Consider the following 352,343-nt stretch of genomic DNA (forward strand, 5'->3'; position numbering starts at 1 on the left):
AGCAGTAGGGTAACGGCTTCACTTTCGATAGATCGAAATGTGTACTTGCTCATGGGCTTCATTCACGAGGCGGGCGATCAACGTGTCGAACGATTCTAGTCGACCCTTGCTTCACCTGCAGGGAGCCGGAACAGTGCTCACGGGTAGCGGCCTCTTCGGACCGGGGAATTCGGTCGGTGTGTGTCACCGATCATACGCCCGTATTGGAATGAACCGAATCTCGCCTGTGTTGGTAGTACGTTGATGGACAAAGAGTTTCGCCGGACGATTGCATCCGTGCCGGATCTCTCGAACTTTCGATGCTCGACCTCGAATCGAGAATCTGGCGTATGTTGAGAGGTGGCCGAACTCCGCAGGAGGGCTAGCGCGTGCGCCACACCCTCTCCAGCGGTGAATCTGTGACCTCGTTTCGGTGAACGATGACAAATGAACTGCAGAGGAGACCATCAGATGACCGACATCACCAACGTGACGGTATTGGGAACAGGCGTTCTAGGTTCGCAGATCGCGTATCAGACTGCGTACCATGGATTTTCGGTAGTCGCATATGACATCGACGATGCGGCGCTGGACAAGGCGAAGGTGCAGTTCGACAAGCTGGTCAAGGTGTACACGCAGCAGGTCGAAGGTGCGGCCGACGGCAAGGCAGCGGCCGCGCTGGAGCGGATCACTCTGTCGTCGAACCTGAAGGAAGCTGTACAGGCCGCAGACCTGGTCATCGAGGCCGTTCCCGAGAATCTGGACATCAAGCGCGATACCTACACCAAGATCGGCGGTTTCGCCCCCGAGCACACGATCTTTGCGACGAACTCTTCGACGCTGCTTCCCAGCGACTTCATGGACTCCACCGGTCGACCGGAGAAGTTCCTCGCGCTGCACTTCGCCAACCAGATCTGGGTCCGCAACACCGCCGAGGTGATGGGCACGTCGAAGACCGACCCGGCTGTGTACCGGACGGTCGTCGACTTCGCATCCGCGATCGGCATGGTCCCGATCGAGCTGAAGAAGGAACAGCCCGGCTACTTGCTCAATTCCCTCCTCGTACCGTTCCTCGACGCGGCGGGACTCCTCCTCGTCGACGGAGTCGCCGATCCGGAAATGATCGACAAGACGTGGCGCATCGCCACCGGCGCGCCGCTCGGCCCATGCCAGATCTACGACATCATCGGACTCACTACGCCGTACAACATCGCCTCTCAGGGCAACGAAGACCAGCGACGGTTGGCTGCTTTCCTGAAGGAGAACTACATCGACAAGGGAAAGCTGGGCATCTCCACCGGGGAAGGCCTGTACAAGTACCCGAAGAACTGACCTGCTTCGCGCGGCCGGGCCCCTGGTCGCTTGAATGGCGCCCTGAAGCTATCTGATCGTATGAATGGACCATTGAAGCGGTGGGGGCGGGGTTAGCACACAAATACCGAACAATTTCCGCGAACAGTGACAGCCGGAATCGATAATCTTCGGCGTTCTATGCCGATTCGAGGCGCCTGGCTGACCGGTAGGCAGGCCAGGCGCGTCGGAATCTAGCTGGCGTTTACTGTTTCGTATGCTTCGACGATGTCGGCGGGAATGCGTCCGCGGTCGTTGATCTCATAGCCGCTGTCCGATGCCCACTGGCGAATAGCGCGGGTTTGAGCAGGGTCACGTTTGGTCGTAGGCGCCGATGAAGATGCGGCCTTCGGGGCGACGCCGGCTGATGCTACTTTGCGCTTGCGGCCGCCGACGCGGGTTGCGTGTCCGACGTACAGTTCGAGACGCTTGCGGAATTCGTTGGCGTTCTTAATTTTCAGGTCGATGACGTAGTCGACGCCGTCGAGGGAGAACTCGATCGATTCGCCTTCGCCTTCGTTGATTGCTGTGCCGTCGATGTCGTCGACCAATTCATAGATTACTTGCTTCGCCACGGTGCGAGATCCCTTCGAGGTGTGTATTCCTCCCGAGAGTAGCGAATAAATGCGCGTGGTGCGAAAACTGAGAATGGACCGATATGCCCGTTTCCGCCGGCGTAAAAGAGTGGATGGTGTTCAATCGTTAAGTATCGAGCTATTCCCCAGTGTATTCACTAGTTAGAATTACCAGAGTTGCTGATTAATTGTTGTTGTGGCCCACAGAAATACGCACACGTGGGCTCAGAATTGCTGCACGAACCGGTACCAATCGCCATCGTATCTTTCGTATCCGATGTCTCCGTCGCGACGCGGTTCGCCGAGGTAGGGCGCGCCGTCCGGTAGGTAGGCCAGGCCGATCGAGTCGATGAGGCCGCCCACGATGAAGAACAGGCATCCGCTGTCGGTGGGACGGACCGAACGGACCGCGTATGCCCCGATTCGGCGGGTGTCCGTAGATTTCGTGCAGTCCTGGGCGACGGTTTCCAGTGCGCCCTTCGATACCGCGAATGCGCCTTTCGACGGTACGGATAACAAGACGAGTGCGGCTGTGACGATGACGATGGCCGGTGCAACGGCGGTCCATCGCAGCGAATGGTATTTGAACCACCCGATCAGTGCGAGTACGAGCCAGAGTGCGCCCAGGAACAGCAAGACGGCAGAGGCCAGTGCGTAGACGGGGAAGAGGACGACTGGCGGAGTGAAGGTGGAGATGATTACCGCGCACACCACTGCTACCAGCACAGTGAGGGCCCCCGTCAGCCACCTCCAGACGGTCAAGCCAGCGCGAGGAAGAGCTTCTCGAGTTCGGCCTCGGTCATCGGTTCGGTGTCGCCGGCGGTCTCGCCGGTGATGCACTCGCGCAGACCGGTGGCGACGATTTTGAATCCGGCTTTGTCGAGTGCGCGCGAGACGGCGGCGAGTTGGGTGACGACGTCTTTGCAGTCGCGTCCGTTTTCGATCATGCCGATCACGCCGGCGAGTTGGCCATGGGCGCGTCGCAGTCGGTTGAGTACCAATGCGATGCTGTCTTGGTCGCCGTTCATGTCGGACTCCTTCGGATTGTGCTGGGTGTTCCTCCATAGTACCCCTGGGGGCATAGAAGGCGGCGCTGACTTCCTCTGAGCAGCAGCGATCAGGCGTCATTGCTCCGATCGGGCACGAAGGTGTGCGCGCTCACCTTGCTGGCCGAAGAGAATGATCAGCTCGGCGGATGCGTCGTCCGCGGTGGAGAACCAGTGCGGGACATGGGTATCGAATTCGGCTGCTTCACCGGGGCTGAGTATCAGATCTTGGTCGCCGAGAACGAGTCGGACCCGTCCGTTGAGTATGTACAGCCATTCGTACCCTTCGTGGGAGGAAGGTATCGGCGTATCGCCGAACCGTGCCGCCGGGATGATGAGCTTGTGTGCCTGTACTCCGCCGGCGCGACGAGTGAGCGGTAGCCATGTCATCCCGTAACGGGTCACTGGCTGCAGGTGAACCCGCGGGTCGCCCGTCAACGGGCCGCCGATCAGTTCGTCGACCTGCATCCGGTACGTCCTCGCCAGCGCGAGTAGTTGCTCGAGGGTGGGTTGGCGCTGCCCTGACTCCAGCCGAGAGAGCGTGCTCTCGGAGATCCCGGTGGCCGCGGAGAGGTCGGCGAGTGTGGTCTCTCGTTGTTTGCGCAGGACCCGTAGCCGGGGCCCGACTGCGCTGATGGTCTGCTCCAAGTAGGTACTCATGTCGGAGTTCATGCCTCCATCTTGACAGATCAGCAAGAGAACTTGTCACCGAGGATGTGGGCAGTTCATATTTGCACAATGAACGGACAAGGCATGAACAATCGATCCCGTACCTGGGATGTTGCAGTGATCGGTGGTGGTGCTGCCGGATTGAGCGCAGCGGTGACACTGGCGCGTTCCCGACGCTCGGTGATCGTCATCGATGCCGGACGCCCTCGCAATGCGCCCGCCGCGGGAGTGCACAATTACCTGACTCGGGACGGCATTTCCGCGACTGAGTTGACAGCTGTCGGTCGAGACGAGCTTTCGTCCTACGGCGGCACGGTGATTTCCGGAAGTGCTGTTGCTGCCCAGCGCACCGAGACTGGCTTCACAGTCGATCTGGCCGACGGGCAGAAGGTGCGCGCCCGGAAGCTTTTGGTCGCCACCGGACTCACCGACACACTCCCCGACATCACTGGTCTGCGTGAGCGGTGGGGCCGTGATGTGCTGCACTGCCCGTACTGCCATGGATGGGAAGTGCGGGACCAGGCCATCGGGGTCCTCGGCATCGGGCCGGGCGTCGTGCATCAGGCTTTGATGTTCCGTCAGCTCAGTGACGATGTCACCTTGTTTTTGCACACAGCTCCGGAACCGACCGAGGAGCAGTGGGAAGTGCTCGCCGCCCGCGGAATCTCGGTGATCGACGGCCAGGTCACCGATGTGCTCGTCGACGATGATCGCATGACGGGTGTGAGGTTGGGGTCGGGCGACACGCTCGCCTGTCAAGCATTAGTTGTTGCGCCGCTGTTCTCCGCGCACTCCGAGGTGCTCGAGTCACTAGGGCTGCATCCGACCGAACAGCGGGTGGGCGAGGCGCTGCTCGGCTCCGTGTTCGCCGCGGATTCGAGCGGAGCTACGCAGGTGCCCGGCGTATGGGTCGCCGGGAATGTCACCGATATGTATGCCGGAGTGATCAATTCGGCAGCGGCAGGATTCACCGCAGCGGCGGCGATCAATGCGAGCCTCCTCGACGAGGACGTGCGACGCGTCGTCGCCGAGAGGCGAACTGCCCCGACGGCACCTGATGTGTTCTCCGCCGCGGCAGAAGCGGAAGTGTGCGAACGAGTTCTGGGCGCCCGACGTCATGGATTTTCCACCGAATCGAAGGTATGACAGTGACGACACATGAAGATGGCTCTACCGTCCCGCGCCCCGCGTCCGAGTCTTTTTGGGAACCGCACTACCAGAAGCATATTCGACCATGGAGCGGTCTACCCAATGCAGTGCTCGCCGATATCACTGCCGACCTGACTCCGGGGTCGGTATTGGATATCGGTTGCGGCGAAGGCGGGGACGCACTCTGGCTCGCAAGCAGGGGATGGAAGGTCACAGCGGTCGATGTTTCTGCCACTGTCCTCGAACGCGCCCGCGCCCAAGCCGCTGAACGGGGCCTCGCTGCCAACGTGAATTTCGAGAAATGCGACGTATCGCAGTCCCTGCCAAACGGATCGTTCGATCTGGTGTCCGCACAGTACTTCCACACCCCGATCGACATCCCCCGGGAACAGGTCCTCCGCAGAGCAGCAGTGAGCGTCGCAATGCAGGGTGTGCTTCTGATCGTCGATCATGCCTCGACGGCCCCCTGGTCCTGGAACCAAGACCCCGACGTTCGGTTCCCGACACCACAGGACACCCTGGAAAAGCTCGGCCTCGACGAGAACCACTGGCAACCGATACGCGTCGAAGCAGCGCAGCGAACCGCGTCGGGACCTGACGGGCAGAGAGCCACGGTGACCGACAACGTCATCGCGCTCCGCCGCGCAGATCACTAGCTGTAGTGCCTGCGTCCTAGGACGCAGACGGGGGCGGCCAGGATGAACCTGGCCGCCCCCGTCGGTTGGATCAGGAGTTCTTGCCGCCGAGAGCGGAGATCGCTGCCTGCAGCTTGGTCGTCGCTTCCTGTGCGACGGAGGACAGTTCGGCTTCGCCGGTGACCTCGACCATGATGGCAGGGTTCATTGCCTCGACGAGGAACGATCCTGCGGTGTTGGTGTCGGCGCGGACGAGGACGTTGCAGGGGAGCAGCAGTCCGATCTGGGGCATGACGCCGACCGCGCGGTGGGCGAGGTTCGGGTTACAGGCGCCGAGGATCAGGTACTGCTCCATGTCCTCGCCGAGCTTGGCTTTCAGGGTGGCCTGCATATCGATTTCGGTGAGGACGCCGAAGCCTTGCGCGGAAAGTGCCTCTTTGGTTTTTGCGACGGCGGTGTCGAAGTCGGTATCGGTCAATGTGGTCGATAGTGCAATGTTCATAAGTGGTTCCTTTCGGTTGTGAGCTGCCCTTGTAAAAGGACTACCCGTTTCGAGCGTTACGAAGACTGGGCACGCCGGCTTTGGAGAGAAGCAGGCTTGCCGGGCACCATCCGACTGCAGCGTAGAGGCCCAGGTTTGCTGCGGCGAAGGCGCTCAGGAACCGCCAGCGTGGGGAGCTGGTTTCGCCGAGGACCAGACCGGTGGTGACAACGGCGGCCGCGAGGGCGGGAACGGTGCGTTCGATGGGCCAGCCCGAGAACTTGTCGATCATTTTTCTCTCCGATCTTCTGTACAAAAATGTCAGTGGGAAAAGCTGATGGACGGCAGAACCTTGCGGAGCCATGCCGGTGACCACCAGGCCGCGTGGCCGGTCAGGCGCAGCATCACCGGGAGCAGGATGAGCCTGATCAGCACTGCGTCGAGTAGGACTGCGACGCCGAGAATGATGCCCATTTCTTTCGGTGGCAGCGGGTCGGAGAGCGCGAAGGTGAAGAACACCGCGACCATGACCGCTGCTGCCGCGAGGATGACGCGACCGGAGTGGGCGAGGCCGTCGACCTGGGCGATCTTTGCGTCACCGGACTTCTCGTAGTGCTCCTTCGCGGTGGCGAGGAGGAAGACGGTGTAATCCATGGCGATGGCGAAGATCATCGCGAAGAAGAACACCGGTCCCCAGCCGTCGAGGAAGCCCTGTGGGGTGAAGCCGAGCAGGGATGCGCCGTGGCCGTCCTGGAAGATCAGCTTCGCGACACCGAATGCGGCGGCGGTGGACAGCAAGCTGACGACGGTACCGAGCACCGCGATCAACGGAGCTTGCAGTGCGACGAGCAGCAGAATGAAGCCGAGGACGAGGATGATGCCGATCACCAGCGGCAGGTAGTCGTTCAGGGCCTGCTGCAGGTCCAGGTTCTCTGCCGGTGCGCCGCCGACCAGTGCGGACTCCGGAAGCTCGGCGCGGAGGTCGGTGAGGATGGTGCCCATCGCTTCATCCGAAGGATCGACCGTCGGAAGTGCTTGTAGCAGTGAGTATCCTGATCCGTCCATGGCGGTTTGGGGTGGGGTGACCATGGCGATTCCGTCGACGCCTGCTGCCGCTGTTGCGGTCTGCTGGGCATCGGCGTCGGCGACGACTATCTGTAGTGCGCCGGGTGCTCCGTCGCCGAACTGTGCCTGGACCAGTTCGTAGCCTTGGCGGACGGGTGCGTCCTCGGGGACGACGGCGATGGACGGCATCGCAACCTTGAGCCCCAGGACTGGCAATGCGAGTGCGATCAAGATGCCGACGGAGACGACTGCGAACGGCCAGGGGTGCTTGTGGAGCAGTTCGCCCCAGGCCGCGAACTTCGGCGAGCGGTGCGTTTGGCGTTTGGCGTAGGGCAGTGAAGCGGCATTGACCTTGTTGCCGAGTGCGCCGAGCGTCGCCGGCAGCAATGTCAGGGTGGCGACGAGGACGAAGAACACTGCGAGCATGATTCCGACGGCCATCGTCCGCACCGCGGGGGCAGGGACGAGTAGGACTGCGCTCAGGCTGACCAGCACGGTCAGGCCGGAGAGCACCACGGCTTTACCGGCGGTGTCCATGGTTTCGGCGACCGCTGCCCGCGGATCGGACTTGCGTAGGGCGTCACGGAACCGGGCGACGATGAAGAGGGCGTAGTCGATTCCGAGGGCGAGGGCGAACATCATTGCGAAGTTCATCGCCCACACCGAGATCGGTGTGACCTGGTTCAGCAGGACGAGGCCACCTGCGGAGGCGACGAGTCCGGCGACGGTCAGCAGCAACGGTAGGCCAGCGGCGACGAGGGAGCCGAACGCGAGCACCATGATCGCCAAAGTGACTGGCCAGGAGATCAATTCGGCCTGGATCATCGCGTCGTGGTTGGCTTTGTTGAAGTCCGACCACAGTGCGGATGATCCGGTGGGGTAGACCTCGATGCCGTCACCGGATAGTGCGGTCAGGTCGCCTTTGATGTCGTCGACGGCTTTGACCATGTCGTCGGTGCTGGCATTGGCGCCTGCGATGACGATGCCGGTGTGCTGGTCGGGGCTGATCGTCATGCCTGGTTGTGGGGCGATGATCTCGCCGAACCGTGCGTCGCCGTCGAAGACTCCGGTTACCGCGGCGAGTGTCTGCTGCACTGCGGGGTCGTCGATCGTTGCGGTGTCGGAATGCACCACGACCTGCACTGCAGCCGAGGAGTTCCCGCCGAAGTGTTCTTGCGCTAGCTCGCGGACCTGGACGGACTCGGAGCCGTTGGCCTGCCATCCCGCTCCGGCGAGCGAGGTGAAGACAGACGGCGCGGCGGACCCGAGGGCGACGAGAGCGATGAGCCAGACTCCGAACACCCACTTGCGACGGGTGACCATGGTGCTGCCCAGTCGGCCGAGTATGCCGGGCTTTCGGTGCTGTTGTTTTTCCGATTCACGACGTGAATCTGGAACGGTGTCCGACTCGGACATCAGCTACTCCTATACGGGTGGGGGGTATGCGACCAGCAGTTGTCAGCGGTGGCTCTGTTGCTCCACTGTCGCACATACCGAGGGGGGTATGCAAGTACCCCCGGGGGTACCCCGCCTGTGAGCTAGCCTACGGCACCCCGCACAGCGGACCGTCCGGAGACGAAGGCAGCGTCGATCTCTTCGAGCGGATGAGGCATTCCGACGGCCGTAGCCAGTGGTTGCGCCGCCGGTGTGCGCTGCAAGAACTCCACCGCCTCGACGAGGTCGGCCGGTGCGTAGTTGTGGCTTCCGGCGATGGTGACGAGGTTCCGCACAAGATGTTCAGGATCGAATTCGACCGCTGAACTGGGGAACACCGATCCCACCAGTGCGATCCGACCACCCAGATCCACTACGTCGAGTGCAGCGGCGACGGAGGACGAGTTCCCGGACAGTTCGAAGATCGCATCGGCTCCGCGGGCCACGTCGGCCAGCTCTTCCGGCGCGCACACCGCTCTCGCCCCGATGGCCGACGCCGATGCTCGACGGGCCGGGTCCGGATCGCAGGCCACCACCGATGCGGCCCCGCGGTCGAGGGCGTAGGCCACTGCTGTGAGCCCGAGCATGCCGCATCCGAGGACCACGACGGCGTCACCTGCGGTGAGCCCGATTCGACGTGCCGCGCAGACGACGGTGGCGGTGGCGCACCCCGCGGGGGCGAGGAGCGTCGCGGGCAGATCTTCCGGTACGACGACGGCGCGCGTCCCGGCCAGGAGGTGTATGTGAGTTGCGAAGCCGCCGTTGAGAGTCCACCGGTCGCTGATCGCTGTGTGTCCGTACTTGCGGAGGTCGACGCATTTCTGCGGTACCCCGCGCACGCATCTCCTGCAGGTGCCGCAGGCTGTACCGACAGTCCACACCACTCGATCTCCGACGGCGACGGTCGCGTCCGCGCCGATGCTGACCACGCGCCCGACGCTTTCGTGCCCGAGGACGGTGGGGACCGGTGTACTGCGATGCCCGGCGACCGTGTGCAGGTCGCTTCCGCACACCGTGGACAGTTCGATCTCGACGAGAACTTCTCCATCGGCCAACTCCGGGAACGGCACCTGCTGAAGGGAGAACGACGTCCCCGACCACACGGCCGCGAGGGCGGTCATGCCCCGAGGCGCTTGCGCACTGCACCGCTGAGCAGGTCGACGGCGACGACGAGCACCAGAACCATCAGGATGTAGGTCATCATCTCGTCGAAACGGAACAGTGAGATCGACTGGTTGATGAGGAATCCGATACCGCCGGCGCCGACCAGTCCGAGAACGAGCGAGGACCGGACGTTGACGTCGAGCCGGTAGAGCAACAGCCCGACGAACTGCGGAACGACCGTCGGTAGGACTACATGTGCCGCTACCTGCGTGCTCGACGCTCCGGCGACGCGTAGTGCGTCGATGGGCCCCTGGTCGATCTCTTCCATCGCTTCGGACCAGAGCTTGGCCATCACTCCGGTGTTGTGCAGGATGATCGCCAGCACGCCGGCGAATGGTCCGAGCCCGACGGCGGTGACGAAGATGAGCGCGAACACGATGTCGGGAACCGCGCGCAGGAACGACATGACGGCCCGAGCAGCCTGATATACGAACGGGTTTCGGTTCGTCGACCGTGATCCGAGTACGGCGAACAGGATCGAGAACGGGATGGAGAACGTCGTGCCGACGAGTCCGATCGCCAGCGTGACCAGGCATGCCTCGATACCCGGTTGCACAACGGTCGTCCACGAAAAGTCCGGTGGGAATGCAGAGCCGAGGAACGAGGCGATGCCCTGCCACCCGCTGATGAGAGCGGTGGCGGACACATCGGTTTCCTCCACCGCCCAGATGTGTACCGCGATCAAGCCGAGGACGAGGGCTGCGCCCCCGATCAGGCCCATTCGGCGACGCGGGTGAGGCGGGACCTCGAGGCGTCGGACTTCGAGAGTGGTCATCGGTCGGCTCTCTCGGAGGGGCTGTAAAGCGCGGAAACGGTGTCGTCGTCCAGGTCGTAGGCCCTGCAGGAGAAGGAGATTCGGCCCTGATCGAGCCCGACGATGCGATGGCAGTGCCGTCGCGCAAGATCTGGTTGATGCAGTACCGCGGCGACGGCGATGCCGTCGGAGGCCAAGGACTGCAGCAACGTCATGACCTGTTCGGCCGAGGCGGGGTCGAGGGCCGAGACGGGCTCGTCGGCGAGGAGGACAGGTGCTCGTTGGCAGAGTGCGCGGGCAATGGCGACGCGTTGTTGTTGGCCGCCGGAGAGTCGGTCGGCGCGGTCGTGTGCTCGGTCGGCGAGCCCGACGCGGTCGAGGCATCCCATCGCCTCCTCCCGCAGAGCACGCGGGAATGCGAGGGTGGACCACGATCGGCGGAGCGACAATCGCCCCAGCGCGCCCGCGCAGACGTTGTCGAGGACCGACCTTCGCCCGACGAGATGAATCTGCTGAAACACCATGGCCGCCTTGCGGGCACGGCCATGAGTCAGTGCGGATTCGCCGCCGATCTCGATGCTGCCGCCGTCCACCGAGGTCAGGCCCACGACGCATCGCAGCATCGTCGACTTGCCCGATCCGTTGGCGCCGAGGATGCCTACCAATTCCCCGGCGTGAACGTCGAGGTCGACGCCGTGCAGGACGGTCCGGTCACCGAAGGAAGTTCGCAGCGCGCGGATCGACAACGCGGGGGCGTCGCGCTCGAGAGTAATTGCGCCCCTTGTTGTTTTGGACAACACGTCGGCGGTCATTCCGCGTCCTTGGAGGTGAGGCCTAGGGCTTCGGCGAGGTCGAACAGTGGCTGGTACGTGTTCTTGTCTACGGGAAGGAGCTGTCCGGCCGGGTCGACGTCGAGCAGAGCTCCAGCCTCGGCGACGACGTCGGGCGGCAGGTCCACCAGGGCGTCGGCGACGGCTTTCTGGAATTCCGGGCTGGTTCCGCCTGCGACGGTGATGGGGTCGTTGGGGATCGGGTCCGAGGTCCACACCTGCCGGAACTTCGAGGTGTCGAATTGGCCTTCCCCGGTGGAGGTCGCCAGCTGTTGGGAGTTGATTTCGGCGGCGTCGACCTTGCCGTTGGCCAATGCCAGCAGTGCCTCGGGGTGCCCGCCCGCATAGGTGATCTTGACGTCGTTGTCCTGCATTCCGCTCTTGCGCAATGCCATCCGGGGAAGTGCATCACCCGAGGTCGATCCGGGCTCGGAGAGGGCAAGAGTGCGTCCGCGAAGGTCATCGATCGACCTGATGTCGGAGTCCTTGGGCACCCAGATCCCGGCCGTGTAGGTGGAGAGCTGACCGTCGGCCGTGCCGAAGGAGGCGAGTGCGCGGGCGTCGGCCTCCTGGCTCGCGAATACGTAACCGAGCGGGCCGAAGACACCGAGCTCGAGTTGCCCGTTGCGCATGGCGAGGACCTCGGCGGAGTAGCTGTCCACCACGGTCACCTCGACCGGGCAATTCAGCTTCTCCGAAAGAGCTTCGCCGACGACCTGGAACGCTGGGGTCAGTTTTGCGGGATCCTCGAAAGGCTCCACACCGAAGCGGATCTTCCCGCCTGGGCAGGTGGGAGTGCTTGCGGCGGAGTCGGAGCTTTCGCCACAGGCGGTGAGGGTGAGTGTGAGTGTGGCGATCACGAGGGCGGCGTGGCGGGGCTTGAACATGGGTTCTCCTGGAGGGTGAAGGTCAGAACGAGTCGAGGACGGTGGGAGCGAGGCCGAGTGCGGTGGTCATACCGATTCCGGAGGTCACCGATACCACCCGGACGTTCGAGGAGGGGGACGCGGTGAGGAAGTCGGTGCGGTCACTGGAGGCGTAGACCCCACGCCACCGGCGCAGGACGGTCAGCGGCGCCCCGAACAGTGATGCGCCCTCGCGTAGAAGTAGCTCGGCGTTGCGTTCGTCGTCGAACGGGGTGTGGGTGCGTGCGTAATGGTGGGTGTCACCGAGGACGATGGCACCGTCGGGGCGCTGAGTGAGCATGAGATTCATGACGGTGTCGAGCAATTCGGGTGAATCTTCCTTCACTCGTGCGCGTACCGCCGCGGCGGAAGGCATGGACGCAAGCCCGTCGTAGCGGAGCATCGACAGTCCGGTGAGTACGGCCGCGTCGATGACGACGTCGCCGGGTGGGGCAACTTCGAGCATCTGGAGGCGGCAGCGCTCGACGTTCCATTCGGCGGCGATGTCGGGGAAGAGTCGGTCGACGTCGTGACCGACGGCGTGAACGATGTTCTGCCCGTGGATCTCACCGCGCGAGGTGTGCACCGCGTTCGCGTCGATGCCGGTTACGTATGTGTTCCAGAAGAATTCGACGCCTTCTGCGGCGAGCCACGCTGCGATCGCCGGTACTGCCTCGCGAGGATCGACGCGGAGGTCGAGGGGCAGGTGCGCGGCGCCGATGCCGCTGAAGGGGCCGGTTGGGGCGCCGAGCGTCACCTGTTCGGAACCGCGTTCGGCGGCGAACTCTTCGAGCAATGCCAGCTCGTCCGGTGCACGGGCGAGAACGAGGGTGCCGCATTCACGTACCTCGAAGCCGGCTTTGCGTCCGAGTATCAGCCAACGTTCGCGTGCGGACAGCGCGAGTGTCAGGGCGTGCCCGGATTGTGCTGTGGCGCAGATGTGTCCGAAGTTGCGGAGGGAAGCGCCGACGGCGTGGTCGTCTCGTTCGACGACAGCTACGGACATACCGCGCAGGACTGCCTCGACGGCATGGGCCAGGCCGACGATGCCGGCCCCGACGACGACGAGGTCGTATCGGTGGTGGGGGGTTCGGTCGATCATCACCTGGGCAACAGTTCCCGCTCGAAGAGTGGCCGTCAACGGTTCAGAGCGAGTTGTTCAAACAAGTTCACTACGCGTTCATGTCCGTTGTGCAGCATTGTTTCTGTCAGGTTCGAGTGGTTAACTGCGCAGAGTCAAAGTTGTTCAATCATGTTGGAGGCCAGTCTCAGTGTCACTTCCGCTGCATTCCCGCGTCGCCGATGCTCTCCGTGCACAGATCGTCGACGGCACCCTGCCCGTCGGTGCTCCCATGCCTTCGGAGGCAACGTTGTGCACGAGATTCGAGGCCTCACGCGGGACGGTGCGGGCCGCGTTGGCCGCGCTCCGTAACGAGGGGTTGATCGCCGGTGGCCGTGGACGTCCACCGGTGGTGTGCGACACCGCCGTCGGGCAATCGTTCGAGACGTTCATGTCGTTCACTGCGTGGGCGGAGGCGATCGGCCGCAAACCGGGCCAACGCACCCTGGAGATAGCTCGCCGCGCAGCGACTCCGCTGGCCGCAGCAGCACTCGGCCTGGAGGCAGGCACCGCCGTCGTCGACGTGCTCAGGCTCCGGATGCTCGACGGCATGCCCGCGATGCTCGAGCGATCCAGCTTCGTCGAATCGGTCGGACGCACCCTGTTCGACTTCGACCCCGACTCCGGTTCCATTTACGCATACCTGATCGGGCAAGGCGTTGACCTGCACGAAGGCCGGCACACCATCGATGCCGTCGCCGCCACCGACGTCGACGCCGCGCACCTCGACATCGACCCAGGGGCGCCCTTGCTACGCGAAAGGCGAAGGGCAGTAGACCTTTCCGGTACACCGCTCGAATACGCCGACGACCGGTACCGACCCGACCGGGTCGCCTTCACCATCGACAACACCCGATCCGCGCACGACCTGCGCATCGTCAAGGAGATTTCGTGACCACCACTCGTTCGTTCGACCTCGCCAGCCTCGATATGGCCGGTACCACCGTGGACGAGGGAGGGCTCGTGTACGAGGTGCTCTCGCGGACCGTCGCCGACGCAGCCGGCTGCCCACTCCCGGCCGATCTGCTGGCCAAGTGGAAGGGGACCAGCAAACTCGAAGCGATCGTCGGGCTACTCGACGGGCTGGGCGCGTCCACCGATCCGAAGTTCGTCGACGAAGTGTTCGAGGACTTTCGTGCGCGCCTCATCGCCGCCTACCGGAAGACCCCACCGAAACCGGTGGCAGGGGTGCCCGAGGCCCTGCGGGCATTGCGTGCGCAGGGCGTGAAAGTTGCACTGCAGACCGGGTATTCCGCGGACATCGCCGACGCCATCCTCGCCGGGATGGGCTGGACCGTCGGGCCGGGGGATCAAAACACGGTCGACGCGCTCGTCACCTCGGACCTCGTTGCCGCGAGCCGGCCCGCGCCTTACTTGATCTTCCGCAGCATGGAGGCAACCGGTGTCACCGATGTTCGACGCGTCCTGGTGGCTGGGGACACGCCCAATGATGTTCTCGCCGGGCACAATGCGGGCGCCGGCATTGTCGTCGGGGTGCTCAGTGGTTCGTTCGGCGAGGACGTGCTCAGGAAATCGCCGCTCACGCACGTGTTGCCGAGCCTCGCGACAGTCGGCGAATTGCTCTGGTAGACAGAAAAAACGGAGCGCCGCGTGGCGCTCCGTTCTTTTCTGTACTGGTTACTTCTGGAGTTGCGCGACGATCTTCTCGGCAACTTCGGTGCTCGACTGCGGGTTCTGGCCGGTGACGACGGTGCCGTCGACGACGGAGAACGGTCCCCAGGCCGGCCCGACCTTCAGATCCGCGCCAGCGGCGCGGAGTCGGTCCTCGAGCAGCCACGGTGCCTTGTCGGCCAACCCTGCCTGGCGCTCTTCGTCGTTGGTGAACCCGGACATCACTCGCCCGGCGAATGCCCATTCGCCGTCGGGCTTCGTCGCCGAGAGCAGGGCAGCGGGGCCGTGGCAGACCGAGCCGATGATCTTACCGGCGTCGAGCATGGTGATAAGCAGCTTGCCGAGAACCGGGGAGACCGCGAGGTCTTCCATCGGGCCATGCCCGCCTGGGATGTACACGGCTGCATAGTCTTCGGCCGAGACGTCTTCGAGCTTCAGCGGTGCTGCGAGCTGGTCGTCGAGCGCGTCCAGTGCGGCGCGCTGGCGGGCGGATTCGTCTGCGCCGCCGGTCGACTCGGGGGCGAGGCTGGTTTCGTCGACCGTCGGGCGGACGCCGCCGGGAGTGGCAATGGTGAAGGAGATGCCGGCGTCTTTGAAAACGGACAGCGGGCTCAGCAGTTCCTCAGCCCAGAATCCGGTCGGATGGAGGGTTCCGTCGTTGAGGGTCCAATGGTCCGAGCCGGTGACGACGATCAGTACTGAGGTCATGGTTGTACCTTCCGTTCTTGGTTGGCTTGATGTTGTCTTCAACGTCCGTTGACCGTCGACCATTCCGCGGCGAGGGAAGTCGCCCGTTCCTGCTCGATTTCCAAGGCGGTCCGGGTGTCGATGCGTGAACCCGGGCGGGGCAGGCCGACGGCGACGATGACGGCGCTCAGGGTGAGGCCGACGGCGCCGATGACGAAGGCGATGACGTACGAGGACTCCTTCGGCAGCCCGATGGGGAGCAGCTGACTGCTGAGGAGGGTGATGACCACCGCGCTGGCCAGCGAACTGCCGACCGAGCGGGCGATGGAGTTGACGCTGTTCGCGACGCCGGTCTGATCGGGGCGGACCTCGTCGACGATGAGCGCGGGCATCGCTGCGTAGCCGAGGCTGACTGCGCTGTTGATGAACAGCACTCCGAGGATGAGCTGCCAGCTGGCGGTGTGGAGAACGGCGATGAACGCGAAGCCGACAGCGCCGACCAGGGAGGCGAGGATCAAGGTGAAACGGCCACCGAAGCGATGCACGAGGCGTCCACCGATCGGTGCGACGACTACTCCGGCCAACGCCCCGGGCAGAAGGTAGACGCTGCTGGCGGCGAGGACGCTGGCGGAGAACCCGTAGCCGACCTCAGAGGGGGCCTGCACGAACCCGGAGACACCCAGGAACGAGACGAACATGGCGACACCGATGAGGAGCCCCGCGGCGTTCGTGATCATGAACGGGCGGTTGTTCAGCAGCGACGGCAGCACGAGAGGCTCGTCGACCCGGCGTTCGATGACAATCCAGAGCGCGAAGACGATCACCGATGCGACGAGGCAGCCGATGGTGGCGGGCGAGGCCCAGCCCCACTCGTGACCCTGTGAGAGTGGGAGCAGCAGCAGTACCAATCCGGCACCGAGTACGCCGCCGCCGAGCCAGTCGATGCCGCCGCCGCCCGCGGGGCCGTGCCGGGGGACAGTGACCGCCGCCAGCACCAAGGACACCAATGTGACGGCGAGGGAGAGCCAGAAGATGCGGTGGTAGTCGCCGCCGTCGCGGGTCAGTAGCCCGGTGAGAACCAATCCGATTCCGCCGCCGATGCCGAGAGTGCCGCTGACCACGGCCATCGCGCCGGTGAGCCGCTGCGCGGGTAGTTCGTCACGCAGCACCCCGATAGCGAGAGGGAAAAGGCCGAACGACGCGCCCTGCAGAATCCGCGCGAGGATCAGCAGCGGGAGCGAGGTGGTGAGCGCCGCCAGCAGTGAACCTGCGGCGACGACGATCAGGATGCCCAGGAGTACCGGGCGTCGGCCGCGTACATCACCGAGCCGTCCGAGTATCGGGGTCAGGACGGCCGCGGCCAGGAGGTTCGCGGTCACCGTCCAGCCGACCGCTGAGGAAGATGCGTTCAAAGCTTTGCCGATGTCTGCCAGTACTGGGATGACCACGGTTTGGAGCAGCGCGACGACCATCACCGTAACGGCGAGCGCAGGGACCAGTACTCGACTGGCCTGCTTTTCGGTGGTGCTCATTGGTCTCCTCGTCCTCGTGCAGGCGGCGCGGTGTCGCTGCACCCGGAAAACAGTAGTTCACAACTATATTGTGGACAACTTACAGGAGTGTGAGCTGCGCCATGCATCCGGGCGGTAGCGTCCGGTGACCGACTTCGACAGATGGGGACGATAGATGCGTTTTGTGACGGCCGGCGACTTCACGGCGGAGCAGGCTTGGGGCGCGCAATTGCTCGCATCCGTAGACAACGCCACTGTCCGCCTGCATTGGACCGATAGTGCTTACGTCTGGCACGTCAACGATGGCACCGAAGTGTTCGTCGTCGTAGACGGCATCGTGGACATGCATTACCGGAACTCCGAGGGTGAGCACGTCGAAAGGCTCGTCCCCGGAACGATGTGCGTCGCCGAGGTCGGTGACGAGCACAAAGCAATGCCGGTCGGGGAGGCTCGGATCTTGGTCATCGAGCAGGCTGGGTCGATCTGACGGCCGTTGGAGATTCGTTATTCGAAGGCGAGCCGTACGCCGAATCCCATCAGCGCTACACCTAACCCGCGTTCCAGCCAAGCTCCCCAGCGGCCCTTCTCCAGCCATCTTCGCGCGGACGAGGCTGCACACGCATATGAGGACAAGCAGACTATCGCCACTACGAATTCGATGGACATGAGCAGAATCGACCAGAGGAAAACGTTCCCGTCCCGTGGAATGAACTGCGGTAGAACAGCGAGGTAGAAGGCCCCCATCTTCGGATTCAACAGGTCCGCAATGAATCCGGTCGCGAAAGCGCGTGACCCCTTCGTTGGTCCTGCGCTGAACGTCGCATGATCGATGTCGGTGAAACTTCCGTCCGGTTGCCAGACGCTTTTGATACCAAGGTAAATCAAGTAAGCAGCCCCTGTCAGTCGCACGGCGTCGAATACCCACGGTGCGCTGGTAAGTAAAGATGCCAGCCCTGCGGCCGCTGCGATACCCCACGCCAGGGAGCCTGTCGCCGCTCCCAACCCCACTGCAACTCCCTGTCGGACTCCGCCGGTGAGTGAATGTTTCACCGCCAACATGACGTCTGGTCCCGGGATGATTCCGAAGACGATCGCAACAGGAAGGTAAGCCAGAACCGGATTGTTCACGGCCAGGACGGTACGGGCAAATTAAGCGCCAGTGCATCTTTGCTTAGTATCGGCGGTCGTGGATTAGCATTTACGGATGTACAACCACGATCAGCTCCTGACTCTCGCCGCGATTTGCGATTCGGGATCCTTCGATGGGGCCGCGTCGGCCATGCATATTTCCTCGTCGGCGGTAAGCCAGCGCATAACTGCGCTCGAGCGAGCGGTAGGCGCTGCGCTGTTGCAGCGGACGCGGCCGGTGGTGCCAACCAAAAGCGGCCAGACCTTGCTCCGTCTTGCGCGTCAGATCGAATTACTCACTGTCGATGCTGATGTAGAGCTCCGAGGCGGGTCTGCGAAGGCGAACGGCGATGCACCAGTCCGATTTTCGCTCGCTATCAATGCTGATTCCGTATCGACCTGGTTCCGGTCAGTGATGAAGAGGATCGCTGTCGATCGGCGAATTCTTCTGGATCTACACATCGAGGACCAGGATCACACTGACGCGCTTCTGAGGGAGGGTGCGGTCATGGCCGCTGTGACTACCTCGAAGACGGCCCCACCGGGCTGCACAATTGAACCCCTCGGGGAGATGGTGTACTGGCCCGTGTGCGCTCCCTCGTTGGTTCGGGACTGCGTCGCAGGAAGTTGGGATCCCGGTGCGTTACCGATGCTGAGGTTCGACCAAAAGGACGACCTTCAGCACGCCTACCTGCGCAAGATTCGAGCATTTGGTGAGCCGCCGATTCACTACCTTCCTTCGAATCGAGAGTTTCTCACCGCAGCTCGTCTAGGACTGGGCTGGGGTGTCTTGCCGGAGGGGCAGATTACGCGGGATCTGTCCGATGGAACGCTCGTGCGTCTGGACCCGGACCACAACGTCACTGTTCCCCTGTACTGGCAGCGATGGCAGTTGCAGTCTAAGACCCTGGACAGAATCACCGACTGGGTTCGCGACGCAGTTCGGCCCGGAATGTAAGTGAATGTTGTTCTAGATGGCCGGTTTTCGCCTTCGGTGGTAGCTGGGTCTTGGTTTTCGGTGTGGGTCGACGGTGGCTGGCGGGATGACGACTGGGTGGCCGTCGTCGCCGAATGCGATTTCCCATCCGTCGTTGTGGATGGCGCGGTGGCATTCGCTGCAGACGAGGGCGAGGTTGTTCACGTCGGTGGGGCCGCCGTTCCGCCAGAAGACGACGTGGTGGAGCAGGCACCAGTCGGCGGGGCGCCCGCACATGACGCAGCATCGGTCTCGGAGGATGACGGCGGTGCGTTGGGATGTTGTGCCGAGCCGGACTGTCCTGCCCATTGCTAGGGGAATTCCGTTGTGGTCGATGATGATCGGCGTCAGGTCGGCGTCGCAGCTCAGGAGCTCAGCGAGGTTTTTGCTGATGGGCCCGGTCCACCCGAGGCGGAAAGGCCAGTCGGGACTGTCTGTCCCTGTTTCATCGGAAACGGCTGCAGCATTCCCACCCATCTTCGCCTGTGCTTCGGGGCTGAGGAGGTCCCGCAGGTTGACGGTGACGTTCACCTGCGGCCTCGACGCACCGTGCCCGGGGGCGTCTCCGGTGAGGTGTGTGTCGAGTAGCTCGGAGAGCGCGTCGGCCTGGCGTTTCGATGGACTCCTGGTATCGAGCGTGGCGTCGGGTTCGGGTTGCGGCTTCGACAGCGGTGAGAGGACCGCCCGCAGCTTCTCGGCGAGGATTTTGTCGACGTCCCCTCTCAAGGAGGTGCGCCCGTCGGATTGGAGGTAGAGGTCGAACCTGTTGAGCGCTGGGTTCTCCGATGCCGGTAGCGGAGGTGGACCCTCGGGCACACCGTCGGCGCCCACCTTCTCTTCGACCTTCTCTTCGTATTCGAGTTCGACTATGTCACCGAGCTTTTCCTGCTCCCTGCGTTGGTCTTCGCGTCGTTGGCGTTCGCGCTGGGCTTCGTCGTAGCGGGCGCGGGCATCGTGAGCAACGGCGTGGGCGAGTTCGTGTGCCCGCTTCTGTACCTTCGCTGCAGTCGCGTCGAATGCGACACCGAGTAGGTCGTCGATGACGTCGGCGATACGGGTGCTGCCGAGCGTCGGATCGGCGGTGCGGATGTGGGTGTAGCCGTCGTAGATTTCTCTGACGTGCGCGACGTGGATGTCACCGTCTGCGAGGGCCTTCGATACTGCGGGCCAGTGGGTGAGCCAGTTGGCGGTGTCGAATTGTCGGGCGGCGTTTCCGTCGGCGACGCGGGTTCCGGAGGCGAGCCACCGCGTCGCCGTCGAATATTTGAGGGTGACGTTGAGGCCGCGTCGGGAAAATTCGGCGAGGAGTGCGTATTTCTTTGCCGCGAAGTTGTTTTCGGCGTGGGCGATGTCACTGATGCCAGACACGATCTCCTGATCGGAGAGTGCGTCTGCGCTGCGAAAGTCCCCCAACTCGTGCATACGAAAAAAGATACAACGCACCACCGACAAACTCTGTGGCTGCGCATCTATACGGTGATGGCGATCTTCCCGCATGCACCTCCTGATTGCAGTTCGTCCAGGGCTTCGGGAACGGAATCGAGCGGGTAGGTGCGGTGTACGTGGGGGATGATGTTGTGGCGTTCGATGATGTCGGCGAGACGCTCGAGCTCCTCGCGCCGGGTGCGCGCTGTCACCACTGCGTAGCGCTGCCGTTTCGGGATCATGCGTACGGCGTTGAACAGGGACTTCTCGAAGCCCCCGGTCCAGGGTCCGCCGGTTTCGTTTCCGACGAAGGCTGCTGTTCCGTCGTCGGCGAGGATTTGGCGGAGCTGGGGTAGTGGTGTGCCGCCGGCGATGTCGAGAATGGCGTCGTACTTGTGTTGGGTGGTGGTGTAGTCCTCGAGTTGGTAGTCGATGACGTGCTGTGCGCCCCAACTGGTTACGGCTTCGACTTTTGTTCCGCTGCAGACGGCGGCCACTTCGGCGCCCCTGGCGGCGGCGAGCGCGACGGCGTAGCTGCCGACCCCGCCGGACGCTCCGATGATCAGCAGGCGCGTGCCTTGTTCGACGCGGGCGGCGTCGAGGGCTTGGAGTGCGGTGAGTCCGGATTCGGCGAGGACGGCAACGTGGGCGTCGTCGAGTCCGGTGGGTGCGGGTGCGAGGGATTTTGCGTCGGCGACGGCGTATTCGGCGAGTGAGCCTTTGGCGATGCCGAATACCCGTTGTCCCACATGGAAATCGGTGACGCCTTTGCCCATGGCGACGATGTCTCCGGTGACGTCGAGGCCGGGGATGCGTCGGCGTGGTCTGCGAAGTCCGGTGAAGGGGCGCATCACTCGGGGGAGGCCGGTGAGGAGGTGGATGGTGCCGCGGGAGATGCCTGCGGCGCGTACTTGCACGAGTATTTGGCCGGGCCCGGGGGTGGGGATCGCGGTTTCGCCGACGACGAGTGTTGCGCTGGTTCCGTAGCGCGGCTGCAGTATCGCGCGCATCGTGTGTGCTTGATCCATCAGCCGACCTCCGAGAAGTAGATAACGTACAAAGTACGTTACTCTGAAATGATGGTAAAGGCACGTGCTCCACGAAACTCGCTGACGCGAGAACGCGTCGTGGCCTGCGCTGTAACCCTGGCGGATCGTGACGGCGTCCCGGCGCTGACGATGAGGGCGCTCGCCGACGAACTCGGGGTTCGCCCCATGGCGATCTACAACCACGTCGCCAACAAGGAAGACATTCTCGACGCGCTCGTCGATCACGTTTTCGGCGAGGTCTACCTGCCTGTGGCGGACGGGGCGTGGAGGGAAGAGTTGGCGAGTAGGTCGCGGTCTCTTCGGCTGGCGCTCGGTCGGCATCAGTGGGCGACTGCGTTGATGGAGACGCGGGTGCGCCCGGGGGAGGCGACGTTGACCAATCATGAAGCTGTGCTCGATGTGCTTCTGTCGAATGGCTTTTCGCTGTCCGCCGCTGCGCACGCGTACGCGGTGGTCGACGCATTCGTCTATGGGTTCGCGCTGCAGGAGGCCATGCTCGCGAGCATCGACCTGCCGAGTTCGGCGCAGACGATCCGAGACGCGATGGATCTGACGAAGTTCCCGCGGATGGCGCAGTTCGCCGGCGAGCACGTTATGCAGCCGGGGTATTCGTTCGCGGATTCGTTCGAAGTTGGCCTCGCGATGGTCATCGATGGCGCGGGTGCGCTTCGGTGACGACTGTGCTCGCCAGGTGCGCCTCCGTGTCCAGGCCTTCGCGTCGCTTCAGTCCCTGTGCCAACGTGTCGACTCTCGCCGCTCAGAAGGCCGAGCCGGACAGTGGCGCCGCCCGATCGCAGGGGACCGGCTGCGGATTCTCGGGATCGAGGGCATTGAGCACGAAGTAGGCGGCTCGCCGGGATCCGGCAATGCCGGCGTGCTCGGTGTAGTCGACGTCGCATCCGTCTTGGACGAGGATGTTGTGAACGTTGTCGCCGCCGGGCTGCAGGGCCGCGGAGTAGGGGACGACGAGTTCGTCGTACTTCGTTGCGATGTTCGTGTACTCGATCTCGGGGTAGTAGTAGCCGCCCTCCCGGATCGCATGCATGAACGAGGAGTCGGGATCGAGTTGCCCGCACGCATGGCAGATCGGTAAGTCCTCGGTTTTGATTCCGAGTTGCCGGGCCTGTTCGAATATGACGTCCATTCCCCCCGCGGTGGTGCCGTTCCATGCGGGTGCGATGGAGACGTATTTGCCGATCTTGTCGCGGCCGCCGAGATACTTGGCGTAGTAGGCAGGCAGGATCGTGCCCTGTGAGTGGCCGACGACATCCACCTTGGACGCGCCGGTAGCGGCAAGAACGCCGTCGACGAAGGTGGCGAACTCGCTCGCGCTGTCCTCCATGCGCTCCATGCCCCCGACTGCTGTTGCTGGCCAGGGCAATCCGTTCGGCGCACCGTAGGTGAGCGCAAAGACGCAGTACCCCTCGTTCTTCAGCAGCGGGACGTACGTCCCCCAGTTGGTCTGTTGCGCCCCGCCGGTTCCGTGTACGAGCACTACTGGGTCGGGGTGTTCTTCGGACGGCACGCACCCATAGTCGTTGGATCCGGGTAAAGAGCCTCCGGGATTGGTCAGCTCCGGCACGATGCCGCCGAAGAAGTTGTACGACACCGGGAGTTGTTCCGCCGAGGCCTGGCCGGTTCCGGTGAACAGCAACGCAACTACCGAGCCGAGCGCCGCAATCAGTTTCCTCTGCATCCAGGCAACCTAGCCAATGCTCGGGTGCCCGGGGGCCTGATTGTCAAAGATGGCAGTGCCTAGCGCTCGCTCCGGTGACGACTGTGCCCACAAGCCGGTGTGGTGGGATGCTGTCCTGATGACGACAGAAATTTCCCAGGACGATTTTGCATGGGTCGAGGAGGACGACCGCTTCGATATGGGTTTGTGTTTCACGCTGGTGCATTCCGCTGACCCGGAGGCTGTGCTCGAGGTGTTCAATGCCGTGAACCCGAGGAAGGTGCGCCGGGCGGCGGGGATGAGTGACGACGAGTGGATGGATTCGCTCGGCGATGATGATCTGGCGCAGCGGTTTGCGGGTGTGGCAGGTGGCTGGGTGTGGGTGCTCGAGGAGTTCGCGATTAATGCGGTGTTGTCGCCGCTGCCGGAGCGGTTGTCGGACGCGTTCGGCACCAGTATCACTGTGCAGTGGGATGTGAATTTGTTGTCGACGTTCGTGTACGCCGTCGATGGCGCCATCGAGCGGCATTTCGAGTTGGGGCGGGTGGCGGACCCGTCGGATCGTTCGGTTCCCGAGGGTTACCTGGATGAAGAGGACGAGATCGACTGGGAAGAGTGGATGTCGGGCGGTTTGTGTATGCAGGCGCGGCTCGCGGGAGTGATTGCTCTGACGGCTGATCCGATCGAACCTTTGATCGTCGAGACCTGCGGTGGGGCCTAGGTCGCGTAGCACCTCTTGTGCCACAAGGGAATAGTCGTCTCCGACTATGCGACGCTCGGGGGTGGTGCACCGGTAATAGCGTGATCGCCGGCAGCGAGGTACCGATCGGCACCTCGCTGCCTCGATTAGAACCTGCCGATGGGGGCCGGCCGGCGGTGCCGTGGCAGACCGGGCCGTTCGACCCATCATTGGGCAAGTTCAGGAGGTCACCGTAACGGTGTGGTGCAGCCCCACTTCCGATGCGGCCGTCACTCTGCGGACGAATCCCTCCGCGTCTTCGATGCAAGCCTCGGGCGCGACGATTCCGCGTCGGGTCAGTCGTCCCTCGATCAGTTCGACGAGGGCAGCCGCAGCGGGAACTGCGGTGATGGTGCCCGCGCTGTTTCGGCTACTCGGGTAGAGAATGTGGCCTTCGATCGCGATCCGAGTGGGCACTCCGTCTTTCTCTCCGTCGACGGCCACCTGCCAGGCGCTGCCGGGGAGTTGGCCGGTCACCTCTATACCTAGGTGCTGTTGGCCTTCCGGCGTTGTCATGTAGCGGGCGAGGAATTCCCGCGGTGAGATCGGCAGCCCGTCCGGGACTTTGCCGCTGAGCATGCCCAGCCTGTCGAGGTCTTTCCAGATTTGCACGCCCTCTGGCTCGAACCAGGCGAAGCGCACCACCGCGTTGCGCAGTCCTGCGATGAAGCGCCCCAGTGTGACGCCTTCGGGGTGGCCCATGTAGCCGAAGTCGTGAGTACCGAATGGCTCGGTCATCGTGAACGTCTGCGGAGAGGCCCACGCCGGCACATCACGCTCTGCGCCGTCCAGGTACTGAGATACGTTGCCGGACATGGAGTGCAGCATGTGGTCGTTCAGTGTGTAACCGAGGTCCACCCGATATGGCACGCCGATCACGACGTTGACGGTGTGTGCCGACGTCAACTCGTCCACGGCCCAGCGCGCGGCCAGGTTCGTTACTCCCGGTGAGGACCCCATGCCGGTCAGCACCGTCAAATCTGCCGCTCGGGCCTCTTCGTCCAGTTCCGAGTTGTTGATCAGCTTCTGCGTGACGTCGAACTCATCGCAGACGTCTACATAGTGGGCACGCGCGGCCACCGCCGCATGCACGATGTTCATGCCGAAGCGATAGAACGGGCCGACGGCGTTGAAGACGATGTCCGCGCCGGCAATCACCGCGTCGATGCTCGCGGTGTCGGCGGCATCGAAGCCCGCCGCGACCGCGGTCATCGACTCGGACTGCACATCGGCTACGACTTCTACTGCTAGCGACTCGTCACGGTCGGCGACGACCATCTCGTCGACGACGCCAGACTTGGCAAGCTCACGGGCGACTTCCCCGCCCACGGTCCCTGCGCTGAGGATCACGACCTTCATGCTTCGTTCTCCCAGGCTCGGTGCAGCAGAATAATGTTGTCGACCGAGCGCTCCGCGCCCTGCACTCGCTCATCCCAAACCACACGGATTTGTGCAGGTGCCCACACCAGGTACGGCACCGTCTCGTTGACCTGCGTCTGTATCTTGTCGATGATGTCCTGGCTGGCTTCCTCTGACTGCGAGTTCAGCAGTTCCTCCAGGAGCGCATCCATTTTGGGGTCCGCGTAGCCGCTCGCATTGTCGCCGGAGTCGCTGCCCAATCCGTCGTACAGGCGAAGGTAGGGCGCTTCGTCGACGAGGTTCATGCCGCCTCGGGCGATATCGAAATCATTGACTATGTAGAGCTTTCGGATCAGATCGCTCACGCTGCTGGCCCGGTCGATCGTGACATCGAAGCCGACCGCGCCCAGCATCGCCTGTGCGGCCAGCGCACCCGCCTCGGCCGTCGGTTCTGCAGTGGTCACATAGGTCAGTTTTCCGTCGTAGCCATCGGCTTTCGCCTCGTTAAGCAGTGCACGGGCCGCGTCGGGGTCGACCACGAGTGGATCGACGTCGCTGTGCCACGGAGAGCCCTCAGGGAACATCGCCGCGCCCACTGGACTGTCGTTGTTGCCGCCGAAGGTGCGCTGGTCGATGATCGCCGGGTCGATGGCCAGAGCAATAGCCTGGCGTACTCGGATGTCCTGGCCCGGTCGGCCCTCCCGTTGATTGATGAACGCGACCGCCCCCTGCCCTTGAAGGTCACGGTAGCCAGCCCAGCCGTCCTGTTCTACCTGCGCGATCGCGTCGGGGTTGCGAAACATGAAGGCCATGTCCAGCTCGCCGCTGCGTAGCGAGTCGAGTTGCATGTTGGCGCTGGTGGTCGGAACGAACCGGACCTTGTCCAGATTGGGGCGGCCGGCGTGGTAATCCTCGCGCGCGGTGAGGACCAGTGCCTCGTCTGGAGCGTAATTCTGCACCGTGAAGGGCCCGGCCCCGATCGGTGTAAATCTGTCGCCGTTCACAGAGGACTCGGCGACGATCATGCCTGCCCCGGTGGCGAGCAGCACTGGAAAGTCCTGCCACGGTTGGTTGAGCTGAAATTCCACGGTGCGGTCATCGGCGGTATCGACAGACTTGACCACGTGGTTCCAGGTCTGCGAGCCACTGGCGTAGCTGGCGCCGAACCGATCCATGCTCCATTCCACGGCTGCCGCGTCGAGCGGGCTGCCGTCGCTGAACGTCGCGTCTTCCGGCAGCGTCATCCGCCATTTCATGCCGTTGTCGTCGACATCGAGCGTTTCGGCGAGTTGAGGGACGAATTTCCCGTCGCGGCTGTCGCGCTTGACCAGCACGTCATATATCGCGGCCATTTCTGTGCCGCCGGTGGACCCTGCAGCCTGTGTCTCGGCGGGGTCCAGCGTGCGGGGAAACGAGTAGGAGCCGAAGGTCAGCTCGCCACCGGCCACCGCGTTCGACGAGTCTGCGACCTCGGCGACATATCCGATGGAACCGCCGTCGTCGTTGCCGGTGCCCGAACTGGCGCATGAGGTCAGCACCAAAGCGCCACCCAGCGCCGCTGCGAGCACCGGCGTCAACCGAGCCGCTGGCCCCCGTTTCATCTGTTTCGTCATCTCACGCCTCTCCGACCTGGCCCGTGTGGTCCAAGTCACTAAGGCGACAGTAGGCGACTTAACACCCTTAAAGCAACAGTTGTTGCTTTAAGGGTGTTGGCAGTGTTCCGGATCGGCTACGGGGTTGGCGCGAACGCTCTCGCGGTCGCCTCCGCAATGGCCTCTACTGTGGCGCTGGTGGCAGGCTTTTTGCCGAAAGTTGTGCTCAGTAGGAGTGGCCCGACGATCATTTGCAGCACGAAGCGGGCGTTGACGTCCTCACCTACTTCGCCGCGCGCCTTCGCGCGGGCAACCACCTCTGACAGGTCGCGCAGGATCGGGTTCCAGTGGGTGCGCTGGATCTCCGCTACCTCGGAGTCGACGTCGGACGCGAGCACCGCGTTCAGTGCGATCTCCACCGGGTTGGCAAAAAAATTCGCGAACTCTCGGGTGAGGGCCTGTACATCGGTGACCCAGGATCCGGTGTCCGGGGCGACGAGTAGTGCCGTGTGCAGCGTGAGGGCCTCTTCGACCAATGCCACGCGGGTCGGCCACCATCGGTAGACGGTCGACCTGTGGATGTTCGCTCGCTGCGCGACGTCCGCGCCTGAGAATGTGGTGTTGCCCTCGCGGAGCATCTCCAGCACCGTCGCGGCGACCGTGGTCCGCACGACCTCGCTTCGTCCACCCGAGCGCACGCGTTGGGTTCGGGGTTCATCGCTCGTCATGTTGGGATCGTATCTGCCGAACGAATGCCTTAAAGCGACAACTGTTGCTTTAGTGGGGAATGTCTGGTTGTGTGCATCTAGCCGCAAATTAGACACTCAGGAGTGCTCATGACCGATCTTCCCCGTATTCACGCCTCCGGGCCCATGCAGGACATCACCGACGCGCTGCAAGAGCATGGTGCCGTGATCGTCGAAGACCTGCTGGATCAGGATCTGCTGCGGCGCTTCAACGAGGAGCTGGATGTACACCTGAACGAAAGCGCTCAGGGCGACGAGCGAGGCTTCGTCAATGCGGGGGTGGCGGCCTTCTTCGGCGACCGCACCGAGCATCTGGCCGGGCTGGCTGCCAAGTCCGAAGTGTTCGCCACCGAGGTGCTTACCCACCCGATCTATCGCGCGGTCTGCGACGAGGTGCTTTTGCCCAACTGCGCGACTTATCAGCTCAACCTTGCCCACGTACTCAACCGCGGACCCGGCGGCACCCCGCAGCCGCTTCATCGAGACGAGGACGTGTGGGTTCACTTGGCCAAACCGCGGCCGACCATCATGTTGGCCTCGGTGCTGGCCCTGCGTGACTTCACCGCGGACAACGGTGCCACCCGCGTGATCCCGGGCAGTCACCTGTGGGACGTGCAACGCCGGCCGACCGACGCCGAGGCCATCCCCGCGGTGATGAAGGCGGGCTCGGGCATCATCTATCTCGGTTCCACAATCCACGCCGCCGGCGCCAACACTACGGCCGACCAGTGGCGCCGGGGGATGCACATCAGTTACAGCGTCGGTTGGCTGCGAACCGAGGAGAACCAGTACCTGTCGATCCCGCTGGAACAGGTTCGCACCCTGCCGCGCGAGTCGCAGAATATTCTGGGATTCGGCGTGCACGATGCGATCGCGCAGCGCGGGGGCTATCTCGGCACCGTCGACCTTGCCGACCCTGTCGAGCTGATCGCCGCCGGCAAACTGTAGGCGCTATGCCAGCCCCTGTGTCCTGGGATGCAAGGTTCAGCTGACCAATTGGTCGCAGACTTTGGTCAGTTCTGAGCACTGACAGGGGAATGGCCACGCACCATATCGTGCCGGTTATCGACTCGCGCCGCGGTGCCGGCGCGTTATGCTCGCGCCGACAAACCGAAAACTCGGAGCAGAGGCAGGAGTTCACATCATGCGACATCATCAGAAATCCAGAAGGCGACAGGTAGTCGTGCTGGGAGTGATGAGCGCCGCTGTCGGGTTGGTGGCTGCCTTGGCCCCCACTGCGCAAGCTGACGCCGTCGGCCGAGACGTGCCGATGGCCTATCCCCTCGGCGGGGAGCACACCATTCGGTTCGGTGCGATGACCGTCTGCCATTGGGATCAGGGCAAGGGCATCAGCCCCCTCGAACAGGCCTTGAGTGCCAATGCCTTCGACGTCGATGCGCCACCGTCGACGAATCCGTTCGACCTTGGGCACTTCTTCCCTTTCAATTCGGCAACCGTGGAATGGACGAACAAGAACACGGGACAGTCCGGACGTCAATCGATCTTCACTGTTGGCAACGAGGTCGGCGTCCGTGACATCGACACCGGCATCGGCGACCTCACCGTCAAGGTCACCGCGACTCGCTCAGCATTTCCCACGTTCGATACCGGTTCGGCAGCGCCGTTCGCCTCAGCGACCCACTCGGAGGTGTTCGAGATCGCCGGGATCGACGTCGACCGCTGTAACGGCCCCATCGGCGGCTAGTCGGCGATCAGCACCTGGTCCGTGCCCGCGGACCGTGAGCGGATCGTCGAAACCTGCGGTGGGGCATAGCTGTCGGATAGGTTCGACAAATGTCCTTTGACGCACGTGCGGTTGCGCTTGGCCTCGTCGCGGTGCTCGGGCTTGTACTTCTGATTGCGGTGGTCGTTCTCGAGTTGTGGTTTTTCGTGCTGTGGGCGGCGGTGTTGTTGGCTGTGCAGCTCGCAGCGTTTGCCGTGTACGCCTTGATCTACGGCCGCACCGAGCCACCGGAGGGGAGTGCATCCGTCGTCGCGTTGGGCTGTGAGTTGGGTCCGGGCGGCAGCGTCACTCCATTGTTGGCGAGCCGGTTGGATCGTGCGCTCGAGGTGTACAACGGCCAGGTCGACGCCGGAGGCTGGCCTGCTCTAATCGTGTCGGGTGGCCAGGGGACCGACGAGTCGGTGCCCGAAGCCACTGCGATGAAGCAGTACCTCGCTGCGCGGGGCGTCGCGGAGGCGAAGGTCTTTGCGGAGACGGAGTCGCGAAATACCCGTGAGAATCTCGTGTACAGCAAGGAGTTACTGGACTCGGCGGGCCTGACGTCCGAGCCGATGATTGTCGTCACCAGTGACTTTCATGTGCTGCGGACAGCAGGGCTCACCCGCGATCTGGCTATCAACGCTCATGTGACGGGGGCCAGAACTGCCCGGCCCTACTTACAAAAGGCTTTCCTACGCGAATTCGCGGCTGTGCTGCAGCGCTATTGGCAGGCCAACACCGTTTTGCTCGTTGGCATACTTGTCTTCGTGGTCTTTTTGCAGAACGTCAACTGATGAACATGAAACTCGCACTCGCGCACGTGACACTGTTGGCGGGGGCGTTCGTGGCGGCGTTGACGCTGACGACGACGGTCTCGCACAACTTCGCGTTCGTCTCCGGTGGCGACCGCCTCGACGTCTTCTTCGACAGCGCGGCATCCGCGGCGACGCTCGGTGCGATTGTTGCGGTGGTGATTGCAACCGTCGTCTCACGCACCCGGAGTGTCGGTGCGGCAGCGGGATTCGGCATCGTGCTACTTGCGGTCGTGTCGCTGGTGCAACCGGCAGGGGAACTGCAATTGCGGGCGCTTGCGGCGGGGCTGATTCTCGGCGGCGTCGCGGCACTGACCGGCATGCGGGAGCGTCGTACATTGCAGTGTGCTCTGGTGGTCGGCGTGGTCTCCGGGGCGGTCATGGCGGGCCCGCTGGAGAGCGAAGGCATCCCGGCTCGCTACGCCGACTACCTCGAACCTGATGCACCGCAAAGGTATCTACTGGTCGCGCTGGGTGTGTTCGCTGTCCTGTTGGCTGTATCGGCGTGGATGAAAGCGTTCGAAAAAGAACCCGTACCCGTGGACAACAAAGGCCGAATGCTGTTGGTAGGGATTGTGATTCCTGTAGCAGGGTTGGTGCTGTACTGGCTGTTTCAGCGATCGGTGTTCAGCCTCGGGACCGGCGAGGCCATGCAGAATCGGTGGTTACTCGGGCTGGTGGTGATCCCGCTACTGGTCGGCGCGGCGTTCGCCCTTCCTGCTGCGACAGGAGCCGTCGTTTTGGCCGCGCTGGCATATCTGGGTGCCGGCCCCACCGGGTCGTTCGAGATGTCGACGGCGCTGGTGTTCGTTGCGCTGTTGTTGGCGGGCTCGGTGGTCGGGTGGCGATGGCGTTCAGCGATGGTGGGTTTCGCGCTCCTGGCGGTGGTCGCTGCTACGGGATTGTTCACCGATCCACCGGTCGACTGGATCAATATGGGAGCCAATGCTTTCGTGCTTCCCTTCGCCGTCGGCTTGCTCTACGCGTCGCTGCTTCCTACGGCTACACCCGCCGCGACGATGTCGGTGACGACGCCGATCGCGGTGTCGATTCCGATCGTCGCCGAGTTCGGTTGGACGGCCTACACCCCGCTCACCACGATCGAGCCGAAGTTCTCCCCGACCGCCTGGATGTGGACGTCCACCGCTGTTTCCGTCGGCTCGGTCCTGGCGGCGGGTGCGGCATTCGTGGTTCTGCGAAAGCGTCGGGGAGTGGTCTGATTCGTTGACTCCGATCTGCTCACGGACAGAGGGCTGGAGAACTAGCATCCACCCATGAGCCGAGGTGCGTCGTTCGCGCGAGTCGCGGTTGTCTATGTGATTGCCATTGCCGCCGGATTTGTGTGGCTGGTGTGGGGGCCGGATACCGGCTACTTGTGGCTCGACGGGCTGATCGCCGATCTGATTGCAACGCTGGTGATTTTCGCGGCGAGCCGGATTCACCGCAATTCGAGCTTCTACGACGCGTATTGGTCGGTGTTGCCTCCGCTGCTGGCGTTCTACTGGTGGGTCGACGCCGGGGCAGGGGTCGACGAGCTCCGGTGGTGGCTGATGATGGCGGTGATGCTGGCGTGGTCGGTGCGGCTCACTGTCAATTGGATTTACAGTTTCCCTGGTCTTCATCATGAGGATTGGCGGTATCCGCTGCTGCGTGAGCGCGCGGGTCGGTTCGGGTTCGGCGCGGATCTCTGTGCGATTCATGTCTTTCCGACACTTCAGGTGTTTGCCGGGCTGATCCCGGTCTATGTCGTCGCGACGAGGGCCGGTGAGCCGTTCGGTGCGCTCGACGTCGTCGCGTTCGTCGTGGGTGTCGGTGCGGTGAGCATCGAGACGATCGCCGATCTGCAGATGCACCGCTTCGTCGCCACCAAGTCGCCGGGTCAGATCATGGACTCCGGATTGTGGTCGTGGTCGAGGCATCCGAATTACTTCGGCGAGTTCGGCGTGTGGCTTTCGTTCGGGCTGTTCGGGTTTGCTGCCTATCCGGGCGCGTGGTGGGTGTTCGCCGGTGCCGCCGTCATGTTGGCGTTGCTGCTCGGCGCGAGCATTCCGATGATGGAACAGCGCAGTCTGCAGCGACGGCCCGAGTATGGCGACGTCGTGGCCCGGGTGCCTCGTTTCGTTCCGCGCCCGCCGAAGAAGATTCACGCGTGAGCCGTCCCCGGTTCGTGGTCGCCGGGCTCGGTGACACCGGTGTGCTGACGGCCATTGCGCTTCGACGGCTCGGTGACGTCGTCGGTATCTCCACGAAGCCGGGGTTCGTCAGTGGTCAAGAGCTCGGCCTGAGGTTGGCCCGCCCGGAGGCGTGGGTGCGTGACTACCGCATCGCGTACGACAGGTTCCGGGGTCTCGACCATGTGCGCGTCGTGCATGGCAGTGTTTGTGCACTGGACACCGACGCTCGGACTGTCCGCATCACCTGCGCCGACGGCTCTACCGCCGAGGAACCGTACGACGTCCTGGTGATCGCCACGGGAGTGGCCAACGGTTTCTGGCGTCGACCCACTGTGCAGGACGCTGCGGGTGTCGACGCCGACATCGACTCGGCGCACCAGCGCATTGCAGCGGCGAATTCGGTGGTGATCGTCGGCGGCGGTGCGGCAGCGTCGAGTTCCGCAGCTCAGGTCGCCGAACGATGGCCGACGAAGAAGGTGGACCTCTATTTCCCCGGCGAACGTGCACTGCCGCATCATCATCGACGCGTCTGGCAGCGGGTCGAAGCTCGGCTGGCGCGCCTCGGCGTCGGCGTGCATCCAGGTTTCCGTGCGGAACTGCCGTCGGGCAATGACGCCCATCGATTGACCGACGCACCGGTGACGTGGTCGACGGGGCAGCCGCCCGTGGTGGCCGACGTCGTGATCTGGGCGATCGGCCGCGTCGAACCGAACACCGCGTGGCTGCCGGGGGAGATGCTCGACGACCGAGGTTTCGTGGCGGTGCAGCCGTCGTTGCGCGTGGTCGGGCATGAGAATGTGTTCGCGGTAGGTGATGTCGCTGCCACCGATCCGCTGCGGACTTCCGCTCGCAATCGGGGCCACGCGCTCGTTGCTCGCAACGTTCGTTCGCATCTCGAGGGCTCTTCGCTGCGTGACTACCGACCACCGAAGCGTCGCTGGGGTTCGGTGCTCGGCCCGCAGCGCGATGGGCTCGTTGTATTCGCCCCGACCGGGCAAGGTGTCCGAGTGTCCGCATGGGCTTCCGACGTCGTACTTCAGCGGCTCATCACCCGGCAGGGGATTTACGGGGGAGTGCGGAGAACCGGCGGGAAAGTTCCTGCCTCTTTCAATTTATAGCTGGGTGAGGGGCTTGCGGCAAGGCCCCCATAGCGCTGCACAATCGTCAGTCCACGTACTGCGACAGACGGAGATCGACGTGACGAACCCGCTGAAACCTTTCGAAGTGCACGCCTCGGGTGCGCTGCTTCACGGAACCAAGGCCAACGTGTCGATAGGCGATCTGCTTGTGCCCGGCCGTCCTTCGAATTTCGAGACCGGCCGAATTTCGAATCACATCTATATGACTTCGACCCTCGATGCTGCTGTGTGGGGGGCCGAGTTGGCGACGGGTGACGGTCCGGCTCGGATTTTCATTGTGGAGCCCGAAGGTGCAATCGAGGACGACCCCAATGTGACGGACAAGAAGTATCCTGGCAATCCGACCCGTTCCTATCGCACGCGCGAACCCGTCAGCATTGTTGGCGAAATAGCGGACTGGGTCGGACATTCACCCGAACAGCAGCGCACCATGCGAGATCGGTTGGATGATCTCAGGAGGCGGGGGCTGGCCGTCATCGATGACTGAATGCCCCGTGCAGGTGGACGGGGAGCGCGGAATCGAAGGTTGTCTTGGAGTGCACTCCAAGACGTACTGTCGCATTCATGAGTGCACCAGCACGGCAAACATCGACTGGCCGACCCGAGGGCATCGGAATTGCCGAGATGGCGGAATGCTCGGGGCTGACCCAGGACACGCTTCGGTGGTACGAGCGAGAGGGGTTGACTCCTGACATTCCCCGATCAGCAAATGGTCGACGCGTTTTCACGCCGAGGTTGGTCTCCTTGCTGAATCTGCTTGTTCGCCTTCGGTCGACGGGTATGCCGACTGCTGATATGCGCGATTTCGTGAAGCTCATCGACGGCGGTCCGGCCACGCACCGTCAGCGGGTCGCTATTCTCTCCGCGCACCGTGCGCGTATCGCGGAGCGTCAACGGCACCTCACCGATGCCAGCAACGCTTTGGAGTCGAAGATTTCACACTACGAACTCCTCATCTCGGAGGGGCTGGACTGCGAGGGTGCCGCAGTCCCCAATCCAACGGACAACGACCAGTAAGTGGGTACACACATGTCAATATCAACTCGTAGAATCCCCGCCCTCGACCGCGACGTCAGTGCCATCGGGCTCGGCTGCATGGGCATCAACTGGGCCTATGCGCGCGACGACGCGGATTCGGCTCGCACAGGTTCGGAGATTCTTGCCCACGCACTCGCGTCGGGAATCGATTTCTTCGATACCAGTGACGCTTACGCCGCCGGAGAGAACGAAAGGATTGTCGGCGACGCTGTGGCTGACGCCGACGTCGTCATCGCGACGAAGGCGGGCCTGATCGGTTCCATGGACAGCGGGAAGCCGACGCTGACACGTAATGGCCGCCCGGATCACCTTCGGAAGGCGTGCGATGACAGTCTGCGGCGCCTCGGAATCGACACCATCGATCTCTACTACCTGCACCGCGTCGATGATCAGGTGCCGATCGAGGAATCGTGGGGAGCGCTGTCCGATCTTGTTGCTGCAGGCAAGGTTCGAGCGTTGGGTTTGAGTGAAGTCACCGTCGAGCAAGCCGAGGCGGCGCATGGTATCCACCCGGTGGCGGCTGTTCAATCCGAACTATCGGTATGGACCCGGGACGCATTGGGGCAGGGCGATACTCCTGATGGTGCCGCTGTCGGGAACATCGTCGACTGGACCCGTGAGCACGACGCGGTGTTCGTTGCTTTCTCACCGCTGGGGCGCGGGTTCCTGACCGGGAGCCTCGACACTGCGGCCCTGCCGTCGAGCGACTTCAGGACTACCCTTCCCCGGTTCACCGGTTCGGCGGCGCAACAAAACCAAGCGATCGTCGACGCCCTCGCGTCAGTCGCCGATCGCCACGCCACGACGCCGGCAGCCATCGCGTTGGCGTGGGTGTTGGCGCAGGGGCAGCACGTCATCCCGATCCCGGGAACGACGAAGGTGACTCACCTCGACGCCAATCTCCTGGCTGCGCAGCTCACTCTTTCTGCAGAGGATCTCGGGATCCTCGACGGTGCGCCTGCCGCGGTCGGCCCGCGCTACTGAGATTGAGTTGGGAGGTGAGGGGACTCGAACCCCTTACCCCTTGCCTTGTTGTTGGGCGTCAGGTTCCAGGGAGTGGGAGGAGCCGGTTGATTACAACGTCCAATGCGGCCAACGCTTCCACTTCTCTGCCCTCGTCGTAGAGCATCGTCAGCGCAAGACCGTCACTGGTTGCGATCAATGCATCGGCCACAGTTGAAGTTTCGATGTCTGCAGAAACGGCGCCTTGTCGTCGCCCCTCCTCGAGATACTCGGTGAGTGCTGCACGAATGTCGTTGTCGACTGCAATGGCGGCTTCGGAATAGGGGCGATGTCCGATCGCCCGGACTGAAAACTCCGCCCAAATTCGGGCTTCGGCTCTTCTGTCGGCGTCGAGTGGGAGCGTGGCGAGTAACCAACTCCGCACGACGTCGACGAGTGTGCCGGTGCGATCGACCGACTGGAGCCTTGCTTCCACTCGTTCGCCCACGAGTTGTAGTGCGAATTCGAGCATCTCGTCCTTGGTGCGGAAGTACTTCTGGATTGCCCCGACGGAGCAGCCTGCGCGTTCAGCGACTGCTCGGATGTTTGTTCCGGCGAGGCCTTCGTCGGCGATCAATTCCAGCAGCATGTTTCCGACATGTCGCCGTCGCTCGCTGGGGTTGTAGGTCGGGGGCACAACAGGCAGCATAGAATACAAACGTATTCTATGCTGCCTGTTGTCAGTGTCGATCGAATGGAGTCCGAAACATGTCCGACTACCTGCCAACTCGTCGAGCCACTGACGCAGAGCGCCTCGATGCAACTCTCCACCTGACGGACGCTCTAGCCAGAGGGGCTTTGAGCGGTGAGGAGTACAACGATCGGATCGAGGACGTGAACAGCGCTCAATCGATCGACCAGATCACAGCCACTCTGATTGACCTGCCTCCTTTGCTGCCGGCCACCACCGCGAGCGAAAAACGTAAACGGGATGAACTACGCGAGTGGCTCAGAGAGTGGCAGTACTGGCTCGGCGGTTCGGTGCTGATGGTGGGCATTTGGGGAGTGCAAAGTCTGATGGACGGATCTGCGATCAAGTTCTGGCCGGGACTTCCGATTGGAATTTGGGCGCTGGTGCTCATCGCGTGTGTGTTCTGGCCGAGCGAGGACCACGAAAGTAGCTGAACAGGGCGCATGTTACGAATGGACCGCGTTGATCGCGTTCGCTGCGATGGGGGTTACGTCGCAGGTCTTACATTTGCGTAACCACGCCTCCAGGCGTGGTCCTCCGTTTCGATGGCGTTGTTCGCGAACCACTATGCGGCAGCGATGCCTTCGCTGCCGCATAGTGGAGAGCTCGTCGGTGACGAACTTGACTCTTCTGCTGGGTTCAAGTGAGAGCTGCGTACACGACGATGTTGTCGTCGTAACTCGCGGCATCGCTGTCGAACGCACCGCCGCAAGTGATCAATCTGAGACCGGCATAGTCGATATCGCCGTACACCGATGCCGTCGGAAACTCGGCTTTGGGATACTGCTCGATGTCCGAGACGGTGAAGGTCAGCACGCTGTCATCCTGACGGCTGACGACGACACTGTCCCCGCTGTTCAGTTCGCGTAGACGATAGAAAATCCCAGGGTCGCCGCCCCAATCCACGTGCCCGGCGACGATGGAGGGGCCCATCTCACCCGGGGTAGGTGAACCGTCGTACCAGCCGCCAGGGAATCCACCCGACGGCACCTCCATGGTGCCGTCGGCCTGCAGCCCCAATCCGATGAGGTCGGAATCGACACCGATTGCCGGAATCTCGATCCGCACCGGCGTCGACGCCGAGAGCGGCGCGACAGCAACCGCCGTCTCGATGGCCTGCGGATCTTCCGAAGGTGCAAGCGACGGCGCGGCCGGTTGTGGTGTGGCCGACGAAGCTGAACTGGGGGAGTCGGCCAACGATAGCGGCTGGTTGACCGTCGACGTATCGGTATCTGTCGACGCGCCGCATCCGGTGATAAGCGCTATCGCGAGTGCAACCGCAGTGACGAGCCCTCCCACCGCGCCCCGATGTCGAGGCGCGGTGGGACGATCGTTGTATCCCGAGTGGCGGTGGGAGAACATCAGCTGCCGTTGATGTTTCGGTTCTGGCGCCGAGCGACTATCAGTCCGGCTCCACCGACGAGTACCACCGCGGCCGTCCACATCGGTGCCGATTGACGCGTATTGCTCTGCTGAGCGGTACTGCCGTCACCGGTATCGACTCCACCGTTGGGAATCTGCGTGATCTGGCCACCGGGTGCATTGGTGCTCGGACCACCGTTGGGGGCTGGAGCTTGCGGTGCATTAGGTGTACCTGGCGCGTTGGATGTCCCCGGTGCGTTCGGAACGCCGGGAGCATTGGGTGTGCCGGGAGCATTGGGTGTGCCTGGAGCATTGGGTACGCCCGGGGCATTGGGGGCTCCTGGCACGTTGGGTACGCCTGGCACATTCGGTACGCCCGGCACATTCGGTGCTCCAGGGATCGGCGGAATCGTGATCACCGGGGGGACACCGGGAATCGAAGGTAGTCCGGGAATCGGGGGGATGGTGATGACCACCGGGGGGACGGTTGTTGTGGTGGTGGTGATCGGAGGCGTGGTTGTTGTGGTGGTGGTGGTGATCGGCGGTGTGGTTGTTGTGGTGGTGGTGATCGGCGGTGCGGTGGTTGTGGTGGTAATCGGAGGTGTCGTTGTTGTGGTGGTGGGCGGCACGGTGGTCGTAGTTGTGGGTGGCACGGTGGTGGTTGTGGTCGGTGGCGCGGTGGTTGTAGTCGGCGGCGTGGAACACGTCGGACGTGTGATGACGTTGGTGTCCAGTGCGACTTGACCATTGCGTGCCAGGACTCGGCCGGCAACCGTGGCTCCGGTTTGCAGGGTGATCGAGGTGAGCGCCATGATGGTACCGACGAACGTTGTGGTGGTGCCCAGTATGGCGGAGCTGCTGACCTGCCAGAACACGTTGCAGGGGTTAGCGCCGCCGATAAGGTTGACCGTGCTGTTCGGCGCGGTAATCAACGTCGAACCTGCTTGAAAGATGAAGACGGCGGCCGGATCTGATTGGGCGTCAAGGGTTACTGTCCCGGTCAGTCCGAGCGCAGAGTCCGCTTTGTACACTCCGGGAGCAAGGGTTTGTCCACCGAGGTCGGTCGAAACCAACGTTGGTGGCGTCCGCCCTGCAGCGTCGTTGTAGGCGGTGGTCAGGTCCGCCTGTGCCTGCAGTGCGGCGGCGTCCGCAGAGTGAATGACCCCGTTGTTTACCAGGCCAGGGGGGAATCCGGTGACGGCGGTGCCGGGGCTGACGCCGAGATCGCCCGAGACGACCGATGGGCCTGTGTTGGTGACCGTAGTGCCCGCTAGCACCGCATAGCTTTCCGCAGTTCCCAAGCCGACCGGCGCCGTGGCTGCACCTGCCGTTGCATTGGGGAGTATCAGTAGTGCAGCGGTGCCCAATGCGAGAATGCCGACCGACGGCATGGCGAGAAATCGGATTCGTCTTGGGGAATGCGAGCTCGGTGCAGATTGTGGTTGTGGCATATGTGTGGTCCTTTTGGGCGGCGGCGTTTGTAGACGCACCCCGGTGTCCCCCGACGCTGCCGGATATGTGCGTTAAATGAGCCTCCGCGGCCGGCGATGGTTCGCCACCCCGTGTGTATGGGGTGATGATCGTCGCGGTTCCGCGTGTGCTGACCTGCAGTGGCACGAGTCAGACCCTGATCGAGTCCGAAACGCGCCTGATGGAAAAGATTGCACAGAATTAAGCGCTTTGTCAGTTGAAGGACTTCTGCTTGACTTTCAAAGTGACGCGTATGTCACATTAGCTGCAATGCCCAGAATTCAACTCAGAATGCACTTTAATTAAAAGGATTGTTTCAATTGAAGTATTCAGCAAAATGGATGTTTGCGTTGCGCGTTCAAAATTCTGCATACCGAAACGCCTGGACCCGAAGTTCGAGCCAACAACATGTTCGAACGCAAGTTTCAACTGCGCGACATCGCGAAGTCGCGCTTCCACATCGACACAAGGTCAGGTTGGACACCCTGCCGATGCGAGCATCAGCCTCGTGATCGGAAGTGATCCGATGTCGGTGTACCGATAAGTATCGAGCAAGGTTGTCGGTCCGACCGACGCCGTCGAACTAGCGGTGGCCTTGGCCGCCGATGAAGTCGCACCGTGGTACCAACCCATCGTCGACCTCGACACTGGGTCCGTTGTCGCGTCGAAGCGTTGGCCCGCTGGAGTCATCCCAGCCGCGGTGTCCTGGGCCCCGCCAGTTTCATCGCAGTTGCCGGTAGCAAAGGAGGCAGGTCGATCGACTGGGCGCTGGTCACGTCTTGTATCCGTCGCTGTACTACGCCGAGGCAGGTGTCGACGACGCGCAGTGCTGACTGATGCTGTCGTTGCTGCAGGGCGCGAGCATTCCGATGCTGGAACACTGCGGTCTGCAGCGACGACCGGAATATCGCCGCGTCGTGGACCGGGTTTCTCGCGTCTTTTCGCGCCGGCTCGGAAACTTCCCGGCTTGAATGGTTCATTCATACGAATGAATGATTTCAGTGTGCCATTCAAGCGATAAGTCGAAAAAAACGCGCCGCGTGAAGCCCGCTCGCAATAAATGATCTTTCGTATTGATATTGCGCTTTATTCGGTCTGAATGCCCGTTTTATCCACGTTGGTGAGCTACCTCACTAACGTGGATACCGTGCTGTATTTTTTCGATTTACTTGCTTTACTGCCTATGCAGTAATTCTCCGGTGCGCCACCCTGGCGGCGATCGGGCGTGATGGCAGATGCCAAGGGGAGGCGCGATGTCGGTCGCGGCTAGTCGGATCCGTCGATGATGTTGGAGCAAACAGCTCACGTGCAGGCGCCCGACAAAGAGGATCTGCGTGCGCGGATCTCCCGAAGTATCCGTGCTCCTAGGCAATTCACTCTTGTCGGTCGCTTTCTGCTCACTGCGGGGACGACGGCTATCGCATTCGCGCCGGTGATTTCCGCCAACTTTTTCGCAGTAGTCGACGGTGCGCCCACGCTCTATCTGGTTCTGTTGCCGATGTGGGTGGTCATGATCGGGTACGGAGTCGGTCAGGTCACCCAGGGGCGTGTCATCGATGACAAAGAATTGGACTGGATCGCAGCGCTGGTGATATGCGTGGTGGCTATCGGCTGCACGTATATGGCGATTCCGCGATTATTGGCGAGTGCGACGCTGTGGCATATCGAGCTGGTGCCAATTTTCGCGGTGGTCTTCTGCGGATGCATTCTCAATTTCGGCATCAGGCGGGCGTTTCGCGGATGGCGCGTACTTCTGTTCACGGCGTTCTGCTTCCCGGGAACGGTAGTGCTCACCTCCGCGTACTTCGGCGGCACCCCCATGGTGTTCAGCCTCGTCGTCGCTGGTCTCAATACTCTTGCCGTGTGGTTTGCGATGGTGCGCCGGCCGGTGCGCTGGAGGTTGTCGTTCGCTGTGGCGGTGTGCACCGTTCTCGGCGCGGTGGCCTTGACACCGCTGTCGAGTACCGCGGGTCTGGTGGTTCCGTCCATCGTGACGTCTTGCTGCGCGGCCGCGTACGCGTTTTTTCGTCCTGGAGTTCGTACGTCCACGGCGTATCTGGATATGCCACAACGGTCGTATATTTCGGTGTTCGTGCTGGCTCTGGTGGCCTTGCTCGCGCTTGCGGTTCTTCCGGCTCCTGCTTCGCGCACACGCGAATCGAGCATGGCGACCGCCCCGACCGATTGGCTCGACAGCCTTGCGGATTCGAATAGTTTCACCGTGAGTGAGCAGGAACGGTTCGATTGGGGACCGGCGATTCTGGGCCCCGGTGCCTCGGTGGTCCGGTACGAGTTGGACGTCGCTGGAGATCCTGATCGGGTGATGTTTCTCGACGTGTTCACCGCCGGATCAGCGGGTGTTCTCTCCAGCTTCCGGGGTTCGATCTGGTACGCATCGAACCCGCCGGCCCGTGTGAAAGATAAGTTCGCCGAATTGGATCATGGTGTCGTAGTAGTGGGTTCGCAGAACGGCTCCGACGAGGTCAGCACTCCGAATGAACCACTGTGGGCAGCGTTGGCGTGGACGTGGAAGACACAGTCCGCCGACGACAGCAAGGTGTTCCAGCGCATGTATCTCATGATGTCGAAGCGTGAGGATGAACCTCGCAACGTTCCCCGGCCGAAGATGCCTACGTTCGAGGGAACCGTACTGGGACCGATCGACTGGTTGGCTCGCCAACAGGGCAGCGCCGAGTGGGATTCGGGCCAGGAGAAGTACATGGACACCCTGGTGGGCACGCTCGGCTCGATCCTGTCGGACGGCTCCTTCGATGACTGATTACACCCAAGCGTTGCCTGCGCGTTGGTCCGCGGCAGTGACATTCACACGTGGCCAGGTGATCGGGCTGCTCGCGTCTGCGTTGGTGCTCTCGACGGCACTGGTGTTGGCGACCGACAAGACACTCACCGCCATCGTCGTGGTCGTCAACCTGTATTACCTGGCGTCCACAATCGACAAGACGTACCTGCTGCATCTCGGAATGACCAAGAGTGTTGCCGTTCGCGTATCCGACGAGAGGGCGCTGGCCGTTCCCGATGACGAGTTACCCCATTACACAGTCCTGCTTCCAGTCTTCGACGAACCTGAGATCGTTCGGACGCTGATGGACGGCGTCGGCCGGTTGAACTACCCACCCGACAAGTTGGACATTCTGTTGCTGCTCGAAGCCGACGACTCCGCCACCATCGAGGCGTTCGAGGAAGAGCGGGTAGGCGGCGTCACTCCGGTATTGGTGCCCCCGAGCGAGCCCCGAACGAAACCGAAGGCCTGCAACTACGGGATGTCGCTCGAGTTGGAACGCAGTGAGTACGCCACCATCTACGACGCCGAGGACATCCCTGATCCACTTCAATTGCGCAGAGCTGCAGTTATGTTCGCCGAGTCGCCGCCTGAAGTAGCCTGCATTCAGGCTCGTCTCGGTTACTTCAACGAGAAGCAGAATATTTTGACCAAGTGGTTCGCCATGGAGTACGACCAGTGGTTCACCTACATGCTTCCCGCGCTTGCTCGACGCAACTGCGTCATCCCACTCGGTGGAACCTCGAATCACTTCAGGAGCAGTGTGTGGCGGGAGCTGGGTGGGTGGGACTCCTTCAATGTGACCGAGGATGCCGATTTGGGAGTCCGCTTGGCGCGTCACGGTTACCGGACGGCACTGATGGACTCGGTGACTCTCGAGGAAGCGAACAGCGATCCGGTCAATTGGATCCGCCAGCGTTCCCGGTGGTACAAGGGCTACTTGCAGACCTTTCTGGTGCACTTCCGTTCGCCGCGAAAACTGGTGCGTGAGATTGGTGTAGTTCCGACTTTGCGGTTTGCGAACACCACGTTGGGGATGCCGTTGAGCAACGTGATCAACTTGATCTTCTGGTGCAGCGTCTTGTTCTGGTACGTCGGGCATCCGGCGATCATGGAGACGCTCCTACCCGGCGCGATCTACTACATCTCGTTGCTGCTCTTCACCCTGGGAAACGTCGTGACACTGATGTTGGGGCTGATCTCTACGCGGGCAACCGACAAACCGTATCTTCTCCTCGCCGCGCTGACCGTGCCCGCGTACTGGGTTATGCAGGGTCTCGCGGCGGTCAAGGGGCTATTTCAACTCTTCTTCCGTGCTTCGTATTGGGAAAAAACTGTTCATGGCCTGTCGAACAATGGTGAGGGAAACAAGTGAGTGCGATCTGTGGTCGAGTGAGAGTGACATGCTCGGGTCTCGTAGTAGGACTGGTGCTTTCGCTGTCGATGCTGGGATTTGCGTCGACCGCCGAGTCCCAGCCCTCCGAGTCGATCGAGGGTCAGGACGGCGAGTCGTTGGTTCTGAATTGGCCGTCATTGGGTCTCGGATCGGAGATCGCCTTCGACGCGGCTGACGTGGAACAGGCTGTGCAGGTGCCCGTTCCGGCTGGGAGCTCGATGCTCGCCTTGACCGGTCAGTTGCGCTCTCCTGTCGAACTCGGACGGGGCTATCTCGAGGTCACGTCGGCTGACGGTCGTTTTCTCGGCTCGGCGGACATCCCGGACATCGAGTCGGGTCAGCGCGTGGCCCCGTTCTCGATAGATCTCGCGGGTGCGGCCGTCGATGCAGCTGCCGGTGTGGCGACACTGCGGATGACCGTCAGGCCGCTCGACCGTTCGAGTGCGGTGTGCGGTGCGCCGCAACGGCTGACGGCGGCCGACCTTGCGGTCAGTTTCACTGCTGCAGATCAAGTCCCGGAAACGGTCCAGCAGTTCTTTCCCTCGGTGCTCGATACCGTGGAGGTGTTCGTGGATCCGGAACCGACGACCGCCGAGAAGGAGAGTGTGCTGACTCTGGCTGCGGCCCTGGTACATCGGTACGGCCCCATTCCAGTGCAGATATCGGTGCGGCCTTTGGGTCGCACGGCGCCGGTCCCTGCCGGTGGTGGTGGGTTGACCCGCTCGGTCGTGGTGCGTGACGACACCGAGCCGGCGGCCGGTATCGCCGATACCGGTGCGGGGTCCGTTCTCGTCCTCAACGGAACAGGCTCTTCGCTGGCCGATCAGGTCGGGGTGTTCACTGCCGGTCTCGACCGAATTGTTCAGGTCCGGTCCGCAACGGTGACCAATCTGGAAGCCGATGAGATTCTGGGCACCGATACGTTGACCTTCGAGCAACTCGGCGCCGTCGCATCCACGTCGGTTCTCGGCTCCGCGCAACTGTTTTCGGGCTTCGACTCCAGTTCCTTCGGGCTGACTCAACCCGGCAATATGGAGGTGCATCTGATGGCCGATTACACCCCGGTGTCCGACGCCACCGCCACTGCCACCATTTCTGCGGGCGGGCAGGTGATGCATGCGCAAGAGTTGGATTCGTCCGGCCGAGTGGACGCGACGTTCTCCGTCGCCGGCGGGGCCATAGCCCGCGCCGTGGGTTTGAATGTCGCCCTGACCTACAGCCCGACTGCCGGGTGCTCTCAGTTCACTGCTCCGATCCAGTTTTCGATCGACCCGGAGTCGACGGTCACGGTGTCCGGTAGTAGCGGCGGCACCGGCGGTTTCAAATCCCTACCCACCAGCCTCATGCCCACCTTCCAGGTCGCGTTCGACGAGCAGGACTCCGAAGCCGATGGCGTGCTGGGATTGTCTTACGCGACGCGCGTGGTGGCGTCGATGCAGACCACCGCGAATACGGCGATGAGGCCGATAGTTGCACCGATGGACGAGGTCGTCGGTAGCGGCATGGGAGCTCTGGTGGTGGCCGATGCGGACTCACTCGGAGCGGCGGGGATATCGGCGCCGTTGGCTGTCGCCGAGGGGGCGGTGAAGATCTCGAACGATCAAGGCGTGACTATGGACGTCGACGGCGGAATCGGGTCTTTGCAGGTCTTTGCGGAAGGCGATCGGACCGTCGTAGCAATCACGACGACGGGGGAGTGGTCCCTGGTCGGGCCGGTTCTCGACCGAGCGACTGCCGGTGGAAGTTGGGCGGATCTGTCCGGCGACGTCGTCGCTGCCGGGGTCGGCGGTGAGGCTGCGCCGATGACAGTGGTGAGCGACGGACCGGCAGGGGCAGTTTCAGGACCGGAGCGCGGGTGGGTGACGTGGCTCTGGATCGGAGCGTCGGCCGTTCTCGTCGCTGCGGCCGTGATGGTGGCCGGGTTGTGGATGGATCGACGTCGTAAACGAGCGGCGTCCCGGTAGTGACGGTGACGGACGTTCGGCGATCCGAGACCCCGATCATCGCTGAACCTGCACGGCACGAGCGTGTCTGGACCTATGCGCTGTTCCTCCCGTGTGCGGTGCTCTACAGCGTCGTCGGCTACCTGCTGGCTTCGACGTACAACCTGATCGACGGCGACGGTCCTTCTCGAGTGGCCAATGCGGGCTACACAATTTTCAGCCGTGACCCGCATCTCGGTGCTATCGGGTTCGTGTGGAATCCACTACCGAGCGTCGTCGAGATCCCGTTGCTGTTGCTGACTCCGGTGTGGCCGGAGATGAAGACGCTGGGTTTGGCCGGTGTGGTGCAGAGTGCGGTATTCATGGCGCTCGCGGTGGTGGCCGTTCGTCGTATTGCGTTGGACCGGAACGTGCCTCAGGTATGGCGGTGGCTCGCCGTAGCCACCTTCGCTCTCAATCCCATGATCATCGAGTACGGCGCGACGGGGTTGAGCGAGGCTGCGTTCATCTTCTTCGTCGTCGTTGCTGTTCGACGGCTGCTGTTGTGGATGACTACTCACGACGTGCTCGATTTGGCATGGGCGGGTTTCGCGATCGGACTGAGCTATCTGGTGCGTTACGACGCGCTCAGCGTGGCGGCAGCAGCAGTCGTAGGAGTATTTCTGGTGACCTGGTTGCGTTATCGGGGTACCGCCGGAAACAAGGGGGCTCTGGGGACAGCTCTGCACGACGGGGTGATCGTGGGATTGCCCTCGGCGGCAGCATTCGTGGTCTGGGCAGTCGCCGGGTGGGTCTTGACCGGGGAGGCGATTTCGCAGATCACCTCCCCCTACGGAAACTCCTCGCAGGTATCGGTGGCTGCGGTGAACCAAGGCGGGAGCGGTGTAGACCTGGCGGCGGCCGGTGGCGAGATTCTCGCTCGAATCTTCGGCATGCAGCCGTTGCTGCTCGTGGTGTTGGCTATTGCAGCTGTTGTCGCACAAAGACAACGACGCCTCGACTCGTTTGTACCTACCGCCCTGTTCGGCGCGGTGATCATTTTTCAGGCCGCTGCTCAGATCACGGGTACCACCTTCGGGTGGTTCAGGTTCTACATTTTCGTCATTCCGCTTGTGGTCATCACGATTTTGACATGGTGGTCACCGGTAACAGTGAGTGCGCGGGGTGCGTCGGGATGGGCTCGGCATCTGCCCGGTGTGGCCATGCTCGTCGTCGCGGTGACGTCCATTCCGGTCACCTGGATATCGATGCTGAACCCTGTAGTGGGGAATCAGAGCGTGCAGTTCGGTTTGCGGTCGATCGTGTCGCCCTCGACGAATCCGATGGACCAGGAGTACTACTTTCAACTGTTTCAGGACGACAGGGCGATCGCCGAGTGGCTGGATCGGCAGAATCTGCCAGAGGGATCGGTTCTTTCGGATAGCTTCCAGAGTTGGGGAATCTGGTTGGCGTCGAACCGACCGGACCAATTTGTAATCACCAGCGACTTCGATTTCTTCGAGGTTCTCAACGACCCCGCAGCGAGTGGCATCCGGTACATCTTGGTCTCCGATCCCGTGGCCGACGGAGGGATGGATGCCATCAACACTCGGTATCCCAGTTTGTGGGACGACGGAGCGGGACTCGGTACTCGGGAGATGAGCGTCGTGGGTCCGGGGGACGTGGTCCGCTGGAGAATCTATTCGGTGGACACAGCCGGCGGCTGACGGTTGGCGAAGTGGTCTACGCATGCGGCTTGGATCTGGCGAACAAGAACCACGGTCAACGGTGCCACTGCGATCAACGCCACCCATGCGACGGGCGACAAGGCCGATACCGAGCCCGTCGCCAGAACCAGTACGGCCAACACGAGGGCACCAGCGAGCAGGGGTACGACACGTCGAGAGTAGAGCAGGAAGCCGGCTACTGGGCGACGAGCACTGGATTGACGCTGTTCCGCAGTCGCATCGCTGTTCAGACCTATCAAGACATCCTCCTGCACCACGAAGTGTTCGGTAAATGTACCTTTGGTTTGTTTAAACTTCAAATACAGACCAGATGTAGGCGTCTGCACGGGCTTGATGTCGTAGAGTCCGCCCATGGCTGGGGGTCTGTAACCACGAGGGCTCGTCAGAAACATTCGGGCGAATGACTTGGTTTGATACTCAATCACCGGCATGATGCCTTCTTATGTACAAAGTCCGCAGACGTAGCGTCTTCCTCAAGCCCCGCATGATCGATCTGTACATCGGTCTCGCCGGTGGCGGCATCGTAGCGGCCGGCATGCTTGTGATGGGCCTGCGCTGAACTGAGCCCTCGAATGGCTGTGTAGGTCGGGGGGATCCGCCCGAACCGCACAGCAATGCGGCGTGAGCAGTCGGCCGTCAGTTTGATCGTCGCAAGATTGTTGTGTCCGTGCGTGGCAGTCCCGGTTCACGTATCTCGGCAGTTCACAGGCACCCCACCCCTGTGGTGTCGTGACCGCGCCGAACACTGCCTTGGCATCGATTGGTGCGGGGTTCAGGTGGACGGATTGCGCGCCTTTCGCGAAGATCGGCTGAATCCTTCGCCGATCACGTGCGGTGGCAGTGTTGAAGAAAGGCTGGCCTCTCGCCTTGCGTCTCATCGTCGCAACTTCTCCGCCACCGTGAATAAACGGGGGATTCGATTGATAAATGGATTGTTTCAGTCGAACTGAACGAATGTATGGCGGATTGTCTTTCGTTCATCGATTTCTAGGGCGACTCCGGGGTTCCTCGAGTGGTAGTCAGACCCCCGATCGCGCTGTAATGAGCGGTCGCCAGGCGAACTATGAGTATTGAGAAAACGACGTCCGTATGTGTGACTTCTGTTACATGGAAATGCTGAAGCCGAAATTGGAACCGAATTCATTCAATTGAACGACGGATGAAACCTGTGAGACGCCCGATTGTGTTGACGATTCTGACCCGTTGCCCCGCTGGCGATCTCGTGGTCACTCACAGTGTCGGTTGCGTCGTGGCTGTCCAACTGGCGGCGGAAGTCCCAACGCGCAATTTGTCACACCGGGCCCTTAGTATGTGCGAGAGCAATGACCAGTCATTGACGTCATGTGCTCGGCTTCGCTTTCGACTGATCGCGATTCACATTCGGCCTCTGAAATAGGAAGACTCCACCATGCGAATTACCGTGTTCGGAACCGGTTATCTCGGTGCGACCCATGCGGCGTGTATGGCGGAGTTGGGACATGAGGTCCTCGGTGTCGACGTCGATCCAGCCAAGCTAGCCAAGCTCGAGGCTGGCGAGGTGCCGTTCTACGAGCCTGGGCTCGAAGAGGTTCTCCAGCGCAACATCGCGGCAGGGCGTCTGAAGTTCACGTCCTCTTATGAGGAGGCTGCTGAGTTCGCCGAGGTCCACTTCCTCGGTGTCGGCACACCGCAAAAGAAGGGTGAGTTCGCTGCCGACATGATTTATGTCGATGCGGTCATCGAGCAGCTCGCACCACTGCTCACCAAGCCGGCCGTCATCTTCGGAAAGTCGACGGTCCCAGTTGGGACCGCTGCCCGGCTTGCGACACGAGCCCGTGAGCTCGCGCCGGCGGGCGAAGAGGTCGAGGTGGCGTGGAACCCGGAGTTCCTCCGTGAGGGCTACGCAGTCAAGGACACCTTGCATCCGGATCGTCTCGTATTGGGTGTAGACAAAGTGCGACCCGGCCGTGCAGAGGAACTGGCACGCGAGGTGTACGCGCAGCTGCTCGAAGAGCAAATTCCTTTCCTTGTCACCGATCTGGCGACTGCCGAGTTGGTCAAGGCCTCGGCCAATGCCTTCCTCGCTACCAAGATTTCGTTCATCAACGCGATCGCCGAGGTCTGTGAAGCGGCAGGGGCCGATGTGACAGTGCTGGCAGATGCCATCGGTCACGACGATCGCATCGGCCGTAAGTTCCTCAACGCTGGCATCGGTTTCGGTGGCGGATGTCTGCCCAAGGATATCCGCGCTTTCATGGCCAGAGCCGGTGAATTGGGTGCCGACCAGGCGTTGACGTTCTTGCGCGAGGTCGACAACATCAACATGCGCCGCCGTACCCGCATGGTGGAGTTGGCCAGAGAAGCCTGCGGGTCCCTGCTGGGTGCGCGGGTCGCGGTGCTCGGGGCGGCTTTCAAGCCTGATTCGGACGACGTGCGTGATTCTCCGGCCCTCAATGTGGCTGGCCAGATCCAGCTGCAGGGTGCTGCGGTCAACGTGTACGACCCGAAGGCGATGGACAACTCGCGTGCGCTGTTTCCGACACTTGGCTACAGCACCTCAGCGCTCGAAGCGTGCGAAGGTGCGGACGTAGTGCTTGTACTGACGGAATGGAAAGAGTTCAAGGCGTTGACACCCAAGGACCTCGACAGCGTGGTTCGGGCGAAAACCTTGATCGATGGCCGGAACTGCCTCGATCCGCTGGAGTGGCGCAACGCTGGCTGGACCTACCGCGGGCTTGGTCGCCCGTAAAGCAAATCTGACATTGTTTATAGCGATTTAACAGTCGCAAAAATGTCTGTCGAAGGCCAAAAGAACTCCCGTCATTCAATCGTATGAATCCGTGGCGGACCCACCGTCACGTCGCCTAAAAACAGTCTAAGTGACTGCTTATTGAGCATTCGATAACATTGTTAATGTTTCGTATTACGAGAATTTATGCATGGGGATCGCGGTCGAAACCTCGTTTTGGTGGTTTTCTGAGGGAGGCCGGCGGGTATGTGTGACCCGAAGTGATAGCAGGAGAATACTTGCCACGCTTGATGTTTGCTGCTCAAGATGGATTTTTCGCGTGGGTGTAACAACGCGCTGCGCTCGTTCGATGTGTGGTGTGTGCGGGATTCTCGACTCGTTACGCTCGCGCTCTAAGCGTTGGGTATGGTAAACCAATTAGACCGCGTAATTAAAATGTGATTTGACTCACTTGGAGAGTTGAATTTCAGGCAACGTGCGAAAATTTGAATGCGCGAGTAGATCGGGTTGGAGAAAGTGCCTTCATGCCATTGTGGATATGAATCATCGGGGTTCGCAGGCAATCGTTGACAGTCGCCCCCAAGGCTGTCGAAGCACCGTTAGGAGGGGAGTCGGTGGCAACGCTGGGATCAGTGCGGCAGACTTCGCACACAGTATCGCCGGGCAAACAGGCGTGGCGGGTACGCCGATTGACTTCTCGCCGGGTGTGGGAACACCAGTACATAGACAGGCTCCGAGTTACCGACGTCCTTGTTGTCGTCGCTGCCGTTGCGCTGGCGCAGTTGATCCGGTTCGGCGAACTGCAGACCACAGCGATGCTGAGTTACACAGGAGTCTCTGTTGGCCTAGCAGGGCTCTGGATTTCGTTCCTTGCTATCTTCCGCACCCGTTCGACCCGGGTGATCGGGAACGGTGCAGAGGAGTACCGACGGATCGTCTCGGCTACCTTCCGGCTCTTTGGTGTCATTGCGATTCTTTCGCTCCTATTCAAGATTGACATCGCTCGCCTCTACCTAGCTATCGCGTTCCCGGTCGGACTCTTGGGCCTTCTGGTTAGTCGCTGGGTGTGGCGGAAGGGTGTCGCAGCCAAGCGCAGCAAGGGAAAGTACCAGACCGCCGTGCTGATCGTCGGTAGCCGAACAGCAGCGGTATCGATGGCGAAGCAGTTCGAACGATCACCTGCGGCCGGGTACAGCGTGGTCGGCATCTGTCTGCCGGGCTTTGAAGCCAAGCGTGATGCCGCGATCATCGAAGGCTACGAGATTCCGGTGCTGGGCGACGAACACAGCGTAATCGAAGCCATTGAGGCCTCGGGAGCCGACACGGTTGCTGTCACTGCTACCGAACACCTCGGCACCAAGGGAATCCGCAAAATGGTGTGGGATCTGGAGAAGAAGAACGTAGACCTCGTGGTCGCTCCCGGTGTCGTCGACGTGGCGGGCCCGCGCCTGGTCATGCGCCCGGTCGCGGGATTCCCGCTCATTCATGTAGAGAAGCCTCAGTACAACGGCGCGACGCGCTTCAGCAAGACGGCTTTCGACTTCGTCTTCTCCATTGTGGTGCTCACGTTGATTTCGCCGATTCTGCTAGCGACAGCCGTTGCTGTAAAGGCGACAAGTCGAGGACCGGTGTTCTACAAGTCCGAGCGCATGGGCATCGACGGTAAGCCGTTCCCAATGATCAAGTTCCGCAGCATGATCCAGAACGCCGACAAGCAGGTGGATACTCTGCTCGCCCAGAACGAGAGTTCTGGCGGCGTGCTGTTCAAGATGCGCGAAGATCCGCGGGTTACCAAGGTTGGCAGGTTCATGAGGAAGTTCAGCATCGACGAACTGCCACAGTTCTTGAACGTCCTTCGTCGCGAAATGAGCGTTGTCGGACCTCGGCCGCCCCTCCGTCGCGAAGTGGAAACGTATGACGGTGAAGTTCGACGCCGACTACTGGTCAAGCCTGGTATTACCGGGCTTTGGCAAGTGAGTGGCCGATCAGACTTGTCATGGGAAGAGACTGTGCGACTTGACTTATCGTACGTCGAGAATTGGTCCATGGTGGGCGACTTGTTGATTATCGCCAAAACCGTTAAAGCTGTGGTTGGAAGTGATGGTGCCTATTGAACTGGCAAACAACTATGGCATTCTAATGAATATTCGCAACGATATGCGTCCGAATTTAATTGCAAGATCCGCGGCTGAATTTGGGCGAAAAGGTGTAACTGGTGATTAGGTCAAATGAAACACTCGGTACGATCATGGGAACTGGGAAAAAGGGCCTTTGGGTTGCATCGACGGGCGGCCACTTAGAGCAGCTAGTAAGAATATCGAATTTATCTTCCTACCGAGGTGATTCGGTCTGGGTTACTTTCGATAACCAGCAATCACGAAGCCTCCTCGGAAACAAGCGGAGAGTATATGTCGACTACGTACGACCACGTGATCTCTATAAAGCAATGAAGGCAGCCTGGCAGGTACTTCCTACTCTTAGGTCGGAATCATTCGACTTTTGCATCAGCACGGGAGCAGCAGTAGCCACATTCATTCTTCCCTTATCGCGTATCTGCGGCGCACGGGCCATCTACATTGAGAGCGTAAGTCGTACAGCAGGGCCATCGTTGACAGGTCGAATTATGGCGACGGTGCCGGGAGTTGAGACCTATACCCAGCATTCAAGCTGGAACCTAAAGAAATGGACTTACATCGGTTCCTTACTCGACAAGTGGACCGTATCTAATTCAACGCCGATTGAACGGCCTCTAAAGGTATTTGTTACGCTCGGTACCATCAAGCCTTATGTCTTTGAACGCGCTGTGGACGCTGTGCTTGAAATCTTGAGGCCAAGCGATAGCGTGGTTTGGCAACTTGGTACATCGTGGCGGGACGGTCTCCCTGGGGAGAGTTTTAGAGAGTTAACTTCGGAAGAGGTCGATTTCAATATTAGACATGCTGATGTCGTCATCACCCACGCGGGTGTTGGATCGATAATAAATATACTGGACGCAGGTTCATCTCCGGTTCTAGCCATACGAAAAAAGAGATACAACGAACATATCGACGATCACCAACAGCAAATTGCAGACACGATGGTAAAACGAGGTCTAGCACAAGCCCTCGATCTTGAGAGACCTGACCGAAGTACACTTCTAACGGCTGCCTACAGAACTGTGGAGACTAGGTCAAACGATGAATAATACGACTTCGAACGGCGTATTCATAAGCTGGATTGGATTCCATGGGCGCAGCCAGAGCCTCGCCGATGTGCTTGGATATAAAGCGGTCTATATTGAATCATCCTTGCGGAACCCCATACTTCGATACGTGGACTCGGCCGTCCAGACAGTGCGTGAGTTACGAGCAAGCCGACCAAAAGTAATTGTCATTATGCTACCGCCCATCCCGTTGATGTTCATTGTTCGAATGTATGCCAGTGCTAGGCGATCAGTCGTCGTTGCTGATCTGCATAGCGGAGTCTTTCTGGATCCTAAATGGCGGTGGGCGTTACCGATAACGTTGAGATTGTTCCGGACCTGTGATCTAGCAATAGTGACGAACGCGAAGTTGCAAAAAACATGCCTTGCTAATGGAGTGGAGGCGCAGGTCTTGCACGACCCGCTCCCCGTGGATTCTGGTGACGATCAAAGCGTTACAATGCAGCGAAAAACTAATCAAGTGCTAGTGCCGCTTAGCTACGCAAACGATGAACCACTACAAAAAATTCTTGAGGCTGCTTCTTTATCTCCTGAGCTTCAGTGGTACCTGACTGGTAAAGCACCGCAGACCGTTAAAGGACACGCGCCCCGTAACGTAATCTTTACTGGATACTTAGACGCTGCCGAATATGACGAATTGGTACGAACTTCCACTGTGTTAATAGCATTGACGAACCGGCCGCATACGATGCAGCGGGCCGCATATGAGGCTCTAGCAGCGGCGACCCCTTTGGTCACCAGCAACTATGAAGAACTTCGTAGTTACTTCGGAACTTCTGCTTACTACACTTCGAACGAAAGCTCGTCCATTGTAAATGCGATTGCACAAGCGCTTGCCGACCCCGCTTCGTGTGCGGAACGGCTCAGCGTGAAGTTTGATGAAAAGGTTGCGGATGAGGCGCAGGCAATCTTGCTTCTGAAAGAATCTTTGGCACATAGGATCGCGGACAGAAATGTCTAACACGTCAAAGCTACGACACTCCTCGGAGCTGCGTCCGGATCTCGGGCTAAAAACTGATGGGGTTGGACGAGGGCGATTTATTTGGATCGCTGTGGCTTCTGCATCGCTTCCATCATTGTTCGAGACGGAATGGAAGGTTGAACTTCCAGTCGGATCAGTTTATCTTGCCGACATTTTTTTGGTAATAGCAGTGGCACTAGCCTTTCGTTACCTTCGCAACACCCCGGGCAGCGCAGTGCTATTTTACTGCGCGATAATTTCCATTGCTATCGGCGTGGTTGCTGGAGCTAGCCCGTCCTGGATTGTGCGTGACGGACGGCCATTCTTCTACTTGCTGGCAGGCTTGGTCATCGGCGCATATTCAATACAGAATACTCGGGCGCTTATATTTGGTATCCGATTGATGATCGGTCTGATAGCGGTTACTGCTCTCCTCGCTATAGCTAGCCAGCTAGGACAACTGTCAATAGTTGGTACAGAGCGGGGCGCAGAGAATGCAATTTACTATAATGGACAAGCTCGATATTTGACAGCTAAACGCATACAGACCGAGCCAGTTCCAGTGGCCTTACTTCTACTATGCCTCGCATGTTCAGCATGGGTACTCAGAGTCAACCTTTCTCGGCTTATTGGTAGAAACTGGATGTGGTTGGGAGTTGCGTCCACATTGGTGCTCACCACGATGGCGTATTCACGCAACTCGCTACTTGGCCTGGCTACGGCTTTGCTCTCCGCGCTTCTGCTCCCGGCTTCTTTGGCTAGACTGGACCGCTTAGGTCGAATGTTAGCTTTGGTCGTCGGGGTCAGCATCTTTATTGGAATACCAATTTGGATTGGCTATCAATTCGGCTATTTCGGAAATGTAATTGACTCGTTCTCCTCACGAGTGATTGCTGGTATTGCCCCGGATGCGATTGGTAGCGACCCGTCAGTTGGATGGAGGTTTACCGAAACAGAAGCAGCCGTTCGATTTTTGATTCAAAACCCGCTCGCTGGGAGTGGGTTGGGCGCGTTCTATCGTGATCGAATTGCGAGCGAACCGTTTCGAGGAGACGAAGGCCGGCTCTATCTGCACAATTTCTATGTATTGTTGTTTGTCAAATTTGGTTTTGTAATGGGCGTTATGATTCTTTCAGCTATTATTGGATCCGTGATCCGTATGATCCGAGCTGGTAAGTTGGCGGCTGGTCGCGCAGACTATTGGACAGTGTCGGCCTGCGGTTTTATCTCGATGTTAATGGTCAGTACAGTCGCTCCGGTTGTGTACTCGAGAAGTTTCGCAGTAGTGGGCGGTGTTATGGTCGCTTTAGGTTTGCTGAGCTTAGCTAACAGTGGTTCGGAAACGAAAGCAAATAAGGGGCGGCTGGACCAACCTGAGTCGGAAAAGCATTGAACATGGAACCCAGGAAAAAAGTGAAGCTAAATACAATAGTCGAACAATGGGACGGGACTTCCTCGGTATCGGTTCTGGCGTCGCGCTGCAAAATTCTTGTCAGCTATGGATACAACCTGCTGGCACAAGAGATCGCGGTTGAAACCGATTTGCCTTTCATGCGTACGAGCCATGCCTCCTTGGACGTGACCGACTGGATGTCGTGTAGTCGATCTGGTGACGGAGACCTAATCTTTCGAGTGCGCGAAACGGCTTTCCCATCACTCGAAAGCGCTTTTGTGATTCCGTCAATAACGGCAGGTGCGGTGACAGCTAACTTCATTAACTGTTCAGAAGTAGATCGTCGTGACCATGTTTAGGTTGGTCGGATCGACTGCCAAACGTACGTCCGGTGCAGTGAACTCGGTTGTGTCGACGCCCGCTGGTCTCCTAGTTTCGCGAATAGTTGCCTCCGCAGCCGCAATAGTTACCTCTCCGATGATCGCCCGGTCCACTGGTGCGGACGGGAGAGGCCTCATTGCTGCAGCAATGACAGTTTTGATGATCGTTCCGATCGCGCTTGCTCTCGGCCTGCCTTGGGCGGTCCGTCGACGATGCGCACTGAGTCTGGATGGGCGTGACCTGGTTGTTCGGTCAGCTCAAGTTCTAAGTCTTGCAATGCTCGTACCCGCGGTAGTAATTGGCCTAGTGTTAAATGCAACTCTTCTGTCTGCGCTACCCAACGCTGCGAAGGTTTGGTTGTTGGTTGGACTAGCTTTGACACCGTTGATAATAAGCAGGAACTGTCTGTATAGCCTCCTTGTAGTGCAAAATCGTTTCCGTGCGCTGTTCTTAGCTACGGTAAGCCAACCACTAACAAATGTAATATTAATTCTCATCCTGTTTGTGTCTGGATCTCTAAACATCGCAAGCGCCATCGCTACGACGACAACGTCGATTCTCGTCTCCTACATACTGACTTCATCTATTGATGATAGTAAGAAATTTGGAAAGCTGGTCTCTCTACGTAGTTTGCTTCGAGAATCACTTGCCTCAGCTGGTGCTCAGATCTCTGAGATAGCGTCTTACCGACTGAATCAATTGGTGCTTCTACCGTTCATTGGAAGTGCGGCTCTAGGAAACTATGCGGTTGCAGTTAATATTGCGCTTGCTCCCGCGCCTGTAGGTCAGGCAATCGGCACTGCTACATTCCGAGAGTCAGCGAATCTCGATACGATTGGCAAGAAAGAGATCGCGGCGCGCACACTTAATGCTTCAGTGTCGATCGGTTTTTGTGCAATGCTTGGGATCCTTGCGGTTACACCTTGGGCAGTTCCGTTCTTCTTCGGATCTGAATTTCGCGCCGCCGTTATGGCTGCACAAATCTTGGGCATAGGTTTGATCTTTGTTGTCGCAAATTACACTCTGACGTCGAACATGATTGCGCAGGGGCTTAATCTTCGTGCCAGTTTTGCGCAATATATCGGTTTTGTCGTTGGTTTGTTGGCAGTCATTGGATTCGGTGTTGCGTTTGGCTTGACCGGAGCGGCTGTCGGGTCCGTGGTTGGATTTGCCACAACGTCGCTGGCTTCCTCGGTTCTGTTGAAAGTCAATATATCTGCCTGGATGCCTAGGTGGTCCGGTTTAGTAAATTCAATTAGAATACTCAGAGGTAAGGCATGATCTGCTTGAAGAAATACGGAGATACATTTAAGGCTTATTCGTGCTGCAATCTTTCGAAAGGATAGGTCTATGCCGAATTTAACACTTGGTGCTTACGACAGGTTCAACTATGGTGACTTATTGTTTCCCATCATGCTTGATGCTTCATACGCACGAATTAAAAATCGTGAGAGCGCTTCCAGGCTAATTCATTGCACAATCGGCAAGGGGGACATGCAACGTGAGGGTGGGGTGGAAACGGTAGGCGCGCAGGCCGCTTTCCAATCAGGCGGTCAGAAACTGATCGTCGGGGGTGGTGAAGTTTTGGGCGCTGGTTGGTTCAGCATGTGGTCTAGTCTGCAACCAGATTGGATGGACTCGGCAGTGCGCTTTACCAGGAAGGGCGTTCCCCGCCGTTCGAGGGAGTGGTTTGGCCGTCACATGCTGAGGGGATACTGGGAATATCCGTTTGTGCCTGATGTCCGTACAATCAAAACCGTCGGTTTTAACGCTATTGGTGCTACACACTCAGATATCCTGCCAATTGCTGAACAGCGGAAGCTATGGGAAATAGTCGCGAAGGCAGCAGTGGCGACAGTACGCGACAATACTTCCGCGTCAATTGCCGCACGGTTTGGGCTTGATCTTCCTGTTGTACCGGATTCGGCCGCTGCGATATTGGATCTGCCGCGCTTCAAGAGGCAGCGGGAAGTCGCACCAGTCGGCGGTGGGTCCGACTCGGGGCCTGTAGTTCTCCAGATGTCGCGAAGTTGGGCTTCTTCTTGCTCGCAGGAAACTATCGACGCGCTCTCGCAGATCGGGACGCAAGTGGGCGGATTAGTCCTTCTCCCAGTGGGCTTAGCGAGTGCGCATTCGGATCAAAGCGGACTCGAAATGGTTTCACGAAGGCTGAAATGTGCGAGTACTCTTGTTATCCCGAAGACTTTGGATGAGATTGTTACTTGTATAACGAGTGCTTCTGTGGTGATCGCTTCAAGTCTGCATGTGAGTATCACTGCGATGGCCGCCGGCGTCAGGGTCATCCCGCTGGTCGGCGTCAAAAAGCTCGCTGCATACGTGGATACCTGGGGTTTTGAGAACGAGACCCCTGTTAGTGGAGCAGCGATCTTGGATATGTTCGGATCAGATGATTCAGAGGCGTGTCGAAGGGCGCGTGTCGACCGTGCTTCGTCGATGTCGGTTGCCGCCCAGAGAGCTACCAGAATGGTGATCGAAAAGACTTATGAACTTCTACCAGATGCAACCGTCTGATATGGGCCCAAACGTTGATAGTCGGGTTCATTTAATTATTGTCAACTATTTTTCAAGTGAGATGGTTGAGCAACTTCTGTCGGCGATTGATCCAGCATACTTTGGGTCAATTTGTGTTGTGGATAATTCTGTTAATGCAACCGAGGCGTTCAATCTGAAGTCTTGCTGTAACGGCAAACCGGTTAGTATCGTGACAGCACCGGACAATATAGGATTTGGCGCTGCCGTTAATCTTGGTGCTAATAGCCTCGTAATGGATTCTTCGGACGTCTTGTGGATCTTGAATCCAGATACTTTACCGGCGGTGGATTGTGCGGAAAACCTCCTTCGGACGATGGTGGCTGAGCAGGCTTCGTTTGCTTCACCCGTCATCACTACCGGTGTGGGGGGGGCGGAAATTTGGTTCTCAGGTGGAGTGATCGATTCAAAAAAGGGTCGTACCGAGCATTCCCATTCTCCAGTAGAAGATGTCGTTTGCTGCAATTTCCTCACCGGTGCGGCCTTGATGGTTTGCGTCTCAGCTTGGCGGCAATTGAATGGTTTTCGCGAAGACCTATTCATGTATTGGGAGGATGCCGATCTGTCAATTAGAGCTGCAAAGGCAGGTTTCAAATTGATCGTTGATCCCGGATCCACAGTGTGGCATGCGGTGGGTGCAACATCCAGTCAAGAGGGTCGCAGTAGTCTATTCTACTACTATATGCAACGGAATCGACTGATTGTACTTCGTGAAGAATTCGGGCTGATCTACTGCCTGCACCCGTACAGAATGCGCGAGTCTCTAATCATGAGTCTCCGTGTCGTACGTGAACCGAATGGCGGATTCGCAAAATTCGGAGCATCGATTCGAGGGTTTGCAGCTGGCCTTTTTGCGGCCTAGCGTGAATCATTTAGTCCGCATGTCTAAGAGTCTGTGGTTCGTAAAGGAGAGGTCGGATGTTTGCAGCCAAAGGGGTCAAGCGGCATGGTGCGCGCGCAGTTCGCGACTTGGTCCGAAATCGAATACTGGCATCGGTTCTAATTCCGGCGCCAGTGCGTTGGCGGTTTTACAAGCTCAGTGGATTAGACGTTGCGAAAAGCTTTATCGCCCCTGGTCTTTTTGTGGGTGGTGCAGGATTAAGGGTATCTCCTGGTGTGATCTTGAATTATGATTGCTTCGTTGATGCCACAGGTAAGGTCTATCTGGGCCCTAACGTGGCGATCGGTCCCGGCAGTAGGATTTTGACTGTGACTCATGATATCGGGCCGCAAGAAAAGCGTCGTGGTCTTGAACAGATAGTCAAAGGTGTTCGGATAGAAGAAGGCTGCTGGCTTGGTGCGAATGTGACCGTCCTGCCCGGAGTTAGAATAGGTGCAGGTACCGTGGTTGCTGCGGGCAGTGTTGTCGTTTCTGACCTCGAAGAGAATTCAGTTTATGCTGGTGTGCCATCAAAGCTAGTCCGCAAGATCCTATAGATATTTCTATCGTTCTCATGATGGTGGATGTGTCAGTAAGGTAAGCATCATGCGATTGTTGTCATTCGAGCCGCCACGTCCGCGTCTCTGAGGATAGTGATTTTTAGCGGTAGAACCGGTTCTTCGATCTTGAGCGGGCAACCCGGGCCCTGAGCTCGTTCGGCGTGTCTGCCAGCTGAAGGCCCTTTGCCCTGAAGTCTGAATGTTGCGACACACCAGGCGACGAGAACACCAAGGTTATGGATCAGAGTGCGACAGTGCTGTGTTCGGGCAGCCTCAAGTCCGCGTGAATCGCACGTCCACCAACGACGTCGCAGTGCAGCTGGTCGAGTTCTACACCGAAGACGAACGGGCCGCGGCGTGCCCGGGGTGCGGTGTGGTGTCGACATCAGTGAAGTGTCATGCGGTCACCAGGCCAAGGGGTATCTCGTACTGCGAAAGATCAATTGCGATGCAGTGGAACAAAACCCGATGGCGATTCCGGGAAGATTACTGGCATCGCGGATCGTTGACCGAGAGCATCGACGAGCTACCGCCGCGTGCGAGACTGACCGGTCGACTCGGCCGAGCGATGGGATGGGATGGGATGGGATGGGCGATCGGCGATGCCGCATGATCGGTTTCCGAAGTCGCCGGCACTCATGGTGTGTCCTGGCCGATCGCGCATTGCCGATTCGTCGCTTTGGCCGCGCAGATGTTGGCCGAGCCGGGCCCGGTGCGGGTGTTGGGAATCGACGAGGCACGCCGAGGCAAGCCCATGTGGGACCGCTGCGAGACGACCGGCGAGTACGTCCGTCAGGATCCGTGGGACACCGTGTTCGTCGATATCAGCGGCCGCCAGGACATGCTCGGGCAGCAGAGCGGCAGAACATCAGCGACGGTGCTGTGCTGGCTCCGTGCCCGCAGTTAGGAGTTCCGAGACGGGATCGAGTACGTGGCGATCGACCTGCGGCGGTCGACGCCTCCGCAGTCCGCACCCCGGATCTGTTGTCAAACGCGGTGCTGGTTGTCGATCATTTCCATCTCGTCGCCAAAGCCAACGATGTGGTCACCAAGGTCCGTCAACGAGTGACATGGGATCAGCGGTCCCGTCGCGGCCGGGTGATAGACCCGGAGTGGGCGAACCGAGGACGACTACTGCGCAGGCGGGACAGGCTTGCGCGGGCACAAACCCAATATGCAACCAAACGGGCGCTTCGACTTTAACCGGGCAACTCAGCATGAAGCCTAAATGTTGGCCCGCGCCGTGAGGGTCGTATGAAACCGTATCCGACGGGCCGAGTTGTCAGAGGTCTTGCAAGATGTGGAACGAGATCGACGCGAAGGAGGAATTACGGACCCTGGTGTCGACCGTCCGTGACAGTGGGGATCGGCATCGAACCTCGCATCGGCTGCACCGGTTCTTCACTTAGTGTGCCGATTCGCAGATTCCGGAACATCGACACTTCCTGAATCCCGGAGCGTCCAGAAGTGCACGCCGAGTGGGATCGGCGAGTGCCTTGAAGACGGCATTGATCACGTTGGCGAAGATGGTCGACACGTGGTGGCCCGAAATGAACGCATTCATCACCATCGGCATCACGAACGCGAAAACGGAGGGCTACGGCCGCCTGGTCAAACAGGTTGAACGATCCGCATGCGTACGCCGACAGTATCTGCGCACCACCATAGATCGAGTCGGTTCAAGACTCCGTGAAGTTGACCGTCAGCCACACGAACGTTCCCACTAGGGAGATGCTCGACGGCATCGCGCAAGGCTGGCCAACCTTGCTGGCAAACCTCAAGTCCTACTTGGAAACTGGGACGACGCTGCCGAGCGAGGTCTGGCAGATGCAGAACGGAACTGAACTCGCCGCCACCGAGAGCTAGGGAGAGGGAAGATCCCATGAGCTCCGATTTCGCAACCCTCCACCCCGGCCTCGAAGCGCGATGAACTGCCATAAGGCAAAGCATCCGCACAACGACGGGACCACCGACGCAATGCGCCGGTGGTCCGAGGGTTGATCGAGCGCAGCGTCCACCGGCATTCGAGACTCACACTGCGATCGGCTCTCTCGCTGCCATGATCAGGTGAGACCTGTAATCGTTAGGTGCCCGGATTGAACGGATTGATGCCGTTCTGGAGTTGATAGAAGAATCCCCAGACCGCGTAGTAAACCGGGTACAGCCAGTTGGGCACCCACTCAGGAGTAATAGGACCACTGCCCGGACTTGCATTGGCAACACCCGATGTGACGAACAAGATCAACGGCACCGAAACCGCAACTGTGGCAACTCTCAACTTGTTCATGCTGGAGCTATCGCGCAGAACGAGTGCACGTTACAAGACTGAACCGACCCGGCCCCGCCGGTGCTGTCCAAAGGGCAAGAGACGCTTGACGTGAGCTGTCGGATGAAACGATCGATGCCGCAACCACCTTCACCTACAGTGCTACGGGCACAGATCCTGCCGAGTCTGGTTCCAGAACGGGAACAGTTGCGCACTGGTGGCGTCAGGGTGATCGCGCTGGGCAAGGTCGTCGAATTCCAGGACAGTTTTTCCTGCGGTCCGGGCAACTCCGCACGCCTGCAAACTCAGTTTCGCTGAATCCACGAACCCGATATCGGCGGCGTAAGGTCCCAGCACGCCCGAGTCGACGAAAGATTCGAGTCCCTTACCCCACATGTTGTACTCGGTTTGAAGGTCGAAGTCGCACGGCTCCCCGAACAACGAGCTGCACGTCGTCGGCTGGCCATGGATCACGAACGATTCATCGGCGAGGGCGGGCGATGTGGTGTCCCTGGATGACTTGATCACCGCAAGCAAGACGATGAAGACCACCGCGAAGAAGCCAAGGAAAATCAGCACGTTCAGGATGCGTTTCATCTGCAATCACCCGTCCCAGCGTGGACATGTCGAGGCCGAGTCTTCATCCTGCCGGATCGGGGCTCTGGCGCGTGTGGCAACCGTCAATCCAGCGTCTCGGCGTGCACCCGCGGCCAGTTCTCTGGCCAATGTCCAGGCTCTGGCACTACGGCGAAATATGCGGCGGTAGCCATATCGAGCAGATTGACGATGAAAGAGTTCAGGTCGAGCCTTCCTGGGTCGTCCGCTGGCATTCTGGTGCGCGCAGCGAATGAGGCGATGACAAATCTAGTGATCAGCCGGACACGTTCGTCGAGCACATCTGGGGGGATGTCGGGAAGGCTGCGGCGGATCTGGTTCATGGCGCTGGCGCTCGACGGGATGTAGCGCGATTCCGGCATGCTGCCAGGCTCTTCGTATACGCGGGCCATGATCTGGATGAAGCGGCGGCCACGCTCCGAGCTGAGCTTCTCCGCGTAGGGGATGGAGAGAGCGGCGATCGCGTCCCGGACGGCAGCGGGGGAGGACTGATCGCCGCTGCATAGCTGTTGGGTGCACTCGTCCACCCGCTGCCGGACATCCGCCATGTGTGCAGCCACGATCTGCTCGAGCAGCCCTTCGCGGGAGCCGAAATAGTAGTGCACCGCAGAGTCGTTCCGCACGCCTGCGAGCGTGTTCAGGTCGCGCAGACGCACACCATTCGGACGATTGTCCGCAAACAGGGTCTCGCCCGCCCGCATCAGTCGCTCACGCGCCGAATCAGGCTCGGCACTCAGTGGATGAATGCTCATGGTTGACAGCTTAACGAACTCCGTTAACATGACGTACATCACTCAGTTAACGAAACTCGTTAACGTCTTCGGTTAGTTCGGGTCGGTGCCTTGTGCGCACTGATCGGTCTACCAATCTGCCCGTGAGGATTCGATATGAACCTGCCGAAGGGGATCGACGTCACCGATCCCGCGCTGTACGACAACGGGATTCCCCACGAGCTTTTCGCTGAGTTGAGGAAGAACCATCCGGTGTGGTGGAACGAGCAGCCCAGTGGTGTCGGCGGTTTCGAGGACGAGGGCTACTGGGTTGTCTCCACTCACGCACTGGTTCAAGAAGTATCCCGGGACTCTGGCCAGTACTCCTCGTGGGAGAACACCGCCATCGCTCGCTACTCAGACCACGTTCCGCGCGCGGCCATCGATGCCAATCGCGGAATCCTGTTGAACATGGATCCGCCGGAGCACACCGCGCTGCGGAAGATCATCTCCCGAGGCTTTACCCCTCGAGCTATCGCGAAGCTGCGCGATGCGCTGTCCGCGCGTGCCAACAAGATCGTTGCCGACGCACTAGCCGATGGCGCGGGGGAGTTCGTCGCAGATATCGCGGCCGAGCTTCCGCTGCAAGCGATTACCGAGCTCGTCGGCATTCCGCAGGATCAGCGCCATCAGGTGTTCGAATGGTCCAACATCATGACCGGCCGCGAGGATCCGGACATCATCGGCGATCCCGTCGCCGCGATCGGCCAGGTCATGCAGTACTCGATGGGTCTAGCGGCGGACCGGCGGGGATGCCCGGCAGATGACATCGCGACCGCACTGGTCCGCGCGCAGGACGAGGATGGTGCGCTCACCGACTTGGAGTTCGGCTACTTCGTGGTGCTGCTCATGGTCGCCGGCAGCGAGACCACCCGTAACGCCATCACTCACGGCATGATGGCTTTTCAGGAGAACCCCGAGCAGTGGGAGCGGTTCCTCCGCGAGCGACCCAAAACTGCGATCGACGAGATCATTCGATGGTCCAGCCCGGTGTTGTCCTTCCAGCGCACCGCCACCCGGGATACCGAATTGGGCGGGCAGTCCATCCGCAAGGGCGATCGCCTACTGATGCTCTATGCCTCGGCCAACTACGACGAGACCGTTTTCGAAAATCCACACACCTTCGATATCGGCCGCGACCCGAATCCACACCTGGGTTTCGGAGGCACCGGCGCGCACTACTGCATCGGTGCAAATCTCGCTCGGATGGAGATCGAGTTGATCTACGACGCTATCGCCGAACAGATGCCGGAGATCAGCGTGATCGGGCCCCCGCGCCGGCTCAACTCCTCGTTCATCAACAGTGTGAAATCGCTGCCGGTGAGCTACGGGACATGCCCGGTGCAGTCGCGATGACCGATACATATGAGCGCACGGCTGTAGTCACCGGCTGCGCAACAGGCATTGGCGCCGCAACCGCAGCAAAGTTGGCCGCGTCGGGGGTGCGAGTGATCGGCGTCGATATTGCCGACGCGGATGCGTCCTCGATGCCCGGCGTCGCCACTTTGATCCAGGCCGACCTGTCGAGACGGGACGGTGTGCGCGAGGTCGCCGATGCCATCAACGAGCCAATCGACGTCCTGGTCAACAACGCGGGGGTGGCTGCAACCCGCCCGTGGCGGCAGGTGCTTGCGGTCAACGCACTGGCACCGCGAGATCTGACGCGGTTGCTGCTCCCTAGGTTTCGCGAGTCGGCCGCCGTGGTCACCACGGCATCCCAGGCCGGTTTCGCCTGGCGGTCCAACTATGCGCGAGCCAAAGCATTTCTGGCGCAGGAGGATTGGGATCAGGCATATGCAATGTTCGACTCCTACCCGGACATCCAGGGCGCGTGCTACCAAATATCGAAGGAAGCCGCAGTGGTAAATATGCTCGCTACAGCCACCGAAAACCGTGCCATTGGGCTACGGGCCAACACAGTCTCACCTGGCACGGTGCAAACCCCGCTGCTGAAGGATTTCACCGAGACAATGGGTGCCGACGCGATCGCCGGGGCCCGAGACTGGTCCGGCCGCCATGCAGATCCAGACGAGATCGCGGACGCCATCGTCTTCTTGTCCTCACCGTCTGCCAGCTGGATCAACGGCGTGGACCTACCCATCGACGGCGGTTACGGCGCGCAGATCTTCACCCTGATGAACCCCCTGGGAGGCAACACATGACACATGTAATCGGATCCGTCTTGACCTCGGTCAACCCGGCCACCCTCGAGGTCGTAGCTGAGACCACCATCTCGACCCCGGCCGAGATCGAGAAAAGAATCGCCGCGGCAACCGCCGCCCTGCCCACGTGGCGACGGAGCCTGCCCGCCCGGCAGGACCTGGCTCGACTCATCACCGGGCAAATCCACGCACACTCCGACGCGTTGGCCGAGTTGCTTACCCGCGAGCAAGGGAAACCACTGGCCGAGGCGAAGCAGGAGATCTGGATCGCTGCCGAGGCCTTCCGCGCGGCCGCGGATGTGGAGTGGGAGACCAGCCGCACCCAGCAGGTGCTCGGCGGGCACCACGCCACCGTGGTGCACGCTCCGTACGGCGTCATCGCCGCGATAGTGCCCTGGAACTTTCCCATCTACCTGGCAGCCGCCAAAATTGCACCGGCGTTGATCGCCGGGAACACCGTCATCGTCAAGCCTGCGGAGACAGTATCGAGGGTGGTCACCGAGTTCGTCGAGATCGTGTCCTCAGTCCTCCCCGAGGGTGTGATCGGGTTGGTGACCGGCGGGCCCAGCGTCGGGCAGTCGCTGGTGACGGACCGGAGGGTGCGCAAGGTGTCGTTCACCGGATCGACGCAGATCGGCCGGGAAATCATCCGTCAGTCCGCAGAAGCCGTCACGCCGCTGACACTCGAACTCGGTGGCAATGACCCCGCGATACTGCTCGCGGACGCCGACATTGCTCAGGCCGCGGAGCTTCTCGCTGCTGGGGCGTTCATGAATGCAGGCCAGATGTGCATCGCACCCAAGCGCGTCTATGTTCCGCGCGCACAACACAGTGATTTCACCGAAGCGCTTGCAGTACACGTGCGGCAGCGTGTCGTCGGCAACGGCCTGGAATCCGGCACCACAATGGGTCCGCTCCACACCCGGGCGCAGCGCGACTTCGTCGAGAAGCTGATCGCGGACGCGATCGCGGGTGGGGCGCGCGTGGTCACGGGTGGTCCGTCCGCTGCGAAAAGTGAACTGCCCGGCCACTTCCTGGCGCCCACCGTGTTGACGGACCTCGGCGACGATGCCGATGTAGTCAGGCTCGAGCAATTCGGTCCGGTGCTACCGATCATCGCCTATAGCAACCTGGACGAGGTCCTCACGCGTATCGACGGCCAGGAATTCGGTCTCGGTGCGTCGGTGTGGTCCGCCGATGCGGAGCGGGCCCGACAGGTAGCCGAGGGAATCGAGGCCGGCACCGTGTGGATCAACAAGCACAACGCCCTCGACGTGAACGTGCCGTTCGGCGGGGTCAAGGCCAGCGGCTTCGGCCGCGAGGGTGGCCGTGCCGGCATCGACGATTTCCTCATCACCCGTGTCATCAATTGATCGAACGACCGCTATCGAACGCCTGGTCATTCCCACCTCGAAATGGAGCACTCTTCATGGCTGCTGAAAACATGACCAGCGAGCTGCGGTGACTAGGGCGTGCTCTGTTTCGGCATCAGTGCGTTCAGGTAGAACTCGACGCATTCGACCGACAGGTCGGCCAGTGTGTACTCCGGGGTTGGGCGGAACCACCGCCCGGTAAGCCACAGGCCATCTTTGATCAGTTCGTAAGCAACGTTCGGGGCGATCGACGGCCGGTAGACACCTTCGTCGATTCCGCGTTGAAGTGAAGCTATCCACAGTCTGTGGTTGCTTGCCGCCAGTGACCTGATCTGCTCGTGACCGTCGAGTTGTCGGATGGTGCTCGCTTCGTTGCGACAAATCTGTGGCGAGTGCGGATCCTCGTCGATCAGCGTCAGGGACCTACGAATCAGCTCACCGAGTTCGAGCTCCGGAGGTAGTGACCGGTCGACAACCCGATGAAATTCGGTATTCATCGCTCGTAAGTGGCCGATGACGATCTCCTCCAAGAGCGACTCCTTGGAGGGCACGTATTGGTAGAGGCTGCTGGGAAGAATGCCGATGCTGCTTGCGATCATCCGCATCGACGTACCGGCCATGCCGTTCTCTGCGAACAGCGTCGTTGCAGTGTGCAACACCTGCCGCTTCCGCTGTTCGGCATTGACTGTGGCATTCGTCGGCATGGTTCCCGTTACCTTCTGAGTACCCCGCAAGTTGGAGCATGATCTCGGTCGCGTTGTCAGTTGGTCGGTAGTACTGCGCAGGGCACATGGGGTCATCCACGTTGCCGCGGTTGCAGCTTATCGACCTTGCCTGACGTGTTGCGAGGAGTGCATCGACGACCCTCGACGTAGTGGGGGCCGTGAACACGGTAATAGGACGTCGCGAGGCGGACCTAACAAATGCTTGGTCTCAACCGGGCACGCGTGAATAGTTGCACCGCTGCGGACTGCAGTAGGAAAGTTCATTGGTCCTTTTACCTGGTTTATCGGCCCATTCTGGACCCTTTGCAGCTTCGTTTGGTTCGGCACCGCAGCACCTTGACGTGACTGCTGCCACATCACTATCGTTCCGACCTAGCGAATGCTTGGTTTCTCGCTTTCGTCAACATGCGCTGTTGATCCGGTGGCAAGTCGTGGCCATACGAGCCTGCAAAGGAGTGGATCCATATGGATAGCAATGAGGTCGGCGGGCGAGTTCATGATCTCCCGGACACCACTTCGGAGACGCAACTGCGCAAGGTCGCACTGTCGTCTCTGTTGGGCACAGCCCTCGAGTACTACGATTTCCTGCTGTACAGCACGATGGCAGCCCTCGTGTTCGGTGACGTGTTCTTCCCTGGGGAAAGCTCGGTGGTCTCCACCATTGCCGCTTTCGGCACCCTTGCCGTGGGCTACGTTGCGCGTCCATTTGGCGGAATCCTGTTCGGCCACTTCGGAGATCGATTCGGCCGCAAGCACATCCTCATCGTGACGATGGCACTCATGGGCGTTGCGAGCTTCCTCATCGGACTGCTGCCCAGCTACGCGGCAATCGGAGTGGCGGCCCCGATTCTGCTCATCGTCCTGCGGATCCTGCAAGGTGTCGCAGTCGGCGGCGAATGGGGCGGTGCCGCGCTGATGGTCGTCGAACATTCCGATGCCGACAACCGCGGAAAGTGGTCCGGCATAATGAACTTGGGCTCACCGCTGGGGTTCTTGATGTCGACGGTCGCCGTCGCGTTGGTGACGCTACTGCCCGACGAGAGCTTGCAGTCGTGGGGTTGGCGCATCCCGTTCTTGTTCAGTGCATTGCTCGTCGTAGTGGGCCTCTACGTTCGGTCGCGGATCACCGAAAGCCCAGTGTTCCAAGAAGCAGTCGAACGCGCCGAAACCGAAAACGCCGTACGCACCCCACTGAGCCGACTGATCCGCAGTCCTCGCCCCGTACTGCTCGCATGTGCCGCGGGTATTGCGCCCTTCGCGCTCACCGCGCTCATGACGTCACACATCATCGCGTATGCGACGGGCATCGGCTACGACAAGTCGGAAGTGATCCGGGTACTCATACTCCTGTCCGTGGTCGCGCTTGTCGCCATCCCCCTGGCCTCCACGCTGTCCGACCGAATCGGCCGTCGTGCGGTCATCTTCATCGGAGCCGTAGGCGCAATGATCTTCGCGTTCCCGCTCTACATGCTCATCAACACCGGTTCCATCGCACTGATGGCGGCAGGCCTGGTCTTCGCACAAATCTTGCAGAACATGATGTTCGCACCCCTCGTCCCGCTGCTGTCGGAGATGTTCGGTACCACCGTCCGCTACACGGGTGCTTCCCTCGGATACCAGGGCGCCAGCCTCATCGGCGCAGGCTTCACCCCACTGATCGCCAGCGTCCTGCTCGCCGGATTCGGCGGCTCGAGCGTGCCGCTGAGCCTGATCATCGTCATCACCGCAGGCGTATCGATCGGGGCACTGACGATGATCAAAGAGACCCGAGGGCGCGACCTCACCACGATCGACGTCGAACCCAATCCCGCCCAGTCGAACTCAGTCCAATCCGGCCCCGCCCAATCCGGCGTCGATATCACGGCACGGTGACATCACTGCCCGGTGACATCACTGCCCGGTGACATCACCGGGGGTGACAGCGGTCACTCTGGGGGCTAAGTTGACACACGTCAACAAGTTTCGACACATGTCAGGAGTACGCATGCCCCCATCATCCGAGACGTCCGCTGCCGCCAAGACCACGGTGGTGATCGGTGCCGCCTCCGGTCTCGGTGCCGCTATCACCGAGCACCTGCGTTTACAGGGCCACCACGTCATCGGCGCCGATCTGGTGAGCAGTGAGTCGATACTCCCGGTGGACGTCGCCGACGAGGCAACGGTGCAGGCCCTGTTCGAGAAAATCATTGTCGAACGCGGCTCGTTCACCGGAGTGGTGAACTGTGCAGGCACGAGCACTCTTTCGCCCGTGGTCGACCACGATTCGGCCGAGTTTCGGCGCATTCTGGACATCTCTTTGGTCGGTGCATTCCATGTGCTCAAGCACGCCGGAAGCCGCGTCGCCGACGGCGGATCGTTGGTCACCCTGGCCTCGCTCAACGGGACCCAACCCGGATCGGGGTTGGCGGCCTACTGCACGGCCAAGGCCGGGCTCCTGATGCTCACGAAGGTGACGGCTCTGGAGTTGGCTCCGCGGCAGATCCGGGTCAACACGGTCTCTCCCGGTCTCGTTGTCACGCCGTTGACCTCGCCGGCCATGGAGATCCCCGGTGTGCGTGAGGATTACATCGAGAACACGCCGCTGGGACGCTCAGGGACGGGACTCGAGATTGCGGCCGCGTGTGAGTACCTGCTCTCCGACGGTGCGGCGTGGACAACCGGCGAGGACATGCAGGTCAATGGCGGTGCGCACTTGAAGCGCTACCCGGACCTGCTGGGTCTTATCGAGAAGGCCTTCGGATGAGCCGCACTGGGTCTGCGGGCGCAGACGGCGCCAATCCCTACCGGGGCCGTTTTGTCGGGCGCGCCGCGCTGGTGACCGGGGCAGGGTCCGGCATCGGGGCCGCGTTGGCCGCAGCGCTGGTCAAGGCCGGCGCGTATGTCGTCTGTACCGACCTCGACCAGGCTGCTGCGGAACGCACTGCTACGGCACTGGGGCCGCGGGCTCGTGCCGAGGCGCTCGACGTCACCGACCCCGAGCAGGTGCTGGCAGCCGTGGACCGGGTGGTCGCCGAGCACGGTCGGATCGACCTGATCTTCAACAACGCCGGCATCACCTTCGGCGGCGAGGCCGAGCACCTGACCCTGGCCCAGTGGAATCAGATTATCGACGTGAACCTGCGTGGCGTGGTCCATGGCATCCATGCGGCCTACCCGAAGATGATCGCCCAGGGCAATGGTCACATCGTCAACACGGCCTCGGCCGGTGGCCTGATGGCAGCAGGTCTGATCACCAGCTACATCGCCACGAAGCATGCAGTGGTCGGACTCTCGCTCGCGCTGCGTACCGAGGCGGCGGCCAAAGGCGTCGGTGTCACCGTTGTCTGCCCGGGGGCGGTCGATACCCCGATCTTGGACAAGGGTTCGATCGACGACTTCGTGGGCCGCGACTACTACCTCAAGGGTCAGCGCATCGAGACCCCGCACTCGCCGGCGAAGCTGGCCGACGAGGTGCTGGCGGCCGTCGCCGGGAACAAGGCCATCCTGGTCACGCCGCGCTCGGCTCGCCTGGCATGGCGGTTCAACCGGCTCGCGCCGGGACTGATGCAACGCTCGTCGATCTTATTCGTGGCTCGCCAGCGCAAGTGGCAGGCTCAGCGAGCCCAAAAGGCGGGGAAATCAGCGCACAGCGACCTCACACGGTCGTGACACCTCAGTTCGCTGCAGGGGTCAGGTGTCGCTTCAAGAAAAGCACCGCATGTTCGACGGCCGGTCCGTGGAACGGCTTGCCCGGGAACAGATCGAAGTGGTCTCCCGGGTAATGACGCACCTCGGCGCGGCCCGCGAAGGCTGCCAGCGCCGCCGCACGCGGCGGCGCTGACCGGTCGAAGTCGGCGATCTGGACCAGAAGCGGGACCTTGATCTTCGCGGCGGCCTGGGCCGGCGCTCTGGTGCCGAGTTCCAGGCCGACGTCGGCGCGGACTTCGTTGCGCCAGGACGGACCTGCGATCGAGTGGTAGTCCTCGTAGGCCCCGGACAGAGTGAGCGCACCGGGCTGCCCCGGCTTGCCGACGACCGGCAGCATCGTGGGCTTGCCCATGTTGGCCCGCACCCGTGCACCAATCCCGGTTGCAGTGGCCTTGAGCAGGGTCAACGGACCATGCGCGGCGAGAGCGTGCCGCATGGCGGCCACACCGTCGACCATCGGCACCACCGCTATGACGGCCGCAACGTCCTCACGGTCAGCGGCCACCTGGAGTACATGGCCACCAGCCAACGAGACGCCCCACAGCACGATCCGCTGCGGATCGACACCGGGGAGTTGCGCAGCAGCGTCGACCGCCGCCATCCAGTCCTGGACCTGACCGGCCAAGGACACGGTCTGGCGCTCGTCGCCGCCGCTGGTGCCGAAACCGCGATAGTCGAAGGTGAAGGCGTCCAACCCCGCTGCGGCGAACGACTCGGCAAAGGCGTCCAGGCCCGAGTCCCGGGTGCCACCCAATCCGTGCGCCAACACGACGACCGGGCGGCCGGCCGCCGATGCCAATGCGTCACTGCGAGCCGGAAAGTGGGTGCCCTCGCACCGTGTACCCGCCACCGTGAAGCCGACGACACGTGTTGCTTCGGTGGGCAGGGTTTCGGTCATGGTGGTGTGGTTCTCATTCATGCCTGGCTCCAAGGGTTTTCGAACGGGAGTCGAATTGCAGGGGTGCGCAACTCAGGGAAGGGGAGGGGTGCCGTAGATGGAGCGGACCCAGATGCTGGTGACCACATCGACATGCAGGTCGTGATCGGGGCACGAGCCCACCACTCGACGCTCCATGTTGCGGTCGTTGACGTCCAGCAGAACCGCAGCCAACGCTCGTGCGTCGGGTCCGTCCGGTGCCCGGCCGGCCGCACGTTCGGCTTCGATCATCTCGGCCACGGCCTCCTCGAACGAGACCCGGTCGGCCTCCCACATCTTGCGGATGGACGGGTTGGTGGCCCGGGCCTCCAACACGGCACGGTAGAGATGCTCGTGCCGCTCGGTGACGGTGAACAGATACGAAACGGCTTGACCGATGCGCTCGGTCGGGTCGCGAGAGACGTCGGTCAACCAGACACCGGCCTCGGACGCCTCCTCGTAGATGACTTCCATCAAAGCGCCGACCGCAGCGGCCTTGTTCTCGAAGTAGAAGTAGAACGCAGAGCGGGTGACCCCGGCCCGACGGGACAGGTCGGCCACGTTGATCGACTCGACACTGTCCACCTCCCGCAACGAATCATCGAGTGCCGCGAGCAGCGCAGTGCGGCGCGCGTCCCCCTTCGTCGGACTCCGTGATGCATCGATCCGGGCGTTCATCGAGAAACCCGAGCTCGACCGGTCGGCAGTTCCTTCGTCCGCAATTGGTGCTCGTAGACGAAATAGTCCAACTGCTGAGTGTGACGGGCAGTCGGAAGCATGTGCCCCAGATACAGAGCCTCGTCGTCTGCAATGACCCGTTTCATCTCCTCGACCGAAGGGAGGGCGTACTGGCCGACCAGGTACGCGGCGAGGATTCGGGTCTGGGCTTCCACGAACGGGAACAGTGTCGGGGTGGACTGGGCGAATCCTATGAACGCCAGGTCGTCGATGCCGGGGGAGAACATCCGCTTGTACAAGCTGATGTGATTGCCCTTGGCCGAGAAGAACTCCGGGTCGAAGAACGGGAACGTGATGTTGTATCCGGTGGCGTAGATGATGACGTCGAAGTCAGCACTGGTGCCGTCCTCGAAATGCACGGTCTTCCCGTCCAATCTCTTCAGATTGCCCTTGGCGGTCAGATCGCCCGATCCCAGCCGCAGCGGCAATTCCACCGACTGGGTGGGGTGCGCCTCCATGAACTTGTGGTTCGGCTCCGGCAATCCCATATCCGAGGGATATCCGTTCTGCATGGGCGCCACCTTGGAGATGACCTTGCGCTGCCACTTCAGCGGGATATGCGGCGAGGTCTTGAAACCCATGTCCGCAGGCTTTCCCCTGATGTACTTGGGCACGATCCACGCACTCGAGCGAGTCGAGATCACGACCTCGTTGTCGAGGGTGCGGCTGGACAGTTCGACGGCGATGTCAGCAGCCGAATTGCCGATGCCGACCACCAGAATTCGCTTGCCGCGCAGGTGCAATGGATGTTCTGGGTCGATGTAGTGGTGCGAGTGAAAGCTTTCCCCGGTGAATTCGCCGTCGAACTCCGGCAACCGAGCGTCCCAGTGGTGACCATTGCCGACCACCAGAAAGTCGAACTCACGAGTCGAGCCGTCCTCCAGGTCCAATTCCCATCCGCCACCGGGCTTGCGACGCGCACTGCGGACGCCGTTGGAGAACTCGATGTTCTTCTTCAGGTCGAAGGCCTCGGCGTAATCCTCCAGGTACTCCTTGACCAGCGTGTGGTGCGGGAAGTCCGGGTAGCTGTCGGGCATCGGGAAGTCCCGGAACGACAGTTGGTATTTGGAGGTGTCGATATGCAACGACTTGTAAGCACTCGACATGCCATTCGGATTGCCGAAGGCCCAGTTGCCACCGATGCGATCGGACATCTCGAAGCAGGTGTGCGGAACGCCGTAGTCGTCGAGCATCTTGCTGGCGGTGAGTCCGGAGATCCCTGCGCCGATGATCGCGGTGGTGGGCCTGACGAACGTGGTGGTCATAGAAGACTCGCTAACTGGAGGGGGTGACAGCGGTCACGTTATGCGCTAATTTGACACACGTCAAGAAAACTCTGACGACCGTCGAATTCACCTGTCGAGCGGCACAGTTCCAAAGTGGTGCGCGTCGCCCGAGGTAAAGAATCGGAGTATCGAGTATGGCGTCGAGCGCGCGAGTCCTGGATGAACTGGGCTACTACCTACTGGCGGGTGCCGGGAGCGACGGGCCCGCAACCCTGATGGACGAGGCCCGACTCGGCGAGGACATGGGATTCGGGACCGCCTGGATCTCCGAGCGCTGGAATGTGAAGGAAGCGTCGTCACTGTCCGGCGCTGCGTGCGCGGTCACCGACCGAATGCGCATCGGTACCGCCGCAACCAATCACAACACCCGGCACCCACTGATCACCGCATCGTGGGCGACGACTCTGCATCGACTCTCGGGTGGGAGGTTCACGCTCGGGATCGGACGCGGCATAGCGGCAATGGGCAGCGCATTCGGGGTGCCGTCGGTGACGACGGCGATGATGGAGGACTGGGCTCAGATCACCCGCAGGCTGTGGCACGGCGAAGTCATTCTGAATCACGATGGGCCGCTGGGTAAATGGCCGGTATTATTCCTGGATTCCGATTTCGATGAAGATATTCGCTTGGCGATAGTCGCTTTCGGCCCCAACACCCTGAAATTGGGCGGCCGAGAATTCGACGACGTCGTTCTGCATACCTACTTCACTCCCGAGACACTTCAACGTGCGGTGAAGACCGTGAAGACGGCGGCTGAGCAGGCGGGCCGAGATCCGGACAGTGTCAGGGTGTGGTCGTGCTTGGCGACGGTAGGTGATCACCTACCCGAGGAACTACGTGTGAAGAAGACCGTTGCTCGGTTGGCGACGTATCTGCAGGGCTACGGAGATCTCCTGGTGAAGACCAACAACTGGGATCCTGCTGTGCTGCAGCGTTTTCGCGCAGACTCGGTGGTGACCTCGATCGCCGGGGGCATCGACAGCAAAGCCACGACGGATCAGCTGGAACACATCGCGACACTGTTGCCCGAGGAGTGGCTGGAACCATCGGCGACCGGGACGGCAGGGCAGTGCGTCGACCGTATTCGCAAGGAGTTCGACTACGGCGCAGATGCGGTAATCCTGCATGGCGCAACTCCGCAGGAGCTGGCACCGATCATTGAGGTCTATCGCGAAACCTGCTGATGAACGAGCTATGCCGGCTCGATGGGGTGACCATCGGCCGGCATAGCCCGCGCAATCTACAGATCCGGGGCCGTCAGTGCTCCACCATCAGCATTGGGGAAGATCGATGCTGATAGTAGGAGTGTCCACCAACGGCTGGACCGGAACCGTAGCTTCACCGGAAACCGAAGGCTCCTCCAGTTCCCAAGTGACAGTAGAGGATTCACCGGGCGGAATCGTGACGTACGCAGCCTGGACGGGCCGACCCAGCTCGGTACCCTTCTGGACCGAGAAGGCGTTGACACCGTCGACCTTCATGCCCGTGATCTTGGCGCCCTGTGTTCCGTACAGGTAGGCGATCGACTCGTTGGTGCCGTACGGGACACCGGGCTGGAAGGTGCTGGCCACGTACTGGGTCAGGCCGTCCGAGTTCACGGTGTTGGTCAGTGTCGCGGTCACCGTCGACTTACGGGTCGGGCCGGTGCAGGATTCCGCGGTGTACGAGATATCGCGGGTCAGGTAGTAGTCGAGCTTGTTTCCGCCTGCGTTGTTGACGATCACGTTGGCATACGGTGCAGGATCGTCCGGGATCGCATGGCCGACCTTCGTCCCCGCCAGGACTTCCTGCTCGGCGGTGTCTGCGCTCCACACCGAGATGCGTCCCTCACTGCCTGCCCGGCCGACCGCGTCGAGCAACTTGCGGGTCGGAGCGACGCCCGTCGTCATCTTCGACACGACAGCCTGCGAGATTTCCTGCAGGTAGTTCTTGCGGGCGAGCTGATCCTCGCCGAACCGAGCGTATGCAGTGGACAACGTCACCTCGACCACGTTGTCACCGGAAATGACTTCGCCGTCGGTGAGCGTGACCGGGCCGGTCGCATCGAGGATGTAGCCGAGTGCGACTGGGTCGGTAGCGATGGCGCCGTCGAGTTTTTCACCGGTCTGCTCGGCCCACATCGAAGACCAGATCTGGCCCGCGTACGGAAAGTGCGGGCTCGCATTGGAATTGCGGAAGTCGGTCGTGGTGTTACGCGGACCCCACAGTGCGGTGTACTCGGGGCCGAGATCGATCGGCTGCTCCGCGAACTCCAGCTCACGATTACTGCCGAGGGTATCGACCCGGGCAGTTCCGTTGTCGGCGCGCACAATTCCGAATCCACCGAGTAGGCCACCCGTGCCGCGTGCCTCGGCGTTGGTCTGGAAGGCCAGGAAGTAGGAGCGGGGACCGTTGGCGCCCATCATGGAAGGAACGATGCGGCTCGCCGTGTAGGTATTGGTCAGCAACCCCGACACATCGTGGGTCTGATTCTCGAGCTGCACACGGGCGTCGTCGACGACACCGAGATAAGCGGGTGCCTCGATTGCCTGAGCCTGCGCGTAGAGATCCTGGGCCGCGGCGGATGTCTCCGCGAGGATCGGCTCCGCCTCGGTGAGCGACTGCAAGTTCACTCGGCCGCCACCCTCGATCACGTTGTCGGGGGAAATACTTGCGCTCGCCTGCGCCGCGGGCTCGAGAACATCGACCGCGAGACCCTTCACCACATCGGTGATCTCGACGATCGTCTCGAGGGGACTGCCGAAGAACGGAATAGCTGCAGCGATCGTGAACGGCAGCGAAGACGCCGCGTTCTGCGCCTTGTCCGCGGACTCGCTCGCCTCGGCGGCAGCGGCCTGCGCCCCCGACACATCGCCGTCGAGCAAGGCGTTCTTGGCGGAGGTCGCGGCGTCCCGCGTCGTCTCCAAATTGGACTTCGCCGTCAATGCCTCGTACGCCAGCCACGCGAGGAAGGCGAGAACGACGACCAGAACGATGCCGACACCCAACAGGACGGGGCGCTTGTTCTTGCGCGACGGCGGGCGGGTGTCGGTGCCAGAGGTCATGTCGACGGGGCTCCTGTTGCTTGGGATGATTCGGGTGAAGGGCGCAGGTATTGCCGAAAGAAGATATTCACGTCCGTGGGAAGACTAGTGCGTCGACGTCGGCAGCGGGCATTGAGGTAGTGGGTAATTCGTTTGAATGATTGTCGGTGTCGGCAATTAATACGATCGTGTAATGAACCGACTCGAGTGCTCCGAAATTGTAACGTGATGGTTGGTTACTCGCGATAACAAACTGTCGGTCTCGGGGAGGCCGTCTCGTTCGGAGAAGGGAGTCGGGAGAGTGATCCGCTGTAGTTCGGGAGGGTCCGGTTCGGATCCCCTGATACCACAACAGGGCGGATCGGTGGCGCCCACGCGGCTCGATCCGGTGCAATCTGCGACCAAAGTCATATTCGACAGGGCTGTGGCCGCCACAATCCTGGTAGTGCTGGCGCCGGTGTTCCTCGGATGCATGATCCTGACCAGTGGCGCCGAGGGTGAGCCCACGTTCGCGTCCACGACGAGGATCGGTCGTCGGGGCGTCCGTTTTCAGCTCCTGAGCTTCAAGATGCCTCCTGAGCAGCGGCTGGGCGTACTGCTTTCAAAGCTGGGCATGGATCATCTGCCCGAACTGATCAACGTTCTTCGGGGTGACATGAGCATGGTCGGGCCGCGACCCGCCGCGGATCGGCCCGGCATTGCCGAAGTGGAGGTACCCGTCGACTGCCGTCCAGGAATCACCGGCCTCTGGGCGCTCGAGCCCCGCGCGGACATCTCCGGACCGGAAGCGGCGATGCTCGATCGCCGCTATGTGGACTCTTGGTCGCTCGCCCGCGACATCCGCATCCTCTACCGGACAGTCGTCGCAGTACGGTACGGCCCCTGAACGTCTGGAAATATTCAGGGAAATAACCAGAAACAAGCGGAATGTCGCTTTTCAATATGACTCACCTAGTTTTCGCCGAAATGCACTGTGTCCGCAACGGTTAATATCACGGAAGTCGCATTGCATAAGTAGAGCAAATACCTCCGGTCCACTAGTTTGTAATTGGGCGCTACTGATCGACGTTGCTTCAGCAACGTTCTTCCGGAGTGAAGATTGTGCCGCCGGCGCAAAGAACTGTGAGGAGGGGTAGCAGAAGTGTCGTCAGTGGAAGGTGCCCCCAGCGGGATCGACTCGTTCCCGCTGTCGCCCGCACAGCTCAATATCTACTTCGCCCAGAAGCTGGCGCCGGGGGTTGCGTTCACCATCGCCCAGTTCGTCGAGATCCGTGGCGAGATCGACCCCGCCACGTTGATCCGGGCTGCCGACATCGCGTGCCGCGAGCTCGAATCGCCTGGCGTGCGCTTGGGTGAGGACGACGGGCAGCCGTATCAATGGGTCGACGTCAACGTTCCTTACGCCATGATCTTCCGCGATCTTCGGCACGAGAGCGACCCCGTCGGCTACGCCCTCCGCTACATGGACGAGCAGTACAGAAAGCCCGTCGACTTGGTCCGCGATCAGCTGATCGCCTCGGAGATCATGCAGGTCGGCGACGCACATTACTTCTGGTACAGCCGAGCTCACCACGTCGTCATGGACGGCTTGGGGGCAATCTCGGTTCAGAAGCGCACCGCCGCGGTGTACACGGCGCTGCTGACCGGCGCCGAGATTCCGAAGACCCGCAGCGTCCGTGTCCGGGCGATCTACGACTACGAAACCGCCTACGTCGGTTCCACGCGCTACGAAGCCGACCGCGAATACTGGGTCGGCCGCATCGACGGGCACGCCGATGCGCCACGTCTTGCAGGCACCTCGCATTCCGGTGCGTCGGTGCCCAGCGCCGTCTCGATCAGCGTCGGTGCAGTGCTCGACGACGAGCTCACCGACGCAATGGCCGCGCTCGCCCAGCGCTACAACTCTTCCGACGTCCCGGTCGTGCTCGCGACGTTCGCGCTGTACCTCGCGCGGATGACCGGCACCGACGACGTCATGCTCAGCCTCCCCGTCTCGGGCCGAGCGACCACCAAACTGCGCGACTCCTCCGGGATGATGTCCAACATCGTGCCGCTGCGCATCGGCGTCGACCCGGACGTCACCATCGAGGAACTACTGCGCCGCATCCAGGTCGAGCTCACCGGCGCGCTGCGGCATCAGCGGTTCCGCGTCGAGGACATGCAGCGTGAAACCGACGGCGGGTTCGAGGGCAGTACGTCCGCCGGCCGCGGAGCTTTCGGTCCGACCGTGAACATCATGATGTACGACAGCACAATCAGGCTCGGCGACGTCATCGGCGAATACCGCGTGCTCTCCAGTGGTCCGATCGACGACATGATGGTCAACGTCTACCCAGGGGTCGCCGGCGCCAGCACCCGCGTCGACTTCCTCGGTAACCCCGCGATCTACAGCACCGAGGAACTGAGCACGCACCATCAGCGGTTCCTCGAGCTGCTGCGTACCGTTCTCGCGGCACCGGACGGGTTGCCGCTCGCGGACTTGACCGTGCTCTCGCGCGCCGAAGAGAAAGCCCTGCTCGCAGTGGACTCGCAGGGTCCAAAGCCTGTTCTGCTGCCCGAGTTGCTCCGGGAGTCCGCCGTTGTCCGCTACGCCGGGCAGGAGCTCACTGGCGTCGAATTCATCTCTCGTGCAGGGCATATCGCGGAACAGCTTTCGCCTTTCCTTACCTCACCCGAGACGCGGATCGCGATCGCGCTGGACCGCTCGATGCACTCCGTGCTGGCGCTGTGGTCCGTATCGGTAGCGGGCGCATCGTTCGTGCCCGTCGACCCACATGATCCGACCGACCGCCTGACCTCCATGCTCGGTGCCATCGCAGTGCGCGTCGGCATCACCGAACGCGCACTGCTCGGCACGCTTCCCGGCACAGTCGAGTGGCTGGCCATCGAAGACCTTCTCGACGCCGAACCCCTGCCCTTTCAGGCTCACCAGGTTCACCTCGACAACGAGGCCTACGTCATCCACACCTCCGGTTCGACCGGAAAACCCAAGGCCGTCAGCGTCGCTCACCGCGGGCTCGCGCAACTCGCAACAGCCGTCGTCGATCGGTACTCGGTCTCACCGGACTCGCGGGTACTGCACCTGGCGTCACCGGTGTTCGACGCGTCCATTCAGGAAATCCTGGGCGCCTTCGCGGCCGGTGCCACTCTGGTCATCGCACCCGCCGACGTGTACGCGGGCCCTGCGCTTGCCGATCTCCTGGCCGAAGAACGCATCACGCACCTCATCACCTCTCCGACCGTCCTCGCGACGCTCGATCCGCTGGACGTCAAAGGCCTCGAGGTATTCGACGTGGGCGGTGAAGCATGCCCGCCCGCGCTCCGAGACCGGTTCGCCGATGCAGGCCCCGACATGCTCGACGCCTACGGCCCGACCGAGGCAACCGTCCTCGCGACACTCTCCGCACCCATGGCCGTCGGGCAACGGATCACCATCGGTGGCCCGCTGCCCGGAGTCCGCGCACTCGTACTCGACAGCCGATTGCGCCCCGTCCCGTACGGCGGCATCGGCGAGCTCTATCTCGGCGGTGACTCACTCGCGAGAGGATACGACGGGCAACCCGGCGTCACCGCGAGCCGTTTCGTGGCAGATCCAGCTGCGCCCGGTCGAAGGCTCTATCGCACAGGAGATCTGGTGCGATGGTCGATTTCCGGTACGGCACTCGAATACCTGGGCCGCGCCGATCAGCAGCTCCAACTGCACGGCCGCCGCGTCGAACTCGGGGAAATCGAGTCGGTCGCATTGCAACTGGCGGGTGTCGACGCCGTTGCCGTCGACGTTCGTGAGGACCACCTCGTCGCGTACGTCGTCGGTGAGACTGCAGACTTGGGTGCGCACCTGCGCGGCGCGCTCCCGTCGTGGATGGTTCCGGACCGCATCGTCGAACTCGATGCGCTACCCCTGTCGGTGAGCGGCAAGCTCGACCGCCGGGCACTACCCGACCCGGCACCGACAGCGATCACCGAATACGTTGCCCCGCAAACCGATACCGAACGCGCCGTCGCCGCGGTGTTCGCCGAGGTACTGGACGTACCGATCGTCGGTCGCACCCACTCGTTCTTCGAGCTCGGTGGCGACTCCCTGAGCGCCACGCGAGTGGTGGCCAGGCTCGGCTCGGCGGTCACGCTGCCCGTCCTGTTCGACGCACCGACCGTCGCCGCGATCGCGGTTGCCATCGATTCGGCTGTCGATCAGCGAGATTCGCTCGATTTGCTCGACACCGTGATGCCCGAGCGGGTGCCGCTGTCCTACTCGCAGCAGCGGATGTGGTTCCTCAACCAGTTCGATTCGGCTTCGCCCGCATACAACATGCCGGTGGCCGTGCAGTTGCCTTCGGGTGGAGACTCGAGCCTCGTCATCGCTGCGCTGCGTGATGTGCTCGAACGCCACGAGTCGCTGCGCACCTACTTTCCTGACGACGGCAACGGCCCACAACAGGTAGTGCTGCCCACGGCAGGTGTTCTGCCCGAGATCCGCACCAGCGAAGTAGGACCCGGCGAACTCGACGACGCGATCGCCGAACTGGCGTCGAAGGGTTTCGACGTCGCTGCCGAAGTCCCCATCCGCGCGTCGCTACTCGCAGTCTCCTCGCATGAGGGTTCGCCCGAGGCCACGGTCGTCGTCATCGTCATGCATCACATCTCGGTCGACGGGTGGTCGATCGATCCTCTCGTCCGCGACTTCACCGTCGCCTACGCTGCACGCACCGCGGGGCATGCCCCCACGTGGCCGCGCCTGCAAGCCCAGTACAGCCAGTACGCGGTGTGGAACAGAGCTGTCGTCGACGCCGCCGCCGAAGACCAATTGCGCTATTGGACAACCGCACTCGATGCTCTGGATCGGCCCAGCGCGGGGCTGCCGACCGATCGTCCGCGCCCGGCAGTGCAGTCGATGCAGACGGCAGGCGTCCCCGTCGCGATCGGCACCGAAGTTCACGCCCAGATTCGTTCTCTCGCGCTCGGTGAGAACGCGACGACGTTCATGGTCGTCCATGCCGCACTGGCACTGACTCTGAGTCGCTTCAGCGATTGCGACCGCACCGTCCTGGGGTCACCCTCGGCCGGCCGCGGGCACGCAGCGCTCGACGACATGGTCGGAATGTTCGTCGGCACCGTGCCATTGGCGGTCGAGGTGGACCGCGACGGCACCTTCACCGAACTTCTCGAGAGCGTGCGGCACGCAGATCTCGACGCGTTCGCGCACTCCGACCTGCCGTTCGAGCGGATCGTCGACGCACTGAGTACCGATCGATCCCTCGACCGCCACCCACTGTTTCAAGTGATGCTGGCATTCGACAATGCTCACCACCAGTCGATCGAGGACCTCCCGGTCACTGTGTTGCCCATCTCCACCGACACCTCCGAATTCGACCTCAACGTCGTCGTCACCGAAACGGCCGACGGTATCGCGGGCGACATCGAATACGCTGTCGATTTGTACGACCGGGCGACCGTCGAACGCTTCGCCGCAGCATTCGTCAGCATCCTCGAAGCAGTCGTGGCGAACCCCTCCGTCGTGGTGGGAGATATCGAACTCGCCTCTCTGCCTGCACAAACCGAGCACAGTGCGACGGGAACTCTGCTGGACTTGCTGGCAATCGAGACGGCTGACCAGATTGCACTGGACGGTGAATCGGCGCTGACCTACCGGGAACTGGACAGCCGATCCAACCGGATGGCGCGCCTGCTGATCGACCGCGGCGCCGCACCCGAGACCACCGTGGCGCTCTCGCTCGCACGGTCCGCGGAGTACATCGTGGCCCTGTGGGCAGTGGTGAAGTCCGGCGCCGCGTTTCTGCCGGTCGATCCGAGCTACCCGGCGCTGCGACGCGAGCAGATCCTCACCGGCACCCACCTGGGCTTCGGCGGTGTCGAAGAGGGTGTGCTGTGGCTCGATGAATCGGCCGCCGAGAATTTCGACGACAGCCCACTGGTCGACGCCGACCGCGCCGCGACGCTACTCCCTGCCCACCCCGCCTACGTCATCCATACCTCGGGATCCACCGGGACACCGAAGCCGGTGACGGTGACGCATGAGGCCGTGTATGCCCTTGCACAGCAAGTAGTTTCACGCTACGACGTCACCACGTCCTCGCGGGTGCTGCACGGGTACTCGACAAACTTCGACGCCGCCGTGCTGGAACTGGTGCTGGCCTTCGGAGCAGGCGCCACCATGGTCATCGCACCCACCGAGATACTCGACGGGGACGAGATGGCCCGGTTCCTCACTGCCCACTCCGTCACCCACTACCTGTCCACACCCGCCGTGCTCGCCACCGTCCCCCCGGTTGCCGGTGTCACCACCGTGGCCGTCGGCGGAGACGTACTCGGAAGCGCAGTGGTCGACGCCTGGGCACCCGGACGGCGAATGCTCAACGCGTACGGCCCTTCCGAGGCCACCGTCGTCGCCACGCTGACCGACCCACTCGACGCCGGAGACTGCATCACCATCGGCACACCGCTGCCGCACGTGTACGCACTCGTGCTCGACACTCGCCTACGGCCGGTCCCGGTCGGTGGCGTCGGCGAGCTGTACCTCGGTGGCATCTCGATTGCGCGCGGCTACCGTGCCCACGCCGCGCTGACCGCGGAACGCTTCGTCGCAGGCCCCGGTGGCCAGCGGCTCTATCGGACCGGCGATCTCGTACGCCGCCAAGAGTCCGGCATCCTCGACTACCTCGGCCGCGGCGACTCCCAAGTCCAATTGCGCGGGGTACGCGTCGAACTCGGCGACGTCGAATCCGCCCTCACCGCACATCCTTCGGTCCAGGGCGCCGTCGCCGACGTCCGCGACGGCCGAATCATCGCCTGGGTCGTCGGAGCCGAGGAACGCGAACTCACGCCCTGGCTGCTGGAACGGCTTCCGCTGTCGATGGTGCCCGCGGTCATCGTTACGGTCGATCGCATCCCCGTCACCGCCAACGGCAAGGTCGACCTCTCCGCGCTGGTCGCGCCTGCCCCGGTAGCCGGAGACCTCTCGGCAGCCCGAACGCTCGCCGAGGAAGTCATCCTCGGAATCTTCGCCGACGCCCTCGACGTCGTCGATCCGTCCGCGGACGCCAACTTCTTCGTGCTCGGCGGTGATTCGCTGAGTGCCACGCGCGCAACCTCACGCATCGGCGCCGCGTTGGGCACCCACGTTCCGGTTCGGACACTGTTCGAAGCGCCGAACGCCCGCGCCCTCGCTGCGGCGATCGACATGCTGTCGGAGGCCTACGTCAGCCCGCCCGCGCTCGTGCATCGGGCGCAGGCCCGTGATCACGGCGCCCTGTCTCCCGCCGAGCGACGCGTGTGGTTGCAGAACCGGTTCGACCCCAGCTCTGCCGCCTACAACATCGCGTTCGCATTGCCGCTACCCGCGGACACCGACCTCGAGGTTCTGCGGGCCGCGATCATCGACGTGCTCGAGCGCCACCTCCCGCTGCGCACCGTCTACCCGTCCACCCCGGACGGCCCGGTCGCCATGCTGCTCGACGCCGAGATCGTCGTCTCCTCGATCGACGATCGCCACGCCGATGCGAAACTGCTTGCCGAAACCGGATTCGACCTGACCGTCGAACCACCCGTACGGCTCAACGTAGTACACAGCAGCGGTGAGGTGTCGTTGGTGGTCGTCGCCCATCACATCGCCGTCGACGGGCTCTCGCTCGCCCCGCTCGCACGCGACGTCTCCGCCGCCCTGACGGCCAGACAGGCCGGCGTAAAACCCGAGTTCGCGCCGCTGACAGTCGATTACGCCGACTACCGCCTCTGGCAGCAGGACGTGCTGGACTCGGTCGCAGCCGAGCAGCTCACCTACTGGCGGCACACCCTTGCCGGACTACCGGACTACCTCGAGCTGCCGACCGGCACCCCGAACTCTTTCGAGAACGCGGCACCCATCGCGTTCGAACTCGACGCTGTCACGCTCGCAGACCTCCGCGGCCTCGCGAACCGTGTGGGCGCAACACTGTTCGTGGTGATCCACGCTGCCTTGGCCGCCGTGCTCGCCGAAGCCAGCGGCACCGCCGACATCGCCATCGGCACCCCGGTATCGGGACGCTCCGAACCCGCACTCGACGACCTGGTCGGCATGTTCGTCGGCACCATCGTGCTCCGGACCGACGTGGCACCGAACAAGACGTTCGAGCAGTTCGTCACCGACGTCCGCGACCGCGACCTCGACGCATTCGCGCACTCGGCCGTCCCCTTCGACTGGGTCGTCGAGGCCGTGGAACCGACCAGAGCCATCGACTCGCACCCGCTGTTCCAGGTCCTCCTCGCCGTCGGTGCGCTGGAGATCCCGACCTTCGAACTCGGCACCGGTGAAGTATCGCCGCAGCGAATCGACATCTCCGAGAACCAGTTCGACCTCGAAGTCGTCATCGAGCACACCGTCGACGGATTGCGCGGACAACTCGGCTACTCCGGCGACCGCTTCGAACGCTCCGTGGTCCTCGCCCTCGCCGAACGGTTGGAGTCGGTACTCCGACTCGTCGCGGCACGACCGGACATCGAACTCGGCAGCCTCGACTTCCTCGCCGCCCGCCCCGACGTCGTCTCGCACACCGACGGTACCGAAGACCACTACACCCTCGGCACCCTCGTGCGCCGAGCCGCCGAGACCTGGCCGGACGCAACAGCCGTCGTCGACGGAGGCGAATCGCTGACGTACGCCGAACTGGACCGTCGCTCGAATGTGTTGATGGACAACATTCTCGCCGAAGGTGCGGGGCCGGGAACTCTGGTTGCCGTCGCGCTGCCACGGTCCGCCGATCTCGTAGCGGCACTGTGGGCCGTCGCCAAGAGCGGTGCCGGCTACCTGCCGATCGACCCGAACCATCCGGCCGCGCGCATCGAGGAAATCCTCGAACACGCCCAGCCCGTCACCGGCATCACCAGAGCGTCCCTCGCTCCCGTCGGAGGACGATGGGTGACGGTCGACGGCCTGGCGAGTTCCCCCGAACCGGCCCTGCTTCGCTCGTATTTCGAAGACACCGCGTACCTCGACGACACCGCGTACGTCATCTACACCTCGGGTTCGACGGGCGCCCCCAAGGGCGTGCGGGTGACACACCGGGGAATCGCGGATCTGGTGCAGAGCCAACGCGATACGTTCGGAGTCGAGACCGAATCTCGGGTACTGCAGTTCGCGTCGCCAGGTTTCGACGCCTCGATCTTCGAAATGCTCCTCGCCTTCGGCGTCGGCGCTGCCGTGGTCGTTGTGCCTGCGGAGGTCTACGCCGGCCGTGAACTCGAAACGTTCATCACCAGCGAAGCCGTCACCCATGTGTGCCTGACCCCGACCGTCCTGCAGATCACCGACCCGGCGGCCACACCGACCGTCGACGTCGTCATCATGGCCGGCGAAGCAGCCAATACCGAACTGGTGCAACGCTGGTCGCACAGCAGCACCGTGTTCAACGCATACGGACCGACCGAGGCCACGGTCATGGGAACCTGCACGCCCGCACTGAATCACCTCGCCGCGGTGACCATCGGCGGACCGGTGCGCGGATTCGACGTCGTCGTCCTCGATGCACGGTTGCGGCCCGTACCGGACAACGTAGTGGGGGAGCTGTACCTCGGTGGCCCAGGGCTGGCCGAAGGGTACCTGTCCCAGCCCGGGCTCACCGCCAGCCGATTCGTGCCGAACATGCTGGGCGACAAAGGAACACGCCTCTACCGAACCGGCGACCTCGTCCGGTGGGTGGAGCACCGGAACGCACGCGAACTCGAATACCTCGGACGCGTCGACTCGCAGGTCAAGATCCGCGGCCATCGCGTCGAACTCGCGGAGGTGGAAGCGGCACTGCTGCGGCATCCCGACGTCGAACAGGCCTGCGTCCTCGGGCACGATCACTCGCTGGCGGCATACATCGCCGGTGACACCGATGCCGGCGCAGTCCGTGAATTCCTCACACGCACCATCCCCGCCTACATGGTTCCCAGTTCGGTCACCGTCGTGGACACCCTCCCGATGTCGATCTCCGGAAAGGTCGACGCGCGAGCACTACCCGAGCCCACGCTCGCGACCGTCGTGCATCTCGCGCCATCGACGCCGCTGGAGTGGAGCGTACGGGCGTCGTTCGCGGAAGTTCTCGAGATCGACGCCGACCGTATCGGCGTCGACGACAACTTCTTCGACCTCGGCGGACACTCACTGTCGGTGGTGCGCGTGATGGACAACCTCGGCGACGAACTCGGACGTCCGGTTCCCGTCAGCTGGCTGTTGACGCACCCGACAGCGGCGTCGTTGGCAGCAAAGCTGGACGGACTCGGCGACGCAGGCGACGACGTCTTCGATGTCGTACTGCCACTGCGGGTCGAGGGCGAACGAGAGCCACTGTTCTGCATCCACCCCGCCATCGGCATCGCGTGGAGCTACCTGTCCCTGCTCTCGGTCACCGACCGACCGCTCTACGGACTCCAGGTTCCCGGCATCGCCAGCGGTGAAGCCTCGCCTGCCTCGATCGACGCGTTCGCGGCCCGATACGTGCGGGAGATCCGCGCAGTTCAGCCCACCGGGCCCTACCACCTGCTCGGGTGGTCGCTCGGTGGAGTGATCGCGCATGCCGTCGCGACCGTCCTGCAGAGCTCGGGGGAGGACGTCGCGCTACTCGCACTGCTCGACCCGCAGCTGAGCGTGCCTACCGACGTCCCTGCCGACGCCGTCGACTTCGGTGTCGAAGATCTGGCGCGCCAACTGGGAGTCACCGGGTCCTCGTTCGAGGATATCGTGACGCAGTTGCGTTACACACGAAGCGAACTCGGATTCCTTACCAGCGACCATCTCCGCAGAATGTATGCCCCGGTAGTGGCAGCTCCGCGGTGGGTGGCAGCACACCGACCCCGAATATACGACGGTGACGTCGTGTACTTTGCGGCCCGTGGATCACACGGTTCGCAGCAATGGGAACAGTACGTCGGCGGCCATCTCTCGGTCGTCCGCATCGATGCTGAACACGAAGACCTGCTGGGTGAAGCAAGCGCCCACACCATAGGCCGAGCAATCGGCACCACCTCGGTCGCGGAAGGCGTGGCGTGACGAACCGATCCAGCACTGTCAAGAAGCTCGACGTCGTGCAATTCACTCTTGCGCCGGAAGTGGTGCCAGAACGAACCGAGTGAGCCTGCGTACCAAGACATCAAGCCATAAAATTTAAAGCTCGACCGAAATTATTAGGGAGCCCAAGTGGAAATCCAGGACTACCTCCAGATCCTGCGAACGCGGTGGATGATCATCGTCGTCACCGTTGCCGTCGCCATCCTGGGCGCACTAGCGGCCTCACTTCTCACCACGCCGACTTACCAGTCGTGCAGTCGAGTCTTCGTCTCCACCTCCGGTGGGTCGACAGTGGGCGAAAGCTACCAGGGCAACCTCTTCGCGCAGCAGCGCGTCGCGTCCTACTCCGAACTCGTCACCGGTGAGACGTTGGCCGCCCGCACTATCGACGAACTCGGCTTGAACATCACCCCCGCCGAATTGGCCGCTAACGTCACCGCGACGTCCACGCCGGACACCGTTCTGCTCGACACCTGCGTAGTCGACACCAACCCCGGAACCGCACGCGACATCGCGAACTCGCTCGGCACCCAGCTGACCACCCTCGTCCGTGAGCTCGAAACTCCCGAAGACGGCGGTGCGCCTGCCTCGAGCGTCCGAGTGGTCGAGCAAGCTCAGGAATCTGCTTCACCGGTCAGCCCGAAGACGACCCGCAACCTTGCCCTCGGAGCCGCAGTGGGTCTGCTCCTCGGTATCGCGCTTGCAGTCCTTCGCGACCGGCTCGACAACACCATCAAGACTCGCAAGAAGCTCGAAGCTGCCGCCAACACAGCACTTGTCGGCACCATCCCCTACGACAAGGCATTCAAAGAATCCTCGATCGTCTCCTTCGGGGCAACACACTCCGTGAGCGCCGAAGGCTTCCGTGAACTGCGTACCAACCTGCAGTTCCTCGAAGTCGATCATCCGCCGCGCGTCATCGTCGTCACCAGTGCGGTACCCGCCGAGGGCAAGACGACCGTCGCGGTCAACCTCGCACTCGCGCTCGCCGAAGCCGGCCACCGCGTCGTCCTCGTCGAAGGCGATCTACGACGCCCCCGCGTGTCGAAGTACCTCGGGCTCATCGGCTCGGTCGGCCTGTCCACTGTTCTTGCCGGGCAAGCAGACATCACCGATGTCCTCCAGCCCAGCAGCTACGAAGGACTCGACGTTCTCGCATCGGGACCGTTGCCGCCGAACCCGTCGGAACTGCTCGGATCGGAAGCTTCACGTCGCGTCATCGAAGAACTGCGTTCACGCTTCGACTACGTGATCATCGACGGTGCACCACTACTGCCGGTCACCGACTCGGCACTGCTCACCACCCACAGTGACGGCGCGCTGATCGTCGCACGCTTCGGTCACACCAGCGAAAGCGAAGTGTCCCGGGCAGTCGGCAATCTCGAGACCATCGGCGCCCACGTACTCGGCGCAGTCTTCACGATGATGCCCCTCACCCGCAAGGGTGGCGACGGCTACTCGTACTACTACGAGACCGACGAGACCATCGCACGCCAGACGCCGAGCCCAGTCACCCCGGGAACGGTCTCTGCGCAGTGGTCGCCGCCCCAAGGACCAGGTGTGCCCGTCTCGACGCAGAAGGCCGAGTTCTCGGCTCCCTCCACCGTCACTTCGGGCCGGCGGCACCGAGAATGAGACGTGCGATGGCCGCAGGAGCGGTGGCTGCTGCGGCCATCGCGTTCGGCACAGGAGCACTCTTCGGGCCGAACGCCGTCGCAGCACCAGGGGCGATCGTCGGACCGGGGACGGGATACGTCACCACCGGCGGCCTCGACGATCTGACCGCATGCTCCTTCGCCGCAGTCGGATACGACGCGTCGGGAACCCTCGTCGGCCTGACGGCAGGACACTGCGTCCTCTCGCCGGGCCTGCCGGTGACACTCATCGGTAACCCCGGTGCCGGGCCGGTCGGGACTACCGTCACCTCGCACTGGGGTCCCGACTACGGAGTCATCGCACTCGACCCCGCAAAAGTGATCCCGGTGTCCTCGGTAGGAGGAGTCACCGTCACCGGCATCGGACCAGCAGTCCCGGGCCAACCCGTCTGCAAATCCGGAGTAGCCAGCGGCGTCACCTGCGGCACCATCCGAGAAGTGCGCGGATCAGACCTCGTCACCGACACACCGACAGTGTGGGCAGACTCGGGAAGCGCGCTGGTCAGCGGGACAACCCTCGTCGGCATCGCCAGCCACGCCGATGGAGTGCCCCTACTGAGCCCGACGGTCTACGCATCGGCTCTCGACTCGGTCAACATTCTCGGTGCGCGCGGCGGAACAGGCGCAGGCTTCCGGCCGATCGGTTCCTGAGCCCTCGGTATATGTGGTGCTCACGTGCGGGGAGCCTCGGCCTTGATGAGGGCCACGAAGTCCGCGGGGTGGTCGAGACAGAGACTGACCTGTCCGATCGAACCAGTCTGTCGATACTTGGGTATGAGCGACGGAAGCTGTGCGTCGACCTGCCCGCGGAGCGTGATGTCGACCGAGGTGCCATTCGCGTTGGGGAGAAATAGGCGCCCGTCACGAATGGTCGGTGTGGTCTCGGAGAACCGGCGAACCAATGCGACGGACGCAATGTCGCTGCGGCACAGCGATAGAACCGTTGTCCCAGACTGGCGCAACACGAGGTGTGCATCGGTCACATAGTGTGGGTGCACACGATGGATCGCTATCAATCCCAACAGTGCCACCAACGACCAGATGGACACGACTGCGACAAGTACTCGGAGCCATGGCCAGGGTAGAACCAGGTGCAAAACCACTAGTTCGACAAGGGTTGCCACTCCGAAAGCGGCGGGTATCGCGAGGGTGCCCTGGTGTGCAGCGAGCGGAACCCCATCCTGCGGAACGTCGATGTGTCCCCGAATCCACCTCCACAACGACAAGTAAGAGCGCATCATCGATTCTCATGCGGCACGGCTGCCCACCGTCGTTGAACTCGAGCAACAACCTCGCGCTGCGCAGGGTCTTCGATGATGTCCTCGAGTGTCATCGCGGGACGGTTATCGGGTAAGTCCTCCGGCACTCCCTCGAACCCGTCGGGGTAGAGCGAAATCAGGTTCTGGGCAACATGATCGATCTCGGCTTCTACCGACGCGGGATCGCGTCCTTCCAGCCGCGTCCATTCCGATATTGCCGCCAAGTATGTGCTTCTGCGTGCGTCGTCGGCGAGCATGGACACATACGAGGACAGCAACTCATCCGGTGCGCGACCCGATATGGCAAGCAGTTCGAGCATGTCGCGTTCACGTCGAAGGCTTGCGGCCAAACCCGAATCTGTGGCGTTGTCGATCGCGCTGTCGAGAGCCTCGGCAAGATCGGCCGGAAGTGCAGACAACTCAGTTCCCGATTCGGCACGTTCGAGCATCACGACCAGCCTGGAATGTCGGGCAGCGAGCTTGGCCTGTTCTGCTTCGATCCCGGCTATCAAAGCGGTGAGATCCTCGACGACATCACTCTTGTCCTCGCGACCGGCGCTGACCGACAGCACCGTCTCCACGGACCCGAGCGGTACCCCGGCGTCGGCGAGCCAACGAATTCTCATCAATCGGATCAGGTCGTCGAGGCGATACTCACGGTAGCCATTCGGCAGTCGTGGGGGTTCGTCCATCAACCCCAGGCGGTGGTAATGCCGCACGGTACGAGGGGTGGTTTCGGCGGCTTCCGCCAACTGACTGATTCTCACGCCATCAGTGTCGACTATGACGCTGCGTCAAGGTCAAGGGTTTCGCGGCCGCATTTCGTGCGGGTGCTCTACAAGATCCGGTGCTGCGAGCGATCCGAGGACGGGCGGGAACGGTCGGCGTCGACGAACATCTGCAGGAACGACGTCGGCCTGGACTCTTCGTTGTTCGATGACGCGTGACCGATGTCGAGGGTGCGGGGGAGATCGTGATCTGTCATGGGGGCCTCCTGATTCGGCTGAACTTATCGGGGGAGAAGTGAAGACGGACGATGGTCGACGAGAAGTGCAGCAGCACCGAGGGATTCGATGACCATCCGGGCCGGGCGGGTAGGTGCGAAGACACGCACACTGCCGTCGGACGCCAATGCTGACGTGATGACAGCATTGACCGCACCGGAGTACATGAACGACACCGCGGACAGGTCGATCAGAACATCTGCACCCGATGCGGTGAGTCGGGTGAGGTTGTGGGTCATAGCAGTTCGCGATGACATGTCGAGATCGCCGGACACTCGAAGTACGGCGTAAGAGGGCGAGTAGGACTCCACTTCGATCGCGTACCGCGCATCCTGAACTATCGAATCGGAGTCGCGTTCTTTGAATATCAGGCGGGCGATGTCGGTAACAGTCATCGTTCGGCACCTTCCCTCGACGTTGTGCGTGTTCTACACAGAACCCTGTCAGGGCAATATCTCTCCGATAGAACCTCGCGGTCACGATACGGCCACCGAGGTGTAACGAACCGGTAACGAGGTGCTGGTCATGGCGATTGAAATGCGCCGACGTCCAGGGGTTCCCGGTCAGCCGATGGATTGTCCGTACACGCGCTCGACGTCGACGACCAGGAGAACTCGACGGTCGGAGACCATCGTCGCGCGGTATTCCTCCCAGTCCGGGTGCTCACCGGAGGCCGCTCGGTAATAGTCGACCAAGGCATCCACCTCGTCGCCGTGCGGATCGGTCCCCGGGCCTACCAACGTTGCGGTGCCTTCGGCCGTCGCCCACGACCGCCCGTCCGGACTCGTCACCTCCAGTGTCGCCCGGGGATCGCGTCGTAGATTGTTGGTCTTGGCGCGGCCATCCGTCACCGAGATGCGCATTACCCCGGACGCCCGGTCGTAGAACGGCGTGACCGGCGACAGCTGCGGTCGACCGTCGGACTTGATCGTCGCGAGAACCCCGAGCCTGCTCGACGCGAGGAGCTCGTGTGGATCGAACGGCGCTTCGGTCATGAACGAACCCCCATCTGGTGTGGACTCAAATCGATGATTCGAGAGTAGACCGCCGAGTCGGTGCGCGCCTCAGCTTTCCCGAGCGGTCGACCCACGGGAGAGGACTCGACTCAGGGACAGCGCGGCCGTACGCACCGCAGGGGCGAGCAACTCGGGCCTGAACTGCGCCTTGGGGACGGACACCGACAGTGCTGCAACCGGTTTGCCTGCCATCGTGACAGGAGCTGCCACGCAACATCCGCCGATCGCGGACTCTTCACGCTCGGATGCGACACCGGTGCGTCGGACCGAATCTATCTCGAGGGCAAGCCGTTTGGGGTCGGTGATCGAATTCGGAGTACACCGCCGAAGCGGCTGGGCAAGCACCTCTGCCACCACGTCCGGGTCCTCGGAGGCGAGCAACGCCTTACCCACCGCCGTACACGTCAACGGCAACCGTCCGCCGGTGTGCGAGGGAAACGGCATCGCCGAGCGGCCGTGAATCTTCTCCACGTAGACCGCGTCGAACCGGTCTCTGACGGCGAGGTGAACGGTCTGCTCGGTCACGGCGAAGAGGTCCTGCATGAACGGGAGCGCCGCCGATCGAAGACTGTGTTTGATGGCGACACGCTCACCGAGCTCGAACAGCGCCATGCCGAGCTCGAACTTGTTCCCGGTGCGCGTGAGCCAGCCGAGGTTCGCCAGGCTCACCAGCACGCGGTGGGTGGTGGACCTGGGCAGACCCGTCCGGGCGCAGACCTCGGCGAGAGTAAGTGCCGTCCCTCCGGGAAACGAGTCCAGCACCAGAGCCGACCTCTCCAACAATGACGAACTGTCCCGTTCCATGGGACAGATCCTATGCACCGGCGAGAAGCGTGGATAACGTCGACACCAACATCGGACACGCGAAGGCGGGCAATATATGAGCACGAAAGTTGCGGTCATCGGATCGGGCAACATCGGTACCGACCTGGTGATCAAGCTGAAGAGGATCGCCAAGAACGTCGAAATTGCCGTACTGGTGGGCATCGACCCCAATTCCGACGGACTGGCTCGCGCCAGGCGGTTGGGAGTCTCCACCGTCGACTCGGGCGTGCAGGGATTGATCGATCACCCCGATTTCGCCGACATCGAGATCATCTTCGACTCCACGTCCGCCCAGGCGCACATTGCCAACGAGGCAGCACTGCGTCCCTACGGCAAGCGTCTGATCGACCTGACGCCTGCTGCCATCGGCCCGTTCGTGGTGCCCGCAGTCAACCTCGACGAGCACCTCGACGCACCGATCGTGAACATGGTGACGTGTGGCGGACAGGCGACCATCCCGATCGTCGCCGCGATTTCCTCGGTCACCGACGTGCATTACGCGGAGATCGTCGCGTCGATCGCGTCGAAGTCCGCTGGACCCGGCACACGAGCGAACATCGACGAGTTCACCGAAACCACCTCGGAAGCAATCGAGAAGGTCGGCGGAGCTGCACACGGCAAGGCGATCATCGTCCTCAACCCCGCCGAGCCGCCGCTCATCATGCGCGACACGGTGCTGGCACTGGTATCGAACCCTGATCAGGACAAGATCCGTCAGTCGATTCTGGACATGGTCGCGAAGGTTTCGGCATATGTGCCCGGCTACCGGCTCAAGCAGGAAGTCCAGTTCACCCAGCTCGACGACGCGGAGTCCGTCGCAACCCTCACCGGTGGCGTCGAAAAGGGCCCGGGCCTGTGGAAGGTGTCGGTGTTCCTCGAGGTCGAAGGCGCCGCTCATTACCTCCCCGCATACGCGGGAAATCTGGACATCATGACCTCCGCTGCTCTTCAGGTCGCGGAGAAGCTGGCTGAGAACAAGACTCTGGAGGCTGCACGATGACTCGCCCCAACGCAAACGACGGCGCCGCGCTCTACATCCAAGATGTGACGCTGCGCGACGGGATGCACGCGATGCGTCACCGGATCACCCCGGAAAACGTCGCCCGGATCGCAAGCGCCCTGGACAGTGCAGGCGTCGACGCCATCGAGGTCACCCACGGTGACGGCCTCGCCGGCCACAGCCTGACCTACGGGCCGGGCAGCAACACCGACTGGGAATGGATCGAAGCTGCAGCCGAGGTCGTTCATCGCGCAAAGCTGACGACGCTGCTGCTCCCAGGTGTGGGCACGGTGAAGGAACTCGAGCATGCATTCAAGCTCGGAGTCACCTCCGTGCGCGTTGCGACACACTGCACCGAAGCCGACGTGTCGGCACAGCACATCGGCAAGGCACGCGAATTGGGCATGGACGTGTCCGGCTTCCTGATGATGTCGCATCTCGCCGATCCCGCCAAGCTCGCCGAGCAGGCCAAGCTGATGGAATCGTATGGCGCGCATTGCGTCTACGTCACCGACTCCGGTGGCCGTCTCACAATGGACGGTGTACGCCAGCGAGTGCGCGCATACCGCGACGTCCTCGACCCGGAAACCCAGATCGGCATCCACGCCCACCAGAACCTGTCGCTGTCGGTAGCGAACTCGGTTGTGGCGGTAGAGGAAGGCGTCATGCGTGTCGACGCTTCGCTCGCCGGTCACGGCGCCGGTGCAGGTAACTGCCCGATCGAGCCGTTCGTCGCCGTCGCAGACCTCAACGGTTGGAAGCATGGCTGCGATCTGTTCGGCTTGCAGGATGCCGCAGACGACATCGTGCGTCCGCTCCAGGACCGGCCGGTCCAGGTCGACCGCGAGACGTTGACCCTCGGCTACGCGGGCGTCTACTCGAGCTTCCTGCGTCACGCCGAGTCCGCTGCCAAGCAGTACGGACTCGACACCCGTGCGATCCTGCTCGCCGTCGGCGAACGCGGACTCGTCGGCGGTCAGGAAGACCTGATCACCGATATCGCACTGGATTTGGCTGCCGCTCGCAAGTAGTCCTCACGCAACGAGTACCCCGGGTGTGGTCCGCTACGACAGGGACCGCACCCGGGGTTTCTGCTTTTCGGTCAGGTGGTGATCACGTGTCTGACGATCGTGTGTACGAGGTCTTCGATGGAGATGTCGGGATCGAAGGCTCGTTGAACCCCGATCCCCAGGCAGAGGCCCACGACGATGTCGGCAGACTTCTCGGGGGTATCGGCCAACTCGACGTCGAGTCTGCGAGCGAAGTCGGCGAGCATGTAGGCCGCAGCGGCGCGAAGTTGGCGGTTGGACTCCCTGATCTCTTCCTCGATCACGGGATTTACGCGGCCACGGGCGCCGAACTCCATTTCCAGTAGCGCCCACCGGCGGTCGCCGATGGCGTGCTCGCACCACTGGCGAACGGCTGACTCGAACGTATCGACGCTGGTGATGTTCACGGTGAGTTGGGCAGCCTCGGTCAGCTTGTGTGCCCGGATCCCCCGAATTACGTCGCGGCACAGTTCGTCTTTTCCGCCGAAGTTCGAATAGACGGCGCCCTTCGAGTATCCGGCTTCCTCCGCGATCCGGTCTACCGAGGTATCCGCATAGCCGCGGTCGAGGAAATGCTCGGTTGCGACGTCCAGCAGGGCCGCCCGCGTTCTTTCCCGAGACTCCTCGCGGGTCAGTCGCGCCATGACTTCGACTCCTTCGATTGACTTTCGGATACCAATGGTATTTCAATGCTCATGGTACTTGAACCGTCTCGAACCGAGGAGCGCATGCGTATGACCCACACTCTCGACGGCGAGTACGACGCCGTCATCGTCGGCGCAGGTATGTCCGGCATCGCCGCCTACCGAGCGCTGCGCGAGGAGGGTGTGCACAACATTCTGATCATCGAACGAGCCGCCGAGTTCGGAGGCACCTGGCGTGAGAACACCTACCCCGGATGCGAATGCGACGTGCCGTCGCCGATCTACTCGTACACCGATGCGCAGAACGCCGACTGGTCGAAACTCTATGCAAGCCAACAGGAAATTCAGCGCTACCTCGTCGCCACCGCCGACCGCTGGGGCGTGCGCGACGCCGTGTGGTTCGGCGTTACCTTCCTCGATGCGCACTGGGACGTCGCAAACGGCAAGTGGAAGATCCGAACCGACACAGGCGATGTAACAGCAACTCTCGCGATCGGCGCAGCCGGACCATGGAGTACGCCGTCCGTTCCCGACCTCCCCGGGGCAGCCGGCTTCGGTGGAGTCACATTCCACTCCGCACGCTGGCGGCACGACGTCGACCTGACCGGCAAACGCGTCGTGGTCATCGGAACCGGCGCATCCGCAGTGCAATTCGTGCCCGAGATCGTCGACGCCGCCGAACACGTGACGATCTATCAGCGCACGCCGCAGTGGGTACTCCCGAAGCCGAACTACCGTCAGCCCACAGCATTCCGTTGGCTACTGCGCCACAGTCCCGCTGTTGCTCGCATCCAGCGCGCCGTCATCTACCGCATCCTCGAACTCGTCGCGTTCGGAACCCGGCACAGTAGAGCCATGAAAATAGCCCACGTCATCGGACGGTGGCAGATCAACCGTCAGATCAGTGATGCCAATCTTCGTGAGACCGTCACCCCTGCTTATGTTTTCGGATGCAAACGTCCACTGTTTGCCAACACCTGGTACCCGACACTCGACCGCGCCGACGTCACAGTGCGCCCCAGCGGCGTCGCCCGCCTCACCGAAACCGGAGTCATCGGGACCGACGGGATCGAAGTGCCCGCCGACGTCATCATCTACGGTACCGGCTTCCACATCACGGATATGCCTCTGGCAGAACAAGTATTCGACGCAGACGGGCTGAGCCTGAGTGAACATTGGCGCGGCAGCCCCACGGCCTACCTCGGAACCACCACCCACGGCTTCCCCAACTTCGCGATCCTGCTGGGCCCAGGACTGGGAACCCTGGCGTCCGCCTTCACCGTCACCGAAACGCAGCTGGGTCTGATCAGGTCCCTCGTGCGCACCACCCGCGAGCTCGGCGCGGAAGTATTCGACACCCGCGCCGACGCCGAACAGACCTACAACAACGACCGAACAGACGCCCTGGCCACCACCGTCTACAACATCGGCGGCTGCACCAGCTACTTCATCGACAAAACCGGCACCAACAGCTTCAGCTGGCCCTGGTCCACAGACGCCATGCGTCGACGCCTGCGCACCGCCGACCCCGCCGCATACGAGTTCACCAGGTAGATCCGATGTGGGATGAGGACGCAGCCGGAGTCATGCCACTGCCGTCGGGACGCCTGATCCGGGGGAGGGGGCTGCGCACAGCGATGCCTGCCGGGCCGCGACCCGAGTTCGGTATCTACCTGACAGGTCGCGACCCGGGACGGTTCGATTGGCCGAGCCGGTGGGTTCGATGGCCCGACTTCTGGCTACCACTCGACCGAACACAGTTTGCTGCAGCGCTCGAAGAAGCACTCCACAGAGCGGCGAACGAGCGGGTCGAGATTGCCTGCGGCGGCGGTTACGGCCGAACGGGGACGGCGCTCGCGTGTGCCGTCGTGCTCGACGGAATCCCGGACGTCGACGCCGTCCGATACGTGCGTGACCACTACTCGCACCGGGCTGTCGAAACTCCTTGGCAGCGAAGGTTCGTCGCGCGTTGGCGGTGACGAACCCTCGCTACCGTGGTCGGCTTACGCCGGTGGCTGACTGAGCGAGAACCCGCACTTCTCGGTCGCGTACTTGTTCACCCGATCGCTGGCCGCCATTGCGTCCTGCGCGGTGTCGGCGTCCATCGACGTCGTCGACTTCTCGGTGAAAGCCTCGTACGTCGGCGCATCGGCAGCAGTGCTCGTGGCGACGACGCTGGCATCCTTGAGCTTGGCGAGATCAGGTGAGACATCGGGATCGTCGGCATTGATCGCCGGGTCGTAATGCTCGCTCAGGCCGTCCGCGTACGTCTTCAACGAGGCCTGCATCGCAGGCCAATCGCTCGGGTCTCCGGCCAGGGTGCTCATCGAAGAAGTTTCGAAATCCGCGATGTCCTGCAGTTGTGCGCAGATATCTACCTCGGGGGCAGCATCTGCGCTGTCGTCCGATCCGCAACCGGCCAGCCCCACGGAGACAGCGGCAGCAATGCACAGGACGGGTAAGGACGAAAGCTTCATGCGGGTATGTCTCCAAACGGATCGGGGCGTAGGTCCGCATAACCGTCACAGGAGAGGGTGCCTCTTGTCGAGTCGGGCATCCACTTGTTGGGAAATGTCACCACGCCGGATTGAGTACGAGACGATTCGAACGTATGGTCGAACAATGGCTGCGCGTAGATCGAGAGGAGGTGCAGATTCGCGTCGACCGTTCGAGGTGCTCACCCCGTCGGTCAAGGTTTTGATCGACCTGGCGATTCTCTATCCGCAGCCGCCGCATCACCACGGCAACTACACCGCGGAGGGGTTCGACGTCAGAAAAGTGGTGCCCGGCGACTTGACGGAATGGTCGATGACCGTCGACGGCGACTGGATCGGCAGAGTCACCTACGAGCTGATGTCGAAGGATCGTAGTGAGACGGTCACGCACTGGGTGCCGAGTCGGGTGCTCAAGCCGTTGCACTGAACCGGACGAATTAGCCCAGTACAGTGCGTGCGGGCGCGTACTCGGGTCCGTGGAATCTGCCAGGGAGTGCATCGATGACATTCGTTCGAGTCGGCGTCGTGCGTAAGAGTGTGATGATCGCGCTCGTCCTCGCCTGCCTATCGGCATGCGGTCAGGACAACGACTCGTCGTCGACAGTGTCGGAGAGTGCTTCGGAAAGTGCTGGAGCGCAACCGGATACCGACGCGATGACATTCGAGCAGTTCGAGGCGACCGAGGTCAGCGGACACGCGCTCGTGCCAGGCACCTCGATCACGATCTCGATGGCGTCCACCGGTGGTGCCGTCGCATTCAATGCTGGATGCAACACACTGTTCGGAACCCTGAACAGTGAGGCCGGAGTGGTGAACGGCCCCGGCGCCGAGGCGTCGAACGGTCCGATGGGATCGACGATGATGGCGTGCGACGATGCGCTGATGGAGCAGGACCGCTGGCTGCAAGAATTCCTCGACTCCACACCCGTATGGACACTCGGTGAAGACACCGTGACGTTGAGTTCACCAGCCGGGGCGATCACCGCCACTCGCGTCGAGGGCTGATCTGCGTCAGGTGGTTTTCCCCGGCAGCGCAGGGGGTTTGGGGCCCGATCGTTGGGGTATACGATCCATTCGCGGTAGCCGACGGTCGGCTACGGGAGGGGTTTCATCATGCGGTTCGTCACTCTGATCGTCCTTATATGGCTCGTGGTCGGAGGTATCGCAGTGTTCCAACGCGGATACGTCTCCAATGCACCCGAGAACTGCGCAGGTGTCGGCACGATCGCTCTCACCGTCGTCGCAGGCCCACTCAACTACGCAGGCGTCAACCCGAAGGTCACGGACTGCAACCTGCCGCAGCCAAGCCAGTAGGCCATTCGCGCGATCGGTTGCCGCTTTCGGCAGCCGATCGGCGCGTGAATGGTCCATTGAAGCGATCGGTTGGCCGTTTTCGGCCGCCCACCCATCGCTTCAATGTGACATTCATACGATCTAATGCCTTCGGTGGTCCATTCAAGCGGGAGAGGTGGCCGCTTACCGCTTGAATGGTCCATTCAAGCGGGCCGGCCGGCCAGTCGAGACGGCCGACCCACCGGGTGACGTTCGTCGCTGAAAATGCACCGGTCGGGCCCGCTGATTAGGCTCGAGGTGTGATTCGCCGGAGCCCCTTGGTCATCGTTGCCATCATGCTTCCGGTTCTACTTGTATCGCTGATCGGATTCGGCGGGTATCTGACGTTCACGAGGGCCGCGATCGACCCGGTGACCTCTGCGGACGCGATCATCGTTCTGGGCGGTGAGCACGACGGCCGAGAGGCGTACGGCGTGTCCCTGGCCGAGCAAGGTGTCGCCGACACCGTGGTGCTGTCGGATCCATACGGTGCCAAGGACCCGGTCATGAAGAAGTACTGCGAGAAGAAGACGTCGAAGTACACCGTGCTGTGTGTCGATCCCATACCCGGCACGACTCGTGGGGAAGCCATTTTCACCCAACAGCTTGCGCAGGAACGTGGCTGGAAGCACGTCATCGTCGTGAGCTGGCGCTACCATCTGCCGCGCGCTCGTTTCATCTTCGGTCAATGCTTCGACGGCGAGGTCACCATGCGTCCGGTCCCACGCACCTACGACTTTTCGCTCGTGCAATGGGAATACACCTACCTGTATCAGATTGCGGGCTTCGTCAAAGCCGGCGCGCAGGGCGGATGCGGCGACGTCTGAGCGAGTCAGAGCTTGCCGTAGAGCGTGACACCGGACTTCCACAGCAGGAACCCGAGCATCGCGCAGGCGATCGCGCCGACGACATTGGCGGTGAGAAACAGTGCCGCCACTCGAAACCGTCGTCGACGCGCGTACCCGACCGTCAGCAGAGCAACCGAGGACATCGGCGCCAGCGAGGCTAGGAAGCCGAAGCCTGCGAGGCCGAGGACCCACTGCGGGGGCGTCGCGGCCACGAAGAACCCGAGCACTCCGCAGGAGACCATTGTCAGGAGGAGGACCCGTCGACTGTCGGTGACCGAGTCGGTGATCACGTAATGCGCGAGAGCTCCGCACGCGCCACCGATGGCGACGAGGAGCAGTACGGTCATCTGACGGACTCGTGGGGGCGAGTGATGAGCGCGCCGATGCCGAGCGCTGCGACGGCCACGATGGGTGTCACCACGATGTAGACCACCGAGTTCCAAGCATTGTCATGCGTGACTCCCTGCAGCGCATAGAAGCTGAACGTGGTGAAACCGCAGGACGTCCCGATGACGAGGGGTCGCAGGATCGGTGCTGCGCGGCCTGACAGATAACCCAACGCGGCACCGAGGAGTAGGCACCCGACCACGTTGATCGAAAACGTGCTCAGCAGAAGCCATCGGGCGGACTCGCGCCGATCCCAGATCTCGTAGCGGACGATCGCCCCGAGCGCACCGCCGAAGGCGACCGCGGCGGTGGCGGGAAATCTGTCGTAGCTCATCGCATTTCACCCTAGTTCTAATCGGCAGCGACGCCAGGTGAGAGAGCATCCGGCGTCGAGAATCACACCAGATGAGGGGACTTGCGTTCCTCGGGTATGTTTGTCGACTGTGACGCTTGACGAGTCGGGGCTCGGCCCTCAGAATTTCGACGTGGCTGTTCAGTGGATCGGCACTGCGGCCATCGTGACGGTTTCCGGAGAGCTCGACTTGGTGACCGCACCACAGCTGACCGAATCGGTCGAGTTGGTCTGCGGCAAGCAGCCGACGGCCCTCGTCATCGATCTCTCCAACGTTGGATTCCTGGCTTCTGCGGGAATGTCGTTGCTTGCCTCCACACATCAGAAACTCGGTGACTCGGCAGGGTTTGCCGTGGTCGCGGACGGCCCAGCCACGGGCCGCCCACTGACGCTGATCGGGCTCGATCAGCTATTCGGAATCTTCGCGACGGTAGAGGAGGCGCTGGATGCGCTTCAGGTGGGTAAATCCTGACGCTTTGGGTATGACGGAGCAATGATGGCAATTGTGTTCGGTGGGAGCGACCCTACGGTCCCTCCCGTCACCGAACCGAACTCAGGCCCGCGACTCGAGGACGCCATGAATCTGGACTTCGATGGGGAAGCCGCCGTGCCGGATCGAGCGTCTGCACTCCGGATCGCACTGAGCCAGTGGCTGACCGGTCTCGACGTCGACCCCAACCGTGTCTACGACGTGGTGTTGGCTACCTACGAGGCGCTGGCCAATTCCGTCGAGCACGCGTACGCCGGAGCATCCGGGCCGGGCACTCTGGACCTGCATGCGCAGTTCGTCCCGGCGACCGGCTCCATCGAAGTGGTCATCTGCGACCACGGTGAGTGGGCTGTCCATGCGCCCGACGCCACCCGCGGACGGGGCGTCCCCCTGATGCACGCGCTCGCGGACACCACGGCGGTGACGTCCGATCACGACGGCACCACTGTCCGCCTCATCTGGGACGCACCTGTTTCTGTTTGACCGGAGTGGCACTACCCGACTTCGGTCAATGCCATGACACGCACATTGTGAAGTAGCACAATCGCCCCATCGGGACATAGTCCGAGGGGTGGAGGCGCAAGTGAATGCTTCGCAGGTGCCCGGTGCCGTGGTTGCGGACCGGTATCGATTGCTGCAGCGTCGCCCGTCCATCGGTTGGGGCACCCGATGGCGTGCCAAAGACCTGACATCCGGTCGTGACTTTTCCCTATCGCTGTTCCGAACTGCCGTCATCCAGTCCCATGACCCGCGGCCCGACGCGATTAAAAGATTCATCGAGACCGTGCGTGCGCACGGACGGCGAATGGAAGGACAGTTCGACGTCCTGGAAACGACGCCGTACGTCGCCGTGATCGAGGAGCTAGGGGCTCGCCGTCCATTCGCTCCACCGACCGAGGCGCCACCCGACGCCGATGCCGCCGGGCCACGTCGACAGTTGACGTGGGTGCTCGCTGCAGGCGCAGCGGTCGCGGCCTTCGGCTTGCTGGGATGGTTACTGTCCACCACGTTGCTGGCGAACAACCTCGGCGACGTATCCAACGTGGCCGCGGCACCGGAACTGCCGTCGGCGATGCCCGCCAAGCCGCCGCCGGCACCGATTCTGCCGGTCGGCGCCGAGGTGTGGTCCGCGGTGCGCAGCCCGGACAACCCAGAGGATGCCCGACTGGCCATCGATGCGAACCCGGCGACCGCATGGTCCACGGACAACTACCGAAGCCCCTTCGGCACGACCAACAATGGAATCGGCCTTGTCGTGAACTTCGCTTATCAGGTTGACTTCGACGAGGTCTGGATCTCGACCCCGGTGGCCGGGACGACCGTAGAGATCCGGACGCCACCGGAACCGAACGGCACGCTGAGCTCGACGCGCGTCCTCGGGTCCGCTGTCACGGGACGCGGCGTGACGACCATTCCCACCGAGGTGGTTCCGGGTTCACGTGCAGTGTTGGTGTGGGTGGCCGAGCTTGCTCCTGATACATCCGGATATGCGTCCGAGATATCGGAGATCGGATTCACGCCCGCCTGAGGGCTAAAGCGGAACTCCTCAGCGCGTCGGCGTGGTCACTTTCGAGGAGGATGCGGGTTGCTGATCGCTGGTGCTGCTGCGAGGTGCCCTCGTCGACGAGGATTCGGTAGTACTCGCCCCGGGTGTCGTGTTGGCCGTCGTCGTGTCTGAAGGTGTGGTTCCGGGGGGAGTAGTGGTGGGCGGGGTTGTCGTAGTGGGCTTGGGTGTCGTGGGGACCGCCACCTTCCACGTCGGCGACGGCGGGACGAGGATACCGGTGGAGGGGGCGGCGCGCGCAGCGGAGCTCAGGTCCGATCGCAGGGCCGGGGGCCGCACTGTGGTGGTCGTATCGGAGAACGCTCCGCCCAGCGCGCCGATGGTCAGTCCGACGGCTACTGCGACACCTGCGATTGCCACCGCCGATACCGCGATGACTTTGTCGCGCATGTAGATCAACCCTTACTCCGGTTCCCGCCGGCCAAGTTACCGCGGAAATGACCTGCGAACGCTACCGCAGAAAGAGTGAGTGGTGCTCAGCTGGCAGCGGCATCACCGCGTGCTGCGGCACGGCGGCCTCCACCGAATCGGTGCTCCCATACGCCGCCTACGAGACGGTGACCTTGCCATCGCCGCCCGCGTAGGGCCTTACGCTGCACGGTCGTCACGCGGACGGCCCACGTCATCGCTTTGCTGTCGGTCGGAAGCTCGGCTTCGGCGAGTACTTCGTCCTCGGTTCTGACCTGATACATCGGCATGTGTCACATCTTGCATCATGCGACGGCAAATTTCCTACCCAAAAAATACCGGACCGTACGTTTGACTGGTAACGCGTATCCAGTGGTCAAGCTAACCGTCCGAGTGGGATTCAAACGGACCGCGAGTCATATCAACCGAAGTATTTCGGGCAGAGTATCGGCTATTTGCTGTCCGATTTCCTCGTACATCTCATGCGCCCGCCTGTACGGATCCTCGATGTCCAAGGTCGAAACCGGGTGTTTCGCACGGGCGTCTGCGATCTGGTCGAGCGAGGTGGCTTCGGAAGACCGCACCAGCTCTGCAGCCTCGAGCAATGTGAAAGTCCGGCGTAACCCACGAGGCGCGATGCCCAGCACAGCGTCCCGGTGGCGGCTGGTCATGGTGAGGATCAGGTCCGCTTCGTCCGCCATTCGAGGGGAGATGCGCCGCGCAACGAACCCTTCGTCGTCCCCGCCCAGTTGACGCAGCACGGTGGCCGCGGACTGGTCCATGGGGTGACCGGTCAGCCCGTGGGTACCTGCACTGGAGGCGGTCAACGCCAACCCCCTTTCGGCGGCGTACGCCACGGCCAGACGTTCGGCGGTGGGGGAGCGGCAGATGTTGCCTGTACAAACGAAGAGGATATGCACGGGGTCTACGTTACGGCGATCGCCATCGAGCAACGGCCGCGCTACAGTATTGCCGAGTGGGGGGCACCGAGAGCGGATCTTCATATCTCTTTCTTCGGCGAGTCCCAGTGGCGTGCGTTCGATACGTGCGCCTCCAAGTGAGGCAGGTCATGACTGAGGTTCTCGGTGTTTCGGTGGGGTCGAGTGCTGTCCGCATGGCTCGTCCCGACTTTCGGCTGTACTCGGCGGACAAGCCGACAGGCAGACAAGGGCTCGATTTCTACAGTGACACGGTCGATGCCTACTGGCAGGATCGCGCGGAAGACGTAGCCGCCGAGTCGATCGGTGTGGTCCTCTCGCAGCGCAACGGAAACCCTGAAGTCGAGGCGACCGGCGTCGCCTACCGCGATCAGCAGCAGTTCGGTGAAATTCAGCAGGCGATGGCGAACCAGCGTCTCTACAACTACCGACTGGTCCCCGAGGCCAGAGCGGCTCTAACCTACCTGGAAGCGTCAGGCGAGCTGGCCAACTTCGGCACGATCGGGCTGTACGACCTGGGAAGCTCCGGTCTGACCATCAGCGTGATCGATCGCGCGAGCGGTGAAGTGTTGCTGGCCGAACGAACCACCGACATCAGCGGTGACGATTTCGATCGGCTGATCTGCGACAACCAACTCTCCAGGCGCGGGGCGGAGCCACCCCCCGCACTCGGTATCGCAGAGTTCACCAGCCGGTGCCGTATCGCGAAGGAACAACTTTCCGTCAACGGCGCAGTCTGCCTTCCCGGTGACAGCGGCGTCATCCTCATCTCCAGGGAGGCGTTCGAGGCGCTCGTGACGGTCCCCATCGAGTACTCGGCACGGTTGCTTCGGGATGTGCTGACCCGATCGCCGCAGTACGTCGATGCCGTGTTCCTGATCGGCGGTGGCGCTCGCATTCCGTTGGTCGAGGCCATCATCAGGTCATGGACCGGACTGCCAGTGGTGACCCCTCGTGATCCCGAGTCCGTCGCAGCCAAGGGAGCAGCCCTGCTCGCGACGCCGGTGGAGAACCTGGCCACCGAGGCCGCATCGTCTTTGGCACTCACCGGTGCCCCCGAATGGCTGAGCCCGGAGCCCGTCGACAGACCTGCGACGTCCACCCGAAAGGTTCGCGGCGCGGCGCTCGTTGCGGGCGGGCTGGCAATCGTTGCCGCCCTCGGTCTCACTCTCGGGTACGGCAATTCCGACAACTCGACAAGTGCGCCCACGGACAACGTCGAACCTACGACGACCATGCCGTCGACGACACGCCCCGCGCCGTCCACAACCACGGTGCCCCGGCCGACGACCCAGCCGGTGGCTCCGGCGCCGGAGCCGGTCGAGACCTACGAGGCACCGCAATACGAGGACCCGACGCCCGCTCCTGCACCACAGCCGGCACCCGAGCCCCCGCCTCTGATACCGGGTCTACCCGGCCTGAAGCTTCCACAGTTCCAGCTACCCCCGCCGCCGGTGTTCGAGCTGCCGCGGTTCTAGTTCACGCGCCCGGCAGTCGAAGTCGGGCGGACACCGCGAGGTGGTCGGAGTCGGGGATCGGGACGGGGTGCACCTCGAGTGCATCGACCGTATCGCTCGTCACCACGTGGTCGAGCTGCGCCAGCGGACGGTCCGACGGGAAAGTGCGGAACAATCCCGAACCCGCCCGTTCGGCGGCATCGACGAAGCCTGCGCTCGCCAGATCGCGGAACTGTCTGTGGTCGCCTGTGGCGTTGAAGTCCCCGGCAACCAGCACCGTTCCCGGGTAGGACTCCATCAAGGCGCGCATGCGGTCGAGGTCCTTTGCCCACTGCACGGTGTCACGAGGTGTTGCAGGCGACATGGCATGAAATGCCACCATCGTCACTGCGACGCCGTCGATGACGGTATTCGCCTGAACCGGTACGAAACCGAAGTCGGACAGTCGCGTGCCGTCGGTGAGAGGAGTCCTGCTCCACAAGCCTGTGCCGTCCGAGACAGGCAGGGCGGCGGTGAAGCTGTAGGGCAGCAGATCGTCGATCCCAGCGCGGGTGAGGGCGTCGACCTCGGCGGGGGTGAGTTCTTGCACGGCGAGAAGATCGGCATTGTTCGTACGGATTTCGTCGACGATCGCTGCGGCATCGGCATCGCCGTGCGCGACATTGACCGTGAGGACAGTGATGTCCGGCCCGGTGGCGGTCGCGGTGTCTGCGATGAACCGGGGGATCTGGATGCCGACGAGGAGGATCGCGAGCGTCACTGCGGTGACCAGGCCGACGCGTGAGCGCGTCACGGCGAAAAGGATCGCTGCCACGGCGGCGAACACCGCAAAGTAGGGGGCTCCGACCACGAGCGCCACGAGCATGATCTGTGTCACGCCCAGTTGGCGAACGGCCAGCATCGCGATGGTGAAAACCAGGATTGCCCATGCAACGACAAGTGCCGACCCACGTAAGACGCGTCGCACTGTGGCGCCTCCGGTTTTATGAGCCGCACGCGGCAATAGTTGACTGAAATATTGACTAGACTCACGCTCATGGCCAGCTCAGACGCGGTATGCAAGTGTCGTCATCAGCGGACTGCGCATCAGCATTATCGCAAGGGAAGCGACTGCTCGCTCTGTGATTGCAGCCGTTTCCGACGGCCCGTTGTGTCACGTCTTATTGTTCAGGCCAGCCGCCAGCTTCAGCGCCTCAAATAATTGTACAGTCTTTGATTGGACGCTAAACAGACCGATCGTTTAGTATTGAGTCCTCGATTCAGGCAAAATGGGCAATTCGGCTTCGACCCTGAGCCTGTCATCCGGCAGGAGGCACAGTGGCGTCAGACAGTTCGGTCATCTCCAGGTATGCCGACGCGGTCGCGTCGGACGGCACGGGCACTACTGAGGCAGTACGACGGTCTTCCACCGAACTACGCCTGCTGAGCCTTGCCCCCGCTACGTACGCGACGCATTCCATCCACTCCCATGACCGTATATGGACCGAAACCAACTGCTATGTCGATCTGTGGATCGAACTCCTCCATTCGCTGGGCGCCGATCCCATTCCAGCGTTGGCATTCGTGTTGAGTGCCGACTGCGACGGTCGGCAGTGGGACTTCGTCAAGATGCAGTCAGAGGATCTCCGTGCGCTCTACGGCATCGACGTGCACGAGATGAACGTGTGGCGTCCGGTCCTCGACCACATCCGCGAGGGGCTCGAGGACGGCGTGCTCGTCACCGTGGAGGTCGACGGCTTCTGGTTGCCCGACACCTCGGGCACCAGTTACCGCAACAACCACACCAAGACCACCATCGTTCCGAACTCGCTCGACGAAACCGAGAAGGTGCTCGGCTACTTCCACAACCGCGGTTACTTCGAGCTTTCGGGCGCAGATTTCGACGGCGTGTTCAATCTCGCCCCCACTCCGCACCCCGAGGCCCTGCTTCCGTACGTCGAGCAGATCAGGCTCGGCCGCAACACCATCGCGAGCGGTGCAGGTGACCGCGATCTCGACCTCGCGCGTGCGCACTTCGCGCGGAGGCCGTCGAACAACCCCGTCGACGCACTTGCCCGACGCGTCATCGCCGATATCCCACTGGTCCAGCGGTCAGGCCCCGACGCATTCCATCTGTGGTCGTTCGGTCTGCTCCGTCAGTGCGGCGCGAGCGCCGAACTCGCCGCAGACCTCTGCGGGTACCTCGAGGCCCGCGGCGTAGCCGGTATCGGCGCGGCCGTGCCTCATTTTCTGCAGGTGGCTCAAGGGGCGAAAGCCGTTCAGTTCCGCATGGCCCGCGCCGCGCGCGGGCGTGCGGTGTCACTCGAAGAGCCACTCGCGGAGATGACCGCGAGCTGGAGTGCGGCGATGGATGCCATCTCGATCGCTCTGTGAGTGCAAGATAACTGGGTGATCAGAGATCTCGAGGACTTTCTGGACGGCGCCGAGTGGCACCTGACTGCAACGGAACCGGGATCGTGTCTGCATCCTGATGAGTTCGGTGAGGACACCGAGCAGTGCGTCGCCCTGGTGCCCGGCACCGTCGCCTCGGTGGTGGACCGGCCGGACCTCGACGCGTTCGACTGGTGGTACACCACCTCGGTGTCGGTGCCCAGCGACGTCGCTACGACTCTGACGTTCGAGGGCATCGCGACGAGGGCAACGATCTGGGTCGGCGGCGCGGAGGCCGCCCAGGTCCGATCCATGTTCGTACCGACGACCCTCGATATCCCGGCCGGTACCCCCGTCGTCGAGATAGCGGTGCGTGTCGAGTCGATGGACGTCGTCCTCGGCAGTAGAAAGCCACGAGGACGCTGGCGATCCTCGCTTGTGGACAAGCAGGGCCTGCGGCACGAACGCACCACCCTGCTCGGTCGTGCCCCCGTGTACGGACCGGTTCCTGCCCCGATCGGCTTGTGGCGCCCGGTGACGCTACGGCCACGATCGCGTGCGCGACACTGTCGGTTCCACACCACGGTCGAGGGGACGAACGGGGTGCTGCGAGTCCGTGCAGATCTCGACGAGACGGTCTCGACTGTCACCGTCGACGTCGGCGAGCAGCGGTTCTCCTACGCCGTCGGCTCCTCGGATTTCGATGTGTCCGTGACCATCCCGGATGCCCGACTCTGGTGGCCGCACACGCACGGTGAGCCGGTTCGGTATCCCGTGTCCGTCACCGTCGACGACGATCCTGTGCACAGTGCAATGGTCGGCTTTCGCCGAACCGAGTTGCTTCGGCATGGGCGGTCGGTGGACCTGAGCGTCAACGGTGTTCGGGTTTTCGCTCGCGGCGGTTGTTGGACCCCTCTCGATCCGACACGCCTGTGGGTCGAGGAAGAAGTCCTGCGTGCGGAGTTGCTGCGTATGCGCGACGCGGGACTGAACATGATCCGCATTGTCGGCACGCTGGTGTACGAGCAACGTCAATTCTGGTCCCTCTGCGGCGAATTGGGCATCATGGTGTGGCAGGATGCCATGTTCGCCACCACCGATCCGCCGCAGGACTCTGAATTCGTCGAGGTTGTCGAACGCGAACTCGAAGCACTGTTCGCGAGCATCGGAGGCAACCCGGCGTTGGCCGTCGTCAGTGGTGGCAGTGAGATGCAGCAACAGCCCACGATGCTGGGGATCGCCGCTGCCGATCAACAGATCTCGTTGCTGGACAGTGTGATTCCCAAGATCCTCGAGGACTGTCTCGCCGGTACCGCCTACGTCACCTCCAGTCCGTCGTCGACGTCCGGTGAACTGCACACCCACGTCGGTGACGGAATTGCGCACTACTTCGGTGTCGGAGGCTATCTGCGGCCGATCGCCGACGTGCGCACGGCGCGTGTACGTTTCGCTGCCGAATGCCTGGCGTTCTCGATCCCGCCGGAGCGGCGAGCGGTGGATCGAATGTTCGGCTCCGCCAATGTTGCCGGTCATCATCCCGAGTGGAAGTCCGCGGTGCCGCGCGACCGCGGATCGTCCTGGGACTTCGAAGATGTCCGAGATCATTACGTTCGAACCATCTTCGCTGTCGACCCTCACCTCGTCCGTCGAACCGATGCCGAACTCTATCTCGACTACGGCCGCGCAGCCGTGTGTGAAGCCGTCACCGCATCCTATTCACATTGGCGCAGAACAGAATCCGAGTGTGGCGGCGCATTGGTGCTGACCCTCCGCGACCTGGTCCCGGGAGCCGGTTGGGGGCTCCTGGACTCCGCAGGAGACCCGAAGGCGCCGTGGTACAGCCTGGGGCGTATCAGCAGCCCGATCGCGGTGTTCATCGTCGACGACGGTCTCGACGGTCTGAGCATCGAGATGGTCGACGACACATCGGAACCGCTGCTCGGGATTCTTCGGGTGTCACTGCACGGCGCGACGGGCCGAATCGGCGAGCCCTATGAACAGTCGATCGAACTCGCGGGACACAGTTCGAAGATGCTTGCTCTCGATCGGGTCATCGGAACGTTCGCCGACGTCAACCACGCGTATCGATTCGGGACCCAGACGTACTCTTCGGTGGTGGCGGAGTTGGTGGACCTCGCAGGCGTTCGAGTCGCCGAGGCCACTCATCTCATCGGTGAGACGCAAGTTCGACAGAACGATGTGGGTCTGTCCGCGTGCGTCGAGCCAGTGGAGTCAGGTCGGTGGTCGCTGACCGTGTCGACTAACTCGGCCGCTCAGTACGTATGCATCGACGTCGGCGGATTCGACACCAGTGACTCGTGGTTCCACCTCGCTGCAGGGGCGAGCCGAACGGTGACCCTGACCGGCGAGGGATCGAAGCCGGCAGGACACGTGCGCGCGCTCAACTCGGTGAAGCGAGCGCAGATCCGCTAACCGGAGGTACGGCTCAATCGTCCACGTGCATAACCGAATCCGGCTGCACCAAGGCTGGCGACGACAGCGAGAGCACCCCACAAGCGGGCTGGGTTTCCCTGTGCCGCCGCAACGGTTTCGCGCCGAACTGCCCGTGGCAGAATTTTGGCCGTGTACGAACGCTCCGAAGACAAGGCGTCCCCTGGGCCGATGAGACGAGCGATGGCAGCTTTGGAGACCCCCTCGGCATAGCTCCGCGAGAGAAGATACCGAGGCCGCGTCCGATCGGCGCTGACGTTGTGGTCGACGGCGATCGACGGGTCGAAGAGGATCTGCGCTTCGGGGTGCGTCTGACGGAGCCTGATGCACAGTTCGGTCTCTTCGCAGCCGAGCGGAATGCGCCCGATGCGGCCGATCCCGGAGATGAATCCGCCCAGCTCCACGATCGGCGCGCGACGGAAAGACATGTTGGCGCCCATCAAATTACGAACCGTCGAGGTAGTGGTGGGCTGGCCCCGGTAGGTGCAGCCCACGATCCAATCCAGCTCACCCGGTTCTCCCGCGACCGCGGTCGGTAGGAAAACGGGACGAGAACTGGGCCAGACCGGGTGCGCGGACCCGCCTACCGCGTAGACCGTGGGGTCCGCGTAATGCGCCGAAATCGATGCAATCCATTCGGCCGAGCGTGGTGCGGCGTCGTCGTCGAGGAACACCACGATGTCACCCGATGCGAGGTCCAACGAGGTGTTGCGAGCCCCGGACAAGCCACGCGGATGCGAGTTCTCGACAACGTTCACGGCCGAACTGCGAGGCAGAAACTCGGCCCGCGCACGCTCGAACAACCGCTCGTTGTGGTCGATGACGACCAGTAGTTCCGTCGCGGCCATGGACTGGCCCAACACGGCATCGACTGCCGCACTGAGGTCTTCCCAGCGATCGAGCGTGTAGGCGCAGACGACGACCGACGAGGTGAGCTCGCTCACGCCGATTTCTTGTGCAGCGGAATCGAATTCAGTTCTGCGAAGACCTCGAACGCCTCGAAATCCAGGTCCATGTCGGTACGCGCATCGTTGGTATTGCGGCTCGGGCGTGGGATGGACTGCTTGGCGAGCCGACGTGCACGCAGACGTTCGGTGAACAGCGTGCGGAGTACGCGGAAACCATCGGAGAACGTGCGGAGGTTGGACTGGCCGTAGATCCGAGCCAGCTCGATGCTCGGCACTTCCTGGATTCGAACCTCTGCCTCGGCGAAACGGCAATTGATGATGGTCTCGATCTCGAAGCCATCGCCCCAGAGCATCTCGCCCTCGGCGTGCTCCTGCTCGAGTGCCGGCAGGTCCAGTACCGGCACCAGATCGCGCCAGAATGCGTTGTAGCCGTAGCACAAATCGGAGAACTTGGTCCCGAAGAGCGTGTTCGCAACCAGGTGCAAGCCACCGTTACCGGCGCGACGCAGGGGAGTGATGTCATGGCTTCCGCCGCCCGCGGTGAAGCGGCTGCCCTTCGCGAAATCTGCACCGGCGAGGAGCGCGTCGACGAAGCGTGGGATCTCGTCCGCGTTGGCAGAGCCGTCGGCGTCGAACATCACGATGATGTCGCCGGTTGCGGCTTCGAATCCGCAGGCAAGAGCGTTGCCCTTGCCCTTGCGGGTCTGCTTGATGATGCGGATGTCTCCGCGAATCTCACGAGCGGCATCGATGGTCCCGTCGACGGAACCGCCGTCGACCAACACAAGTTCGTAATCATGCGAAAGCAGCGGCAGAACGTGCCTCAGATTTGCAGCCTCGTTGAGAGTGGGGATCACGATGCTGATGCGCGGGTTCATGGAGTTCATTCCCATTCCAAACAGGTATTGGTGCGTTAACCGACTTAGGCTTGAAACATCTGCGGCGCGACCCCCGGCGGATCCCACAGACTGGACAAGTGCACGTTCGGTTTTTCGAACGCGACATCCTGTTTTAGACCTGCATATACCTTAAAAGATGCTTTGAGATTGTCAAGCTGCACGTAAACATTCTCTAATGCTGGTTATGAGACGTTGCTCATACCAATTGAATGTTTAATCCACTGGCCGCTCGAAGACGAGAGTGTCAGAGTCCCGTGACAGCAACGACCAGGCAGGATTCGACCGCAACCAACGCTCGAACGTCTCCGCAGCACCCTCCTGCATGAACCCGTAATACTTCATCGACTCGAGCGACTGTCGGGTCAGAATTACGTACGACGGCGTGTCGCGTTGCGACGCGTCCCAATCGAAAGCTTTCAGTTGCTCGGCCGTCGGGAACTCGAGCATGTATTCGGGGCCGTAATAGTTCAGGGGCGCGTCGAACAACTCGTTCGCCTCGGCCTGTTCGACGTACTTTGCCGTCGACCTGATCGGGTAGCCGGCGGGATAGAGCAGGGTGAACGTCGAACCCGCGGGCGCTTGCGCGACCAGGTCCCGCGTTTGGTCGACCTGCGCACGATTCTCGATGATCAACGGCCACAAGCCGAAGTAACCCTGCAACCCGAAGGTCGCTGCGCCGACGGTCCCCAGAACCGCAGCTCCCATCGCGGCGCGGGTGCCTACTCTGCCCAGGGTGGAACGGGCCGCAGACGGCTCCATGTCGAGGGCGGCGAGCAGCATCGGGGCGATCAGCAACGCACAGCCGGGAATGGCGTACAGGTACACCCGGAAGATCGCTTCGCCGCCGTAGCTCTGCCCGGCGAGCAGAGCGATCGAACCGAAGGCCATGACCATCGGCGCCCAGAACGTCTTCTTGGTTCGCCAGGCGTACACGATCGATGCCATCGCCAGCGCAAAGACACCCGCCGACAAGGCCCGGCACACCAGGGAGGTCACCTGCTTGCCCAGGATTCCCGGCGCCTGAACATTGCTCGCTGCGTTCTCCACCGGATCGAAACCGGAGAGCAGCCCGTACGGGGCGACGATGGACAACCGGGGATAGAGATAACCCAGAAGAATGATCGCCAGCGGAAACATGAGCCACCACGGCTTGGCTCGCCGCGTGACGAGCAGAACTCCGGTGACTGCGAACAGCCAGTATGGGGTCAGTTGGTGCGTAGGAACCAACGCCGCGAACGGGATGATGGCAAGGAACCCTGCCACCCGCAATTGCATCGAGGCGAGCAGTAACACCATGAAGCCCACGGCGAGAACGAAACCGAGTGCCTGCGGGGCGTAGTAGTCCTGGCCGACCCAGTTCACCAATTCCGCGATCATCGCCGCGGTGACCGCGACGCGTCGCCGGAGCTTCAGAACCCGCGCGAGCGAATAAACGAACACCGCAGTGAGGACGTGAATCATCGGTGCGAAGACGTGCGCGAGGGAGAGGATTCCGAGGTTGCTGACCTGACCGAACCACGCCGTGACCACGAAGAAACTGGGCCACTGCGAGTAGATGTCGATTCCATTGGGCGGCAACGCCCCGAACGCCAAAATGTATTCGGTGACTGCGACGTGCTTGTACGTCCACTCGTACACCGGAGCATCGGTCACGAGCGTGACCGTCACGCGCTGCACGAGAATGGCCACACCGATAGCAGCAACAGCGATCCGCAACTGATGACGGCGAACCGCCGTCAGAAAAGCGACGACCACCAGGGCCATGCAGATGACCAAGATGGGACCGGTGCCGGCGGACAGAAGCCCGAACTGTGAATAACCGGCGCTCTCCAGCCCTGGCAGGGCGGGCAGCCACAGCACGACGGCCAGCGCAAGCAAGAGGCCGGCGACATTCTGACGGAGGAATTCTCGATCCCATACGATCTCGGCGGCGCGCTGTACGCGTCCGCGAATCGACTGACGCGAGAAGGACTGCCGAGCCCACTCTCGCCACCCCTGCACGTCAGGCCATTCGCTGTGCCTGCGATACCAGAGAACCGAGGATCCGAGCTGCGCCAACGCCACGATCGCGGTGATCCAACGAGGTGACCACTGGTAACCCCACATGGCTGCCGTCGTGACGAGAACGAAGGACGCAAGACTCAGGATGGGAACGGCGGCAAGTCGAGCCCGCGGCGGAATGTAGATCCAGGTCAGAATCGCCGATCCGGGCCCGGTGAACACGGTCACCGCGAGAAGAGCAGCACGAATAGGGGCGGGCAGCGGTGCCATCGCCACCAAAGCGGTGACGGCGGCAAGAACTGCTACGTCGGCGAATCGAATGTCAGGGCGCCGCGACGTCGACGCTCGATGGGTGGCGTCGCGGACATCAGTCGAGGACAGGGACACGGCTCACCGCCGACAACGGTGTACGGACGCGGCCCTCGCGTCGACTCCGACGCAATGCACCCGGACCTTTGGCGATGGACAGCAGCTCCATCCGGCCTATCCCGTCCGGCAGATCCGCAGCGAGATCGTCCGGGGGAGAGGCGACCTTGCTCATCTTTACCGACAAGCGGACGGCACTACCCAGCCTTCGCACCGCGACGCGTACCGCGAGAGATGCGGCCCGGCGATCCGTCGCCACCGTCGTCAACCATGCCCCTAGCCCGAGCCCGTACCCGCGAGCCTGGACCGCGAGTGCGTCCGAATCTGCGCGATGACGATGCCACACGATCGACGCAGGCTCGTAGACCAATTGGTCCCCTGCCATGAGCACGCGGAAGAACATGTCGAGGTCCTCACCGCCATTGGTCGGGGACCCGACGCCCAATGCTTCGTCGAATCCACCGAGATCGAACATGCGGTCGCGGGAGACGGCGAAATTCGCGCCCGTGCCGTACATACCGACCTGGAACGGGAACAGAGGAACGTCCGCAGGAGGATGCGCGAGGTCGTAGATCCGAGGCGTCACCGAACTGGCCCAGCCGACGCGTCGATCGAAGTAGGCCTGCGCATGAGTTCGGATCTCCCCGCTCGGGACGATCCCCGATACGCACGTCACCCGATCGCCGCGTCGGAATCCGCGGGCAATGCTGCGAAGCCACAACGAGTCGACGGCCACGTCGTCGTCGGTGAACGCCACGATGGAGTGTCGGGCGGCACGCAGACCTGTATTTCGTGCACGGGACAACCCTGCGATGGGCTCGGACACGACACGAACCCGTGGATCTGCCAGTGACCGAACGTAATCGACGGTCGCGTTCGTCGGCGACGCATTGTCGACGACGACGACCTCGAAGTCCGGGTAGTCCACCGCCAGCACCGATGCCAACGCCCCGCGCAGATGATCGATCCGATCGCGCGTGCAGATCACGATGGAGACAGCAGGCTCGAGCGGGTGCAGAGCCGAGACGGTAGCGTGAGATTCTCCGGGATCTACGACGTCGAGTTTGCGCACGCGTTCGATGAGAGTGTCGACGCAGACGCAGCCGTCCAGGATCGGAAGCTCCACGAACCCCATCGGGTCCATGCCGTGCCGAACGAGAAGCCGTGCACGTGAATACCCCTCCGCATCCGACAGGGACAGGGACTCTGGCAGCTCGTGCTCGATGTCGACGTCGCCGATCCAGAGTGCGCCGTCCCATTCCGGCGACTGCAATCTTTCGAGTGCGGGGTTCAACACGGGGGAGATCCTTTCGATACAGCCATGGTGGTGCAGAAGAGCTTCAGTCGGTTCGGTAACGAACCCAGTCGACGGACATCGTGGCGGGAAACTTCGTCTGTGCAGTGGTCGGTCCCGGCCAGTCTCCTGCGACCGCAACGTTGAACAAGAGATAGAACGGCTTGTCGAACACCCAGTATTCGTCACCGCCGGTCAGATCGGCGGGTGTGATCGTAGAGAGAACGGTCTCGTCCATGCCCGTGACGACCTTGTCCGGCGACCGTTCGACCCAGTAGGTATGAAAGTCCTCGGACAGCGGTTCGACCGGAATTCCCGACGTGCCCGACTTCTGGCTGTTCAGGCTGTCGGCCTGCGGGGCATGGATGCCGGAGTGGTAGTTGTCGGCGGCATTGAGCGTCTCGATGACGTCGATTTCGCCCGCGATCGGCCAGCCGACGGAATCGATGTCGGTGCCCAGCAGCCAGAACGCCGGATGGAGTCCCTGGCCCGCAGGCATTTTGATGCGAGCTTCGACGCGACCGTAGGTGAACTCGAATTTGTCCTTCGTCGTCACCCGCGCCGAGGTGTATCCGCCGGCAGTGTCCAACGCAGAGATGTCGAGGTTGCCCGACCCGTCCTGAGCCGAGTTGTCCGTCGAGTCGGTGTAGTCCTGTTTCTCGTTGTTTCCCCACCCGGTTCGGCCGGTGTCGTAACTCCATTTGCTCGAGTCGAGAGCGCTACCGCGAGCGGCGTCGAACTGGTCGTAGACGGTGAACTCGCTGCCGTTTCCGCTGGCGTCGGATTCTTCCTTGCCCTCGCTCGGCTGCACCCACAACTCTCGATAGGCGACCGTGCCCGACACTGCCACCGTTGCCGCAACTACCGCGACGCTCAGTAGACGAGACCAGAGCTTGCTCTTCGGCGGCGGAGTCGAGCCTGGTGACGGGAGCCTGGAACACTCGACGGTCATCGGGTCTACCTGTTGCGTCATCGTTTTCCGAAAGGATTCGATATAGCAGCGGAGGACACGATCTTCATGCGGCGAGCCGTCGAGCGATGCGCTACCGCCAATATCACTGTCCCGGCGAGGATGGAATAGACGACGATTCGCTCGACGGCGCCGATCCCGATTCCGACACTGTGACCGCCGATGTACAACAACGTCGCGGTGAGTGCGATCCCGCCGAGAGTCGTCACAGTGATACCGATCGTGCGGCGGAGCGAGCGGTGACCACCGGCGACGATCAGCCCGAGGCTTCCGACGACGAAGAACACGGTCGCGCCGAATGAGTGCACGCCGTAATTCAGGCCCTGGTTCACTACCCCGGCAACAATGCCGCCGAACCCGGCCACGCACAGGAGAATACCGCCGCGGACGTCGACGACACCGGTGACCATCCATGCCGTCGCGGCGACGACAAGGGAAAGACCGAACAGTGCGATGGACACGTTCATCAACGGATACAGCGAGCTGCACGGCCAATTGCCGGTCGGCCCGCAGAACGCGACACCGAGTTCACTGACGAAGTTGGTGCGGTAGCTGTAAAGCCCGCGCCAGGATGCGGCAACGACGAATTCGACGAGAAGAACCTGCAGCACCGCCAGGCCTGCCCAATAGCCGATCCGGGCCCACAACGAAGCGTCGGGACCCGTCGTCGGCTTGCCCTGCAGCGCTGCGCGGGCTTGTCGAAGCTGAGTACTCATGGTGGTCACTCCTGGCCGCTGAGCATAGCGATGGGATCGGACAATGCTACGTCCAAGGCGGACTGGACGGTTTCGACGTCGAAGACATTGCCGTGGAACGACGCCGACACCTGGAAAGTATCGCGGACGTGCATGGACGTGATCACCACCGAGTCGGGGAGCGCAGGTTCACTGAGCGGATAGAACCGGCTCTTCCCAGGTTCCGTGGTCCATGTGATGCCGTCCAATTGCCGTATCCGCCCGATGTCGGAGAACGTCAGCCGGGCGTCGGCGTTCGCCGGAACGGTATCGACCGCGGTGGCAGGTAACGCCGCGCGGGTACGCAGATACGACAACGCGCTCAACGCCCCTGCCGCGAGCGGACGTCCACTGTCGATAGCGTGGGCGACGGCACCGTGGACCGCGCGTGGGGATGCAGGATCGAGGCCGTGAAAGTCGATTCCGACCGCGAAATTCCCGAGCACCAGATCGCTTTTCGGAAGATAACGTCTGCAATCGAACAGGAAGGTCAGTGACTGTGCGACGGAAATTCCTTGTGCAGCAATTGCATTCGCGACGGCACCGCACAGCATCGATGCTACCGACAGGTCGGGGGCGTTGCGATCACGCCAGCGGCGAAGTGCCGTCGGAGCGCCTGCCCGTGACGTCGCCGTTGCCACCGCGGGTGATCGAGTCCACGGTATGCGTCTCGGCACTGCAGTGGTCTCTGCTCTGGTCGACGTCGAAGCAGAGCATGAGGCACGTAGCCGTCCGGACAGAACAGCGCCGACCTTGCATGGATTACGAACAGCCCAGCCGGTGAACGCCCGTGGCAGAGGACTTTTCACAACGGGTGCCGTCGCCCAGGCAGGGAGAGGGGGATTCTCGGAAGGATCGGCCAGATAGGCGTAGAGCTCTACCGGCAGCAACGCATCGCTCAATCCATGCGACAGATCCAGAAGGAGGTACTCACCGGCAAGGCGGCCACGCAACGGGACGTCCGTGGACGCCGTCGACGAGAGTTCGACGAGGGCATCGGCGATACCCGCTGCCGTGATCGGCGGCGCGGATTCCACGTCCGCGCAGACAGCGTCGGGTTCGTACACCCACTGCTGCGTCGACGGCGTGACGCGCAGGCCCAGTCGGGCAGCAGGGCCCGCGGAGGCCAGCTTGCGAAGGCGCGCTCTGACACGTTCGATGCCACCGAAATCTGCAGGCCCGAGCCCGCCGATGAGCCGAGAATCCGACCGCAACATATCCATTGCAGTTGCCTTGTACGTGATCGCGTTTCGGCTCATGGCGCGCCACTCTCCGGTGCCGGCCGACGGTAGGGGGCGTGGATACGGCCAGGGTCGAAGATGCGAGGCCTGGAATCGATGTGATGCGCACCGCTGGTGCTGTACTCGCGGGCGTAATCACCGTTCGCGAACTGCTGCGGCCGTTCGGCCAGGCCTGTCGGGTACGGGCGTGGCCCGGGCGGGGCGGGAGGAAGCGGGTCCTCCGGTGGAGGCGGGCCGTCATGATGCGACAACAGCCTGATCCATCGAATCAGCGGCACGATCAACACGAGTGCGCCGAATCCCTCGGCCGCCAGGTATGCCCAGCCGACAGCGGCGATGCCGAGTGAGGACGACAGGCTCAGCGAGCCGATGATGATGATCGACGTCGCGATCACCTGCACCACGACAGCCAGCCGCATTTTTCGTTGGACACGCGCAAGGCCGTCGTAGAGCGATCCCACGACCGAGAGCGGAATGGTGAACGCAGCAAGTTGGACGATGATCGTGCCGTTCTCGCGGTACTCCGCCCCCACGATCCCCAACCCGAACGGTGCAATGAACGCGAGGAAGAACGAACCACCCAACGCCACGACGCCGACCATCGTCATGAAACGTTTGGTCAATCGCGAGAATTGATCCGGGTGTGCGGCGACCTCGGCGACGAACGGGCCCACGAGGACGCTGATCAGGATGTACAAGGCACTGACTATCGACCAGGTCAACGAAAAATACGCGTTGCTCTCGGTGCCCAACGTGGCCACCACAATCATCGGGATCAGCAGCGGAGCGAGTGAACCGAGTGCAGTGATGCCATAGGCGGATCCGAAGTACGACCACAGTTCGCGGCGCGGCGGAAGATTGGGTTCCAACTGATATCGCGGCTCGGTTCGCAGCGCGCGCAGGATATGGCGAAGAACGACAACCGACGCGATGACCGCAGGGATGGCCCAAGCCGCGATGATCGACGTGCTCCGAGCCGTCGCGAACAAAGCAAGAAGCAAACCGAATTTCACGACGGCATGAAAGACGTTCTTCGCCGCTGCCCAGCGTGCGACTCCGAGCCCGGACGACGTCTGATCTTGCAGCGCGAACACCGCGAGTACCGCAACGAACAGTGGGAAAGTGACGATTTCGGCGGTGCTGGTGAACATCTTGTCGACCGGCGCGACGAGCAGGAACACGCACCCGAGGATGAACGCGAACGCAGTGATCGTCAGGTAACCGCGCACGACGAAAGACCTTGCCAGTCGGCCGGAATCGGGCAGAAACCGCTCGTACATCGATCCGAGGCTCAGGTTGGACAATGTCGAGAGCATGACGGCCGAGGTGATCACCGCGGAGGCGCTGCCGACCTCGGCCACCGGGTACAAGCGGCCGGCTGCAGCCCAGAACAGCAACCCGAGGCCACCGGTGATGACGGTGGACAGCATCAACGCCAGAGAATTCAGTGCCAGGTTGCGGTCGGAACTCTTGCCATTCGCGGCCTCGTCGGGTAACTGCGGGTCCGCCGAGCCCAAGGCCTCGACAGGATGAGGTATCTGAGCTTGGCTGACCTTCTGGATCGGCATCGTGTGGGACATGAGGCCCATGTCCCAACGAACCGGCTCGAGTGGATACCACTGGAGCCGCTCGAGATTGTCGTGTCGCGGTGGTGCGATCTTCGGGGCGCGGTGTTTCACAGAGGCTGCCACCGCACGGGTACAGGCGGCGCGGGCAAGCCGATCTCCATGTCGAAGGCCTCGTTCACCGCGTCGACGAGCTCTCGGCGAACCGTTTCCCGCAGATCGCGGCTGTACAGCGAGTGATCGCCGACCTCGAAGGACTTGACCGTCGTCGAGCCGGGTCGGGTGTCGGACTTCTTACGCAGTCGACGCATTCCCTCCGGGCCGCGGTTGTCCACGAACCATGCAGTGTCCGTCGGAGACAGAAGGACAGTGGTTCGCACGTTCTTCGACTCCAACCTGCGTAGAGAAATCTCCGGAACCTGGATGAGACCGCGCAACCCGAGCCACAACCACACGCGATACGGCATCGAAGGCTGCATGGCGTTCTTCACGCGCACGCCGACATGGTGCAGGCGATCCAATGCGGACGCGACAAAGCCTTTGTCCTCGTGCACCATCGAGGAACGCTTGACGAATTCGAGCCGTTTGGTGGTCCAGTCGAGACTGTTCAACAGGACCGCGGAATTCACGCCGAGTTCGGCTGCCGCAAAGCTGGAATACCAAGATCCCGAGCACATCCCGGACACCATGACGTTGCGCGGTCCAGCTCCTGATTGCTGCACTGCCGTCAGTGCATCCTCGTTGCCTTTTTCGCTGTAGAGCTCGGTGATCTCGTCGTCCGACACCGGGCCACTTTCGCCGGTGCCGCGGCGATCGAATCGGAGAACCGAAACACCCTGGGCAGCAAGGTAACGGGCAATCTCGACCCACAGCCGGACAGGTCCGACTCGGTGTTCGTTCGCGGTCGGGTAGAGAACGAGGGTCGGTCCGCCCGTCGAGCACGACGGGGAGGTGGTCCTGATGGCAAACAGGGCGTTCGGCCCGAGGGATTGCGTCGTCTCGACCACGGTACTTTCGCCGCTGCCGAACTCGGCGTGATCACGCAGTGGCACTGATACCGGTGCATCACTGCCGTCGAAGCGGTCCGAGAGCCAACGAGTCAGATGGGTGATGTCCGCGGTGGGCAGCACCACCTCGAAATCCGAAGGTTCGAGAAACAGTTCGTGATCGGACAGGGTGTGCTCTTCGGCGTTCTGCTTCTCCACCAGGGCCCGGAGGGGCTTGGCGTCAGCGCGTTCCGGGCGGGTGGCGACAAGTACAGGGCACGCGATCGGTTCGAGCTTGGAGATGTCGAGAGCCGCGAGGTCCGAGGCCACATCCGGGTGCAGCACGGCACCGATGATCGACACCCGCGCGTCCTCCTCGGAGTCCTGCGTGACACTGACCGAATACAGGGCACGCTGCTCACGCATGTAGGAGCGACCACGAACGACCGGGTCCCACAGGGCAACTGCGGTCAGTGGACCGGCCTGCGAGAACGCCGAAGCGCTCAGTAGTGCGCCGGCGCGCAATCCGACGAGCGCCACCGCGTCGACCCCGCTTGCGCGCACGAACCCGGCGGCCGTGACGATGCTGCGGGTCCACCTCGAGACGATGTCTTCCGAGTCCTGATCGCCGGCGGAATCTCCGGTGCCGAAGTAGTCGAACCGAAGCACGAGCAAACCCGAATCGCACAGCTTCTGCGCAAGCAGAGTCAAGCCGCGGTAAGAGTCGACCTGCTCCTTACCCAATGGCGGACAAAGGATTACACCGCCCCGTGCGCGCCCACCCGCGGGTACATGCACGGTTCCGAACAAGCTTTCCGATTCGGGGCCGAACCACGTCGAGTACTTTCCGCCGGCAGTATGCGGATTCACGTCGACATGAGAGGTGTCCATGTTCCGCTCTGCCGTACTTCGGGTGCTCACAGGACGATCCCCTCGTTGTTGGTTGTCGTTCGCTCAGCGGGAAATGGAAGCGGGCCACTTTCGACTGTCGAGGCCGTGGGTGCGCAACATCGCCAGTGCGATGCGCTCCATACCGAAGCCGACGCACGCGCTGTGTGCGGGTTCGCCGTCGACCGTGGAAATTCCGAACGTGTGACCGAAGTGGTCACGGTGGCAATTGCACGAGACCACAGCGGTGCCGTCGTCGAGATCTCCGTAGAGTTTGACGACGAGTTCGGTCTTGAGGTTCTCGTTGCGCTGGTTCGCAGCCAACATGCGGCCTGCGCGTCCGAAGAACGGGTCGTTGGCGATGACGGCTTCGGCTTCGAGGCCGAGGTCGGCAAGCACCTCCATGCCGCGCACCACCCAGCGTTCGCGGTGCGCGATGGCCTCGTCCGGAGTGCCCACACGAACGTACTCGTGCATCCGAAATGCTTGCATCCGTGCGGGATCCACAGCTGGCTCGTGGCGGAAACAGTAACCGTAGATGTCGAGCAACCGACCGTCTTCCGGAAGTACGCCCGTCATCATCGAGTACGACGGGTGGCATGCGGCCGAAACGAGCATGGTGCCTGCGGACTCCAGGTGGTGATCCCAGTCCTTGCCTTCGGCGCGGTCCGCGAGCAACGAGGCATGGGCCTTGTTGTCACCGTCGAAGGTGTTGATGGCACCGGTCAGATTGGGAAACGAGGCGATGTAATCGGTGCGCTCGAATGCTTCCCGCGGGAAAACCGGTGGGAAGCGGAATCGCGGAGCCGAGAATCCGTGCTCGGACCGTCCAGCTGCGTCGACGACCTCGTCGATTCTGTCGATGATGTCCTCGAACTCACCCGAGCGGCCGTAGAGACCCTCCACCGAGCTGGGTACGAGAAGTTCGGCGGCAACGAGTTCCTCGCGGAATCGTGCTCGCGCCGAATCGAGTTCGGAAATTTCGGTGGGGTTCGCGTGTGCAGTCATTCAGTTACCTTTGTAGACGAGCGCAAGTTGGGAGTTGTGCCCGAGAATGCGTTCGTTGCTGACCATGATGGCGGAGCCGTGCGCGTCCCGCAGGTGACGACCGATGCTCATGTCGGAGTCCTGTCGGTAGCCGGAAATGCCGCAGATCTGCAACGCTTTGCCGACGATGTCGATGACGAGTGACGACGCAGTCACCTTGAGGTTGTTGATCCGCACCGCGAATCCGATAGCACCGAGATCTCCGGGGGAGTCCGCAATGGCCTCGTACTTGGCTGCCGCGCCGAATACCGCGTCGACGAGCTGCTCGTGCACGACGTAAAGCTCGGCGAGCCGAAGTGCACTCGGCGGGGTGACTCCCGGCGTGCGACTGGCAGCCTTGCGAACGGACTTGCGCGCCTTGGCGACTGCCGCATCAGCGATACCCAGCCACGCGGCACTCCAGAGCACATGCGCGGCAGGCAGCATCGTCTGCGCGGAAATATCGCCGTAGCTGTCACCGAGAATGCTCGACGTCGTGGCAGTTGCTTCGAGTTGGAATCCGGGGCTGCAGGTTCCACGGAACCCGAGGGTGTCCCAGTCGCCGGTGCGTTCGAGCACGACATCCGGCTTTTCGCAGACGACCAACACCTGATCGCTCGGGGGACTGTCCACCGAGCGGCGAGCCGTTGCGAGGACGAACTGTGCGTATTCGCCATAGGAGATCACCGGCGCGGTTTTCGACAACGTGATCCGATCGCCGTCGTATTCGACCGCGCACCCGCTGGTTCGCACGTCACCACCGATGTTGATCTCAGTGGTCGCCGAGGCCACCAGCGGACGTTCGAGAACGAACCGACGCAGCAACGATTCCATGGCGTCGGACTTGCCGTGCCGGACGATGCTCAGTACCTGGGACTGATGCATCACGAAGATCATTGCCGTAGAGGCGCATTCTGCGCCCAGTGATCGTGCGATATGCGCGAGTTGGGTAAGGGAAAGACCGCCGCCACCGAAGTGCGCGGGAATGCCTGCCTCGAGGAGACCGGATTGGCGGATCGCCTCCATGGACTCGGTCGGGAATCGTGCATCGCGATCGACCTCATCGGCGAACGAACGCACCGTGGTCAGTACCTCGGACATGTTCGAGATGTCGATGGCGTCCCGGTAAGCGGTGGTCATAGCCCTCAGTCCGTGAGCTGTGCGACGGCTGTGGCGATGGACTCGATGCTGGCGAACGTGGCCTTCTGCAGCATGGCATCGGGGAATTCGATATCGAACTCGTCCTCGAGAGCGATCATGACGTTGACGCTGGCATGCGAGGTGAGGCCACTGTCGTAGAGATCGGCCGAGTCCTCGATGTCCGAAGCTGGTAGTGGAAGCTTCCCGAATTTGTCCAGAACTTCGCGAATCCTGGCCACATCTGCAGCATTGAGTGTTTCCATACGAACCTCCACTGAATCTCGTAACTTTCCGAGACCGGACGGCCTCGTACTGACTGTTGGTTTGCAATACATCGATGTTTGCAACCCAGCTGTCTCCCCAGACCTTCCCAAACAATATAGTAGATTGTTTTGAAGCGGTGGCTTGAATCGTTCGGCTGCTCTTGGATTGGTTTCCGACCAGCAGGTTTCCCTGGGATCCGGATTTCAATCGAGATGAGCATCACGGCTGTGTGGGGCCTTGTCCTGCCCGTATGCGCCTGAGGTAGGTGGGGTGAAGAAGTACAGTGAGGGCTTCGTCGGGCCAATAAATGAAGGAACTCAGTGCCGGTGAGTGGAGTCTGCGGCATAGCCGTGGAGCCGAGTGTCGTCCGGATCTCTTACCTCAGAGACGGACGCCGCATCGAGGATTCGATAGACGCCGAAGGAGCCCATTGGCTCCTGAACGGCAAGCTTGCCGACTGCGGACCGTTCGACGATGTCGTACTTACCGGACGCGATTCGGACGTAGTGGCCTCGCTCCTGGAGTCGCTCGACAGTAGTGAAACCTCCACAATTCGAATGGTCGACGAGGGATCGGCGGTGCTCGCCTACGCGCGCTCGATCGGGAAGCTCGCGACGGCGCGGGCATTGCTGGTGCTCGACCTCGGAACGAACGGTACGACCGCGCTCACGTTGGATGTAGCAGCAGGCGACGTCACTCGAAGTCGACGCACTCCGATCCTGTCGGGTGACGCACTCGACCGGATAGTCGAGAAAGTCGTCATGGCCAAGAAGATCCTTCCCCCCGCCGAAGGCTCCGAAGGTCAACGCGAATACCGCGTGTTCTTCCGCGACCTCAAAGAGATGCTCAGCACCGCTGCGGGTGTCCGCGCGCCGAACAACGGGCCGGTGCTGATCACTCGCAACGAATTCGACGACGCCGCAGCTCCGCTGATCCTTCAAGCACTCGCGTGGGCGGCCCCATCGACTCCGGATGCGGTGTTACTCATCGGTGGTGGCTCGCACATGCCGATCGTGCGGTCACTCGTCGAACGCAGGTGGGCCGTCGACGTCATCGTTCCGGATTCACCGATGTCGGTCATCGCGGAAGGTGCAGCGCTAGAGGCCGCACCGATCGCTCCCACGATGACTCTTGCGACGCTGCTGGCGGAGCATCATACGAGCACGCCTCCTGCCGTAGTTCCCGAGCCGGCTGTAGTTCCCGAGCCGGCTGTAGTTCCCGAGCCGGCTGTAGTTCCGAAGGCGGCTGTAGTTCCCGAGCCGGCTGTAGTTCCGAAGGCGGCTGTAGTTCCCGAGCCGGCAGAGGCGGCTGTAGTTCCCGAGCCGATGAAGACGGTCCCCGCGTCGCGAAGTCCCCGTCGTGTCCAGTGGTCGGTAAAGGACGCCTCCTGGCTGGGGGCAGTAGCCACGGTGGTTCTGCTGGTCTGGGCAATCGTCGCGGTACGAGGCAATACAGCCCCTCCTCCCGGGATCGGAATCGATCCCGGTTCGATCCCTGCTGGAAATTCCTCGGTCGCCGAGAGTGTGCCTGCGCTGCCGGAATCGATCCCGATGCCCGAGCCGGGGCCTGTGCCAGAGCCGGTGGACACCTTCGATCCCGTCGAACCAGGCACCGATCCGGATACCGGCAATATCGAGTACACCGAGGACGGTTTCTACTACGACGACGGCTATGTGGCCGAAGACGACTCGGATGTGAATTGACCCCAGCGCTGACGGGGCCACGCCGCACTTCGGCCACACACCCGGTAGCGTGACCCGATGGGGCGAGTATCGGAGTCAGACCGTCTACCGCAAAGCGAGGCAAGAGAGATGACTGTGTTGTTGGGGGTGTCCATGGGTGCCCACGCCGTGCGTATGGCTCAGCCACGCAACGGGACGGCCAATGCTCGCGTCTCGTCTACCCGTTTGCTCGAAGCCCCTCAGCAGTTGTTCTTCCACAATCAAGTCATCGACACGGTCGACGATCACGTCGAGTACCTGGCCGCTGAGTCGATCAGCGCGCTGGCCGCCGAGTCCGAGCCGTCGATGACGACCGGCGTCGCGTACCGGGACGCACATCAGGCAGACACGCTGCACCGCGCTCTGGAGAATCAGCACCTGCAGAACTACCGCCTCGTGCCCGAGGTCGAGGCGGTCCTCGAATACCTCGTCGTCAGTGGTGAAGCTGCGGGTTTCTCGACCGTCGCCTTGTTCGACTTGGGAAGTTCGGGTCTGAACGTCAGCGTCGTGAACCTGGCGGCCCGTCGAGTCGTCGTCACGCAACGCTCCAGTGCGTTCAGCGGAGATCTCATCGACGAACTCCTTCGTGACAATCAGCTCGCACGCCTCGGCAAGCCGAGCGATGCCGCCGACATGGACTTGTTCGAGCGTCGGTGCCGTGTGGCCAAGGAACGGCTGTCGAGCAATGACGCGGTGTGCCTGCCCGACGAAAGCGGCATGATCCTGCTCTCGCGGGACAACTTCGAGGCATTGATCGCCGATCACATCGATCAGGCCATCGAGTTCGCACGCAGTGTTCTCATCGAAGCAAATGTTCCTATCGACGCCGTCGTTCTCATCGGTGGTGGGTCGCGTATCCCGCTCGTTCGTGAACGGGTCGGCCCATCTCTGCATTTGCCGGCGATCACTCCGAACGAGCCGGAAACTGTCTCGGCCCGTGGCGCAGCACTCTCGGCGCGTCCGTCGGCGTACCCGCAGGATGTTCCACCCCGGACTATGCCTGCGCGCCCCACTCCTGCAGCGGCGGTCCGACCGGAGCCTGTGCCTGTACCCGTGGCTGCCTTCGTTGCGCCTCGACCTGTCGAAGCGATTCCGACCGCGCGGAAAAATTTACCTGCTGCAGACACGGGTGCACGGCCGTTCTATCCGCCGAAAGCCCCGCCCGTAGCTCCTACTGTTGCCTCACCTGCCGTTGCTCCTGCGTCGGACGCGAGGGAAGTCGAATCGGCTTCGCCCGCCCCGAAACACTTCGCGCTCGAAAAGGTCTACTGGCTGGACGCGGACTACGAGGAAGACGACGGTGAAGACGAAGACGTGCGTAAGCGACGTCGAATTCGGGCGTGGTCCGTAGTCGGAGTTGCTGCTGCAGCGGTGATCGCAGTATCTGGATTCGTCGTGACGCGTCCCAACACGGCTGCTGTCGTCGAGACCGCGGTGACGCAGCCGCCGGCCACCCCGAGCACGGCAGCAACGCCACCGCCAGCAGCACCCCCGGTCATTCCTCTCCCGCCTCCGCCGCCGCCCGCAGGGACCATTCCGGAAGCTCCGGTTGTCGAGCCCGAACCCGAGACTGCCGAACCGACGCGCCAGCAAGTGACCGAGGAGCAAACCTCGGAGCAGTCCTCCGAAGCTGAGGTCGCACCTCCACCGCCACCTCCGCCCCCACCACCCCTGATCCCCGGCCTGCCGGACTTCACGCTGCCGACCTTGCCGCCGCTCTTCCCGCCCGCTCCCTGATCCAGGTTTCAGACGGCTGGATTCCGCGGGCGAATGTGCTCGAATATCAGAACCGTCTCGGTGGCGGCGACGGCTGGGTGAGCGCTGAGGTTGTCTACGACGAAGTTGCGTAATGCGGCGGTGTCCACTGTCGATACGTGGATCAGAAAATCGTCCGCCCCTGCGATGAAGTAGATGTTCAGAGTCTCCTCGAGCGCCGCGATCTGCTCACCGAATTCGTTGATTCTTCGCCGAGCATCCGCCTGCAAGCGCACCGAGATCATCGCCTGGATGCCCTGCCCGAGGGCTTCGGGATCGATGTCGGCATGGAACCCGCGGATGACTCCGCGCTCGACGAGGGAGCGCACACGTCCCAGCGCCGTCGACGGTGCGATACCTGCTGCCGCAGCAAGAGCATTGTTGGGTGTGCGGGCGTTGTGCCGAAGAACGTCGATGAGGATGTGGTCGATGTCGTCGAGTGGGGTATTTCGTGTATTTGCCGTGAGCCGAACATCATTCGGCAGACGACCTGGCTGACCGTCCTGCACTGAATTATTCGATCCCATAATCTCAATCTACAGAATTATGTTCACATGTGTTGGTCCTCTTTCTCTTTATAATTCACAATTGTGGTAATCCGTCGAATGTTTATTCAGGAGGCCACCATGAAGATCGGAATTCCTCGCGAGCTCAAGAACAACGAGTATCGAGTGGCCATCACCCCGGCGGGCGTACACGAATTGGTCTCGCACGGACATGAAGTGATCGTCGAATCCGAAGCAGGCGTCGGTTCGTCGTTCTGCGACACCGACTTCAAAGCGGCAGGCGCGCAGATATTCGCCGAGGCTGCCAAGGTGTGGGACGCGGCCGACCTGCTGCTCAAGGTCAAGGAGCCGATCGCCGAGGAGTACGCACTGCTCCGGCGTGATCAGGTCCTGTTCACCTTTCTGCATTTGGCCGCGTCGAAGCCCTGCACCGACGCATTGCTCGCATCGGGCACCACCGCAATCGCCTACGAGACCGTCACTGCCCCGAACGGATCACTCCCACTGCTGGCACCGATGAGCGAGGTTGCGGGCAGGCTTGCACCGCAAGCAGGTGCCTACCACTTGATGGCCAGCGGGGGAGGCCGCGGCGTGCTCATGGGAGGAGTGCCAGGGGTGCGTCCGGCGAACGTCGTCGTCATCGGTGCAGGCGTGTCGGGAAGGAACGCCGTCGCCATCGCGCACGGCATGCACGCCGACGTCACGGTGCTGGATCTCGACGTGAAGGCGCTACGCGGCATCGACGATCTGTACCACGGCAGCGTCAAGACGGTCGCGTCCAGCTCCTTCGAGCTCGAACAGGCTGTTCTTGCCGCCGACATGGTGATCGGGGCGGTATTGGTACCCGGGGCGAGAGCGCCGATGTTGGTCTCCGACAGTCTCGTTCAGCGCATGAAGCATGGTTCGGTGCTCGTCGACATCGCCATCGACCAGGGCGGCTGCTTCGAGAATTCGGTTCCCACTACGCACGCCGACCCGACCTACCGGGTGCACGAGTCGGTCTTCTACTGCGTCGCGAACATGCCGGGCGCTGTCCCGCGGACGTCGACCTATGCGTTGACCAACGCGACGCTGCCCTACGTCTGCGCGCTCGCCGACAAGGGTTGGGAAGAGGCATGCGAGGCGGACGCAGGCTTGCGTAACGGGCTCAGCACGCACCACGGTGATCTGTTGTCGGAGAGCGTCGCGGCAGCCTTCGCATGACTTTTCGGCTCTCCTAGCGAGAGTGCCTGCCTGCCTTTCTCGCGGTCGACTCCGATGGCTCGGGCGGCCCTCCCGGCCGGGCGAGCATGGCGGCGATGGCAGTGGTCAGCGGAACGGACAGCGCCAGCGCGATACCGCCGACCGAAGAGCGGACGATCTCGATGGCCACGGCGTCACCGGTCAGAACATCCTGGATGGATCGGCCGGTGACGCTGAACAGCAGTAGAAGTGGAAGCGCCCCACCGGCATACGCCAGCACCAGGGTGTAGACGGTGCTGGCGATATGGTCACGCCCCACGCGCATCGCGGAGGTGAAGATCTGCCGTCGCGTCGTCGTTGCGTCCGCCGAGGCGATCTCGAACGCAGTCGACGCCTGGGTGATCGTCACGTCGTTGAGGACACCGAGCGACCCGATGATGAACCCCGCAAGGAGCAATCCGGTGATGCTGACTTGTTGGATGTAGGCCTGAACGTTGGTGTTCTGTTCTTCCGACAGCCCCGTCAGGTGGGTCATCCGAATCGCAACGTAGGACAACACTGCAGCCAACGCCATCGACAGGAGAGTTCCGAGAAGAGCAGAACTCGTCCGCAGGTTGACGCCGTGTGCAAGGTAGAGAACGCCGTACAGAATGACGGCTCCGGAGACCAGGGCGACGGGAATCGCAGGTGCGCCGTCGAGAAGTGCAGGGAGCATGAATCCGACGAGCACGCCGAACGCCACGATCAATCCCAGCAGCGCACGAAATCCGCGCCATCTCGCAACGACGCAGATGACGACGGCAAACACACCGACGATGACTGCGAGAGGAAGTCCGCGGGCGTAGTCGTTGAACGAGTACTGGGTGGTTCCGGTGGGATCGGTCTGCCGGACCAACCGAATGCTCTCACCGGTGCGAAGGTCTGGTTGGCCAGGGCCCGGGACGATTTCGATCAGGGTGCGTGTGCCCGCATTCGGTCCCGAGTCGATCGTGACGATGCTGCGTTGGCAGTCGTATCCTGCGCTGGGAGGTGGCGTCGGGCTACCGGTGAATACGCGTCCGGAAGAAGCGCTGCCGCAGGGCCCGATGTCCTGCGACACAATCGTGCCCGCTTCGCTTTGGACCGCTCTACCACCGGAGGTATTGAACGGGAGCGGGATGTCGACGTTCTGCTGGCTCGGCCACAGTGCAATTGCACCGCCGATCACGCATATTCCGATCGCGACGAGAAGCCCCACAACTATCCGTGCGGCGACGGGTCCGAGCGGTGCAGGTGCGTTGCTGTGTCCGTGCCCATGACCGTGTGAATCCACGGTGACACAGTATCCGGAAGTGGCGAGTGGTCTGCAGCCTCATCGTATCGGGAGGGTGCGACCGGCTGAACGTTATGGAGCTCGGTGGCGGGGAGCAGGGGGGGCGTCCCCCGCCACCTTCCTGATCGCCCCGGGGGGGGTGGGGTACGACCAGTGCTCGGGCACGCGAGGTGCCGTACGCCAATGTACAGATCTATAGCCGACTTGGCAGGAGCATGGAACTGTTTTGTATGTCACTATTCAATTAATTTCCCTACTTTACGGTCAGGTGCGGGACTGGTACCCGTAAACCCCGAACCGGTCACCCTATTGCTTGTACGAAGCAAGAAAGTTGCCGAACCGTTCGATCGCCTCCGAAAGATCACGCGCCCACGGAAGCGTGACGATGCGCACATGATCGTGTCCGGGCCAGTTGAAACCAGTGCCCTGCACCACCAAAATCTTCTCCTGCAAAAGCAGATCTTGGACAAGCTTCTCGTCGTCGTAAATTTCATGCACTTCCGGGTCGAGGCGCGGAAATGCGTACAGAGCACCGCGCGGTTTCACACACGAGACGCCGTGGATCTCATTCAACTTCTGCCACGCGACGTCACGCTGCTCGAGCAGCCGGCCACCGGGAAGAATGAGATCATTGATGCTCTGATGTCCGCCCAGCGCCACCTGGATCGCATGTTGTGCGGGCACATTGGGGCACAGCCTGGTCGACGCCAACAGATCGATACCTTCGAGGAATCCGGCGGCATGGGCCTTGGGCCCGGTGATCGCGAGCCACCCTGCCCGGTACCCGGCCACCCGGTACGCCTTGGACAGCCCGTTGTACGTCAAGCACAGAAGGTCAGGAGCAAGGCTTGCCAACGACGTGTGTTCGGCGTCGTCGTAGAGGATGCGGTCGTAGATTTCATCGGCCAACAGAAGGAGCTGATGCTTACGAGCCAGCTCGACGATGCCCTGCAGGATCTCCTTCGAATACACCGCACCGGTCGGGTTGTTCGGGTTGATCACCAAGAGAGCCACCGTCTTAGGGGTGATCTTCGACTCGATGTCCGCGAGGTCGGGGTTCCACTCGTTTTCCTCGTCGCATATGTAGTGCACGGCTTTGCCGCCCGCGAGCGTCGTCATCGCCGTCCACAGTGGGTAATCGGGCGCCGGGATCAGGACCTCGTCACCGTCGTCGAGCAGTGCCTGCATCGTCATCGTGATGAGCTCGGACACGCCGTTACCCAGGTAGATATCGTCGACGTCGAGTTCGGGGAAGCCAGGTTCGAGTTCGTAGCGCGTGACGATCGCACGCCGGGCGGACAGAATGCCCTTCGACTCCGAGTAGCCCTGCGCATACGGCAACGCGGCGATCATGTCACGGACTATGACGTCGGGCGCCTCGAAACCGAACGGCGCAGGGTTGCCGATGTTGAGCTTGAGAATTCGATGGCCTTCGGCTTCCAGTCGCGCCGCGTGGGCGTGTACCGGGCCGCGGATCTCGTACAGCACGTTCTGCAGCTTGGTCGACTGCTGCAACGTGCGAGGTTGACGCGTCTGATGATTCGTCTGCGGATGGTTCACCCCCCTAATCTTGCCAGGTCGGTGCCCAGCACATCCAGGCATAGTGGACCAGGCCTTTCTTGTCGGTGCGGGATGCGACAATTTTCTTTATGTGCGGACGGTATGCCAGTACCCAGAGCGATCATGACCTGCGGGCAGTCTTCGACATTGCCGAGACCATCGGCGAAGAACTGCCCCCGGCGTACAACGTGGCGCCCACGCAGACCGTACGAACCATTCTCGAGCGCGCACCCAAAGACGAACCCGAGGCCGACGCCGTGCGGCAGTTGCGTTCGGTCCGCTGGGGTCTGATCCCGTCGTGGTCCAAGGACATCAAGATCGGCAGCAGGCTCATCAACGCGAGATCCGAGACGATCACCGAGAAACCGACATTCAAGAAGGCCGCAGCCCGCAGGCGATGCATCGTCCCGGCCGACGGCTACTACGAGTGGGAGAAGCGCGAAGGCAGAAAAGTGCCCTACTTCCTGCACTCCGAACGACTCCTGGAGATGGCAGGCCTGTACGAGCTGTGGCGTGACCCGACGAAGTCCGACGAGGACCCGGATCGATGGGTCTGGTCGGTCACGGTGTTGACCGCTCCCGCCGCGGACGCGCTCGGTCACATTCACGATCGCTCCCCGGTGATCGTGCCGGAGTCCCTTCGGTCCGAGTGGCTGGACCCGGCGATGACCGATCTGGGTTCGGTCCAGGAGATGCTGGCCGCTATCCCCGAGCCCAGCTTGGTGCCATACGAGGTGAGCTCCGCGGTCAACAGCGTCAAGAACGACAACCCCGATCTGCTTCAACCGGTCGGCTAGTTCCGTCGTTGCCGGCGCGAAGGTGCGCACGGCGCGGGGGAGGGACTCACCTACCCTGGTCGGTGTGACCTCTGCAGCGCTGCCCTTCGGTTCCTGGCCATCCCCGATTTCCGCCGTCGATCTCTCCGCCAGCGGACACCCCGTCGAAGGGGGTCGGTTCGTCGGCGATGAGGTGTGGTGGTCGGAGATGCGGCCGACCGAGGGCGGGCGCACCACCATTTGCCGCATCGAGAACGGTGTTGTTACTGCACTACTGCCCGAGCCGTTCAACGCGCGCACCCGTGTTCACGAATACGGGGGTGGGGCGTGGACCGCGACCGATGACGGTCGAATCGTGTTCTCGGAGTTCAGCGATCAACGCGTCCATATCGGCAAGCCCGGCGAGAGACCGGTGCCGTTGACCCCGGCGCCTGCCGTGGCGGCAACGGTTCGATACGGCGAACTGTCGATCGTCGGCAACGAAGTGCTGGCGGTTCGGGAAACCCATGACGGGGCGAAGGTTTCCCGCGACATCTGCGCCATCGCACTCGACGGTTCCGGGGTTCGATCGCTGGCCTCGGGATCGGACTTCCTGGCATACCCGAGGCTCTCGCCGAATGGGAACATGCTGGCGTTCGTCGCCTGGAACCACCCGCAGATGCCCTGGGATGGAACCGAACTCCGAATCGTCGATCTGACCACCGGAGTGTCTCGAACAATCCTCGGCGGTACCGAGGAATCGGTGCTGCAACCGGAGTGGATCGACGACGAATCGCTGTACGTCATCAGCGACCGATCCGGATGGTGGAATCTCTACCGGACATCCGTCGATGCAGACGTAGTGGCTTTGCATGCAGCGGATGCGGACTTCGGCGCTCCGCTGTGGCAGCTCGGCGCACAGTGGTACTCGGTGCTCGACGACGGAAAGCTCCTGACGGTCAGGACCTTCGGCACCGATACGCTCGGCATTCTCGATCCGGTCACCGGATCGCTCGACGACATCGACCTCGACGGGCTCACCTCCATTTCCCTCGGTGGCCGCCGCGGATCGTCCGTGCTATTGCGCACGGGCGGTGCACACAATGCCAGCGGGCTGCGACTGTTGGATCTCGACACGCGCTCGCTGGTGGAAATCCGCTCGGGGCGAGAGACGATTCCCGACGCCGCCTACCTCCCGCAGGGCGAGCCGATGACCTTCCAAGGTCCACAGCGCGAAGTCCATGCGATCGCCTATGCACCGCGCAACCCCGAATACCGCGGACTCGAAGGAGAATTGCCGCCCTACGTGGCATTCGTGCACGGAGGTCCGACGGCCCACGTCGCGCCCGCGCTCAATCCGGTATTCGCGTACTTCACCAGCCGCGGAATCGGAGTTGTCGACGTCAACTACGGCGGATCGAGCGGATACGGGCGGGAATACCGCAACCGTCTGCGCGGTCAGTGGGGAGTCGTCGACGTCGAGGACACGATCGCGGCAGTGCAAGGGCTCGCCGACGCCGGCCTCGCAGATCCAGCCAGGCTCGCTATCGAAGGCGGGTCGGCAGGCGGCTGGACCGTCCTGGCGGCACTCACATCCTCGGATGTATTCGCTTGCGGTGCCTCGTACTACGGCGTTGCCGAACTGGAAATGTTCGTCGCCGAGACTCACGACTTCGAATCACGATACATCGACAGCCTGATCGGACCGCTCCCCGACGCGATCGACCTGTACCGAAGCCGCGCACCGATCAACAACGTCGACGGATTGTCCTGCCCAGTGCTGTTGCTGCAAGGGCTCTCCGACCCGATCGTGCCGCCGTCACAGGCCGAACGATTCCGGGATGCACTCGTACGCAAGGGCATTCCACACGCATACCTGGCGTACGAGGGTGAATCGCACGGCTTCCGCAAATTGGAGACACAGGTTCACGCCCGGGAATCCGAACTATCCTTCTACGGTCAAGTGCTCGGCTTCACCCCGCCCGGGATCCCTCAGCTCGAATTGTGGAGGCCCTGAGCGTCGTTCGGGTTGGAGCGCGCACCCTTTTTGGTAACCGGAACCCTTTGTTCGCCTCCGAGCGCGGGGGTGCGCTTGGGAAAAAGGGTGCGCGGTTGGGGTGTGCTTGGTCGGGGTATGCGCGGGCAAGGTGAGCGGTTGGGGGTGTGTGCGGGCAAGGTGCGCGGTTGGGGTATGCGCGGTCTAAGCGTGCACCCTTTTTGGTAACCGGGGCCGGTTGTTCGCGTCCGAGCGCGGGGGTGCGCTTGGGAAAAAGGGTGCACTCTCAGCGGGCTATCGCGGTCGGCGGCGGCGACTGGGCTGCTCGTAGCGCTGCGGCTTCGATTCGTCGACGAATCTCGATCGGCGCAGACAAGTCCGCCCATGTCAGTCGGACCACTTGAATGCCGGCGTCGCGTATCGCGTCCTCGCGAAGCTTTTCGCGCCACACCACCTCGTGCGCGGTCGAGCCTGCGGGGACTAGTCGTCCGTATTTGATCTTGCCGTCGAACTCACACGCCGTCGTGATGGCTCGAAGGTAGAAGTCGACGCGTGCGATCGGTTTACCCTGCACCACAATCGAAGTCTGCAGCTCGGGATGGTAGCCGAGTTCGGCCAGTGCCACGCGAGTTCGAGATTCCCCGACGCTTTCCGCGCGACCGTTCATGAAGTTGGCCACCCGTAACCCGGCTGCGTTCCCGGAATGCGTCGGGCGGAGATCCAGTGCATTCACCACCTCGGCCGAGGTCAGATTGTGTACCCGAGCAGCTTCGTCGGCCGCGCACACCGCAGGCTCGAACTTTTCGGAGCGCGCGATATCGGCGATGGTTCGTCCGATACTCGTCACTCGAATACCGTCGACGTCCACTATCTCGTGTGGATGGTATGGCGAACAGTGGAGGACGCGAACCGAACTCGTGCGCGCTCCACTTCTGCGATTGCGTGTGACGTGCACTTTCCTCAAGGGAAGACCCCACACCGACAGGCCATGGACGACGGCCGCCGAGACGTGACTGAGCACGACATCAGGGGTGCGGGCCCCGCCCAATACTGCCTCGGCGATCACGCGGTGCTTGTCGACGGCATCGAGCGCGTCGAACTCGCCTCGGCTCACGAACGCCCCTGGGCGCAAACGTTTCCACGACTCGGTCCGGCAATAACGCTGCAGTTCGGAGTCGGTGATTCCGCGGGTGAGGGCATCCTGCCGGCGAACGATTCGGGTCACGTGCTCATAGTCGTCAGCGATCCAGCTCAGGGCAATGGCCTGTGTATGGACCTGTGGATAACGTGAGCGCGCACCCCTTTTCACAAGTAAACCCCCTTTCTCTGAGGCGAGAAAGGGGGTGCACTTGCGAAAAAGGGTGTTTGGTTACTTCTTCCGGCCCGGAGCCTTCGCGCCCGCTCGGAACCCGAGACCGCCCGGCTTGGCGGCTGGGGGAGCAACAGGTGCGTCACCGTTCGACGGCTGTGCACTCTCGTCTGTCGAAGCTGTCGAAGCTGTCGGCTCCTTGGGCTCGGCTTCGGTCGACACTGCAGGCTCTGCCACTGTCACCGGGGACTCGGCTTCGCTCGACACTGCGGGCTCGGACTCGACAGCTACTGGAGCCTCTACTGCCGGTGCCTCTACCTCTGTTGCCGGAGCCTCTGCCGCAGGCTTGCCCGGTGCCTTAGCGCCTGGCTTCTTGTAACCGGACTTGACTGCCAGGCCCTTGGCCTTGACGGTCGGCTTCGATTCGACGGCTGCTGAAGCTTCGGTCGCTGCCGGTGCCTCGACTGCCGCCGGTGCCTCAGCCTCTACTGCCGGTGCCTCAGCCTTTGTTGCCGGGGCCTCTGTTGCCGGAGCCTCGACTGCCGGGGCCTCGGCCGGCTTGCCCGGTGCCTTGGCGCCTGGCTTCTTGTAACCGGACTTGACTGCCAGGCCCTTGGCCTTGACGGTCGGCTTCGATTCGACGGCTGTCGAAGCTTCGGTCGCTGCCGGTGCAGCTACTGCCGCCGGTGCCTCAGCCTCTGCCGCCGGAGCCTCGACTGCCGGAGCCTCGGGTGCCGCAGCCGGCTTGCCCGGTGCCTTGGCGCCCGGCTTCTTGAAGCCGGACTTCATGGCAAGACCCTTCGGCTTGACGGTCGGCTTGGTCTCGGTCACTTCTGCCGAGGATTCTGCTGCCGACTCACTTGCCACGGGTGCTGCAGCTTCCGTTGCCGGAGCTTCGGCAGCCGGCGCAGCAGCCTTGGCGCCAGGTGCCTTGCCCTTCACCTGAAGGCCCTTGCCGCCTGGTGCTTTCGCGCCACCGGCCATACCGAGGCCCTTGGGCTTGGCTGCTGGTGCTGCGGCTTCTGCCTCGGGCGCGGCAGGTGTCGCTGCAGCTCCCGGTGCCTTCGCTCCTGGTGCTTTCGCGAGGCCCTTCATCTTCAGGCCACCGGCCTTGGGTGCCGGAGCTGCCGGTGCGGATGCCGACTCGGCGGGCTCTTCGACGGGCTGGACGCGCTCGGCTTCTTCGACCTCAGCGGCTTCCTCGGTGACGATGTCCGCCTGTGCAGGCTTCTCCCGAGGTATCACCTTGATGTTCTCGGCCAGAACTGAGGACTCGACGCGAGTGATCGACTCGAGCATCAGCTGCGCGACGTCGACGACCTCGACGCCTTCGTGTTCGCCACCCTCTTGGCGTGCGGTGACGCCGTCGGTGAGCATGACGCGGCAGAACGGGCAACCGGTCGCGATCTTCTTCGGGTTCATGCTGAGCGCTTCGTCGACCCGGTCGATGTTGATGCGCTTGCCGATGTTCTCTTCCATCCACATGCGAGCGCCACCGGCACCGCAGCACATGGACCGTTCACCGTGTCGCGGCATTTCCTTCAGGTTGGAGCCCGAGGCTGCCATGAGTTCACGGGGAGCGTCGTAGACCTTGTTGTGACGTCCGAGGAAGCACGGGTCGTGGTAGGTGATGTCCTGGCTGACCGACGCGACCGGGATCAGCTTCTTCTGCCGTACCAGACGGTTGAGTAGTTGAGTGTGGTGCACGACCTCGTAGTCGCCACCGACCTGCGGGTACTCGTTGCCGAGCGCGTTGAAGCAGTGCGCACAGGTGACGACGATCTTTCGCTGCTTCTGCTCGACGCCGTCGAACAGGTTGTTCAGCGTCTCGATGTTCTGCATCGCGAGCTGCTGGAACAGGAATTCGTTACCGGCACGGCGCGCGGAGTCTCCGGTGCAGGTCTCGTCGGCGCCGAGGACCAGAAACTTGACTCCCGCAGTGGCGAGAAGCTCTGCGACGGCCTTGGTGGTCTTCTTGGCGCGGTCCTCGTAGGCACCGGCGCAACCGACCCAGAACAGGTACTCGTAGTCCTGGAACGAATCGGCATCCTGCCCGAAGACGGGGATGTCGAAGTCCATCTCGTTGATCCAGTTGAGGCGGTCCTTGGAGTTCTGGCCCCAGGGGTTGCCCTTGTTCTCCAAGTTCTTGAACAGGCCTGCGAGCTCGGAGGGGAATTCCGATTCGATGAGCACCTGGTAGCGACGCATGTCGAGGATGTGGTCGACGTGCTCGATGTCCACGGGGCACTGCTCCACACACGCGCCGCACTGGGTGCAGCTCCACAGTGTCTCGGGGTCGATGATGCCGCCGTCGATGGCTTCGGCGACGAGCTTGCGATCGGCTTCGTCTCGGGCTGCCTGCGGAATTGCATCGAGCTTGACCTGGTCGGGTTTGCCGTCGGCGTCGACGAGTCCGATTTCGTCGCCTGCCATGTCCTTCTTGCCGCCGGCGAGAAGGTATGGGGCTTTGACCTGGCTGTGATCGCGCAGAGACATGATGAGCAGCTTTGGCGAGAGTGGCTTGCCGGTGTTCCAGGCGGGGCACTGCGACTGGCAGCGACCGCACTCGGTGCAGGTGGTGAAGTCGAGCCAGCCCTTCCAGCTGAAGTCCTCGATCTTGCCGGCGCCGAATGCGTCGACGTCGGGGTCGGCCTCTTCCATCACGAGGACCTTGCCGCCGGACATCATCGGCTTGGCTGCGCCGAGTGCGGCGGTGCCGTCGTCCTCACGCTTGAAGTAGATGTTGGGGAACGCGGTGAAGCGGTGCCATGCGACGCCCCAGTCGATGTTCTGGCCGACGTAGTAGAGCCAGATCATGCCGGACATCAGCTTGATGAATGCGAAGACCGAGACCATGATGACGCTGGCCGGGAGGATCTTGGCGACGTTCATCGTGAAGAAGTCGGTCCATGGGTTCGCGTGGCCGTAGGTGGCGATCTTGCCTGCCTTGACGAAGATCATGCCGAGGCCCTCGACGAGAACGACTGACTCGACGAAGTAGGCAGCGCCGAACCGGGAGCCGGCGAAGCGTGACTGACGCTCGGCCTTGCGCGGGTGATTGAGCTGGCGAATGGTGATGAGAACGAGGATGCCGACGACGGTGCCTATGCCGAGGATCTCGTCCATCAGGTGGTAGATGGCCCAGTCGCCGAAGATGGGCCAGTGGAACTCGGGGTTGAACGTCTGGCCGTATGCCTCGAACCAGAAGATGGCTCCGAGCATGAAACCGACCATGACGAGCCAGTGCGCCCAGCCGACAGTGCGGAACTTGACCATTTTGGTGTGTGCGGCGAACTCGACGATCATCTGCTTGAAGCGAGGGATGATCGGGCGCCAGCGGTCCGGAGCGGGTTGCCCGAGGCGCACGATGTTGAACATCTTCAATCCACCGCGGATGAAGGAGTACCAACACACGAGACTGAGCAGCGCACCGAACGTGCCCAACGAAATCGTCACGGCGTTCATGTAAGCGGCCTTTCGTAATTTAGGCAGCGGAGGAGCTGCCTCGGGTCCAGCCCGACAAGCGTACGACTTTTCAGGTTACTCGTCAGTAACAAGGTTTACGTACTGACGGGTAACTTAGCAACGCGGAGATCGCTCTGCGCTGGTGGATCGCCGGATCGTTCAACTTTCCGGTGGGCTGAACCGGTCGGTAGAGTCCGTCCTGGTGGTCACGTTATGCGTAGGGCGAACATCGGTGTTCGAGAAGGCAGTCCTAAGTTCGCTCGCATTGCCTTCTGTGAGGGTTCGGATCGGCAGTCACCGGCGCCCGGTCGTAGTCCAAGTTCGGTACCGAATCGTGTCCTTATTTGTGCCAGAGGGTTCAGATGTGACAAATGAGAACTATTGCGACTCGAAAAGAACGCGAGAGGATAACGATCGGTCGAGTTGTAGGTTATGCTGCTGCCGCACCGACTAACTCGCGGATTCGGTCTTGGGGTGTTTCTGCGTCTGCGGGGCAACTCTGTTCGACAATAGCCGGGCTCGATTTGCATAGAAACGGAAACAATCTCCAGATGAAACTCAGCAAAATGGTCGTCACATCGGTGTTCGTTGCCGCGGCGATGGGGCTCGCCAGCGGAACAGCCTATGCAGATCCGACTCCGGCGGCGCCTGAGACGCCCGCACAGGACATCGGCTACGAGTCGAACCTCGAAGACCGCACCATCGTCACCACGATCGATGCGGGCGTCTTCAAGGTCGCCGACGACGGCAAGACCGTCGATGTGCTCGATCAGGCCGAGAACGTAGTCGTCACCCTGCCGCTCAGCTTCAATCTCGGCGGCTTGAGCTTCCCGTACGAGCAGAACGTCGACAACGACGGCAAGACGCTCCGTCTCGTTCCTCAGCTCGATCTGAACAAGGCCTCGGCCAACTCGCGCACGCTCGGTGCAAAGCAGGTTGCTTCGACCGAGGAAAATCTGCTCGCACAGCAGACCTTCGTGACGCAGCTCGGAATTGCTAGCGCGATCGGTGGATTCACCGGTACGGCAATCGGTGCAATTGCTGGTGCGATCATCGGCGCTCCGTCTCTTGCCGGAGTTATTGCAACAATTCCGATCGGTGCAGGCGTCGGTGGAGTTATCGGCACGATCGTTGCCGGCGGACCGACACTCGTTATCGCAGGCATCGACCTGATCAACACGCTGAACGCCGCTCCGGGAACCTCGAAGTACGCAGACAGCGTCAACTGAACACTCTCGACATAACATCAGCCCGTCACCTCAGTAGAGGTGGCGGGCTGATGTGCGTTCGGGGTCAGCCGAATCGAATAACCGGGTCCGCCAGTTGGATTCCGTTGATCACGATCGTCGCCAGGTAGCCGAGCAGGTCGATTCCGACTCCGATAAGTCCGAGCATGTGGGGATGCCTTCCGTTCGAGTGAAGCGGCACGGGTGTACCTGAAAGTCCCCTCTGATCATACGGCGAATGTCCATATATGCACCACGATGTCCATCGAATTGACCACTGGCAGAGCAAGTGTCGCCCCGTCAGTGCGTGTGGAGACCGTCAGTCCACGTGTCGGTTGTTCGGATGAATGTTTTGGTTTTCTTTGCAATCTCTTGGTACTTTGGTTCGGTGGAAACAGGCGTCAATGCAGTTACGATGCATGTTCACTCCGAGCCCTCGCCCATCGAATCCGAGTGGTCTGCGCTCGCTGACCGCGTCGGGACGGTGTTCTCGTCGAGGCCGAGCTTCGTGGTCAATGTTGCGCGTGCGTTGAAACTCGACTTCGAATTGGTGGCGATTCGTCGAGATGGGCGTTTGGTTGCGTCGGCAGCTTTGTCTCTGGTGCGCCGAGGGCCGTTCACTCTTGCGAAGGTGATCGGGACCGGTTTGGGAGTGCCGATCGAATTTCTCAGCGAGGACCCCGAAGCCTCCGACGCGTTGCTCGACGCCATTGCGTCCCTCGGCTACATGGTGGATGCCGATTCCATGATCACGAATGATCCCACTGTGCGCAGGCTCGCGCAGCACCCGTCGTGGACAGTGGACATGATGGTGCGTGAACGTGTCCCGGTCATCGATCTGGCTGTTGGGCAGAGTGCCTCGGATATTCGAAGTGCGAAGTCGCTGAAGAGGCTTCGCCAATACCGCAGCGAGGTGCAGCGTCGGTCGTCGTTCCGGGTCGAGGAGATCACCGAAGTCTCGCATCTGGACGCTCGGTGGCACGACATCTTGGAGGTGGCGGTCCGCGGGATCGCCGGCACCACGAAGATCAACTATCTGACTGCGCCGCATGGCGAGTTCGCTCGAGATTTCCTACGGAGCGAGGCGCGAGCAGGCAGGCTCTGCATTGCGGGTCTGGTGATCGACGGGCAATGGGCCGCCCACGAGATCGGGCTGCGAACTGGTTCACGGATGGAAGGGTGGCTCACGCATTACGACCCAACGGTGGGGCGGTGCCAACCCGGCCATCAATTGATCGAATGGTTCGCGAACAATCACGACGAACTGGGCGTCGACGCACTCGACCAGGGAGTTGGCGTCAACGAGATCAAATCGGCTTGGGCCACATCGGATTACGAGCTCGTTCGAGTGTCTGCGGTACCGAAGGCTTGGGTCATGTCCGGGGTGCTGGTCCGACTTCTTCGCCAGCTTCCCCCGGCCCTCTCGCGCATTCGACGATACGTCCAGCGCTTTCCCTGACCCGAGCCCCTGTCGGAGCCGACTAGCTTCAGTCGAGCGAGGCAGTCCTGATGGTCGTGCCTGTTTCTGCCGCAACCTGATCGATCGGGATTCCCAGGCTTGCCGTGCCACCGAACTGTGCGAGTGCAAGGTTGGCCTCGGTGCAATCCGGTGCGCCGCCACTGTTGGAGCCGCTGGTGATTCCCAGAGCGAGCGTTCCGGTCACGATAGCGCCACCACTGTCACCCGCGAGAGTGCATGCGGTACTTGCGAAGCCGCGAACGGTGCGGCTGGTGCCGTCGTCCATGAACAGTTGGGTCTCGACGCGGTCTGCGGCAACTACCCCGCAGGTGAACGAGGACGACTGACCGGACTTGCAGACGGGCGCTCCGACGACGGGGGAAGCAGTGCCGGTGATGGTCACCGTGCTGCCGTTGGCTCCGCGGACGGTCGGCTTGTCGAGACCGGAGGAGGTGCCGTTGTCGTTCAGTGAGATGACCGACCAGTCGAGTGCGCTGGGAGATCCGAGGCTGGACTTGGCGAAGGTGCCGATCCGGGTGCTCTCGTGCACGTTGGCCGGGTTGGGTAGGTAGACGGGTGCGCCGCCTGCGCCGGTGGCAGCATTCGGATTGCAGTGCCCTGCACTGAGGTTGACCGACTCGCCGGAGCCCGATGTGGCGTTGAACCCGAAGGAACAGACGCTGATGTCGGTGGGCGGGGTGTCCTTGATGGGGCCCGCGGTGGTGACATAGGTGTCTCCACCCATCGGTGTGGGATCGGTGGGCTTGGGTCCACCCGGCGACAAATTGACCTTCAGGTTCGCCAGCAGTGTCGGAAGGTTGAGCGCGCTGCCGATGGGACTGTTCGCGAGGTCGATGACGATCTGATTGTCCAAAACGTCGATCGACGTGCCGTTGACCTGACTGGCGACCTCGCGGGGCAAGGTGGAGATCCAGTTGTTCAGGTCCGTGAGGGACCGCTCCAGCCCGTCTGCTGAGACTGGGGCCTGCGCGGAGTCGTAGCCATCCTGCGCCACGGCATGGGCGGCGTCCTGAGATGTCACTGCGACGACTGCTTTGCCGTCGGGACCTATCCAGGCACCGGCGAAGTCGGCTGGTCGGTTGGCGCGGAAGTCCGTTGCGTAAGTGGACAACTCCTGCGCACGGGCTGCACGATCCAGGTACTCCTGGGGAGAGATTTTCAGATCGCGTTCTACAGCCTCTGCGAGTTCACGCGGCAACTGATCCGCGGCAGACTGGTCGACTCCACTGTCGGGCTCGGCCGAGGCCGGTGCAGAGAAGGTACCGAAGAGTAAAAACGCCGTCGAACAAACCACCGCTGCGCGCAGTGCCCCCGTGTTACGCATGAAATCCCTTCATCAGGTGCTGGCCGTCAGCGCCCCACCTTAGGCCATAGGTCACAAAAAATTATGAACGGTATGGTCAGCGACCCGAGAAGGGGGAGTCGGGGAAAGTGAAGTCGGGAAAAGTCAGCCGTGGTGGCGGCGTTTTCGTCGGCGGGGGTGGTAATGAAGGTTCCACCGGTTCGGGCGCAACGGTCTCCGGGGCGGGCGGGGGAAGCGGCTGCGCCGGAATCGTCTCGACGATCGGCGGCGCAGGGTTCGGCACCGATTCAGGGCTCGGCAATTCGCTGGGTGGGGCGCTGAAGGTCGGGATCGGCACAGCAGCGGCGGGGACAGGCGTCGGCGACGGTTCGGTTGTCGGTGTGGAGCCCGCATCGGTGATGGTCGGGGGTACGACGTCGGGTCCGTCGCTGAAGGCACCCATGGCCGCGGCGATACCGATCGAGACGAGAACGAGCGCGACGGCAGCCGCTGTCACGATGGCGATGGGGCGCTTGGAGTTCGGTGATTCCGTCGACTGTGGACTTTCGGGCGCCGGTGGAACCTGCACCGGGATCGCCTCGGAGAATGCCAAGGCGGGCGCGGAAGTGACGACGGGCAGTGCGTCGGTATCGGCCGAATCTGCTGGGATCGGGTACATGGCTTCGACGATTCCCAAAGCGCCGCGGGTGACGGTGACCTGGTCGAGGTCACCGGAGTTCGATCGAAAAAATTCCCGCGCAGCAGCCTCGTCCGAGATCAGCGTGACCTGATCGAGGTCGACGCGGTCGAGGGCGTCCCGCACCGCGTCGATGGCGTGAGAACTCCACGTGTTCGGGTGTGTCAGAACTGCGTGCGGCACGGTGCCACCGTGCTCGGCGGTCACCGCGTTCACGAGGCAGAAGGCGGCGGTCGCGACGAGATCTTCGGCGCGGAACTCTTGACCGCTGTCCTCGGGCTCGTCGACGCGGCCGAAGAATCCGACGAGGGGCGTCGAGTCCGCTGACGCGTCGGCTCCGAGTCGCGCGGTGCCGTCGCCGGAGTAGGACAGGGCGGTGTCTGTGACGAATACCGACGGGTGCTCGCTTCGGGAACGTCGATGGACTGCCACCGAGACCCCGTCGGCGATCGTCATCGCCAGGTATCCGGTCATGGTGTCGGCTTCAGCATGGTGTTGTCCTGCTGACTGTCCGGGGTGGTGCCGCCGGACTCCGGGGGCTTTTCCTGATCGATCGGATCGGTCGGCTTCTCCGGGCTCGGCACGGTCACGTCCGGCTTGGCGACGTCCGGCTCCACGGTCTTCGGCGTGGTCGTTTCCGGCTCGGTTTCGACCGAGGTCTCCGGGGCGGGCTCGGTCGTCGGAGGCGTGATGACGACGTCCGAGGTCCGAGGCGGTTGCGGGGGCGTAGTGGTGGGCGCAGGGGCCGGGGCGACGATCTGTTCGGTCGATGGTTCGAGGAACGGTACGACCGTGGGGAACGGAATCTGCGAACTCGGCCGGACGATCGGAACGGTGGCCTCGGCGATCTGTGCGCTGTCGATCTCTGGAATCGACGGCCCGGAAGTGTCCTGAATCAACAGTGCCGTCAGGCCCGCGCCGAGCGTCAGCAGGGCTGCGAACGCGGCCGCCGCAAGGATGGGGGTGCGTGTCCACAGGGGGCGCACCGGAGTTCGCAGCGGTATTTCCTCGGTCACGGCCTCGATAGGGAACTCAGCGGCGAGCACCGCAGCGCCACGTGCGGCCGCGATACCGGAATCCGACCCGGCCCACCTGACATCGAGTCCGCCTGCCCAGGCTGCGCGCGCTTCGGACTCGGAGACGAGTGCGACGTGGTCGAGGCCGACGCGGCTCATGGCCATCCGCACTGCCGAGACCTGCTCCGCCGTCCACCGGGCCGGGAATGTTGCCGCAGCTGCGAGCGTGTCCACCGGGGTACCGATGGACTGGGCGACGTCGGCGAGAAGACACCGAAGTGCCATCGCGACGAGATCGCCGGGGGCATGATCGCTCGATGCTTCTTCACCGATCGCGTCGACGAATCCGGTGAACTCGACCGCATCGGGGTCGTCGGTTCGACCGAGCGAAGCCGAACCGTCGGCATGGACGTAGAGAACAGTGTCGTGCAGCGAGGCGACGTGCAGGGAAGGACTCGAACGCGCGGCCCGCGATACTGCTGCGATCGCGCGCTGATTGTCGATGTACATGCCGACGTCGGGTAATGCCTGTGCGGGCGGATGGGCCTGCGCCGGTTCGGCGGACCGATTGATCATCGCTACTGCTACCTCGTCGTCTACATATGCCTTGTGGGCGGAGTACTGAGATAGATGTCGTGTGCAGGCCCGCAGAAGTTACACGGCCCGCGCACGACTACACAGTAGTTCCGTAGCCCATCCCACGCAGCATCGACAGCAGTTCCGAGCGTGAGCCCGCGCCGAGGCGCCGCTTGATGCGCGCGACGTGGTGTTCGACGGTCTTGGCAGAGATGTAGAGCCGATTGCCTGCTTCGCGGTAGGTGATGCCGAGGACGAGCATTTCCGCGACTTCTGCTTCGCGTGCGCTGAGCGCACCTTTCGGTTCTACGGTCTCGGCGGTCGGTGACGCGACGGGCTGGCGAAGTGATCGAGCCACCTGGAGCAATGTGGTCGCAGCTCGGGTGTCGGCGACGCGCAGTGCGGCTTCGCCGGCGAGGCGGGCGCCGTCCCACGACAATCCGAACTGGGTGAGCGAGTAGGCCGCTGCTTCGACGTCGGATACGTTCGGATGGCCTTGCAGTACGCCCAACCAGGCGCGACCGGCGGATGCGAGGGTGGCGCTGTACCGGTTCGATTCGGCTGCCGAGGCGAGTGCCCGCGCATGCGGAACCAGTTCGGTGGGGTTCTCGGCAGCGATGGCGGCTTGAACTCCGTACCAATGAAATGCCGACGCCCAGGCACTCGGCTCGTCCAGGCCTGCGAGTACGGAATCGACCTGCGCAAGCAGATGCGTCATGCGGTCGGGTTGACCCACCCGCACGGACCCGAGCCAGAGTTCACCGATCGGTAGCAGTGAGAACAAGTCGGCCGAGTATTCGGCGATGACGTCCTGCGCCTCCTCCCACGCATTGATCAGTGCCCCTCGGTCACCGGACCGGCGGGCCAGCCCGACTCCGATCGCATGGAAGAAGAGTCGATTTCGACTGTGCGAAGACGGGATCCGCATCGTCTCGATGCGGGCGGCGGCCGCGGCCACATCACCGGACAACATGCTCGCCCAGGTGTGGAGCAATGCAATTCTGGTGCCGCTCGGATGCTGCATGGGTGCGGTGGACCGCGACACCAGCGATTCGACGCGCGCGAGGTCGCCACAGTGGAGCGCGAACAGGATGGCGGTTGCCGACGCAGTCTCGGGGGCAGCGCGCCTGACGTCGGTGCCGGACAGTGACACCGCGCGCATCAGTGTGTTCGTCGCAGCAGTGGTCTCGGCCGTCGACTCCGCAGTGATGGACTGCTGTAGTCCACTGGCCAGCAGGGTCAGCGCAGCGGTCGCCGACGTGGGCGGTGCCGTAGTCGCAGCCGTACAGGTAGGCACGACGCCTGCCACCGAGGCGACGACGGCGGCCAGTGGGGCGTCCGTTCCTGCGCGGTCGGGGCCGAGCCACTCGTAGAGTTGACGTCCACGCTCGGTCATGCCCCGCTCGGCAGCAACGGTCGCCGATGTCCTTATCGCTGTTCGCAATTCGACCGCAGTCACCGAATCGCTGCGCTCGAGGATGTGATCACCGAATCGCTCGGCTGCATCGAGATCGCCGAGCACAGCTGCTACATCGGCCCTTCGCGCAGCCAAGGAAAGTGGTTCGGCGCCCGCGTCGACGGCACACGAATACAGCGTCGCGGCCGATTCGGGCTCGGCGCGATCAGCTTCGACGGTGAGGAAGTGCGCCAACTGTGGATGTCGAACGCCTGCACCGGTGATGGCCACTGCCATAGCTTCGTCGAGAGTGCCTGTCTTGCAGCGATATTCGAGCAGGGTGGTAAGTATTTCGGACAGTCGGGGTGCGCCGAGTGTGGCGAGTAACACCTCGGTGACACCGGACAGTGGGGGAGGTTCCTGTGCCAATACGCCTGCTGCTACTGCACTCTCGCGAACCGCCGCCGGATCGGTGGATCCCTCGGTGAGTTCGGTCAGGACTTCGGTGTCGGATTCAGCGCCGAAATGTGCCAGTGCGACCACACTCTGCTCGGCACGGGTCAACGCAGCGAGGTACACCACTCGATGAGCGTGGACAGCGTCGACGACGACTTTGGTGACCGACATGTCGGCGTCGACACGTCTACTGGCCTCCAGTGCGACGTCGACGGCATTCTCGCATCCACCGGTGGCTGTCAGGATGGTCCCGGCCAGCGCGCGAGAGATCGGTCGTCCAGCATTGGTTGCCCGGGCGGCGATGTCGGACTTGGTCAGCACGAAAGCTGCTACTTGTTGCCGAGCAACGGGGGAACGAGTCCGACGATGCCGCCGACGGCATCGCCCGTGCCCTGAACGACACCTCCGACGCCCTGACCCACACCTTGAAGCACGTTTCCTGCAGCACCTCCGGCGTCGGACAGTCCTGGACCGGTGTACGTCGGCGGTGTGTAGGCAGGCGGTGTGTATGCCGGTGGCGTATTGGCGGGCGGGGCGTATCCCGGGAGCTGCGGATTCGGTGCGGGCACATTCGGCGCGGGGACGCCCGGTGCTGCGGCAGGGGCGCCAGGTGCGCCGACTTCGGCGGACGGAACGGCCGATCCAGGAGCTGAGACGATCGAGCCGTCAGCGGCGATAGCCGTTCCCGGGGCCGGGATCAGGGCGCCGTCGGCGGCGACGGTCGGAGCAGGTAGACCGTTTGCGGGCGTGCCCATCTCGGCGACAGTGGCGGCAGTTACCGCCGACGGACTGGCTCCCGTGCTGTTCTCCGACACCGAATCGACCGGCGCATCCTTGGTGGTCAACGCGGTTCCTACCGACAATCCGCCGCCGGCGATGACCACGAGCGCGGCAACGGCAGCGAAGACGATACCGACCTTCCTGCGGCCGGATGATCCGGTCGATTCGGCCGCGGACGCAGCAGCCGGCGATGCGAACGCCGGGCGCGGTGCGGGCCGGGTGAGCGCGACGGCAGAGGCCACAGGGGCGTCGAGGACAGCCGCGCGGGCGATCTCGTTGGCGAGCAATGCTGCGCCGATGGCGGGGATGCGGTCGGGATGCGGCCCGGTGACCACCGGAACACGCATGTGTGAGGAAACAAGTTCGGCGACAAGGGGAATGCTGGAGCTGCCCCCGATGAGGAGGACCTGAGTCACATCGGAGACGTCGAGGCCGGAGGTGTGCAGCACGTCGCGAATCAGGTCGATGGAATCGAGGACCGGGCGGCGGATCAAGTCTTCGAGTTCGCCACGGACGAGCCGTGTCTCGGTGTGCACAGAAGGAAGGTCGATGGTCAGCGTCGTCGCAGTCTCCGAAGAGAGCTCTTCCTTCGCCTCACTGCATCGTGCGCGAAGTTCGACGAGGGCGCCGACAGTATCGGGATCGAACGGGTCGAATTCGAACGAGGCGCTACTGGCCGCGGTGTCGAGGACGTGCTCGGTGATCAGGTGATCGAACTGTGCTCCGCCGAAGTCGGTGGAATTGGCTCCGGCTCCGATGGTTCCGGATTCGGCGCCGGTGCGCATCAGGGTGATATCGAGGGAGGAGGCACCGAGGTCGTAGATGACGACGAGGCCGTCGCTCGCAGCGCCGCGTGAACCCTCGAGCCAGCGCATGGCCGCGGCCGAGTCGGGGACGAGCTTCGCATCGGGAACGCCTGCACGTTCCAAAGCGCCGCGGAGAACGTCGGTCGTATAGGTCGACCACCGGTCGGGATAGGTGACGACGACGGTGGGATCACAGGGAGTGCCCGCACACGCTTCGGCAACGAGGGCCCGCGTGGCAGTGGCGAAGAGGTCCTCGGCCTGATGCGATCGTCCGTCCTCGTCGATGACGGGAACGGGGTCTCCGACGCGGTCGGCGAATCCGCTGATCAGATAGCGGTTCTGGCGATCCTGGCTCCCGGCGAGGCTGGGAGCGGCACCGGGGCGAAGGTCCAGAGCGGACCGGCGAGTGACGGTGAGCATTGCCTCATCGGTGGCGAAGTCGCGGGGCGCGTGGGGATCCTCGGAAGTATCGAGGGCAGCCACCGAGGCAGCTGTTCCAATCCGTATGCCGAGCCCTGCGCTCATCTTCATCTCCGGCTTCTTGTTCGATCCGCACGTCCTATTCGATCTTGTGTCGGAAGCATCGCACCTTTCGTTACGTCTCACAGCAGGTGAAGCGCTATTGACGGGGAAATCCCCTAACAGCTCCGAATCCCCTAACAGCGCACCCCTGGGCCTGCTGGTCCGACTAGGGGGATCGGCCCCGTTCTGCCGGGGACCGGCGGCACATAGCTTTGTGATCAACCACGAAAGACCGAACAAAAGAATGGAGCCACTTCACATGGCCACCAACGCAGTACTCGACTTCATCCTCAGCCTGCTTCGCGACGACAAGGCTGCTGCCGCATACTGCGCCAACCCGGATATCGCGCTGGCCGCGGCAGGGTTGGGCGATGTGTGCCACGCCGACATCGTCGCGGTTGCCCCCCTTGTAGCCGAGTCCGGGCTGTTCGCAGGAGCAAGCTCGCAGCTCTCGGCCATCCTCGGTGCGGGCGCATCGGGAAGCATCGAAGGCGGCCTGGCCGGTGGCGGCGCAATCGGCGGTGGACTCGGCGGTGGACTATCGACCGGCCTTGGACTGACAGCCGGTGCCGTCGCAGGCGGAGGGCTTGCAGGTGGCGGACTCATAGGTGGCGGCATCGGTGGTGGTGCAGGTGGCAGCGTGGGCGGCGAGGTCGATCTGGCCGGTGACATCGCAGTCCAGATCGGTTCTTCGCTCAGTACAGCTCTCGCCGCAGGCGGACACATCGGGGCCGACCTCGGCGCAGCATTCGGTGCCGCACTCGAAGCTGCCATCGGCGCAGGCGGATCGATCGATCTCGGTGGCGCGGCAGATATCGGCGGCGCCCTGGCCGGACTCATCGGCGGCGGAATCGAGCTCGGCGCCGAGGTCACCGGAGCATTCGAGGTGGCGCTCGATGCCGCACTCGATGCAGTCGGCGGCATCGATCTCGACGTCCTTGCCGGTGTGGACGGTGCCCTGAGCACTGCACTCGGCACAGCATTCGGCGTCGGCGGAACCATCGGAGCCGATCTCGGCGCTTCGCTCGGTGACGTATTCGGTGCCGTACTGGACGCAGGCGCATTGGCAGACCTCGACCTCACCGGAATCGCGAACGCCGACATCGGTGTCCTCGTCGGTGGCGCCCTCGGCACTGCTCTCGATCTGGATAGCAGCGTCGTCGGCAGCCTGACCGCTGCGCTGAACACTGCGATCGACGCTTCGGGCGAGGCAAGTGTTTCGACCACGCTCGGTGCAACCCTCGACGGCGCTCTCGGATCAGCGCTCGGCGCCGCAGGATCCGGTGACCTCGACCTCAGTGGTCTTACAGGCGCAGGCATTACCGGCGGAATCGACAGCGGCATCGACGCCGTCGACGAAGCAGGCGCCGGGGTCTCCGCCGGATTGTCCGGGCTTGCCGGGCTGGGCGGCGGCCTTGCCGGAGGCCTCGGCAACGCGGACGGCGAGCTGGGTGGCTCGCTCACCGGCGCGCTCGACGGCGCCGCAGCGGGTGCAGTGGACATCGGCGGTGGCGTCGCCGGAACCATCGACGCCGGCGCATCCGCTGGTGCCGACGCGGCGCTCTCCACGGGCGCAGAGGTAGCAGGCGCACTCGGTGGTGGGCTCGGGCCGGTTGCCGATCTGTCCACCGATCTATCCGGTGCCGCTGCCGGTGGAGCCGACATGGTCGGTGCAGTCACCGGCGGCATCACGGGCGGCGCATCCGGATCGTTCGATTCGACCTCGGCTTTCGATTCGAGCGCCTGGTCCGGCGTGGATTCGAGCATCTTCGGACAAGCACAGTCCGACGCGGGTCTGCATTCGGACGCCGGACTGCACGGGGACTTCGACAGCTCGGCACAGTCGGTCGCCGACCTGACGACCGGTGATCACCACACCGATCTGCTCGACCCGTGATCATGCGGTTGTAGCTGGCCCCGGGCGGTTCGGTTCGCCCGGGGCCGCTCGGTCGTTAGAGTTCACCCGAACGCTCGAGAAGGAACGTGTATCGGAAAGAAGGCTATGGACGGGCAATCGAAGCAGCTGGCCGATTTGCTCGATCGCACTGCGGAAGTAGCGCAGAGCGTCGGTCGGTCCGATCTCGTGTCGAGGGTGGAACTCGCGAAGGAGCGAGTGCTCGATCCCAGAAGGCGCATCGTCGTCGTAGGGCCTCTGAAACAGGGAAAAAGCCAGTTCGTCAACTCGTTGCTCAACCTCGACGTGTGTTCGGTCGGTGACGACGAGACGACCGCCATCCCCACCGTTGTGCAGAACTCGGAACGTCCGTATGCAGAACTGGTGCTTGCCGATCCAGGCAACGAGGCCGTTCGGGTCGAAGTACCGCTCGAAGAACTACAGACCATCACCCCTGCAGATCCCCGGGCACAATCGCGCGAGGTCCTTCGACTAGAGGTCAACGTACCGAGTCCGCTACTAGCCGACGGGCTCGTACTCGTCGACACTCCCGGTGTGGGTGGCCATGGAAACCCACATGCTGCAGGCACACTCGGCTTGATACCGTCCGCAGACGCGGTATTGGTCGTCTCCGATGCCAGTCGCGAGCTCACCGAGCCCGAAGTGTCTTTTCTCCGACAGGTTCTCGGCCTCTGCCCTTCGGTGGCATTGTTGGTCACCAAGACCGATCTCTATCCGCACTGGCGGCAGATCGTCGACGCCAATCTCGCTCACCTGGCTCGTGAAGGCCTCGATGTGCCGATCATCGCGCTGTCTTCCTTGCTCCGATCACACGCACTTCGGCTCAGTGACGAAGAGTTGAACAACGAGTCGGGATTTCCCGAGCTCTACACCTTCCTCCGCGAGAACGTCCTCTCGCGCGCCGATGCGACGACGCGAGCTGCGGTCTCGCTCGACATCAGGTCGGTCACCGAACATCTCACGCTGGCAATGGCGAGTGAACTTGCTGCACTGCGCGATCCGCAGCGCGCCGAGGCGGCCGTTGCCGGACTGCAACGGGCGAAAGCGGCGGCCGAGGAGCTGCACAAGAAGACCTCGCAGTGGCAGCACACCCTCTCCGACGGTATTGCCGACCTCGCCGCGGATATCGACCACGACCTGCGTGATCGACTGCGTCGAGTGACGCGCGAGGCAGAGGAGACAGTGGACGGTGGGGACCCGAGTTCGGACTGGCTCGAACTCGGTGACTGGCTCGAAGAGCAGATCGCGGCATCGGTGGGTGACAACTTCGTGTGGGCACACGACCGTGCGCTGTGGTTGTCCGAGCTCGTCGCGGAGCACTTCGCGGCCGCCGGTGCGGTCGCGCTGCCCGATCTCGATCTGGGCGATCTCGACGACATCCTCGAACCCGTTGCCTCGCTTGCCGATCTGGAGTCGGGGAAGACCGGGATCACTCAGAAAGTCCTCGTCGGAATGCGTGGATCGTATGGAGGGGTGCTGATGTTCGGGCTCATCACCACCTTCGTCGGGCTCAGTTTGCTCAATCCGATTTCCATCGGTGCGGGCGTACTGCTGGGCACCAAGGCGTACAAGGAAGACAAGGAAAATCAGGTCAGGGCTCGCCGTTCGGAAGCCAAGATCGCGATTCGCCGCTTCACCGATGACGTCAGCTTTCAGGTCGGCAAGGAATCGAAGGATCGGCTACGCCTGATTCAGCGGGTGCTGCGCGATCACTTCACCTCCATAGCCGAGCAGACGCTGCGATCGCTCAACGATTCACTGCGCGCAGCGCAGGAAGCGGCAACCGTCGAAACAGCCGAAAGATCCACGAGAATAGGGCATTTGGATCGGGAGATGAAGGTCGTCGCGGAGCTCAACGAGCGTGCCTCCGCTCTAATGCCGAACGGCCGGGCACAGTGACACCGCTCGCCGATGCCCGTGAGCTGATCTCCGCCGCACGCGCTGCATATTCGATCGACACCTACGCCGCTGCCTCACTGACCGAGGTACTGGATCGGCTGGGTCAGCCGCTGCGCGTCGCGCTCGCCGGGTCGCTCAAGGCAGGCAAGTCGACACTGCTCAATTCTCTTGTCGGGCAGGATATAGCGCCGACCGACGCTACCGAATGCACCAAGGTCGTCACCTGGTATCGCAACGGAGCCAGTCCGAACGTCACAGCCTGGTACGACGGCGACAAGTCCACACACGTGCCGGTGCAGCGCCGCGACGGACGCTTGGCGTTCGACCTCGGTGATCTGACCGCGTCCGATGTCGACCGTCTCGAAGTCGAGTGGCCAGCGCGCGCCCTGACGCACAGCACCATCATCGATACGCCTGGCACCTCCTCGCTCTCCCGAGACGTGTCGGCTCGCACGCTGTCGATGCTGGCGCCGGAGAACTCGTCTTCCGGGGCCGACGCCGTCGTATATCTGATGCGGACGCTCAACGCTACCGACGTGAGCTTTCTCAGTCAGATCGGTGCTCATGTCGGCGGTGAGTCGGGACCGCTCGGTGTGATCGGAGTTCTCTCACGAGCGGACGAGGTCGGGGCAGGCCGGATGGATGCGATGATGTCCGCGCACGAGGTTGCGGCCCGGTTCGCTGCGGAGTTGGAATCGACAGGACTGTGCCAGGCCGTCGTGCCGGTTGCGGGGTTGCTCGCGCTGGCCGCTGGAACATTGCGGCAGTCGGAGTTCGCGGCCTTCGAAACCCTGGCCGGTGTGCCCGAGAAAGATCTGGCGTTGGCGATGCTGTCGGCCGACCGGTTCTCCCGACCCGGGCTGCTGCCGGTCGACGCGGATCTGCGGGCGTCGATCATCGATCGCTTCGGCATGTTCGGAATCAGGATGGCGATCACTCTGATCAAACTCGGCGTCCGTGATTCACCGACATTGGCAGCGGAATTGACCGAACGGAGCGGGTTGAGCGAACTGCGCTCGGTGATCGACGTGCAGTTCGGTCAACGCGCGGACCAGCTGAAACTACATTCGGCACTCGTCGCGCTGCAGCGCATTCTCGACTCTCGGCCGATTGCGCAGTCCACAGTCTTTCGAGCCGAAGCAGGCCGGATGCTGGCCGACGTGCATGGCTTTCAAGAACTACGACTGCTCGGACGGCTGCGATCCACCGTCCCGAAACTGCCCGACGGTGACCTCGCGGAACTGCAGCGGATAATCGGCGGATATGGCATCGATACCGCCGTCCGGCTTGGCTTGGATCCGGACTCCGGACCGGCCGAGCGCCGCGACAGGGCGCTCGACGCGATCTCGAAGTGGCGCAGACTTTCCGAGCATCCACTGCTCGATCAGTTCACCTCGCGCGCGTGCGCTATTGCGGCGCGCAGCGCGGAAGGTGTTGTCGCCGTAACGCGTTGATCCGTGCGTCAGCGCAGGATGACCGGCACCCCCTGGTACGGGGCGAGGGTCATCGGGAAGCTGTTGAGCTCGTCGACTACGCCGAGCTCCGAATCGTCGAACATGTCGAAGACGCCCGCGCCGGGAGTCAGGAACTTGGACTGGATGGTGGCCGCTACCTCGTCCGAGGAGAAGTTGATGACCGTTGCCTGAATGGTGCCCTGACCCAATTCGTGCACCATCACCAACAGTCCCTTGTGCGAGACGGTCGGTACATCGAGTTGCTGCGCGGTCGCAATGCCGAACCTGTTGCGAATCTCGATGATTCGACCGAGCTGGCTGGCGAACGAGTTCGGATCCTTCAGCTGTGCAGGCAAGGCACCATAGAGGCTGCGGCCACGGGGTATGCCCGATTCCGAGCGGACCGCGTCGGGAAAGCTGTCCATCAGATCGTGCGCGCCACGGTTGATCCAGCGAGTGTCGCCTTCGCGAATCAAGTCGGCGACGTCCTCGGCGTCGATAGGAAGCACACCGAGTAGATCCCAGCCAGACAACGCGAACACGCCAGGCTGCAGGGCGTTGAACATCGCGAGCATCAGATGAACGGTTCTGACGGTGTCGATATCGGACTCGTCCATCCGATCGAGATCGCGGATTCCGAGTGAAGCGGTGATGACACTGGCTGTGGTGCAGGCAATTCCGTTGGTGGTGAAGGTTCGGTTGTACGGTGCCCAACGTCCGGTGAGTCGATCGGTGAGATCGGACCGAATCAGATCGCCGAGATCCGAACCCTTCACGACGTCGCCGCAGTAGCTGAACTCATCCTCGGCGTGCAGCGTTGCGAAGTGGATGAGCTCGAAGGTCAGTTCATCGTGGTTCTGCAGTGCGTGCACCAGCGAGGCCGGGTCGACGCCGTGGTCACGGCACAGCGTCATGGTGAGCCTGAGGAATTCGGTATTCCCCATGACGAGCGCGTGATGGTAGGCGGGCCGGTTGATGAAGTCGTACGACAGGTCGGCGCCGTTCTCGCTCATGGCCTTGATGTCGTCGATCGTCAGATTCAACTCTTGGAAGGTGAATCCGCCCATCTTGCGCACCACACTGGCGATCAGATGATTCGCGGCCTCCGACAGGGGGTGACCCTCGGACCAGCCGGGGCCTTCCGCGCGACGCTCGACACCGAGGAAGCCATTGGCGTCCAATCGCAGCGCACCGGCGCCGAGGTCGGCAATGGAGTGGCATGCGTCGCCGATCACCAGGCGCATCCCGGCGAACGACGGGTCGAGCCAGTTGATCGACGGCTGTCCTGCCTTGAAGTAGTGCAGGTACACCCAGCGACGCTCGATGCCGTCGATGCCGACGACGGGAGCTGTTGCGCTCCAGTTGGTTTCCTTTACTCCGAGCTCGTAGAAGATGACGCGTTGGAGCTGGCCGATGATGTAGCCGGCGCGCGCGAGATTCGCTTCCGCTTCGGCGTCGATGTTCTGCGAATCGGCACCGGCACGGACACGCGGTAGTAGATGCCAGTCCTCCGGCTCGATCTCCACCATGTGGTAGATCCCCGGGTAGTCGGAGACCGCCATTTCGGCGAGGCGGAAATCCGCTCCCTTGCCGGTGTGCCCCGGGACGATGTCGTCGATGACGATGCCGTCGTATGCGGCGGCGACGACGCACAGGCGTCGAAACTCTTCCTCCGAGCCGAACGCGGGATCGATCTGCATCCCGATGCGATCGAAGTGACCGTCTACCGAAGGCGTCGGCTTCCAACCGTGGATACCGCCGGCGACCTTGACCGGTCCGGTGTGGACTGCGGTGATGCCGATATCGGAGAAGGCCTGCCAGAGCTCTTCGCTGCCCAGGGTGTGCAGAAAGCTGGTCTGCGGAGCGTTGATCACCGAGATCGGGTAGGCAGTGAACCAGACGGGGGCGCGCTCGACGGCTCCCCGTGGGTTGGGGTCGGCATAGGGGTTCTGCCACATGCTGCCCTTGCCGGAGAGCTGTTCGGCGATGAGTTTGGCGTCTCTCAGCATCGACTGCTCGGTCAGCCATTCGACGTATTCACCATTGGCGGCGGACGGATCGCTGTCCTGGGAGGAGTTGCCGATCCGGTTGGCCCGACGGACGGAGGGGCGAAGCGGTCGAGGTCTGGCCGGATAGAACTTCTCGTCGTAGGTGATCTCGCTTGGTTCGTGCTGCACTTCGGGATCCATATGCCTCCGTAGCCTCGCTTTTCCTCAAACCCTACGTAGGGAACGGACGGTCCGCAGTCTGGTACATCCCCGGTCGGGGCGTCGGCGAAACCCGGTGCACGGTGTTCGGCGCCTGAATTACATCGATGTTGTTCCAAGACAACGTGATCGACCGGTAAGCAAAGCGTCACTCAATCGAGACCGCCTGGTATGGAATGTCTGGTTCGCATAGGTAATAGTCAATCTGGCAACAACAACATCAACTGCAACACCAACCTCATCTGTCACAGGAGACCCTCATGCGTCACATCGCCCGCGCCACCGTCCTGGCCTCGACAGCCGCTATTGCCGCCGCCATGGGTGCGGTCGTCCTGGCGCCCATGGCCTCCGCAGAGCCCGAAGCGCCCGCAAGCCCCTTCGGTTCCTCGGTCGCCGAATCGCCCGACCTCGTCGTCACGATCGGAACGACATGCGTGGCGAAAGACGACAAGAAGCCGGAGGGGGAGAAGGTCGGCGCGCTGGAGATCTCGGTCGAGAACGTCGGCAAGGGTGCCGCATCCGCGGTGTCCGTCAACTATGCGGTGCTGCCCGATGTCAACGGTGCCGCCACTGTCGAGAAGGTCGATCCGGGTAAGACGGAAAAGGTGATCGTGCCGAGTGGGGCAACCGAGTGGGTATCGCGCCCGGGCGGCGTTGCGGTGTTCTCACCGCAGCTCGATGCCAACTACTCGAACAACGTCGCTGTCGGCCTGCTCAGTGTCGATTGCGCACCGGCGCCTGCCGACACCGAGGAGTAGTAGCGGAAGTTTTCACCTCGATCCTGCGCCGTGACGGCACTGCCGTCACGGCGCATTCGTGTGTCTAGGACGGCCTCGGGAACAAATTCCGCGAATCCTCCGTTAACCCTTTCGACAGCCTTGAGTGGATGAGGCTCAAGTCCAGCTTGACGAACGAGAACTTGTCTTGCAGACTTGAGCGCAGTTCACTCAGCTAGGCATTTTCCACAGCAATAACAGGAGGAAACATTATGGCTCGTGCGGTCGGTATCGACCTCGGGACCACCAACTCGGTTGTGTCCGTCCTAGAGGGCGGCGAGCCGGTTGTGGTCGCCAACGCAGAGGGATCACGCACCACACCGTCGGTCGTCGCCTTCGCCAAGAACGGTGAAGTGCTCGTCGGCCAGCCCGCGAAAAACCAGGCGGTCACCAACGTCGACCGCACGATTCGCTCCGTCAAGCGTCACGTCGGCACGGACTGGAACGTGGAGATCGACGGTAAGAAATACACTCCTCAGGAGATCAGCGCGCGCACGCTGCAGAAGCTGAAGCGCGACGCCGAGGCCTACCTGGGTGAGGAAATCACCGACGCGGTCATCACCGTGCCCGCCTACTTCGAGGACGCACAGCGTCAGGCAACCAAGGAAGCCGGCCAGATCGCCGGCCTCAACGTCCTGCGCATCGTCAACGAGCCCACCGCGGCTGCACTCGCATACGGCCTGGACAAGGGCGACAGCGAGCAGACCATTCTGGTGTTCGACCTCGGTGGCGGCACGTTCGACGTCTCCCTGCTGGAAATCGGCGACGGTGTCGTCGAGGTCCGTGCAACCTCGGGTGACAACCACCTCGGTGGCGACGACTGGGACGAGCGGATCGTCACCTGGCTCGTCGACAAGTTCAAGGCTCAGAACGGCATCGATCTGACCAAGGACAAGATGGCTCTGCAGCGTCTTCGTGAAGCTGCCGAGAAGGCAAAGATCGAGCTGTCCTCCGGGCAGAGCACGTCGATCAACCTTCCGTACATCACGGTCGACGCCGACAAGAACCCCTTGTTCCTCGACGAGCAGCTCAGCCGCTCGGAGTTCCAGAAGATCACCTCCGACCTGCTCGACCGCACTCGTGCGCCGTTCCAGGCAGTGGTCAAGGACTCCGGCATCGCAGTCAAGGACATCGACCACGTCGTACTCGTCGGTGGTTCGACGCGTATGCCTGCGGTCTCCGAACTGGTCAAGGAACTCTCCGGTGGACGCGAGCCCAACAAGGGCGTCAACCCGGACGAGGTCGTGGCTGTCGGTGCTGCATTGCAGGCAGGCGTGCTCAAGGGTGAGGTCAAGGACGTTCTGCTCCTCGACGTCACACCGCTGTCCCTCGGCATCGAGACCAAGGGTGGCGTGATGACCAAGCTCATCGAGCGCAACACCACCATCCCGACCAAGAGGTCCGAGACCTTCACCACCGCTGACGACAATCAGCCTTCGGTGCAGATCCAGGTCTTCCAGGGTGAGCGCGAGATCGCTTCGCACAACAAGCTCCTCGGCTCCTTCGAGCTGACGGATCTGCCACCGGCTCCTCGCGGAGTGCCCCAGATCGAGGTCACCTTCGACATCGACGCCAACGGCATCGTGCACGTCACGGCCAAGGACAAGGGCACCGGCAAGGAAAACACGATCAAGATCCAGGACGGCTCCGGCTTGTCCAAGGAAGAGATCGAACGCATGGTCGCCGACGCGGAAGCTCACGCAGAGGAGGACAAGGCTCGTCGCGAAGAGGCCGAGGTCCGCAACCAGGCCGAGTCCCTCGTCCACCAGACGGAGAAGTTCGTCAAGGACAACGAGGACAAGGTCGACGCCGACCTCAAGGGTCGCGTCGAGTCGGCAATCGAAGAGGCCAAGTCGGCTCTCGCCGGTAGCGACATCTCGGCGGTCAAGTCCGCAGTGGAGAAGCTGTCCACCGAGTCGCAGGCACTCGGCACCGCCATCTACGAGGCTCAGGCCAATGAGCAGGGCGGCGCAGAGGGTGGGGCTCCGGCTGACGACGGTGTCGTCGACGCCGAGGTCGTGGACGAGCCCGTCGACACGGACAAGAAGTGACGTCGGGTAACACCGAGCAGGAACCGGTCACTTTCGTGGACAAGCGAAAGATCGATCCCGAGACCGGTGAAGTTCGGGAAGGCGACGCAGTTCCGGAGCCCCTCGTGGGCACCGGGGCTGCGCCCCAGCCCGGCTCGGTAGACGAAGGGGTTGCCGAGGCAGAGGTGGTGGAAGACGTACGCGATACACAGATCGCAGAACTCACCGCCGATCTGCAGCGGTTGTCGGCAGAGTACGCCAACTACCGTCGGCGTACCGACCGTGAGAAGCAAACGGGAGCGGAGAACGCGAAAGCGTCCGTTGTCTCCCAGTTTCTCCCGATCCTCGATGATCTAGAGCGAGCTCGACAGCACGGAGACCTGGAGACGGGTCCGCTGAAGGCGCTCTCGGACAAGCTCGCCGGTGTGTTCGACAGCATCGGGCTTGCCGCGTTCGGCGCCATCGGGGACACATTCGATCCGTCGGTTCACGAAGCTGTCTCCCATGAGGGTGACGGTCACGAACCAGTGATCGGGACGCTGATGCGTCCGGGTTACAAGCTCGGAGATCGTGTTCTACGGACCGCGATGGTCGGTGTGGTCGATGATGCGTCACAAGATTCGGGAGCCGATGCTCCCGAGGGGCAGTAAACAAAAATAGCGCGAGAGGAGGAAACGCCCGGTGAGCCAGCGGGAGTGGATCGAGAAGGACTTCTATAAGGAACTGGGCGTTTCCTCCAACGCGTCCACAGACGAGATAAACAAGGCGTACCGGAAGCTGGCCAAGGACAACCATCCTGACGCCAATCCCGGAAACGTCGAGGCCGAGCGTCGCTTCAAGGCGATCAGCGAGGCCAAGTCGGTTCTCATCGATCCGGCGAAACGTAAGGAGTACGACGAGGCGCGTCGACTCTTCGCTTCCGGTGGATTCGGCCAGGGCGGAGGCGGATTCAGCCCCAGCTCGGGCGGATTCGGTGGAGGTGGCGGCGGCGGCCAGACATTCGACGTCGGCGACATCTTCGGTCAGGCCGGAGGCGGCGACGGCGGAATCGGCGACATCTTCGGTGGACTGTTCAACCGCGGTGGGACGCAGCAGCGCCCCGCGGGCAACCGTCCACGACGGGGCAGCGACGTCGAGACCGAGACCACTCTCGGTTTCCGTGAAGCCACGCAAGGTGTCACCGTTCCACTGCGACTCACCAGTCCGTCCTCGTGCACCACGTGTCACGGCAGCGGCGCGAAACCAGGAACCAGCCCACGCGTGTGCCCCAGGTGCAACGGCGCAGGGGTGGTCAACCGCAACCAGGGCGCGTTCGGGTTCAGCGAGCCGTGCGACGACTGCCGCGGAACCGGTTCGATCATCGACGATCCGTGCCAGGACTGCCGCGGTACCGGAGTGCAGAATCGCACTCGCACCATCACCGTGCGGGTTCCACCCGGTGTGTCCGACGGCCAGAAGATCAGGTTGGCAGGCCAGGGTGAAGCCGGTCTGCGTGGGGCACCGTCGGGCGATCTGTATGTCATCGTCCGGGTTCGGCCCGACAAGGTCTTCGGCCGCAACGGCGACGATCTCACCGTGACGGTGCCGGTCAGCTACGGCGAACTGGTCCTCGGAGCCACGTTGTCGATCCCGACCCTCGACGGCCGAGTCGGCGTCAAGGTCCCACCGGGCACGGTCGACGGACGTGTACTGCGTGTTCGCGGACGAGGAGTTCCCAAGAAGACCGGGACCGCAGGTGACCTGATGGTCACCGTCAAGGTCGCGGTGCCGCAGAAACTCGACGATCCCGCCATCGAGGCACTGCACGCTTATCTGGAAGCCGAGAAGGCCAGCGGATTCGACCCGCGGGCCGGGTGGGCAGGTGCATCGTGACACTGCCGCCGAACTCTCCAGGATCGGGTCATTCCGCAGGCTCCACTCCTGGCCCAGGCCACGCTGACCCCGATGCCCAGGTGTTCGTCATCTCGGTCGCGGCCCAACTCGCGGGCATGCACGCGCAAACCCTGCGTACGTACGACCGTTTGGGGTTGGTGACGCCGCACCGCACTACCGGTGGGGGACGGCGTTACTCCCCGCGCGATGTGGCACTGCTGCGCGAAGTGCAGCGGCTCTCGCAGAACGAGGGCGTGAACCTGGCAGGAATCAAGCGGATCATCGAGCTGACCAATCAGGTCGAGGCTCTGCAGGCACGTGTCACCGAAATCGCCCAGGAGTTGGCGAACGTACACGTGAGTTATCGACGCGATCTCGTTCCCGTACAACGCAGCGCATTGGTCGTCTGGAAACCGCGACACCAACGCTGAATGCTGCTGCCGAAGTCCGGAAGCTATCGGCTGATCGCGCACAGGCGGTGAGACCGCTTATCCTTGAAGCCATGCAGACGTGGAACGCAAAAGTGGTCCAGTACAACCGACTACGCAACGACTTGGCTGTCGTCCGCCTCGTCGGGGACGCCGTTCCATTTCGAGCCGGACAGTCGATCGAGGTCGTGGTGCCGCAGAACGCAACGCTGTCTCGACGGTATTCCTCGGCGCTTCCGCCGTCGGCGGACGGCAAGCTCGAATTTCATGTTCGAGCGGTGCCGGCGGGCTGGGTCAGTGGGTCGATCGTCAACGAAACCCGCCCGGGTGACGTGTGGCAACTCCGCAATCCGGGCGGCAACTTTCACATCGACGACTCCGGTCGAGATGTCGTCATGATCGCCGGAGGAACCGGGCTGGCACCGATGCGTTCGCTCATCCTCGACTTGACGCGTCGGCCGTCGCCACCTCGAGTGACGTTGTACTTCGGTGGTCGATCGCCCAGCGATCTGTATGCCGCGGATCTGTTGTGGATCCTTGCGTCCGAACTGCCCTGGCTGAAAGTCGTGCCGGTGGTGGATCAATTGGCGGACCCGTGGGCTCCGGACAGGTGGCACGAGGCAATCAATGCACACGTCGCGGACCCTGACGCGAAGTTCGGGGCGAAGCACTGCTGGGAAGGCAGCCTCGCCGACGTCATCGCCGTCCAGGAACCCTTCGACCGCCATCAGGTTCTGGTGTGTGGTTCGCCGGGCATGGAAGCTGCGACGCTGTCGGCACTGGTCGACAATGGAACGCCGATGGAGGCGGTCCAGCGCTGACTCGAGCGGAAGCGCTCGGCTATCGGATCCTCGTGGTTACGGGTGGGGCGCTACCGACCCTCGAACACCGGGGCCCGCTTCTCGGCGAATGCCTGCGGCCCTTCCTTGGCGTCGTGGCTCTTGAATACCGCTACTCCGAGTTCGGCGTCGATCTTGAACGCCTCTTCCTCGTGGAGTCCCTCGGTGTCTCGGATGGTCTTGAGAATCGCCTGCACGGCAAGCGGGCCGTTCGCGGCGATGAGTTCGGCGAGTTCGAGTGCCTTCTCCAGCGCCTGACCGTCGGGGACCACGTGACCGATCAGCCCGATCTCCTTGGCTTCGGCGGCGCGAATATGCCTGCCGGTCAACAGGATGTCGGCCGCAATCGTGTACGGGATCTGCCGGACGAGCCGCACCGCGGACCCGCCGAGTGGAAAGAGTCCCCACTTTGCTTCGGAGACACCGAACTTGGCGCTTTCACCTGCGACGCGAATATCGGTGCCCTGAAGAATTTCGGTACCACCGGCAATGGCGGGGCCCTCGACGGCTGCGATGAGCGGCTTGGTCAGCCTGCGGCCTTTGAGTAGGGCCTCGATCTTCGATAGGTCCCATCCGCCTCCGCTGAAACTGTCACCTGGGTGAGTGCTGGTCATCGCTTTGAGGTCGGCGCCCGCGCAGAACGCGCCGCCGGCGCCGGTCAGGATAGCGACCCGGATATCTGGGTCGGCATCGACACGATCCCAGGCGTCGCGCATTATGGCCATCATCTCGCCGCTCAGTGCATTGCGCGCTTCGGGTCGGTTCATCGTCACGATGAGGACTTGGCCACGCTTCTCCACGAGTGCGTGCGGTGATTTCGTTCCGATTTCCGGCGCACTCGACGTCACTGTGGCTACCTCACTCTTGTGATCTCGGTCTCAGATTGGCTATTGCCAGAAACGATAACACGTTCTACTTTTAACGCGTGGCCCTAAATATCGCAGACCTCGTCGAGCATGCAATCGACCTTGTTCCCGACCGTGTTGCCTTGGTGTCGGGAGACCGAGAGATCACCTACGCGCAGATGGAAGACAGAACCAACCGGCTAGCGCACTACCTGCAGAAGCAAGGCGTCAAGCCGGGCGACAAGGTCGGGGTGTACAGCCGTAACGGCATCGAGGCGATCGAGGCAATGGTCGCTATCTTCAAGATTCGCGCAGTGGTGGTCAATGTGAACTACCGCTACATCGAGAACGAGTTGCAATACATCTTCGAGAATTCGGACATGGTCGCGCTCGTTCATGAAGCCCGCTACTCCGACAAGGTCGCCGCTGTTCTACCTACCTGTCCACTGCTGAAGACGACCGTCGTGATCGACGGCGCCGAGGGCCAGGTCTCCTACGAAGACGCGCTCGAGAGTTCTTCCCCCGAACGCGACTTCGAAGAACGCACCAACGACGACATCTACATGCTCTATACCGGTGGGACCACGGGTAGCCCCAAGGGCGTGATGTGGAGGCACGAGGACATCTGGCGTGTGCTCGGCGGTGGCATCAACTTCATGACCGGCGAGTACGTCGAAGACGAGTGGGATCTCGCCAAAATGGGCGCCGAGAATCCGCCGATGACGAGAATGCCGATTCCTCCGATGATCCACGGCGGGGCACAGTGGGCCACGTTCCAGAGCCTCTTCGGGGGTGGAAAGACCGTGCTGCACCCCGATTTCGAGGGTCACGCCATCTGGCAGCTGGTCGACAAATACGGGATCAACCTCGTTTTCATCACCGGTGATGCGATGGCACGCCCGATGCTCGACGCACTCATCGAGGGCGGCCCGGATGGCAAGCCCTACGACTTGTCCTCGCTCTTCCTGATAGCCAGCAGCGCAGCATTGTTCTCACCCAGCATCAAGGAAAAGCTCCTCGAACTACTTCCCAACAGGATGATCACCGACTCGATCGGATCTTCCGAGACAGGTTTCGGCGGACTGTCCGTAGTCGCCAAGGGCGCCGAACACACAGGTGGACCGCGGGTGAAGATCGACGCCTCGACCATCGTGCTCGGTGAAGACGGCCGTCCCGTCGAAGCAGGCTCGGGAGTCAAGGGACTGCTGGCGCGGAGTGGGCACATCCCGGTCGGGTACTACAAGGACGAGGTCAAGACGGCTGAGACGTTCAAGGAGATCAACGGCGTCCGCTACTCGATTCCCGGCGACTACGCCAGGGTCGAAGCCGATGGCAGCGTCACGATGCTCGGGCGTGGTTCGGTCTCGATCAATACCGGCGGCGAAAAAGTGTTCCCGGAGGAGGTCGAAGGTGCTCTCAAATCGCACCCCGACGTGTTCGACGCCATCGTCGTCGGCGTCCCGGACGAGCGGCTCGGCCACAGGGTCGCTGCCGTCGTACAGACCCGAGGCGCACAACGTCCTACACTCGCAGACCTCGATACCGCAGCACGTAAAGAGATTGCGGGATACAAGATTCCGCGTGCTGTGTGGTTCGTCGACGAGATCAAGCGTTCGCCGGCCGGCAAGCCCGACTACCGGTGGGCATTGAGTCAGACCGAGCAACGCCCGGCCGACGAGACCTCCGCGGCGCGTCTCGCCAGCGCAGAGAGCTAATCAACCATGCATACCGATCTGTCGGAAAAGTTCGGAATAGAATTTCCGATCTTCGGCTTCACTCCGTCCGAACATGTCGCTGCGGCGATCAGCCGAGCCGGCGGACTCGGTGTGCTCGGCTGTGTGCGGTTCAACGACGCCGAAGAACTAGACGCGGTGCTGACCTGGATGGATGAGAACACCGACGGTAAGCCGTACGGTGTCGACATCGTCATGCCGGCGAAGATTCCCACCGAGGGCGCGTCGGTGGACTTGAACGAATTGATCCCGGCCGAGCATCGAGCGTTCATCGATCGGACGCTCGACCAGCTCGGTGTGCCGCCGCTCGACGACGATGCGGCACGTAACGAAGGGGTGCTCGGCTGGCTGCACTCGGTGGCCCGCTCGCACGTCGACGTCGCGCTGAAGCATCCGATCAAGTTGATCGCCAACGCGCTGGGTTCGCCGCCGAACGATGTGATCGTGCAGGCACACGAGCACGGCGTACCAGTCGCAGCGCTGGCAGGTACGGCGGAACACGCGCGCAGACACATCGAAAACGGTGTCGACATCGTCATCGCTCAGGGGTATGAAGCTGGGGGTCATACCGGTGAGATCGCTTCGATGGTGCTGCTACCCGAGGTCGTCGAGGCGTTGGGCGACTCGGGCGCAGTTCTTGCGGCAGGCGGAATCGGCAGCGGACGGCAAGTAGCGGCCGCTCTGGCGCTCGGCGCACAAGGTGTCTGGATGGGATCGATGTGGCTGACAGCGGCCGAGTATCGCCTCGGTGCACGCGTGGAGGGCAAGCCGTCGGCTATGCAGGAAGCGTTGTTGACGGCGACATCGAGCGATACGGTTCGAACTCGCATCTACTCGGGTAAACCCGCGCGTTTGCTCAAGACCAAGTGGACCGAGGCGTGGAACAGCGCCGAGGCCCCGGAACCGCTACCGATGCCGTTGCAGAACATCTTGGTCAGTGAAGCGCATCAACGAATCAACAACGCCGACAATCCCGAGGTGGTGGCCATGCCGGTGGGACAGATCGTCGGCAGGATGAACGAGATTCGTCCGGTCGCGGACATCATCGCCGATTTGGTGGACGGGTTCGAAGAAGCAGTCAGCAGGCTCGACAAAATTCGCTAGATGATTCGGCGGGCTCACGCGATTACGCGTGAGCCCGCCGAATCATGTTGCGGGGGAGTGTGTGTCGAGGCAGATAAGTTCCGTTGCGGCCGGGTGGGGGCGCTCGAGGCGAGCAACGGGTTCCGAGCCGACTAGGGTTGGGTCACACACGAATGAACGAACCGAATGGAGACTCGTAGTGGCTTCCGCGATCGCAGCAGGCGACCTGGTCCAGGCGAACGGGCACGCCGGCCCGTGGAAAGTGCTCGAGATTCGACAGGGTCTCGCACTTTTGGAACATCACGGCGGCCATCGACTCTCGGTGCGGACCACCACATTGTCGGTGGTCCGCAAAGGTTCTCCTGGGGAAGAGTCGCAGCCCACGGGCTCCTCGGCAGCAGCGGTCGACGAGCCGCCGTCACCTACTCTTTTCGACTGACTGGCCGTTAGAGGGTCTGCCCGAAAATTACCGCGGGGCACGCCTTCTCGGTGTCGCCCGACCTGGCGTGTACCAGGTCGGGCGATAAGTCCGAAATCAGGCAGGCACGTCGGCGAGAGCGGAACCTAGACGGCGCAGCTGAGCGGTGGCATGTCCGTAGGCGAACTCTGCTCGCTTGGCGACGAGGAAGTATCGGTGCACCGGATGATCGCGATCGAGCCCGACGCCACCGTGAATGTGCACCAGCGTGTGCGCGACGCGGTGGCCTGCGTCCGCTGCCCAGAACTTCGCGACCGCAACATCTTCGTCACCGTTGTTGCCTGCGGAGAGGCTCCACGCTGCCTTCCAGAGCGTCAACCGGGCGCCCTTGACGTCGATGTACCCGTCGGCCAACCGCTGTGCGACGGCCTGGAAGCTGCCGATCGGCTTACCGAACTGAACACGTTCACGGGCGTACTCGGCGGTGAGCCGGAGCGATTCCTCCAGGACCCCGACCTGGTATGCGCAGGTTCCGAGCGTGACGCGTGCCAGAACCCAGCGCGTGACATCCGGATCTGCGAGCAACCGGGTCGAGTCGACCTGCACCGAGTTCAATTCGAGAACTCCGATGCTGCGATTGTCGACGCCCTGCTGGGGTAGGACCGTGACGCCGGCGTCGTCCGAGCGGACGAGAAACGCGCCTGCGGCCGTCGTGACGAGGAAGCCGTCGGCGACGGGTGCACTGTCGACGCCGATCTTGGAGCCGGTCAAAGTCCAGCCGGTGTCGGTGCGGTCTGCTCGTGTCAACGGGTCGAGCGGCTCGCCGTGTTCTTCATCGATTGCCAACGTCAGGATCGAGCTGCCGGCAACGGCTGGGGCTGCCCACTCGGTCCGCTGCTCGTCCGAACCGAACCGAGCGATCGCCGCGGCGACCGAAGTAGTTGCCACGAACGGGACGGCGGCAAGGCCTCTGCCGAGTTCGATGGCGATCGACGATGCTTCCAGTTCGCCGTACCCGTCTCCGCCGATGGACTCGGGCGCGGTAGCCGACAGAAGTCCGCCGGACGTCAGCGCATCCCACAGGGCGCGGTCGATGGTGTCCGGGTTGGAATCCAGCTGTCGCTGAACGTCGTTCGTGCTGTATTTGGTAACGATGTCATGGGTGAGCCCGGCGAGATCGCGCTGAGCCTCGGTGGTGGTGAAGTCCATTTCATTCTCTCCCGAAAAGTCAGCGTGCAGATGCGGGCAGGCCGAGCGCGGTCATGCCGATGATGTCGCGTTGCACCTCGTTGGTGCCGCCGCCGAAGGTGAGGATCAACGAAGAGCGATGCAGCCTTTCGAGTCGACCCTGTAGTTGGGCGCCAGGCGAGCCGCGCCGGAACGTGGCGGATGGCCCGAGGATTTCCATCATCGTGCGGTATGCCTCGGTTGCCAGTTCGGTGCCGTACACCTTGTTCGCCGACGCGTCGGCCGGGCCGGGGGTGGAGCTGGCGGCGGTGATTTCCCAGTTCAGCAGTTCGAGGTAGGACGCCTTCGCGTGGACCCGAGCGAGTGCAATCTGCACCCATTCCTGATCGATGATCCGAGTGCCGTCCGGCTTCTTGGTGTTCTGCGCCCACGCACGGACCTCACGGAGAGAAGCGACGAGCGGACCGGCCGAGGTGAGAGCGACACGCTCGTGGTTGAGCTGGTTGGTGATCAGCGACCAACCGCGGTTCTCTTCGCCCACGAGTGCGGTCTTGGGTACTCGCACATCCTGGTAGTAGGTCGCGCTGGTGTCAGGACCTGCCATCGTGTGCACCGGAGTGGTGGAGAAGCCTTCGGCGTCGGTGGGAACGATCAGCATGCTGATCCCGCGGTGCTTGCGAGCCTCGGGATCGGTACGGCACGCGAGCCACACGTAGTCGGCGTACTTGATGAGCGAGGTCCACATTTTCTGGCCGTTGATGACGTAGTCGTCGCCGTCGTGGACTGCTGTGGTGCGCAGCGCTGCCAGGTCGGTGCCTGCTTCCGGCTCGGAGTAGCCGATCGAGAAGTGCAGATCGCCGGCAGAAATACGAGGAAGGAAGTACGCCTTCTGCTCCGGCGTGCCGAACGCCATGAGAGTCGGCGCGACACTGTTGATGGTCAAGAAGGGAACCGGTGCTCCCGCGGTGGCGGCTTCGTCGGTGAAGATGAGCTGGTCCATGGCCGAACGTGCCTGGCCACCGAACTCGGTAGGCCAACCGAGCGCGAGCCAACCGTCGGTACCCATCTGTTTGACTACATCGCGATAAACGGTGCCCTCACCGTATTCACCGGATGTCGAGCTCAGTGCCTCGCGGCGCTCGGGAGTGATCAGGGTGGCGAAGTAGGCGCGTAATTCGGCGCGCAACTCGGCCTGTTCCTCCGTGTACATGATCCGCATATCAGTGGTCCTCTCGTGCCCGGAATCTGCAACAAGTTCATAGTGAGTCGACGTCGGTATCCGTGCGCCACCCTCAGGTAGGTCGAATCATTGCACACGGGGTGGAACACGTTCTAGTCTTGAGGGATAAGTGGCCCGTCGACCGGGCGTGCGGCTTCGAACCTGGGGCCGATCGGGCACGTACGGGCGACGGCGCAAGCGCATCACAAATGAAAGTGGGTATCGACAGTGCTCGAGGTTGATTTCGATCGGTGTGAAGCGAACGGTGTGTGCGTAGGTGTGGCACCCCAGGTGTTCGACCTGGACGACGACGACCAGCTGGTGGTGTCCGATGCTGCAGACCTGCCCGAGAACAAGGCGGACGTGGACGAGGCGATAGCGGGTTGCCCGCGAGCCGCACTGCGGTGGAAGGAATAGATTGCTTGCCACAAACATAGAACACGTTCTACAGTCCGGAACGTGAACGAAGAAGAGGTACGACTCGACGACAGGGTAGCGCTCGTAACCGGTGCTGCGTCCGGACTCGGCCGCGCGGAGGCTATCGGCCTCGCGCAGGCGGGTGCTGACATAGTGCTCGGCGATATCGCATCGGGACCCGCCGCGGACGAGACGATCGCGGCGATCGAGGCGACTGGCCGTCGGGTGGTCTTCGTGCCGGGCGACGTGAGCGAACGTTCCACTGCCGACGCCATGTTCGCGGCCGCGCAGGATAAGTTCGGCCGCGTCGACATCGTCGTCAACAATGCTGGAATCGTCCGAGATCGCATGCTGTTCAACATGTCCGACGACGACTGGGATGCAGTCATCCGGGTGCATCTACGCGGGCACTTTCTGCTCACGCGCAACGCAGGCGCCTACTGGCGAGGCGAATCCAAGAAAGCAGGCGCGCCGGTATACGGCCGGATCGTCAACACCTCTTCCGAGGCAGGGTTGTTGGGACCAGAGGGGCAGGCCAACTACGGCGCTGCCAAAGCTGGAATCACGGCACTGACGTTGTCGGCATCGCGGGCGTTGTCACGCTATGGGGTTCGCGCCAATGCGATCTGCCCCCGTGGTCGTACGACGATGACCGAGGCTGTCTTCGGCGATGCACCGGCCGACGGAATCGATCCGTTGGCACCGGAGCACGTGTCGACACTGGTGACCTACCTGTCCTCGCCTGCCTCGGACGCCGTCAACGGGCAGGTCTTCATCGTCTACGGGCCGATGGTGGCTCTCATGGCTGCCCCCGTCGTCGAGCAGCGGTTCGATGCAACTTCGGGTGCGTGGACGCCGCTGTCCCTCGGGGCCGAGCTGAGTACCTACTTCGATGGGCGTGACCCTTCGAAGACTTTCTCGGCCAGTGCGGCGCTCAACCTGGACGCGCCGAAGGTCACGGCCAGTCCATAGCTTTTCGATTTCGGCCACATCGAGGGCGATGTCGGGCGAAGATAATGCGGGCGCGTGGGTTCAAATGTGGTTCTACGTTGTTTCAGCGATGCGGGTGCAAAACTAGATCACGTTCTAGTTTTGCACCCGTTTCTTCACGGTGAACTCGCCGCCTGCAGTGGTCGAGCAACTCCCCTCGAATGTCGCGACATTCGAGTGTCCGGAAGCCAAAACTCCTTTCCTGCAATGTAAGTGAATAGAAGGGCCGTACGCGATGTGTACGACACTCACGCGTGAATCGAACCGTCCAATATCGAGATCGGTCGATTCTTTGACTACTGAACGTGTTCTAGTTAACATGAGCTGGACGGCCATGACTTGGATCACAGTGTCGCATGTAGCGAGGGAGGTTTCATGAACGACGTTCTCCTCGTACCCCTTCGTGCGGTAGGCGCCTTCTTCGACATGTCGTGGTACACCCTCCGTTCGGTGTTCCGTCGGCCGTTTCAGCGTCAAGAGTTCATCGACCAGGCGTGGTTCATCGCCCGTGTGTCGATGGTGCCGACCGTCCTGGTGGCCGTGCCTTTCACCGTGTTGGTCAGCTTCACCATCAACATTCTTCTCCGCGAGATCGGTGCAGCCGACCTCAGTGGCGCGGGTGCTGCTCTTGGAGCTGTCACGCAGGTCGGGCCCATCGTCACGGTGCTCATCGTCGCTGGAGCAGGCGCGACCGCCATCTGTGCCGACCTCGCCGCACGCACCATCCGCGAAGAAATCGACGCGATGCGGGTGCTCGGCATCAACCCGATCCACCGCCTCGTCGTCCCGCGAGTGCTTGCCTCGACGGTCATCGCACTGCTACTCAACGGCCTGGTGAGCACCATCGGCATTCTCGGCGGCTTCGTGTTCTCCGTCTTCCTTCAAGGTGTCAACCCGGGGGCCTTCGTCAACGGCATCACGCTGCTGACCGGCTTCGGTGAACTCATCGTCTCGCAGGTCAAGGCCGGTCTGTTCGGAATGATCGCCGGTCTCGTCGCGTGCTATCTCGGGCTGAACGTGCGTGGCGGAGCCAAAAGCGTGGGCGATGCAGTGAATCAGACAGTCGTCTTCGCTTTCATGGCACTGTTCGTCGTCAATGTCGTGGTCACCGCCGTCGGTATCAAATTGACAGCCGGATAAGGGGGATATAGAGATGGCCCTCGTTACAGCAGGCCGTTTTCCGATGGTGCGCAGGCGGATCGGTCGTGCGTCGGGCGCGGTGGACCGCCTGGGAGAACAGGCGATCTTCTACATCCGTGCGCTCGCATCGGTGCCACGCGCCGCGGTTCGCTACAAAAAAGAGACTTTGCGACTCGTCGCCGAGATCAGCATGGGGTCCGGGGCGCTGGCCGTCATCGGCGGAACAGTGGTCATTGTCGGATTTCTAACGCTGTTCGCCGGTGGAACCATTGCCGTGCAGGGCTTTTCGTCGCTGGGTAATATCGGTGTCGAGGCACTCACCGGCTTCTTTGCCGCCTTCATCAACGTTCGCATCGCCGCCCCGGTCATCGCGGGCATCGGGCTTGCGGCCACAATCGGAGCCGGTTCTACGGCGCAGTTGGGCGCCATGCGGGTTGCCGAGGAAATCGACGCACTGGAATCGATGGCAATTCCGTCGATCCCGTACCTGGTCAGCACGCGAGTGCTCGCGGGCATGGTTGCCATCGTGCCGCTCTACTCGCTTGCGGTCATTGCCTCGTTCATCGCGAGTCGTTTCGCCACGGTGGTGCTCTTCGGCCAGTCTGCGGGCGTCTACGACCACTACTTCGACACATTTTTGATACCGACGGACATACTGTGGTCCTTTGCCCAAGCCATAGTCATGGCGCTCGCGGTAATGCTGATTCACACGTACTACGGCTTCACTGCCAGCGGCGGTCCGGTCGGCGTCGGGGTGGCTGTCGGAAACGCTGTTCGCGCCTCGCTCATCGCAGTCGTGACGGTGACCCTGCTGATCTCGCTGGCCATCTACGGCAGCTCCGGCAACTTCAACCTGTCGGGATAACGGGACATGGACAATTCGATTACCAAGAAACTCGCCGCCGCCGGACTCGTGCTCGGTTTGGTCGCCATCACGGCGTTCGCATTGATCACGTTCGCGGGCGGATTCACCAGCACAGTTCCGGTCACCGTCACCTCGGCGCGCGCCGGACTGGTGATGGATCCGCAGGCCAAGGTCAAGCTTCGCGGCGTCGAGGTCGGCCGTGTCGGGTCGATCTCGCAGGAAGACGGTATGGCTCGGCTCGACCTGGATCTCAATCCGTCGATGCTGTCGCTGATTCCGTCGAACGCTGCGGTGGAGATCAAGTCCACCACGGTGTTCGGCGCCAAGTACGTCAACTTCGTCGTTCCCCCCGACCCATCGAGCCAGAGCATCGAGGCCGGCGCCGTCATTCCCGCGGACAGTGTCACCGTCGAGTTCAACACCTTGTTCCAACATCTGTCGGAGGTTCTTCAGAAGCTCGAACCCGAAAAGCTCAACGCGACCCTCGGCGCGGTCTCCTCGGCGCTGCGCGGCCGCGGCGACCAACTCGGGTCCTTGCTCGAGGACACCGATTCCTATCTGAAGACAGTGAATCCGAGTCTTCCCGCGCTGCAACGAGATCTGTCTGCGGCAGCGATCGTCACCAATGTCTACGCCGACGCGACCCCGGACCTCATGCGGGTACTCGACAACGCGAGTGACACGGGCAAAACCATCGTCGAGCAACAAGCGAACCTCGACCTACTACTGATGAACGTGACCGGTCTCGCCGATACTGCAACGCAGGTGCTGACCGAGAATCAGCAGCCAATCGAGACCGCACTGTCGACGCTGACCGACACCACGACGCTTCTCGACGAATACTCACCCGAAATCTCGTGCTTCTTGGTGGGGCTCAACAAGGGACGGAAGCAATTCGGGCCGATGGCCGGTGCAGGAGACAGCGCCTCGCTCAAGCTCAGCACGAGCTTCGTGCTGGGTGACCCGGCGTACACGGTCGAAAAGGACCTGCCGAAGATCGCGGCCAGCGGCGGCCCCAACTGCTACGGGTTGCCCAACTTCGATCCGAAGCAGGCGCACTCACCGTTCGTCGTCGCGGACACCGCCGACGCACCGTATGTGCCTGAGACGCAGCCTTCCGTCAACGTGCCCACCATCTTCCAATTCCTGTTTGCGGGGGCGTGGCCATGAGAAGTAATACGATAAAGCTTTCGATCTTCGCGCTGGTCATGGTGGTGATCTTCGGTGCTTTGGCATTGGTGTTCAGCCAATACCGGTTCGGTAGCACCGACTCCTACCATGTCGTGTTCAGCGATGCGTCAGGGCTCAAGTCCGGTGACAAGGTGCGCATCGCAGGGGTTCCCGTCGGAGCCGTGAAGGGTGTGGACGTCGGCGATGAGAACCTCGCCGAGGTCGAGTTCGACGTCGACTCGAAGTACCGCCTGCTGACGAGCACCGCGGCAACTGTCCGATACGAGAACCTCGTAGGCGACCGGTACCTCGAGCTCCTCGAAGGCCCCGGTGGGATCGAGGAACTCGACAGTGGCGGCACGATTCCAGTGAATCAGTCTTCACCCGCGCTCGATCTGGACCTGTTGCTCGGTGGGTTCAAGCCACTGCTTCGAGGATTGGATCCGCAGCAGGTCAACGATTTGTCCGCGGCGTTGCTCGGGGTCCTGCAAGGGCAGGGCGGAACCCTGGTCTCGCTTCTCGGTAACACGAGCTCGTTCACCAACACACTCGCTGACCGCGACCAGTTGATCGGCGACGTCATCACCAACCTCAACGCGACTCTCGGCACGATCGATCGTCAAGGAACCCAGTTCGAGACCACCATCGACTCATTGCAGCAACTCGTCAGTGGACTTGCTCAGGATCGAGACCCGATCGGTGACGCCATCCCGCGTATCGCCGGGGCAACAGGAGATCTGGCCGGGCTTCTCCAGGCGACGCGTCCGGATCTGCAGGCGATGATCGCTGCCGCGAACCGCACCGCGACCCAGTTGGACCTTGGAAAGGACAACATCGATCAGGTGCTCACCCGGTTGCCGAGTGACTACAAGAAACTGATTCGAACCGGATCGTACGGCAGCTTCTTTCAGTTCTACTTGTGCTCCAACACATTCAAGATCTCAGGGCCAGAGGGTTCACCGACGCTGCTCGTTCCGACGGCGGTTCAGGATACGGGGAGGTGTGCAAACATCAATGACGTCAACTAAAGCGGATAAATCACCGAACCTCATCCACATCGGGGTCATCGGCATCGTGTTGGGGCTCTGCATCGTAATTGCGACGCTGCAGTACGACCGCCTGCCGTTCCTGAACGGCGGCATCAACTACTCCGCGCTCTTCACCGATGCAGGCGGCTTGATGGTCGGTGACGACGTCACGGTCTCCGGCGTCAACGTCGGAAAGGTGGAGCAGATCGAACTCGCAGATCAGGAAGTTCGCGTCGAGTTCACGGTGCGCGAGAACATCGAACTCGGCGAGGCCACTGCTGCGGCGATCAAGACCAACACCATCCTGGGCCGCAAGTCGTTGAAGGTGACGCCCGACGGACCCGGTTCCATCGATGTCCACGACACCATTCCGTCCTCTCGCACCAACTCCCCGTACTCGCTGACCGATGCACTGGGCGACCTCAGCACCACCATCTCCGACCTCGACACCCAGCAGTTGGGTGACGCGATGAACGTAGTGTCGGACACACTGTCCGACACACCGCCGGAGCTGCGTACCGCACTCGATGGCATCAGCAGGCTCTCGCAGAGCATCAACTCCCGCGACGAGGGCTTGCAGCAGTTGCTCGAGCGAGCCGAGAGTGTGACCGGAATCCTGGCCACCCGCAGCGATCAGATCAACCAGTTGATCCTCGACGGCAACGAGCTGTTCGGTGAGCTCGATCGCAGGCGTACCGCGATCAGCCAGTTGATCACCAACATTTCTTCGGTTTCTCGCCAACTCACCGGTTTGGTCCAGGAAAATGCAGCGCAGATGGGTCCAACACTCGAGAAGCTCAACTCGGTGGTGGCGGTACTGCAGAAGAACAACGACAATATCGCCGGCGCGCTCGACGGGCTGGGGCCATACATCAGCGCCCTCGGTGAAGCGGTTGCAAGCGGGCCGTTCTTCAACGCCTATATCCAGAACATCCTCCCGAGCTCGTGGTGGAAGACGATCGTGGACGGCGTCGTTGCTCCGGATCAATTGCCTGGCACTCTGCAGGATCTGCTTCCGAAGAATTCGCCACCCATCCTGAAACCTCCGGGGCAATGACATGAAGAAGAAGCTGCTGTATCTCGGTGCCGCCGTGCTGGCGATTATGTTGGTCGTGGTCGGCTACAAGGTGATCATCGGCCTGACCCAGAAGTCTGTGATCGCTCAGTTCTCCTCTACGACAGGCCTTTACGAAGGTGACGATGTCAGAGTGCTCGGCGTGACCGTGGGTAAGGTGAAGAAGATCGAACCCCAAGGTGACGACGCCCGCGTAAGCATGCAAGTTTCATCCAACGTCGCGATCCCGGCCGATGCCAAGGCCGTGGTCATTGCGCAGAGCCTGGTGTCTGCGCGGTTCGTCCAGATCACTCCCGTGTTCGCCGGCGGACCCGAATTGGCCGATGGGGAAACGATTCCCCTCGAACGCACGGCGGTACCCGTCGAGTGGGACCAGATCAAGACCGAACTGACCAAACTGTCCACCTCGCTCGGACCGGAAGGCGTCGACGAGCAAGGACCGGTAGGCCGGTTCATCGACACCGCCGCCGACAACCTCGACGGGAACGGTGACACGCTGCGTTCGACTCTGCGTGAACTGTCCGACACCATGCGAGTTCTGTCCGACGGCCGTACCGACCTCTTTTCGACCATCCGCAATCTGCAGGTGTTCGTCGGCGCACTCTCCAACAGTAACGATCAAATCGTGCAGTTCGGTGGGCGGCTGGCGTCGGTGTCGGAGATGCTCGCACAGAGTTCCGACGAATTCGGCACTGCCATGACCGATCTCAATGTCGCACTCGGCGAAGTACAACGCTTCATTGCGGATAACCAGGCAGGACTGGTCGAGGGAGTCGGCCGGTTGGCTGATGCGACCCGCGTCCTGACCGACAAGCGGCCAGAGATCGAGCGCATCCTGCATTCTGGACCGAATGCACTCGCCAACTTCAACAACATCTACCAACCGGCGCAGGGTTCGCTGACCGGTGCCATCTCGTTGAACAACTTCGGCAACCCGATCAACTTCATCTGCGGTGCAGTGGCAGGCGTGGGGAACACCACGTCGGAGCGCAGTGCCGATCTGTGTAAGCAGTACCTCGGGCCAGTCCTCAGCTCGCTGGTCTTCAATTACCCTGCGTTTCTTGCTAATCCGACCACCGGAGCGGCTGCGAATCCGGATCAGATCGTTTACACCGAGCCTGGCCTCGAACGAGAGCAGGCGCCTGCGCCCGCTCCCAAGTCCGAGCCCATGGCCGATATGCCTACCGTCCAGGTTCCAAGCCTCGGCGACCTGTTGGGAGGCGGACGATGAGAACTCGTGCACACACCGTTGTAAAAGTCGGCGTCCTCGCCTGCGCCATGTCGATCACCCTTGCAGGCTGTGAATGGGGCGGCTTGAATTCCCTGCCACTGCCTGGCACTCAAGGTCGAGGCGACGGGGCCTATCAGGTGCAGATCGAAATGCCCAATGTGACTACGCTGTCGCAGAACTCACCGGTGACCGTCGACGACGTCACTATCGGAACGGTGGACGCGATCACGGTTGAGAACTGGCACGCTCTGGTCACAGTGTCGCTGAACGAGGGCGTCGAGTTGCCAGAGAACGTCACGGCCAAGATCGGTCAGACCTCGCTGCTCGGGTCACAGCACCTCGCGCTGGTGCCACCGCCCGACCCCGAGGGAAGACTGCAGAACGGCGACCTCATTCCCATCGATCGTGCCGGGGCGTACCCGACGACCGAGCAGACCCTGTCCTCGCTGTCCGTGGTTCTCAACGGTGGTGGTCTGGCGCAGATTCAGGACATCACCACCGAACTGAACAATGCTCTCGGTGGCCGCGAAGACTCGATCCGCGACCTGTTGCCGCGGCTGGACGAATTGGTCGGCAGTCTCGACGATCAGCGCGGTGACATCATTGCGGCATTGGATGGAATCGATCGCCTGGCCGTCAATGTCGAGAACCAGAGCGCGACGCTGACAAAGGCATTGAACGAACTGCCACCGGCGCTCGACGTCCTGATCCAGCAACGTCCGAACATCACCGGCGCCTTCGTTTCGCTGGGCCAGCTCAGCAACGTCGTGTCCCAGTTGGTCGAGACCAGTGGCGCAGATCTGCAGACCAACATCGAAAGCATCACACCAGTGCTCAACGCGTTGGCCGATTCCGGTAGTGCGCTGACCGAAGTGCTGTCGGTTCTGTTGACCTATCCGTTCCCGCAGGAGGGCATCGACAACGTGATCCGCGGAGACTACGCAAACCTGGGGATGGTCATCGACCTGTCGCTTCCGAGGTTCGACGCCAACTTCCTTACCGGAACGCCCCTCGCAGGTCGTATCGCTGGCCTCGAAGGCGCTCTCGGGGTACAGGCCGCACCGACCGCAGCATCAGCGGGCGATCCGCTGCGCGGACCCATCAGCGCACCGACCCTGCAAATTCCAGGATTACCTGCGATTCCTCTGCCCACCATTCCTGGACTCGGGGTGCCTGCACCATGATGCTCACCAAATTCGTCCGCGTGCAGCTGATCATCTTCTCGATCCTCACCGTCATCGGACTCGTCGCAATGGCCACCCAATACGTCGGAGCGCCAGCGCTTGTCGGAATCGGCCGCTACACCGTCACTGTGCAACTGCCGACGACCGGCGGGCTGTACCAATACTCGAACGTGACCTATCGAGGCACCACCGTCGGTGAGGTGAAGTCCGTCGAACTCACACCCGACGGCGTCGATGCCACGATGTCGATCGACAGCGACTATTCGATTCCTGCGGATGTCGATGCCCAGGTGAAGAGCGTCTCCGCCGTCGGAGAGCAGTACGTCGATCTCATCCCGCGGAGTTCGGACGGACCAGCACTGTCCAACGGTGATGTGATTTCGGTGGAACGCTCGTCGGTGCCGCAGGACGTCGGGCCGATGTTGGACCAGGCCGATACGCTCCTGAAAAGCATTTCCGACACCAGGCTTCGGACCGTCGTCGACGAGTCTTTCAAAGCGTTCAACGGAGCCGGTCCGGACTTGCAGAAGCTCATCGACTCGACCCGCTTGTTCGTGCAGGAAGCGAACGCCAATTCCGGAGAAACGATCCAATTGTTGGATCAACTCGGGCCGTTGCTCGACGGACAGGTCGTCAGCAGTGACGCTATTCGTTCCTGGACCAGCAATCTCGCTACTTTCACCGATCAGCTCCGTGCCAGTGATCCGGATCTTCGTGCCATCCTCGAGAAGGGGCCGAATGCGGCAGCGACCGCCAACAAGCTGTTCCAGGATCTGCAGCCGACGCTGCCGATTCTGCTTGCCAATCTGGTCAGCATCGGTGAAGTCGGCGTCATCTACAACGCAGGCATCGAGCAGATCCTGGTGTTGTACCCGCCGATCACTGCAGCTTTGATGACCGCGGCGGGCTCCGGGCCAGCCGACGAGGGTGCCATCGTCAACTTCCAACTCGAAGTCAACGACCCGCCATCGTGCACAACAGGATTCCTTCCTGCCGATCAGCGACGCGATCCCAACGAAATGTCCGTTCCGGATACACCCGCTGACCTGTTCTGCAAAGTCGATCAGTCCGAAAGTACCGCTGTCCGTGGCTCGAGGAACCTGCCGTGTATGGAGGTGCCCGGTCGACGCGCACCCACGCCGGAAATTTGCCGCAGCGCGGAGGGATATGTGCCGCTGGGCAACAACCCGCCTTGGGGCCCGGTCGAGCAGGGGGAGCCGTCGTACACCGAAATCCCCAGTGGTGAAAGCAGTGTCACTCCGGCAGTGGCAGCACGCCCGTACGATCCGCAAACCGGAATGTATGTCGCACCCGGTGGCGTCGCATACGCCCAACCCGGACTCAATGGCGGTGTCAACGATCTGCAGGGCCTCATGTCGGCCCAGCAGGGCACTGGTTAACCGCTTGCCCTTCGAGCCCACTCCACCGCAGGTGCGGTCGAGTGGGCTCTGTGGGTGGTTGTGTCTAGAGGTTGCGGGCAGCGAACGCCACAGCGAGATCCAGGACCGTCTTGCCTTCCGGCAGTGCGCTGGCCATGACGGGGAACGCGTGCACCTGCCCCCTCCACACATGCGTTTCGACGGTTCGGCCGGCGACGCCGAGCTTTCGGGTCATCGATTCGACGTCGGGTCGCATGATTTCGTTTTCCGCCGTCGAAAGGAATACCGGTGGAAAGATCGACGGGTCGGCATTGACGGGCGAAGAAGCCCCGGGAATGGTGTCGGGCCCGGCGAGCCAACGATCTTCGAGTGCAAGAACCTGCTTCATCGGAAGGTACGCATCCTTCTTCATGAACTTCCGCGGATGACTCTTCAAATCCAGATTGAGCAAAGGGGAGAACCCCAACACCGCGGCCGGCGGCGTGAGTCCCTCCAGCACAGCAAGTTCGGCGACCTTCATGGCGAGATATCCACCTGCAGAATCACCTGCGACGATGATCTTGGACGGATCTGCAACCGTGCCCAGTGCAGCGCGGTAGGAGCTCATCGCGTCGGCGATGGATGTACCGATTCCGCCGTCGGGGATCTGTCGGTATTCGACGGAGTACACGGGCACACCTGCGCGAGCGGACATCGTGGCGCAGGCACTCCGGTGGGTGGCCAAACCGCAGAATACGAAGCCTCCGCCGTGGAAGTAGAGGATGGTTGCATCGGCAAGAGATCCCGTGGCAACGCGGGGGTGCATCGTCTTCTCGCATGGCACTCCGCCGAGGAATACCTGCTCGATCGTGACGCGCTTGGGTTTCGGGAGTCGGTCGACGGCACGGTCGAGGTGACCGATCGCTCGGATACCGTTGTCGGTGAGTGGCCAGAGACTGAACGCCGGTTTCAGCGTCATCCGCATGGCATACGCCAGTACCCGCGCCTGCCGGCTGACGTCGTCGTGCCACGTGAGCGTGTGAGCCATAGGGAGTGGTCCTCTCGCAATCAACCCGAGAAGTGAGAGTATCAGCCCGGTGAACCAGTTCTAGTTCTCGACCGTTCTGTTACCCACAGCGTGCACAATGTGTATGAGATGTAGGTCGATACCCGTTCTAGTCGGCACGACCACTGGACGCAACGAGGAAGGTTTTTATGGCAGACGACGAGGGCACGGCGCCGAGGCGCCCACGCCGTCGGGCAGTACGACCGGCAGGGCCTATCGCGGGCGAGACGACGTCGAAGGACGCAGTCGAAGTACCGGCAACCGCACAGGACTCACCCGTCGACACGCCGGACCTGAAGAAAGAGGAACCAAAATCCTCCCTCGCCGAGGATGACGCCGAGAAGAGGCCGGCAACGCCGACGACGGGAGAGACTCGGCTGGAAGAAGAAAAGCCCGAGCAGGACGGGGATGCCCCGCATCCGAAAACGAACCGGCTCGGCCTAGTGCTGACGTCGTTGTTCGTCGTCGTGGTTCTCGCCCTACTCGCTGGAGGCGTCTACCTGTTCCTGGCCAATCGAGCGACGAACGCAGAAGACGCGCAAGCCGAGCGATTCGTACAGACCGCCCGACAGACCGTCTTGAATCTGACGACAATTCATCCCGATTCGGCGCAAGAGGACGTGGATCGGTTGCTGGCCGGCGCCAGTGGTGATTTCAAGGCCGAGTTCGAGGGCCGTGAAGGGCCGTTCGTCGACGTCGTCAAGCAGGCTCGTGTCGACTCGAACGGTGAGATCATCGAAGCTGGAATCGAGAACATCAGCGACGAGGCAGCCGATGTCCTGGTGGCTGCACGAGCAATGGTGAAGAACTCCGATGCCGAAGAACCCCAGCCGCGCGACTTCCGGTTGCGCGTAACAGTCGCTGACGACGGTGACGTGATGACCGCGTCGAGAGTGGAGTTCGTGCCGTGATGAAATCTGGAATTCTTTTGCGTAGCTTGGCCGTTGTCATCGTGTTGGCGCTTGCCGCCGGTGTCGGGGTGCTGTTCTATCAGTATCGGCAAAACGAGCAGACCGAGCAGGCACGCACCGATGCCGTAGCAGCAGCCTCGGCGCAGGCCACCTCGATGCTGGCCTACGACTTCGCCAATGTGGATCAGCAATTGGGCTCTGCTGCAGACGGTCTGACCGGAGACTTCAAAGACGAATACACCAAGTTGGTGACCGAAGTGATCGCTCCCAGTGCCAAGGAAAAGTCGCTCACCGTTCAGGTGACCGTGCAGGGCACCGCTGTCGTTTCGGCAGATCCGGACGATGCAACGATCTTGTTGTTCCTCAATCAGATCACCACCAGCACCGACGCGCCTGACGCTGCCAGCAGCGGAAGTCGGGTACGGATGACGATGGAAAAAATCGACGGGCGTTGGCTCGCAAGCGAGTTGGCTCCGGTCTGAGCGCCGCCCACTGGAGGCTGAGCGCTTTCCACTGGAGGCTGGGCGCCTCCAGTGGACTATCGACCGAATCAGCGCTGAGTTACCGCTTGGCCGTCCTGCGGCGGATTCGACAGCGCGTCGAGGAATGACCTGGCCCATCGGTCGACGTCGTGTGCGAGCACCTGCCTACGCATGGCGCGCATACGCCGTCGGCCGTCCTCGGGCGCCTGCTCGAGCGCATCGATGATGGCGTCCTTGACGCTGTCGAGATCGTGCGGGTTGCACAGGTATGCCTGACGGAGTTCAGCAGCGGCACCGGTGAATTCGCTCAACACGAGCGAACCGCCGAGATCGCTGCGGCACGCAACGTACTCCTTGGCGACGAGATTCATTCCGTCGCGTAGGGGAGTGACCAGCATGACGTCTGCTGCGACGAAGTAAGCGATGAGGTCGTCGCGCGGGATCGGTCGATGCAGGTAGTGCACGACGGGGTGGCCGACCTGGCCGTACTCGCCGTTGATGCGGCCGACCTGCTGTTCGATCTCACCGCGCATCGCCTTGTAACTTTCGACGCGTTCGCGGCTCGGTGTGGCGAGCTGGACGATGATGTTCTCGGCCGGATCGACCCGGTCCTCTTCGAGAAGCTCGCGGAATGCGTTGAGCCGGACGTCTATTCCTTTGGTGTAGTCCAGACGGTCGACCCCGAGCATGATGCGCTTCGGGTTACCCAGATCCTTGCGGATCTGCTTGGCGCGATCACGGACCGCCTTGCGGCGTGACTTCTCGTCGAGATCCCCCGAATCGATGGAAATCGGGAACGCGCCGACGCGTACCGTCCGGAAGCCGACCTGGACGGATCCGAGTTTGGACCGCACCCCGACGGATCCGCGTGAGGTGACCTGACCGGCGAGTCTGCGAGCGAGGTACAGGAAGTTCTGGGCGCCGCCCGCGAGATGGAATCCGATGAGGTCGGCGCCGAGTAGGCCTTCGACGATCTCGGTCCGCCACGGCATCTGCATGAACAACTCGACCGGAGGGAAGGGGATGTGCAGAAAGAACCCGATGGTCAGATCCGGGCGCAGCATCCGCAGCATCTTCGGGACCAGCTGGAGCTGGTAGTCCTGAATCCACACCGTCGCGCCCTGGGCTGCCGCAGCAGAGGTCGTCTCGGCGAACCGACGGTTGACCTCTACGTAGGCATTCCACCAGGAACGGTCGTAGATCGGTTTGACGATGACGTCGTGATAGAGCGGCCACAGGGTGCCGTTGGAGAAGCCTTCGTAGTAGTCGGCAACTTCACGCTCGCTCAACGTGACGGGACACAGTTCGAGCTCGTCCTCGATGAACGGCTCGACCTCGACATCGGGGACGCCCGGCCAGCCCACCCAGGCGCCGTTGTTGGCTCGAAGGATCGGTTCGAGTGCCGTCACCAGCCCGCCTGGGCTTCGTTTCCATCGCGTACTTCCATCGGGAAGCGTCTCCAAGTCCACGGGCAACCTGTTGGCCACCACGACGAAATTGGAACCCTGCGAGGCGTCAGCCACTACTGTCCTATCGGTTCATCGTTCAGGGAGTGTGATTGCTGGTGCGTGCGATCACTCGGGTTTTGCCGCCGGTTCGATGCCCAGCATCGCAAACAGCATGCGGCACTCGTCTGCGTCGAGCGCGTAGGCAGCGACGACGCGCTGCGCCTGGCTGGCGGTCTCGTCGGCCAAAGGGACGATCTCGTCGTCGGCGATGTCTTTGTCCGTGGTCGTATTGGCGGCCATGATCGTCTCCGTAGTGGTTGCTGGCGTACTCGACAGGTTGGTGCCCACGAAAGTTTCTTTCGCGGCGGCACCAACTCTATGAGAACTGGTCGCCCTCTCGCCACTTCCTCTGAACGAGCGCAGTGCTCGTCGAAGTGACCTGGGCCCTATCGGGGCATGGATTAGGGTCGATCAATGCACTTTTCTTTCTCGGCGACGTGATGGGTGTGTCGACGACTACAAACCCTCCTTCGACCGGTACAGCGATTCTTCGCCGGAGTGTGCGACGCCAGCGCACACGGATGATCATCTCCACCGTGTTCCTCTGCGTGCATCAGTTCTGCGAGACGATGGTTCCGATCGCGATCGGTCTGATCGTCGGCCGTGCCATCGGCACCGGTGACGGAACCGCGATGATCGTCTCGCTGCTGGCTCTGGCTGGACTGTTCGTGGTTCTGTCGTATGCGTTTCGTTTCGGCGCCCGCATCATCGTGGTCGCGATCGAACGTGAGGCGCACATGATGCGTGTCGAGGTCGCAGGCCGGGTGCTCCACCCCCGAGGCGTGCGCACCGACCTCGTGTCCGGCGAACTGCTGTCCGTTTCCACCTCCGACGCCGAGAAGACCTCGTGGATTCTCGATGTCATCGCGCGCACTGCCGCGGCGATCACCGCCACCCTTGTCAGCGCAATTGCGTTGCTGATCATCGACATTCCGTTGGGGTTGGCGGTCGTCATCGCCACCCCGGTCATCATGTTCGGGTTGCAGCGTGCCGCTCCACTGCTGACCAAAGCCGCGACGGCGCAACAAGCAGAGGTTGCACGAGTGTCCGGCATGGCTACCGACCTGGTGGGCGGGGTGCGTCCACTACGAGGTATCGGCGCCGAGGACGCAGCATCGGCTCGATTCTTCGCCTCGAGCCGCACCGCATTGAGCGCGACGATGAAGATGGCCAAAGCCAACAGTATCTACCTCGGATTCTCGACGACGGTCAGTGCACTGCTGTCCGTCGGAATTGCCGGTGCAGCAGGACTGTTCGCGCTACAGGGGCGAATCTCGGTAGGTGAACTCATCACGGTGGTCGGACTGTCGCAGTTCATCATCGAACCGCTGACCACGATGTCGCGCCTACCGGGTGTCGCTGCAGTCGTGCGAGGCTCCGCCGATCGCCTGGCCTTGGTGCTCGGCGCGGATTACGTTCTGTCAGAGGGTGGTTCCGGGGCACCGCCGGCCACCGACATCGCAGCCGCGGGCATCGCATACCGGTCTCTCGACGGCTTCGATCTTTCGGCCGCCCCCGGGGAACTTCTCGGTGTGGTGGCACTGCGGCCACAGGACGGCGAGGCATTGGCTGCAGTGCTGTCCGGACAGATCTGCGATGACGACTACCTCGGCACAGTGACCATCGGTGGCCTCGGAATCGGTGAACTCGGACTGGCCGACGCGCGTCGAACAGTTCTGGTGGAACCGCACAACACCGACCTGTTCGCGGGCACCGTGCGAACGAACGTCTCCGCCGGGCGCGCCCGCGAGGACCATGAACTCGACCGAATACTCGCCGCGTCCGCCGCTACCGACGTCGTCGCAATGCACGAGCGTGGCCTCGACCACGCAGTCACCGATCGCGGGGCCAGCCTGTCTGGCGGTCAGCGTCAACGTGTCGCATTGGCCCGGGCATTGTCGGTGTCCGCCCCGGTGCTCGTCCTACACGACCCGACCACGGCGGTGGACGCCGTCACCGAACACGCCATTGCCGCCGGGATCAAGAAACTGCGTCATAGCGGCGACCGTGCCCAGACCACCATCCTCATCACGACCAGTCCCGCCCTTCTCGCAGTGACGGATCGAGTCGTACTCGTCGACGGCGGACGTGTCGTCGCCGAGGGAACGCATCACCACCTCGCCGTCACCGACGAACGCTACAAGGGGGCGGTCCTGCGATGACCACACCGGAACTTCTCCCCATCGCGACGGGTAAGCGGTCCTGGGTTTACCTGTCGAGCGAAATACGCGCCCAACGGGGACTTGCTCTCCTCACCCTCGCGATCAGTGCCGTCTCGGCGGCCATGTCGCTCATCCCCGTCTACGTCTTCGGCGTACTCGTCGACCGCGTCACCGAAGGTGCCCCGACGTCGACGATCGTGAGCGTGGTGGTCGTCATCACCACGGCTGCCGTGATCGGAGGCATCTTCACTGCACTGAGCACCTACATGATCAGCAAGCTGGGAGAGCGGACTCTCGCTACGCTGCGCGAACGGGTACTCCGACGCGCACTGCATCTGCCGATCGGCACACTCGAACGAGTCGGCAAGGGAGACTTGCTTTCCCGTGTCGGCGACGACGTCGCAGTCATGGCGAAGTCGATCGGTGAAGTCATCCCCAACATCGTCTCCGCGATTCTCCTCGTATCACTGAGCGTGGTCGCGATGCTGAGCCTGGACTGGCGTCTCGGGCTCGCAGGCATGGTCGCCATCCCGATGTACGTGCTGGCCCTGCGCTGGTACCTGCCGAAATCGGCACCCCTCTACGCCGCCGAGCGCGTCGCCATGGGCGAGCGATCCCAAGCACTCATCAGCAGCATGCAGGGCGCACGCACCGTTCGCGCCTACGGACTCGAAGACACCCACCTGGCCGAGATCGACAAAGCGTCGGGCAAGGCTCGAGACATCGGCATCGACGTGTTCCGACTCTTCACACGCTTCGGTTCGCGCAGCAACCGGGCCGAATTCGTCGGACTGTCGGTGATTCTGGCCGCCGGATTCCTGCTGGTCCAGGACGATCACGTGACCGTCGGCCAGGTGACCGCAGCTGCCCTGCTGTTTCACCGGCTGTTCAACCCGATCGGCATGCTCATGTTCTCCTTCGACGACGTGCAATCGGCGGGCGCCAGCCTCGCGCGACTGGTCGGCGTCATCGACATTCCCGACGAGCGGTCGCCTGGGACAGGTGCCGTCCCGGTCGACGGAACGCTGCAGATCACCGATCTCCGACACTCGTACGACACCGGCCACGAAGTTCTGCACGGAATCGACCTGACCGTCGGTGCGGGGGAGACCGTCGCACTCGTCGGATCCACCGGTGCGGGCAAGTCGACGATCGCAGCAATCGCAGCGGGCTCCATCGACTCGACCTCCGGCACCGTACGGATCGGCGGCGCGACACTCGCCGAACTGGGCGAGAAAGGGCTGCGCAGACATATCGCGATCGTCAGCCAAGAAGTACACGTGTTCGCGGGTCCACTGATAGAGGATCTACTACTCGCAGCACCGGACGCGAGCCGAGCGGACGTCCACGCAGCACTCGACACCGTCGGCGCCACCCGATGGGTCGACACCCTCGACAGCGGCATGGATACCGTTGTCGGAGAAGGTGGACACGTGTTGACCTCCGCCCAATCACAACAGCTGGCACTTGCACGGCTCGTCCTCGCCGACCCCGCCGTCGCCGTGCTCGACGAAGCGACCGCCGAGGCCGGGAGCGCCGGCGCCCGAGACCTGGAGGCAGCAGCGGCAGCAGCAACCCGCGGACGCAGCACACTCGTTGTGGCACACCGGCTTACCCAGGCCGCCGCCGCCGATCGCGTCGTGGTCCTCGAACACGGCAAAATTCTCGAACAGGGGCCACACGCCGAACTCGTCGCGGCAGGTGGGCGTTACGCGGAACTGTGGTCGGCCTGGCAGGGGCGATAGGGGGCTGAAACACCGAAAGCGCCCCCGGAGGGACGCTTTCGGTCTTTCGATCGGCTTGCTCAGCTGTTCTTCTCTGCGAGGAACAGCTTTTCGATACGAGCGGCTTCTGCCTTCTTGTCCTCGGCCTCTTCTTTGCTTTCAGCGGCGTCCGCCAGCTCGGACTCTGCGGGTGCGGCCGCGGCCTTCTCGGACTTGGCGATCTGCTCACGCTGCTTCTTCTCCGCGTTGCGGGCTTGCGCTGCCCGTTCCTCGGCCACCTCGTCGGCGCGCTTTTTCTCTGCGGCAGCTTTCGCTTCGGCTTCCTGAGCAGCCTGCTGCTTGCGCTGTTCGGCCTGCTCACGTGCCTTGCGTGCAGCATCGTCTGCGGCCAGGGCAGCAGCCTTGCGTTCCTTCTCGGCTGCTTCGCGAGAGGCCCTCAGCTTCTGGTCGGCGACTGCCTGGGTCGCGTCGGCGTCGGCTTCGAGCTTGCGGGCCTTGGCCAACTCTTCGCTGAGGTGGACCTGAGCTTCGCCACGTTGCTCGACATCTTTGTCGCCGAGCACACTGCCGACGGCCTTGTCGAGCGATCCGACAGTGCGCTCGTACGCAATTCGAGCGGGGGCGTCGGTGCTCCACGTCTGCACGACGGATGTTTCGAACAGGTGCAACGGGATTCGGACGATCTTGTACTGAAATCTGAGAATGGACAGCGGGATGCTGAGTACGTTCATGGAAGGACTGCTCCTGTTCACGGGTTGATGTTTTTGCGCAATGATTCGGCGTTGCGTCGAGCGCGGTCTGCTGCCGCCCGGGCGGCATCGGCCTCGGCCACTTCTTCGCCATGCTCCTGCACGGCCTTCAGTTCGTCCTGTGTCGCGGCTGCGGCGTCGACCTGGCCCTCTGCAAGCGCCTCGATCTGTTCGGCGCGGGCGTCGACCTCGGCGTCGGCAACCTCGTCCCGGACGGTCTGATGCTTTTCCTTCTCGGCCGCGACGTGCTGTGCCTGCTGGACTCTACGAGCGCTCTCTGCCGAGGACTCGGCGCTCGCGCTGGCTGCATCGCGCTGCTGCTCGGCGGTATTTCGCACTGCAGCGAGGTCTTCGGCAGCTTCTTCGGATTGCGCCTGGGCGGCCATCTCGGTGGCGTTCGCTTCTGCGCGTTCGCGGGCCTGCGCGCTTTGAAGTTGCCCTTCGGTAGTGAGGGAATCGTTGCCGGTCACTGCCCCGACAACCTCCTTGGCCTTGCCTTTCACCGCGTCGAACAGGCCTTTGCGGGCTTCCTCGGATGCGTTCTCATTGCTCACTGCAGTACCCCTCGCTTCTACTCCCCGGTGGAATACGCCCGACAGCGATCTACATGCCGAACGCGCAACCATGGCGGACTACCCGACCGAGTGAAGCCGGAAACCCGCCGGTCGACCACTTCGCGGGCTCGGTCGTAAGCTCTCTTCCAGCCGCAGACGAGCAAAGGAGTTACATGCCGATCGCAACCGTGAACGGGATTTCGCTGAATTACCAGGTCAAAGGTTCTGGCGATTTGGTCGTTCTCATCATGGGCACCGGTAGCCCGGGACGAGTGTGGGACCTGCACCAGGTTCCCGAATTCGTCAAAGCCGGCTACCGCGTCTGCTATTTCGACAATCGTGGGATAGCGCCATCGTCGGAGAGTACGCAGGGCATGAAAATCGACGATCTCGTAGCCGACACCGCCGGACTCATCGAACTGATTCGTGAGGGTGACGAGAAGGCATATGTCGTCGGTACCTCGATGGGCTCACGCGTCGCGCAGGAACTGGCGCTGACGCGACCCGAGCTGGTCCGCAAAGCGGTATTCCTCGCCGGACATGCCCGTCTCGACGAGTTTCAGAAGACACTCGGCGAAGGTGAACGCGAACTCGCCGACGCCAAGACCGCCTTGCCGCCGAAGTACGCCGCGGCGATCACGGCCGTGATGAATCTGTCGCCGACCACACTCGCCGACTCCCGATCGGCGCGCGACTGGCTCGACCTGTTCGAATTCTCGACGGCTCCCACATCACCCGGTGTGCGGGCTCAGCTGGGGATGGACGAGAACTTCGACAGAGGTGCCGCCTACGGAAAGATCTCGGTGCCCTGTTTGTCGGTCGGTTTCGAGCACGACCGGATGATCCCCCCGTACCTGAGCGCGGAGCTGGCGAAGGCGATCCCCGACGCCCAATATGTCGAGATTCCCGACGTCGGGCACTTCGGATATTTGGAGCGGCCAGAGGCGATCAACAGCGCCGTGCTGGAGTTTCTTCGAAGCTGACCTCCAGCGTCGGCACTCGAGTGCGATACTGTGCGTTGCTAGGGTCGGGGGCACTTCACATTGAAGACTGCCGATAACAATACGTTTGCGACGAGTGAGGCGAGATGAGTACCAATCCATTCGATGACGAAGACGGACGCTTCTTCGTGCTGGTCAACGACGAAGACCAGCACTCGTTGTGGCCCACATTCTCCGATGTACCGCAGGGCTGGAAGGTCGTCTTCGGTGAAGACACCCGTGCAGCATGCTTGGAGTACGTGGAGAAGAACTGGACGGACATGCGTCCCCGCAGCCTCCGTGAAGCAATGGAGGCCGACGCAGCTGCACGTCAGTCCGCAGAGGGAACCCCCGAGGCTTAGACCTTCTTCTTTTTCTTGAGCTCCACAGGACCGCGTCGCCGACGAACAACCGGGCGACGCGGTTCTTCTCTGCGTCGAAGAGTAGGACGTAGCAGTTCTTCGGTGCGAGCCAAGATGCGTGGACGACGCAACGTACGCGCACCCCACTCGCCGAGCGTGACCCCAGCAGCGAGACCACAACCGATACCGAACGCTGCGAGCAATGCACTGATGCCGAGCAGCAGTTGGTCGTTGAGCAGTGCGTAGAGGCCTCGGTACAGCGACAGACCAGGCAACAGCGGTGTGATACCGGCGACCGCGACGATCAACGGCGGAATCAGCGCGCGACGTGCCATCAGACCACCGGCGAAACCGACGACGGTCGCCGCGAACGCCGACGCGATGATCGGCCCGGTGGACAGCGTCTGAATGAGCAGGTAGACCAGGGCACCGGCGAAGCCGCCGAGGAACGCAGCCGTCAACGCACGACGCTCCGCGTAGCAGGCCAGCGCATAGAACAACGAGGCTGCAGCGCCCGCCAGCACCTTCGTCGGCAACTCGTCGATGCCTGGGGGCGGGTTGTTGGTGATCAGCGGCAGATCGCTTCCGACAATCGCGGCGATCTTCAACGACGTCGCAACACCGGCGATGATCCCGCCCGTCATCATCAGCACTTCGAAGAATCGCGCCGATGCAGTGATCGGTGCGCCGGTAATAGCGTCCTGCACCGAACCCACCAACGACAATCCTGACAGCAATACCGTCACTCCCGCCGCGATGACCAACGACGGCGAAATCGTGATATTCAGCTGATCCTGAAAGTTGTACAGCGTGATGGCTGGGGTCGCCGCGACGAACCCGCCGACCACCTGCTGGAAAAAGAACGGCAGACCGACCCGGTTCAGAACGCGCCCGATCCGGTCGATGACCATCGTCGTCAAGAAACTCACCACCGCCACGAGCGCGTCACCACCGACCAACACGCTGATCGCTGCTGCCATGCCGGACCAGGCAAGCGTCGCGATCCAACGGTTGTACGGGTGCGGAGCCTTGGTGATGGCGTCCAACGTCTCACGCGCAAACGCCGGCGTCACCATCTTGATGCGGACATCGCGAATCAAGTTGTCCACAGCAGCCAGACGCGTGAAATCCATCGACCGGTATTCCACGATCCGCATCGTCGACGCCGGCGGCCGCGTCGGGCCGCGGTGAGCGCTGATCGTGATGGAGTTGTAGGTGACATCGACATCGCAGCGAGCGAGGCCGTAGGTTGCCGCGATGTACTGCACCTGAGATGCCGTATCCATCGCGGAAGTCCCCGACGCAAGAAGTACCTCACCGACGCGTACCGCCAGATCCAGCACTTCTGCCACGACAGCGTCGTCGGTGAGGTCGATCGGCCGCAGTGGTGAAGGTGCAGCCGTAGGGGTGTCGATGGTGGCGCGACGCTCGCCGGTGAGACGGCTGAGCGAGGCCGTCACGTCTTGCAGGAAAGTCATTACCGTCTTTACATAGCTGGGGTGATCCACGCACAAGGTACCTGCTGTCACTGAGCGGCTAGTGAGTGGATATGATGACTCCGCGCACAACGCCTCCTTAGCTCAGCGGTAGAGCACTCGCCTTGTAAGCGAGCGGTCAACGGTTCAATCCCGTTAGGAGGCTCCAGCAAAAAGGCTCTGACCAGATGGTGTGGTCGGAGCCTTTTTCGTGTGCATATATGGCGCGCAGTCGGCAACCACCTGGGTCAGTCCCCTGGTGCAGGAGATCGCTGCCGTAAGGCATCATGAGTTGATGAGCGATCTCGAGTACCTCGCCACTTTGCTTGCTGGACTGGATGCGGAGATTGCGCGAGTCTCTGCTGCCGAATCGGGCTCCGACGAGCAGTCCTCTGCCATCGATGACGCGGTCGATGCCGTCTTGCGGTTGCGCGCGAAGGTCAAGGCCGGTTACCCAGGGAAGAAGGCTTACTACATCGCAGCGTCGACCGATCCGAAGGGAATCAGAGTCGAGGGAATTTCTTCCCTGCAGGGTAAACGCGCCCACCAATTGGTGCGAGACGGCGGTTGGATGCACGCGGATTCCACTACGGCGCTCGATCTTCTCGATGACGATCAGATCAGTCGATACCGAGCCGTCGCGGGACGCGGCGTGGCGCAGACGTTTCGAGACTCGCGTGAATACCTCGCAGCGGCAATAGGTCTCGCAGAAAAATAGACCACACCAGCAGCGCGGAACCCGAACGACATTCTTCTCTTCGATCTTGCGTTGTTGTGCTGCAATCGAATTCGAGGCGCTGTCCGGGTACTGAGGCGCGGTCTGTGTCGCACCTACCCGAATGGGTAGCTTTCGTCCATGACGTCTCGCCGTACAACAATCTCGATTAGGTTCACGGTAGTGCGAGCGCCCATCCGAAAGGTCGACCGACAATGTCCAGTTTTCCAGGCTTGGCCCACGTTGCAATAACAGTGACGGACCTCGAGAAGAGCGTCGAATGGTATTCGAAGCTGTTCGATTCCCGCCCGGTTCTGGACGAGGACGAAGAGTCGGGGACCTTCCATCATTCGGTCTTCGCCCTCGCGAACGGCATGCTGTTCGGGCTACATTCACACCACGGTTCGACGGCTGAGGGGCCGTTCGACGAACGCCGCGTCGGCCTGGATCACATCGCGTTCGGTTGCTCCCAGGAGGAGCTGGTGCAGTGGCGAGACAGGCTGGACGAGCTGATGATCGAACACTCCGGCATCAAACACGCAGGATACGGTTCGGGTATCTCGTTCCGAGATGTGGACAACATCGCACTCGAATTCTTCGCCCCGCCTGCGTGAGTGCTCGTAGTGCGCAGATCCTTCGAGTGAATGTCAGCGGCGGGTCGTGCTGAACACGTCGACCGGGTGCGGCACCCGGGGCCTGCCGTCGGCGCCGGGCACCGAGACGGCGTCGAGATAGGCCCGCATTGGCCCGCGCAGCTCGGGGGTCAGCCGAGCCTGCACCGCGAAGTCGAGCACCCTGTCACTCGCGGAGGCGAGGTCGACCAGTGCGTCCAGGGTGACAATCTCGTCGAGGGCGATGCCGGCGTCGACGAAGGCCTTCTCCACGTCGGCGCTGAACCACTGCCGGTGTCCCTCCAGCGGTGGGGCGAGCACGTCGACCAGTGCGTTGAGCGCGCCTCGCGGTGCGTTGAGCACCCACAGCTCGCCGCCGGGTCGCAGCAGTTCCAGGGCGCCACGCAGGGTCTCTTCTACATCGGTGACGTAGTAGATCGAGTGCACGAACAACACGACGTCGAAGGTCTCATCGACCGGGGCGTCGCTGAACGACGCGACGTGCACGTCGACGCTGAGCTCGTCGGCCTCCAGCGAGGCCATCGCAGCGGTGAAGAGCCCCGCGCTCCCGGACCAGGGTTCGATGCCGACGTAGCGCACCGGTCGGCCCGGCACCGCATTCACCAGGCCCTTGGCGAGCTGGACGTCGAGCGAGCCGTCACCGCAGCCCACCGAAAGCACCGAGACCGGTCCGTCGCCCATCGCGGCCAGCCGGCCTGCGAGGTGCTCGGCGATGAGGCCGCGCTGGTCGGAGAGCTGCTCGAACGCGGCGTGGTCGCGAGCGTAGGCCTCGGGCTCGAGGCCGGCCAGGGCCGCAGCACCACGCCGTACGGCGCGCAAGTCGTCGAGGAGCACGGCTGCGGTGCCGATGGACGGGGTCGGAGCTACGTTGGACATCAGACCGAGTCAACCACGACGCCCCACCCGGTGTGTTGCGGTCGGCTTACTGAGAGAGACGAGGACTCGTGTGAGCAGCGGAGACACAGCCGACCGGAGTCTCGAGCACTGGAGCGAGGCGGGTCGTACGGGCATGGAGGCGTTCTACGCCCTTGCCACCGAGGACTACCGCCAGTTGGCGCTGGCCGCCGACTGGCCCGGTCTACTCGCCGACCGCGCCCACGACGGCTGGTCACTGCTCGACGTGGCCTGCGGCAGCGGCAAATTCCCCACCGCACTGCGCCAATACACAGACCTCTCCGCGCTGCCCGAGCTGGCCTATGACCTGCTCGATCCGTCGGCGTTCTCGGTTGCCGAGGCGCGCGGCGCGCTGGGCCCGCCGTTCTCGGCCAGGAACGACCTGGTGATGACACTGCAGGATCTTCCCGCCGACCACACCGGCTACGACGTCGTGTGGGCCACCCACGCGCTCTACGCCCTGCCGCCGGCCGAGCTGGACGCCGCGGCCGAGCGATTCGTGGCCGCACTGGCCCCCGGCGGTCTGGGCCTGGTCGCGCAGGCCACTGCGACCTCCCACTACCTCGCTTTCTACGACGCCTTCCGCGCCGGCGTGCGCGAGGCGACGCCGTACACGAGCGCCGAACAGGTGCGTGACTCGCTGGTTCGAGCCGGCGCGGATGTGCGCGACCAACGCGTCACGTACACCACCGGCACCTCCGATCGGGGAGTTGCCGAGGGCTTCTTGCAGCGCTGCGCCTTCGACGACTCCGTGTCGCTGGAGGAGATGGAGGCGGCGCCCGTACTGGGCGACTACCTGGCCTCCTGTCGCGACACCTCCGGCTCCTACACCTTCTCCCACGAGGCGGCCCTGCTGTGGCTTTGAACAATCAGGCGACCAACGACCGGCTCCCCGAGCAGAACCGCGATGGCGGCATCGAGCAGGACTGGGCGGGCGACGACCAGGACTGGTGGGACTGGTACGTCACGCTGGCAGCCAACGACCAGGTGCCCACCGAGTTGGTCGACGGCCCGGGCCTGCCCGACGCTCCGGCGGCCACCGACGAGCAGGTCGAGCGCGAGCTGGCCGAGCCCTACGACCTCGACCCGGCATCGGTCGAGGCTTTCGCGCGGGAGGCTTTCGTGCGGCTGCCCGGCGTGCTGTCGCCGTCGGTCGTGCGACGACTCGCCGAGCACCTCGACGGGCTGCTGCGCGCCGAGCACGGCGACGACGTCGCCGGCCGGTTCACCGCGCTGGAGCAGATGTGGCTACATGATGATCTGATGCGCGCCGTGGCGCTGTCGCCCCGGATCGGCGGCCTGGCTGCGACCCTGCTCGACGAACCCGGCGTTCGGCTCTACCACGACAACGCGCTGTCCAAGGAGCCCGGCTGCGGCCGAACGCCCTGGCACCACGACGCCGAGCACTTCCCGCTGCAGACCACTCAGGCGGTCACGGCCTGGATGCCGATGTCGGCGATCCCCGGCCGGATGGGTCCACTGTCGTTCGCCCGCGGCCGCGAGGTGCTCGGCGAGGTAGCCGACTTGGAATTCGACAAGGTCGGGACCTCGTACGACGAGGCCGTCACCCAACGCTTCGTCGAGCGCGGCGTCGCGGTGGAGTCCGGGCCGTTCGCGGTGGGCGACGTGTCTTTCCACTCGGCTCTGTGCTTCCACACCGCGGGCCCCAACCTGACCACGCAGCCGCGTCGGGCGCTGGCCACCACCTACTTCGCCGATGGGGCGCGGGTGACGTCGTCGCCGACGCTCATCAGCGGCACCTGGCGCGAGTTCCTCCCCGGCGTCGAGCCCGGCGGCCTTGCGGCCTCGGAGCTCAACCCGGTGGTCGGCCGCCGCAGCTGAGCCGACCGGCCGCCTCAGAGATCGCGAACTTTATCGGCATTCGCTGTTTGAATCGTGAGGCGGTGCAGGTCGACGAGAGTGTGTTGGTCCAGGCGGGTAGCACCGGTCCGTCACCGGAACACCAGCCTTGGCAAGAGCTTTGGCACAAAAATCACCTTCCGAGCGCAGTGGGTCGTACCCGGCAGAGATCAGGACGGTGGCAGTTAGGTCTACGGGACGGCGTGAATCGGAGACGTCGAGTGTCATGCGGAATGCAGATTCTGGGTCGGCGCCGTCCCTGCATCGCGGAGTCGGGTCGGCGGCGAGGTGCCGAGCAATGGCCTGCTCTCTCGCTGCATGGTCGGCTGAACCCGAATGGCGCCTTCGATGTTGTTCCAAATGCCCACTGCTGCCATCCGGACTGGCGCAGCGAGGCGGTGGTCGAGCTGCATCTGCTGGAGGGGTCCGCATAGCGACACTGCCGCTACAACCTCGCCGAAGTTGCCGATCGGTGCTGCCACACAGCCGAATCCGGGCAGTGCCTCCCCTCGCTCGTAGGCGATACCGTCCGCGCGTACCTTTGCCAGATCCGAACTGAGCTGGGCACTGGTCGAGATGGAGTACCTCGTTTTTCGGCTCAGTGCAGCCGCGCCGCTCGTGACGAGTGGACGTTCGGCCGAGAAGCCGAGGATCGCTTTCCCGACTCCCGTGCAGTGGGCGGGGTAGCGTCCGCCGACCCGGGTGGGGATGGCTGCTGCGGTGCGACCGCCGATTTTTTCGAGGTAGACCACGTCGGCTCCGTCGAGAATGGCGAGGTGAACCACATGGCCGGTCGCCCGGTGCAAATCGTGAAGATAGGGAATCGCAGCCCGGTGTAGTCGATCTTGGTGCACTGCAAGTGAACCGAGCTCGACCAGGCGCATTCCAAGCTCGTAATCGTGGCCTTGACGCCGAAGCCATCGCAAATGCACAAGGCGCTCGAGCATCCGATGGGCCGAGGAACGCGGCAGTCCGGTTCGCCGGACGATCTGGGCGAGGGTGAGGCGGCCCGGCCCTTCGAACGCGTCGAGGACGAGCGAAGCGCGGTCGAGGACGGCGCTAGGAGTGCTGGCGGCGACTGGCGTTGTCATGGGTTCCTCCACGTTTTTGGCCTTCACCGCAGCGCGTCTAGCAGTGTGTTTCTAATAGGCATACATCTATCTACCATGTTTTGTGTCGGGTGTCACACACGGAAGCTCGGTGAACGTACACCGAGCCGCGGGGCGAAACCATCGACCCGCGGCACGTCACCGTCAGTCGAGCGCGGTCTGCTTGTTCACGTCGCGAGAGTGCGGAGAACACATCGCTGACAGTGCTCGCGGAGAACCAATCGACAGACTCCTCGCATCTCCCGGCCTGTCTCGTTGATTATGCTGGCCGGAACAACTCTCGTACTCATTTACCCACGACGCGGTCCTGACCGTCCCGACCCCCTTCGCAGTCACTGTTTCCTGAGGTCCAGGCGACTTCGGCAGATCTCCTACATCAGGCGACCGGGCACCGGGTAGCTGCGGGGCGCGTCGGTCTCGACAATGCCCTCGTGCGCTGCCTGCTCGATGGAATCACGCAGGGCCGAGCAGGTGGGGATGTAGTTGCTGTGTACGCCGAGCGCGGCCTGCTGGGCAAACTCGGGACACGCGGTTTCCGCGTCCGACAGCCACTGGATGCTGGTATGGGTGGGGCTGTACTTCTCTACTAGCACCCGGTTTCCGCAGTGCTTGCAGCTCAGGTTCTGCATACTTGCCTCGTTTCCTGCTTGGCTGCGGCGGAGGTGTCTCCGGTCGCGCGTGTGGGGCGGGAGCATAAATGCCGACGGCCAGGATGGAATCTTTACGAACCAGCTGAGCTGAAGCTGACGTCGTCCTGCGACCAGAAGGCGCGCATGCTGGTGATCCGAGCCTGGTCGTCGAAAGTCATGATGTCGATCGGTTCGATCGTGATTGTCTGGTCCCCAGTCTCGGTGACCACGCGGAAGTGGAAAGCTGCACAGTGTCCGGCCACCCGGACGGTGAGCAGTTCGGTCTTGTTCTGGCTGCGTCGAGATACCTCGACACCGTCGAACGGATGTCCTCTGCTGAAGCCATTGATCTCCTATACATGTGGATGCGGTCAGTGGATATGAAAGTAGCCATGCCACAGCCACCGCGCTGCCCACTCGTCCCGCCCAGCGGGAGGCGCACTGCCCTGTCACTCCCGCTCTCCCTCGGATAACACCCTCGACACCGTTTGGGCCGTCGTCGCGATCGGCGCGCTCGCGATCTTGCCTCTCGTTCGAGACGTAGGGGTCCCCTTCCTCGTCGACGCCGACGCTAGGGCTTGGCGCCTGTCGGCGGACGCATACCCTCCCGCGCAGTGGGACAGTGGCGCAGTCGGGATCAGGAGGCCCACCTATTGTGCAGAGCAGAACGAAAAACAAAGGAGTACAACGATGTCCATTCGTCCCGCACCGGCAGTTCATGACATCACAGTCGACGTTCTCGTGGTCGGATCAGGTACAGGTATGGCCGCCGCCCTGACCGCAAAAGAACTGGGATTGTCTGCTCTGATCGTCGAGAAGACCGAGTACGTAGGCGGATCGATGGCGCGGTCCGGGGGAGCCTTCTGGCTGCCCGCCAATCCGATTCTGCGAGACGCCGGTGCTGGAGACTCCCAGGAACGGGCGCACACCTATGTGCGCGCTGTTGTCGACGGTTCGGCTCCGGTCGAGCGAGGTAAGGCCTTCGTCGACAACTCCTCCGCCACGGTCGAGCTACTGCAACGCTCGACACCGATGAAGTTCTTCTGGGCCGAGGGCTATGCGGACTATCACCCCGAACTGCCAGGTGGATCTGCAGTGGGGCGCACCTGCGAATGCCGGCCGTTCAACGCATCGGTTCTCGGCGACGAGCGGTCGCGTCTGCGGCCAGGCTTGATGGAGGCGCCGCTTCCCATGCCCACTACCGGGGCCGACTACAAATGGATGAACCTGATGGCAAGGGTGCCGACCAAAGCCTTTCCGCGGATTATCAAACGGCTCGCCCAGGGCCTTGGCGGCCTCGCACTGCGCCGCGAATACATGGCAGGCGGTCAGGCACTTGCAGCTGGCCTGTTTGCGGGTGTGCTGCGCGCTGAAATCCCGGTGTGGACGGAGACCGAGCTGCTGCGATTGACCACTCAGGGCGATCGCGTCACGGGTGCAGTCGTCCTTCAGGGTGGCCGCGAGGTCACGGTAACCGCGCGCCGAGGCGTGGTGCTGGCTGCCGGCGGTTTCGACCACGACATGGACATGCGGCACAAGCATCAGTCGGTGCAACTCGGCGACCACGAGAGTCTCGGCGCGGAGGGCAATACCGGGGACGCGATCCGGATCGCACAGGATGCAGGCGCCACGATCGGTCTGATGGATCAGGCCTGGTGGTTTCCTGCTGTCGCGGCCCTCCCCGGGGGCGCGCCGACGGTGTTGCTGGCCGAGCGCTCGCTGCCCGGATCATTTATCGTCGACGACACTGGTCGCCGGTTCGTCAACGAGTCCGTCGACTACATGTCGTTCGGACAGCGGATACTCGATCGCGAGCGCGCGTCCGATCCGGTGGAGTCCATGTGGATCGTGTTCGACCAGAAGTACCGCAACAGTTACATCTTTGCGGCCGGGCTGTTCCCGCGCCAACCACTACCCGAGTCGTGGTACGAGGCCGGTATCGCCCACCGGGGCTCCGACCCGGCCGAACTCGCCCGCAAGGTCGGCCTGCCGGAGCAGGCGTTCGCGGAGACCTTCCGGAGGTTCAACGAGGACGCCGCCACCGGCACCGACAGTGAGTTCCGGCGCGGGCAAAGCGCCTACGACCGCTATTATGGAGATCCCACCATCGTGCCGAACCCCAACCTTCGTCCGTTGACGAACGGGCCGTTCTACGCGGTCAAGATGACACTGAGCGATCTCGGCACCTGCGGCGGCGTCGAGGCTGACGAGCGCGCACGCGCCCTTCGTGAGGACGGCACCGTCATCGAGGGCCTTTACGCTATCGGCAACACCGCGGCCAATGCTTTCGGTCGCACTTACCCAGGGGCCGGGGCAACGATCGGACAGGGCCTCGTGTTCGGCTACATTGCGGCGCACGACGCAGCCGGGCGCATCTAACGGCGAAACCGCGGAAAGGCTGTTCGAAGAACAGCAGCGGCTGTACCGGGATCGGATGCCGGGACGCGGAATACGACCCGGCATCCGGTCAGCGGTGGCTCACACTGTTTCTCTCGATTGTCCAAATTGTTAGGCTCGCGGACGTGGCATCGACCGAATCGGCATCCGAGGCCGAGTTACCCAACCTGCCCGCTACCAGTTGGGCAGTTCTCGGCATGCTCGCATTCGATGAGGAGCTCTCGGGATACGACCTCAAGAAGTGGGCGGACTGGAGCATCAAGTTCTTTTATTGGAGCCCCTCGTTCAGTCAGGTGTATACGGAGCTGAAGAAGCTCGAGAAGCATGGCTTCGTCACCTCTCGGGTGCAGCATGACAACGGCGTCCGCGGCAGGCGCCTTTACAAGATCACCGAGGCTGGGACCGACGCGGTCCGAAAGTGGTCCAATGAGGCGCCTATCGATCCGCCTATTCTCAAACATGGTGTGATGCTTCGGATCTGGCTTGGGCATCTCAACAAGCCAGATCGGCTCAAGGATATCCTCCGCGAGCATATCGAGTACGCCGAGAAGATGGAACGGCGCGCTGCGGCCGATGAGCGTGGAGCCGCCGAGGAACCGGCGTGGGCTTACTCCCGGATCGTACTGCGATGGTCCGAACGCTACTACGCCTCGGAGCGCGCACTGGCTTTGCAGTTGATCGAGGACATCGACGAGGCGGAGGCCACAATCAGCCGGGTGAAGGTCGGCGACGAGGCCGGCTTCACGAAGTCCCCACCCGGCCTGTGGCGCGAAGTCGAGCGTCACGTTGAGGCCTATAAAGGCGACCAAGACTGAACTCGGTCCACTCTCTCCCGCTGGTCGGATCAGCCCTTGGAAGCTGATCTTCCGGCGCGACGGCAGAAGAAGCTGCCCTCACCCAACGATGCGCCGCTCGCGTAGCCCCGAGCGGACACTCCGCCGTGTGGTAGTTGGATGCGCCTCGCACGCGGCCTCCGGAGAGGCCGCGTGCGAGGCGAGTATTTACATTGCTGCCAGTGGTTCACTGCCGGACCAGTCGTGGCCCCAGTAGCTGTCGGCGGTAATTTCCTCAGCGGAGTAGTGCTTCTCGTCTACTTTGATTCCCTCGGTACCGAATTCGATGTCCCAGCCGCCAGGGGCGCGCACATAGAACGAGACCATTTTGTCGTTGGTGTGGCGGCCGAGGGTCGAGGATACCGAGAATCCGTCCTGGACCACACGATCCAACGCTTGTCCGACCGCGTCCAGGGTGTCCACCTCGACCATGATGTGGATGAGCCCGGGCGCGCCCCCATGGGGGGACGGACATAGGGCCAGGCTGTGGTGTCGTTCGTTGACACCCATGAACCTGACTCGCATCGCACCGAACTCCGGCGGCGCCGGTATACGGAACGCGCCGCGGGGCAAGAAACCCAGCACGTCGGTGTAGAACGAGAACGCGCCGTCCAGGTCCATCGTGGGAAGCACTACGTGCCCGAGCCCCTGCGAGCCGGTGACGAACTTGGCTCCGAACGGCGTGACGACTGGGCTGTGATCGAGCACTGCGCCGTGGAACACCTCGAGGGTGGCCCCGGTCGGATCTTGGAAGGTGATGACTTCCTCGACCCGGCGTGCGTCGGCTTCCTCGAGCGAGAGAGGTTTTACGCCGATTCCGGCGGCCTCGACGGCATCCTGGACGCGGACGAGGGCTGCGTGGTCACGGACCTCCCAGCCGATGGTGACGATTTCGTCGGTGTCGCCGGCAACGATGACCATGCGAGCGGCGCGCTCATCCATCCGTAGGTAGAGAGCGTTGTCGTCGGGGCCCTTTCCTTGGGCGAAGCCGAGCACCTCGAACGCGAACTTCCGCCAGCGTTCGAGATCGGTGGTCTGGATCTTGACGTAGCCGAGACCCTTGATGTCCGTGTGACGAATTTCAGTCATGATTTGTCCTTCAGAGGTGTGAGTGTCGATACGGAACGCGTTTCAGATCATGGACTTGAGGTTGTCTGCCGGGTCGATGCCGAGCGAGCTCAGTGCGGACGCATGGTAGACCGTGCTGGGCACGTGGATGGCGTGAGCCAGTCCGGCGTGCGCGTCTCGCCAATACCGCTGCAGCGGGTTGTTCATCCGCAGTGCGTTACCGCCGGAACGGGCGAAGATCTGGTCGACGGCGGTGACGGCCCGCCAGGCTGCGCGGATCTGAGTGCGGCGGCCCGCGGCGCGGTCCTCGAAGGAGACCTCCTTGCCTGAGTCGACGATGTCCCACATTTTGTCGACGTTTGCCAGTAGCTCCTGGCGCGCGGCGTTGATGTCCGCCGCCGCCTCGCCGATCGAGAACAGCACGTACGGGTCATCCTTGACTGCGGTGCCCTGCGCACCGACGCGATCCCGCTGGTAGTCCAGGTGCGCGGCCAGTGCGCCCTCGGCAATGCCGACGACTGCGGAGGAGATGCCGAGCGGGAACATGGTGGACCATGGCATCTTGTACAGCGTCTTGGTCATGCCGGCGTTCTTCTGGGCGGTGCCGTTGATGACCTCATCGCCGTCCATCGCACGGTAGTCGGGGACGAAAGCATCTCGGACGATGATGTCTTTGGATCCGGTTCCCTTCAGGCCCACTACATTCCATGAATCTTCCACGATCTCGTAGTCCTTGCGTGGCAGGATCATGTGCATCATCCGCGGCGGCAATGCCATGTTGCCGTCCTTGTCGCCTTCCATCGCGCCCAGGAAGATCCAGTCACAGTGGTCGGTTCCCGAGGAGAACTGCCACCGGCCGTTGAAGATGTAACCGCCGTCGACGGGCTTCGCAATACCAGTAGGTGCATAAGGCGAGGCGATCCAAGTGTCCTGATCGCGGCCCCACACCTCTTCCTGCACCTTCGGGTCGGCGAAGGTCAGTTGCCAGGGGTGCACGCCGACGATGCCGCAGACCCACCCGGTAGCCGGATCCAGCGATGCCGCCTTCATCACGGTCTCCGCGAATGCACGGGGATGCGCTTCGAAACCGCCGTATTGCTCGGGTTGGAGCATCTTGATAGGGCCGGCTACCTTGAGCTTCTTCGCAGTCTCGGTGGGAAGTTGGCCGATCCGCTCGGCTTCGGTCGCCTGATCGCGAAGCTGATCGGCGATGTCGGTGAGGTTGTCGAGAACCTTGTTGGTCATGAAAGTTTTCCTTTTGTAGGGCAGGGCTTTTCGGTGAGCGGTTTCATTTCTCGGCACATCACGCGACTTCTCGTGGATCAGGCGTCGGCATGGAGTGGAACAACGCCGTTGGCGATGTTCTCGGCGACCTCCGCCTCCCAGCTCTTGACGGCCCGGTCGGTGTCGATCTCGAACTCGAATCGGGTGGTCATGTCCTCGGTGACGTCGTCGACATCGACGTAGAACTGGTTGTACCAGCGCCGGAGCTGGTAGACCGGGCCGTCTTCCTCGGACAGCAACGGATTGTCGATCGGTGCCTTGTTCTTCCAGATCTTGATGTCCTGTTCGAAACCGAGCTCGACCCCCTCGGTGAACTTCGCTGCCATACCGTTGTTCTCGTCGTCGGAGAGCCCGGGGAGCTTCTTGACGATGGTGCCCCACTGCAGCACGAACGCGTTGTCGCTGACCGGGTAGTGGCAGTTGATGAGGACGGTTTCTATCTCCATACCGTTGGCGACGGTGACCAGCTTGTCGATCATGTAAGACGGCCCGAAGTAGGACGCGTCCGAGCTGAGGGTCGAGTTCGGATCGTCGTAGCTGGTGCCCACTTCGATGTCCTGACGTGGGGTCGACCTCATGTATTGAGTGGCGACGTGGCCCTCGAAGACGTTCTTGAAGAAGCGGGGAAAGGCGAAGTGCACGTAGAAGAAGTGCGCCATATCGACGACGTTGTCCACGATCTCACGGCAGTGTGAACCCTCGACCAGCAGCGAGTTCCAGCTCCAGTCCGTCCATTCGTCGGTGCCGTAGCCCTCGATTTCCGGAATGGTGACCTCGTCGGTCGGCTTGGTGCCCTGCGGGTCGTGCCAGACATACAACTGCCCGTTGCGCTCGAGAGTGACCCATCCTCGGGTGCGGGCGAGCGGTGGCACACGGCGGGCGTACGGGATGTCGGTGCATTTGCCCTTTCCATCCCAGCGCCAGTCGTGGAATGGACAAGCGAGGGAATCGCCCTTCACCGTGCCCTGAGCGAGGTTGCCGCCCATGTGTCGGCAAAATGCGTCGAGCACGTTGAGTTTGCCGTCGGACTCCGACTGGAATACCACCAGCGAGCTACCGAAAACCTTGATTTCGTGCGGTTTTCCGTCCTGGAAGTCCTTGAGAAGGCCTAGGCAGTGCCACCCTCGGGCGAATCGCGCTGGGGCGGCAGCCGCCTCGATCATCCTGATTTCTTCGACATCGGTGTCGGATTGCAACGCCATCGTTTACCTCTTCCTTCACGCTCACGCGCAGATGCATGTGATTCATCCCACATACTCAGGGGTGAACGCTACTGGCGAGTGCCCCTTGTCCCACTGACCGAGACGATTTTTGTCGGCTTTGCGAAGCCCGCTCGGCCACCAGCCCACGTGATCCCATAACTGTTGCGCGAAAGGTGAATTCCGGGGGAGCGTCGTAGCCTGAAGTCGCGATCGGCCGTTTTGTGGTACGTCTGCGGGTCGTCTTGGCGCGCTCAGTCGAAGGTGCGGTGTGGAACGCCTGCCATCAGGCCGCCGTCGACGATGAACTCGGACCCGGTGGAGTAGGAGGATTCTTCGCTGGCCAGGAAGACGACCATCGAGGACACTTCGGAGGCATTGCCGCCACGACCGAGTGGGATCTGAAGAAATGCCTCGGGAATGCCTTCGGTCATCGGGCTGTGAACGAAGCCGGGGTGAATCGAATTGACCCGCACATTCTTCGGCGCCAGCTCGATGAATACGGATGGAACGCAGATGTGCGTGGCCGGCACGATGTCGGACTACGCGACCATCGTTTCACGCGATACGCTTGCTGCTGGTCCGCTGGTGACTTTGGGGGAGAAGCCGTACTGGTCCACCCGCAGCAACGACGGCCGCTATTGCTTCGTATCGTGGTCGGGAAGCGACAAGGTATCGGCGATGAGTTTCGACACCGGTCTCGAGGTGGGTAGTGCCATGATGGGCGATCATCCGCAACGGATGCCCACCGGCGTCGTCGATACGTCGATTTTCGCCAATTGATGAGCATGGTCCGCAACGAGGAAAAGGATTGTGCAATCGAGCTGCCCGGTCGCCGCGCGGTCGCGGAATGTCGCTGATCACGTATCCGGTCGCGAGACGTCCGCCGACCACCGGGCCCGTCGCACGGAATCTGACTGTTCCCACCACCGTGTGCCCCGTTCGCCGAGCGCAACTTTGGCCGCCTGTACTCCTGCTCGTCACGAGTCGGATCCCCCGGTCGCGCGAACGTCGCGGCGCCAGGCCATCAGGATCGACCGAAGTTCGACGTTGCGGTCCTCGGGAATCGCAGGATCGGTCGCTTCCCACCGCCGACCGGAAACCCTCGCCTTCAATACTGGTGATCGCACTGGCGATTTTGTAAATCTACGGTACGACGTGACGCCCCGGTCGAAGGTGATCTACGTCGATGCAGGAGAAACTGGCTTCGCTGCCGGCTTGGATTCACTCGGCACTACGTCGGTGGGAGCCAGTACCAGAGTGGACGCGCCCGGTTACAACCACTTGGACCTGGTGACGGCAGCGTGGAATCAAAACAACGGCCGACCTGAGGTAGTAAGCCACTCGTTGATCGACTTCCTGAAAGAGCGGGTGATCTCAGCAGACTGAAACCGACGGCAGCGGATCGCCGTGGCTGAATCTCACCGCGCGGCATCTTCGGCTTCTCATGCGGTGAGGGGCGATCTTCCCAGATCAGATGGAAACGAGAGCGGAGCAGTCCCAATACCGCCGAAGTTGAATTAGGCAGGTGTCGGGGGCACTCTGTTCAGTCATGACAGACCTTGCATTCCGTTCGGCCAGGGGCGTGTTGGTGACAGGCGCTTCGCGAGGCATCGGACGCGCCGTCGCGCATGCGTTCGCCGAGCGAGGCGATCGTGTCGCCGTGCACTATCGGACGGGCCGCGAAGAGGCCGAGGAAACACTCCGGCAGCTTCCGGGCGAGGGGCATGCGCTCGTGCAGGGCGACCTGGCGGACCCTCAGGCTGCGCTGGCACTCGTCTCGGAGGCGATTGCGGGTGTTGGCGGAGCGGTGGATGTTCTGGTGTGCAACGCGGCTGTGGCGCCGTCGGAGCGCAACCGTCACTCGGTGGCGGAGACGTCGTACGACGAGTGGGTATCGAGTTGGCGAACCATGGTCGACGTCAACCTGCTGGGTGCGGCCAACGTGACCTGGGCTGTGGCGAATCATCTGATAGAGCGGCAAGCGCCCGGGGCGATCGTGAATGTGGGCTCGCGGGGTGCGTTCGTGGGCGAGCCCGAGCATCCGGCGTACGGCGCGAGCAAAGCGGCCTTGCATGCGTTCGGGCAGTCGATGGCGTTGGCGTTGGCTCCGCATCGGATCAGCGTGACCTCGGTGGCGCCTGGCTTCATCGCCACCGAGCGACAGCACACCAAGCTGGCAGGCCCGACGGGAGATTCGATCCGTGACCAGAGCCCGTTCGGCCGTGTCGGAACTCCCGAGGACGTCGCAGCCGGTGTCGTCTACCTTGCCTCGCCGGAGGCCATGTGGTCCTCGGGCACGGTCCTCGACATCAACGGCGCGTCGTACCTGCGGTCATGAGAGGTGTGCGCACTGTGCTCTGGCGCAGAAGAAGTGGGGTCGTACTCGTCGTCGCGAAGAGGACTGTCGTGGCGAACAATGCCTCCACACAGGCGATGAGGATGGCAGCAGAGGGCATGGGCATCGATATGGCCGACGGCGTGGCAGATCCGTCGCCGTGATGACCTGCGTGCCCACCGGGCATGCTCATATTTTGATGAATCGCGATCATACCGATACTCATCGTTGCGACGAGCGCCCAATCTCGAGTTCGCGGCCGAGACCATAAATGTTTGGCGCAGTACAGACACCCGACGGCCATGACGGCAATGATGCCGGTCTGTGCCGTTCCGTGACCGGCGAGGCCGAACAGATGCACGACGGCAGATAGTACCGCCAACATCGAACCCACTCGCCCCGCCCAGGAGACGAGACGAGTGGGCATCGGTGACGTCATGCTCACTCGTCCGAGCAGCAGTGCTTCGCGGTGGACGCGGGCACGTTCAGGGCGGGGTTGCGACCGAAGAACCCAACCGGCTTGAGCTTGAATCCGGCGTAGTCGACGGGCATGACGGGCCAGTCCTCCGGGCGGGGGAAGTGTGTGAGCCCGAACGTGTGCCACAGGACAAGGTCCTGTGCCTCCACGTTGCGGTCACCTGCGATGAACGTAGGCAGCCCACTGTCGCCGGGGTGCTGATTGACGAAATCACCTGCGGGGTAGCGCTCTTTCTTGTCGTAGGGCGTGACCCATAAGTGCTTGGTCGCGAAAGCGGCACGTCCAGCGATCGAACTCGACGGGTCGGCCAGAAGCACCGGCTGACCTTCAGGATGCAGCGCATAACCAACGTCTTGGCCGAGGCGGTTCTGCTTTTCCGGGTTGGTGATGTGCCACACCCGGGCTTTGGAATTGTCTGCCAATCGCTGTCCGTTGGACTCACAGGTGATCGTGGTCTTCTGTGGTCGGAAGGCGTTGCCCCACGGGTTGTCCGGTCCCATCGGTATCGGGACCGCGTCGACCTCGGTGACAGTGTTCGTCTGTCCGTCGACCTCCATATCGAGTCTGGCGGAGAATAGGTGTTGGTGGAACGGTGCGCCGAGCCCGGGAGCCATCTCTGTGGAGAATCCTTCCGATCCGCGGTAGGCGGAAGTGAAAACGATCCCGGTGGCTTTGGCTTCGAACTCGATGGTGCCGTCGAGGTACAGGTACCAATAGAAGCCGTAGTCGTAATTGCCGATTGTGAGGAAGAACGAGATGACAAGCCGGCGCGAGCGTCGTGTCTCGGTCATGCCATTGAACATATCGGTGTGCTTCCAGAGGATTCCGTAGTCCTCCTCGTGGAGGCAGATGGCATTTTTCATCAGCTTCGGGTGGCCCAGCTCGTCCGCGACGGTGACATCGAAGTACTTGATCTCACCGAGGCAGTCGCAGCCGAGTTCGAGGGCGTTGGTGTACCGACCGAATAGGTACTCACCTTGATCGAAGTAATTCTGCCAGTATCGGACCGGCGACGGGTCTGCGTAGGGCACGACCATTTCGGCGATGGATGCCCGATAGATGACCGGCCGTTCGGTCCCGTCGTCGTTGAACGACAGCTGGTGCAATGTAAGGCCTTCACGCACATCGAATCCGAACTTGAACTTCCAATCGGCCCAGGAGATCTCGTTGTCATCGACGGTGAAACTTGCCCCGTCGGGCTGTGTGATTTCGATCGGTTTCAGGTCGGTACGGGTGGGAGACGCATGCGGCGCAGCGTTCCACTCTCCGCGCTCGGCGGGAACGGGAAGTTCCATTTCATCGACGACGTTGACGACCTTGCGTTCGGTCAGATCCACGTAGGCTACTACTCCGTCGATGGGATGTGCCCAGGGCAGGTCCGCTTTGTCTTCCTGAAAGAATGCCAGAACCCGAACGATGCGGTGACCGACCTCGTCCTCATGTCCGAATACGCCCGCCGACAACGGTACTGCTCGGACCTTGGCCGGGTCGATACTGCGCTTGCTCATTGCTGCCAGCCAGTCTCGACTGTCGAGCATGAAGGCTTCGATATCCTCGAACTCGGCGTCGAGGATGGGCACATGGCCGTCGTTTCCTGCATCTAGGGAGGTCTGTTCGATGATGTCACGGCTTGTGATCGAGACGATGTAATCGGTTCCGATGCCGGTGGCTCGATCGAGCAGCAGTACTCGTACGCGTCGCTCGATCACCGAGCCGGCGGTGAATGCGTGCACGATGGCCTTGTCGGGTTCGTCGAGCGCCATGTACACGAACCGTGTGGACGTTCCTACTGCTCCAGCATCGACGAGAACCGCACGGGCGATGTCGATCTCGTCGGCTGTCAGGGTGCTGAGCGGGTGTGTCACGGTAGAGCTGGTGAAGGTGGAGTCGAGGAGCGTCATTTTGCGATCTCTTTCTCTTCGGTGGTGTCGAGTACTGCTGCTTGCGGACGGATTACGGCAACGGCGATGCCGCCGAGAAACACTCCGACCAACAGCACTCCTATGAGTGCCGCGAGTGTGCGGGAGCCGCCCACGAGTAGAGGGAGGTTTGCGATGGTCAAGACGAGGAGCACTGTCAAGCCGATCAGTCCCAGCGCGGGAGCGAAAATCGTGTTCCACGGTCGACGGTCGACCGTCGTTCGCCGGAAGTACACCAGGACGGCGACTGAGGTGATGGTCATCAGTGCCACGATTCCCACCGATGAGACCCCGACGAACCAGGCAAAGACTTCGGTGACCGGATCGAGTCCGGCCAGGGCGGATGCCACAACCAGAACGAGCGCGGAGACGGTCTGCACGATGGAGGCGATGTACGGCGAAGAGTGTTTGACGTGTGCCTTACCGCATCGAGCGGGCAGAGCCGAACTGTTGGCGAGCGAGAAGATGTAACGGGAGAGAACGTTGTGGAAAGCGAGTAGAGCAGCGAACAAGCTGGAGATCAACAGGATCTGAACGAGATCGCCGGCGACAGCTCCGACGTACAGAGTCGCAGTCTCGGTGATCATGCCTTCCGGATTCTCGCTTGCGATGGCCACGGCCCCTTTGTCTCCCCACGCGCTGACCAGCGCCCAACTGGAGATGGCGTAGAAGACACCGATGACGATCAGTGCTGTGTAAGTGGCGCGCGGAATCGTTCGAGCAGGATCTCGCGCTTCGTCGCGAAAGATCGCAGTGGCTTCGAAACCGATGTATCCGGCAATGGCAAAGATCAGCGCAATCCCGGGAGCGCCGGAAAAGAATTCGCTTGGATTCAGTGCGGCTGTGGAAAAGCCGGTGTCTCCGCCGCCTCTGAAGATGACCGCTGCGTCGATGACGAGCACGATGCCCACTTCGCAGACCAGGAGTACTCCTAGAACTTTGCCGGACAGATCGATATGCCGGTATCCCAGTGTTGCGACGACGGCCATTATGGCGACTGCGTAGACATACCAGGGGATTTCCGGTCCGCCGTGCGCGGTGACGAAATCATTGACCGCGGCGCCGATGTATCCGTACACAGCACCCTGAACTGCGGTGTAAGACAACAGCGCCAAAAATGCGGATCCCAGTCCGGCATGACGGCCGATTCCCTTGGTTATGTAGGTGTAGAAGGCGCCCGCACCGGGGACGTGCTTGGACATAGAGGTGAACCCGACCGCGAATAGTAGAAGAATCGCTGTGCAGACCACGTAGGTCGCGGGGTATGCGGCACCGTTTCCGACTGCGATACCGAGAGGCACGGTGCCTGCAATGACTGTCAAAGGCGCTGCAGCCGCGACGACCATGAACACGATCGCGCCTGGGCCAAGTTTGCCGGACAGTTTTCGGGCATCGCCCAGACGCTCGGTAATCAACGGGATAGAAGGCTTGATTGTCATATTTTCTTACATCTTTCGGATGAAGTGACGATCGAGAGCACGAATGGATGGCAACTTGTCGACACGGTTGCCGCCGCGTCACAGTCGGTCGAGAAACAAACTGGAGGGGTGGGTGACGGATTGTCATCCGCGGTTTCTCGACGGCAACACGTCATCCACCCATCTGGTCAACTCACAGTGCGATATTGACGGACTTGCCCTGGGTGTACTCACCGATGGCACCCTCGCCGAGTTCCCTGCCCCACCCCGACTGCTTGTATCCCCCGAAGGGGAGCGCGGTGTCGAAAGCGTTGTGGCAGTTGATCCACACGGTGCCGGCCTTAATTTCCGCGGCAACTTCGTGGGCCTTCGATACGTCTCGGGTCCACACGCTCGCGGCAAGCCCGTAAGGGCTGTCGTTTGCCGCTGCGCGTACACCCTCGCTGCGGGAGAACGGAACTGCGACTGCGACCGGGCCGAATATCTCTTCCTGGTACACACTGAAGTTGTTCTTGACGTCGACCAGCAATGTGGGTTCGACATAGAAGCCTTGACTACCGTGTCTGCTGCCGCCGGTGAGGGCCCTGGCGCCATCGGCGATACCGGCGTCGATGTACCCGGTTACCTTGTCGAGTTGTTCCGCCGAGATCAATGGACCTATGTCGTTGGTGGGGTCGAGTCCGGGGCCAATCTTCTGCGACCGGGCGAAATCTGCTATGCCGGCTGTGAATTCGTCGAAGATGCTGTCTTCGACGAGTAAACGCGTTCCGGCGGTGCAGGCTTGGCCATGATTGAACAAGAAGCCACTGGCAACGCCTGGTATGGCTGCAGTCATGTCGGCGTCGGCGAAGACGACCTGCGGACTCTTGCCACCGAGTTCGAGAGAGACCTTCTTCAGGTTTCCCGACGCCGCTTGCACGATTTTCTTTCCGACCTCGGTCGAACCAGTAAAGGCGACCTTGTCCACATCCTCGTGGGAGGACAGCGCCGCACCGGCATCCCCGAAACCGGTCACGACGTTGAAGACTCCATCAGGAAGTCCCACCTCCGCTATGACCTCGGCCAGTAACAAGGCAGTCAGAGGGGTCTGTTCGGCGGGTTTCAGGATGACTGTATTTCCGCACGTCAATGCGGGTGCTACTTTGAATGCCGCCATGACGAGCGGGAAGTTCCACGGCACAATCTGGGCACACACGCCGACCGGCTCACGAAGGGTGTAGGCGTGGAATCGCCCACCCGGTACCCAAGGAACCGACACCGGAATCGTGCGGCCCTCGATCTTGGTGGCCCAGCCTGCGTAGTAGAAGAAAATTTCCGCTGCCCAGGTGACGTCGACGGCCTGTGCGACGGCGACCGACTTGCCGTTGTCGATGGATTCCAGTTGAGCGAACTGCTCGGCCCGCGCGAGAATACCTTCACCGATTTTCCACAGCAGTCGCTGTCGTTGAGCAGGCGTTACTCGACGCCACTCGTCATTGTCGAATGCCCGACGCGCTGCCGCGACTGCACGGTCCACGTCCTGAGCTCCACCGTGCGGGACAGTGGTGATGACCGCACCCGTCGCGGGATCTATCGTATCGAAAACCTTGCCCGACGCAGCGTCGACCCAACGGCCGTCGATGAACATCTGCTTCGGTGTCGAAATGAAGTCTCGTACTTCCGGGCTCAGGGTGATCGAAGCGCTTTCGACTGCAGTCATGGGTTCCTCTCCAGAGAAATGAATTGAATTACGAGCCAACCATTTCCGATGCGATTTTCCGCACGTACTCGGTGTGCTCTGGTTCAGACATTAGGACGCCCATGTGGTCCACGTCACGCGAAAAATCGAATGGGTATCTCGCCGAGGTCGCATTCTCATTCGGGTTTTGCCGACTTTCTCATTTGAACTTCGGACGTTCGCCGACGTGGAGTGCAGTTGAGTCGGCACCGATCCCATACCGAACATTTCGGATGTGGGAAATTTCCCATTCGGCGAGATCCGGTGTTCATTGCATTCGGTGCACACTTGATTCCTGCTCGAGCTAGCGTGCATCGATGTTCGGTTGGATCGACCGAATCGGGAACGAGGTGAACCGTGGTGGACCGACCGCCCATCCGCACGAGCTCCCCGGTAGCAGGACTTAGCCGCGGACGGCTCACCTTCGTTCAAGTCCTCGCCCAGTCCGTATCGGCTGTAGCGCCGTCTGCGGTCATGGTCACATTGCCTGCGCTGGTGATCCCGAATGCCGGTGCGGCAACCATCGCAGTGTTCGCGGCTGCCGCTCTGTTGATGACCTTCGTCGGCTACAGCGCCGGCCAGTTCGCGAAGCGGATGGTCGCCGTCAGCGGTCTCTATAGCTACGCAGCCAAGGGGCTGGGTGCGGTGCCGGGGTTCGGTGCCGGCTGGTCACTGATCATCGGCTACACAGCTGCAGCAATGGCGAGTGTTGTCGGCGCTGCCAGCTACATGTCTGCACTGCTGAACCGGGTCGGTGTGCCGACGGGGACGATCACTATTTCCGTCCTGGCGACCGTGGTGGGAGTCGTGGCGCTTGCGTTGATGATTCTCGGGGTGCGTATTTCGACACGGGTGACGCTGGCAGTCGAAGTCTTCGCGATTCTCGTTGCCACCGCCGTCCTCCTGATTGCGTTTCTGCACACCCTCGGCGACACCACTACCGGCCCGGATCCACCCACCGAGCATCCGTCTAACATCGGGTTCGCTCTCCTGCTGGCGATTACGTCGTTCGTCGGCTTCGAAAGTGCCGGCACCTTGGCCCGTGAAGCGCGCAACCCTCTGATCGCGGTGCCTCGGGCGATCAAGTGGACTCCAATAGCGCTCGGAGTTCTCTACATCGGGTCGGCCTTCGCGCAGATGCCTGCACCTATCGAACAGAGTGCAGACTTGGCCATCGTTCTGTCATTGCCGGGCAACCCGAGCGGTGCCTCTGCTGCCTTGTCGGTCGTGATGGAGTTTGGGATCACGGCGTCGTGGTTCGCGTGCGTGCTCGGCTCGACAACAGCGCTGTCACGTACCTTGTTCGCTATGGGACGCGAAGGCGTCATGCCGGCAGCACTTGGCCGAACCCATCCACGTTTCCACACTCCGCATGTGGCGCTTCTCGTGTCGATCCCTGTCATTGTGGTGGTGCCGATCGTCTATCAACTGGTGGCGTCGTCTAGTCGTGACGTCTTGATCGGACTTTTGACGGTGTCCGCGCACGGGTACGTCATCGCCTATATCTCCGTATGCGTCGCAGCTCCTCTTTTTCTGCGCCGAATCGGGGAGCTCACCCGTACACCCCTGGTTATCGGCATCGCGGCGGCAACTATGCTCACCGCACTCGTCGCTTGGGCGGCGTTGTCCCGTACCTACATCGCCGGGGCCGGAACCGTGGCCTACATCCTGCTTCTCGTGGTTGGTTACGTGATCTTCTTCGTGCGTGCTGGACGAGGCAGTGAGACACGTGCTCGCGTCGGTGTGTACGACGAAGCGATCGCAGACGATATTTTGGCGAGCTATCGCCCGTGGGAGGTCCGGAGGTGAGTGGAAACGATAGCTCGTTCTCTGGCCGCCAACCCAAGGCCGTGCAGAGTGCACTACGTGTTCTCGAGGCGGTAGCGCGCGCAGGTGCTGGGGTGACGGCCAAGGACGTAGCAGAGGTACTCGATATACCCTCGGCGACTACGTACCGATTGCTCAACATCCTGGCAGGGGAGGGATATCTCGTCAGGCTGCCCGATTTGTCGGGCTTTGCGCTCGGTCACAAGATCTCAGTGTTGATCGATGCTGCAGTAACTCCTACGGTCTGTACGGCTGCGCGAGAGGTGCTGGCGGACTTCCGTCTGACCGTAAGATTCGGAGTACACCTGGCCTATTTCACGAATTCGGCACTTCGGATCGCAGACAACGACCCGGAGTACCCGATGCCGCACCCCGAGTCATTCCTGAACCGGAATCTGCACGCCGTTGCGCTCGGGAAGCTACTGCTTGCGGAGAAGAGCGATCCCATTGCTGCACTCCAGCCGACGGGACTGACGGCGCTGACACGTTCGACGATAGTAAGTCGAAGTGAGCTCGAGATGGATCTGCAAAATGTGCGTGACGATGGTTTTGCCGTGCAGACCGGCGAAATTGACGACGATACGGCTTGCTTGGCAGTGCCGATCAGGTCGCAGTCCGGGTCTCTGGTTGCGGGTCTCGTACTGTCCGGTAGTGCGTCGAATGCGGTTCCGTTGCGACGGTGCTTACCATCCTTGCTCGCGCATGCTCAGTTGCTTTCTCCGCTTTTAGCTTGACCGTGAGGAGAAAGCGGTATCGGTAGGTTCACCGATACCGCTTTCTTCGGGTCTTTCCTATCGTTTCTTGCAACGGCTTACTGCCGCTCGGAATCAGTAGGAGAAAACATGTTCGATCATGAATTATCCTGGCTCACAGCAGAAGAACTAGCTGCACGCACCCGGAGGAAGGATATCTCGCCGGTCGAGATCGCCAACTATTTCATCGGTCGAATCGACGAGATCAATCCGTCCATCAATGCGATCATCGACTTCGATCGAACTCAGGTGCAGGCGGATGCCCGGAAGCTCGAAGACAAGTCCGCGAGCGGTGCGGAACTTGGTCCTCTGCACGGGGTCCCTTTCACAATCAAAGACCTCACCGCAGTCGAGGGTCGTCCCCTGACCTTCGGGATGGTTCCGCTCAAAGACAGCATCTCAGAGCGCGATGCCGAGGTGGTGACCCGGTTGAGGGACGCAGGTGGACTGTTCCTGGGTAAGACCAACACACCGGAAAGCGGCTACGGCGGAACCAACAACCACCTGTTCGGTCCCACCCACAATCCGTGGAAGCACGGTTTCAGTGCCGGTGGATCCAGCGGCGGAGCGGCGGCGGCGGTGGCTGCAGGTATGGGACCCCTGGCAGAGGGAAGCGATGGCGCCGGTTCGGTACGTATCCCGGCCTCGCTGTGCGGTGTCGTTGGACTAAAGCCGTCTACCGGCCGGATTCCACAGACGATTTTGGCGGGTCGCTACTACCACTGGGCATACCACGGTCCCATCACTCGAACTGTGGGTGACAACGCGTTGATGTTGGACGTTGTTGCAGGACCTCATGAATCGGATCCATTGAGTCTGCCTGCCACCACCACCAACTTCTTCGATGAGACGAACAAGGGGATCGAGGGGTGGCGTATTGCGTGGTCGCCCGATCTTGGTTTCGCCACAGTGGATCCTGAGATTCTCGAAATTTGCCGCAATGCTGTGCGCAGCTTCGAGGAACTCGGTGCCCACGTCGACGAAGCGACACCTGACTGGGGCAACCCCGAAGAAGCGATGTGGAACGGGATCTGGGTACCTGGTTTCGCCGCCGAGCACGACCTTGTCGACTGGGACCAGTGGAAAGGTCAGGTCGATGACAATCTCGTCGAGTTGATGCGTGAAGGCGAGCGGTTGACCGGCGTCGACGTCGGTCGTGCCGATCTGTTCCGCGGGCAAATGTGGGACACATTCTCGAGCTTCATGCAGAACTTCGATCTGCTGATCTCACCGACACTGAGTGAAGCCACATTTACGCTCGACCAATTTGCGCCGTCGTTCTTGGACGGCGCGTCGCTCAGGTCTCAGCTCCTCGGCTGGCTCTTGACCTACCCGTTCAACATGATGTCCACACCGGCGATCACAGTGCCGGCCGGTTTCACCTCCGACGGAAGACCGGTCGGACTCCAAATCTCGGGGCGGCTCCATGCAGATGCTGCAGTGTTGCGGGCAGCGGCAAACTTCGAACGCGCTCGGCCCTGGGCTCAACACCGACCCACTCTATGAAAGTTTCACTGGCTGTTACGCAATTCGACCACTGAGACTCACTCGGAGTTCTAGCCTTGATTAATGACACGCCACGGTGCGGGGATTCTCTCTGCGCTTACTGGATCCATTCCCGCTGACAGGTTGAGCGGCCTTGTGGAATTTGTGACTAGCGAAGTCGAAGCTTCCGCTGCGGCCGTCGCTCTGGTGAGCGACGGCCGGTCACACCACCTGTGTGCGGCGGTCGGCTACGACAAGCAGGTCGTCCACTACCTCACAACCACTTTCATAAATTCGGACCCGGGAATGAAACTGGTGTTCGCGCATCCAGGTCGACTGTTGACGTGGAGCGACGTTCCGTCCTACCACGACACGTATTCGGCATCGGAGGTTTTAGGGCCCGCAGGCTTTCATGAGGGTGCATCCGTCGCGCTGCCGGGTACCGACGGACGGACGATCGCGGTGCTGCACGTCAGCGTCGTTCAATCGACATTTCCATCGTTGCTCAAGGAGCTGGTGCTCGCAGCGTTGGACTTCGCCACCGCCACTGTCAGCATGATGGACATGCAGGCACGCGTGGGCCTGTCGCGACGTGAACTCGAAGTACTTCGTCACCTTGTAGAGGGGTCGACGAACGCTGAGATAGCGACTGCATTGTTCGTCTCGCGAAGCACAGTCAACACTCATGTGGAGCTTATTCTGGACAAGCTCGGGGCGAAAAACAGATTGACCGCCGCCGTGTGTGCAACCAAGCGGGGCCTGGTCGACGGGCATGACTTCAGCAGACCTTGAAGTCGTGCTTGTCCGCCCACCATTGGGTGGGTGCGTCTAGCGCAACGCCGATAGTCGGTCAAGTCAATGTTACTTCTCGTACTGCTGCTCTCGCGCACTCTGTGATTCGCATGGTGTTCTCGTCGGTTGGTGATGTCGGTCGTTCTTGAAACGTGCAGCTGTCGAAGTGTCGCTCGTAGTACCTATTCATAGGGGGTATGGAGGTGCGTAGAGGTGGCGGTGTCGCTCTCGAACTTGATCCCCTGCGGCGCGGAACCCTTGCACGGGAGATCAACCGCAGCTACTAAGCCGTACACCGGCGGGCGCACCATGCACCCGCCGGTGTACGAGACGATTCAGGAGGTGCGGTGCGGAACACCTGCCATCAGGCCGCCGTCGATGATGAACTCGGATCCGGTGGAGTAAGAGGACTCTTCACTGGCGAGGAAGACGATCATCGAGGACACTTCGGTGGCTTTGCCGCCACGACCGAGTGGGATCTGCAGGAAGTCCTCGGGGATGCCTTCGGTCATCGGGCTGTGAATGAAGCCGGGGTGAATGGAGTTGACCCGTACGTTCTTCGGCGCCAACTCGAGTGCAACCGACTTCGTCAGTCCGCGCACTGCGAACTTCGTGGCGGTGTAGCCGTGCAGTCCGGGACTACCGCGGAACCCTTCGACGGAGGAGACGTTGATGATCGAGCCGCCACCTGCATCGATCATCGATTGGGAGCAGGCACGGATGCCGAAAAACGTTCCGGTCAGGTTGATGTCGAGAATGCGCTGCCACTCGGATGTTTCGTAGGCGGTGATCAAGTTGCCGCCCACTATTCCGGCGTTGTTCACCAGTACGGTCACCGGTCCGAACTTCTCGGTGGTCGCCGCGACGGCTTCGGCCCAGCTGTCTTCCGACGTGACGTCGAGACGCACATAGTGTGCGGCGTCTCCCAATTCTTTTGCTGCCGAGGCGCCTTCCTCGTCGAGGATGTCGCCCAGGACGACTTTTGCGCCCTCTGCGATCAGCGCTTTGCAGTGAGCGAGCCCCATTCCGCGTGCAGCACCGGTGACCAGTGCTACTCGGCCTTCCAAACGGTTCATTCAGGCTCCTTCGTTGACAAGCACGCAGCGCGTGCCGCTATAGATGGTGGGCATACAGCGATTGCAATGTATGCAGAGAGAGGAAGTGACTTCCTCCTTCTGCATCCTATTGATCAAATCCGGTTCACGCAGAAGTGCGCGCGCCATCGCCACGAACTCGAATCCTTCGGTCATGGCGAGGTTCATCGTTTCCCGCGTGGAGATGCCGCCGAGAAGGATGAGTGGTAGGTCCACCGCACTGCGGAACTGGCGTGCCTGTTCGAGCAGATATGCCTCTTTGTAGGGGTATGCGCGCAAGAACTTGCTGCCCACCATGCGGATACCCGCTCGTTGCGGCTGTGGGAACGACGCCGCGAAGTCGCGTAACGGTACATCTCCGCGAAAGAGGTACATCGGGTTCTTCAGCGAACTACCCGCGGTCAACTCGAGCGCATCGAGCGAGCCGTCGCTTTCCAGCCACTGGGCAACCTGAAGGCTCTCGTCGAGCCAGAAGCCGCCCGGGACTCCGTCATCCATGTTCAACTTCGCGGTGACGGCGATCTCGGTTCCTACTTCGGCACGCACGGCCGACGCTACGGCCCGCGCGACTCGCGCCCGGTTCTCGAGACTTCCGCCGAACTGGTCGGACCTGCGATTGAGCGCTGGGCTGAGAAACGAGCTGACGAGATAGTTGTGCCCGAAATGCAGTTCGACAGCATCGAATCCGGACTGCACGGCGATTCTGGCTGCACGGGCATGATCGGCGACGATGCGATCGAGGTCGGCTGCGCTCGCCGTCCTCGTCAGTCGCATGCTCAGAGGGCTGATCTGCCACGAGGAGGCCAATGCCGTCGCGCGGTTGGACTGTGAGTTCGCGACCGGTCCCGCGTGCCCGATCTGAGCGGAGACGGCGGCGCCCTCGGCGTGGACGGCCTCGGTCAGACGTGTCAGTCCTGCAACAGCTTCCGGGCGCATCCAGATCTGGTGGCGGTCGGTTCTACCCTCAGGCGAGGATGCGCAGTAGGCGACTGTGGTCATGGCGGCACCGCCGGCAGCGACGGCTCGGTGGAAATCGATCAGCTCGTCGGTCACCAGAGCTTCCGGGGTGCGTCCTTCGAAGGTCGCGGCTTTGATGACACGGTTGCGTAGCGTGAGGGGGCCGAGGTCAGCAGATTCGAATATTTTCATGGCATTACCTTGTCGAGGAAGGGGTTTCGGAAGATTCGTCGTGGGTCGAACTCGTCGAATGCTGCGGAGGCGGACTCCCACTCGGGGTACCGGGAGGGGAGTGTCCGGGTCAGGAACTCGGTGTCGGCGTGTGACTGATCGTTGGTGAACGCCCAGCCCTTCGAGTATTCGGGCCGCATGATTCCGAGTGAACCTGAATAGTGTCCATGCATCCACTGTTCCATCTCGCGGAAGAATGCATGCATTCCGGGCGTACCTGGGAAAGAGACCACGTTCAGCCAGATTGCGGTGTCCCATTCCGGATGACCGGGCACTGGGGCCACCGCTGAAAGAGACGGCGGGCCCGAGCTTTCCACGTCCACGTCTGCGCCGTGGTCGAGCCCGCACAAGCGCACCTCGAACGGGCCGTTGACCGGGTACTGACCCAGCGAGCTGTAATACGTGAGCCGCTCGTCGAGCCAGGTGGTCATGTCGTGGATGATCGTGGCGACGTCGGACCTACGTGCAAGCACGACGCCTCCGCCCGCCGTCACTCGCAACGTTGTGGCGCGGAGGTACAAGCGGACGTTCTTCGATGTGCCCCAGATGTCGGCCGTGCCGGTGAGTGCCATGCCGGCTTTGACTGCGCTGAGCTGCGACGCACCGAATGCGGGTGTGCCGGCCGCGAGCTGTGTCGCCACCACGCCCAATCCGTCGGTGAGCGGCTCGGGGAGCGTATCGGAGAACGCGTAGTTGTACGGTCCGGTCACTTCCCGTGATTGTTCCGGGCGGTTCGGTTCGTCGCTCCATATTTTCAGCCATGGCTCCTGGGTGAACGGGAACCAGATGGCTTCGACGCTTCCGAACTCGGCGAGATACTTCTCGAAAGTCCGGCCCGGTGATCCTGCCGGCGCGAACAGCTCCTGCCAGCCGACGTCGAATGTGCTGAGACATCTGAGACGTTTGTCGGCGCCTGCCTGGAGCGTCACGGAGGTGATGAAGGTGCGGCCCAGGTGGGTGAGCAGTGGGCGAATGGCCGGGTCGGATCGGGTGAATACTCGCGCGACGTACTCTCCCGCGGAATCGTCCCAGACCACTGCCGTCAGGGCGGTGACGAGATTGCTGACGGTACCGAAGCTGGTTCCGGGGACTGCACTTTCCCCGTCGGCCGGAGGGGTGGCGCCGTGCGCATCGATAGCGAGAGCGCCGCCGATGGTGATGTCGCCGATGGCCGGGATGCTCGACCAACCCAGTCCGTGGCCTTCGAGTGCGGTCAAGATGGACAGCAAGCTCGCGCCACCCTGAGCGGTCACCGTGGCAGGCGATCCCGTCGGATCCACGCTCACGCCGATCAGGTGCGTGGTCGTGTCGAGAAGAATTACCTTGTCGACGGAATATCCGGGGACCACCGTCAACGGACTCCAGCCGTGCATCGAGCCTCGTGCCCGTATCGTGTAGCCGTGCTTCGCGGCCCAGTTTGCCAGCGTCACCACCTCGCCTTCGCCCCGCGGTGCGCATGTCCAGACGTGGTCGAAGACGATCTCTTTGGACCAGTTCACGTAGCTCTGCTGATAGAGGTCGATTCCCCCAGGGAACTCGGGCGGCACCGTAAGCGAGGCCTCCCCGACGGGCGCAGCAGTGGCGGGCGTCCATTGGGACCCGGCGACTGCGGCTGCTACCGCCGTGGCGGCCGCGGCGCCGAAGAAGCGGCGCCGTGACAGCGACCCGTGTACGTTTTGTTCGACCATGCAGTTACCCCTAATTGCAGTAATACGATGCCAGCGGCATCATAATTGAACATAGACGATAAACGGCGAGTGTGACGAAATTTCATGAATCCGGATAGCAGTAGCGGCAAAGGTCGGGCCGGCCGCCCCCGAGACAGCAGCGTCGACGACCGAGTGTTGTCGGCTACCCGCGAGCTGCTGATGGAGCTCGGATGGGAAGAATTGAGCATGCGCGGCGTCGCTGCCCGTGCAGGCGTCGGTCGAGGCACCATCGATCGAAGATGGTCGTCCAAAGCCGAGTTGGTGTTGCACTCGATCCTCGGAGCAACACCCGACCTCGAGCCGTTCGACGGTACGGACCCGAACGGTTGGGTGCGGTGGGTGGCGACAGGAAGTCGCGAGCTGTTCGCCAAACCGGAAGTGCGCGCAGCAGTTCCGGGTCTGATCAGTACCTTCGCTCGTAACGAGGATCTTCGTCGTCAGCTCTGGCAGAGCTTCAGCGGGCCTCCCGCCGAACTGTTCTCCGCGGGTTCATCGCGGGATGCAGCGGACGACGCCGTGCTCGACGCTCGAGCGCTGATCGCTATGGCGGCGGGAGCCTCACTGTTTCTCAGTATCATTGCAACAGAGGATGATACGGATCCCGTTCACCTTCGAATCGAAGAGCTTTTACTCCGCGCGATCGATCAGAATCCTCGGTACCGCGCCGAATAGCGGGCCGCGTCGTCGTCGATTGTGCGTTGCTTGTTTGCGGTCAACAGTGCGGGATCGAGCCCATGGGTGACCAGGCGATGACGCTGATAGATCGGTTTGAGAGCGATCATGAAATAGACGAACGGGAGTAACAGGATCAGCATCATGCCGGCGCGGACGAACAGTGGGCCCGGCACGAGCAAGCATGCGGCCAGCAGCGGGACCAGTGGGACGATGCACCGGGTTGCGTAGTGCCGCGTGGAACCCGGTCCGGTGATGTCGTGGATGACCCAGGCGCTGAACTGCGCGGGCAGGGGCCGCCCGGCGAGGTAGGCGACCAGCTGCCGGATCGAGGGTCGAGGTGTGATCATCGGTTCGGGTTCCCGGACTCGACGCAATGATGTTCCAGCCGGTGCTGAGGAGACTTTTCCAGACCTCTCGGGTAGCCGCACAGGCGTACCTTGAGCCAGTTCAGCTCCTGACGTAGGGCATCGGGGAGTTTGTTGCCACCGATGGTGGCGTACCACTGGTCGATGAGGGGAATTTCTGTGAGAAGTTCGTCGGTGTCGACGGCGAGTGCCGCCTCGACATCGGCTCGATCGATGTCGAGGCCGGTCAGGTCGAGGGAATCGGAGGTGGGGACGTAGCCGAGAGGGGTGGACAACGCGTCGACCTTTCCGTCGATTCGGCGCAACGCCCAGTCGATCACCCGAAGGTTCTCCCCGAAGCCCGGCCACAGGAAGTCCCCGTCGTCATCACGGCGAAACCAGTTCACGTAGAAGATCTTCGGTAGAGCTCCTGGGCGGCTCGAACCGGCCCCGATGTCGAGCCAATGCTGGAAGTAGTCGCCGACGTGGTACCCGATGAAGGGCAGCATCGCCATGGGATCGCGGCGCACCACCCCGATGCTTCCGGTCGAGGCTGCCGTCGTTTCCGACGAGAGGATCGAAGCAAGGAATACCCCGTGTTGCCAGTCGAATGCCTCGGTGACCAACGGCACTGTCGATGCACGGCGACCCCCGAAGAAGATCGCCGAAATGGGGACTCCGGCTGGATCGTTCCATTCCGCAGCAGCCGTCGGGCACTGGTCTATCGGGGTGCAATAGCGTGAATTCGCATGTGCGGCAGTGGTATCGGATTCCGGTGACCAGTCGTTCCCGCGCCAGTCGATCAGATGCTCCGGCTGCTGCTCGGTCATCCCCTCCCACCACACACCACCGGCGTCGGTCAGGGCGACATTGGTGAAAATCGAGTTGCCTCCGGCAATGGTGCGCATGGCGTTCGGGTTCGTGGCCATTCCAGTACCGGGAGCGACGCCGAAGAACCCCGCTTCGGGGTTGACGGCGTAGAGCTGCCCGTCCTCACCGAATCGCATCCAGGCGATGTCGTCTCCGATGGTTTCCGCGGTCCACCCATCGAGGGTCGGTTCGAGCATCGCGAGGTTGGTCTTGCCGCACGAAGAGGGGAATGCCGCGGCGATGTAACGCACTTCGGCGGCAGGGGAGGTCAGTTTCAAGATGAGCATGTGCTCGGCAAGCCACCCCTCGTCGCGGGCCATCGCCGAAGCGATACGCAGGGCAAACGACTTCTTACCCAGTAAGGCATTGCCGCCGTATCCGGATCCGTAGCTCCAGATGGTTCGCGTCTGAGGAAAGTGGGCAATGTATTTCGTGTTGTCGCACGGCCACGAGAGGTCTTGTTGGCCCGGTGTGAGCGGAGCACCGACCGAGTGAAGTCCTTTGACGAAGTCTGCGTGTGTGCCCATGCGATCCCAGATCGGGGTGCCGGTGCGAGTCATCACGCGCATCGATACCGCGACGTATTCGGAATCGGTGATCTCGACGCCGAATTTCGGAGAGACGGACTCGAGGGGCCCCATGCAATAGCCGATGACATACATCGTTCGTCCCGCCATCGCGCCGCGGAACTCCTCGGTCAGCACCGTCGTCATGTCGAGCGGGTCCATCCAATTGTTCGTCGGTCCTGCATCCGATTCGTTCTCCGAACAGATGAAGGTGCGATCTTCCACGCGCGCAACATCTTCGGGATTGGATACGCAGCGGAAGGAGTTCGGGGGCTCGCTCAATTCGACGAATGTGCCTTTGGCTACGAGTAGTGCCGTCAGCCTGTCCCATTCTTCCGAGGTGCCGTCGCACCAGACAACCCGGTCGGGTGTGGTGAGTTCCGCGACGTCGCTCACCCACATCAGGAGATCGGCGTGTGAAGTCGGTGGGCAGCCGATATCGAGATCGACAGTGCTCGAGGCGGTCATGGGGTATCCCTTCGAGGTGGCATGAGGTTGCCGATTCGCAGTTGTCACCGGCTGGGCTGGAGGCCGGATGTTTCGAGGTCATTCAGTGCGCGCGCGCAGGCTGCCAGAACTCGTGCGTCGACGCGGGGTAGTGTCCTCCGGTTCAGTGCATCGAGAAGCCCGGTCAGTGCGAGCGAAACGGCCGCAACAGGATTCGATCCGAGAGTGATCGATCCTTCGATTTCCCCGCCGAGCCGACTTGCCGAGTCGGACAGGTCCACCAGAACGTCATTGTGCGTGAGCAGGCGGCGCAGCGAAAAGTCTTGCGCGTCATGGTTACTCCAACTGGTGACGCTTCCGACTCCACACTCGATGAGCACTGGACCCAGTAGTGGGGCGCGTTCGGGGCAGGCGAGGATCACTCGCCCACGGCTGGGGGAAATGCCGCGGTGGCCCAGCGTGGAGACGACCGACGCTGCCATCGTGGCGGTAGCGATGTCGGTCTCGGTGCAGTCGGCCAGCGGAAGTCGTGTCACACGCAGTGACGTGAGGTTCTCGATGACGGCGGCGTACTCCTCCATGGCAACCCAGCCGTGAATCGAACCGTCGGGTTGCCGTGCTCGCGGGGAGGATTCGTGTAGTCCGACCACAGTCACGGCGCCAGGAACACCCGAAGCCGAGTGTTCCGCATGCCGGTATCGAGTCCTCATCGCGGACCTCCACAGATTCTTGAGTTTCGCATTAATGCATTATGTGGATTGACGGTATTCTTACTTGCGCAATAATGCAAGTAAGGCGAGCTCGTGTTCGATCGAGAGCGACTGCCCGAATGCGTCGACCGCGGATGAATCGAGAGGGAGTCGATGCTGGGGTCTGTCCGGGATGTGCGCAGAATATGGGCATGCTGCACCTGCGTATCCTCTCGCCTTCGATGCTGACTCAGGACGTGCTCGCATGTCTTGTCGACAGTCCCGCTGTCAGCGGTATCGCGGTGACACGCGAGGCTTCCGTCGAACCTGTCGGTGACCTCGTCGTCGCCGATATAGCGCGGGAGGGAGCGAACGAGATCATCGACTTCCTACGCGATCTCGGAGTGCATCAGGATGGCAGCATCCATATCGAGCCGGTTCGTAGCTGGCTCTCGCGCTCGGGATTCGAAGCAGAGAAGCGAACTCCGGGCAGCAGCGCAGACTCGGTGGTGTGGGCGGATGTGGCGCAGCGCTCGTACGACGACACCGAACTGAATTGGACTTACCTGAGTTTCATGGGCATGGCCACGCTGCTCGCATCGATCGCGATCGTCATCGATTCGCAGATCCTGATAATCGGTGCAATGGTTCTGGGCCCGGAGTTCGGGGCTATCGCAGCTCTCGGTGTCGCGCTGGTGCGGAAACGACCTACGCTGCTGGTCCGTGCGAGCAGGACCCTCGTGGTCGGATTCGTTCTCTCGATCGCTACGACCACTCTCTTCGTACTTGTGGCGCGCGCGGTGGGCTGGGTGGTCATCGATGACGTCACAGGACCTCGACCGAGCACCGCTTTCATCTACTCACCGGACAAATGGTCGTTCATCGTGGCAGTCATCGCGGCAGCAGCAGGGGTTCTGTCGATCACCTCGGCGAAGACGGGTGGGTTGTCCGGGGTGTTCATCTCGGTGACTACGGTGCCTGCCGCCGGAAACGTCGCGCTCGGAATAGCATTCGGGGTTGGTACGGAAATTTGGGGAAGCACTCTTCAACTGCTGCTCAACATCACCGGTATGGCGGTGGCAGGCTGGGCCACTCTGGCAATTCAGCAGAGCGTCTGGGCACGACTTTCTGCTCGTCGCGCCGCCGCCATCGACCGCTTCCGGAGTCGCTGAGCTCGTCACGAATTACTTCGGAACTCGAAGCTCCGCGCACATCTTCCGAAACTCCCCGTCATCGGCACGATCCAATGGAACTGCCAAAGCGATACCATCGCAAAGATTTTCGTACTTCGATGCAAGAGCTGCAGGCAGCTCCGCGTATGTGCATTGCGTGACCAGCACGTCCAGTACGTCATCGGTGATTACATCAGCGAGATCAGCCCAGTCACCCGAGCGGGACATGGCGGTCAGCTTCTCGCCGACCTCGGACAATCCGAGTGCATCCAGAGCGAGACGATAGGCCGGGGTGGAGTACAGGAACGCAAGTTCTTTTCGCACAGGTTCCCGGGCCGAGGCCACCGTTGCCGCGTCGCGACCGGTGATCGTCTTCGGGACCGCGATGATGCGAGGCCTTCGGCCGGCACGTTCGAGGCTCGGAATGGTGATCTCTTCGAGCACTTTGGGATGCGAACACGTGGGATGAACGACAAAGCCGTCGGCAATCTCGCCGGCGAGCCTGCACATCCGTGCATTGACTCCGCCCGTCCATATTTCCGGCGACGGGACGTCGATCGGACCCGGATTGAAATATGGCTGCAAGCGATCGAACGTGTAGTGCGTGCCCTGGTAATCCAACGCTGTTCCGTCACGAAATGCTCCGAAGATCGCCCGAACAGCGCGGATGTAGTCCCGCAGTTGCGCAACAGGGTCTGTCCACGGCATCGAATACCGCCCGACGATGTTCCCCCGCACCTGAGTCGCCAACCCCAACTGGAACCGGCCACCGGAGAAGCTCGCCAAATCCCAGGCCGCCAACGCCGTCACCATCGGGCTACGCGCAAACGCCACCACCATCGACGTCCGGACGACCAGCGTGGAGCTGTGCTCGACGGCCAGGGCAGCGACCGCGAACGGATCTCGGACGGTTTCGGAGATGTGCACGGTGTCGAAACCGAGATCCTCTATGCGCCTGACGCGTTCTGCAACCTGGTGCAGAGGGGTATCGGCGGGTAGTGAAGAAACTAGTTCCATGTCGATTCAGGTGCTCCAGATGCTCGTGCCACGCGACGCTTTCCCTAGCGACCTTACGGCCGGGTGGTCACGCGTCCGGTCGCGGGACGTCCTTCTCCCACCTGGCCCGACGCTCGGATTCAGACTGCTCCCACCACGGTGTGCCACGTTCTCCCAGAGCGACTTTCGCGGCCTGCACCCCCGCTCGGGAGGCGGCGGCACCCCCGGTGGAGCGAACGTCGCGTCGCCAGGCCATGAGAATCGACCGTAGTTCGGCGTTGCGGTCCTCGGGAATGGAAGGGTCGGTCGCTCTCCAGCGGCGACCATCGATCACGATGAAGTGTCCATCCTCGGTGTACTCGCGGTCGTCACTCACCCCTGCCTCCCAGCTCCAGCCCTAGTCACAGCTCTCATGTCCTCGATGGTGCCAGAGCCGTCCGACGGTCATGGCCGGAGGCGGTGTCGGATGGGTGAGCAGTGGGTATGGGTGAGTCGGTCGCGAGTGGCGCGGCGAAGGAGTGTGACAAGCATGGCTGGATTCGACCGATGATGCTGGCGCGACTGGACGAGTTTCAAAGAAGGCATCCATCGGCGGGATTCCCGCTGGCCGTGGTGTACAAATTCCTCGACGACCGCGGCGGATACCTCGCTGCCCTGATCGCGTACTACGCGTTCTTGTCGCTGTTTCCGCTGTTGCTCTTGTTCACCACGCTGCTGGGCATCGTGCTCGCCGGTAATCCGGACCTGCAGGCCAGCATCCTCGACTCGGCGATGAGTCAGATACCCGTCATCGGAGATCAACTCGGCGAACCGGACCGTCTCAGCGGCGGTGTGACGGCGATCGTCATCGGCATAGTCGGCTCGCTCTACGGCGGGCTCGGCATCTCGCTAGCCGCGCAGTACGCGATGAACACCGCTTGGTCCGTTCCGCGCAACGAGCAGCCGGACCCGCTGCGAGCACGACTGCGGGGTCTACTGCTGCTCAGCACTGTCGGTACGGCCATCATCGGGCTGACCGTTCTCAACGCCGTTGCATCCTCCGGCGTCTTCGGGTTTGCAGGTGGCACGCTGGCCCTGATCGGCGCCGTCGTAGTCAACGCCGTGGTCTTCTCCGCAGCATTCAGAATCGGAACGCCCCGCCCGCTGACCCTCCGGAACGTACTGCCGGGGGCAATCGTCGCCGCAGTGCTCTGGCAGGCATTGCAAGCGTTCGGAGGAATCTACATTCGATATGTGGTGGGCAACGTCAGCACCAGTAACGGAGTCTTCGCGATCGTGCTCGGCTTGCTCGGATTCCTTTATGTAGCATCGGTACTCATCGTTCTCTGTATCGAGATCAATGCCGTTCGAGTCGACGGACTGCATCCCCGTGCGCTACTGACGCCGTTCACAGACAATGTCGAACTCACCGAGGGGGACAAGAAGTCCTACACCGGCCAGGCAGAAGCGCAGCGGAACAAGGGGTTTCAGGACATCGTCGTCACCTACGAAGACTAGCGGGTGCTTGTACGCCTACGCAGACGTGACCGAGTCGCCGAGTAGCGAGGACAGAATCCGCGCCAAGGTAGCGAGGTCTGCCTCGTTCAGGGCGTTCAGGGCCGCAGGCGGTGTTCGAAGGACATCGTTCGCCACGCGCGCGAGTTCACGACCGGAGTCGGTGAGGGCCACGACGCGTCGACGTCGGTCGAACGGGTCCTCCGTGCGTTCGAGGTGGCCTCTGGCTTCCAGGTCACGAAGGGCGATCGACAGGTACGGCGGATCGGAGCCGAGCTGTTCGGCGAGTTCGCCCGCCGAGAGCGGTCCGTGCAGGAGCCGTCGGAGAACTTTCGTTCTGAAGAAGCTCTCGCCGGTCGCGGCGACGACGGCGCGGTGTGGATCGGACACCTCGAGAACGAGCTTGCGCAGGTCGGACCAGACATCGGGGGCGTTCACGAGACCAACTCCTTCGAGCGGGAGGCGACGGCGTGTGCGGTACCGCGCGCCCACCCTCCGGTGGTGACGACGGCCAGAATCAGAACCACGACACCGGCGCACAACAGGACTGTCCAGGCCGGTCTCGCAGCGTCGACGAAACCGTCCTCGAAGCTGCCGACCAGACCTGCGGTCACAATCGATCCGACGACCGCGACTCCGAGCGATTGGCCGACCTGTCGGCTCGTCGACGCGATCGCGGATGCGACGCCGGCCTGGCTGCGTGGCATGCCCGATATTGCGGTGTTGGTGATGGGGGCGTTCACCACACCGAAGCCGATACCGAAAATGATGTACGCCACCGCAAGCCAGCCGAAGGACGTGTCCGCAGTCAGACGGGTGAGCATCGTGGCAGAGACGATGAATCCCATCCCGGCGACCACCAGTGAGATGCGTGGCCCGCGGGATCCGGTGATACGTCCGGAGATCGGGGCGAAAACGAGGGTCATCAAGGCCATCGGCAACGTGTACAGGCCGGCGTGCAGTGGGGAGTAGCCGCGGACATCCTGCAGGTACAAGGTGTTGAGGAACAGGAAGCCACCCAGCGACGCGAAGGAGCACACGGCGATGATCGTGGCGCCGCTGAACGGGACGCTGCGAAAGAACGACAGTTCGATGAGCGGTTCGGTGCGTCTGGACTCCGTCAGGATCAGCCCGACGAGTGATGCGAGGGTCACCGCGCCCGTCGTGAGGATGAGAAGGGAGGTCCAGCCCTTTGCCGATCCCTCGATGATCGTGAACACCAGACCGGCGAGCAACGCGATCATGAGGATCTGTCCCGCGGGATCGAATTTGCGCGCATGGAGTGCCTTGGATTCCGGGACGTACTTCCACGTCAGTGCCAACGCGAGAAGTCCGATCGGTACGTTCACCCAGAAGATCGATTGCCACCCTGCCGACGTCACGAGCACCCCGCCCAGCAACGGCCCCGCGGCCATCGACACGCCGACGACTCCACCCCAGACGCCGATTGCGCCTGCGCGTTCCTTGGGGTTGTCGAACGTGTTGGTGATGATCGACATTGCGACCGGATTCATCATCGATCCGCCGACGGCCTGAATCATGCGGAATGCCACCAACCAGCCCAGTGACGGCGCGACACTGCACAGTAGCGATCCGATGATGAAGGATCCGGTGCCGATCATGAAGATCCTCTTGCGCCCGAAACGATCCGCGGAAGAGCCGCCGAGCATCAGCAGCGAAGCCAGGACGAGGGTGTACGCGTCGATGATCCATTGGAGACCGGTCACCGACGAGTTCAGCTCGGCCCGAATCGACGGAAGTGCGACGTTGACGATGGTGTTGTCGATGCTGACCAGGAAGAGGCTGAGGCAGCAGATGCCGAGAACGAGGTATCGGCGCTGTGACGAAGGTTCTGTCATATGGGCCGCCCGATAGTTGTACACCTACAAATGTTAGATCGAGTATGAATACTCGGGGCGTGCGAATGCAAGCGGCTAGTTCGAGGTTCCCTGATCGAGGACCTGCCAGAGCGGATCGCTCGGCCCGATGTCGAACGTGCACTCGGTCGGTCTCGCATCCGGAACGAACGCCCACAGCAGTGCCCCAGCGGTGCCTGCCGCCCGCTGACCGTCGATTTTCGTCTCGATGTGCGCGGCGCGATCTGCCGTATCCGTGCAGGATCCCGCGAGTTCCCCGATCTCGGCCACCAAGAGGGGCTTGCCGACCTCTGCCGTTTGGGTGATCCGACGCTGGAGTCCGTTCCACTGATCGCCGGGCAGTGCGACCCCGTCGGCGCCGTAGTCGTGGTACTGAAGAACATCGACGGCGGGTGACTGTGCCAGGTAGCGGTATTCTTCGCCTTGGCTTCCACATTGGCCGCCGCCGGTGAGCCCGGCGGTGATCAAGGTCCGAGGATCGAGGGTGCGCACCCGTGCGCCGGCGGTATCGAAGAAACTGCGTAGAACGTCATCTGCGTCGGAGGTACAGGTTCGATTCTCCCAGGAACAATTCGCGTCGGTGCAGGTGCTCGTTTCCGGTTCGCCGACGAGTTCCCACGCGGCAAGTGCAGGTGAGTCCTTCCAGCGCGCGACGGCGGTGTCGGACCACTGCTCGAAGCTCAGAAGTGCAGTTGCGGTGGGGGAAGGCGGTGGCGTCGTCCAGCCGTCGATGTACCACTGTCGGTCCTTGAAGGCGTTGTCTTCGCACGCCCCGTCCTGCGGTGACAAGACTGGGATCAGAAGTTGATCGTGCGCTTCGGCCGCGGCGAAGACTGCGTCCATGGGACCGAAGTCGAGGTTGCCGGTGAAACTGTTGATCGCGAGAGCTTGAAACGCGTCGAAGCGCGTCAGTGAGTGTGCGGGCAGCGCCGCGAAGTAGCTGTCGAGATCGACCATGGCCCCGCATCCGGCATTGACGGACCAATCCGTCGCGAGCTGGTAGGCATTGAATCCCGTCGGCCACCACGGTGCGCCGTCGAGTGTCAGTCCGTCGGCGCCCGCGCTCACGCGAGCTCCCGGCGACGGCGCAGCGTCTGTCGGTACTGCACCGGTGACGGTGACGAGGAGTCCCGCGAGTGCCACGGCGGCGACTCGACGGAAACGAACCATACTCGGCATATCGCAGATGATAGGCCTGTGTATTGACAGTCGGTACATTCGCTCCCGTTGAATGGCATATCGACCGTCAAATAATTCTTCGATCCCGCAATTCCAACCATACTGGTCGCTGGGATTGTTTATCTCCACGCTTTTCAGGGGTCCCCTCACCTGGTCACGGTCGGTAACGATAAATTCGATAAACATCGAGGACTCTTCACTCCTGATCGGTCATAATAATTCTCGAGAGATGCCACTTCCACCTAAAGGGCCGGACTATTTGATGTCGTCGACTATTGGTGTGCCTTCACGCTGTAATGCTCGAATAGCCGCGATCGGTGGGATCGTTGCGATTATGGTCCTTTCTTCCGTACCTGGAATCGCGCACGCGCAGGACGCGGACGCGGAAGAGACGGATCCGATCTCGCTGTCCCTCAGCGAGACCGGCCTAGGTAGTTCGATTGCACTGAATGGGCAGAGTGGCCGTACTCAGATCACCGTGCCGGTGCCACCGGGTACCGGGCCGTCGTCGTTGAACGCGGTGCTCACCGTCCCGGCCTGGCTCGATCGAGGTTGGATCGATGTGGAGTCCGGCAACCGGCCCATCTCACGTGTCGCGCTCGGGGGTGACGCACCGACCATCCCTGTCTCCATCCCGCTGGCAGCAGTTCCAGTTGTCGACGGAGCTGTGACCCTCGATCTCGCGTCGACGCTGATTCCCGACGCGGGCTTCTGCCCGAATGTCCTCGACGCGCAGCTGCGACTCCTCGACGCCAGAGTCGATTTCACCGGTGTGCCGTCGATCCCGCGCACGATCTCCGAGTTCCTGCCGCCGGTACTTCGGCAGCTCACAGTGTTCATGCCTGCCCAGCCCAACCGCGACATGATCTCCGCAGTGTTGACACTGACGACTTCGGTGATCGACTACTACGGTGCGCAGCCCGTTCGGGTCCTCGTGCGTCCGGACACCGAATTGCAGGGGTCGCAACCGGACAAGGCGTTCGAACGGTCCGTCGTCGTGGCCGAAAACAAGGACGCCGGAGCAGAACTGATCTTTCCCATCGATCAATCACCTCCACGGCTGTTCGTCACCGGTAGCGGTACGGCGCTGACCGATCAAACTCGATTGATCACCAGCAGCATCTCCGAGTTGGCGGTGACGACCAAAGCACTCGCGGGGGCGTCGGCTCCTCGCGCTGTCCTTGCGCCGGACTCGACGACACTCGACGATCTCGGAATCGGGACTGTCACCGGGAAGGGCGACACCACCGCAACTGCGTCTCTCACGCTCGATCAAGCGCGCCTCGGCCGCTCGGTCTCGGACGTGTCGCTGCATCTGACCGGAAATTACACACCGGGCGTCGGATCGATCACTGCCGGAGTGGGAGGCAAGACGATCGCATCGTGGTCCGCCGACGATTCGGGTCGGTTGGATCAGTGGGTCGAGATCCCGAACGCCGAGCTGCGGAAAGCTATCACCCTCGACGTCAGCGTCGAGCACCCCTCGGATTCGGCCGCCGGATGTGACACGCAGGCAGCGTCGACCATCACGATCGACGGTTCCACTGTCGTCCGATCCGGACCTTCCTCGACGCCGGCTCCGCTGGGATTCGGATCGCTGCCGCAAGCCTTGATGCCGCAGTTCGACGTAGCGATGACCCAGGAAACCTTCGCCGATACCGCCCGTGCCGTCTCGGTCGTGACCGGACTGCAGCGCCTGTCCGCCAGGCCGATCATGCCGCAGGTCGTTTCTCTCGACGACGCGCTCGCCAGCTCCGACCCGGCCGTCGTGATTGCCGCAGACGGCGGTCTACCGGACTCGCTCACGTTGCCGTTGTCCTCGTCCGGAGCTACCACGTTCTCGATCGCAACGCAGGAATCAGACTCCGAATCAGACTCGGAGACCAGCTCCTCGCTCACCGTCGATCCAGGGGTGTCTTACGCCAGCCTGCAGGTGACTACGACCGAGAACAACCAGGCACTGTTGGTGGCATCGTCGACAGGCAAAGGGGGCCGGCTCGACGCACTTCTGGGTTGGCTCGACGCCGATCCGTCGCGTTGGTTCGGCCGCAGCGGCGACATTCTCTTCGCTGCACCGGGAATCGAGCCGGTGTCGTTGTCGAGCGGGGACCTGGCAGGGGAGTCATCGGGGGAGTCGACGGAGGCCAGCGGGTCCGGCGTCGATCGCCTGAGCGTGACGCTTCTCGGAATTGCCGGCGCAGTATTGCTCGTCGCTCTCGTAGGAGCGGTCGTCCTCGTTGTGCGCTCTCGCCGCTCTGGTCGCCGTCGCCACCGCCGCCGCGACGATTCACCGCCGTCATGACCGCCGATGCCGAGGCCGGACCCGACAACACCGGGGAAGGGGACTCGAGCAGCGACGACGTCGAACATCTCGATTCAGCACCGGAGAAAACGGGATGGACGGCGCACCCGGCCACGATGATCGTGCTTCGGTGGCTTCTGCTCACCGGGTGCGTCGTGGTCGCGTTCTTCCCCACCTGGAAGCGGGTGTTGGAGGAAGCCACGAACGGCGCCATCACCGCATACATTTTCGTGCTCCCGTTCCTGGCGGCTGTGGCCGCGCAGGGGGTGGCTCGCCGCCGGGCCGGAGAGCTGCCGATTCACGATCGACAGACCGACGTCATTGTCGGCGGTCTCGCGTTGCTGGCATCGATCGCCGTCAAAGCCTTGTGGTTGCCGCGTTACTCCGAGCAGTACGCACTCGCGCACCTCGATATCCTGTCGGCGTTGGTGTTCTTCTTCGGCGGCGCGATCCTGTTGTTCGGTCTTCGGCCGGTCGGCCGATTCTGGTCGGTGTGGTTGCTGCTGCTGGCATTGAGCCCGTTGATGTATCGGTTGGTCGCCATCAACGTCGGTGGAAGCCGATTCGCCTACGGAGCAGTGCTGGTGGTGTTGGGCGGGGTCGCAGGTGCGATAGCTGTCGGTCGTACTCGTCGTAGGGCGTGGCTCGGATTCGTCTGCACGGTGGCGACGGGGTTTGCGGTGCTGGCGTTCATCTTGGCCCTCTGGCCTCGAATCGATGTCGTTCTGATGCAACTCATCCCGACGGTCGGTGCCTCGATGGTGATCGGGGTGGGATTCTATTTGCTCTCCCGGCGCGGTGAGAGCAAGAAACCGTTGCCGAAGGGCATGTCCTCGTCTTCGGCGAAACGGTCTCCGAGTTCGGCGATCATGGTGATCGTTGCTGCGGTGATCCTGCTCTTTCTGCCGCTGCCCGAGACAACGGTCATCCCGGATACCGCCGGCCCTCCGGGATCGACGTCCGTGCCGTTGGTTCCGCCGACCGGGTGGAACCGGACAGCGCTCCAATCGTACGACTGGGTGCGCTCGTACTTCGGTCAAACAGCGACGCTGACCCGGCAGACGATGAAAGCCGAAGACGGAAACCCCGAATGGGACATCCAATCACGACCACGAACTGTCGTCGTGGACGTCCTCTCCACCACCAACCGAGCCAGCTTGGCGATCTATCCGGAAAGCACTCTGTATCGGCTGAGCAATACCCGCACCAGCGCTCCACTGCAGGTGCCCCTCGGGCACGGAGTGACCGGAACCCTGTACACCTCGGTCAGCGACGCATTGTTGTTGACCTGGACAAAATTGGTCTTCACCTGGGTACGCGGCGACGTCACCCAGCGGGTGACGATCATCAGCGTGGACAATCACGAGGACGGCGCTTCATTCCCCAGGCCGATACCGTCGATGGCGTCGAACGTCGGTACCAGTCTCGCAACATTCCTTCGCGGCAATTCCATCATCGCCGACACCGAACCGGAGTACAAAGACCGCACGCTGCTGGCCTCGTTCGGTACCGGTCTCGTTCGGGCGCAATGGAAAACCGATACCCGAGGTGGACAGTGAGCACCACACCGCGGACGCCGCCGCGCGTCGGTGAGGAGACAGAGCAGTTTCGCGCAGAGGCGCTCGACGACGCCATCAACGGACTCGCCCGACGAAATCCATTGGCGTCGGCTGCGATTGCCTTCGTGCCGTGGCAGAAGTACACCGCCATCTCCATCGCCGTTCTCACTCTGGTGAGCGCCCTGCTGAATCCTGTTCCGACACTGCTGGTATTGACGGTGTTGTGCACGCTGGGTTATCTGGCGATGATGTTCGACCGCCTGTTGATCTTCTCCCGAGGGCTGGATGCGACAGCGATCGTGACGGTCACCGATGAGCAAGCACTCGCGATTCCGGACGAACTTCTCCCCGCGTACACGATTTTGGTCCCGGCGTACAACGAGCCCGAGGTTGTCGGCGACCTCATCGCCGCCATGACCAACCTGAACTATCCGCCGGACAAACTACAAGTTCTGCTGCTGTTGGAAGAGGACGACGACGTCACCATCGACGCGGCGGCGCGCAGCGGAGTCAGCCAGATCGTGGAGGTAATCCTCGTCCCTGCCGGCGACCCTCGTACCAAACCGAAGGCCTGCAACTACGGACTGCATTTTGCGACCGGAACCATTGTCACGATCTTCGACGCCGAAGATCTCCCCGAACCTCTGCAGCTGCGTAGGGTCATCGCCGCGTTCGACCGTCTGCCCGATACCGTGGCCTGCGTACAAGCAAAGTTGGCATTCCACAACGGCTCTCAGAATCTGCTGACCGGATGGTTCACCGCGGACTACGCGCTGTGGTTCGGCTACTTGCTCCCCGGTTTGATGCGCAGCACCTCACCGATTCCGTTGGGCGGCACCTCCAATCATCTCCGGCGTGACGTCATCGAGCAGGTAGGCGCGTGGGACGGCTTCAACGTCACCGAGGATGCCGATCTCGGAGTGCGTATCGCCGCATCCGGTTACTCCACCGCGGTACTGGATTCGATCACACTCGAGGAAGCGAACAGTGACCCGATCAACTGGGTCAGACAGCGTTCACGCTGGTACAAGGGTTACCTTCAGACGTGGTTGGTGCATATGCGTCGACCCGTCGCTACCGTGCGTGCGCTGGGCCCGGTCGGCACCTACCGGTTGACGTTGTTGTTGGCGGGTACTCCGATCAGTGCCTGCATCAACATGATCTTCTGGTTCACCACTGCCGCTTGGATTCTCGGGCAACCAGCACTCGTGGCCGCACTGTTCCCGCCGTACATCTACTACTTCTCGCTGGTGTCACTGATCATCGGCAACGTCGCCACCATCTACATGTACCTGATCGCCAGTCGGGAAAGCGACAACGCTTACCTTCTCGTTCCGAGTCTGACGATGCCGCTGTACTGGGTGATGATGAGCGTTGCTGCAATCAAGGGATGCTGGCAGCTCATTCGGAACCCGTCGTACTGGGAGAAGACCTTTCACGGACTGAACACGCCGACCGCGGCAGCCGTCGAGACCGAAGAGGCTCTTCCGTGAGCTCTCGCGCACCGTGGATCGTCTTCACCGCATCATTGGCGGGCTACCTTGCGTTCGGGTTGACGCTGAGCCTGAGGTTCGGCTACCTACTCGGCGACGCATTGTCACGGACCTCTGCAGCACAGTCGGTTCTCCTGAGCCGCGACCCACATGTGTCCGCCATCGGATTCATCTTCACCCCGTTGACTGCGTTGGCACAGTTGCCGATCGTTGCGTTGTCTTCGTGGTGGCCGGCGATCACCCGGTGGAACATCTCCGGAGTCGTGGTCTCGGCAGCGTTCATGGCAGGTGCTGTCGTGATGGTGTATGGAATCTGTCGCGACCGGGGTCTTTCGGCCCGGTACTGCGTGCTCGTCACGGTGGTGTTCGCGATCAACCCGATGATCGTCTTCTACGGTGCGAACGGTATGAGCGAAGCAGTGTTTCTGTTCTTCGTCTGCTGGGCGGTGCGGCGCTTGATCCGCTGGGTACATACCGACGACGTCCACGATCTGGTGGTCGCCGGTATCGCGCTGGCGCTGGCCTACCTCACCCGATACGACGGCGTCGTCGCTATCGCCGGTGCCGCTGTGCTGGTCGCGGTGATCACGGTGATGCGACGGGGCAGAGCGCAGTGGCGGACGATGATTCGCCGCGCCGTGCTCGACGGGGTGCTCGTGGCCGGGCCGGGTTTCGCCGCGTTCGTGGTGTGGACCGGGACGAGTTGGTTGATCACCGGGGAAGCGTTGGCCCAATTGTCCTCGGGCTACGGCAATGCCGCGATTCTTGCGCAGTCCGGCGGTTCGACGGGAACAGCGCTGGGCAACACCGTGTTCGCGGTGACGGCCATTGTTGTGCTGGGGCCTGCCCTGTTGGTGGCCCTGCCGGTATCAGCGGTCCTCGCATTACGGCGACGCGATCTGGAATTCTTGGTCGGCCCGGTCGTATTCGGGGCGGTGCTCGCATTCCAGGCCGTCAGCTTCATCGGCGGCTCCACCTTCGGCTTTCTGCGGTTCTATATCTGCGCGATACCGCTCGCCGTGGTCGCATTGGTGCAATTGGTTCCGCCGCGAGGCAATCCGCACACGAGGCGAGAAGGTGCGTTCCACCGTCCCCGGCCGGTTCGTGCGATGGTGCCGGCAGGGGTCGGCGTCGGGCTGGTGGTGTTGTCGGTGCTGGCAGTGCCGGTCACCGGCTGGGCGATGGTGCAGCCGAAGCTGGCCCCCCAGGAATATGCGCTGGGATATCTACTCGACCCGACCCCCTCGGCCGACGATGCCGATGCAGTCGCAGCTCGCACGATCATCGACTCGTTCGCCACCGAACGCGAACTCGCCGCATATCTGGACGCACAGAATCTGCCCGAAGGATCGGTTCTCGTCGACACCGTCTACGGGTTCGCGGTGGTCGCCGCGTCGTCGAACCCCTCGCAGTTCGTCGTTCCCTCCGACCAGGATTTCACGACGATTCTCAACGATCCTGCGGCAGCGGGAGTGAAGTACCTGCTGACGGTTCCCAACACCGGGCGTGGCGAATCCGACGCCGTCAACCGCAGGTATCCGACGATCTACGACAACGGTGCCACCATCTCCACACTCGCATTCGAGGTCCCCACTACGGGTGCAGATCAACCGAATTGGCGCATCTATCAGGTCGTCGATTGAGGCGAACCGGTAAAGCGTTGCTCGACTATCGACCGGCGGCGTCGTATGCCGCGCCTTGAACACCGACGAGATCTACCAGGTCTCGTTGGGCGACGTTCATGTCCACCTGATGAATTCCCCAGTTCGGGGCCGGCACTGCCGGGATGAGCGAGGCCCCGGGCCCGTCGACCATGAGAACACGCGGGCCCTCGCCGGTTGTGCATCGAGCACGGAAGCCGTCGACTGCTTGACCCGCGATGATCCCGCGGATGGGAGCGTCGGCGTTCTCGCGTAAGGACCCTGGATTGGTGCACAGCACTTCGACGTCGGGTCCGGCCGTGTTCGGCGGCAGACCGAACCTCGCGTCTTCAGGCGCAGGATTGGAGAATGCCGAATAGGCGACGACACAACCGGTTTGCGTCGGATCGGTGCATGCGGGCACCGAATCGAAGTCGCCGCCCACACCCTCGCCCTTGCGGACGAGCACGTTCCCGCCGATCAGCAGCGCCGAGACCAGTTTCGATTGGGCCGGCTGACCATCGATGTGATCGGCGATCAGCTTCCGCAGGACGAAAGTGCCCTGGGAGTGTCCGATGAGGACCACGCCGCGGCCGTTGTTGTGGTGCTCGAGGTAGTCGTCCCAGGCATTCTCGATATCGGCGTACGCAAGATTCCCGGCGGCGGTGCGTTCTTCCGCCGTCCCGGCGAACAATGCGCGCAAGGTGGTCTGCCGGTACACGGGCGCCCACACGTTGCAATTCTCTCCGAAAGGAGCGGCCTGCAAGGCTGCCACAGCGCGCAACTCGGGAGAGGTGTCGAAGTTCGCGTTGGTGCTCTGTTGCAACGATGCGGTGGGGTAGACGTAGAAGCAGTCGACCGGAGCCCCCGACCTACCGCCGCACGGGTCGCCTTGCTGGCCGGGCTGACACAGCCAGGTCGTCGTCGCCGCGGGAGCAGGTTCGGCAGACACCGGCGAAGCGACCATAGCGAAGAACATCGTGGCCAGCACACCGGCGCGAAGCACCAGGCCGGCGGGACGTGGGATCGGCACGAAGGTGACGATAGCAGGGCAGGTGCCTGGCCACGGGGAGTCCAGGAAACGGCCCTGAAACGCCTCCGAAACTACCGATCTTCCTCGCTTGCGCCCCGAGGCAGCCTGTCTGCGCCCCAACTGCGTTCGATGAATCCGATGATGTTCTCGACATCTTCCGCCGGAATCTTGTCCGGCTCACCTTCCTCGAGCGGATCGGCGTGAAAGATGTAGAGGCGAGAGGCGAACTGGTCGAACGGCAGGGATCCCTCACCGGCTCGTTCACCGTTTCCTGCGGTCCCGACGACGACGCCGTCACCCCAATCCTGGCCGCTGTCGTTGTTCGGGTTGAAAAAATAGACCCGCATGATGCCGTCGGGATCGGCGGTGACACGCAGGATGGCGATCGCATGCCAGCCGATGTAGCGGGCCGCGCTGTCGGTGACGGCGACGCCGGCCGGCTGCGGGTGAATCAGCGGCTGACCACCGTTGTACGCGGGATGATAGGAGGCGTGAAACTGGCGAATGAAGCCGTCGAGGTCGATCAGATTTCCGGTCGCGACGTCGACGTTGATGTGGAATTCGCGAGCCGACCACCAGCCGTGGAACTCGGGATTGACCCAGCGATGCGGGTCGCCTTCGCGGTCGGCGCAGCGTCGGACCATCTCTGCGTAAATTCGGTCGAGGTGCGGCACCAACAGCAACGAAACCGGATCGAGGTCGATCGGATCGGTGGTAGCGACGCCGCCCACGCTATCGGTCGAGGAGATCGGTTGACCCTCGAAGTGCATGACGATCTCGTCATCACGTGCAGCCCAGACGACCATCTGCAGCAGATAGTCGGGATCGTTGTACGCCCACATGGACAGTGCTCGCGCAGACTGGCACGTGGGATTGTCACCTTGGCCGACACCGAGTGGTTGGCCGAGCATCGACAACAGTCCACCGAGCAACCGCGACTCCGGATCGGGGCCCGGACCGAATGCGACAAGCATTCTCTCGCGCACCTTCGGTGACAGCTTCAAAGAAATCTGCCGCCACAGGGAAGGGACTACCGGCGGCTCGTACAGAGTCCCCCGGTCGAGAAGCAGCGCCAGGCCGTACAGGCACTGTGCTGTCTCCGGATACACGGTCTCGGAAACGAGCCGCTGAACGAGTTCCGGATATCGCTGCAGACAGGTCCTGCCGGTGTCGGACAGTCCGAGCGCCTCGGCCAGTACATAACTGTTGTTCTCGACCAGATAACGCATGAGGGTCGCGTGATAGGGCGAGACCAACCCGGTGTCGTGCATTGCCCGGGCGAAACCGCGTGCCTCGAACTGCAGAGCCTCCGAATCCATGACCGCGAGCCGCGACCGATAGACGTCGACCCCGGGGTCCTCCCGACACGCTTCGGTAGTGCCGAACAGTGCCGTGATCAACCGGTCGAGACCCTGCCCTGACGTACCGAGATCCACGGTGGGGTCGTCGCGGTAGATCGCGATGCGGGTGACCATCGCCTTGACGTTGTCCACCTGAATCGGGCGTTGACGCAACACACGCCAAATCTCTTCGAGGAGTTCGTCGAGAACGCTGTCGTAACCGATCTGTTCGGCTACGTAACCGAACAGATCGCGAATGAGATGAGCTGTGCGCCCGAGTCGAACTCGTTCTGCCTCCGACGGCGCTGTGAACAACACTTCGAGGTTCATGGCGAGGACCTGGGACAGGAACCGGCGAGCATTTTCCGGCGTCACCGCCGGGTGGTCGTATTCGCCGGCAACGATCGCCACCATCCGAAGTTCACTCGTCGCTTCGAGCACTACGGTGTCGTTGTTGCCGCTTCGCAGGCTCGGGCCGACGAACGCCGGAACGAGGATATCCGGCTGCGCCCAGTCCGATCCGGCGAACAGTCCCGCGTTCTCGAGCAGTTCGGCACGCTCCCGAATCGCTGCACAGCCGCCGGGTTGCGACAGCACACGATGCAACGAGTCGAGGACGCGTCGGAGCTTGCTGCTCTTGGTGAACTCCGGAGCAGTTGCGAATGCCTCGGTTGCGTGATCGAGCTGCTCGAGACGCGAAGCCAATGCTCGATCGACTGCTGTGGTCGCATCGGTGACCGACGGTTTTTCCGTCGACTGTGCCGGTGGCGTGTGGTCGTCCCCGAATTCGTGCCTCACACGTAGAAGTCCAGTTCTTCCTGTTGTTTGAGCAGATCACGCATCCGGTACGGATCTTCGCCGAAGAAGTACAGCAATCCCCAGTGCGTACCGAAAGCCGTACGCTTGGTGACGGTCTCCTCGACGGGTGCCGAGAGGTCGTTCGTCTCGTAGTAGTCGTCGTCCAAGGTGACGTCGGGAATGACGAGGTTGCTGACGACGCGTCGACGGGGGTACACACCGAAGCAGCCGGCAACACCGGTGGCGTCGACGACCTCCTTGGGGAAGAAGGCGTCGATCTCTTCCTCGGTGGTCTTCGGGTCGAACGCCAGTACCAGGCCCTGGTAAGCATTGAATCCGTAGGCACGCTCCAGCAGCTCGAAAACCTTGAAACCTGGTGGCCGGTAAGCAACTTCGCCGAAGTACATCTCGCCGTCGCTGGTGACGAAGTACTCGGGGTGGATGAACCCGAATTCGATCTCGAAGGTCTTGATCAGCTTCTCGATCTGGACGGTGATCTGATCGCGGTACTTCTCGAGCTCGGGGGTGGCGGGTACGAATACCGAGTATCCGAGGGTCACGTACTCGGAGATGTTGAGGAACTTGATCTTTCCGTTGTGAATCCACGCTTCGACGGCGAACTCCCAGCCGTCGAGATGCGATTCCATCAGAGCCGGGAATTCCTCGTCCGGGATCGAGTCGACGTCGTCAGGTGTCCTGATCACCCGGTGGCCGAGGCAGCCCGCCTTGTCGAACGCTTTGACGTGAATCGGGTCGTTGGGGTCGCCGTCGAGTTTGAGGAGAGTTTGGTTGACGCGTTTGAGGAAGCGGATCACATCTTCACGGTCGTGAGCCTCCTCGAAGATCCCGACGCGAATCCCACCGAGCTGTGCACGACGCTTCATCAGGGACTTGTCTCGCAACAACATCGCCTGCCCGAACAGGCGTGGGTTGCCCAGCAGTACCGAGTTGATGGCGCCGGCCCACTCGACAGTTTCCTCGTACAGCGGGATCGCGACATCGACACCCATATCGCGCAGTGTTTCGGCGATCTCGAGCGAACGGTCGTTGAGACGTTCGAAGTTCCACGGAAGATAGGGAATATCGTGCTCAGTGCAGTATTGCTCGGCCCAATCCGGAGCCACGACCACATACCTGCGGTCGAACTTGTCGAGGGCTTCCACAGCCGGCAAGCTCCAGCCGAGTAGTGCTACGTAGCCCTTGTCCGGATTCTTCTCGAGCCGTGCAGGCTGAGACATAAAGATCCTTCCCAATCGGTGTTCCGTGGTCGAAGTCCTCCGCTCCACGGTACAGAGTGCGCACTGCGCGACCGACGGGCTACCTCTAGGCGCACTGTCTGTCGGCCACGCTCACACTCCCTGTGCCAATGCGCGTCCGGCTTGCCGACCACTGAATATGCAGCCGCCGAGGAAGGTGCCCTCCAGCGATCGATATCCGTGCACACCGCCGCCGCCGAACCCGGCGATCTCACCGGCTGCCCACAGTCCCGGCACTGTAGTCCCGTCCGAATTCTGCACGCGCCCATCGAGATCGGTCTGGATTCCACCGAGGGTCTTGCGGGTGATGATGTTCAGTCGCACTGCGATCAACGGACCGGACTTGGGATCGAGGATCTTGTGCAACGACGCAGTGCGAGCTATCCGCTCGCCGCGGGAGCGTCGAGAATTGTGAATCGCGGAGACTTGCAGGTCCTTGGTGAACGGGTTGTCCGTCTCACGGTCTCGTGCGGTGATCTGGCGCTCGAGATCGCGAGCATCGATCAGGTTGTCGCCGGTGATCTTGTTCATGCCTGCGACCAGCTCGGATATTGTTTTTGCAACGACGAAGTCCTCGCCGTGCTCTTTGAATGCCTCGACCGGTCCGCTGGCTCCGGGTAGTACCCGTCCGAGAACGAGTTTGAGGTTCTTGTCCGTGATGTCGGGGTTCTGCTCGGATCCCGAGAGCGCGAACTCCTTCTCGATGATTTTTTGCGTGAGAACGAACCACGAGTAGTCGTATCCGCTGTCCTGAATTGTTTTCAGCGTGCCGAGAGTGTCGAAGCCGGGGAAGTTCGGGACCGGGAAGCGTTGTCCGCGTGCGTCGAACCACATCGAAGACGGGCCGGGGATGATGCGAATCCCATGGTTCTTCCAGATGGGATTCCAATTCTTGATTCCCTCGGTGTAGTGCCACATCCGGTCCTTGTTGACCAGTCGGCCACCTGCACGCTCGGTGATGCCGAGCATGCGTCCGTCGACATGCTCGGGTACCCCGGAGATCATCGACGTCGGGGGTGTGCCCAATCGGGCGGGCCAATTCTCCCGCACCAGATCGTGATTGGCGCCGATTCCACCGGCGGTGACCAATACGGCGCCGGCATGAAGTTCGAACTCCTCGACCTCGACCCGCGTGCTTCCCGAACCCCGGACCGAGGTGCTGGGCTCGAGAACCGATCCTCGGACGCCGTCTACGACGCCGTCGGTGATGGTGAGATCGTCCACGCGATGGCGGAATCCGAAGCGCACCAAGCCTTTCGCGGCAGCCTCGCGAACCCGCCGTTCGAACGGGGCGAGAACGCCGGGGCCTGTTCCCCAGGTGAGGTGGAAGCGTGGCACCGAGTTGCCGTGGCCCTCGGCGAGGTAGCCGCCGCGTTCGGCCCAACCGACGATAGGAACCCACCGCATTCCCTGCGCGTGCAGCCATGAGCGCTTCTCACCCGCCGCAAACTCCAAGTAGGCCTGTGCCCACTGATAACCCCAGTAGTCCTCGCCCTTGGGGTCGTCGATGCCGCGGTCGAACGTCGCGGTGCCGAGCCAATCCTGCAACGCCAATTCGGGGGAGTCCTTGATGCCCATCCTGCGCTGCTCAGGGGTATCGATCATGAACAGGCCACCGAGTGACCAGAAGGCCTGGCCACCGAGATTCTGTTCCGGTTCCTGATCGAGCAGAAGCACTCGCTTGCCCGCGTCAGCCAGTTCGGCGGTGGCCACCAGACCTGCCAGACCAGCACCGACCACGATTACGTCCGCATCCATCATCGAACCTCTTCCCCTTTTGTTCCCCTGAACGCTTCTGCTGCACGCCAGTGCACCATGTCGTGTCGGTCTCGACAATAGAGATCCGCGTCCAAGGGCGAAGAACAGCCTCGCTCGAGCACCCAGCCAGTCGTAATGTGATGTCGGGTTTGCGCTGTTCTCCGTGGTAGAGCAGGCCTAGCTTCGTACGACGCCCAACGCCAGACGCGACATCAGCCCGGTCGGCCGATGCCGAATCACTGTGTCCTGCAGAGTGACTACGCCCCCGGCCCACGACGGGTCCGTATCCGCTGCCTTCTGCGGATCGACCCGCGCCTCGGTACCACTTCGCGCCGAGTCGGTGATCGAGCGTTCGAGCGATTCGATCAGGCCGATCAGTGGCGTACTCGGGTCTGCAAACTCTTCGGTTGCCGCATTGCCACGCCGAACGATCATCTCGTGATCGAGGCTCTCCACGAGCGAGGTCACCGTGCCTTGGGGCATCTGTGTGATTGCTGCAACGGCTCTGCCCACCAAGGAGACAGGGGCGAAAGGCACCGGAATTCTCGGCCGACGAAGTCCGGCGACGCGGGCATATGTGCCGAGCAGTTCCGGATACGTCAATACTTCCTCCCCACCGATGTCGAACGATCCTGTGATGGGATCCGGTCGGAGTGATGCAGCGACTATCCGCACTACATCGGCCACCGCGATCGGTTGGACCTTGTGGTTCATCCAGGTCGGCACAGGTGTGACGGGGAGGCGTTCGGTCATACGACGTACCAGTTCGAAGGACGTCGATCCCGACCCCAGGATGATCGCGGCCCGCAGCACTGTTGCCTCGACGGAGCTTGCCAGGAAGGTCTCCTCCACCTGCAAACGAGAACGCAAGTGATCGGACAACTCGGTGCTGTCGTCGGGAATCAGGCCGGAGACATAGACGATGCGCTCGACGCCGTTCTTTTCGGCGGCGGCGGCCATGCGCTCTGCTGCCTCTGCATCCTTACGGACGAAATCGCCCTCGTCCATCGAATGGACCAGGTAGACGACCGCGTCGACACCGGCCGTTGCGGTGTCGAAGGTGTCGTGATCGTCGAGGTCGAACCGGGCCGTATCGACCTGATCACCCCATGCGAAGGAAGACTTCTTCTCCGGGTCGCGCATCGCAGCGACAACCTCGTGTTCGGCGTCGATCAGGGTGGGGACGAGACGGGACCCGATGTACCCGGTTGCGCCAGTGACCAGCACTCTCATGGTGGAATCCTCTTTCCGTAGGACGCCGCGATACCCAGGGTTCCGGTGTTCAGACAGAACCTGTTCGATCGCAATTGTTTCGTCGGACGCCGTTACCCTTCTGTTACTTTTCGTTATCCATTCGTGATGCACGCACCCGACTGGCTGACACTCGCCGTCATAACACTGGCAACAAGTCCTCAAGCACCTCACTACATTTCGCGGAAGGAACCCGATGGCTGCCATCCTGTTCGGATCGATCAGCACACTTGCCGATACGTCCGAAATTCAACGACAAGCATTCAACGACGCCTTTGCCGCGCACGATCTCGGCTGGACCTGGGAGCGCAAGGACTACATCGAAATGCTGGCGAGCAACGGCGGCGCAGCTCGCATCGCCGAATATGCACACTCACGCGGTGAGAAAGTCGACTCCGCAGCAGTACATTCCACGAAGTCGGAGATCTTTCAGAAGTTGCTGGCCAACTCCGACGTCGACCCACGCCCAGGCGTCGTCGAGACGATTGCGAGTGCGAAGAAGCACGACATCAAGGTCGGTCTCGTGACCACCACCTCCCCTGAGAACGTCAATGCATTGCTCGGCGCTCTGACTGCTGTCGACGTCGACTTGTTCGACGTAGTAGTCGATTCCGCGAGTGTCTCGCAAGGCAAGCCGGATCGGGCGGCGTACATGTTCGCACTCGGGCGCCTCGGCGAGAACGCGAAGAATTGCGTTGCTATCGAAGACAATGTCGGTGGCGTCGGTGCCGCTGTCGCTGCACACGTTCGCTGCGTCGCGTTCCCCAATGCAAACACGGTAGGGGGCGACTTCTCCGCGGCGGTGGAAACCGTCGATCATCTCGACGCGGATCGGCTCCGCTCGCTGACCGAAGGCAACCGATGAGTTCCATGCAAGCGCAGGTCACCGCAACCGAGCGTGCCTTCCACGTCGAGGGGTACGAGAAGATCGAGTACGACCTTCTCTACGTAGACGGTGTTTTCTCGGTGGGCAATACCGAACTGGCGGACAGCTACCGGCAGTACGGGCGGGCGCTCATGGTCGTAGACGAGGTCGTCTACGCGATCTACGGCGAGCAGATTCGTGCGTACTTCCAACACCACGACATTGCCTTGACCGTGCTGCCGGTGAAGATCGCCGAGACCGCCAAATCACTCGAGACGTTCGAGCAGATCGTGGGCGAATTCGACCGGTTCGGGCTCGTGCGCACCGAACCGGTCCTGGTCGTCGGGGGCGGGCTCACTACGGACGTCGCCGGGTACGCGTGCGCAAGCTACCGACGCAACACCCCGTACATCAGAATCCCGACGACGCTGATCGGGTTGATCGATGCAAGCGTGTCCATCAAGGTCGCCGTGAATTTCGGAAAGCACAAGAATCGTCTGGGCGCGTACCACGCTTCGCAGAAGGTCCTGCTGGACTTTTCGTTCCTCCGTTCGCTGCCGGAGGATCAGGTCCGCAACGGTATGGCGGAGTTGATCAAGATCTCCGTCGTGGGCAATAGTGCAATTTTCGACATGCTCGACGAGCACGGTCCGGAGCTACTTCGTACCAGATTTGGACACCTCGATGGAACTCCAGAACTGCGCTCTGTTGCAGACACTTTGACGTACCAGGCTATCGACACCATGCTCGAACTCGAGGCGCCGAACCTACACGAGATCGAACTGGACCGGGTCATCGCTTTCGGTCACACCTGGAGCCCGACGCTGGAATTGACGCCACCGGCGCCGTTCTTCCACGGACATGCGATCAACATCGACATGGCGTTGTCGACCACTCTCGCCGAGCAGCGCGGGCACATCACCTCCGAAGAGCGCGATCGAGTACTCGGGACCATGTCCCGCCTCGGCCTCGCGCTCGACAGTGACTACCTGACGCCCGAATTACTCTCCGAGGCAACCAGTTCGATCCTCAAGACTCGTGACGGCATTCTGCGTGCCGCAGTTCCCGACCCGATCGGAGCGTGCCGATTCCTCAACGATGTGACGACGGCAGAACTCGCCGACGTGCTGGCGTTGCACAAGAAGATCTGCTTGGACTTCGACCGCGGCGGAGAGGGAGTAGACATGTTCACCTCCGACCGGAGTCGGTGAGTGACATCGACTCTCGAACAGAACCGCGCCCGGTCACACCGTCGACCATCCTTGCCGCGGAATTGCGGGAGGTGACCGAACTGCTGGCGGACGTAGATTCGATTCCGGGCGAGCTGAGGCGCCGGATCAGCCGCCTGCGAGATCTGGCCGCGGGGCTCGATCCGTACGTCGAACGCTGCACCACGGAAGAGTCTCCGGCGCTGGCAGCGTTGTCGCAGCGGACGCATTCTGCCGACTGGGCTTCCCGGCCAGTGGAGCAGGAGATGTTGTCCGGGCAGGTCGAGGGCCAGTTGCTGAAGTTCCTGGTGCACATGACCGGAGCGAGAAGAGTGCTCGAGATCGGCATGTTCACCGGCTACTCCGCGCTGGCCATGGCAGAGGCTCTCCCGCCGAACGGGGAAGTGGTGGCCTGTGAGATCGACGAGTTCGTGGCCGATTTCGCGCGGGCAAGTTTTGCAGAGTCGGCAGCGGGCGCGCGCATCGTCGTCGAAGTCGGACCGGCCTCGGAGACTCTGCGTCGGCTCGACGGAACCTCGCATCCCTTCGACCTCGTATTCGTAGACGCGGACAAAACCGGATATCTCGACTACTACCGGATGCTGCTCGATACCGATCTGCTGACCGCGAACGCAGTCATCGTCGTGGACAACACCCTGATGCAGGGTCAGCCCTACGCGCAGGCGGACGGTCGGACCGGCAACGGCGACGCGATCGCGGACTTCAACCGCTATGTCGCCGGCGACCCCCGCGTCGAGCAGGTCCTTCTGCCGTTGCGAGACGGTGTGACGCTCATTCGACGGATACCGGTGTAGCGGACATGGTGTCTTCGGCAGTGCGCACGGTCGGGGCCCTGGCAGGTTTGCTCGCCACGCTGCCACTCGACCTTGCCGTGGTGGGCTACTCCCTTGCACGGCGATTCGATCCACCCTTCGACACACAGGGTTCATCGAGCCGGACAATTCTCATCAGTGGCGGAAAGATGACCAAAGCGCTTCAACTGGCACGGTCGTTCCACCTGGCAGGTCACCGAGTGGTCCTCGTCGAATCACCCAAGTATCGGTTCACCGGGCATCGGTTCTCTCGGGCAGTCGATCGCTTCTACTGCGTTCCCGAGCCCACCGACCTCGGGTACGCCAAAGCCTTGCGCGACGTGGTCGTCCGTGAAGGTGTCGACGTGTTCGTTCCGGTGGCGAGTCCAGCGGCGAGCATTCACGATGCCGACGCGCGGAACGTACTCGACGGATACTGCGAAGTCGTGCACGCAGACTCCGAGACCGTGCGCATGCTCGACGACAAATCGCGGTTCTCTCAAATGGCGGAGTCGATGGGACTTCGAGTCCCACACTGGAAGCGGATCACCGACCCGCAGCAGATAGATACTTTCGATTTCACTCCCGGGCGTGAGTACATCCTCAAACGCATCGCCTACAACCCCGTCGGGCGTATGGACCTGACGCGCCTGTCCCAGAGCACCCCGGAGCGGAATGCTGCTTTCGCGCGCAGCCTCGGCATCGACGAGGGCGACCCGTGGATACTGCAGGAGTTCATCTCCGGCCAGGAGTACTGCACCCACGGAACCGTGCGCGGTGGTGCGCTGCAGGTCTACGCATGCTGCAAGTCCTCGGCATTCCAGGTCAACTACGAGATGATCGACAAGCCCGAGATCCGGTCCTGGGTAGAGACATTCGTGAAGACGCTCGGTGTCACCGGCCAGTTGTCCTTCGACTTCATCGAGGCATCGGACGGGCAGGTCTACGCGATCGAATGCAATCCGCGCACGCACTCGGCAATCACCATGTTCTACGACCACCCGGAACTCGCTGCTGCGTACCTCGAGGACGGTCACTCGGTCGTCGAACCCACCCAGTCCTCACGTCCGACGTACTGGATTTATCACGAACTGTGGCGGCTGCTCACCGAGCCGCAGCGCCGGCATCGACTCCGAGTGATTCTCGGCGGAACCGATGCGGTGTACGAACGTTGGGACCCGTTGCCCTACCTGTTGGTTCATCACCTGCAGATTCCTTCACTGCTGCTCAAGAACCTGAAGTCCGGACGAGGGTGGACGCGAATAGATTTCAACATCGGCAAACTCGTCGAGAATGGAGGGGACTGATGTCGCCGACAGCGGTACTGGTCCTTGCGGGCTCGGCGGTCGACGACTTCAACGCCGATCTCTCGCGCGTTTACGCCGGGGGATTCCTCGATGCGTTCGCGGGGAACCCGTCCTACAGTCTTCGAATCGCATTTGTCACCCCGGATGGATGCTGGCGCTTTCCGGAGAGCATCGAGTCGTCGAGTATTGCTGCAGCACAATCTATTTCACTGAGCGACGCAATCTCGGAGATATCCACCTGGCATATCGACGTCGTTGTTCCCCAAATGTTCTGCCGACCCGGGATGACACTGTACCGCTCACTGTTCGAACTGCTCGGCATTGCGTACGTGGGGAACCGACCCGAAGTGATGGCAATGACGGCAGAGAAGAACATTGCCCGGGCTATCGTCGCGGCAGCCGGCGTCGCCGTTCCCGACGGGGTTCTCGTTTCCCGCGGCGACCCGAGAAAAACAGAATCTTCGAGAGCCATGGTGCCTGTCGTGGTCAAGCCCGTCGATTCCGACAATTCGATGGGTGTGACACTGGTTCGCGATCCGAGCGAACTCGCCGCCGCCGTGAACGAGGCGTTGCAGTACTCGCAGTCGGCACTCATCGAGTCGTATATCGAATTGGGCCGCGAGGTGCGCTGCGGGATCATCGTCCGCGACGGGGACCTGGTGTGCCTACCGTTGGAGGAGTACGCCGTCGACGAGGTGTCGAACCCGATCCGTGGCCGCGCCGACAAACTCGACCGGACCGACGACGGTGAGCTGTACCTCGTTGCCAAGGAGGCCACTCGCGCCTGGATAGTCGAGAGCGACGATCCCATCACCGAGAGAGTCTTCGATGCCGCAAGAAAATGCCATGTCGCGCTGGGGTGCCGTCAGTACAGCCTGTTCGATTTCCGCATCGATCGAGACGGAAACCCGTGGTTCCTCGAAGCCGGTCTCTACTGCTCGTACTCCCCGAGCAGTGTCATCGCCGTCATGGCCGCGGCGGCAGGCATTCCCCTCGACGAACTGTTCGCCCTGGCGATAGCCGAGGGGAACTGATGAAACACCAGGTTCTGCACCCCATCGGGGTCCGCATCACCGAACTCGACCCCGCCCGTTTGACTGCCGAAGACGTCGAGGAGTTCGCGACCCTTCTCGCGCGGCACGGCGTCGCAGTCCTGCCCGATCACGAGATCGACGACGACCAGTTCCTGGCGTTTCTTCGTTCCTTCGGTGACCTGATGTTCACCGAAGGGGAGAGGCCCGTCGCTGGTTATCCCGATCTCAACGTGATCAGCAATGTCGGAAGAGCGACCCCACCGAAGTCGACGTTTCACGTCGACACCACTTACATCGAGCACCCGCCGGCCTACACCTCGCTGCGAGCAGTCGAAGTCCCGACGACGGGAGGTCAGACGCTGTTCAGTAACCAGTACGAGGCCTACGACTCCTTGCCTGCCGAGATCCGCGCCGACATCGACGGGCGAATTGTCACGCACGTGGTGACCGGCCTGGATGGGTTCGAGGACGTATCAGCGAAGCATCCGCTGGTCCGAGTGCATCCGATCTCCGGACGGAAGGCTCTGTATCTTTCCGCGCCTGCCCGCTGTGTGGCGGTGAGCGGCAAAACGGAAGCCGAAGCAGCAACGCTGATCCGGTATCTCGTGGAGCACTCGACACGACCGGAGAACTTACTCGAGCACTCATGGTCACCCGGTGACCTCGTAATCTGGGACAACCGCTGCGTCATGCACCGCGCGGACCACAGCGGTGTCGTCGGCGACCGCGTGATGCACCGCGGAATGGTGGCCGAGTTCGAGACAAGCGTGGACCATCGCGTCGATAGCTAGAATCAGCCATGGCCGAACCGATCGACGAGCACTTCCTGGATCGAATCGGTTCCCTCCGCTCGGGCAGTAGCGCGGTGAGCCGGTCAGCGACGACCGACCGCATCCTCGAGCTGTTCGACGCCCAGCTCGGCAGCAGACATCTCGATCTCGCAGCGCGCTGGCTCCGCTCGATCGGGCGAGGTTTCTACACGATCGGTAGCGCGGGACACGAGAGCAATGCAGCGGTTGCCGGTGCACTACGACCGACGGACCCGGCGTTGTTGCACTACCGCTCGGGAGCCTTCTACCTCGAACGTGCACGCCAGGGCGGCGGCAGCGATCCGATACGCGACGTCCTCGAGGGCCTCGTCGCGGCGACGAGCGAGCCGATGTCCGGTGGCCGCCACAAAGTGTTCGGCCGAGCCGACCTTGCCGTCATTCCACAGACTTCGACCATTGCCTCGCATCTTCCCCGCGCAGTCGGCGTCGCATTCTCGATTCCACGAGCGAAAAAGCTCGGTGTGCCCTCACCGTGGCCTGCGGATGCCGTCGTGATCTGCAGTTTCGGCGACGCGTCGGCCAACCATTCGACGGCCCTGGGCGCCATCAACACCGCTGTTCACTCGGCTTATCAGGGCGTGCCGTTGCCGCTGCTGTTCGTCTGCGAGGACAACGGCATCGGAATCAGCGTGCGGACACCGGAGGGTTGGATCGCGTCCAACTTCGCCGAACGCCGCGGGCTCGAATACTTCTGCGCCGACGGCAGTGACCTGCACGAAGTTCTCGCGACGGCGACTGCGGCATCGACCTGGGTGCGCACGCACCGCAAGCCGGCTTTTCTACATCTGCGGACCGTCCGCTTGATGGGCCACGCCGGATCCGACGTCGAATCTGCGTACCGTGGAGCTTCGGAAATATCTGCCGACTATGCGCGAGATCCGGTTCTCTGCACGGCACGGTGGTTGATCGAGAATGGCGCTCTCACTGCCGAGGACGCGCTGGAGCGCTACGAAGCCAAGCGCGCTCTGGTGATCGGGGCTGCCCACGAGATCGCGGAACTACCGCACCTCGGTTCCGCGGCCGAGGTGATGAAGCCGCTCACCGAGATGATGCGCGACATCGCCTCGACGCCGCAGCCAGGCCCTACCTCGACTCCGGCTGCGACTGTGGCAGTGGCTCCGCTTACGTTGGCGCAGGCGGTGAACCGAGCGTTGCTCGAGGTTCTCGAACGCTATCCGCAGGCTGTTCTGTTCGGTGAGGATGTTGCCAGGAAAGGTGGTGTCTACGGCGTCACGCGTGGGTTGCTGGACAGCGTGGGACCTGCGCGTGTGTTCGACACCGTCCTCGACGAGCAAGCGATACTCGGACTCGCTGCGGGAGCCGGCATTTCGGGATTGCTGCCGATTGCGGAGATTCAGTACCTGGCGTACCTGCACAACGCTGCCGATCAGATTCGGGGTGAAGCGGCGACACTACAATTCTTTTCGAATCGGCAGTACCGAAACCCGATGGTGGTCCGTATCGCTGCATACGGCTATCAGAAGGGCTTCGGCGGGCACTTTCACAACGACAACGCTGTTGCAGCGCTGAGGGATATACCCGGGATCGTCATAGCGTCGCCGTCGCGGCCAGACGATGCTGCCGCAATGATGCTGGCCTGCGCCGACGCAGCGGTTAGTCACGGTGCGGTGTGCATCTTTCTCGAACCGATTGCGTTGTACCACAGCAAAGATCTGTACGAGGACGGTGACGGGGAGTGGATGAGCAGCTACCCGACCGAGCCCGTGGAGGTCGGCCACGCGCGGGTGTACGGCGAGGGAAACGATCTGACGATCGTCACGTTCGGTAACGGTGTCCGGATGAGCCTGCGCTGTGCTCGGGAGCTCGAAAGAGTCGACATCGGTGTACGCGTGGTGGATATACGCTGGATCGCTCCGCTGCCCATCGCGGACATCGAACATCATGCTCGGGCGACCGGTCGAGTCCTGGTGGTCGACGAGACTCGCAGCACGGGCGGAGTCGGTGAAGGAGTGATCGCGGCGCTGGCCGACGCAGGCTTCGACGGCATCGTCCGCAGGGTGGCGAGCAAGGACAGCTTCATCCCCCTGGGCGACGCGGCGCTCGAGGTTCTGCTGTCCGAGGACAGCATCATCGACGCGTCAGGCCGAGTCCTTGACGGTGTCGACGAAGGGGGCGAGCAGTGACGCCATGTCCGCAGCGACATCGGCGGAATTCGACGGTGGCATCGATATGTAGCTCAATGCCAGACGCACCACGGCCCGGCCGAGGACGTCGGCGTTGTGCGGTGAGGCCCGAATCCAACTGTGCTCGAAGGTCTCGGCAAGTCGAGACGCCGCGTGCTCGAGCAGAATTCCGCTTTCGGTGGTGACGAGACGAAGTAGATCCGGTGGTGGGTCGTCGGTCAGTATCGACAACACGAGTGGGTCGGTGGCGCTCCGACCGAAGAACTGGGTGAAGGCCAGATACAACGTGCGGAGGCTGTCGTTCTCGTTGGCGTAGATTGCGCTGTCGACGGCCGAGACGAAGGAGTCGGTGAGTCGCAACGCGTAGCCCTGCGCCAAACCCTTTCTGGTGCCGAACTCCTTGTAGAGAGTTTGGCGACTGACCCCCGCAGTCTTGGCGACGTCCGTCATGTTGACGTTCGACCAGGTGTGCTCGAGAAGCAGAGAGTGGAGCGCATCGAGGATTGTGGTGCGCATCAGGCTGGTCACAGCGCTCTTGTAAGGGCTGGTCGTCTCCGGTCGCACGGTCACTTCGTCGACATTACCGCCCGCCGTCACGGCCTGCTGATCTCGACCATGAAGAAGTCGGCCTTGGCGGCACCACAATCGGGGCAGCTCCAGTCCTCCGGAATGTCCTCCCATTTGGTCCCCGGCTCGATGCCGTCATCGGGCCAGCCGATTTCCTCGTCGTACTCGAATCCGCATTGGATGCATTGGTAGAGCTTGAAATCGGTGGACATATCAGTCTGCTTTCTGTTCGAAGTCGATCTTTTCTCGCACGCCACAGTCCGGGCACGGCCAGTCTTCGGCGATGTCGGTCCACGGGGTGCCGGCCGGAAATCCCTCACGCGGTGCGCCGACGGTCTCGTCGTAGACGAAGTTGCACACGGGGCATTGGTAACTGGTCATCACTGTGCCTCTGGAGTCGCACCGTAGCGAGCAAGGATCTTCGCGCGCTTGCTCGGTTCGATGTTGACGTTGGTGATGTCACCGAGGTAGTGCTCCAACACCCTGTGGTCCATCACCTTTCGCCAGATCGGTGGGAAGTAGGCGAGGGCGATCATGCTTGCGTAGCCGCTCGGGAGGTTCGGTGCACCTTCCATGCTGCGCAAGGTCTGGTACCTGCGGGTCGGGTTCGCGTGGTGATCGCTGTGCCGCTGAAGGTGATAGAGAAAGATGTTGGTGACGATGTGATCGGAGTTCCAACTGTGCTCCGGTGCGCACCGCTCGTAGCGGCCAGAGGCGGTCTTGCCGCGTAGCAGCCCGTAATGCTCCAGGTAGTTGACGGTTTCGAGGAGCGCGAATCCGTAGACGGCCTGCAGAATCAGGTATGGCGCGATACCGATGCCGAACACGGCGATGAGCCCACCGAACAACACGACCGACATCAGCCAGGCATTGAGGACATCGTTGCGAATGTTCCACGTGGACTTGCCGAGTCGATCCATACGGGTCTTTTCCAGCTCCCACGACGAGCGCAGGCTTCCCCACACGCTGCGGGGGAGGAAGCGCCAGAAGCTCTCGCCGAACTTCGAGCTCGCCGGGTCTTCAGGCGTAGCGACCCGAACGTGGTGGCCGCGGTTGTGCTCGATGAAGAAGTGTCCGTAGAACGTTTGTGCCAGTGTGACTTTCGACAGCCAGCGTTCGAGGCTCGGCTTCTTGTGCCCCATCTCGTGTGCCGTGTTGATTCCCACGCCGCCCACGACGCCGATGCTGATGGCGAGTCCGATCTTCGATGCGAGTCCGAGGCCGCCTTCGATCCCGAGCCAGCTGAGGTTCTCTGCTGTCCACAGGTAGCAGGCGAAGAGAAGGCTCGCGAACTGGAAGGGGATGTAGATGTACGTGCAGTAGCGGTAGTACTTGTCGTTCTCCAGACGCTCCATGACCTCATCTGGCGGATTCTGACCGTCCGGACCGAAGAACAGATCGAGCGCAGGCAAGAGCCCGTAGACGAGGATCGGCCCGATCCACCACAGCACGGGGGAGACCGCAGACCAGCCGAGTTGGTTGAAGACCCAGATCATCGCGGTGGCGAAGAAGACGGCGGTGGGCGGGACTAGTCCCATTAGCCATAGGTAACGCTTCTTGTCGTGCCACTCCTCGACGGGGGTGCTCGACTGGGGACTCATCTGGGTTGCCACGACGCAAACTCCTCATCTGACGCGGATCACAAGTGTTGCATGTCACTTAGTAGATGACAATACAGCAGATATGTAAACCCGGTGGACAAATGAGGAGATTTGTCGACGCGGTGAAACTTTTTTTCTCAGTCCTCGATCGGCACTCCGAGATGCCTGGCGAGCTTGCGCATCGTGTCGACGATCTGCCCTTCTTTCACCCGCGGAAACCCGGCAGCCTTGCGGAACTCCGGATCGGTGACGCGTGACCAGTCGTAGACCTGGGTGAGCGCGGTCCGGTCGTCGGTAACAGCGTCGAGCTCCCATGACCAGCGGGTTCCGCGCGGCTCCATACCCGCCCGGTTGGGAATCCACCCGATCCGGCGATCCTGCTCGAAGACGAACACGGTGTTCTCCATGACGTACTCACCGATCGCAGGCTGATACATCTCCATCGCGAACATTTCGCCCACAGCGGTGAGCGGCATCGGGTCGATAGCGCCCTGCAACATCTCCGATCCATCAAGCTCGGCCTGTAGTTCCGGATTCGCCAGGGCCGCGAAGATCGATGCTGCGGGGGCGTCGATCACGCGTCGGACCGTCAGTTGTTCTGTCAAAGGGAGCTCGCTTCCAGTCTTGTGCGTTACATCTCGCGCACGTATGTACCCGAAGCGATCGAGCTTATTCCCCTCAGGCCAGTTTCAGCCCTGCAACAGCGTTGCTGTTTTCCGGCCTGGCAAGTCCGTAATGCCCGCGCAGAGTGTCTGCGGTGTATTCGGTACGGAACAAACCCCGAGCCTGCAGGATCGGCACGACATGATCGACGAAGAGGTCGAGACCCGACGGCAGGACGGGCGGCATGATGTTGAAGCCATCTGCAGCGCCGCTGACGAACCACGACTCGAGTGCATCGGCGACCTGGTCGGGAGTCCCGGTGAACGTACGGTGACCACGTCCACCACCGAGTCGGCCGATCAGCTGGCGGACGGTCAGCTTCTCGCGACGAGCGAGGTCGACGATCAAGGTGTAGCGACTCTTGGCACCCTCGATAGCGTCCTCGGGTAGCAGGTCCGCCGGTAGTTGCTCGTCGAGAGGCAAGTCTGCGATCGGGACCTTCAACAGGTCCGCGAGTTGGCCGTGGGCGAATTCGTGGACGATGTAGCTTTCCAATTCAGCAGCCTTGGCGCCGGCTTCTGCTTCGGTGCTCCCGAGGACCGGGACGATGCCGGGGAGCACCTTGATAGCGTCCGGATCGCGTCCGAACGTCGCCGTCCGCGCTTTGATGTCGGCATAGAACTCCTGAGCGTCGGCGAGCGTCTGTTGGGCGGTGAAGATGGCCTCGGCGTACTGCGCGGCAAAGGCGCGTCCATCTGTGGAAGATCCCGCTTGCACGAGCAGCGGATAGCCCTGCGGGCTACGAGCAACGTTGAGCGCACCGTCCACGGAATAGAATTCACCGTGGTGGTGTGGTGGGTGGATCTTCTTCGCGTCACCCCAGATGCCCGACGCCTTGTCGGCCACCTGCACGTCGTCTTCCCAACTGTCCCAGAGTTTCTGGGCCACCTCGACGAATTCTCTTGCGCGACGATAACGTTCGGCGTGCGAAGGTTGATCGGCGAGACCGAAATTGCGAGCTGCGTCGCCGCCGGCAGTGGTGACGATGTTCCATCCTGCGCGTCCACCGCTGAGGTGGTCGATCGAGGCGAACCTGCGCGCCAGGTTGTACGGGCTGTTGTACGACGTCGACGCCGTCGCGATGAGACCGATCTTGTCGCTGACCACGGCCAATGCCGACAGCAGGGTCAGTGGTTCGAAACCGCCGGAAGGGCGGCGTCCGACATCGGCATACAGGACCGGGCCGTCCGCGAAGAAGATGGAATCGAACAGGCCACGCTCGGCTGTCCGTGTCAGTCGAACGTAATGCTCGAGGCTTCCGTTGGCCTCCGGATCGCTCTCGGGCAGACGCCACGAGGCCTCGTGATGGCCGGTGGACATCAGAAAAGCGTTCAGATGCAGCTGCTTGGTCATGCGGACACCTCGATGGGATCGACGACACCCAGGGCTGCGAGCAACTCGTCGCGATAGGTGCCGAACAGTGGATTTTTTCGGTCACGGGGGCGGTCGAGTTCGATGGCGAGATCGAGTCCGATTCGGCCGTCTTCGAGCACCAGTACGCGGTCGGCGAGCGATACTGCCTCGTCGACATCGTGGGTGACGAGGAGAACGGTGGGGCGGTGTCGTCGGCACAGTTCTTGGATCAATTTGTGCATCCGGATGCGGGTCAGGGCGTCGAGTGCTCCGAAGGGTTCGTCGGCGAGCAGGAGCTGGGGGTCCCACACCAGTGATCGGGCCAGCGCAGCGCGTTGGGCCTCGCCGCCGGACAGCTCCGACGGCCATGCGCGCTCCCGCCCGCCGAGTCCGACCTCGGCGAGGGCGGCGACTCCGCGTGCGCGAACTTCGCTCCCGGGTGCGCCGAGCAGCACGTTGTCGAGGACGCGCTTCCAGGGCAGAAGCCGAGAGTCCTGAAACACCATGGAGATTCGATCAGGGGTGGTGATGGTGCCGGAACCGACCACATCGTCGTCCAGTTCGGCGACTGCGCGCAGCAGCGTGCTCTTCCCTGATCCGCTGCGGCCGAGCAGGGCGACGAATTGCCCCGCCGGAATGTCGATGTCGAGGTGGTCGAGCACGGTCCGAGTGCCGAACTCTCGCACCAATCCACTGATCTTCAATCCGAGTTGCCCAGTTTCGAGTTGCCCAAGGGTCTCTAGTGCAGTCCGCGACGCCATGACAGTGCCTTCCTTTCGATTGTTCGAATGATGGTGTCGGTGACGAATCCGAACATTCCGTAGATGACGAGCCCGACCACGATGACGTCCATCTGGCCGTAGTTCTGCGCTTGGAACATCATGTAGCCGAGCCCGCTCGTGGCGTTGATCTGTTCGAGTACGACGAGCGAGAGCCAGGAGATGTTGACCGCCAATCGAAGTCCGATGAACAACCCTGGTAGCGCGCCGGGAAATACCACCTGTCGAATGAACTGGGTTCGGTTCAATCGAAGCACCTGTGCGAGTTCGACATAGCGGTGGTCGATACCCTGCAGTGCTGCAACGAGATTGATGTAGATCGGCACGAACACACTCAACGCGATGATGACGATCTTGAAGCTCTCACCGATTCCGAGCCACAGGATCAGCAGCGGAATGAGGCCGAGCGTGGGAATCGCGCGCTTGAGCTGGACCGTGCCGTCGATCAGGGTGTCGCCGACTCGGGTGAGACCGGCCAGCAACGCCAGCACCAGCGCGAATGCGAGACCCAGACCGAACCCGATCGCTGCCCGTTGCAACGAGGTCGCGATGTCACCCACGAGGGTGCCGCTCGTCCACAGGTCGAGAAAAGTTCCGGCGATGGTCCACGGGGCAGGCAACATACGGGTGTCGATCAACTCGTAGGCCGAGGAGATGCTCCAGAGCCCGAGAATCAGGACCGGTCCGGCAATCGGTGCCCACCGCGGGGATCGTCTCGGTACCAGTCGTTTTCGGTGGGTGGCCCGGGGTGTAGGGATGGCGGTCGGGGCATCGTGTTCGGTAGTGGTGCGGGTGGGGCGTAACGAGAGGGTGGTCATATCAGCTCCGGTACTCGGTGTCGATCGCGTCGGCGAGGATGTTCTCGAATCGCCGGTCGAACAGTGTCTCGGCGTCGAACGAATCGACGAAGCCTGCAGCGGAGAGCAGTTCGATATTCTTCTGCTGCCATTCGATGGCCTCGTCCCAGGTGGGCGGGTAGATGGGCCGGTTGGCCAGCGCGATCACTGCGCGGGCGTCGTCCGGCGTGAGATTCTGAGTCTCGACATAGAACTTTTGCGCCCAGATCTCCGGGTTCTCCCAGATCCAGATGTTCGCGCGCGCCCAGATGGGGATGTACGACGCGAGTGCCGCCGCCTTGTCCCCGTCTTCGAGCACGGTGGTCGGTGCCCACAGGATGCTGAGCAGATCGACCACGTCGGTAGTGATGACCCTGGCGCCGTCGGCCTGGTACTGCTCCAGATACTTGGGCACCTGAGAGTTGCCCAGCACTGCCACGTCGACCTGTCCGGACTGCAATGCAGTGAGAAACTGATTGCTGGTCAGATTTGTCAGCGTCACCTCCGACTGAGCGATTCCGGCTTCTTCCAAGGCACGCAGCAGGACTGCGCCTTGGGCTTGTCCCTGTGAGAACGCGAGCGTCTTTCCGGCGAAGTCCTTCACCGTCTCGATGTCGGACCCCGGCTTGGTTGCAAAGGCGTAGTTGGGAGTTCGCGTCAACTGCACTGCCACGATTTTTGCATCGAGTCCCTGATACTCGGCCTGGATCGGAGGTAGTCCGGCGTTGGTTGCGACATCGAGGGACTTGGAGCGGAATGCATTGATGACGTCGGGTCCTGCAGTGATGTTGGGCCACTCCGGAACTTGGAAGCGCAGTTCGTTTTTCAGCGAAGACAAGCCCAACGCCAGGGCCACCGATCCCAGCGGGGACGAGATCTTCAGCGTGGTATCGGGTGCGAACTCGGTAGGGATGGCGCTCCCGCTCGTGAGAACTGTTGCAGGGCGGGCAGTTCCAGTGCAAGCCGCGAGTCCGAGTGCGGCGGCACCACCGATCAGCCCACGAATGAACAATCGTCTGTCCAGCGTTGCAGAAGAATGGGTATGGAGAGGCATGGGAAGTCCTTACTGGTTTTCCGGACATGGCCGGACAACTGGCGATAGGCGCCGAACGAGAATCAGCGGGAGTGAACGAAGGGAATCGACCCGAGACAACACTCGGCCCGAGCGGAGCATCCGGCGGCGCACACTGCGCGGCTTCCGTACCTGAGCGTCTTCACCGAATCGACAGTAAGGGGAGAGTGGTCACGCCGGAACCTATGAAATCCCGGTGATCGAAAGTCTGGGGCTCGTTGCCGACCGGCCCTTCGAATGGGCCAGGTACAATCGGACAAATCACCCCGCCCACAAGCAGAGGACTCATGGACAGCGATAGACCCGGGCCGGACGCGGCTCCACGCACGATGTCGACAATGTGCGAGGCGGTGTCCGGCGAATGAGCGAAGTACTCACCCTGCTGCTCGGCATCCTCGTCGTCTTCCTCATCACGGTCGTCACCGGCTATTTCGTGGCGCAGGAATTCGCTTACATGACCGTGGACCGGTCTCGACTCAAAGCTCGCGCCGAGGCCGGCGACACGGGCGCGCGGCGCACTCTCGAGGTCACCAAACGCACCTCGTTCATGCTGTCCGGCGCGCAACTCGGGATCACGGTGACCGGACTTCTCGTCGGTTACGTGGCAGAGCCACTCATCGGACAATCCCTGGGCGCAATGCTCGGAGGGGTCGGTATTCCGACCGCGGTCGGAATAGGTATCGGTGCGGTAGTAGCGCTGCTCTTCTCGACGTTCGTCCAGATGTTGTTCGGCGAGCTGTTTCCCAAGAACTTCGCGATCGCCCGGCCCGAGCCGGTCGCACGCTGGCTGTCCTTGTCGACAACGATGTATCTCAAGGTTTTCGGATGGCTTATCACCATCTTCGACCAGGCATCGAATTTGCTGCTGAAAGCACTGAAGATCGAGCCGGTGCACGACGTCGAACACTCTGCGACGCCCCGCGACCTCGAACATATCGTTGCCGAGTCGCGAGGTTCCGGCGATCTGCCCGACGAGTTGTCCGATCTCCTCGATCGCATTCTCGACTTCCCGACGCGAACCGTCGAGCATGCGATGATTCCGCGATCTCGTACCGCGACTGTGCGTGCCCACGATTCGCTGGCAAGTGTCACAGCATCGATGGGACACGAGCATTCGCGCTATCCAGTGCTGGACGAGGACGACGGCATCGTGGGTGTGGTGCATCTGCAGGACATTCTGATCGCCGTCGATCGGCCGGACGCCGAAGTCCGCGAGTTCGTTCGCCCGGCCTTGATTCTGCCGGAGACGCAAGCACTTCCCGATGCAGTTCTCGAATTACAGTCCTCGAACAATCAGCTCGCCTGTGTGATCGACGAATACGGCGGTTTGACGGGTGTCATCACCATCGAGGACTTGGCCGAGGAGCTCGTCGGGGAAATCACCGACGAGCACGACAGCGATGAAGTGGATCCGACACCGATTGCAGCCGAGGACGGTACCTGGACGATGAGCGGTGAGGTTCATATCGACGAGGTCGAACGTTCCATCGATCATGATCTGCCCGAGGGTGACTACGAGACGATCGCCGGTTTGATCATTTCTCATCATGGCGCCCTGCCCACTATCGGAACCGTAGTGGAGGTCGAGCTGCCCGCAGATTCGGCCGACCTGGTGAACGACGACGACGAAGTTCCCGAGCGGTACGTGGTGCTCGAGGTGCTCGAGATCGACAACTACGTCCCATCGCTGGTCAGGCTCGATCTGAGACAACGTAATTCGCGTAGCGGAGATACTCACCGCGCCGATGATCGAGAAAAGGATTCCCACCGATGAGCGATCCATGGATCGTACTGGCGGTCACCGTCGGCCTGATCGCTGCGAGTGCCTTCTTCGTCGCCGTGGAGTTCGCACTGCTCGCGGCAAAGCGTCACCGGCTCGAGGATGCGGCGAGCACCAGCAGGTCGGCACGAGCGGCCCTGCGTAGTTCGAGTGAATTGACGGTGCTGCTGGCAGGTTCACAGCTCGGCATCACCCTGTGCACGTTGGCACTCGGCGCCACCACCAAACCAGCCGTTCACCATTGGCTTACACCGGCTTTCGAGTCCTGGGGTATCGCGTACTGGGTGTCGGACGTGGCCGGCTTCGTGCTTGCGCTCATCATCGTCACCTTTCTTCATCTCGTGGTCGGCGAAATGGCACCGAAGTCGTGGGCCATCGCGCATCCGGAACGGTCCGCGACGTTGCTGGCCATTCCGATGCGCGGGTTCATGTGGCTGACTCGCCCGATACTCATCGCTCTCAACGGTATGGCGAACTGGTGTCTACGCAAGGTCGGCGTCGAACCATCGGAACAGCTCGCTTCGGGACAGAACGCCGAGGACCTGCGCCAGCTGGTGGAACATTCCGTCAACGTCGGAGCGCTGGACATCAGCTACTCGGCGCAAATTTCCGGCGCGCTGGACCTGCAGAAGCTGGTGGTTCGTGACCTTCTGATGTCGCCGGGTCTGCCCGTATCGGTGTCCTCGGCGGCCACGATCGCAGACGTCCGAGCGGCGTCGATCGAGTCGGGGCACCTACGCATTCTCGTGCGCGACAATGAGATCGTCAGCGGTGTGGTCCATGTTCGCGACACCCTCAACGGCGATGTCACCCTCTCCGAGATCACTCGGCCCGTACTCACCTTGCAGGTAGACACTCCGGTGTACGTAGCACTGGCTTCGATGCGCGAGACGAGCAATCATCTAGCGCTCGTCGTCGAAGGAGAGCAGACACTCGGGGTGGTGACGCTCTCCGATGTCCTCTCGCGGCTGTTGCCGACTGCTACCTCGCCTGGCTGAAGACGACTCCCGAAGGCACGAGAAAAAAGAACTCGGCCCTCGCCGGAGTATTTCCGCGAGGGCCGAGTGGTTGTTTCTCGAGCGCTTCAGATTGGATTGATGACCAGCAGCGTTGCCCAATACGTTGCAACGTCGTGGCCGACCTGGGGGAGTAACAGGTCATACAGAAGGTAGGACATCATCTCGCTCGAACTCCTCGTTGTTCGCGGCACAGGCGCCACTTCAGGGGGTTAACGATCTACATGGTTCACGAGCCTCGCTGGAAGGTCAATCACCCCGGCGGAATCCGCCCGTCGAGCGAGTTTCCAGAGGATGGGAGCCGATAGATGAAGGATTTCGCGTTCGAGCTGAGTGAGCTCCTCGTCCATCGCGTCGGCGAGCCACTTGTCACGCTGTGCACGGTCCGCTGCGACGAGGGTCGTTCCTTCGGTGGTCATCACGATCAACAATCTGCGCCGATCTGCGGTGTCCGGAGTGCGGATCACCAAACCCTCGGCTTCGAGGGCGTTGAGATTACTTGTCAGCGACTGGATCCGCACGCCCTGCATCGCAGCGAGATCCACGGGGGCGCTCGATCCGCCGCTTCGCTCGACGTCGCCAAGAATCTGCATCTGACTCGGTGTCAGGTAATGCACCGGCCGCTGCTTGCGCAGGCGTCTCGTCAAAGCGAGCATCGCCTCGCTGAACTCCGAGGTACTCATCTATCCGCCTGCTGCACGCCGTCGGTACGCATGCCGGTAGCTTAATCGCCGCTGGACCTGCGTGAATACAACTACGTTCCCGCGCTCCGGTGCGGAGCGCGGGAACGTAGCGTTCCACGTGAAACCCGTGCAGAGATCAGGTCAGCCGATGCAGCCCTGCAGGGTGGTGAAGCTCCCCGCGATGCCGGGTCCCTTGCATACGGCACCGGTGGGGGTCAGCGTGACGGTGGCACCCGGGCCGGCAATTGCGATGGACAGCCCCAGCCCCACGGCCGAGTTTTCCGCGAGACTGCCCGGTCCGAATGCGATCGCCGCCGGTCCTCCGCCTGCCGTGCCGTCCGCCACCGCGGTGCCGCCGTTGAATCCGAGAGCGAGTGCTGCTGCGTTCGCCATGGCGTTGGCAGATCCCCAGCCTTCGAAACCGTATCCGGCTGCCGCGCTGGTGGCGTCGGCCTTACTGTCGCACTGGGAGTTTCCGACCAGTGACGCTGCAGCGTTGCCACCCGGTGCGGTCGTACATCCCACCGGGGCGGCGGACGCCGTCGCGGGAACGAGTGCGGCGAACGCCAGTGCTGTGCCGATGGCTGCTACGCCGCCCAGACTTCTCTTCACTGCTGTCATGCTGGCTGTGGACATGTCGAGCCTCCCGATAGGTCGTTTGGTAATGGCGGGCTGCGTGGAACTGGTTCCTCGCAGCACCCTCCTTTACGTTCCTCTCTCGGGGACACAGTGAACCCAAGCGGCGATTACGTATCTGTCACGCAATGGTCACGGCAAGGTCACGACGACAAGATTTCGAATTCGGCAGAGGTCCCCGTGAACGGTGTGAGCCGGCCATCGATCGCCCGGGCATCGCCGAAATACACGATGCGGTAGCGCCCGGCTTGCTGAAAAGCCGGAACATCCCACGCGACCGTGGTCTCGGTGATCGGCCCAGAGTTGTCGAAGACGATGGTCGTGTACCAGTCACTGTCGTCGTACTCTCGAACCCAGTTCGCACCGTCGGCCCGCTCAACGGCCAGATACGTGTCGTCACGTCGCAAATTCGAGTTCGGGTTCGCGCCGGAAAACCGCACTGCGACATGTGCGCCGACGTCGTACTGCGGGGACGGTTGACTCAACACGTCGCCGAATGCCCTGCCAGGGGCCGGAAGATCGACGAACGCGATACCGCTGGGAGAGTTCGGTATCGTGCCGGTCAGGTCCGGTTGTGAAGTTCCGTTGTCGACGGTCCGGCCATCTCGCATGGCGGACGCGAGGTCGACGGCGATTTGAACGGTTGCCGGGAGTTGCCAACGGCCGAACGGTGTCGCGCCGCCTTCGTAATCCTGCTGATCGTATTCTTCCGGCGTGGTCAGATAATGGCCGTAGCCGTTGGTGTACCCCTGCACGACGATCTGATCGGCGTCGACGCCGAGCGTGTCGGCCAGAGCTGTCCGCAAGCGTGAGCCCGCGACGATAGTCGGCTCGAACGGGCAGGAGAACAGGAAGAAACCGCCCAGCCGCGCGAGGTGAAAAGGAAGCTGCTGCTGCACGATTCCTGGTATCAATCCGACAGGGAGAAGGATGTCCTTCGGAGCATGTGCATCGCGTAGCCACTGTGGCATCACCACCGAACCGAGAGCTGCCAGCGCGGGATTGCCGCCACGCTCGCCCTCTTGAAGTCCGAGTTCCGGTAGTCCGCCGCCATCTTCCTGACTCGACGCCGCGAAGGCGGCACCGAGCGCTGCGGGGCTGGTGGTGTGGGTGCGGCCATCGCCGGTGAACTCCGGTCGGACGGTGAAGCCGGAGAAGTCTGCATACATCCACCTGACATCGATGCCGGTGCCGACGGCGCTCGCAGTGGACTCGGTTTGCGCACGCGCAGTATCGAATTGGCGCATGCCGATGATGCGGGTGTTCTCGAATTCATCCGTCGTCGGACCGGTGCCGGGCTGCCTGTCCAGGTTGGGTGTGATGTCGCCGGGGGTGCTTTGGCAGAATGCGGCGACGAAGGTGGGGTTGCGGTAGTCGATCTTCTCGATCTCCCGCTCCCAGTGCCATGCTGCATATCCCTTGTTATCAGTGCTGACCAGGGTGTTCGTGGCCTTCATCGACGTGCCGTGGGTGGCGAACCAGTTGATGATGCCTGCCAGTTCGCCGTCCCGCATCACCTGCAAGTTGACCGATCGCGGATCGATCTTGCCCGGGAATCGAGAGGTGTCCGAGATCGGATCTCGATCGAATGCTTTGGGAGAGCGATTGACTCCGGCATCGGTCAAGGAGCCGGTGGTGATGGAGACCTGACCGGGTTGCACGTCGTCGTGTGCCCGCTCGATCGCGTCCACGATGCCGGCGACATTGGACTCGAAGGTGATCGGCCGGAAGCCCAGCGTGGTGATGTCCACCAAGAGATGGCCGTCGGTTCCGCCGGGGGCGGCATGGGTGTGGGTAGCCGAGAGCAGGACGTTCCCTCGGTGATAGAGATCGCCGAATCGAGAGAAAAGGCGCCGGAGCACTTCTTCGAGAATGCTCTCGAACATGAGGCCGACCTCGCACGTCACATGCACGAGTCGCTGGGCCGAAGCGGCGTCGACGAACACGAACGCCCGCGCACGCTGCCGCAGGTGCAGGCCCGCTGAGGACTGTTCCAGGACTGCGTACCCGTTCATTCCGGCACCGAGCGGTTCACCTGTCATGTCACCGATGCCTCGGCCGACTTCGAGACCCCCCGGTGCCGCCCACGCCCGCCCCGCGCTTCCGAGGGTCGCACTCCCAAGGGTTGCAGCCCCGAGGGCCGCGACCCCGGTGGCGGCGAGAAATGATCGTCTACCGAGTCCTGAATTCACTACGATTGCCCCCATGCTCGTCGATTCGAACTGCACGGTAACACCGTCTCACCGGACGTAGTGTCGCTCTAGGCAGGTGAGTTCTCGTGCCCGCGATCTCCTATCCCGATGGTGAGGGCAGCGACGACGATCCCGATCAGAACACCGATGAGAGTGTCGCCGACCCGACTGATCGCGACGGCTGGGGACAGCTGTCCTGCTATGCCGGTCAGAAGCAGCGCCATCGGTGTGACGGCGATCGTGGTGAGGCCGTAGTTCTTCATGACGAGGAGTTCGGCAACGATCTGCAGAACGATGATGGTGAGCGTTGTCTGCCAGTATCCGAACGCACCTGCAATCAGTGCCGCGGCGATGACAGCGCCGCCGACATTGCCGAGTAGCCGCTGAATGCCGCGCTCGACCGTCGTGTGAAAAGTGATGCCCTGCATGGCGGCCATCGCGCCCATGGTCGCCCACAACGGATGCTCGAAGCCGAAAGTAGTTGCGCACCAAGCGGCCAACAATGATGCCACGGCGATGCGTGCCGCATTGATCACAAGTGCCCGTGAGGTCAACATGCGCACGCCGACGGCAAAAAAGTTTTCAGGTGTAGTGGCGAGCTCGGCAGCGCGCACCGGCAACGCGTCGTACCTGCGCATCTTTCGCAGTGCGCGTTCGTGAGCGAGGATCTCTGCTGCATGAGAGGGATTTTCGCCACGTGCCCACGCGTCGAGAAGGTGCTCGGCGTCGTCGAGGAGAGTGGTCAGTCCGAGGCTGTGTGCGCGCGAGGTCCGCCGGGTATTGAGTGCAACGATCACGCGAGCGCGTTCGATCGACGCTCGGGCGATGCCGTCCTGTCTCGAGTCGGTGGCCGCGAGAGCGCGGGCGACCGCGAGTTGACCGGGCCCGACCGGATGGAGCAACGCCGGCAGCATTGCTGCCACCCATCCGATGGCAGCACCTATGGACACCGAAACGAAAACTTCGACCACGTCCCCGGCGGCGCTCGCGAACCCGACGGCAGCGGTCGACGCGAATACGAGGATGACCGGGCCGGGTCCGGTTATCGAGAAGGCCGACAGGACAAGTGCCGCGACGCCGGCAGTCAGGGAGATTGCGCCTATCTGGAGGGCAGAGGAATCCGTCATGGTGCCGAGCGCGGCGCCCAGTGTCGCCCAGAGAACTATCGACCCGCCGACCAGCGCCAACTTACCTGCGCGCCGTGGGTACGGCTCGTAGCGCGTGAAGGCGCTGCACAGGGCGCCCAGCGCAGCGAAGCCTGCGAGTTCGGGCCTGCCGAGAATGCCTCCACCGACGAGTACGACGGCGATTGCTGCACCTACCCGCAGGGCCGGAGCGATGGTCGCATCGGCGTGCCCGAGCGTCATCGCCTGGCGCCAGGCCGCTCGCGAAGTGGCGTGGGCGAGCGCAGAACGGGTGTGGGCGAGACGGGTAGCGGAAACAGGCACTCTAATACTTTATAAGTATTTTACTAGTGAAGTAAATGTTGCCGTCCGTGACCTGGGCCGTAGGGTGGATAGCATGACCTCGGTGCATAAATCTGGCGGAGACTTCGTCGATCAGGTCCGCCGTGAGTGGGGCGCCCTTTTTCCGAACATCGACACTTCGCCGATCGAAGTTCTCGCACGGATCGGAAGGATCGCAGCGCAGGCCAACCACTTACTCGATTCCACACTCGCGCCGAGTGGGGTGTCGCGGGCCGAGTTCGATGTCTTGAGCGCACTGCGTCGGGCCCAACGACCACTACGAGCGAGCGAAGTAACCTCGGTGACGATGCTCAGTGGGGCATCCACCACCAAGATCTCGGAACGTCTGGTGAAGGAAGGTTTGGTCGAGCGGCTCGGCCTGGAGCGCGATGCGCGAGTCGTGCTCTTACAACTCACCGCTGCCGGCGTCGAATTGGTCGACACCGTCTTTCCGCTGCGACTCGCACGTGATCGCGAACTGCTCGACGGGCTGAGCCAGGATGAAACAGAGGCGTTGGCGCACCTGCTACGGAAGGTAGCGCTCGAGGTCGAGTAACGCGACTCTTCGCATGTGAGTGGAACGTCCTCGCTGAGGAGCAGATCCCACTCACATGCGAGGCGCCTACACGGTGCAGAGAGGCTGTATGCCTGCCGCTCCGCCCGGTGTCGGCGAGGTGAGAATCAGGCACGAGTTGTAGCCGAGTGATTCGGCGACGGCGCGGATTTCGCGGAATGTCTCCGGGCTCACTTCGGGGGAGCGGGACAGGACGAAGCCCGAAGTCCGGAACGGATCTCCGACGAACGCCCAGGAGTAGTCATCCGCGATGTAGGCGACGATGTAGTTGGTCGGCCCTTCCGGGTTCTCCTGGGTCGGTACGCCCGGAAAGCTCACGTGCAGTTGGGCGTTCGTCACCGTGTCGTTGACGCGGGCGTTGCCGAGAATGTAGTTCTGCTCCCCGTTCCAGGTGGTACACGTGTTCTCCACGCGCACGTTCGCCGGATCGAGCAGGGTGTATTTGGCTTGTGTGTCGCGCGCGCATTCGAGGTTGAACGGCTGCGGTACGGCGGCAATTTGATTCCAGGTGCCTTGGTATTCGTCGACGTCGAGGGACGGGACGGGGGCGAGGGGTACGAATCCGGCCGAACCGGACGGGGCAGGTGCTGCCTGCGCGATTCCGCCGGCGAGCAGCATCCCCGTGGCGCACGCACCGGCAACGAGCGCGCGTGTGAGCATCGAATGTACCTTCATGGATTTCACTCCTTTTGTCCCACCAGTTCGGTACTGCTGGAATCGAATGTGTTCGGCCACCATATCCCCGGGCCGATAAGGGTGAACAGGGCCGGAATGACCAACGTGCGCACCACGAAGGTGTCCAGCAGAATGCCGAGGCCGACGATGATTCCCAGCTGAGTGAGTGTGATGAGTGGAAGTACGCCGAGCACGCAGAACACCGCGGCCAGCACGATGCCCGCACTCGTAATGACACCACCCGTGGCGCCCACCGCCCGCACGATGGCCGAGCGCGTGCCGTGGCCGGGCGTCTCCTCCCTGGTACGCGTGACGAGGAAGATCGTGTAGTCGACGCCGAGGGCAACCAAGAAAAGGAAGGCGAACAGCGGAACGTTGTCGTCGAGAGCCGGGAATCCGAAGATGTGCAGGCTCACCCAGCTACCGATGCCCAGCGCCGCCAGGGCGCTCAGAACTGTCGTGCCGACGAGCACCAGCGGGGCGACGATGGCGCGCAACAATACGAGCAGCACAGCGAGAACGACGATCAGAATGGCGGGCACGACGACGAGCCGATCCCTGGCGGCGGCGTCACTGGTGTCGAGGGCTTGGGCGTCACTGCCGCCGACGAGCGCCTCGGCATCGGGAATGTCCTTCAGCGAACCACGTAGGTCCTCGATGACGGCGAACGCTTCCTCGGATGCGGGCGGCGAGTCGGATACGACGGACCATCGAGTCAGGCCGGTGCCGGAGTCGGCGCCACGGGTGAACGAGGTGACGGCGTCGTTGCCTGCCAGGACGGACTCGATCTCGGCGGCCGAATCGGTCTTTCCGACCACTGTCGTCGGATCGGCGAGACCTGCGGGGAAGTGCTCGGAGAGTGTTTCGAAGCCTTCGACGGATTCGGCGGTCACGCGGAACTGCTCGGTCTGTGACAAGCCGATCCCAGTTCCGAAAAGAGCACCGGCACAGGCGAGGAGCGCGACGATCGTGATCGACGCCGTGCGTGCCGGATGTCGTGATACTGCGGCGGCGATGGAGAACCAGGCCCCCGAGGTGGCGGTATCGCGATCGTCAGGTCCTGGGATGAAGGGCCAGAACAGCTTTCGTCCGAACAATGCCAGCAATGGAGGAAGAACGACGAGGACGAACACGGCTGCGACGACCAGGCCTGCTGCCGCGAGTGCACCCAGGCTGCGGGTGCTGGGCAGGATCGCCAGTAGCAGTGTCAGCAATGCCAGCACGACGGTGGCGTTGCTGGCGAGAATTGCAGGTCCGGCGTGACGGACCGCTCGTGCAAGCGCACGTCGATGATCGGCCTCGGCCCGCAACTCTTCCCGATATCTCGAAATCAACAGCAACGCGTAGTTCGTACCCGCTCCGAAAACCAGAACGCTGGTGATGCCGGAGGTGGAACCGTCGAACGACAGGCCGGTCACCTCGGCGAGTGCCGTTCCGACGGACGTGGCGACGCGATCGCCGAAGCCGATGACGAGGAGCGGAACCAGCCACAGAACAGGCGATCTGTACGTCACGATGAGAAGGATCGCGACCACGAGTGCGGTGACCGCGAGGAGGGTGAAGTTGGCGCCGGAGAAGGAGTTCGCAATGTCGGCGCCGAATGCCGGTCCGCCGGTTACCTGCGCGTCGAGGCCGTCGGGAAGGCCGTCGACGGCAGCAGTGCGCAGCGAGGTGACGAGGTCGTCGAGTGTGAACCCGGACAGCGAACTGTCTATTGGAACCAGGCCGAGCGTCGCCTTGCCGTCGGGTGCCGGCACGAGCGGAGGCGAAGCGGTGTCGGTGCCCGCGGCGACCGCGGTCCGATCGAGGGCCTGTTGCGCGGCCGCCAGATCGGCTTCGGACAACGCTTCGCCATCGGATCGACTGACGACGAGTATCGCCGGTGCGGTGTCTGCGCCGGGGAATTGGGTCAACAGTTCGGTGACCTGGGCGGACTCAGCTGCGGGTGGCACCGAGGACGGTGCGCTTCCGGCCGAGTCGTTCTCGCCGACGAGGGCCATGAACCCTAGCGAGAGCACCAGGACGGCAAGCGCGACTGCCCACGACCGGCGTGAGGTGACAATCCGGGCGAATCCGATCCAGAAGCCGTCGTCGCGGCGTGAGCTGTCCACAGGCAAACAATCTCACTAACTGAGACATTAATCAACCGGCAAGATCAGCCGCCGGGCGTGCGGATAGTCTGAGCGCATCTTCGAAGAGAGAGGACCGCAGTGGCCGATCGAAGCGAGCTGGAATCGAAAATCTCGTCCGACGTACGTGCGCTGTCCGCTGTCTCCGAGGAGATCGGTCGGGCCTTCGGAGCGCAACACGAACTGCGACACAACGATTTTCGTGCACTGCTCCTGATCATGGTCGCCGACGTCGAAGGCACGCCGCTGACGACGGGCGAACTCGGCGCTCGGCTCGGGTTATCGTCCGCAGCCATGACGTACTTGGTCGAGCGGATGATCGAGTCGGGTCATATACGACGAGAAAAAGACGAACGTGACCGTCGAAAAGTGATTCTTCGCTATGCCGACCACGGCATGGCCGTCGCACGTGAATTCTTCGGTCCGCTCGGTATGCGTACCAATTCCGCGCTTGCCGATGTGCCCGACTCGGATCTTGCTGCGGCTCATCGAGTTTTCGTCGCTTTGATCGACTCGATGCGTGCGCATCACGAGGAACTGCTTCCACGAATTACCTGAGATCTCGGTGTTCGATTTGTCTTCACTATGCGGGACGGCCCGAGTAACGTAGGGTTGACCGAGGTTGAGCTAACAGCCGTTGTCGGGGGAGACGCCCTGGCTGTCGCAGCCGTTAGCGGAACTTATGTTCACATTCGACTGTCACCGCTCTCGTACCGTTTCCCTCCCGATCGAAAAGACGATGGGATGGCTATGACTGTTACTCCACGCGGTGTCGAAGACGACGCAACCGCACACAACCAAGCCGCAGTGAACACTCACGCCACAGCAGATACTTCGGTGTCCGTGGCTGCTACCGGCGCTATATTTCGAGCCGTACCGTTCGGCTCGGCCGCGCTCGTTGTCAGCGTGCACGGCGACATCGATATTCGCAGTGCACCGATGCTGGCCGAGTTCGCATCCACCCACATCGACGCGCACCGGCATCTCGTACTCGACTTGTCCGATGTCGGCTTCTTCGGCATTGCCGGTCTGACCGTGTTCAGCGCCCTCGACAGTGGGACCGAGAAAGCAGGGTCGAGCTGGTCGCTCGTAGAAGGACACCCGGTACATCGGTTGTTGGAAGCTGCGTCTCTCCAACCTGCCGTGCAGGTTTTCGATCGAGTTGCCGACGCCGTCGAAGCGGCATCGCAGCGCTAACGTTCTTCTCGATCTCGGGTGACCAGCTCCATCAAGGAGCTGGTCACCTTTTTTCGTATCCGGCCGAGCGGACCCTGCTGACCCAATGCCGCCCGCGCGGCGTTCATCCCTGCTGCTCCGTGAACTCCTCCTCCAGGATGCGCAGACGAGCTACCGAGGAACAGTCCCTCGACGACGGTTTCCGAACGTCCGAGTCCTGGTGTCGGGCGAAAGATCAACTGCTGCTGTAACTGTGCGGTTCCTCCGTTGACTGCGCCGCCGTAGAGATTGCCGTTCTCGGCCATCAGATCGGACGGACGCTGGACCACCTCGGCAATGATCGACCCGCTGAACCCTGGGGCGTGTTCTTCGAGCACGCCGCGTACCCGGTCGGCGACAGTATCGGCTGACGCGTCGTCGGTCACTCCGCGCGGCAAATGCGTGTACGCCCAGGCGCTCTCGGTGCCCGCCGGTGACCTGGAGGCGTCCGCCGTGGTCATCTGCCCGAACAGCATGAACGGACGTTCCGGGAGAACCCCGGTGGTCAAATCGGCCAACCATCGGACCAGGCCGTCGTCGTCGGCGCCCAGATGCACGGTCCCGGCACCAGAGAGGCTTGCCGAGCGCCACGGGATGGGGCGGTCGAGGGCGTAATTGACCTTGACCACCGGGGTATCCCATTCGAAGTTGCGGAGATCCTCGTGCACCCGCCGGGGTACGGCGTCGGCCGGAAGCAAGGAACCGTAGAGCATCGGTGCGGAGACGTCGGCGATGACGGCCCGACGGACGAAGATCGTGTCCCCACCCTTCGTATGAACCGCTGACACACGTCCGCCGGCGACATCGATGCGATCGACCGGGCTGCCGCAGCGCAGTTCCGCCTTGCCTGCACGGCTCACGAGCGCGTCGGCGAGCTTGCTCGCGCCACCCGTAGGCACCGGATATCCGACGTCCTGCGCCAACATCGTCAGCAGATAACCCATTGCACCACTGACGGGCGCGTCGGAAGGGGCGTCACCGTGCATGGCATTGCCCAGCACGAGGCACCTGGCGGCCTCGCTTCGGAAGAGCTCGTGCGCCATGACGCGCGCCGGTAGAGCCATGAACCGTCCGAACCGCAGGGTATCCGCGGCACCCAAGGCTCTCGCCAACGACGCAGCGGCGCGTACCGGCGGGAACGGTCCGAAGAAGGCGTCGAGCATCGGCTTCCGGATCTTCGTCCACTGATCGAACAGGTCGAACCAGGCATCGCCGTCGCGACGGTCGTATTCGGCCAGAGCCGCGGCTGTATCGGCGACGTCGTTGTGGACGACGGGGGCGGACTCGTCCATCGAGGAGCGTGCGTGGCCGTAGACGGTGGGCGAACGCGACCACCGCAGGCCATGATGCTCGAGGTCGAGTGAGGTCATCACGGGCGACGCAGCCCCCAACGGATAGAAGGCACTGAAGAGATCACTGCTGAATCCTGGTATCAGCTCGGCACTGCGGACAGCCCCACCGGCTTCGGGGCCGGCCTCCAGAATCACTACATCCCAGCCTGCGTCTGCCAGCGCAGCAGCCGCTACGAGTCCGTTGTGTCCGGCGCCGATCACCACGGCGTCCGCGGAGCGAAGTGTCATGAGTCCTACGGTACGTCTCGGTGAAAGAAACAACAGTTGTGATGTTTGGCGCTCGGAGACCTGGGCAACCCCTCCAGATGTCGACGAGCAGGGAAAATATGCAGACAGACTCGGTGCACGTTGCGGTGTCCGCAGGGGCGCCCGTCGAGGCCGCGCGGGACGCATCCGACTTGGAGCTGGGGGCCGAGCCGACCGAGGCCCGGTTCGTCGGTGTACCGAGAGTGGACACCGAATCCGATCCACTCGACGATGCCGGACCTTATGTCGTCGTATCGGTGGATCAACGCGGCGCCGATATCGACACCTTCGATACCCGGGGCGTAGCGACGAGTTCGGTTACGGTCGAGTCCAGAACTCCGACACGACACCGTGCAGGGGAGAAGACCGTCGCCGAAATTATCGCCGAAATGTACGACGCGAAAACGGTCGAGCAAATTTTCGTGGTGGGCGTACTCCCCGTGCGTCCACAGCTCGTACAGAGCTTGCCCGCGCGAATGCTGAACGACGTCATCGAGCTCGAAATCGGTTCGAGGGCAGACGGTTCCGACTCCGATCTCATCCGCTCGGCCGTGCAGGAAGTACGCGAACGAGCGGTGCTACTTGCGCGAGAGCAGTGAGCGTGGCGCCATGAAAGCTATGGAAGGCGACCAAGTTTCAAAGGATCTTGCTCGCCGCCCGACCGTCACATGAGCTTGGTCGACTCCAGCTCGCGCAACAGCGTTTTGTTGAAATCCATCAATGGTCGCCGAAGCACGAACCCCAGCAGCAGTATCGGCACGATGAACAGCACGAGCCAACCCAACGACTTCCAGTAGTCACCGTCGTAGACTCCCGCGATCGCTGCGCGGATCGCGTCGACGGCATGCGTCCCGGGTAGGAACGGGCTGATGTTCTGGAACCATTGTGGGAGCACCTGCAATGGGTATGCGCCCCCGGAACCGGCGATCTGGAAGACGAGTAGAAGTACCGAGAGCGCCTTGCCTGCATTGCCGAACGCCACGACGAACGTGTAAGTGATCAGTGTGAAGACGAGGGAGATCACCCAGGCGGCAAGTATCAGTAGCCACGGGTGTGCGGGCTCCACCTCGACGAACAGGATCAAGCCGACGCTGACGAGTGTGCTCTGCGCGAACCCGACGAGTGCGAAGATCCCGTACCGCCCGATGTAGGTCTGATCGGGAGTCAGCGCCTCACCTTCCGGCAGTGCTCCCGCCGGCACATCGACGCGGATCGCCACCGACGCCAGCAGCGCGCCCACCCACAATCCCAGCATCATGTACAGCGGTGTCATCGCACTACCGAAGCTGGCCACGGCGAACACCGGCACCCGCTCGAGCTGCACGGGTTTCGACAACGAGGCGGCCAGCATCCCCGGGTCGTTGCCGATTGCATCGGTGAGTGCGCCGAGGTCTCCCGTGTCGATGGCCTCCGCCAACGCGACTGACAGTCCGTCGAAGCGGTCGGCCGCATCCGTGAGGGAATCAGAGACCGACGAGGTCGTCGACTGTGCCTGTGCGAGGCGATCGAGCAGCGAGTCCGTACCGCCGGAAAGTGTCGCCGTAGCAGTGGACAGGTCGTTGCCGACCGTCGCTACGCCGTCCTCGATCGAGGACAGAGTGGAGCCGAGGGCATCGAGCTTCGGCCTCAGGCTGGTGTCGTAGGCAGTCTTGGCGCTCTCGATGGCCTCCCTCGCGTCAGCCACCAGGCCGAGTGCCTCCTGGCGGGCGACGCTCGTGTCGGCGTTGTTGTTTCGCAGTTGCAGCGCTGCGTTCTCGAGGCCATCCTGCAGCGCCTGCTGTCGCGCAATGGCGTTGTCGAGCCGCGAGACTACGAGGTCGAAGGCGCCCCTGGCGACGTCGGGGATCAGCGGCGCGACAGTGGCCACGGCACTCTCACGCGTGGAAACATATTGATCGATCTGCGTCTGCACCCGTGCTGCCAACGACTCGACGGTTTCCGCGCTGCTGCTCGATTGGTCATCGAGTGATGCATAGATGTCGTCGATACGGTCCGACACCGCTTGATAGCTCTCGTCGCTCGCCGACAGCGCACCGCCGAGAGAACCTGCCGCCGAGGTCAAAGTCGACTTCAGTGAACGTGCGGCATCTGCACCGCCGCTGATGGCGTCGGAGGCCTGTTTGAGCGCGCGGCCCGAAGACGCGGCCAGGTCCGAGGCGCTTGTCACCAGCGGGACGCTCGATGAGATCAGTGCGGTGAAAATATCGGCGGTGCCCGCGCCCGACCGGAGCTGCGCCGCGACCTGACCGATTCCCGCCTCGAGGCGGGACAAGGCGACCTGGGTGTCGGGGTCGTTCAGTTCCTCGGAGAGCGAGGAGATGATCTGTAGTCCGACTTCACCGAGCGTGGCGGCGAAGGCCGCGTTGATGTTCGTCGACACCTCGGTCGCGCCCTGCTCGGTGATGTTGGGGGCGAGCGCGTTCTTCTTCTCGTTGGTGTAGTACTCGATCGCGGTCCGCTTACCGCCGTCCTCGTAGAACGTCATCATGTCGGCGCTGAACTCCGGCGGTAGCACGAGGGCGGCGTAGTACTCTCCCGACCTCGTGCCTTCGATCGCGTCGTCCCGTGAGGTGATCACCCAGTTCAAATCGTTGTTCGCCCGCAGCGCGGAGATTGCCTGCTCGCCGATGTTGACGCGCAGCGGGATGAGGTCACTCTGGTACCCCTCATCGGTGTTGGCCACCGCGACCGTGAGGTTCCTGGTGTTGCCGAACGGGTCCCAGGTGGCGATGACGTTGAACCAGGTGAACAGCGACGGGATCATGACCAGCCCTGACAGGACGATGATCGCCATCACGTTGTTTGTGCTGCGGCGCAGGTCGCGGCGAACGAGCGTCCATACGTTCCTCACTCGCGTTCACCCCGTTCGACTCGCTCGTTGGGATCCACGTCGGGTGTCTCCCTCTCCTCCTCCATCTCCGATGTACTCGGGATCGTCGCATCGTGCCCGGTGCCGGTAAGCACGAGCTCCCGGCGCAGTTCGGCGTCGGACATTCCGCCCAGTTCTTCGGCGAAGCCGATGCTCTGCTCGATGTATTCGAGCATTACGAGGAAGCCGATGACGAGCAGAGAGAACAGCACCCAGAGGCCGAGGAGCGGGGCCTTACCCCCGGGGATCAGCCACGCGAGGAGTCCGAGGGACAGCACGACCACGAGGGTGACGGCGAAGGTGGCTCGCAGCAGAGTCGGATAGTTCTGCCTGAATCGACGTGCCCTGGCCCTGACGACCCGCCGGTATCGTCCCCCGTTCGACAGTGCATGGATGATCTGCGGCAGCTGGTAGCGGCGCCCGGTGATGTGGACGTCCTCGGTCACGAACAGCTGCGTGGTGGCGATCCTGCGGCTGAACAGTAAGGCGAAGTTGCCGAGCCGAATGCGTAGGACGAGTCCGAGGAGGAACGACAGGGCGACGAACACCGCCAAAGCGGCCATGTTCTTCCAGTAGTGGTCACCGTAGAAGCCGCTGATCGTCTCTCGCATGGCGTCGATCCCGTAGGTGAACGGAAGAGCGGGGTACAGGGCGCGGAAGAACCCCGGCATCAGCTCGATCGGATACAGGCCCGCCGCGCCAGGGATCTGCACGATGACGAGCAGGATGCACAGGCCTTTGCCCACATATCCAAGGGCGACCGAGAGTGCGTAGATGATGCTCAGGTATGCCGACCCGATGAGCACACTGGTGGCCACGAAGGCGAGAGCACTGACCGTCTCCACGCCGATGACGAGGTTGCCGATGGACAGGACCAACGCTTGGACGACGCCCATCGCGGCGAGCAGCATCCACCGCCCGAGATAGGCCTGCCTGACCGTCAGCCCGTCGATCGACTCTTCGTCGACTTCGAGCTTGAAGATGACCACGAGTACGAACGCGCCGATCCAGAGCGAGAGGTTCGCGAACAGGGGTGCCATCGCAGAGCCGTAGGCGGCGACCGGGAACACCGGGTGTTCGTCCACCTCGACGGGCGATGCCATGAACTGAGCAATCTGTTCGGCATTCAGCCCTGTCAAAGTGCCGAGCGTGTCCCAGGCGTCCGCCGTGCTGAGCGCGACCACGTCGGTCCGCGCACGATCGAGACCGGCCTCCACCCCGGCGAGATTGCCGTCGAGCGCGGTGAGCGCCGTCGACGTCGCATCGAGTTGGACGCCGAGACTCGTGAGCAGATTCTGCGCCTGCCCCAGCTGCGCGCGCTGCGAGTCGATCGCGGAGGACAGGGCGCCCGCGCTCGCCGACAGTCGCGACATCGCGCCGTTGAGTTCGGGTCCTGTCGACAACAGGACGTCGCGGACGGACCGCGCCGAGGAACCCGCAGCCTCGGCGGCGGTGTCGATCGCCTCCGCCGAGTTCCGGATCGCTGTCGTGGCCTCGGTCACGACGGCGTTGAGTTGCTGCACGCGGGCGAGGATGTTCTGGTCGTCGGGGATGCGGTCCTGCAGCCCGGTGACAGCCTCGCTCAACCGATCGGACAGCTCGGAATCGGGGACCGTGGCGGCCAGCAGTGCCTGGACTTCGCTGAGTGCTTCACCGGTTCTGGCGACGACCTGGTCGGCGTCGTTCAGGCCGGAACCGACTGCGACGCCTGCGCGCTCGAGCCCCGACGTCACTCTCGCGACCGACCCGTTCAGCGTCGACGCGGCGTCGGCCAGAAGCGTGGCGCCCGAGACGTAGGCGGTGGTCAACGAGCCGGTGAAATCGGCCAGTTCCTGCTGCGCCTCGTCTGCGATCTGTCGAGCCTGGCCGACGGCGGTCTGCACCTCGCCCAGTGTGGCGTCGACCGTGCCGAGAGTGTCTCCCGCGGAGCTGAGGCCACCCCGGGCGCCGGACAGCCCGTCCTTGATATCTCCGATTCGCTCGCGCGCCGACGCAACCGTGCCGACTGCCCGATCGAGCGTGTCGACGGTGTTGCTCTGGGCGTCTTTCAATCTGCGTTCGACATTGTCACCGGCGTTGGTCAACTCCTCGGTGACCGCCTTGGCTACGACCGAGACGAAGGTGCTGTTGACCTGCGTGTCGAGGGTGGTTGCGCCGACGTCGGTGATTTTCGGAGCAACCGCGTTCGCCTTCTCGTTGACGTAGTACGTGAGGGTGGGGGGCGTGAAAGCGCCGGAGGTGATGCTGAGGAGATCACGGGTGAACTCCGGTGGGATGATGATGGCTGCGTAGCTGGATCCGCTTCTGACCGCCACCATCGCGTCGTTCTCGTCCATGAACTGCCACCCGAGTTGATCGTTCTCCTCGAGCTGGTCGATCAGCTGACTGCCGACATCGACATCACCCGTGGCGGTCGAGGTGCCACCCTCGTCCTGGTTCACGACCGCGACGCTGACATTTGCTGTCTCCGAGAACGGATCCCAGAAGGCCGCGATATTCACCCAGGCATACAGCGATGGGGTGATCATGACGCCGAGGATGACGATCCAGGCTTTGCGCACGAGTGCGAGCCGTCTGACATCTCGCGAGAACACGCGAAAGACGTTGCGCATCTGCATCTCCCTGCGGGTCACGTCTCGGGGCCGAACGGCGGTGCCGGACTGCCGGGGGAGTCGGTCTGGGCGGGTCGATCCTCTCGAACTGTAACCGTTGTCGGTGTAGACGACATTTCGTTCGCTCACACCGGGCAAGCAGGCGCGATAGGCGTCACTGTCGACTCCTGAGGGGCCGGCAAGCGAGAATCAGCCGAAGCGTGATTGATCAGGTGATGCCGGTCGTGAGCAGCGCGGCCAGTTCGGCGTAGGCCTGCGAGTCTTCGAGCCCGGTGCGCTCGGCTACTTCGCGGCTCTGGATTCGAGCCATCGTCGTCGCGGCCACATCGGCAACGAACGCGGCATGGACTCCGCGGACGTCCCCGGCCGAAGTGCCTTCGTCGATGAGTTGCTGCACGCGTTGCGCGGCGATGGCGGTGTTCTGCTCGTAGACCTCGCGGGCAGGGGGGAACGCTGCGAGATCGTCCATGAACTGCGCCGACGCGGGTTGCAGCGCGATGCCGACCGCCGACAGGTACTCGGTCAGCCGCGCGCCGGTCCCTTCGACGGTTGCGATGGATGCCTCGACCCGGTCGGTCGCGCCACGGAAGAAGTGAACGGTCGCCGTCCGCACAAGCTCATCTTTGCTCCCGGCCAATGTGTACAGCGTCGATTTGCTGCATCGCAGGCGTGTCGCGATGTCGTCGAGCGTCAGGTGTGCGAATCCTTCGTCGAGGAACAGTGCGACCAGTTGGTCGAAGAGCTGGGCGCGCCGTGCAGTCGCGTGAGCTGCGGTCATACCGCAAAATAGTACTGCACTCGACGGCGCAGTACTGTGTGCAGTACTGTGAGGATCATTCCAGTACTGTCCGTGGTTTCGTGAGGAGTGCCCAGTGCCCGTCGATCGCCTGCTACCCACCGAGGAAGCCAAAGATCTCATCCAGCTCACCCGCGACGTCGCAGACAAAGTGCTCGACCCGATCGTCGACGCACACGAAAAAGCCGAGACGTATCCGGATGGCGTGTTCGCTCAACTCGGTGAGGCAGGCTTGCTCAGCCTGCCGTTCCCCGAGGAATGGGGCGGCGGAGCGCAGCCCTATGAGGTCTACCTCCAGGTCCTCGAAGAGTTGGCGTCGCGATGGGCCGCGGTCGCCGTAGCCGTCAGCGTGCACAGTCTCGCCTGCTCGCCGCTACTGGCATTCGGAACCGAAGAGCAGAAGCAACGCTGGTTGCCGGAGATGCTCGGCGGCTCGCAGATCGGTGCCTACTCCCTGTCCGAGCCGCAGGCCGGATCCGACGCCGCCGCCCTGACCTGCAAGGCGGTGCCATCCGGTGACGGATACTCCGTCACCGGAGCGAAAGCGTGGATCACCCACGGCGGCATCGCCGACTTCTACAACCTCTTCGCACGCACCGGTGAAGGGTCGAAGGGCATCTCCTGCTTCCTGGTGCCCAAGAACCTCGACGGGCTCACCTTCGGCAAACCCGAGGAGAAGATGGGACTGCACTCGGTACCGACGACCTCGGCGCATTACGACGGCGCCTACCTTCCAGCCGAACGACGCATCGGTACCGAGGGGCAGGGCCTGCAGATCGCCTTCAGTGCACTCGATTCCGGCCGTCTCGGTATTGCCGCGGTCGCCGTCGGAATCGCCCAAGCGGCCCTCGACGACGCGGTGGCCTACGCGAACGAACGCACGACGTTCGGTAAGAAGATCGTCGACCATCAAGGGCTCGGATTCCTGTTGGCCGACATGGCAGCCGCCGTCGACTCTGCCCGCGCTACGTATCTCGACGCCGCCCGACGCCGCGACAGCGGGCTCGACTACTCACGAAGCGCATCCGTCGCCAAGCTCATAGCCACCGATGCTGCGATGAAGGTGACTACCGATGCCGTCCAGGTGTTCGGTGGGTACGGATATACCCGCGACTTCCGTGTCGAGCGGTACATGCGGGACGCCAAGATCACCCAGATATTCGAGGGCACCAACCAAATTCAGCGTCTCGTGATCGCGCGGGGGCTGCGGTCGGTGGGTTAATCTTCGGGGATGGCTGACATTCAGGTCGACACCCCCGCGGGCCCGATTGCCGCTGTACTGGAAATGCCCGAGGGGGATGGGCCGTGGCCCGGTGTCGTGATCGTGCACGACGCATTCGGGCTGAACGAGGACACCAGAGCTATCGCGCGCCGGTTTGCTGACCAGGGTTACCTTGCGCTGGCACCCGACTTGTACAGCCGAGGCGGAATGCGTAAGTGCGTCGTCGGGGTCTTCCGTGCGCTTCTCGGGCAGAGCGGAGTCGCCGTGGACGATCTGCTCGCGGCTCGGGAGTATCTGCTCACGCGTGAGGATGTGACCGACAGCGTCGGGATAGTCGGGTTCTGCATGGGCGGTGGATTCGCTCTGCTGTTGTCGCCGAAGGGGTTCGGAGCGAGCGCGCCGTTCTACGGAATCTCTCCGAAGGATATGGAGGAAGCGCTCAACGGCGCATGCCCGATCGTCGCTTCGTACGGAAAGAACGATCCGAGCTTGATCGGTGCCGGCAAGAAACTCGACAAAGTGTTGTCCGACAAGGGAATTCCGCACGACGTCAAGACGTATCCGGGCGCCGGGCACAGTTTCGCAAACGCGCTCCCTGGCAACAAGAAAGCCGCGGTTCTACGGCGGATCAGTGGTCTCGGATTCAAAGAAGAGCAGGCCGAAGACGCCTTTGCCCGGGTGTTCGACTTCTTCGATCGACACCTTCACTGAAGCTCGGACACGGGCTGCTTCCCTTTGAGCCAGCGATTGGGGAGCCGTCCGACCAGTTCGCCCAGCGGATTTACTGCAGCAGAGAGTATCTCGACCGAATCCTGCAGGATGTCGACACTGACACCCATACGTTCGAGGTTCGGGGCCAGCGAAGACAACGTCTCGGACAGGCTGACGAGCTGATCGAGGGGACCATCCTTCGCCGTCAGGCGTTCGATGGCGCCGCCCTCGGAGAGTAATTGTTCGAGCAGGCCGCCTTCCTCGAGTGCCCGCTCGATTATTCCGCCCTCCCTCGTCAGCAATTCGAGGGGACCATCGGTCGCGGTGAGCCGCTCGAGGGGACCTTCGACGGCGGTGATCCGATCGAGAAGCCCGCCCTCGGCAAGCAGCCGTTCGAGAGGGCCGTCCTCGGCGAGCAACCTGTCGAGTGGCCCGCCCGTGGCGGTCACCCGATCGACCGGGCCGCCGTCGGCCAGCAGCCTTTCCAGCGTGCCTTCCTCCGCGGTCAATCGGTCGACGACGCCGCCGGGTGCGAGGAGCCGGTCCAGCGGCCCACCTTCGCGAAGGGCGTTGCCGAAAGCGCGATCCTCGGAGGTTAGTTGGCCGAGTTGCGCGAGCAACTGCATGGTGCCGCCGCGAGGATTCGCAATCGATGCAAGGTTCGACGGGTTGGCGGCGCCGGATTCCAGGACGAATCGGGTCGTGGAGAGGACCGTGCTGGTCACTTGCAGCGCAGTTTCCGTCATTGCGATCCCGGCACGCGCAGGGAATGTGATCGCCGACACCCAGTTCATGGTTTTACTGTAACCGCTGGAGACATCATGGAAGGACCTTCAAGCCGACCACACAGCCGACGATTCCCATCAATAGCGCGACCTTGATCCACGACGCGGCCTCGTCGCCGGTGATCATCGCGTAGGTGACGGTGAGTGCCGCGCCGATCGCGACCCAGACCGCGTAGGCGGTGCCGGTCGGTAACGTGCGCATCGCGAGTGCGAGACCGCCCATGCTGATCACGAGAGCGACGGCGAACACGAGCGTCGGACCAAGTTTGGAGAATCCGTCGGACTTGCCGAGGGCCGTTGCCCAGACCGCTTCGAAGGCGCCGGAGACGACCAAAATCAACCAAGCCATGTGTACAACACTCTCATGCACCGTCTTGACCCAGACTGGGGGTTCACAGGGACTTCCCAGCGATAGTCCAGCAACCGAGCAGGCGCCGGAATCGGTCCTGCAATCGGATTCATTCTCGGCACAATGGGGTTTGCGCTGACGGGGTTTGCGCTGACGGGGTTTGCGCTGACGGGGTTTGCGCTGATGCGGAAATCATGACCGAATCTGCCCGGCTCGCGAATCAGCCTGCGCTCTAGTTCTTCTTTCCCGGCACAGCAGCACGACCAGTGCGCCGACTACCGATACCGCGGAGGTGAACAGGACTGCGGAGTTCCAACCTTCGACGAGCGCTGCAGGAGAACTCGTTCCTCGCGGCACCGCCAACACCGCAACCACGGTCACACCTACTGCAGATCCGACATAGCGGGCGGTGTTGTTCGCGCCGCTGCCCATCCCCGCACGTCCAGCTGGGACGCTCGCGACGGCTTCGCGCCCCAATGCTGCATTCAGAACTCCGCTCGCGACACCTGCGAACAGCAGGCCCGGGAGAAGTCGAAGCCAAGTCGAGTCCACCGACAGACCGAGCATTGCAAGCTGCCCGATCGCAACCCCGATCAGACCTGCTGCCAGTTGCACACCGCCGGTGACGCGGGCTGGAATACGTCGCGCGAGAAGGGCTGTCACGACGGAAGTGGCGGACCAGGCGAAGAGCAACAGCGCCGCGCCCAAAGCATCGATGTTGTAGGCGTTACCGAGAAATCCGGACATGAACGACATCAGCGCGATTATCCCCGCACCGGTGACGACTGCCGCGACAGTAGCTGCGACGAACGCGGGTTGGGTGAACAGTTTCAGATCGAGCATTGCTGCGCGACTTCGGTATTCGACGACGACGAAAACAATCAGTAGCACCGCCGATACCGCGAAGAGTATCAACGGGGATGGCCGCACCCATCCCTGGCGCCCCTCGACCAGGGCAGCGAGAAGAGCACTCAACCCGAACGCCAGCAGAAGCGCGCCGGCGGGATCGAGTCCGCGAGGGGTATCCGAGGTCGACTCCCGCACGAATCGATGCGCGGCGACGGCGAGCAGTGCGCCGGCGACCGCGACCAGCCAATACGCGTCACGCCAGGTTGCCAGCCGATCGAGCGTCGCGACCAGGAGCGGGCCGAGGGCGATTCCTGCGCCGAGGCTGGCGCCCCACACACCACTGGCATGCGCACGGCGTGGGCCTGCCGGGTGAGTATGCGCAATGATTCCGAGGCTCGACGCGATCACGGCGGCGCCGCCCAGTCCTTGCAGCACGCGCGCAAGAACGAAGATCAACGTATTCGGCGACACAGCGCAAACCACCGAGGCGAAAGCCAGCACGAGCACGCCGAGAACGAACGTGCGACGCCTCCCGAAATCGTCGGCGAGCGTTCCGGTGGTGAGCAGTGCCGCACTGAGCCCGATGCTCATGGAACTGAGAATCCAAGTCTTACCGGCGGTGTCGCTGCCGAGGGTGGCAGCGGTGGAGTTGATCGTCGCCAGCGGTGACGTGAACGCGACAAGGGTGAGCAGGGTGCCGAGGGCAGCGATCGAGAGGGACCGTCGTTGGTCGACGGCAGAGTCGATAATGGTCATCCGGGGGGATTGAGCGAAATCAGGTAGGGACGTTGGCGCCGTGACCGGCCTCGCGGAGCGCGGCACGCAGCTTCTCAGCAGCCTCGTCCTGCGACTGCGGTGACGGGTTCGGGTCCGCCCCTGAGATGTCGAAGTTACCCATGTCGTAGGCAGGGAACACGTGCAGGTGAAGGTGCGGAACCTCGAGCCCGGCAATCAACAGCCCTGCCCTCGGTGCGTCGAACGCCGACCGCACTGCTTTGCCGATGACCTGGGCGACTGCCGTGATCTTGGCGAAGGTGGCGCCGTCGACGTCCTGCCACTGGTCGATTTCCTCACGAGGGACGACGAGCGTGTGACCTGGAGTAACCGGGGCAATAGTCAGAAACGCCACGACGTCCTCGTCCTGCCACACGAATCGTCCCGGAATCTCGCCGCTGATTATCTTGCTGAAGACCGATGCCATGGTCGTCAGGGTAGTCGTCACGATCGCCGACCTGCATCAGCTAGGGAACATGTTTTCGCTCGGAGCGGGTCGAGCCGATACTCTTGTCCACTGTGCGCGTACTCGTCATAGGTTCCGGTGCTCGTGAGCACGCCCTCCTCCTTGCTCTCAGCAAGGACCCCAAGGTCAGCAAGCTGCTGGTCGCTCCAGGTAATGCAGGAACGGCGAAGCTCGCCGAGCAACACCCCGTCGATGTCGCCTCGGGTGCGGCGGTGACCGAACTGGCTCGCAAGGTCGAAGCGGACCTGGTCGTCATCGGGCCGGAAGTTCCGCTCGTGCTCGGCGTCGCCGACGCATTGCGCGAGGCCGGGATCGCCACCTTCGGACCGTCTGCAGCAGCTGCTCGTATCGAAGGCTCGAAGGCGTTCGCCAAAGACGTCATGGCTGTGGCCGGAGTCCGAACGGCGCACAGTGAGATCGTCGATTCACCGGCGAAGCTCGATGCGGCACTCGACCGATTCGGACCCAACTGGGTCGTCAAGGATGATGGGCTCGCGGCAGGCAAGGGCGTCGTGGTCACCACCGATCGGCTCGTCGCCCGCGATCACGCCGCCGAACTCCTCGAAACCGGACATCCAGTGTTGCTCGAGTCATTCCTCGACGGCCCCGAGGTGTCGCTTTTCTGCCTCGTCGACGGCGAGACGGTAGTGCCCCTGTTGCCGGCGCAAGACCACAAGCGTGTCGGAGACGGCGACACCGGACCGAACACCGGTGGCATGGGGGCGTACACCCCTCTTCCGTGGCTTCCGCAGGCCGTCGTGGACCAGATCGTCAGCGAGGTCGTCGAGCCCGTCGCCGCCGAGATGGTCAAGCGTGGCTGCCCGTTCTCCGGTCTGCTGTACGCGGGCCTCGCGATCGGCGTCGACGGCCCCGCAGTGGTCGAGTTCAACTGTCGCTTCGGTGATCCCGAGACGCAGGCAGTTCTCGAGTTGCTCGATTCTCCTCTCGGAGAGGCATTGAACGCGACAGCTACCGGGACGCTGGCGTCATTGGCACCTTTGCAATGGAAAGACGGCGCCGCGGTAACCGTGGTCCTGGCGGCGGAGAACTACCCCGGCCGTCCGCGCATCGGAGACGCGATCACCGGAGCCGGGGGTGAGGGCGTCTTCCACGCAGGTACCGCAGCGAAGGACGGCAAGGTCGTCTCCGCAGGTGGCCGGGTGCTCAGCGTTGTGGGTTCCGGTGCTGACCTCGCTGCCGCTCGGGCTGACGCGTATTCGAAGATCGAGTCGATCCGGTTGCCGGGTAGCCACTTTCGCACCGATATCGGCCTCGCAGCCCTCGAGGGGCGCATCTCTTTGTGAGCCCCGTGAATTTTGCTCCACTATTGCGCGTAATCTCCCGATTTCCGTAGATTTCGCACAATAGTGGAGCTTCATGCACCCCTACTCTTTCTACGGCGCCGCACCACCGCGGCTATCTGATCCGCAACTCGATCCAGATCGCGGTTCACCGTCGCCGCAGAGAATCTCAGTACCAACCAGCCGTCCAGCACCAGCGTGTTCTGCCGTACGCGGTCGTTGTCGAATGTGCGCGGATCTATGTGGAACTGGCGCCCGTCGATTTCCACGATCACCCGCGCCAGCCGACAGGCCAAATCGACGATGTATCGGCCCAACGCCGTGTTGATCTCCATCCGAATACCTCGTGCCAACACAGCCCGCGCCACCAGGCGCTCTGGCTCCGACCAGGTTCCCGGACAACATTTCTCGAGCTGCCGACGAACCTCTGGCATGCCCGCCATTCCTTTGGCGGACTCACAGTGGTCGGTGACATCTCTCCACGACACACGTGAGGAGATGCACCGGTCGAAGAACTGTTCCAAAGGCAGACCCCGCATCGCGGCGGCCACATCGACGAAGCACTGCACCGCCGATACGACCTGGAATCCGCGGTGCTCTTCGGGCGACACCGAGCGTCGATGTACTTTCAGCCAGCCCGGCCCGTTGATCCGTGAGTTCCTGGACAGGGTCACATGAACGACTGTGGGCTCGGTGTCGAGTAGATCCCACAACCACGCGGCGCTGAGGTGGCTCAACACTGCATCTTCGCGCCATAGCGTCACCGCCACACACAGTTCGTAGTACGACGGTTCCGGGTCCGAATAGACACCCGGCAGCAAGCGGATCATGCTGCCACTGCGCATCCGTCGGGTGATACCGGATCGACCGATACCTGATTCTTCGAGCTGCATGCGTGTGTACACCCCCATGGCGAGAACGGTGCACCGTTTTCGACACTGTCGGGGGCTCGAAACGAGATCTGTGGATAAGTGCCGTGCCTGTGGATAGGGCTAGATCGTCAACGGTTCGACAAGAGCCGAACGCATGTCGTCCGGGGTCACCGAAGCCAGCGCATCAAGATATGCGACGGCGAAAGTTCCTGGGCCGTATGATTTTTCGGCTGCACGTTCCGATGCGACCGCCACGTGTGCGTGTGCCGACGTTATACCGATCAACGGTGTCGGTGACACGCTGAGGTACGCGGCCACGAGCGCTGCGAGCGAACATCCAGTAGCGGTGACCTTGGTCAGAAGTGGGCTACCTCCACCGACCTTCACGCCCACGGGCCCGGCGTCGCTTCGTCCGACGATGTAGTCGACCGGACCGGACGCCGACACCACGTGTGCGAACTCGAGCAGCGCCACTGCTGCGGGAACCGCGGCCGCGGAATCGGAAGCACTGTCGACTCCGCGGGCGAAGTTGCCCAGCCCCGCAAGCGCGATGATCTCCGACGCGTTTCCGCGAATCGCCGTGGGTTCGAGCGTCAATAGCCCGGCTGCGAGTTCGGTCCGCCACGGTAGTCCGCCGACGCCCACCGGATCCAAGACCCACGGCGTGCCTGCGGCACGGGCAGCCTCCGCTGCCAGCGTGAAGGCAGCAGCAGTGCCATCGTCCGGGGTGCCCAAGTTGACGAGAACTCCTGAAGCGATCGCGGCGAATCCTGCGGCCTCGTGGACATTGTCGATGTGCGCGTTGCTGGCCCCGGCGGCGAGCAGAACATTAGTGACGAAGTTGGCGGACACCACGTTGGTCAGTGATTGCACCAGCGGAGTCGACGAGCGGAGTGCATCGAGGGCATTCGCTACGTCGCTCACGGTGGGGCAGGTCGTCGATTCCGGCATTCGTAGAGTCTTTCACTGGGTGCCTTTCACCGCGAGCTAGCCTCGAAGTGTGCGCACAGAGTCGAACAGATCCAAGATCGAGCCGTTCCACGTGATGGACGTATTCAAAGCCGCTGCCCTACGAGCGCGCACGCACGGCGACGTACTCTCGCTGGCCGCCGGACAACCGTCGACTTCGGCGCCTGCTCCGGTACTTCGGGCGGCACGGGAGGCCCTCGACGCGCATGTACTCGGGTACACCGAGACACTCGGCATCCTGCCGTTGCGCGAAGCCATCGCCCGGCATCATGCGCACGAGGCAGGCATTCCGGTGCATGCCGACGACGTCGTGGTCACGACCGGCTCGTCGGGGGCGTTCACGCTGCTGTTTCTGGCGGCCTTCGACGTCGGCGACACCGTGGTCATGGCTCGGCCCGGGTACCCGGCCTACCGAAATACTCTCGCTGCGCTCGGATGTCGCGTCGTGGAATTGGACTGCGGGATCGAGTCCAGATTTCAGCCGACGGTCGCGATGCTCGACGCTCTGCCGGAACCGCCCGCAGGGTTGATCATCGCCAGTCCCGCCAACCCGACGGGCACCATCATCGACGCCCACGAACTCGCCGCGATCGCACGCTGGTGTGAGCAGCACGGAACGTTGCTGATCTCCGACGAGATCTATCACGGCATCTCCTACGGTGATGCTCGGACGTCGAGCGCGTGGGAGACGTCGAAGGAAGCGGTAGTGATCGGTTCGGTGTCCAAATACTTCTCGATGACGGGCTGGCGGCTCGGCTGGATGCTGTTGCCGCGGACCCTGCACCGGGCGGTGGAGCGACTGGCATCGAACATGACCGTCTGCCCGCCCGCGATCTCACAGGTAGCGGCCGTTGCCGCGTTCACCGAGGAATCACGCACCGAACTCGACGCTCACGTGCGCCGCTACGCCGTCAACCGCACGATCCTGCTCGACGGTTTGGCTGCCGGCGGGATCACCGATCTCGCGCCTGCAGACGGGGCGTTCTACGCGTACGCCGACATCGGGCATCTGACCCAGGACTCACGGGCGTGGTGCGAGAACGTGCTCGCGACGACGGGTGTGGCACTTGCCCCCGGCGTCGACTTCGACACCGTGGCGGGGAACCACACCGTTCGATTCTCGTTCGCAGGTACGACCGAGCACATGCGGGAGGCATTGGCGCGCTTGGCTCCGGCCCTACGCGCGCACAGCCGACAGACGTGAGAGGACGTCGCGGATGTCGGCCTCGGACACATCGCGGTGCGTCACGAATCGGACTTTGCCCGCAACGGTGACGGCGCCGATGCCCTTCTCGGCAAGCTCGGAGACAGTTCCGACGGGGTCGTCCGACGTAGCGAGCACGATGTTCGTATCCGGTTCCATCACATCCCAACCCCGCTCGCGTAGCCCCTCGGCCAGCAGTCGAGCGTTGTCGTGGTCGGCCGCGAGCGAAGCGAGGTTGTCCAGCGCCACCAGCCCTGCCGCTGCGAGAATTCCGCCCTGACGAACGCCGCCGCCGAGCATCTTGCGGACGCGTCGAGCCTCGGTGATGCGGGCCGAATCGGATACGAGCATCGACCCGACAGGCGCGCCGAGGCCCTTACTCAGGCATACCTGGACGGTATCGGCGCCGACGGTCAGTTCGCGGGGCTGCACACCCTGCGCGACGGCCGCATTCCAGACACGCGCCCCGTCGAGGTGCACGAGCAGGCCTGCGTTGCGAGCCGCGGCCAGCAACGCATTCCACTCCTCGGGTCCGAACACTGCACCGCCGGCGAAGTTATGGGAGTTCTCCAGGCACAACAGCGTGGTGTTCAGAGTGAAGTACGGCCCAGGTCCGCCTGCCGACGCGGTCACGGTTGCAGGCGTCGGGCGGCCGGGCCCGCCATCGTGTGGCAGCGCCGACGGCATACCTTGCGCCAACCACGCTGCCGTCCCCAGCTCGGACCCGAGAACATGAGAATGTTCCGGCGCCAGAAACGCATCACCACGTCGCAAGTGCAGCATCAGCGCGATGATGTTGCCCATCGAACCGCTCGGGACCCATAGTGCAGCCTCGTATCCGAGCATCGACGCGACGCGTTCTTCCAACCGCGCCATCGTCGGGTCGTGGTCGAGGACATCGTCACCGACCTCCGCGTCGGCCATCGCAGCCCGCATGGCCGCATCCGGGCGAGTCACCGTATCGGAGCGGAGGTCGATAGTTCTATGTTGCATGAAGTTCACGATTGCACACGATCGAATGGCCCGTTTGCCCCAGCGGAGAAGGGCAGGCCTGGCACGATGGCTTTCAAATGTCAGAAGCACCTGCGGGGCCAACAGCCAAGGTGTCGGGCGCAACCCCGAAAGGGGAGCGTCGACGACACGCATTGGCCTCTGCCGCCGCCGCACTCCTGGTAGAGGGCGGATTCGACGCGGTACGACACCGCTCGGTCGCAACCCGCGCCGATCTTCCGCTCGCATCGACGACGTACTACTTCCACTCGCTCGCCGACCTCATCGCGTGCGCGGTGGAGATACTCGGAAACCGGGAACTCGAGGTCATGAGGGGACGGATCGACGAGCTCGGAAATCTCGATCAAGACGTCGAGTCGACAGTAGAACTGATCGTGGACCTGCTCATCGGGCCGGAAGACGACTCGATCGAAGGACGCGAACGGCTCATCGCCCGCTACGAACGATTCATCGCCTCGGCGCGACATCCCGAGCTGCGGGAAGTGCAGCTGCGGCTGCGCGCGCAGATCGACGACCTGCTCACCGACGTCCTGCGACGCTCAGGACGCATCGTCGACGAACTGCAACTACGACGGCTCGTGGCCGTCGTCGACGGCGTCGTAGTCGGCGCTCTCGGCGAGGTCGACCCGGAACCCCGAGCGATGGCACGGAGCATGTTGCTCAGAGTCATCGACGTCGTGGCCCCCGCGCAATGAACGCAGTACTACCTGGTCGTTCCGCAGGCTCCACTCCTGCCTACCTGGTCGTTCCGCAGGCTCCACTCCTGCCTACCTGGTCGTTCCGCAGGCTCCACTCCTGCGTAAACTTGCCTCTCGTGACTATTCCGAATGTCCTGGCCACCCGTTATGCGAGCAAAGAACTGGTGAACCTGTGGTCTCCGGAGCACAAGATCGTCCTCGAGCGACAGCTGTGGTTGGCCGTTCTCAAAGCGCAGGCCACCCTCGGTGTCGATGTGCCCACAGCTGCGATCAACGACTACGAGAACGTGATCGACACTGTCGATCTCGCGTCGATTGCTGCGCGTGAGCGTGTCACCCGCCACGACGTCAAGGCCCGTATCGAAGAGTTCAACGCGCTCGCGGGCCACGAGCACATCCACAAGGGTTTGACTTCTCGTGACCTGACCGAGAACGTCGAGCAGCTGCAGATTCTTCGCTCGATGGAACACGTCCACAGTCACGGCGTGGCGGTCGCAGCCCGGCTTGCCGAACGCGCCGCGGAATACTCCTCCCTCGTGATGGCAGGGCGCAGTCACAATGTCGCTGCGCAGGCAACGACCCTCGGCAAGCGCTTCGCGTCGGCGGCGGACGAGCTGTTGATCGGCCTCACTCGAATGCAGGAGCTGATCGAGCGTTACCCACTTCGCGGTATCAAGGGCCCGATGGGTACCTCGCAGGACATGCTGGATCTGTTCGGGGGAGATGCCTCGAAGTTGACCGCTCTGGAGCGCATCGTCGCCGATCACCTCGGGTTCCGGCACGTGCTCACCAGCGTCGGTCAGGTCTACCCTCGCTCGCTCGACCACGAGGTCGTGTCCGCGCTCGTTCAGATCGGAGCCGCACCTTCCTCGTTCGCGCATACGGTTCGGCTGATGGCAGGCCACGAGCTGGTGACCGAAGGCTTCCAGCCCGGTCAGGTCGGATCTTCGGCGATGCCCCACAAGATGAACACGCGCTCGTGTGAACGCGTCAACGGCCTGCAGGTGGTGTTGCGCGGTTACGGATCGATGGCGGCCGAACTCGCAGGCGCTCAGTGGAACGAGGGCGACGTCTTCTGCTCGGTCGTCCGCCGCGTCGCGCTACCGGATGCGTTCTTCGCGATCGACGGCATGATCGAGACTTTCCTGACGGTGCTCGACGAGTTCGGTGCGTACCCGGCCGTCATCGCCAATGAACTGACGCGCTACCTGCCGTTCCTCGCGACGACGAAGGTGCTCATGGCTTCCGTTCGCGCCGGGGTCGGTCGCGAAACGGCACACGAGGCCATCAAGGAACACGCTGTTGCTGTCGCACTCGCGATGCGGGAGCAGGGGCAGGATCCGGATCTGCTGGATCGCCTCGCCGCCGATGACCGCATCCCGCTCGATCGCGCTGCTCTCGATGCCGCTCTGGCCGACAAGTCGGCGTTCATCGGTTCGGCGGAATCGCAGGTCGCGGCCGTCGTCTCGGACGTCGAGACGCTGATCGCGCAGTTCCCGGAGGCTGCGAAGTACTCTCCGTCACCGATTCTCTAATAGCTCCGGCAGATCGGCCACCGAACCGATGATGTGATTCGGCTGTAGGCCGAATTCGTTCTTGGCTCGGCGGTCGAGGGTGTCCTGGCGGAACTTTCCGGTGCGGACCAGGACACCTGTCATGCCGACGACCTGGGCTGCGAGTACATCGTTGTCGATGTCGTCTCCGACCATGACGACGTCGACCGGGTCGGCGCCCATTCTTTCTGCAGCGGTCTGAAAGCCAAGTGGCGCAGGCTTTCCAATGGCCTGTGCAGTGTGTCCGGATGCCTTCTCCATACCGGCGAGATACATCCCGGTGTCGATGCGGAGTCCGGTAGCGGTGGTCCACATGAGACTTCGATGCATCGCGACCACGGGAATGCCGCGGCACATCCAGTCGAAGATCCGGCTCAAACGCTCATGGGTGAACTCGGGACCGGCTCCGCCGACTACGACGACGTCGGGATCGTGCGTCGACGACTCGTCGGCGAACTCTATTCCTGGCATGTCGACCGCGATGTCGCCGTTGTTGACGAGTACGACGGAAGCTCCCGGGTAGGTTTCGCGCAGGTGGTCGGCGGTGAGGCTTGCAGCGGTGACGATGTCGTCCGCATGGACCGGCAGACCTACTCCCGTCAACGACTCCGCGATCTGTGCGCGAGTTTTCGAGGTGGTGTTCGTCAGGAAGGCGCGGGCGATGTCCTTGCGGTCGAGATAGTCGAGAGTCTCGCGGGCACCCGGTATCGGCTTCCACGAGGTGACGAGCACCCCGTCGATGTCGAACAGAACGCCGCCCAAGATACTCATGGTCAGACTTTAGTCGCAGCACCGTTCCGGTGCAGTTCTAGACTGTCTCTTTGTGAACCCCTATACGATCTTTGCCGAAATCATTGCAGGGAACGCGGAATCGTCTCGCGTCTACGAGGACGACGTGGTCATCGCGTTCATGGACATCCGGCCGGTCACGCGTGGGCACGTTCTGGTGGTCCCGAAGAAGCAGGCTCGCTCGTTGGCGGAATTGGATCCGGACACCGGCGGTCGTCTGTTCGTCGTCGGGCAGAAGATCGCGGCGGCGCTACGGGCGAGCGACCCCCGGTGCGCGGGGGTGAACCTGTTTCTTGCGGACGGTGAAATCGCGGGCCAGGAAATCTTCCATGTCCATCTTCATGTCATTCCGCGTACCTCGGGTGACGGATTCGGTCTTCGTGCCCGACCGACTTCCCCCGAACGCGCCGAGCTCGACACCCAGGCTGCACATATCGCGAACGCTTTGGGGTAACTGATCCATGCCTGCGGCAACGAAGAAGACCGATGAGGCCGACAGGCTCGAACAATCCGGTGGGCTCGCCGAGACGAACTCGCGCCGCGCTCTCGGCCTTCTCGTTCTGCTCGGCGTTCTTGCCGCGATCTGTCTGCTCAGCATCGCGGTCGGCACCAAGTACATTCCGCCGAGCGAGGTCTGGGATGCACTGTTCCACTTCGACGAGTCGAGCAACCACGTTATTATCCGCGAGATCCGCGTACCGCGAACCGTGCTGGGGTTGATCGTCGGTGTCGCCCTCGGTGTCAGCGGCGCGCTCATTCAGGCCATGACGCGTAACCCGTTGGCGGACCCGGGCATCCTCGGAGTCAACGCCGGTGCGGCCTTCTTCGTCGCACTCGCTGTCGGCATGCTCGGATTCACCGGCATCTGGTCCTACATCTGGTTCGCGTTCCTCGGCGCCATTCTCGCGACGGTGGCGGTGTATGCACTTGGGTCCATGTCACGAGCCGGCGCGACGCCGATCAGGCTCACGCTGTCCGGAATTGCGCTGTCCGCGGTGCTCGGGGGCATCACCTCCGGCATGCTGCTGCTCGATCCTGATGCGTTCGACAAGATGCGCTTGTGGGGTGCTGGTTCGCTGGCTGGTCGCGGACTGGACATTTCGTTGGCGATCTCGCCGTTCGTCATCGTCGGTTCGGTGCTCGCACTCGTCATCGCGCGCCCCCTCAATGCCCTTGCGCTCGGAGACGACCTGGCTCGTTCGCTGGGTGCGAAAGCGAACAGCACCCGGGTGATCGGTGTCGTTGCAGTCACTCTTCTGGCCGGTGCTGCGACGGCGGCCGCAGGTCCGATCGGCTTCGTCGGCTTGATGATTCCGCACATGGTGCGGTGGTTCGTCGGACCAGATCAGCGATGGATCCTGCTGTACACCGTGGTGGCGGCGCCGTGCCTGCTGCTGCTCTCCGACATCGTCGGGCGACTGGTCATCAGGCCGGGCGAACTGCAGGTCGGGATCGTCACCGCGTTCGTCGGAGCGCCGGTACTCATCTTTCTCGTGCGCCGCAAGAAAGTCAGTGGGCTGTGACGACCGAGACCGAGGTCGATTTCGGTCGCAGAGTTCGCATTCTTCGCCTTGCCGGCGACAAGCTCAGTGGGCGGGTAGACATCCGCACCGTGGTGGTCTGCTGCCTTTTGGCGCTCGTATCGCTCGCCGTCGCTGTCCTAGCGCTCGGCTCCGGTGACTACTACATCCCGCCGGGCGAAGTATTGGCTGCGGTGTTTTCCGATGCCGGGCGGTTCACCGAACTGATCGTCATGCAGTGGCGATTCCCGCGGGTGGCCCTGGCTTTGCTTCTCGGTGGTGCGCTGGGTGTGTCGGGTGCGATTTTTCAATCGCTGACGCGAAATCCGTTGGGAAGCCCTGACATCATCGGCTTCGACACCGGCTCGTATACCGGTGCGCTGATCGTCATCCTCGCGCTGGGAGGTGGCTACTATCCCACCGGTGTGGGCGCCTTCGTCGGCGGGATCTCCACTGCTGCAGTGGTGTACGTCCTCGCTTTCAAACGTGGAGTGCAAGGTTTTCGGCTGATCATCGTCGGAATTGCGATCAGTGCGATCCTGGCTTCGGTCAACACCTGGTTGATCGTCAAAGCCGATCTCTCCGATGCGCTGGCCGCCGCTGTGTGGGGCGCGGGGACTCTCAACGGCCTCAGCTGGGGGCAGGTACGTCCGGTGGTGATCGTGTTGGTCGTTCTCACACCACTACTGGCTGTTTTCGCGGGGCGTCTACGGATGCTCGAGATGGGCGACGACGCCGCGAAAGCGCTCGGTATCCGGGCGGAGCCGACGCGGCTGATACTCATCGTTCTCGGCGTGGCGCTGACTGCGCTCGTCACGGCCGTAGCCGGTCCGATCTCGTTCATCTCGCTCGCTGCGCCGCAGCTGGCACGACGGTTGACCAAGACCGCGGGTGTCGCGCTGATTCCCTCGGCGGTGATGGGCGCATTGCTACTGCTCGTCAGTGACTATGCCGCGCAGCGCATATTCGCGCCGACGCAGTTGCCGGTCGGTGTCGTGACAGTGTCCATCGGTGGGGCATATTTCGTATGGTTGTTGGCTCGGGAAGGTAGAAAACAGTGACCGGAAAGAAGCCGCGCTTGCATGCGGACGACGTCACGATCGGATACGACAAGCGCATCGTCAGTGAGGGGCTGACCGTCGAGATTCCGGACGGTAAGTTCACCGTCATCGTCGGTCCCAACGCGAGTGGCAAATCGACGCTGCTCCGTGCACTGTCGCGGTTGTTGAAACCGACGGTCGGGACGGTACTTCTGGACGGCAAAGCGATCTCGACGTATCCGGCCAAGGAAGTTGCCCGACGCCTCGGGCTGCTACCGCAGACGTCCATCGCGCCGGACGGTATCTCGGTGGCGGATCTCGTTGCACGCGGCCGTTATCCGCATCAGAAGCTGATCAGACAATGGTCGAGGGACGACGAGGCTGCTGTCGTGTTCGCGATGAACGCGACCGGCGTGAGCGACCTCTCCGGACGGTTGGTGGACGAGTTGTCCGGAGGGCAGCGTCAGCGAGTGTGGGTGGCAATGGTTCTCGCCCAGCAAACACCGTTGATGTTGCTCGACGAACCGACGACGTTTCTCGATATCGCGCACCAGATCGACCTTCTCGATTTGTGCGCGCAACTCAATCGAGATCAGGGCACCACGATGGTCGCTGTGCTGCACGATCTCAATCATGCCTGCCGCTACGCCGATCACATCATCGCGATGAAGGACGGCGCGGTGGTCACTCGCGGTAATCCTTCGGAGGTCATCACCGCGGAGCTGGTGGAGGCGGTCTTCGGACTGCCTTGTCGCATCATCGAGGACCCGGAGTCGCACACACCGTTGGTCGTTCCGCTCGCGCGCCCACGACCCTCGTGATGGATGTCGGTCATGCTCGCAGCGTGGCACCGCCGTCGACGTAGAGCGATTGCATGGTGATGTGGCGGGCTCGATCCGACAGTAGAAACTCGACAGCGTCGGCTCGGGAAGCCCGTAACCCCATTTTTGCGTAGGTTAGGCTAAGTTTATTTTCTGACGGCTGGTGTCGAAGCTTCTGCGGGACGAGTGAAGATGCCCGGCCCGGCCGCGAACACCGCGTGCCGGCCGCGAACACCGCGTGCCGGTTACGATCGACGATCTCGAAAGGGTCTACCTCAGTGTCTGATTCACAATTTCGACGGCGTGGTCTTCGCATATTTGCCACCGCATCGGTGGCATTCGTAGCGCTAGGGCTGGCTTCGTGCAGCTCCGAGCGCTCGAGCGAGGACGCCTCGGGTACCGAGACGCGAGTGGTCTCCACCGACAAGGGCGACATCACGGTGCCTGCCGAGCCACAAAAGATCGCCGTGCTGTCGGCAGGCCTAGCCGGCTACCTGTTCACACTCGATGCCCCCATCGCGATCACCGACACCAGGCTGCTCGGCGTGACGAACCTCGACGGTGGCTTCCCGCCACAGTGGGCGGAGAAGGCAGAAATGCAGGGCACGCAAGAATTGCCTGCTGGTGAAGCGCTGAACATCGAAGCACTCGCCGCGGCCGAACCCGATCTGATCATCGGTGGCGGCCAGGGAATCTCTGCTGTTCAGGCGAACGAGTCCTACGACCAGCTCAGCAATATCGCCCCGACAGTATTGATTTCGTCCTCGCTCGCAACGTGGCAGGAACAGCTCACCGCGGTCGCCGAGGCCGCCGGCGAGAGCGACAAGGTCGACGGTCTGCTGCAGGCCTACGAAGACAAGGTCGCCGCGGTGAAGGACTCGATCACCATTCCAGCGACACCCGTGTCGTACTTCCTGTCGCTGGCTACCGATGAACCCGCGTTCATCCCACAGAGCGCCACATTGCCCACGCTGCTCTCAGCCGTCGGTTTCGAGCCGGACGACGTGATCACCAAGGCGAACAACCCCGAACTGTACGGCTCGGGTGACTCGTTCATCATCAGCAACGAGCTGTTGGCGCCGGTAGGCAGCGCCCCGGCTATGTTCGTCGTCCCAGTCGCCGGACGCACTCTCGCAGAGCTACAACAGGATCCGCTGTACGTCGGTCTGCCCGCGTTCGCCGGTAACAAGGTCTACGAACTGCCTGCCACCAGCTACCGTCCGGACTACGACGGGGTGATGGCAACTCTGGACCAGGTCCAGGAGATGTTCACCGAATAGGACGATTCGGTCCGAAATTACTTCACCGAACAACGAGGGAAAACACTGTGCTCACCCGTGAGACCGTCATCGGCGATATCGCCACCGCCCTGGACCGGCCGGTCTGCGAGTACTGAACAGTTCTACGAGAGAGGGATATTCGATGGTGGCGACTGTCCGCGAGGTCGAGGTTTTTCCGATTTGCATACGAGAACTGGACGTTCTACGGGTAGAGGACATCACCCCGGGAATGCGTCGAGTGATCGTCGGGGGTCCCTCGATGAATCGCCACGTTCGCGACGGCGTCGAGCTTCCGCCGGTACGTACCCGAGGCTTCGACGACGACGTCAAGATTCTGCCCGTCGACCCAGCGACCGGCACCCTGCCGTTCACGGTTCCGGTGAACTCCGACAACGGGACGGTCGACTGGCCGGCCGGCTCGTTCCAGTACAGCCGGACGTACACCGTGCGCCGCTTCGACGAGGAAAACCGTGAGATGGCACTGGACTTCGCGATGCACGATGGTGGGCTGGCAGCAGGCTGGGCATACGGGGTGCAGGCGGGGGAGAAGATCCTCATCGCCGGGCCCAAACATTCTTCGTCGCTGCCGCGTGGGGTGGATTGGATGCTGATCGCCGGAGACGAGACCGCGCTGCCTGCCATCGCGCATTGCCTGGAGAAGCTGCCGGCAGATCTGCCGGCCACGGTGGTGATCGAGGTGGCCGAGCCTTCGCATCGCCAGGAACTCTTCTCCGCGGCTTCGGTGGACATCACCTGGCTGTACCGCTCGGAGAGCGACGGCCAGTCGCGGATGGTGGCCACTGTGCAGGCCGCGCGGTGGCGTCCAGGCCAGCCGTATCTCTGGGTTGCAGGTGAGGCGTCGACCATCAGGCCTTTACGTCGATGGGCCAAGCAGGACAAGCAGATCCCGAAGCAGTTCGTCGAGATCGCCGGATACTGGCGTTCTCGTGAGACGTCCGCGGTGGCTGCGGGTCAACCTGTGCTCGATCCCGCAGGTGAGCCGGGCCCCGACGAACGACTCCATGAAATGTCGGAACTACTGCCACCTTTCGCTATTCGTACCGCGGTGACAGTGGGTATCTTTGCCGCCGTCGACGGCGGCAAAGATACTGCGGGTGCCATTGCAGCGGAATGCGCGACGCATCCGGGTGCGACGGCGAAGCTGCTGCGACATCTCGTGCTGATGGATCTCTTGAGCCACGACGACGGCCGCTACACCCTCACCGAGATGGGATCCATCCTGGCCGATCAGGACACCTTCGCCAGCCAGGCATTGCACTTCGACAAGATCCATACTCGTCTCGATCTGGCGTTCCTCGGATTGCTCGAATCGGTTCGGACGGGGTTGCCCGCAGCCGCGCACAGCTTCCTCGACAAGAAAGCCGATGAGAGCTTCATCGAAGACTTCCACGAGGAGTCCGCGTTCGGAGCGGTGTACCGCGCCCCGGCGTTGCCGGACGCGGTGGACCTCGAGGACGTAAAGTCCGTCGCGATTTACGGCGAAGGCGCCGGGGTGTACGCCGATACGCTGGCACGTGTGCGTCCGGAACTGTCGATATCTCTCGTCGGGCTTCCGGCCTTGAACGCCAGAAACCTCGGTGACGTCGCGGAGACACGTCGGGACGGGATCACCCGCGTCGACGCCAGCGAGTTCGCAGCTTTGGCAGCACCCGTCGACTTGGTGATCGCTGTCGACGTCCTCGACACGCATCCGGACTCCGACGCTCTGCTGCTGTTGCGCACCCTCGGGGCATCCGCCGCGCGAGTCGTGCTGATCACCGATCTACTCGATCCGTCGACGACAGACGATCACGATACCGAGGAGGACCTGCTGCGGCTGTGTCTCTACGGCGCCGGGCGTCGTACCGAAGCGGAGGTGTGCGCGTTGGTAACCGAATCCGGAGGTGGATCCGCACTGGTGGGGTCATTGGGGTGGGGGTCGACGGTGTTGGAGTTCGCGGCACCCCTGTACGAAAGCAACAGGGTAGGCTAGCCTACGCAAATGGTCATCGTGGCGAGGGTGAAGAAATGAGTGAAGGCGAACTCGGCTTCTACTATGCAGACGTAGTAGGCGTCGAACAGCTCACCACGCACATGGTGCGGGTGACGTTCGGCGGTGAGCACCTGGCCCGGTACGAGGGCATCGGTGCACCGGACGAATGCGTCGCCGTCTACTTCCCGCGCAGCGGTGAAACCGCCCCGCCGCCGATGACCGAGGTCGACGGAGTCTGGTGGTACCACGGAATCGAAGACGTCCCCGACGGTCGTAACTACACGGTCCGGCGGTTGAACAGCGCCGCGGGCGAGCTGATCATCGACTTTGTCGCACACGACGGGGGAGTCGCGGCCACCTGGGCGCTGCAGGCAACCGTCGGCCAACGGGTGCTGCTGGCGCGTCCGCGATCCTGGTACCGCGTTCCGGCCGACGTCCAATGGCAACTCCTCGTCGCCGACATGACCGGACTCCCCGCGCTCGGACGCATCATCGAGGAACTTCCGGCCGGTGCCCGAGCTCACGCAGTCGTAGAGGTCCTCGAGCGGGGCGACATCCAAAGTTTCGACACCGCAGCATCCGTCACCTACGACTGGCGCATCGGTTCCGGAAACGGTGACTGCGCAAGCGTTCTCGACGAAGCCGTACGTAACTACGAACTACCCGAAGGCGTCGGATACGTGTGGTTCGCAGGTGAGGCCGCATCTTCGCGGGTAGTACGCAAGTACTTCCGCAAGGACCGAGGTTTCGACATCGCGCACTTCCACATCATCGGATACTGGCGCGCGCGATCCGAACAGTGGCTCGAGAAGTACAAGAAATACCAGGGCGAGGCACTGGCGCTCTACAACAGCGTCATCGAGGCCGGCCGCACCGAACAAGAGGCGAGCGAGGAATTCGACGCCATGCTCGAGCGCGTCGGGTTGTAGGCGACTCCGTCGTATCTGCGTCTGAGAGATACTCACTGCGTGAGTACTTCTCTGGCAGAACCCGGTATCCCGCTGGCGGTGTTGTGCGTCGTCATGGCACTGCTGGCGGCGATCGTCTATCGGGTTTCAGGTATCGGACCGTCCTTTACCGTCCCTGCCGCCGCTCTGCGCGGCGTCGCGCAGCTGGCAGCTGTGTCGCTCGTACTCACGGCCGCTCTCGAGTACCTGTGGTCATCGCTCCTCGTCCTGCTGGCAATGTTCGTCGCGGCCGCATTCACCTCGGCTCGGCGATCGGAGTCGGGCCTCTCCGGATCGTGGCTCGCGATACCACTCGCCGCCGGGATCGGCGTCGTGGTTCCGCTGTGTCTGATGACGGGGGTTGTTCCAGCACAAGGGATTGCAATAGTGCCGGTGGGTGGAATCATTCTCGGCGGCACGATGATCGCGACATCTCTTTCCGCGCGCAGGTCTCTCGACGCTCTCTCTCAGCGGCGTGGTGAAGTCGAGGCGGCCCTGAGCCTTGGGCTCAGTGAACGAGATTCACGGTTGGAAGTAATTCGACCGACGGCCGCCGATGCGCTTCTACCCGGACTGGATCAAACGAGGACAGTCGGCCTCGTTACGCTGCCGGGCGCATTCGTCGGAGTGCTATTGGCCAGTGGGTCTGCCATTCAGGCCGGAGCGGTTCAGATTCTCGTTCTGGTCGGCATACTCTTGGCGCAGAGCTTGGCGGCGTCGTTGACCGTCGAATTCGTGGCGCGCGGTTACGTGCAGCGCTCCCCGCGAGTCAAGTAGTCACCTTCTTCGGCATGAACAACGCAGCCACAGCCATCAGCACGGCCGCTGCCGCCACCCCGAGAAAGACCACGTGGATGGCGTCGGACAGCTGTTGTGGATCGGGTTCGCCCGGGCCGGAGATCCGAGAGTTGACGATGGCTCCGAAGATTGCGACGCCGACGGCACTTCCGATCGATCGCGCAAACATGTTGGTGGCGGTGACGACGCCACGTTCGGACCATTCGACGCTCGATTGCGCGGCGATGAGGGTGGGACTTGCGATCAACCCCATGCCGAGACCGATGACGAAACACACGACAGCAATCTGCCAGATTGCGCTCCCGGAACCGATGAACGTCGACGCCACCGCACCTACGAGGGCGATGGACGCGCCGGTCAACGCGGTCGTGCGGAAGCCGAACCGGAGATAGAGCCTGCCCGATTGCGAGGCCGCGATCGGCCATCCGAGGGTGAGGGTCGCGAGTGCGAAGCCCGCCACGATCGCACCGGTTCCGAGTACCCCTTGGACGAAGGTCGGTACATACGAGGTCAGGCCCAGAACCAGCGCTCCGACGAGCAACGAGATGACGCTACTGACCACGAGGACTCGCCGGGTGAAGACCCACAACGGCAGAATTGGCTCGGGCACTCGCGTCTGCACCCATGCGAACAATGTGAGTGCGAGGACACCTACGGAAAAGATCGAGAGACTGATCGGCGACACCCATGACCACGACTGCCCGCCTTCGAGCAGACCCAGCAGCATCAGTGCTGCACCCGTGGTGAGCAGCCCCGCTCCGAGGTAGTCGATCTTCGGCCTCGTCCGTTCTACGGCACCCTCGTGGAACTTGGTGATCAGCATCCACGCTGCGAGCAGACACAACGGGATGTTGACGAAGAAGATCCAGCGCCACGACAGGTATTCGGAGAAGACGCCACCGAGGGCCGGGCCCAGCACCGCCGACATGGCCCAGACGCTCGCGAGATATCCCTGTGCTTTTGCGCGTTCGGCCAACGTGTAAATGTCACCGGCGATGGTGATCGACATCGGCTGCACGGCGCCCGCACCGAGACCCTGGACCGCTCGAAAAGCGATCAGTGCCGGCATGCTCCACGCCAGTCCGCACAGAATCGAACCGAGCAGGAAGACACCGATTCCGAACAGCATGATCTTCTTGCGTCCGAACAGGTCGGACAACTTGCCGTACAGCGGCACCGACACGGCCTGGGCGAGCAGGTATATCGAGAACAACCACGGGAACTGACCGAATCCGCCGAGGTCGCCGACGATGGTCAGCACCGCGGTGGCGATGATCGTGGAGTCCAACGCAACCAGCGATGTGCTGAGCATCAACGCGATGAGTACGGGCCCGCGTTCGGACCGGAAGCCGACATCGGCGACTTCGTTGTTCGTTGCCATTGCGGTTCATTGTTCTCCCGTCGCCGGGAGAGCGCGCAATCAGGCCCAGATAGGGTGATTAGGTGCGCCCAACTCTTGATAGCTATCAGCATCTGGCCGGCGGCAAGGTTCGCGATCTCTATATCGTCGACGACGACCACCTGCTTCTCGTCGCCAGCGACCGCATCTCCGCCTACGACCACGTCCTCGATACCCCGATCCCCGACAAGGGCAGGGTCCTGACGGCGATGAGCGTGTTCTTCTTCGACCAGCTCGGCGGGGTGAATCATCTCGCCGGTGATCCGCTCGACGAGCGGATCCCGCAGGAACTCCTCGGGCGGGCCCTGGTGGTGAAGAAGCTGCAGATGGTCCCGATCGAGTGCGTCGTCCGTGGTTATCTGACGGGTTCGGGATTGTCGGACTACCGCAGCACCGGCGCGGTATGCGGAGTCGAACTGCCACCGGGCCTCGTCGAATCCTCCAAGCTGGACGAGCCCATCTTCACTCCGGCCGCCAAGGCAGCGATGGGGGAGCACGACGAGAACGTGGACTTCCAGACCGTCATCGATCAGGTCGGGGAAGCGCTTGCGTTCAAGCTTCGCTCGGAAGCCCTCGAGATCTACATCAGTGCCGCTAATTTTGCGCTCGATCGTGGAATCATTTTGGCCGACACCAAGTTCGAGTTCGGTCTCGACCGTGACGGCAACCTCGTACTCGCAGACGAGGTTCTCACTCCCGACTCCTCGCGCTACTGGCCCGCCGACGGCTACGCCGAAGGCCGGGTGCAGCCGAGTTTCGACAAGCAGTACGTCCGTGACTGGCTCACCGGTGAATCCGGCTGGGACCGCCATGGGCAGACCCCACCGCCGCCACTTCCAGACGAAGTCGTCGCAGCGACACGCGCACGTTACATCGAGGCCTACGAACGCATTTCGGGTCTGAACTTCGAAGATTGGGTCAAGCCATGACACTCACACCGCCGATCGCCAAGAAGGTTCCGCTGAAACGAACCCATCATGGCGATACCTTCGTGGACAATTACGAATGGTTGCGTGACAAGGACGACGCCGAGGTCATCGCCTACCTCGAAGCCGAGAATGCGTACACCGAGCAGGAGACCGCCGGGCTGGCCGAGCTGCGGGGGCAGATATTCGACGAGATCAAATCGCGCACGCAGGAAACCGATCTGTCGGTTCCGACGCGGATGGGCAACTGGTGGTACTACTCGCGCACACTCGAAGGGAAGTCGTACGGGCTCGAATGCCGTTGCCCGGTGGACTCACCCGACAACTGGACCCCGCCGACACTGTCGGCGGACACCGAGATCGCCGGTGAGCAGATCCTCCTCGACTGTAATCTCGAAGCAGAAGGACACGACTTCCTCTCGCTCGGCGCCTTCTCGATCAGCCAGGACGGTAACCTGCTGGCCTACTCCACCGACACCGAGGGCGACGAGCGATACACGCTGCGTTTCAAGGACCTCTCGACCGGCGAACTGCTTCCCGACACGATCGAAAACGTCTCCACGGGTGCAACGTGGACTATCGATCACCGCCACGTCTTCTATCAAACCGTCGATGAATCCTGGCGGCCGGACACCGTGTGGCGGCACACCCTCGGCACCCCTACCGAGCAGGACCAGAAGGTCTTCCACGAGCCCGACGAAAGCTACTGGGTCGGTTTCGGATCCACACGCAGCGAAAAATACCTGATGATCTGGGTGGCGTCGAAGATCACCACCGAATACCTCGTCCTCGAATCCGCTGATCCGGAAGGCGAATTCCGCGTCGTTCTCCCGCGCGTCGACGGTGTCGAATACAGCGTCGAGCACGCCGTCGTGAAGGGTGAGGACCGGTTCCTCATCCAGCACAACGGATCGGTGAACGGCTGGGGCACCGAAGGGGAGAAGGCCGAGAACTTCATGCTAGCCGAGGCCCCCGTCGACAATCCCGAGGACCAACGGATCCTCGTTCCACATCGCGCCGACGTTCGACTCGAGGACGTCGATGCGTTTGCCGACCACCTCGTACTGAACTATCGACGCGAGGCTCTGACGCGGTTGGCGATCTGGCCGCTCGACGAGAACGGTTACGGCGAATACGCGGAGATGACGTTCGACGAGGAGCTCTACACCGTCGGAGCGGGTTCCAACCCCGAGTGGAGTCAGCCTCTGCTGCGTCTGGTGTACACCTCGTTCATCACCCCCGCCAAGGTCTACGACTACGACCTCGCGACGGGGGAGATGATGCTGCGTAGGTCGAAGCCGGTATTGGGCGACTTCGACGCGAACGACTATGTCCAGCATCGCGAGTGGGCCACTGCCGCGGATGGAACTCGAATTCCGTTGTCGGTCGTCCTACGCAAGGATGTGCCGGATGGGCCCGCTCCGACGTTGCTGTACGGCTACGGTTCGTACGAGGCGAGCATGGATCCGTCCTTCTCGGTCGCCCGGCTCTCGCTGCTGGATCGGGGCATCGTGTTCGTCGTCGCGCACGTTCGCGGCGGCGGCGAAATGGGTAGAGCGTGGTACGACAACGGCAAGACCCTGACGAAGAAGAACACCTTCACCGACTTCGTCGCTGCCGCACAGTATTTGATCGACAGCGGTCGTACCTCGCCGCAGCATCTCGTCGCCGACGGGGGAAGCGCCGGTGGCCTGCTGATGGGCGCGGTCGCGAACCTCGCACCCGAACTGTTCAACGGGATCCTCACCAATGTACCCTTCGTCGATCCCTTGACCTCGATCCTCGACCCATCACTTCCATTGACCGTCATCGAATGGGACGAATGGGGTAATCCGTTGGCAGACCGGGAGGTGTACGAGTACATGAAGTCCTACAGCCCCTACGAGAACGTCGAGGCGAAGGACTATCCGAGCATCCTGGCGATCACCTCGATCAACGACACCCGGGTGCTGTACGTCGAGCCGGCAAAATGGGTTGCTGCGCTGCGCGCTACGAAGACCGGCGACTCCGACCTACTGCTCAAGACCGAAATGAGTGCGGGCCACGGTGGCGTCAGCGGGCGCTACGGGAAGTGGAAGGAAGCAGCCTTCGAGTACGCCTGGATCGTGGACAAGACAGGCGGTTCGCTCGACTACCGCCAGAGGTAACGGACCTGCGGTCGACCCGCTTTACCGTATTCGGTGATGCGGGTGACCAGTCCGTCGTCGGCTAGGCGCTCGAGGTACCGCCAGGCCGTTACTCGCGACACCCCGCCCGCCTGGGCGACCTCGGAGGCGTTCAGGCCGTCGGGCGCCTGTCGGACGATGGCGGTGATGCCGTCCATCGTCTGTGGCGCAATGCCTTTGGGTGTGGAGGCGCGCTCGTCGGCGATACGCAGATGGGACATGGCGCGGTCGATGTCGCGTTGACTGGCTGCACTCTTACCCGCAGGCAGCGCGTCGTGAAATTCGCGATACCGCTCGAGCTTGTCGCGGAACGCAGCGAACGTGAACGGCTTGAGGAGATACAGAACGACACCGTGGGCGACCGCGGACCGCACGACCGAGAGATCACGCTCGGACGTGATGGCGATGACGTCCGGGCTCGGACGCAGACCGCCCAGAGCGGCGGCCACGTCGATGCCGTTGGCGTCGGGCAGGCCGATGTCGAGGAGGACGAGATCTATGGGTTCCTCGGCTCGGCTTGCCGCGCGCATGGCACCGTGTCCGCTGTGCGCGACGGCGGCGACAGTGAAACCGGGAACTCGGTCGACATAGCTTCGGTGCGCCTCGGCGATCAGCGGTTCGTCGTCCACGATAAGGACCCTGATCACGACCGGTCTCCGGACGGGATGCGAGCGAGAAGCACCGAACCGTAGGTGAGTGCGGTGGTCAACTCCCCGCGGTGGCGCTTGACGATCTGGGTGACCAACGCGAGTCCGAGTCCACGGGTATCGGCTTTCGTCGAATAGCCGCGAGTCATTGCCGTACGCAGCGTTTCCGGTGACATTCCGGGGCCGCTGTCGGCCACACGAACGATGAGGACCTCATCGGAGTCACGGACCGTCACTTCGACCCACGGTTGTTCGGATTCTTTCGAGGCATCGATCGCATTGTCTATCAGATTTCCCACCACGGTCACCAATTCGCGCGGCGTCAGCACGCCCACGAGTCCGAGCGCAGTGTCCTCGGTGACGGTCAGTTCCACGCCTTGTTCGCCGGCCTGACTCATCTTGCCGAGCAGCAGTGCCGCTAGCGCGGGTTCCTGCACGGATGCCATCAATCGGTCGATCAGATGTTGTGACAACTCCAGGTCCGCAGTTGCGAACTCGACAGCTTCTTCGGAGCGGCCGAGTTCGACCATGGTGATGACCGTGTGCAGACGGTTCGCCGATTCATGGGCCTGCGACCGGAGCGATTCGGCGAAGCTGCGGACCGAATCGAGTTCGCCCATGATGTTCTGCAGTTCGGTGCGGTCACGGATGCTGAGGACCTGGCCGAGCCGAGTGCCCTCCCACATCACCGGATCCTGATTGACGAACAGGACCCTGGAATCGGTGAGATGAAGTTCGCCGCGGACGATTCCGGTGTCCATCGACTGCATCGACTCCGGCAGCGAGGCCCGCGTCACCGGCCCATCCGAGAGGTCGAGAAGTCGACGCGCTTCGTCGTTGACGAGTTCGGCACTGTCACCCTCGCCGAACACCACCAGTCCTTCCCCGATCGAATGCAGCACGGCATCGTGATGGCCGTACATGGTGCGCAACTGCGCAGGAGCCATTCCCAGGGTCTGCCGTCGGAGGCGTCGAGCGAGGAGCACGGATCCTGCTGCAGCGGCGGCGAATCCGGCAAGTACGACGGCGAAGATCATGGGTAGACCACGAACGAACTGTTCGCTGATCTTCGCGCGGGTGACGCCTGCCGATACGAGGCCGACGATGTTTCCCGAGGTGTCGATGACCGGGGTGACCGAACGGATCGACGGACCGAGCGACCCGACGTACGTCTCGGTGATGGTCTCACCGCGCAGAGCGCCATCGATGTTGCCGCTGAACGGTTTACCGATCAGGTCGACGGTCGTGTGCGTGAATCTGGTGCGGTCCGGTGCCATGACGACGATGAAGTCGACGCCGGTGATCTTGCGGATGCGTTCGGTTTCGGGTTGTAGCCGAGCCGTCGGATTTTCGGAGGCAATAGCCAACGGCGTCGACGGTTCGTTGGCGATGCTGGCGGCTACCGCTACGACTACCCGGGATGTCGCTTCGTCACTGTTGGAGCGTTCGTTCAGGACGGTGAGGATGCCGCCTGCAGCGACGACGACAGCGATGACCGCCAGCTGCAAGAGCAATACCTGCCCTGCCACGCTCGTCGGACGCTTGGCCATGTCATGTCACCTCGAAGAAATAGTAGAACCATGAACAGAATGAACGTATTCGTGACTGTGGCCTCGATCTGCACCAGCATCGTTCCCTAGCGCGGCGTGATCCACCTCACGCAGCACAAGTCGCAGATATAGCCGCAGAGGACGTACCAATGACTACCAGCATCGATGCTGACACAAGCCAGACCCCGCCGCCGAAACCCAAGGCGAAGCGGGACAAGACCCACTGGCTGTACATCGCCGTGATCATCGCAGTCGTCGCCGGCGTCATCGTCGGTCTGCTGTGGAAGGAAGTCGGCGTCGATCTGGCGGTGCTCGGCACATTGTTCGTCAGTTTGATCAAGATGATGATCAGCCCGGTCATCTTCTGCACCATCGTCCTCGGCATCGGATCGGTGCGAGCCGCAGCCAGCGTCGGCAAGGTCGGCGGACTCGCACTTGCCTACTTCCTCACTATGTCGACCATCGCACTTGGTATCGGCATGGTCGTCGGCAACCTCATCCAGCCAGGCAGCGGGCTCAACATCCCGGCCAGTGGCGCAGGTGACAAGTACGCGGCCACCGCGGAGGGCGCGGGCGGCACGATGGACTTCATCGCAGGCATCATCCCGGAGACGCTCCTGTCCTCGCTGACCGAAGGCTCGGTGCTGCAGACTCTGTTCGTAGCAATCCTCGTCGGCTTCGCCCTCCAAGCGATGGGCAAGCAGGGCGAAGGCATCCTCAAGGGCATCGGCGCAGTGCAGAAGCTCGTCTTCCGCATCCTGACGATGATCCTGTGGCTCGCCCCGATCGGTGCCTTCGGAGCCATCGCAGGCGTCGTCGGCGCGACCGGATTCGACGCCGTCATCCAGCTCGGCACCCTGATGTTGGCGTTCTACATCACCTGCGCCATCTTCGTCTTCGGCTTCCTCGGCCTGATTCTTCGCTTCGTCGCAGGCTTCTCGATCTTCAAGCTGGTCAAATACCTGGCCCGTGAATACCTGCTCATCGTCGCTACCAGCTCCTCCGAGTCGGCCCTGCCGCGGCTGATCGCCAAGATGGAGCATGTCGGTGTCGAGCGCACCACCGTCGGAATCGTTGTCCCGACCGGATACTCGTTCAATCTGGACGGAACCGCCATCTACCTGACGATGGCGTCGATCTTCATCGCCGACGCCATGAACCTGCCGCTGTCGATCCCTGAGCAGTTCTCCTTGTTGCTCTTCATGATCATTGCCAGCAAGGGTGCCGCAGGTGTCTCCGGCGCCGGTCTGGCCACGCTCGCCGGCGGCCTGCAAAGTCACCGTCCCGAGTTGCTCGACGGCATCGGCCTCATCGTCGGAATCGACCGCTTCATGTCCGAAGCTCGTGCTGTGACCAACTTCTCCGGCAACGCCGTCGCCACCCTGCTGGTGGGCACGTGGACCAAGACGATCGACGCATCCCGCGTCAAAACAGTTCTCGACGGCAACTTGCCGTTCGACGAGACCACCATGGTCGACGATCACCTTCCGGAGGACGACAAGCGTGTAGAGCGCGTCGAACTCGAGAAGGCCTCGGCCAGGGTCTGATACCTGCCGGGCGACGCGCACCCCCCGTCGCCCGGTTCGGAAATGAAGAGAACGACCCTCGCGGAGGGTCGTTCTCTTTTCATATGGTCGGTTCCCCTTCCCGCGATAACCACAGGTAAGTTCGTCGGCATGACTGAAGTTCAGAACATCGGGATCAACACGCTGGGCGGCGCGCCCACCACGCTCGATGAGTACGCAGGCCGAGCAGTGTTGGTGGTGAACGTCGCATCCAAGTGCGGCCTGACCCCTCAATACTCCACCCTCGAAAAGATGGCCACCGAGTACGCGGCGCAGGGCTTGTCGGTCATCGGCATTCCCTGCAACCAGTTCGGTGGACAGGAACCCGGCACAGCCGAAGAGATCGAATCGTTCTGCTCCACCACCTACGGCGTCACCTTCCCGATGTTCGAGAAGGTCGATGTCAACGGCGAGAATCGGCATCCGCTCTACGCCGAGCTCACCAAAACCGAAGACGCAGAGGGCACGGCAGGCGACATCCAGTGGAACTTCGAGAAGTTCCTGATCTCGCCCGACGGCGTTGTCACCAACCGGTTCCGTCCCCGCACCGAACCCGATGCACCCGAAGTTCTCGCAGCGATCGACAAGATCCTGCCGAAAGAGACCATCGCCGTTTAGACACGGTAAATGCTGATGTCGAGCCTCGTTCACCCTGGTGCGCGAGGCTCGAGTCATGTCTGGAGCACTGATCGTTTCGGTAAGTGGAATCAGAGATGACACCCGTGACTACGCAGCGGAATTCGCCCGTGAACTCGACTCGCGATCGGTACCACTCTCGTTGCTCGTCGCGCCCCGGTTGAAGGACAAGTACCGGCTGGCGAAGGATTCGGCTACCCAGCAATGGCTTCGGGGCCGACGCGAAAGCGGGGATGCCATCGTCCTGCACGGCTACGATCAGGCGGCAACCAAGCGTCGCCGCGCCGAGTTCGCCGCCCTGCCGCGGCACGAGGCCCGGTTGCGACTCATGGCTGCCGATCGCGTCATGGAAGAGACCGGCTTGCGGACAAGGGTTTTCGCGGCACCCCGGTGGCTCGCATCGCCCGGTGCAGTGTCGGCATTGCCGGATGCCGGATTTCGAATGATTGCCGGTATCAATGCAATTCGGGACCTGGAAACGGGTACCGCCGAGCGTGGGCGAGTTCTCGGCATCGGGGAGGGTATGAAGGCCGAACCGTGGTGGTGCCGGGCGCTCGTGATCGGTGCGGGCCGCACAGCTCGACGTGACGGCATGGTGCGATTGGCCGTCAGCGCTCAGCAACTCGGGTGTAGCGGGCCGCGCCGAGCGATGCTCGATGCGATCGACCTCGCGCTCTACAGCGGGGCGGTGCCTGGCGTCTACGAGCACGTGCGGACGGTTCGCCGAGCCGCATAGCGGTCAGTGGTGTATCCCTTGGGTGTAACGGACCATTCGGTTCGCGGGATGTAATCCTCGACTGAACAACCGATATTGCAGGTGGCGGCATGAAACGACTTCTTCTCGTAGCGATCAGCGTCATGGCCCTGGTGGCGTGCGGAAATTCCGAGGGCGGAAATGCGCCGGCAGCCCCGGAATCCTCTGCAGCCCCGAAATCGTCTGCAGCACCGGGACAGCAGAATGTGCCGCAGACCTTCGTGCCCTCAACTGGGTCTCTCCCGCCCATCATCGCGGATCGCCCGCCCGGTACGAGAACGGAAGTGGTTCCGCGCGCCGAGGCTGCGCCTGCTACGCGTACGCCCGGTCCCGAATATCCCGTCTGCTTGGATCTCGCCTCGACGACAGTGACCGATGCTGTCGCCTCACTGCCGCAGTACTTCGACGGCGTTCCGTGGGTGGCAACGGAGATCGGTGACCCGTGCGCGTCGTTCACCTGGGTTCGCGCCGATACTTCCGGCGGTACCGCCAGCTCGCCGGTGCAGGTGTTGTTCTTCGCCGACGGCGACTACCTCGGCACCGGAACGTCCGAGCCGTACGGGTTCACGTTCGTCGACTCGCAGTCCGCCGACACCATCACCGTCGGGTATCGCTGGCCCGTCGGTGACGATGCCAACGCCAACCCGACGGGCGGTCCCGCATTGATCCGCTACCAGTGGGACGGGTCCTCGGTGACGATGCTGGACGCTCTCCCCGTCGAGGTGACGGGGTCCTAGAGCTCGATCGAACCTTCCTCCGGGAACGTCCGGAATTCGGTGTTCTCGTCGGCCAACTCCTTGTAGCGCCCGTAGTAGATCCCGCGGGCCTGCTCGGCGATGATGGCCTGGTGGATCGGGAAGGCCGTGCGGGGCGCGACTGCGCGTAGAAAGTCGACGGTTTCGGAGAGCTTCATCCACGGCGCCGCGGCTGGGAGCGCGAGAATGTCCACCTTCTGTTCGGGGACGAACAGTGAATCGCCGGGATGCAACAACTGGGACGGATGCTGGGGAGTTCCGAGGAGATAACCGGTGTTGTCGATCACCGGCAGGTCCGGGTGAATCACCGCATGAGTGCCGCCGACTCCGGTCACCTGGATGCCGCCGACCCCGAACACATCCCCCGGGTGCGTCGCCGTCCAGCGGTCACCGAGCTGCGACGCCGTCATCGGGTCCGCATAGAGCGCTGCCCGCGGATTGCCTTGCACCAATGCCGGCAGACGCTCGAGGTCCACGTGATCAGGGTGCTGGTGGGTGATCAGGATTGCGTCGAGATCGGTGATGCCGTCGAATCCGTGGGAAAAGTTGCCGGGATCGAAGAGGACGGTCGTTCCGTTGAGTTCGACGAGGAGGCAGGAATGTCCGAAGTGAGTCAGCCGCATCACCCCACAGTAAACGCAGTGTCATGCGCACGGCAGTGCCTGCGTAGACTCTCACCTGCCGGTACCTATATCTCGAGGAGCTCTCACGTGGCCCGTGTTGTTGTCGACGTCATGCCCAAGACCGAAATTCTCGACCCGCAGGGTCAGGCCATCACAGGCGCTCTGGGGCGTCTCGGGATCGCAGGTGTGTCCGATGTGCGTCAGGGCAAGCGTTTCGAGCTCGAGGTCGACGACAGTGTCGACGACGCCGAGCTGGAGAAGATCGCCGAATCGCTGCTCGCGAACACGGTCATCGAGGACTGGAAAGTGACCCGTCTCGCATGAGCACTCGCATCGGTGTCATCACCTTTCCAGGAACTCTCGACGACGTCGACGCCTCCCGTGCGGTGACGTTGGCAGGCGGCGAGGCCGTCAGCTTGTGGCACGCGGACGCCGACCTGAAGAACGTCGACGCGGTCGTCGTTCCGGGCGGCTTCTCCTACGGTGACTATCTGCGCGCCGGCGCCATCGCCCGGTTCGCACCCGTCATGGAATCCGTCGTCAAGGCAGCAGAAGGCGGCATGCCCGTCCTCGGTATCTGCAACGGCTTCCAGATTCTCTGCGAGGCAGGACTGCTGCCAGGCGCTCTGACGCGTAACGAGAATCTGCACTTCGTGTGCCGCGACCAGTGGCTGAAGGTGGAGAACAGCAACACCGTATGGTCCTCGCGCTACGAGGCCGGCGCCGAGATCCTCATTCCCGTCAAGAACGCCGAAGGTCGATTCCAGGCCTCCGAAGCGGTTCTCGACGAGCTCGAGGGTGAAGGCCGGGTCGTGTTCCGCTACAGCGGTTCCAACCCCAACGGTTCGCAACGCGCGATCGCCGGTATCTCCTCGGCCAACGGTCGCATCGTCGGACTCATGCCGCATCCCGAGCACGCCACCGAGCCCCTCACCGGCCCGAGCGACGACGGCCTCGGCATCTTCTACTCCGCTCTGGATGCGATCGTCTCCGCATAGTTGTCGGTGGCCCGGGTTGATCTCCGGGCATGACTCTGACACCAGCGATGATCACGTTCGATTCCTCGGACCCCGGCCCCCTCGCGCAGTGGTGGGCCGAGGAGACCGACGGCAACGTGTTCTGCATTTCGGGAGCGCACCAGCCGTCACGGTCCGGGAGTCGGCGCGCGCCGAGTGCGCGGCATTCTCGACGGTGCAGAAGCCATTCCGTGGGTGTTGGGAATGGTGAAGCCAGGTTGCGGACGCCACGCGATCCGGTCGTATGTGACTTGATCTGTTCGACGCCGCAGCTGACACAATGGTCCCTATGCCGTTCAGTGATTCCAATGCGACTGCCGCCGGTCTGTGCAACTTCGTCGACGTCTCGCCGTCGCCCTTCCACGTGTGCCGCACGGTGTCGGTGCAACTCGAAGAAGTCGGGTTCGTCCGGGTCGAGGAGACCGCAGCCTGGCCGACGGAGGCAGGGCGGTACTACCTGATTCGCGGCGGCTCGCTGGTGGCGTGGAGCACTGAGTCCGAGGGGCCGTTCCGTATCGTCGGCGGGCACACCGACAGCCCGAACCTGCGCGTCAAGCAAAACCCCGACCTCGAGTCGGCGGGGTGGCAGATGGTCGGTCTCGAGCCGTACGGCGGTGCCTGGCTCAACTCGTGGCTGGACCGCGACCTCGGAATCTCCGGACGGCTGAGTGTCCGAGACGGCAACGGACTGAGGGAAGTGCTCGTCAAGATCGACGAACCCATCCTCCGCGTACCGCAGTTGGCGATCCACCTGTCCGAGGATCGCAAGGGCGTCACCCTCGATCCGCAGCGTCACGTCAACGCTGTTTGGGGACTGGGTAATTCACCCCGATCGTTCCTGGGATACGTCGCCGAGCGCGAAGGAGTGGATCCGTCTGCGGTGCTCGGCTGGGAACTCATGACGCACGACCTGGCGCCGAGCGCAGTCGTCGGTGTCGAGAACGAGTTGGTCAGCGCTCCGCGTCTGGACAACCAGGCGACGTGCCACGCCGGAACGCAGGCTTTGATTGCGGCAGTGGAGAACCCGACCACCGCGACTCCGGTGCTGGCCCTCTTCGATCACGAGGAGGTCGGCAGCATGTCCGATCGCGGCGCCTTCTCCGATCTGCTCAACACAGTGTTGGAGCGAATCGTGCTCGGGCGCGGCGGGGGACGCGAGGAGTTCCTGCGAACGATGGCCGCTTCCATCTGTGCCTCAGGCGATATGGCGCACGCTACGCACCCGAACTACCCGGATCGACACGAGCCCGCGCACCGCATCGAACTCGGCGGCGGACCGGTATTGAAGGTCAACCAGAACCTTCGGTACGCAACCGATTCCGTGGGCGCCGGGGTCTTCGCGTTGGCCTGCGATCAGGCTGGGGTCCCGCTGCAGCGCTACGTCCACCGCGCCGACCTGCCGTGCGGGTCCACGATCGGGCCGATCACCGCCTCGCGCACAGGCGTGTCCACCGTCGACGTCGGGGCGCCGCAGTTGGCGATGCACTCGGCGCGCGAGTTGATGGGAGCGTCCGACGTCTCCGCCTACGCCGCCGCGCTCGCCGCGTTTCTCGCCCCGGCTCGGTAAGCGCGCACCCTTATTCCGAAGTAGACCCCTGACTTGTTCGGCTAGCGCGGGGGTGCGCTTACGAAAAAGGGTGCGCGCTTACAGGCGCACGCACTCCTCGACCGCGAGCCGCTCCCCGCCGGATTGAATTTCGTGCACAGGATGCTCGCCGGGCTCTGACCGCCATCCGGACCACACCCGCGCCCGACCCTGACCGGCTATGGAGTCGATCACTCTCGCGCAGAAGCACGCGACGGCCTTGCGGGGGATATCCACACCCTTGACCACCAGCTGGGGCGTCAGGACGCGCAAGTCGTCCAGATCGTTCTCGGTGAGCGGTATGCCCCCGGGTCGTGCTCGTACGCTGATTTCGGCCTGGCTCGCTACCGGGGGAGGGACGAGGATTCGGGCATGTCGCCCCCGCCCGATAGACTTCAGCTGGCATTTCGCTCCAAGAAGGGACCCCACTCCTCGTGTCCGTCGATACAGTGACAACCGCAGCCGCCACACCCGATGTAGAGCAGCCGTACAAAGAGCTCGGACTCAAGGAAGACGAGTACGTCCGAATCAAGGAAATACTCGGCCGTCGCCCCACCGATGCCGAGCTTGCGATGTACTCGGTCATGTGGAGCGAGCACTGCTCTTACAAGTCCTCCAAGGTGCACCTGAAGTACTTCGGGGAGACCACCACGGACGAGATGCGCACCTCGATGCTCGCGGGCATCGGCGAGAATGCAGGCGTCGTCGACGTCGGTGACGGCTGGGCCGTCACGTTCAAGGTCGAGAGCCACAACCACCCGTCGTACGTCGAGCCCTATCAGGGCGCCGCGACAGGCGTGGGCGGCATCGTCCGCGACATCATGGCCATGGGTGCGCGTCCCATCGCCGTCATGGATCAACTGCGCTTCGGTGCCGCTGATGCACCGGACACTCGTCGCGTGCTGAGCGGCATCGTCTCGGGAGTCGGTGGATACGGAAACTCCCTCGGCCTCCCCAACATCGGCGGAGAGACGGTGTTCGACGCCTCCTACGCCGGTAACCCGCTGCTCAATGCTCTGTGTGCCGGTGTCATGCGGGTAGAGGACATGCATCTCGCGTTCGCGTCGGGACTGGGCAACAAGATCATTCTGTTCGGCGCTCGTACCGGTCTCGACGGCATCGGCGGCGTCTCCGTTCTCGCCTCGGAGACCTTCGACGGCGACGAGACCGACGGCAAGCGCAAGAAGCTTCCGGCGGTTCAGGTAGGCGACCCGTTCGCCGAGAAGGTCCTCATCGAGGCGTGCTTGGAACTGTATGCAGGCAAGCTCGTCGTTGGCATCCAGGATCTCGGCGGTGCCGGATTGTCTTGTGCCACTTCTGAACTCGCGTCCGCCGGTAGTGGGGGAATGTCCATCGAGCTGGAGAAGGTGCCGATGCGCGCCACCGGCATGACCCCTGCCGAGGTGCTTTCGAGCGAGTCGCAGGAGCGCATGTGCGCCGTCGTGACTCCGGACAACGTCGATGCGTTCATGGCGGTCTGCAAGAAGTGGGATGTGTTGGCCACTGTCATCGGCGAGGTCACCGACGGCGACCACCTCGAGATCACCTGGCATGGCGAGACCGTCGTCGATGTTCCGCCGAAGACGGTCGCCCACGATGGCCCGGTCTACAACCGTCCGGTGCAGCGTCCAGCGCATCAGGACGCACTGATCGCGAACACGACTGCATCGCTGAAGCGTCCGGAAACGCCGGACGAGTTGAAGGCAACGCTGCTGAAGATGATTGCCTCGCCGCAGCTCTGCAGCCGTAAGTTCATCACCGAGCAGTACGACCGCTACGTTCGCGGCAACACCGTGCTGGCCGAGAACGCCGATTCCGGAATGATCCGCATCGACGAGAAGACCGGTCGCGGTATCGCACTCGCTACCGATGCGTCGGGCCGCTACACCGCGCTCGATCCGTATCAGGGTGCTCAGCTGGCCCTTGCCGAGGCATTTCGCAACGTCGCCGTCACCGGTGCGACTCCCAAGGCCGTCACCAACTGCCTCAACTTCGGATCCCCCGAAGACCCGGGCGTCATGTGGCAGTTCCAGCAGGCCGTCCGCGGTCTCGCCGACGGCTGTGTCACTCTCGGCATCCCCGTCACCGGCGGAAATGTCAGCTTCTACAACCAGACCGGCTCCGAGCCGATCCTGCCGACGCCCGTGGTGGGCGTCCTCGGCGTGATCGACGACGTGCACCGACGCATCCCGACGGGCCTGGGTCTCGAGCCCGGCGAAACGTTGATCCTGCTCGGTGAGACACACGACGAGCTGGACGGTTCCATCTGGTCGCAGGTCGAGCACGATCATCTCGGTGGCGTTCCGCCGAAGGTCGATCTCGCGCGGGAGCAGTTGCTGGCGGACATCCTCCTCGCCGGTTCGCGCGACGGCATGGTCACCGCCGCCCACGATCTGTCCGAGGGGGGACTGGCTCAGGCCGTCGTAGAGGCAGCTTTGGCCGGCGAAACCGGATGCCGCATTCTGCTCCCCGAGGGTGCAGATCCTTTCGTGGCACTGTTCTCGGAGTCTTCGGGTCGCGTTCTCGTTGCGGTCCCACGTACCGAGGAGACGCGCTTTTCCAACATGTGTACCGCTCGTCAGCTGCCGTGGACGCGCATCGGCGTCGTCGACGAAGGCTCCGACGAGATCGAGGTTCAGGGTCAGTTCTCGGTTCCGATGACCGAGCTGCGGGAAGTATTCGAGGGCACTCTTCCGCGACTCTTCGGGTAGGGCCGTGACGCGGGGCGAGGTATCGGAGGATGCGGCGGAGGTCGTGAGCACAGTCGAGCGTGAACATGCTCACTACCTCGGTATCCCCGTCGAGTTCTCGATGCCTTCCCCGCTTGAGCATCCCTTCCTCATGTGGCTGTGGGGTCTGCCGAAGCTCGACTTCACCGGTCTCGCCTTCAGTGCGCTGTTCTTCTGCTGGTCGCTGACGCCGTCGCTTCTGCCCCGAGATTGGTTGTTCCAGGGCCTCATCGGGGGAATCAATTCGGCGATCGGTTACGGGTTCGGTGTCGCAGTCGGATGGCTGGTACTCCGCGTGTTTCTGCGGCCACGTTCGTGGTGGCCGCTGCCACCACGAGCCGAGCTGGGCCTGAAGATCTTCGTCCCGATCGCTGCAGTCCTCGCTTCGCTCGTGATGCTCGCCTACTCCGCAGGCTGGCAACGCGAACTGGCTGCACTGATGGACGCCGAGGGAACCACGACGACCGGTTACTTGCGGACCGGGGCTCTGAGTATCGCCACGGCCGCTTTGTTGATCTCGGCGATTCGGGTCCTCCGCGACTTCGTTCGACTCGTAGTCCGGCAGATCAACAAGTTGATCAAGATGCCGCGTGAGGTCGCCAACGTCATCGGCGTGGTGTTGGTCGTCGTTCTCGTCGTCACGCTCGTTCAAGGCGTGTTGCTTCGGGCGGTGTCGGACGTGACGAACTCGATCTTCAGTCTCCAGAACGACGACACTCGCGACGGCGCAATCCAGCCCACGGAGCCGGAGCGATCCGGAAGTCCACAGTCCGCCGCGTCGTGGGAATCACTCGGATTCGAAGGTCGAAACTTTGTCTCCAGCGGCATGAACGCCGGCGAGCTGACCCAAGCGCTCGGACGGAACGCCATGGAGCCGATCCGCGCATACGCCGGACTGGAATCCGCCGACAACCAGGACGAGCGGCTCGACCTCGTCGTCGACGAGCTCGAAAGAACCGGCGCCTTCCAACGTAGCGCCCTGGTCGTCGTACCCACGACGGGGACGGGCTGGGTCAATCCGACAGCCATCGAAGCAGCCGAATTGATGTTCGACGGCAACGTAGCCACGGTGGCCGCGCAATACTCCTACCTGCCGAGCTGGATTTCTTTTCTCGCCGAACGAGAAATCGCGTCTGAGGCAGGCAAGGCACTCATCGACAAGGTTCACGAGCGCTGGCTGCAAGAGCCGGAGGCCACGCGCCCCAAGTTCTACGTCTACGGCGAAAGCCTCGGCACCAATGCCGGCGAGGGTGCGTTCGACGGTTTGGCCGACATCCGTGACACGACCGACGGGGTGCTGTGGGTGGGACCGCCGAACTCCAATCGCCTCTGGAGCCAATTCGTGGATCGACGCGACCCGGGCAGCGCGGAAGTGCTCCCGGTCTACGCGGACGGTCTCGTGCTGCGCTTCGCAGACAACTCGGGAGCGATACCGCCCGCGGGTCAACCCTGGTACGGCCCGCGGGTGCTCTACGTACAGCACGCGTCGGATCCCGTCGTCTGGTGGTCGCCGGACCTGCTGTTCGAGCGGCCGGACTGGCTGTCCGAGGCGCCCGGGCCCGATCGACTGCCCGATATGCGGTGGTTCCCGATCGTCACGTTCTGGCAGGTGGCGGCAGACCTGACCAACGCCGCAGGCGTCCCGGACGGGCACGGACACAATTACGGAACGCTGGTCCTCGACGGGTGGGTCTCGATCGCAGCCCCCGATGGGTGGTCCGCTGCCGACACCGAACGTGTGCGCGCCGTAATGAACGCCTACAAGGGTAGGGACGGCCCGGAAAAGTGATCCGCGGGATTGCGCTCGGCGCCGTGACCACGAGCTGGAGCACTTCTGTCTTGCCGCGGTTGGCTTTGTCCGACCGGCACAATGCTGTCGCGAATCTCGCGTTCGGTATCGGCACGACCGTCCTCGCCCGCACGCTCGGCATCCGCCCCGCCGGGCTTCGGCGTTCGTCCTGGCGTTCCGGGCTCGCCTGGGGAACCGCGGTCGGAGCTGTCCCTGTGGTGGGCGCAGTCGTCATCGCGGCCCAACCGTCGTGGCTGGAGCGCGTGCGTCCATCCGAAAATGACCTGGCCGAGTGGATCCTGTTTCGCATTCCGTTCGGAACCGTCGTGTGCGAGGAGCTCGTTTTTCGAAGCGTGTTCGACGCAGTAGCACCCGCACTGTCGCCAATGTTCATCGGGCTGTGGCACATTCGCCCGGCACGGACAGCAGGCGATTCGGTGGTGGGCACCGTTGTCTTCACCGCGGCCGCGGGGGTCATGTTCTCGTGGCTACGGCGACGCAGCGGCAGCATCCTCGCTCCTGCGCTGATGCATCTGTCGGTCAACGTCAGTGGGGCGGTTCTGGCTGGAACCAGACTAAGCGCTGGAACCAGGCCGCTGGAACTAGGCTGAGGCGATGGCGCCGAGCAAACTCGTAACCCCCGAACAGGTACGCGACGCCGTGCTGGCCGTCGCCGACTGGACCAGAGGCAAGGACGTCGAGAAGCCCTCACGTGCCGCGCTCGCCGATGCAGTTCGGACCACCGTACGCACGCTCGCGCAGGTCGCACCGGGTTCGAGCGTGGAGGTTCGGGTTCCGCCCTTCGTGGCGGTGCAGTGCATCGCCGGCCCGCGGCACACCCGCGGCACGCCGCCGAACGTCGTCGAGACGGATCCGTACACCTGGTTGCAGATAGCGACAGGGGTCCGCACCTTCGACGATGCGCTGAAAGATGGATCCATCACAGCCTCCGGCAGTCGGGCGGGTGACGTCGCACACTGGTTGCCGATCATGCGGCTGCCGATCCTGCGGGAATAAGCCTCCCGAGGGAATGCTGAGCACGTACGATGCGTTGGCTCTTGCCGTGGGCCCGTAGACTGGTCTCACCCCCCGCCCTCGTCCCCATTAGGGAGCAGTGCCAGTGACCAACGCCGAGTTGTCGGTCGACAGTCCGAATCTTTTGGTAGGAAAACCGCTGGACGTACCCGAAAGTGAGCCGCGAGAAGAGTGCGGCGTCTTCGGTGTATGGGCTCCAGGCGAGGATGTGGCAAAACTTACCTATTACGGGCTGTATGCGTTGCAACACAGAGGCCAGGAGGCTGCGGGTATCGCCGTCTCCGACGGCGCACAGGTGCTGGTCTTCAAAGACCTAGGACTCGTCAGCCAGGTATTCGACGAGCAGACCCTCGGCGCCATGCCGGGGCACGTCGCCATCGGACACTGCCGCTACTCCACGAGCGGTTCGGTCATCTGGGAGAACGCGCAGCCCATTTTCCGTACGACCACTGCCGGAACGGGCATCGCGCTCGGCCACAACGGAAACCTGGTCAACTTCGCCGAACTTGCCACCAGAGCTCGCGATGCAGGTCTCATCAGCGACCGACTCCAGGGCAACGGGACGTCGGATTCCGACGTCGTGACAGCCCTGCTGGCCCACAAGGCCGCCGATCGCACCATCGAGCAGGCTGCGATGGAACTGTTGCCGACGCTCGAGGGTGCCTTCTGCCTCACCTTCATGGACGAGCACACGCTGTACGCCGCGCGTGATCCGCATGGCGTACGACCGCTGTCGTTGGGGCGGCTCGATCGGGGTTGGGTCGTAGCCAGTGAAACGGCTGCACTCGATATCGTCGGTGCCGCGTTTGTACGCGACATCGAGCCCGGTGAACTGCTCGCCATCGACGCCGATGGTGTTCGATCCTCACGTTTCGCCTCCCCTGAGCCCAAGGGCTGCGTGTTCGAATACGTGTACCTGGCCCGTCCCGACAGCGTCATCGGCGGCCGATCCGTGCACTCCACTCGGGTCGAGATCGGTCGACGGCTCGCGAAGGAACACCCCGCCGAGGGTGATCTGGTCATTCCGGTTCCAGAGAGCGGCACTCCGGCAGCGGTCGGGTTTGCACAGGGCTCGGGCATTCCGTACGGCCAGGGACTGATGAAGAACGCCTACGTCGGGCGAACGTTCATCCAGCCGTCGCAGACCATTCGTCAGCTCGGTATTCGGCTCAAGCTCAATCCGCTCAAGGAAGTCATTCGCGGTAAGCGTCTGATCGTGGTCGACGACTCGATCGTGCGCGGCAACACGCAACGCGCCCTCATCCGAATGCTGCGCGAGGCGGGCGCACTCGAGATCCACGTGCGGATCGCGTCGCCGCCCGTTCGCTGGCCATGCTTCTACGGCATCGACTTCGCCTCACCGGCAGAGCTGATCGCCAACGGCGTCGATTCCGGGGACGGAATCCTGGAAGGTGTGCGTCAGGCCATCGGTGCCGACTCCCTCGGTTACATCTCGATAGAGGGGATGGTTGCGGCATCGGAGCAGCCCGAATCAAGGCTCTGTACTGCATGTTTCACGGGCGAGTACCCGATTGCCCTTCCTCCGGACAATGCTCTCGGCAAGCATGTGCTCGAAGGCATGCTTGCAACGGCCGCCGGCCAACAGACCGAGACGGACAACGCCAACGCGAGCGCGCTGAGCAGACCGTAGTCTCGTGTGAGCTTCTGCCTCGTGTGATCGTCGTTACGTCCTATTCGGCGATGTCGACGTCACAACCAGTCGACTAGGTCTGTCGTGTTCCCGGACGATTGCTCGCTCCGGTACCGTGAGAGCGCACTATGCGCACCACGCGCGAAGACAAACAGTACGAGCACACAGGCTGGAGCCGCATGACCGAGGAAACCCGACCACCGAGCGCAACCTCCTCTGGTGGTGCTTCCTACGCCTCGGCAGGCGTCGACATCGCCGCAGGGGACCGAGCGGTCGAACTGTTCGCCCCCCTCGCCAAGAAGGCGAGTCGACCCGAGGTCATGGGCGGTCTTGGCGGATTCGCCGGACTGTTCGCGCTCAAGAGCGACTACCGGGAGCCGATTCTCGCCGCCTCGACAGACGGGGTAGGCACCAAGGTCGCCGTCGCGCAGGCGATGGGCAAGCACGACACCCTCGGATTGGATCTCGTGGCGATGGTCGTCGACGACTTGGTCGTTTGCGGAGCTGAGCCGCTGTTCCTGCAGGATTACATCGCCGTCGGCCGCGTAGTGCCGGAAATGGTCGCTGAGCTCGTCAAGGGCATTGCAGACGGCTGTGTCATTGCGGGCTGTGCGCTTCTCGGAGGCGAGACGGCCGAGCATCCAGGTCTGATGGCAGACGGAGACTACGACCTGTCGGCAACCGGGGTAGGCGTGGTCGAAGCCGATTCGGTTCTGGGCCCCGATCGAGTGCGCCCCGGCGACGTCGTGATCGGAATGGGATCCTCGGGTCTGCACTCCAACGGGTACTCCCTCGCGCGCAAGGTTCTGCTCGAGATCAACCACATGGACCTCGGCGGTCACGTCGAAGAGTTCGGCCGCACTCTCGGTGAGGAGCTGCTCGAGCCCACCAAGATCTATGCCAAGGACTGCCTGGCGTTGGCTGCCGAGACCGAGGTGCGGACGTTCTGTCACGTCACCGGCGGCGGGTTGGCGAACAACCTGGGACGCGTCATGCCCGCAGGGCTCGTAGCCGAACTGGACCGTGGAACGTGGAGTCCGGCACCGGTGTTCTCACTGATCGCTCAGCGTGGACGCGTCGAACGCAGCGAGATGGAGCAGACGTTCAATATGGGGGTCGGCATGGTCGCCATCGTGGCGCCCGAGGACGTGGACCGTGCACTCGCTGTCCTGACTGCACGACACATCGAATGCTGGACTCTGGGAACGGTCAAGAAGTCGACGGACAGTACGGTCGCAACCGAGCGCGCCGTACTGCTGGGAAATCACCCACGCTTCTGAGCGCCAAGCGACCTATGACAACTGCAGGGAATCTATACAACTGAGGGGGAGCCGCAGTGCGGCTCCCCCTCAGTTGTATAGATCGCAGGTCAGCGTCGCCAGTCCTCGTATTCATCCTCTTCGACGCGGGTGTAGCTTTCCGCGTCCGAGGAGGATATGCCGCCCGAGGTAATGCCGCCACGGTGGGACTTGGACGAACCGCCGGAGAGTTCTCTTTGTAAACTCTCCAAGTCCGTTGTTGGAGAGCTGTACTTGAGCTCACGAGCGACCTTTGTCTGCTTTGCCTTAGCCCTGCCTCGGCCCATGGCGTTGCCCCCTCGCGGACTTGCGGGGCGGCCTGGGGAAATTTGGGCGCCCCGTTGGTTTTGGTATTTCTTCCTGGACCACACTCTAGCGCGAGAACGGCCCAGATGCTCATACGCCTCCGGGTAGCGTTATTCCTGCTTATATGTATGGCCGGTCAAGAGGTGCCGGTCAGGGCTGCTGGCCTGCGGCAATGCCCGTAGCGTCGGTAAAGAGTCACGAAGACGCATCGCGACGCAAAATTGGCCTGTCTTGCGATTACCTCCCGCGGAGCCGATCGATTGCTGCACGGCCCGCCTGAACGTCGTCGTAGTTCGGAATCGAATCCGGGTCGATCGACGCAGCACACGGACCGACTACCAACTCGGTGCCGGCAGGAATGGTTCGCTTGATCAGAGCCAACGCGATGGGACCGAGTTCGAAGTGATCGACGACGGTGCCGAGCCGGCCGACGGTCCGACCTCCGGCCGTCACCGGATCCCCCGTTTCGGGCCTGCCGTCGGCAGAACCGTCGAGATGAAGAAGAACCAGATGGCGGGGTGGTCGACCCAGGTTGTGCACGCGCGCGACGGTCTCCTGCCCGCGGTAGCAACCCTTGCTCAGATGCACGGCGCCGAGTTCGGCAACTCCGCCGATCCAACGGACCTCGTGGGGGATGGTCTTCTCGTCGGTGTCGACACCGACACGGGGTCGAATCGACTCCACCCGCAGCGCCTCGTATGTCCAGGTACCGGCGGGGGTCGCGCCCTGCTCGCGCAACTTCTTGAACCACGCGGTCAGCGACGTGCGCGGGACGAGTAGGTCGTATGCGTTCTGGCCGGGCCACGGCATCCGCCGGATGAACCCGCCACCTTCGAGGGGGAGTGCGGCATAGAAGTCTTCGGGGGTCGGCGCACCGGCAGCCTCGAGGACTCGATGCGCGTCCGAGCCGAGCACGCTCAAGACCGCGAGTTCGTGGCCTTCCCGAGGCTCGGCTTTGGACCAGAACACCATCTTCTTCAGGAACGCGAGGAGATCGGGCCCGTTGGCGGCCTCGGTGTCGATCCACGTGATGCCGTCGAGATCGGTCTGTACGAAGTGATGCTCGACGCGTCCGTTGATGTCCAGACTCAGGTTCTCTGCCGACATGCCGTCGGGCAGGTTCTGAACCTGTTGGCTGGAAATCGTATCGAGCCAGGTCAGGCGCTCGTCTCCACTGATCGCTATGACGAAGCGGTTGGAGCGGTCGATGACTGCCGCAGCAGATGTCGCGTCTCGTTGCTCACCGAAGGGGTTGCCGTAGTGCCAGGCCACGGCATGGTCTGCAGAGTCTTCGGGCGAAGGCACAGCGCCGGGGAGGGTGAGAAGTGGGCTCGGGTCGATCGGGGCGGTATCGGACACGTCTCCCATAGTAGGAGCACCAGGCAGGAGCGCAGCCTGCGGAGCGACCCGATCAGGCAGGAGCGCAGCCTGCGGAGCGACCCGATCAGGCGGGAGCGCAGCCTGCGGAGCGACCCGATCAGGCAGGAGCGCAGCCTGGGGAGCGACCCCACTAAGGTGGGCGCCATGTCCGACCGCGTAGTAGTGACCCTCGATGGGCAAGTTCACGACGCAGACCAACCGCTTCTGTGTGCCGACGACCTTGCGGCAGTTCGGGGTGACGGAATTTTCGAGACGCTTCTGATTCGGGACGGAGCGGCGTGTGGGGTGGAGAGGCACCTCAGGCGACTGGCTTCCTCGGCGAGAGCGCTCGATCTGCCTGAGCCCGACTTGGATGACTGGAGGTTGGTCATCGGCCTTGCGGTGGACGAGTGGGAGCGCAAGACGCGGAGCGAGGGTGCGCTGCGGGTGGTGTTGAGTCGCGGCAGGGAGAGCGGCGGCGGCCCGACGGGTTATGCGACCGTGGGTCCACTGCACGAACGGGTTGCCAAGGCCCGTGCCGAAGGGGTGTCGGCTATCACTCTCGGTCGTGGGTACTCGGTGGATTTTGCCGCGGCGGCGCCGTGGCAGTTGATGGGGGCCAAGACGCTGTCGTATGCGACCAACATGGCCGCGTTGCGGTATGCCGCCCAGCAGGGTGCCGACGAGGTGATTTACACCAGCAACGAGGGGCAGGTCCTCGAGGGGCCGCGGTCCACGGTGGTCATCTCCCGCGGTAAGACACTGATCACACCGCCGGTCGAGCACGGGATCCTGGCGGGTACCACTGTCGACGCTTTGTTCGACGTCGCGACCGCAAAGGGATACACCTGCGAGAGGTCGAACATCTTTCCCGCGGATCTGATTGCTGCAGAGGGTGTTTGGTTGATCTCGAGTATCACGCTCGCGGCGCGTGTCGTCACCCTGAACGGGGTCACGCTGGGCACTCCTGACAACGCCGACGACATCCGTTCGATGGTCGATTTCGCGATCGAACGTGGGGAGGGTGACACTGTCGACGCTTGAGCTACTACTTCGCGTAGTAGTAATCTAGGATTCGCTGCAACAAGCCCGCGTGAGCGGTAACTTCAGTTACCTGCCCCGGGGGGCGGGAGAGTCGGAGTCGTCATGGATACCCTGGACATTTCGAGGTGGCAATTCGGTATCACCACCGTCTACCACTTCATTCTCGTTCCGCTGACGATCGGTCTTGCCCCGATCATCGCGGCGATGCAGACGATGTGGGTGATCACCAAGAAGGACTCCTGGTATCGACTCACCAAGTTCTTCGGAAAGCTTTTCCTCATCAACTTCGCGCTCGGTGTCGCAACCGGCATCGTTCAGGAGTTCCAGTTCGGCATGAACTGGAGCGAGTACTCCCGCTTCGTCGGTGACGTCTTCGGTGCACCGCTCGCGCTGGAAGGGCTCGTCGCGTTCTTCCTCGAGTCGACCTTCCTCGGACTGTGGATATTCGGATGGGGCCGGCTGCCCAAACTTGTTCACCTGGCCACGATTTGGCTCGTCGCTATCGGTGTCAACGCCTCCGCCTTCTTCATCATCGCCGCCAACTCGTTCATGCAACATCCAGTCGGTGCGATCTACAACGAAGAGACCGGTCGCGCGGAACTGACGAGTATCTGGGAACTGCTCACCAACAACACCGCCCTCGCTGCATTTCCGCACGCCGTCGCCGGTGCATTCCTGACGGCCGGAACGTTCGTCGCCGGGATCTCGGGCTGGTGGATGGTCCGCGAGGCACGCAAGGGTCGCGACACCAACTCGCGGAGCATGTTCCGACCGGCCGCTCGAATGTCCTTCGTGGTCATGATCCTGTCCGGCATCGCGCTGATCTACACCGGTGACGTCCAGGGCAAGCTCATGTTCGAGCAGCAACCCATGAAGATGGCCTCGGCAGAATCGCTCTGCCACACCGAAACCGATCCGGACTTCTCGATCCTGACTGTAGGCACTCACAACAACTGCGACGGCGTAACCCACGTTCTCGAAGTGCCGTTCGTGCTGCCCTACCTTGCCGAGGGGCAGTTCTCCGGAGTCACCCTTCAGGGCGTCGAAGACCTGCAACTTCAGTACGAACAGCAATTCGGACCGGGCAACTACCGACCCAACCTGTTCGTCACCTACTGGGCATTCCGCGCGATGATCGGCCTGGCCGCGGGCTCGGCACTGCTCGCGATCGCCGGACTCTGGGTGACCAGAGGTGGACGCGTCCCGAACCAGCGCTGGTTCTCCTGGCTGAGCCTCGCCGCGATCCCGACGCCTTTCCTGGCCAACAGTGCCGGCTGGATCTTCACCGAAATGGGACGTCAGCCGTGGGTTGTCGCTCCCAACCCGACCGGTGTCGATCGAATCAGACTCACTGTCGATCAGGGAGTGTCCGATCACCCGGCTTCCCTCGTCGTTGCCTCGCTGGTGACGTTCACGGTGGTCTACGCAGCTCTTGGCGTCGTGTGGTACTACCTCCTCCACAAATATGTAGTCGAAGGCCCGCTCGAACACGATCAGCACCCGCCGGGTAGCGATCAGGACGATCCGACGGATGACGACGCTCCGCAACAACTCTCGTTCGCGTACTGAGGGGAACGGTCATGGGACTTCAAGAATTCTGGTTCATAGCGATCGCAGTGTTGTTCGTCGGCTACTTCGTCCTCGAAGGGTTCGACTTCGGTGTCGGCATGCTGATTCCGGTCTTCGGACGGGCATCGGATCCGCAGGTCGGAGAACGCAGGCGTCGCGCAGTGCTCAACACCATCGGCCCGGTGTGGGATGGCAACGAAGTGTGGCTGATCACCGCCGGAGGTGCACTGTTCGCGGCATTCCCGGAGTGGTACGCAACCCTGTTCTCCGGGTTCTACATACCGCTGCTGTTGATTCTCGTCGCGCTCATCCTGCGTATCTGCGCCATCGAGTACCGCGGCAAAATCGACGACCCGGTGTGGCGACGTCGCTGTGATCTCGGCATCGGCATCGGCTCGTGGATTCCGGCCGTGCTGTGGGGCGTCGCGTTCGCCAACATCGTGCGCGGAGTGGCAATCGACGAGAACAAGAAGGTGACCGCCGGGTTCTTCGACCTGCTCTCCCCGTATGCCCTGCTCGGCGGCGCCACGATGGCGCTGGTGTTCGCGCTGCACGGAGCGGTGTTCATCGCGCTCAAGACTTCCGATGACGTGCACGAGGACGCGGTCAAAATGGCGGTACGACTATCGGTTCCGGCTGTCGTGGTCGGCGGCGCCTTCGCGCTGTGGACCCAACTCGCCTACGGAACGGGGTGGACGTGGATCATGGTCGCGATCGCCGCTATCGCGCTGATCGCCGTTGTCGCTCTCACCGCCAAGGTGCGCGAGGGCTGGGCATTCGTGTTCACCACGATCGCCGTCATCGCCGTCGTCGTACTGCTGTTCGGATCACTGTTCCCCGACGTGATGCCGTCCACGACGGATCCCGCGTTCAGCTTGACCATCGAGAACGCGTCGTCGAGCCCGTACACGCTCAAGGTGATGACCTGGGCAGCTGCATTCACGGCACCGGTCGTCATCGGCTATCAGGCGTGGACGTACTGGGTGTTCCGCCAGCGCATCTCCACCGCGCACATCCCCGACTCGATCGGATTGCCGCTCGGTCGCAAGTCATGACAGTCACCGCCGCGCCGCGCCGGGGACCGATCGACCCCCGGTTGTGGCGGTACTCGCGATCGGCGCGGCGGTATCTGCTGTTGACAGTGCTTCTTTCGCTCGTCGATACCGCGGCGATCATCGTCTCCGCGGTCATGACAGGCACAGTGCTCGCGGGTGTCATCACCGATCCCGCAGCACGATCGATCTCGAACTGGTCCGGGCAGTTGGCAGTTCTTGCCGGAGCCATCGTGGTCAGAACTACCTCGACATGGCTGCAATCGCGCTATGCGCATCGTGCGGCCTCGCGCGTGGTCGAAGAACTCGAGAACGACGTCCTCGCCGCCGCGTCGAACAGTGATCCGCGTCGACTCGATTCCGAGCGCGAAGGCGTTGCCACGGTCGTGACCAGGGCTTTGGGCGGTCTCGCGCCTTATCTCACCGGCTACGTGCCGGCGTTGATCCTGGCAGGAACGCTGACGCCACTGACGCTCGTGGTCATCCTGACCGAGGATCTGACATCGGCAGCGATCATCTTTTTCACGCTTCCGCTGATTCCGATCTTCATGATCCTGATCGGCCTGCTGACCAAGGGGAAGGCAGAGGCGACGCTCGAATCGATGACGCGACTCTCTGCCCAACTGCTCGACCTCCTCGCCGGACTTCCGACGCTCCGGGCACTGGGCCGTGAACACGGGCCTGCAGCGCGGGTCCGGGCACTCGGCGAGGCACATCGCCGCGCGACCATGCGTGCACTGAAGATCGCGTTTCTGTCCTCGATGGTTCTCGAACTGCTTGCCACTCTGTGTGTCGCTCTCGTCGCCGTGAGCATCGGACTCCGACTGGTCTTCGGGGACATGGCTCTCGAGGCCGGCATCATCGCGCTGGTACTCGCACCCGAGGTGTACGTTCCGCTACGCCGGGTCGGGGCGCAATTCCACGCCGCCGAGGACGGCGTCGCCGCGTCGGAGAAGGCGTTTGGCGTGCTGGACGATCGCCCGACGGAGAGGGCTGGAACGCGTTCGATTCAAGCCCGTGGTGCACGGCTCGAGCTGGCTTCGATTTCTGTCGATGCCCGTGGCGGCAGCGCCCCACACCGACTCGACGCCGTATTCGAACCCGGCACCGTGACAGTGCTGGCCGGTGCGAACGGGGCAGGAAAGTCGACGGCGCTGAGTGTGATTCTCGCGTTGACTGCGCCCGACGAGGGCACGGTCACGGTCGGCGGAACAGACTTGGCCGACGTCGATGTGCATTCCTGGTGGCGTCAGATCGCATGGCTCCCACAGCGACCCGTCCTTCTTCCCGGCACCCTGGAGAGCAACCTCCTGCTCACCGGGACACGGCCCGATCCCCAGGAACTCGACAGTATCTGCGCAGCAACAGGTTTCGATCAGGTTCTGGCAGAGCTACCGCTCGGATGGCAGACCGTCGTCGGTACCGGAGGTGTCGGGCTCTCCCTCGGTCAGCGCCAACGCCTCGCGCTGACACGAGTCCTGACCTCCTCGGCCCCGGTGCTTCTGTTGGACGAACCCACGGCCCACCTCGACGCGACACACGAAGCGACAGTGCTGAAAACCATTCGTCGCCTCGCCGACGAGGGCAGAACTGTCGTAGTGGTCGGTCACCGTCGTTCGGTTCTCATCAGTGCCGACACGATCATCGAAGTGCAGGCACGCCATGCTCGTTGACCTTCGGCGCGCTCTCGAACTTCTCGAACTTCGCCCGTCCCGAGTCGTCATGTCCGTGGCGGCAGGGGTCGCGACCTTGGGCAGCGCACTGACCCTTGCGGCAGTGTCGGCCTGGCTCATCACCCGCGCTTGGCAGATGCCACCGGTGTTGGATCTGACGGTCGCCGTCGTCGCTGTTCGAGCACTGGGCATTTCGCGCGGCGTATTCCGATACCTGGAACGCCTGGCTACCCACGACACCGCCCTGCGCGGAACGACGTCGGCGAGAACTCGCCTCTACGAACGGCTCGCCGCAGGCAACCCGGCTGCAGCAGCGGGATTGCGTCGCGGCGATCTGATGTCGCGCACCGGCAACGACGTCGACGTGCTCGGTGACGTCGTGGTGCGAGCGATCGTGCCGATCTGCGTATCGGTAGTTCTGGCGATTGCAGCTGTCGTCGTGTTGGCGTTCGTCTCGCCGGCTGCGGCACTGATTTTGTTGCTGGCTCTCGTGGTCGCCGGGGTACTCGCGCCCTACTGGGCGGCGAGATCTTCCGTCATCGCCGAGTCCGAGGGCATTTCGGCCCGTGCGGAGTTCAGCGAAACCGCCGTCCGCGCCCTCGATCACGCCGGGGAATTGCGGGTCGCCGGACGATTGGACGAGACCCTTCGGGATGCTGCCGAAGCCAACCGTGCTTCGGTGAAGGCCCGCGATCGAGCGGCACTGCCTGCAGCCTTCGCCGACGCGGCATTACCTCTCTCCATCGGTGCGGCGGTGCTGGGCTCCCTGCTGGTCGGTATCTCGTTGTACGGCAGCACGGGTGGAACAGCTGGTGGTATGACACCGATGGCGTTGGCGATCATCGTGCTCGTGCCGCTTTCCGCCTTCGAGGCGACCTCTGCGCTGCCTGGAGCCGCCATTGCACTCACGAGAGCACGCATTTCGGCGTCACGCATCGTGGAACTGCTGGACGCTGCGGACGAGGCCGCTCCGCAGACAGTGAATGATCTGGACTCGCTCACCGACCGTGTCTCTGCGAAAAACTTGCGGTGCGGCTGGCCGGGGTCATCCTCGACTACGGTGCCGGTCGATCTCGATGTCGGTCCCGGAGCGAGGGTAGCGATCGTCGGCCCCAGCGGCATCGGCAAGAGCACCCTCTTGATGACGATCGCGGGACTGCTGCCACCGATCAGCGGAACCGTCGAGGGCTCCGGCGCCCGTTTCTTCGCCGAAGATGCACACTTGTTCGACACCTCGATTCTCGAAAACCTGAGGGTGGCACGAGGCGACGTGCAGCCGGACGAGGCGGTCGAGGCGCTCGACCGAGTCGGCCTCGGCGCTTGGATCTCTTCCCTCCCGGACGGCATCGACACGACCCTCGTCGGCGGTGCGCAGGCGGTGTCCGGAGGTCAGCGTCGACGCATTCTGCTGGCTCGTGCGCTGTTGTCCGACGCGCCGATTCTGCTGCTGGACGAACCGACCGAACACCTCGACGACGACGGGGGAGCGCAGCTGTTGCGACGGCTCCTCGATCGCTCCGACGGTATCGTCGACGGGAATCGTGCGGTCGTGGTGGTAACGCATCAGCTTCCGGAGGACAACCATGCTGACCTGGTCTTGGACCTCGGCTTTTCCGGCGGAAATATTCCTTTGCCGACTTCGGAATCGCGGCGTACTTTGTTGAGTACACGGGAGAGGAGGTGGTCTGACGTTGAAGAACTCTAGGACGCGTGAGGTGGCTGTCAGCTAGCCGCAACCGCTGACGGATTCACTTTTCGAAGACCGCGTGAGCGGCAAGCGAATCCAAGGCAGCTACCCGGCCCCCGAGCCCTCGGTCTTATCCGGCCGAGACCTGAAAGCAGGTATGGCTCGGGGGCCGTTCGCGTGCGCCGGGGACCACTGTGTCGGGACAGATGAGGTGCTCCGGACCGATGAGGGTCTCAGCCGATATAGCGGACGAGGCGAGCGGAGAGCCGTGGTGCCAGCTCGCCGTCGGCGTCGACACGTTCCTCGACGTACGCGAGGTCGGCACCATCGACGATGCCGTAGAGCCGCTTGGCGCCACCGACGAGGGCGCCCGAAGTGGACCGGATGACGACATCGGTCGCGAGTTCCCACGAAGTCTGATTGAGCGCGTGCCCGTAATAGAGTTCGACGACGCCGGTGCTGTGCGTCAGCAGAAACTCGATGACCTCAGGCGTCTCGCTACCCTTGACGTCATCGCCGGTGATCCGCCAGAAGCCGGTTTCGCGAAGGTCGGGATGCGCGTAGTTTCCGTCGGAGTCAAGGCGCCACGAGCGAGATTCCCAGCTGAGGTAGGCACCGCCGTCGTGTGAGACGACAATTTGCTGCCCGAACGGGTACTCCTGTCCCGACTCGGGATCGCGACCCTCGCCTTCGCCGCGCCAAACGCCGACCAACGGAAGCAGCGCAAGCATCGCTGGATTCAGTTCGGGTCCCAGGCGAAGGTTGGCGGTGTCTTCAGGGTGCGGAAGATCCGGCAACGTCGGAATGTTGCGTGCCGACGCCGCCGCAAACTTCTCGGCAGCTTCGGCGATCGCATCATTGGCGGACCGTGTGGTCTCGCCAGACCCGTCGGCTGGGCGCTCGGTCACGATTCTTCAGTGACCAAGCGGTAGACGACGTAGAGCGAGAACGCGATGATGGCTACTGCAGCCAGTGCCAGCAGAAGCTCGAAGAAGATGACCACGACGCCGAGTTTAGACCCACCCGATTCACTGCGCAGAATCGCGGTGGGGACAACGCCGAAGTCGATAGTGCCATCTCCCAGAATCCCGGCCCCTGACATCGGGGTTTCACACTCAGTAGCAAACGATGGGGGCTGGGCGCGGTACCTTCTCCAGTGTGGTGTCGGGCGGTCTGCGCCCGACATCTTTTGTCTGGTCGAAAGCTGTCTCGAAGTGTGCTGGAGAGGATCTCGAATGCGTCGCCGAACACGTGCGGGCTCGATATTGACGAAGTCCGCGACGCTGGGGGTGGCGTTGATCCTTGCTGTTCCCGCGGCAGCAGCCGCATCTCCGGAATCGGGCTCGTCGACGACGGGGTCTGCAGGCGCGCCCTCGTCCGAAGAAGACGGCCCGAACATCGACCCGAACAACTTTGCCCAACAGTGCCCGGACGTTCTGATGCTCGCAGTGTCCGGTGCAACCGACTCGGACGCCGATCGTGATCCGCTGAACGAAGAACCCCGTTCGCCTATGGCCAATTGGGTGGGTAACGTGACGCTCCCTGCCGGCCAGGCCGGAGCGAGCAACCCGGGATCGGTCGGCTGGCTCTACGTCCCGTATCCATCGACGTACGGAGTGGGACTCCTCTCCGACGTGCCCACGTATCAAGAATCGGTTGCCGCAGGCGTCGCCTCGACCAACCGTCTGCTCGACGAGTACAAGAGCAAGTGCGGCGAGAACACCAAGTTCGTGCTCCTCGGCTACAGCGTCGGCGGCGAGGTGGTCGAGCGTGTCGCGATGGAACTCGGCCACCGCGCACCCGATGCGCTCGTCACGGGCGAAGACATCGCCGGTGTTGCACTCTTGGGGGATCCGTACCGACCTGCAGGCGTACCCAATATCGACGAGCCCGGCCCGACACGCGGTGGGTTCCAGTCGCCGGAGGCCAAGGATTACGGCACGCTGAACGACAAGATGACGTGGGCTTGTCGGCCCTACGATCTCGCGTGCGACGCTCCCGAGAACATTCTTGCGCTGCAACTGGCACTCGGAGTGCTCGGACAGATGCGGCTGACAGTGCTCGACCCCGTGCAGACCGTCGCCGACTTCGCCCGCACCGTGACCTCCATAGCCACCCGCGCGATCGTCGACATCGTCACCCAGCAGGACTGGGTCGGGTCCGAGGAGACGCTGCTCGAAGTGCTTCTCAAGGTTTCCGATCGGACCTACCAGGTCGACGAGGGGAAAGCCCGTGCAGAGCTGACTCCCGAGCGGCTGCGCGAAGACCTCGAATGGGCGATGGGGCCAGGGGCCGAGACGGTGCGTGCCAAAGTGCGTGCCGAAGGCGAAGGTTTGGTGGAGAACAACAAGGGAATAGTCGACGTCCTCATCGAGCCGTACATCTTTCTCGGATTCCTCCAACACCTGTCGTACTGGAACAACAATCCGAATGACGGCCGTGTGTGGGAGAGCGAAAAAATTGTCGCCTGGGTGACGGATCTGGCCGAAACCGAACGCGAGAAAAAGGGCGTCGACGACGCACCTCTGGCACCCTCTGAGGTCGATCCCAGCCCAGCTCCGCAAACACTCCCGACGCCCGGAACCCCCACTCGTGACACCGATTTGGAAGCACTGCTCGATTCCTTCGGCGTAGCGCTACCGCAGAACTAGGACAGAGCACGAAAGAGCCCCGCATCGAAGAAGAATCGATGCGGGGCTCTTTCTTGCTCTGTATGAAATCAGGCTCCGACGGTCACATCCGCCGAGTGCACGCCTGCACCCTCCGGGGTGATCACCGCGTCACCGTTGCCGGACGCGGACAATGCACGCAAGGTCCACTTGCCGGGTGCCGCGAAGAACCGGAAGTCTCCGGTTCCCGACGCCACTACCTCTGCTGTGAACTCGCCGGTGCCGTCGAGCAAACGCACGAATGCGCCGCCCACAGGCTCACCGTCGGTGGCAAGAACACGACCGGTGATGACGGTCTCCTTCTCGACATCGACGCCTGCCGGAATCGTTTGGCCTTGAACGGGTGCTCCGCACATGATCAGTGAACCTCCAACTCGATGGGTGCTCCCACGAGGGAGCCGTACTCGACCCAGCTGCCGTCGTAGTTCTTGACGTCGGACTTGCCGAGAAGTTCCTTCAAAACGAACCAGGTGTGGCTCGAGCGCTCGCCGATGCGGCAGTAAGCGATGGTCGCCTTGCCCTCGTCGTAGCCCTTTTCCTTGTACAGCGCCTCGAGGGCGTCGTCGTTCTTGAACGTGCCGTCCTCGTTTGCAGTGGTGCTCCACGGGATGTTGATCGCAGAGGGTACGTGTCCACGCTGCTGCGCCTGCTCCTGCGGCAGGTGCGCCGGCGCGAGGATCTTGCCGGAGAACTCGTCGGGGGAGCGAACATCAATGAGGTTCTTGTTGCCGATGGCGTCGATGACCTCGTCGCGGAATGCGCGGATCGACAGGTCGGGCGCTTGTGCCCGGTACTGTGTCGTGTCCCGGGTGACGACATCGCTCGACAGCGGACGACCGTCGAGTTCCCACTTCTTACGGCCGCCGTCGATGAGCTTGACGTCCTTGTGGCCGTACAGCTTGAAGTACCAGTACGCGTAGGCGGCGAACCAGTTGTTGTTGCCGCCGTACAGCACGATGGTGTCGTCGTTGGCGATTCCCTTCGCCGACAGGAGATCTGAGAACTGCTCCTGGCCGAGGAAGTCGCGGCGAACCGGGTCCTGCAGGTCCTTGCGCCAGTCGAGTTTCACTGCGCCTTCGATGTGACCGCCGTCGTAGGCGCTTGCATCTTCGTCGACCTCGACGAAAACGGTCTTCGTGGCGTTCAGGTTCTGCTCGGCCCAGTCGGCAGAGACCAGGACGTCGGAGCGGGCCATGGGTTTCCTTTCGGTGATGGATATCAGAGGGAGAAATTGTGTCGGTAGGGATGGGTGGTAGGTGGGTAGGTATGTCAGGCGCTGGCGGTATGCGGTCGCGCTCGCGCCACGAGGGGATAGATCTGGCAGCCGAGGCACACGGCGAAGGCTGCATTCAGGAAAGCCGCGAACAGGGCGAAGCCGGTGGCCACAGCGCCGAAAGTCGGTAGCCCAGCGGCGAAACCGATGACACCGGCGGCCGCGAACAGGAAGCCGACGAGCTGCGCGAATCTCAGCGGCGGCGTCGGCTCGCGCTCTTCGGCCGGCGACAACCTCGGTGCGACGAGCAGTCCGAACAGTCGGCCGTAGGGGCTGCGCTTCGGACCGAAGGCAGCGCCGATCGCGAAGACCACGGCCTGCGCAGCGAGAAGCGCTGCCGCGGCATCGATGGAAAAGGACGACAACAGAAGAACCGCGACGAGCACGGCGGTGGTGATCCAGGCCGCGAATCGTGGGCCACGGGCGTCGACTTGCTCGACCGCGGACTGTAGGTCGGTAGACATCGAGAAAGTGCTCCTGTTGCTTAATTTGTTGACCGGGTTGGGTGTCGAGGCGGGTCCGACAAATCGGAACCGGCACATCTGCAAAGGGGTAGTAAAGGATCTACCCGTGATCGCCTGAAGATTTTCCGGGTGCGCACCAAGGGCACCGGCGGAACGAGGGATCAGCAGCAGCGACAGCAACAACCGCCCAGTCGGCACAGGTCTACCGTGCGACGACTGGTGAGCAACAGCTCATGGCGGGACAACACATCGAACACCCTACCCCGAGAACCTCGACCACCAGAACTACAGGTCGAGCAACGCTGCTTGAAGGGCTGCTGCTTTCGGGACTCCGGCAATGCGAACGCGCTGGTTCAGCTGCCCGTCGAGAACGAAGGTCGTCGGAAGCGACAGGACGCCCAGCTCCCGGGCGAGCGCGGAATGTTCGTCGATGTCGAGTTCGAGCTCGGTGGGACCGTCCAGTTCGGCGAGCACCTGCCCCACGACGCGTCGCACAGCACTGCAGGGGCCGCACCAGTCGGCGGAGAAGTGCAGAACCGTGGCGTGCCCGGAGACTGCGCCGGCGTCTGCCAGCATGGCGGTCAAGCGAGGGGAGGTCCCCTCCGTGGCCGCGTCCCGCACCTTTCCCGCGCGTGAGGTGAGGACTACGCCGACCACCGATGCGGCAACCAGTACGACCACGAGAATTGTGATTCCGATCATGACTTTTCGATCTGATCCAAGTCGATCGTCACATTCTCCGCCGAGCCTTCGATCACGATCTGCGAACCCTCCGCATAGACATCGGTGGGGAGCACTCCGAACGGAAGGGTCTGGCGATCGATCGTCTTGGTGAACAGACCGAGCACAGCAGACTTCGCGAAGTCGGGGATCGTGAAGTCGGCACTGCCCTCGGGGCCGAAGTAGAAATCGGTCGCCACGATACTCACCCGATCACCATCGAGAATCAGATCTGCCTGGACACTGACTTCGGTCTCGACCGGGCCGACCGGCACAGTGCCGGTGAGCACGACTCCGCCGTTCGTCGTCTTTCCCGACCCACCCGAACCGCCCGTGCCGTCCGACTTGTCGGCGGGTGGCGCAGAAACCTGCAGGTCGACGATGCCGAGGAAGCGTCCGAGGTCCGTCGCTTCGATGCGCACCCTCCCGTCCAGTTTGTCGACGGGAACGGTCTGCACCGACCCGTCGGCCAAATCCGACAGGGGGATCGACACGCCACGCAGATTGGCTTCGATCGTCGTCGACCCGACGTAATCGTTGGGGACGTCCTGTGCCCGGACCTCCACATTCTGGTACTTGCCTTCGGCGGCCTGGGTCAGAAAAGGGAAACCGTGGATCGTGACCTGGGGGTCGGAGGTGAGGTCCCCGCCCTCACGAATTGCGCGAGAGACGCGGTACTCGGAGTAGGCCGCAACCCCGAAGTCGACGACGAGGGCGAGTGCCAGCAGACTCACGAGACCGATGATCAGTTTGCGCATGGGCACCATTGTGACCGACGGATCCTGGACTGCGTTGGACGGTGGTCCCCGTGGACAAGTTAGTCTTACCCCCTGAGAAAGCCGTCGGCTTCGCTCCCGAAGACGGCGTCCCGCCGAAAATCGACTCAGTTCGTTATCGGCACGACATCGGTAAGAATAGAGGCTGTGTGGAGCTCCTGCTTCTGACCTCCGATCCGAATCCGGAGGCCGTTCTACCGTCGCTTGCGCTTCTGTCGCACCACGTGCGGCCTGTTCCCAGGGAAGTTTCCTCGCTCCTGGAGGCCGGTTCCGCTGATATCGCCCTGGTCGACGCTCGTACCGACTTGGCCGCCGCGCGCGGATTGTGCCGGTTGCTGGGCAGTACCGGCTCGGCGATCCCGGTGGTGGCCGTACTCACCGAGGGCGGTCTCGTCGCGGTCAACTCCGAGTGGGGCCTGGACGACATTCTTCTCCCCGGCACCGGACCCGCCGAGCTCGATGCCCGGCTCCGTCTACTCGTCGGACGTTCCGGGGGAGTGGCAAGCCCGGAGGCGTCGGGAAAAATCACTCTCGGCGAACTCGTGATCGACGAGGGCACGTACACCGCACGGTTACGCGGACGTCCCCTCGATCTGACATACAAGGAGTTCGAACTCCTCAAGTATCTGGCTTTGCATGCAGGGCGAGTGTTCACGCGTGCACAGCTGCTCCAAGAGGTATGGGGATACGACTTCTTCGGTGGTACCCGAACCGTGGACGTGCATGTTCGACGCCTCCGCGCGAAGCTCGGCACCGAGTACGAGTCACTGATCGGTACCGTCCGCAACGTCGGATACAAGGCAGTGCGCCCTTCTCGCACTGCCAAGGGTGGGCCGGTGGCAGCAGGGCACGAAGACGATGGCCATGACGGCGCAGAGTTGACCTCTATCAACGGCACGACCAATGGAAGTGCGGCTCAGTAGATGACCCTCTCGTTCGAAATCTCCCGACTCGACTCCGCAGCGATGACCTCGGAGGTGTCCGAGGCCGTCAAGGCGGTGGTGTCACGTGCCGCCGTCACCGACGGCACTGCGCCCCTGTCGGAACAGGCCGTCAAAGCAATCTCGGCGGACAATTCGGTGCAGCATCTGGTTGTTTCCGAGGGCACTCGTATCGTCGGCTACGCGGGCATCACGGCTGGTTCGGCCGAGGCTCCGCCGATGGCTGAAGTCGTCGTGGATCCGGAGTTCCGCGGCCGAGGCGCGGGACGAAGCCTCGTCGACCGTGCACTGTCCGAGGGTGGAGACGGAGCCCGAGTCTGGGCCCACGGAAACCTCGAACCGGCGCAGGCGGTCGCCGCCCGACTCGGCCTGACGGTAGCTCGTGAACTGCTGCAAATGCGTCGCTCGCTCGCAACGCCGGAACTACCCGAAGTTGTTGTTCCGGAGAGTATTACGTTGCGTACCTATGAAGGACCGCGCGACGATGCGGAACTTCTGCGCGTCAACGGTGCAGCGTTTGCCTGGCATCCCGAACAAGGTGGCTGGACCGCGAAGGACATTGCCGAACGCCGCGACGAAGAATGGTTCGACCCGGCCGGGGTGTTCCTCGCTTTCGAAGAAGGCACCGACCATCTGCTCGGCTTTCACTGGACGAAAGTGCACGCCGCCGAGGCAGGCGAAGACGAGATCGGCGAGGTCTATGTCGTCGGTATCGACCCGGCGTCGCAGGGGCGTGGTCTCGGTCGGGTTCTGACCCTCGCAGGCCTGCACTACCTGCGCGACCGGAAGCTTGCCGAAGTGTTGCTCTATGTCGAGGCGGACAACACCGCTGCTGTGCACACCTACGAACGTCTCGGATTTTCGCGTTTTCACGTCGACGCGGCGTATACACGCCCATAAACGGACAATTGCCCGCTCTGTTCATTCTCCGTTCACTGATTCAGGGGTAGCTGTCAACCGGCTCCCTTTACGTTTTGCTGTGGGTAGCGCAGACGCTGCCCTTTTAAGCGACAACGGTAACAAGAATCCTCGGAGGAAACGGTGAACCTCAAGCGCAATGCTGCTTTGATCAGCGCAGTGGCGATCAGTGCCATGCTGCTGACAGCGTGCGGCAGCGACTCGAACGTGGAATCGGCATCCGGGACGGATACGGCAGCCTCATGTGAGGGCAAATCCCCGCTGACAGGCGAAGGAAGCTCTGCTCAACAGAACGCGATGTCCAACTTCACTTCGGTTTACGCGGGTGTGTGCTCCGGTAAGGCTGTCGAGTACACGACGAGTGGTTCGGGCAACGGCCGCACCCAGTTCGTCGCCGGCCTCGTCGACTTCGCCGGCTCGGACTCGGCCATCAAGGCAGAGCAGGCCGCCGCGGCTGCCGAGCGTTGCCAGGCTAACCCCGCCTGGAACCTTCCGCTCGTATTCGGCCCCGTCGCAATCGCGTACAACCTCGACGGTGTCGACAACCTCGTCGTTACTCCCGACCTTGCGGCACGCATGTTCACCGGCCAGATCACAACCTGGAACGACCCGGCAGTAGCCGCGGTCAACGAGGGCGTCTCGCTGCCGGCAACCCCGATCACTCCGATCTACCGCTCCGACTCCTCGGGCACCAGCGACAACTTCCAGCGCTTCCTCGCAGCGTCCGCGCCCGAGGCCTGGAAACTCGACCACAGCTCCGATTGGGCCGGCGGGGTCGGCGAAGGCGCGAACGGCTCCTCTGGAGTCGCACAGGCAGTCGCTGCGACTCCCGGCTCGATCACCTACGTCGAGAAGGGGTTCGCAGACCAAGAGAGTCTCGGCACCGCCGACGTCGACTTCGGCAACGGGCCGGTCGAGCTGAGCAGTGAGACCGCGGGCGCAGCCATCGATACTGCTGCGTTCTCCGGCGAGGGCAACGACCTCGTAATCGATATCGACGCCCTCTACGCCAGCAAAGCCGCAAATTCCTACCCGTTGGTTCTCGCCACCTACGAAATTGTCTGCTCGAAGGGTTACGACGCCGACACCAGCGCAGCCGTGAAGTCCTTCCTGCTCAGTGCTGCAAACGAAGGCCAGCAGGGTCTCGAGGAAGCCGGTTACGTTCCGCTGCCGGAGTCCTTCAAAGAGCGTTTGGTCACTGCGATCGACGCGATCGCCTGATTCAATGAGACGAGAGCCTGTGTCGATGCCGTGGATGAATCTTCTCGGCATCGGGCAGGCCCCGTCCTCGACCACCACACGAGAGACGTGAGCGGTATGAGAGACACCCACTCGATCACCGGCGTTACGTCCGCGGATGACACCACCGCGACCGGGGCGCCCCGGAACACGGAAGAGTCCATTCAATTGCCGGACAAGAAGGCCAAGGGCGGTACCGTCATCCGCCCTGGTGACCGCATCTTCGCCACCTTTGCCAAGGGCTCGGGTGTCTTCATCATCGTGCTCATCGCCACCATCGGACTGTTCCTGCTGTGGCGGGCGATCCCGGCGCTGCAGAACAACACGGTCAACTTCCTGACGTACAACGGTAGTTGGAGTACCTCGGACACCTCGGCCATGGTCTTCGGTATCCGGGACCTGTTCCTGGTGACCGCGACCGTATCGATCTTCGCGTTGATCCTGGCGATGCCGGTCGCGCTCGGAATCGCGGTCTATCTCACCAACTACGCGCCGAAGAAGGTGGCGGGCCCGTTGGGTTACGTCATCGATCTGCTTGCTGCAGTGCCGTCGATCGTCTTCGGACTCTGGGGCCTGTACGTCCTGGCGCCGGCCATCAGCCCCTTCGCGGAATGGCTCAACACCAATCTCGCCTGGATTCCACTGTTCGCCACCGGGTCGGTATCGATCGCCGGCGGAGGCACCATCTTCACCGCCGGCATCGTCCTCGCCGTCATGATCCTGCCGATCATCGCGGCAGTGACGCGCGAAGTCTTCGTTCAGACGCCGAAAGGGCAGATCGAAGCGGCCCTCGCGCTCGGCGCAACACGGTGGGAAGTCGTCCGGACAACCGTCATTCCCTTCGGAAAATCTGGATTCGTCAGCGGTTCGATGCTCGGGCTCGGACGTGCACTCGGCGAAACCATCGCGCTGTACATCATCATTCGCAGCACGCAAGCCACCTTCGGATGGACACTCTTCGACGGCGGAAATACCTTCGCGACAAAGATTGCGCTCGCGGCAGGTGAGTTCAACAACCAGCTCCAGGCGGGTGCCTATATCGCGGCGGGCCTCGTTCTCTTCGTGCTCACCTTCGTCGTCAACGCAGGCGCTCGCGCCGCCATCGCCGGAAAGAGGGCCTAGGCCATGACCGCAACGCTGGACCGTCCGGTCAAGGACAAGACCTTCAAGGGGGTCAGTCCTCGACGCAAGTTCGCCAACGGATTCGCGACGGTACTGGTCAGTCTGTCCGTACTGGTCGCGCTGGTTCCGCTCATCTGGGTTCTGTACACGGTGATCTCGCGTGGCATCAGTGCAGTGGTCGCACCCGAATGGTGGACGAACTCGCAAGCAGGCCTCACACAATTCACAGCTGGCGGCGGCGCCTACCACGCCATTGTCGGCACGCTCATGCAGGGATTGTTCTGCGCATTGATTTCGATTCCGATCGGAATATTCGTCGCCATCTATCTCGTCGAATACGGTGTCGGAACACGCCTCGCCAAGGTCACTACTTTCATGGTCGACATTCTGACCGGTGTCCCGTCCATCGTCGCCGCGCTGTTCATCTACACACTGTGGATCGCCACATTCGGATTCGACCGGTCCGGAATCGCCGTCGCGCTTGCCTTGGTCCTGTTGATGATCCCGGTCATCGTGCGGTCGTCGGAGGAGATGCTGCGCATCGTTCCGCAGGATCTGCGCGAGGCGTCGTACGCACTCGGTGTGCCGAAATGGAAAACCATCGCGAAGATCGTCGTGCCAACGGCTCTGTCCGGCATCGTCACCGGCATCATGCTCGCGCTCGCCCGTGTCATGGGTGAGACCGCGCCGGTACTGATCCTGGTCGGCTCCGCGACCGCCATCAACTTCAATTTGTTCGAGGGGCCGCAGACGTCCCTGCCGCTCATGATGGTCGACCTGCAGAAAGCCGGAACCGGCGCACTCACCAGCGAGCGCATGTGGGGAGCAGCACTGACGCTGATCCTGATCATTGCTTTGCTCAACATCGGCGCGAAGTTGGTCTCCAAGTTCTTCGCACCCAAGAACTTCTGATCACTGCGCCACCCACGAATCTCCCCGCTCGAGAAACACAGGAGCCGATCATGGCAAAACGTCTCGACCTGAAAGACGTCAACATCTTCTACGGCAAGTTCCAAGCCGTCGCAGGTGTCACCCTCGCGGTTCCCCCGCGTGGAGTGACAGCCTTCATCGGACCCTCCGGCTGCGGCAAGTCCACAGTGCTGCGTTCGCTCAACCGCATGCACGAGGTCACCCCGGGCGCGCGCGTAGAAGGATCCGTGCTGCTGGACGGCGAGGACATCTACGGCTCCGGCGTCGACCCGGTCGGTGTCCGCCGCACCATCGGCATGGTCTTCCAGCGCCCCAACCCGTTCCCGACGATGTCGATCCGGGACAACGTCGTCGCAGGCCTGAAGCTGCAGGGTGGACGGAGTAAGAAGGAACTCGACGAGATCGCCGAGCGCTCCCTCAAAGGCGCGAACCTCTGGAACGAGGTCAAAGACCGCCTCGACAAGCCCGGTGGTGGTCTCTCCGGTGGCCAGCAACAGCGGCTGTGCATTGCTCGTGCCATTGCAGTGCAGCCCGACGTCCTCCTCATGGACGAGCCGTGCTCGGCACTGGACCCGATCTCGACGCTCGCCATCGAAGACCTCATCGGTGAGCTCAAGAAGGACTTCACGATCGTCATCGTCACGCACAACATGCAGCAGGCTGCACGCGTGAGCGATCAAACCGGTTTCTTCAACCTCGAGGCCACTGGTAAGCCAGGCAAGCTCATCGAGATCGACGACACCGAGAAGATCTTCTCCAATCCGACCCAGAAAGCCACCGAGGACTACATCTCCGGTCGCTTCGGCTAGGGAAGTACATGAAAAGAATCCCCGAACGCTCAGCGTTCGGGGATTCTTCTTGTGCGCGTTCGGTACGAGCGAAGGGTCAGCTGCTGGGCAGGTGTGTGTTGCTCAGCTCGGTCGGCATCTCACCGGTGGCGAGGAAGATGACTCGGCGTCCGACCTCGACTGCGTGGTCGGCGAAGCGCTCGTAGAACCGTCCGAGAAGGGTGACGTCGACGGCCGCGGCGACGCCGTGACTCCATTCACGATCCATCAGCACCGTGAACAGGTGACGATGGAGGTCGTCCATCGCCTCGTCTTCCTCGTGGAGCTTGGCGGCGCGCTCGGGATCGCGGGTCTCGAGAACCTCGCGCGCAGATGCTCCGAGTTGGACGGCGATTCGGCCCATTTCGGCGAAGTAGCCGTTGACCTCTTCGGGGAGGGCGTGTTTGGGGTGGCGACGCCGAGTGATCTTGGCGACGTGCAGGGCGAGTGCCCCCATCCGCTCGATGTCGGCGACGATCTGGATTCCCGATACGACCGAGCGGAGATCCCCTGCAACCGGAGCTTGGAGTGCGAGGAGGGTAAATGCCCTCTCCTCGGCAATGGTGCTCAGTTCGGAGATCTTGTCGTGATCGGAGATGACCTGCTCGGCGAGGAGCAAGTCTGCTTGAAGTAGTGACTGAGTTGCCTTCTCCATCGCAGAGCCGGCCAGTGTGGCCATTTGTCCGAGGGCATCGGCAAGGTCGTTCATCTGTTCTTTGTAGGCGACGCGCATGCCAGTGAGTTTAGTAGGTCACACCCATATGGTCACCGTCGAGAGGGTGAACGGAGCGTGAATGGCTTACTCAGGCGCAGGTATCGTCGGCGGCGTTCGTGAACGACAGATCCTCGGGCAATGGCGCGCCCTCGGTCGAACCCTGAACTCGAGTGGCTTCGATCGGCTCACCGAACGCCGTCGGGGCAGTGGTGTACCCGGGATAGTCCGAGCCGAGCACGACCTCGACGATGCTGTCGAGCCCCTGCGCTTGCTCGATGACTGCACCGGGGATCGCCGACGCAACCGTGGCGGCCTCGGATTCCTGGCCCTCCGAGAAGCGGACGACGGTCTGCTTGGCTGTTCCGACGAAGTTACCGACATCGAGAATCTGGAAACCATAGGTGGACAGTTCGCTGGACGCAGTGGCCGCCATCCCCACCATCTCGGAAGCATTGGAGACCTGGATCGAGACTGTCGTCGGATCGACTGCCAGCAGCGGCGCTGTCGGTTGAATCGACGGCTCCGCGCTGGGCGGCGGGTCTTGACGTTCTTCGCCGGGCAACGGCTCATCGTTGATGATGGCACTGAAGATCACGGCAATGGCGTCGTCGATCGGGATCTCGTTGCCCCAGTCGTTGGTGCCCGAAGTGGGGATCGTCAGGAAGGTGACGGCTCCAGCATCGACGTTCTGCAGGGAACGACCGAGAGTGACGAGGTCTTTGGTCTTCACGTTCTCCACGAAGGTATCGCTGGTGAAAGCACCGACGAACCCGTTGAGCTTGCCTGGGTCGAGCAGGACCTTGTTCGAGAGCGCAGACCGAAGGAGAGAGGACAGGAACCGCTGTTGACGCTTGATACGCCCGTAATCGCCATTGCCCTCGCTTTCCACGTTGCGCGCACGTACGTAGTTCAGGGCCGTGCGGCCGTCGATACGCTGCTCCCCAGCTGTTGCCAGGACAGTGCCGAGTTCGTAGTCGACCAGGGGCTGTGGCGTGCAGACTTCGACGCCACCGACCTCGTCCACCATCGATTCGAATCCGGCGAAGTCCATACCGACGAAGTGGCTGATCTTCAAACCGGAGATCTTCTGGATCGTTTTGACGAGGCACTTGGGCCCGCCGAGCGCATAGGTCGCGTTGAGCTTGTCGCCGTCCGCGGACGGGTACATCTCACCGGTGTACGTGTTGGTGGAATTGTCGAAGCCCTCGCATTCAGGGCGAACAACGTCGAGGTCGCGTGGGAACGAGACTGCGACGACACGGCTTCGATCAGCAGGAATGTTGACCAACATGACGGTATCCGAGCGGGCGCCTTCGGCATCGGCCACCGTGCCTGCGCCGACCTCGCCACTGGCACCGGTACGAGTGTCCGTACCGACGATCAGATAAGTCTCGTCACCATATTGACCGGCGGCGTCCACGACGTCCGTCGAATCCAGGTCCAGGGCGGCGACCTGTGCAAAGCCTTGGTCGGTACTACGAAGATATCCCCAGACCATTCCGGTGAGAGCAAGCGCGAGAACGGCGACGAGGGAGACGAATCCGCGGCCGATATTGCGGAGGCGCTTTTGTCGGCGCACCTTGCTCATGGCCAGTCGGGTCAGGACCGGCCGATCATCGGTGGGGGTGCCGACGGCTTCGGGCAGCGCGACAACCGGGGGTGGGCTCACCGGCGGCGGCGTCGAGTCCGTGATCGGGTCGATCTTTTCCGTGGGGTCATCAACGTCGGGCCGGCTGGGCCACGCGCGAACAGACGGCGTCTCGGCGGGTGGTTCGTCGTCGGCCATCTTGTCCACGAGGTCGGCAACCGATACCGAGTCGGACTTTCGAGAGGAACGCTTACCTAGCCGGTTGAATTTGCCGCTGGGGGTTTCGCTGTCCGCGGACTTGGCGGTCGGCTCGGGCACCTTGCGGCCGGAGGCGGGTGGTGAGGATGCGGGCGGTGAGGACGCGGGTGGCACCGGCGCGCTACTCGGTGACCGAGGCTCGTGGGAGATTCGGGAGATCGGACGCTCCCAGGGAGCTCGTCCTTCGGGCGCAGGTGGGCTCGAGTCTCGATCGTCACCCACGAATGTGAACCTGACCTTCCGCGTATCTCTCTTACCGCCGAGTCGGGCGATCCCCGCAATGATACTGAGGAAACCTGTGGGGTCCACCCCGACCGATCCTCGCGGTCGTGACCTCGGTCAGCCGCCGGAATTCATCAAATCTGCTCCGACCGGCACTCGATCGTCCTCGGGGTCATCGAGCCACCCCTCGGGCAGCGACACAACGCCGGGCGAACCTTGTCTGCCACGTGGGCCTTCGGCATCTTTCGGGAATGCCACCGTCGGGTCGAGTTGGCCGAGCAGATCATCCAACTCGGTCAAAGTCTTCACCAATGCCATCGCTACGCGCAGATCGGATCCGGCTGGGAAACCGCGCAGGTACCACGACACATGCTTGCGCAGTTCACGAAGACCCTTGCTCTCGCCATGGTGTGCAGCCAGCAGTTCGGCATGGCGACGAATGATGACGGCGACCTCGCCTAGTGTCGGGGGCGTAGGCTCCGCGCGCCCTGCGAAGCGTGCACTGAGTTCGGCGAACAGCCACGGACGTCCCAGACATCCCCGACCGACGACGACTCCGTCGCAACCGGTTTCGGCCATCATGCGAACCGCGTCCGAAGCCGAGAAAATATCACCGTTGCCGAGAATAGGGACATCGGTGACATGCTCCTTCAACCGAGCGATCTCACTCCAGTCGGCTGTACCCGAATAACGCTGCGAGGCGGTACGCGCGTGCAGCGCCACAGCTGCCGCACCTTCGCCTGCCGCGATTCGGCCGGCGTCGAGGTGGGTGTGATGCTCCTCGTCGATACCGACGCGGAACTTGACCGTCACCGGAATCGACGTTCCCTCTGTCGCTTTCACCGCAGCCGCGACGATGCGTCCGAACAGCTTGCGCTTGTAGGGGAGCGCGGCGCCGCCGCCTTTCCTCGTCACCTTCGGGACCGGGCAACCGAAGTTCAGGTCGATGTGGTCGGCGAGGTTGTCATCGACGATCATCTTCGCCGCGGCGTAAGTCGTGTCCGGATCGACGGTGTAGAGCTGCAGTGACCGCGGGGTTTCGGTCGGACCGAAGGTAGTCATGTGCATCGTGGCTGGCTGGCGCTCGACGAGCGCACGAGCAGTGACCATCTCGCAGACATACAGACCGGACGTACTGCCGGCGCGCGCTATCTCCTGCTCTCGGCACAATGTGCGGAACGCCACATTGGTCACACCTGCCATCGGAGCGAGAACAACGGGACTGTTCAGCTCGAGCGAGCCGATCTGCAATGTCATGGGAGAAGCCTCTTGGATCTGTGGACGGAAGAAATGCCGTGTGCCCGGCACCGATACCGGTACCGGGCACACGGAGTTTCAGTTCAGGAGGCGCGAGC

At 62.6% G+C, this 352,343-nt stretch carries 321 protein-coding genes, 1 tRNA gene and 5 pseudogenes; 173 read left to right on the plus strand and 154 right to left on the minus strand.

The window, feature by feature from the left end:
• Positions 1-450 precede the first annotated feature (450 nt).
• The gene (locus H2510_RS12325; protein ID WP_186628609.1) at positions 451-1,311 is read left to right on the plus strand and encodes a 3-hydroxyacyl-CoA dehydrogenase; all 861 of its coding nucleotides are present in this window, start codon (positions 451-453) and stop codon (positions 1,309-1,311) included.
• Between the two features lie 212 nt (positions 1,312-1,523).
• Here H2510_RS12325 and H2510_RS12330 read toward each other — a convergent pair whose 3' ends face one another.
• The 4 genes from H2510_RS12330 to H2510_RS12345 form a co-directional block, all read right to left on the minus strand.
• Complete coding sequence (locus H2510_RS12330; RefSeq protein WP_186628610.1) at positions 1,524-1,904, minus strand: Lsr2 family protein; 381 nt, start codon at positions 1,902-1,904, stop codon at positions 1,524-1,526.
• A gap of 225 nt (positions 1,905-2,129) precedes the next feature.
• On the minus strand, positions 2,130-2,630 hold the full coding sequence (locus tag H2510_RS12335) for a hypothetical protein (protein WP_315901351.1): 501 nt from the start codon (positions 2,628-2,630) through the stop codon (positions 2,130-2,132).
• A 32-nt stretch (positions 2,631-2,662) separates the two neighbouring features.
• Positions 2,663-2,932: a metal-sensitive transcriptional regulator gene (locus H2510_RS12340; protein WP_186628611.1), complete on the minus strand. Its 270-nt coding sequence runs from the start codon at positions 2,930-2,932 to the stop codon at positions 2,663-2,665.
• 96 nt (positions 2,933-3,028) lie between these two features.
• Complete coding sequence (locus H2510_RS12345) at positions 3,029-3,610, minus strand: helix-turn-helix domain-containing protein (protein ID WP_186628612.1); 582 nt, start codon at positions 3,608-3,610, stop codon at positions 3,029-3,031.
• 93 nt (positions 3,611-3,703) lie between these two features.
• Between H2510_RS12345 and H2510_RS12350 the strand changes: the two genes are divergently transcribed.
• Both H2510_RS12350 and H2510_RS12355 read left to right on the plus strand, forming a co-directional pair.
• Positions 3,704-4,765 (plus strand): NAD(P)/FAD-dependent oxidoreductase, encoded by a 1,062-nt coding sequence (locus H2510_RS12350; protein WP_186628613.1) that lies wholly within the window; start codon positions 3,704-3,706, stop codon positions 4,763-4,765.
• Between the two features lie 2 nt (positions 4,766-4,767).
• Complete coding sequence (locus H2510_RS12355) at positions 4,768-5,424, plus strand: class I SAM-dependent methyltransferase (protein WP_315901352.1); 657 nt, start codon at positions 4,768-4,770, stop codon at positions 5,422-5,424.
• 70 nt (positions 5,425-5,494) lie between these two features.
• On the opposite strand, the gene H2510_RS12360 is transcribed toward H2510_RS12355, so the two are convergent.
• The 8 genes from H2510_RS12360 to H2510_RS12395 form a co-directional block, all read right to left on the minus strand.
• Positions 5,495-5,905 (minus strand): DUF302 domain-containing protein, encoded by a 411-nt coding sequence (locus H2510_RS12360; protein WP_186628615.1) that lies wholly within the window; start codon positions 5,903-5,905, stop codon positions 5,495-5,497.
• A 40-nt stretch (positions 5,906-5,945) separates the two neighbouring features.
• Entirely contained in the window at positions 5,946-6,176 is a 231-nt protein-coding gene (locus H2510_RS12365; RefSeq protein WP_088945035.1) for a YgaP-like transmembrane domain, read from the minus strand.
• 29 nt (positions 6,177-6,205) lie between these two features.
• Complete coding sequence (locus H2510_RS12370; RefSeq protein ID WP_186628616.1) at positions 6,206-8,365, minus strand: MMPL family transporter; 2,160 nt, start codon at positions 8,363-8,365, stop codon at positions 6,206-6,208.
• Positions 8,366-8,487: 122 nt separating this feature from the next.
• Complete coding sequence (locus H2510_RS12375; RefSeq protein ID WP_186628617.1) at positions 8,488-9,504, minus strand: zinc-binding dehydrogenase; 1,017 nt, start codon at positions 9,502-9,504, stop codon at positions 8,488-8,490.
• Positions 9,501-10,322, minus strand: coding sequence for a phosphonate ABC transporter, permease protein PhnE (phnE, locus tag H2510_RS12380; RefSeq protein WP_186628618.1), 822 nt, complete (start codon positions 10,320-10,322; stop codon positions 9,501-9,503). The genes H2510_RS12375 and phnE overlap by 4 nt, the downstream gene beginning before the upstream one ends.
• Complete coding sequence (locus H2510_RS12385) at positions 10,319-11,113, minus strand: phosphonate ABC transporter ATP-binding protein (RefSeq protein WP_186628619.1); 795 nt, start codon at positions 11,111-11,113, stop codon at positions 10,319-10,321. Before H2510_RS12385 ends, phnE begins: the two co-directional genes overlap by 4 nt.
• Complete coding sequence (locus H2510_RS12390) at positions 11,110-12,018, minus strand: phosphate/phosphite/phosphonate ABC transporter substrate-binding protein (protein ID WP_186628620.1); 909 nt, start codon at positions 12,016-12,018, stop codon at positions 11,110-11,112. The genes H2510_RS12385 and H2510_RS12390 overlap by 4 nt, the downstream gene beginning before the upstream one ends.
• Positions 12,019-12,040: 22 nt before the next feature.
• Positions 12,041-13,177 (minus strand): TIGR03364 family FAD-dependent oxidoreductase, encoded by a 1,137-nt coding sequence (locus H2510_RS12395; protein WP_222438690.1) that lies wholly within the window; start codon positions 13,175-13,177, stop codon positions 12,041-12,043.
• Between the two features lie 130 nt (positions 13,178-13,307).
• Between H2510_RS12395 and H2510_RS12400 the strand changes: the two genes are divergently transcribed.
• On the plus strand, positions 13,308-14,051 hold the full coding sequence (locus H2510_RS12400) for a GntR family transcriptional regulator (protein ID WP_186628621.1): 744 nt from the start codon (positions 13,308-13,310) through the stop codon (positions 14,049-14,051).
• Positions 14,048-14,746, plus strand: coding sequence for a phosphonatase-like hydrolase (locus tag H2510_RS12405; RefSeq protein ID WP_315901353.1), 699 nt, complete (start codon positions 14,048-14,050; stop codon positions 14,744-14,746). The genes H2510_RS12400 and H2510_RS12405 overlap by 4 nt, the downstream gene beginning before the upstream one ends.
• Positions 14,747-14,794: 48 nt before the next feature.
• Here H2510_RS12405 and H2510_RS12410 read toward each other — a convergent pair whose 3' ends face one another.
• Positions 14,795-15,496, minus strand: coding sequence for a type 1 glutamine amidotransferase domain-containing protein (locus H2510_RS12410; protein ID WP_186628622.1), 702 nt, complete (start codon positions 15,494-15,496; stop codon positions 14,795-14,797).
• A gap of 38 nt (positions 15,497-15,534) precedes the next feature.
• Positions 15,535-17,007, minus strand: coding sequence for an MFS transporter (locus tag H2510_RS12415; protein ID WP_186628623.1), 1,473 nt, complete (start codon positions 17,005-17,007; stop codon positions 15,535-15,537).
• Between the two features lie 154 nt (positions 17,008-17,161).
• On the opposite strand from H2510_RS12415, the gene H2510_RS12420 reads away from it, so the two are divergent.
• Positions 17,162-17,473 (plus strand): cupin, encoded by a 312-nt coding sequence (locus tag H2510_RS12420; RefSeq protein WP_186628624.1) that lies wholly within the window; start codon positions 17,162-17,164, stop codon positions 17,471-17,473.
• Positions 17,474-17,490: 17 nt separating this feature from the next.
• On the opposite strand, the gene H2510_RS12425 is transcribed toward H2510_RS12420, so the two are convergent.
• Positions 17,491-18,114, minus strand: coding sequence for a LysE family translocator (locus H2510_RS12425; protein ID WP_186628625.1), 624 nt, complete (start codon positions 18,112-18,114; stop codon positions 17,491-17,493).
• A gap of 76 nt (positions 18,115-18,190) precedes the next feature.
• On the opposite strand from H2510_RS12425, the gene H2510_RS12430 reads away from it, so the two are divergent.
• Positions 18,191-19,072: a LysR family transcriptional regulator ArgP gene (locus H2510_RS12430; protein ID WP_186628626.1), complete on the plus strand. Its 882-nt coding sequence runs from the start codon at positions 18,191-18,193 to the stop codon at positions 19,070-19,072.
• A gap of 12 nt (positions 19,073-19,084) precedes the next feature.
• On the opposite strand, the gene H2510_RS12435 is transcribed toward H2510_RS12430, so the two are convergent.
• On the minus strand, positions 19,085-20,512 hold the full coding sequence (locus H2510_RS12435; RefSeq protein ID WP_186628627.1) for an HNH endonuclease signature motif containing protein: 1,428 nt from the start codon (positions 20,510-20,512) through the stop codon (positions 19,085-19,087).
• A gap of 47 nt (positions 20,513-20,559) precedes the next feature.
• Positions 20,560-21,543 (minus strand): NAD(P)-dependent alcohol dehydrogenase, encoded by a 984-nt coding sequence (locus H2510_RS12440; RefSeq protein WP_186628628.1) that lies wholly within the window; start codon positions 21,541-21,543, stop codon positions 20,560-20,562.
• Positions 21,544-21,591: 48 nt separating this feature from the next.
• Here H2510_RS12440 and H2510_RS12445 point away from each other — a divergent pair, with 48 nt between their 5' ends.
• A complete protein-coding gene (locus H2510_RS12445; protein ID WP_261392902.1) occupies positions 21,592-22,239 on the plus strand; it encodes a TetR/AcrR family transcriptional regulator C-terminal domain-containing protein in 648 nt (215 codons plus the stop codon).
• A gap of 82 nt (positions 22,240-22,321) precedes the next feature.
• Here the strand turns inward: H2510_RS12445 and H2510_RS12450 are convergent, their stop codons facing one another.
• A complete protein-coding gene (locus H2510_RS12450; RefSeq protein ID WP_186628629.1) occupies positions 22,322-23,260 on the minus strand; it encodes a triacylglycerol lipase in 939 nt (312 codons plus the stop codon).
• 118 nt (positions 23,261-23,378) lie between these two features.
• On the opposite strand from H2510_RS12450, the gene H2510_RS12455 reads away from it, so the two are divergent.
• The gene (locus H2510_RS12455; RefSeq protein ID WP_186628630.1) at positions 23,379-23,960 is read left to right on the plus strand and encodes a DUF6461 domain-containing protein; all 582 of its coding nucleotides are present in this window, start codon (positions 23,379-23,381) and stop codon (positions 23,958-23,960) included.
• Between the two features lie 198 nt (positions 23,961-24,158).
• Here H2510_RS12455 and H2510_RS12460 read toward each other — a convergent pair whose 3' ends face one another.
• The 3 genes from H2510_RS12460 to H2510_RS12470 form a co-directional block, all read right to left on the minus strand.
• On the minus strand, positions 24,159-25,337 hold the full coding sequence (locus tag H2510_RS12460; RefSeq protein ID WP_186628631.1) for a saccharopine dehydrogenase family protein: 1,179 nt from the start codon (positions 25,335-25,337) through the stop codon (positions 24,159-24,161).
• Complete coding sequence (locus H2510_RS12465; RefSeq protein ID WP_315901354.1) at positions 25,334-26,785, minus strand: ABC transporter substrate-binding protein; 1,452 nt, start codon at positions 26,783-26,785, stop codon at positions 25,334-25,336. The genes H2510_RS12460 and H2510_RS12465 overlap by 4 nt, the downstream gene beginning before the upstream one ends.
• 281 nt (positions 26,786-27,066) lie before the next feature.
• On the minus strand, positions 27,067-27,657 hold the full coding sequence (locus H2510_RS12470) for a TetR/AcrR family transcriptional regulator C-terminal ligand-binding domain-containing protein (RefSeq protein WP_186628633.1): 591 nt from the start codon (positions 27,655-27,657) through the stop codon (positions 27,067-27,069).
• Between the two features lie 108 nt (positions 27,658-27,765).
• Between H2510_RS12470 and H2510_RS12475 the strand changes: the two genes are divergently transcribed.
• From H2510_RS12475 to H2510_RS12515, 9 genes are all read left to right on the plus strand, one after another.
• Positions 27,766-28,623, plus strand: coding sequence for a phytanoyl-CoA dioxygenase family protein (locus tag H2510_RS12475; protein ID WP_136170179.1), 858 nt, complete (start codon positions 27,766-27,768; stop codon positions 28,621-28,623).
• Positions 28,624-28,870: 247 nt separating this feature from the next.
• Positions 28,871-29,380, plus strand: a complete 510-nt coding sequence (locus H2510_RS12480; RefSeq protein ID WP_186628634.1) for a hypothetical protein — start codon at positions 28,871-28,873, stop codon at positions 29,378-29,380.
• A gap of 89 nt (positions 29,381-29,469) precedes the next feature.
• Positions 29,470-30,192: a YdcF family protein gene (locus tag H2510_RS12485; protein WP_186628635.1), complete on the plus strand. Its 723-nt coding sequence runs from the start codon at positions 29,470-29,472 to the stop codon at positions 30,190-30,192.
• Between the two features lie 5 nt (positions 30,193-30,197).
• On the plus strand, positions 30,198-31,430 hold the full coding sequence (locus H2510_RS12490) for a hypothetical protein (protein WP_261392903.1): 1,233 nt from the start codon (positions 30,198-30,200) through the stop codon (positions 31,428-31,430).
• A 54-nt stretch (positions 31,431-31,484) separates the two neighbouring features.
• Positions 31,485-32,363 carry a DUF1295 domain-containing protein gene (locus tag H2510_RS12495; protein WP_186628637.1) on the plus strand — a complete coding sequence of 293 codons (879 nt, stop codon included), beginning with the start codon at positions 31,485-31,487 and terminating at the stop codon, positions 32,361-32,363.
• On the plus strand, positions 32,360-33,502 hold the full coding sequence (locus tag H2510_RS12500) for an FAD-dependent oxidoreductase (RefSeq protein WP_186628638.1): 1,143 nt from the start codon (positions 32,360-32,362) through the stop codon (positions 33,500-33,502). Before H2510_RS12495 ends, H2510_RS12500 begins: the two co-directional genes overlap by 4 nt.
• Before the next feature lie 73 nt (positions 33,503-33,575).
• Positions 33,576-34,010, plus strand: coding sequence for an NAD(+)--rifampin ADP-ribosyltransferase (gene arr, locus H2510_RS12505; RefSeq protein WP_397517362.1), 435 nt, complete (start codon positions 33,576-33,578; stop codon positions 34,008-34,010).
• A 77-nt stretch (positions 34,011-34,087) separates the two neighbouring features.
• Positions 34,088-34,540, plus strand: coding sequence for a MerR family transcriptional regulator (locus H2510_RS12510; protein ID WP_186628640.1), 453 nt, complete (start codon positions 34,088-34,090; stop codon positions 34,538-34,540).
• 12 nt (positions 34,541-34,552) lie between these two features.
• Complete coding sequence (locus tag H2510_RS12515; protein WP_186628641.1) at positions 34,553-35,545, plus strand: aldo/keto reductase; 993 nt, start codon at positions 34,553-34,555, stop codon at positions 35,543-35,545.
• Positions 35,546-35,603: 58 nt separating this feature from the next.
• On the opposite strand, the gene H2510_RS12520 is transcribed toward H2510_RS12515, so the two are convergent.
• Complete coding sequence (locus H2510_RS12520; RefSeq protein ID WP_186628642.1) at positions 35,604-36,200, minus strand: TetR/AcrR family transcriptional regulator; 597 nt, start codon at positions 36,198-36,200, stop codon at positions 35,604-35,606.
• Positions 36,201-36,271: 71 nt separating this feature from the next.
• Between H2510_RS12520 and H2510_RS12525 the strand changes: the two genes are divergently transcribed.
• Positions 36,272-36,688 carry a DUF1707 domain-containing protein gene (locus H2510_RS12525; protein ID WP_186628643.1) on the plus strand — a complete coding sequence of 139 codons (417 nt, stop codon included), beginning with the start codon at positions 36,272-36,274 and terminating at the stop codon, positions 36,686-36,688.
• Positions 36,689-36,893: 205 nt separating this feature from the next.
• Here H2510_RS12525 and H2510_RS12530 read toward each other — a convergent pair whose 3' ends face one another.
• The 3 genes from H2510_RS12530 to H2510_RS21075 all read right to left on the minus strand — a co-directional run bounded on the left by H2510_RS12530 (position 36,894) and on the right by H2510_RS21075 (position 39,776).
• Positions 36,894-37,616, minus strand: a complete 723-nt coding sequence (locus H2510_RS12530; RefSeq protein WP_186628644.1) for a class F sortase — start codon at positions 37,614-37,616, stop codon at positions 36,894-36,896.
• Positions 37,616-39,007, minus strand: coding sequence for an ice-binding family protein (locus H2510_RS12535; protein ID WP_222438691.1), 1,392 nt, complete (start codon positions 39,005-39,007; stop codon positions 37,616-37,618). The genes H2510_RS12530 and H2510_RS12535 overlap by 1 nt, the downstream gene beginning before the upstream one ends.
• Positions 39,008-39,557: 550 nt before the next feature.
• Positions 39,558-39,776 carry a hypothetical protein gene (locus H2510_RS21075; RefSeq protein WP_186628646.1) on the minus strand — a complete coding sequence of 73 codons (219 nt, stop codon included), beginning with the start codon at positions 39,774-39,776 and terminating at the stop codon, positions 39,558-39,560.
• A 592-nt stretch (positions 39,777-40,368) separates the two neighbouring features.
• Between H2510_RS21075 and H2510_RS12545 the strand changes: the two genes are divergently transcribed.
• Genes H2510_RS12545 through H2510_RS12560 form a run of 4 tightly spaced genes read left to right on the plus strand, consistent with a single transcriptional unit; the run spans position 40,369 to position 46,931 of the window.
• Positions 40,369-41,865 (plus strand): hypothetical protein, encoded by a 1,497-nt coding sequence (locus H2510_RS12545; RefSeq protein WP_186628647.1) that lies wholly within the window; start codon positions 40,369-40,371, stop codon positions 41,863-41,865.
• Positions 41,858-43,261, plus strand: coding sequence for a glycosyltransferase family 2 protein (locus tag H2510_RS12550; RefSeq protein ID WP_186628648.1), 1,404 nt, complete (start codon positions 41,858-41,860; stop codon positions 43,259-43,261). Before H2510_RS12545 ends, H2510_RS12550 begins: the two co-directional genes overlap by 8 nt.
• A complete protein-coding gene (locus H2510_RS12555) occupies positions 43,258-45,246 on the plus strand; it encodes a hypothetical protein (protein WP_186628649.1) in 1,989 nt (662 codons plus the stop codon). Before H2510_RS12550 ends, H2510_RS12555 begins: the two co-directional genes overlap by 4 nt.
• Entirely contained in the window at positions 45,246-46,931 is a 1,686-nt protein-coding gene (locus H2510_RS12560; RefSeq protein WP_186628650.1) for a hypothetical protein, read from the plus strand. Before H2510_RS12555 ends, H2510_RS12560 begins: the two co-directional genes overlap by 1 nt.
• On the opposite strand, the gene H2510_RS12565 is transcribed toward H2510_RS12560, so the two are convergent.
• Positions 46,904-47,209, minus strand: coding sequence for a hypothetical protein (locus H2510_RS12565; protein ID WP_186628651.1), 306 nt, complete (start codon positions 47,207-47,209; stop codon positions 46,904-46,906). The two genes, H2510_RS12560 and H2510_RS12565, sit on opposite strands and share 28 nt — an antisense overlap.
• 1,151 nt (positions 47,210-48,360) lie before the next feature.
• Here H2510_RS12565 and H2510_RS12570 point away from each other — a divergent pair.
• From H2510_RS12570 to H2510_RS12640, 14 genes are all read left to right on the plus strand, one after another.
• Positions 48,361-49,680, plus strand: coding sequence for a UDP-glucose/GDP-mannose dehydrogenase family protein (locus tag H2510_RS12570; RefSeq protein ID WP_186628652.1), 1,320 nt, complete (start codon positions 48,361-48,363; stop codon positions 49,678-49,680).
• 632 nt (positions 49,681-50,312) lie between these two features.
• On the plus strand, positions 50,313-51,794 hold the full coding sequence (locus H2510_RS12575) for a sugar transferase (RefSeq protein ID WP_186628888.1): 1,482 nt from the start codon (positions 50,313-50,315) through the stop codon (positions 51,792-51,794).
• Between the two features lie 518 nt (positions 51,795-52,312).
• The gene (locus tag H2510_RS12580; RefSeq protein WP_186628653.1) at positions 52,313-52,864 is read left to right on the plus strand and encodes a glycosyltransferase; all 552 of its coding nucleotides are present in this window, start codon (positions 52,313-52,315) and stop codon (positions 52,862-52,864) included.
• A 352-nt stretch (positions 52,865-53,216) separates the two neighbouring features.
• On the plus strand, positions 53,217-53,843 hold the full coding sequence (locus tag H2510_RS12585) for a glycosyltransferase (protein ID WP_186628654.1): 627 nt from the start codon (positions 53,217-53,219) through the stop codon (positions 53,841-53,843).
• A 91-nt stretch (positions 53,844-53,934) separates the two neighbouring features.
• The gene (locus H2510_RS21080; protein WP_186628655.1) at positions 53,935-55,236 is read left to right on the plus strand and encodes an O-antigen ligase family protein; all 1,302 of its coding nucleotides are present in this window, start codon (positions 53,935-53,937) and stop codon (positions 55,234-55,236) included.
• Positions 55,237-55,238: 2 nt separating this feature from the next.
• Complete coding sequence (locus H2510_RS12595) at positions 55,239-55,595, plus strand: hypothetical protein (protein ID WP_186628656.1); 357 nt, start codon at positions 55,239-55,241, stop codon at positions 55,593-55,595.
• Entirely contained in the window at positions 55,588-56,898 is a 1,311-nt protein-coding gene (locus H2510_RS12600; RefSeq protein ID WP_261392929.1) for an oligosaccharide flippase family protein, read from the plus strand. The genes H2510_RS12595 and H2510_RS12600 overlap by 8 nt, the downstream gene beginning before the upstream one ends.
• A gap of 69 nt (positions 56,899-56,967) precedes the next feature.
• On the plus strand, positions 56,968-58,149 hold the full coding sequence (locus H2510_RS12605; RefSeq protein WP_186628658.1) for a polysaccharide pyruvyl transferase family protein: 1,182 nt from the start codon (positions 56,968-56,970) through the stop codon (positions 58,147-58,149).
• Positions 58,121-59,029, plus strand: coding sequence for a glycosyltransferase family 2 protein (locus H2510_RS12610; protein WP_186628659.1), 909 nt, complete (start codon positions 58,121-58,123; stop codon positions 59,027-59,029). The genes H2510_RS12605 and H2510_RS12610 overlap by 29 nt, the downstream gene beginning before the upstream one ends.
• 56 nt (positions 59,030-59,085) lie before the next feature.
• Entirely contained in the window at positions 59,086-59,604 is a 519-nt protein-coding gene (locus H2510_RS12615) for a DapH/DapD/GlmU-related protein (RefSeq protein WP_186628660.1), read from the plus strand.
• Positions 59,605-60,055: 451 nt separating this feature from the next.
• Positions 60,056-60,220: a hypothetical protein gene (locus H2510_RS20820; RefSeq protein WP_261392905.1), complete on the plus strand. Its 165-nt coding sequence runs from the start codon at positions 60,056-60,058 to the stop codon at positions 60,218-60,220.
• A 30-nt stretch (positions 60,221-60,250) separates the two neighbouring features.
• Positions 60,251-60,514 carry a hypothetical protein gene (locus H2510_RS21085; RefSeq protein WP_186628661.1) on the plus strand — a complete coding sequence of 88 codons (264 nt, stop codon included), beginning with the start codon at positions 60,251-60,253 and terminating at the stop codon, positions 60,512-60,514.
• A gap of 134 nt (positions 60,515-60,648) precedes the next feature.
• Complete coding sequence (locus H2510_RS21210; protein WP_397517363.1) at positions 60,649-60,810, plus strand: hypothetical protein; 162 nt, start codon at positions 60,649-60,651, stop codon at positions 60,808-60,810.
• Between the two features lie 465 nt (positions 60,811-61,275).
• Complete coding sequence (locus H2510_RS12640) at positions 61,276-61,473, plus strand: SRPBCC domain-containing protein (protein WP_186628890.1); 198 nt, start codon at positions 61,276-61,278, stop codon at positions 61,471-61,473.
• A 217-nt stretch (positions 61,474-61,690) separates the two neighbouring features.
• Here the strand turns inward: H2510_RS12640 and H2510_RS12645 are convergent, their stop codons facing one another.
• The 3 genes from H2510_RS12645 to H2510_RS12655 form a co-directional block, all read right to left on the minus strand.
• On the minus strand, positions 61,691-61,894 hold the full coding sequence (locus H2510_RS12645) for a hypothetical protein (protein WP_186628664.1): 204 nt from the start codon (positions 61,892-61,894) through the stop codon (positions 61,691-61,693).
• 141 nt (positions 61,895-62,035) lie between these two features.
• The gene (locus H2510_RS12650; RefSeq protein ID WP_186628665.1) at positions 62,036-62,470 is read right to left on the minus strand and encodes a hypothetical protein; all 435 of its coding nucleotides are present in this window, start codon (positions 62,468-62,470) and stop codon (positions 62,036-62,038) included.
• Positions 62,471-62,553: 83 nt separating this feature from the next.
• Positions 62,554-63,240 carry a TetR/AcrR family transcriptional regulator gene (locus tag H2510_RS12655; protein WP_261392907.1) on the minus strand — a complete coding sequence of 229 codons (687 nt, stop codon included), beginning with the start codon at positions 63,238-63,240 and terminating at the stop codon, positions 62,554-62,556.
• A 135-nt stretch (positions 63,241-63,375) separates the two neighbouring features.
• Between H2510_RS12655 and H2510_RS12660 the strand changes: the two genes are divergently transcribed.
• Genes H2510_RS12660 through H2510_RS12670 form a run of 3 tightly spaced genes read left to right on the plus strand, consistent with a single transcriptional unit; the run spans position 63,376 to position 66,793 of the window.
• Positions 63,376-64,614 carry a cytochrome P450 gene (locus H2510_RS12660; RefSeq protein WP_186628666.1) on the plus strand — a complete coding sequence of 413 codons (1,239 nt, stop codon included), beginning with the start codon at positions 63,376-63,378 and terminating at the stop codon, positions 64,612-64,614.
• Complete coding sequence (locus H2510_RS12665; protein WP_186628667.1) at positions 64,611-65,420, plus strand: SDR family oxidoreductase; 810 nt, start codon at positions 64,611-64,613, stop codon at positions 65,418-65,420. Before H2510_RS12660 ends, H2510_RS12665 begins: the two co-directional genes overlap by 4 nt.
• Positions 65,417-66,793: an aldehyde dehydrogenase family protein gene (locus H2510_RS12670; RefSeq protein ID WP_186628668.1), complete on the plus strand. Its 1,377-nt coding sequence runs from the start codon at positions 65,417-65,419 to the stop codon at positions 66,791-66,793. The genes H2510_RS12665 and H2510_RS12670 overlap by 4 nt, the downstream gene beginning before the upstream one ends.
• A 92-nt stretch (positions 66,794-66,885) precedes the next feature.
• Here H2510_RS12670 and H2510_RS12675 read toward each other — a convergent pair whose 3' ends face one another.
• Positions 66,886-67,497: a TetR/AcrR family transcriptional regulator gene (locus tag H2510_RS12675; RefSeq protein WP_186628669.1), complete on the minus strand. Its 612-nt coding sequence runs from the start codon at positions 67,495-67,497 to the stop codon at positions 66,886-66,888.
• 486 nt (positions 67,498-67,983) lie between these two features.
• On the opposite strand from H2510_RS12675, the gene H2510_RS12680 reads away from it, so the two are divergent.
• The 3 genes from H2510_RS12680 (at position 67,984) to H2510_RS12690 (ending at position 71,166) form a co-directional block, all read left to right on the plus strand.
• Complete coding sequence (locus H2510_RS12680) at positions 67,984-69,390, plus strand: MFS transporter (RefSeq protein ID WP_186628670.1); 1,407 nt, start codon at positions 67,984-67,986, stop codon at positions 69,388-69,390.
• A gap of 112 nt (positions 69,391-69,502) precedes the next feature.
• The gene (locus tag H2510_RS12685; RefSeq protein WP_186628671.1) at positions 69,503-70,261 is read left to right on the plus strand and encodes an SDR family NAD(P)-dependent oxidoreductase; all 759 of its coding nucleotides are present in this window, start codon (positions 69,503-69,505) and stop codon (positions 70,259-70,261) included.
• Positions 70,258-71,166, plus strand: coding sequence for an SDR family oxidoreductase (locus H2510_RS12690; protein ID WP_186628672.1), 909 nt, complete (start codon positions 70,258-70,260; stop codon positions 71,164-71,166). Before H2510_RS12685 ends, H2510_RS12690 begins: the two co-directional genes overlap by 4 nt.
• Before the next feature lie 4 nt (positions 71,167-71,170).
• Here the strand turns inward: H2510_RS12690 and H2510_RS12695 are convergent, their stop codons facing one another.
• From H2510_RS12695 to H2510_RS12705, 3 genes are read right to left on the minus strand one after another with little or no spacing between them, the layout of a single operon-like run.
• Entirely contained in the window at positions 71,171-72,124 is a 954-nt protein-coding gene (locus H2510_RS12695) for an alpha/beta hydrolase (protein WP_186628673.1), read from the minus strand.
• A gap of 51 nt (positions 72,125-72,175) precedes the next feature.
• A complete protein-coding gene (locus tag H2510_RS12700; RefSeq protein ID WP_186628674.1) occupies positions 72,176-72,799 on the minus strand; it encodes a TetR/AcrR family transcriptional regulator in 624 nt (207 codons plus the stop codon).
• Positions 72,796-74,124, minus strand: a complete 1,329-nt coding sequence (locus H2510_RS12705) for an NAD(P)/FAD-dependent oxidoreductase (protein WP_186628675.1) — start codon at positions 74,122-74,124, stop codon at positions 72,796-72,798. The genes H2510_RS12700 and H2510_RS12705 overlap by 4 nt, the downstream gene beginning before the upstream one ends.
• A 155-nt stretch (positions 74,125-74,279) precedes the next feature.
• Between H2510_RS12705 and H2510_RS12710 the strand changes: the two genes are divergently transcribed.
• Complete coding sequence (locus H2510_RS12710) at positions 74,280-75,329, plus strand: TIGR03857 family LLM class F420-dependent oxidoreductase (protein ID WP_186628676.1); 1,050 nt, start codon at positions 74,280-74,282, stop codon at positions 75,327-75,329.
• An 87-nt stretch (positions 75,330-75,416) separates the two neighbouring features.
• On the opposite strand, the gene H2510_RS12715 is transcribed toward H2510_RS12710, so the two are convergent.
• A complete protein-coding gene (locus H2510_RS12715; RefSeq protein ID WP_186628677.1) occupies positions 75,417-77,189 on the minus strand; it encodes a DUF4012 domain-containing protein in 1,773 nt (590 codons plus the stop codon).
• A 367-nt stretch (positions 77,190-77,556) separates the two neighbouring features.
• Between H2510_RS12715 and H2510_RS12720 the strand changes: the two genes are divergently transcribed.
• The 4 genes from H2510_RS12720 (at position 77,557) to H2510_RS12735 (ending at position 90,518) form a co-directional block, all read left to right on the plus strand.
• Positions 77,557-78,054, plus strand: coding sequence for a sugar transferase (locus H2510_RS12720; RefSeq protein WP_315901373.1), 498 nt, complete (start codon positions 77,557-77,559; stop codon positions 78,052-78,054).
• Between the two features lie 255 nt (positions 78,055-78,309).
• Entirely contained in the window at positions 78,310-88,194 is a 9,885-nt protein-coding gene (locus tag H2510_RS12725; protein ID WP_315901356.1) for a non-ribosomal peptide synthetase, read from the plus strand.
• Between the two features lie 147 nt (positions 88,195-88,341).
• Positions 88,342-89,847 carry a polysaccharide biosynthesis tyrosine autokinase gene (locus tag H2510_RS12730; RefSeq protein WP_186628679.1) on the plus strand — a complete coding sequence of 502 codons (1,506 nt, stop codon included), beginning with the start codon at positions 88,342-88,344 and terminating at the stop codon, positions 89,845-89,847.
• Positions 89,848-89,855: 8 nt separating this feature from the next.
• Positions 89,856-90,518, plus strand: coding sequence for a S1 family peptidase (locus H2510_RS12735; protein WP_261392909.1), 663 nt, complete (start codon positions 89,856-89,858; stop codon positions 90,516-90,518).
• Positions 90,519-90,538: 20 nt separating this feature from the next.
• On the opposite strand, the gene H2510_RS12740 is transcribed toward H2510_RS12735, so the two are convergent.
• From H2510_RS12740 to H2510_RS12765, 6 genes are all read right to left on the minus strand, one after another.
• The gene (locus H2510_RS12740; RefSeq protein ID WP_186628680.1) at positions 90,539-91,108 is read right to left on the minus strand and encodes a hypothetical protein; all 570 of its coding nucleotides are present in this window, start codon (positions 91,106-91,108) and stop codon (positions 90,539-90,541) included.
• Entirely contained in the window at positions 91,105-91,893 is a 789-nt protein-coding gene (locus tag H2510_RS12745; RefSeq protein WP_315901357.1) for a MerR family transcriptional regulator, read from the minus strand. Before H2510_RS12745 ends, H2510_RS12740 begins: the two co-directional genes overlap by 4 nt.
• A 68-nt stretch (positions 91,894-91,961) precedes the next feature.
• Positions 91,962-92,111: a hypothetical protein gene (locus H2510_RS12750; protein ID WP_186628681.1), complete on the minus strand. Its 150-nt coding sequence runs from the start codon at positions 92,109-92,111 to the stop codon at positions 91,962-91,964.
• 24 nt (positions 92,112-92,135) lie between these two features.
• Positions 92,136-92,525 carry an STAS domain-containing protein gene (locus H2510_RS12755; protein WP_186628682.1) on the minus strand — a complete coding sequence of 130 codons (390 nt, stop codon included), beginning with the start codon at positions 92,523-92,525 and terminating at the stop codon, positions 92,136-92,138.
• 168 nt (positions 92,526-92,693) lie between these two features.
• Positions 92,694-93,125 (minus strand): PPOX class F420-dependent oxidoreductase, encoded by a 432-nt coding sequence (locus H2510_RS12760; RefSeq protein ID WP_186628683.1) that lies wholly within the window; start codon positions 93,123-93,125, stop codon positions 92,694-92,696.
• 69 nt (positions 93,126-93,194) lie between these two features.
• Positions 93,195-93,950: an IclR family transcriptional regulator gene (locus H2510_RS12765; protein ID WP_186628684.1), complete on the minus strand. Its 756-nt coding sequence runs from the start codon at positions 93,948-93,950 to the stop codon at positions 93,195-93,197.
• Between the two features lie 76 nt (positions 93,951-94,026).
• Here H2510_RS12765 and H2510_RS12770 point away from each other — a divergent pair, with 76 nt between their 5' ends.
• Together H2510_RS12770 and dmpG are read left to right on the plus strand one after the other, a co-directional pair.
• Positions 94,027-94,971 (plus strand): acetaldehyde dehydrogenase (acetylating), encoded by a 945-nt coding sequence (locus H2510_RS12770; protein WP_084347155.1) that lies wholly within the window; start codon positions 94,027-94,029, stop codon positions 94,969-94,971.
• Entirely contained in the window at positions 94,968-96,002 is a 1,035-nt protein-coding gene (gene dmpG, locus H2510_RS12775; RefSeq protein ID WP_186628685.1) for a 4-hydroxy-2-oxovalerate aldolase, read from the plus strand. Before H2510_RS12770 ends, dmpG begins: the two co-directional genes overlap by 4 nt.
• A 71-nt stretch (positions 96,003-96,073) precedes the next feature.
• Here dmpG and H2510_RS12780 read toward each other — a convergent pair whose 3' ends face one another.
• Positions 96,074-96,664, minus strand: coding sequence for a TetR/AcrR family transcriptional regulator (locus tag H2510_RS12780; RefSeq protein ID WP_186628686.1), 591 nt, complete (start codon positions 96,662-96,664; stop codon positions 96,074-96,076).
• Between the two features lie 90 nt (positions 96,665-96,754).
• Here H2510_RS12780 and H2510_RS12785 point away from each other — a divergent pair, with 90 nt between their 5' ends.
• Together H2510_RS12785 and H2510_RS12790 are read left to right on the plus strand one after the other, a co-directional pair.
• Positions 96,755-98,218 (plus strand): NAD(P)/FAD-dependent oxidoreductase, encoded by a 1,464-nt coding sequence (locus H2510_RS12785; protein ID WP_186628687.1) that lies wholly within the window; start codon positions 96,755-96,757, stop codon positions 98,216-98,218.
• A 5-nt stretch (positions 98,219-98,223) separates the two neighbouring features.
• Positions 98,224-98,643: a protein-tyrosine phosphatase family protein gene (locus H2510_RS12790; RefSeq protein WP_186628688.1), complete on the plus strand. Its 420-nt coding sequence runs from the start codon at positions 98,224-98,226 to the stop codon at positions 98,641-98,643.
• A gap of 24 nt (positions 98,644-98,667) precedes the next feature.
• Here H2510_RS12790 and H2510_RS12795 read toward each other — a convergent pair whose 3' ends face one another.
• Positions 98,668-99,141, minus strand: a complete 474-nt coding sequence (locus H2510_RS12795; protein WP_186628689.1) for a hypothetical protein — start codon at positions 99,139-99,141, stop codon at positions 98,668-98,670.
• A 145-nt stretch (positions 99,142-99,286) separates the two neighbouring features.
• Here H2510_RS12795 and H2510_RS12800 point away from each other — a divergent pair, with 145 nt between their 5' ends.
• The 4 genes from H2510_RS12800 to H2510_RS12815 all read left to right on the plus strand — a co-directional run bounded on the left by H2510_RS12800 (position 99,287) and on the right by H2510_RS12815 (position 101,318).
• Positions 99,287-99,586, plus strand: a complete 300-nt coding sequence (locus tag H2510_RS12800; protein WP_136170118.1) for a hypothetical protein — start codon at positions 99,287-99,289, stop codon at positions 99,584-99,586.
• A gap of 74 nt (positions 99,587-99,660) precedes the next feature.
• Positions 99,661-100,164, plus strand: a complete 504-nt coding sequence (locus tag H2510_RS12805) for an META domain-containing protein (protein ID WP_186628690.1) — start codon at positions 99,661-99,663, stop codon at positions 100,162-100,164.
• A gap of 108 nt (positions 100,165-100,272) precedes the next feature.
• The gene (locus H2510_RS12810; RefSeq protein ID WP_186628691.1) at positions 100,273-100,473 is read left to right on the plus strand and encodes a hypothetical protein; all 201 of its coding nucleotides are present in this window, start codon (positions 100,273-100,275) and stop codon (positions 100,471-100,473) included.
• Between the two features lie 314 nt (positions 100,474-100,787).
• On the plus strand, positions 100,788-101,318 hold the full coding sequence (locus tag H2510_RS12815; RefSeq protein WP_186628895.1) for a YdcF family protein: 531 nt from the start codon (positions 100,788-100,790) through the stop codon (positions 101,316-101,318).
• Positions 101,319-101,323: 5 nt separating this feature from the next.
• Here H2510_RS12815 and H2510_RS12820 read toward each other — a convergent pair whose 3' ends face one another.
• Positions 101,324-101,686, minus strand: coding sequence for a CrcB family protein (locus tag H2510_RS12820; protein ID WP_186628692.1), 363 nt, complete (start codon positions 101,684-101,686; stop codon positions 101,324-101,326).
• Positions 101,683-102,060 carry a CrcB family protein gene (locus H2510_RS12825; protein WP_186628693.1) on the minus strand — a complete coding sequence of 126 codons (378 nt, stop codon included), beginning with the start codon at positions 102,058-102,060 and terminating at the stop codon, positions 101,683-101,685. Before H2510_RS12825 ends, H2510_RS12820 begins: the two co-directional genes overlap by 4 nt.
• Positions 102,061-102,211: 151 nt before the next feature.
• Here H2510_RS12825 and H2510_RS12830 point away from each other — a divergent pair, with 151 nt between their 5' ends.
• The 3 genes from H2510_RS12830 (at position 102,212) to H2510_RS12840 (ending at position 104,096) form a co-directional block, all read left to right on the plus strand.
• Positions 102,212-102,550: an STAS domain-containing protein gene (locus H2510_RS12830; protein ID WP_315901359.1), complete on the plus strand. Its 339-nt coding sequence runs from the start codon at positions 102,212-102,214 to the stop codon at positions 102,548-102,550.
• A 21-nt stretch (positions 102,551-102,571) separates the two neighbouring features.
• Positions 102,572-103,051 carry an ATP-binding protein gene (locus H2510_RS12835; RefSeq protein WP_261392910.1) on the plus strand — a complete coding sequence of 160 codons (480 nt, stop codon included), beginning with the start codon at positions 102,572-102,574 and terminating at the stop codon, positions 103,049-103,051.
• A 100-nt stretch (positions 103,052-103,151) separates the two neighbouring features.
• Complete coding sequence (locus H2510_RS12840; RefSeq protein WP_186628695.1) at positions 103,152-104,096, plus strand: hypothetical protein; 945 nt, start codon at positions 103,152-103,154, stop codon at positions 104,094-104,096.
• A gap of 18 nt (positions 104,097-104,114) precedes the next feature.
• On the opposite strand, the gene H2510_RS12845 is transcribed toward H2510_RS12840, so the two are convergent.
• From H2510_RS12845 to H2510_RS12855, 3 genes are all read right to left on the minus strand, one after another.
• Entirely contained in the window at positions 104,115-104,522 is a 408-nt protein-coding gene (locus H2510_RS12845; protein ID WP_186628696.1) for a hypothetical protein, read from the minus strand.
• Positions 104,523-104,608: 86 nt separating this feature from the next.
• On the minus strand, positions 104,609-104,830 hold the full coding sequence (locus H2510_RS12850) for a hypothetical protein (RefSeq protein WP_186628697.1): 222 nt from the start codon (positions 104,828-104,830) through the stop codon (positions 104,609-104,611).
• Between the two features lie 126 nt (positions 104,831-104,956).
• Positions 104,957-105,460, minus strand: a complete 504-nt coding sequence (locus tag H2510_RS12855; RefSeq protein WP_315901360.1) for a low molecular weight phosphatase family protein — start codon at positions 105,458-105,460, stop codon at positions 104,957-104,959.
• A gap of 149 nt (positions 105,461-105,609) precedes the next feature.
• Between H2510_RS12855 and H2510_RS12860 the strand changes: the two genes are divergently transcribed.
• Positions 105,610-106,956 carry an Hsp70 family protein gene (locus tag H2510_RS12860; protein WP_261392911.1) on the plus strand — a complete coding sequence of 449 codons (1,347 nt, stop codon included), beginning with the start codon at positions 105,610-105,612 and terminating at the stop codon, positions 106,954-106,956.
• 1 nt (position 106,957) lies between these two features.
• Here H2510_RS12860 and H2510_RS12865 read toward each other — a convergent pair whose 3' ends face one another.
• Positions 106,958-107,902 (minus strand): endonuclease/exonuclease/phosphatase family protein, encoded by a 945-nt coding sequence (locus H2510_RS12865; RefSeq protein WP_186628699.1) that lies wholly within the window; start codon positions 107,900-107,902, stop codon positions 106,958-106,960.
• A 452-nt stretch (positions 107,903-108,354) separates the two neighbouring features.
• On the opposite strand from H2510_RS12865, the gene H2510_RS12870 reads away from it, so the two are divergent.
• Together H2510_RS12870 and H2510_RS12875 are read left to right on the plus strand one after the other, a co-directional pair.
• Positions 108,355-109,308, plus strand: coding sequence for a DUF1839 family protein (locus tag H2510_RS12870; protein WP_222438722.1), 954 nt, complete (start codon positions 108,355-108,357; stop codon positions 109,306-109,308).
• Between the two features lie 15 nt (positions 109,309-109,323).
• Positions 109,324-111,738, plus strand: coding sequence for a glycosyl hydrolase 2 galactose-binding domain-containing protein (locus H2510_RS12875; RefSeq protein WP_315901362.1), 2,415 nt, complete (start codon positions 109,324-109,326; stop codon positions 111,736-111,738).
• Here H2510_RS12875 and H2510_RS12880 read toward each other — a convergent pair.
• The 12 genes from H2510_RS12880 to H2510_RS12935 all read right to left on the minus strand — a co-directional run bounded on the left by H2510_RS12880 (position 111,735) and on the right by H2510_RS12935 (position 126,037).
• Positions 111,735-112,700 (minus strand): glycosyltransferase family 2 protein, encoded by a 966-nt coding sequence (locus tag H2510_RS12880; protein WP_186628700.1) that lies wholly within the window; start codon positions 112,698-112,700, stop codon positions 111,735-111,737. The genes H2510_RS12875 and H2510_RS12880 overlap by 4 nt on opposite strands.
• Positions 112,697-113,551 carry a glycosyltransferase family 2 protein gene (locus H2510_RS12885; RefSeq protein ID WP_261392912.1) on the minus strand — a complete coding sequence of 285 codons (855 nt, stop codon included), beginning with the start codon at positions 113,549-113,551 and terminating at the stop codon, positions 112,697-112,699. The genes H2510_RS12880 and H2510_RS12885 overlap by 4 nt, the downstream gene beginning before the upstream one ends.
• A 225-nt stretch (positions 113,552-113,776) precedes the next feature.
• The gene (locus H2510_RS12890; protein WP_186628702.1) at positions 113,777-115,951 is read right to left on the minus strand and encodes a hypothetical protein; all 2,175 of its coding nucleotides are present in this window, start codon (positions 115,949-115,951) and stop codon (positions 113,777-113,779) included.
• Positions 115,932-117,227: a glycosyltransferase gene (locus tag H2510_RS12895; RefSeq protein ID WP_315901363.1), complete on the minus strand. Its 1,296-nt coding sequence runs from the start codon at positions 117,225-117,227 to the stop codon at positions 115,932-115,934. Before H2510_RS12895 ends, H2510_RS12890 begins: the two co-directional genes overlap by 20 nt.
• A 43-nt stretch (positions 117,228-117,270) precedes the next feature.
• Positions 117,271-118,197: a glycoside hydrolase family 16 protein gene (locus tag H2510_RS12900; protein WP_261392913.1), complete on the minus strand. Its 927-nt coding sequence runs from the start codon at positions 118,195-118,197 to the stop codon at positions 117,271-117,273.
• A complete protein-coding gene (locus H2510_RS12905) occupies positions 118,194-118,910 on the minus strand; it encodes a hypothetical protein (protein ID WP_186628703.1) in 717 nt (238 codons plus the stop codon). The genes H2510_RS12900 and H2510_RS12905 overlap by 4 nt, the downstream gene beginning before the upstream one ends.
• A gap of 5 nt (positions 118,911-118,915) precedes the next feature.
• A complete protein-coding gene (locus H2510_RS12910) occupies positions 118,916-120,187 on the minus strand; it encodes a hypothetical protein (protein ID WP_186628704.1) in 1,272 nt (423 codons plus the stop codon).
• Positions 120,184-121,848, minus strand: coding sequence for a lipopolysaccharide biosynthesis protein (locus H2510_RS12915; RefSeq protein ID WP_186628705.1), 1,665 nt, complete (start codon positions 121,846-121,848; stop codon positions 120,184-120,186). The genes H2510_RS12910 and H2510_RS12915 overlap by 4 nt, the downstream gene beginning before the upstream one ends.
• On the minus strand, positions 121,845-123,641 hold the full coding sequence (locus H2510_RS12920) for a hypothetical protein (RefSeq protein WP_186628706.1): 1,797 nt from the start codon (positions 123,639-123,641) through the stop codon (positions 121,845-121,847). The genes H2510_RS12915 and H2510_RS12920 overlap by 4 nt, the downstream gene beginning before the upstream one ends.
• A 33-nt stretch (positions 123,642-123,674) precedes the next feature.
• Complete coding sequence (locus H2510_RS12925; protein ID WP_136170100.1) at positions 123,675-124,616, minus strand: amino acid--[acyl-carrier-protein] ligase; 942 nt, start codon at positions 124,614-124,616, stop codon at positions 123,675-123,677.
• Positions 124,617-125,774, minus strand: a complete 1,158-nt coding sequence (locus H2510_RS12930; protein WP_186628707.1) for an acyl-CoA dehydrogenase family protein — start codon at positions 125,772-125,774, stop codon at positions 124,617-124,619.
• A gap of 5 nt (positions 125,775-125,779) precedes the next feature.
• Positions 125,780-126,037, minus strand: coding sequence for an acyl carrier protein (locus H2510_RS12935; RefSeq protein WP_186628708.1), 258 nt, complete (start codon positions 126,035-126,037; stop codon positions 125,780-125,782).
• Positions 126,038-126,364: 327 nt separating this feature from the next.
• On the opposite strand from H2510_RS12935, the gene H2510_RS12940 reads away from it, so the two are divergent.
• Positions 126,365-127,741, plus strand: a complete 1,377-nt coding sequence (locus H2510_RS12940) for a hypothetical protein (protein ID WP_186628709.1) — start codon at positions 126,365-126,367, stop codon at positions 127,739-127,741.
• A gap of 108 nt (positions 127,742-127,849) precedes the next feature.
• Positions 127,850-129,496, plus strand: coding sequence for an Hsp70 family protein (locus tag H2510_RS12945; protein WP_186628710.1), 1,647 nt, complete (start codon positions 127,850-127,852; stop codon positions 129,494-129,496).
• 8 nt (positions 129,497-129,504) lie between these two features.
• Here H2510_RS12945 and H2510_RS12950 read toward each other — a convergent pair whose 3' ends face one another.
• The gene (locus tag H2510_RS12950) at positions 129,505-130,041 is read right to left on the minus strand and encodes an Lrp/AsnC family transcriptional regulator (RefSeq protein ID WP_186628711.1); all 537 of its coding nucleotides are present in this window, start codon (positions 130,039-130,041) and stop codon (positions 129,505-129,507) included.
• A 99-nt stretch (positions 130,042-130,140) separates the two neighbouring features.
• Between H2510_RS12950 and ald the strand changes: the two genes are divergently transcribed.
• A complete protein-coding gene (gene ald / locus H2510_RS12955; protein WP_186628712.1) occupies positions 130,141-131,223 on the plus strand; it encodes an alanine dehydrogenase in 1,083 nt (360 codons plus the stop codon).
• A 13-nt stretch (positions 131,224-131,236) separates the two neighbouring features.
• Here ald and H2510_RS12960 read toward each other — a convergent pair whose 3' ends face one another.
• Together H2510_RS12960 and H2510_RS12965 are read right to left on the minus strand one after the other, a co-directional pair.
• The gene (locus H2510_RS12960) at positions 131,237-132,514 is read right to left on the minus strand and encodes a YibE/F family protein (protein ID WP_186628713.1); all 1,278 of its coding nucleotides are present in this window, start codon (positions 132,512-132,514) and stop codon (positions 131,237-131,239) included.
• A 306-nt stretch (positions 132,515-132,820) separates the two neighbouring features.
• Positions 132,821-134,074 (minus strand): pyridoxal phosphate-dependent aminotransferase, encoded by a 1,254-nt coding sequence (locus tag H2510_RS12965; protein WP_186628714.1) that lies wholly within the window; start codon positions 134,072-134,074, stop codon positions 132,821-132,823.
• Positions 134,075-134,163: 89 nt separating this feature from the next.
• Here H2510_RS12965 and H2510_RS12970 point away from each other — a divergent pair, with 89 nt between their 5' ends.
• Together H2510_RS12970 and H2510_RS12975 are read left to right on the plus strand one after the other, a co-directional pair.
• Positions 134,164-134,871, plus strand: a complete 708-nt coding sequence (locus tag H2510_RS12970; RefSeq protein ID WP_186628715.1) for an SOS response-associated peptidase — start codon at positions 134,164-134,166, stop codon at positions 134,869-134,871.
• A gap of 64 nt (positions 134,872-134,935) precedes the next feature.
• Positions 134,936-136,846 carry a prolyl oligopeptidase family serine peptidase gene (locus tag H2510_RS12975; RefSeq protein ID WP_186628716.1) on the plus strand — a complete coding sequence of 637 codons (1,911 nt, stop codon included), beginning with the start codon at positions 134,936-134,938 and terminating at the stop codon, positions 136,844-136,846.
• Positions 136,847-137,111: 265 nt separating this feature from the next.
• Here the strand turns inward: H2510_RS12975 and H2510_RS12980 are convergent, their stop codons facing one another.
• The gene (locus H2510_RS12980) at positions 137,112-138,050 is read right to left on the minus strand and encodes a hypothetical protein (RefSeq protein WP_186628717.1); all 939 of its coding nucleotides are present in this window, start codon (positions 138,048-138,050) and stop codon (positions 137,112-137,114) included.
• Positions 138,051-138,194: 144 nt separating this feature from the next.
• A complete protein-coding gene (locus tag H2510_RS12985; protein ID WP_186628718.1) occupies positions 138,195-141,599 on the minus strand; it encodes a (Fe-S)-binding protein in 3,405 nt (1,134 codons plus the stop codon).
• A gap of 551 nt (positions 141,600-142,150) precedes the next feature.
• On the opposite strand from H2510_RS12985, the gene H2510_RS12990 reads away from it, so the two are divergent.
• Together H2510_RS12990 and H2510_RS21095 are read left to right on the plus strand one after the other, a co-directional pair.
• Complete coding sequence (locus H2510_RS12990) at positions 142,151-142,828, plus strand: ammonium transporter (RefSeq protein WP_186628719.1); 678 nt, start codon at positions 142,151-142,153, stop codon at positions 142,826-142,828.
• Between the two features lie 385 nt (positions 142,829-143,213).
• Positions 143,214-144,284, plus strand: coding sequence for a GNAT family N-acetyltransferase (locus H2510_RS21095; protein WP_186628720.1), 1,071 nt, complete (start codon positions 143,214-143,216; stop codon positions 144,282-144,284).
• A gap of 28 nt (positions 144,285-144,312) precedes the next feature.
• Here H2510_RS21095 and H2510_RS13000 read toward each other — a convergent pair whose 3' ends face one another.
• The 5 genes from H2510_RS13000 to H2510_RS13020 all read right to left on the minus strand — a co-directional run bounded on the left by H2510_RS13000 (position 144,313) and on the right by H2510_RS13020 (position 151,839).
• Positions 144,313-145,629 (minus strand): S1 family peptidase, encoded by a 1,317-nt coding sequence (locus H2510_RS13000; RefSeq protein WP_186628721.1) that lies wholly within the window; start codon positions 145,627-145,629, stop codon positions 144,313-144,315.
• 76 nt (positions 145,630-145,705) lie between these two features.
• Entirely contained in the window at positions 145,706-146,758 is a 1,053-nt protein-coding gene (locus H2510_RS13005; protein WP_186628722.1) for a hypothetical protein, read from the minus strand.
• The gene (locus H2510_RS13010) at positions 146,755-147,876 is read right to left on the minus strand and encodes a hypothetical protein (RefSeq protein ID WP_186628723.1); all 1,122 of its coding nucleotides are present in this window, start codon (positions 147,874-147,876) and stop codon (positions 146,755-146,757) included. Before H2510_RS13010 ends, H2510_RS13005 begins: the two co-directional genes overlap by 4 nt.
• 97 nt (positions 147,877-147,973) lie before the next feature.
• A complete protein-coding gene (locus H2510_RS13015; protein ID WP_315901364.1) occupies positions 147,974-150,049 on the minus strand; it encodes a helix-turn-helix transcriptional regulator in 2,076 nt (691 codons plus the stop codon).
• Between the two features lie 8 nt (positions 150,050-150,057).
• Positions 150,058-151,839 (minus strand): Hsp70 family protein, encoded by a 1,782-nt coding sequence (locus H2510_RS13020; RefSeq protein ID WP_261392914.1) that lies wholly within the window; start codon positions 151,837-151,839, stop codon positions 150,058-150,060.
• Positions 151,840-152,095: 256 nt separating this feature from the next.
• On the opposite strand from H2510_RS13020, the gene H2510_RS13025 reads away from it, so the two are divergent.
• From H2510_RS13025 to H2510_RS13035, 3 genes are all read left to right on the plus strand, one after another.
• Positions 152,096-153,733, plus strand: coding sequence for an IniB N-terminal domain-containing protein (locus H2510_RS13025; RefSeq protein WP_186628725.1), 1,638 nt, complete (start codon positions 152,096-152,098; stop codon positions 153,731-153,733).
• A 105-nt stretch (positions 153,734-153,838) separates the two neighbouring features.
• Entirely contained in the window at positions 153,839-155,650 is a 1,812-nt protein-coding gene (locus H2510_RS13030; protein ID WP_186628726.1) for a dynamin family protein, read from the plus strand.
• A complete protein-coding gene (locus tag H2510_RS13035; RefSeq protein WP_186628727.1) occupies positions 155,647-157,104 on the plus strand; it encodes a dynamin family protein in 1,458 nt (485 codons plus the stop codon). The genes H2510_RS13030 and H2510_RS13035 overlap by 4 nt, the downstream gene beginning before the upstream one ends.
• A gap of 8 nt (positions 157,105-157,112) precedes the next feature.
• Here the strand turns inward: H2510_RS13035 and treS are convergent, their stop codons facing one another.
• Positions 157,113-159,293, minus strand: coding sequence for a maltose alpha-D-glucosyltransferase (gene treS / locus H2510_RS13040; protein WP_186628728.1), 2,181 nt, complete (start codon positions 159,291-159,293; stop codon positions 157,113-157,115).
• A gap of 278 nt (positions 159,294-159,571) precedes the next feature.
• Here treS and H2510_RS13045 point away from each other — a divergent pair, with 278 nt between their 5' ends.
• The 6 genes from H2510_RS13045 (at position 159,572) to H2510_RS13070 (ending at position 165,238) form a co-directional block, all read left to right on the plus strand.
• Positions 159,572-160,069 (plus strand): Pro-kumamolisin, activation domain family protein, encoded by a 498-nt coding sequence (locus H2510_RS13045; RefSeq protein ID WP_186628729.1) that lies wholly within the window; start codon positions 159,572-159,574, stop codon positions 160,067-160,069.
• Positions 160,070-160,299: 230 nt separating this feature from the next.
• Positions 160,300-162,138, plus strand: coding sequence for a molecular chaperone DnaK (gene dnaK, locus H2510_RS13050; RefSeq protein ID WP_186628730.1), 1,839 nt, complete (start codon positions 160,300-160,302; stop codon positions 162,136-162,138).
• Positions 162,135-162,767 carry a nucleotide exchange factor GrpE gene (gene grpE / locus H2510_RS13055; RefSeq protein WP_186628731.1) on the plus strand — a complete coding sequence of 211 codons (633 nt, stop codon included), beginning with the start codon at positions 162,135-162,137 and terminating at the stop codon, positions 162,765-162,767. The genes dnaK and grpE overlap by 4 nt, the downstream gene beginning before the upstream one ends.
• Before the next feature lie 31 nt (positions 162,768-162,798).
• The gene (gene dnaJ, locus H2510_RS13060; protein ID WP_186628732.1) at positions 162,799-163,989 is read left to right on the plus strand and encodes a molecular chaperone DnaJ; all 1,191 of its coding nucleotides are present in this window, start codon (positions 162,799-162,801) and stop codon (positions 163,987-163,989) included.
• Positions 163,990-164,069: 80 nt separating this feature from the next.
• A complete protein-coding gene (locus H2510_RS13065) occupies positions 164,070-164,420 on the plus strand; it encodes a heat shock protein transcriptional repressor HspR (protein ID WP_186628903.1) in 351 nt (116 codons plus the stop codon).
• Between the two features lie 71 nt (positions 164,421-164,491).
• On the plus strand, positions 164,492-165,238 hold the full coding sequence (locus H2510_RS13070; protein ID WP_186628733.1) for an FAD-binding oxidoreductase: 747 nt from the start codon (positions 164,492-164,494) through the stop codon (positions 165,236-165,238).
• Between the two features lie 50 nt (positions 165,239-165,288).
• Here the strand turns inward: H2510_RS13070 and H2510_RS13075 are convergent, their stop codons facing one another.
• Positions 165,289-166,023, minus strand: a complete 735-nt coding sequence (locus H2510_RS13075; RefSeq protein WP_261392937.1) for a crotonase/enoyl-CoA hydratase family protein — start codon at positions 166,021-166,023, stop codon at positions 165,289-165,291.
• 158 nt (positions 166,024-166,181) lie between these two features.
• Here H2510_RS13075 and H2510_RS13080 point away from each other — a divergent pair, with 158 nt between their 5' ends.
• The 3 genes from H2510_RS13080 (at position 166,182) to H2510_RS13090 (ending at position 169,356) form a co-directional block, all read left to right on the plus strand.
• On the plus strand, positions 166,182-167,816 hold the full coding sequence (locus tag H2510_RS13080; RefSeq protein ID WP_186628735.1) for an acyl-CoA synthetase: 1,635 nt from the start codon (positions 166,182-166,184) through the stop codon (positions 167,814-167,816).
• Between the two features lie 6 nt (positions 167,817-167,822).
• Positions 167,823-168,938: a nitronate monooxygenase family protein gene (locus tag H2510_RS13085; protein ID WP_186628736.1), complete on the plus strand. Its 1,116-nt coding sequence runs from the start codon at positions 167,823-167,825 to the stop codon at positions 168,936-168,938.
• Positions 168,939-169,116: 178 nt separating this feature from the next.
• A complete protein-coding gene (locus H2510_RS13090; RefSeq protein WP_088945368.1) occupies positions 169,117-169,356 on the plus strand; it encodes a hypothetical protein in 240 nt (79 codons plus the stop codon).
• A 96-nt stretch (positions 169,357-169,452) separates the two neighbouring features.
• Here H2510_RS13090 and H2510_RS13095 read toward each other — a convergent pair whose 3' ends face one another.
• Both H2510_RS13095 and H2510_RS13100 read right to left on the minus strand, forming a co-directional pair.
• Positions 169,453-170,544 carry an acyl-CoA dehydrogenase family protein gene (locus tag H2510_RS13095; RefSeq protein ID WP_186628737.1) on the minus strand — a complete coding sequence of 364 codons (1,092 nt, stop codon included), beginning with the start codon at positions 170,542-170,544 and terminating at the stop codon, positions 169,453-169,455.
• A 19-nt stretch (positions 170,545-170,563) separates the two neighbouring features.
• A complete protein-coding gene (locus H2510_RS13100) occupies positions 170,564-171,742 on the minus strand; it encodes an acyl-CoA dehydrogenase family protein (protein ID WP_084347214.1) in 1,179 nt (392 codons plus the stop codon).
• Positions 171,743-171,970: 228 nt separating this feature from the next.
• On the opposite strand from H2510_RS13100, the gene H2510_RS13105 reads away from it, so the two are divergent.
• The 10 genes from H2510_RS13105 (at position 171,971) to H2510_RS13150 (ending at position 182,242) form a co-directional block, all read left to right on the plus strand.
• Positions 171,971-172,159, plus strand: coding sequence for a ferredoxin (locus H2510_RS13105; RefSeq protein WP_088945366.1), 189 nt, complete (start codon positions 171,971-171,973; stop codon positions 172,157-172,159).
• A 42-nt stretch (positions 172,160-172,201) separates the two neighbouring features.
• Positions 172,202-173,131 (plus strand): 3-oxoacyl-ACP reductase, encoded by a 930-nt coding sequence (locus H2510_RS13110; protein ID WP_186628738.1) that lies wholly within the window; start codon positions 172,202-172,204, stop codon positions 173,129-173,131.
• Between the two features lie 393 nt (positions 173,132-173,524).
• The gene (locus H2510_RS13115; RefSeq protein WP_088945364.1) at positions 173,525-174,289 is read left to right on the plus strand and encodes an ABC transporter permease; all 765 of its coding nucleotides are present in this window, start codon (positions 173,525-173,527) and stop codon (positions 174,287-174,289) included.
• Positions 174,290-174,302: 13 nt separating this feature from the next.
• On the plus strand, positions 174,303-175,154 hold the full coding sequence (locus tag H2510_RS13120; protein ID WP_186628739.1) for an ABC transporter permease: 852 nt from the start codon (positions 174,303-174,305) through the stop codon (positions 175,152-175,154).
• A 6-nt stretch (positions 175,155-175,160) separates the two neighbouring features.
• Positions 175,161-176,324 (plus strand): MCE family protein, encoded by a 1,164-nt coding sequence (locus H2510_RS13125; RefSeq protein WP_186628740.1) that lies wholly within the window; start codon positions 175,161-175,163, stop codon positions 176,322-176,324.
• Positions 176,321-177,352 (plus strand): MCE family protein, encoded by a 1,032-nt coding sequence (locus tag H2510_RS13130; protein ID WP_186628741.1) that lies wholly within the window; start codon positions 176,321-176,323, stop codon positions 177,350-177,352. Before H2510_RS13125 ends, H2510_RS13130 begins: the two co-directional genes overlap by 4 nt.
• The gene (locus tag H2510_RS13135; RefSeq protein ID WP_186628742.1) at positions 177,339-178,409 is read left to right on the plus strand and encodes an MCE family protein; all 1,071 of its coding nucleotides are present in this window, start codon (positions 177,339-177,341) and stop codon (positions 178,407-178,409) included. Before H2510_RS13130 ends, H2510_RS13135 begins: the two co-directional genes overlap by 14 nt.
• A gap of 1 nt (position 178,410) precedes the next feature.
• Complete coding sequence (locus tag H2510_RS13140; RefSeq protein WP_186628743.1) at positions 178,411-179,658, plus strand: MCE family protein; 1,248 nt, start codon at positions 178,411-178,413, stop codon at positions 179,656-179,658.
• On the plus strand, positions 179,655-180,842 hold the full coding sequence (locus H2510_RS13145; RefSeq protein WP_186628744.1) for an MCE family protein: 1,188 nt from the start codon (positions 179,655-179,657) through the stop codon (positions 180,840-180,842). The genes H2510_RS13140 and H2510_RS13145 overlap by 4 nt, the downstream gene beginning before the upstream one ends.
• Positions 180,839-182,242: an MCE family protein gene (locus H2510_RS13150; protein ID WP_186628745.1), complete on the plus strand. Its 1,404-nt coding sequence runs from the start codon at positions 180,839-180,841 to the stop codon at positions 182,240-182,242. Before H2510_RS13145 ends, H2510_RS13150 begins: the two co-directional genes overlap by 4 nt.
• 64 nt (positions 182,243-182,306) lie before the next feature.
• On the opposite strand, the gene H2510_RS13155 is transcribed toward H2510_RS13150, so the two are convergent.
• Positions 182,307-183,248: an alpha/beta hydrolase gene (locus tag H2510_RS13155; protein ID WP_186628746.1), complete on the minus strand. Its 942-nt coding sequence runs from the start codon at positions 183,246-183,248 to the stop codon at positions 182,307-182,309.
• Positions 183,249-183,415: 167 nt separating this feature from the next.
• On the opposite strand from H2510_RS13155, the gene H2510_RS13160 reads away from it, so the two are divergent.
• Complete coding sequence (locus H2510_RS13160; protein WP_261392915.1) at positions 183,416-184,177, plus strand: hypothetical protein; 762 nt, start codon at positions 183,416-183,418, stop codon at positions 184,175-184,177.
• Positions 184,177-184,659: a h domain protein gene (locus tag H2510_RS13165; RefSeq protein WP_186628747.1), complete on the plus strand. Its 483-nt coding sequence runs from the start codon at positions 184,177-184,179 to the stop codon at positions 184,657-184,659. Before H2510_RS13160 ends, H2510_RS13165 begins: the two co-directional genes overlap by 1 nt.
• A 68-nt stretch (positions 184,660-184,727) precedes the next feature.
• Here H2510_RS13165 and H2510_RS13170 read toward each other — a convergent pair whose 3' ends face one another.
• Positions 184,728-186,182 (minus strand): trehalose-6-phosphate synthase, encoded by a 1,455-nt coding sequence (locus H2510_RS13170; protein WP_186628748.1) that lies wholly within the window; start codon positions 186,180-186,182, stop codon positions 184,728-184,730.
• Between the two features lie 51 nt (positions 186,183-186,233).
• Complete coding sequence (locus tag H2510_RS13175) at positions 186,234-186,455, minus strand: hypothetical protein (RefSeq protein ID WP_186628923.1); 222 nt, start codon at positions 186,453-186,455, stop codon at positions 186,234-186,236.
• A gap of 233 nt (positions 186,456-186,688) precedes the next feature.
• On the opposite strand from H2510_RS13175, the gene H2510_RS13180 reads away from it, so the two are divergent.
• Together H2510_RS13180 and H2510_RS13185 are read left to right on the plus strand one after the other, a co-directional pair.
• Entirely contained in the window at positions 186,689-188,329 is a 1,641-nt protein-coding gene (locus H2510_RS13180) for an ABC transporter ATP-binding protein (protein WP_186628749.1), read from the plus strand.
• A complete protein-coding gene (locus tag H2510_RS13185) occupies positions 188,326-190,074 on the plus strand; it encodes an ABC transporter ATP-binding protein (RefSeq protein ID WP_186628750.1) in 1,749 nt (582 codons plus the stop codon). Before H2510_RS13180 ends, H2510_RS13185 begins: the two co-directional genes overlap by 4 nt.
• Positions 190,075-190,133: 59 nt before the next feature.
• Here the strand turns inward: H2510_RS13185 and H2510_RS13190 are convergent, their stop codons facing one another.
• Both H2510_RS13190 and H2510_RS13195 read right to left on the minus strand, forming a co-directional pair.
• Positions 190,134-190,784 (minus strand): hypothetical protein, encoded by a 651-nt coding sequence (locus tag H2510_RS13190; RefSeq protein WP_186628751.1) that lies wholly within the window; start codon positions 190,782-190,784, stop codon positions 190,134-190,136.
• A 17-nt stretch (positions 190,785-190,801) separates the two neighbouring features.
• Positions 190,802-191,356 carry a CsbD family protein gene (locus H2510_RS13195; protein ID WP_186628752.1) on the minus strand — a complete coding sequence of 185 codons (555 nt, stop codon included), beginning with the start codon at positions 191,354-191,356 and terminating at the stop codon, positions 190,802-190,804.
• A 173-nt stretch (positions 191,357-191,529) separates the two neighbouring features.
• Between H2510_RS13195 and H2510_RS13200 the strand changes: the two genes are divergently transcribed.
• Together H2510_RS13200 and H2510_RS13205 are read left to right on the plus strand one after the other, a co-directional pair.
• On the plus strand, positions 191,530-192,339 hold the full coding sequence (locus H2510_RS13200; RefSeq protein ID WP_186628753.1) for an alpha/beta fold hydrolase: 810 nt from the start codon (positions 191,530-191,532) through the stop codon (positions 192,337-192,339).
• 104 nt (positions 192,340-192,443) lie between these two features.
• Positions 192,444-192,698 carry an MbtH family protein gene (locus tag H2510_RS13205; RefSeq protein WP_084347229.1) on the plus strand — a complete coding sequence of 85 codons (255 nt, stop codon included), beginning with the start codon at positions 192,444-192,446 and terminating at the stop codon, positions 192,696-192,698.
• Here the strand turns inward: H2510_RS13205 and H2510_RS13210 are convergent.
• A complete protein-coding gene (locus tag H2510_RS13210) occupies positions 192,695-194,176 on the minus strand; it encodes a threonine/serine exporter ThrE family protein (protein ID WP_186628754.1) in 1,482 nt (493 codons plus the stop codon). The genes H2510_RS13205 and H2510_RS13210 overlap by 4 nt on opposite strands.
• A 91-nt stretch (positions 194,177-194,267) precedes the next feature.
• Between H2510_RS13210 and H2510_RS13215 the strand changes: the two genes are divergently transcribed.
• The 3 genes from H2510_RS13215 to H2510_RS13225 all read left to right on the plus strand — a co-directional run bounded on the left by H2510_RS13215 (position 194,268) and on the right by H2510_RS13225 (position 195,502).
• Positions 194,268-194,342: transfer RNA gene (locus H2510_RS13215), tRNA-Thr, on the plus strand.
• Between the two features lie 126 nt (positions 194,343-194,468).
• Positions 194,469-194,891: a phosphate acetyltransferase gene (locus tag H2510_RS13220; RefSeq protein ID WP_186628755.1), complete on the plus strand. Its 423-nt coding sequence runs from the start codon at positions 194,469-194,471 to the stop codon at positions 194,889-194,891.
• 212 nt (positions 194,892-195,103) lie between these two features.
• On the plus strand, positions 195,104-195,502 hold the full coding sequence (locus H2510_RS13225; RefSeq protein WP_186628756.1) for a VOC family protein: 399 nt from the start codon (positions 195,104-195,106) through the stop codon (positions 195,500-195,502).
• A gap of 33 nt (positions 195,503-195,535) precedes the next feature.
• Here H2510_RS13225 and H2510_RS13230 read toward each other — a convergent pair whose 3' ends face one another.
• The gene (locus H2510_RS13230) at positions 195,536-196,396 is read right to left on the minus strand and encodes a bifunctional 2-polyprenyl-6-hydroxyphenol methylase/3-demethylubiquinol 3-O-methyltransferase UbiG (RefSeq protein WP_186628757.1); all 861 of its coding nucleotides are present in this window, start codon (positions 196,394-196,396) and stop codon (positions 195,536-195,538) included.
• Between the two features lie 133 nt (positions 196,397-196,529).
• Here H2510_RS13230 and H2510_RS13235 point away from each other — a divergent pair, with 133 nt between their 5' ends.
• Positions 196,530-197,279 (plus strand): bifunctional 2-polyprenyl-6-hydroxyphenol methylase/3-demethylubiquinol 3-O-methyltransferase UbiG, encoded by a 750-nt coding sequence (locus H2510_RS13235; RefSeq protein ID WP_186628758.1) that lies wholly within the window; start codon positions 196,530-196,532, stop codon positions 197,277-197,279.
• Positions 197,270-198,256 (plus strand): phytanoyl-CoA dioxygenase family protein, encoded by a 987-nt coding sequence (locus tag H2510_RS13240; protein WP_186628759.1) that lies wholly within the window; start codon positions 197,270-197,272, stop codon positions 198,254-198,256. Before H2510_RS13235 ends, H2510_RS13240 begins: the two co-directional genes overlap by 10 nt.
• 242 nt (positions 198,257-198,498) lie before the next feature.
• Here H2510_RS13240 and H2510_RS13245 read toward each other — a convergent pair whose 3' ends face one another.
• From H2510_RS13245 to H2510_RS21215, 3 genes and pseudogenes are all read right to left on the minus strand, one after another.
• On the minus strand, positions 198,499-199,365 hold the full coding sequence (locus tag H2510_RS13245) for an IclR family transcriptional regulator (RefSeq protein ID WP_186628760.1): 867 nt from the start codon (positions 199,363-199,365) through the stop codon (positions 198,499-198,501).
• Positions 199,366-199,754: 389 nt separating this feature from the next.
• Entirely contained in the window at positions 199,755-200,012 is a 258-nt protein-coding gene (locus H2510_RS13250; RefSeq protein WP_186628761.1) for a hypothetical protein, read from the minus strand.
• 92 nt (positions 200,013-200,104) lie between these two features.
• Positions 200,105-200,308 (minus strand): annotated as a pseudogene (locus H2510_RS21215) (steroid delta-isomerase); the annotation flags it as partial.
• 394 nt (positions 200,309-200,702) lie between these two features.
• Here H2510_RS21215 and H2510_RS13255 point away from each other — a divergent pair.
• Positions 200,703-202,391, plus strand: coding sequence for a 3-ketosteroid-delta-1-dehydrogenase (locus tag H2510_RS13255; protein ID WP_186628762.1), 1,689 nt, complete (start codon positions 200,703-200,705; stop codon positions 202,389-202,391).
• A 143-nt stretch (positions 202,392-202,534) separates the two neighbouring features.
• The gene (locus H2510_RS13260; protein WP_397517358.1) at positions 202,535-203,224 is read left to right on the plus strand and encodes a PadR family transcriptional regulator; all 690 of its coding nucleotides are present in this window, start codon (positions 202,535-202,537) and stop codon (positions 203,222-203,224) included.
• Between the two features lie 186 nt (positions 203,225-203,410).
• Here H2510_RS13260 and bphC read toward each other — a convergent pair whose 3' ends face one another.
• The 4 genes and pseudogenes from bphC to H2510_RS13280 form a co-directional block, all read right to left on the minus strand.
• Positions 203,411-204,331 carry a biphenyl-2,3-diol 1,2-dioxygenase gene (gene bphC, locus H2510_RS13265; RefSeq protein WP_186628763.1) on the minus strand — a complete coding sequence of 307 codons (921 nt, stop codon included), beginning with the start codon at positions 204,329-204,331 and terminating at the stop codon, positions 203,411-203,413.
• Between the two features lie 42 nt (positions 204,332-204,373).
• Entirely contained in the window at positions 204,374-205,555 is a 1,182-nt protein-coding gene (locus H2510_RS13270) for an acyl-CoA dehydrogenase family protein (RefSeq protein WP_186628764.1), read from the minus strand.
• A gap of 77 nt (positions 205,556-205,632) precedes the next feature.
• Positions 205,633-206,796 carry a Rieske 2Fe-2S domain-containing protein gene (locus H2510_RS13275; RefSeq protein ID WP_186628765.1) on the minus strand — a complete coding sequence of 388 codons (1,164 nt, stop codon included), beginning with the start codon at positions 206,794-206,796 and terminating at the stop codon, positions 205,633-205,635.
• Positions 206,797-207,047: 251 nt separating this feature from the next.
• Positions 207,048-207,299, minus strand: a pseudogene (locus H2510_RS13280) (SDR family NAD(P)-dependent oxidoreductase); the annotation flags it as partial.
• Between the two features lie 16 nt (positions 207,300-207,315).
• Between H2510_RS13280 and H2510_RS13285 the strand changes: the two are divergent.
• Positions 207,316-207,576, plus strand: coding sequence for a hypothetical protein (locus tag H2510_RS13285; protein WP_186628766.1), 261 nt, complete (start codon positions 207,316-207,318; stop codon positions 207,574-207,576).
• A 77-nt stretch (positions 207,577-207,653) separates the two neighbouring features.
• Here the strand turns inward: H2510_RS13285 and H2510_RS13290 are convergent.
• A pseudogene (locus H2510_RS13290) lies at positions 207,654-207,923 on the minus strand (hypothetical protein).
• Between the two features lie 28 nt (positions 207,924-207,951).
• Here H2510_RS13290 and H2510_RS13295 point away from each other — a divergent pair.
• Both H2510_RS13295 and H2510_RS13300 read left to right on the plus strand, forming a co-directional pair.
• Positions 207,952-208,182: a hypothetical protein gene (locus H2510_RS13295; RefSeq protein ID WP_186628924.1), complete on the plus strand. Its 231-nt coding sequence runs from the start codon at positions 207,952-207,954 to the stop codon at positions 208,180-208,182.
• A gap of 163 nt (positions 208,183-208,345) precedes the next feature.
• Positions 208,346-209,134 carry an SDR family NAD(P)-dependent oxidoreductase gene (locus H2510_RS13300; RefSeq protein WP_186628767.1) on the plus strand — a complete coding sequence of 263 codons (789 nt, stop codon included), beginning with the start codon at positions 208,346-208,348 and terminating at the stop codon, positions 209,132-209,134.
• On the opposite strand, the gene H2510_RS13305 is transcribed toward H2510_RS13300, so the two are convergent.
• The 4 genes from H2510_RS13305 to H2510_RS13320 all read right to left on the minus strand — a co-directional run bounded on the left by H2510_RS13305 (position 209,106) and on the right by H2510_RS13320 (position 214,645).
• Positions 209,106-209,570 carry a hypothetical protein gene (locus tag H2510_RS13305; protein ID WP_186628768.1) on the minus strand — a complete coding sequence of 155 codons (465 nt, stop codon included), beginning with the start codon at positions 209,568-209,570 and terminating at the stop codon, positions 209,106-209,108. The genes H2510_RS13300 and H2510_RS13305 overlap by 29 nt on opposite strands.
• Positions 209,571-209,572: 2 nt before the next feature.
• Positions 209,573-211,510 carry a primary-amine oxidase gene (locus H2510_RS13310; RefSeq protein ID WP_186628769.1) on the minus strand — a complete coding sequence of 646 codons (1,938 nt, stop codon included), beginning with the start codon at positions 211,508-211,510 and terminating at the stop codon, positions 209,573-209,575.
• Positions 211,507-212,967, minus strand: a complete 1,461-nt coding sequence (locus H2510_RS13315; protein WP_186628770.1) for an APC family permease — start codon at positions 212,965-212,967, stop codon at positions 211,507-211,509. Before H2510_RS13315 ends, H2510_RS13310 begins: the two co-directional genes overlap by 4 nt.
• 172 nt (positions 212,968-213,139) lie before the next feature.
• Entirely contained in the window at positions 213,140-214,645 is a 1,506-nt protein-coding gene (locus H2510_RS13320) for an aldehyde dehydrogenase family protein (protein ID WP_186628771.1), read from the minus strand.
• A gap of 375 nt (positions 214,646-215,020) precedes the next feature.
• On the opposite strand from H2510_RS13320, the gene H2510_RS13325 reads away from it, so the two are divergent.
• The 4 genes from H2510_RS13325 to H2510_RS21100 all read left to right on the plus strand — a co-directional run bounded on the left by H2510_RS13325 (position 215,021) and on the right by H2510_RS21100 (position 219,519).
• Positions 215,021-216,472 carry an APC family permease gene (locus H2510_RS13325; RefSeq protein ID WP_397517359.1) on the plus strand — a complete coding sequence of 484 codons (1,452 nt, stop codon included), beginning with the start codon at positions 215,021-215,023 and terminating at the stop codon, positions 216,470-216,472.
• Positions 216,469-217,224, plus strand: coding sequence for an IclR family transcriptional regulator C-terminal domain-containing protein (locus H2510_RS13330; RefSeq protein WP_186628772.1), 756 nt, complete (start codon positions 216,469-216,471; stop codon positions 217,222-217,224). Before H2510_RS13325 ends, H2510_RS13330 begins: the two co-directional genes overlap by 4 nt.
• A 108-nt stretch (positions 217,225-217,332) precedes the next feature.
• Positions 217,333-218,748 carry an amidase gene (locus H2510_RS13335; protein WP_186628773.1) on the plus strand — a complete coding sequence of 472 codons (1,416 nt, stop codon included), beginning with the start codon at positions 217,333-217,335 and terminating at the stop codon, positions 218,746-218,748.
• 144 nt (positions 218,749-218,892) lie between these two features.
• Positions 218,893-219,519: a LuxR C-terminal-related transcriptional regulator gene (locus tag H2510_RS21100; protein WP_186628774.1), complete on the plus strand. Its 627-nt coding sequence runs from the start codon at positions 218,893-218,895 to the stop codon at positions 219,517-219,519.
• A gap of 335 nt (positions 219,520-219,854) precedes the next feature.
• Here the strand turns inward: H2510_RS21100 and H2510_RS13345 are convergent, their stop codons facing one another.
• From H2510_RS13345 to H2510_RS13355, 3 genes are read right to left on the minus strand one after another with little or no spacing between them, the layout of a single operon-like run.
• Positions 219,855-220,595 (minus strand): glucose 1-dehydrogenase, encoded by a 741-nt coding sequence (locus H2510_RS13345; RefSeq protein ID WP_186628775.1) that lies wholly within the window; start codon positions 220,593-220,595, stop codon positions 219,855-219,857.
• On the minus strand, positions 220,596-221,762 hold the full coding sequence (locus H2510_RS13350) for an NADH:flavin oxidoreductase (RefSeq protein ID WP_186628776.1): 1,167 nt from the start codon (positions 221,760-221,762) through the stop codon (positions 220,596-220,598).
• Positions 221,759-223,489, minus strand: a complete 1,731-nt coding sequence (locus H2510_RS13355; RefSeq protein WP_186628777.1) for a cholesterol oxidase substrate-binding domain-containing protein — start codon at positions 223,487-223,489, stop codon at positions 221,759-221,761. The genes H2510_RS13350 and H2510_RS13355 overlap by 4 nt, the downstream gene beginning before the upstream one ends.
• A gap of 84 nt (positions 223,490-223,573) precedes the next feature.
• On the opposite strand from H2510_RS13355, the gene H2510_RS13360 reads away from it, so the two are divergent.
• Entirely contained in the window at positions 223,574-224,182 is a 609-nt protein-coding gene (locus H2510_RS13360) for a TetR/AcrR family transcriptional regulator (protein ID WP_186628778.1), read from the plus strand.
• Here H2510_RS13360 and H2510_RS13365 read toward each other — a convergent pair.
• From H2510_RS13365 to H2510_RS13375, 3 genes are read right to left on the minus strand one after another with little or no spacing between them, the layout of a single operon-like run.
• Positions 224,155-224,532 (minus strand): DUF5313 family protein, encoded by a 378-nt coding sequence (locus H2510_RS13365; protein WP_186628779.1) that lies wholly within the window; start codon positions 224,530-224,532, stop codon positions 224,155-224,157. The genes H2510_RS13360 and H2510_RS13365 overlap by 28 nt on opposite strands.
• Positions 224,529-226,433 (minus strand): phosphoenolpyruvate carboxykinase (GTP), encoded by a 1,905-nt coding sequence (locus H2510_RS13370; RefSeq protein ID WP_186628780.1) that lies wholly within the window; start codon positions 226,431-226,433, stop codon positions 224,529-224,531. The genes H2510_RS13365 and H2510_RS13370 overlap by 4 nt, the downstream gene beginning before the upstream one ends.
• A gap of 44 nt (positions 226,434-226,477) precedes the next feature.
• Positions 226,478-227,122, minus strand: a complete 645-nt coding sequence (locus tag H2510_RS13375; RefSeq protein ID WP_186628781.1) for a hypothetical protein — start codon at positions 227,120-227,122, stop codon at positions 226,478-226,480.
• Between the two features lie 191 nt (positions 227,123-227,313).
• On the opposite strand from H2510_RS13375, the gene H2510_RS13380 reads away from it, so the two are divergent.
• Complete coding sequence (locus H2510_RS13380) at positions 227,314-228,273, plus strand: DUF389 domain-containing protein (protein ID WP_186628782.1); 960 nt, start codon at positions 227,314-227,316, stop codon at positions 228,271-228,273.
• A gap of 12 nt (positions 228,274-228,285) precedes the next feature.
• Here H2510_RS13380 and H2510_RS13385 read toward each other — a convergent pair whose 3' ends face one another.
• Positions 228,286-229,290 (minus strand): TIGR03617 family F420-dependent LLM class oxidoreductase, encoded by a 1,005-nt coding sequence (locus H2510_RS13385; RefSeq protein WP_186628783.1) that lies wholly within the window; start codon positions 229,288-229,290, stop codon positions 228,286-228,288.
• A 67-nt stretch (positions 229,291-229,357) separates the two neighbouring features.
• Entirely contained in the window at positions 229,358-229,645 is a 288-nt protein-coding gene (locus H2510_RS13390; protein WP_186628784.1) for a hypothetical protein, read from the minus strand.
• A 173-nt stretch (positions 229,646-229,818) separates the two neighbouring features.
• On the opposite strand from H2510_RS13390, the gene H2510_RS13395 reads away from it, so the two are divergent.
• Complete coding sequence (locus tag H2510_RS13395) at positions 229,819-230,766, plus strand: YihY/virulence factor BrkB family protein (RefSeq protein WP_186628908.1); 948 nt, start codon at positions 229,819-229,821, stop codon at positions 230,764-230,766.
• A gap of 15 nt (positions 230,767-230,781) precedes the next feature.
• Here H2510_RS13395 and H2510_RS13400 read toward each other — a convergent pair whose 3' ends face one another.
• The 3 genes from H2510_RS13400 to H2510_RS13410 all read right to left on the minus strand — a co-directional run bounded on the left by H2510_RS13400 (position 230,782) and on the right by H2510_RS13410 (position 233,819).
• A complete protein-coding gene (locus tag H2510_RS13400; RefSeq protein ID WP_186628785.1) occupies positions 230,782-231,201 on the minus strand; it encodes a MarR family winged helix-turn-helix transcriptional regulator in 420 nt (139 codons plus the stop codon).
• Positions 231,198-232,622, minus strand: coding sequence for an MFS transporter (locus H2510_RS13405; RefSeq protein ID WP_186628786.1), 1,425 nt, complete (start codon positions 232,620-232,622; stop codon positions 231,198-231,200). The genes H2510_RS13400 and H2510_RS13405 overlap by 4 nt, the downstream gene beginning before the upstream one ends.
• Positions 232,623-232,697: 75 nt before the next feature.
• Positions 232,698-233,819: a beta-mannosidase gene (locus H2510_RS13410; protein WP_222438695.1), complete on the minus strand. Its 1,122-nt coding sequence runs from the start codon at positions 233,817-233,819 to the stop codon at positions 232,698-232,700.
• 334 nt (positions 233,820-234,153) lie between these two features.
• Between H2510_RS13410 and H2510_RS13415 the strand changes: the two genes are divergently transcribed.
• Genes H2510_RS13415 through H2510_RS13430 form a run of 4 tightly spaced genes read left to right on the plus strand, consistent with a single transcriptional unit; the run spans position 234,154 to position 240,816 of the window.
• Entirely contained in the window at positions 234,154-236,121 is a 1,968-nt protein-coding gene (locus tag H2510_RS13415; protein WP_186628787.1) for a hypothetical protein, read from the plus strand.
• The gene (locus tag H2510_RS13420) at positions 236,118-237,680 is read left to right on the plus strand and encodes a hypothetical protein (RefSeq protein WP_186628788.1); all 1,563 of its coding nucleotides are present in this window, start codon (positions 236,118-236,120) and stop codon (positions 237,678-237,680) included. Before H2510_RS13415 ends, H2510_RS13420 begins: the two co-directional genes overlap by 4 nt.
• Complete coding sequence (locus H2510_RS13425; protein ID WP_186628789.1) at positions 237,650-239,173, plus strand: glycosyltransferase; 1,524 nt, start codon at positions 237,650-237,652, stop codon at positions 239,171-239,173. Before H2510_RS13420 ends, H2510_RS13425 begins: the two co-directional genes overlap by 31 nt.
• The gene (locus H2510_RS13430; protein WP_186628790.1) at positions 239,170-240,816 is read left to right on the plus strand and encodes a glycosyltransferase family 39 protein; all 1,647 of its coding nucleotides are present in this window, start codon (positions 239,170-239,172) and stop codon (positions 240,814-240,816) included. The genes H2510_RS13425 and H2510_RS13430 overlap by 4 nt, the downstream gene beginning before the upstream one ends.
• A gap of 25 nt (positions 240,817-240,841) precedes the next feature.
• On the opposite strand, the gene H2510_RS13435 is transcribed toward H2510_RS13430, so the two are convergent.
• The 5 genes from H2510_RS13435 to H2510_RS13455 all read right to left on the minus strand — a co-directional run bounded on the left by H2510_RS13435 (position 240,842) and on the right by H2510_RS13455 (position 248,231).
• A complete protein-coding gene (locus H2510_RS13435; RefSeq protein WP_315901367.1) occupies positions 240,842-241,846 on the minus strand; it encodes a DUF3089 domain-containing protein in 1,005 nt (334 codons plus the stop codon).
• Positions 241,847-241,917: 71 nt separating this feature from the next.
• The gene (locus H2510_RS13440) at positions 241,918-243,891 is read right to left on the minus strand and encodes a hypothetical protein (protein WP_186628911.1); all 1,974 of its coding nucleotides are present in this window, start codon (positions 243,889-243,891) and stop codon (positions 241,918-241,920) included.
• Between the two features lie 89 nt (positions 243,892-243,980).
• Positions 243,981-245,222: an acetyl-CoA carboxylase biotin carboxylase subunit family protein gene (locus H2510_RS13445; protein WP_186628791.1), complete on the minus strand. Its 1,242-nt coding sequence runs from the start codon at positions 245,220-245,222 to the stop codon at positions 243,981-243,983.
• A gap of 111 nt (positions 245,223-245,333) precedes the next feature.
• On the minus strand, positions 245,334-246,998 hold the full coding sequence (locus tag H2510_RS13450; protein WP_186628912.1) for an FAD-binding dehydrogenase: 1,665 nt from the start codon (positions 246,996-246,998) through the stop codon (positions 245,334-245,336).
• Positions 246,999-247,175: 177 nt separating this feature from the next.
• On the minus strand, positions 247,176-248,231 hold the full coding sequence (locus H2510_RS13455) for an NAD(P)H-binding protein (protein ID WP_186628792.1): 1,056 nt from the start codon (positions 248,229-248,231) through the stop codon (positions 247,176-247,178).
• Positions 248,232-248,445: 214 nt separating this feature from the next.
• Here H2510_RS13455 and H2510_RS13460 point away from each other — a divergent pair, with 214 nt between their 5' ends.
• From H2510_RS13460 to H2510_RS13490, 7 genes are read left to right on the plus strand one after another with little or no spacing between them, the layout of a single operon-like run.
• Entirely contained in the window at positions 248,446-249,114 is a 669-nt protein-coding gene (locus H2510_RS13460; protein WP_186628793.1) for an HAD-IA family hydrolase, read from the plus strand.
• Positions 249,111-250,325: a sedoheptulose 7-phosphate cyclase gene (locus H2510_RS13465; RefSeq protein WP_186628794.1), complete on the plus strand. Its 1,215-nt coding sequence runs from the start codon at positions 249,111-249,113 to the stop codon at positions 250,323-250,325. Before H2510_RS13460 ends, H2510_RS13465 begins: the two co-directional genes overlap by 4 nt.
• Positions 250,322-251,137, plus strand: coding sequence for a class I SAM-dependent methyltransferase (locus tag H2510_RS13470; protein ID WP_315901369.1), 816 nt, complete (start codon positions 250,322-250,324; stop codon positions 251,135-251,137). Before H2510_RS13465 ends, H2510_RS13470 begins: the two co-directional genes overlap by 4 nt.
• Before the next feature lie 5 nt (positions 251,138-251,142).
• Positions 251,143-252,441, plus strand: coding sequence for an ATP-grasp enzyme (locus H2510_RS13475; protein WP_186628795.1), 1,299 nt, complete (start codon positions 251,143-251,145; stop codon positions 252,439-252,441).
• Positions 252,441-253,475, plus strand: coding sequence for a D-alanine--D-alanine ligase (locus tag H2510_RS13480; RefSeq protein ID WP_186628796.1), 1,035 nt, complete (start codon positions 252,441-252,443; stop codon positions 253,473-253,475). The genes H2510_RS13475 and H2510_RS13480 overlap by 1 nt, the downstream gene beginning before the upstream one ends.
• Entirely contained in the window at positions 253,475-254,266 is a 792-nt protein-coding gene (locus tag H2510_RS13485) for a TauD/TfdA family dioxygenase (protein ID WP_186628797.1), read from the plus strand. Before H2510_RS13480 ends, H2510_RS13485 begins: the two co-directional genes overlap by 1 nt.
• Before the next feature lie 8 nt (positions 254,267-254,274).
• Entirely contained in the window at positions 254,275-256,449 is a 2,175-nt protein-coding gene (locus H2510_RS13490) for a thiamine pyrophosphate-dependent enzyme (protein WP_186628798.1), read from the plus strand.
• On the opposite strand, the gene H2510_RS13495 is transcribed toward H2510_RS13490, so the two are convergent.
• The 9 genes from H2510_RS13495 to H2510_RS13535 form a co-directional block, all read right to left on the minus strand.
• Complete coding sequence (locus tag H2510_RS13495) at positions 256,405-257,019, minus strand: TetR family transcriptional regulator (RefSeq protein WP_397517360.1); 615 nt, start codon at positions 257,017-257,019, stop codon at positions 256,405-256,407. The two genes, H2510_RS13490 and H2510_RS13495, sit on opposite strands and share 45 nt — an antisense overlap.
• Before the next feature lie 23 nt (positions 257,020-257,042).
• The gene (locus tag H2510_RS13500; RefSeq protein WP_088945317.1) at positions 257,043-257,228 is read right to left on the minus strand and encodes a rubredoxin; all 186 of its coding nucleotides are present in this window, start codon (positions 257,226-257,228) and stop codon (positions 257,043-257,045) included.
• Between the two features lies 1 nt (position 257,229).
• Positions 257,230-257,397 (minus strand): rubredoxin, encoded by a 168-nt coding sequence (locus tag H2510_RS13505; RefSeq protein ID WP_186628799.1) that lies wholly within the window; start codon positions 257,395-257,397, stop codon positions 257,230-257,232.
• Positions 257,397-258,617, minus strand: a complete 1,221-nt coding sequence (locus tag H2510_RS13510) for an alkane 1-monooxygenase (protein ID WP_186628915.1) — start codon at positions 258,615-258,617, stop codon at positions 257,397-257,399. Before H2510_RS13510 ends, H2510_RS13505 begins: the two co-directional genes overlap by 1 nt.
• A gap of 137 nt (positions 258,618-258,754) precedes the next feature.
• Positions 258,755-259,222: an SRPBCC domain-containing protein gene (locus tag H2510_RS13515; protein ID WP_186628800.1), complete on the minus strand. Its 468-nt coding sequence runs from the start codon at positions 259,220-259,222 to the stop codon at positions 258,755-258,757.
• A gap of 73 nt (positions 259,223-259,295) precedes the next feature.
• Positions 259,296-260,633, minus strand: a complete 1,338-nt coding sequence (locus tag H2510_RS13520) for an LLM class flavin-dependent oxidoreductase (protein ID WP_186628801.1) — start codon at positions 260,631-260,633, stop codon at positions 259,296-259,298.
• The gene (locus H2510_RS13525) at positions 260,630-261,394 is read right to left on the minus strand and encodes an ABC transporter ATP-binding protein (RefSeq protein WP_186628802.1); all 765 of its coding nucleotides are present in this window, start codon (positions 261,392-261,394) and stop codon (positions 260,630-260,632) included. The genes H2510_RS13520 and H2510_RS13525 overlap by 4 nt, the downstream gene beginning before the upstream one ends.
• Positions 261,373-262,230 carry an ABC transporter permease gene (locus H2510_RS13530; protein ID WP_186628803.1) on the minus strand — a complete coding sequence of 286 codons (858 nt, stop codon included), beginning with the start codon at positions 262,228-262,230 and terminating at the stop codon, positions 261,373-261,375. Before H2510_RS13530 ends, H2510_RS13525 begins: the two co-directional genes overlap by 22 nt.
• Position 262,231: 1 nt before the next feature.
• The gene (locus H2510_RS13535; RefSeq protein WP_186628804.1) at positions 262,232-263,302 is read right to left on the minus strand and encodes an ABC transporter substrate-binding protein; all 1,071 of its coding nucleotides are present in this window, start codon (positions 263,300-263,302) and stop codon (positions 262,232-262,234) included.
• A gap of 379 nt (positions 263,303-263,681) precedes the next feature.
• Here H2510_RS13535 and H2510_RS13540 point away from each other — a divergent pair, with 379 nt between their 5' ends.
• Together H2510_RS13540 and H2510_RS13545 are read left to right on the plus strand one after the other, a co-directional pair.
• Positions 263,682-265,094, plus strand: a complete 1,413-nt coding sequence (locus tag H2510_RS13540; RefSeq protein ID WP_186628805.1) for a hemolysin family protein — start codon at positions 263,682-263,684, stop codon at positions 265,092-265,094.
• Complete coding sequence (locus H2510_RS13545) at positions 265,091-266,098, plus strand: hemolysin family protein (protein ID WP_186628806.1); 1,008 nt, start codon at positions 265,091-265,093, stop codon at positions 266,096-266,098. Before H2510_RS13540 ends, H2510_RS13545 begins: the two co-directional genes overlap by 4 nt.
• Before the next feature lie 230 nt (positions 266,099-266,328).
• Here H2510_RS13545 and H2510_RS13550 read toward each other — a convergent pair whose 3' ends face one another.
• The 4 genes from H2510_RS13550 to H2510_RS13565 form a co-directional block, all read right to left on the minus strand.
• Positions 266,329-266,799: a MarR family winged helix-turn-helix transcriptional regulator gene (locus H2510_RS13550; protein ID WP_186628807.1), complete on the minus strand. Its 471-nt coding sequence runs from the start codon at positions 266,797-266,799 to the stop codon at positions 266,329-266,331.
• A 141-nt stretch (positions 266,800-266,940) separates the two neighbouring features.
• Positions 266,941-267,435: a DUF6764 family protein gene (locus tag H2510_RS13555; protein WP_261392916.1), complete on the minus strand. Its 495-nt coding sequence runs from the start codon at positions 267,433-267,435 to the stop codon at positions 266,941-266,943.
• A 143-nt stretch (positions 267,436-267,578) separates the two neighbouring features.
• On the minus strand, positions 267,579-269,642 hold the full coding sequence (locus H2510_RS13560; protein WP_186628808.1) for a neutral/alkaline non-lysosomal ceramidase N-terminal domain-containing protein: 2,064 nt from the start codon (positions 269,640-269,642) through the stop codon (positions 267,579-267,581).
• 53 nt (positions 269,643-269,695) lie between these two features.
• Complete coding sequence (locus tag H2510_RS13565) at positions 269,696-271,075, minus strand: FUSC family protein (protein WP_315901370.1); 1,380 nt, start codon at positions 271,073-271,075, stop codon at positions 269,696-269,698.
• A 73-nt stretch (positions 271,076-271,148) separates the two neighbouring features.
• Here H2510_RS13565 and H2510_RS13570 point away from each other — a divergent pair, with 73 nt between their 5' ends.
• On the plus strand, positions 271,149-271,649 hold the full coding sequence (locus tag H2510_RS13570; RefSeq protein WP_186628809.1) for a MarR family winged helix-turn-helix transcriptional regulator: 501 nt from the start codon (positions 271,149-271,151) through the stop codon (positions 271,647-271,649).
• A 66-nt stretch (positions 271,650-271,715) separates the two neighbouring features.
• On the opposite strand, the gene H2510_RS13575 is transcribed toward H2510_RS13570, so the two are convergent.
• Entirely contained in the window at positions 271,716-272,342 is a 627-nt protein-coding gene (locus tag H2510_RS13575) for a lipocalin family protein (protein WP_186628810.1), read from the minus strand.
• A 5-nt stretch (positions 272,343-272,347) separates the two neighbouring features.
• The gene (locus H2510_RS13580; RefSeq protein ID WP_186628918.1) at positions 272,348-274,342 is read right to left on the minus strand and encodes an MMPL family transporter; all 1,995 of its coding nucleotides are present in this window, start codon (positions 274,340-274,342) and stop codon (positions 272,348-272,350) included.
• A 210-nt stretch (positions 274,343-274,552) separates the two neighbouring features.
• On the opposite strand from H2510_RS13580, the gene H2510_RS13585 reads away from it, so the two are divergent.
• The gene (locus H2510_RS13585) at positions 274,553-275,029 is read left to right on the plus strand and encodes a MarR family winged helix-turn-helix transcriptional regulator (RefSeq protein WP_186628811.1); all 477 of its coding nucleotides are present in this window, start codon (positions 274,553-274,555) and stop codon (positions 275,027-275,029) included.
• A gap of 192 nt (positions 275,030-275,221) precedes the next feature.
• A complete protein-coding gene (locus H2510_RS13590; protein WP_186628812.1) occupies positions 275,222-275,668 on the plus strand; it encodes an STAS domain-containing protein in 447 nt (148 codons plus the stop codon).
• Here H2510_RS13590 and H2510_RS13595 read toward each other — a convergent pair.
• A complete protein-coding gene (locus tag H2510_RS13595) occupies positions 275,665-277,266 on the minus strand; it encodes an NAD(P)/FAD-dependent oxidoreductase (RefSeq protein WP_186628813.1) in 1,602 nt (533 codons plus the stop codon). The genes H2510_RS13590 and H2510_RS13595 overlap by 4 nt on opposite strands.
• Positions 277,267-277,364: 98 nt before the next feature.
• Between H2510_RS13595 and H2510_RS13600 the strand changes: the two genes are divergently transcribed.
• A complete protein-coding gene (locus H2510_RS13600) occupies positions 277,365-277,883 on the plus strand; it encodes a hypothetical protein (protein WP_186628814.1) in 519 nt (172 codons plus the stop codon).
• 65 nt (positions 277,884-277,948) lie between these two features.
• Here H2510_RS13600 and H2510_RS13605 read toward each other — a convergent pair whose 3' ends face one another.
• From H2510_RS13605 to H2510_RS13615, 3 genes are all read right to left on the minus strand, one after another.
• Positions 277,949-280,135: a YhgE/Pip domain-containing protein gene (locus tag H2510_RS13605; RefSeq protein ID WP_186628815.1), complete on the minus strand. Its 2,187-nt coding sequence runs from the start codon at positions 280,133-280,135 to the stop codon at positions 277,949-277,951.
• Entirely contained in the window at positions 280,132-282,765 is a 2,634-nt protein-coding gene (locus H2510_RS13610; protein ID WP_186628816.1) for a YhgE/Pip domain-containing protein, read from the minus strand. The genes H2510_RS13605 and H2510_RS13610 overlap by 4 nt, the downstream gene beginning before the upstream one ends.
• 208 nt (positions 282,766-282,973) lie before the next feature.
• A complete protein-coding gene (locus H2510_RS13615; RefSeq protein WP_186628817.1) occupies positions 282,974-283,543 on the minus strand; it encodes a TetR/AcrR family transcriptional regulator in 570 nt (189 codons plus the stop codon).
• 94 nt (positions 283,544-283,637) lie between these two features.
• Here H2510_RS13615 and H2510_RS13620 point away from each other — a divergent pair, with 94 nt between their 5' ends.
• On the plus strand, positions 283,638-284,783 hold the full coding sequence (locus H2510_RS13620; RefSeq protein ID WP_186628818.1) for an acyl-CoA dehydrogenase family protein: 1,146 nt from the start codon (positions 283,638-283,640) through the stop codon (positions 284,781-284,783).
• A gap of 9 nt (positions 284,784-284,792) precedes the next feature.
• Positions 284,793-285,494, plus strand: coding sequence for a dienelactone hydrolase family protein (locus H2510_RS13625; protein ID WP_186628819.1), 702 nt, complete (start codon positions 284,793-284,795; stop codon positions 285,492-285,494).
• Here H2510_RS13625 and H2510_RS13630 read toward each other — a convergent pair.
• The 4 genes from H2510_RS13630 to H2510_RS13645 form a co-directional block, all read right to left on the minus strand.
• Positions 285,488-286,288 carry an ABC transporter gene (locus H2510_RS13630; protein WP_186628820.1) on the minus strand — a complete coding sequence of 267 codons (801 nt, stop codon included), beginning with the start codon at positions 286,286-286,288 and terminating at the stop codon, positions 285,488-285,490. The genes H2510_RS13625 and H2510_RS13630 overlap by 7 nt on opposite strands.
• A 25-nt stretch (positions 286,289-286,313) precedes the next feature.
• Positions 286,314-286,628 carry a multidrug efflux SMR transporter gene (locus H2510_RS13635; RefSeq protein WP_186628821.1) on the minus strand — a complete coding sequence of 105 codons (315 nt, stop codon included), beginning with the start codon at positions 286,626-286,628 and terminating at the stop codon, positions 286,314-286,316.
• Positions 286,629-286,820: 192 nt separating this feature from the next.
• Positions 286,821-288,233: an MFS transporter gene (locus H2510_RS13640; protein WP_186628822.1), complete on the minus strand. Its 1,413-nt coding sequence runs from the start codon at positions 288,231-288,233 to the stop codon at positions 286,821-286,823.
• A 19-nt stretch (positions 288,234-288,252) separates the two neighbouring features.
• Positions 288,253-288,678: an HIT family protein gene (locus H2510_RS13645; protein ID WP_186628823.1), complete on the minus strand. Its 426-nt coding sequence runs from the start codon at positions 288,676-288,678 to the stop codon at positions 288,253-288,255.
• A 92-nt stretch (positions 288,679-288,770) separates the two neighbouring features.
• Here H2510_RS13645 and purD point away from each other — a divergent pair, with 92 nt between their 5' ends.
• A complete protein-coding gene (purD, locus tag H2510_RS13650; protein ID WP_186628824.1) occupies positions 288,771-290,021 on the plus strand; it encodes a phosphoribosylamine--glycine ligase in 1,251 nt (416 codons plus the stop codon).
• 71 nt (positions 290,022-290,092) lie between these two features.
• On the opposite strand, the gene H2510_RS13655 is transcribed toward purD, so the two are convergent.
• Complete coding sequence (locus H2510_RS13655) at positions 290,093-290,929, minus strand: DUF559 domain-containing protein (RefSeq protein ID WP_186628825.1); 837 nt, start codon at positions 290,927-290,929, stop codon at positions 290,093-290,095.
• A gap of 81 nt (positions 290,930-291,010) precedes the next feature.
• The gene (gene thiM, locus H2510_RS13660; RefSeq protein ID WP_186628826.1) at positions 291,011-291,841 is read right to left on the minus strand and encodes a hydroxyethylthiazole kinase; all 831 of its coding nucleotides are present in this window, start codon (positions 291,839-291,841) and stop codon (positions 291,011-291,013) included.
• Positions 291,842-291,935: 94 nt separating this feature from the next.
• Between thiM and H2510_RS13665 the strand changes: the two genes are divergently transcribed.
• Positions 291,936-293,063 (plus strand): pyridoxal phosphate-dependent aminotransferase, encoded by a 1,128-nt coding sequence (locus H2510_RS13665; protein WP_186628919.1) that lies wholly within the window; start codon positions 291,936-291,938, stop codon positions 293,061-293,063.
• Here H2510_RS13665 and H2510_RS13670 read toward each other — a convergent pair.
• The gene (locus H2510_RS13670; RefSeq protein ID WP_186628827.1) at positions 293,037-294,056 is read right to left on the minus strand and encodes a low specificity L-threonine aldolase; all 1,020 of its coding nucleotides are present in this window, start codon (positions 294,054-294,056) and stop codon (positions 293,037-293,039) included. The genes H2510_RS13665 and H2510_RS13670 overlap by 27 nt on opposite strands.
• 77 nt (positions 294,057-294,133) lie before the next feature.
• Between H2510_RS13670 and H2510_RS13675 the strand changes: the two genes are divergently transcribed.
• Both H2510_RS13675 and purB read left to right on the plus strand, forming a co-directional pair.
• The gene (locus tag H2510_RS13675; protein WP_186628828.1) at positions 294,134-294,769 is read left to right on the plus strand and encodes a TetR/AcrR family transcriptional regulator; all 636 of its coding nucleotides are present in this window, start codon (positions 294,134-294,136) and stop codon (positions 294,767-294,769) included.
• Positions 294,770-294,888: 119 nt separating this feature from the next.
• Entirely contained in the window at positions 294,889-296,307 is a 1,419-nt protein-coding gene (gene purB / locus H2510_RS13680; protein ID WP_397517361.1) for an adenylosuccinate lyase, read from the plus strand.
• Here purB and H2510_RS13685 read toward each other — a convergent pair.
• Positions 296,293-297,096 (minus strand): HAD-IIA family hydrolase, encoded by an 804-nt coding sequence (locus H2510_RS13685; protein WP_186628830.1) that lies wholly within the window; start codon positions 297,094-297,096, stop codon positions 296,293-296,295. The two genes, purB and H2510_RS13685, sit on opposite strands and share 15 nt — an antisense overlap.
• Before the next feature lie 52 nt (positions 297,097-297,148).
• Between H2510_RS13685 and H2510_RS13690 the strand changes: the two genes are divergently transcribed.
• Genes H2510_RS13690 through H2510_RS13705 form a run of 4 tightly spaced genes read left to right on the plus strand, consistent with a single transcriptional unit; the run spans position 297,149 to position 300,495 of the window.
• Positions 297,149-297,568, plus strand: coding sequence for an HIT domain-containing protein (locus H2510_RS13690; protein WP_186628831.1), 420 nt, complete (start codon positions 297,149-297,151; stop codon positions 297,566-297,568).
• 7 nt (positions 297,569-297,575) lie between these two features.
• Entirely contained in the window at positions 297,576-298,637 is a 1,062-nt protein-coding gene (locus H2510_RS13695) for an iron ABC transporter permease (RefSeq protein ID WP_186628832.1), read from the plus strand.
• A complete protein-coding gene (locus H2510_RS13700; RefSeq protein ID WP_186628833.1) occupies positions 298,634-299,695 on the plus strand; it encodes an iron chelate uptake ABC transporter family permease subunit in 1,062 nt (353 codons plus the stop codon). The genes H2510_RS13695 and H2510_RS13700 overlap by 4 nt, the downstream gene beginning before the upstream one ends.
• Entirely contained in the window at positions 299,692-300,495 is an 804-nt protein-coding gene (locus tag H2510_RS13705) for an ABC transporter ATP-binding protein (RefSeq protein ID WP_186628834.1), read from the plus strand. Before H2510_RS13700 ends, H2510_RS13705 begins: the two co-directional genes overlap by 4 nt.
• Before the next feature lie 10 nt (positions 300,496-300,505).
• On the opposite strand, the pseudogene H2510_RS13710 reads toward H2510_RS13705, so the two are convergent.
• Positions 300,506-300,607 (minus strand): annotated as a pseudogene (locus tag H2510_RS13710) (2,3-dihydro-2,3-dihydroxybenzoate dehydrogenase); the annotation flags it as partial.
• Positions 300,608-300,773: 166 nt separating this feature from the next.
• On the opposite strand from H2510_RS13710, the gene H2510_RS13715 reads away from it, so the two are divergent.
• The 4 genes from H2510_RS13715 to H2510_RS13730 all read left to right on the plus strand — a co-directional run bounded on the left by H2510_RS13715 (position 300,774) and on the right by H2510_RS13730 (position 305,492).
• Positions 300,774-301,775, plus strand: a complete 1,002-nt coding sequence (locus H2510_RS13715) for an ABC transporter substrate-binding protein (protein ID WP_186628835.1) — start codon at positions 300,774-300,776, stop codon at positions 301,773-301,775.
• 142 nt (positions 301,776-301,917) lie between these two features.
• Positions 301,918-303,768: an SIP domain-containing protein gene (locus tag H2510_RS13720; RefSeq protein ID WP_186628836.1), complete on the plus strand. Its 1,851-nt coding sequence runs from the start codon at positions 301,918-301,920 to the stop codon at positions 303,766-303,768.
• Between the two features lie 35 nt (positions 303,769-303,803).
• The gene (locus H2510_RS13725; RefSeq protein WP_186628837.1) at positions 303,804-304,697 is read left to right on the plus strand and encodes a siderophore-interacting protein; all 894 of its coding nucleotides are present in this window, start codon (positions 303,804-303,806) and stop codon (positions 304,695-304,697) included.
• A gap of 39 nt (positions 304,698-304,736) precedes the next feature.
• A complete protein-coding gene (locus tag H2510_RS13730) occupies positions 304,737-305,492 on the plus strand; it encodes an ABC transporter permease (protein ID WP_186628838.1) in 756 nt (251 codons plus the stop codon).
• On the opposite strand, the gene H2510_RS13735 is transcribed toward H2510_RS13730, so the two are convergent.
• Positions 305,485-306,894, minus strand: a complete 1,410-nt coding sequence (locus H2510_RS13735; RefSeq protein WP_186628839.1) for an MDR family MFS transporter — start codon at positions 306,892-306,894, stop codon at positions 305,485-305,487. The genes H2510_RS13730 and H2510_RS13735 overlap by 8 nt on opposite strands.
• Before the next feature lie 62 nt (positions 306,895-306,956).
• On the opposite strand from H2510_RS13735, the gene H2510_RS13740 reads away from it, so the two are divergent.
• Together H2510_RS13740 and H2510_RS13745 are read left to right on the plus strand one after the other, a co-directional pair.
• A complete protein-coding gene (locus tag H2510_RS13740) occupies positions 306,957-307,841 on the plus strand; it encodes a phosphoribosylaminoimidazolesuccinocarboxamide synthase (RefSeq protein WP_186628840.1) in 885 nt (294 codons plus the stop codon).
• Positions 307,838-309,985 carry a S9 family peptidase gene (locus tag H2510_RS13745; RefSeq protein WP_186628841.1) on the plus strand — a complete coding sequence of 716 codons (2,148 nt, stop codon included), beginning with the start codon at positions 307,838-307,840 and terminating at the stop codon, positions 309,983-309,985. The genes H2510_RS13740 and H2510_RS13745 overlap by 4 nt, the downstream gene beginning before the upstream one ends.
• Here H2510_RS13745 and H2510_RS13750 read toward each other — a convergent pair.
• On the minus strand, positions 309,970-310,650 hold the full coding sequence (locus tag H2510_RS13750; protein WP_186628842.1) for a response regulator: 681 nt from the start codon (positions 310,648-310,650) through the stop codon (positions 309,970-309,972). The genes H2510_RS13745 and H2510_RS13750 overlap by 16 nt on opposite strands.
• Positions 310,647-312,200 carry an ATP-binding protein gene (locus H2510_RS13755; protein ID WP_186628843.1) on the minus strand — a complete coding sequence of 518 codons (1,554 nt, stop codon included), beginning with the start codon at positions 312,198-312,200 and terminating at the stop codon, positions 310,647-310,649. The genes H2510_RS13750 and H2510_RS13755 overlap by 4 nt, the downstream gene beginning before the upstream one ends.
• 149 nt (positions 312,201-312,349) lie before the next feature.
• Between H2510_RS13755 and H2510_RS13760 the strand changes: the two genes are divergently transcribed.
• The 4 genes from H2510_RS13760 to H2510_RS13775 all read left to right on the plus strand — a co-directional run bounded on the left by H2510_RS13760 (position 312,350) and on the right by H2510_RS13775 (position 315,892).
• Positions 312,350-313,747 (plus strand): cation:dicarboxylate symporter family transporter, encoded by a 1,398-nt coding sequence (locus tag H2510_RS13760; RefSeq protein ID WP_136169949.1) that lies wholly within the window; start codon positions 312,350-312,352, stop codon positions 313,745-313,747.
• 129 nt (positions 313,748-313,876) lie between these two features.
• Positions 313,877-314,383, plus strand: a complete 507-nt coding sequence (locus tag H2510_RS13765) for a glutathione peroxidase (protein WP_136169948.1) — start codon at positions 313,877-313,879, stop codon at positions 314,381-314,383.
• Between the two features lie 55 nt (positions 314,384-314,438).
• Positions 314,439-315,137 carry a DUF2334 domain-containing protein gene (locus H2510_RS13770; RefSeq protein ID WP_186628844.1) on the plus strand — a complete coding sequence of 233 codons (699 nt, stop codon included), beginning with the start codon at positions 314,439-314,441 and terminating at the stop codon, positions 315,135-315,137.
• An 89-nt stretch (positions 315,138-315,226) separates the two neighbouring features.
• The gene (locus H2510_RS13775; protein WP_186628845.1) at positions 315,227-315,892 is read left to right on the plus strand and encodes an LppP/LprE family lipoprotein; all 666 of its coding nucleotides are present in this window, start codon (positions 315,227-315,229) and stop codon (positions 315,890-315,892) included.
• On the opposite strand, the gene H2510_RS13780 is transcribed toward H2510_RS13775, so the two are convergent.
• Positions 315,889-316,533, minus strand: coding sequence for an MBL fold metallo-hydrolase (locus H2510_RS13780; protein ID WP_084347067.1), 645 nt, complete (start codon positions 316,531-316,533; stop codon positions 315,889-315,891). The genes H2510_RS13775 and H2510_RS13780 overlap by 4 nt on opposite strands.
• A gap of 87 nt (positions 316,534-316,620) precedes the next feature.
• On the opposite strand from H2510_RS13780, the gene purS reads away from it, so the two are divergent.
• The 4 genes and pseudogenes from purS to H2510_RS13795 all read left to right on the plus strand — a co-directional run bounded on the left by purS (position 316,621) and on the right by H2510_RS13795 (position 319,116).
• Positions 316,621-316,857 carry a phosphoribosylformylglycinamidine synthase subunit PurS gene (gene purS / locus H2510_RS13785; protein ID WP_084347068.1) on the plus strand — a complete coding sequence of 79 codons (237 nt, stop codon included), beginning with the start codon at positions 316,621-316,623 and terminating at the stop codon, positions 316,855-316,857.
• Positions 316,854-317,531 (plus strand): phosphoribosylformylglycinamidine synthase subunit PurQ, encoded by a 678-nt coding sequence (gene purQ / locus H2510_RS13790; protein ID WP_186628846.1) that lies wholly within the window; start codon positions 316,854-316,856, stop codon positions 317,529-317,531. The genes purS and purQ overlap by 4 nt, the downstream gene beginning before the upstream one ends.
• A gap of 29 nt (positions 317,532-317,560) precedes the next feature.
• Positions 317,561-317,650 (plus strand): annotated as a pseudogene (locus H2510_RS21220) (VOC family protein); the annotation flags it as partial.
• Between the two features lie 188 nt (positions 317,651-317,838).
• Positions 317,839-319,116, plus strand: coding sequence for a M18 family aminopeptidase (locus H2510_RS13795; protein ID WP_186628847.1), 1,278 nt, complete (start codon positions 317,839-317,841; stop codon positions 319,114-319,116).
• Between the two features lie 78 nt (positions 319,117-319,194).
• Here H2510_RS13795 and H2510_RS20840 read toward each other — a convergent pair whose 3' ends face one another.
• Positions 319,195-319,563, minus strand: coding sequence for a hypothetical protein (locus H2510_RS20840; RefSeq protein ID WP_261392917.1), 369 nt, complete (start codon positions 319,561-319,563; stop codon positions 319,195-319,197).
• A gap of 5 nt (positions 319,564-319,568) precedes the next feature.
• Here H2510_RS20840 and purL point away from each other — a divergent pair, with 5 nt between their 5' ends.
• From purL to purM, 6 genes are all read left to right on the plus strand, one after another.
• Positions 319,569-321,845: a phosphoribosylformylglycinamidine synthase subunit PurL gene (gene purL / locus H2510_RS13805; protein WP_186628848.1), complete on the plus strand. Its 2,277-nt coding sequence runs from the start codon at positions 319,569-319,571 to the stop codon at positions 321,843-321,845.
• 100 nt (positions 321,846-321,945) lie between these two features.
• Positions 321,946-323,652, plus strand: coding sequence for an alpha/beta-hydrolase family protein (locus H2510_RS13810; RefSeq protein WP_186628920.1), 1,707 nt, complete (start codon positions 321,946-321,948; stop codon positions 323,650-323,652).
• 23 nt (positions 323,653-323,675) lie between these two features.
• Positions 323,676-324,263: a CPBP family intramembrane glutamic endopeptidase gene (locus H2510_RS13815; RefSeq protein ID WP_315901371.1), complete on the plus strand. Its 588-nt coding sequence runs from the start codon at positions 323,676-323,678 to the stop codon at positions 324,261-324,263.
• Between the two features lie 4 nt (positions 324,264-324,267).
• On the plus strand, positions 324,268-324,669 hold the full coding sequence (locus tag H2510_RS13820; RefSeq protein WP_186628849.1) for a sterol carrier family protein: 402 nt from the start codon (positions 324,268-324,270) through the stop codon (positions 324,667-324,669).
• 103 nt (positions 324,670-324,772) lie between these two features.
• On the plus strand, positions 324,773-326,338 hold the full coding sequence (purF, locus tag H2510_RS13825) for an amidophosphoribosyltransferase (protein WP_084347076.1): 1,566 nt from the start codon (positions 324,773-324,775) through the stop codon (positions 326,336-326,338).
• A gap of 179 nt (positions 326,339-326,517) precedes the next feature.
• Entirely contained in the window at positions 326,518-327,618 is a 1,101-nt protein-coding gene (purM, locus tag H2510_RS13830) for a phosphoribosylformylglycinamidine cyclo-ligase (protein WP_084347121.1), read from the plus strand.
• An 89-nt stretch (positions 327,619-327,707) separates the two neighbouring features.
• Here purM and H2510_RS13835 read toward each other — a convergent pair whose 3' ends face one another.
• Together H2510_RS13835 and H2510_RS13840 are read right to left on the minus strand one after the other, a co-directional pair.
• The gene (locus H2510_RS13835; protein WP_084347077.1) at positions 327,708-327,923 is read right to left on the minus strand and encodes a DUF3073 domain-containing protein; all 216 of its coding nucleotides are present in this window, start codon (positions 327,921-327,923) and stop codon (positions 327,708-327,710) included.
• Positions 327,924-328,179: 256 nt separating this feature from the next.
• The gene (locus tag H2510_RS13840; RefSeq protein WP_222438699.1) at positions 328,180-329,310 is read right to left on the minus strand and encodes a folate-binding protein; all 1,131 of its coding nucleotides are present in this window, start codon (positions 329,308-329,310) and stop codon (positions 328,180-328,182) included.
• 156 nt (positions 329,311-329,466) lie between these two features.
• Between H2510_RS13840 and H2510_RS13845 the strand changes: the two genes are divergently transcribed.
• From H2510_RS13845 to cydC, 5 genes are all read left to right on the plus strand, one after another.
• Positions 329,467-330,345: an aminodeoxychorismate lyase gene (locus H2510_RS13845; RefSeq protein WP_186628851.1), complete on the plus strand. Its 879-nt coding sequence runs from the start codon at positions 329,467-329,469 to the stop codon at positions 330,343-330,345.
• A gap of 102 nt (positions 330,346-330,447) precedes the next feature.
• Positions 330,448-331,914: a cytochrome ubiquinol oxidase subunit I gene (locus H2510_RS13850; RefSeq protein ID WP_186628852.1), complete on the plus strand. Its 1,467-nt coding sequence runs from the start codon at positions 330,448-330,450 to the stop codon at positions 331,912-331,914.
• Between the two features lie 11 nt (positions 331,915-331,925).
• On the plus strand, positions 331,926-332,969 hold the full coding sequence (gene cydB / locus H2510_RS13855; RefSeq protein ID WP_186628853.1) for a cytochrome d ubiquinol oxidase subunit II: 1,044 nt from the start codon (positions 331,926-331,928) through the stop codon (positions 332,967-332,969).
• Positions 332,966-334,639 (plus strand): thiol reductant ABC exporter subunit CydD, encoded by a 1,674-nt coding sequence (gene cydD, locus H2510_RS13860; protein WP_186628854.1) that lies wholly within the window; start codon positions 332,966-332,968, stop codon positions 334,637-334,639. Before cydB ends, cydD begins: the two co-directional genes overlap by 4 nt.
• Positions 334,629-336,344, plus strand: a complete 1,716-nt coding sequence (gene cydC, locus H2510_RS13865) for a thiol reductant ABC exporter subunit CydC (RefSeq protein ID WP_186628855.1) — start codon at positions 334,629-334,631, stop codon at positions 336,342-336,344. Before cydD ends, cydC begins: the two co-directional genes overlap by 11 nt.
• A gap of 215 nt (positions 336,345-336,559) precedes the next feature.
• On the opposite strand, the gene H2510_RS13870 is transcribed toward cydC, so the two are convergent.
• Positions 336,560-337,234 (minus strand): FABP family protein, encoded by a 675-nt coding sequence (locus tag H2510_RS13870; RefSeq protein WP_186628856.1) that lies wholly within the window; start codon positions 337,232-337,234, stop codon positions 336,560-336,562.
• Positions 337,231-337,428, minus strand: coding sequence for a hypothetical protein (locus H2510_RS13875; protein ID WP_186628925.1), 198 nt, complete (start codon positions 337,426-337,428; stop codon positions 337,231-337,233). Before H2510_RS13875 ends, H2510_RS13870 begins: the two co-directional genes overlap by 4 nt.
• A gap of 133 nt (positions 337,429-337,561) precedes the next feature.
• On the opposite strand from H2510_RS13875, the gene H2510_RS13880 reads away from it, so the two are divergent.
• Complete coding sequence (locus H2510_RS13880) at positions 337,562-338,977, plus strand: cutinase family protein (RefSeq protein WP_186628857.1); 1,416 nt, start codon at positions 337,562-337,564, stop codon at positions 338,975-338,977.
• A gap of 68 nt (positions 338,978-339,045) precedes the next feature.
• Here the strand turns inward: H2510_RS13880 and H2510_RS13885 are convergent, their stop codons facing one another.
• From H2510_RS13885 to H2510_RS13905, 5 genes are all read right to left on the minus strand, one after another.
• Positions 339,046-339,351, minus strand: coding sequence for a DUF1416 domain-containing protein (locus H2510_RS13885; RefSeq protein WP_186628858.1), 306 nt, complete (start codon positions 339,349-339,351; stop codon positions 339,046-339,048).
• Positions 339,352-339,353: 2 nt separating this feature from the next.
• Entirely contained in the window at positions 339,354-340,190 is an 837-nt protein-coding gene (locus H2510_RS13890) for a sulfurtransferase (protein ID WP_186628859.1), read from the minus strand.
• 74 nt (positions 340,191-340,264) lie between these two features.
• On the minus strand, positions 340,265-340,732 hold the full coding sequence (locus tag H2510_RS13895; RefSeq protein ID WP_186628860.1) for a DUF4395 domain-containing protein: 468 nt from the start codon (positions 340,730-340,732) through the stop codon (positions 340,265-340,267).
• Between the two features lie 285 nt (positions 340,733-341,017).
• The gene (locus tag H2510_RS13900) at positions 341,018-341,434 is read right to left on the minus strand and encodes a thioredoxin family protein (protein ID WP_186628861.1); all 417 of its coding nucleotides are present in this window, start codon (positions 341,432-341,434) and stop codon (positions 341,018-341,020) included.
• A complete protein-coding gene (locus H2510_RS13905; RefSeq protein ID WP_186628862.1) occupies positions 341,431-342,210 on the minus strand; it encodes an LmeA family phospholipid-binding protein in 780 nt (259 codons plus the stop codon). The genes H2510_RS13900 and H2510_RS13905 overlap by 4 nt, the downstream gene beginning before the upstream one ends.
• A 167-nt stretch (positions 342,211-342,377) precedes the next feature.
• Between H2510_RS13905 and H2510_RS13910 the strand changes: the two genes are divergently transcribed.
• From H2510_RS13910 to pstB, 6 genes are all read left to right on the plus strand, one after another.
• Complete coding sequence (locus H2510_RS13910) at positions 342,378-343,151, plus strand: response regulator transcription factor (RefSeq protein ID WP_186628922.1); 774 nt, start codon at positions 342,378-342,380, stop codon at positions 343,149-343,151.
• Positions 343,152-344,069: a mycothiol synthase gene (gene mshD / locus H2510_RS13915; protein ID WP_186628863.1), complete on the plus strand. Its 918-nt coding sequence runs from the start codon at positions 343,152-343,154 to the stop codon at positions 344,067-344,069.
• A gap of 141 nt (positions 344,070-344,210) precedes the next feature.
• On the plus strand, positions 344,211-345,308 hold the full coding sequence (gene pstS / locus H2510_RS13920) for a phosphate ABC transporter substrate-binding protein PstS (RefSeq protein WP_186628864.1): 1,098 nt from the start codon (positions 344,211-344,213) through the stop codon (positions 345,306-345,308).
• 96 nt (positions 345,309-345,404) lie between these two features.
• Positions 345,405-346,448, plus strand: coding sequence for a phosphate ABC transporter permease subunit PstC (gene pstC / locus H2510_RS13925; protein ID WP_186628865.1), 1,044 nt, complete (start codon positions 345,405-345,407; stop codon positions 346,446-346,448).
• 3 nt (positions 346,449-346,451) lie between these two features.
• Positions 346,452-347,360, plus strand: coding sequence for a phosphate ABC transporter permease PstA (pstA, locus tag H2510_RS13930; RefSeq protein ID WP_186628866.1), 909 nt, complete (start codon positions 346,452-346,454; stop codon positions 347,358-347,360).
• Positions 347,361-347,410: 50 nt separating this feature from the next.
• Positions 347,411-348,187 (plus strand): phosphate ABC transporter ATP-binding protein PstB, encoded by a 777-nt coding sequence (pstB, locus tag H2510_RS13935; RefSeq protein WP_186628867.1) that lies wholly within the window; start codon positions 347,411-347,413, stop codon positions 348,185-348,187.
• A gap of 76 nt (positions 348,188-348,263) precedes the next feature.
• Here pstB and phoU read toward each other — a convergent pair whose 3' ends face one another.
• From phoU to dusB, 3 genes are all read right to left on the minus strand, one after another.
• A complete protein-coding gene (phoU, locus tag H2510_RS13940; RefSeq protein ID WP_186628868.1) occupies positions 348,264-348,938 on the minus strand; it encodes a phosphate signaling complex protein PhoU in 675 nt (224 codons plus the stop codon).
• A gap of 70 nt (positions 348,939-349,008) precedes the next feature.
• Positions 349,009-350,988 (minus strand): LCP family protein, encoded by a 1,980-nt coding sequence (locus H2510_RS13945; RefSeq protein ID WP_186628869.1) that lies wholly within the window; start codon positions 350,986-350,988, stop codon positions 349,009-349,011.
• Between the two features lie 117 nt (positions 350,989-351,105).
• Positions 351,106-352,245: a tRNA dihydrouridine synthase DusB gene (gene dusB / locus H2510_RS13950; protein WP_186628870.1), complete on the minus strand. Its 1,140-nt coding sequence runs from the start codon at positions 352,243-352,245 to the stop codon at positions 351,106-351,108.
• Positions 352,246-352,343 lie beyond the last annotated feature (98 nt).

This window comes from Rhodococcus sp. BP22 (assembly GCF_014281965.1).
In the GTDB taxonomy this organism is placed as follows: domain Bacteria; phylum Actinomycetota; class Actinomycetes; order Mycobacteriales; family Mycobacteriaceae; genus Rhodococcoides.

Excerpts from the sequence above, each read along its gene's own strand:
- H2510_RS12325 (WP_186628609.1), top strand. The coding sequence starts at position 451 with ATGACCGACATCACCAACGTGACGGTATTGGGAACAGGCGTTCTAGGT.
- H2510_RS12340 (WP_186628611.1), bottom strand. The coding sequence starts at position 2,932 with ATGAACGGCGACCAAGACAGCATCGCATTGGTACTCAACCGACTGCGA.
- H2510_RS12345 (WP_186628612.1), bottom strand. The coding sequence starts at position 3,610 with ATGAGTACCTACTTGGAGCAGACCATCAGCGCAGTCGGGCCCCGGCTA.
- H2510_RS12350 (WP_186628613.1), top strand. The coding sequence starts at position 3,704 with ATGAACAATCGATCCCGTACCTGGGATGTTGCAGTGATCGGTGGTGGT.
- H2510_RS12360 (WP_186628615.1), bottom strand. The coding sequence starts at position 5,905 with ATGAACATTGCACTATCGACCACATTGACCGATACCGACTTCGACACC.
- H2510_RS12365 (WP_088945035.1), bottom strand. The coding sequence starts at position 6,176 with ATGATCGACAAGTTCTCGGGCTGGCCCATCGAACGCACCGTTCCCGCC.
- H2510_RS12370 (WP_186628616.1), bottom strand. The coding sequence starts at position 8,365 with ATGTCCGAGTCGGACACCGTTCCAGATTCACGTCGTGAATCGGAAAAA.
- H2510_RS12375 (WP_186628617.1), bottom strand. The coding sequence starts at position 9,504 with ATGACCGCCCTCGCGGCCGTGTGGTCGGGGACGTCGTTCTCCCTTCAG.
- phnE (WP_186628618.1), bottom strand. The coding sequence starts at position 10,322 with ATGACCACTCTCGAAGTCCGACGCCTCGAGGTCCCGCCTCACCCGCGT.
- H2510_RS12385 (WP_186628619.1), bottom strand. The coding sequence starts at position 11,113 with ATGACCGCCGACGTGTTGTCCAAAACAACAAGGGGCGCAATTACTCTC.
- H2510_RS12390 (WP_186628620.1), bottom strand. The coding sequence starts at position 12,018 with ATGTTCAAGCCCCGCCACGCCGCCCTCGTGATCGCCACACTCACACTC.
- H2510_RS12410 (WP_186628622.1), bottom strand. The coding sequence starts at position 15,496 with ATGACCTCAGTACTGATCGTCGTCACCGGCTCGGACCATTGGACCCTC.
- H2510_RS12415 (WP_186628623.1), bottom strand. The coding sequence starts at position 17,007 with ATGAGCACCACCGAAAAGCAGGCCAGTCGAGTACTGGTCCCTGCGCTC.
- H2510_RS12420 (WP_186628624.1), top strand. The coding sequence starts at position 17,162 with ATGCGTTTTGTGACGGCCGGCGACTTCACGGCGGAGCAGGCTTGGGGC.
- H2510_RS12430 (WP_186628626.1), top strand. The coding sequence starts at position 18,191 with ATGTACAACCACGATCAGCTCCTGACTCTCGCCGCGATTTGCGATTCG.
- H2510_RS12435 (WP_186628627.1), bottom strand. The coding sequence starts at position 20,512 with ATGCACGAGTTGGGGGACTTTCGCAGCGCAGACGCACTCTCCGATCAG.
- H2510_RS12440 (WP_186628628.1), bottom strand. The coding sequence starts at position 21,543 with ATGGATCAAGCACACACGATGCGCGCGATACTGCAGCCGCGCTACGGA.
- H2510_RS12445 (WP_261392902.1), top strand. The coding sequence starts at position 21,592 with ATGATGGTAAAGGCACGTGCTCCACGAAACTCGCTGACGCGAGAACGC.
- H2510_RS12450 (WP_186628629.1), bottom strand. The coding sequence starts at position 23,260 with ATGCAGAGGAAACTGATTGCGGCGCTCGGCTCGGTAGTTGCGTTGCTG.
- H2510_RS12455 (WP_186628630.1), top strand. The coding sequence starts at position 23,379 with ATGACGACAGAAATTTCCCAGGACGATTTTGCATGGGTCGAGGAGGAC.
- H2510_RS12460 (WP_186628631.1), bottom strand. The coding sequence starts at position 25,337 with ATGAAGGTCGTGATCCTCAGCGCAGGGACCGTGGGCGGGGAAGTCGCC.
- H2510_RS12470 (WP_186628633.1), bottom strand. The coding sequence starts at position 27,657 with ATGACGAGCGATGAACCCCGAACCCAACGCGTGCGCTCGGGTGGACGA.
- H2510_RS12475 (WP_136170179.1), top strand. The coding sequence starts at position 27,766 with ATGACCGATCTTCCCCGTATTCACGCCTCCGGGCCCATGCAGGACATC.
- H2510_RS12480 (WP_186628634.1), top strand. The coding sequence starts at position 28,871 with ATGAGCGCCGCTGTCGGGTTGGTGGCTGCCTTGGCCCCCACTGCGCAA.
- H2510_RS12485 (WP_186628635.1), top strand. The coding sequence starts at position 29,470 with ATGTCCTTTGACGCACGTGCGGTTGCGCTTGGCCTCGTCGCGGTGCTC.
- H2510_RS12490 (WP_261392903.1), top strand. The coding sequence starts at position 30,198 with ATGAAACTCGCACTCGCGCACGTGACACTGTTGGCGGGGGCGTTCGTG.
- H2510_RS12495 (WP_186628637.1), top strand. The coding sequence starts at position 31,485 with ATGAGCCGAGGTGCGTCGTTCGCGCGAGTCGCGGTTGTCTATGTGATT.
- H2510_RS12510 (WP_186628640.1), top strand. The coding sequence starts at position 34,088 with ATGAGTGCACCAGCACGGCAAACATCGACTGGCCGACCCGAGGGCATC.
- H2510_RS12515 (WP_186628641.1), top strand. The coding sequence starts at position 34,553 with ATGTCAATATCAACTCGTAGAATCCCCGCCCTCGACCGCGACGTCAGT.
- H2510_RS12525 (WP_186628643.1), top strand. The coding sequence starts at position 36,272 with ATGTCCGACTACCTGCCAACTCGTCGAGCCACTGACGCAGAGCGCCTC.
- H2510_RS12530 (WP_186628644.1), bottom strand. The coding sequence starts at position 37,616 with ATGTTCTCCCACCGCCACTCGGGATACAACGATCGTCCCACCGCGCCT.
- H2510_RS12535 (WP_222438691.1), bottom strand. The coding sequence starts at position 39,007 with ATGCCGTCGGTCGGCATTCTCGCATTGGGCACCGCTGCACTACTGATA.
- H2510_RS21075 (WP_186628646.1), bottom strand. The coding sequence starts at position 39,776 with ATGACTCCAGCGGGCCAACGCTTCGACGCGACAACGGACCCAGTGTCG.
- H2510_RS12545 (WP_186628647.1), top strand. The coding sequence starts at position 40,369 with ATGATGTTGGAGCAAACAGCTCACGTGCAGGCGCCCGACAAAGAGGAT.
- H2510_RS12550 (WP_186628648.1), top strand. The coding sequence starts at position 41,858 with ATGACTGATTACACCCAAGCGTTGCCTGCGCGTTGGTCCGCGGCAGTG.
- H2510_RS12570 (WP_186628652.1), top strand. The coding sequence starts at position 48,361 with ATGCGAATTACCGTGTTCGGAACCGGTTATCTCGGTGCGACCCATGCG.
- H2510_RS12595 (WP_186628656.1), top strand. The coding sequence starts at position 55,239 with ATGGAACCCAGGAAAAAAGTGAAGCTAAATACAATAGTCGAACAATGG.
- H2510_RS12600 (WP_261392929.1), top strand. The coding sequence starts at position 55,588 with ATGTTTAGGTTGGTCGGATCGACTGCCAAACGTACGTCCGGTGCAGTG.
- H2510_RS12605 (WP_186628658.1), top strand. The coding sequence starts at position 56,968 with ATGCCGAATTTAACACTTGGTGCTTACGACAGGTTCAACTATGGTGAC.
- H2510_RS12610 (WP_186628659.1), top strand. The coding sequence starts at position 58,121 with ATGAACTTCTACCAGATGCAACCGTCTGATATGGGCCCAAACGTTGAT.
- H2510_RS12615 (WP_186628660.1), top strand. The coding sequence starts at position 59,086 with ATGTTTGCAGCCAAAGGGGTCAAGCGGCATGGTGCGCGCGCAGTTCGC.
- H2510_RS20820 (WP_261392905.1), top strand. The coding sequence starts at position 60,056 with ATGCAGTGGAACAAAACCCGATGGCGATTCCGGGAAGATTACTGGCAT.
- H2510_RS12645 (WP_186628664.1), bottom strand. The coding sequence starts at position 61,894 with ATGAACAAGTTGAGAGTTGCCACAGTTGCGGTTTCGGTGCCGTTGATC.
- H2510_RS12650 (WP_186628665.1), bottom strand. The coding sequence starts at position 62,470 with ATGAAACGCATCCTGAACGTGCTGATTTTCCTTGGCTTCTTCGCGGTG.
- H2510_RS12655 (WP_261392907.1), bottom strand. The coding sequence starts at position 63,240 with ATGAGCATTCATCCACTGAGTGCCGAGCCTGATTCGGCGCGTGAGCGA.
- H2510_RS12660 (WP_186628666.1), top strand. The coding sequence starts at position 63,376 with ATGAACCTGCCGAAGGGGATCGACGTCACCGATCCCGCGCTGTACGAC.
- H2510_RS12665 (WP_186628667.1), top strand. The coding sequence starts at position 64,611 with ATGACCGATACATATGAGCGCACGGCTGTAGTCACCGGCTGCGCAACA.
- H2510_RS12670 (WP_186628668.1), top strand. The coding sequence starts at position 65,417 with ATGACACATGTAATCGGATCCGTCTTGACCTCGGTCAACCCGGCCACC.
- H2510_RS12675 (WP_186628669.1), bottom strand. The coding sequence starts at position 67,497 with ATGCCGACGAATGCCACAGTCAATGCCGAACAGCGGAAGCGGCAGGTG.
- H2510_RS12680 (WP_186628670.1), top strand. The coding sequence starts at position 67,984 with ATGGATAGCAATGAGGTCGGCGGGCGAGTTCATGATCTCCCGGACACC.
- H2510_RS12685 (WP_186628671.1), top strand. The coding sequence starts at position 69,503 with ATGCCCCCATCATCCGAGACGTCCGCTGCCGCCAAGACCACGGTGGTG.
- H2510_RS12690 (WP_186628672.1), top strand. The coding sequence starts at position 70,258 with ATGAGCCGCACTGGGTCTGCGGGCGCAGACGGCGCCAATCCCTACCGG.
- H2510_RS12695 (WP_186628673.1), bottom strand. The coding sequence starts at position 72,124 with ATGAATGAGAACCACACCACCATGACCGAAACCCTGCCCACCGAAGCA.
- H2510_RS12700 (WP_186628674.1), bottom strand. The coding sequence starts at position 72,799 with ATGAACGCCCGGATCGATGCATCACGGAGTCCGACGAAGGGGGACGCG.
- H2510_RS12705 (WP_186628675.1), bottom strand. The coding sequence starts at position 74,124 with ATGACCACCACGTTCGTCAGGCCCACCACCGCGATCATCGGCGCAGGG.
- H2510_RS12710 (WP_186628676.1), top strand. The coding sequence starts at position 74,280 with ATGGCGTCGAGCGCGCGAGTCCTGGATGAACTGGGCTACTACCTACTG.
- H2510_RS12715 (WP_186628677.1), bottom strand. The coding sequence starts at position 77,189 with ATGACCTCTGGCACCGACACCCGCCCGCCGTCGCGCAAGAACAAGCGC.
- H2510_RS12735 (WP_261392909.1), top strand. The coding sequence starts at position 89,856 with ATGGCCGCAGGAGCGGTGGCTGCTGCGGCCATCGCGTTCGGCACAGGA.
- H2510_RS12740 (WP_186628680.1), bottom strand. The coding sequence starts at position 91,108 with ATGATGCGCTCTTACTTGTCGTTGTGGAGGTGGATTCGGGGACACATC.
- H2510_RS12750 (WP_186628681.1), bottom strand. The coding sequence starts at position 92,111 with ATGACAGATCACGATCTCCCCCGCACCCTCGACATCGGTCACGCGTCA.
- H2510_RS12755 (WP_186628682.1), bottom strand. The coding sequence starts at position 92,525 with ATGACTGTTACCGACATCGCCCGCCTGATATTCAAAGAACGCGACTCC.
- H2510_RS12760 (WP_186628683.1), bottom strand. The coding sequence starts at position 93,125 with ATGACCGAAGCGCCGTTCGATCCACACGAGCTCCTCGCGTCGAGCAGG.
- H2510_RS12765 (WP_186628684.1), bottom strand. The coding sequence starts at position 93,950 with ATGGAACGGGACAGTTCGTCATTGTTGGAGAGGTCGGCTCTGGTGCTG.
- H2510_RS12770 (WP_084347155.1), top strand. The coding sequence starts at position 94,027 with ATGAGCACGAAAGTTGCGGTCATCGGATCGGGCAACATCGGTACCGAC.
- dmpG (WP_186628685.1), top strand. The coding sequence starts at position 94,968 with ATGACTCGCCCCAACGCAAACGACGGCGCCGCGCTCTACATCCAAGAT.
- H2510_RS12780 (WP_186628686.1), bottom strand. The coding sequence starts at position 96,664 with ATGGCGCGACTGACCCGCGAGGAGTCTCGGGAAAGAACGCGGGCGGCC.
- H2510_RS12785 (WP_186628687.1), top strand. The coding sequence starts at position 96,755 with ATGACCCACACTCTCGACGGCGAGTACGACGCCGTCATCGTCGGCGCA.
- H2510_RS12790 (WP_186628688.1), top strand. The coding sequence starts at position 98,224 with ATGTGGGATGAGGACGCAGCCGGAGTCATGCCACTGCCGTCGGGACGC.
- H2510_RS12795 (WP_186628689.1), bottom strand. The coding sequence starts at position 99,141 with ATGAAGCTTTCGTCCTTACCCGTCCTGTGCATTGCTGCCGCTGTCTCC.
- H2510_RS12800 (WP_136170118.1), top strand. The coding sequence starts at position 99,287 with ATGGCTGCGCGTAGATCGAGAGGAGGTGCAGATTCGCGTCGACCGTTC.
- H2510_RS12805 (WP_186628690.1), top strand. The coding sequence starts at position 99,661 with ATGACATTCGTTCGAGTCGGCGTCGTGCGTAAGAGTGTGATGATCGCG.
- H2510_RS12810 (WP_186628691.1), top strand. The coding sequence starts at position 100,273 with ATGCGGTTCGTCACTCTGATCGTCCTTATATGGCTCGTGGTCGGAGGT.
- H2510_RS12815 (WP_186628895.1), top strand. The coding sequence starts at position 100,788 with ATGCTTCCGGTTCTACTTGTATCGCTGATCGGATTCGGCGGGTATCTG.
- H2510_RS12820 (WP_186628692.1), bottom strand. The coding sequence starts at position 101,686 with ATGACCGTACTGCTCCTCGTCGCCATCGGTGGCGCGTGCGGAGCTCTC.
- H2510_RS12825 (WP_186628693.1), bottom strand. The coding sequence starts at position 102,060 with ATGAGCTACGACAGATTTCCCGCCACCGCCGCGGTCGCCTTCGGCGGT.
- H2510_RS12835 (WP_261392910.1), top strand. The coding sequence starts at position 102,572 with ATGATGGCAATTGTGTTCGGTGGGAGCGACCCTACGGTCCCTCCCGTC.
- H2510_RS12845 (WP_186628696.1), bottom strand. The coding sequence starts at position 104,522 with ATGCGCGACAAAGTCATCGCGGTATCGGCGGTGGCAATCGCAGGTGTC.
- H2510_RS12850 (WP_186628697.1), bottom strand. The coding sequence starts at position 104,830 with ATGCCGATGTATCAGGTCAGAACCGAGGACGAAGTACTCGCCGAAGCC.
- H2510_RS12860 (WP_261392911.1), top strand. The coding sequence starts at position 105,610 with ATGACTGAGGTTCTCGGTGTTTCGGTGGGGTCGAGTGCTGTCCGCATG.
- H2510_RS12885 (WP_261392912.1), bottom strand. The coding sequence starts at position 113,551 with ATGAACTCCATGAACCCGCGCATCAGCATCGTGATCCCCACTCTCAAC.
- H2510_RS12900 (WP_261392913.1), bottom strand. The coding sequence starts at position 118,197 with ATGACGCAACAGGTAGACCCGATGACCGTCGAGTGTTCCAGGCTCCCG.
- H2510_RS12905 (WP_186628703.1), bottom strand. The coding sequence starts at position 118,910 with ATGAGTACTCAGCTTCGACAAGCCCGCGCAGCGCTGCAGGGCAAGCCG.
- H2510_RS12910 (WP_186628704.1), bottom strand. The coding sequence starts at position 120,187 with ATGAGCCGAAACGCGATCACGTACAAGGCAACTGCAATGGATATGTTG.
- H2510_RS12925 (WP_136170100.1), bottom strand. The coding sequence starts at position 124,616 with ATGACTGCACACGCGAACCCCACCGAAATTTCCGAACTCGATTCGGCG.
- H2510_RS12930 (WP_186628707.1), bottom strand. The coding sequence starts at position 125,774 with ATGACCACCGCTTACCGGGACGCCATCGACATCTCGAACATGTCCGAG.
- H2510_RS12935 (WP_186628708.1), bottom strand. The coding sequence starts at position 126,037 with ATGGAAACACTCAATGCTGCAGATGTGGCCAGGATTCGCGAAGTTCTG.
- H2510_RS12945 (WP_186628710.1), top strand. The coding sequence starts at position 127,850 with ATGACTGTGTTGTTGGGGGTGTCCATGGGTGCCCACGCCGTGCGTATG.
- H2510_RS12950 (WP_186628711.1), bottom strand. The coding sequence starts at position 130,041 with ATGGGATCGAATAATTCAGTGCAGGACGGTCAGCCAGGTCGTCTGCCG.
- ald (WP_186628712.1), top strand. The coding sequence starts at position 130,141 with ATGAAGATCGGAATTCCTCGCGAGCTCAAGAACAACGAGTATCGAGTG.
- H2510_RS12970 (WP_186628715.1), top strand. The coding sequence starts at position 134,164 with ATGTGCGGACGGTATGCCAGTACCCAGAGCGATCATGACCTGCGGGCA.
- H2510_RS12985 (WP_186628718.1), bottom strand. The coding sequence starts at position 141,599 with ATGAACGCCGTGACGATTTCGTTGGGCACGTTCGGTGCGCTGCTCAGT.
- H2510_RS12990 (WP_186628719.1), top strand. The coding sequence starts at position 142,151 with ATGAAACTCAGCAAAATGGTCGTCACATCGGTGTTCGTTGCCGCGGCG.
- H2510_RS13000 (WP_186628721.1), bottom strand. The coding sequence starts at position 145,629 with ATGCGTAACACGGGGGCACTGCGCGCAGCGGTGGTTTGTTCGACGGCG.
- H2510_RS13005 (WP_186628722.1), bottom strand. The coding sequence starts at position 146,758 with ATGACCGGATACCTGGCGATGACGATCGCCGACGGGGTCTCGGTGGCA.
- H2510_RS13010 (WP_186628723.1), bottom strand. The coding sequence starts at position 147,876 with ATGATCAATCGGTCCGCCGAACCGGCGCAGGCCCATCCGCCCGCACAG.
- H2510_RS13020 (WP_261392914.1), bottom strand. The coding sequence starts at position 151,839 with ATGAGCGCAGGGCTCGGCATACGGATTGGAACAGCTGCCTCGGTGGCT.
- H2510_RS13025 (WP_186628725.1), top strand. The coding sequence starts at position 152,096 with ATGGCCACCAACGCAGTACTCGACTTCATCCTCAGCCTGCTTCGCGAC.
- H2510_RS13030 (WP_186628726.1), top strand. The coding sequence starts at position 153,839 with ATGGACGGGCAATCGAAGCAGCTGGCCGATTTGCTCGATCGCACTGCG.
- treS (WP_186628728.1), bottom strand. The coding sequence starts at position 159,293 with ATGGATCCCGAAGTGCAGCACGAACCAAGCGAGATCACCTACGACGAG.
- H2510_RS13045 (WP_186628729.1), top strand. The coding sequence starts at position 159,572 with ATGCGTCACATCGCCCGCGCCACCGTCCTGGCCTCGACAGCCGCTATT.
- dnaK (WP_186628730.1), top strand. The coding sequence starts at position 160,300 with ATGGCTCGTGCGGTCGGTATCGACCTCGGGACCACCAACTCGGTTGTG.
- H2510_RS13070 (WP_186628733.1), top strand. The coding sequence starts at position 164,492 with ATGCAGACGTGGAACGCAAAAGTGGTCCAGTACAACCGACTACGCAAC.
- H2510_RS13075 (WP_261392937.1), bottom strand. The coding sequence starts at position 166,023 with ATGAACCGACCCGAAGCGCGCAATGCACTGAGCGGCGAGATGATGGCC.
- H2510_RS13085 (WP_186628736.1), top strand. The coding sequence starts at position 167,823 with ATGCATACCGATCTGTCGGAAAAGTTCGGAATAGAATTTCCGATCTTC.
- H2510_RS13095 (WP_186628737.1), bottom strand. The coding sequence starts at position 170,544 with ATGGACTTCACCACCACCGAGGCTCAGCGCGATCTCGCCGGGCTCACC.
- H2510_RS13100 (WP_084347214.1), bottom strand. The coding sequence starts at position 171,742 with ATGCGGATCATGTACACGGAGGAACAGGCCGAGTTGCGCGCCGAATTA.
- H2510_RS13115 (WP_088945364.1), top strand. The coding sequence starts at position 173,525 with ATGAACGACGTTCTCCTCGTACCCCTTCGTGCGGTAGGCGCCTTCTTC.
- H2510_RS13120 (WP_186628739.1), top strand. The coding sequence starts at position 174,303 with ATGGCCCTCGTTACAGCAGGCCGTTTTCCGATGGTGCGCAGGCGGATC.
- H2510_RS13125 (WP_186628740.1), top strand. The coding sequence starts at position 175,161 with ATGGACAATTCGATTACCAAGAAACTCGCCGCCGCCGGACTCGTGCTC.
- H2510_RS13130 (WP_186628741.1), top strand. The coding sequence starts at position 176,321 with ATGAGAAGTAATACGATAAAGCTTTCGATCTTCGCGCTGGTCATGGTG.
- H2510_RS13135 (WP_186628742.1), top strand. The coding sequence starts at position 177,339 with ATGACGTCAACTAAAGCGGATAAATCACCGAACCTCATCCACATCGGG.
- H2510_RS13140 (WP_186628743.1), top strand. The coding sequence starts at position 178,411 with ATGAAGAAGAAGCTGCTGTATCTCGGTGCCGCCGTGCTGGCGATTATG.
- H2510_RS13145 (WP_186628744.1), top strand. The coding sequence starts at position 179,655 with ATGAGAACTCGTGCACACACCGTTGTAAAAGTCGGCGTCCTCGCCTGC.
- H2510_RS13150 (WP_186628745.1), top strand. The coding sequence starts at position 180,839 with ATGATGCTCACCAAATTCGTCCGCGTGCAGCTGATCATCTTCTCGATC.
- H2510_RS13155 (WP_186628746.1), bottom strand. The coding sequence starts at position 183,248 with ATGGCTCACACGCTCACGTGGCACGACGACGTCAGCCGGCAGGCGCGG.
- H2510_RS13160 (WP_261392915.1), top strand. The coding sequence starts at position 183,416 with ATGGCAGACGACGAGGGCACGGCGCCGAGGCGCCCACGCCGTCGGGCA.
- H2510_RS13165 (WP_186628747.1), top strand. The coding sequence starts at position 184,177 with ATGAAATCTGGAATTCTTTTGCGTAGCTTGGCCGTTGTCATCGTGTTG.
- H2510_RS13180 (WP_186628749.1), top strand. The coding sequence starts at position 186,689 with ATGATCATCTCCACCGTGTTCCTCTGCGTGCATCAGTTCTGCGAGACG.
- H2510_RS13185 (WP_186628750.1), top strand. The coding sequence starts at position 188,326 with ATGACCACACCGGAACTTCTCCCCATCGCGACGGGTAAGCGGTCCTGG.
- H2510_RS13190 (WP_186628751.1), bottom strand. The coding sequence starts at position 190,784 with ATGAACGTACTCAGCATCCCGCTGTCCATTCTCAGATTTCAGTACAAG.
- H2510_RS13200 (WP_186628753.1), top strand. The coding sequence starts at position 191,530 with ATGCCGATCGCAACCGTGAACGGGATTTCGCTGAATTACCAGGTCAAA.
- H2510_RS13205 (WP_084347229.1), top strand. The coding sequence starts at position 192,444 with ATGAGTACCAATCCATTCGATGACGAAGACGGACGCTTCTTCGTGCTG.
- H2510_RS13210 (WP_186628754.1), bottom strand. The coding sequence starts at position 194,176 with ATGACTTTCCTGCAAGACGTGACGGCCTCGCTCAGCCGTCTCACCGGC.
- H2510_RS13220 (WP_186628755.1), top strand. The coding sequence starts at position 194,469 with ATGAGCGATCTCGAGTACCTCGCCACTTTGCTTGCTGGACTGGATGCG.
- H2510_RS13225 (WP_186628756.1), top strand. The coding sequence starts at position 195,104 with ATGTCCAGTTTTCCAGGCTTGGCCCACGTTGCAATAACAGTGACGGAC.
- H2510_RS13230 (WP_186628757.1), bottom strand. The coding sequence starts at position 196,396 with ATGTCCAACGTAGCTCCGACCCCGTCCATCGGCACCGCAGCCGTGCTC.
- H2510_RS13235 (WP_186628758.1), top strand. The coding sequence starts at position 196,530 with ATGGAGGCGTTCTACGCCCTTGCCACCGAGGACTACCGCCAGTTGGCG.
- H2510_RS13245 (WP_186628760.1), bottom strand. The coding sequence starts at position 199,365 with ATGACAACGCCAGTCGCCGCCAGCACTCCTAGCGCCGTCCTCGACCGC.
- H2510_RS13250 (WP_186628761.1), bottom strand. The coding sequence starts at position 200,012 with ATGCAGAACCTGAGCTGCAAGCACTGCGGAAACCGGGTGCTAGTAGAG.
- H2510_RS13255 (WP_186628762.1), top strand. The coding sequence starts at position 200,703 with ATGTCCATTCGTCCCGCACCGGCAGTTCATGACATCACAGTCGACGTT.
- bphC (WP_186628763.1), bottom strand. The coding sequence starts at position 204,331 with ATGACTGAAATTCGTCACACGGACATCAAGGGTCTCGGCTACGTCAAG.
- H2510_RS13270 (WP_186628764.1), bottom strand. The coding sequence starts at position 205,555 with ATGACCAACAAGGTTCTCGACAACCTCACCGACATCGCCGATCAGCTT.
- H2510_RS13275 (WP_186628765.1), bottom strand. The coding sequence starts at position 206,796 with ATGGCGTTGCAATCCGACACCGATGTCGAAGAAATCAGGATGATCGAG.
- H2510_RS13300 (WP_186628767.1), top strand. The coding sequence starts at position 208,346 with ATGACAGACCTTGCATTCCGTTCGGCCAGGGGCGTGTTGGTGACAGGC.
- H2510_RS13305 (WP_186628768.1), bottom strand. The coding sequence starts at position 209,570 with ATGACGTCACCGATGCCCACTCGTCTCGTCTCCTGGGCGGGGCGAGTG.
- H2510_RS13310 (WP_186628769.1), bottom strand. The coding sequence starts at position 211,510 with ATGACGCTCCTCGACTCCACCTTCACCAGCTCTACCGTGACACACCCG.
- H2510_RS13315 (WP_186628770.1), bottom strand. The coding sequence starts at position 212,967 with ATGACAATCAAGCCTTCTATCCCGTTGATTACCGAGCGTCTGGGCGAT.
- H2510_RS13320 (WP_186628771.1), bottom strand. The coding sequence starts at position 214,645 with ATGACTGCAGTCGAAAGCGCTTCGATCACCCTGAGCCCGGAAGTACGA.
- H2510_RS13335 (WP_186628773.1), top strand. The coding sequence starts at position 217,333 with ATGTTCGATCATGAATTATCCTGGCTCACAGCAGAAGAACTAGCTGCA.
- H2510_RS13345 (WP_186628775.1), bottom strand. The coding sequence starts at position 220,595 with ATGAACCGTTTGGAAGGCCGAGTAGCACTGGTCACCGGTGCTGCACGC.
- H2510_RS13350 (WP_186628776.1), bottom strand. The coding sequence starts at position 221,762 with ATGAAAATATTCGAATCTGCTGACCTCGGCCCCCTCACGCTACGCAAC.
- H2510_RS13355 (WP_186628777.1), bottom strand. The coding sequence starts at position 223,489 with ATGGTCGAACAAAACGTACACGGGTCGCTGTCACGGCGCCGCTTCTTC.
- H2510_RS13360 (WP_186628778.1), top strand. The coding sequence starts at position 223,574 with ATGAATCCGGATAGCAGTAGCGGCAAAGGTCGGGCCGGCCGCCCCCGA.
- H2510_RS13365 (WP_186628779.1), bottom strand. The coding sequence starts at position 224,532 with ATGATCACACCTCGACCCTCGATCCGGCAGCTGGTCGCCTACCTCGCC.
- H2510_RS13370 (WP_186628780.1), bottom strand. The coding sequence starts at position 226,433 with ATGACCGCCTCGAGCACTGTCGATCTCGATATCGGCTGCCCACCGACT.
- H2510_RS13375 (WP_186628781.1), bottom strand. The coding sequence starts at position 227,122 with ATGAGGACTCGATACCGGCATGCGGAACACTCGGCTTCGGGTGTTCCT.
- H2510_RS13380 (WP_186628782.1), top strand. The coding sequence starts at position 227,314 with ATGCTGCACCTGCGTATCCTCTCGCCTTCGATGCTGACTCAGGACGTG.
- H2510_RS13385 (WP_186628783.1), bottom strand. The coding sequence starts at position 229,290 with ATGGAACTAGTTTCTTCACTACCCGCCGATACCCCTCTGCACCAGGTT.
- H2510_RS13395 (WP_186628908.1), top strand. The coding sequence starts at position 229,819 with ATGCTGGCGCGACTGGACGAGTTTCAAAGAAGGCATCCATCGGCGGGA.
- H2510_RS13405 (WP_186628786.1), bottom strand. The coding sequence starts at position 232,622 with ATGACAGAACCTTCGTCACAGCGCCGATACCTCGTTCTCGGCATCTGC.
- H2510_RS13410 (WP_222438695.1), bottom strand. The coding sequence starts at position 233,819 with ATGCCGAGTATGGTTCGTTTCCGTCGAGTCGCCGCCGTGGCACTCGCG.
- H2510_RS13415 (WP_186628787.1), top strand. The coding sequence starts at position 234,154 with ATGGTCCTTTCTTCCGTACCTGGAATCGCGCACGCGCAGGACGCGGAC.
- H2510_RS13420 (WP_186628788.1), top strand. The coding sequence starts at position 236,118 with ATGACCGCCGATGCCGAGGCCGGACCCGACAACACCGGGGAAGGGGAC.
- H2510_RS13425 (WP_186628789.1), top strand. The coding sequence starts at position 237,650 with ATGGAAAACCGATACCCGAGGTGGACAGTGAGCACCACACCGCGGACG.
- H2510_RS13445 (WP_186628791.1), bottom strand. The coding sequence starts at position 245,222 with ATGTCTCAGCCTGCACGGCTCGAGAAGAATCCGGACAAGGGCTACGTA.
- H2510_RS13450 (WP_186628912.1), bottom strand. The coding sequence starts at position 246,998 with ATGGATGCGGACGTAATCGTGGTCGGTGCTGGTCTGGCAGGTCTGGTG.
- H2510_RS13455 (WP_186628792.1), bottom strand. The coding sequence starts at position 248,231 with ATGAGAGTGCTGGTCACTGGCGCAACCGGGTACATCGGGTCCCGTCTC.
- H2510_RS13460 (WP_186628793.1), top strand. The coding sequence starts at position 248,446 with ATGGCTGCCATCCTGTTCGGATCGATCAGCACACTTGCCGATACGTCC.
- H2510_RS13465 (WP_186628794.1), top strand. The coding sequence starts at position 249,111 with ATGAGTTCCATGCAAGCGCAGGTCACCGCAACCGAGCGTGCCTTCCAC.
- H2510_RS13475 (WP_186628795.1), top strand. The coding sequence starts at position 251,143 with ATGGTGTCTTCGGCAGTGCGCACGGTCGGGGCCCTGGCAGGTTTGCTC.
- H2510_RS13480 (WP_186628796.1), top strand. The coding sequence starts at position 252,441 with ATGTCGCCGACAGCGGTACTGGTCCTTGCGGGCTCGGCGGTCGACGAC.
- H2510_RS13485 (WP_186628797.1), top strand. The coding sequence starts at position 253,475 with ATGAAACACCAGGTTCTGCACCCCATCGGGGTCCGCATCACCGAACTC.
- H2510_RS13490 (WP_186628798.1), top strand. The coding sequence starts at position 254,275 with ATGGCCGAACCGATCGACGAGCACTTCCTGGATCGAATCGGTTCCCTC.
- H2510_RS13500 (WP_088945317.1), bottom strand. The coding sequence starts at position 257,228 with ATGTCCACCGATTTCAAGCTCTACCAATGCATCCAATGCGGATTCGAG.
- H2510_RS13505 (WP_186628799.1), bottom strand. The coding sequence starts at position 257,397 with ATGACCAGTTACCAATGCCCCGTGTGCAACTTCGTCTACGACGAGACC.
- H2510_RS13510 (WP_186628915.1), bottom strand. The coding sequence starts at position 258,617 with ATGAGTCCCCAGTCGAGCACCCCCGTCGAGGAGTGGCACGACAAGAAG.
- H2510_RS13520 (WP_186628801.1), bottom strand. The coding sequence starts at position 260,633 with ATGACCAAGCAGCTGCATCTGAACGCTTTTCTGATGTCCACCGGCCAT.
- H2510_RS13525 (WP_186628802.1), bottom strand. The coding sequence starts at position 261,394 with ATGGCGTCGCGGACTGCACTAGAGACCCTTGGGCAACTCGAAACTGGG.
- H2510_RS13530 (WP_186628803.1), bottom strand. The coding sequence starts at position 262,230 with ATGACCACCCTCTCGTTACGCCCCACCCGCACCACTACCGAACACGAT.
- H2510_RS13535 (WP_186628804.1), bottom strand. The coding sequence starts at position 263,302 with ATGCCTCTCCATACCCATTCTTCTGCAACGCTGGACAGACGATTGTTC.
- H2510_RS13540 (WP_186628805.1), top strand. The coding sequence starts at position 263,682 with ATGAGCGAAGTACTCACCCTGCTGCTCGGCATCCTCGTCGTCTTCCTC.
- H2510_RS13545 (WP_186628806.1), top strand. The coding sequence starts at position 265,091 with ATGAGCGATCCATGGATCGTACTGGCGGTCACCGTCGGCCTGATCGCT.
- H2510_RS13550 (WP_186628807.1), bottom strand. The coding sequence starts at position 266,799 with ATGAGTACCTCGGAGTTCAGCGAGGCGATGCTCGCTTTGACGAGACGC.
- H2510_RS13555 (WP_261392916.1), bottom strand. The coding sequence starts at position 267,435 with ATGTCCACAGCCAGCATGACAGCAGTGAAGAGAAGTCTGGGCGGCGTA.
- H2510_RS13560 (WP_186628808.1), bottom strand. The coding sequence starts at position 269,642 with ATGGGGGCAATCGTAGTGAATTCAGGACTCGGTAGACGATCATTTCTC.
- H2510_RS13570 (WP_186628809.1), top strand. The coding sequence starts at position 271,149 with ATGACCTCGGTGCATAAATCTGGCGGAGACTTCGTCGATCAGGTCCGC.
- H2510_RS13575 (WP_186628810.1), bottom strand. The coding sequence starts at position 272,342 with ATGAAGGTACATTCGATGCTCACACGCGCGCTCGTTGCCGGTGCGTGC.
- H2510_RS13580 (WP_186628918.1), bottom strand. The coding sequence starts at position 274,342 with ATGGCCCTCGTCGGCGAGAACGACTCGGCCGGAAGCGCACCGTCCTCG.
- H2510_RS13590 (WP_186628812.1), top strand. The coding sequence starts at position 275,222 with ATGACTGTTACTCCACGCGGTGTCGAAGACGACGCAACCGCACACAAC.
- H2510_RS13595 (WP_186628813.1), bottom strand. The coding sequence starts at position 277,266 with ATGACACTTCGCTCCGCGGACGCCGTGGTGATCGGCGCCGGACACAAC.
- H2510_RS13600 (WP_186628814.1), top strand. The coding sequence starts at position 277,365 with ATGCAGACAGACTCGGTGCACGTTGCGGTGTCCGCAGGGGCGCCCGTC.
- H2510_RS13610 (WP_186628816.1), bottom strand. The coding sequence starts at position 282,765 with ATGCGCAACGTCTTTCGCGTGTTCTCGCGAGATGTCAGACGGCTCGCA.
- H2510_RS13615 (WP_186628817.1), bottom strand. The coding sequence starts at position 283,543 with ATGACCGCAGCTCACGCGACTGCACGGCGCGCCCAGCTCTTCGACCAA.
- H2510_RS13625 (WP_186628819.1), top strand. The coding sequence starts at position 284,793 with ATGGCTGACATTCAGGTCGACACCCCCGCGGGCCCGATTGCCGCTGTA.
- H2510_RS13630 (WP_186628820.1), bottom strand. The coding sequence starts at position 286,288 with ATGAACTGGGTGTCGGCGATCACATTCCCTGCGCGTGCCGGGATCGCA.
- H2510_RS13635 (WP_186628821.1), bottom strand. The coding sequence starts at position 286,628 with ATGGCTTGGTTGATTTTGGTCGTCTCCGGCGCCTTCGAAGCGGTCTGG.
- H2510_RS13640 (WP_186628822.1), bottom strand. The coding sequence starts at position 288,233 with ATGACCATTATCGACTCTGCCGTCGACCAACGACGGTCCCTCTCGATC.
- H2510_RS13645 (WP_186628823.1), bottom strand. The coding sequence starts at position 288,678 with ATGGCATCGGTCTTCAGCAAGATAATCAGCGGCGAGATTCCGGGACGA.
- H2510_RS13655 (WP_186628825.1), bottom strand. The coding sequence starts at position 290,929 with ATGGGGGTGTACACACGCATGCAGCTCGAAGAATCAGGTATCGGTCGA.
- thiM (WP_186628826.1), bottom strand. The coding sequence starts at position 291,841 with ATGCCGGAATCGACGACCTGCCCCACCGTGAGCGACGTAGCGAATGCC.
- H2510_RS13665 (WP_186628919.1), top strand. The coding sequence starts at position 291,936 with ATGGACGTATTCAAAGCCGCTGCCCTACGAGCGCGCACGCACGGCGAC.
- H2510_RS13670 (WP_186628827.1), bottom strand. The coding sequence starts at position 294,056 with ATGCAACATAGAACTATCGACCTCCGCTCCGATACGGTGACTCGCCCG.
- H2510_RS13675 (WP_186628828.1), top strand. The coding sequence starts at position 294,134 with ATGTCAGAAGCACCTGCGGGGCCAACAGCCAAGGTGTCGGGCGCAACC.
- H2510_RS13685 (WP_186628830.1), bottom strand. The coding sequence starts at position 297,096 with ATGAGTATCTTGGGCGGCGTTCTGTTCGACATCGACGGGGTGCTCGTC.
- H2510_RS13695 (WP_186628832.1), top strand. The coding sequence starts at position 297,576 with ATGCCTGCGGCAACGAAGAAGACCGATGAGGCCGACAGGCTCGAACAA.
- H2510_RS13720 (WP_186628836.1), top strand. The coding sequence starts at position 301,918 with ATGGTGGCGACTGTCCGCGAGGTCGAGGTTTTTCCGATTTGCATACGA.
- H2510_RS13725 (WP_186628837.1), top strand. The coding sequence starts at position 303,804 with ATGAGTGAAGGCGAACTCGGCTTCTACTATGCAGACGTAGTAGGCGTC.
- H2510_RS13735 (WP_186628839.1), bottom strand. The coding sequence starts at position 306,894 with ATGGCAACGAACAACGAAGTCGCCGATGTCGGCTTCCGGTCCGAACGC.
- H2510_RS13745 (WP_186628841.1), top strand. The coding sequence starts at position 307,838 with ATGACACTCACACCGCCGATCGCCAAGAAGGTTCCGCTGAAACGAACC.
- H2510_RS13755 (WP_186628843.1), bottom strand. The coding sequence starts at position 312,200 with ATGGCCAAGCGTCCGACGAGCGTGGCAGGGCAGGTATTGCTCTTGCAG.
- H2510_RS13760 (WP_136169949.1), top strand. The coding sequence starts at position 312,350 with ATGACTACCAGCATCGATGCTGACACAAGCCAGACCCCGCCGCCGAAA.
- H2510_RS13765 (WP_136169948.1), top strand. The coding sequence starts at position 313,877 with ATGACTGAAGTTCAGAACATCGGGATCAACACGCTGGGCGGCGCGCCC.
- H2510_RS13770 (WP_186628844.1), top strand. The coding sequence starts at position 314,439 with ATGTCTGGAGCACTGATCGTTTCGGTAAGTGGAATCAGAGATGACACC.
- H2510_RS13775 (WP_186628845.1), top strand. The coding sequence starts at position 315,227 with ATGAAACGACTTCTTCTCGTAGCGATCAGCGTCATGGCCCTGGTGGCG.
- H2510_RS13780 (WP_084347067.1), bottom strand. The coding sequence starts at position 316,533 with ATGCGGCTGACTCACTTCGGACATTCCTGCCTCCTCGTCGAACTCAAC.
- purQ (WP_186628846.1), top strand. The coding sequence starts at position 316,854 with ATGAGCACTCGCATCGGTGTCATCACCTTTCCAGGAACTCTCGACGAC.
- H2510_RS13795 (WP_186628847.1), top strand. The coding sequence starts at position 317,839 with ATGCCGTTCAGTGATTCCAATGCGACTGCCGCCGGTCTGTGCAACTTC.
- H2510_RS13810 (WP_186628920.1), top strand. The coding sequence starts at position 321,946 with ATGCCTTCCCCGCTTGAGCATCCCTTCCTCATGTGGCTGTGGGGTCTG.
- H2510_RS13820 (WP_186628849.1), top strand. The coding sequence starts at position 324,268 with ATGGCGCCGAGCAAACTCGTAACCCCCGAACAGGTACGCGACGCCGTG.
- purM (WP_084347121.1), top strand. The coding sequence starts at position 326,518 with ATGACCGAGGAAACCCGACCACCGAGCGCAACCTCCTCTGGTGGTGCT.
- H2510_RS13835 (WP_084347077.1), bottom strand. The coding sequence starts at position 327,923 with ATGGGCCGAGGCAGGGCTAAGGCAAAGCAGACAAAGGTCGCTCGTGAG.
- H2510_RS13840 (WP_222438699.1), bottom strand. The coding sequence starts at position 329,310 with ATGGGAGACGTGTCCGATACCGCCCCGATCGACCCGAGCCCACTTCTC.
- H2510_RS13845 (WP_186628851.1), top strand. The coding sequence starts at position 329,467 with ATGTCCGACCGCGTAGTAGTGACCCTCGATGGGCAAGTTCACGACGCA.
- H2510_RS13850 (WP_186628852.1), top strand. The coding sequence starts at position 330,448 with ATGGATACCCTGGACATTTCGAGGTGGCAATTCGGTATCACCACCGTC.
- cydB (WP_186628853.1), top strand. The coding sequence starts at position 331,926 with ATGGGACTTCAAGAATTCTGGTTCATAGCGATCGCAGTGTTGTTCGTC.
- cydD (WP_186628854.1), top strand. The coding sequence starts at position 332,966 with ATGACAGTCACCGCCGCGCCGCGCCGGGGACCGATCGACCCCCGGTTG.
- cydC (WP_186628855.1), top strand. The coding sequence starts at position 334,629 with ATGCTCGTTGACCTTCGGCGCGCTCTCGAACTTCTCGAACTTCGCCCG.
- H2510_RS13875 (WP_186628925.1), bottom strand. The coding sequence starts at position 337,428 with ATGTCAGGGGCCGGGATTCTGGGAGATGGCACTATCGACTTCGGCGTT.
- H2510_RS13880 (WP_186628857.1), top strand. The coding sequence starts at position 337,562 with ATGCGTCGCCGAACACGTGCGGGCTCGATATTGACGAAGTCCGCGACG.
- H2510_RS13885 (WP_186628858.1), bottom strand. The coding sequence starts at position 339,351 with ATGTGCGGAGCACCCGTTCAAGGCCAAACGATTCCGGCAGGCGTCGAT.
- H2510_RS13890 (WP_186628859.1), bottom strand. The coding sequence starts at position 340,190 with ATGGCCCGCTCCGACGTCCTGGTCTCTGCCGACTGGGCCGAGCAGAAC.
- H2510_RS13895 (WP_186628860.1), bottom strand. The coding sequence starts at position 340,732 with ATGTCTACCGACCTACAGTCCGCGGTCGAGCAAGTCGACGCCCGTGGC.
- H2510_RS13900 (WP_186628861.1), bottom strand. The coding sequence starts at position 341,434 with ATGATCGGAATCACAATTCTCGTGGTCGTACTGGTTGCCGCATCGGTG.
- H2510_RS13905 (WP_186628862.1), bottom strand. The coding sequence starts at position 342,210 with ATGCGCAAACTGATCATCGGTCTCGTGAGTCTGCTGGCACTCGCCCTC.
- mshD (WP_186628863.1), top strand. The coding sequence starts at position 343,152 with ATGACCCTCTCGTTCGAAATCTCCCGACTCGACTCCGCAGCGATGACC.
- pstC (WP_186628865.1), top strand. The coding sequence starts at position 345,405 with ATGAGAGACACCCACTCGATCACCGGCGTTACGTCCGCGGATGACACC.
- pstA (WP_186628866.1), top strand. The coding sequence starts at position 346,452 with ATGACCGCAACGCTGGACCGTCCGGTCAAGGACAAGACCTTCAAGGGG.
- pstB (WP_186628867.1), top strand. The coding sequence starts at position 347,411 with ATGGCAAAACGTCTCGACCTGAAAGACGTCAACATCTTCTACGGCAAG.
- phoU (WP_186628868.1), bottom strand. The coding sequence starts at position 348,938 with ATGCGCGTCGCCTACAAAGAACAGATGAACGACCTTGCCGATGCCCTC.
- dusB (WP_186628870.1), bottom strand. The coding sequence starts at position 352,245 with ATGACATTGCAGATCGGCTCGCTCGAGCTGAACAGTCCCGTTGTTCTC.